Here is a 408698-nt window from a genome sequence, read left to right on the forward strand (position 1 = left end):
GACCACCCCTGCCGGGCCACGAGATCGCCGTCCGCGACGCCACCGGCGATGTCCTCGGCGAACGAACCGTCGGCGAGATCTGGGTACGCGGTCCCTCGGTCGCGCACACCTACCTCGGGTCCGACCCCGAGACGCACACGACATTTCGGCCCGACGGCTGGCTGCGCACCGGAGACCTGGGTTATCTGGCCGACGGTGAACTGTTCGTCACCGGCCGCGTCAAGGATCTGCTGATCCTCAACGGCCTCAATATCGACCCCCAGCGCGTGGAGTGGATCGCCGAAACCGTGGTCGGCGTGCGCGCGGGCGGCGTGGTCGCCTGCACCCGGCCCGGTCCGCGGTCCGAGGAATTGGTGGTGGTCGCCGAGTGCCGCACGCCCGAGACCGCCGACGTCCCCGCGGCCCTGCGGGAGGCGGTTGCCGCCGCACTCGGCATTCCCGTCCACGACGTGGTGACCGTCGCGCCCGGCACGGTCCCCCGAACAACCTCCGGAAAGCCCCGGCGGCAGGAGACCCGCCGCCGCTACCTGGAAGGCGCGCTACATGTCCAGTAAGGCCGACCTCGCCGTCAGTTATGATCTCGATCCCGAATTCTTCCGGCTGTGGCTCGACAGTCGAATGAACTACACCTGCGCGGTATTCGACGACACCGACGATCTCGACGCCGCGCAACTCGCCAAACTCGCCGTCCTGCACGACTTCGCGCAGATCACCCCCGACAGCCGGGTCCTGGACATCGGCTGCGGCTGGGGCAACAATCTCGCCTATCTCACCCAGGAACGCCAGGTCGCCCGAGCGCACGGCATCACCCTGTCCGAGGCCCAGTACAACGACATCGTGCGCCGCGACCTGCCGGGGGTGAGCGTCTCCTGCGTCGACTACCGCGACTTCGAACCGTCGCACACTTTCGATGCGGTGCAGTCGATCTGCATGATCGAACACGTCTGCACCCCCGAGGAGGCGCGTGCGGGCCGGGCCGTGGCCCGCTACCGCGACTACTTCCGCAGGGCGTGGACGTGGACCAGCCCCGGCGCCTACTTCGCATTGCAGACCGGCCTGCGCGACCGCGTACCCCGACGCCCCGAGGAGGTCCGCGAGCTGCGCTGGCTCGGCGAGACCATCTTCCCCGGCGGGATGACCCCGCGCGCGGAGGACATCATCATGGCCGTCGGACCCTACTGGGAGGTCATGCAGCTGCGCACGCGGCGCGAGGACTACGAGCGGACCACCACCCATTGGCGCACGCGGCTGCGCGCGCATGAGGAAGAAATCCGAAACCGCTGGGGCGATGAGCTTTTCGAGACCTACGACCGCTATCTGACGTGCTGTATCAACTCCTTCGCCCGCCGCCACATGACCCTGTCGCAGTGGCGTCTGCGCCGCGTCGACGATCCCGAGTGAAAGGAACCCCGATGACACAGGACGACCTGCTGGCCCTGCTCGGCCGCGGACTGCGCCAGCTCACCTCCGCATCGCACCCCGAGTTGACCCCGGACTCCGATCTCTACTCCTCCGGCATCGACTCCGTGCAGCTGTTGGAGCTGGTGACCTGGACCGAGAAGGAACTCGACATCCGTTTACCGGACGAAAAGCTCTACGCCGTAACCGATGTGCGCGGATTGTGCGATCTCATCACCGCCGAGCTCGCCGACCGCGTCGCCTCATGAACAAGAAGCTGCGCGAATCCTTCCATCGCGAGTACATGACGTTCTTCGAGAACGCCGAGCGCACCCGCAGGTGGAATCTGTTCAACGATATCGCCTGGGAGGCAGTCGAATCCGGTCCTGCTGATGAGCAGCTGGCCACCAATGCCGAGACGTTCTGCGGTGTCGAGATGTTTCTGCCCGACTATCTCAACACTCATTTGGAACTGTTCGGCCGCGACTACGCTCAGGCCTGGTTCGCCGCCAACTGGGGGTACGAGGAATCCAAGCATTCGCTCGTACTGCGGGAGTATCTGCGTCGCAGCGGTCAGCGCACCGAGGACCAACTCCACGACTATGCCGATGCGGTGTTGGCGAAACGGTGGGAGCGGCCGTACGAGAGCCCGCGAGAGATGTTGATATACGGCATGATCCAGGAGCTGACCACCTTCGTGGTGTATCGGTCGCAGCGCACGCGAGCCATCGAGACCGGCCATCGGACGCTCGCCGACATCTATCGGCTCATCGGTCGTGACGAGATGGCGCACACCAAGTTCTATCAGCACATGGTCGCCCTGCTGCTCGACGACGATCGCGCGGGCACCCTCACCGATCTGTCGCATGTGCTGCGGACCTTCCGCATGCCCGCGGAACAACTGCTCCCCGATGCCGAGGCGCGCAGCTCCCTGATGCGTTCCACCGGCATCGACGGCCGGGTCTACCTGCGCGACATCGTCGCGCCGACCCTGTCGGCCCTGCACCTGACCCGCCACGATCTGCGGAAGGAGTGACGATGATCGACTTTCTCGACGAACCCCTCTTCGATCCGCGCGCCCGCTACGAATCGGACGTCGACGATCTCATGCTGCTGACCGTCGAGCGCGCGAAGGCGTTGCACGCCAAGGGAATCGTCGGCGGCGAGGCGTGGTGTGGCGGTAGTCGGGCGGATCGGTTTCCCGATCTGGTGCGCACCATGGGTTGGCTCAGCGCCTGGGACATCTCCCTGGTCGCCACGACCGGCAATCAGCAGTTGGCGGGCAGCGCGCTGCTCTCGCACGGCAGTCCCGCGCAGGTGGCGGCGTATCGCGACGAGATCGACCGGATGGAACGGGTGTATGCGTTCGCGGCGACCGAGATCGGCCGGGGGACCAACCTCATGGCGATCGGGACGCAGGTGCACTATCGGCACGAGGATCGATCGCTGCGTATCGACACGCCGTCGGATGACGCCGCGAAGTATTGGATCGGCAACAGTCTGTTCTCCGCGACGCACGCGATGGTGCTGGCTCGGCTCGTGGTCGACGGGACCGACGAGGGTCACCACTGGTTCCGGGTGCCGCTGCGGCCCGCCGAGGGCGCGTCGCCGTTTCCCGGAGTGCGCATTCGCCGGGCCGATCCCAAGGGCGGACTGCCCGGGAATCAAACGGGGATGATCCATTTCGATCACTATCGGATTACGCTGGACGCATTGCTGAGCGGGTGGGCGCGGATCGACGAATCCGGCAGGTATGTCAGCGAATTCGCCAGCCGGGAGCGGTATCTGCGGTGCCTGGGGACATTCTCGCAGGAGCGCATCTTCCCCGTGACGGGCGCGGCCGCGGTCCTGCGCCGATTCTCGGCGATCACGCTGCGCTACAGCACCCACCGCGAGGCCTCCGGTAAGCGGCTGCTCGGATTCCCGCACTACCGCGAACGCCTCATGCCCATCGCCGCCGAGGCGCTGGCCCTGCGGCATCTGACCGAGCACATCATCGAGGAGTGGACCACCCGCTACCCGACCGAGCCGATCACCCTGCACGGCCGGCCGCTGCACGGGCTGACCTCGGGGGCCAAGGCTCATGCCTCATGGGCGGTCAATACCGCGCTGGTGGAGCTGCGAGAGCTGTGCGGCGGCCACGGATTCCACAGCCACAACGAGATGGTCACCGCGCGCGTGGACGGTGAGATCAACACGACCTTCGGCGGCGACAACAATGTCATGTGCTACGAGAGTATCCGCGTCTCCGCGAGAAACTCCGCGGCACAGGATATCTCGTCCAACCCGCCCGTCATCACCGAAGACGGTCTGCACTCGTGCGCGCAGGGCATCGCACTGCTGGAAGCATTGGCGCAGCGGCTGTTACACCGCTGGCGGGACTCCCAGCGCGCCGCGCTGTGCCGCCCGCACGTCCACGCGAGCTGCGCCGTCGCCCTGCTACGCCGATGGACCGACCACACCAGCGGCGAGGTCGACCGCGCCCTGCGCCAGCTCTACACCGTGACCTGCCTGCTGAGCCTCACCGACCACCTCGTCGCCGAGGACCTGCTCGACAGCGCGGGCACCCGGGGCCTGCTGGCGCAGCGCGCCGCTCTCAGCGACGACTGCGCCGACCATCCCACCGAGGTCCTCGACCTGCTCGACGTCCCCGAGGTCCTGCTCGGCGTCCCGCTGGCCCACCCCGACTACATCCACCGCACGGTCACAGCCGCCCGCGACACCGAACCGAAGCTGGTGCGGGAACGGGCAATAGGGCCGCGGTAGGTCCGGTCACAATAGATCGCGCAGGATGCGTCCTACCTTGTCCATATGCTCGGGGCGGTCGAAATCGCCGTGGGCGCAGTCGACTTCGAAGACGGTGAGCTGGCCGGTGATGGTTGTGCGCCACGCTTGTTCGATATCGGCGGCGAGGTCCGGGATTCGGTTGCCGTCGGCGTCCACGGCGCCGCCGAAGATTGTCGCGTCGCCGTGGTGCACGGGGGTGGTGTAGCCCTCCAGGAGTCTGCTGTTGTTGATGAGGACCCGGCTGGCGCGCTGGACCAGTTCCCGAATGACCGGGGAGTCGAGTTCGTTGCCGAATCTGTCGGTGGCCCAGGCGCGGACGCCCTCCACGGCGACTTCGTCGGGCATATCGGGTTGGTCGGGCAGCCGTACCGGGGGTCGGCTGTCCATCAGGCCGAGGAAACCGATCTGCTTTCCGCGTTCCGAAAGTCGGTGTGCCAGTGCGTGAGCGACGATGCCGCCGTAGGACCAACCCAGCAGGAAGTACGGGCCCTCGTCCTGAATGCCGAGTATGCGGTCGGTGTAGTCGTCGACCAGCTCCTCGAACGAGGTGGCCATCGGTCCACCGTCCAGGCCCCGGGACTGCACGGCATAGATCGGCCGATCGGGCAGATGGGTGCCGAGTTGCTGATAGAACCAGCCCAGCCCGCCGCCGGGATGCAGGCACCACAGGGGTTTCTCGGAACCGGAGGCCTTCAGGACCAGCACCGGGTCGAAATCCCGGCCCGAGTCCGCCGCGTCGTCCAGGCGGGTCACCAGTTCGGCGACCGTCGGCGCGTCGAATATCACCCGCACGGGCACGTCGACGTCCAGCGCCGCCCGGATGCGGCTGGTGAGGCGGGTCGCCAACAGGGAATGTCCGCCCAGAGCGAAGAAATCGTCGTCCACTCCGACCCGGTCGAGTCCGAGGATTTCGGCGAACAGGTCCGCCAGTACGCGCTCGCGCTCGCTGCTCGGCGGCCGATATTCCACCGAGGAGGCGAATTCCGGATCCGGCAGGGCCCCGCGGTCCAGTTTTCCGCTCGCGGTCAGCGGCATCGAGTCGATGACCATGACGATCGCGGGCACCATGTAGTCGGGTAGCCGTTCACCCACCCACCGCCGCACGTCCGCGGAGAGCACGCCGGTTTGTGGATTATTGGCGTGAACGGACGGATCGGTCACCGGCGCGGGGGTGAGGTAGATATCGGTCAGAGGGCGGCCGTCCACGGTCGCCGAATCGAGGAAGACCGCTTCCATCCGACCAGGTTCGGCAGACCAGGTGACCGCCGTGGTGTATCCGAAACGCTGTCCCATCTCGTGCAGATCCTCGGGCAGCAGACCCGACGCCACATTCTCCGCGACGACGGAGACCGGTTGCCCGGTTCGAATCTGTTGCGTCGCGTCGATCTGACCGATCAGTCCCGCATGCGGAATACCCGTGATACGAACGCCCTCCGGACGCTCGCTCGCCAGCAATTCCCGCAACCGGTCATGGTCTCGGAAGATCACTTTCGACACCGCCGCCGCCGACACCGGATCGCTCGGCGACCGGCGCAGAACCACGTCGTACCGATACCGGGTCAGTTCGTTGACCGCGCGGCCACGTTGGAGTTGGATTTCGACCGCGTCGAAACCGAGGCCGGTGAAATACTCCGGCGCCAACAGCAACTCCTGCTCGGCCGCGATGTCGCGGCGCACGCGATCACCGACGGCCACGGGATCCTCGCCGCCGTTGCGCGCGATCTGCACCGCGGTGGCGAATTCCTCCACCAGTGCCAGATTGCGCACATCACCGACGAATATCGCCCCACCCGGCGTCAGCAGCCCGCGCACCTTCTCGAGAACATCGCGCAGATAGGCCGGGCCGGGGAAATACTGGACCACCGAATTCAGCACCACGGTGTCGAAGTAGTTCTCGGGCAGGCCACCGGTGTCCTCGGCGGTCCGCACGCTCAATACGACCCGATCGGCCCATTCCGTGCCGAGTGCGTCCAACTGTCCCTGCAGCTTGTCGATGGTGGTCGCGGAAAAGTCTGTCGCCCAATACTCTTCGACCTCCGGTGCCACCTTCGCCAGCAGCAGGCCCGAACCCACACCGATCTCGAGCACCCGCCGCGGCCGCAACCCACGAATCCGCTCGACCCTGGCCATCCGCCACTCACGCATCTGCTCGACCGGAATCGGCTCGCCGGTATAGCTGCTGTTCCAGCCACCGAAATCCTCGCCGAATTCGGCCGCGGAGGCCGAGTACAGATCGTCGTACACGCGTTGCCACTGCCCGACCAACTCGTCCGAACCACCGATCGGACCCGACCGATCGGCGGTCACATATCCGATCAGCTGCTTGCCGCCGGCCTCCGCCTCCCGCGCGACCACCACCGCTTGCGACACCGAAGGATGCTGCGCCAGAACGGCTTCCACCTCACCCGGCTCCACCCGGAAGCCACGGATCTTCACCTGATCGTCGACGCGGCCCACGAACTCCAACTGCCCGTCTGCATTCCACCGCACCACATCACCGGTGCGATACAACCGACCGCCCGCCGCATCGAACGGATCGGCCACGAACCGCGACGCCGTCAACGACGACCGACCGTAATATCCCCGCGCCAACTGCGCACCGGCGATATACAACTCTCCCGGCACCCCCACCGGAACCGGGCGCATACCCGAATCCAACACGAACACCCGCACATTGCCCAGCGGACCACCGATCGGAACAACCGCACCCGACGCACCCACGGCATCGAAATCGGTCGCGAACACCGTCGTCTCGGTCGGACCGTACCCGTTCATGATCTGCACACGGGGGCAGCTCGCCCACGCCCTGCGGACCAGACCGACCGTCAGTTCGGCCCCACCGCACATCACCCGCCGCAATGTCCGCAGCCGATCACCGGGCACCGCTTCGACATATTCGAGCAGCCCCGACAGCAGCGGCGGTGTCGCGAACATCTCGGTCACCGAACAGGTTTCGACCAATCGTACGATTTCCGCCGGATCGGATCGCTGCTCACTCGCCACCACCAGCGCCCCGCCCCCGCACAGCGCCAGCCAGATCTCATAGGTCGACGCGTCGAACGCGACAGAGGAATGCACCAGCATTCGATCCCCGGCGACCATCGCGGCCTGCGACACCAGATTCGCCAGATTGCGATGGGTGACCCCGACGCCCTTCGGAACGCCGGTCGAGCCCGAGGTGTAGATGACATACACCAGGTTCTCCGGTCGCGCGGCGACGATCGAGGCGAGGCCGTCCTCGTCGGCATCGAGCGCGTCGAGACACAGCTGCGGTATCGCGTTGTCCGGCAGAGTTTTCGCGGTCGCCGAATCGGTCACCACGACCACCGGCGCGGCATCGGCGAGCACGAACGCCAGACGATCCGACGGATAGGCGGGATCTATCGGCAGATACGCGGCACCGGACTGCACGACCGCCACCAACGCGACCAACAGATCGACAGATTTCGGCAAGGCCACCGCGACGACGACATCGGGACCGACGCCACGCGAGATCAGCACCCGAGCAAGCTCTTTCGCCCTGTGATCGAGTTGCCGATAGGTCAGCTCCGCCGCACCGCACACCACGGCCACCGCATCGGGTGTCGCCGCCACGCTCGCCTGGAACAACTCGGCCAGGGTCGTATCCGCGAAATCGACGGCGGTCTCGTTCCACCCGCGCAACACGCGCTCGCGCTCACCGGCGTCGAGCACATCCACCGACCCGATCGTGACCTCCGGGGTCGAGGCGATCAGCCGCAGCAATCCCACCAGCCGCCGCGCCATCGTCTCGACGGTCGCGTGGTCGAACAGTTCGGTCGCGTATTCCACGAACCCGTTCCACGCGTGCCCAACCGGTGCATCGGCGACATTGAAGAACAGATCGAATCGCGACGCCGCGATCGACGCCGGATACGGCTCGAATCCGACACCCGCCAATTCGACCGTCGGCAGCGCATTGTTCTGGAACGCCAGGGCGACCTGGAACAAGGGGTGATACGCCGCCGACCGGGCCGGGTTGAGCAGCTCGACCAGCAATTCGAACGGCGCGTCCTGATTCTCGTATGCCGCCAGCGCCTTCGAGCGGACCTGTCCGAGAATTTCGGCGAACGACGCAGCCGGGGCGACGGCCGTGCGCAAAACCCAGGTGTTGACGAAGAACCCCACCATATCCGCCAGCGCCTCATCGGTCCGCCCGGCAATCGGCGAACCGATCGGAACATCCTCCCCCGCACCCAGTTTGAACAACAACACCGCCAACGCCGACTGCAACACCATAGACACGGTCGCACCCTCACGGGCGGCCAATCGCTGCACCGCGACCCGGGTTTCGACGTCGATGTCGAAATGGACCAGATCCCCACGGAAACTCGGAACCCGCGGCCGCGGCCGATCCATCGGCAGGCGCAATTGCTCCGGTATGCCGTCGAGCTCGCGCCGCCAGTAGTCGAATTGCCGCGACAGTACGCTGTCGGGATCGGTGGCCGATCCGAGCCAATCCTGCTGCCACAGTGTGTAATCCACGTACTGCACCGGAAGGGGTTCCCACTCGGGAGCACGACCGCCGATCCGCGCGGTGTACGCCACGGCGAGATCGTGCAGCAGCGGGGCCATCGACCAGCCGTCACCCGCGATGTGATGGATCACCACGACCAGCACACAGTCGTCGCCCCCGTGGCGGAAGACATCGGCGCGAATGGGGATCTCCGCCGACAGATCGAATCCGTACCGTACCGCCGCCGTGACCGCCGCATCCAGTTCCGCGGTCGCCACATCGGTCACGGTGACCGGCACATCGACCGCATCGAGCACCCGCTGCGCGGGCACGCCGTCGACGTCGACGAAAATCGTGCGCAGACTCTCGTGCCGGGCCACGACGTCACCGACCGCGGCGGCGAATGCCGACGCGTCGAACACACCGGTCAACCGCGCGGCCAGTGGAATGTTGTAGGTGGCCGAGGGGCCCTCCATCCGATGGATGAACCACAATCGCCGCTGCGCGAACGACAGTGGCACGACCTGCGGTCGCGGTCTGGTCGACAATGCCGGACGCACCCGTGCGCCCGGGTCGAGCCGAGTCGCCAACCGCGACACCGTCGGAGCGTCGAATACCGTCCGGATTGCCACCTCGATGCCGAGTTCCGCGCGAATCCGGCTCACCAGGCGCGTGGCCAACAGCGAGTGGCCGCCCAACTCGAAGAAGTTGTCGTCCACACCGATCCGCTCACGCCCGAGGATCTCGCCGAACAGCTCGGCCAGCACCCGCTCGCGCTCGCTGCCGGGCGCCCGGAACTCCGCCGATGAGGCGAATTCCGGCTCCGGCAGCGCGGCGCGGTCCAGCTTCCCGTTGGCGGTCAGCGGAATCGACTCGATCACCAGCACCACCGCGGGCACCATGAACTCCGGCAGCCGGTCGGCCACCCACCGACGCACATCCCGGCCGTCGAGCTCCGATCCGCCGGAGACGACGTATCCGATCAGCTGCTTGCCGCCCGCGCCGGTATCACGTACCGACACTACCGCCCGCGAAACCGAAGGATGTTGCGCGAGTGCGGCTTCCACTTCACCGGGCTCCACCCGGAAGCCACGGATCTTCACCTGATCATCGACACGGCCCACGAACTCCAACTGCCCGTCCGCATTCCACCGCACCACATCACCGGTGCGATACAACCGCCCGCCCGCCGCATCGAACGGGTCGGCCACGAATCGCGACGCCGTCGACCCGGCCTGCCCTCGATATCCGCGCGCCACATGCGAACCCGCGATGTACAACTCCCCGGCGACTCCCACCGGAGTCGGCGCGAGCCACGAATCCAACACGTATACGCGAACATTCGCCAGCGCGGACCCGATCGGCACCGCCGCGCCCGCGAAGGGCGCGCCCGCCTCGAACAGATGGTTCACCGCGAACGTGGTCGTCTCCGTCGGCCCGTACACGTTCACGATATGCGTATCCGGACACCGTGACATCGCACGCCGCAACAGTTTCGACGAGATCTCCTCGCCGCCGACCCACACCTGACGCAGGCCCGCGAATGCTTCGGGACTCTGCTCGATGACCAGTTCGAACAGCCGGGTGGTGAAGAATGCGGCCGTCACCCCGTTGTCGACCAGTGTCCGGCCCAGTGCTGCGAGGTCGTCATGATTCGACGGGGCGAGGACCACTCGCCCACCGCAGAGCAACGGCACCCATATCTCGTAGGTCGACGCATCGAAGGCGATCGAGGAATGCATCAGTACCCGGTCGTGCGATCCATCGCGCCACTGGGGTTTGTTCGCGAAGGCCACCACGTTGCGGTGGGTGACCGCAACGCCTTTGGGCACGCCGGTGGAGCCGGAGGTATAGATCAGGTAGGCGGTGTTGTGCGGGCGCACGGTGAGAGGTCCATCGAAGCCGGGCCCGCTGCGCAGATCCACCGTGTCGAGATACAGCCGCGGTACCGCACTGTGGGGCAGATCGTTCGCGGTGCTCTTGTCGGTCACGAGGACAACCGGCGCGGCCTCGCCGAGAATGAATGCCACCCGATCCGAGGAATACGCCGGATCGATCGGCAAGTACCCGCCACCGGCCCGCAGCACCGCCAACAGAGCCACGATCAATTCCGGCGATCTCGGCAATGCCACCGCGACAATCGCATCGGGACCCACTCCGCGGGAAACCAATACCCGCGCTAGCCGACTCGCGCGCGCGTCGAGCTCCCCGTAGCTCAGTTCCTCATTGCCGCCGACCAACGCGACCGCGTCGGGGTCGGCGGCAACCCGTGCCCGGAACTGCTCGATGATCGTGGTATCCGGGAACTCGACGGCGGTCTCGTTCCACCGCCGCAATACCGACTCACGCTCGTCGAGGCCGAGGGTGTCGACCGAGCCCACCGGAATACGCGGATCGGCCGCCAATTGCGCGAATATTCGCGCCAATCGCTCGGCCAGCGTCTCGACCGTCGACCGGTCCAGCACATCGGTGCGGAATTCGAGACGCAGGTGCAATTCGGGTACGGCATTGGCGATGAGGGTGACCGCGTAGTGCGACGGCGTATCGGGCCGCACCTCGGTGATGGCTATCTCGCTCGACGTCGCGGCCCGTCCGATCCCGGCCTGATCGACCGGATAGGACTCGAACGCGATCAGCGTATCGAACAGGACGCTCAACCCGACGCCCTGATGAATATCGCTCAATCCGACATGGTGGTGATCCAGCAGCGCGGCCTGACGAGCCTGCAGATCGGTCAATACATCGGCGAGGGCGTCACCGGGACCGAATCGCACGCGCACCGGCACGGTATTGATGAACAATCCGACCATCGAATCCACCCCGGCGATCGCGGGCGGCCGACCCGATACGGTCGCACCGGCGACCACCTCGCGGCGGCCGGTCGACACCGCCAGCAACAGCCCCCAGCCACCCTGCACGAGCGTGTTCACCGTGACACCGAGCGCGGTCGCCTGCCGACCCAGCGCCGCGGCGGTCTCGCCGCTCAGCGCGACCTCGACCCGACCGACCCCGGCACGCTCGGCTACGCCGCGTCGCCCGGCGTTGTCGGCGAGCAGGGTGGGCTCCCGTACGTCCTCGAGTTCTCGCACCCACGCCCGCACACCGGCATCCGAATCCTGCCGCCCGAGCCACATCAGGAAGTCCCGATAGTCCGGCGCGGCGGGCAGCCCGGCCGTGTCACCGCCGGAACCATAGAGCTGCAACAGATCTCGAAGCAGCAGCGGCAGCGACCACCCGTCCAGCAGGACGTGATGAGCGGTGAAGATCAGTTCGCAGCGCCCTTCGGGCAGCAGCACCAGCGTCAATCGCAGCAGCGGCGGGATGGCCGCGTCGAAATGCGCATCCCGTTCCTCGGCGGCCACGGCGGCCGGATCCGTTTCGGCGTCGTCGCGCAGATCCACTACACGCCAAGGCAATTCGACATCGTCGACGACGACCTGAATCGGAGCGCCGCGCGAATCGGCGGTGAAGCCCACGCGCAGATTCGGATACCGAATCAGCAGTCCGCGCCCGGCCGCACGCATCCTGTCCGGATCGACCGACCCGGACAGACCGAACACGACCTGCATGTGATAGGCGTCGAACCCGTTGTCCGCCAACGCCTGATGGAACAGCAACCCCGACTGCATCGAGGTCAGCGGCCATACATCCGCCAATCCGGGATACCGCTGTTCCAGGAGCTCGATCTCCCGCTGCCCCATCTCCACCAGCGGCAGATCCGATGGCGTCAGACCGCCCGCGCCAGAGGTGCGCGCATGACGGGCCAGACCCACCACCGCATCTCGCCACAGGTCGGCCAGTTCCGCCACCTCACCGTGCGCCAGCGCACCCACGGGTGCGGCGAAGACCGCCTGCAGGACCGGACCGTCGGCGGTGTCGATCACCATCGCGCTGACGTCGAGCACCGATGTCGCGGGCATGGCCGACAGTGCGGGATTCAGCGGCGTGATCAACTGCCCGGTGTCGACGGCGGGCGTCCAGCCCGCACCGCGCAGCCGCTGCGGCAGCAGATCCGACGAGGTGAGGCGGCCGAGGTAGTTGAATCCGATCTGCCCGGTCGAGAACTCCCGCAGCACAGCGGCGGTCTCGGGATTGAGGTATCGCAGCAGTCCGTAGCCGATGCCCTTGTCCGGCAGCGCGCGCAACTGCTCCTTCACCGATTTGAACAGCTCGCCCGCGGCGTCACCGCCCGCGCACAGCTCCTGCCATTCCGTCGCCGCGGCCCGCAGCCGCACCGGGAACATGGTCGTGAACCAGCCCACCGTATTCGACAGGTCGGCGCCGGGGACGATCTCCTCCTGACGGCCGTGGCCCTCCAGCCGGATCAGCACCGAATCCTCGGCGCTGCCGCGCGCCTGTCGCCGCCGCGCCACCGCCACGGCCAGCGCCGCGAGCAACCCGTCCTCGACGCCGCCGTGGTATGCCGCGGGCAGTGTGGTCAGCAGGGTTTCGGTGTCGGCCACCGGAATTCGCAGTTGCACATGTTCGGTGGTGGCCATCACATCGATCGCGGGATCCAACGGCCGCGAACCCAGCATCGGATCGGGACCGTCGAGAACCGAACGCCACCAGTCCAACTCCGCCACCCGCTCCGGCCGGACCGCCTCCTCGACCAGGCTGTGCGCCCACCGCCGCATCGACGTCCCCGGCGCCACGAACACCGGCCGCGATCCGCTCGCGACCAACTGCCACGCGAATACCAGGTCCGGCAGCAGGATTCGCCACGACACACCGTCGACCGCGAGATGATGCGCCACGATCGCCAATCGGCCCGGACGCCGCGCACCGGCATCGAACCACACGAACCGCACCATCACCCCCGCGGCGGGCGACAGCCGACCGACCGCCGTCTCCAGCTGCGAGACGATCACATCCTCGCGCGACTCGATCATTTCGACGCGATGTACGAACCGTCCCACATCGATCGACGCGGCCGGGGCGATCTCGAGTCCCGCCCCGCGCTCGTCCTCGACCAATCGTGACCGCAGCACGTCGTGACGATCCACGACCGCGGTCAATGTGGCGAGCAAACCCGCTCGATCGATGCCGATCGGCAGATCCAGCACCATCGTCTGACTGAACGCGTCGAATCCGGCCCCCAGACCGCGCACGAACCGAGCCACCGGCAGCAGTGGCATCCACCCGACGCCGCCCCCGGCCAACTCCGTCAGCACCGAATCCACCACGCGCCCACCGGCCACCGCCGCCAGCGCCGCGACCGTCCGCCGCTCGAACACCTCCCGCGGACTCACCACCACGCCCTGCGCCCGCGCCCGGGACACCACCTGGATCGAGCGGATACTGTCACCGCCCAATTCGAAGAAGTCGTCGTCGACACCGACGCGTTCGACCCCGAGCATCTCGGCGAATACCGCGGCGAGCACCCGCTCCTCGGCAGAGCTCGGCGCTCGGTACCGCGCCGCGGACGCCGATTCCGGAATCGGCAGCGCCGCGCGATCGATCTTCCCGTTGGCGGTCACCGGTATCGAGTCGAGCACCACGACCGCCGTCGGCACCATGAATTCCGGCAGCCGCTCGGAAACGAACTCGCGCACCCGAGCGCCGTCGACTCCGGCACGGTCGAGCACGACATAGCCGATCAGCCGTTTGCCGCCGGTCTCGGTCTCGACCGCGGTCACCACGGCGCGGGTCACCGAAGGGTGCTGTGCCAGTGCGGCCTCCACCTCGCCCGGTTCGACGCGGAAGCCGCGGATCTTCACCTGGTCGTCGGATCGGCCCACGAACTCCAACCGGCCCTGGGCATTCCACCGCACCATGTCACCGGTGCGATACAACCGGCCGCCACGGGGATCGAACGGATCGGCCACGAACCGTGCCGCCGTCAGCCCGGACCGGCCCCGATAGCCACGCGCCAATTGCGCACCGGCCACATACAACTCACCGGCGACACCGATCGGAACCGGAGCCAACCACGGATCCAGTACGTATACCCGGGTATTGGCCACCGGCATGCCGATCGGCACCGCACCGACCGTCCCCTCCGGCACGACCAGCGACGTCACATCGACCGTCGCCTCGGTCGGACCGTACAGATTGTCGATCCGGACGCCGCCACAGACCGCGTTCAGCCCGTGGACCAATCCTGAAGTCAAGGTGTCCGCGCCGGTGTCGATCCGGTCGAGACTTCGAAGCGGGTTGCAGCGCAACGATTCCACGTACTCGACCAGGGCGGTCAGCAGCGGCGGCGTGGCGAACATCTTCGTCACCGCCCAGGTCTCGATCAATCGCGAGATCTCCACCGGATCCGAGCGCTGCTCACGCGCGACGACCAAGGTCGCACCACCGCACAGCGCGGGCCAGATCTCGTAGGTCGAGGCGTCGAACGCGACGGAGGAGTGCATCAGCACCCAGTCCCGGGGACTCGTCGTCCACGCCTGCGCGACCAGATTCACCACATTGCCGTGGGTGATGCCGACGCCTTTGGGTACGCCGGTCGAGCCCGAGGTGTAGATCAGATAGGCCAGATTCTGCGGCCGCACCGCCACGGCACGATCGCTGCCCGCCTCGTCGTCGTCCGGATGAAGACGCGGAATCGCGTTGGGCGGCAGTACTTTCGCTGTGTCGGCATCGGTCACTACCACCACCGGGTCGGCGTCGGCCAGAATGAAGGTCAGCCGATCCGAGGGGTAGGCCGGATCGATCGGAAGATATGCGCCACCGGCCTTCCCGACCGCGACCAATGCCACCAGCAGTTCCGCCGACCTCGGCAGCGCCACCGCGACCACGGTGTCCGGTCCGACGCCGCGGGCGATCAATATCCTCGCCAGCCGATCCGCGCGCGCGTCGAGCTCACCGTAGGTCAGCTCCGAGTTCTCGCAGACGACGGCCGTGCCCTCGGGCGTGCGCGCGACCTGCGCCTCGAACAATCCGATCAGCGTGGCGTCCTGGAGCTCGACAGCGGTGTCGTTCCACCGGCGCAGCAGCAATTCCCGCTCGTCGCCCAGCAGATCCATCGCCGCCACCGCGATTTCGGGATCCGCGACGACCTGCTCGAAGATCCGGACCAGCCGCACGGCCATCGCGTCGACCGTCGGCCTGTCGAAGACATCGGTGCGATATTCCAGCCGGATGGTCAATTCGGGAGCGGCCCCGGCCACCACGGTCAGCGGGTAGTGCGTCGGCGCTTCGGGCCGCAGATCGGTGAGGGTCAGGCCGCTGGTGGTGACCGCCGCACCGATCCCCGCCTGGTCGACGGGATAGGACTCGAATCCGATGAGGGTATCGAACAGCACGTCCAGACCGGTCGCCCGGTGGATCTCGCTCAACCCGACGTGATGGTGTTCCAGCAGGGCGATTTGGCGGCGCTGCAACCCGGTCAACAGCTCTGCCAGCGTCTCGCCGTGCCCGAATCGTATCCGGACGGGCACGGTATTGATGAACAACCCGACCATCGCGTCGACTCCCGCGATCGCGGCCGGTCTGCCCGAGACGGTCGCACCGGTCAGCACATCGCGCCGACCGGTCGAGGCGGCGAGCAGAATCCCCCATGCCGCCTGCACCACCGTATTCAGGGTGATGCCGAGGCGACCGGCCCGCTCGCTCAATGCCTGTGCGAGCTGCGAGGTGATCGGCACGTCGACTCGGCCGACCTCCGTCGCGGCCGTACTGTCCGCGCTGCCCGCCAGCAGGGTGGGTTCCCGCACACCCTCGAGTTCCCCGACCCAGGCTCGCACCCCGGCGTCGATATCTCTGTGGCCCAGCCACTTCAGGAATTCGCGATAGTCGGGAACCGGCGGCAGGGCCGCACCGTCGCCGTACAGGCGCAGTAGATCGCGAATCAGCAGCGGCAGCGACCACCCGTCCAGCAGGACATGGTGGGCGGTGAAGATCAATTCCGAGCGACGCTCACCGGTCAGCACCAGTGTGAACCGCAGCAGCGGCGGCGACGCGATATCGAAGTTCGCGGACCGGTCCTCGCGCAGTATCAATTCCACCGCGGCGTCGCGGTCCGCCGCGGTGTGATCGCGCAAATCCACGACCTTCCACGGCAATTCGACGCCGTCGAGGACGATCTGGACCGGGACGCCGCGGGAGTCGTCGGCGAAGGCCACCCGCAGACTCGGATACCGATCGAGCAACCCCTGGCCTGCCGCGCGCATGCGGGCCGCGTCCATCCGGCCGGTCAGCCCGAACATCACCTGCATGTGGTAGGCGTCGAAACCCTTGCCCGCCAAGGCTCGATGGAACAGCAGACCCGTCTGCATCGAGGTCGCGGGCCATACATCCGTCAGTCCTGGATAGCGCTGTTCGAACACCTCGATCTCGCGTTGATCCAGCTCCACCAGCGGCAGATCCGAGGGCGTCAACCCACCCGCGCCCGAGCCTTCGGCATGTCGGGCCAGTCCGACGGCCGCGTCGCGCCACAACTCGGCCATCCGCCGTGCCGTGCTCGTGGCCAGCGCGCCGGTGGGATTCGCGAAGACGGCACGCAATACCGGGCCCGCGTCGCTGTCGACGACCATCGCGGTGACATCGAGCAGCGCCAGTGCGGGCATCGCGGGATCGGGGGTCGCGAGCGATCCCACCGCATCGCGACTCGGGGTCCACCCGCCGCCGCGCAGGCGTTCGGGCAGCAGCTCCGCGGTGGTCAGGCGACCGAGGTAGTTGAATCCGATCTGTCCGCTCGAGAACCGTTGCAGCACAGCGGATGTCTCGGAATCGAGGTATCTCAGCACGCCGTAGCCGATGCCCCGATCGGGGATTGCGCGCAGTTGCTCCTTGACCGACTTGAGCAGTGCGCCCGCCGCCGGGCCACCGGCGCAGACCTCGTCCCACGCCGTCGCGGCCACTCGCAGTCGGACCGGGAATATGCTGGTGAACCAGCCGACGGTCGACGACAGGTCGGCGCCCGCGACAATATGCTCCTCGCGGCCGTGGCCTTCCAGGCGAATCAACGCCGAATCCCCGGACATCCGCTGCCGCACCACCGCGATCGACAGGGCGGCCAGCAATCCGTCCTCGACGCCGCCGTGGAAGATCGCGGGCAGCGTCGTCAGCAGCGATTCGGTCTCGGCCACGGGAATTTCGACAACCGTATGTTCCACGGTCGCCATGACGTCGATCGCCGGATCCAACGGGCGTGCGCCCAGCATCGGATCGGGTTCGTCCACAACCGCACGCCACCACGGCAACTGCTCCGACAGCGTCGCGGCCTGTTCGACGAGCCCGTGCGCCCATCGCCGCACCGACGTCCCCGTCGCCGCCCACACCGGCGTGCGCCCGGCCGCGACCGCCTGCCACGCGGATGCCAAGTCCGGCAACAGAATCCGCCACGACACTCCATCGGTCACCAGATGATGCGCCACGATCGCCAACCGGCCCGGACGCCGCGGGCCGTCATCGAACCACAGGAACCGCACCATCACCCCGGCCGCCGGATCCAATCCGGCGGTGACCTCGTCGTTGTCGACGCGATGCAGCAATCGCTCCACGTCGATCGATCCGGCCGGCGCGACCTCGAGTCCCGCCCCGCGCTCATCGTCGACCAGGCGCGATCGCAGCACATCGTGGCGATCGATCACCGCGGCCAGCACCGCGACCAATTGCGTCCGATCGATGCCCAACGGCAGATCAACCGTCATCGACTGGCTGAAGGAGTCGAACCCGGCCCCCAGCTCCCGCACGAACCGAGCCGCGGGCAGCAACGGCATCCACCCGACCGCGCCGCCGGGCAACTCCATCGACACCGAATCCAGCGGGCGTTCGCCCGCGACCGCCGCCAGGGCCGCCACTGTCCGCCGGTCGAACACGTCCCGAGGGGTCACCTCGACACCTGCCGCGCGGGCGCGCGATACGACCTGAATCGACCGAATACTGTCTCCACCCAATTCGAAGAAGCTGTCGTCGACGCCCACCCGAGCCAACCCGAGCACCTCGGCGACCACCGCGGCCAGTACTTCCTCGGTGTGGGTCCGCGGCGCGCGATACGGCGTCGAGGCGGCGAATCGCGGCTGCGGCAGTGCGGCGCGGTCGAGTTTTCCGTTGGCGGTCAACGGCATCGAATCGAGCACCATGACCACCGCGGGCACCATGAACTCCGGCAGTCGCTCGGCGACGAAGGCGCGGATCTCCGTCCCGTCGGTATCGGCGGTGACGTAACCGATCAGCCGCTTCGCGCCGGTTTCGGTCTCGCGCGCGACCACCACCGCCTGGGATACCGAAGGATGCTGTGTCAGTGCGGCTTCCACCTCGCCTGGTTCGACGCGGAAGCCACGGATCTTGACCTGATCATCGATCCGGCCGACGAACTCCAACTGCCCGTCGACATTCCACCGCACCACGTCGCCGCTGCGATACAACCGCCCGCCCGACGCATCGAACGGATCGGCCACGAACCGCGACGCCGTCAACGAAGCCCGACCGTAGTAGCCGCGCGCCAGTTGCGCACCGGCTATATACAGCTCTCCCGGCACCCCCACAGGAACCGGCAGCAGCCACGAATCCAACACGTAGACACGGGCATTCGCGACAGGAGCACCGATCGGCACTACTCCCGTGAGGCCATCGGGCACGACCGATGAGGTCACATTCACCGTCGCCTCGGTCGGCCCGTACAGGTTCTCGATACGCGCACCCGCACAGACCGATTTCAACGCCTCCACCAGGCCGGCGGTGAGCGTGTCGGCACCGGTGGCGATTTCCGTCAGACTCGACAACGAATTGTCCGGCAACGTCCGCCCATAATCGACCAGGGCCGACAGCAGCGGCGGCGTCGCGAAAATCTTCGTCACCCAACGGGTCTCGACCAACTTCGCGATCTCCGCCGGATCCGACCGCTGCTCGGTCGCCACGATCAATGTCGCGCCGCCACACAGGGCAGGCCAGATCTCATAGGTGGAGGCGTCGAAGGCTATCGAGGAATGCGCCAGTACGCGATCTCCGGTTGTCACCGACCGCGCCTGAGAAATCAGGCTCACCAGATTGCGGTGCGTTATCCCGACCCCCTTCGGAGCCCCGGTCGAACCGGACGTGTAGATCAGGTACGCGAGGTTCTGCGGCCGCGCGACAGTGATCCGGTCCAGGCCCTGATCGGCGTCGAGCCGGTCGAGGTAGACATGCGGTATCGCATTGTCCGGCAACAGTTCGGCGGTCGCGGTATCGGTCAGGACTGCGATCGGCGCGGCGTCGGCGAGGACGAAGGCCACTCGATCGGCGGGATAGGCTGGATCGATCGGCAGATAGGCCCCGCCGGCCTTCGACACCGCCACCAAGGTCACGATCAAATCCGCCGACCGCGACAAGGCCACCGCGACAACGGTATCCGGCCCGACCCCCCGCGAGACCAGCACCCGCGCAAGCCGCTCGGTCTGCTCGTCGAGCGTCCGGTAGCTCAACTCGGTTCCCGCACAGACGACAGCGACGGCCTCCGGCGTCCGGGCGACCTGTGCGCGGAACAACGCGTCCACCGTCCGGTCCGGAATTGACACGTCGGTAGCGTTCCACCGGCGCACCGTCAGATCCCATTCGTCGCCATGGAGGATATCGAGGGAACCCACGGCCGCGCCCGGGTTGGACACCGCCTGCCGCAGTAACACGGTGAACCGCGTGACCATCGCCTCGACCGTCGAACGATCGAATATCTCGGTCGCGAATTCGACCAGCCCGCTCCACATCCGTCCGGCCGGAGCGTCGGCGATATTGAACAGCAGATCGAATCGCGACGTGCCGGTGGACACCGGATAGGGCTCGATACCCACCGACGGCAGTTCCAGCTTCGGCAGCGTGTTGTTCTGGAATGCCAGCGACACCTGGAACAGCGGATGATGCGACGCCGACCGGACCGGGTTCAGCAGCTCGACGAGCAGTTCGAACGGGACGTCCTGATTCTCGTAGGCCGCCAACGCTTTCGCCTTGACCTGCCGGAGGATTTCCGCGAACGATGCCCCGGAATCCACGCCTGTGCGCAGCACCCAGGTGTTGACGAAGAATCCCACCAGATCCGCCAGCGCCTCATCGGTCCGCCCGGCGATCGGCGAACCGATCGGAACATCCTCCCCCGCACCCAGTTTGAACAACAACACCGCCAACGCCGACTGCAACACCATCGACACCGTCGCACCCTCACGCGCGGCCAACCGCTCCACCGCGAGGCGGGTCTCGGCATCGATGTCGAAACTCACGACATCGCCGAGGAATTCGGCCGTCCGCGGCCGCGGGCGATCGGTCGGCAGACGCAATTGCTCCGGCACCCCGTCGAGCTCGTGTCGCCAGTACTCGAACTGCCGGGACAGCAGACTGTCCGGATCCGCGGCCTCCCCCAGCAATTCCCGTTGCCACAGCGCGTAATCCGCGTACTGTACCGGCAGCGGCTCCCACTGCGGCGCATACCCTTCGCACCGGGCCGTGTACGCGACCGACAGATCGCGCAGCAGCGTCGCGACCGACCAGCCGTCACCGGCGATGTGGTGCATCAGCAGAACCAGCACACAGTCGTCGCCGCTACGAAATACGGTGGTGCGCACCGGAATTTCCGATGACAGATCGAATTCGTGTCGGACCGCCGCATGCACGGCCGCATCCAATTCGTCGGCCGCCACCTCGGTAACCGTGACCGCCCCCTCGACATCGAGGATCCGCTGCACAGGCACACCGTCGGCCTCGGCGAATACCGTGCGCAGGCTTTCGTGCCGCGCCACGACATCACCGATCGCCGCCCGCAAGGCCGGTATATCGATCGCACCGGTCAGCCGAGCCGTCACCGGCAGGTTGTAGGTGGCGGACGGGCCCTCCAGCCAATGGATGAACCACAGCCGCCGTTGCGCGAACGACACGGGCAACACGGCCGGGCGCGGCCGGGCGGTCAGGGCCGGACGAATCCGCTCGCCCGCATCCATACGGTGCGCCAAATGCGCGACCGTCGGCGCGTCGAAGACGGTGCGAATGGGCACCTCGACGCCCAGCACCGCCCGGATCCGGCTCACGAGCCGCGTAGCCAGTAGCGAATGACCGCCGAGGGCGAAGAAGCTGTCGTCCACACCCACGCGGTCCAGCCCGAGCACCTCGGCATACAGTTCCGTCAGCTGCCGTTCGCGCGGGGTGCCCGGGGCCCGGTACGCCACCGAGGATCCGATCTCCGGCACCGGCAGCGCCGCGCGGTCGACCTTTCCGTTGGCGGTCAGGGGAATCGATTCGATCACCACCACGGCCGCGGGCACCATGAAATCGGGCAACCGTTCGGCCGCGAAGCCGCGCACCCGTGCCCCGCCGAGTCCGGTCGGATCGGCGGAAGTCACATACCCGATCAGCTGTTTGCCGCCGCTACCGGCATCGAGCGCCACCACCAGCGCGCGCGATACCGAAGGATGGCGCGCCAGAACGGCTTCCACCTCACCGGGCTCGACCCGGAAGCCACGGATCTTCACCTGATCGTCGACGCGGCCCACGAATTCCAACTGCCCGTGCGCATTCCACCGCACCACATCACCGGTGCGATACAACCGCCCACCGACCGCATCGAACGGATCGGCGACGAACCGTCCCGCCGTCATCCCCGCGCGGCCCAGATATCCCCGGGCCAGTTGCGCACCGGCCACATACAATTCACCGGGCACACCCACCGGCACCGGCATCAGCCACGAATCCAGTACGTAGACACGCGTATTCGCCACCGGTGAGCCGATCGGCACCGAGCCGTCGAGATCGTCGGGCACTCTCAGCGCCGTCACATTCACCGTCGCCTCGGTGGGGCCGTAGAGATTGACCACCCGCACGCCCGGACAGGCGTCGCGCACCGCGCGCACCAGATCGCCGCCGAGGGTGTCCGCGCCCGTATTCACCTGTGTCAGACTCGCGAAGTCGCGGTCGACCATCGCCGACAGCAGCGGCGGTGTCGCGAAAATCTTCGTGACCGACCAGGTTTCGGTCAGGCGCGCCATCTCCGCAGGATCCGAGCGCCGCTCATTCGCCAGCACCAACGCGGCCCCACCGCACAGGGCGGGCCAGATCTCGTAGGTCGACGCATCGAAGGCGATCGAGGAATGCACCAGCACTCGATCCCGCGGCCCGGCCGCCCACGCCTGGGTGATCAGATTCGCCACATTGCCGTGGGTGATGCCGACGCCCTTCGGCGTACCGGTCGACCCCGACGTGTAGATCACATACGCCAAATTCTGCGGCCGCACCACGACATCCCGATCGGGTCCGGCCTCGGCGCGTTCGAATTCGTCCAGTTCGGTCACGACGAGCGCGGGCGCGGCATCCTCGAGCACGAATGCCCGCCGATCCGGCGGATAGGCCGGATCGATCGGCAGATACGCGCCACCGGCCTTCAACACCGCCACATACGTCACGATCAAATCCACCGAGCGCGGCATCGACACCGCCACAACGCGATCCGGTCCCACACCGCGCGCGGCCAGAACCCGTGCCAGCCGACTCGCGCGGTCATCGAGCTCCCGATAGGTGAGCGTGCGGTCGCCGGAGATCACCGCGAGCTCATCCGGTGTGCGAGTGACCTGCGCGTGGAACAGTCCGTGCAGGGTGCGGCCCGCGATCTCCGCGGCGGTGTCGTTCCATCGACGCAGAATCCGCTCGCGCTCATCGGCGTCGAGGACATCGAGCGAACCCACCGGAGTATCCGGATCCGTCGCGGCCAGCCGGGCAATCCGGGCCAGCCGCACGGCCATCGCCTCGACCGTGGACCGATCGAACAGATCGGTCGCGAATTCGACATGGATATCCCACCCGCCCGACGCGGGGGCGTCGGCGATATTGAACACCAGATCGAATCGCGATGTCGTCGCCGCCAATGCGTAGGGCTCGAATGTCACCCCCGGCAATTCCAGGGTGGGCGCGGCATTGTTCTGGAAACTCAGCAGCACCTGGAACAGCGGGTGATGCGACGCCGAGCGCACCGGATTGAGCAGTTCCACCAGCAATTCGAACGGCAGATCCTGATTCTCGTAGGCGGCCAGCGCCTTCGTCCTGACCTCGCCCAGAATTCGGGTGAACGACGTCCGCGCGGTCACATTCGTGCGCAACACCCAGCTGTTGACGAAGAATCCGACCAGATCCGTCAAACCCTCGTCGGTGCGTCCGGCGATCGGCGATCCGATCGGAATATCCTCCCCCGCACCGAGTTTGAACAGCAAGACCGCCAGGGCCGCCTGCATCACCATGGATACCGACGCGCCCTCGCGGGCGGCCAATCGCTCCACCGCGGCGCGGGTCGCCGCATCGATCCCGACGATCGCCACATCCCCGCGATATCCGGCGGTCCGAGGCCGCGGCCGATCGGTCGGCAAGGGCAGTTGCTCGGGCAGCCCGTCCAGCTCGCGCCGCCAATACTCGAACTGCTGCGACAGCACGCTGCCCGGATCGTCTGCCGCACCGAGCAATTCGCGCTGCCACAGCGTGTAGTCCACATACTGCACCGGCAGCGGTTCCCATTCCGGCGCGCGACCGTTCCGGCGCGCCGCGTACGCGACCGACAGATCGCGCAGCAGCGGCGACATCGACCAGCCGTCACCGGCGATGTGGTGGATCAGCAGCAGCACGACGTAATCGCTAGGGCCGCAGCGCAATACCGTGACCCGAATCGGAATCTCGGTCGACAGTTCGAACGGATGTCCGGCCGCCTCGGCGACCGCGGCGTCCACCTCGGCGGGCGCGACGTCGGCGATCACCACCGGCACCTCGACGCTGTCGAGCACCTGCTGGGTCGGCACGCCGTCGACCTCGACGAATATCGTGCGCAGACTCTCGTGCCGCGCGACGACGTCGCCGACCGCGGCCGCGAACGCCGCCTCATCGAATTCACCGGTCAATCGGACCGCGACCGGCATGTTGTAGGCGGGCGAGGGCCCGTCGAGCCGATGGATGAACCACAACCGGCGCTGGGCGAACGACAATGGGATCATCACAGACCCACCTCCCGATTCATCTTGCGCAGCGCGGGTCGTCGGGACGGGGCCAATTGTGGCCAGCGCTGGGCGAGTTCGGCGACGGTCGGGGCGTCGAAGATCACCCGGACCGGCACCTCGACGCCCAGCACCGCGCGGATCCGACCGGCCAACCGCGTGGCCAGCAGTGAATGTCCGCCCAGCGCGAAGAAGCTGTCGTCCACGCCGACCCGCTCGCGCCCGAGGATCTCGGCGAACAGGTCGGCCAGCGCGCGTTCCCGCTCGGTGCTCGGCGCCCGATATTCCGCCGAGGAGGCGAATTCCGGATCCGGCAGGGCCGCGCGATCGAGTTTGCCATTGGCGGTCAGCGGCAGCGCGTCGATCACCGTCACCACCGCGGGCACCATGAACTCCGGCAGCCGCTCGGCCACGAACGCGCGCAGTTCGGCGGGCAGCAGCGCGTCCTGCGGATTATTGGCATAGGCGGCCGGATCGCCCAGCTCGGCCGACGGCAGGTAGACATCGGTCAGGGGCCGATCCCGCACCACCGCACGGTCGATGAAGACCGCGTCCATCCGGCCCGCTCGCGCGGACCAGGTGACCGCGGTGAGGTATCCGAATCGCTGTCCGAGCGCGTGCAGATCATCGGGCAGCAGGCCCGTCGGATCGGGGGCGTCGTCGAGTTGATCGGCCGATACCCGCCCGCCCAGCCGGATGCGGCGGGTGGCCTCGATCTCACCGATCAGACCCGCATGCGGGATATCGGTGATCCGAATTCCACCGAGCTGACGGTCCTGCAGCTGTCTGTGTAACCAATCATGGTCGCGGAACTCGACTTTCGGCACCTCCCCGACCGACAGCGGCCGCGCGGGCGATGTGCGAAGGACGACGTCGTAGCGATATCGACTCAGCTCGTTGACGTGGGCGCCGCGTTTGAGCTCGATATCCACGGCGTCGAAACCTGTTGCCCCACGACACAAATCGACGAAGTAGTCGGGCGAGATGAGCAGCTCCTTCTCGGCGGCGATGGCGCGGCGCACGCGATCGCGCACGGCGAGCGGATCGTCGCCGCCGTGGCGCAGGATCTGGACCGCGGTGGTGAACTCCTCGAGCAGTGCCAGGTTGCGTACGTCACCCACGAATACCGCGCCACCGGGCGCGAGCACCCGCTGGACGTGTTCGAGGACTCGGCGCAGGTAGACCTGGCCGGGGAAGTACTGTACGACGGAGTTCAACACCACGGTGTCGAAATGCCCTTCGGGCAGGCCGTTCGGATCGTCGGCCGCCTGCACGGCGGTGAACACCCGCTCCACCCAGGGCGCGTCCAGACCGCGCAACTGGTCGCGCAGGGTCTCGATGGTGGCCGCGGAGAAATCCGTCGCCCAGTACTCCGCGCAGTCGGGAGCCAGCTGCGACAGCAGCAGGCCCGAACCCACGCCGATCTCGAGGATCCGCCGCGGCTTCAGCTCCCGGATCCGCTCGACGGTGGCCATGCGCCATTCGCGCATCTGCTCCACCGGAATCGGGGCTCCGGTGTAGCTGCTGTTCCAGCCGCCGAAGTCCGAGCCGAATCCGGATACGCTGTGGCCGTTACCGTTCGCCGCTCGAGCGCCGCCGTAGAGGTCGTCGTACACCCGACGCCACTGGCCCACGAATTCGTCCTCGCCGACGACCGGTCCGGACCGGTCGGCCACCACATATCCGACCAGCTGCTGGCCGCCCGCCTCGGTATCGCGAGCCGTCACCACCGCCCGGGAGACCGAGGGATGTTGGGCCAGAGCGGCTTCCACCTCACCGGGTTCGACCCGGAAACCACGGATCTTCACCTGATCGTCGGCCCGACCCACGAACTCCAACTGCTCATCGGCATTCCACCGCACCACATCACCCGTGCGATACAACCGGCCGCCGCTGGGGTCGAATGGATCCGCGACGAACCGCGCCGCGGTCAATCCGGCCCGGCCGTGATAGCCGCGCGCCAATTGCGCACCGGCCACATACAACTCGCCGGGAACGCCGACCGGCACCGGTGCCAGGCCCGAATCCAAAACGAACACGCGGACATTGCCGAGCGGTCGGCCGATCGCGACCGGACCGACACCGTCGGCCCGCGCGTCGTAGTCGGTGACACACGCCGTCGTCTCGGTAGGGCCGTAGCCGTTCATGACCTGTGCGTCCGGATATTTCGCGTGCAGCCTGCCGATCACATCGGCCGTCAGCTCCGCCCCGCCGGCGATGATTCGCCGCAGCGTCGACAGCGGTGCGCCCGGGGTGGATTCGACATGATCGAGCAGTGCCGCCAGCATCGGCGGCGTGGTGAACATCTTTGTCACCGAATGGGTTTCGGTCAGCCGGGCGATCTCGGCCAGATCCGAGCGTTGCTCGCCGGAGACCACCACGGCCGCACCGCCGCACAGCGCGGGCCAGATCTCATAGGTCGAGGCGTCGAACGCGACCGACGAATGCGCCAGCACCCGATCGGTGGAGCTGATCGTCCACGCCTGGGCGACCAGATTCGCCACATTGCCGTGGGTGACGCCGACACCCTTGGGCACACCGGTCGAACCCGAGGTGTAGATGACGTAGGCCAGATGCTGCGGCCGCACGGGCGTCGCCTGATGGTGATATCCCACACCATCGCCGTTCGGCACGTCCAGTCGCAGTTGCGGTGTCGTGGTACCGGGCAGGGCATTCGCGGTGGTGGAATCGGTGACCACCACGGCCGGTGCGGCATCGGTGAGGACGAAGGCCACCCGATCCGCCGGATACGCCGGATCGATCGGCAGATACGCGCCACCGGCCTTCAGCACGCCCAGTAGCGCCACGATCAGCTCCGCCGATCTCGGCAAGGCCACCGCGACCAGGGCGTCGGGACCGACTCCGCGCGAGCGCAACCGGTGTGCGAGCAGATCGGCGCGGCCGTCGAGCTCGCGATACGACAGGCTGGTATCCGCGCAGACGACCGCGATCGCATCGGGAGTGCGCGACACCTGCGCCCGGAACAGGTCGACCAGGGTGCGGTCGTGCGGGCCCATGGCGGTGTCGTTCCACCGGCGCAGCACGAATTCGCGTTCCTCCGCGCCGAGTACATCGATCGATCCGACCGCGATATCCGGATCGGACACGATCGACGCCAGGACCCGCAGATACCGGGCCGCCATCGCCTCGATGGTGCTGCGATCGAACAACTCGGTCGCGTATTCGATCAAGGCGCTCCAGGCCTGGCCGACCGGGGCGTCGGCGATATTGAAGAACAGATCGAATCGCGCGGTGGCCGTGGAGGCGAGATAGGGCTCGATCCGCACACCGGACAGCTCCAGCACCGGCAGCGTGTTGTTCTGGAATGCCAGCGACACCTGGAACAGCGGATGATGCGACGCCGAGCGAGCCGGATTCAGCAATTCGACGAGCAGTTCGAATGGAACGTCCTGATTCTCGTAGGCCGCCAGCGATTTCGCCCGAACCCGGCCGAGGAGATCGGTGAACGACTGCGCCGCGGTCATTCTCGCGCGCAGCACCCAGGTGTTGACGAAGAATCCCACCAGATCCGCCAGCGCCTCATCGGTCCGCCCGGCGATCGGCGAACCGATCGGAACATCCTCCCCCGCACCCAGTTTGAACAACAACACCGCCAACGCCGACTGCAACACCATCGACACCGTCGCACCCTCACGCGCGGCCAACCGCTCCACCGCGGCGCGGATCTGCGGATCGATATCGAACAACACCATGTCCCCGCGATATCCGGCCATGCGCGGGCGCGGGCGATCGGTGGGCAAGCGCAATTGCTCGGGCAGCCCGTCGAGTTCGCGTCGCCAGTAGGCGAACTGCTGGTACAGCACACTGTCCGGATCCACGGGTGAGCCGAGCAATTCCTGTTGCCACAGCGTGTAATCGGCGTATTGCACCGGCAGCGGCCGCCAGCCCGGCGCTCGATGCTCGAGCCGCGCGGTGTAGGCCATCGCCAGATCGCGCAGCAGCGGCGTCATCGACCAGCCGTCACCGGCGATGTGATGAATCAGCACGACCAGCACGCAGTCCTCGGCCCCGGAGCGGAAGACATCGGCGCGGATGGGAATCTCGGTCGACAGATCGAAGCCGTACCGTACGGCCGCGTTCACCGCCGCGTCCAGCTCGGCCGCGGCCACCTCGGTCACGTTCACCGGGACCTCGACCCGGCTCGCCTCGACCACCCGCTGGGCGGGTGTGCCGTCGGGTTCGACGTAGATCGTGCGCAGACTCTCGTGCCGCAGCACCACATCACCGACCGCGGCCGCGAACGCCGCGGCGTCGAACACACCGGTCAATCGCACGGCCAGGGCGATGTTGTAGGTGGCAGACGGTCCCTCCAGCCGATGGATGAACCACAGTCGCCGCTGCGCGAACGACAGCGGCACCACCTCGGGTCGCGGGCGCGGCGACAGCATCGGCCGCACCCGGACGCCGGTGTCGAGCCGGGTCGCCAACTGCGCCACGGTCGCCGCGTCGAAGACCGTCCGGATGGGCACCTCGATGCCCAGTACCGCCCGAATCCGGCTGACCAGCCGCGTGGCCAACAACGAATGTCCGCCGAGGGCGAAGAAATTGTCGTCCACACCGACCCGATCGAGCCCGAGCACCTCGGCGAACAATTCGGCCAGCATCTGCTCCTCGACACCGCCCGGCGCTCGGTATGCCACCGAGGAGGCGAATTCCGGATCGGGTAGCGCCCGGCGATCCAGTTTGCCGCTCGCGGTCAGGGGCACCGAGTCGATCACCATCACCACCGCGGGCACCATGAATTCCGGCAGCCGTTCACCGGCGAATCGGCGCACATCGGCGGCCAGCAGGCCCGCCTGCGGAGTATTCGTGTAGGAGCCGGGTTCGCCCAATCGAGTGGGCGCGGCGTAGATATCGGTCAGGGATCGGCCGCGGGCCGTCTCGGCGTCGACGAATACCGCGTCCATCCGCTCCGGCTGTGCCGACCAGGTGACCGCGGTGAGGTAGCCGAAGCGCTGTCCCAGCAGATGCAGATCCTCCGGCAGCAGTCCCGGGCCGGTCCGCTCGGTCGCGGCGGGGAGAACGCCTTCGAATCCGAGGCCGAATTCGGCTGCGGCATGCGGAATTCCGGTGATGCGAAGGCCGTCGGTATGTCGTTCGCCGAGCAGCCCGAGCAGCCGATCGCGGTCGCGGAATTCCACTCGGGGCAGGGCCGCGACCGACAGCGGTTGGGCCGGAGCCTTGTGCAGGACCACGTCGTAGCGGTAGCGACTCAGCTCGTTGACCCAGTAGCCCCGCTTGAGTCCGATATCGAGGGCGTCGAAACCGTCCGCCTCGCGGCACAGGCTCAGGAAGTATTCGGGGGCGACCAGCAGTTCCTGTTCGGCGGCGATATCGCGGCGGACGCGGTCGTCGAGCGTGGCCGGATCGTCGTTTCCGTGCCGCGCGATCTGCACGGCGGTCGCGAATTCCTCGAGCAGCGCCAGATTGCGCACATCGCCGACGAATACCGCGCCGCCGGGGGCCAGCACGCGCAGCACCCGGCCGAGGACCTTGCGCAGATACGCCTCGCCCGGGAAGTACTGGATCACCGAATTCAGCACCACGGTGTCGAAATGGTTCTCCGGCAGCCGGGCGGTGTCCTCGGCGGCGCGGACGCTGAGTGAGACCCGGCTGGTCCATTCGGCGTCGAGTTCGCGCAGCTGCCGTTCCAGGGCGGCGATGGTGGGCGCGGAAAAGTCCGTCGCCCAGTACTCTTCGACCTCCGGGGCCAGCTGCGACATCAGCAGACCCGAGCCCACGCCGATCTCGAGCACCCGCCGCGGGCGCAGTTCTCGAATGCGGTCCACGGTCGCCGACCGCCAAGCGCGCATCTGCTCGATCGGGATGGCGGTTCCGGTGTAGCTGCTGTTCCAGCCGCCGAAGTCGGAGCCGAATTCGGTGCTGTCCGAACCGGTGTCGCGGCTGTCCTCGGCGGCGGAGTACAGGTCGTCGTAGACCCGACGCCACTGTCCGACCAGTTCATCCTCGCCGACGACCGGCCCGGAGCCGTCGGCCACCACATATCCGACGAGCTGTTTACCGCCGGAGTCGGTGTCGTGCGCGACCACAACCGCCTGCGATACCGAGGGATGCTGCGCCAGAACGGTTTCCACCTCGCCGGGCTCGACCCGGAAACCACGGATCTTGACCTGATCATCGGCCCGGCCCACGAATTCCAGCATCCCGTCGCGATTCCACCGCACCACATCGCCCGTGCGATACAGGCGACCACCGGCGGTATCGAACGGATCGGCCACGAACCGCGCGGCGGTCGGTCCGGACCGGCCGCGATATCCGCGCGCCAGTTGCGCACCGGCGACATACAGCTCCCCGGGAACGCCCACCGGGACCGGCGTCAGCCACGAATCCAGCACGTAGACTTGCGTATTCGCCACCGGGGAACCGATCGGCACCACACCGGCGAGGCCATCGGGCACGGCCAGCGACGTCACATTCACCGTCGCCTCGGTGGGTCCGTACAGATTGTCGACGCGCACACCGGCACACGCGGATTTCAGCGCCTCGACCAGTCCGGCGGTGAGCGTATCGGCACCGGTGTCGATCTGCGTCAGACTCCGGAAAGGGTTGCCCGGCAACAGCTCCAGATGCTCGACCAGGGCCGACAGCAGTGGCGGCGTAGCGAAGATCTTCGTCACCGAACGGGTTTCGACCAAGCGCGTGATCTCGGCCGGGTCCGAGCGCTGCTCGGTCGCGACCACCAGGGTCGCGCCGCCGCACAGGGCGGGCCAGATCTCATAGGTCGAGGCGTCGAACGCCACCGACGAATGCACCAGCACTCGATCCTCGGGGCTCACCCGCCAGGCCTGCGCGACGAGGTTCACCACATTGCGGTGCGTGATGCCGACGCCTTTGGGCACACCGGTCGACCCGGAGGTGTAGATCATGTACGCCAGATTCTGCGCTCGCACGACGACGCCCCGATCCGGACCGTCCGCGGCATCCTCGAGATACAGCTGCGGTATCTCATTGCGGGGCAACAGTTTCGCGGTATCCGCGTCGGTCACCAAAACGACCGGAGCGGCATCGGTGAGAATGAACGCCACCCGATCCGACGGATAGGCCGGATCGATCGGCAGATACGCCCCACCGGCCTTCAGTACCGCGACCAATGCCACGAACAGCTCCGCGGATCGGGGCAATGCCACCGCGACAATCGTGTCCGGGCCCACGCCGCGGGCGATCAACGCCCGCGCCAACCGCGCGGCGCGACCGTCGAGGTCGCCGTAGGTCAGCTCGGTGTCACCGCAGACCACCGCCACCGCATCCGGGTGCGCGGCGGCCCGGGCCTCGAACACACCGGCCAGGGTCGTGTCCGGCAGGTGCCGCCCGGTCGTGTTCCACGCGCGCAGCACCAGCTCACGTTCGTCCACGCCGAGGACCTCGATCGACCCCACCGGCAGCTCCGGCGTCGACACCACCGAGCGCAGCACGCGCACCAATCGCCCGGCCATCGCCTCGACGGTGGACCGGTCGAACAGTTCGGTCGCGTATTCGACGAATCCGCTCCACGCCTGCCCGGCCGGGGCATCGGCGATATTGAAGAACAGATCGAAGCGCGCGGTGGCGGTCGAGGCCGGATAGGGCTCGATCCGCACACCGTCCAATTCCAGTGCGGGCAGGGTGTTGTTCTGGAATGCCAGCGTGACCTGGAACAGCGGATGATGTGCCGCCGAGCGGACCGGGTTCAGCAATTCCACCAGCAGTTCGAACGGGACGTCCTGATTCTCGTAGGCGGCCAGCGCACGCGCGCGGACCTGGCCGAGGATCTCGGTGAACGGGGCCTGCGGCACGACCGCGGTGCGCAGCACCCAGGTGTTGACGAAGAAGCCCACCAGATCGGTCAGCGCCTCGTCGGTGCGTCCGGCGATCGGCGATCCGATCGGAATATCCTCGCCCGCACCGAGTTTGAACAGCAGAACCGCAAGCGCCGACTGCAGAACCATCGATACCGTCGCGCCCTCACGCGCGGCCAATTGTTCGACCGCGGCGCGGGTTTCGGTGTCGATGCCGAAATACACCATATCGCCGCGATAACTCGCCACGCGCGGCCGCGGCCGATCGGTCGGCAGACGCAACTGTTCCGGCAGACCGTCCAGCTCGCGTCGCCAGTACTCGAACTGCCGCGCCAGCACGCTGTCCGCGTCGGACGCCGAGCCGAGCAGCTCCCGCTGCCACAGCGTGTAGTCCACATACTGCACCGGCAGCGGCCGCCATCCTGGCTCGCGCCGGTCGAGGCGGGCCGCGTACGCCGTCGACAGATCCCGCAGCAGCGGCGTCAGCGACCAACCGTCACCGGAGATGTGGTGGATCAGCAGGACCAGCACACACTCGTCCGCACCGGTGCGGAACATGGTGGCGCGCAGCGGAATCTCCGAGGACAGGTCGAATCCGTAACGCACCGCGCCGGTCACCGCCGCATCCAATTCCGCTGCGGCCGTGTCGATCACCGCGATGGGCACCTCGACATCGCCGACCTCCAGCACCCGCTGAGCGGGCACGCCGTCGACATCGGCGAAAATCGTGCGCAGACTCTCGTGCCGCGCGGCCACATCGCCGAGCGCCGCGGCCAGCGCGGACAGATCGGCCCCGGACAGCCGCACCGCCAGCGCCATATTGTAGGTGGCCGAGCGTCCCTCGAGCCGATGGATGAACCACAGCCGCCGCTGCGCGAACGACAGCGGCACCACCTCGGGCCGCGGGCGGGCCGACAGGGCCGGACGCACCTGCACCCCGGCATCCAAGCGAGTCGCCAACTGCGCGACCGTCGGAGCGTCGAACACCGTCCGAATCGGCACTTCGAACCCCAGCGCCACCCGGATCCTGCTGGCCAACCGGGTGGCCAGCAGCGAATGCCCGCCCAGCGCGAAGAAGCTGTCGTCCACGCCGACTCGATCGAGTCCGAGGATTTCGGCGAACAGCCCCGCCAGCACCTTTTCCTGCTCGCTGACCGGTGCGCGATAGGCCACCAGCGAGGCGAACTCCGGATCCGGCAGGGCCGCGCGGTCGAGTTTCCCGTTCGCGGTCAGCGGCATCGCGTCGAGCACCATCACCACCGCGGGCACCATGAAATCGGGCAGTCGCTCGGAGATGAATCCGCGCACCTGCGCCGCGTCGAGTTCGGCCGAACCGGCGCTGCCGGGAACCACATAGCCGACCAGCTGTTTGCCGCCGGTATCGGCGTCGCGGGCCACCACCGCCGCCTGGGACACCGAAGGGTATTGCGCCAGTAGGCTTTCCACTTCACCGGGTTCGACCCGGAAGCCGCGGATCTTCACCTGATCGTCGAGCCGACCCACGAACTCCAACTGGCCCTCGACATTCCACCGCACCACATCGCCGGTGCGATACAGCCGGCCACCGGAGGCGTCGAACGGATCCGCGACGAATCGCGTCGCCGTCAATCCCGCCCGGCCCTGATAGCCGCGCGCCAGCTGCGCACCGGCGATGTACAGCTCCCCGGGCACCCCGGGAGGAACCGGCGCCAGACCCGAATCCAGCACGAACACACGGACATTCGCGAGCGCCGAGCCGATCGGCACGGCGGCCTCGCCCGCGGTCGCGACATCGGCGGCGAACACCGTGGCGAAAACCGTGGTCTCGGTCGGACCGTACCCATTGACGACCTGCGCGTCGGATATCAGTCGGCGCACGATCGCCGAGCTGAGTTCGGCGCCACCGGCAATCACCTGGGTGAGGCTGCGAAACGGATCGCCGGGCAGCGCCTCGGCCCGATCCAGGAGCACCGACAGCAGCGCCGGTGTCGCGAACATTCTTGTCACCGAACGCGTTTCGACAAGTCGGATGATCTCGGCCGGATCCGAACGCTGCTCGGTGGCCAGCACCAGCGCGCCGCCGCCGATCAACGCGGGCCAGATCTCGTAGGTCGAGGCGTCGAAGGCCATCGAAGAATGCACGAGCACCCGCTCACCCGGACCCGTCGACCAGGACTGACAGGCCAGATTCAGCACATTGCGATGCGTGACCCCGACGCCCTTCGGGGTCCCGGTGGATCCGGAGGTGTACATGACGTAGGCCAGATTCTGCGGCCGCACAGCGGCCTTTCGACCGGTGTGGCCCACCGCCGTGGTGTCGAGTGCGTCCACGTACAGATGCGGTATCTCGTTGTTGGGCAATACCTTCGCGGTCACCGAATCGATCACCACGGCCACCGGCGCGGCATCGGCGAGAATGAACGCCAGCCGATCCGATGGATAGGCCGGATCGATCGGCAGATACGCCCCACCGGCCTTCAGCACCGCCAGCAGCGCGACGATCAGCTCCACCGAGCGCGGCAGTGCCACCGCCACAACGGTATCCGGGCCCACACCGTGCGAGGTCAATATCCGCGCCAGGCGTTCGGCACGGAAATCCAGTTCCCGATAGGACATCGCCGTCACGCCACAGAACACGGCTACCGCGTCCGGCGTCCGGTTGACCTGCGCCCGGAACAGTGCGACCACGGTGGAATCGGGGACCTCGACGGCGGTGTCGTTCCAATGCCGCAGCACCAGTTCGCGTTCCGCGCCGCCGAGGACATCCACCGATCCGATCAGGATTTCCGGATCCGAGACCAGCTGGCGCAGCGTCCGCACGAGACGATCCGCCATCGCCTCGACCGTGGAGCGGTCGAACAGATCGGTGGCGTATTCGATGAAGCCGTCCCACCCGGCGACGCCCCGGGCCTCGCCGATATTGAAGGTCAGATCGAATCGCGAGGTCGTGCCCGCCGGTGGCATGGGAGTGATCTCGACCCCGGGCAGTTCCAGCGTGGACAGGGTGCTGTCCTGGAAGCTGAGCAGCACCTGGAACAGCGGGTGGTGGGCCGCCGAGCGGGTCGGATTGAGCAGTTCGACGAGCAATTCGAACGGCGCGTCCTGATTCTCGTAGGCGGCGAGCGCCTTCGTCCGGACCTGGTCCAGAATCTCGACGAAGGTGGCCTCCGGCGCGACGGCCGCACGCAGCACCCAGGTGTTGACGAAGAAGCCGACCAGATCGGCGAGTGCGGCATCGGTGCGTCCGGCGATCGGCGCGCCGATCGGAATATCCTCGCCCGCACCGAGTTTGAACAGCAGCACCGCCAGGGCCGACTGCAGCACCATCGACACCGTCGCGCCCCGGCGCATCGCCATGCGCTCGACCGCGGCCCGGGTTTCGGGATCGATGCCGAACAGCACCATGTCACCGCGATAGGTCGCCACCCGCGGGCGCGGGCGGTCGGTCGGCAATCGCAGTTGCTCCGGCACTCCGGCCAGTTCACGCCGCCAGTAGTCGAACTGCCGTGCGACGACGCTGTCGGGATCATCGGGGGATCCGAGCAATTCCCGTTGCCACAGTGTGTAATCCACGTACTGCACCGGCAGCGGCTTCCAGCCCGGCGCGCGGCCCTCGAGCCGCGCCGCGTAGGCCACCGACAGATCGCGCAGCATAGCCGCCGCCGACAAGCCGTCGCCCGCGATGTGGTGAATCAACAGCACGAGCGCCCACTCGTGCTCACCACACCGAAACACATCGGCCCGGATCGGAATGCCGGCGGACAGATCGAAGCGGTATCGCGCGACCTCGGCGATCGCCGCATCCACCTCGGACCGATCCACCGCGGTGACGGTGACAGGCATCTCGATACTCCCGAGATCGAGGACGCGCTGCGACGGCACCCCGTCGATCTCGGCGAATACGGTGCGCAGACTGTCGTGGCGGGCCACCACATCACCGAACGCGGCGGCGAATGCCGCGGTGTCGAACGCGCCCCTCAACAGCGCGCTCAACGGGATGTTGTAGGTGGCCGACGGCCCTTCCAGCCGCTGGATGAACCACAGTCGCCGCTGTGCGAACGACAGCGGCGTCACCTCCGGCCGCGGGCGCGCCGACAGGGCCGGGCGCACCCGCACCCCGGCGTCGAGCCCGACCGCCAGCCGGGCGACGGTCGGGGCGTCGAAGACCGTCCGGATCGGCACCTCGACACCCAGGACCACCCGAATCCGGCTGATCAGTCGAGTGGCCGACAGCGAATGCCCGCCCAGTTCGAAGAAGCTGTCGTCCACGCCGACCCGGTCGCGCCCGAGGACTTCGCCGAACAGTTCGGCCAGGGCGAGTTCGCGCTCGTTACCCGGCGCGCGATACGCCGCCGAGGAGGAGAATTCCGGCTCGGGCAGCGCGCGGCGATCCAGTTTTCCGTTCGCGGTCAGCGGCACCGAGTCGATCGTCAGCACCACGGTCGGCACCATGAACTCGGGCAGGTGATCGGCCGCGAACCGGCGCACCTGCGCGCCGTCGACGGGGCTGCTCGGATCGACGACGACATATCCGATCAACTGCTTGTCGCCGTCCACACCGGAGTCGCGGGCCACCACCACCGCCTGTGACACCGAAGGATGCTGCGCCAGAGCGCTTTCCACCTCACCGGGCTCCACCCGGAAGCCCCGCACCTTCACCTGGTCGTCGGCCCGGCCGATGAATTCCAGCGTCCCGTCGCCGTTCCAGCGCGCCACATCGCCGGTGCGATACAACCGCCCACCGCCGCGGCGATCGAACGGATCGGCCACGAATCTGGCCGCGGTCATCGCGGCCCGGCCGTGGTATCCGCGCGCCAATTGCGCACCCGCCACATACAGTTCACCGGCGACGCCCACCGGCACCGGTTCGAGTACCGAATCCAGGACGAAAACCCGCACATTCCCCAGCGGCGACCCGATCGGGCTGCCGCCGGGCGCGACCCGAGCGGCGGACAGCTCCAGTCTCGTCACATGGACCGTGGTCTCGGTGATCCCGTACATGTTCACCAGCACCGGGTCCGCACCCCGTCCGGCCGCGTACCACGACCGCAGATGGGTATCCTTCAGTGCCTCACCGCCGAATACGACCATGCGCAACGGGGCTTCGGTGGTCGCGGAGAGGGCTCGGGCGTCGGCCAGAGCCTGAAATGCCGAGGGCGTCTGATTGAGGACGGTCACGCCCTGTTCGACGATGAGGTCCCACAGCCGCGCGGGTGTGCGCACCACCTCCCACGGCACGACCACGACCCGGCCGCCGTGCACCAGAGCGCCCCAGATCTCCCAGACGGAGAAGTCGAAAGCCTGGGAATGACACCAGGACCACACATCCCCGGATCCGAATTCGCACCACCCGGCGGTGCTGAGAAACAGCGAGGCGACATTGCCGTGGGTGACGGCTACGCCCTTCGGCGTGCCGGTGGAGCCGGAGGTGTAGATCAGATAGGCGAGATTGCCGGCGCGTGGGGGCGTCAGGGGTCGATCGTCGTGCGGGGACTCGTCGATCTCCTCGAGGAACAGGGTCGCGATTGCGCTGTCGGGCAGTGATTTCGCGGTGGCGGCATCGGTCAGGACGGCGACGGGTGCGGCATCGCGAAGCACGAATGCCAGCCGGTCGGCGGGATGGCCCGGGTCGATCGGCAGATACGCGCCACCGGCCTTCGACACCGCCAGCATCGCGACGATGAGTTCGGCCGATCTCGGTAAGGCCACGGCGACAACTCGATCCGGTCCGACGCCGCGCGCGGTCAGTGACCTCGCCACGCGATCGGCCCAGGCATTCAGTTGTCGATAGGAAAGTTCCGCCGATCCCGCTGCCACCGCGATCGCATCCGGTGCGCGCCGTGCCCGATCCTCGAACAATCCCACCAGGGTCGCCTCGGGATCGGTCGGCACCGCGGTGTCGTTCCACTCCCCCACGACCAATTCCCGGTCCGGGCCGAGAATATCCACGGCCGCGATGGGCGCGCTCGGATCCGAGATCGCCTGTCGCAGACAGCGCGCGATGGATTCGAGATAGGTGCGCAGATCCTCGTCGGTGTACAGCCGGGAGTCGCCCTCCAACCGCAGGTAGCCGCCCCGACTGGACTGCCTTTCGTAGTAGAACACGATCGACAGGTCCCCGCTGTTACCGGCCGAATACAGCTGCAGATCGGCCGTGCCGCCGGACATCCGCAGCGCGCCGAAGAAGGACATCACATTGATGACCGGACCGAACGGATTGGACTCGGAGTTCGCCGGTATCCCGGCGTCGCGGCGGATATCCGACATCCCGTAGCGCAGGTGACCCTTGACGCTGGCGAAGCTGTCGCAGATCCGCGAGGCCAACTCCCGCAGCGACAGATCGCGGCTCGAATTGATCAGCAGTGGAACGGTATCCGACAGCTGGCAGGGCGTGCGGCCCGCCACGCCGCCTCGATTCGATACCGGAATCTGCACGCAGAATTCGTCGCGCTGCGCATAGCGCTGGATGACCGCGGCGGCGACGGACATGAACAGATAGGGCAGTTTGACCCCGGCCGATTCGGCCGCGGTCAGCAATGCGTTCAGTTCCGCACCGGAAAAGCCGTGGGTGGCGCCGACTCTGCCCGGCTTCGCCGCCCCGTTCGCGTGACCGGGCAGTCGCAAGGCATCGATACCGCCCGGTATATGGTGACGCCAGAATTCCCCGTCGGCGGCCCGCTGGGTGCGGCGATAGGTCAGATCGCCCTCGATCACCTCGTCGATTCCGACGAATCCAGACGGTCCGACCGGAGTTTCGGCCATGGCCGCGTCGTATACGTCCAGAACGCGTTGTGCCCACGCCGCGACGCCGACACCGTCCATGATGATGTGGTCGAAACACATCGACAGGAAGTAGCGTCCGGAGCCGATCTCGAGCAGGGTGACCCGCAGCAGCCAATCGCGTTCCAGATCGAAACCGGTCTCGCGGTCGCGCGCCATATAATCGTAGGCGGCCGCGACCGGATCGGGCTGTCCGGTCAGATCCACATGTGCCAGTAGCCATTCGGCGGCATCGCGCTCGACGACCATCGGCCCGTCGGAGCCGCGCACGAAATTCACGCGCAGCGCGCGCGATTCGGCGAACACATGACGCAACGCGACGCCGAAGCGACCGATGTCCAGATCGGCGTGGATGTCGATGTAGACAATGCAGTTGTTCGGCATATCGGCCAGCTCGTGGGCCAGCCACAGCTCTTTCTGAATAGAAGTCGAGTTGCGCAGCCGTGGTTCATTACCGGATTGCATGGCAGAGTTCCTCGCTTATCACCGGTTTTCGGCGATATCGATCCGTTGGTAACCGGACGAGCCCGTTCGTGGCGAGCGTTTCGTATCCGGTCGATGGCTCGGCAGCGCGGCGTACCCCGGCATCGGCACGGCTGCTGATCTCGATCTATTCGACGTTCCGGAACCCGGCTCGTACCCGCTGGTACGTAAACGCCACGGAACCGGACCGCCGGTATGCGTACGATGGTGGGGCGACGGTGCCCCCAGCCGAGCGCCGCCGCACCTGTCGCCCATTTCGAATCCGCCTGGGCGACACGCCCTGTCGGCGCGCCTCGGTAGCACGATGAAACGGTGACTCGGCTGGTGTGCTGCATGGTAATCAGGTGGGCTGTTGAGAACCGGGTGCTTTTTCGACCGATCGACGAATCGTGGCCCCCGGATCATGTTGCAGCACACTCGATCAGGATGTCCCAGCCGACGTAACTGTCGCTGTACTCATACCTAAATCGCTGGTCACACAGGAGGTTTCCGGCCGTTCTTACTTCAGCGAGGCCCGTACGGGCCTATCCTCATCAGTGGCTGCATGTGGTTCAGGAGGGCTTTGTCCATGACGCAACCGCAGATCCGATACGGCGTGCTGGGCTCGTTCACAGCATGGCGGGAAGACCGCGAAATCGAGCTCGGACCGGCGAAACAACAAGCGGTACTCGTCGCACTACTACTGAAGATGAACCGGCCGGTAACGGTGAATGCCATCATCGACGGCGTGTGGGGGGCACACCCGCCGAGTGATGCGCGCAATGGTGTTCAGACCTACGTCAGCCGTTTACGGCGGGCATTGGCACTGCGTCGCGTGTGTAATGTTTCGGAATCATCACTGGTTTGGGCCGATACGGGATATGTGCTACACGGTGATCCGGCTTTGTTGGATCATGTCGCCTTCGACCGTCGCATCGCCGCGGCCGAACAATCCCGGCGGGAAAACGACCTGGCGGCCGCGGCCGACCACGCCGATTCGGCATTGGCGCTGTGGCGCGGTGAACCCTTCAGCGGCCTGGCGGGTCCGATCGTCGAGGCCGAACGCCGGCGGCTACAGGAGCGGTACCTGACCGCGCTCGAGCACCGCGCCGAAATCAAGCTGGCCCGCGGGCGACACGCCGAGGCCGTCTCCGAACTCGTCCCCCTGGTCGCGGCCTACCCACTGCAGGAACGGTTTCGGACACTGCTCATGCTCGGCCTCTACCATTGCGGACGCCAGGCCGAGGCGCTCATGGTCTTCCAGGACGCCCAGCGCCGCCTGGCCAACGAGGTCGGCATCGAACCGGGCCGCGAACTGCGCGAACTGCACCGGCGGATCCTGCGCGACGAGATCGAGCCCGCATTCGGCGGATCCCCCACCGGCGTGGTCGATTTCGCCTCACGCGAGCACGAGCCGGACGACGCGGGTCGGACCGGCAGCAATCAACTGCCCGGCGATATCGCGGATTTCACCGGGCGCACCGCGGAGTTGACCCGGCTGCTCGCCGACCTCCCGCCGAATGTGACCCGCCGGACCGTATTGATCGAGGCCATCGACGGGATGGCCGGTGTCGGCAAGACGACCCTCGCGATCCACGCCGCCCATCGGCTCAGTCCGCACTACCCCGACGGGCAGCTCTATATCGATCTGCACGGACACGCGGCCGACAGCGCGCCCCTGGAGCCGATTGCGGCACTGGACAGGCTCTTACGCGCGATAGGGGTGCCGGGCGAGGCGATTCCGCCCGATCCGGAGGCCCGCGCGGCGCTGTGGCGCGCCAAGATGGCCTGCCGCTCGGTGCTGCTGGTCCTGGACAATGTGGCCGACGCCGATCAGATCCGGCCGCTGCTACCCGGTACCCCCGACTGCCTGGTGCTGATCACCAGCCGACGCCGCCTCGTCGACCTGGAGGTCTGCAAAACCCTGTCACTGGACGTACTTTCGCCGGCGGACGCCACGGCGCTGTTCACCTCGATCGTCAACGACGACCGGGTACTGGTGCAGCCGGAGGCGGTGGAGGAGACCGTACGCCTGTGCGGCTATCTTCCGCTGGCCATCCGGATCGCGGCCGGCCGCCTGCGCGCTCGGCCGGTGTGGCCGATCGAGCGATTGGCCATGCGGCTGCGCGATCCGGGCAACCGGCTCGAACATCTGTCGGCGGGTTCGCGCAGCGTCTCGGCCGCCCTCACCGCCAGCTATCAGGATCTGTCCTCCGATCAGCAACGGGTATTCCAACTGCTCGGCCTGTATCCGGGTCGCGACTTCGATATCCACGCCGTGGCCGCGCTGGCCGATCTCGAGGTGGACACCGCGGAAACCATCCTCGAGGCGCTCGTGGACGTCCATCTGCTGGAACAGGTTGTGCCCGAACGGTATCGGTTCCACAACCTGGTCGCCGACTACGCCGCGACCCTGGTCGCACCGGCCGACGACGAGAGCATCGCGGCGCTGACCCGGCTTTTCGACCACTCTCGCCACGCCGCCCGGTAAGGTTCGCGCTACTGCCGCAGTGTGATTCAGGAGGCCGGATGACAGCGAACGCCGCCGCCGAGATCATCCGACCCACCGCCGACGCGTCCGGATTCGAGCTGAACGACGCCGCGTTCGGCACGTGGCTGGATGAGCTCGGAATCGACTGCGCCGCGCCCTTTCACGTCGAACGGGTCGGCATCGGGCAATCGAATCTGACCTTCCGGATCACCGACGGCGACAACCGGCGGTGGGTGCTGCGGCGCCCGCCGCTGGGCCGGCTACTCGCCTCCGCCCACGACGTGGCCCGCGAGGCGCGCATCCTGGCCGCGCTCGCGCCGACCGACGTCCCGGTCCCGCGGGTGTACGGGCTGCGGCAGGAGGGCGAGGCGGCGCTGCTGCTGATGGAATATGTCGACGGGCTCGTCATCGATCGACCCGAAAGCGCGGCGGGGCTCGCCCCGCACCAGCGCCGTACGGCCGGAATCTCGCTCGCGCGCACGCTCACCCGCATCCACGCCGTCGATCTGACGGCCACCGGGCTCGACGATCTGGCCAGCCACAAACCCTACGCCCCGCGCCAGCTCAAACGCTGGTCGGCGCAGTGGGACAGGTCGAAGACCCGCGAGTTGCCCGCGCTGGACCGGCTCACCGAGCGGCTGCTGGCCGCAGTGCCCGAACAGCGCGAAATCGCCCTAGTGCACGGCGATTACAACATCCGCAATGTGATCACCGCCCCCGGTACCAGCGCGGTGGCCGCGGTCCTGGACTGGGAACTGAGCACCCTGGGCGACCCGCTCGCCGACGTCGGCACCCTGCTCGCCTACTGGCCCGCGCCCGGCGAGCCGACCTTCGCCGGACTCGAGATGTGTAATCTCCCCGGCTTTCCCTCCCGCGACGAACTGGTCGACGAGTACCTCGACCGCACCGGCCGGGACCGAAAGGCGCTGAGCTACTGGCACACCCTGGCCGTGTGGAAGCTGGCCGTCATCGCCGAGGGCGTGCTGCGCCGCATCGTCGACGACCCGCGCAACCGGGCGGTCGCGGGCGCGCCGACCGCCGAACTCGTCGACGGCCTCGTCGACACCGCCCACCGCATCGCCTCCGACGCGGGTCTCTGAGACCTCCTCCGGCACAGGAAATCGCGGCAGATCCTGTCGGACTGCACAAGGTCGGTATTCGATCATTAAGTCCTGGCTTACATATTTGTCCTCGTCGACCGGTGCGCCAGTACTGTGCATTGTGCCGGTCCGAAATGTGGAGATCGATCCTCATGACGTGCGACTGATGCGTAATCCATTGGCATCAGCCGCCATTCAGGGCTGGATAGAAACGCTCACCCGAAGTGCACACGGAGGTCTCCGCCCTATGCCGACTGCTGCCAATCGTCGCAACTATCGCGGAAAGCATCGAGCCGCAAAGTCACCCGCGAATGGCGCACCCCGGCTATTCGCCACGCTGCTCGCGGGAAGTCTGCTGGGGCCCGGCGCCCTCGCGCTGACAACCACCGCCACCGCCTCTGCGGCCGCCCCGAGTCTCGGTTTCAAGGCCCCGATCCAGGGCTACGACAGTGACGGCCGGGCGATCATCCACTACAACAACAAGATCAATGATCCGGACGTCGAGGCCGGGGTCAAACATCTCAATTCCACCCCGGGCCTGAACATTGTGCTGAAACCCGGATCGGGCCGGGGCGCGATCAATATCACCCGCGCGCAGTTGGATGCCGGTGTGGCCGGTCTGGGCGGAATGGACGCCACCGGACCGTTCGTCAAAATCGACGCCAACAATCGCTCCCTGAATTCCGGCGACCGGACCGAAGTCGTCGCGCACGAACTCCTGCATTCCATCGGACTCGATCACAGCCAGGGCGGCGGCTGCGACATCATGGCCCCCGTGATCAACCGGTGCAACAGCGGAGCCACGCCGTTGAACAAGGGTGAGATCGACCAGCTCAACAGCATGTACAAGAAGGGGAAACCGTCCAGCTCCCCCAACCAGAACACCTCCGCCAACAATCCCAACCAGTCGAGCGGGCCGGGCGATGAGCAGTCGGGTCCGAAGCAGCCGAACCAGCCGGGACAGGACGGCGGCGATGATTCGGGTCAGGACAGCGGCGGGGACGATGCGGGCCAGGACAGCGGCGGGGACTGGCCGGGTCAATCGCAGCAGGACAGCGGCGGGGACGATGCGGGTCAGGACAGCGGTGACGATTGGTTCAGCCAGAACGGACAGGACTCCGGCGACGACTGGTTCAGCCAGAACGGACAGGACTCCGGCGACGACTGGTCCAGCGAGAACGGACAGGACAGCGGGGACGACTGGTTCAGCCAGAACGGACAGGACAGCGGCGACGATTGGCTGAGCCAGTTCCAGCAGGACAGCGGGAACGACTGGTTCGGTCAGGACAGTGGCGGCGACTGGTCCAGTCAGGCCGGTGACGGATTCGACTGGTTCGGAGACGGTGGGGCCCAAGACATTTCCGGCGATCTGTTCGGCGGCGGCGACAGTGGGGGCGATATGTTCGGCGGTGACCTGTTCGGCGGCGGGGGCGGCGGATTCGATTGGTTCGGTGGCGGCGGAGGCGGCGGCCGGGATCCGTTCGGGGGCGGCTTCGACGGCGGCGGTTTCTTCTAGCATGCCCAGGCGATTCGCGGCGCTCACGGCGGTCACCGCCGTGGTGTGGTCCCTGGCCGCGGTGGGCGGGCCGGCTGCGGCCGGCCCGCCCACCTGCTCGGGATCCTGGTCACTCGGCGTCGGCGGCTTCACCTTCGGACGCGACGGCGGCCATCAGAATTCGAGCTACATGGTGGCCGATCAGCGGGTGGAGTACCAGACCTTCGATCCGAAATCCGGTGTGGACGAGATCAATCGGCTGTTCTGGGCGCATCGGCGCAAATGCCTCGCCGATCACATCAAGTTGATCGGGCACTCCGAGGGCGCGGGTCTGGTGCACGCCTGGGTGAGCGAGCACCAGTGGGTGAAAAACGCCGACGCCGTCCTGCTGGCCGATCCGAAGCGCCGCGCCGGGCCCGGCGGACCGGGCCTCGCGGGCACCTCGATGACCTTCCTCGTCGGCGCGCCGCTACGCGGCACCGACGCGAATTTCGGTGCCTTCCCGGTCCTTTCGGTCTGCAACCGCGACGATGTGGTCTGCAATATGGACGCGGGATGGGCCGGATATCTGGTCCGCAACGCGCACGGGTCCTATCATCTCGACGCGATGCACTACCCGGACAACGCATCCGGACTCTGGTTCCACTGAGCTCGACTCCCGGTAGCATGGGGTGACACGATTCCGGAGGGGGACTTCATGTCGTCGAACAGTGACCGAGAGCAGCTCGTCGATCCACGGGCGCGATGGCGTCACCTGCCCGCCGAACCCGCCCGATACATCGAGGAGACCCACGTCGACGGGAGTTCGTCGACCTACACGGTGCCCGCGGTCGATCCGATCCAGGACTTCATCCGCCTCTACGGCGGCTAGGCCACATCAGGAGTTGGCCCGATGGCTGGGACCGTGCGCATCCTCGCAATGCGCGCCGGACCCGCCGATCTCCAACAGTTCCGGCATCGCGTGATCGACCTGCAGCGTGGTGTGTTCGATGTGATGCTGCTCGTCGAGCCAGTTCGCCAGATCCTGACATACGGCGTGGCAATCGCTGCCGGGCGCGACCAGCACATGCGCCGACAATGCGGGCGAGCCGGAGGTGATCTCCCAGATGTGCAGGTCGTGTACCTCGACCACATCGGCGCGGGCGACCATGTTCCGGCCGATCTCGGTGGGATCCAGATTCGCGGGCGCGGCCTCGAGGAAGATGCGGCTCGACGCGCGGATCAATTCGACTCCGGCCTTGACCATCAGGACGACCACGACCAGGGTCGCGATGGCGTCCGCGCGGGTGAAACCGGTGACGACCATGACGACACCGGCGACCGCGGTGGCGATGAACGCGAACAGATCGTTGAGGATGTGCTGATAGGCGCCCTCGACATTGAGACTGGTCCGGTTCGCGCGCGAAATCATCCAGGTGGCAAGAACATTCACCACGATGCCGACCAGCGCGGTCGCCAGCACCAGCCCGCCGGTGACCTTCGGCGGATTGATCAGCCGCCGAATCGCCTCATAGGCCAACCAGACCGCCAACAGCAGCAGCGTCAGCCCATTGGCCTGCGCGGACAGAATCTCCACCCGCTTCCACCCGAAGGTCATCCGCCCCGCCGCCGGACGCGCCGCGAGCCGAATCGCCCACAGCGCCAAGACGATCGAGGCGGCGTCGGTGAGCATATGCGCGGCATCCGACAGCAGCGCCAGCGACCTGGCCAGCAGACCGACGGTCACCTCACCCACCATGAAAGCGGCGATCACCGCCAGCGCCCCGGCGAGCCAGCGCCGGTCACTGTCGGCGGTGGCGTGGGAATGCTCGTGTCCGGCGCCCATTCTCATATCCCCTTCCAGCCGTTCGGACCTGCGTGCGGGGTGAGCTGAGTAATTTCTAGCCGAGAATATCGCCCACCGCGGTCTTCGCGATTGGAGTGTCGGGGTCGGATCGAGCCCGGCACGATGAACGGGCCGGATTCATAGATGGCTATGTGACTATGTAATCGTGGTCACGCAGCGCGATTCCGGCCCAGGTGACGGTGAGCGTCGCCTGCGACGCGGCGGTGAGCACGAACCAGCCCGCGCCGGGCAATGTCGACCCGGTGCTCCCGGCCCAGAAGGCCAGCACGGAAATCACCGCCGCGATGCCGCACAGGATGGCATTGGCGCAACTCCAGCTGAATCGCTGTGCCGTGACGCCGAATCCCGTGCCGACCACCACGGCCGCCGCCAAGACCAGGGCCACGAACATCAAACCCGGTCGGCCCTTCATGACCACCGGCGTCGCCAGCGCGCTCGACGCCGTGATCGCCACGCCCGCGGCCGCCAGGATCAGTACCGATCGGCCGAGGTGCCCGATCCGCGTCTCGTCCAGTACCGAGCGCTCGATTCGGCGCAGCGACCGCTCGAGGTCGAGCAACCACTGCTCGGTCGACATCTCGGTATCCCGCTTGCTCATCCCGCTCCCGTCCACACGACAGATGTCGGTCAGCGCGGGTCCGAAGTTCCCGTGAAGGCGGCGGCGCGGAATGCGGACGCTCAGTTCGAGGCCGTCCTTCCGTAGACGTGCTCGGCCAGTGCGGCCACCGTCGTATAGCGGAAGAAGCTGACCAGTTCGGTGCTGGTCGCCAGTTCGGTATCCAGCCGGTCCTTGACCAGCAGCAGCTGGAACGGGGTGCCGCCGACATCGAAGAAGTTGTCGGCGAGGCCGACCTGCGGGAGGTCGAGTACGTCGCACCAGATGCGCGCTATGTGATCGGTGATCGACCGATCCAGGTCGTCGCTCATGCCGTCGCCACCCAGATGCGGCGCGCGCCGCGATAGGGCGTACGGCCGTGCGCCATCAGCATATTGACGATGATCAGCAGATCCCCGCGGTGCCACGGCAGGGTCAGCGCGCAGTCGTCGTAGGTCTGCTCGACCCGCAGCAGATCCTCGGGCGGGATGGGGGTTCCGTTGCCGAAGTGGGCGTTTCGCGCCAGATACCGTTCCGGAAACGCTTCCAGCAGGGCCTCGCGGACCTCATCCCCCAACGCGGCGAGGTGAAACAGGTTGGCCTGGTTGAACCAGACCCGCGCCCCGGAGCGCGGCTCGTCGCGCCAGGCGGGCCGGGTGGTACTGGTGAGCAGGCGCGGCCCGTCCCAGGAGAAGGCCATACCGTGTTCACGGCAGTACCTTTCGACCTTCGCGCGGGAATCGGTCTGGAACGCCTCGCGCCAGCCCAGACCGAGATCGTCGCGATAGGTCCGGGTGTAGCGCACCCCGTGGGCGAAGCGTTCCAACAGATCCTGCGGCAGACTCTGGAACACCGACCGGCTGTCCGCGATCGGCGTGTAGCCACCCCATTCGGCCGGTGTCTCGCACATGAAGAACAGCAGCCGCGGCCAGCTCGCGGCGTGGGAGTCCTCGTTGTGCATGGGAATGCGCTCATCGGGCCGATATTCGGTGGAGGTGTCGATATTCACGCCGATCTCGGTGCGTCCGCCGATCAGCGTGACCACCTCCTCGAACAGGCTCATCTCAGGGGGCAGGCCGCGCAGCAGCACCGCGCCGTAACCATGCAGCGCCGCGTCGATGTGCTCACGATGCGCGCGCAGCCACGCCAGCGGATCATCGACGTCGTCGCCCAGCGCACAGACCAGGGCGGCGGTCGGTCCGTTGTTCTCGACGCGTGCGGTGATCGGGTCGAGGCCGGTCACATCGATCGGCGGTGTCGGAATCATCCAGTCCTCCTCGGTCGCCCGGTCTCCCTCGTCTCTCAGCCTTGTGGCCGACCGGTATCGTTCGCGTCGGTAGTTGTTGCCTATTGGAACTAAGCCGAACCGTCGGCAATGATCGAAGACATATGGACGGATTGCTGGGTCGGCAGGACGAAATCTCCCGGTTGCGAACGCTTTTGGATGAGGCCGGGCAATCCCGGGGCGGCGCGGTGCTGCTGCGGGGAGAGGCCGGCATAGGCAAGAGCGCGCTGCTGGATCGGCTGGCGGAATCGGCCGAGGATTTCATGATCGTGCGCGCCTCGGGCGTGGAGTTCGAGACCGAGCTGCCGTACTCGGCGCTGCATCAGCTGTGCGTCTCGGCGCGCGAGCATCTGGGCGGCATTCCGGATCCACACCGCCGGGCGCTGCGGATCGCGTTCGGCATGGATTCCGGTGTCCCCGATCCGTTCCTGGTCGGCATGGCGGCGCTGGGGGTACTGCTCGAACACGATCGGCCGCTGCTGTGTCTGATCGATGACGCGCATTGGCTCGACGACGCCTCGGCCCGGGCCATGGGTTTCGTGGCACGCCGCGTGGGCGCGGAACGGGTGGCCATGGTGTTCGCCACGCGGGAGCGGCCGAACGGGCTCGATCATCTGCGCACGGTGGACGTCCAGCCGCTCGGCGAGCGCGACGCGTGCGCACTGCTGGCCCGCGCGATCCGCGGCCCATTGGACGAACGCGTACGCGCCCGCATCCTGTCCGAGGCGCGCGGCAATCCGCTGGCCCTGGTGGAACTGGCCGCCACGGCCGGATTGACCGGAATGGCCGGCGGTTTCGAGCTGCCCGGCCCGGCCGCCGCCGAACGCAGCTTCCACGCTCGCCTGCAGGGCCTTTCGCCGCAGTCCCGGCAGCTGCTGACCGTGGCCGCGGCCGAACCGCTGGGCGATCCGAGTCTGCTGTGGCGGGCCACGGCCCTGCTCGGTCTGGAACGCACCGCCGCGCAGGATGTTTCGCTGATCGAGGTCGGAAATCGGGTGCGCTTCGTACATCCGCTGGCCCGCTCGGCGGCCTACCGCGCGGCCACCGACGCGCAGCGTCGCCGCGCCCACTACGCGCTGGCGCAGGTCAGCGATCCGAGTACCGATCCGGACCGGGTCGCCTGGCATCGGGCCCAGGCCAGCGCCGGACCCGATGAGGATGTGGCCGAGGCGCTCGCCGCCTCCGCGGCCCGGGCGCAGGCGCGCGGCGGAGTGGCCGCGGCGGCGGCCTTCCTGGAACGGTCGGCGGAGCTGACGCTGGATCCGCGGCTGCGGATCGAGCGCATTCTGGCCGCGGTCGAGGCCAAACTGTCGGCCGGGGACTTCGATACCGCCTCCGAACTGCTGTCCACGCTGCCGCCGGACAATCCGCGCGTGGACATTCTGCGCGCGCGAATCTCCTTCGCCCGCTTCCGAGGTGAGGATCTGCCCACCGGACATCTGCTGCGCGCCGCCGCCAAACTGGCCGACCGCGATCCCGCCCAGGCGCGGCTGGTCTATGTCGACGCCATCGAGATGAGCACCCAGATCGGCGGGCTGGCCACGGTGATCGGCGCGGTGCGCACCGCACCGTCCGCGCCGCCCGGTCTGGTGCGCAGCGCCGACCACATCCTCAACGGCATGGTCGCGCTGGCCGATCGTGGGATTCGCGCGGGCGTGGAGATTCTGCGCCCGGTGGTGACCGATGTGGGCGATCCGGTGTGGACGCGCTGGCCCAATCTGGGTTATCTACTGGCCCTGGAGATGTGGGATCCGGCCACCATGCGCGATATCGCCACCCGCACCACGATCGCCGGGCGCGAATCGGGCTCGTTCCGGCTGCTGCAGCTCGGACTGGCCATGCTCGCCACCGTCAACGCGCACAACGGCAACTTCGCCACGGCCGAGGAACTGATCGCCGAGGAGGAGGCGATCGCCGAAGCCACCGGCGCCGCACCGCTTTTCTACGCACGCGTGCACCTGGCCGCGCTACAGGGCCGACGCGCGGAGGCCGAGGGGCTGCTGTCGCGGATCGGTCCGCATATGAGCATCAGCGTGCAGTACGCGTCGGCGGTGCTCAACAACGGTCTCTCCGATTATCCGGCCGCGCTGCGGGCCGCCCGCCAAACCGTCGCGAGCGGCAATATCGGCGTGGTCGGCCACGCGCTGCCCGAACTGATCGAGGCCGCGGTGCGCTGCGGGCGCGATGCGGAGGCGCGCTCCGCGCTGGCGGCGCTCATCGAACGCACGAGCGCCAGCGGAAGGCCCTGGGGGTTGGGCATCGAGGCCTATGCCCGGGCCCTGGTGCACGACGACGAGGAGCTCTACCAGCGGGCCATCTCGCTGCTGGACGCCTGGCCGGGACTGGTCCGGCGCGGCCGCGTCCATCTGGTCTACGGCGAATGGCTGCGCCGTCAGGGCCGACGCCGCGACGCCCGAGTCGAATTGGGCCGCGCCCACGAGTTGCTGTCGTCGGTCGGCGCGGAGGGTTTCGCGGCCCGGGCCGCGGCCGAATTGCAGGCCACCGGCGCCCAGGCCCGCAGCCGCTCCGCGGCGAGCAACGTCGGCCTCACCGGACAGGAGATCCGCATCGCCCGCATGGTCGCCGACGGGGCCACCTCCAAAGAGGTTGCCGCCGAACTGTTTCTGAGCCCCCGCACCGTACATGCCCACCTGCGCAGCATCTTCCGCAAACTCGCCATCACCTCCCGGCGGCAGCTGCGCGACCTGCCCGAGATTCGATGACGGCGTACGCCGAAAGTCCGCTTCCGCGACGGTGATTCACGTTACAGTCGAGCGGTATCACCGCTCGACCGCCGGGGAAGGTTTCGATGCAGGACCGGACCGATATCGGGGACCTCGGCTATCAGCAGCGACTGCGCAGACGCCACATCCAGATGATCGCCATCGGCGGTTCGATCGGCACCGGGCTGTTCCTCGGCGCCAGCGGACGGATGGCGCTGGCCGGACCCTCCCTCGCCATCGTCTACATCGTGTGCGGGATCTTCACCTTCATGGTCGTGCGCGCGCTCGGGGAGCTGGTGATGTACCGGCCCTCCTCGGGGGCGTTCGTGTCCTATGCCCGCGAATTCCTCGGTGAGCGCGGGGCGTATTCGGTGGGGTGGCTGTACTTTCTGAACTGGTCGACCACCCTGGTCGCCGATATCACCGCGATCGCGCTGTACGCGCATTTCTGGTCGTTTCTGGTGCCCGTGCCGCAGTGGCTGCTCGCGCTGATCGCCCTGACGATCGTCGTCGGGCTCAATCTGCTGTCGGTCCGGATGTTCGGCGAGCTGGAGTTCTGGTTCGCACTGGTCAAGGTCGCCACCATCGTGGTGTTCATGCTGCTGGCGATCGGATTCATCGTCACCGGCACCGCGGTCGGTGACAATGTGCCCGGCATCTCGACCATCACCGAGCACGGCGGGCTGTTCCCGCGCGGTCTGACGCCGATGCTCACCATCGCCCTGGGCGTGGTGTTCGCCTTCGGCGGCACCGAGATGATCGGTGTCGCCGCGGGCGAATCCGCCAATGCGCGGGAGGTGGTGCCGCAGGCGGTGAACTCGATCATGTGGCGGATCATCCTGTTCTACGCCGGTTCGGTCATCCTGTTCACGCTGCTGCTGCCGTGGACGGCCTACTCGGCCGAGGAGAGTCCGTTCGTCACGGTGATGAGTTCGATCGGCATCCCGCACGCCGGGGACGTCATGAATCTGGTGGTACTCACCGCGGCGATGTCGAGCCTGAACGCGGGGCTGTACGCGACCGGGCGCACCCTGCGCTCGATGGCCGTCGCGGGCGCTGCGCCCCGCTTTGCCCAGCGGATGAACCATCACGGCGCGCCCTACGGCGGCATTCTCATCACCAGCGTGGTCGGCATCGCCGGGGTGGTGCTCAATCTGGTGGTGCCGCACAAGGCCTTCGAGATCGTGCTGAATCTGGCCGGCCTGGGCATCGTCGGCACCTGGGCGTCGATCATGATCTGCCACTGGATCTTCGTGCGCAAGGCCGAGCGGGGCGAGTACGAGCGGCCCGCCTTCCGGCTGCCCTTCGCGCCGATGCTCAATATTCTGACCCTCGGCTTCCTGGTCGCGGTGATCACGCTGATGTTCTTCGACGCCGAGATCGGGCGGATCACGTTGGCGGCCTTCCTGCTCGTGGTCGTCGCCATGGTGGCGGGCTGGTTCCGCGTCCGGGGACGGCTCGATCCCGACGTCCTCGGCTCGGTTCAGCCCGCCGAATGACGCCTAATCGGCCCGGAACACCTCCGCGACAAGCTTTTTGGTCGCGTCCTGGAACGCCTGCGACAGCGACATCCCGGGATCGTCCACATAGTTCAGCGCGGCGGTCAAGGTTTTGCGGCCGTCGAGGGTGCTGTACATCAGGGCCCCGTGACCGGCGATGCCGCCATTGTGGGTGATGACGGTGCCGCCATCGGTCTCCTGCACGAAAATGCCCAGACCGTAACCGAATTCGGGATGCGGCGTGCGCATCTGGTCCAGCAGCGCGGCCGGTAGCAGCTTTCCGCCCATCAGCGCGGACAGGAAGGTGTGCAGGTCACCGGTGGTGGAGATCATGTCACCGCCGCTGGAGATCCAGGACGGATTCTGGCGGGTGACATCGACCGTATGCTGTTCGCCCGCTTCCTCGTAGCGGTAGTAGGCGTGGGCGTGTGGTTCGGGGAGATCGGGCTGGGTGGTCGGGGCGACGGTGCCCGACAGGCCGAGCGGGGCAACGATGCGATCGCGCAGTTCCTCGGCGATGGGTCGCCCGGTGACCTTCTCGATCAGCAGTCGGGCCAGGACATAGTTGGTATTGGCGTAGCTCCAACCGGTCCCCGGCTCGAACCGCGGCTGCTTCGACAGCGCCAGCCGGACCAGTTCCTCCGGCCGATAGGTGCGAAAACGATTGTCCACCCACTCCTTTCCGGACCAGACGATGCCCGGCACGACCGTCCCGTCCTCGAAGTACTCGCCGGTGAAGTTGAACACCCCGCTGGTGTGCTGCAGCAGCATGCGCACCGTGATGCGTCGATCCAGCCCGAATTCGGGCAGGTAGTCCGCCGCCGGGTGGTCGAGTTCGACCTTGCCCTCGGCCACCAGCTGCAACATCACGGTCGCGATGAAGGTCTTGGTATTGCTGCCGATCCGGATATGCCCGTCGATCGGCGGACTCGCGGCCTCGCCCAGCCGCGCGAGCCCGGCGCTGCCGACCCACTCACCGCGATTGTCGTTGACGCGCAGGGTGATTCCGGTGAAGCCGGATTCGACGATCTCGTCGATGATGTTCTGTAACTCGGTTGTCATGATGGATACGTTCGCCGGACCGGCTGATACCGAGCTGACGCCGACCTGATACGACCGCTGTCACGGACCGTGTCGACTCCCGGCGCATTCGCGCCTACCACCCTGGTTGACTCCCCGTCGACTGCACGACGAACGCGCCATACGGAAAACAACCCGTCGCCTGATGTCACCGCATACCCGTTTCGTCTAATTTCACTGTCAAAGATGTATAGGGGGTGCGTTTCCCATCAATCGGCAGGCGATAGGAGAAACGGAGGGGTTGGCGGGGGATCACCGTCTACCTACTATCGGCACGAAATACCAACCGCCGCCGGCTCATTCGCCGGGCAGGGAAGGACACACTACAGCGATGGGCAATGGGGTTGCTTTTTTCGAGATCGGGACCGACGATCCGGTGGGTCTGGAACGTTTCTACAGCGACGTGTTCGGTTGGACCTTCACCGCGGGTCACGGCGACTCTTACCGCATTATCCGGACGCAGGGAAAAGGAATCTCGCTGGGCGGGCTCTGGGACAGCAAGCAGGAACCCGACAACCCGCTGCCCGCCAACTACGCGATTTTCGCGATCGAGGTCGACGATGTCGTCACCACATGTGAGCGGGTAACCCGGGCGGGCGGCAAGTTGATCGACCCGCCGATGCCGGGGCCCGACGGCATCGTGGTTCTCGCACACGTGCGCGATCCCCTGGGAAACCATATCGCCGTCTTCCATTCGGCCTTCACCCACGAGGAAGGCGAGCGTGGCTAAGGGAGTCGGCACGATCGAATTGCCCAAACCGCCCGAACAGGTCTGGGCGTTGCTGACCAACCGGACCCGCTACGGCGAATGGCTCACCGTGCACGCGGCCTGGGACGGCGGGAGCGCCACCGGTTTCGAGGTGGGCGCCACCTTCACCCAGCGGCTCCAACTCGACGGTCCCCCGGCGCCGGTCGTTTGGATCGTGACCACCTACGAGCCGGGCGCCAACCTCGAACTGTCCGGCCGGGGCGCGACGGATTTCCGGGCGCGCCTGTCCTACACCGTCGCTGCCACCCGGTCCGGCAGCGTCGTCGAACTCGTACTCGAACTCTTCGGCGGCGCGCTCGACGGCTCGGTCGGCAAGTTGATCGAACCCGGGCTGTGCCGCGAAATGACCAGGAGCCTGCGCAAACTCGCGGAGCTGAACTAGATCTGTTTAGAGTCGACGGAGCAACGGTGGAAGTCGATCGCGGGGCGGGCGGGTTCGGGAAATGAGCGCTGGGGAATTCGGACGCCGGCAACCACGAATCGTGGATGTGGCGATGGCCCTCACCCTCTGCACGGCCATGTGGCTGATGGGCGCGGTGTACCACCCCGAAACCGTATTCCGCACCGGAGGATGGCCGCCGTTCGGTCCGGCGGCCTACGTCCTGACCGCGGTGATATGTCTTCCCCTCGCGGCGCGGCGAATCGCGCCGATGTCGATCCTGGTGGTGGTGTCGGCGGCGTATACCGGTTACCTTGCGCTGGGCTATCTTCCGAGCCTCAATTTCTACGGCCCCATGCTGGCCTTCTACACCGTCGCCGCCATGAAATCACCTCGGGAAGCGGCGATCGGCGCGGCCTTGCTCGGGGCCGAGTTGTTCTACAGCGGTTTGATGGCGCCCGAGGTGCCGCTGGTCGTCGCGATCGTGCAGGGCGTCGCGGTGCCCCCGGTGGTGTGGGGCGTCGCGGAGGTGTCGCGACGGCTGAGCATGCGCAACCGGCAATTGGCCGCGGCGACCGAGCAATTGCGCCGCGAGCAGGAGCATCGGGTCGAACACGCGGTGGCCCAGGAACGTCTGCAGATCGCCCGGGAGCTGCACGACGTTGTGGCGCACCATATTTCGGTGATAGCGATGCAGGCCGGGCTGGCCCGCTACGTATTCGACACCGATCCGGCCACGGCCCGGGCCGCCGTGCAGACCGTGGACGGCATCAGCCGCGAAACGCTCGAGGAGCTGCGCCGGGTGCTGAAACTACTGCGCACCTGCGAAACTCCGGTCGAATCCGCCACCACGCTCGTCGAGACCGAGCCCGCCCCCGGAGTGGCGGGACTGGCGACATTGATCGCGCGAGTCCGTGGCGTCGGCGTGAACGCCGGCCTGGACGTGACCGGCGCGGTCGAGGAGCTGCCATCGGGGTTGCAGCTCACCGTGTATCGGGTCGTCCAGGAGGCGCTGACCAATGTCATCAAACACGCCGGCCCCTGTGACGCCACCGTCGAAGTGCGCCGCGATGACCGGCAACTGACCGCGACGATCACCAATTCCGAAGGCTCCCCCGCACATCCGGCCACGCGCATCGAACGCGGCGGTTCCGGCCACGGACTGCTCGGAATGCGCGAGCGCGCTCGGCTCTACGGCGGAACACTGACCGCCCGGCCTCGTCCGGAGGGCGGATATGTCGTGCTACTGACCGTGCCCTGGGCGGCGCCCGAGGCGTCGCGGAACTGATCGCGAAGGGACGCCGCTAATTTCGGCGGGGAACCACGAGTCCGGTCTCGTAGGCGATGACGACGGCCTGGGCGCGACTGCGGATTCCGAGCTTGGTCATACTGCGGTAGAGGTGGGTTTTGACGGTGCTCTCGCTGACACAGAGTTCGGCGGCGATCTCGATATTGGATATCCCCCTGCCGACCAGGCGCAGCACCTCGACCTCGCGTGTGGTCAGCGATTCCAGCGACGGATGCGGGCCTCGGTGGGATTCGGTCCGCGCCGCGAATTCCTCCACCAGGCGGCGCAGGACGGCCGGGGCGATCAGCACATCGCCGGCGGCGACCGCGTGGATCGCGGCCAGAACCTGTTCCGGCGACGTGTCTTTGAGCAGGAAGCCCGACGCCCCGATGCGCAATGCGGAGTAGACGTACTCGTCGAGGTCGAAGGTGGTCAGGATGAGCACCCGCGGCGGTCGAGCGGAGGCGGTGGCGAGGATCTTCTCGGTGGCGGTGATGCCGTCCATACCGGGCATGCGAATATCCATCAGGACGACGTCGGGCTGATGGAGTTCGGTGAGGGCGACCGCGTCCTCGCCGGTGGCGGCCTCCCCCACGACGGTCAACCGACCGCTGGTGCGAACCAGGGCGGCCAGACCGGCGCGAACGAGAGGTTGATCGTCGACGACCAGAACGGTGATCATGCACACCCTTCCGACTCACCCGCGAACCCGACCCAACTTATCCGGCCCGCATCGGATGGGACAAGCCCGAGTTCCACCGGCTTCGGCGGAGAGTCGAAAGGTTCTGTGCCTGTTCAGAACTCCGAATAGGTGTAGGTTTCCGCACGGTGTTTCCGCACGGTGGTCACGAACGCCTCGCGCAGCCCGTCACCGGGCCCGACGCCCAGTTCGTCCTGGAACAGTCGCTCCGCCGACTTGTAGGCCTCGACCGCTTCGGCCTGCCGCCCGGCGCGACGCAGCGCGGTGATCAGATGGATTCGCATTCGCTCGTTCAGCGGGTCGTCGCGGATGAATCGTTTCGCGGTCGCGATGACCCGACGATCATCGCCCAGCGCGATCCAGGCGTCCAGCAGTGTTTCGCGCGCCGTACTGCGCAATCGCCGCAGTTCGTCCGCGGCCGCGGCGGCCAGCGGACCGTCCGCCAGATCGAGCAGGACATCCCCGCGCCACAGGCCCAGCGACTCCTCGAGGATCGCCGCGACGACCGACGGCACCGACGGAGCCAGGCTCAACGCGTGTTCCACACCCGCGGTGAACCGGTGGGCATCCACCGCCGAGCGCGACACACCGAGCCGGTATCCCGCCGGGGTCGATTCGAGCACGGTCGGGTCGACGCCGTGGCCGACCAGCCAGCGCCGTACCCGAGCCACGTGCGCGTGCAGGGTGTTCGCCGCATTTCCGCTGGAACGCAGCAGATCGAGCTCCTCGATGAGCTCGTCGCGGCGCACCTCGCCGCCCGCGCGCAGCGCGAGAGTCGCGACGATGATTTGGAGCTTACGGCCGGGCACTTGAACTTCCACGCCGTTTATAGCCGGTTGCAATGGTCCGAGAATGTTGAGTGCTATTCTTGACATCGACTCCAGTCCTCCCCTCGGCGGGCAGCATCCGGCATGCGATATTGCCCCCCGAAATACCGGGTAACGCGGTCGGGTGCAGCTTTGAAAGCTCGAATCCGTATCGATACCGTCTCCGGATCGGCAGGAAATCCCCCCGAGTCACAAATTTTTCGATCGGGCGGATTATTTCCCCTCGCCCCTGATCAAACGCAGACCACGCGGTCTTACCGCCCAATCCTCCATTCCGTCGCCGATTCACCGCCTCCCTGCGAGGGTGAACCGACCGGTCGCACGCAGTTAATACGTCCGGCAACGACTGGCCGGTACTCTATCATTTACCCTCTCAGCTGTCAACATTCTTATGAAAATCACAGAACTATTTCCAACTGCTTTCATTCGGTTTACGAACATATCTGTTCGCGAAGATTGCGAAGAAATTCGCAGCAAACTGCGGATTCGATTTCAATTGGCGAGCAACGAAGCAGCATGCTTCTACTGATTCGAATAGAACGAGACGACCCGACAGCAATTCCACGGCCGCGTCCAGCAACTCGGCCGGACAAAGGAGTCTCGCCTCACAGACCGACCGAAAGTCGTAGACCGACCCACAGTCTGCCGGGTATGCTCGAATCGTGAGTGAGGTCAAGGCGAGCAGGCGCGATATGTATGCCGCGCTGACGAAGACTGCGATCCTCGATGCCGCGCGGAAGCTGTTCGTGGAGAAGGGTTTCGACTCGACCTCCGTCGACGACATCGCGCGCGAGTCGCAGCTCAGCAAGGGCGCCGTATACCACCACTTCCAGGACAAGCAGCAGGTCTTCGCCGAGGTCTACCTCGCGGCGGAGAAGGTGGTGATCGGCGCGGTGGCGGAATCGGCCATCGCGCCCGACCTCGAGCCCTGGGACCGCGCGGAAGTGGCGGCCCGCACCGCGATTCAGCGCTACGCCGCCGACGCGGACACCCGATCGCTGCTGCGCCAGGTCACCGGCGTGCTCGGCGTCGAGCGCACCCGCGAACTCGACAGCGAAGTGGCGCTTCCGCTCATCCGCGGCCTGCTCGACGAGCTGTCCCGGCTCGGCCTGCTGCGACCGGTCGACCTCGATACCACCGCGCAGATGGTGTTCCGCCTGCTCGCCGAGGCGTCGCTGGCGATCGCGCTCGCGCAAGATCCCGAGACCGCGTCCCATGATGTGGAGCTGGTGATGCTCTCCATGTTCCGCGGACTGCGGGCCGACACCCCCGACTGATACCGCAGAGCCCTTACAGACAGTCCCGCACGGCCGCAGGTTCGAATACCCACTTCGACCTGCGGTTTTTTATTTCCCTCGCTAACCGACTGTTGACATGTGAGCGACTTGAAGTATGGTACAGACCGAGAGTCTGTCAGATTCTCGGTCACCTCGGTGCACATGGGAGGGTCCCGGTGGTTTTGACGGCATTGGCGCGATTCGCGCTACGGTTCCCCAGGGCAATCGCATCGGTCGCACTCCTGCTCGGCGTGGGCGCGACGGTGTTGGCGATTCCCGCGGTCACCGGCTTACCGGCCGGCGGTTTCGATGTTCCGACCTCGGAGTCGATCCGGGCCGAGCAGGTACTCGACGAACGTTTCGACGCGGGCGGCATGCCGCTCGTCTTCACGGTGACCGCGGCCGACGGCGTCGACAGTCCGGCGGCGCGCGAGCGCGGCGAGTCCATCGTCGCCGCCCTGCGCAATTCGCCCTACGCCAAGCAGATCCTCTCCTATTGGACGACGCCGCAGCAGCAGCTGGCCGAGCCGCTCGTGGGCGCCGACCGGCATACGGGGCTGGTCATCGCGCGGATCGTCGGCGGTGACAAATACGCCCCGGCGCGCGCCCGCGATTTGGCGAAGTCACTGGAGTTGGATGCGAAGGGCGTCACCGTCGCGGTGGGCGGACCGGCCATGGCCTACAGCGATGTCGAACAGCAATCCCGTTGGGATCTGGTGCGTTTCGAGGCGATCGTCACCCCGATCACCTTCTTGGCGCTGGTGTGGATCTTCGGCAGCGCGGTGGCCGCGTTCCTACCGCTGGCGATCGCGCTGCTCGCCACAGTCGGCACGACGGCGGTGCTGTGGCAGATCTACCAGTTCACCAATGTGTCGGTCTTCGCGACCAATATCGCCACGGCGGTCTGTCTGGCCCTGGCCGTCGACTACACGTTGTTCATCCTCAACCGGTATCGGGAGGAGCTGTCCCACGGCGCGTCGACGGAACGCGCACTGATCATCGCCATGAACACGGCCGGGCGCACGGTCACCTACTCGGCATTGACCATGGCGTTGACGCTGTCGGCCATGGCCGTATTCCCGCAGTACCTGTTGCGGTCGCTGGCCTACGGCGGCGTCACCGCCGTCCTGCTGTCCCTGCTCGGCGCTCTGGTGTTGGCGCCCGCGCTCATCGTCCTGCTCGGCAGCCGCATCGACGCATTCGATATCCGACGGCTGCTCCGGCGACGGCGTCCCGCACCGACCGCACGCGTCGAAAGCGTTGAGGAGCGGTCGATCTGGTACCGGATCGCGACGTTCGCATCCCGACGGCCGCTCGCGGTCGTCGGCGGCAGCGTCATCGTCCTGCTGCTGCTGGGCCTGCCGTTCCTGGGCGTGAAACTCGCCTACCCCGACGATCGCAATCTCCCGACGACCACGCTGTCGCGTCAGGCGGGCGACATCCTGCGGTCCGACTTCACCCAGAACTACGCCGGCACCGCGCAGGCGGTCCTTCCCGCGGGCGTGAAATCACCCGCCGACGTGACCGGCTATGCCATGGCCCTGTCCACCGTGGACGGCGTCCTGCGGGTCACCGGCCCGAACGGAATCTACGAGCGCGGCAAGGTGATCAGCGCCGCCACCTTCGACTCCGCGCTCAAGGGCGATTCCGCGTATCTCACCATCGCCACCGATCGGGACCCGTACTCGGACGCCGGCAAAGCACAGCTGAGCGCGCTCAAATCCGTTCGCGCACCGGCTCCCACGCTGTTCGGCGGCATGACCCAGCGCAATATCGACAATCTGCACGGCTTCACCGACCGCATACCGCTGGTCCTGGCGATCATCGTCGCGATCACGCTGATTCTCACCTTCATGATGACCGGAAGCATCCTGCTGCCGCTGAAGGTGCTCATCACCAACGCCGTCTCGCTCACCGCGGCCGGCGGGGTGGTGGTGTGGATCTTCCAGGACGGACATCTCGGCGGACTCGGCACGGTCGTCTACGGCCATACCGGTGTCATCGTCCCGGTTCTGTTGCTGTGCATCGCCTATGCGCTGTCGATGGACTACGCCGTCTTCGTCCTGTCCCGGGTGCAGGAGGAATGGTCGCGGTCCGGGCGGACCCGAGCCGACAACAACCGCGCCGTCGCGCTGGGACTCGCCCGCACCGGACGGATCGTCACCGCCGCCGCGGTCGTCATGGTGATCGTATTCCTCGGCCTGTCCGCGGGTCAGGTGTCGTTCATGCGCAGCCTGGGCGTGGGACTGATGGTGAGCGTCATCGTCGACGCCTTCTTCATTCGAGTGCTGGTGGTACCCGGCCTGATGGCCCTGCTCGGCCGGGCCAATTGGTGGGCCCCCGAACCGATGCGGCGCTGGTACGAGCGCCACGGATTGCGTGAAACAGACAACCCCGCCCCCGTCGCGGCGGTCCGCGCCGAGGCGGGGGCCATCCAGGATTGATCACGCCGAAAGGAAATCTCATGAGGCGAACCGTCACCATGCTGCTCTTTCCCGTCGTCGCGGCGACGGTGCTGACCGGCTGCGGAGGCTCGAAGCCCAGTGCCGCACCGGAATCCAGCACCGCCGCGCCCGCCGACTGCACCCAGGGCGGCAAATATCCGCAGTCGCCCACCACCGAACTGCTCCAGGGATTGCTGCGACGCGGATTGGATCCGACCGTCGCACCCGCGGACAAAGTTGATTTGATGCAGGGCGGTGCGGGCGATCCGGGTTTCTTCGATCGAATGCTCACGGCGCTGAATCAGGCGAACTTCGCGGTCACGATCAATGGCGTCACCGATTACTGCAACGGCACCGCGAACGCCGATGCCACCCTCAGTTTTTACGGCCAGCCCAACAACAGTCAGGTTCCGCTGATCGCCGAGGACGGTAAGTGGAAATTGGAACGGGTATGGGCCTGCGGGCTCGCCGCCAGTCTCCAGCAAACTTCGCCGATCTGCGTCTGACCACCACCGCACAGCCATAAACGATCGACCGAGAGGTGCTCGACCGATGACCGTGTCCGATACCCGTCGGCAGCCCCGAACGGTGGTACGCCTGGTGTTGCTGGGTGTACTGCTCCTGCCGCTGCTGTGTGGCGCGGTCGCGGTCGGCTTCGTCTCGCGGACAACAGATTCCGGCAACCGGACCGTCGCGATCGTGGGCCCGGCAAAACCCGGCCCCGGCGACCGCGGCGCCAAACTGATCGCCGCGCTGAAAACCAGCCCCGGCTACACCTGGGAGGACGCCACCGCGACGCAGGCCGCGCGGAAACTGTCGGACCGCACCGTCCTCGCCGTCGTCACCATTCCGGACGGCTTCGGGGACAACAGCTCTCGACCCGGCGGGCCGAGTACCCGACCGGCCGCCGTCGCACCCACCGCGAACCGGGTGACGGTCGTACCGAGCGGCGATCCGGCCGATCGCGATTACGCGCGCCTGGAACAGGCGGTATCCACCACCGCCGTCCGGGTCGGGATCGAGGGGCTGCTGGTCTCGGTCTCGCAGTCGCGGACCAATCTCAATGTCGCCGCACTGACCGCGGCCGGGCTCAAGGCGGCGGCCGCGAACGCCGACGGCACCGTCAACGACATGCTCAACACGGTGAAACAGCTGTTCGGACAGACCGATCCACTCGTCGCGCAGGCGCAGAATCTGGTCGCCGCGATGCAGCAGTATTCGGCCCTGATCGACGAGCTGTCCGGCAAGCTGTCCACCTTCGCCGAAAGTATGCGCGGGGTGACCCTGACCCTCGGCGATCTGCAGAACGGGGTGACCACCGTCAACAGCGGACTCGACTCCGTGGGCAGCATGCTGGAGGCCACGACGGCGGTGCGGGCGCAGATGGACACCGTACTGCGGCCGATCGCGGATGTCCTTCGGGCCAGCGGCCTTCCGGACGGACAGCGCGTCGGTGATCAGCTGACCGGCCTGCTGACGATGGTCAGCGGTCTGGACGATTCGCAGAATGCCGCGCGCCTGGACGGTCTGCGGGTGGGCGCGCAACTGCTCGACCGTCAGCTGCAAGATCTGTCCGGACTGCTGGGCAAACCGGTCGACGCGCAGACTCGGCTCGTCGATGTGCTGGATCTGGCGGTCGATCGCCTGGCCCAGATCCGCGGCTTCATGGCGCAGGGCGATACGACCATCAATCAGGTTGTGGTGCAGCTCAATGCGGCCAAACAGATGGTTCCCACCATGGAGAGCCAGATCCGCGGACAGATCGAACAGCTCAAGGCGGTGACCGCGCAGCTGGTGGTATCCCTCGGCACGGGTGTCGACGGCCTTCCCGACACCTCGGCCGCGACCGCCGAGCGCCTCAGCCAGGGCGGCGTCGCGAACCGTAGCGCCGCCGGGTCGAGTACCGATACCGGGCTGTTGCGTGCCGTCCTCGCGCTTTTGCTCGGAGCGCTGGTGATCGTCCTGCTCCAAGCCGCGACCGAAGACCTGCTGTGCCAACGAGGTTGGGCGCCGCGCCGGGCCGCGATCGTCTCCTGGGCGCTGGCGGCGGTGCTCGCACTCGCACTCGCGGCCCTGCCGAGCCGGTACGTCGATCATCGATATGCCGCAGCGCTGTACGGCTGCGCCGCGGCGGCCGTATTCGCCGCGGTGGCGATGACCACGGCGCTGCTGCGGCTCTACGGTCGGGTCGGGCTCGGCCTCGTGATCGCATCGATCGCGGCGACAGCGGCCTTCGATATCGGCGTCGACGGCGATTCCGCACCGGGGCTTCGGCTGCTGCCGGGCAGCTACATGCTGACCGGACTGGACATCGCCGGTTCATCGGGGGTCGGTAGCGCACTGCTGCCGATCGTCGTGTTGCTCGCCTGCGGCGGGTGCGCGGCGGCCGTGCGGCTGCTCATCCCGTCGCCGCGCAGGGCTCCGACCAGCTGAATCACCGGCGGGATCGCCCGAGACCGGGACGATGAAATCGCGCAGAAACGATCGACATCCGATTTTCAGGCCTCTTTCACGCGCGTGATCGACACTGGGTCCCGGCAGCATGATCATCCGGGACCGAACACCGGAACATCCGATCACGCTGGGCCACAAGCAGTTCCGTCCTGGGGGTCTCATGACAGCCGACGCGCTCGACAGTGCCATCAAATCGCCGTCGACCGATATCTACTCATACGGCAGTTATATTGCCGGCGAAAACATCTACAGCGGTAAATGGGTCCATGTGCTCGACCCGCGCAGTTTGCTCGACGACTCCTTCGCGAGCCTCACATTGAAGCGGAGATTGGACAGCGGGGAACTGTCGCTGCACGATCTCGACGGCGATGCGGTGATCGGCCGGGTCGCGGTTGCCGACGACGATGCCGTTGCGGCGTCGCTGTCGTGCGCGGCCGCCGCGGCGCGCGAATGGCGTTCCGCGCCACTGTCGTTGCGAATCGACGATTTCCTGGAGCGCATGCACTCGCTATTGACCGAGAATGCCGAAAATATCGAACATCTGCTCACCCTGGAAGGCCACCCGCGCGATCTCGCCAAATGGGAGATATCCGGGATGCTCAACTCCTGCCGGGTCGAATCCCGCGACTACTTCCGCGAACAGCTGTGGCGCGAGTTCAGCGTCGACGGGCGCCGGCATATCGTCCGCCGCCAACCCGACGGCGTGGTGTGCCTTAATCCGCCCGCCAACGCGCCCATGACGAGTGCGTTGATGGGCGGGCTGATCCTCGCCGCGGGTAATGCCGTGGTGATCCGGGCTCCTCGCTCGGGTCCGCTCGGCGTCATGTACGCCGTCAACAACCTGCTGGGTCCGACCCTGGCCGAAGTCGGCGCGCCCGCAGGCGTTTTGAACGCGGTGTGCGGTGATCCCGGACCGCTGCTGAAGGCGTGGCTGGACAGTCCGCACGTGGACGACATCATGTACTTCGGCAGTTCCAAGAACGGCATCGCGTTCGAACGCCGCTGCGTGGAGGCGGGGAAGAAGCCGATCCTCGAATTGGCGGGCAATGACACGGTCGTGGTGTGGAAGGACGCCGATCCGGAATACGCCGCGCAGGCGCTGATCGAGGGCTTCTACGGCTCGGGGCAGCTGTGCATGATTCCCAATCAGGTGATCGCACATCCGGAGATCGCCGAGGAACTGCTCGAGCGGCTCGTGGCCGCCGCGGGCACGCTGCGGACCGGCTATCCGGACGAGAGCGGGGTGCTGCTGTCACCGGTGCTGCGCAACGACGGTTTCTACGCCTGCCTGCGCGACGCCACCGACAAGGGCGCGACCGTGCTGACCGGTGGCCGCGGGCTGGCGGTCGACGGCACCGAGGATCCGGCCGGATTCTTCTTGGAGCCCACCGTGATTCGCGTCGACGGACTCGACAGATCGCGTGAACTCGACGCGGTGCGCCACGAGACCTTCTTCCCGCTGCTGCCGGTCGTCGTGCCCGAGCCCACCGACGATCGCAAGCTGCTCGACGCGATCATCGATTTCGTGAATTCCAACCTCTACGGACTGCGCAATTCCGTGTGGGCGTCGGATCCGGAGGTGATCGATCAACTGCTCGCCAATGTCGTGAACGGCGGGCTGTTGAAGATCAACGAATCTCACATCTCCTTCGCGGCGGCCCTGCCCTCACACGGCGGGACGGGGTTGACCGGCGGCGTCTACGGCGAGGCGAATTACCCGACGTTGCGGACCACCCATATCCAGGGCGTCGCCATATCCGACGGCCGGACCCCACCGAAGTACCGCTAGGAGCAATTCCGACAATGCGTAGCCTCGAATATGCTGACGCCCTTTGCGAATCCCATCTTCCCGGACTTCTCGACGAACTCTCCCAGCTGCCGCTGGCTGATCTGGAACGCCCGGGCAGCCCGGCGCTGGATATGTTCCGCAAACACCGTGGACCGGCCCTGCTGATCCCGCGGGAATACGGCGGAATGGGTGTCGGGCCGGTCGAAGCGGTCCACGTCATGCGGGCGATCGGAGCCCGGTCTCCCTCGCTGGCGGTCGCCAGCGCGATGCATCACTTCTCGGTCGCGACGATCTTCACCCTGGCCGACAGCCTGCGATCCAGCGGCCTGGAGTGGGCCCTGCTCGAGGGCGTCGCCGACCAGAATCTGCTCATCGCATCGGCTTTCGCCGAGGGCAATCCGGGGCAGGGCATCCTGACTCCCGCCGTGAACGGCCGTCGCACCGAGGGCGGCATCGTCGTCAGCGGTTCGAAACGGCCCTGCAGTCTGGCCCGATCGATGGACCTGCTCTCGGCCAGCGCGGCCGTCGTCGGCGAGTCCGGTGAGCGGGAAGGCGTCGTGGTGCTGCTCCCGGCCGCGACGCCGGGCATCTCGATCCATCCGTTCTGGTCCACCGACATCCTCGCGGGGGCCGAAAGCGACGAAGTCCGGCTGACCGATGTGTTCGTCGACGAGAAACTCGTCATGCCCGCCACGGTCGGCGGCCAGGGCGAACTCGACGAACTGCAGACCGTCGGCTTCATCTGGTTCGAAATGATCATCGCCTCCTGCTATCTGGGCATGGCCTCCGCACTCGTGGACCGCGCCCTGGCCAAGCCGACCCTGAGCCGCGAACGCGCCGCCGAGATGGGCATCCGATTGGAAACCGCTACCGCGCTGTTGGAGGGCATCGGGCGGCTCCTGGTCGAAACCGATACCGACAACGCGGCATTCGCGAAGGTGACCATCGCCCGATACGGCGCCGAGGACGCCATCATCGACGCCGCGAATCAAGCGGTCGCGGCGCTGGGCGGCATCTCCTTCATCTCCTCCCCCGAAACCGCCTACTTCGCCTCGGCCTGTCAATGCCTGCGCTTCCACCCGCCCTCGCGGACGACCAGCCACGAGGCGATCGCGGCCAGTCTCTCCGGCGATGTATTCCGCATCAAGTGAAGGTTCGGTAATGACAGAACTGCGTATCGCATCGGACTACGACAAGATCGCGGCGACATTCCAGCGCAACCTCAGCGGCGGCCGCGCGCGATTGGCGAGCATGCTCGGTGGTCACGTCGAGGTGGAATCGAACGGGGCATGGCTCACCACCGGCGACGGCCAGCGCTTCCTGAACTTCGGCGGTTACGGCGTATTCCTCACCGGCGCAAGGCATCCGACCGTAGTGGCCGAGGTCGAGCGGCAGCTGCGCACCCACCCCATCAGCACCCGGCTGTTCCTGGAGCCGACGCTGGCCCGCGCGGCCGAGATGCTGACCGCGGTCACCCCGGACGGTCTCGACCGGGTCCACTTCTGTGGCTCCGGGGCCGAGGCCGTGGAGACCGCGATCAAATTGGCGCGCCTCAACGGCCGTCAGCATCTGATCTCGATGGTCGGCGGCTATCACGGCAAAACCATGGGGGCGCTGTCGGTCAACGGCCGACCGGTCTTCCAGGATCCGTTCCGGCCCTTGCTCCCGCACGTCGCGCACGTCCCGTTCGGCGATACCGCGGCACTGGCCGCGGTGCTCGAACAGCATCCGGACGAGGCGTGTGTGATCGTGGAACCGATTCAGGCCGAAGCCGGGGTGCTGATACCGCCCGAGGGTTATCTGCGTTCGGTGCGATCGCTGTGCCGCGAGTACGGCGCACTGCTCGTCCTCGACGAGGTGCAGACCGGACTCGGCCGGCTCGGGGCGTGGTGGGGCGCCGAGCGGGAAGGGGTATGTCCGGACATCCTGTTGTCGGGCAAGGGACTCGGCGGCGGCGTGATGCCGGTCGCCGCGGCCGTCACCACCGACGAATTGTTCGCCGTGCTCGACCGCGACCCCCTGTTGCACACGTCGACCTTCTCCGGCGCCCCGATCACGATGGCGGCCGTCTGCGGCGCGCTGCGTGCGATCGAGGAGGACGCACTGGTCGAGCGGGCCGCCGTGCTCGGAGAACTGCTGCTGCGCGAAACCACCCGGATCGCGAAAACACATCTGTCCCACCACGGTTGCGAGGTCCGCGGGGCCGGGCTGCTCATCGCCGTGGAAATCGCCGAACCCGGTGTCGCCGGAGAACTGCTCCTGGATCTCGTCAACAACGATGTCGTCGCGAACCTGTCCATGAACTCCGATTACGTTCTCCGGCTCACACCCCCGGCCGTACTCAACGACAACGACGTCGAATTCTTTCTCGAACGATTCGAGGCCGCCGTGCGGACCACCGCGCGGGGCGGCAGTAGACAGAAGGGTTGACACATGAGAAGCCTCCGCATCGAGCTGCGCTCCGAATCGGTCTCCGCCGACGAAGCATTCGACCGGATCAGTGAATTCGAGAAATACCCCGAGCTGGTGGACGAGGTGCGTGATGTCACCGTCCGGACCCGCGACGACGGACATACGGTCAGCGACTGGGAGGTCTACTTCCGCAACGGCCCGCTGCGCTGGTCGGAAGTCGACTACTTCCAACATGATCGGCGCCGGATCATCTTCGAACAGCTGTCGGGGGACTTCCACATCTTCCGCGGTTCCTGGGCCGTCGATCCGGTCCGCGCCGGCTCCTCGGTCCAATTCGAGGCGACCTTCGATTTCGGCATTCCCAGCCTCACCGGGGTGCTGGAGCCGATCGCGACGAAGGTGCTCAAGGAGGGCATTGCCCTCGTCGTATCCCGCCTGATCAACGGGTCGTCCATCATCGGGGATCCCGCTGTCGAGGCGGTCGTGACCCGGAAGCTGGCCCGCACCGACGATACGGGTCAGGTGCTGACCCACTGATATCGGCTCTCTGATCCGAGGTAATCGCCATGGACCATCTCAACCTTTTCGAGACCAAGACCACCTATCGACTCCGCCGGCTCGAATTCGGCGTCGGACTCGTCGTATCGCTGTATCTGTTCGTCGCGCATATCGGTGAAGTCCGCTGGATTCCCGCGATCATCCTGTTCTTCTACATCGATGTCATCGGCTACATCCCGGGCATGATCGCGAATCTGCGATCCAAGAACGGCGAGGTCGGCCGGATCTACTACGTGCTCTACAACACCATGCACAGCGCCATCACCCAGTCGGTGGCGGTCGGCCTGTGGGCCTTGGTGTTCGGATTCGAATGGGCGCTGCTCGTCATCCCGATCCATCTGTGTGGCGACCGCGCCCTGTTCGGAAACTTCATGAAGTCCTTCGTGGTCGCGTTCGAGCCCGAGAAGCATCCGGCATTCGCCGAATTCGAGCGGCGACTGGCCGGGCCATGGACCGCCGCGAGCGGGAAAACCCTGGAGGGCGTCTGATGCTGCTGCGGGCCGATCACAGTGCCACACCGGCTCCGGAGCGCTGCCTGCGGTTGTATCGCAAACTCGCCGCCGGTGTGTGCGTCGTGTCCGCGCAGGCGGCGAGCGGACCCGTCGGGCTCACCGCGTCGACGGTGACCTCGTTGTCGCTGCGCCCGCCGCTGCTGCTGGCGGGACTGGCCGTGGGCTCGTACACCCTGGCCTCGATCGAACAGAGCCGCACCTTCGGGGTGCATCTGCTCGGCGAGCGACAGCGCGAACTGGCAGAGGATTTCGCATCGGCCACCGGCACCCGATTCGACGGCCACGATCATCGGCACGTCCTCGGCGTACCCGTGCTGAACGACACCTTGGGATGGGCGGTGTGCCTGCTGATCGACGCACGGCGCTATGGCGATCACGTACTGATCGTCGGTGAGGTCGCGGCCGTGGACAGCGCCGAGGGACAGCCCCTGATCTGGCACGACCGGAGTTTCGGCCGCCTGCACGACCGACGCCGCATCCATTCGATCGCCGATACGCACGACGAAATGTGGGTCAACGGAACATGACAGCGACACCAGCTCGCCCCGCCGCGACGTCGCCGGAGGACGCGTTGGCCGCGGTCCGCGCCTACGGTCGGCACTCCTCCAGCTTTCTGGCACTCAACAGCGGCAACGAGTACTTCACCGTCGACGGCTCGCCCGGGATGATCGTGTACCGCCCGTTCGGCCGCGACTATTGGGTGCAGTTCACCGGCCCCATAGCCCCGGTCGAGGAGTGCGCCCGGCTGCAACGGTCCTTCACCGACGCGGCGGCGCGCCGACGACGGCGCGTCATCGCCGTGCAGCTGCTGCGGCCGGATGCCGAACAGGCCGCGCGGGAAGGATATTCGGTGAATCAGTTCGGCTGCTCGTACAGCATCGATCTGTCCGGATTCGGGCTGGGCGGCGGACGATTCCACAAGACCCGCGGCATGGTGAACCGCTCACGACGCGAGGGCGTCACCGTCACCGAGGCCGATCCGCAACGTCTGGCCCGGCCGGAATTCGCCGAACAGCTCGACGCCATCGATGCCACCTGGCTGCGGGACAAGGGCAGGCATGCGAAGGAGCTGCAGTTTCTGATCGGCAAGCGCGGCGACGAACTGCAATCGCACCGCCGATTGTTCGTCGCCGAGCTGGGCGGGCGGCCGATCGCCTACTTCAGCTTCTCTCCCGTCCCGGGCACGCACAGCGGGTGGCTCGCCGACCTGGAACGGCGGCTGCCCGATTCGCCCCCCGGCGTGGTCGAACACATCTTCGCCGAAGCGGCGCAACGGTTTCGGGACGAAGGCGCGAATTGGCTGCATCTGGGCCTCACCCCGTTCGTCGGTCTCGCACCGGAGTATGTGGTCGAGGCCGGGCACAGCGCCTTCGTCGCCTGGGTGATGAACACCATTCGCACCCGCGGCGGCGCACTGTATCCGGCCGAATCGGCCCTGGCGTTCAAGCTCAAATGGCGACCCCAACTCGTCACACCCGAATATCTCGCCGTCCCCCACCGCATCCGCCTGCGAGACGTGTGGTGTCTCGCCCGGGTGACCAACGCTCTGTGAGGATGAGATGTCCCACACCGCAGAACATTTCGCATATCACCACGGCGAGCCGGTATGGCGGACCGAGCAGCCCGCCGCACATCGCGCCCCGCCGACCGGGATCCGCCGCTGCCGCACCGCCGTCGTCGGAGCTGGACTGACCGGGCTGTCGGTCGCGCTGCGACTGGTCGAGCGGGATCCCGGCCACGATGTCGTCGTCCTGGAGGCCGATCGGGTCGGCGGCGGGGCGAGCACTCGGGGCACCGGACTGGTCGGGCCGCGCATAGGACCGCCGCTTCCCCTGGCGCGCAAGCGCTTCGGTGACGATACCGCCCGGGCGCTGTACCTCTGGTCGGAGCGCGCGGTCGACCATGTGCTCGAGGTGTGCGCACGGCATCGCATCGACTGCGGTCTGACGCGGGGCGGGCAATTGATGGTGGCGCGGGACCGGCGCTCGATGACCATGATCGAGCGCGAACTCGCGGCCGCCGCGGCGCTCGGAGTGAACATCGCCGCGGTACCCGCCCATGCCTTGCCGCACCGCCCCGGACGCTACCTCGGCGGTATGCGCTACGGCCCGGCCGCGACCCTCGACCCGGCCGCCCTGACTCGGCAGTTGGCCGCTGCCGCGGAGCGACTCGGCGTCACCATCCACGAGAACAGCGCGGTCCGCCGCATCCACCGCGGCAGCGATACCTGGCTCAGCACCGACGGCGGCGAAATAGTCGCCGACCGTGTGGTTCTCGCCGTGAACGGCACCAGCGGCGGCGCGGCCTTCGGCACGGGTGTGATCGGCCTGCGCGTACAGGCCGCCGCGACCGCGCCGCTCACCGGCGACATCCTGGCCGATCTCGCCCGGCTCGCCCACGAACCCCTGGTCGAGATGGGCACGGTGGCACCGTATTACCGGTTGACCCCCGACAATCGCCTGATCGTCGGCGGCGGCCGGATCCGCCGCGGAGCCGACGGACACGTCCCGCTGGACACGGGTTATCTGCGGACCGCCGTGGATCTGCTGCACCCGGGCCTGCGCGATATCCCCCTGACCCACGCCTGGTCCGGCCCGATCGGCCTGACCCTCGACTCCCTGCCGGTCATCGGCGTACGCCACGACGGCGCGCTGATCGCGGCGGGCTGGCGCGGCCACGGCATCGCGGCGTCGACCTACGGCGGCACCCTGCTCGCCGATCATCTGCACGAAAACACCAGCCGCCCAGGTGATCACGTTTTCCCTATCGCGCGCGGGCGGGCCCGATCGCTGCCGCTGGTCGCGCCGCTGGCGCAGGCGGTGGACGCGTACCTCGCGCTGCTCGGGCGCGCGGAGTCCCGGATGCTCGCCGATCGCCCGGCCGACGAACTTCCCGAAACCACGGCCGCGGTAGTGACCGCAATGACAACAGGAGATGAAACCCCATGAACAACAACAAATCCCGTCGATACGATGTGGCGATTGTCGGAGGCGGCATCGGCGGCTCCATTCTGGCGGCGATCCTCGCCCGCCACGGTGTGCGGGTCGTGCTGTTCGAGGGCGGCGGACATCCCCGATTCGCCATCGGGGAGTCGACGATTCCGGAGACCACCCTGGGCCTTCGCGTGCTCGCCGCCCGCTACGACGTGCCCGAGATCGCGGATATGGCCGCCTACGGCTCGGTACGCCGCAAGATCACGAGTTCCTGTGGCGTCAAACGCAATTTCAGCTTCGTGCATCATCGCGAGGGCGAACCCGTGCGCGGCACAGATTGCGCGCAGTTCCCGGCCCTGAGCGCGCCGCTGGGGCCGGACGTGCACTACTACCGCCAGGACATCGATGCCTGGTCGTATCAGCTCGCGCTGTCCTACGGCGCCGACGGGTACAACCACACCTTCGTCACCGGAGTCGAATTCGACTCCGACGGAGCGACACTCGCGACCGTGGACAAGGGCGAGTTCCGCGTCGACTACGTCGTCGACGCCGGCGGGATGAACAGCCTGCTCGGCAAGCAACTGGAGCTGCGGGTCGACCCGCCCACATATCAGACCCGGACCCGCACGCTGTTCGGTCACTTCGTCGGCGTCCTGCCCTTCGACGAGGTCGCGCCCCCGGCCAGCGAACACAAGATGCCGCAACCACTTTCACAGGGCACACTGCACCATCTGTTCGAGGGCGGCTGGGTCTGGGTGATCCCCTTCGACAACCATCCGCAGTCCACCAATCCGCTGTGCAGCGTCGGCATCTCCCTCGATCTGGACCGGTATCCGGTCAACGAGAACGAATCCCCGGAGGAGGAATTCTGGGCGCATGTGAACCGGTTCCCAACCTTCGCCCGGCAGATGCGCAATGCCAAGGCGGTCCGGCCGGTGGCACGCACGGGCCGGGTGCAATTCCAGTCCCGCAACATTGTGGGCGATCGCTGGTGCCTGCTTCCGCACGCCTCGGACTTCATCGATCCGCTCACCTCGAGCGGCCTGTCGATCACGGCGATGGCCGTGAACGTGCTGGCCGATCGCCTCATCGACGGCGTGCGCACCGGTGATTTCGCACCCGAACGCTTCGAATATCTCGAGACGTGGGTCAAGCGCGGCTTCGAATACTACGACAAGCTGGTCGGATACAGCTTCACCTCGTTCGACAGCTTCGAATTGTTCAATGCCTGGTTCCGGGTGTGGACCATCAACACCCTCTACGGCAGCAACGGTCTGATGGAAGCCCTGTGGGCCTTCGACCGCACCAACAACCCCACGGTGTTCTCCGTGCTCGAGCAGCCGCCCTATCGCGGTATGCAGGGCCAGGACAATCCGCACTGCGCGGAACTGTTCCGCAAGGCCTGCCAGGCCATGCAGGACTACCGCGACAAGGAGATCGAGACCGCCGAGGCGTGCGACCGCATCTACGCCGCGCTGTCCGACAGCGGCCTGGTGCCCTCGACGTGGAAGCAGACCGATTCCACCGAACGGTCGCCCGCGACGGCGTTGACCCTGATCCCGATGGCACAGGTGCTGGCCTGGGGCAAATTCCGCAGCCCCGCCTACGTGCGCGGCCATTACATGCAGCACGGGGTGACCGAGGTGCTGGGCCGCGCGAGCGCCTTCTATCGCGATGAAGTGCGGCACAGCGCGGCGGCGGCGTATTACGCGACCCGTGATCTGGTGGCGGTCCGAAATCGCGACTGGCGCAAGATCGGAGCGAAGATCACCCGCCGGGCCAACCACGGCGGAGGCGATCGATGATCTTCGCCGGGGGTCCGATCACCCCGATCCCGGCGCACGGGATGCTCGTATTCCTGACCCAGCTGCTGGTGCTGCTGGTGTCGGCCCGTGTGCTGGGCGGCGCGGCCAGCCGACTCGGCATGCCGAATATCGTGGGCGAGTTGCTGGCCGGGGTCCTGCTGGGTCCCTCCGTGCTGGCGCATCTCGCGCCCGGAATATCGCACTGGCTGTTTCCGCCGCAGGTCGAACAGCAGCATCTCATCGACGCGGTCGGTCAACTCGGGGTGCTGCTCCTGGTCGGTCTGGCCGGAATGCAGTTGGACCTGAACCAGTTTCGACAGCGGCTGCCCCGCGCGGCCAAGGTCAGCCTCGCCGGTCTGATCGTCCCGCTGGCGATCGGCGTCGGCATCGGCTACCTCGCCCCGACGCCGCTGCGGCCGGAGAATACGACCCCGGCGGTATTCGCGATGTTCATGGGCATCGCGATCTGTGTGTCGGCGATTCCGGTGATCGCGAAGACGCTGATGGAATTGAAGCTGACCCATCGCGATGTGGGTCAGCTCATTCTCACCGCCGGGATGTTCGACGATGCGGTCGGCTGGTTCCTGCTGTCGCTGGTGTCGGCGATGGCCACGCACGGGCTGCGGACCGCGACCGTGTTGTCGTCACTGGGATATCTGCTGGGAGTGGTCGCCTTCGCGGTGGTCATCGGGCGTCCGCTCGTGCGGCGGGTCATGCGCCGCGTGGACGGGGACGGGGAGCGCGCGAAAGTGATTCCGGCGGTGGTGATCCTGCTGTTCGCCGCCGCGGCGGCCACACAGGCCATGGGTCTGGAAGCCATTTTCGGCGCCTTCCTGTGCGGGGTGCTGATCGGCTCGAGCGGTGTGCGCCTGACCGCGCTCGCCCCGCTGAACAATGTCGTCATGTCGGTGCTCGCCCCGATCTTCTTCGCGACGGCGGGGTTGCGCATGGATCTGTCGGCGCTGCTGACCGTGCCGCTGTTACTGGCGGCGCTGGGAGTGGTGACGATGGCCGTCGTCGGGAAATTCCTCGGCGCGTATATCGGCGGCGCCTCGAGCGGCCTGAGTCGTCGCGAATCGATCGCGCTCGGAGCGGGTATGAACGCGCGCGGAGTCATCGAGGTCATCATCGCCATGGCAGGGTTGCGGCTCGGTGTCCTGGGCACCGAGGCGTATACCATCCTGATTCTGGTGGCGGTGGTCACCTCGCTCATGGCGCCGCCGATTCTGCGCTGGGCGATGGCGGGTTCGGAGATCACCTCGGAGGAGGCGCGGCGGGCGCAACGGACACTCGCGCTGGCACACGACGAATCCGATTCACCTCCGCTGCCCCAGCGGGAGGCCGGATAGCCCGAAGTCCTTGGCAGGCACGCGAATTCAGCTCGCGGGCCTGTCACGCCCCGCTCAGGCGGTCCGTTGCGCCGAGTAGTAGGCGGCGACCTGTTCGGCCAATCGGGTTCCGGTCTGCTTGCGGGCCGAGTCGATGAACGGGCCGACCGCCTTGGCCATGGCCCGGCCCGCCAATCCGAGGAAGTTCAGGTCGATCGACAGCCCGACCCGGCTGCGCTCCGCGTCCACGGCGGCGAATCGGTAGGTGAATTCGGTGTCCAGGCCACGCACGGACTTCGACCGGATCAGCGTCGGCTCATCCCAATCGACGGCTCGCATCCGACAGCTCAGCGTCACCGGACCCAGTCCGAGGGAACCGTCGAATACCGCGCCGACCCCCTGGTCGAGCTCGGTGACGGGCTCGAATTTCGACAGCCCGTACAGGTAGTGAATCGTATTGCGATAGTCGGCGACGTACCGAAATGCGTAGTCCACGGGTGCGGCACATACTTCTTCGATTTGTATTGTGATCATTTCGCCCTCCGCGACGATCATCGCAACCGACCGCTGAAACGCCGAAGAAACCGCGCGGCTTGCGATTTCACTCGTTTGTCACCGGAGCCGCCGCCGCTCTGATCGCGCGCAGCGGCGCCACGACCGCGATCAGCGCCGCGACCGGTGCGATCACCAGCGCCCAGGGCAGCGTCGGTCCGATCGCACCGGCCAGCGCGGCCGCCGCACCGAACAGCACCGCCCCGCTCAGGCCGGCGCGCACATCCATCGACGAATTCGACTGTGTGCCAGCAAGATAGGCCGTCGCACCGAAACCACCGAGCAGAGCCGATCCGAGACCGGCATGCAGCAGGGCGAGCCCGAGGGCGGCCGCCACCACCGCGACCACCGCCCAGCGGCGGCCGAACAGACCGGCCAGCGCGAGCACCGCGACCACACCCGAACACCCCGCACCGAGCGGGGACGGGTGCGTCGCGACAACCCCGACCATGACAGCGCCCCCGGAAAACGCCGCCGCGCGTAGCCATTTCATCGTCTCACCTCGATACCGGCGATACCCATATTCCGATACATTCCCGCGCGTTCGAACGACCAGAGGCGCCCGACGAGCGGATCGGGGTGGTCGACCATCGACTCCGGCATGACATCGACGACCACCACCCGATGTCCGCGCCTGCCCAATTCGAGCAGCGACAAGGTGAACCCGCTGTCCAGCAGCGCCGAGTACGCGACGACGGTCGCCCCGGCGGGTACGGCGACCGGCGGCGGGACCGTTCCCGAGAATCGTTGCGCCGGAACATTTTCCGGATCGATCAGGACGGCGACGATACCGTGGAACTGCCGACGGCCGCCGCGGACGGGATACCATCCGGCCGGGTCGCCGATATTGATCAGTCCGACTCGATCGCCGGACCGCAGGGCCGACCACGCCAGCTCGGCGGCGCCGCGTACGGCGCGATCCAATGGCTCGAACGCGGATCCGGTCCGATGCAGCGTCGCGTCGAACGCTATGACCACATCGCCGGCGAGCTCGAGCCGTCGTTCGGTCGCGTACAGGCTGCCGCGCCGAGCCGTGGCCCGCCAATTCACCGATCGCGGACCGTCTCCGGAGACGAAGGGCCGAATCCCCGCGAATTCCGAACCCGCGCCGGGGAATCGGGAAGGATGCCCGCCGACCCGCATCCGCACCGAGGCATCCGGCACCGCGGAGGTATCGACGACCACCAGCGGATGAACCGTGAGTCGGACGGGACGGTGGCGCGACTTGACGACGGCGAGGCCGCCGCGGGTCACCGCCGCGATCTCGATCGGAATCGAATACCGCCCCCATCGCTCGGCGGTGACGGCGATCGTCATCGATGTGGCTGTGCGCGTGTGTGTTTCGATGGACAGTCCCGCCACGGGCGGGATATGCGCACCGAATTCCGACGCCGCGATATCGATGACGATCTCCGCCTCGACGCGCTCGGATTCGAAGCAGGTCAGCGCGGCGGACTCCTCGTCGGCCGTCCCGACCCGGATGGCCACCGCCGGAACACCCCAGCCCACCGACACCCATCCGATCATCGGTGCGGCGAAAATCATCAGTTCCGGACTGCCCAGCGCGAGTGCCAGCACCGCGACGAGTCCCGCGCAGAGGGTCAGCGAGACCGCCAGCGGGGTGGGGTGGTACCAGGAGTCCGTCACATCCGTTCCATCCGATCGATGATCCGGACGAAGGTCGCGCGCCCGGGTCCCGGCTGATCCCACGCGCTCACCGCGACCGCGGACGGATCCACCCACACCCACAGGTCCGGCCCCAGCGCGATCGATCCCAGCTCGCTCAGCTCAGCGGGCCCGATCGCCGCGCGATATCCGATCGACAGCTGGAATTCCTGTGCCAGCACGGGCCGAATGTGCCGATCCCACTCCCCCCGCGAGCCGTCGATGTGGCGCAGCAGCGCCACACTGCGCGTCCGCCAGCGCGAAACCGCCTCTTCCCATTGCGATTGCGCCGCGGGCTCGATATGGGTGAATCGGCCGGTATCGGTCGACAGCCCGCAGACCACCAGCACGATCGCGGCGAGGACCACACCCGCGGCGATGCCGAGCACGCGGCGATCCACGAGCAGGCTCACACCCTCCACGACGCCCGCGAGTATCAGCGCACCGATCAGCACCCGATCGAATCTCATCGACATCGCCCCTCCGCCAGCCCGTTCAGGACCGCCCGCAACAGCAGGATCGCCTCATCCCGGTGCCGCACGGTCATCGGATGGGCGCTGAATCGCGCCTCGGCGAACAATGCGACCAGCCGGGTGGCGGTGTCCTCGTCCACGACACCGACCGCGACCGCGCGCGCGAGCACCTCCGAGGCCGTATCGGAGGCATTCGGCAACAGTCCGGGTACGGTCGCGAACTCCCGTTCCATGGCCCGATAGCACGCGATGACGAGGCCGCGCGGATTCTGTTGCGGGTCTTCGGTTTCGGCGATCGCGCGCATGGCCGCACGAGCTACCGCGGCGTGAAGTGCGGCCTGCTCGTCGGAGGGCTGTTCGGTCGACCGACCGCGGGACGAGCGAACGGCGACGGCGCCGAGTGCGGTCACGGCGGCCAGCAGGGTCACCCCGGCAGCCGCGCCGATGATGCGAAAGTCTTTGTCGCTCATGGTCTCCGGGGTGTGTCCGGTGGTGGGTATCGGTCGGCTCCGGCGCTCGTCTTCTTCGGAACGAACGGACTGCCGAGTCCGATCATCCCGGTCGGGGTGGGGAATCCAGTGCGCGACGGCCCCGCCCGCCGCGGTGAGTCCGATCAGCGACACCGCGGCGAGGATCACGTATCGCCCGGGTATCCGGCGCATCGCGACGCGACGACGCGGCCCCGCATCGACCGCCACCCGGGTTCGGCGAGCGAACGACAGGACCGACGTGCCGATGACGAAGACGGCAACCGCCGCCAGTATCGCCAGCGGCAGCACGGCGGGCTTTTCCGCCCGCGCGGATTCGTCCGGGCCGGAACCCTCCGGCAGATAGCCGCCCAGCGCGACCACGGCGACGACGACGGCCGCGAGAACGAAGGCCGAGCGAACGGCCGCACGGCCCTCCCCGGAATTCGCCCTCTCATCCGGCAATCTCGTCGACCTCCCACATATCGCGCGCCGAGCGCTCGGTGCGGGGGGCCGGGATTCGGCCGATCACTTCCTCGACGATGTTCTCCCCCCTCACCTTGCGCACCCAGGTCTCGGGCCGCAGCGTGATCCGGTGCGCCAGTGCCGAAGTGGCGAGTTCCTTGACGTCCTCGGGCATGACGAAATCCCGGCCCTGCAGTAGCGCGTGCGCGCGCGACAGCTGCAGCAGATCCAGCTCGCCCCGGGGGCTCGCGCCGACCTCGACCTGAGGATGGCCGCGGGTTGCCCGGACCAGCGCCACGATGTATTCGAGGATGTCGTCGTGGGCGGCCACCGCGTCGACCGCGGACCGAATCCGCAGCAGCTGATCGGCATCGAGTACGCGGCGCACCAGCGGGCCGCCGCTGCCGCCGTCCATCCGCCGCCGCAGCAGCATCTTCTCCTCGGCCGCACTGAGGTAACCCAGCCGCACGCGAATCGCGAAGCGATCCAGTTGCGCCTCCGGCAGCGCGTAGGTGCCCTCGTGCTCGATCGGATTCTCGGTGGCGAGTACGACGAACGGCGCGGGCAGCGTGCGCGTGACGCCGTCGACGCTGACCTGCCCCTCTGCCATGGCCTCGAGCAGGGCCGATTGGGTCTTGGGCGACGTGCGGTTGATCTCGTCGGCGATCAGCAGATTCGTCACGATCGGGCCCGGTCGGTACTCGAACGCACCTGTCCCCATGTGATAGATCGACGAGCCGACCAGATCCGCGGGCAGCAGATCGGGAGTGAACTGCACCCGGGTGGACTCCAGCCCCAGCACGGCCGCGAACGATCTCGCGATGAGGGTTTTGCCCAGACCCGGCAGATCGTCGACGAGCACATGGCCGCCGGACAGTATGGCGGCCATTATCATTCGCACGGCCTGCGGCTTCCCGACCACCACGCGGTTCATCTCGCCCAGCACCCGCCGGGCGAGGTCCCCGTACCACGTCATGTCGTCGACGTTCACGCGATCGCTCCCTATCCGGAGATCCGGGCCGCGCCCACCACGGTTCCCCAGAAGCTCAGCGACATCAGGAGATTCGCGATCACCGTCACGATGATCGACATCCTGATCGCCCGGCCCGCGGCGACCCCGACGCCCTCCGGCCCGCCCGTGGCGAAGAATCCGTAGTAGCACTGGATGAATACCGACAACACGACCAGCACGACCACCTTGACGACCGAATAGAACAGATCGGTCGAGAGCAGGAAGGTCTCGAAGTAGTGCTGATAGGTACCGTGCGTGACATCACCGACCACGGTGGTCGTCAGCTCGGTCGAAATATACGAAACCGACAGCGCCGCAAGATAAAGCGGCACCGCGACCAGGGCCACGGCGATGATGCGGGTGGTCACCAGGTAGCGCATCGGCCGGATGGCGATGGATTCGAGCGCATCGATCTCCTCGGAGATGCGCATCGCGCCCAGTTGCGCGGTGAACCGGCAGCCCGCCTGGACGATGAAGGCCTGTGAGGCCAGCAGCGGGGCGATCTCGCGGGTGCCCCCGAGCGCCGAAATGGCCCCGGTCACCTGGCCGAGTCCGAGCAGATCCAGATTGCCGAACGCCTCGATGCCGACCGTGATGCCGCCGAACGCGCACATCACGATCATCACGCCGATCGTGCCGCCGCCAGCCACCAAAGTGCCGTTGCCCCAGGTGACATCGGAGACCAACCGCCACACCTCGCGCGAATAGTGCCGCAGCGTCGCGGGAATCGCCAGCAGGGACTGGATCAGGAAGTAGACGAGATGCCCGACGCGGGCGAGGCCACGGGCGGGAGCGGCGGCAATCCGCTTGGGCCGCAACAATGCCGGTGTATAGGTAGCAGCCATGGGTCACATCACCTGGTTCGGAACGACGGTGTTGTAGATCTGTGAGACGAGCACGTTCGCACCCAGCAGCACCAGGGCGGACTGCACCACGGCCGCGTTCACCGCATTGGCCACGCCCGCGGGCCCGCCGCGGGCGTGCAATCCGTGGTACCCGGCGATGATCGCGGTGAAGTATCCGAACAGCGCGGATTTGAACAGGGCCAGCAACAGATCGTTGGAACTCGCGAAGCCGACGAAGGCCCCCAGGAACGATCCCGCGGTACCGTGCTGCACGTAGACGAAGAAGCCGTAGGTGGCCGCGAAACCGACGAAAACCACGAAACCGCAGAGCATTACGCTCACCAGAGTCGCGGCCACCAGCCGAGGGCCGACCAATCGCTGTAGCGGATCGACCGCCATGGTGTGCATGGCGTCGATCTCCTCGCGTATCGTCCGCGATCCGAGATCGGCGCAGATCGCCGAACCCACCGCACCGGCGATCATGATCGAGGTGACCAGCGGCGCACCCTGTTTCACCACTCCGATACTCACCGCGGCCCCGACGAACGAATCGGCGCCCACCTGCCGGATCACCATGCTGACCTGCAGCGAGACCACGACGCCGATCGGGACCGCCACGATCATCGTGGGAATCGCCGACACACTGGACATGAACGCGCACTGCCGCACGAACTCCCGCCAGTTGAATCGCCCCCGCAAGATCGCGAGGACGACACCGACGGTCAGCTCACGCGCCATCGCCAACTGCCGGCCGAGCGTATCGACCGAACGCCTGGGGTGGTCGTCCCAGAACTGCCTGACAACCGACCGACTCTGCATACTCACGACCGATCACCTACCTGGAGTCTTATACCGACCACAAGTATGTGAGTAGCCGCACAGTTTGTCCAGAGGTGAATATCAGCGCCGTGTAGGAAGCCAGGTGCGGCTACTTCAGGAGTTCGATCACGGGAGCGAAGTTCTCCAGATCCCCCAATCACTTATAGGGCGGATACGATGCCGCACGCGCGACCATGCGGACCGCGCGGTACCCCCGCCGCATACAGTGATCACGTGGCCCAGCCCGTAACAGCGGTTCCCCGACCCGGTGTCGTGGCCGGGATCCTCGCCGAGGTCTATCGACTCTGCCGGGCGGAAATGTCCGGTGAGCTGGCCGATTACATCCCCGAACTCGCCGCGGTGCAACCGGATTCGTTCGCGCTGTGCCTGGCGACCGCCGACGGCAGGATCTACGGGACCGGCGACGACACCACCGCGTTCACCATCCAGTCGATCTCCAAACCGTTCACCTACGCCCTGGCGCTGGCCGACCGCGGCCCGGCCGCCGTGGCCGCGCGTATCGATGTGGAACCCTCCGGCGAGCCGTTCAACGAGATCAGTCTGGACCCGATCACCGAACGCCCGCGCAATCCCATGATCAACGCCGGGGCCATCACCGCGGCCGCCCTGATCGACGGCCGCGACCCGGCCGACCGATTCGCCCGCATCCTGCGCTGCTACTCCCGCTTCGCCGGACGCGATCTCACAATGAACGAGGCCGTCTACGCCTCCGAGGCGCGCACCGGATATCGCAATCGGGCCATCGGGTACATGCTGCGCTCGTTCGGCATCATCGACTCCGATCCGGACGAGGCCGTCGACCGCTACTTCCGCCAGTGTTCGGTCGATGTCACCTGCCGCGATCTCGCGGTCATGGCCGCCACGCTGGCCAACAACGGCGTGAACCCGCTCACCCGCGACCGCGCGCTCTCGGCCCCGCTGACCGAACAGGTGCTCAGCGTGATGACCACCTGCGGGATGTACAACGCCGCGGGCGACTGGGTCAGCACGGTCGGCCTCCCGGCGAAAAGCGGTGTCGGCGGCGGCATTCTGGCGGTACTGCCCGGCCAGATCGGCATCGCCGTCTACTCCCCGCGCCTGGACGCGCACGGCAACAGCGTGCGCGGCGTGGCCGCCTGCCGCGAACTGTCCCAGCGGCTCGAACTGCACTTCCTGCACGTCAGTCGGTCCGCCCAGACCGCGATCCGCTCGGAGTACACCGTCGCCGAGATCCCGTCGCGGCTGCGCCGCAATACCGACGAGATCGCGGTGCTGACCGAGTACGGACATCGGGCCCGCGTCTACGAACTGCACGGCGATCTGCTGTTCGCGGGCGCGGAACGGGCCGTGCGGATCATCGAGGAGCAGGCGGGCGAACTCGACGCGCTGGTGGTGGACCTGCACCGGGTCGGCGAGGTGAGCGCGATCGCCGTGCGCATGATCGACGGCCTGGAGGCCGAATTGGCCGCCACCGGTTGTCAGGTGGCCATCGTCGATCCCGAAGCCAAACTCGGACATACGGTCTCGAGCCTGGATCCCGCCGATCCGCGCGGGCGGGTGTTCGTCGATCGCGACAGCGCGACCGAATGGTGCGAGAACATCGTGCTGGACCGGTACCGTCCCGCCGACACGACCGCGTGCACCTCGCTGACCGTCGAGGACCATCCCGCCCTGGCCGCCCTCGAACCCGACGAATGTTCCCGGTTGGCAAAGGAATTCGAGGTCCACACCATCGCCAGGGGAGAAATCGTCGCCGAACGCGGCGCTCCGCGATCGGGCCTCTACCTGATCCTCGAGGGCCGGGTCCGCATCGGCTTCGACGGTGCCGACGGACGCAATCACCGCCTGGTGACGCTGTCGGCGGGCATGTCCTTCGGCGAGATCCCCATGCTCATCGGCGAGCCGTTCGCCAACGAGGTCCGCGCCGAGACCCGGCTGCGGGTCGCGGTCCTGAGCCCGACCCGATTCGATCAGCTCACCGAGCAGGCGACCCATCTGAAACTGGCCCTGCTGGAACGGCTCGCGGCCAATGCCTACGCCCAGATGGACGCCGCCGTGCGCGGCGGAGACTTCTGACCGCGAGCCGCCACCGCTCAGCCTGCGGGCGTCACGGCCACGTACATGCGCGCCGCGCCGTACACCTTGTGATTGCCCTCCTCGGTGGTGACGATATCGAATACATAGATGTCGCCGGGCTTTTCGTTTTCGGCGGCATCGACGGTGATGGTGAGCCACCGCTGCTCGCCCGGCTTCAGGTAGACCCCGACCTCGTGGCTCGGATCGCCGTTGTCGTCGATGCTGACGTTCTCCAGCGGATCCGGCGGGCAGTGGTGATGATTCAGCCCGGCCGCGGCGGCGGCCCGCACCAGCTCCGGCGATCCCTGCGCCACGGCGGCCGGACGCAGCGCGACCTCCGCCTCCAGCGGGCAGCGGTCGGTGGCCGGGACCTCGACGAGGACCTTGCGAACCAGCTTGGCCCCCAGCGGTTTCGGTGTGATCATGATGTTGCGCTGGGCATGGTGGGTGTTGTCGAGCATATCCAGGCGGGTGGTGACCGGCCGGGCGAGCAGCTGCTTGCCATCGGCGGGATAGGTGTCGCCCTCGCCCTCGGCGGTCACGTGGATCACGCCACCGCCGCCGCCGATGGGGTCGCCGCCCTCGGAGTAGACGTTCACGCCGATGCAGACATGCCCGTTGTTGTACTTCTGGATATTGCCCTCCTGCGGCACCCAGAATCCGCTGCTGGCCACCACGAGCTGCCCGTTGGGCGGCACGACGCCGTCGTTGTAACCGCTGAACGCGCTGTCGCCGTTGTTGTCCGGATCCGGCGGCGATTCGATCTGACTGACCGGCCCGATGGAACCGGCGGCGAAATTCGACACCCAGCCCTCCATCGAAATGCCCTTCAGTGGCATCGGGACATCGTGCGGCTCCGTCGAGAAATCACCCCGGTTGAGCACCCGGACCAACAGGTAGTAGGCCGTGCCGAGGAATACCTTTCCGTCCCAGGGCGGCACGGTCGGATCGTCCCAGTATTCGGGCTTCAGGAAGGCCGCCTTCTGATCCTTGGTCACCAGGCGGATATTCGGGCTGGTCCAGATCACGGTCGGCTGGGGCAACGGACGCCCGATGCCCTGATCACCCGCGATATAGGGGACGACCAGTCGCCCATGGGGATTGAGATTCGGCATTACTGTTTCCTTTTCTTCGATATCGGATCGACTAATTGGTCACGCAGACGATCTGGAAGCCGTAGATGGCGACCGTGTCGTTCTGATCACCGCTGTCCAGCCGCGCCGAGATGAAATAGGTGTACTTCGGGTCCAGACCCTCGGTCCCCGCGTTGGGCGGCAGCGTCTGATCGAGCGTCTGGCCCGGAGTGGTCTTCTGCGCCACGATCTTCGCCACCGTCGACTGATACGACGTGGTCATTTCCTGACGCCACAATTCGAGCCGCAGGGTGCCGTTGCCGGTATTGGCGGCCAGTGCGCGGAAGGATTTGATCGTGCCGGTCCCCGGCAGCGCTACCGGCTGGATACCGGCCGCATCGCCCTTCGTGGCGCCCTTGCTGGCGGTGCCCAGTGCATGCGTCCATCCATTGGTGCCCGCCTGGGTCAGATTCGGCACCAGATTGAGCGTCACCTGCCGGGGCAGGCCCGAGGCGACGGTATTGAACGCGGCGCTGATGTTGTCGAGATCGACCTCCAGCGCCTGGAATCGGACGTTGAATCCGTTGTCACCGCCCGCGGTGACCCGGTCGACCGCGTCGACCCATTTCTTGTGGCTGAAGGTGCGGGTGAAAAGGCCCATGGGTCAGTCCTTTCGGAGGGGACGCGCGAGCTGCTGCCCGCGCAATCGGTAGGTGGGATAGGTGTAGGCCGGGAAGGCCGTCAGATCGCCGGTCTGCAGTTCGGGCACGCGCGCGCGAATCTCGCCGGTCTGGAATTCCACCCCGATCGGGTGTAATTCGTTGAGCACGTTCATCAGTCGCTCGTATTGATCGCGGCGGATGCGGATCTTCTGCCCGGCCCGCTCGAGGTCGAGCAATTCCTGAATCAATCCGACCCGGACGACATAGGGCGCGTTGGCCGTTGCCGGGGCACGCACCCGCACCTGTACGGTCCCGGCCAGTCTGGCGGTGAGCTCGGCGAGCTCACCGGTCGATCCGTCCAGGGCGGCGACGGCCTCGTCGGCGTTCACCTGCGACCACACCAGCCGCCGCCCACCGGCCGGAGCCAGCGGCCATACCGCGGTGATCGGCAGGGTCGGACCGGATCTGGTGGGACCGGCCACGGTCACGACCGCATCGCCGCGACTGTTGCCCAGATCGCCGCTCAGCACGGCGAGGACCGGGCCGCCGAATGGCATCAGCGCCACCGGAATTCCGGGCGGTGTACTGGTGGCGACCTCGAAACTGTTGCTGCCCAGCACCTTCAGGCGGGTGATTCGATTGGAGATCGACTCCCCGATGTACACATACCCCCCGCCCTCGTCCACGCGCACCCGATTCGGATAGGGACCGAGTCCTGAATAGGTCGATGCAAGCGCGCGAGTGCCCGCGTCGAATACCCACAGCGTCTTCGGACCGGTCACGCAGATGACGGTGCTGCTCGCGGAGATGGCCATCGGAACATCGGGCAGCGTCACCGCGGAAGTCCAAGCGCCCGAGGCGATATCGACGCCGCGCAGCGTCTTGTCGTCACAGGCGACCCACGCGACGGCACCGGCGGCATCCAGCGCCAACGCCCGGCCCGACGCCGAATTCGGTATCACCCACTGCTTCACCAGCGCCAGGGTGTTGGCGTCGACGGTCGTCACCCACCCCGGCGTGAGCACCACCAGCAGCGGCTTGGTCGGATGACCCGCGATCGCCACCGGCGCCGACGGCAGAAAGGTGCGCGGGGTGTTGGCCACCACCGCGCGATCGTCCACCGAGATCGCGGTGATCGAGAGGAAGCCTGCACTGGCGGTGTAGACGCGCTTGCCATCCGGACTCGCCGCGATGCCGACCGGCAACGGATCCACCGCGATGCCGTCGCGCAGCAGCGCGCCGGTGGTCGAATCGAGCAGCGACACCGCCGAGGAGCCCTGATTCACCACGCCCACGGTCGTGCCCGCGAGCACCCCGCCGACCGGATTGTCGTGGCGCAGCATTGCAATCGGTGTGACGGACCCCTCTTCGACGTATTTCGGACCGTCGAGCGCGATATTGCGCCGCCCGTGATGAGCGATTCGCACGGTCGTGCCGGTATTGCGCACATAATCGAATCCGACACTCTGCGCGATCGCCGCGATACTCGCCGGGCTGAGCCCGCGAGCGCCACCGTCGAGGGTGAATGCCCGACCAACACCGTCGAGTCCGGCCCCGCCCGGCGTCCAGCCGGACACCAGGCGAATCGGTTCGACAGTGTTCGGTGCGACCCGGGGCATCCGGGCGAGAATCGCCAGCAGACGTCCGAGGCGGGTGGCGACCGGCCCCTGGAAGCGATTCGAGCCGGGCACCGCGACCGTCAGCACCGGATCCGAGACCGCGACAAGGTAATCCGGCGAGTAGGCACTGTCGTCCGGTGTGCCCGCGACGGATTCGGACACACCGTAGGCGCCGTCGGAGCCGATCGAGATGCCCGCCTCGACACCGCTGGTTCCGATGGTGAACCGCCGCATCGCGCTGTAGCTCGAACCGCCCAGACGCACTTCGACTTTCACGGTGACCTCACCGGGGGCCGAAGCGGTGAGCTGAGCGGTGTTCGCGACCGGATCGATGGCCAGCCGCGCCCGCCCCGGTCCTGCCTGCAGCACGGTCCAGCGCACCTCCGCCTCCCTGGGCGGAACGGGGGCCAGCGACAGCGGATACGTCCGATTCGACGCCGTGTCCTTGTCGTACCACTCACCGGTGGGCCCGATGATCTGCAGCGCCGAGGTGTCGGCCATCGCGGCGTAGATCTCGCCGGTGTCGGCGCGATGGCGCACCCAGGAGAATCCGGCGCGATGCACGAGCGCGGCCACCCGGGCGCGAACGGCCGCCGGGCACCGGAAGACCACGGCCCGCCCGACCGCGCGCAGATCACCGGCGTTGGGATCGAACGCGCCGATGTGCAGGTCGGGGAAATACACGCCGCCGTCGTCGAGCAGCAATTGAATCAGCGTGTCGAGCGGAGCGCGCAGCGGCTGGCGGATGCGTCCGGCGTCGTCCATGGTGATCAGCACCGACGGCTGATAGGTGACCAGCCAGCGGGCATCGAAACGGTCGTCGGCGACGGTGCCGCAGACCTGGGCCTGGGAGCTGGTCCGGCGGCCCCGCGCATCGATGGACTCCCCGGGGCCGAGGCTCCTCGGGCGAATCGTCATGGTGTGCAGGCCGATCGGCGAGCGATCGAACGCATCCGACACCGCGATCGGACGCGAATACCCGTTGATCCGGCCCACGACCTCGTTCAGCCGGTCGGTGATATTGGCGGGTGTCGGGAGATTCCAGCGCTGGAATACGGCCAGCCGCCGCCGGTAGTTCGCATCGTCCTCGCCGAGTACGGGCGCGAACGAGGTCAGCGCGCGCCGCGAGATCCGGACCTCGTCGATCGTGCCGGAGAACGGCCCGCTGAAATTCGCCGCGCCGGAGTAGCCGATGCACAGCTGCGCGGTATTGGTCAGCGCGCCGAGATTCGCCGCGGCCGTGGCGCGCAGCACGCCGTCGACGTACAGCCGCGCCACCCGCCGATCCCGATCCAGGACTGCGGCGAGGTGGTGGAAGCGGTCCACGTCGAGGGAGACATCGGCGTAGAGCGAGAGCCGACCCGTGCTCGTACCGTCCGACAGCAGCAGCAGCACATTGCGTTCCAGCCCGCGGAAGGTCCCGATGTGCAGACTCCACCCGGGGGTCGCCGGATCGAGATCGGCATGTTTGGACAGCACCGCCCCGGTTCCCACACCCGCCGCCGGGCGTACGAAACATTCGGCGGTGAAGCCCATTTTGTCCGGCACCGCGAAGTCGCTGTGATCATCGACCCGGATATCGCCCGTGCCGTCGAAGCGCATCCCGGCCCCGAACCGGCCGTCGACGCCGGTGACCACCGACGCCGCGCGTCGTCCGGGATGTCCCGCGCCGGTGTAGAGGGCCGTCGAGTCGACGACCGCGGTACTCGTGGCGTCGTCCTGTAGGTGATACAGCGCGATCGTGTCGTCGGAGAAGCCGTAGGGCAGTGGGGGAAATCGCGGGATGCTCAGATCGGAACCGATCAGATCCAGTGACAGCCCGCTGGCCGAGGCCACCGCGCTCTGATGTCGCACCCGACCCAACTGGGACGCGATCACATCGCGGTCGCCGCCGAGCACCCACAGCAGCGCGGCGAGATCGCCGAGCAGGGCGGTGAATCCGAAGGTGTACTGCACCGCGGGTGTGGTCTGGCTCGACGGCCCCGCCACGGTCGCGGATTTCAGCACCGCCGTGGCGGCGTCGACGCCCAGCGGGACGATCAGCGACGAGCCCTCCGGCGTACCCGCCGGAATCGCCATGGTCACAACGGTTTTCGTGGAGCCGGGCGCGGTGTAGGCGATCTGCAGCGACAGATCGTCGACCACGGGCCGCAGGATCCGCACGATGTAGCGGATCCGCGGATCGGTGCCGTACCGGGCCCGATGCTCGGCGAAATCGTAGGGCAGGAACGGCGCGGAGGATTGCCCCTCGCCACTGGCGAAGCGCAGGTCCAGGCGATCGGCCCCGGCCGCGAACGGTGGGGTGAGGGTGCCCGCCATCCGATCCAGCGCGGCCGGATACAGGTCGATGTCGCTCATCTGCTCACCACCTGCATATCGATCAGGCCGCTGTCCTGCCGGAACAGCGCGATCTCGGTCGGCGCGAGCGCGAGACTCTCCCCCACCGCGGCCTCGATCGGATCGATGCCGAACAGCTCACCGCCGAATGTGATTCGGCCCAGTGCGGGCGGGAATCGGCGCAGCCGTAGATCTTTGACGTCCACGACGCCCGGCTGTTCGGCCAGCACGCACATCACCTGCGAATACAGCACATCCGCGCCCAGCCGCAGCACACCCAGACTCTGCGACAGGCGATCCAGCAGTGCGGCGCGCAGCGAGTTGGCGTCCTGGCCGCGCTCGATCACGACCGTGGCCCGCAAGCCGATCTCGATGTGGTTGGCCTCGATGATGTTGGGATGGATGCCCACCGGGCGCACCCGATCGACCTCGGCCTTCACCTGCTCGTAGATCCCGGTCACGGAACCGGTTGTGCGCCAAGGGCGGGCGAATTCGTGCGCCACGACGACATCGAAGAAATAGGGCTCGCCGAACTCGCGCTCACCGCTGAAGGCGCGCTCGTTGAAGGCGAACTGACCGAAAAAGCTCTGCGTGACATCCACGCCGCCGAGCGAATCCGACAGCAGCACATCGAGAACGCCGCGCACACCGAGCGCCGCCGCGCGCACGCTCTGCAAAGTCCACATATCGCGCGGGAAGCCGAGTTGGCGGGCTCGGTAGGAGGTGTCGGTCTCCTGCTTCTCACCACCGGTGAAGGCGGCCGGATTGACCGCGGCGATGGTGATGGTGTCGGGGTAGTTCAGTTGCACCCGAAGGTAATCGGGATCCACCTGCGCCAGGGTGTTCGGGGCGATATCGCCCTCCCACCCCGCCACGAAGGCGCGCACCAGCACGGTCGCCTTCGGCGCCTGAGCGGTCAGGCGCACCGCGGCCGTGGTGTAGTAGGCATTCACCGGCGAGGACTGATCCAGTACCACCGTGCCCGCGGGCAGCGTATACGTCCGCCCCGCAACGGCATTCGCGATCGTCAGCTCGGCCTGGCCCTCGGAGAACAGATAGTTGCGCGACAGCCCGATGTCCTGTCCGAGCAGATCCAGATCCGCGCCGGAGGCGGTGGAGGCGAACTGGCTGTAGTACACGTCCTCGAGGCGCTGCCACAGCATGGCGTCCTCGTCACAGGTCGCCTGCAGCAGTTTCGTCAGCACGCTGGTGCCGGACAGATCGATATCGGGCCCGAACGCGTCCAGGGCGCGCTGTCGCGCCGAGGCCAGTATCTCGGTCAAACCCTTGAGGACGAAACCGTCCTCGGTCACGCCGTATTGCGTCATGCCGGTGCTCCTACGGTGGTCGTCAGCACGGCCGGGACGCCGTCGCTGGTGATGATCGACACCACGACCTGCCACACCCGGTGGCGCGGGTCGATCCCCGGATCGCTGACCTGGATGTCGCGGATCTCCTGTACCCGCGAGTCGCCGGACAGGGTGCGAACGATGTTCAGGCGCAGCAGATCCCGCATCTCGTGCGCGCTCACCGGGGTGGTGAACACGGATTCGTAGTCCAGTCCGTAGCGGATGTCGTAGCGGTCCCCGCCCAGCGGGGTCAGCAGCCGGATCTGCAGGTCCTGCGCCAGATTGGGAAGTCCGGAACGGGTGGCGATCGCTCCGTTCTCGATGACGAGATCGCCCTTCTCCAGCCGGATTCCGGTGTTGTTCGGTGTATTCATGGTCGCTCTCACTTCGCGTCGAGAATCGTCTGGCCGGGATCGGTGACGGTGAGCTTGCCGCTCGTACCCGACCCGAGGGTCACCGCGACGGCACTGCTCAGCACGACCGCTTTGCCCCCGACCCTGAGCACGGTGGACAGGCCCGCGGTGATCGGCCCGAGCTTCTTGCACGGGCCCGGAGACGGTGCGGCACAGTCGAATACGGCGGTGGTGAAATCCGATTCGACCAGCACGGGTTGACCTGCCACCTTCAGCACCGTGCTGCCGGTGACGTGAATGGGCGCATGTGAGCACGTCATCACCGCGCCGACGACGAGTACCTGTGCCATCACCCCACCTCCACCGAGGAGGCGGCGAGTTTGACGGTGTCGGCGGTCATGGTGATCGTGCCGCCGCTCAGCGCGATCGAGGCCTGCCCGTTGCCGAGGGTCACATCCTTGCCGTCGGTGGTGACCGAGACCGAGCCGTCCTCGGCGATGGTCACCGTGGTTCCCCTGGCGTGCTTGATGATCAGCGTCTCACCGGCCGGGGGCGTCGGTCGCGCACCGACCTCGGGCAGCGTGTCCGTGCCGACCTCGATGCCGAGGCCGACCGCCTGCAACACCCGGTGGCCGGTGGCGTCGGTCAGATCGTTCACGCCCTTGCCCGCGGGCCGCCCATCGGAGACGCCGGTCGGCAGGCACAGCCAGTAGTCGCCCGGCTCGTTGGCGGGCGGGCGGTGATCGGCGTGGCGCGACCAGAGGAATCCGCCCGCGACCGCGTCGCTGACCTCACCGCCGTTGTGCAGCAGCAGCGCCCGCATGCCCGGATACACCGGCACCATCAATCCCGTTCGATCCCAGGCGAATACGGAAGCCATCGGCTTGTCGTGCAGCACCAGCCGGTTGTCCACGGGATCGTCGACGCTCGAGGCCGCGCGTCGCTGACCGTAGTTCAGGGTGGCGCGGTGACCGCCGTTGTCGCCCGCGCCCGCCCTGTTGTAGGTGGCGACGTCCCCGATGTCCACGGTCGGATGGTCGGCGAGCAGGGAGCGGGTCATGGACTGGAAGTCGTCGGCGACCGCGTGCGCGCCGTCCACGGCGTTGGGCCGATGCGCCGCGTCGACGTCGAGCAGCGTGACCTCGCAGGTGTATCCGCTGCGCAGGCTGAACCGATGCTGCACCGATTCGATGCGCAGATCATGGGACTCGTTGTCCTCCAGCAGGACCCGAGCGCCGATCTGCAATATCGGATCGCCGAGTACGCTCAGCTCGTAGCGGGTGGTGGTACCCGACGCGGCCTGCAGATCCGGAGATCCGCTGTCCCAGCGGCGTTTTCCGATGATGTTCTCCGCCGCGGTGAACCGCGCGCCCGGCAGCGGATCTCCGAGCGTGCCGAGCACCGCCCTCCCGGCCCGCACCGCCAGTGGCACGCCCGCCCGGGTCGCCAGATCGCCCAGGGCGCTGAGCGCGGTGCCCGCGGCGATGGTCAGATCGCGATCGGATCCGGTGACGCCCTGGCGGCCGATGGTCACCCTCGTCCGGCGTTCGAGATCGGCCAGAATCTCCTCGAAGGTCGACTCCCCCGGTTTGTGATACGGATAGTCCTGCCGTCGCAGCAGATATCCCGCCCGCTCGAGCCCCTTGATCCGGGTCAGCAGGCTCCCGTCGGCGGCGACCTCGTTGCGGGTCTCGGTGATCGCGCCCAGCATGACCGTCGCCCGCCGGGTCGAGGGCTGATCGAAGTAGCCGAGCTGGATCTCCACCAGAATCGGTGTGTCCGAACCGGATCGGGTGCGGGTGCGTTCGGCCAGATCCTTCGCCTCGTCCAGTGGCAGATCCCACAGGGTGATGTCGAAGGTGGAGGGATGCGGGCCCAGGGTCGCCTTGGTCTCGACCGCGGCGTCCACCAGAACCCCGCCGCCCAGCAGATCGTTGGAGGCCCGCAGGAACGGTGTCGCGTCGGGGTCGGTGCGGAATCGAAGCTGGTACCAGATCACGAAGCCCATCGCAGCGCCACCCCTCCCACCACGGACGAGCCGTACGCGCCGGACCCGTTGATATTGCGCGGATCCACCGACAGATCGGTGAACAGCAGCGCCAGCTCCTGAGCCTCATATTCCAGATCCGGAACGACCTTGCGCCGGAACAGGACTCGGGTTCCGGTGGTCTCCTCGGCCGACACCTCCAGCGCCAGGAACGCGCCCGGGCACGGCAGCCGCAACGGCGTCGTCGCGCGCAGCAGCTCCTCGTCGGTGACGTTCACATGCGCCGACAGCACATAGATGCGCTGGCCCAGCGAGATCCGCAGCGCCTGCGGGAAACCCTGATCGGCGTCGATCGGGATGCGTAGATATGGATGATGCGGTGTCGTGGTCATCGGGCGGGCCTCACGAAGTGGTCGACGTGGACGGTGCGGTTCACAGCGGCACCGACGGGACGGCGGGTACGGCTGCCGGGGTCGCGGCGCCGCCGAATACGGCGCTGCCCGCGGCCAGCGCGAGATCGGCGATCTCACCGGCCAACGCGCTGGCGGTGCCGCGCGGGACGTGCTCGAGGCTGATGGACACATCGATCGCGTCCCGCTTCTGCACGCTCTGGGTGAAGCGCAGATCGGTGATCTGCATATCCAGGCTGATGGTCAGGCCGCATACGACCGGAATCCCGGTCACCGCCAGGGTGGTCGCGGTCGCGGCGACCAGCAGCCGCGAATTCAGGGCCAAAACCTCGAGCGCCTTCTTGGTCACGAGCCGATCCGGACCCAGCAGCATGGCCTCGATCGCGATGGCCTTGCGGGTGGGCGCGATCGCCTGGGAGAACTTGCTGTCGGCGATGCGCTGGATCTGATATCCCTCGGTCATCGAGACGCTCTGCACATACAGCAGCGGCACCGGACCGATCAGTACTGGTTGCGCCGTCACTTGTCCGGCTCCTTCCGCAGTTGTCGCAGTGATTCACCGGACTCCTCGATCTCCTCGATCGGGAGTTCGTCGGTATGGATACGAATCAGGGGCTCCTCGACCCGCACCGAGGCGGGCAGCGGCTGCTCGGATACCGGCCGATAGCGCACTCGGCGGGCGCGATCGAATTCCAGCGGATCGAGCAGCCCCTTGGACACCCAGTCCACGACGGTCTCCGGATCCACCGGGATGCCCCGGATCTCGAGTGCGGTGTCGATACTCATGAACCCGCCCCGGGACGGATGTTCGATCGTGCTGCTGGCGAGGCGGTTTCGGTAGGTCGACATCACCACCAGCTGATCCCCGCCCGCCTCGCCGAGCGATTTGGCGCTGGTCAGATGTCCGGCCTCGGTGATCTCGGGATTCTCCAACCAGTGCGCGAAATCCCCCGTCGTCGAGCGCAGGGATCCGTTCTCGTCCAGCAGGAATCGCAGGGGATGGCCCGGATCGTCGCGCAGGACGCGCGCCACCGCGCGGCGGAAGCCGTCCTTACTCGAGATGACGCCGATATCGCCCAGCGCCGAGGCCGGAATCGTCGGCCGCGCGGTCGAACTCAACGTCTTCTCCACTGAGCCGGTGATCTCCGACAGCCAGTCCGAATCGTCGAAACCCTCGGTGCTGCCCGCCGCCAACCGCTCGAGCAGTTCGTGATACTCCTGCGCGCCCAGTCGCCGGCGCGCCGCGGCCACCCGGGCCAGGAAGTGCTCGTAGCGAGAGGTGTTGGTGCCGAAGGCCCGTGCCGTCGGCGCGAGCGCGTGCGCGCCCGCCTCGACGACGAATTCCAGCGCGCGGTGCGCCCGCGCCACCCGCGCGAATTCGGCGGGTGAGAACGCGGCGCACTGATCGACCGTGAGTCGCCCGGCGATGCGCAGCAGATCCGCCAGTTCGGCCTCAGGCACCTGCCGCAGCACCGCCTGCACGGCATCGCCCGACCAGGCGGGCGCCGCCGAGACGGATTCGATGATCCGGTGCGCGCCGCGCAGCAGGTCCTCGGCGAGTTCGCTTGCGGGACCGAGGGTTTCCTCCATTGTCCGGGCGATCCGCAGCGCGGTCAGCAGCCGCTTGCCGGACTCCTCGGCCTCGGCGCTGGCACTGAGATAGCGCGTCAGCGTCCGGGCTCGCTTGGGCGCCTTCGCCAGCAGTCGCAGCACATCGTCGGCGGAGGATTTGGGCAGCAGCCACATGAGCCGCCCGACCTCACCGGCCTCCTTCAACTTCATCGACGCCGCCAGCGCCTCGAACAAACGCGCCTGTGCGGCAATGCGTTCGGCGAGTTCGGCCGCCTTCAGCTCGGGCACGGCCGTCACGAACGCGGCCAGGATCTCGAGCAGCACCACGTAGGCGCACCGGCGGGCCAGCGCGCTGCCGATCTCGCCGGGCACACCCGCCATGGCCTCGATGAACTTCAGCCCGGCCAGCGCCGTGCGCCCGGTGGTTCCCGCACTGGCCAGCAGCGCGCGCACCTTGGCCAGCGCTTCCGGATCGGACGGCCCGGCCACGGCGATCACGCCGGGTATGGGCACCGGCACGATTCCCGTTGCGCGGCAGACCAGTACGTAGAGTTCGTAGAGTTTGGGCAGACTCCCGCCGAGTTCCACCGGCAGCAGCGGCAGATCGCCGAGACTGCTCACGGTGCCGCGCAGCCAGTCGTAGGCGGTGCCGACGAATTCGATGACCTCCAGCGCCGACATCGGGTGTTTCAGCTGGTATACGAGCATGTCCATGAGCTCGCCGGTATCCACCGGATCCGCCTTCAGATGTTCGCCCACCGCCAGCAACAGGCGGAAGGTGGGCTTGTCGAACTGACTGAACAGCTTCAGTAGCGATCCGTCGGCGGCCAGCGGTTCGAGCAGGGCCCGCAGTTCGGACGCGGAGTGGCACGAGGCGATCAATTCGACCATCGCCGTGGCGAGTTGCTCGCCGTCCACCCCGGAGGCCGCCCGCTCTGCCATGCGCAGCAACGCCAGCAGATAGCGGCGGCGATCGGCCACGCCCATCGCGGCGAACAGCGAACGGTCCAGTGCCACAAGCAGATGCGCGATACTCGCGTCGTCGGCGTGCTCACTGGTAACCGCGCGCAGCACCTCCTGCACATCGGCAGGATTCAGCGCTCCCGCATTACCGGCCCGGGTCAGACCGCGCTCGATGTTCTCCCCCGCCCAATCGCCCGGCCCCTGCGCGGAGTACCGGCGATACAACCGAACCCCCTCGGCGGTGGACACGAGCAGAGGTTGCAGGCTCGCGTCGGTGAGCAGCGTCGCACCGCTGGCCGGTGCGGTCGCGGCGGCGCCCGCATGCCCCGGCTCATGGCTCACCGCGGGTACGAAGCCGCCGAAGTCCTTGGCGCGCAACGGCGTCGTCAGCGCTCGCACGATCAGCCGCCCGGGATGCTCGGCCGAGGTCAGGACCGCGAAGCCGCGCTCGCCGAACAGATATCGGCCCCAGTTCACCGCCCGCACCGGATCACCGGTCTCGACCTCGAGATAGCCGCCCGCCTTCACCCACTGCGGCACGTCGTGGCCGATGCTCAGGACCGGACTGGTCGCGGTCGGCCCGATCCGCAGAATGTCCCCGAGCACCAGCATCTCGCGCTCGCGGGGCAGTCCCCCGGCCGCGAGTTCGGCCAGCGTCGCCGGATGGCCCGGGTCGCGCGACATACCCTCGTCCTGGCACGACAGCACCGCCTGGGAGATCGCGCCGCGAACGGTGGTCTCCACCGCCTGCGGATCGTCCAGCGTCGACGGACCGGAGAAGGTGACCGAAATCGTCGATGTCACTACGCTCCTCCGATCTTCAGCATGATTGCGACATCGAGGTCGCTGACATTCCCGTCGACAACGCGATTGAGATCCGGTGCGGTGAAACCGTCCGGAGCGTCGCCCACGGATTCGACGAGCCAGCGGCCGTCGGGCCCCTTGCGGTAGCGCACGACGACATCGACGGTGTGATCGCCCGGGCGGGTTCGGTCGCGGGTCTGCCAGGCGAAGGGCAATGTGTCGCCGATCTTCTTGGCATCCGCGTGCCGCCGGACGTTGGCACGCCAGCGCGGGAGGTCGGCGGCCTCGGGCGCGCGCACATCGGCTTCGAACCAGTCGAGGCGGAAGAAGCTGCCGAGTTGTTCGTACCAGGGGGCCTCGGCGTAGGCGGCCTGGCCGACCGGGGCATATCCCTGTTCGGACCGCTGTTCCGCGCGCCGGGACTCACGTCCGATCGCGCCCGCCGCGCCGAGAGCGAGACCGGTGATGCCCGGCACCGCCAGCGAAGGCGGTTCCTTGGGTGTGTGGTAGATGAACTCGATACCGTTGTGCTCACAGCTTTCCCGAATCTTCTCCAGATCGACCAGCTGCGTCGCTGTCGGTTCGCTGTCGAGCTCGACGTGCAGGATTTTGCGGTCCACCTCGCCGCTGTGCTCTGCGTGGTAGACCTCCGCACCACGCCGCTCGTTCAGCGAGATCTCACGTTCGAAATTGAAAAGCTGCTCGACATACTCGTTCAGGACCTTCCTGACGGCATTGGGCTTCTGATACGCATCGCTGCTGTTCTGCAAGGTCTTGACCTGGATCGCCGTGCCACCCTCGATCCGGAAACTGTCCGAGGTCATCGGTGTCGGCTTTTTGCGGTAGATCGTGGTTCCCGACAGCGGCGTGCGCGTCCCGCCCTGGACCAGGTCGATGCCCTCGAAGTTCTCCGGCAGAACGGTCGACTCCGGGTAATACCGTTGGCGGACCATCCTTTCCCCGCTCAGGCCGCGCTCCTGGCTACCGAGCAGCCAGTTGATCGGAAGTTCGGGGGTCGGCCGCAGCGCCCCGGCCTGCTGCGCGAGCAGTTGCGCCGCGGCCAACTCACCGGCATATCGGCGCTCGTCCGCGGCCAGCTCCGCCCAGACCTTCTCCGAGCGCACGCCGATACCGGACTTCAGTTGCGCCCGAATATCTTCCAGCCGCGTCGTGAGCGCATCCGTGAGCGCCTCGAGCAACCGGCGCTTGTCGGCCTCGAGGTCGGCGACGGCGGCCGGGGAACGCACCCCGACGCCCGTCGCCAGGTCATGCTCCACTCCCGCGAGCCGTCGGCGAATCTCCTGCGACGCATCGACCATCGAGGTATTCGCCTGGTTCCCTGCCGAATTCGCGGCGCGTAGTTGCTTGCCGACCGCACGGGTCACCGAGGCGCCGAGCTTGTCCAGGTCCGCGGCGGAGGGAGTACCGATGATCCGCACCTTGACGGGAATGACGGTGCTGCCCGTGGTTTCCGGTGGCATGTCCTGTCCTCCTCTCGCTGTCGTGAACCTGGACCAGCCGTGCCGCGATCAGCCGCGGCTGCGCAATGTGGTGTGCAATTGGTCGAAGACGTACTTGGCGACCTGCCGCAGCTGGTCTTCGCCCAGTTCGCCGACCACCTCCACCTCCACCGGGAAGTGGTAGACGGATTCGGCCGCGGTCTCCGAAGCCTCGGTATCCCAACGGGATTCGTCGGCCACGACCTACTCGATCCCCGGCTGCAGGCACATGCAGGTGAAGGTCGCCTGCGGCACACCGTCGATGACGACATTGCTGGGGTTGGCGGAGGTGATGACGCAGCGGCTGAACTTCAGCGCCTTGAACGACCAGTCGGTGCCGGTCTTCTCGGCCACGGCGATCTCGAATTCCTTGCCGGTCATGGCGAGTTGGGTGAGGTCGGCGACCACCGAGGCGAAGGCCTGCACGGTCATGGTGAAGGTGAAGGTCTGCGGCTGGCGGACGTAGCCGAGATTGTCGGCCTCGACGCTGTGCACCACGGTGTGCGGCACATTGAAGGTGGGCGTGAACTGCGAGATCGGGCTGACAACCGTGCTGCCGAGCCGAACTTCGAGTCGGGTGTTCCAGTTGGGCATTGTTCTGTCCTAGGGTTCGCGGATCGGCCGTCAGTTGAATTTCAGGTTGATGTTGATGCGGTGCATGGCGCCCGCGTACTCGACGCTCACCAAGACCTGCGCGATACGGCTGGTGTGCGCGTCCTTGACCGCCTGCACCTGCGCCGGGGACAGCGTCGCCGGATCGGCGTCGAGCAGGTTCAGCACCGGAATGCTGACCTTGAAGCTCTCCAGCACGCCGCCGGCGACGAGCGGATTGAGCACCGCCTCCATCTGAACGATCAACGAGCGCAAGCCCGATCGGCTGATGCGCAGATTGCCGATGGAACCGATCATGCGGGCCTTCAGCCGGAAGGTGATGTCATCGATCGTGCGCTGCACATCGATGAACTTCAGCCCCGCGCGATTGCCGGTGTAGCCCTCGCCGAGATAGACGCCGCCACCCGGGATGAGGGTGGGCGAGGTCAGCCACACGACCCCGTTGCCGTTGATGCCGGGCGGAATCGGATTCGATTCGTCCTCACTGCCGTTGAGCGTGTCGATCTGCGCGGCGGTGAAGGGCGCGCTGCTGATCGCGACCTGCTTGAGCACCATCGAGGTGTAGGGCGGATATCCGGCGATCGTGCCCGCGACCGCGGCCGCGGCGTCGTCGTCGCTCTGATGCGCGACGTAGACCATGCGGTCGTCGGCGAGGGCGCCCGCGACCAGCGTCGCCTCGGCGACGCCCTTGGTCAGCATCGCCACGCCCATGCGCTCCTTGCCGTCCACCCGATTGGATACGGTGACAACGTGATCGCGCAGCGCGGCGATGGCCCCGCCGGTTTTGGCGGTATCGGTGGTCAGCGCGGTATTGGCCAGCACCACGAACTGAACGTTGAGCGCCTCGGCGGCCACCAGGGATTTGGTGATGTCAGTGTCCTGGCGAATGCCCCAGAACTGGGTCGCGCTCGGATTCTGGCGCATGGCCGTGGCGAGCGACGCCGACAGCGCCGACGCCGCGGAGTTCTTCGCGGTGAATTTCGTGAGCGCCTCGTCGGGCGTGCTCACCTGGACCGGAACATTCGCGTCACCGGCCGTCGCCGCACCGATCACGACCAGGTTCCCGGTCGGTCGGATCGCGGGGGACACGTAATCGAACGAGGGAAAGACACGCACATAGCGGAGTGTCATGGGTTGTTCTCCTAGCTGGATGGGAAAGGGATGTCGAGCGCCGAATCGTCACGGCTCGTGGTACCGGGCCCGCAATTTCGCGCGATATTCCTCGATTTCTTCGTGCGACATGGCGATTGGCGATTCCTGCACATCCCGCGACTGCTCGGGAGGTTCGCCTCCGGCGTCCTCCGCCGCGGCTCGTGAGCGTGGCATTGCTACTCCTTCAAAGGTTTTCGATGTGCCGATCAGACGAAGACGGCGAGAATCTGCTGGGCGGCGAAGAAGGCGATGATCTGGTCCTGGGTGAATCCGCTGCCGGTCACCGCCGTGGCCGGGAAGACCACCAGAGGCGCTGTACGGGAAATGGTTTCGGCGAAATCGCCGTCGCGCAGTTCGTTCACGATCGGCGGCTGCGCGGCCAGCATGTGCCGCACATCGCGCAGCGCGGCGGTGAGATCGATGGTCTCCCGGATGAGGATTCCGATCCGCAGCGTCAACCGGCGACTCGCCGCCGGATCGGCCGGGTCGAAGGCCGGAGCGGGCTTGACCTTCACCTCCGCGAGCAGATAGCGGAACGCGCGCCGCAACTGTTCGACCGTGCTCAGACCGTTCTCGCGCATGAACGCGTCGAGGTCGATATAGCGGAACTTCGCCCGGAACTCGTCGAGGGTGGCGAAATCACCGAGCGGGCCGATGCGCAACGAATCCAGCTCGCCCGGATCGATGTCCAGCACCACCGTGGCCGCCAGATCCGCCACGACATCGATCCATTTCGGATCGGCGCCGTCGCTGCCGACGATATCGACATCGGTGCGGATGTGCCCGGGCATGGTCTGGGTCCAATTCCCGGTCCGCCGGATCACCGGATACAGCGGTTCCGCGCATTCCGCGGCGAGTACATCGACCGCCGTGACGTCGTGGATCACTGCGTAGGGCAGCTGATACACCGCCGAAAGCAGCGTGCGCACCCGGGTGCGGCCGGTGTCCGAGGCCGGGAATACGAGGTCGTGGATCCCGGCCGTCGTCGCCAGGCGAAGCAGGATGGTATCGGTCGCCTGCCCCATGAATTTCCTCCCCATTCGGTGTGGGTCCGAATCGGTGGATCGAATGGCCGATCCACGTCTGGGAGTGAGTTTTCAGGGCGGTAATCTCACGCGCGTTTCACGCGCGTCTCACCGATCCCGCATTGGAAGGAGGCCCCCGATATTACCGGCATCGCTCTCATGGGGTCGACGATTCGTCACCGAGATGTCGTCCGGGCGACCCCCTATTCACCAGCCCACCCGGTGGGCTCATCACGCGACCAGCGCCTGTCACGTCGTAGCATCACCAGCGAATACCTTGTCCCGCAATGCTTTCGATACTCGTACCGGAGGAAAGGCATGCGCCGCAATCCGATCGCTCGCCTCATCGTCCCGATGCTGCTCAGCCTGCTGGCACTGTCCGGAACGGCCGCCCCGGCCGAGGCCGCGCAGGCCGCGGTTCATCAGTGGTGGGGCTACTCCGGCGCGGGCATGTGGAATCTGGACACCACGGTGACGGTGCAGAAGCCCGGTCCCACAAGGTTTTTCGCGCACCAGTTCGGCTTCGAGGGCGGCGACGGGGGGTACATGGGCATCCAGCAGACTCCACACGGCCGCCAGGCGATCTTCTCGGTATGGAACTCCCCGGGCGCGGCCCAGGCCGGACCGGGCGCGTCGTGTGAGACCTTCGGCGGCGAGGGCGTGGGCTGGCACTGCCAACTCCCCTACGATTGGGCCGTCGGCAGGCCCTACCGGCTGCGCGTCTGGAAGGTCGACGCGCATTCCGACGGCGCGACCCGCTGGGTCGCCGCCGTCGCCGACACCACGACCGGCAAGGAGTCCACGATCGGCTATCTGTGGACCCGATCCGGTCAGAAGCAGTTGCGCCCCTCCTCCGCGGTCTGGATCGAGGACTACGGCATGACCACCGGCAACTGCGCCACCGAAACGCCCGCCACCGCGACCTTCACCTATCCGACCGGTAATGCGGGCCAGGTGACCGCGACCCGAGCCAGCGGCGACACCGCGGCCTGCGGCAACCATCGCTCGGCCATCACCGATCACGGCAACTCGGTGACACTCGCCGAATAGCTCCTCAGGCTTTGCCCAGGACCCCGCCGTACTCGTGGACCGGGACGCCAATCGCGTCTATCAGCGCGAATACGAGCTATCGTGCCTATGACGCATGACAGGTTCGAACTCGCGATCACCGATACCACTCCTCGGAGGCAGCCAGTGAACACCTCGTCGACAACCGAGCTCACCACACAGATCAGTCGCTGGTACGAGAGCTACCTCGAGGCTCTGCCCGGCCTGCTGACCGGCGATCTGCCGACGCTGTTCGACTACTTCGCCGTGCCGATGCTGTCGGTGTCCAGCAGCGGCGCGGTCACCCTGCGCAATGCGGCGGAGGTCGTCAACGGGTACGTCACCATGTTCGAGGCGGCCCACGAGGCGAAACGCCGACGCGGCGTCGAATGCGGCCATACGATCCGCATCCTCAACGCCCGCGCCGCGACCATCTCCGCCACCTGGGAATGGCACGACGACGACGGTAACGCCCTGGCCAAGATCCCCTACGAGACCCTGCTCGCCGACAGCGGCGACGGCTGGCGCATCGTGGTGATCACGCAATTGGATCCCGACCTGGACGCCGCGGTCAGCCCGATCACGCTGCAGAGCCCGTCGGTGCGGCTCGGTTCGTAAACCGGGAACTGTTCGTCCGACTCAGCGATATTCGGGATTCTCGAAGTCGAACCGGCATCCGGCGTCCCACTCCGAACGCTGGTTACCGTGCGCGGGAATTCCGTTGTTGTCCTTCAGCATTCGCGCAAGATGCAGCAGATTCCACGTCATGAAGGTGGTGTTGCGGTTGGTGAAGTCGTTGTCCGGCCCGCCCGAGCCGGGATCCAGATACGACGGTCCGGGACCGGCCTCACCGATCCACCCCGCATCGGCCTGCGGCGGGATCGTGTATCCGAGGTGCTGCAGGCTGTAGAGAACGTTCATGGCACAGTGTTTGATGCCGTCCTCGTTACCGGTGATCAGACAGCCGCCGACCCGCCCGTAGTAGGCGTACTGGCCACGCTCGTTGAGAATCGACGAGTTCCCGTACAACCTCTCGATGACCTTCTTCATCACAGAACTGTTGTCCCCCAACCAGATCGGCCCGGCAAGAACGAGAATATCGGCCTCCATCACCTGCCGCTGCAACACCGGCCACTCGTCGGTCTCCCACCCGTGCTCGGTCATATCGGGCCAGACCCCGCTGGCGATATCGTGATCGACCGCGCGAATATGCGAAACCCGCACACCGTTCTTCGCCATGATGTGGGCACTCACATCGATCAGCCCCCCGGTATTACTGGGCTCCGGCGAACGTTTCAACGTGCAATTGACGAACAGCGCCCGCAGATCGGTGTAGTCGGCCATCGCGCCAGCCTTTCGAAGGTTCGGTACCGGCCGCCGGGGTCGGCGGTCGTACCGAATCCTCGCGTCGCGAGGCAGCCCACACCAGGCGGGCACGCGGGTATCCGGCGAATGTCAGCGAACCGTCACCTTCGAGCCGATGCTCGTCCGGTCAGTCGAGGGTGCGGATGTGGAATATCGCCGCCCGCATGCGCGTCCGACGACGCTCACGGGGCAACATCTGTTCGCTCATGATCCCTCCACACCGGACCCACCTGGACCGAACCAGATACCGAACAGAGTTGCACCCGAACAAGATTGATCGACAAGAGCACGGAACGATGTCCGATACGTCCGAGAGTCCTTGTATGTGCCCCTACGGCAGGGTGTTGGCTGAGGACATCGGAGCAGGAGGTACGACAGTGAAATGGCCCCTCGCCGTGGCGGCGACGCTCGTTCTGGCCATACCCGTCGGGGTCGGCGGATGCGCGGACCGACATCCACCCGATCGCGCCGCGCGCCTACAGACGCTGCTGGATCGGCTCGTGCACGACGCCGCGGTTCCCGGAGCGCAACTGGTGCTGACCCGCGACGGTCGTGATCTCACGCTCACCAGCGGCGTCGCCGATACGAGTACGGGAGCGGCCTTCCCCGACGCCGCCCGGGCGCGAATCGCGAGCAATACCAAGACCTTCGTCGCCTCGGTGGTCCTGCAACTGGTCGCGCAGCGCCGGGTGGAACTCGACGCCCCGGTGGCACGCTATCTGCCCGTCGCCGGTCCCGGCGGCGACGGCCGCGCGATAACCGTCCGAAATCTGCTGCAGCACACCAGCGCGATTCCCGATTATCTCACCATGCTGGATCTCGACTTTGTCGAGGCGCTCACCCGCGATCACTCGATCGGCGATCTGATCCGCCTCGGCCTGGATCAACCCGCAACCTTCGCCCCCGGCGTGAGTTTCGCATACTCCAATACCAACTACCTGTTGGCGGGGCAGTTGATCGAACGAGTGACCGGCACGCCTGTCGATGTCGAAGTGACCCAACGAATCATCAACCCGCTGGGACTGCGCGACACCTACTGGCCCCGATACCCGGCCGAGGCCGTCATCCGGGGCCCGCACCCGCGCGCCTATCTCGAAAACGACGGCGGCCGTACCGATATCACCGATATCGACCCCAACGGCGGCCTGCCCGACGGCGCGATGATCTCCACCGGCCACGACCTGAACCGATTCTTCCTCACCCTGCTCTCGGGCGCGGTCGTACCGCCCGCCCAGCTGGCCGAGATGCGCCGCACCGTCGCCGATCCGCACTCCGCGGACCGAGTCGGATTGGGACTGTTCGGCAAGACCACCGCCTCCGGCGTCGAAGTCTGGGGCCACGGCGGAAGCATCCCCGGCTTCTACACCGCGGGCGGCGCGGCCCCCGACCGCGCGATCACGATCATCCTGAATCAGGTTCCCGCCGAATCGAGTTCGGGCGTCGACGAGATCATCGACGCCCTCGTGGACGAGGCCACACGCCCGTGAACGATCGCCTGGCTCACAAACCTTCACACACCGCCGAGCAGCTTGGCGAGGCGGCGCAGCACATCGAGTTGCACGGGGGTGTACAGCTCGTTCAGGGCCAGCACGATCGTCTCCGTGGCGACCCGTGGCCCGTGCGGCGCGGCGAGGCCGATCTCCCGCAGTTCCGGACGGCTGCCGAACAGCTCTCGCACGAATCGGGCCAGACGCTGCGCCGACTCGCGCCGGGCGCGCTCATCGGAATCGGCTGGCAATCGGCCGAATTCGATGACCGCGGGATGGGTGAACCACGTCTCCAGCATGTCGGCGTAGGCCTCGATGGTCGCGGGGCCGAGCACCCGGGTCAGCACGACGGCCAGCGCACGGTCGGCCTCGGACAGGTCCACCTCGACCGCGGCCACCGCCAAGCGGGGCGGCAGGTCGGTCGGTGTGGCCTGGCGCAGCGTCAGGGCCAGTTCGGCGCGAATCCGTTGCAGCCGTTCGACGGTCGCGGCGAGTTCGGCGTCCAGGGTGCGCAGCGCCTGTTCGGGATGGTCGGTCATATCGCCCATCTGGGCGATCCGCGCCAGCGAGAAGCCCAGATCGATGAGGCGTTTGATCCGCAGCAGGCGCACCAGATCCGGCACGCCGTAGCGCTTGTAGCCGTTGGACCGCCGTTCGGGTTCGGCCAGCAGGCCGATCTCGTGATAGTGCCGCACAGCGCGCACGCTGGTACCAGCTAGTTCGGCGAGTTGCCTTGTACTCCACGCCATTACGGCCCTCAGCCTCGCCGCCGCAGGCGCACGAGCTGATAGCCGAGACTCACCACGACGATGACCGCGGCCAGGACGGGATGCATATCCTTGGACAGACTCGGCGCGGGATCGGCTTCGGTCGCCCAGCGGATCAGCGGAATGGCATAGGCCACGGCGAGCGCGACGGCCGCCCAGCGCAGTGCGCCTCGACGAGTGCCGCGCAGGGTGCCGATCAGTGTGGCGAGCACCGGCACGATCGCGACCATGGCGAATTGACCGATGATCAGAACCGGCACCAGCCAGGCCGAGACCGTGACCCAGCGCGGCAGCCGGTCGGCCGCGCGATGCGTCGACTCGGGCCCAGATGTGGTGATGGACATGATGTTTCCTCATTCCTCGGTCGAACGGTTGTCGACCGCGGCGAGCGCGGCGATCAGGACGATTCCGAGCATCGTGGTCTGCGTCTTCGACGCGCTGATGTCGCTCATGGGCGTGGTCCTCACAGCGTTGGTAAGCAGCTATCGACTTGGTTAGAGCCTATAACCAGATCGGGGCGATAAGCAATAGCAAGAGTGAGACTCTCTAACGGTTGACCCTGCCGCTGGGTCAGCGTGTCTTCTCGGGTCATGACCATCACGACCACCGCCCGCTCCAGCTGGGCCTGGGTCACCCTCTCCTCCGTCGCCGTCGCGGCGTACTTCGTCGGCCAATACGCCCAGGGCTCATTGGATTCGCTCGCCCGCGCACACACCGGACTCGCGGCGACCTATGCCGCCAGACCCTGGCCGATTCAGGTGGCCTTCTACTTGCACATCGTCCTCGCCGGACTCGCGCTGGCACTGGGACCCTGGCAGTTCGCGAAACGAATTCGCGTGCGGCATATTCGTATTCACCGCGCCATAGGACGGATCTACCTGATCGCGGTTCTCGTCGGCGGCGTCGCGGCCCTCGTCATGGCGCCGTTCAATTCCGCCGGCATGGTGGGATTCTTCGGCTTCGGCGCGCTGGCCGTGCTGTGGCCCTGGACGGCTTGGCGTGCCTTCCGCGCGGTGCGCGACCGCGATATCGCCTCCCATCAGGCCTGGATGATCCGCTGCTTCGCCCTGACCTACGCCGCGGTCACGCTGCGCCTGGAATTCGCCGCCCTCATTCTGATACAGCTCCCCTTCGCCGGGCCCGACGCCGATTTCGCCGCCCTCTCCGCCAATGCCTATGCCCCGCTGGCCTTCCTCGCCTGGCTGCCCAATCTCGTGATCGCCGAATTCATGGTCCGCCGCCGCGGTCTCCCGGCCCTGTATCTGACCACCCGGCCGATCCCGACCGTCTGATTCCACGCGGACGCGACAATTCGAATTCTCATCCACGGCGGCCGCGGCATCGAATACGTCTCGACGAACCCATGCGATCGAAAGGGGAAATATGTATTTACGTCGTCCCACCCACTGGGTGACCGTTGCGCTGGCGGGCGTCGCGATCGCCGCGGCCGGGCCCGGCCCGATCGCCCATGCCGATACCACCTATCAGGTCGTCAAGGGGCCGCAGGGCAAGGCGTCCGTCGCGACCTGTCCGGACGGGGCCAAGGCCACGAGCGGCGGATGGGAGGCCGGAAACGGCCAGGCCCCGGACACTCTCGAATACAGCAGGCCGACCGCCGACGATTCCGGCTGGGAGGTCGCGAGCCATTCCTCGCGCCAGGTCGTCGCCTACGCCGTCTGCGCGTCCGAGACCCCGCCTCCGCAGCCGCCGCAGTAGTTCCGAGATCTACCCGCGCGACGCGCGGCGAGCCGTACCGCGGTGCGCGGGAACGCTCGCCGGATCCTCCGGCCACGAATGTTTGGGATAGCGGCCGCGCAGCTCGGCGCGAACCTGCGGCCAACCCGTGCTCCAGAAGGACGCCAGATCCGCGGTGACGGCCACCGGGCGCTGTGCCGGGGACAGCAGGTGCAGCAGCACCGGGGCCGCCCCGTCGGCCAGTGCGGGCGTATCGGACCAGCCGAACACCTCCTGCACCCGCACGGCCAGCACCGGGCGCTCGCCGGAGTAGTCCACGCGAATTCGGCTGCCGGACGGGACTTCCAGACGTTCCGGGGCGAGCTCGTCGAAACGGGCGGCCGCGGGCCAGGGCAGCAGGCGGCGCAGCGCCCGGCCGGTGTCGACGCGTTCGAGGTCCGCGCGGCGACGGGCGGTGGCCAGTTCCGGGCCCAGCCAGGCATCGAGATCGGCGAGCAGGGCCTCGTCGTCGACCGGCGGCCACGGCGCGCCCAGGGTGCGCTGCAGGAAGTCCAGGCGTTGGCGCAGCGCGAGTGTCTCCGCGTCCCAACGCAACAGGCCCAGTCCGACCGTGTGTAACCCAGTGCGCAGCGCGGCGGCGATCGACCCGGAATCCGGATCGCGCAGCGGCCGCTCCGACAAGACCAGCGCGCCCAGGCGCGTCACCCGACGGGCCACCACATCCCCGTCGACCCAGTCGACCTCCTCGATCGTGGCCAGCAGGCTCGGGGCCGCGCGGCGGGCAAGCTCCACATCGGCGTTGGCCGCCAGGCGAATACGGCCCTCGGACCGTCCCGGATCGCGGGCGGCCACCGCGACGGCCAGCCATTCCGAATCGGCCAGGCCGGAGCCGGGCGGCAGGGTCACCGCGGTGCCACCGGCCATGAGGTAACTCGTCGATCCCGCGGCGCGTCGCCGGGCAAGACGTTCCGGATGAGCAAGCGCCACAACGAAAGCCGGATCGTCCTCGCCATCGGCAGTCCCCTCGACGAGACGGGCCAATCGCTCCGCCTCCCGCTTCCAGCGCGACGGGCGTTCGCGACGCAGCGCGCGGATCGCCTCTACCACATCGACTCCGGATGCCAGGGTGTCGTCGTCGAGCAGCGCGACCACTTCCGCGGCGGTCCGCGCCCCGACCACGGCCGCACCGTCGAGCAGGGCGCGGGCGAGTCTGGGATGCAGACCCAGCGCGGCCATCCTCCTGCCGCGATCGGTCACCGAACCGTCCGCGGCCACGGCTCCCAAGGCCCGCAACACTTCTCGGCCCGCGGCCAGCGGGCCGGGCGGTGGGGCATCCCACCAGGCCAGGCCCTCGCCGTCGGGTGTTCCCCAGCACGCGAGTTCCAGCGTCAGCCGCGTCAGGTCGGCGGTGCGGATCTCCGGTTCGGGATAGGCGGGCAGCGTGGCGTGTTCGTTCTCCGGCCAGCATCGCCACACCCGGCCCGGCGCTTCGCGACCCGCACGCCCGGCGCGCTGGTCGGCGACGGCCGCCGAGACCCGAACCGTCGCCAGCCCGGACAGTCCGCGCCGGTGGTCGGTGCGCGGCACGCGGGCCAGTCCGGAGTCCACCACCGCGCGCACGCCGGGCACGGTCAGGCTGGATTCGGCTACCGCCGTGGACAATACGACGCGTCGCCGCGCGCCCCGGGCCAGCGCGAGATCCTGCGAGGCCGCCGACAGACGCCCGTGCAGCGGCAGCACATCGACCTCCCGCAGCCCGGTCAGCAGCGCCGCGGTCCGCCGAATCTCCGCCGCACCGGGCAGGAAGACCAGCACATCCCCGTCGGTTTCGGCCAGCGCGGTCCGGGTCGCCCGTGCCACCTGCGTCTCGGTTCGCTCGCCCTTGATCGGTGGCACGTACGCGATGTCGACCGGATAGGTTCGCCCCCGCACCTCCAGCGTCGGCGCGGGTCGATCGTCGCCGAGCAGATCCGCCAACCGATCCGCGGCCACCGTCGCCGAGGTGGCCAGCACCCGCAGGTCCGGGCGCAGGCCGTTCCGCGCATCCAGCAACAGGGCCAGCAGCAGGTCGGCGTCCAGATGCCGCTCGTGACATTCGTCGAGCACGATCGTCCGAACCCCGGCCAGTTCCGGATCGCCCTGCAATCGCCGCACCAGCAGACCCGAGGTCACCACCTCGATGCGAGTGCCCGCGCTCACGCGCCGATCGCCACGGACGGAATAGCCGACGGTGTCGCCGACCCGCTCGCCCAGCAGTGCCGCCATCCGCGCGGCGGCCGCCCGCGCCGCCAGCCGCCGCGGCTCGGCGACCACCACGCGCCCGTCGGCCGCCGCGGCCAAAGCCAATGGCACCAGGGTCGTCTTACCGGTGCCCGGCGGCGCGACGAGCACGGCGGTTCCGCGCGCGGCCAGCGTCTCGCACACCTCGTCGAGCGCGGCGCGCACGGGAAGATCAGGCAGTTCGGGCAGTTTCATCGCTCGACCAGTCTGCCCGGACCCGATCGGGACCGCTCAGCCGACCTGCCGATCGGTGTCGGCCCAGTAGCGGGCGCGCAATTGTTTCTTATCGGGTTTGCCCACGGCGGTCAGTGGGAGGGAGTCGACGAATTCGACCCGCTTGGGCGCGTGGACGGAACCCTTGTGCTCCTTGACGAATGCGATGAGTTCGTCGGCGGTCACGGGCGCGTTGGTGATCACCACGGCCAGAACCGCCTCTCCCCATTTGGGATCCGGGACGCCGATCACCGCCGCCTGGCCGACGGCCGGATGCTGGACGAGAACGTCTTCGACCTCGCGGCTGTAGACATTGAATCCGCCGGTGACCACCATGTCTTTGGCGCGGTCGACGATGGTGAGCAGGCCGCGCTCATCGGCGCGGGCCAGATCGCCGGTGTGCAGCCAGCCGCCCCGCATGGCCTCGGCGGTCAGATCCGGCGCCTTCCAGTAGCCGTCCATGACCAGCGGTCCGCGCACGCAGATCTCGCCGATTTCCCCGATCGGCACCTCGTCGCCGTCGGGATCGAGCAGCTTCACGCTATTGCCCGGCACCGGCCGCCCACAGGATTCGAGACGGCCGGGCGTGTGGTCGCCGCGACGCAGGACGGTGACGGTATTGGGCGCTTCGGTCTGGGCGTACATCTGCATGAAGATCGGCCCGAACCGCTCGATGGCCTCGGCGAGCCGGGCCGGAGCCATCGGTGACGCGCCGTAGACGATGGTCTCGAAGCCCGACAGATCGGTTCCGGCGTCCAGCAGCGCGTAGAGGATCGAGGGGACCACGAAGGTCATATTCGGCCGATGCTCGGCGATATTGCGCGCGAACTCCTCGAGTTCGAATTTCTGTTGCAGCACAACGGTTCCGCCGCGCGCGAGCACCGGGAGCAGGATCAGCCCGGTGGCATGGGATACCGGAGTGACCGCGAGGAAGCGCGGTGTTTCCGGAAGCTCCCAGGCCGCCAAGGTCATCAGCGCATTGGCGACCAACACCCGGTGCGGCAGCATGACCCCCTTCGGCACACCGGTCGTACCGCCGGTGAACGGTAGGAAGGCGAGATCGTCGGCAAGCACCTCGATCCGCGGCCGCGTCGTGGGCTGATCGAGATACGCCGGTTCGTCGAGCCGCCAGATCACCTCGGGCAGACCGCGCAACGTCGAAACATGCTCGTCGAAACGCCCCTCGTAACAGAAGGCCGACACCTCGGCGCGAGCCAATACCGCGGTGTGATCATCCGCCGATCCCATGGGATGCAACGACGTGTACCGACACCCCGCCGCAATCGCGCCCATCATCACCACGAACGACTCGGGATGATTGGTCGACAGCATGGCCACCCCGTCGCCCTGCCCCAGCCCGGCCGCCCGCAGCGCGTGCGCGACCTGCGAAACCCGCTCCGCGGTCTGCCGATACGTCAGCGAGCCGTCCTTCCAGACGAACGCCACCGCATCCGGTTCCGCGGCCAGCACCTGGTACAGCAGATCGATATATGTAGCCATGGCTGGACGGTACGCCCTACCGCTGCTGTTCGGACTGCTGATACTCCCGCCAGGCCCGCTGCGTCTCGGTGAGCTTCGGCCGCGGGGTGCGGTTGCGGAAGAAGTTGACCGCCATCAGCACCGGGACGATGAAGGCCTGGAAGAAGATCAGATACGAACCGCCGTCGAACAGGAATGCGAGGTAGAAGGCGTAGCCGACGAAGACCGCGCCGAAGATGAAGTTGATCGAGCGCGCGGTCGTGCTCTGCCCGTGCTTCACCAGGGCCATGGCGATCATGGCGATACCACTGATCGCGAGCAGCGCGACATACCAATTGAACAAGGAGACCCCCGAGGTAACCGCGGCCGTACCGGTCGGCCGGCCGAGCCGGAACCATAGCATCCGAAAGTGGATGGTAGGAAACAAGTTATGACTCGTGGATTCCGCTTCGGCGTCAATATGTTCTCGGTAAGCACCCGTCGCGAGGTGACGGAGAAGGCCCGGCGGGCCGAGGCGCTCGGTTACGACGTCTTCTCGGTGCCCGATCATCTCGGAATGCCCGCGCCGTTTCCGACTCTGATGCTGGCCGCGGAGGTCACCGAGCGGATCCGGTTGGGTACCTGCGTATTGAATACCCCGTTCTACAACCCCGCATTGCTGGCTCGCGATGTCGCGGCACTGGACCAATTCAGCGGCGGCAGAGTGGAACTCGGACTGGGCGCGGGTTATGTGCGGGAGGAGTTCGACGCGATCGGGATGGCGATGCCGGGCCCGGGCGCGCGCGTGGACTACATCGAACAGACCGTGCTCACCATGCGCAAACTACACTCCGACCCCGCGTATCAGCCGGCCCCGGCGCGACCAGGCGGCCCGCCGGTGCTGATCGCCGGTTCGGGAAATCGCTTGCTGCGCATCGCCGCTCAGCATGCCGACGTGGTGGGCCTGCCCGGCGCGGTGATGCCGAAGGACGCCCCGCCGAACGTCGCGGGACCGGAACAGGTCGCCGAGCGCGCCGCGTATGTCCGCGATCTGCTCGGCGACCGCCGCGATCGGGTAGAACTCAATCTGCTGGTGTGGGGCGTGGGCGCACCGGCGGACCGGGACGGCGTGGGTGCGCGGGTGCGCGCGGCCGTCCCGGGATTCACCGATGATCGGATCGACGAGGTCCCGGCGGTGATGGTGGGTACACCGCAGCAGATCGCCGACGGCGTGCGCGAATGCCGAGACCGCTACGGGATCACATATTTCACTGTCCTGGAAGCGGATATGGAGGCGTTCGCACCCGCGATCGAACTACTGAAGTAGACGTCCCGCCGGTACTCGCCGCTCCTACGGCAGCACCACGCAGTTGGGTCCGACGGTGATACCGGTTCCCACGGTGTACGGCGCACGGTGGGAGTAGGTGTCGAAGTCGTCGTCGGAGCGGAATTCGGCCACCAGCACCCGGTGCTGACCCCGATTGGCCGGCGTCCAGGTGGTGCGGGCCGTTCCGGTGGCGTCGGCGATCACCACCGCGGGCTGGAACCCCCCACGGATCGGATGACCGTCGGCCTCGTCGACGAAGATCACCTCCTGCCCCGGATCCGTGGTGGCGACCACCGGGTAGGAGCACCCTGCGCCGAGGGCCGGATCCGAGCTGCCGAAGCTCTGCCCGTGGTCGACGCGAATGCTGGTGACGGTGGCCCCCGCCTGGGGCGCGGCGAGCGCTATCGCGGTGGCGAGCACACCCAGTGTCGCCACCGCGGCCGCTCTGTTCGGAGAGAACAAGTTGAATTACCTTTTCTCACAAGGGAATTCCCCAGAACTGGGGACGTGCTGAACTGTGGCACAGATTTCACGCCCCGCTCAATCCCCCCGTTCTGGGGGCCACTACGCCCCCTACATCACGGTCTCCGAGCTGCGGGCGGGAGTGATCCGCACCTCATCTCGCTAGCGGCGAGACCTCGTTCTGCTGCACGATCGACTCGTCGAGACAGAACCGAGGACATGATGATCACCATCATCACAGCGGTCGAGCAGACCATCGCGGCGTCGCCCGAAGACCTGTACGACCTGGTCTCCGTCCCGGCGAATTGGCCTGAGCTGATTCCCTCCTCGGAACGCGTGGAGGGTGGTACACGCGGGTCGGCGGCGGTCGGCGCGCGCTTCGCCGACCACATCCGCGATCCGGTCACCGGGCTGCAAACAAGGCTGGACTACATCGTGCGGCGGGCCGAGCGGGGGAAGGTCTTCGAATTCTCGGCCGAGGAGCCGTTCGGCAGGCCCGACGTCGGCTACACCGTCACCTACAGCCTCGAACCCGCACCCGACGGCACGACCTTTCGGCGTGAGGCGCGCACGGAATATTCGGAACGACGACCGCTGCCGCGCGATCTACTGGACGCGACGCTGAGCGAACCCGTCCACGGCAGCGTCTATCTGGACAACGTCCGGGCGAAGTTCGAACCGAAATAGCCACCGCTGCAATAGAATACAAACGCACCGCTCGTGTTTTCCAGCATTTCGACCCGCCCGTGAGAGTGAGAACTTCATGTGCCCGAACTGCGGTCACTCGGCCGAGCCTGCTCAACTCAGTAGACGTCACATCCTCTCCCTGATCGGCGTCACCGCGACCGGACTGGTGGCCGGGTGCGCGCAGGACGCGCCGCGGCCGGTGGTCGAACGGGTGCTCGTCGACGGGGTGCGCGGGTTCACGCCCACGGGCGATGGTCGGCTGCGCGAATTTCGGAGTCTGCTGGTGGGAGCGGATGGGAAGGTCGAGGCGCTCGATCCGGGCGAGGCCGGCGGCGCTCGGCGGATCGATGGGCGCGGCCGCGTGTGTCTGACGGGGCTGCACGATGCGCACGGGCACGTCTGGAATCTCGGGGCGGTCGCGAGTCGGGTCGATCTGTCCGAGACGCGCTCGCTCGACGACGCGCTGCGGGTCATCGGGACCTATGCCCGCGAGCATGCGGATCGGCCGTGGGTGCTGGGCAGGGGCTGGAACGAGGTGGTCTGGGGGCTCGGCCGACTGCCGACCGCGGCCGATGTCGACCGGGTGGCAAGTGATCGGCCGGTGTGGCTGTGTCGCGTGGACGGCCATGCGGGACTGGCGAATTCGGCCGCGCTGCGGGCCGCGGAGGTGAGTGTCTCGACACCGGATCCGGCCGGTGGCCGGATCGTTCGCGACGCCGCGGGCGCGCCGACGGGCGTACTGATCGATGCCGCCACCGAACTGGTGGATCGCAAGACGCCCGCCACGACGCTGTCCGATCACGAGGAGCATCTCCAGGCCGCCCAGCGCACAATGCTCGCGGCCGGGCTCACCGCGGTCAGCGATGCCTCCACCAATGCCGATCAGGTTGCCGCGCTGTACAACTGCGCCCGCAGTGGCCGAATGTCGGTGCGGATCAACGCGTTTCTGTCCTGGGAGGCCTTCACCGCCCTCGGCGCGCAGGCGCGCACCGATTCCGTGGCCGATACGCTGCGCATCCGGACGGTCAAACTCTTCGTCGACGGCGCACTCGGCAGCCACGGTGCGGCACTGCTCGAACCCTACGACGATCAGCCCGACGCCCGGGGCCTGCCACAGCTGACCCAGGCCGAATTGACCTCGCGCGTACGGCAGATCGTCGAGGCCGGCTATCAGGTGGCCGTGCACGCCATCGGCGATCTCGGCAATCGGATGGTGCTCGACGCCTACGACGAGGTCCTGCGAACCTCGCGCGCACCCCGACTGCGCCATCGCATCGAACACGCCCAGGTCCTCGCGCCATCGGACATCCCGCGCTTCACCGGACTCGACCTCATCGCCTCGATGCAGCCCGTACACGCCACCGACGATATGAACATGGCCGAAACCCGAATCGGCGCACGACGTCTCACCGGCGCGTACGCATGGCGAACATTCCTGGACCAGCGCACGAGAATCGCGGCCGGTTCGGACTTCCCGGTCTCCTCCCACAACCCCTTCGACGGCCTCCACGCCGCGATCACCCGCACCGACCGATCCGGCCTACCCACCGGCGGCTGGCGCCCCGACCAGGCCATGACCCCCACCGAGGCCTACCGCGCCTTCACCCTCGACGCCGCCTACGCCGCCCACCAGGAGACGATGATCGGCTCCCTCGAACCCGGCAAATACGCCGATTTCCTCCTGGTCGACCAGAACCCGTTCGCCCTCGAACCCGGCCGCGCGCTCTGGCAGACGAAGGTCCTGCAGACCTGGGTCGGCGGCCGACTCGTCGGCGAGTACGGGGCTCTGTGAGCAATAGCGCACCGCCCACATTTGGCGCGCCTCGCCCCGAACAGGCGGACAGTCGATTGTCCGAGATGCGTTCGCGCCGTTGGCTTTCGGGCCTGCCCTGCGGAGTTCGATTCAACTGCTGTCCGGTCGGCGGCTGGCGATGGCAGACAAATCAGTCCGCCCGCAAGAGGTATCCCGATCGAATCCGGCGCACCCATGGCTCACTTCAGCACATCCGCCACCCTGAGCATCGCGAGCCCGTCGCCGTCGCGGACGCAGAGGATATCGGCGGTGAGGGCGACGGATTTCGGGGTTGAGCGGCGGTGGATTGTGGTGAGGGGGTGGTGAGTCAGGGGGTCGAGGATTTGGATGGTGTCGGTGTTGTCGCCGGTTGTCAGTAGGGGGCGGTTGTCCGGGGTCCAGGTGAGGTTCAGGGCGGTGATTTGGGCGCTTCCGTTGTGGGGCAAGGGGTTCCACAGTGGTGTGGCGGTTAGGGCGTCCCAGGTTTGGATGGGTTCGTTCTCGGCGGTCGCCGCTATGATCGGGCGGCCGTCGGGGGCGGTTGCGAAGGCCACGGTGGGGCGGCGGGTGAATGTGTGGTTGGAGAGTTGTTCGCCGGTGGTGATGTTCCACAGGGTGAGGGTGGTCGGGTCCGATGTGGGTGGTCGTAGTGTTGTCAGCGCGAGTACCTCGCCTGTGGGGCTGCCTGTGAGGGCTTCGATGGTGAGGTGGTCGCGGATATCGGGGCGTGGGAGGTCTCGGCGGGTCACGCGGTGCGCTCGGCCCTTGGCGTCGATCCGCCATACTCGGACCTCACCGGGCCACTGTTGTGCGACGGCGATGAAGGGCAGGCCCGAGGCGAGCGTGCCGCAGCCGATGGCCTCGACCGTTCCGTCCACCCGAACCGATTGTGTGACAAGGCTTCTGCCGTCCACATCGAACAGCCGCACCTGACCGGCGGTATCCGCGGTGGCGAGCAGCGGGCCGGTGGGACCGGAGCCGAAAGCGATCGCGGCGATGGCGGCGGAGTGGCGGTGACAGATCGACCACTGCCGGTCCGGTCGCGTGGTCATCACACGGACCTCACCCGAATCCGTCCCGATAGCAAGATGATTCGCCGAACCGATCGCCAGTCTCGGCACCTCGTCACCACGCCCCGGCGGGGTCGACTCCGATCCGAGGTCCCAGACGCGAACGGTACCCCGCGCATCCGCGGAGGCCGCGATCGATGATCCTGATCCGGGCAGGGCCACGGCGTTCACCGCCTCGCTGTGGCCGCGCAGGACACGTCCGTCGATCCGAATCCGGCCGTCACCGTAGCCGATCATGAAAGTTCTCACATCGTCGGATATCCCGAAGTCGATCGCGGTGAGATGCCCCTCCCCCGCGTGCGCGGTGGCCCGCACGCGACGACCGACGAGATCCCAGCAATGAATCTCCCCACCGCGATGCACCACGGCAAGCTCGTGCGAGTCCCCACTCCACTCCCGCGAAAATGCCAGGGCCACAACCATTTCACGACTCTCCCCCGCCAACTGCCCCACCTCGGCACCGGAGTCCACGGCGAACAACCGGACCAGCCCACGCCGATCCCCCGTCGCCAGCAGCAGTCGATCGTCGACCCCGGATCCGACGGCCAGCGGCAGACTCCCGCCGAACACATCCTGGAAGTCGCGAATCAGCGTGCGCGCGTTCAGGATCGCCCGCGTCCACGATCCCAGCGCCACCGGAACGCGAATTGTGCTGACGATCTCCTCGGTGCGAGCATCGGTGACCACCAGCGCCAAATTCTCGCGTCTGATGTGCAGCAGTCGGTTGTCCACGCCGATCAGCCGGTCCGCGCCGAGGAACTCTCGTGTCCCGGCCATCCCGATGGCGTCGATGCGCAGCTCACCGTCCTGCTCGGCCGGATCGCCGAGCGGTCGCCCGGTGCGCACATCCCATACCTCGTCCTCGTCACCGCCGCGCGTGATGGTCACCAACAGCGGGCGACCGCCGGGATCGGCCCCGAAGGCGATATCGGAGATCGACGAACGATGTGCGCGGAACGCGAGCACACTGTCGTCGCGGGCCGCCCAGACGCGCACGGTTCGGTAGGTCGGGGTCAGGGTCGAGGCGGCGAACAGCTCCGGATCGGCGACGAGCGCCGCCGCGGCCTCGGCGAGGTGGGCGAGATTGTCCGCGCAATCATCGGTGAGCAGCGGGCTCGCGCGCCGGTAACTGCGAACCATCGGATCGTCGGGCGCCAGCGCGCTCAGCACCGGGGTGAGAATCGCCGGATCTGCGACCGCCGGGTAATCCGCTTCCGCGAGTAGCACTTCCACCCACTCCGCACCCGCGTCGCGGGCGTGCTCGGCGAGATAGGTGCGAATGTAGGGATGCGCGTCGCGCCAGGACCCGGTCGCTCGCGCCTGCGCGAGCAGCGCCCGCACGATCTGTTCTCCGATACCCGCCGCCGGATCGTCGCCGCGCAGATGCGCGGCGAGCAGTTCGTGGAACGGCCGGAACACCGATCGATCGCCGGGGCCGACATCTTCGATGATGTAGGACCCGGCGTGGCGCAGCAGCCAGCGCACATCGTCGTCATCGATCGCCGGACCGCCCCGCACGGCCGCGATCGCGCGCGCCACCGGCACCCAGACGTTCTCCCACGGTAGTCCGGGCCCCTTCGCCCAGGCCAACGCCGCCAACAGAATTCGCGCGATCTCCGCACGCGGCCCGAACCGCCCCAGATCCTCGTCGAATGCCGCCGCCACCGAGGCCGGGACCTCGCCGATCGGCTCGGCACGCGAACGCACCGCGAGGGCCAGCGAGCGGGCGATGAAGAACGAATCGGTCTGGGCGGTGGAGGCTTTCGCCGCGATCGACTCGGCGACCACGATCGTCGCGGCCTCCTCGGCGTCTCGATAGGCCGTCGTGACGCCGGGTTCGAACGCCGCGACGAGCAGCTGTCGCACATAGGAGATCAGCGCGGTCCGATCGCGATACCGCGCGGCGTCGAGATCGATGACCAGATCCGGCGCCGCGAGCCGATCGAGCAGATGCCCGCGCATGCCGACGCCGACCCTGATCCTCGCCACCTTCGGCAGCGTCCGCAGGAATTCGAGGAGATCGGCGGGAGTCACCGACTCGTCGATCGCGTCCACGACCACGCGGTGGGTCGTCGAGTCTTTGGCCGAAACCAATTCGGTGAGAACGGCATTGGCCGTCGCGCCCGGCACGCCGAGCGATCCGGCGATCGCGGCGGCGACCTGGTCGGTATTCAGGCCACGCGCGTGCACGCCGACGACCTCGAGCTCCTCGGGCAGCAGCGCACCCGCGCGCAGTATGAGCGGATTGCGTAATCCGGTGCGCAGCAACTCCTCTCGGGTGCGGGTGGCGCTGAGCTGAGCGGGCAGGGCGAGCAGCGTCGATTTCCCCGATCCGGGACTGCCGGTGACGACCGCGATGCCGGGGCCGGATCCGGTGAGGAATTCGGCGAGATCCTCGAGGGCGCGAATGCGGCCGTCGCGGCCGGTCAGGTAGAAGCCGTCGAATTCGGGCCAGTGTCGCTGCTCGTCGATGGTGAAACCGGCGACGTGTGGTTGGAAACCGGGGTTCGGGAAGAACGGCAGCAGCCCGGTCACGCCGCGACGCGCGGGCGGGAACCAGCGCGCCTCCTGATCGATTCCGGCGCGGGCGATGGCGCTGTTGATCTCCCCAACGAGGATCTCGAGGCTCAGATACCGTTGCGAGGGACCGGTTCTGGGGTTGCGCAAATATTCGCTCAGCGCCTTCGCGAACGCGCCGTCCTGCGCGTACTCGACGGTATCGGCGCTGGCCATCACCCACAGATTGGCATTACCGATGCCCTGGAGCAGGCTGTGCATGCCCTCGATGAGCGCGGAGGTGGAAAAACAGCAGTCGAAGATGACCAGGACCGTCGGCTGCTCCGCCGCGGGCTCGCCGTATTCGTCCAGGCGCAGGAAGTAGTCCTCGAGCAGCTCCCGTGTCGCGATCGCGGTGCCCGGCAGGTCGGAGCGCGTACTCGTCAGCGGCAGGTAGTACTTATTGTTGAACTGCACACCGTGGCCGGTGTAGTAGACGATGACCACCGAGGCCCGGTCGACCGCACCGCGCAGGGCCGCGAACAGCCGGGCGCGGTCCACATCGAGCAGATATCCCGGACCTTCGTCCTCCACGGGTGAAATACCGAGCGCGCGAAGGGTTTCCACGATCTGCGCCAGCGAGTTCGGCACCCGGTCCAGGGCGGCCAGATCCTCGCGCGCGTAATGCTGGGTGCCGACCGCAACCAGTACCGGCGGATCAGCCAAGGCTCTGCCCGACGGCCGCGCCGGTCGCCGCCGCGTTGAGATAGCGCTCGACGGCGTGCGGTTCGTCCCCGTTGTCGACGAGCCGGTCCAGCACGCCCGCGCCGCCGGAGGTGGGCGGGAACAGCTCGGCGAGGGTTTTGCGCAGCGGTACCACATCGTTGCGCTCGGCGATATTCACCCAATTCGAAATGCCCTGCGGCCAAACCCCTTTGCCGCCGTCGGGCGCGGGGGTGAGGCGATCGAAGATCAGATTCGGCACGCCGAGCGGTGAGCCGAGGGTGATCAGCGTCCGCACCGACGACGGTGCCGAGCAGAGGAACTCGTATGCCACCACCGAACCCAGCGAATGCCCGACCAGCACTCGGGTATCGGGCCCGACCATGGCCGAAACCCGTTCCAGCACCTTGACTTTGACATCCGGCTCGACCAGGAACCGCACCGCCTGCTTCACATTGCCGATCAAGGTCCGCTGCGCCACACCGGCGAAGGTGCGCGATTGCAGCAGCTTCGCGACCACGACCTGCAACCCCACCCGGCCCGGTCCCATCGAGTCCTCGGGCGGGGCGAGTTCCGGTTCCACCGTCACGACCTCGTCGTAAAGCGCCGTCAGCAACTCGCGTTCCAGCCCCGGTTTCACATCCGCGACCGTGAACTGCGGCCCCTGCGCCGACATGGCGCCCGCGGGACGGAACAGGTCCCCGAAGAACGCCACTCGAAGATCGTCGACCCCCAAACGCTCTGCCGCGTCGGCATGTCCGGCCGCGACCAGGCCGTCGCGCAATGCGACCAGCCACGCGGCCGCCAACTGATAGCCACCCCTGTACTGTTGCGCGATCCCGTGCACGCCGACCACCACGGCCACTCGATCAGCGTAGAAGTCCGGCGGGAAACGGTGGCCGGAATGCCGCAAACCCGTCCGTCGGCGTCAGCGCGCCAAGCCGTCCGCCGCGCGCTGCGCCATGTACGCCTGCCCCGCCGCGTTGGGATGTACCGACAGCGAGGGCGAATCGGGCACCGGACCCTCCACCCAGCGCTGCCCCGGGGCCTGGCAGGCATCGTGTCCGGGTTGGGGGGCCGGATCGACGAACCGCGCGTCGTGCGCTGCCGCGGTATCGGCCAGCATGCCGTTGAGCCTCGCGGTGACCTCCGCGAGGAACGGCACATCGCCGGAGGCGATCGGCATATTCGGCCAGCAGCCGCCGATGGCGGGCACGATGGGCAGATATCCGGTCATGACGACGGTGGCGTGGGGCGCCCTGCGGTGGATTTCGTCGAGCACCGCGCCGACCCGCGGGGCGACATCGGCGAGCCGCCCGCCGATCTGGTCGCCGCCGAGATTCAGTAGGGCACGGCAGGGTGCGCCGACAGGGTCGACGATTCCGAGCGCACCACATCGCACAGCGATATCGGCGAAACCGAAGTCGTTGCCGCCGATACTGATCGTCACCAGGTCGGTATCCGGGGTCAGCGCGTCGAACTGGGGTGCGTTCACCCCCGCCGGGGTCACCTGCGGGCGGGCCATATCGGCGGTGGTGGCGCTGCCACAACTGACATCGACGAACTGGGCGACGCCGAGGGTCCGAGCCAGATCGCCGGGATAGTCGTCGCGGGCGCGGGCGCATCCGAGCGGGCCGTCGGCGAGATCGGTCAGCGTGCCCGCGGCGGCATAGGAATCGCCGAGGGCGACATATCGTCCGATCGGGGCGGCCGCGGCGGCGGGTGCGAGGGCGGCCACGGTAATGGAGAGGGGAATCAGAATGCCCAGCAGGCGAGGGGTCGTGCTCATCGAGAAAAGCTCACTTCATATCTTCTGAAATTGATGTGCTGGGATGCCACATTCCCGCCGCGACCGGTACCACCACATCGGTCGCAGGAAACTTCCGGTCTGACAAATGAGTATTGCATATCGAATGCTCGAAGGTAACGGGAGCGCGGGTTCGGCATGCGCGGCAATGTCGAATCGGTATGACATCCGACGGCCACGCCGCGCCGGAAGATCAACTCGCAGAGATCATCTCGGCAGCGACAGTGGCGCTCCTCACGTTCGCGCGACGAGCCAAACAGACCGGACGGCTTATAACGTTGAGGAATCGAAGCGGTAACGACGCGAGCAGATCGGGAAGATGAGCGAAGATCGGAAAGGCAACTCCGGCAAAAAGGACGGCATCAAACCGTCGCAGGTCCTCGCGGCGGCTCTGGCGGCGGTGACCGCGGCCTTTCTGGGATCGACGCTCGGGGTGGGCGGCACCGTGGCGGGCGCCGGGATCGCGAGCGTGGTGTCCACGGTCGGCGGCGAGCTGTATCTGCGTTCGCTGCGCAAGACCAAGGAGGCCGCGCAGCGCACCAAGGAGGCGGCGCTGGCATTGGCGGACCCGAACACCCGGGCGGAGACCGAGCTCCTGCCGCAGGTGCCCGGACAGCGCATGGGCGGCCCCAACCCGCGCTGGGCGAACAACGGCTGGGCGGGGCATCCGAACAACCGACCACCGGGAGCCGGACGGCCCCTCGACGGGGATCCGACCGTAGCCATCCCCCGGTTGGATCCTCGGCCGCCGGTACCGAATACCGGTCAGCTACGCCGTCGGTATCGCCTGCGCTGGCCGCTGATCATCGCCACCAGCGTGGTGGGATTCGTCATCGCGATCCTGGCGATCACCGGTTTCGAGGGCGTCACCGGAAAGTCGATCTCGGGTGATCAGGTCACCACCGTCGGACACCTCTGGACCGGCGGGAGTGGACAGCCCGACAAGCCCCCGACGAGCGGGGACGAGGAGAAGGCGCAACCCACGCAGAGCCGGTCTCCCGCGACCACGCCCCCACCGAGCAGCACCGACACACAGCAGCCGACGACGAGCGGTTCGGCGCCCTCGACGAGCGCACCGAGTTCATCGACGCCCTCGACGAGCGCGCCCAAATCATCCGCGCCGTCGACCAGCGCACCGAAGTCGACGAATACATCGCGGACACCGAGCGCCCCGCCGAGCATCGCTCCGGGCGGCGGGAACCAACGCCCCGGGTCGGAGGGGAGCGCCGGGGGCAACTGATCGGGACCGGGCGAGACTCACCGGCGGACGCCGCGATTACTCTCGAGTTCCGCGAGTACCGCGCCCAATTCCCCCACGGCCCAGACCAATTCGTCTTCCTCGATGACCAGCGGCGGCGACAGGCGGATGGTGGAGCCGTGGGTGTCCTTGGCGAGAATGCCGCGGGTGGCCAGACGTTCGCAGATCTGACGGCCGGTGGCCAGCTCGGGATCGATGTCGATACCGGCCCACAGACCGGCGGTGCGAAGCTGATTCACCCCGCGACCGCGCAGCCGGTTCAGCTGTTCGGCCAGTACGTCTCCCAGGCGTGCGGCCCGGCGCTGAAAGTACCCGTCCGACAGCAGTTCCACCACCGCCAGACCGACCGCACACGCGAGCGGATTGCCGCCGAACGTGGAGCCGTGCTGCCCCGGGCGCAGGACACCGAGGATCTCGCGGCGGCCGACCACGGCCGACACCGGGACGATTCCGCCACCGAGGGCCTTGCCCAGCACCACGAGATCGGGTGTGACGCCGACCCTTTCGACGGCAAGCGTTGTTCCGGTACGGCCCAGCCCGGACTGCACCTCGTCGGCGACGAACAGCACACCGCGTTCGGTGCACAGTCGGCGGACCGCGGGCAGATAGTCCGGCGGCGGAATGATCACGCCCGCCTCGCCCTGCACCGGTTCGAGCAGTACCGCCGCGGTATTCGGAGTGACCGCCCGGGCTACCGCGTCGGCGTCACCGTAGGGCACGCTGATGAAACCCGGCGTGTACGGCCCGAATCCGTTGCGCGCGCCGGGATCGTCGGAGAAGCCGACGATCGTGGTGGTCCGGCCGTGGAAGTTGCCCGCGGCCACGATGATCTCCGCCCGACCGTCGGGCACACCCTTGACCTCGTAGGCCCATTTGCGCGCGATCTTGATCGCCGTTTCCACCGCCTCCGCGCCGGTGTTCATCGGAATCATCATCTCGGTGCCGGTCAATGCGGTCAGCCGGGCGGCGAACTCACCGAGCAGATTGTGGTCGAAGGCGCGGCTGACCAGTGTCATCCGCTCGAGTTGTGCGCGCGCGGCGGCCACCAGACGCGGATGACCGTGGCCGAAATTCATGGCCGAGTAGGCCCCGAGCATATCCAGATACCGGCGGCCGTCGGTATCGGTGATCCACGCGCCCGCAGCGTATTCGGCGATCACCGGCAGCGGATTGTAGTTGTGCGCGACGTGCGCGGCGCTCGATGCGCGGCCGGTCTCGCCGGCGGTGGCCGTGGTCATCGGTCGATCTCCAGCGTGCAGCATTTGACGCTGCCGCCCGCCTTGAGCAGCTCGGACATATCGATGCCGACCGGGTTGTAGCCGCGCTCGCGCAGGGCGGCGTGCAGATCGGTCGCCGCGGCGGCCAGGAAGACGTTCGCGCCGTCGCACAGGGCATTGAGTCCGAAGGTCCGCGCGTCGGCATCGGTGGCGATGATCGCGTCCGGGAACAATTGGCGCAGTAGGGCGTTGCTCGATTCGCTGAACGCGGGCGGATAGTAGGCCACCGTGGCGTGATCGAGTACGAACAGCGCCGTGTCGAGGTGATAGAAGTGCGGATCGACCAGTTCCAGCGAGATGACCTGTACGCCGAAGTACTCCTGAACCTCGCGGTGCGCCGCGGGTGAGGTCCGGAATCCGGTGCCCGCCAACATCAATTCACCGGCGCGCAGGAAATCGCCTTCGCCCTCGTTGAATTCACTCGCCACGACGACCTGCCCGCCGTGATTGTCGCGAAACCAGTTGGCGTACAGGGCGGTTTCGCCCTGACGTTCCGGATAGGTGAACCGAGCCGCCATGGCCCTGTCGCCCACCACGATTCCGCCGTTGGCCGCGAAGACCATATCGGGCAGACCGGCGACGCCGTCGACGAGTTCGACACTGTGCCCGTACGCGAGGTAGGTGGCGTACAGATGTTCCCACTGCCGCACGGCGAGCGCGCGGTCGACGGGTTCGGTCGGGTCCATCCAGGGATTGATCGTGTAACTGACCTCGAAGAAGTCGGGGCGGCACATGAGGAAGCGGCGCGGAATCGCGGCGCGCGCATGGCGGTCGGCCTCGTGTGCGAGTGGCAGGGCGGTCGACGTCACGGTTCTCCTTGGCATGTCATCCAACGGTTCATTTCGACGATATGTTGCGCATAGTTAAACTTAGAAGATCGATTCATTGCACAGTCGATCAAAATATCGGCGATTCGTTAAACGTAACCAGTGAACGAGCACTCGACTCGGCGCACGGAAGCCGCGTACACGAGGAATTTTCGCCGGTCACCGCGTTGTCCAGGGTGGATACGAGGCCGTTCGAAATCGCCGCGAGCGCACAAAGGCTGTTCAGGGCGCACCGATGTGATATACGCTTCCGTTCGGAAGTATCAAGATTGTGGAAGTCTCTTCGTCGTACCGGTGGACGGTGTCCCGCTCCCGGCCGGTTCTCGAATCCCCGAGTTCTCTCTGCATCCTGAGCTGTTGAAAGGGATGGAGTCATGCGTGGAATACGGGCCGCCGCGATGCTGGCGGCCGCGGCGTCGCTGACCGTCGGCATGGTCTGGGCCGGTGCGCCCGCCCGGGCCGAGAGGCCCTGTCCCGGTTTATATGTGGTCGCCGTGCCGGGAACCTGGGAGACCTCCGATCAGAACAGCGGGGATGCGCCGCGCGGCATGCTCGCGCTGGCGACCGACGGCCTGCCCGATTCGGTGCGCACCGATTTCGTGAACTACGCGGCGACCGCATTCCCTTGGGAGCGAGAGGTTTACGGACACTCCAAGGTCGAGGCGGTCGGCCGTGCGCGGCAACTGGTCGTCGCGATGGCGCGGCGGTGCGCATCGACCCGGATCGCGCTGGTCGGCTACAGCCAGGGCGCCGACGCCGCGGGCGATCTGGCCGCCCTGATCGGTTCCGGCTCCGGCGGAGTGTCCCCGGATCGAATCGCGGGCGTCGGCCTGATCTCCGATCCGCAGCGCGCCCCGCACGATCTGCTGGTCGGCCCGCCGGTGCCCGGGTCCGGGATCGGCGGACCGCGACCCGGTGGTTTCGGCGCGCTCACCGCGCGAACGCACACCATCTGCGCGGTCGGTGATCTCTACTGTGCGACACCGTCGAACGATTTCGTCGCCCGTTTCGCCGGATTGGCCGTCCAGGCAAGCGGATTGGATCCGGCGGATCTGGTGCGATACGAGACCGAAACCCAGACCCTCATCGCCGATCTGATGGCCCACGGGGGCCTGCCGACGCTCGAGGATCAGCTGAGTTATCGTGGATTTCAACAGGTTGCTCAGCAGTTGCAGACCTTCTACGGATCAGAGGTTCACGTCAATTATCCGCACTACGACGTGGGCGGTGAATCGGCGACCGGCTGGATGCACAACTGGCTCGCCTCGATGGCCTGAGATCACGCGGCAAGGAGAACCGATGCCAAGCTCGCGATATCTGTCGGCGACGGTTCTCGTCGGCATTACCACCACCGTCTTTTTCACCGGGGCGTGCGATGACGCGAGTCCGAAATCGGACCGGCCGAGCAGCTCCTCCTCGCCCGACGCCGCCCCGACATCCCTGCCGCCGTTTCCGACCCGCGGCGGCTCACAGGACGCGCCGGTGCAGACGAAAGCGCTGGCCAGCTCCCCCAGCGGGAAGTTGATGAACCGTTCGCAACTGGCCGGGGCCTATGCGGTGCTCAACGACCTGTATGTCGAAGCGAACGACGGCACAATTCGCTACCTCGGCGTCGTCGAATCCAATACCGTGCTGCGCGACGCTGTCACCGCGCCCGACGGGCGTCGTTTCGCGATGCTCGGCGGTTTCAAATCCGGCCCGGCGACCACGGACAGCGTCTTCATGGTCGATACCGACTCCGGCAAGATCACATCGGTGACCGGCGCGGATCCGAACAGTACGGATCTGCCGTATCAACTGAGCGATCTGCATTGGGACGAGCCGGACACCCTCTCGGTGACCGAGCAGACCTGGGCCCGTGGCGATTCCGGCCAGCCCGAACCACAGCAGGCGACGCCGCGGCGTATTCGGAACGGCCAACTGCTCCCCCGTTGATCACCACCCGCCACGGCGTGCCGCCCCACTCATAGGCCAGTAGTCTCGCCACCGCCGCATGGCATGTGGACGACCGATGGAGGCTTGATGAAACCGCAACGGGGCGCGGAGGTATCGGAGGCGAGCTGGGAGCCGCATCGGATCGGCGCGTTCGCCGATGCCGTACTCGCGATCGCGATCACCCTGCTGGTCATCGAGATCAAGCGGCCGGAGGGTGAGCAGCTGGCCGATCCGCATGCCCTGGCCACATTCCTCTGGCACGAGCGGGCCTCGTTCCTGGCGTTCGTGCTGGCATTCTCTCTGCTGTGGTCGGTCTGGCGTCGCCACCACACACTGATCTACGAGGTGCATCGACTCGATCGCCACACCTTGGCGTGGCATGCGCCGCTGCTGCTGTTCGCGGCGGTCCTGCCGTACTCGACCGCGGTATTCGGCCATGCCCCGGACAACAAGCTGGCGATCTGCCTGTTCGCGGCAACGGCCGCACCGCTTTTCGCCAGCGAGGGCGTGGTGAAGGAGCTGGCCGCCCGGGGCTCGATCCTCACCGAGGCCACCACGCCCGCCGATCTGCGTTCCAGCGCCGACGCGTCCTACGCGGTCGCCGCGGTCTTCGCGATCACTGTGGGGCTGGCCTGGGTGACGCCCTACGTCTGGATCCTGTGGTTCCTGGCCCCGCTGTCCGCGGTCGTGGGCGGACGCCTGATCACGAGGGTCCGCTCGGCGTTTCGCTGAGCGGGGGTTCTTGCTCCACTTCGACACACAAGATCTGTCGCCGCCCGCGGGTGAGATCATGTCGCGCGATCATCGGCAGGAGGGCGCGTCACCCCGCGACTGTCGAGCGTGTCGAAAGGATCGACCGTGATCGTTTTCCTGCTCCCCGATTCCGAATACGATCCGACCGAGGCCGCGGTCCCGTGGGCCACCCTGAGCGACGCCGGGATCGAGGTCCGGTTCGCCACACCGACCGGTGAGCCCGCCTACGCCGACCCGCGCCTGACAGAACGGGGATTCTCGCTCCGCGACATGATCCTGGCGCACGACCAGGGCGAGCGGGCGATCTGAACGACGCGGCTCAGCTGGCCGGCACGACCTGCAATCCGTCGACGAAGGTATCGATATCGGGTTGGTAGGTGTCCCGATCGGCGGCCGTGGCCTCGACCGACATTCGAATCGGATACAGCATTTCCCCTGCGAGGTAATCGAATCCGATGAACTCGTGGTATTGGTCGACGCCATCGACGCCGGACGCGGGCAGAATTCCGGTGGCCTGATAGCCGCCCCGGCGGCACACCTCGACGGTCTCGGTTCGCCAGTGTTGCCAGTCGCCTTGGATTCCGGTGAACACGCTTATATTGTCGGCAACGTTGCGTGGCTCGGACACGTCGAGAGTGACGGTCGCGTTGCCCGTCCGTCCCGCGTGCCGATCGGCGCGACGCAACGCCAGTTCCCGCCCTTCCATCGGCGTCACCTGCCAGCCCCGCAATTGCGGAAGCTGAAGCGTGAAGGGCATATCCGGACGCGCCGCGGTGGTGAAGACGGCTCCGGTCGCCGCATCGGCGTCGCAGGCCGTGCGAAGCGTCGGAGCCGACGTCGTGTTCGGCGACTCCGACACGTCGCACGCGGCCACGCTCGCCGCCACGATGCCAGCCAGAAACAGATGCCGAACCCCGATCACCACTGCCAGCCTAACCGAGCATCCCTATGGCACTTCGACCACTACAGGCCGAGTTCCACATCGCCCGCAAACTCACCCTGGTCAACCGCAAGCTCGATCTGATCATGCAGCATCTGGGCCTTCCGGAATTCGGGCTCTCCGACGCACAACTGGTGGAAGTGGACGAGTTGCTGCGGAACGACCAGAAGATCAAGGCCATCAAGATCTACCGTGAGCTGGTTCCTGATGCGAGCCTGGTCGAAGCCAAGCACATCATTGATCGACGCGCACAACAGATCTGAGCCTATGCACCCGAGATTCACCACTCGGAAAGATCGGTTCGGGCTGGAGTCAGAACCGATCGTTATCAATTGGCGGGAGGCCGCGGAGGCTGGCAGCAGTCCTGCGGCGCTTGCTTTTTCGTGCCGCTCGCTTCGCCGCGCTCGATGGCTCCCGCGACCCGGTCCAGCCATTGCGCGCCGGTCTCGTCGACCGCGGCCGCGTACTCGTCGTGCCAATTCCACCACTGGTACGGCGGATCCGCCGGATAGCCTTCGGGCGAATCCTCCCAGATCTCTTGACGACCCAGCGCCGTCATGTCCAGGTAGCTCCAGGTGTTGCCGAGGGTCTCATCGCCGCGACGGTGGATGAAATAGGTGCGATATACCCGATCGCCCTCGCGGATGAACGCGTTGGTGCCGTGGTATTCGTCGACACCGAAGTCCACATCGAACTCGTCGGTGATGGTGTACCACGGCATCGTCCAGCCCATCCGCGCCTTCACCCGCTCGATCTCGGATTGCGGTGCGCGCGAGGCGAATACGAGCGTGGTGTCGCGAGCATTGAGATGGGCGAGATTGCCGACGTGGTCGGCGATCATGGAACAGCCGCGACACGCGTGCTCGGGCCAGCCCACGACGCCGGGCTCGAAAAACGCTCGGTAGACGATCAATTGGCGGCGGCCCTGGAACAGATCGAGCAGATCCGCCCGGCCCCCAGGTCCGTCGAACGCGTACTGCTTGTCCACGGCCACCCACGGCATGCGGCGCCGTGCGGCGGCCAGTGCGTCGTGCGCGCGCATCACCTCCTTCTCCTTGACCAGTAGCTTCAGACGCGCTGTCTCCCAGTCGTTCTGCGAAACGATCGGTGGTGTTTTCATGGCCTGACCCCTGTTCGGTGTCGAATCGTTGTTCAGGTCCGATCGAGGGCGTTCTTCAGCGCATCGAGCGGACCGTCCCAGTCGCGCGCGAGTGCGGCCAGGAATTGTTGCGCCACTTGCATTGGCGCGGAACACAATCGGTAACGCACCCGACGGCGCTCCCCCGGCTCGGCGGTCACCAGACCGGCCTCGGACAGCAGCGTCAGGTGTTTGGTGATCGCCTGCCGGGTGATCGGCAATCGGGTCGCCAGATCGGTCGCCGTGGCGGGCCCGGCGGACGCCAGCGCGGCGAGAATCGCGCGCCGACTCGGGTCCGCCAGGGCCACGAAGACCTGTTCGGCAATCGCCTCCCGATCAGGCCGCATCGAGGTAGCTGACCAGCTCGTCGAGCTCACTGCGCCAACCGCGGACATTGCCCTCGAACGCCACTTTGTACGCGTCCTCCGCGAGCTGGGCGAAGCCGGATTCGACCACGGTCAGCCGGGTGCCCGACGACACCGGCTCCAGCGTGAACTCCACATACGTTCGGCGCGGATCCTCTTCGGGCAGCCCGAAAATATGCCAGGTGAAGCCGAATACGCGCGGCTCCTCCACCCGCTCCACCCGCAGGTCGGCACGGTGCCCGCCCTCGTTCCAGCGCATCCAGCCCGTACCGCCCGGCCGCAGCTCGATACCCGCCTCATTACCGAACCACGTCCCCAGCCCCTCGGCCGTGGTCAGCGCATCCCACACTTTCGCCGGCGGATGCGCCAGCTCGATCGTCCGCTCGATGCGATCGGGGAATCCCATAAGCCACCTCACTTAGTCGCAACTTGTTGGTTGCAATAGTATTGCAACCATCGGGTTGCGTCAATCGCGATCCCGTCAGAGCGGGCGCGGACCGAGATCGCCGATCACTTTGGCCAGCGCCCGAATAGGCTCGCTCTCGGCGTCGCCACGCCAGATGAGCGCATAGGGCAGCGGCGGCATGTCGGTGACGGGGATGAAGCGGATATTGGACATGCCCCAGTGCCGGGTCACATGAGCGGGGAAGGTGTGCACGATATCGCCGGAGCCGACCATATCGATCAGATCGTCGGCATGCAGGGATGGCGTGCCGCGTTGGATCGGGCGACCGGCGGGCGTGGTGAACGGCAGGTATCCCTCCTCCCAGTAGCGCACCGCGAGCGGCGCCATGGCGTGCACATAGTCGGCGGACTCCTCGAGCGTCACCGTTTTGCGGTCGGCGAGCGGATGATCGTCGGCGACCGCGAGCACTCGGGCGTCATGGAAAAGCGTCGGCCCGACCACGAAATCGGGTTCTCGCACGGGCAGCCAGAGCACCACGGCGTCGTATTCGCCACTGCGTAGCTGATCGAACGGATCGGTATAGTGCATGCGACGAAGTCGCAACTGCCACATCGGATGTCGTTCCCGGAACTCGTCCCAGAACGCGCGCAACTCGCTGATATTGAACGGCATCAGGCCCACGCGCAACACCGCGGTCTGCCCGGTGGCGGCCATTTTGGCGCGCCGCAGGCTGTAGGTGAATCCCTCGTAGTGCGGCAGCAGATCATTGCGCAGTTGTTCACCCACCGTGGTGAGCCGCACGCTGCGACTGCTCCGCTCGAACAGCAGCGCCCCGATCTGCCGTTCCTGCTTCTTGATCGCCTGGGTGATGCGCGCCGGTGTGACGTGCAGCCGCTCGGCGGTACGCCCGAAGTGCAGCTCCTCGGCGAGGGTCAAGAAGATCTCGATATCGCGCAGTTCCACGAAGTTCCTGTCTCGCTTACTCCGCGGTTAATGCGGCATTGCTGTTTTCGTCGTTGTTCGGCCCGGCCGGGCTGACCATTCTAAAACCAGCCTCGCGGGTCAGCGTGAACCGCGGGGTTTCTCATGGATGAAGGAGTTTGCTCATGGTGAGCGCTGTCGGTTCCCCGGCATTGGAATCCCCGCCCGAGCGGGTCTCGCTGCGCCGCTGGCTGGGTGTCGCGGCCGTGGCGACGGGCACGTTTTCGATGGTGACATCCGAGGCGTTGCCGGTGGGTCTGCTGACATCGGTCGGCGGGGCGCTCGACGTCTCCGAGGGCACGGCCGGACTGATGGTGACGGTGCCAGGCCTGGTGGCCTCGGCCACCGCGCCGCTGCTGCCGGTGGCGATCGGCCGGTTGGATCGGCGGGTGGTGCTGCTCGGGCTGATCACCCTGATGGTCGGGGCCAATCTGATATCGGCGTTCGCGCCGAGCTTCGCCGTGCTGCTGGCCGCGCGTTTCCTGATCGGCATCGCCATCGGCGGATTCTGGGCGCTGGCGGCGAGTATCGCGGTGCGCATGGTGCCGGAGCGGTTCGTTCCGCGCGCGACGGCCATCGCCTTCGGGGGTGCGACCGCCGCCAATGTGCTCGGCGTTCCCGCCGGGACGCTGATCGGCGAATTGACCGACTGGCGCGTCGCATTCGGCGTTCTGGGCGGGCTGGGCCTGGTGGTCGTCGTGGCGCTGCTGCTCCTGCTGCCGCCGCTGCCCGCGGCCGAGCCGGTGCGGCTGCGCACACTGGCCGAACAGTTCGGCAATCCGGTGGTGCGGGCCGGGGTGCTGGTCACCTTCCTGCTGGTGAGCGGGCACTACGCGGCCTTCACCTTCGTGAGCCCGATCCTGCAGGATGTGGCCGGGGTGGACAAGGCCATGGTCGGTCCGGCGCTGCTGGGCTTCGGAATCGCGGGCATCATCGGCAATTTCGTCACCGGCGCGCTGGGCGGGCGTGATATTCGCCGGACGCTCATCGCCATCGCCGGACTGCTGGCGGCCGTGCTGGTGCTGTTGGCGCTCGCGGGCGATACCTCGACGGTGGGGCTGGGGCTGCTGATCGTGTGGGGCTTGGCCTTCGGCGGCATCCCGGTGGGTGTGCAGACCTGGATTCTGCGCGCCGCACCCGAATCCGCCGAGGCGGCAACGGCTTTGAACACGGCCATGTTCAATCTCGCCATCGCGCTGGGCGCGCTGTTCGGCGGCCTGATCGCCGACAATCTGGCACTGCGGGCGGTGCTGTGGTTCGGCGCGGTGGTGGGTGGACTCGCCGCGGTGGCGGTGTGGAGCACCCGCAACGCTCGGGTCGACGCGGAGCTCTGACGTGCCGATGACGAATTTCGGTGCGGAGGAATGGGATCGGCGGCTGCGCGAACCGATAGCACGTGATGCGTTGCCGGAGTTGAATATTCGACTGCTTCAGTCATTCCTGACGGTTGCGGTGGAAGGCAATATCACCCGGGCGGCGTCGCTGCTGCACATCACCCAGCAGACACTGTCGGCCCAGATCCGGCAGTTGGAGCGCACCCTCGGCGCGCCGCTGCTGGTCCGCGGTTCGCGCGGGGTGCGGCCGACCGAGGCCGGACAGGCGTTGGCGGCCGGGGCGCAGGCCCTGATCGATGATTGGGTGACGCTGGCTGAACGGGTGAATTGCGTTGCAGGACAATCGATCAACCGGCTGCGCGTGGTGTGCTGCCCCTGTCAGACAGCGCCGTTCCTGATCCGGGTGGCCGACGGCCTGGAGGTGGCGGTGCCTGGCCTGCGGGTGGACCTGGTCAGCGTGCGGACCATGCCGGAGGGACTGCGGGCCCTCGAATCGGGACGGGCGGATGCGGGCTTCGGCTGGCTGCCCCTCGACGGAACCCGGCTGCGGCACACCGTCATCCAATCCGAACCGTGGGTGGCGACGGTATCTCGCGACCATCGGTTCGCGGACCACGACGCGCTGGTACTGGCCGAGCTGGCCGCGGATCCGGTGGTGCTTCCGGCGATCTTCGCCTCCGCCGCCGCCGAACGCGGCTGGGTCGATGCCCTGCGGCCCGGGCGGTCGATGCGCGATCCGGCGGTTCTGGATGTGGAGGACGGTCCGATCATCGCGGCGCGGCGGCAGGGAATCTGGCTGGCCCCGGAATCCATGGCCCGGCGGCACGCGGACAGCGGTTCGCATGTACTGCCGGTGGCCGACGCGCCCCGGATCGACTCGGTCGTCATGTGGACCGACCAGGCCCCGGAGGCGCTGGTGGACGAGTTGGTCACCACGGCGCGCGGGGTGGTCTCGTGACACGGGCGAGCTGGCGTCAAAAACCGTGTTTGTCGCTGGCACCGGAAAAGATTGTTTTTCCGGCGGTTTCGAGCTCGACAGAATCGTCTGGTCACCGTCTCTTCACTTTCGAGGATGTGCCCATGCCGATTCGCAGTACCGCCGAGGTCATGGACCTGTTCAACCGCGCCTTCGTCGAGCGCGCGCCCCAGCTGCTCGACGATCTGATCGACGAGCACTGCGTCATGGAATCGGTCCAACCCGCGCCGACGGGTGAGCGCGTGGAAGGCGGTGCGGAATGCCTGCTGTGGTGGAAGACGCTGGTCGAGGACGATTCGACGCAGTTCCAGCCGCAGGAGGTCATCGTGGCCGGTGAGCGCGCGACCATTCGCTGGCAGTACCGCTTCGGTCCCGGCGTCGACGACTGGGTGGAGGGCGTGAATCTCATGCGCGTACATCTGGGTCGCATCGTCGAGGCGCTCGGCTACAGCAAGACCGCCGGTGAGGTGCCGTTGGCCACCGACGCCGCGTAGGTCGCGTCGACGAAGGGACCGCATCTTGGGGGGTGCGGTTCCTTCGTCGCGTGGCCGATAGGCTGGCGACATGCCCGATCGCATGCATCTGCTGCCGACCACCGACGAGATGCTGGCCTGGATGGAAACCATTGTGGCCGAGGGTATTCGACGACCCGGATATCCGGCCGACGAATCGGTGCGGCACTGGCTCGTCGAGCGGCTGCGCGGGCTCGGCTGCGCGGTGCGCACCGAACCGGTCGAGGTGCCCCGCTGGCTGTCCGGCCCGGCCACATTGACCGTCCGCTCCGACGACGATCCCGGCCGGGAGATCCTCGTACGCGGATTTCCCCTACCCTTCAGCGCACCGTCGGCGGCCACAACCGGGCCGCTGGTCCGAATGACCGAGGAAATCAGCGTGCCGCCGGGCTTTCTCGCGGTCGACGAGGTCGGCCTCGTCGAAGCTCCCGTCTCCGCGCTGCGCGATATCGCGATCAGCGCCTACGACCCCGACGGCGAATTCGACACCCTGGTCCAGACCTGGCCGTTCGGACCGCGCATGCACCAGGTCGCCGAGCCCGCGATCGCCGCCGGAGCGGCCGGATACCTCGGTGCCACAACCGGTTTCCCGTGGGAGACCTGCGAATACTACGTACCCTACGACGGCGTCCGCCGACCGATCCCCGGCATGTGGATGACGCGGTCGGACTCGTTGCGGGTGCTCGACATGATGGCGCACGGCCCCTGCACCGGCGTGCTGGCCACCACCTGCGAAACCACCGACGCCACCACCGAGAACATCATCGCCACCCTGACCGGCGCCTCCGATCACTGGGTCATCATCGGTTCGCACCACGACGCGCCCTGGGCATCCGCGGTCGAGGACGCCTCGGGCATCGCCCTGGTCCTCGCCGCGGCCACCTACTGGTCCCGAGTGCCGGTGGGCGAGCGACCGCACAACCTGCTGTTCCTGCTCAACGGCGGCCATATGGCCAACCTCGCCGGTATTCGCGCATTCGTCGACCGCCACCGCGACGACCTGCTCCCGCACGTGGTGGCCGAACTACACCTCGAACACGCCGCACGCCAATGCCGCCCGGAGGACGGGAAACTCGTTCCGACCGCCGATCCGGAGGTCCGATGGTGGTTCACCAGTCCCGAATTCCAGGACGTGGTCCGCGACGCCGTCACCGAGCAGCGCTTGCGGCGCTCGCTGATCCTCGCGCCCGACGCGATGTTCCCCGAACCGCCCACCGACGGCGCGCATTTCCACCGCGAGGCAATTCCCCTGGTGCAACTCATCACAGCGCCGCCCTATCTGTTCGACGCCTGCGACACGATGGACAAGGTCGATGCCGAGGGTCTGACACCGATCAGTCGCGCCGCGGTGCGGATCGTCGCGGCGACCGCGGGATGGAGTCCGCGCCGCGGCCGTTGAATTACGCTGAATGCTTTCGTGACGAAGGGTGCTCGGATGGCGAAGGATTGGGCGGAGGAGGCGCGGTCGCTCGTCGAGGACGTTCTCGGCAAACATGCCGCCGAGGTCGACCGGACCGGCCGGATACCGGGAGAGAACTTCGATGAACTCGCTCGGCGCGGGTTCTACGGATTCCTCCTCGAGGAGGGGATCACCCCGCATGCGGTGATCGACACCGCCTCGACCCTCATCGCGGGCTGTCTGTCCACCGGATTCGTCTGGGCCCAGCACACCGGCACCCTGCGCCGACTCGCCGTCAGCGGCAATACGGCACTGCGCGACCGCTACCTGGCCCCGATGGCGGCGGGCGAATTCCGGTGCGGGGTCACCTATGCCGGGACCTATTCTCCCCCAACACTGTTCGCCGAACGCGACGGCGACGATTTCGTCCTGTCCGGCCGAGCGCCGTTCGTCACCGGATGGGGCCATATCCATGGTCTCGGCGCATCGGTTCGAGTACGCGGGGACCAGGAATCACTGGCCTCACTGTTGATTCCGCTCGAGGAGGTCGACGGCCTGCATCCGCGCAGGCTCTCGCTCATCGCCGCCGACGCCAGCGCCACAGTCGAACTCACCGTCGACGGCACCCGGGTGCCCGCCGACTATCTCATCGACATCAAACCGATAACGGGTCCCGATCCGAATCGGCTGCTCCTCGCCGACTGGACCAATGGGGTTCTCGCACTCGGCATTCTGGCCCGAAATCTCACGGAACTGCGCGCCCTCGGCGACGACGCCCTCGTCGCCGCGCACGAGACCCGATACGAGCTGCTTCGCGACCGATTCGTGCCAGCGCTGGGGAACGCGGACCTGACCTACTCGCTGCGCGCGGATATCTCTCACGCGAACCTCGCCGCGGCCGCGGCCGTCATGGTCGCGACCGGCAGTAGATCCTTGGACCCGCATTCGACAGCGGCCCGCCTGTACCGGCAGGCCGCCTTCGGATTGGTCTGCACCACAACACATCCCATCAAGCAGCAGTTGCTCGCCGAGCTCGAACCGGGGCAGTCAGCTCATGGTTGATACGGAGCCTTGAACGTAGGCCGCGTGTGGTGATACGAGGAACCGCACAGCCTCCGCGATCGCATCGGATTCACCGCCGCCGTCCAGATCCACGGAATTGATCCGCACACCCCGCGGGCCGTATTCGGCAGCCCACAGCCGGATCAACGAATCCAGTGCCGCCACCGCGGCCCGCACCGCATTCCCCAGTCCCGCCATGCCGTCCAGACCACCCACATTCACGACCGCGCCCCGGCCGCGTTCGGCCATCACCGGCGCGAACGCACCCGTCAACAGAAACGGCGTCTTCACAATCAGATCGAACGCCGTATCGAACGCGTCCTCGGGCAAACCGTAATCCGCTTCCCCCGCAACATTGACCAGTACCTCGAGCGGCTCACCCACCAGCAACCGGAACACCTCGATGACCAAGCGATCCACCGCGGCCGAATCAGCAAGATCCGCCACAACATCCACCGCGCGACCCCCGACCCACTCGATCAATTGCCGAGTCTCCCGCGCGCTCGCGCCGTCGCGCCCACACACCACCACCGAATACCCGTCCTCGGCCAACCGCAAGGCGATCTCACGACCGGCTCCCCCCGCCGAGCCGACGACCACCGCCCAGGAACCCCGGCCGCGACCACCCTGTGTTTCTCGAAACATCTGACGCCTCTTCTCAACTGGCGGGGATCGGTTCGCAATGGCTCGCTCAGGCGCGAGCCGCGGAGACCGGTTGTTCGGTGGTGGCCAGCCGCTGCGCGCGGCGGGCGAGGACGATCATGACCGCGGGAAACAGCAAGTCGCACACCAACACTCCACCGGTATTACCAGGCTGGTGATCACCGTGCGCGAACCACTGAAAGACATGACCGACAAGCGCACCCCACAGGAACATGCCCGCACCCAGGCCCACGGTGATCCGCTCGCGCGCGGTCGCCGACGACGACGCCGCACGGAAACCCATCACGGCCAGACCCAGATTGGCGAACGCGATCTCGAACTGGAACGCCGACGTATCGAAGCCGATCGCCTCGGCCATCTTCGTCGGAATCGTCAGAAAGGCGATCGTCATCCAGAGGCTGCCGCACCCCAGCGCGGCCACCGCCCACCACCGCTGCCACGTCTCCAACGCGGCCTGCCGAGACGGGCTGTGCCGCGTGCGGATCAGCGCACCGACGACCGCGATCACGATCCAGATCAAGGGAAGTGCGGACTGGGCCAGGAAGGACATCTCGTTCATACCTCAATGTTGCATGGTTAATATTAACCAGTCAAGACTTGATTGAACTCAGTCGTGCAGATGGGCGAGTAGGCTGCGACGCGCCGAGTCGACGTGCTCCTCCGCGCAGCGGGCCAGCGCGTCGCGATCGGTCGAACGCAGCAGTGTCGCCAGTTCGCGATGCTCGTCGATCACCCGATCCCGGTAGTAGTCGTAACCGAGCGCGATGCGGCGGGACTGGAACAGATACACCTGCGATCGCAGTCCCTGCCAGGCCCGGCTGAGCCGTTGATTTCCGGCGGCGTCGTAGATGTGGTCGTGGAAGGCGAGGTCGAGCGCGAGCAGCCGCGACGGGGATGCCTCGCCCGCGACTTCGGCCGCCATCGCGTCGACGAGTTCGTCCAGCGGCGCGAGCTGTTGTGGGTCGGCCGCGGTTTGAGCGCTGACCGCGGCCAGCCGATCCAACGCACCGCGCAGCGTGTAGACCTCCTCGACATCGGTCGCGGTGACCTCGATGACGGTGGTGCCGCGATGCCAGCCGCTGCGGATGAGCCCCTCACGTTCCAGCACGGCCAGGCCCTCCCGCACCGATCCGCGGCTGACGCCCAGCGCCGCGGCGAGTTCGACCTCGCGCAGTGGCGCACCGGGCGGGAAATCACCGGCGAAGATCGCTCCTCGGATGACATCGGCGGCTTCATGGGACAGCCCGCGACGGGCGGCTTTGGGCAACGAAGAGGTCATGTCCTAATGTTGACATTCGGACATGGCGCTGGCAACTTGAAAATACGATCTATGTGAAGGAGTACCGACCCATGTCGTCCCGCCCGGCCGTCCACTTGGCCATACCGGTCGATGACCTCGACACCGCCCGCGCGTTCTACGGAGGTGTGCTCGGCCTCGCGGAAGGCCGCTCCACCGACCATTGGATCGACTGGAACCTGCACGGCCACCAGCTGGTGACCCATATCGTTGCCGCGGAGGATCACGCGCGGGGAACCAGCGAGGTCGATGGACATGACGTGCCGATTCCGCATTTCGGTCTCCTGCTTCCTCCCGACGAGTTCCACGCGCTGGCCGCCCGATTGCGCACGGCCGGTACGGAATTCGTGATCGAGCCGTATCTGCGATTCCCCGGCCAGCCCGCCGAACAGTGGACCATGTTCTTCCACGATCCGGCCGGTAACGCGTTGGAGTTCAAGGCGTTCAGCGATGACGAGCAGGTGTTCGCGCGATGAGGCGGGTACTGGTGACCGGCGCCTCGCGCGGGATCGGCCGAGCGGTCGCATCGGCATTCGCCGTGCAGGGCGATCGAGTGGCGGTGCACTACGGGGCCGATACGGCCGCCGCGACACGGACATTGGAGAGCCTGCCCGGCTCCGGACACATCATGGTGACCGGCGATCTAGGTAATCCGGATACCGCGCAACAGGTCGCCGACACGGCCGTGCGTGGTCTGGGTGGCATCGATGTTCTCGTCAACAATGCCGCCGTCGCCACCTCGCCCGCCACCCAGCACTCCGTCGCGGACACCGATTACGCGCAGTGGCAACACATCTGGCGGAAGATGATCGATGTCAATCTGCTCGGCGCGGTGAACCTGACCTACTGTGTCGCACGACATCTCATCGACCGCAGCGCGCCGGGCAGCGTCGTCAATGTCGGTTCACGCGGTGCGTTCCGAGGAGAGCCGGACTTCCCCGCGTATGCCGCGAGCAAGGCCGGACTCCACACCTTCGGCCAATCCATGGCGGTGGCCCTGGCCCCCCACGGAATCTCGGTGACCTCGGTGGCCCCGGGATTCGTCGGCACCGAGCGGCAGCAGGCCAAACTCGCCAGCGCCGAGGGCGACGCGGTGCGCGCCCAGAGCCCCTTCGGACGAGTCGGAACTCCCGCCGAGATCGCGTCCGCGGTCCTGTATCTGGCCTCCCCACAAGCCCAATGGGCTTCCGGCACAGTGCTGGACCTCAATGGCGCGTCCTACCTGAGGACCTGAGCGGCCAGGGCGGGAGCTATCAGCGGCTGCGCCAGGAGGCCGAGCTGTGCTCGGTCGCCCTCGGTGTCTCACGTCAACCGGGTGCCAGGTTTGCGCGGCTGGCTGGACTCTCGGTCGGGGCGATCCCGGTCCTCAGCCGCCCACCGAACGTGTCGATCGCCGTGCGACACCACTTTGACGCCCGGCGTCACCCGCGAACCCTGCGGCGGCCCATCGGGATTCAACCCCACCGGGCGACGACGCGTCGGCTCCGAGTCATTCGAACTCACCGACCCCGGACGACGCGGCGGCTGCGAATCGTTCGAACTCACCGACGACACCGACCGGCGCGGCGACTGCGAATCATCCGAACCCACCGACGACACCGACGGTGTACGACGCGGCGGCTCCGAATCACCCGAACCCACCGACGGCGAAGGACGCGGCGGCTCCGATTCATTCGAACCCAACGACGACGCCGGCCCCGGCCTGCGCAGCAGCGGCTCCGAATCGGCCGACCCGAACGACGACACCGACGGCGGCCTGCGCTGCGATTGTCCCGCAACGATATTCGGGTCGGATGCCGAGCGCGACGACTGGATGCCGCTCTTGGGCGGTTGCGACGCCGAACCGTCGCTCCCGGGGACCGCGCGTGTGCCGGGCGGACCGCCTGCGGGCCGGTCGCTCGCCCCGCCGGTCACCGACGAGCCGCGGCCGTGCTCGGACAGGTTCGATGACGGCGCTTTCAGCGCGTTCGTGCCGGACGAACTTCCGCTGTTGCCGGAATGACCCGACGCCGCCGAGGATTCGGTTCGGCCGCCCGCGGCCGCCGCGGAACCATTCGACGAACCCGAACTGCCGATCGACGAAGCATCCGAGGGGTGCGAGCTATTGCTCGAGAGCCTCTCGTGCTCACCGTAATTGGACGAAACCTCCGACCCAGTGCTGGTACGTCCGAGACCCGAGCTGCCCGCATCCGAACTACCGTCACCGCCGTGGCCGAACCGCGAGTTACCACCGGAAGGCCGCGTGACCGGCCCCTCCGAACTGCGATCCCCGGTAGACGAGGCCGGGTGCGTCGCCCGCGAACCCTGTTCGCCCCCAGGCGATCCCGCCCCGTGGCCGGACGAATGGGAACCATCCAAGACGTCCCGATCGCCACCCCGCGCGCTGTTCGATCCGACCGGCGATTCCTCGATCGTGGCGCGCCCGCCCCCGAACCCGTTGCGGGAGCCCTGGGATTCGCCCCCACCCGGATCGAACGAAAACTCGTCCCGCCCCGGACCGCGCCCCGACGCACCCCCCCCCCGGCAGCTTCCACTCGACCTCGAAGCCCTTGCCACCGAACCGGTTGTTGCCGAAGTAACCCTTGGCCCCGCCCCCGAACCCGCCGTGCGCCACACCGCCGACCCAGCTGTGCGGGTTGCCGAGCGTCTCGGACCAGTCACCGCTCACCACGCCCGCGCCGATACCACCGAAGAAGCCGAACACCGGGCTGGAACCGATACCCACGACCGCGCCGTTGCCGAACCGGACCCACGGATTCTCCAGCTTGTTCCCGAGGAATTTCGTCGTGTACTTGTTGATCCAGTTGGCGGCCGCCCGGCCGAACGGCGCACCGACGCCGCCCGCGGCCACCGAGGTCCCGAATTCCTTCCAGTTGAAATGCTTCCGATGCCCACCGGGTCCCATCTGGCTGACCTGCACCACCGCGTCCAGCCCGCCGGAGATCAGCGCCCCCTCCAGGATCTTCACCGCCCACCCCTTGCCGAGGTTGGCGAACTTCGCGAACGCCGACAGCGCCTGGGCCGCGATTCGTTTCTGGATCTGAACTTCCATGCGGCGCACGGCGATTTGAGTCGCCATTTCCGCCGCCGCCTCCTCGGCCGGTGCGGTGGGCGGAAACCGCCATGCCCACAGGATTTCGAGGGCCAGCGCCACCAGCGAGAGGATGGTCATCAGTTTCGCGGCCTGGACCGACGCGCCGAATTCCTCGATCGCGTCGGAGATCTGGTCCATGAAACGCGCCAACGAATCCATGGATTGATCGCCGCTCAACATCTGATCGAACAACGCGCTGATCTTGTCCCCGCCGGCGCCCTCGGGATACGCGGAGACCGCGGTGCGTTTCACATCCTCGATTTCCGGAGTCAGTTTCCGCAGCGCCTCACCGGCCTGCTTGTAGGCGTTCGCAACCGCCCAGATCTTGTCCTCATCACCATCGGGCCACGCGCCGCCCGCGATCCACCCCAGCCAGCGCAGCTCCGGCGGCAGATACAGACTCATCCCGCAGCGACCTCACTCGTGGTGGTCTCTGACCATCGACCGGCGTCCGACGGGCTCGGTATCGCCGAATCCCGAATCCTCGTCGTCGTATCGGCGCTCGGGCGAGTTCGGCGGCGCGGTCGATACCGGCTGCGGCGCCGGAATCACGGACCTGAAATCCGGCATGCCCTCGACCAGGTCCGACAGGTGCGGCAGTCGGTCCTTACGCTCCCGCAGCGGCTCCATCAGCCGATGGCCCTGCTGGCTCACGTTCTTGGCCGCGGCCTGCACCGCCTGGGTGACGGCAGCGGCGATCTCGCCATAGGACAGATCGCTGATATCGTCGGCGAATCGGGTCTCGATGAGAATGCCGTCGGCATTGACGGTCACGCTGATTCGCTTGTCGCATGCCGTGGCGGTCGCGGTGAGTCGCGCCCGATCACGCTGGATCTCGGCAATACCCCGCATTTGTTCGGACAGCGCTTCCAGCATCATCGCCGCATCCGCCTGCAGCCGCTCATTCATCACCGGAGATCTCCGCATCGTCGATCGAGTCGCATTTCACATCTCATCGCGACTGCGCTCTCTCGTTCTCCTCGAAAACCTTCGCGGCGTCGCGCAGATTATTCGCATTCTGCTCCAACACATCGGCGAGTTGGGACAGCGATTTGAAAGAATTGTCTCTACCGGCTTTGTACCCCTTGGGCCCGTCGGCGAACTTCTTCCCGGCTTTGTCGTGGCCCCACGCCTCACCCAGGGCACCGGTGGAATCCTCGAGGATCTTCCTGATCTTTCCGAGCCAGTCGGTGACATCGTCGAAGTCCGCGGCTGCCGCGCGCAGCCCGTCGGGGTTCAATTCGATGTGTTGATCCATAACTCTTCCTATTCACAGAATAGAGATCAGGACGGAATCGACGACTCGAAACATCGTTACATCCGGACGTTACGAGAGGTTCTCTCTCTCCACTGATATGCTTATCGCCGACAGAAACAATTCCGGCGGGCCTCCGCGGGGGGTGACAGGAGAACACATCGGTCGAAGCCGACACATCCCCGCTCACCGAGGCACCACGCTCGGCGATCGGCCCGGGTGGTAGGGGGTCGAGGCGTTGGGGCTCACAACTTGGGTTGATCGCTAATAAAATGACATGACTGAGAGTAAACTCGAGCATATGGCAGACGTCAATCGAGCGCAGCGCGCCTACCGTTCCCCCGTGCGCGAGGAGGCCGCGCGCCGCACTCGGGACATCGTGGTGCGGGCCGCGGCGGAGGTGTTCGCGGAACGGGGATACGCCGGCGCCACCATCGATCAGATCGCGACCAACGCGGGCGTCTCCCGTCCCACAGTCTTCGCCGCTGGGAACAAGGCCCAGCTGTTCGCCCTCGCCCATCAGTTCACCGCCGACGGCGGCGACGCGGCGGAGGTCGGCTCGACGATCACGGAGATTCTCACGATCGCCGACCCACGGCAGCTCCTCGAGCAGTTCGCGGCCAATACGGCAGCCCTCATGCGGCGCGTGCGCCCGCTGCAGGTCGTGCTCGAGCAGGCCGCGGGCACCGATCCCGATCTGGCGGACCTATTGCGATCCACGCAGCAGAAACTGCTGGAGACCGCCGGTTGCGTCGTCGCCGCCATCGAGGCCACGGGCTCGCTGCGGCAAGGCATCGAAGCCCGGGCCGCGACCGATGTGCTGTGGCTACAACTGCAGCACACGAACTATCAGCGCCTGGTCGACGAACGCGGCTGGAGCCACCAGGATTTCGAACGCTGGCACGCCACCACGATGATCACCACTCTGCTCGAGCCGAAACATGAATGATCGCAACACGTTACGTGGATGCAGTGGGCCATCGGCAACCCGCGACCGCGAGTTCGCCTTCGTTCATGGTCAATACGGCGCCCTGGATCGAAGCCGCGCGCGGTGAGACCAGGAACCGGATGGCCTCGGCCACCGCGCTGGGCCCACTGAGTCGAGCGGCGTGCGCGCCACCGACATCCACGGAATTGACCCGCACGCCCCGCGGCCCGTACTCGGCCGTCCACAACCTCGTCAACATGACCAGGGCCGAGGTCGCCGCCTGCACCACGCTTCGCCCCGAGGCCCCGGTCACCGTGCCGGAACTACCCACGTTGACGATCGCGCCCCTTCCGTGCTCGGCCATTGCCGGGGCGAACGCGGCGGTCAACAGCAGGGGCAGCTTCACATTCAGAGCGAATACCGTGTCGAATACATCATCGACCGGCCCGCAACCCGTCTCACCGGCGTTGTTGACCAGCACCTCGACGGGAGCGCCGTCGAGCAGCCCGACAGTTTCGGCGATCAACCCGCGCACGGCCGCGGAATCACCGAGATCGGCCACCACATCCACCGCCCGCCCACCGGCCCACTCGATCAGCTTGCGCGTCTCCTCCGCACCATCGCCGTCACGACCGCACACCACCACCGAATAGCCGTCCTCTGCCAACCGCAACGCGGCCTCGCGCCCGATCCCGCCCGTCGAACCGGCGACCACCGCCCACATCCCGCGCCCCCGGGGATCTCCCGCCGTCTCGTCACTCATCCGGTCCACCGACTGCGCCGACAGGCTCGCGGCGAGGCGCACGACGATCGGTCATGAGGCGAATGCCGAATGCTTTGACATTCGAATGCGATCTGGAGCGCCCGAGGTCCTCAGCAGGTGGACGTTGCGGGCCTACCCACGAAGCGATCCCCCAGATACTCGATCGCCCGCACCGCGCCCGGCAGCATCGCGCCGCCGTGGTCGGCGCCGGGGACGAGGTCCAGATCCACCAGGGCGCCGGAGGCGCAATAGCGCGCGGCCATCTCCCGAACCGATTGCGGGGAAACGACATCCGCCGCACCGTGCCATTCGTAAATCGGGACGCGCGGCACACCCGGGTAGAAGGTGAGGCTGTTCGCGTGCAACACCTCCACCGTGGGTGTGTCCGCTTCGAGCGGGCCGTCGAAGTAGTCGTCGAAGCGATGGTCGGCTCCGGCGTCGATGATCTCGTTCGTGCACGCATCGGCCAGCCGGGCCCGCAGCGCGATACCGGCCGGGTTCAGCAGTCGATCCAGATGCACCTGGTCGGGGTATTCGCGTTCGAGCCCGACCGCGGCCGCGAAGCCCAGGCCGAACAGCGGATTCGGTGACCGACCGACATCGAGGGCGAGCTTGCCCAGATCGACCGGAACCCCGCCCTGCGCACTGCCGACGAGCGGCAGCTCGGGTGCGTATCGCGGGGCGAGCGCGGCGGCGAAGCCGGTGGCCATCCCGCCACCGGAATAACCGAGCATGCCCACCGGACTGTTCGACAATCCGGCCGCGCCGAAGCGCCGGGCGGCGCGGATCCCGTCGAGGGTCAGCCGCCCACCCAGCTGCGCGGCCCCGTACGCGCTCGTCGGCCCCAGATGGTCGGGCACCGCGGCCGCCCAACCGCGAGCGAGCAGGAGATTGAGCGCGGGCGCCTCGCGCAGCGAGCCGTCGAACAGCGCGTGTGACGGAGCACAGTGCAGCCCAAGGGAATTGACGAACGGTTGATAGGAGACGAGTGGCCGATCGGGGCCGCCCGGCGGAACGAGCACCGTGGTCACGGCCGCGATCGGAGCTCCCGCCGAATTGGTCGACCGATACAGCAGCTGCCAGATCGCAACCGCCGGGAAAATCGCGGATTGCACACGGCGACTGCGGATTACCTCCCCCGGTTCCCATCCCGCGATATCGGACGGAGCCGCGTAGAAGCCGTCGGGATCGGGAGCCGGATATACGGGAGCGGCTGTCGCGGGGCCGTCCTGGGATACGACAGCCGCCGCGGCGACCGTTGCGGCGGCGAGGATTCGGACCCATATGGGTGCGGTGTGCATTACTTCTCCTGTCCGCGGAGGTCGTTTTTCTGGCAGGTGAATTGCATGACGTCGATATGGCCGGTGCGGAACTTGTCCGCGCATCCGGTGAGGTAGCGCAGGTAGGTGTAGTAGGTCTGCTCATTGCTGAGCTCGATCGCGCGGTCCTTGCTGAACCGAAGCGCGCCCGCCCAGTGATCGAGCGTCTTCGCGTAATGCAGCTGCAGCGGCTGAATCTGGGTCACCTCGAATCCGGCTTCCCTGGCGTAGTCGCGCACGCCGCGGGGTTTCGGCCCGAACGGCAGCGGCAACTGGCCGCCGGGAAATATGGCGGTGCGGATGAACCGCATGAAATCCACATCATCGGTCGACAGCGGAATACCGTTGGCGCGCAAGTAGTTCAAGCCGTACACGACGATCGTATGCAACAGCATGGCGCCGTCGGCCGGTAACGCACCGTAGGCGAAGGCGAAGAAGTCGACGTAACGTTCCTGCCGGAAATGCTCGAAGGCCCCGATGGTGACGATGCGATCGACCTTGTCGTCGCACTCCTCCCACCCTTGCAACCGCACCTCGGCGCGCAGCCCGTCGGCAGGCCGGGCATCAAGCAGCGACTGGACGTATCGCTGCTGGTTCTCGCTCAACGTCAGCCCGATCACGTTCACCCCGTAGCGCTGCAGCGCGCGCATCATCGTCGCGCCCCACCCACATCCGATGTCCAGCAACGTCATTCCGGGCCGCAGATCGCATTTCCCCAGCGCGAGGTCGATCTTGGCCAATTGTGCCTGCTCCAGGGTGCAATTCGGGTATTTCCAGTACGCACAGCTGTAGGTGCGGCTGGGGTCCAGGAACAGCGCGAAGAAATCGTCGGACAGGTCGTAATGAGCTTGAACCTCGGTATAAAACGGCTTGTATCCACTCACGAGCATCCTCCGAACGATGAAACGGACAGGATCAGGAGCAAATGCGCACGCGTCGGCCCGAGGGCCGCTACAACGGAGTCGGAGCCGAAGTTCTGTCGGATCAACAATTAGTGTGTGATGTGACTCACAGCTCGAAGCCAACCGACAGCCGAGGAGACCGATCATGCAGTCCTCCGCCGAAACCGCCCGCATAGCGATGCCGATCGGCCACCGCTATCGGGTCGCGCGGGACTACGAGGTGGGGCGGGAGAAGATCCGGGAGTTCGCGCGGGCGATTCAGAACTATCACCCTGTCCATTTCGACGAGACCGAGGCCCAACGGCATGGATACCCCGGCCTGCTCGCACCGCCGACCTTCGTGAGTCTGCTGGGTGGCACCGCCCAACAGGCATTGTCGGCACTGCTGCCCGAGGTGGACCTGGCGTGGGCGGTGCAGACCGATCAGGTTCTCCACCTTCATCGCCCGGTCGTGACAGGCGACACGCTCACCTGTGTCCTGTCGCTGTGTTCGTTCCGGCGCGCCTTCGGCGGCGACCTGCTCGTGGTCGAGAACGATGTCCGCAACCAGTGCGGCGAACGCGCCATCACCGCGTACACCAGCTTCACGGCCCGCTCCGACGCGCCCGAGGACGACAGCGATATCGCGACCCTGATGCCTCGCCTGCTCCGCCACGACGTCGGCCGAACGCATCTGCCCCTGCCCGCGCTCGTACCCCTGGGGGCCGCGACGGAAGATCACACCGACGAGAACTGGAACGCGCACCCGCTCGCCCGATCCTGCGCATCGACGAATGTCGGAGATCCACTGCCCGAGCGCATATTTCGACTGAGCCTGGGCGATCTGGTCAACTACGCGGGTGTTTCCGGAGATCCCAATCCCATCCACTGGCACCGCACGGCGGCGACCACGGTCGGGCTGGACGACACCGTCGCCCACGGCATGCTGACCATGGGCCTGGGCGCGGGTTTCCTCGCCGACTGGGTTGGCGATCCGGGCGCGATCCGGCAGTACAGCGTGCGCATGACCAGCCCCGTCTATGTATTCGAAGCCGGAGAACGCGCCGAAGTGGTGTTCGCGGGTCGCGTCAAATCATTGGATCCGAGTTCCGGGACCGCGCAGATATCTCTGACCGCGACACAGGGCACTCGCCGAGTATTCGGGCGCGCCACCGCGATTGTGCAGCTGTCCTGACTTTCGAAACGGATCACCCCACGGTGACGACGCGATTGTGCCAGCCGGTGGACCCGTCCGGGAACGGCGGGGCTCGGTGGTCGGTTTGCGTGCCGGTGGCGTCGGTCGCGCGCACCCGCAGGGTGTGCGCGCCCGGCGAGGCGTCCCAACGCCAATACCATTGCCGCCAGGTGTCTTTGGAGTACTCCCCGGCGAGCGTCGCGGCCTGCCACGGCCCGTCGTCGACCTGGACCTCCACGGCGACGATGCCGCGGTGCTGCGCCCAGGCGACACCGGCGACGGTGACCGGGCCCACCGGCACCTTCGCGAATGCGGCCGGAACGTCGATGCGGGAGGCGGTTTTGATCGGGGCGTCGGCCGCCCATCCGCGCTGCGTCCAGTACGCCCGGGCCCGATCGAAACGCGTGAGTTCGAGATCGACCACCCATTTCGTCGCGGAGACATAGCCGTACAGGCCGGGGATCACCAGCCGGGCGGGATAGCCGTGCTCGATCGGCAGCGGCCGCCCGTTCATACCGACCGCGAGCAACGCGTCGCGACCGTCCATGATCGCGGAAACCGGTGTGCTGGCGGTGAATCCGTCGACACTGCGGGACAGGAGCATATCCGATTCGGGGTGAACGCCCGCCTCGCGCAGCAGTTCGGCCAGCGGGTAGCCGGTCCATACCGCGGTTCCGGCCAGATCGCCGCCCACCTCGTTGGACACGCAGGTGAGCGTGATCGTCCGCCGCACCGCAGTCCGCTCCCGCAGGCGGTCGAAGTCCAATTCCATTGGGCGATCGACCATTCCGCGGATCCGCAGCCGCCATTGCGCACTGGTCAGGGCCGGGAGTTGTAAGGCGGTGTCGACTCGGTAGAACCGGTCGGTCGCGGTGACGAACGGGGTGACCCCTTCGATCGCCGCGTCCGCCTCGCCCGGCGGCGGTATCGGGTTCGCCTGCGGCACGGCAAATCCCGCCCGATCAGCGGCAATGTCACGCAACCGGGTTCCGAGCCAACGCCCGGTCGCGGCCGCCCCGACGGCCACGGCTCCGACACCCGCCGCGGCGAGCAGGAATCTCCGTCGCGAGACTCCCGATGTCGCCGGGGCCGCGCTCGGACGAGCGCTCAGTATCCGGAGCGCGAGCAGGCCCGCCGCGGTGCCGATCACGCCCGGAAGCACGAATGCCGTTGTCGCGGTTGGCCTGTGCAGTGCCGCGGCCATCGCGACACCGCCCAGTGCCGCCAAAACCGCACTCCCCCACCACCGTCGGCGTTCCAGCAGGCCGATGATCGCGGCCCCGACCGCCATCACCGCCGCCATGGTCGCGAACAGCGCCAGTTTGTCATTACTATCGAACCAGCGAATCGCCGCGTCTTTCAACGCATGTGGCGTCCGGTCCACGACCGAGGCGCCCAGCGCGAAGAACGGCGAGGCCGCGGGATCGATGAACGCGGCGACCAGATGCCCGACGCCCAGCACGGTCGCCGCGGCCACGACACCCGCGGTCATCGCCCTGATCCGACCGCCCGATTGCTCCTTCATCGCACTCAATCCAGGGTCATCTGGGCGATGGGCTCGGTGGTCGGCTGCGGCGATCCGCTCGCGGGCTCGACGGTCAGTGCCATCTTCTGCGACGGAATGTAATGCGCCACAAAGGGTTCGCGCGGCACCTGAACGAGAACAACCGCCGACTGCATCAACCCCTCGTCGGTCGGGCCCATCCACAACTGGTAGCTGTGCCCGGCGGCCGGTGGCTGCACGCCCTCGAAGCTCACGGCGACGAGTTCGAGCGCCGGGGAGGTGTGCACGACGATCGTGCCCCCGTTCGGCAGACCGGACGAACGGGTCACCGCGTCGCGCTGCTCCTCGATCATGCGCAGGGTGGTCAGCGCCGAGGACGGCGGGGATTCGGTATGCCGGTTTCCGGCGACCACGCCCGCGCCGATGGCCACGAGCACCGCCGCGGCGGCCGCCAGCCAGCGCCACCGGGTTTTGCTCGGAAGCTTCTGTGGCTCATCGGTTTTCGCGCCGACGCTGCGGTCCAGCGCGGCCAGTACGCGGGCCTCCAATCCCGCGGGCGGAGCCAGCGAATCCACGACGGTGAGATCGGCCATCGTGTCACGCACGCGGGCGACCGCCGCGTCGAACCGCGCGGCCAGCTCCGGATCGACGGCATCGCGCGCCTGCTCGATCCGGCGGCGCTGCTCATCGGAAACCGCGTCCAGGGCATAGGGATAGACCTGGTCCAGCAGGTCGTCGGTATTCACCGTAGGTCACCTCCCGTCAGACACGCCGCGAGCCGCTTCAATCCGTCTCGAATGCGGGATTTCACTGTGGGTAAAGGGATTTCGAGTTCGTCGGCCACCTCTGGATAGGTGCGCCCGCTGTAATAGGCCAGTGCGATGGTTTCCTGCTGGCGCGAGCTCAGCGTGCCCAGGCACCGCACCACCGCCTGCTCGTCGAATCGCTGTGTGACAGCCTCAACCACCACGTCGTGATCGCGACCGAGGTGCGCGTGTCCGTAGACGACATCGCGGTCGGAGGCGGCGCGTTCGCTGCGGATGCGGTCCACCGCGCGCCGATGGGTCAGCATGATCAGCCAACCCATCGGACTGGAGCGCTGCGGGTCGTATCGTGCGGCCAGCGACCACGCCTGCAGATACACCTCCTGGGCGATCTCCTCGGCCGCGGTGCGTTCGCGCAGCATCCGCACCGCGAGCCCGAAGACGCGATGACTGGTCAGTCGATAGAACTCGGTGAACGCGTCCCGGTCGCCCCGGCCGATATCGGCCAGCAGCGCGACCAGGCGGCGGGCCAGATCCTCCTCGCCCCCGGGCCGATCCACCGGACACGAGGGCCCGGTCTGCGGGAACAGGCGGATGACCCGCGACTCGTCGGGGGCCGTCACGCGCGTACTCGCGTCGAGAGCGATGCCGGGTGCGACTGTCGAGCCATGGCTGCTCCTACCGGGAGAGGTCCGCGGGGACCGTGTCGAATACGAGGCGGATCAGGCGGGCGGCATGAGGACGGTATCGATCATGTACACCGTCGCATTGGCGGTCTTCACACCACCGCAGATCACCGACGCGTCGCCCACTTTCCACGCATTGCCCGAACCGGTCACCGTAACCTCGGCGCCCTCGACGGTCTTGTGCGGACCGGCGATCTTGTCCGGCGCGATCTGCCCCGGCACCACGTGGTAGGTCAGGATCTTGGTGAGGGTCGCCGAATCGGTCTTCAACGAATCCACCGTCGCCGCGGGGATCTTCGCGAACGCCGCGTCCACGGGAGCGAATACGGTGAACTGCCCGCCATTGAGGGTGTCGACCAGGTTCACCTGCGGATTGAGCTTGCCCGACACCGCCGAAACGAGCGTCGTCAGCAGTGGATTGTGGGAAGCCGCGACGGCGACCGGATCCTGAGCCATCCCGCTCACCGACCCCGCCCCCGTCGGAACCTGCTCGGCATACGCATTACATCCCGGCCCCACCAGATTCGCGGCGGCACTCGTGCTCGACGAGGTCGCCGGCATCGAGCTCATGGACGTGGGGCCGCTCGAATCGGACTTGTTGTCCGAGCAGGCCGTCGCACCAGCCACCGCAGCCCCCAGAACCATCGCCGCTACAGCACAACGTCGCATCATCGTCATCGGTGTCACTGCCTTCGAGAATGCGGCCCAACCGAGCCGCCGTGAATAGGACACCAGGACTTCGCAGGGCACATGCCCGCAGACCGAACCGATCTATGTGACACCGGTCACATAGCAAGTCCACGGTCGGGCCGTCGCTCGCCGATACCGACGCCCACAGAAGGCATCTCGGATACACTCGGCAAATCCGGGTCGGGGGCAGTGTGTCACACGGAGAGGCCCATTACGTGAGCAGCGCCGACAATCCGCAGGTAGATCAGGTCGTGCACATGACGTCCGCCGACCATATCGCCGCAGCCAGCAGATGCCTGGTCTATTCGCAGACAGAGGGCGAATACCTGGTGCAAGTCGGAATTTTCCATGCCGTGATGGCAATTGCGAAGAAAGATAGTTCGCCGAACAACTGATTCAGCCCGGGAGTCGCTCGGCGGAATAGTCGTCGAGTGCGCGGTCCGCGTCGCCGACGATCACCGGATGGCCGACCAGGTCGAACATGGCGGTGTCGGAGTGGTGGTCGCCGAAGGCGGTGCAGTGGGCGAGGTCGATTCCGGTGTGGGCGGCGTAGCGGCGCAGGGCCGTGGATTTGTCGTCGCCGACCATGGTCGAGGTGACCTGGCCGGTGTAGCGGCCGTTGTCGACCTCCAAGCGGGTGCAGAGGATGTCGTCCGCGCCGATCAGCTCGGCGATCGGGCGCAGCGCGGGCTCGAACGAGCCTGATACCAGCACGATTCGGGCCCCCGGACGTGGCAAGGAGGGCGAGGCGTTGCCGCACCGCGGGATTGAAGAATCCCGCGGTGGCGATGCGCGCGGTGCACCAGGCCCGTCCGACCCGGTGCACGTCGGCGACCTCCCGACCCGCCCAGTGCCGGTAGAACCAGCGATGAGATTCGCTGCGGCTCAGCCCTTGTGCGCGGAGTGCGAAGAATTCGCGCAGGGTGGCGGGGCCGTCGATATCGGCGCGTCGCTCGGCGTCGAAGGCGAACAGCGACAGGAAGGTGATGTCGCGAACCAGGGTTTCGTCGACGTCGACGAATGCCGCGCATTCCATCAGGCGAACGGGCTCACCGTGTTCCGCGCGCCGACCAGAGCCGCACCGTAGATCTCCAGATTGACCTGCGGTATGAGCATGCCGTGGCGGGCGGCCACGCTCGCGTCACGCCAAATCCGCTGCAGCGGACTGGCATCGGCGAAACCACTCGATCCGTGGGCGGTCATCAGGATTTCCAGCGCACGATGCACGCTGCGTGCGGCGACCGCGGCGTCGGCGCGGTAGCGAGCGCGCAGCAGTTCGTCCGGATGCACGGCCTCGGCGGCGTGCCTGTCCAGGGCGTCGGCGGCGCGGTACGCGTGCAGTTCGGCGGTGTCCAGCGCGGTGGCGGCCTCGGCGATCTGAAGTCGAAAGCCCGCCGAATCGGACTGGCGGTCGAAATTGGTGAAGGGGATGCTCTTGTTCCCCGCGGCGGCGATGACGTGGGCCAGCGCGGCGCGGCCCAGCCCGAGCTGGGGGCCGACGACCATCAGCACCAGCGTCGGCACCATGGCGGTGCGGAAGGCCGCGGCGACCGAATCGGTAGCGTGCGCACCCGCCACCAGCGGGCCCAGGCGCATGACGCGGTGCTCGGGCACGAACGCGTCCTCGATCACGAACCGGTTGCTGCCGGTCGACCGCATCCCCGCCATATGCCACTCGTCCACGATCTCGAAGTCCGTGCGCGGCACCAGGAATGCCGCCGGACCATCCTCGAGGACCGCGGAGGCGATCGCCCACGACGCATGCCAGATCCCGGAGGCATAACTCCACGCGCCACTGAGTCGATACCCGCCGGGAACCCGGTGGACCGGACCGCTGGGCTTGAGGGTTCCGCTGATCAACGTATCGGGCGAGCTGCCCCACACATCGTCCTGCGCCTGTTCGGGAAAGTGGGCCACGCACCAGTCGTTGCCGTTCCACAGCGCGGTCAGCCAGCCGACGCTGCCGTCGATCGCGGCCACCGCGGCGGCCACCTCGAGATGTGTGCGCAGTGCGGCCTCACCGCCGCCGTACCGCTTGGGCGCGGCCGCCCGGAACACACCCGCGGCCTGCATCGCGGCGACGGTCTCGTCGGACAGCCGCCGGTCCGCATCTGCCTTACCGGCGGCGTCGGTCAGCTGGGGCGTCAGCGCGCCGATGGCGGTGAGCAACTCGGAGCTCATCTCATATCTCCTCGGGATCGGGGTGGGTTTCGGTGACGACGAGGCCCGCGCGGAGCAAACGCTTGAGCGCCCGTCCCTGCAACACCGACAGCGTCGGCGCCAGCGCGGACCACCGCACCGGCGCGCCCGAGAGCGCGTCCCAGAGTTCCTGTCCGCCATCACGTTCCAGGCACCGCACCTCGACCTCGGGATCGACCTCGGAGTAGAAGCGGTGACACGGCATCACATCGGCCAGCGGGGCCGGGGCCGAATCGGTGTTGGCGATCGGGTCGAGCCAATAGTGGGCGAGCCCGTCGCGGGCCTGCTGCGGGATCTCGAATGGCGGTGACATGCCCTTGAATCCGGGGATATCGGCGGCGAGGCTGGCGCGAATCCGGGTCTGGGGCGCCAGCATGATCCGGTCGGCGGCCGCGAGTTCCACGGTATCCGCGGCCGTCACCGCTTGCAGGTAGGGGCCCTCGGTCGCGAGATCGCGCGGGTCCCGGCTGCCATTGGTCATCACATTGAGCAGATCGGGCACCAGTGCGGTGTTGAGTAGCGCCTGGAAGGTGGCCTCGGTGGCGTTTTCCAATGTGCCAGCCCGGTTTTCGCGCTGCCAGTACGTACTGTTCGGGTGGGTGCGCGAGATCTCGTGGTACCACTGGTCGATGCCGAGCGCGAATGTCTCGGCCATCCCGCGCCATTCGACGTCGTAGTCCCGCCACAGATCCCGTGTGGTCTGCTCGTCGACGTCGGCGTCGAAACTCTTGCGCAGCACCAGCGCCGCTGCCCACGCCTGGGTCACCGCGAACGACATCCCCGAGGAGAACAGCGGATCCACGAAGTAGGACGCATCGCCGATCGCCATCCAGCGCTCGTCATAGGAGGCGAAACTATCGCTGATACGCGAATAGTTGGTCGCGGTCAGCATTTCCGGACGTACCGGCTCGGCATCGGCGACCAGGTCGCGCAGCACCGGAATCGAGTGGATCGTCTTGGCGAAGACTTCCGGATCGCGCAGATCGACCCGCGATATCGTGTCCGGATTGGTGACGATGCCGATGGACCAGACAATTTCGCGGCCACCGTCATCCGCGGGACGCGGCGTCGGGATGTACCACACCCACCCGTGCTCGAAGGCGGTGCAGTAGATGGGCGACAGGTTCTTCTCGCGGAACATATTCCACGCGCCCGGTATCCGTTGCGCCGGAACGCAGTTGCGAAAGTGCGACCAGACGGCGATATTGCGGAACTGCGAGAGCCACTGCTTGTCCCGCCGCGAGCCGCGGGCCGCGACCTGATTCGCCCGGCCCGACGCATCGATGAAATAGCCCGCCCGGATCTCGCTGCCGTCCTCCAGCACAACGGTCGCATGCCCCTCACCGGGCAGGAACTTGGTGATTCGGACACCTTGAAAGACCTGTGCGCCACTGTCTTCGGCGTGATCGAGCAGCACCGTATCGAACTCGGCCCGGTTGACGTGGATGGACCAGCGGTGCACCCCGTCGGCCAGATAGTCGGCGTGGTCGAAGAAGGAGACGAACGGACGATCGTTGTCCCACTGGAAGATTCCGCCGAACTTCTGAATCCAGCACTGGCTGGCGAGCACCTTCTCCAGGGCCCCGCTGGCTTGCAGAACCGGCACCAGCGGATGCGCGCCGGACTCCCCGATATGCTCGCGCGGGAACACTTCTCGATCGAAGACGGCGACCCGCAGGTCGGTGTCGCGGCACAGCATCGCGGCGAGCGTCGACCCGGCCGGACCTCCGCCCATGATCACCACGTCGTACTCGGTGGCGATTTCGGTGACAGGTGTTGGCATAGCGTAAGACCTTTCGGCGATCAGATGATCTGAATGCGCTGCACGTGGCGCTCGGCGGATCCGCTGAATCCGTTGCGCCCGTGTAGCAAAGCGTGGTTGTCGACGACGACGACATCGCCGGTCTCCCAGGGATGCGCGTAGCAGTAGCGCGGGTCGTGCAGCCGATCGCGCAGGTCCTCCATCACCCGGACGCCGTCCTCGGGCGAGATGCCCTCCAAGGTCAGGAACAGCGGATTGAGATACTTCGCGGGGTCGAGCGGTTCGGCATAGCGGATCGTCGTCTCACCCGTCGCCGGATGCGTACCGAGCAACGGCCATTTGGCCAGTCCGCCGTAATGGGCCAGTTTGTCGGTGCGGTAGGTGATCGTGCTCTGCGCCCACAGCTCGCGCAGCTCCTGTGGAGCCTCGCGGTAAACCGCTGTGGTGTCGGAGAATACGGTCTCCCCGCCCGCGCCCGGCCGACTCCCCCGCACACACTGGAACAGGAAGAACCGGGGCACCTGCGCCGCGAAGGCGCCATCCCAGTGGAACGGCACATCGCCCTTGTCGAACAGGTAGTTCTTCGGATCGTCCTGGACGACCAAATCGAGAATTGTGCCGAAGTCCCACCGCAGCAATTCGCCCGCGGCGCGGCAGTACCGCTCCAGTTCCTCCTTCTCGAGCAGACCGTAGCCACGCAGCACGGTGACCTTGGTGGCGAGACTGGTGGCGAGCAGATCGTCGATCGGCACATCGGCCAGGGTCTGCCCGGCGGCGGCTGCGGTGATGACGCGGGCGAAGGGCGCCAGGTCGGTCCCACCGAGCAGGGACGGACGCGTGCTGTTTGTCATATCGCTCCTTGGGTTGCGAGTACGAAATGGCTCGGGCGGCTGTTGCGCCAGACCAGCCGCGCGCCGAGGCATTCCGCCTCGGCGCGTTTGATCAGCGCGTATTTGGTGCCGTCGTCCAGCACGACCCCGTGCCACGGGGTCAGCCAGTTGTCCGGCGTGCGCAGCAGGTGGAAGCCGATCTTTTCGCTGTGATGGGATTGCGGATGGATGGACAGCCGCACCGCGTCGGGAAACACCCCGAGGATGAGCCGACTCCAGGATTGGCTGCGCTGCACCACCTCGTAGGCGGTCTCCTTGGACCGATTCCGGCGCTGCGTAGCGCTCAATTCCGGCATCAGCACCGCATTGTCCTCGACCATGAACCGGTGAATGCCGTTGAACATTCGCCGCATTTCCGGATCGGTCTTCACCGATTCGCGAATGGAGTCGATGCTCGTGGCGAACTCGTCGAGCAGGCGACGACGCCGCTCGTCCCAGGTCATCTCCGGCATCGCGTCGCGCAGTCCGTACAGCCCGATCGAGCCGCCGCCGGTGGATCGGATCATCCGGCGCAGTTCGTCGGCATACTCGTCGACGTTCGCATCCGGAATGCCCAGTGAATCGCTGAAGACGTGGCCGTCGGAGCAGATCGTCACGATCGCGCCCGGTGCGTACACCGCCGAGATCCGATCGCAGAAACCCTGCAGCGATTCGATGGCCAGTGTCTCGGCCATATCCGGCAGTCGCCCAAGGGTTTTGCGCCGGTTGCGGGATTTGACGGGGAAGGCGGGTATGACGAAGTGCACCGGCTTACCCGCCTCGACGAACCTGACCACCTTCTTCAGGTGGGGAGCGAAACAGTCGCCGCAGGGGCTCTCGTCGCAGGGCGTGTTCTGTTCGGCGCACCGGCGCCGGGCGAAAACCAGGCGCAGCACATCCGCGGCGACGGCTTCCGACATATGCTTATGGACGAATTCTGAACTATTATCGACGCTTGTGCTCATAACTACTCTCGACGACTTGCGATGACATGGACGCCCGGAAATATCACCGATATCGGAACCGAGGCGAAATCGACTGCGCCTGCCAGGCGGAATCTTTGCCGATACATAACTCGGCCATCAAAGCACAGGAAATGATCTACCCCCCGGCGTGCGGCCGAAAAACGGCCCCCCAATCTCTACACGCTTGTATCGAAGAACAACCTCATCCTAGCCCCGCTCAAATAGCCCGGCAAGCTTTTTCTGTCGAGCATTCCGGGAGGCGGCAATCACATTGATTTCGGTGCCAATGCTTTTCGGGGGTTTCCATTTTGTCGAACAACTACGACCACCCCGCCGAAGCATGCTTCGGCGGGGTGGTCGGATTTTTCGATTTTATTTCGCGCGCATCACGGCTGTCCCGCCATTCCTGGTTCGGCGACCGGCGCACTCGTCCGCTCGGCTTCCGCGGCGATGCGGTCCCGGTACCACGCCAGACAGCTCAACGCGATACCTGCCGCGGTGATCACGGCTGCCACCAGATACATCGACCGCAGTCCGCTGGTGACGATGACCCGGCCGCCCATCCATCCCGCGAACGCAGCCGCCACCTGATACGCCGAGGCGTTGACCGCCAGGGCCAGGGTGGGCGCCGCGCTCGCGGTACCCAGTACGCGAGCCTGCATTCCGGGTATCACGGCAAAGCCCAGCGCACCGATGATGAACACCAATACCCCGATGATCACGGTGATGTCGCTCGTCACCCACATCAGGGCGAGCGCGAGGGCCAGCAGCGTGAGCAACCCGATCTGCGAGGGCATCTTCGCCCGGTCCCACAGTCGACCGCCCGTGAGGTTGCCGACTGTCGCGCCGACGCCGTACACCAACAGCCATATCGCGATGGAGCCGCTGGAGAACCCGCTGACATCGGTCAGCAGTGGCGCGAAGTAGGTGAACACCATCAATATCCCCGCATTGGCGACCGCGTACACCACAATCGCCAATTGCAGGTCGCGACTACGGAATACACGCAGCTCGCTGACGACCGAACCACCGGCGCTCGCCACGGCCGGCACCAGCCACAGCACGAGCAGCAATCCGAGCGTGCCCACCGCGGCGATCGTCGCGAAGGTGGCGCGCCACCCGTAATGCGAACCGACGAAGGTGCCGAGCGGCGCGCCGACGATCATCGCCACGTTCATCCCGAAGACCAGCTTCGACACCGTCGACGCCTGTTTGCCCTCCGGCGCGGTCGATATGGCGGTGACGACCGCGTTGGCGAAGAAGGTCGAGGTGATGCTCGCGGTAATGAGCCGGGCCGCGAACAATACGGCGTAGGTCGGCGCCAGGGCCGAGGCGAGGTTGCCGAGGACGGCGACGCCGAGCAGCACCACCATCAAGGGTTTCCGGGGATACCGGGTGGTGAGCGCGGTCAACGTCGGCCCGCCCACGATCATCCCGATGGCATACGCCGTAACCAGTAGACCCGCGGCCGGAATCGACACGCCGAGATCGGAGGCGAGGTCCGGAAGGATACCGGCGATGACGAACTCACCGGTCGTAATTCCGAAGACGCACAAGGAAAGTGAAGCAATACTGAATCGCATGATTCTCTTTTCTGTCGGAGCGTGATCGATATCTGGATTGCTCACCTCACTCCGCACGGAAGCCAGCGAGGAACGATTCGGTTCCCATTGGGCTGGACAGCGTGCGCCACTGGGCGACCGGGTCGTTGAAGTTGTTGACGAAGGCTTCCGCGATCCGTTTGTCCTCGGCCGCTTTCTCGAACAGCCCGACCGTATGCGCGGGCGGCGGGCCGAGAAATGCCGCGCTCCACTCGACGACATTTCGTGCGTGCACCCAGAGCTGCTCGGAGGCCGCCCGGCAGAATCGCTCGTCGTACCGATCCGATGTTCTGGCTATCAGGTCGGCGAGCTCGAATGCGGTGTGCGAGCCGAGATTCGCGCCCTGCGCGGTGAGCGGATCGTTCGTGATCCACGCATCGCCGATGGCGATCGCGCACTTACCGTCCGGCAGACGCGCCCAACCCCGGCGAACCACGGGAGTGACCCCGCCCTGAGCCACTTCCCCCGGTCCGATGAGTGCGAACGTTCGCGCATCGATGCGCTCGCGCAGTCGCGGGGTGAATTCGCCGAGCAGCGCGAGCACATCGCGGTGGAAACCCTCGGGATCGGCGTCGGAGTCCACATGCGAGATCGCTTCGAGCGGTCCGCCGGGGACGGCCTCGAACGCCAGCACGTCGGCCCTGCCCTGCGGGGAGAGGAACGGCATCCGCAGGATCTCGCCGATACCGGCGAGCAGGTACAGATCCAGCGAATTCGGCATTTCCTCGCTGATCCCGTAATACAAACCGCTGCAAAGGATCCGCTGCGGGCCGTCGAATACCGATCGTGTCTCGTCCCGAGGGAACAGCTCGCGCATCGAGCGGTCCCCATTGGCGACGACCATCAGGTCGTGCCGCTCGGCCAACTCCGCGATGGGCCGCGCGCCGACGACAACCTTGCCGCCCCGATCGACGAACTTCGCGCACAGGTGCGGCAGATAGATGCGGAAATCCACGACGCTCGACGGCGGCCGCAGATCCGCATGGAAGGTCAGTTCGCGTTCGTCGGTCCGGACCGCGACATCCCATCTGCGCACCTGTGCGTCGGCGAACTCCCAATCGAAGACGTCGAGCCGCGTCTCCCGGCGCTGAGTCGGGCCGAATCGGGCCGGGAAATTGCGGGGCCTCCCGGATGCGAGCTGATCGAGCTCCTGTGCGGAGTAGACGACGACCTCGATGCCCAGTTGCTGGAGTCGCAATGCGAGCTGCAACCCTGAAATGCCGGTTCCGACAATGCCGATGCTGGTCATGAGATTGTTTCGCCAATCGGTGAGGTGGCCCGCAGTTCGCGAGCGAGCCAGGCCACTGTCTCGAGGGTGTACGCCGCGTCATCGGGAGAGGCCATCGCCGAAACCGGAATCAGCATCGGATGTTCGAGACCCGCCTCGACCAGCGCACCGATCCGTTCGAGCACCGTCTGTCTGCTTCCGACGAGCACCTGCTCGGCGACTATCCGTTCGGGAACGGCGGCCATCGCCTGCCGTACTTCACCACGGGTCAATACATGGGGCAGCAGCTCGGTGAGCCCCTTGTATTCGACGCCGAATGGATGTACGGCGCCGTGCGACGCCCACGCGGCCGCGCTCGCGTGCAAGGCAAGGAACCGAATCGGGTTGGCGTGCAACAGTTGGTGGGCCCGCCGGTCGGTTTCGGCCACGACGATGGGTATACCGCCGGAAGCCACGATCGCATTCGGATCCCGACCCGCCGCCGCGGCGGCCTTCCGCACGACGCTCAGCCGGCGTGCGTATTCGTCCGGCGCCACGAGTTCCGATGGCAGCCATCCATCCGCGTACCGACCGGTCAATGTGAGCATTCGGGACCTGTTCGCGCCGACCCACAGCCGTGGTTCGCGACCTTCGGGGGCGCGCAGACCCATCAGTGCCCGATCCAGGGTGAAATGGCGACCCTCGAAGTCGTGCGGGCCCGCACCGTCCAGCATCATCCGCACGATCCGCAGGGCCTCCTCGACCCTGCCCACTCGATGATCGTGTGCCACACCATAGGGCTGGAGGTTTTCCGATGCCCCCGTTCCTATCCCGAGTACCGGCGGCCGCTCGGTGAACTGCGCGAGGGTGAGCGCCGTTTGAGCCAATACCGCCGGATGCCTGCGGTGCGGGTCGGTGACGCCGACGGCGAGTTGCACCGGGCCCGCATGCGAGGCGAAATTGCCCAGCACCGTGGCGAAGTCGAGGCATCGGTCCGGTGTCGGCAGGGCCGACGCGAGGTAGGTGAAGTCCGTATCCCACGCTTGGCTCGGAAATGTGTTGATCAGGTGGTCGAAAATCAGGAAGGCGTCGAGTTCATGGACCCGAGCCAATTCCAACAGACCGCGCCCGCCCTCGACGGAGCCGGCCGCATCCCACACAAGCCCTACTTTTACGGTCATCGTCCGCTCCCGGCCGACCGCCTCGAGATGGCTTGTTTGTTTTCGATGCGCACGCGGCATCACCCCCCTTTTCCGGTTCGAATCCCCTCGGGCGAATGCGCTGGGAAATAGCCGCTTCTGCCACTCCCTATCGACCGATCCATACCGACGCCGCGCACAGCAATCCCCGAGCCAATGGATCGCCGAGCGAATTGTCGTAATGGCGTGCCGCCATGCGGCGTGTCTTCATCAGCTTGCCAGGCGTACCCTGTCACCGGCAACGGTGTACCGATTAGAATTCGGCTCGGTTTGATAAAGTGTAGGTTATGAACCAGGCTCGCAATTTCCTTGCCGGCGTGGACGATCCGACCGCCCACCAGCTACGACTGCTGCTGACCCTCGCCGAGGAACTCCACTTCGGCCGCGCCGCCAGCAGGCTGCATCTCACCCAGCCGGCACTGAGCCAGCAGATTCGTTCACTCGAGGAACGACTCGGCGTGGAGCTGTTCCACCGGACCAGCCGCCGTGTCGAACTGACCGCCGCGGGCCAAGCGGTGCTTCCGGCCGCCAGGAACGTCGTCGACGCCGCGGAGTATCTGCGAAATATCGTGCGCGGCATGGCCTCCGGGCCCGAACGCCTGCGGCTGGGCGTATGCGAGAGTTTCGCGGCCCTGCCGCCCACCCGCGGTGTCATCGCCACGCTCACCGACCTCGATCCCGTTGCGGGCCCCGAGGTTCGGGTGCTGGATCGGCTGAGCGACCAATTGTCCGCTCTCCAGTCCGGCGAGATCGACGCGGCATTCACCCATCTGCCGGTACCGGAATATCTGGACAGCGAACCACTGAGCACCGAACCCCGAATGGTGTGCATCGCGAGCGACGACCCACTGGCCGACCGCAGCTCCGTCCGCCTGGCGGATCTGGCCGACCACCGCGTTATCAGCTTGGTACCACCCACATTCCGAGCCGGGCACGACTTCTGGGCGGCCAACCCCCGCCCCGACGGCACCCCGGTGCGCTTCGCCGCGCATCAGGGCTCCAGCTTCCAATCCGTCCTGTCCACGATCTCGCTCGGCGGAGTCATAGCCTTCGTCCCCGCCGTAGCGGCCAGCTTCTACCCCCGCCCGGACCTCCGCTACCTCCACGTCGAAGACCTCACCGAATGCGCCTTCGGCGTGGCCTGGAACCCCGACAACCCGATCCAGTCGAAGATCACCGCCCTACGAGCCGCCGTCAGCAGCTACCGGGCCCGCAATTCCGATGAGGACCGGAGCAAGACGCCGCTCAGACTGGGCGTCGCCTGAGAAACCGAAAAGTCCGTAGCTTCCCGCAGTCCTTGCGGCTCAATGGTTTCGATGCGTGACGAAGTGGATCAACGCGAGCAGATCCTGAGCCCTGTTCGGGTTCGGTAGTGCCGCGATCGCCGCCGCGACTCGCTCGTCGGCCTGCAGCGCGGCCGCTCTCCTCCCGCCCGCGGCCTGCACCGCGACGGCCGCACGAGCCGCCTCGGTGACAGTGATCGGCGTCGCCGATCGATACAGTTCTTCCAATTCCACCGCGGCAGCCGTTCCGGAGGACAGGGCCGCCACCACCGGAAACGATCGCTTGCGGCGCATCAGATCCCCACCGATGGGTTTACCTGTCCTCACCGGGTCGCCCCAGATTCCGAGGATGTCGTCGGTCAGCTGGAACGCCAGACCGAGTTCGCGACCGAACGACTCGAATCGACCGACGGTCGCCGAGTCCGCCCCGGCGCACAGCGCGCCCAGCGCGGTCGCGCACCCGGTCAACGCGCCGGTCTTACCCCGCGCCATCGCCAGGTAGTCCGCGACCCGCACGCCCACCCTCTTCTCGAATGCGCAATCTCGGCTCTGGCCGAGGCACAGCTCCACGATCGCCGACTCCACCCGCGACGTCGCCTCGACGCCGACCGCGCTGGGCCACGCGGAGGTCAGTACTCGAATCGCGAGCGCATGCAGCGCGTCTCCGAGGCAGATCGCCTGCGGCACACCCCATACCGTCCACACCGTCGCCCTGCCTCGACGCAGCCGGTCGACATCTATCACGTCGTCGTGGATCAACGTGAAATTGTGCACCAGTTCCACCGCGACCGCCGCGGGAACAACCGTTCGGCCATCGACTCCGCACGCGTTCGCCGCCGCGAAGACCAGTGCCCCTCGCAAGCCCTTCCCCCATCCCGCGTCGGTCGGATTCCCCTCGGCGTCGCACCAGCCCATGTGGTAGGCCGCCATCAGATCCAACGGGTCGGGCAGCGCTGAGATCGCTTCCCGCAGTGCGGGTTCGCATCGTCGGCGAGCCTGCTTCAATACCTCGGCGGCCCGCGCCGCGGCGATGGGTGTGACCGTGTCCGTCATCTCGGCTGCACCGTCCCTGTTCGAAACCTCCGTACCGGTCACTTCGACCGATTACGTCCCCAGTGTGGGGCCGATCGGACGGTTCAGAGAACTATCGCCCCGAATACCGGTCGCGGCCGCGGCGCATATCGGTTCCGATCCGACGGCCCTGCGCGTTCGGTCGCCCATATGCGTAACGCGAATCGTCGTCATGCGCACAACAGCGTTCTACCCGTGCGGAAATGCCGCCACCATCGAGCCGACGACATGCGATCGTTCAGCGCATCGGTTTGTGGAAGACGAGGAAATCGCACGGAGTGGCGAGCAGCGGCACCAGGTGCGGGTAGTCCTCCTCCAGCTCACCCTTACGCTCGAGGACGTATCCGAGCCGCAGATACCAGCCGCGTAGGAACTCCTTCACCGGATGCGCCCAGCCGCGGGGTACCAGTAGCTCCAGCTGCATTGTTCGCGCGCCCCGATCGGCACAGTGACGTTCGGCGAAATCGACCAGCGCCCGGCCGATTCCGGTACCGCGCTGCTCGGGCGAGCACACCAGCATACCGAATTCGCCTACGTCATCGGCCAATTGCCGAATGCAGACAGCACCGACGATTCGGCCGTCCTCATCGCGCGCCACGGCGACACGCCCGTCGGCGATCAACCCCGCCAGCTCGAATATCGTTGTGCGGCTGGCACCCTCACGCCACAACCCCTCCTCGGCCACCTCGTACACCCGATTCACCAGATCGGTGAGCTCCGCGACCAACGCCGTATCGTCCGCCGCCTCCGTCGGCACCATCGCGATGGACACCATCAGCACCTCTTCACCCTCCGGGACGCTTACCGCGCCCATCGAAATCATGGACAACCTCTTTCCTCAGAAGATAGCGAGCGGGTTGACCGGCACGTCGCCCGCCCTTTTTCGGTGCAGCGGACCGTGTTCCCGGTGACGATGGAACTCATGACTGCACACGACACCGCCGCCGTCCTGCGAGCGAGGATGTACGGCAGCAACGATCTGAGCGCCAGTAGGTTGTTCTCCGGTCACTTCATCAACTTCGGATACTGGACCGGCGACATCACCACCGGCTCCATCACCACAGAGCAGAGAACCGCCAGCCAGGCCGACCTGTACCGGGAAACCTTGCGCCGAGCTCATGTCGGGCGCACCGACACCGTGCTGGAAGTCGGGTGCGGTATCGGTGTCGGCGCGGCGCTGGCCATGGCCGAATTCGGCCCGGACGAGTATGTCGGCCTCGACATCTCCGCCGATCAACTCGCCCGCGCGCAGCGGATCAACGCCGATGTGCTTGCCGCACACCGAGGCCGACTGTCGTTCCGTCAGGGGTCGGCTCTCTCGATGCCGGTCGAGAGTACGGCCTTCGACGTCTGCCTCTCGATCGAGGCGGCACAGCACTTCGAGGATCTGGCAGGGTTCGCCGCCGAAGCGAACCGAGTCCTCAAACCTGGCGGCCTTCTGGTCGTAACGACATTCTTCACCACGACCGACGACGCGGCCCGCCGCTTGGAGCCGTTGATCGAGACCATCCGCACCGGCATCGACGTCGTAACCCCGATCGAATCCTTCGCCACAACCCTTCGGACGACCGGCTTCGGGCAGGTCGAGATCGAAGCGATCGGCGAGCACGTATGGCATGGATACGATGCCTGGATGCGACAGGTCGGGTTCGAGAACCGCTGGTGCCGAAACTGGCTGCGGGCCTATGAGGACGGCCTACTCGACTACTACGCGATCTCGGCAACCAAGTCGTCTCACCAAACGGCGCGGGAATCGTCGGTTTCCCAATCGATCCAATGACCCTCGGGCAGAGGGCAATTGGTAGTAATCGCCGGTTCGTCGAGGACGTGGACGCAGGCGGCGAGCTGAGCAGGCCGAAAAAACCTCGGCGCACAGGGCCGCCTGCTCGATCTCCCATCGATGCGCGAAATAGACTGCGGCACTGAGTGTCCGGGATTCTCCTCGGTGTCTGTGGTGACGGCGGGTGTCGTCCTGCTGGTCAGCCGCTGATGTGGGCGGTGTTGTCGAGCCAGTGCTGGGCGAGGTCGCGGTCACCGTCGACACTGATGCCGGTCGCCTCGCGGTCGGTGAGCGGCAGTCGTCGGGTGAGGATCAGCAGCAGCGATCGAGCCGGACCGCTCACTGTCACATCGGCCTGCTGGATTCCGGGCTGCCACGCTGCCCCGTCGGACCGCCGCTCGACCGACCATGCGCCCGCGCCCTCGGCGATGTCGGTGGCCAGCCACTGCAACCGCTGCCCGGCGCCCCGAAGGGCGCGGGCGGATTCGGCACGTTGCATCTCCCAGGTCGGCGAGGTCAACATCGCGAAGTGATTCCCGATGAGTGCGGCGGCGATATCGGCGTCGATCTCGGCGTGTCGGTTCGCCGCGGCAGCGGCGTCGGCGCCGTGCACGACCGCCTCATTGAGCATGCTGGACAACCAGAATCGCGTCCCGGACCGCTCATCGCCCGCGGGGTTGAAGACGGGCGCGTCGAGCGCGTCATCGGCGCACGCGCCGCTGACCCGCTGCGCGGACTCCGACAGCCACGCCCGCCACTGCCCCGGGTCGGCGGGCAGGACGGCCATCTTCGTGGGCAACTGTGCGGGGTCGGTAATGCGCCGCTCGATGATCTCCGCGACCCAGTGCTGGGTCTGGCCCACATGCTCGACCAGTTCGGTGACGGTCCACTTCGGCGCTGTCGGCACGATGGCGTCCGGCCCGGCCGCGGCGGCTGATTCCGCCAGCCGCCGGGTATGTTCGACGATCGCCCGCCGGACCTGTTCGGCGTTCAACTCGACCATTGCGATGCCCTCTCCCTAGGTTGGCTGTGCCGGATATGACCGGCCACGCCGGTGAAACTCATCGGTGGACACCGATACGGTCGCCGCCGTTCTCACGAATCCTGATCGCCGATGGGCTCCGAAATCTCCCGGTCGATCTGGCACCGACTGTCGTCCATCGCTCGCTGAATCTGCTCCTGCTGCCGATGATCACGCGCCAGGGCACGAATTCGCCTGGCCTCGATCCGATCCGCACGCGTCACTGTCGCGGCCCGGACCTGTTCGACCGTCCGCAGCGGTCGCTGCGACCCGAGATCGACAAGCCCGTAGTGCGCGCATGTTCCTCCAACTCCCACTCGAACGCTTCGAGCAACGTCTCGTGACCCGTTGGGGCAGGACATGTTCTGACGCGGCGGAATCCTTCTCCGAGCAGCGCTGGCCGGGAAAGGTTTGTCAGGTCCGGCGGCCCGCCGACCAGGTCGGCGACCCGCCCGGCCACCAGGAGCAGAGCGCGAACAGCACCGCGTAGGACTCCTGAATCCACTGTCCCTGAACCGAAGTCACGCTCAGATCCTCGATGATCGAGGGCAGGCTGACGTTCACGATCGTGTGTCCACCACAATCATCGCCCCACCCAGGCAATGGACCCCGACGCAGTCACCGACTGAACAACGGCAACCGTCCCCCCGCCTTGAGCCTGCGAAGACCGCGGCCGAGAACGGGGTGGTCCCACAGGCTGGGTGGGGTGCGTTCGGGGTCCATCAGATCGTTTTCGGCGAGGGGACTGTCCTCGTGTTCGACGGTCTCGGGGTCGAAGCGCACGAGGGTACGGCCGGTGCCGCGCAATGTGTCGACGGTGCGCAGCAGTGACGAGGTTTCGGCGAATGTGGTGTCGAACCGGGCGGTGTCGGCGCCGAGGTGTTCACACAGCAGTTGGCGGCGAATACCGAGAATGATCTCGCGCAGCGCCGCGCCGTCGGTGGTGTCTGCGGTGACCTCGACGGCCAGGTCGCATTCGGTGTCGAAGCCCATGGAGCGATTGTTGAGGTTCGACGATCCGACCCGCAGCAGCCGATCGTCCATCACCAGTATCTTGGCGTGGACGTAGATCGGCGCACCCGCCTCGGTGACGGGGTAGTAGACGCCCAGACGATGCTCGGAGTCGGCCTGCCACAACAGATGCAGCAGGCGGCGGCGCGCACCGTCCATCACCTGTTGTTCCAGCCAGCCGTCGGCGTGCCGCGGTAACACCAGGACGATCTCCGGACCGTTGGGCTCGCGCAACCGCGCGGCGATCGCCTCGGCGAGGGTGCGCGAGGCGAGGTACTGGCTTTCGATGTAGAGCGTTCGGGTGGCGCCCGCGATCGCCGCCAGATACAGCGCCTCGATCTCCCGGACCTCGGCGCGGTCGGCGAGCTCGGGGAAGGTCCGCGCGATGCCGACATCGACCGATCGCATCGTCGGCGTCAGCCCATCGGGCCACGGTGTGTCCGTGGCGATCTCGTCGATCGCGGCCAACTGCTGTCCGGTCGCCGCCTTCCAGCGCGCCCGGGCCAGTTCGCCGATCGCCTTCGCCGCCGCACCGTCGACGGCGGTGGTCGCGTCGTGCCAAGGTCCGTACCGGTTGCCGTTCGGCGCTGTTCGGTAGTGGTTGTCGTCGCGGTGGTCGCTGGTGTCCCATCGGTCGACGGTCATATCGATGCCGCCGCAGAAGGCGAGCGCGTCGTCGATCACCACGATCTTCTGATGATGGGCCGATCCGAGGGGGTGCGCGCCGTCCATCTCCAAATGCAATCGCCGATCGGTCAGCCAATTGGCGATGAAGATCGGCGTCATCCCGCGGCTGATCGCCGCGAACGCGCCGACATTCCACTTCAGCAGATAGATGTCGAGATCCGGTCGCTGCTTGGGCAGCCAGGACAGGAACTCGCCCAGCCGATTCGGGCCGTCGAGGGTTTTCTCCCGCGGTTCGAACTTGATCCGGGTATCGAAATCCCAGCCGATCAGCACGATGCGCTTGCGCGCCTGCAACATCGCGGACTTGGCGTGGCGGAAATAGTCCGCCGCGTCGACAATGCACGCCAGCCGCTCGGCTCGAGCGACCTGCCAGCAGGTTTCGCCGGGAATGAGGATTTGTCGCGCGTCGCTCATGGGTACATCAGTTCTCTCGTCCGGCCGAACACCTGTCCCCGCAGGTGAACGCTTCACACTACTGCGCGGCCGCTTGCCCCTCGATGCCAGTATCGGCCCCGCCGCCGAGTGGCCGACCCGATCATCGGCGCGGAATGCGATCGTGGACGGTGAGCACCAGATGCTCGACGTGTCGGCGCAATTCCTGAGAGATCGGCGGCAACGTGTGCAGCTCAGCGAGTAGTTGCGCCGCGATATCACGGACTTTGACGTTGGTTTCCTGAGAGCGCCACCGCAGCAATCCGAACGCGTGATCGGCATTGAGCCGAAACAACCCCATCAGAACGCCCTTGGCCTGCTCGATGGCCGACCGGCCGCGCAATATTTCCGCCAACTCCGACGTGAAGAACTCGTCACGCTGACCGGCGATCAGGTCCGTGAGATCGACACAGTAGCCGACTATCCCCGCCACCGAATCCCGTTCTCCGAGAACGCGATCGGCGACGACGACTATCGATCGCAGACCCCCGCCGCGGGGAACGATGCGGTGAAACACCGAGAAGGTTCGGCCCGTTTCGAATCCCGAAACGAGGTCCTCGACGATATCGCTACGACCACCACGGTGCTGATGCCGCCGCAGCAGCTCGGCGCTGGGCTGGACCTCGCCCGGACGATAGCCGAACAGGTGGTACAGCTCGTCCGACCATTCCCAATGGTCCTCGGCGAACACATGGCGAAAACTGCCTACGGACAGCCGTTTCCCGCTGCCGAAATCGTCGCCGTACTCCTCGGTCGGTTCGATCGGCGTGATCGATTGATCACTCACGCAATGTCGCCCTTCGGGCTCGATGGACGCTTCGCGCCCTCCTGCGCCGCTCAGTTCTCGACGACGAACCGAGGGATGAGCCTATACGATCCCATCGGCATACCCGAATCGGCCCGGCGAGTTGCGGATTCGGTCTCCCCCGGACCATCAAGCTTGTTGTTCGCCGCCACCGGTGTCGGCGCGGGTTGGTCTCGATCTGCTGGTTTGGCCGCGAGTTCGGCCGGGAACTCCGCGGTTTTGTGTGATCATCACCGAAACCGTCATTGCCTCCAAAGAGGCAACGCGCCCACCAGGTTTTCATGAAACGGAGGAAGTCCGAACGTGTCCCAAACGCGAGAAACCTCCTTGTCGAAACGAATCGGCTTCGGCCCCAACGTGATCGACGGACAGTCGGCACTCGATCGGCACAATCGCACGGTGCATCTGGTCAGCCGCGTCGCCCCGGGTTTGTCCGATACCGCACTCGACGAGCTCGCCGCGTTCGCCGACCGGCTGCGCCACGAGGAAGGTCTGCCGCCGATCCGGCTCACCGCCCGTTGGTGAACGTGTACGCCGGAAGCCGGTCCGGTTGATTCGGACTCGTGGTGCGGCAGGCGCGATGTCTGGCGCACCACGAGTTCTTCCGGGGCGCTGTCGCGGCATTGGCAGGGCCGGACGCAATCTCCGGTATCCTCGCTCGGTGGTTCTGGAAGGCAGCGACCAGGCATGGGGATATCGATGGTGAAGTCCATCGCGTACCTGACGTTCGGTGGCGAGTTCGATCCCGAGCAGTTCCAGCGCCTCGTCGCGGAGCTCGGCGGAGTCCGGGACGCCCATGGCTGGGATGCCGTGCTACAGCGTGGGAGCTCGGTGGTCTGGATCGATATCCTGCCCGTCGCGCCGGAACGAAGGAATGAATTCGTCGAGGTCGAGCGGCTGCTCGGAGTGGTTCCGCACCATCAGGCGCTGCTGCATTGCTCATCGAGCGCCGAGTCCGAATGGTTGGCAGCGGAAATCGTCGTGGCGGCAGCGGCGAACTGGAACTCGATCTTGCGAGGGTTCGACGCGCAACCGATCACCATGGCCGAACTCGACAAACGCATCGAACGGCGAACCCGGAGCCTGTTCCGGTGACCGCAGGGTGCAGCAGTTTTATGAGGCGGATCGGGTCAGAACGATGAGCCGGTGCCGCCGAAGGGCCAGGGTGGAATCGGGCCGTTGTCGATCACCACATTTTCGTACCTGATCCCGAAGACAGGATTGGGCTCGCTGCACGAACCGCTGTGGTCACTCAGACAGGGTTCGCTGTGACTACCGCATCCACCGTTCACGCTCGTCGTCCTGTGCGCCGGAAGATAGGCCCGAGTGACGCGCTGCACTCCGAGACCGCAATCGACGATCACGTCCACACGGTAGGTGTCGTCGGTCTCGTTGCGGCACCAGAAGTCGGTGCACGAAACCCACGGGGCCAACACGGCGGTCGTCGCAACGGCCTGGGGAGCGGTAATACCGAGAGCGATGGCGAACAGCGGACTGGTGAAACCCCACAGGGCCATCGATCGGGAGCGCATATCAACCTCTCGTGCTTCGCATTCGAACTCGCGCTCGAATCTACCCGCACCGGATCGGCCTGCGAATAATCAGCACGACCATTCAGCGACCCCAATTATGCTGGCTTGCAATCGATTTCAACATATGACTCTCCCCGCGCAGCCACGAGCGGGACCGATGTCAGGTGGAGGCGGGGGCGAAGGCGGGCAGCTTCTCGAGACTGCTGCGCACGGCTTCGGCCCCGTACTCGAACATCCGCCGCTCGTAGTGCTCGACCGCGCCGCGCAGATCCAGGCGGCCTTCGTCGGCCTCGATCAGGCGGCGGCGCAGCAGGTCGGCATCGCGCAGCGCGGTGTTCGCGCCGTTGCCCCCGGTTGGGGAGGTGGCGTGGATCGCGTCGCCGAGCAGCGTGACCGGGCCGGACGCCCAGCGTTCACCCGGTTCCACCACCCGAATGGACAGCAGTGTGCTGTTGTCCGGATCGGCCTGCTCGATCAGCGCGCGCAGTTGCGGATGCCAGCCATCCATCCTGGAGAGCACGGCGTCCTGCGCGGACAGGTCCTGCAGCGAACCGTTCGGGGGCAGGATCATGACCCAGCGTACGTAGTCGCCGATATCGGGCAGCGTGACTTCGGGGGCCAGTTGCTCGGCGGCCTGCTTCGGTGGGGTACGGAAGCGCATCGCACCGAGCAGCAGGCTGACCCCGTCGCCTGCGATCTTCGAACCGTAAGCTTTGGACAGGGCGGCGAACTCGTCGGTCAGCGGGGTGCGGCCGATGACGAACCGAACGCCGGTGTCGGTCGGGATGGTCTGCGGCGACAGCACTTCGCGGACCGCGGAATTGCCCCCGTCCGCGCCGACGAGCAGGTCGGCCGTGGCCGGGGCACGGCGGGCGAACCGGGCCCGGACGGTACCGTCGGCCGACACGTCGTAGCCGGTCAGCGCGGCATCGGTGTGCACCGTAACGCCGGTCAGCAGTAGGTGACGCAGTACCTGCCGGTCGACGACGATGCCGGTCCGGCCCGCGCCGAGCTTGCCGATCTCGTTCAGCCGCGGATCCAGGATCAGCTGCTCGGCGGCGGCAGGCATGACGATCTCGTCCAGCAGCGCGTGCCAACGCGTCGGGATGCAGTCGCGCACCGCCTGGAAACCGATCGGGTTCAGCACGAGCCGATAGCCCTGGAATCGCGCGACGATCCCCGGGTCACGCTCGAACACCTCGGCCTCGACACCGGCAACACCACGCAGACCCTGCGCAAGAGCCAGACCTCCCAGCCCGGCTCCGACCACGGCAACTCGCATCATCAACCTCTTGAATCTCGACATTCGACGAACTTAGTTCGTCACTGACGATCTAAGTTCTACTCGGCGAACGTAGAGCGCGTCAAGCGTGAACCTGGGCGATCAGAGATCCGCCACCGCGGAGCCGATCAGCGCTTGCGTTTCGGACACGATGGCGGCGCGGTTGCGCTCGAATTCGGGAGCGGACAACTGGGTCGGGTCATCCGGCAAACCGGTCAGGATCGGAGTATGGATATGTCCGCCGGGGACTCGCAATTCCAGCGCGTCACGCAGTAGCGTTGCGCGATAAGCGATTTCATTGGACAGGTAGTTGCCGCCACCACCACTGATCGCCACTGACGGCGTGCTCGGCCCGTCCGGCATCCGAGGGGCCAGATTCGGCAGTGTGGCCAGCCCGCATACGGTGGTCGCCGGAAGGAACGCCGGGGGCGGTAGCGGTATTTCGCGCACCACGCGATTGGCGACCACCGGGAATGGCGTGCTGGTCGCGGCCGCCATCGCGTCGACGGGCAGTGTCGAAACCGTCCATTGCGGACGCGGATTCACGGTGGGCACATCATCAGGAATCGGCGCGGGCCCGAGATAGCAGGCATTCTCGTTGTCGGGCGAATCGCCGCGAAATGCGCCATTGGTGTACTCGAGGGTGAACTCGCCGGGACCGCCCTGACTGATCGTGGCGAAGGCGTCGACCCGATTCGGCCCCGCGGTGAACGACGGCACAAGCGCGCGCTCGACCATCCCCGCGCCGAAATCTCGCCAACGCACCGGGAACAACGCGGCCTCGACCCGCGCCGGTCCGGCCGGGGTATCGATGACAGTCCCGTCCAATGCGAGAGCGGCTGCCCCGGAAGGGTTCGCGGTACGCACATCGCGGTCGAGCCCGAACGGATCGAATCCCGTGACAAGCACCCGCTTCGCCGAATCACCGCCGAAGTCCACATCGCGCTGCCCACGGCTGACGGAATCGAGGATATCGATCAAATGCTGCCGCTGGGTGCCGGTCACCGCGTCGGCGGGCGACCAACGACGTAACGCGGCGGCGAAGGCCAATCTGCTCCAATACAGCGGCCTGTCGTCACCGGCAGCGAGCGCACCCCGCGTTGTCCGGCCCTGTACACGATCGACCGCCGACCGCCACAGCAGCGCCGACCGCCGCTCGACCACCGTGACCGCATCGGAATACCCTGAGCTACCGCACAACTCGGTCACGAACTCACCGACAGCCCCACCGAAACCCGCCCGCAGAATGAACTGATCCGCGGGCGTGGCGCCGAGCCGGTTCTCCTCCGGACTGAGCGCCAGCGCATCGTTCAGGCACGATGCCACCGGCACCCCACCGGTGTAGGAAACAGCGGCAGGCGCGGCAACGGCATTCGTGACCGGCACGCACGCCAGTACCAGGACACCCACAGCGATACGCGACACCCTCATAAACCAACCCGGTCTCTCGCGATCCAGCTCGAACAAAATGCCTCCCCGTAGCGACACAACAGAACTTAGAACCTCACCGATCCGGCGGCGACAGTAAACCCCTGATCGCCCCACCCCCTCATCTGCCGGAGGACGGATCTACCGCTATCCGGAAGCGCCGCCGCGCCGAATCTCCCACCAGGGCTCGATCGAGGCCCGGACCGGACCACAAACCGAGGAGACTGCGTATGCGCATCGGCGTGTCTGTATTGTCAGCGGCGGGAGTGCAATTCCAGAGCGGCGCGGACGGCGCTCTCCAACGCGCCCGCGATCCACGCCGGTTTGAGTGTGGTGTGATCGCCCGCGAAATGCACTCGGCCTTCGACGGTGCGGGTCGCCTGATGCAGTTCGGTCAACTGGTTCGGCATCGCGATGGTGGCTTCACCGAGGGCGTAGTGGGCCTGCATCCAACTTTGTGAAAGCCCCACGCCGGTGAATTCCCGCAGCACCGTATCGGAGCCGAAGATGTCGGCGAGGCCGTGCAGGGCCTGGTCGACGCGCTCGTCCGGAGTCAGCGAATCCCACCGCAGGGCATCGTCCGACCAGGTGTAACTGGCCAACACCACGCCGCCCGCGGGTCGGTCGCCGCCATCGAGTGCGTCGACATGTGACGGGAAATAGGCGAACCGGTTGGGGTTGTCGGTGACGCAGCCACCGCCACGGAATCCTTGTGCGCCGCTTTCCCAGAACCGAGTCTTGAACTCCAGCAACACTTTCGTCGCGGCGTCCTGATGCATCCCGATGACCGCGCGCCGCTTCGAATACGACAGCGGCGGCTCGAAGGTACAGAAACGGACCGCGCTCAGCGGGATCGCCACGACCGCGTAATCGGCATCGATGGTTCGAGTCGAGGCGGGGACCCTGCTCGGTACATCGTCACGATCCTGTTCGCTGACGGTGGTGATCCGGACTCCGGTATCGGTTTGGCTCAGCTGGGTCATTCGACAGCCCATCTGGATCGTCGTTCCGAGCTCTCGGGTCAACGCGTCGGTCAGCGTGGCAGTGCCGCCCTCGATTTCCCAGAAAGTCGCGTCGGGCCGGATCAGGGCGTGGTCGACCAGCATCGGGATGACGCCGTAGTGCAACCGGGAGCTGAGGTTCTCCAATGTGCCGACGGCCTGGATCTGCGGCTGCTCCCAGCCCTGCGCGAGGAGAAAATCGAAAGTCGAGAAATGCTCGAACTTCTCGAACATCACCGACCAGTCGCCGATCTGCCGGTCGATCGGCTGGTCGACACCTCGCACGTACTTCTCGATCGCCGCGTTCAGGGCGGCGCGGGTCGTCGTACCGAACGGCGCGCCACCGAAAGTCCGGTTGATCCGCGACGGGTCGGCCGCGTACTCGGCGCGGGTGACTCGTTCGCCATTGACGCGGATCAATGTTCGACCGGCCGCGGCCGGCGGGCGATAGGCCGGTCCGCCATTGTGATTGGTCCACGTCTCGCCGGTGAAGGACGTGTAGGTAACCGGCGGCGGGGCGAGTGGGGACGGCGTATCGGGCACCACATCGCTGATATAGAACGGCCTGCGTTTCACGCCGAGCTTGTCACAGAGAGCCAGCACCAGCGGATGACTGTCCGGCAGCCGCATCGCTCCCGCCTCGGCGTACAGCCGCTTGTCCTCGAACCGGTCACGAAATGTCTTGACCCGTCCCCCGGTGCGATTGCTGTTGGCTTCCAGCACGGTTACCTCGTGCCCGGCATTCTTCAACAGCCACCCGGTCGTCAAACCGGCCGGGCCGGCGCCGACCACGACCACCTTCTTGGGATCGGCGGTCTTCGGCAGCCCCTGATCGATGAGGATCTTCAAATAGTCCAGGGTCAGATCGGAATTGTCCTCGCCGATCTGCAGCATCTCCCGCGCCAATTCCTCGGCGACATTGCGCGTTCTACCACTGTCCGAGGCGGGCAACGCATAAGCGGTCGGCGAGCGAAGGCCGCCGCCGACGGCCGCGCCGACGGCGAGCGCGCCAGCGACCGAGAAGAACCCGCGCCGCCCGATCGTCTTTTCCGGCATAGCTTTCGCGGCTCCCTTCCGATCCGAAAGTCGGCGTCGAACAGTGCCAGACAATGGAACAAGCTATAGCAAACACTTAGCAATACATCGTTGACACGCGCGCGAAAACCCAACCAGACCTTCACAAGTAATGGGCGCGACCCGCCACCAGGCGACCCAATGCCCGGACCGAGCCCGCGTTGTTGATCTCGAACCGGGCCGCCCCGTAGCGCGCGGCCGATTAGGCTCGCAGGAAGAGGGGCCGATAGTGGTCCATCTCAACGAATTTCGTGCCTTTCACCGATGCGGGAGGAGTCGATGTGACCACCGAGACGAGTGCCGGAATCCCCGAACTCACTCATGTCCTGGAGGGCGAGCTGGAGCGCTTCGCGGTACCGGGCATGGCTGTGGGAGTCGTTCGGGATGGGCACGTGGTCCTGGCTCGGGGGTTCGGACTTAGTGATGTCGGTGACGGACTGCTGGAATGGGATCGACCGGTCCGGGAGTACTTGCCGCGCTTGCGATTACACGACCCAATCGCCACCGAGCTGATTACTGCCCGCGACCTGCGCTGTCACCGTTCCGGGCTGCCTCGCCACGACTTCGCCTGGTACGCCAACCCTGAGCTGAGCCGCCGCGAGATGGTCGAACAGCGGCTGCGCCATCTGGAACCGAACCGGACCTTCCGCGAGGTCTGGCAATACAACAACCTCATGTAAGGGAATCCGACAGCGACTGCTCATGCCACCAGGACGCGCGCCGCACCGCGGACTGGAGTCGCGGCTACCGCGAACGCGACGGCATTCGCGAAGAGATGCCGCCCAAGGACTTTCCCGTATGCGGCCCGGCGGGCAGCATCTACTCCTCCGTCTCCGACCTCGCGCGCTGGGTACAGGCCAACCTGAACGACGGTGCAAAGGAGGCGACCCAACGCCAGCGCGCGGCCTCCGCCGCGACTCCCCACGCTCATCCCGAGGCCGCGTATCTGGGCGAATACCACCATCCCGGCTATGGAACGCTGCGCGTCACCGCCGGCGCGGACGGGCTCACGGCTCGCCTGGGAGTCCTGGATTTGGGTATGCGACACCGCCACTTCGAGACCTGGGATCTCGATCTGACAGCGGTGGAGACCGCGCTCACCCTCACCTTCACCACCGATGCCGAGGGCGAGGTGAGTTCGCTGGCCGTACCGTTCGAACCGTCGGTCTCCCCCATCGTCTTTCGCCGCCTGCCCCAGCAGGGACTATCCGCCCCTGAGCGCCTCGCAACGTTCACCGGCGACTACCTGATGGGTCAACTACGGCCACGGGTGCGGCTCGACCACAACCACCTCACCCTCGACGTGGCGAGCGGTCAGGCCGTAGTGCTCGAGCCCACCGGTGAGCGCACCTTCACAGTGCGCCGCCAGCCCGGCGTTCGAATCCAGTTCGTCGTCGACGATTCCCGTGTGACGGAGATGGAGATCCATCCCGGGGGTGGCGTCTACGTCCGGCAGGAGTCCGACACCTGACCTGCGGTCCCCGGCTCCGCGTCAGATCTTTTGCCTCGATGAAACAAATGATGTGAGTGTGGATGTGGCGATCGGTGACGGTCACCGCCCTGGCGGTGGGCAAATGGGCCGCCGCTCTTGATTTTTCGGGACGGCAAGTAATCCTCCGCCGCTCACCGCGCTGTGACCAGTGCCAGGTCTCCGTCGTAGCGGCGGTAGAGCAGCTGGCCGCGGCCGCTGTGGGGATCGCTGTGGAACAAGAACGGCAGACCTTGACGGCACAGCAGAGCGGCCGCTTGGCTTGCGGTCATTACCGGACACGCACCGGGATCGACGGTGAGCGGAGTATCGAATCGGTCGGCGGCGCTTCGGTCGGCGCGCTGGCGCGCCAGACGCGCACCCGATGGCCCGGCCCAGTAGACGATCGCGTCCGTCCCGGTGGTGATATCGGTGAACAGGAACGCCGAGAAGTCCATCGCGTCCAGCAGGCCGATCGCGTCACTCGGAGTGCAGGTCGGTAGGCGAAAACTCTTGCGGCGGACGATCTCCGTATGCCTGCTGGCGTAGGCCAGCGCGGGACGTCCCGGCTCCGGCCACCAGGGTGCGGCCGGACCGATGATCACCCGGTGGATCTGCCGATCGAGCCGCCCGGCGGCCAAGGTCAGGGCGAAACCGCTCGGCCCGTCGGTTTGCGTCCGGACCGCACGACCGTGGACTCGCAGATTCACCTGTACGACCGCCGACCCCGAAGGACCGCCCGCGCACGACAATCGCACCGCCACCGGTTCGCGCAGGCGGTGCCGCCGCACTACCGCGCCGACAACACGACCGGCCCGTTCCGTTTCGACCCCCGGCGCAACGCCGAGCACCGTCACCGTGATCGGCGACGCCTGCACTTCGGTCCACATACTGGTCATCGCGCAATACCTCGGGAGACTAGGTCCGGTCGTTTGCCGGGGGCGCATCAATATCATCAGGCAATCTCTCCGCAATAAAGAGTCCAAAGCCCTCTGTAATCCTGACGCGCCGACACCGTTTGCCGCTGGCTGCCATTCCGCTGTTCGGACCGTCCGGTCAGGATTCGCTCGACAGAGCCAGCACCTGCCCAGCAGTCGCCCCGCCGTCGAGCACGAACTCCGACCCCGTCGAGAACGTCGCCTCCATCGCGATGAATCGAACCATCGCCGCGACCTCCTCCGGCTCGCCGAAGCGCGGCATCGGCTGGGTCGCCGCCACCGAATCGGTCATGCCCGCGGTCATCGGGGTGTGAATCGGGCCCGGGTGCACCGAGCAGACGCGGATGTTGTCGTTGCCCAATTCCAGTGCGGCCGTTTTGGTGAGACCGCGCAGGCCCCATTTGCTGGCGACATAGGCGCCCAGCCCGGCATAACCGGTGAGCCCCGCTGTCGAGGAGATGTTGACGATCACCCCACCGCCGGCGACCCGCATCCGCGAGGCGACGTGATGCATACCGAGCCACGGCCCGTAGAGGTTCACATCCAGCACATGGCGGAACATCATCGGCGTCTCGGTCTCCACACTGCCGAAGTCCAGAATCCCCGCGTTGTTCACCAGGATCCGCGGCGACCCGAAGACCGCCTCCGCGTCGGATATCACCGCGAGCCAGTTCTTTTCGTCGGTCACATCCAGATGCCGGAAGGTCACATTCGAACCCAACGCCTCGGCCAGGGCGGAGCCGTCCCGGTCGAGCAGGTCGGCGATCACGACCCCGATCTGCTCCTTCGCCAATACCGCCGCTACCGCGGCGCCGATCCCGCGCGCACCGCCGGTGACGATCGCGCAACCGCGACTCGAATCGCTCATCGTCTCAGCCCTTCTCCGGATGCACGACCATGACCGGGCAATGAGCGTGCTGCACCAGCGAATTCGACGTCGACCCGAGCAGCAATCCCGTGAAACCGCCGCGCCCGCGGCTGCCGACCACCACCAATTGCGCATCGGCCGACAGCGTGTCCAGCACCGACGCCGGACCGGACGGATACACCTTGCGCGTCACCGGCACCTGCGGATACTTGGCCTGCCAGCCCGCCAATCGCTCGGCGAGGACCGCCTGTTCGGCGACCTCGATATCCGGCACGGGGAACAGCAGGTACGGATCCCCGGCGAACATGCCGAAACTGAAATCGTTCCAGACATGCACCGCCACCAGATCGGTGTCACGCTCGGCGGCCTCCTCGAATGCCGCCCCGAGCGCGGCCTCACTCACCGCACTACCATCCACACCGACGACCACCGGACCCCGATCACGCACGGTGTCAACGGCTTCGGGATCCGCGCGCACCACCACAACGGGCCCGGAGGCGTGGCTGGTGACCGAGAGCAGGATCGAGCCCACATGCCCGAGGAACCCACTGGTTCCCCGCGCGCCCAGCACGGTGAGATACGCGGTGGCACTGTGGCGTTTCAGCAGTACCGACGGCGCTTCCGGCGACATCTCGGTCTCGACCCGCAGCTGCGGCCGCGCCTCGCGCACCCGCTGCGCGCATCGGGCCACCAGCGCCGCGCCCTGGGCGCGCAGCCGATCCTCCACCGGCGGCACCCAGACGTCGTAGCGCCCGTACACCTGCCGCATCCCTTCCAGATCCAGACCGTGCACGATCCGCAGTTCTCGCCCGCGCCGCGCGGCCAGCCCGGCCGCCCAGTCCAAAGCCTTGTCCGAGGCTTCCGAGCCGTCGACGCCGACCACCACGGCCGCCGAGGCCAGATGCCGGACGTCGGTCTGCTGCTGAGGCATCACGAACCCTTTCGCTAGTCCGCGACCGACGTATTCGCCGACCGTGGATTCACCGTAGAAGCGCGGGTCCCGCCGCCGATGCGGCCGAAAGTCCCTGTCGCCAAGGTCTTTCGAGCCCGGCTACCGCGCCACGATGACCGGGCATTCGGCCAGATGCAGCAGGGCGGTACTGGTCGAGCCCAGCACCATGCTCGCGAAACCGCCCCGGCCGCGGCTGCCCACCACGACCAGCTGCGCCCGCTCGGAGCGTTCCAGTAGCGACCGAACCGGCTTGTCGCACAATACGACCCGCTCCACCGGGACCTCCGGATACCGTTCACTCCAGCCCGCCAGGCTCTCCGCCAGCAACGCCGCCTCACCCTCGCGAATACCCTCCCAGCCGACCACAGGCAGGTCGTAACCGCTGGTGTCACTCCAGGTGTGCAGCGCCACCACGCCGACCTTGCGCCGCGACGCCTCGTCGAAGGCGACCTCGACGGCGTGCGCGCTGTTGATCGTGCCGTCCACGCCCACCAGCACCGGCAGACGCGACCACTCGGGTCCGGTCGCGGCGTCCCCGTGCACCACCGCCACCGGACAGTGCGCATGCCTGCTGATCGCGGTACTGACCGAACCGAGCACCGCCCGGCTGATCGCACCGCGCCCCTGATTGCCCACCACGACCATCCGCACCTGCCTCGACCGTTCGATCAGGGTGGGAATGATCAAATCGAACGTGAGCTCGGTCGTAATGTTCGCGGCGACCTCAGGAGCCGCGTGCCGCGCTATGGACTCCGCTTCGGCCAGCACCCGCTCCCCGTCCTGGCGCAACCATTGCCGTTCGCTGGCGGCCACCACCGCGTCCAAGCCCTCACCGGGTGCGACGCCGAACGAGGTCAGAATATGCAGCGCACACCCTTGTAGCGACGCCTCCACCGCCGCCCACCGCGCCGCTTGCAGCGCGATCCGCGACCCGTCGACCGCGACCAGAATCGGCTTCGAAACCTCGGACATGGCATGCCTCCTGTCGTCGAACCATCTCCTGCGAGCGTGCCCGCCGAAGGCACGGACCCACGAGGGCCGAAGGTCGTCGCACAGCGGTGTCCAGGGACCTCAGCCGACCGGAATCCGGATCGACTCGCCCGGTGCCAGCCGGACCCGGCGTCCACGGCAGTCGATCTCGATATGTGGCGCCACAACCGGATCGGATCCGATCTCGAGGTAGTCCGCGTCGATCCGGACGGTCAGGCGGTGGCCGCGATACACCATCGGAAAGCTCAGCGCCGACAGTGCCCGCGGCCAGCGTGGGTTGAAGATGAGGCGGCTCGCCCGGATCTCGAGGCCGGTGAAACAGCGCTGCAACAGATCGACGCTGCCCGCCATGGCCGCCAGGTGAATCCCCTCGGCGGTGGTACCGCCCTGGATGTCGGCGATATCGGATTCCAGGACCGTGCCGAAGAACTCCAGCGCACGATGGCGATTCGCGCGGGCGAGCACCCACGAGTGCACCACCGCGCTGAGGGTCGAGCCGTGGGTCGTGCGGGCCAGGTAGTAGTCTATCGTGCGGGGAATCATCTCGCCGGGCAGATCATAGCCCATGCGCCCCAACAACTCTCGCAGCTCGTCAGCCGACAGCAGATAGAACAGCATCAGCACGTCGGCCTGTTTGGCGACCCGGTACCGGTTGACGTCGTCACCCTCGGCCTCGAGGATCCGATCCAGGCGGGCGATATCGCCGTACCGACCGGTGTAGTCGTCCCAATCCAGTTCCGCCAGTTCGCGATACCCGGCGAACTGACTGATCACCCCATCGTGGAACGGCACCGCCAACCGATCGGCCACCTCCGCCCAGTGCGCGGACTCCCCCGGGGCCACCCCCAGCGTCTCCATCAACTCACCTCGCACGCGCGGCGCCACCGAGTCCAGCGCCTCACGCGCGCGCCGAATCACCCACGCCGCCATGACATTGGTGTAGGCATTGTCGTCGATTCCATCGTCCGGCCGGTCCGGATATCCGGAGTGGAATTCATCGGGCCCGATCACCCCGCGCAGATGATAGCGATCGTCGGCCGCATCGTAGACAGCGCTGCTCGCCCAGAACCGCGCGATCTCCACCAGCAGTTCCGCGCCCGTGCCGGCAAGGAAGTCCACATCCCCGGTCACCTGGTAGTACTGCCACACGGTATAGGCAACCGCGATCCCGGCATGATGCGCCCGTCGGCTCGCATCCGCACGCCAATGACCCGACCGCGGATTCAGATGCAGCTGCTGGCTCTCCTCCCGACCGTCGCTTCCGGACTGCCAGGGGAAAAGCGCTCCGGCACAACCGATCTCGCGCGCCAGCCGACGCGCCTCGGGCAACCGTCGGTGCCGATACTCCAGCAGCGATCGGCTGATCGTCGGGATCCGCAGATTCAGCACGGGCAGCACGAACAACTCGTCCCAGAACACATGCCCGCGGTAGGCCTCCCCGTGCAGCCCGCGGGCAGGGACACCGGCATCGAGGTCGACGGTGTGTGGCGACAGCGTCTGCACCAGGTGCAGCATATGCAGCCGCACAGTCCTGGCCGCCTCCGCCGTACCGTCGAAATGGATACGCAACCGCGCCCACAGGTGCTCCCACGCGTTCGAATGCGCGCGCAACAGCGCGTCGAAATCGCCGAGATCGCCGAACTCACGGACCGCCTGCACCTCCGGGGCCGACACCGCGCGATCCCTGCCGGTGAACACGGTGGCGACCTTCTCCAGAACTACGGTGTCCCCCGGGCGCACAGCGATGTCGAACTCGTCGCCGATCCCGTCGGATTCGTCGACGAGACGCGTTGTCGCATCGACATATTCATCATTGTGCCTAATTACCGTGCGGGTTGCGGTCGCGATCAGGATGTGGGATCGGCTGGTTCGCACGAGTGCCAGCACCGTTCCCGGTGACGGTCGCGCGGTCGACAGTGTGGTCAGATGGCGGTCGGACAGTTCCCGGTAGCGCTCCACCAGGCTGTTGCGCACGCCGGTGTCGATCATGGTCCGAACGGTCAGCAGCCCCGCCCAATTCTCCGGTGTCACAGTCGTTTCCAGCGCGCATACATGCGGCGCGTGCATGGCGGCGAACCGTCGCTGACACACCACCGTGATGCGCCCCTCGTCGTCGCGGTAGCGAAGTCGGCGGGTGAGCACGGCCCGGCGCAGATCGAATTCCTTTCGGTAGGAAAGCATTTCCGCCTCATCGACACAGAACCAATCGCTCCCGTCGATACGCCACGACACCGGCAGCCAGTTCGGCGCGTTGACCATGCTCTCGTTCTCCACCGTGCGCCCGGACACCTCATCGGACAGTCGGTTGAACACCCCGGCAAGGTAGGTCCCCGGATAGTGCCGTTCCCCGGCCCGCGCCTCTGGCGCCGCGCCCCGGGTCGCCAGATACCCGTTGCCGACCGTGCACAGCGCCTCACGCAACTTCTCCGCCGCCGGATCGTAGCCGTCGTAGGTCAGCAGCCAGGACTCCGAGGCGCTCGCGGTCGACGCACCGGACAACAGCTCGCCGACCCGATCCAGGAATTCCCGGACCCGCGCCGGGCCGTCGACGGCGAAATGGGCGGCGCTGCGGCGATCACCGTTCTCACTGTGGCGCACCACGATCGAGACGCCCTCGGCGCCCATCGCGTCGAAGGCGTCCTCGTCGGTGAGATCGTCGCCCAGATAGATCGGCAACGCGGGCCCATCGAGCCGCTCCAGGATCCAGCGCAGCGCGTGGCCTTTGTCCCAGTCCAGATCCGGGCGCAGCTCGGTCACCTTGCGCCCGCCGGTCACCCGCAACCCGGTCTGCCGCCCGACCTCGTGCACGGCGGCCACCACCGCCCCGACCTGCCCGGCGGCCACGTTGCGATGATGCACCGCGACGGTGAATCGCTTGTGCTCCACCACGACTCCGACGATCTCGCGCAATCGGGCCGTCAGTTCGGCCGCCGCCTCGGCGATCACGGGTTCGGCCGCGATACCGGCCTCGTGGACGTGGTGGGTACCGTCCGGAGCGAGCAGCTCGAATCCGTGGCTGCCCGCATACCAGATTCCCCTCGCGCCCACCCGCTCCCGCAGATCGTCGAGGTTCCGACCACTGATCACCGCCACCGGGCACAGCCGCGCCAACCGACCCAGCGTGTCTCCCACGTGTTCCACCGGCCGCGCCGCATTCGGATCGGTGACGATCTCGGCCAGGGTGCCGTCGAAATCCGCCAGCACCGCGACCTTTTCACCATCGAGCACATCGACCACCCGCGGCCAATAGGTGAACACGTCCGGCAACTCCGACATCCGCCGGAAGCCGTCGCGCAGCCCGACCTCGGCCAGATCGGTGACCACCACATCGGCGCCACCCGCGGCCAGCCGATCGGCATGCCCCACCCGGTCCACCCCGATCACCAAACCGAAACCACCCCGACGTCCGGCCGCGACCCCGGCCTCGGCGTCCTCGACCACCACCGTGCGTTCGGCATCGGCGCCGAGTCGGCGCGCGGCCTCGAGCAACATCGCCGGATCGGGTTTGCCCGCCAGCCCGAGACTTTCGGCCACCAGCCCGTCGACCCGCACGGTGAACAGGTCACCGATCCCGGCCGCCGCGAGCACCTGCGCGCAATTGCGGCTCGCGGAGAAGATCGCCGTCCCGACGCCCGCCGCGCGCAACTGTCGCACCAGCGCGACCGTCGAAGCGAACGCGGGCACACCGTCGCGCCCGATGCGCTCCAGGAACAACCGATCCTTCCGATTGCCGAGCCCGCACACCGTGACCGCCTCCGGCGGATCCGACGGCGCACCCCACGGCAGCGAAATATCGCGGGAGGCAAGGAAATCGGCCACACCGCCGGTGCGCGGCTTCCCGTCCACGAAACGCTCGTAATCGGTTTCGGTGAACGGCGGCGCATCCCCGAGGAACTCGTCGAACATCTGCTTCCACGCGGCCTCGTGGATGCGCGCGCTGTCGGTCACCACGCCGTCCATATCGAAAATCACCGCGTCGTAACGCCGCGGATCGAGGCACACGCCGGTTTCATCGCCCTGCACCACATCAGCCTGCGCCCACCGCGATCGCGCCGGAAAGGGTCGCAGGTCCCACGCCGCTACCGAAGGCACCCGGGACCGATGACCAAGGACTCTCCGCCCCGAGCCCGCGAGTTCCTACCGTGGGATTCATGAACGCCGTGCCTACCGGTGAAATCGTCGAAAACGCCGTCCTGCTGGCGAGCCGCGCCCCGTCGCTGCACAACAGCCAACCGTGGCGGTGGGTCTTCGACGGCACGTCATTACGCCTGTTCGCGGTCCCCGGGCGGGTGCTCACGGCCGCGGACCCCTCGGGGCGGCAGCGGTTGCTCAGCTGCGGGATCATGCTCGACCATCTGCGCGCGGCGATGACCGCCGCGGGCTGGCGCAGCCTGACCACGCGCTTCCCCGATCCGAATCACCTCGACCATCTGGCGACGCTTCGATTCACCCCGGCCCACATCGTGACCGACGCCGACCGCGACCGCGCCGCCGCCATCGCGACGCGTCGCACCGACCGGCTGCCGTTCGCCGCGCCGACCGGCTGGGAGCGGTTCGAGCCGGTCCTGCGCGCACTGATCGATCCGGCCGATGCCACGGTCGATGTCCTCGGTGACGACAGCCGCCCGCGCCTGGCCGATGCCTCCGAACTCACCGCCGCCCTCCGCCGCTACAATTCGGACTATCAGGCCGAATTGCAGTGGTGGGCAGGACATATCGTCGCCGACTCCGGCATCCCCCGCTCCGCTCTGGTCGCCACGGAGGAGCAGGCGCGGGTCGCCATCGGGCGCACGTTCCCGGTCGTTGCCGCGGAATCCCGCCGGATCGGAGTCGTCGACCACTCTCGCATCCTGGTGCTGTCCACCGATACCGACGACCACGACAACGTCCTGCGCTGCGGCGAGGCGATTTCGACGTCCCTGCTCGGCTGCACCGTCGCGGGCTACGCCACCTGCACCCTCACCCACCTCACCGAACTACCGGACGCCCGCACGATCGTCGCCGAGTTGACCGGCCGAAAAGCCTTGCCGCAGGCATTGATCAGGGTCGGTACCGCACCGGAATCCACCGAGTCCCCGACCCCACGACGTCCACTCGCCGACATCTTGGCCGTCGACAACGCGCCCACGGCCTGAGCGATCGGGCCCACCGATGCCAGTCGATGAAGCGGTCACGCCACTGACCGTCTCGACCGCGAGCGGTCGAACGGAAGACGCGGTTCTCCATGCCCTGGCAACCACGGCGAGAGGTCTCAGCACCGCGGAAGGGGATCGGCGCTTGCGGGCGATCGGACCCAATGCGGTTCGCACCCACCGAGCCCGACTCCTGCCGGTCCTCCTGCGCCAGCTGCGCTCACCGCTGCTGCTGTTGCTCGCGGTGACCGCGAGCGTCTCGTTCTTTCTGGCCGAACGTTCCGACGCGGTCGTCATCGCAACCATCCTGCTCGTCTCGGTCGGCCTCGGCACCGTCAACGAATATCGGGCCGAGCGCGCCGCCGAGGCCATGCACGAGCGAATCCACCACACCGTCACCGTGATTCGCGACGGACGCCGCCGGTCACTGGATCTGGTCCGGCTGGTGCCCGGCGATATCGTCGAACTACGTCCGGGCGAACTCGTGCCCGCCGATATCCGACTACTGTCGGGCAACGGGCTGCACTGCGATGAATCCGTGCTGACCGGAGAATCCGAACCGGTGGAGAAGTCCTGCGTCGACGGCTGCGCTCTGATGGGCACCGTGGTCAGTGCGGGCCACGCCCGCGGCGTCGTCATCGCCACCGGCGGCGCGACCGCGTTCGGCAGGATCGCACTCGGGCTCGGACAGCGCCAGCCCGATACCGAATTCCAGATCGGGCTGCGCAAATTCTCGATGCTGCTGGTCTATGTCGCCGCCACGCTCACCGCGGGCATCTTCGTGGTCAATGTGGTTGCGCACCGACCGATTCTGGACGCGTTGCTGTTTTCCCTGGCGATCGCGGTCGGGATCTCCCCGCAGCTGCTGCCCGCGGTGGTCTCCACCAGTCTCGCCGCCGGATCCCGGCGGCTGGCCCGGCGCAAGGTGCTGGTGAAGCGGATGGTGTGCATCGAGGACCTCGGCGATATCGAGGTGCTGTTCACCGACAAGACCGGCACTCTCACCGACGGGCGCATCGAATTCATGCGCGCACTCGATCCGGACGGTACCTCGGATGACACGGTGCTGGTGCTCGGCATGGCCGCCACCGACATTGCCGTGCAGGATGGGCAGTTGACCGGCGGCGATCGGCTCGACACCGCGCTCTGGGAATCGACAGCGGCGTTACCCGCCGCGGCACAGTCGTTTTCGCGAATAGCCACACTTCCCTTCGACCACAACCGCCGTATGGTCTCGGTCCTGGTCGACCAACCCGGCGGCGACCGCATCGTCATCGCCAAAGGCGCGCCCGAGGCGGTGCTCGCTCGCTGTGCGGAGGTGACGCCGACCGCGGCGGCCACGCTCGAGGCCGAATTCGCCGCGGGCCACCGGGTCGTCGCCGTCGCGACCCGCCCGGCGCCGAGCCTGCGCACACTCGACACCGACGACGAATCCGGTCTCACCCTGCGCGGCATCCTCGTATTCCTCGACCCGCCCAAAGCGACCGCGCGCCGAGCGCTTCGGCGGCTGCATGATCTCGGTATCACGGTCAAGGTCGTCACCGGCGACAACCCGGTCGTGGCCGACCACGTCTGCACCGAACTCGGACTACCGCCCGGAAACACGCTGACCGGATCCGACATCGACCGGCTCGATGACCGCGCGCTGACCGAAACGCTCTCCACCACAAGGGCTTTCGCGCGCATCGATCCCGAGCAGAAGGCTCGCATCGTGCGCGCTCAGCGCCACACCGGACTCGATGTCGCCTTCCTCGGTGACGGCGTCAACGACGCCCTGGCACTGCACGCGGCCGACGTCGGCATCTCCGTGGACTCGGCCACCGATGTCGCCAAGGACGCCGCCGATGTGGTCCTGCTGGAAAAGGATCTCGGCGTCCTGGCCGACGGCGTGGTCGAGGGCAGGCGCATCTTCGCCAACACCATCAAATACGTCCTGATGGGGACCTCGAGCAACTTCGGCAATATGTTCAGCGCCGCGGGCGCTTCGGCCTTTCTCCCGTTCCTGCCGATGCTGCCCTCACAGATCCTGCTCAACAACCTGCTCTACGACGCCAGCCAACTCGCCATCCCCACCGACACCGTCGACGGCGAGCAACTGACCCGCCCGGCGCGCTGGGACATCGGCCTGATTCGCCGCTTCATGCTCGTCTTCGGCCCGATCAGTTCGGTCTTCGACTTCGCCACCTTCGCCGTGATGCTGTGGCTGTTCCACGCCGACGCGGTCCTGTTCCATACCGGCTGGTTCGTCGAATCACTGGCCACCCAAACGCTCGTGCTGTTCGTGATCCGCACCCGCCGCAGCCCGTTCTTCCGCAGCCGACCCAGCGTCGCCCTACTCGTCGCCACGCTCACCGCGGTCGGCGTCGGCGCGCTGCTCCCGGCCACACCGATGGCTCGCGATCTCGGCTTCCGGCCCCTGCCCGGTGGTTTCTTCCTCGCGCTGGCCGTCATGATCGCCCTCTATCTCGCTCTGGCCGAGCTCACCAAACACTGGTTCTTCCGCGCGCGCCCACCCGTTCCGGTCCGTCGCGTACGTACCCCGGCACATCGAATCCATCGCCGCGCGTTCCGTTTCAGCCGCTGAGAGGATGCTGAACCCATGACCTCGCTCGAGATGCCCTGGGCCGATCTGAAGGAAACCCATATCGGGTTGGTGCTGCTGTGCGGTGAGCGCGCCTACAAGATCAAGAAACCGGTGCTCACCGACTTCCTCGACTTCTCAACCCTCGAACGTCGTGAACGGGCCATCGCCCGCGAACTCGAACTCAACCGCCGACTGTCCCCGGACGTGTACCTGGGCGTGTCCCACCTCGACGATCCCGAGGGCGGCCCGAGCGAACCCGTGCTGGTGATGCGGCGCATGCCCGACAGCGCCCGGCTCACCCGCATGCTCGACGATCCCGAACGCGCGCGGGCCGCGCTGTCGTCACTGCTGGCCATGCTCGCCCGATTCCACGACGGTGCCGACCGCGGTCCCGAAGTGGATCACGCGGGCACCGTCGAGGCCCTGCGCGAGCGCTGGTCGCTGCTGTTCGACGGGCTCACCGATCCTCCGATCCCCGCCGAGAACATCAAACGCCTCACCACCCTGGTACACCGTTTCCTCGACGGCCGTAAACCCCTGCTGGACAGTCGAATCGCCGACGGACGCATCGTCGACGGCCACGGTGATCTGCATGCCGGAGACATCTTCGCCCTACCCGACGGCTTCCGCGTCCTGGACTGTCTGGACTTCGACGACGATCTGCGCCGCCTCGATCGCCTCGACGACATCGCCTTCCTCGCCATGGATCTGGAGTTCCTCGGACACCCGGACCCGGCCGCGCAGGTGATCGACGAATACTGCACGCGCACCGACGATTCCGCGCCGCCCGCACTGCGCCACCACTACATCGCCTACCGCGCCGTGGTGCGCGCCAAGGTCAATTGCATCCGCCACGGACAGGGGGAGGCCGAATCGGCCGACCACGCGATCCGCCACGCCGAGATCGCCTTGCGACATCTGGAGGCGGGGGCGGTGCGGCTGGCACTCGTCGGCGGGCTGCCCGGAACGGGAAAGTCCACCGTCGCCGCCGAACTCGCGGCCGCCACCGGGGCGGTCGTGATCTCCAGCGACCACGTCCGCGCCCGGCTCCGCGAGGGCGGCGAAATACCGGATGCCGCAGGCGAATACGGCCACGGAACCTACAGTCCACAGGCCAAAGCGGCGGTCTACACCGCAATGCTCGACCAGGCCCGCACCCATCTGGCCCACGGTCGTTCGGTCATCCTCGACGCCAGCTGGACCGACCCCGCACAGCGCCGCCGCGCGGCCGAACTCGCCACCGAAACCCACACCGAGCTGCTCGAATTCACGTGCCGGGCCCCGCAATCGGTGACCTCCGAACGCATCGCCGCCCGCACCGACAGCGAATCGGACGCCACACCCGCCATCGCCGCCGCCATGGCCGCCGATATCGCCCCGTGGCCGCGGGCCACCGTCCTCGACACCACCGAACCCCTGCCCGCCACCGTCGACCACGCACTGCGAGCCTGGTCCACAGCTCAACGGATATGATCGCGGCCCTCCTGATCGTTGCGCTCGGATCGAGCCGATGACAGGGTGCTTGCGTGGAAGCGCACGGATCATCTACCGGTTCGGCCGCCCGGTTGGATCGGCCTCTTCGTGGCGGTCGCGGCCGCGACCGCCGATCTGCGCGCCGCGATCGGGTTCTCCTCCTTCGGCGTGCTGCTGTACTACGCGATCGCCAACGCCTCCGCCTGGACACTCACCGCAGACGAGAACCGGCCACCCCCGCGCCATCCCAGCCCACGGACTGATCGGTTGCCTCACAATGGCATTCACGCTGCCCACATCCGCAGCGCTGTCCGGAGCCGCCGTAATCGCGTTCGGTGCGACGGTTCTCGCAGCGCGCCGCATGCTCGGGCGTCGAAGGGGCTGATTCCACGTACCGATTCCAGTCGCCGCCCCACCACGGGTGCTGCTGGTCGAAGACGATCGAACACTCGCCGAGATGGTGGCGGCACTACGCCCTGCGCGCCCTGCGCGCCGCCTGCACTGCCCAGGGCATCACGGCCGGTCGCTGAGCACAACGGAGCGCGACCGCGAAAGCAGTTCGGCGACACCGGTTTCGATCCCCTCGGCGAGTAGATCGATATCCGGGGTGCTGTCGTAGTCGCCGGTGATCCCGAACACCAGCCGATCGGCGTAGCTCAGGATGGCGATCGTCGTGCGCAGCCGCATGGCGATCGGGATGCAGGGCAGGATCTCGAGGACCTCGCGCCCGTGCATGGTCAGCGGATGGCGCGGGCCGGGCACATTGGTCGCCAGGGCGCTCACCGTGTGCTGGGGATAGTGCGATGCCAGCCGGAAGGTCCACGCCACCATCGCGGACGGCAACAGGGTCGCCAGCGACAACAGCGAGCGCTGCGCGTCGGCTTCACCGCGCGACCGGTGCACCGAGATCTGCTCATGTACCGCGGTCAGCCGCTCCAGCGGATCGGCCACCTCGACCGGAAGGATCGGCAGCAGCGCCGAAACCCGGTTGTCCAAAACATCTTTCGCCTCCGCCGTGCGCATCGAGACCGGTATGAGCACGCGCACCGTGCCGTGCGCGGGTTGCTCGTCGCGGCGCAGCAGCACGGCGCGATAGGCCGACGCCACCGCCGCGACGGCGACATCGTTGACGGTCACGCCGAAGGCTTCTCGAATCTCGCGGATCTGCGGCAGCGTCGCGCGAGCGACGGCGTATCGGCGCTGCCGACCGATCGGACCGTTGAACGAGGATCCGGCGGCCGGGCGCGCGGCGGCATAGAGCACCGGCGCCAGCGCGCGCAGCATGGAGACCGCGAGTCGTGGTGCGTCCAGCGGCAACCTGGCCGCACGTACGGCCAGATCGGCGAGACCGGGTCGGGCGGGCCTTTCGGACGCCAGCACCGGACCGTCTCCGGCCACCCGATCACAGAAGTTCTCGAACAGGGTGACCCCGGAAATGCCGTCCACCATGCAGTGGTGCGCGCGCACCAGCACCGCCCACCGGTCCCCGGCAAGATTGTCCACCACCAGGCATTCCCACAGCGGATGGTCGCGATCGAATCGTTCGGCGAGTTCCTCGGCCACCAGTTCCCGCAACGACTCCTCGTCGGCGGGACGCGGCAGCGCCTTCCATCGAATGTGGTGTGCCAGATCGAAATTCGGATCGTCCTCCCACACGGGCGCGGTCAGGTCCCAGGGTGCGCGGCGGACCCGCTGACGAAGGCGCGGATTGCGCCGCAAACCCGCGGCCAACGCGGCCGTGAACTCGTCTCGCGTGGGCGGCTCTCCGGCGACGATCGCCACCGCGCCGATCCCCAGGCTGATATGCCGGTCGGAATCTTCCAATTCGATGAAACCCGTATCCAGCGGATGCAATTCGGCCATGATCCACGCCTGTTCCGGCAGCCGCCGGCGCCGAGAACACCGGCTGGGAAACTGTCGCCTGTTATCGCCTCATTCTCGGTCCCACACCATCTCGCCGCGAGATCCACAGGTCCTCGCCCGCAACGACGTTCGGCACCTCCGTCAGCCGCCCGCCACCGTGGCGCGAGAGGTGAGTTCCTCGTACAGCTCGGCCATGTGTTCCGGCCGCCCCGGCGCGGTGCCCGGTGTGCCCAGTGCCGCGGTCGCGGCCGCGATGCCCAGTCGCACCGCGTCGGCGAGTTCGAGTTCGCGCGACAGACCCACGGCGATACCGCCGACCATCGCATCACCGGCTCCGATACCACTGATGACCGGCTCCCGGATCGGGGTGAACCATCGCGCCGACTCCGCGGTCACTGCCAGCGCTCCCTCGGCGCCGAGCGAGACGACCACGATATTCGTCACGCCCTCGGCGATCAATTGGCGTGCGGCGGCGACCTGCTCGTCCGGCTCGGCCAGCCGACGTCCGACGCACTCACTCAATTCCCGCAGGCTCGGTTTCAGTAGATGGACTCCGCTTCGCAGAGCGCTCAGCGCCGGGCCGGACGTATCGACCACCAGCCGCACCCCCCACTCCCCCGCCCGATCCGCCAGACGCTGATAGAAGTCCGGGCGCACACCCGGCGGCAAGCTCCCACTGACCACGAGAAGCTGTGCGCCCCAAGAGATCTCCTCAACCTCGGACAGACAGCGTCGCTGCTCGGAGTCATCGAGCGACACTCCCGGAAACACGAACCGATACTGCGCACCCGACGCCAGATCGGTCACCGACATGTTCTCCCGGGTCTGTCCCGCGACGGGCACCAGGCGCATCGGGATACCCGCCTCGTCCACCAGCTGCTCGAGCAGACGACCCGTCACCCCGCCCGCCGGAAACAACGCCGTCACCGGTTCGCCCAGCGCGGCCACCGTGCGCGCGACATTGATCCCCCCGCCACCGGGATCGAAACGCGGGGCCGCGCACCGCATCTTGTCGGTGGGTACTATCCGCGGGGTACTGGTGGCGATATCGACCGCCGGATTCATCGTCAATGTCACTATCGACATGTTCGCCGCCTTCCCATTCTGCGCGAGACCTACCGTCCACCCCGATTTCACGCAGCAAACGCCCCGGGCGATAGGGCACGCCGTCGCACGCGATGGGACGGAAGTCCCCTGAACCGCCCCCGATCGACAAATCCGGACAAACCACAGACCTTAGCCTCTTGCGCCGCCTCCTCGATCTCTTCTGCCGCGCAGGAACAAGCGCATAGGATTGGTTCGCCCTCCTGAGTCCCACGGTTGCGACTCGCGGACAGGCCAGCCGAGACGAAGGAGGCCATCCGGTGACCGACCACACCCACAGTGACGCCTATTCCGTCCGCGAAACCCTGTCCCAGCTGCGACTCAGGGAACTACTCGGCGAGGTCAGGGACCGGATCGACCAGATCATGGATGCCCGCGACCGGATGGACGGTCTCGTCGAGGCGATGCTCACCGTCACCGCCGGACTGGAACTGGACGAAACGTTGCGCACCATCGTGCACACCGCCATCACCCTGGTCGGCAGCGACTACGGCGCACTAGGGGTGCGCGGCCTCGACCACGAACTGGTCCAGTTCGTCTACGAGGGCATCGACGACGCCATGCGCGCCCACATCGGCGACCTGCCGCAAGGCCGCGGCGTGCTCGGGGTCCTCATCGACGAACCCAAACCGATCCGCCTGGACAATATCGCCGACCATCCGGCCTCGGTCGGCTTCCCGCCCAACCATCCCCCGATGTGCACCTTCCTGGGCGTACCGATTCGCATCCGCGACGAGGTGTACGGAAACCTGTACCTCACCGAGAAATTCGACGGACAGCTGTTCACCGACGAAGACGAGATCCTCGTCAAAGCCCTCGCCGCCGCGGCCGGAGTCGCCATCGACAACGCTCGACTCTACGAATCGGCCCGACGTCGACAGGCCTGGATCGCCGCGACCCGCGATATCACCACCGAATTCCTCGCCGGCACCGATTCCACCGAGGTCCTGGCACACCTGGTCGAACACGCCCGCCGCCTCACCGGCTCCGAGCAAGCGTTCCTCGCCGAACCGATCGATCCGGAAATACCTGTCGACGATGCGGCGGCGCTGCGGATCACCCGATGCGACGGCCCCTGCGACAACCTTGCCCAGCAGGAACTGCCCATCTTCGGTACCCCGATCGCCGCCGCGTTCCACACACGTTCCGCACAGCGCTTCCCCACGCCCGATGCGGCGGGCCTGACCGAACAGCTCCCCACCGTCGGGCCGGTTCTGCTGCTGCCGCTGCGCACCGCCGAGGCCACCCGGGGCCTGCTGGTCGCGGCCCGTCCACCCGAGCAGCCGCCCTACGATGACGAAATCCTCGAACTGACAACGGCATTCGCCGCCCAGGTCGCACTGGCGATGCAGCTCGCCGCCGCCCAGGAACAGATGCGCGAACTCGGCGTCCTCAGCGACCGCGACCGCATCGCTCGCGACTTGCATGATCACGTCATCCAGCGACTGTTCGCGATCGGCATGACTCTACAGGGCACTATTCCCCGCAGTCGCAGACCCGAAGTGCGCGAACGCATCTCCGACGCGGTCGACCAGCTGCAGGACGTCGTGCAGGAGATCCGCACCTCGATCTTCGATCTGCACGGCGGCGACGGACGCATCACCTGATTGCGGCAGCGCATCGAAGACGCAGTCCACCAACCGACCGCCGACACCGCGATCGGGACCTCGCTGCGCATCAGCGGCCCGCTGTCGGTACTCGACGGCGAACTGGCCGATCACGTGGAAGCCGTTGTGCGCGAAGCGGTCACCAATGCCGTACGGCACTCCGGCGCGGACACGCTCATGATCTCGATCACCATCGCCGACGATGTCGACGTGGTGGTGGAGGACAACGGACGCGGGGTTCCGTCCAACCTGACTCCGAGCGGCCTGAACAATTTGGCCAGCCGAGCCGAACAACGCAAGGGCTCATACTCCCTGACAACCGCGACGACCGCCGGGCCGTTGGGCCCCGGGACCCGGGTGCGGTGGACCGCTCCGCTGGCGTGAACTCGTACCTGACCTAAGGCCCAGGCGTCGGAACCGAACGCCTCTACTGCCGAATCTCCACCACTGAGACGGTGAATCGTTACCACCCCATCTCGTATCGGGAGATTCACCATGACCCAGTCACCGGTTCTGGTCGCCTACGGTTCCCAGCGCGGCGGCACCGCCGAGATCGCGCACTGGATCGCCGAAGAACTGCGGGCGGCCCACATCCCCGTCGAGGTCGCCGACGCCCACGACATCCGCTCACTCGACGGATACACCGCAGTCGTGCTGGGCGGCGCGCTCTACGCCGGACGCTGGCATCGCCACGCACGCGGCTTCGCCCGCCGCTTCGGCAAACAACTGCGCCAACGCCCAGTATGGCTTTTCGGCAGCGGCCCCCTCGATCACTCACTCGACGAACCCAACCCACCGAAGATCCTCGGCGACAAGGCCGTTCGCAAGGTCGCCGAACGCGTCGGCGCCCGCGATTTCGTCATCTTCGGCGGCCGTCTCGCCTCCGATGCTCGCGGTTTCCCCGCCGCCGCGATGGCCAGGAAGGTGGCGGGCGACTATCGCAACCGCGGCCAGATCTGCGCCTGGGCCGCGGGCATCGTCGCCCAGCTCACCCCACAACCACACTGAACAGGACTACGCGATGAACTACCGGGTGGATGTCTGCGAAGCCGTCCCACAGGCGATCCTTCGAGTGCCACGTCAGATTCGCACGGACCGGCTCGGCGAGGATCTCAGCAGCGGCATGCGCGCCCTGGGCGCGGCGGTGCGCCGCGCCGGACTCACCGCGTCCGGCTCTCCTGCCATCTGCTACCGCGACGAACCGGCCACGGACGACGCGATTCTGGTGGACTTCGAAATTCCCGTCGAACCGGGAACCATGCTCGGTCCCGCCTCCGGCGCGGAGGTGACCATCGCTCCCGCGGCCCTGGTGGCCCGCACCTGCCATCGTGGCGGCTACGGCGGACTACCCTCGGCGTATCTCGCCCTCGAACAGTGGATGCGCGAATCCGGATACCGGCCGATCGGCCGGGCGACCGAGGTGTATCTGGTGGGCCCCGACGAAGTGACCGATCCGGGACGCTTGATCACCGAGGTCCGCATTCCGGTCACCCCGCCGCTGGCGCTGGCCGTCGAACTGACCGACCCGTTCGACGAGGTCGTGCGGTCGACCAGAGAAGCGTTGTCCGACCAGGGTTTCGGGATCCTCACCGAGATGGATGTTCAGGCGATTCTGCGCGAGAAGCTGGGAGAGGACATCGACCGCTACCTCATCCTCGGCGTCTGCAATCCGGGGCTCGCCGCACGCGCCCTGCGCGCCGACCCGCGAGCGGGACTGCTGCTGCCGTGCAATGTCGTGATCCGTGCGACCCGCCCCACGACCATGGTGGAAACCGCGGATCCGCGAGTGCTCCCGCAGGTGATCCAACAACCCGATCTGGCCGAGATCGCCGAACAGGCACACCGACTTCTGCTCGCCGCGCTCGACCGCCTGCGCTCCGCGGGATCGGACGCGCGGTGATTTGCCGGGCAAGTGACCATCGGCCCGGTGGTACGAGCCCGAAGGCCGTAGTACGCACCGGGCCCCGTCGGTGATGCTCGAATCATGACGACAAGCGACCACATGACCGCCACGGCTGTACCCGACCATCGGACATTGCTCGCGGTCATGCGGCTGGCCGTCCGCGCGCCCTCGGTGCACAACACCCAGCCGTGGCACTGGGTATTCGACGGTACCCGGCTGCACCTGTACGCCGACCCGGATCGCATGCTGCCCGCCACCGATCCGTACGGCCGCCAGCGCACCATCAGCTGCGGCGCCGTGCTGCACCACGCGCGTACCGCCTTCGCCGCCCACGGTTGGCACACCGACACCGAGCGGCTGCCCGATCTCGGGCAGCCGGACTATCTGGCGCGCATCGAGTTTCGTCGCTGGCCCGACCCACCCGGCGGCATCGGCGTCCGCGCGGAGGCGATCGACCACCGCTACACCGACCGGCTGCCCATGGACCCGCCCGAGCACTGGGTCGATATCGTGTCGAAACTGCGTTACCTGGTCACACCCCACGATCTGGAATTCGACGTCCTCGGCGAGCAGGCGCGCCGACGGCTCGCGGCGGTCTCCGAGCACGCGGACGCGGCCCGCCGCCACGATATGATGTACCAGCACGAATTGCAGTGGTGGGCAGGGCATCCCGACACCCCGGAGGGAATCCCCCCGAGCGCGCTGGTGTCCGACGCCGAGCAGGCGCGCGTCGGCGTCGCGCGGAACTTCCCGTCCGCACCACATTCCGCCCGCCGCGCCGAGACCACCGACCAGGCCCGGCTCACCGTGCTCAGCTCCTACGACGACACTCCGCTGCGGTGGCTGCGCACCGGTGAGGCCCTGTCGGCGGTCCTGCTCGAATGCACCGCGGCGGGTTTGGCGACCTGCCCGATCACCCACATCACCGAATTGGCCGCCGGTCGCCGCACGGTGGCGTCCCTGTTGCCGCACGGCACGGTCCCGCAGGTCGTGATCCGCATCGGCACCGCCCCCGACCGCGAGGAGCTGCCGCCGACCCCGCGCCGACCGATCACCGACGTCCTGGAATGCCGCGGTAACTGAATCGTCGCGGCGGATAAGGGACTTTCGGCCATACCTCGGGGTTCGTTGTGGACCTATGGTGATCTCACCCCTGCTATCGGATTGGACACCACCCCATGATCAAGGTGTTCTTGGTCGACGACCACGAGATCGTTCGTCGTGGTCTCACCGACCTGCTCGAGGCCGACCCGGAGCTCACCGTCGTCGGCGAAGCCGGCGACGTCTCCCAGGCGCTGGCCCGCATTCCCGCCCTGCGACCCGACGTCGCCGTCCTCGACGTACGACTACCCGACGGCAACGGCATCGAACTGTGCCGCGAGCTGCTCTCGCACAACGAGGAGCTGCGCTGCCTCATCCTCACATCCTTCACCGACGAACAGGCCATGCTCGACGCCATCCTCGCCGGGGCCAGCGGCTACGTCGTCAAAGACATCAAAGGCATGGAACTGGCCGCGGCCATCAAAGCCGTCGGATCCGGCCGCTCCCTGCTGGACAATCGCGCCGCCGCCGCGCTGATGGACCGCCTACGCCGCAACACCGAACCCGGCGGACCACTGGCGACCCTCACCGACCAGGAACGCACCCTGCTCGACCTGCTCGGTGAAGGACTCACCAACCGCCAGATCGCCCAGCGAATGTTCCTGGCGGAGAAGACGATCAAGAATTACGTGTCGCGCCTGCTGACCAAACTCGGCATGGAACGTCGCACCCAGGCCGCGGTCTACGCGTCCAAACTCCGCTCCGAACAGCAACGCCCGCACTGATCCCGGCCCGAGGCCGACGTCCCCGGTATCAGGGACCTTCGGCCGTCGCCCCCCGGCCCGCCATCGGCGAATCTGATTGCACACCAATGCTTCACACCGAGTGGATCGGAGCCGTGATGGGCGACTACGTGGCGGGACTGGACGAACTGCGGCTCGACGATGCCGACCGAGCGGGCGGCAAGGGCGCGAATCTGGGTGAGCTGGTGGCGGCGAAACTGCCCGTCCCGCCGGGATTCGTCCTGTTGCGCGAGTGCTACCGCAAGGTGATCGAACACGGCCCGCACGGGCCGGAATTACGGGCGCTGCACACCGCCGCACTGCGGGCCGCCGCCGACGGACAACGGCTGGAGGAGTTGTGTCGACGGATGCGAGAGCTCGTCCTGGACACGGCGTTCGATGCCGATCTGGAGAACGCCGTCCTGGCCGCGTACCACGCGCTCGGAGAACATGTTTCGGTCGCGGTCCGGTCCTCCGCGGTCGGTGAGGACGGTGCGACAGCCTCCTTCGCGGGCATGAACGTCACCCGTACCAACGTCCGCGGCGACGGCGATCTGATCGCGGCCGTGCGAGATTGCTGGGCCTCGCTGTTCAGCCCGCGAGTTCTCACCTACCGCGCCCGCCGCAATATGACCGAGACCCCCGAGATGGCGGTGGTCGTACAGCAGATGGTCACCGCCCGCACCTCGGGCGTCGCCTTCACCGCCGATCCCGCGACCGGGCGTCGCGATCGCGTGGTGATCGAGGCGGCCCACGGCCAGGGCGAGGTGGTGGTGTCGGGCGCGATAACCCCCGATACCTACGTGCTGAGCGCCGCCGGGCCGACGATCATCGCCACCCATCCCGGCAATCAAACCTACGCGATCGTAGCGGGCGCCGACGGTGACCAGCGCGTGCAATTACCTGTACCACAGGTCGATTCGACGGTGTTGACCGATTCTCAGGTCCTCGCCGTGGCACGACTGGCGCTGCAGGTACAGCAGCATCACGGCGACCGTCCCCAGGACGTCGAGTGGGCCTTCGACGACGCCGACCTGTGGCTGGTGCAGGCGCGGCCGATCACCACCCTGCACGACGAGCCTCAGACCACCGCGGCCGATACGGTGCTGCTGCGCGGTCTGGCCGCCGCGCCCGGCACGGCCACCGGCGCCGCGCGAGTCCTGTCGTCGCCGACGCAGGATTCACAACTGCGCGACGGCGAAATTCTCGTCGCGCCCATGACCAATCCCGACTGGCTGCCCACCATCGCCCGAGCGGCGGCGCTGGTCACCGACAGCGGCGGCATGACCTGCCACGCCGCTATTGTCGCCCGAGAACTCGGCGTGCCGTGCGTGGTCGGCGCCCGCACCGCCACCACCACCCTCACCGACGGTCGCTGGGTGACGGTCGACGGCACCACCGGACAGGTCCGTACCGCGACCGCGACCTCCGTTCACATGACCGCCGAATCCCCGTCGCACACAGCCTCGTCCGAGACCACCGCCACGCGGATCTACCTCAACCTGGCCCTGCCCGAAGTCGCCGAGCGAATGGCCGCCTCCGATGCCGACGGTGTCGGACTGCTCCGCGCGGAAACCCTGCTCACCCAGGCGCTCGGCGGCCACCACCCCCGCGCGCTCATCGCCCGCGGCGAGCAGCACACCTTCGTCGACTCGATGACCGAGTCCCTGTCCCGCATCACCGCGGCCTTCGCACCGCGGCCCGTGGTGTACCGGGCGACCGACCTGCGCAGCAATGAGTTTCGCGCCCTGTCCGGCGGGGCCGAATACGAACCCGACGAACGCAACCCGATGATCGGCTACCGCGGCTGCTACCGATATATCCGCGAACCCGACCTGTTCCGCCTCGAGCTGGAAGCCCTCGCGCGTGTGCGGGAGCGAACCCCCAACCTGCACTTGATGATCCCCTTCGTGCGTACTCGCTGGGAGCTCGAGGCCTGTCTGGCGCTGATCGACGCCAGTCCCCTGGGCCGCGCGCGCGGCCTGCACCGCTGGGTGATGGCCGAAGTCCCCTCGGTGGTGCACTGGCTCCCGGAGTACGTCGGCCTCGGCATCGACGGCGTCTCCATCGGCAGCAACGATCTGACCCAGCTCATCCTCGGCGTCGACCGCGACTCCGACCAGTGCGCCGACCTGTTCGACGAATCCGACCCCGCCGTCCTGCACGCGATCGACCGCATCATCACCACCGCGCGCCGAGCGGGCATCACCTCATCGCTCTGCGGCCAGGCCCCCTCGTCTCACCCCGAATTCGCCGAACACCTCGTCCGCATGGGCATCACATCGATCTCGGTCACCCCCGACGCCCTCCCGGCCACGCGACGCGCCGTCGCCGCTGCCGAACGCCGCCTGCTGCTCGAACACGCTATGACACACCGCGATTGAGTGTCGTTCCGATTTCGGTCGGACGCCACCACTCCCCGTGGCCGTCCGTCCGATGGGCCGATTCGAACAGATCGACGCGGCGCAGTCCGGGCAGCACGTGATAGTCGATCGAACCGCGAACGCTCACCAACGCCAGCACCCGCCACAAAGCACGCGCATACGCCTCCGCGGAGGCGGGGCCATCCCATTCGTACAGGCCGCGGTAGGCGCCATGTTCGTCGTCGGTGAGCCACAGTTTGGAAACCAGGCCCGGGAAGCCGGCGAACAACAAGGTATTGAGCAAGCTCTCCCGGCGGAACAACGCATGCCCGCGCCCGCGCACCGCGCGCAATTCGAACTCGACCAGGAGCACGCACGGGTCGCGCGGAACCGAATCGATGATCACCGTCTCCCGGAACACGCGCGCGCCGGTGCCGTTCGCGAAACCGATACGCAGGCCGACGTTGTTCCGGGGCAGGCGAATCCGATGTCGTATCAGCAGTCCGATGGTGACCAGAAGGGATCGAATGACCGCGCGAGATGCCCGGCCGATCGGTGCGGGTGTATGAATCACGCTGTCGCTCATGGCCGTCATCTCGATATTCCGTGTAGGGGGAGCGCCGCCGTCGGTTCAAGGGTCCGCGATGGCGCCCGCCGTAGATAGGGGCCTCCGACCCCGATCGAGGAGTACTGCGCCCTTGCGCCCCCGCAACGCACCGACGCCGCGCACCGAGTCGGTCCTCGGCGCGCGGCGTGGCACGGACAATGGCGAGTCGCTATTCGGCCTGCTGTTCCGTTTCGCGATGGCGCACGATCACCATCGGGCACTCCACCGAATGCAGTACCGCGTTACTCGTCGATCCGAGCAGCATGCCGGTGAAGCCGCCTCGCCCGCGGCTGCCCACCACGACCAGCTGGGCGTTGTCCGATTCGTCGACCAGCGCGCGAACCGGGCGGTCCTGCACCATGATTCGCCGGACCGTCACGTCCGGATACCGTTCCGCATAGCCCGCCAGACGTTCGGCGAAGGCCGCATCCTCCGACTGTCGGATACTGTCGTCCCAGCCGATCATCGGCACCTCCATGCCGAGGCCGACGTCGCTCCACGCGTGCAGGGCGGTCAGACCGACCTTGCGCCGCGCGGCCTCCTCGAACGCGAAATCGATCGCGGGCACACAGTTGTCGCTGCCGTCGACACCGACGAGAATCGGCTTGGCGGCCGCGACCGGATCGTTGGTCGACCAGCCGTGCACCACCGCCACCGGGCAGTGCGCGTGCCGGGTGACCGCGGTACTCACCGAGCCGAGCAGCCCGCGCCGCATCGCGCCCAGGCCACGGCTGCCGACCACCACCATCGGCACGCGCCGGGACTTTTCGACGAGATCGGGAATGATCGGATCGAAGGTGACCTCCTTCATGATCTCGAGAGGTTCCGGAACGGCCACGCGGACAATGCGCTCGGCCTCACCCAGGATTCGTTCCCCGTCCTTGCGCATCCAGTCCATATCGCCGTCGGCGAGCATCGCCCCCGGCCCCCATCCGACGGGAAGATTGACGGAATTGATCAGGTACAGGGGCCTGCCCCGCAGTACGGCCTCCGCGCCCGCCCACGCGGCCGCGTGATACGAGACGGCCGAGCTGTCGACGGCGGCGACGATGGGTTGTTCGGTCATGGTGTCCTCCTGCGCTTTCCGTTACTCCGTCAGTTGCCCTGCCCGATCGGGCGGGCGATCAGTTGCCACTCCCGTGCCCATTCGGCGCTGTGACGACGCCTGCACCCCCACTGCACGGCCTCCACGACTCCGGCCGCCGCCAGACACACCCCGGCCAACAGTCCCAGCCCCATCGCGATCGCGTTCGTCACCGCGACGCCGGGGGCGACCGGCGGTTCGACCGGACGTCCGTCGGGTCCGAGCCAGACGGTCACGCCGTCACCCCGCTTCGTGGCCGACGACACCGCCACGGTCGCCCGTCCGGCGCCTCGCGCCTGATCCCAGCTCACCGCGGCGTCGAATCGGGTTGTCCCCGAGCCGGTCCGCTTCTCCGGGTCGGCGACGACCGTCGCGCGAATCGCGGTCTTGCCCGCGTTGTCCTGACGGATATGCTCCGCGGAGGCGGTGTATCCGGCGGTTCCCACGGCTCCGGCTATCGGCACGGCCGCCATGATGATCAGCACCGCCGCCACTCGGACGATTCCTTCGAATCGGTCCGAGGACCGCATGAGCGGATTGCGGTCCCACGGCTGCGCCCGCCACAGCAGCCGCGCCCACCACGAGAAGTTCGTCATCTCACTCACCCTCTTTTCGTGCCCCGCCTACAGCGGGAACACGACCTCGTCCAGCGCCCGTCGAGGCGTTGCCGGAACCGGTTCGGAACTGGTTGCCGCCCAGCCGATTCGAATGATCAGCTGTGGACAGCCGCCGTCGGCGAGCACATCGGTGCCAATCATGGTGCGGGTCTCGGGGATCTCGAGCGGCTCGGTGAGCGGGCAACTGGCCAGCCCGAGCTTGGTGGCGGTCAGCAGTACCGCGCTGACCGCTTCACCCGCCCGTAACCGTGACAGCCGATCGTCGCCGGTCGTGCTCACCACCAGCAGCCGATCCACCGCGTCCACATCACGCACGATCGTCTGGGGCAGGCCGGGATTGGCGAACGGACGCACCGTCGGATCGGTCGCCACGACGGCACTGCGCGCGGGTACACCCTGCGCCGACGCATAGCGACCGCTCCACTGCGCCAACTCCGCGCCGTAGCCGGAGTCCTGCGCGTGCTGCCAGGCCGCTCGCTCGAATGCGTGCATCAGCCGCGCCCTTGCGGGCCCAGGCTCCACGAAGGTGACCAGGGCGCCGTTCGCGGCCGCGGCCCCTTCGATTGCCCGGAGATATACGGCGGGTACGTCCCAGGACGTGTAGCGCCTGCGGTCGGTGCGCCGCGCGGCGATCGCGCGGGCCAGCTCCACCGACTCGATGGTCGGCGTGCAAGCCCGGAACTCGACCGATGCCAAATGGTCGGCATCCGCCGGATTCGGAATTCGACGCACCAGCGGCTCCCAACCGACCGCCCTCGACGCGACACGCAGATGATGAAGCGCCGCACCGCAACTGAGCAAGAGCTCGCGCTGATCCGGATCGGTATACGGCAGATGCCGGGTCACATCGGCGTACAGATGGACCGTGCGGTCGCCCACGCGCCACACCCACGGTTGGCTGTTGTGCACCGAGGGCGCGCGCACCGCCATGGTCAGCGCGGCGCGGATCGTGTCGGGATCCGGGTGCGAGTTCGTCATCGCTGTCGCCTTTCAGCAGGTTGGCTTCAGCATCGCCCGTCGGCGCCGGTGGGCGAGACGGCCGAAAGTCCTCACTGGAAAGGTCCTCGGCACGCGATCGGTGGACGACGGCCCAGCGGCCCCGCGCCCGAGGACTCTGGTCCCTGTCGGCTGCCCGGCTCGTCGATCACAGTCGAATCATGGGAACGAATACGCGCGCACGCGCGAATCGCTGGTTGGTACTGCTGGCGGGAATCGTGGCGGTCTGGGCCTTCGCGGGCGCGGCCGGTCTCGGCTCCGGCGTCATATCGCTCGGGAGCGCCGTGGAGGGGCGATTGCCCTGGCACAGCCCGACATTCGCCGCGGTCATGCTCGCGCTGATCGTGGGCCTGCCGATGGCGGCGACTTCATATCTGGCAGCGGCGGCGGATCGACGGGCCGGGACGGCCGCGTTGGTCAGCGGCGCGGCGCTGATCGGCTGGATCCTGGTGCAACTGGCGCTGATTCGCACCGGCAGCTGGCTCCAGCCGATCTGCGTGGCGCTCGGGGTCACGATCCTGGCCTTGGGCGCGCGGCTGCGCTGATCGTTCACATCGGCAGTCGCGCACGCCATTTCGCCATGTGCGCGCCGACGATCAGCGCGGTGACCGCTACTACGCCGACCACCGTCATCAAGCGGTTCACATCGACGGCGGGCTGCCAGCTGACCTTGCCATCGCGCACCACGTACACACCGGCGGGCTTGGCGCCCACGCCGAACCCACCGCCGGAGCCCTCCTGCCCCTCCCCGTCGGTACCGCCGCCGCCTCCGACTCCGCCCGATATGGTCGCGGCGGCGATGACCGTGACGCCGTCCTTCTCAACGGGTTCGGCGAAGACGCGTCGCACGGTCATGGAATCCTTCGCGGCGGCGAAAATCTCGTCGAGATTCATGGTCTCTCCTTGTTCATTCTCACTTCGAATGTCGGGCGGGCGGATGCACCGCTCGGTCCAGCCGCACCGCGACGAAACCCAGGGTCGACAGCGCACCGGCCATGAGCAGATCACCGGGTGCGAGCGCTTGGGTGCCCAGAAGGTGTTGCAGCGGAGGTAGATACAGCCCGCTCAGCTGCAGAGCCAACGCCACGGTGACGGCGACCAGCAGCAGCGGATTGGCTCGCGACCACAGCCGCGACCGAGAGCCCAGCGCGACGCCCAGCTGCGTGGCCCCCAGCGTGAAGAACGCCATGCTCTGCCAGGGCCGGTCGGTGTGCTGCGCCCACACCGCCGCGCCGAGCGTGACACCGGTCAGCACCACGGCGATGCGCGGCACGCGCTGCCACAGCCCGCCACCGAGAATCCTCTGAGTCGGCGGTTGGGGACCTCGCCTCATCGTCCGCGGGTCCGCGGGCTCCCCGCCCAGAGCGACACCGGGCAGACCGTGCGTCAGCAGGTTGATCCACAGAATCTGAGCCGCGGTCAGCGGTAACGCGAACCCGAGGAACGGTCCGACCATCATGACCGCGATCTCCGCCGCCCCACCGGAAAGCCCGTAGACGAGGAAGCGCCGGATGTTGGCGTAGATCCTGCGGCCCTCTTCCACCGCGGCGACAACGGTGCCGAGATTGTCGTCGGCGAGCACGAGATCGGCCGCCTGCCGGGCAACCTCGGTGCCGCGTCCGCCCATCGCCACACCGATGTCGGCGCGGCGCAGTGCGGGTCCGTCGTTCACGCCGTCGCCGTTCATGGCCACCACTTCACCGCACGCACGCAACGCCTCGATGATGTCGAGCTTCTGGGCCGGGGTGGCTCGCGCGTAGACATTCGCCGGCGGCAGCCCCGGCTCGGCACGGCAATCCACCACCGCATCGTCCGGGCCGATGATCCCCACCTCGGTGGCGATGGCGCGGGCGGTGCCCGGGTGATCACCGGTGATCAGAATCGGCCGGATACCGGCTCGGCGGCAGGCAGCGATACTGTCGGCGGCCGCGCGCCGGGGCGGATCGACGAGGGCGATCAGGCCGAGCAGACGCAGTCCGCGCTCGAGTTGATCCCCGTCCCGCGGGCAGTCGTCCCGATCCCCCTCGGCGACGGCCAAAACCCGGTACCCGGCGTGCGCCCACCGATCCACCTGTTCGGCGGTCTGTCGCACGTGGACCGAAACATCTTCCACGACAGCGGCGTTCAGCACCGCTTCGGGTGCACCCTTGCAGATCACCCGGTATCGGCCGTGCGGCAGCCGATGCACGGTACTCATCCGTTTCCGATCACTGTCGAAGGGCCGCTCGCCGACGCGCGGCGCATTCGCCTCCAGGCTTTCGTGTTCCAGACCCAACTTGGCCGCGACGCACAACAGTGCCACCTCGGTCGGATCCCCCACCGCGGCCCATTCCTCGCCCCGGCCGTCCGAGGCCAGCAGCCGCGCATCGTTGCACAAAGCCGCCGCCGACAGCAGTTGGGTAATCGCCGGATGGTCGGCCATGCCGAGCACTCGGTCACCGATACGCACGAAACCCTCTGGCGCACATCCGGACCCGGTGACGACCGCCGCACCGCCCGGCGTCCACAGGGCGCAGGCGGTCATGCGGCCCTCGGTAAGGGTGCCGGTCTTGTCGGTGGCCAGGACCGTCACCGATCCGAGCGTCTCGACGGCAGGCAACCTGCGAATCAACGCGTGCCGCTCCGCCATTCGGCGCGCACCGATCGCAAGACCGAGTGTCACCACCGCGGGCAATGATTCCGGCACCGCCGCCACGGCCAGGCTGATCGCGGTGATCACCATCAGTTCGACCGGTTCGCCACGCCACAACCCCAGACCGAGCACGATCACACACAGCACGACCGTGGCACCGGCCACCAACCGCCCGACATCGACCAGCTTGCGCTGCAACGGCGTCAGGCCCGGCCCCCGCTCCAGCAGCCGCGCGATACGTCCGGTCGCACTGGCCGCGCCGATCGCGGTCACCACCGCGCGCCCGCGACCACGCACGACCACGGTCCCCGCCGACACCTCATCGGCACCCGTTTTGTCCACCGGCACCGACTCACCGGTCAGCGCGGACTCGTCCACCAGCAGAGCCGCCGCCTCACTCACGGTCGCGTCGGCCGCGACGATATCGCCTTCGGCCAGCACCAGCAGATCCCCTACCACGACAGCGGTGGCAGGCACCTCACACTGCCGCCCATCTCGGATCACTCGCGCGGTCGGTGCGGTCAGCCGAGTGAGCGCGGCGATCGCGTGGTCGGCGCGCAGTTCCTGCGCCACACCGACTGTCGTGTTGACGACGATGACGAGCAGGATCACCGACATGTCGGGCCAGTCACCGGTCGCGGCGGTCAAAACCGTCGCGACCAGCAATACCGCGATCAATGGATCGCGCAGCTGGCTGAGCACCCGCTGTGGCAAGCGAATCGGCGGACGCTGCGGCAAGATGTTCTGGCCCGCCCGCGCCAATCGAGCGGCCGCCTCATCCGAGGAAAGCCCGGACGGTGCGCGGCTCTGGCGTTTTCGAAGGTCGGGCATCGAAGCCTCCAGTCGGTCAGTATCCGGCATCTCGGCGTTGGAACCCCACCAGTCCGACTCCGGCGAGGGCCAGGACGATCGCGGTAATGGTCATCATGGGCGCCGCGGTTACGGTGTCCAGCGGCGCTCTGGGCGTATGAGTGAACGGCGAGGCCTCGTCGAACCACCCGGGCAGATCGAACGAGGTGAGGAACAGCACCCCGACGACGCAGTACGCGTACACCGACCACGCCAATGCCGCTGCGGCCCTGGGCAACCACCCGATACCGAGCGCTACCACCGCGACCGCGCACCAAATCGCGGGAACCTCGGCCAGCGCGGCCGCGGTCACCCGCGGCAACTGCGACCCATCGGAAATGGTGAGCCCGTAGCTGAATCCCATCCCCAAACCTCCCGCGGCCGCTACCAGCAGACCGCCCGACGCCGCGACGACGAGATGACTTGCCAGCCAAGAGGATCGGCTCGTCCGATTGGCCAATACCAGCTCCGCCCGGCCCGCCGTCTCCTCACCTCGCGCCCGCAACGCCGCGACGATACCGTACGCGGCGGCCAGCAGCGAAGTGATCACCAGGCACAGCGACAGATACGAATTCACGGCATCGGCCACACCACCGGGCAGATAGTCGGCGATCTCCGGATAGTCGGCAAGATAGTCCTCGATACTCTCGGCGAACGAACCGTAGGCGACGCCGAGCGCGAAAACACCTGCGGTCCAGCCGATCAGCGCAGCGCGATGCAGTCGCCACGCCAGCCCGAGCGGCGATCCGAACGCCCACGACGCGGTCGCTCGACCACGGCCGTAGCGCAGCAGCCCCGCCCCGAAATCGCGCCGATCCAGCAGCCCGAACGCGATGCCGGACAACGCGAGCGCCGCGGCGGCGGACAACAGCAGCGGCCACCACCGGTCCTCCACGTAGGGATAGCCGCGCTGCCCCCAGCCGATCGGAGACGCCCAGGACACCGCCCCGCCGCTCACATCGCCGATCGCGCGCAGCACATAGGCGGCGATGATCGCCAGGGTGACGAAACCGTAGACGCCGCGCGGATTTTCGAAGATCTGCACCGCGACGCCGGTGAGCGCGGCGAAGACCACACCCACTCCCGCCAGCGCGAACCCGAACAGCACCGATCCACCGACCGGAAGTCCGGTCACCACGGCCACACCCGCCACGAGGACGACCACGGCGCAGTCGGCCAGCCCCGCCAGCGCGAGCGCGGCCACGGCGGGAGCACGGCGGCCCACCCGAGCCGAACGGATCAGCTCCGCCCGCCCGGTCTCCTCGTCCGAACGCGTATGCCGTACGACGAGAAACATATTCATCAACGCCGTCACGATCGACAAGTAGGCGAAGATCTCGAACACGATCTCGCCGCCGACACTGTCCAGCAACCGCGCCGGACCGCTCATGGCCAGCGCCGCGGAACTGGCGGTCATCGTCGCGCGCAGTTGCGCGAGTTTCTCCGGCGTCGCGTACAGCCGTTGACTGCCGGTCGATTGCAAGATCAGTAGCGCCGCGATACCCGCCAGCCAGCACGGCACCGCGAATCGCTCCCGCCGCAGAACGAACGACAGCAGCGCGTCCGCGCCGGCGAGGTTGCGGTGCGACATCTCCCGACAGCGTTCGAGGGTATTCACGAGCTGTGCTCCGACACGGGTTCGGATCGGGCTCGGTAATGCCGTAGGAAGATGTCCTCGAGCGTCGGCGGCGTACAGGTGAGGCTGCGCACGCCGAGATCGCCCAGCATGCGCACGACCGCATCCAGATGCGCGGCATCGACAGCGAAACGCGCCCGGCGACCGTTGCCGACCAGGTCGTGTACACCCGCCGCCAGCCGCAATCGGGTCAGCGGGCGTATGGTTTCCACGGCGATTTCGGTTCTGGTCAGATGCCGCAGCTCCGACAACGTTCCGCAATCCACCGTGCGCCCGTCGCGGATGATGCTCACCCGATCGCACAGCGCCTCGACCTCACCGAGAATGTGACTCGACAGCAGAATCGTGCGTCCTTGCGTCTTCATCTCCTCGACGCAGCGCCGGAATTCGGCCTCCTTCAACGGATCCAGTCCGACGGTGGGCTCATCGAGCAACAGTAGTTCGGCGCGAGAGGCCAACGCGGCCACCAGCGCCACCTTCTGCCGATTGCCCTTGGAATAGGTGCGGGCCTTGCAGCTGGGGTCCAGATCGAATCGCTGCAGCAACTCGTCACGGCGGCGGCGATCTACATCGCCGCGCAGGCGAGCCATCAGGTCGATCACCTCCCCGCCGGTAATCGCCGGCCACAGCGTGACCTCGCCCGGCACGTACGCCATCCGCGCGTGCAATGCGACCGCGTCCCGCCACGGATCGGCGCCGAGCACCCGAGCCGAGCCCGCATCCGCGCGCAGCAGTCCGAGCAGAACGCGGATGGTCGTGGTCTTGCCCGACCCGTTGGGCCCCAGAAATCCGTGCACCTCCCCGGTCCGGACCGTCAGGTCCAATCCGTTCAGCGCCCGCACCGAACCGAATGTCTTCACCAGATCGGCGATCGAGATCGCGGGTTCGGTATCCACACTGCCTCCTCGGCATCGCCGTACTGCGTCCAGCTTGCGGTCCGCGCCGGTTGACATGGAGGGGACATGGCCTCGGACCGCGGGGACCAAAGGCACTTTCGGCGGGCACCGCTCGCGGTGGACCGTCGAGTGAGGAGCCGATCACCCATCCGAGGAGTACTCATGCGCGCAATGGTCTTTCACGGTCCCGGACAGAAATCCTGGGACGAGGTTCCCGATCCGACGATTCAAGAGCCGACCGATGCGATCGTCGAGGTCTCCTCGGTCACGATCTGCGGCACTGATCTGCACATCCTCAAAGGCGACGTCCCGGAGTTCACGCCGGGCCGGATCCTCGGCCACGAAGCCGTCGGGCATATCGTCGCCGTCGGTTCGGGCGTGCACACCCGCCGCGTCGGTGATCGAGTCCTGTTGTCGTGCATCAGTTCCTGCGGCACCTGCCGGTTCTGCCGAGAGGGCCGCTACGGGCAGTGCCTCGGTGGCGGCGGCTGGGCGCTCGGGCATCTGATCGACGGCACGCAGGCCGAGCTCGTCCGCGTTCCCTTCGTCGACACCTCGACCCATCTCATCCCGGAGCACATCCCCAACGACGAGATGCTGATGCTCGCCGACATCCTGCCCACCAGCTACGAGGTGGGCGTACTCAACGGCAACGTCCGTCCCGGCGACACCGTCGCCATCATCGGAGCCGGACCGATCGGACTGGCCGCCATCACCACGGCCAGGCTCTACAGCCCGGCCCGCATCATCGCCGTCGACCTGGCCGACAGCCGATTGTCGGCCGCCCACAAACTGGGCGCGGATGTGATCGTCAACAGCGGCCGCGACAACGCCCTCGACATCGTTCGCGAGCTCACCGACGGTCTCGGCGCCGACGTCGCGATCGAGGCCGTCGGCATCCCCGAAACCTTCGAGACCGCAGTCGAATCGGTGCGTCCGGGCGGACACGTCGCCAATATCGGCGTGCACGGCAAACCCGCGACCCTGCACCTCGAGAACATCTGGATCCGCGATTTGACCATCACCACCGGCCTGGTCGACACCCACTCCACCCCCACCCTGATCAAACTCATCGAAAGCCATCGCTTCGACCCCAGCGCCATGATCACCCATCACTTCACCATGGACCAGTTCGAACTCGCCTACGACACCTTCGACCGCGCCGAGCAGACCAGCGCACTGAAGGTCGTCGTCGACAAGTACTACTGATGAGCCTGCCGCGGGCCGTCGAGCCGACCGCGCATCTGGATCTGGTCCTGCGCGATCTACGCAGCACCAGATCCGGCCTCTCCAGCCGGGAGGCTGCGCGGCGACTGCTGCACGCCGGCCCCAATGCCCTGCGCCGACGCGGCGGACCGCGATGGCCGCGTGAGCTGGCTCGTCAGTTCACCCATCCGCTGGCGTTGTTACTTTGGGCGGCGGCGGGTTTGGCGTTCTCGGTCGGCATCGTCACCATCGGCACGGCGATCATCGCGGTGATCGCGCTCAACGCGGCCTTCGCCTTCGCCCAGGAGCGTCACGCCGAGCACGCGGTGGAGGCATTGGCGGCGTTCATTCCACAGCACGCCAAAGCGTTTCGAGACGGCCGGGAGTCCGAGGTCGAGGCCACCGAACTGGTTCCCGGCGATGTCCTGGTGATCGCCGAGGGCGACCGGATCTCGGCGGACGCGCGGCTGATCGACGGTGCGATCCAGGTCGACATGTCCGCGCTGACCGGCGAATCCGCGCCGGTGAACCGCAGCGCCGATCTGCTCGACACACAGGTACCGCTGCTGGACGCGCGCGACATCGTCTTCAGCGGAACCACCTGCGCGCAAGGCGAGGCGCGTGCGCTCGTCTTCGCCACCGGGATGGATACCGAACTCGGTCGCATCGCGTCGCTGTCGGAACGGGTCCACGCCGACGAGAGCCCGCTCGAGCATCAGGTTCGCCGAGTCGCCTGGCTGATCGCGCTCATCTCGGTGCTGCTGGGCGTGGCGTTCATTCCGATCGCGACCTTCGCGGCCGGACTGTCACTGCTCAATGCCGTCATCTTCGCGGTCGGCCTGCTCGTGGGCAACGTGCCCGAGGGGCTGCTGCCGGTGATCACCCTCGCCCTGGCCATCGGCGTGCGGCGACTGGCCGAGCGGGGCGCGGTGGTCAAACGGCTGTCGGCCGTGGAGACACTCGGTTCCACCGATGTCATCTGTACCGACAAGACCGGAACCCTGACCGAGAATCGGATGCGCGCCACCGAGGTGCACACCGCGCTGGGCCGGGTCGACATCGACGGTGAAACCAATTACCGCACAACGCCTTCCGCGCCTCTGCGACGGCTGGCCACGGCGATGGCGGCATGCAACAACGCGCATGTCACCGACGACGGCACATTGGTCGGTGACGCGACCGATGTCGCGGTCCTCGTCGCCGCGCACGCCCTCGTCGGGTCACACCACGGAAACCGCCTGCGGCAGTTCGCCTTCGATTCCGTGCGCAAACGAATGTCCACAATCGACGAATCGGACGCGATATGGGTGCATGTGAAGGGCGCTCCGGAATCGGTACTGCCGCTGTGCGTGACCGAACTCTCCCGCGGCGCGGACCCGATCCCGCTCACCGACCAGCGCCGCACCGAACTGGCCGAGCTCGTCGACGCCCGGGCGACCGAGGGTTTCCGCATGCTCGCCGTCGCCGACCGCCGACTGATTCCCGGTGAACCGCCGCCTCGCGATATCGACAGCGCCGAATCACGTCTCACCCTGCTGGGTTTGGTGGCGATCGTCGATCCGCCGCGCCCCGAGGTGGCCGCTGCCGTCGCCCGCTGCCACACCGCGGGCATCCGTGTCATCGTCATCACCGGCGACCACGGCCTCACCGCGGCCGCGGTCGCCCGCCGCGTCGGCATCGTCCACGGCGATCCGGTCATCGTCACCGGTTCCGAGCTGGCCCGGATGAGCGAAGACGAACTCGACCAATTACTCTCCAGCCCAGCGGAATTGATTTTCGCCCGCTCCTCGCCCGAGGCGAAACTCCGCATCGCCGACGCCCTGCGCGCCACCGGCCACGTCGTCGCCATGACCGGCGACGGCGCCAACGACGCCCCGGCTCTGCGGCGTGCCGATATCGGAATCGCCATGGGCCGCAGCGGAACCGACGTGGCCCGCGAGGCCTCCACCATGGTCCTCACCGACGACAACTTCGCCACCATCGCCGCGGCCGTCGAGGCGGGGCGGCGCGGCTACGACAATATCCGCAAATTCATCTTCTACATCTTCGCCCACGCCACCCCGGAAGTCGTTCCGTTCCTGGTCTTCGCCCTGTCCGGCGGTGCGGTGCCGCTGCCGCTGACCGTGCCGCTGCTGCTGTCGTTCGATGTCGGCACCGAAACGCTTCCCGCACTGGCATTGGGTCGCGAAAGCGCCGAGCCCGGAATCATGACCCGCCCACCGCGTCGACGTTCCGAACCGGTGATCCGCGCACCGATGCTGATCCGCGCCTGGCTGTTCCTCGGGGTGATCTGCGCGGTCCTGGCGCTGCTCGGGTTCTTCGCCGTCCTACTCAGCGCCGGATGGCGTCCGGGCGCACCCACCGGACCCGCGAGCCCACTGCACCACGCCTATGGCCAGGCCGTCACGACAATGTTCGCCGGGATGGTCGCAGGCCAGATCGGCACCGCCTTCGCCGCACGCACCGAGCATGCGTCGCTGCGCTCGATCGGCGTCTTCAGCAATCCGATGCTGCTGTGGGGCATCGGATTCGAGATCGCACTCACCGGCGCGATCCTCTATCTGCCGCCGCTGCAGTACCTGCTCGGCACGACCGCTCCGGCGCCCTGGATGGTCGCGCTGGTCGTGCCGTTCCCCGTCATCGTCTGGGGCGCCGACGAACTACGCCGCTGGTTGATCCGGCGATCGACCGCACCCGAGCCGCCTAGGACCCGTGCGCGAACCCATCAAGATGAGTCGCGGCCGCGTGCGGGATCCGCATCGCACCGTGCAACCGGGCGATAACCTCGGCGAGCAGCGGCGCGATCGAGCAGATCTCCAGCACGGGAGACGGTTCCCGCTGGGCCACGGTGTCGGTCACGACGATCCGGTGGATCCCCACCGCCTGCAGACGTGACGTCGCGCCACTGGTGAGCGGACCGTGCGTGGCCGCGGCCACGAGGCTGTGCGCGTGATAACGCAGCAGCCTGGTCGCGGCCTCGAGCGTCGCACCGGTGGCGATCATGTCGTCGACGATGGCGACCGGACGCTCGTCCACGGAACCGAGCAACTCCAATGCCGAAACGCGAGTCCCGCTTTCGCGATGTTTGCGCACGATCGCGATCGAACACCGCATGACCGAGGCGAACTGCTCGCACCGTTCGACCGCCCCCGGATCCGGCGCCACGACGACGGTCCGCTCCGACAGCGCCGGTGCGAGGGTGTGCGCCAGCAGTGGCACGGCGCTGACGAGTTCGACCGGCACCGGGCATATGGCCTCCAGATTCGGGGTGTGCGGGTCGACAACGATCAACCGATCCGCGCCCGCGTGCGCGATCGCCTCGCCGACGACTTTCGCGCCGACCGACGCGCCCGCTCCGAACCGCCTGTCCTGCCGCGCGTACCCGAAGTACGGCACCACCGCGGTGACCCGGTCCGCCCGAGCGCGACGGCAGGCATCGATCAGCAGCAACAGCTCGACCAGATGCTCAGCCACCGGCGGCGACGTCGGCTGCACGATGTACACATCCTCACCGGCGACGTCATCGACCAGCGGCAATACCTCACCGTCCGGATACCGTTCCAGCCCAGCACTTCTCGACCCGATCCCCAGTTGGGCCCCGACCGCATCCGCCAACCTCGGATTGGCGCTACCGGCGATGATGCGCAGCGAGTCCATTGTTCGTCCTTTCCGAGGCCGAAACGGCAATTGCTCCTTTCAGCGTCGGCGGCGAGAAGCGGAACCGACAGATCCTCTCGTCGCTGCGCGCCGGGCCGTTGGTCCCGTCCTCCGGCCACGAAGTCCTCTTCTTCTCGACCGTTCCGGCAGGCGATCGTTGAAGCAACGAGAAAGGACAGACCATGATCGTGCATATCCTGGGCCACGGACGATTCCGCGTCGACGACTCGCATCGAGCCGATTTCGACGATCTCGAAGATCAGCTCCTGCTGGCCGCCGACGCCCACGACGACGACGGTTTCGAACTCGTACTCGGCCAATTGCGCGCAATAGCCCACGAGCTCGGCACCGCGACGAGCAAACACGAGGCGGCCGATCTGACCCTGCCCACCACGAATCTGGCTGTGCCCGAAACACTCACGCTGCTGCACTGCGAGGCGGCTGCACCGCGGACGCGGCGCTGACTCGAACTTCGACGAGGTTCAGGACGCCGCTGGGCGTTACTCGATGGGTTGCCACAGTTCGGGTGTGATCGGCGTTGGGACCGAGTGGGATGTGCCGGTTTGGATGTCGGCGATGATGCGGGTTGCCCAGTCCACGGGGTGGTCGTGGCCGAGGAGGTTGGCCAGGTGGTGGAGACGGCGGCGGCGTTCGGTGTGGTCGAGAGATATGGCATGGGTCAGGGTGTTGGTGAGGTTCTCGTGCGATCGGGGGTCGGTGAGCAGAGCGGCGTCGCCGAGTTGCGTCGCGGCACCGGTGTAGCGGGACAGCACCAGCACCCCGGGTGGGACAACGGATTCGATGACGGCGGCTTGGGCGGTGATGAATTCTTTGGCGGTCAGATTCATGCCGTCCTGCAGCGAAGTCACCCAGAAGACGTCCGCGGCCACGTAATGATCGATGACCTCGGCCAGTGGCAGCGTGCGCGAAATGTAGTCGATGGGCTGCCAGCCGTCGCCGCGCCAGGTGTCATTGACTTCGCCGATGCGCCGCTCGAGGGTGCTGCGGGTGGTGTCGTAGGCGGTGATGCCGGACTCCGGCGGCGGGCAGATGAGCCGGAACATCAACCGGCCGCGCAGGTCCGGGCGGCGATCCAGCACCGTCGCGAACGCGTCGACTTTCTGAATAGGGGCTTTGGCGTAATCGAGACGCTCGACAGACAGCACCAGCGTGTATCGCTTTGACGGCAGCTCGGCTGCACGGTGGCGGGCGAGTGCTTCGATCGCCGCACGGTCGATGCCGAGGGGGTGGACGCCCACGGCCGGGAGTGTCGGCTGCTCGCCGAGGGTGTGGCCGAAGTTGTCGGCGAATGCGGTGGTGTGAAATCCCGCCCAGTCCAATTGGGCCAGGGAACAGCGGATCTCATCGGCCGTGGGCAGCGCCGCGAACAGGTGCGGCGGTGGGAACGGGGTGTGGTGGAACAGTCCGATACGCAGGTCGGGCCGGATGCGGCGCAGCAGGCCCGGGACGAGCCAGAGGTTGTAGTCGTGGAGCCAGACGACCGCACCGCGCGCCGCCTGCGCGCGGATGTGTTGGGCATAGCGTTGATTGATCGCGCGGTAGTGGGTCCAGGCGCCGGCGTCGAAGCGCATGCGACGCGGTTCGGACATGAGGATCGGCCAGAGCGTGTCCTTGCAGGCGCGATGGAAATAGCCGCGCCATTCCTCGGCGCTCACTCGCAGAAGTGTGAGCGGAACCTCGTGCTCGCCTTCGTCGATATCGTCGCCCACCCCGGCGGCAACCCAGATACCCCGCAGCCCTCGGGAAAACAGCGCGGTCAGGGTGGGCAGAATTCCGTTCGGGCTGGACAGTGCCTGATGTCGCGGTACCGGAGGCCGGTGATAGCCGACGATCAGGGAGTACCGCTCATCGGTGCGCCTCGGCGATGCGACGTGGTCCTGCGCTACCACCCACCACCGTCTCCGGTCGGTCGTCTCATTGCCCGACGGCGTGCCGTCCCGCGGGGTGACCCGGATCCGCATCATCACCTCAAATTAACACCGGGAATGCGAATAGCGCTGCCGCCGTGGTCATTTCGACCCCACGCGAACCACCCACCCGGTGGCGAGGTCGGTTTTTCGCGCTGATCAGCCTGCCCATGGTCCGCGCCCCATGGCCCCAACGGGAATCAGCATCACCGGCACCGGGGCCTCGCCGACCGTCCGGCGTACCGTCTGCGCCCGGCCCGGATCCAGTCGCCGAGACCACCCCAGGATGATCAGGTCGGCGTGCTGTGCGGCGAGATCGACCACATGCTCTCCGGGCGCACCGCTGCGCAACGTCAGCGTCGGTGTGGTCTCCGGAAAGTGCGGGGTGCAGTATCGGGCCCGGAATTCCTGCTCCCATACCGGGCGTGCGTGCGCGGCCTGATCCCAGAATTCGGGTGTCGTGGCCGCGTCGAAGACGTGCAGCACCACGATTTCGGTCCCGGCCGTACCGAACAGGCGCACCGTCTCGGCCACCGCCGAGACTGTTTCGTCGGTCCCATCGAGTGGGACCAAGACCTGATGGATCGCCGTGATCGGCCGCGCGGCCGCGGGCACCACGACAACGGGCTTGGTCGCCTGGCGAGCGATCCCCCATCCTTCACCGTCGAGCGCGACGAGGCCCAGAATCACGTCCGGGGCGGCGAGCTGCTCGAGGAATTCGTCGTCCGTTACCTCGGCCGGGATCGTCCTCATCCCACCACCGACCGCCTCCGCGAGGGCGTGGGCCATCTCCAGAACCGCGTCTCCGTCTCGAATCAGAATGTCGCTCACAGCGTTTCCCTACTCGGAGTAGGACAGAACAATTCATCGGTCACCACGACCGGTTCGGTATCGCCCACCGACACCGGGATCGGCCCGTCGGCTACGACACGCACGCCCTCCGCGGACAGGTCGAGCCGGATCCGCCGGCCCAGACAGTGAAAGGCCAAGCCCAGCCGCGGCCATCGCGCGGGCAGCGACGGTCGAATCGACAACACGCCCCCGCGCACCCGCACCCCGGCGAACCCCATCAGGACGGCCTGCCATACCCCGCCCATGGTGGCCAGATGCAATCCGCCTGAGGTCATGGCGCTGCGATCGTCCAGATCCATCCGCAGCGCCGGACGCAGCACCTCCAGCGCCTCGTCCGGACGACCCGCCCGCGCGAGCACGCACGCCATCACCGCCGGGGACAACGAGGATCCGTGCGTGGTGCGCGGCCCGTAGTACTCCAGGTTGACTGCCAGCGAATCGGGCGCGACTTCGTCGGGCACCAGGTGATGCAGCATCAGCACATCGGGTTGTTTGATCAATTGTGACCCGGCCACCCGCGCCTGCCCCAGCAATACGTCGGCCGCGACCGGCCCACCGCCCAATGCCGTCACGGTCAGTGTTTCCAAACCGTAGTAGCCACGGAACTGCTCATAGCGGCCGTCGGCGCCCAGCCCGTCGACGATGCGCTCCGCCAGGTCTTTCCATAAACCGAATTCCGTGGCCTCCACCGCGCTTCGGGGTAGGAGTCGACTGGCGCGCCGAAGGTTCCAGCGGGCCATGACATTCGTGTACGCGTTGTCGTCGACGGTTTCGTGATATTCGTCCGGTCCGATCACCGCATCGATGTGGCCGCGTCCGTCCTCACCCAACCGTATCCGTGAGGCCCAGTATCGAGCCGTTTCGATGAGCAGATCGCGGCCGTCGGATTCGAGATAGTGAGTCGATCCGATCCATTCGGCGTAATGATCTGCCGCCCAGGCGATATCGGCGGTGACGTGCTCCTCCTGCGCACCGGTGCGGATGGGGACCGCTGTGCCGCCGAGGAAGCCGGTGCGCGGCGTCACATCCGTGCCGTCCGCCGCCGACTCCCAGGGAAACCGCGCACCGTGACGCCCCTCGGCCCGTGCGCGAGACCGCGCCGCGCCCAGCCGGTTTCGCCGGTACTCCAGCATGGCCGCCGCCGCGGCCGGATCCATACTCACCAACGCGGGCAGAACGAAGACATCGGCATCCCAGAACACATGCCCGCGATACCCCGCCCCGGAGATTCCCCGCGCCCCCACCGCCGATTCACCGTGAGCGTCGGCATTGCACCACAGCTGAAACAGCGCGTACCGCACCGCCACCTCGGTCTCCGGATCATCGGGAAGCTCGATTCCGACCTCCGACCATCGCCGTGCCCAGGCAGCCCGATGGTCGGCGAGTAGTTCGTCGAATCCGTGATGCCAGGCCCGCTGCAACTTCCGCGCGGCGCGACCGGCCCCCGTTCGATCCAGTGACTCCACCACGAACGCCGCCACCCGCTCCAGTCCATCACCGTTCACACGCTGCGCGGCCGCACCCACGATCGCGCCGCCCTCCGATTCGACACGCAGACAACGCGTCTCGGTGGCAGACCCCATGGACAGCACCTGTTCGTACTCGATGACGACCCCGCACTGTGCGCCGGGAGCCCGCATGGGCGGACCCGGCCGCACATCGCCGAACACCCGCATGCCCATCACGCCGGGACGCAGCGCACAGGCGAACCGCAAGCTGCGAAACGCGTTCTCCCCGAAGCCACTCCGCCGATAAAGCACTCCGTCGTGCAGATCGAGCACGAACTCGGCCGCCGGTCTCGCCGACGATTCCACCCGGGTCCAGATCGGCCCCTCGAGCAGATGCTGCTCCGCGCCGACACCGGCGTAGACCCCCGCCGCGAGCACGCCCGGCGACGCGTCGCCGCTCTCCTCCGGCGCTGCCCGGATCGCGAATCCGCCGGAACCAACGCTGAATACGGCCTCATCTGCGACCGCGGGCCGTATCGGGCTGTGCCGGATGGTCCAGCGCGGGTCCCATCCGCCGCTTGGGCCGGTCACCGCGACTCGGCCGTCAGGGATTCCACGCAGTCGTCCATCGTGCATGGAAAGTCGATCGAATCGAGGTCCAGGGCGGTACGCACACGGGACATGGTGTCGGACACGATGATTCACTGCCCCTCTCATCCTGTTCCGATCGGTGGGCGTCGTCCTCCGACATCTATCCCCATAAGCCGCGGGACCGTCCTCGTCATTACGGCAGCGGGTCGGAATCCAGAACCTTCATACGCCGGACGTACTCGTCGTCATCGATCTCGCCGCGCGCGTACCGACCGGCCAGCACCTGTTGCGGGCTGGGCCGAGCCGGGCCGGAGACCGACATCCCGGCCGCGCGGCTGACGTAGCGGACCAACACGACAATGCCGCCGATCACGAGCGCCCAGAAGACGATCATGCCGACCGCCATCATCCCGTAGGCCCATCCGCTCATTCCGGTGCCGTACCACATCATCACGGTCGTACTCCTCCGCACCTGGTAGATCGCATCTGTTCACTCAGGTTCCCGCGGACGCGAGTGAATCGACAGAGGCCGATGGTCCCCATACATCGGGTAGGACGCCTCTCATTCTCGCCGCGGCCGGCGCGCAGGCTCGACATATGGAGCCGGAACGCAAACGCATCGCTGTCGTCTACGCGACGGCGCAGGGATCCACTCGTGACATCGCCGAATTCATCGGAGCCGAACTCACCGCGCGTGGGGCCCGGGTGGAGGTCGCCGATGTCGCGCACGCACCGGAACTGAGTCGATTCGACGCCGTGGTCATCGGCAGCGCCATCCACAATCGCGACTTTCTCCCCGATGCCGTGTCCTATATCCAGGAGCACCGACGTCAATTGGCGAAGTCGGATGTGTGGATGTTCAGCGTCGGTCTCGGTCCGGCGCTGGTCGGGCCGATCGGACGCAGAATCGGCCGCTTGGTGCCGACAAAGATTGCCGCCCTGCGTGATTCGATCCACCCGCGCGAGTACCGGCCGTTCGCAGGACATTACGAGCGCGCCGGGGTCGACCTGTTCGCCCGCGCCATCTACCGCACCATGGGCGGTGCCCGCTACGGCGATCTGCGCGACTGGGCCGCCATTCGGGAATGGGCATCCGACGTCGCCGCGGAATTGCACCTGCCCGAACCGAAATCCTCGACCATTCAGCCATAGAAAGCCGACCACCGTGCCCTATCACCACGATCCCCTGGCCCCGGCCGTGCACACCGCCCACATCTGGGTCCACGCGGTAGCCGACGCGCTGAACACCGAGGACCGCGCCTTCGCCCACCGCGCGCTGCGCGCGTGGTTGCACACCGTACGCGACCAGCTCGGCGTCTCCGCCGCCGCTCATCTCAGCGCTCAGCTACCGGAATTGTTGCGCGGCACATTCTTCGAGGGCTGGATGCCGAACCAGGTGCCCGCTCCACACGACGCCACCGCGTTCGTGAACCAGTTCGCGGCCACCGCCCGCGTCACCGCCGACGAGGCCGCCGCCCTCATCGGCGCGGTCACGGAGGCGTTGACCGATCTGTTCTCCCCGGGCCAACTCGAGCACGTTTTCACCGTGTTGCCTGCGGATCTGCGGAAACTGTTGCGCGGCAGCGATCTCGACGGAACCTTCGGCCCCGATGCCGACGCGACCGCGTATCTCCGCGCCCGCGTACGCACGCTGACCGAAGCGGTCGCGGTCCTCGCCCACGCTCTCGAACAGCTCCCAGGCGCTGAGCAACTCGGGCCCGACGGCATCTCCGCCGCCGAACACGCCCACCGAATCCTGGTCGCCGAGGGACTCACCGACCGACCCTGAGGAGTCCGCATGCCCACCGAAACCCTGCCACTGGGCCGGATAGCCGGCATCCGGATCGGCGTACATTGGTCGGTCCTGGTCACGATCGCTTTGTTCACCTGGATCCTGCACAGCACGCTGACCGGACGCGGCTCACCCGGGTGGCTCTGGATCATCGCCGCCATCGGCGCGCTGGCGCTGATCGCCTCGCTCGCCGCGCACGAGCTGGCGCACTCGGTCGTCGCGCGCCGCGGCGGTGTCGGCGTCGACCGGATCGTGCTGTGGCTGCTCGGCGGCGTCTCCGAGCTCAGCGACGAACCTCGTGATGCCCGAACCGATCTGCGCATCGCCATCGCCGGACCAGTGACCAGCCTCCTGCTGGCTGCCGGCGGTTTCGTCGGGGCCGTGATCACCGCGGCATTCGTTCCCGGCACTGCCGTCGTGGCCGTACTGGTCTGGCTGTCGGCGACCAACGCACTGTTGGCGCTGTTCAATCTGCTGCCCGGCGCACCGCTGGACGGCGGCAGGGTAATGCGTGCGCTGATCTGGGCCCGCACCGGCGATCGTCTGCGCGCGGCGACCGCGGCCGCGCGCAGTGGCCGCACGCTCGGCACGGTGCTCATGGTTCTCGGTGTCGGGGAGCTGATCGTCTTTCATCAACTCGGCGGATTGTGGTTGCTGCTACTCGGCTGGTACCTGCAGACCGCCGCCCTGGGCGAACTCGCCGTCGCGGGCCTGCGACATCGGCTCGGCGACAGCAGAATTCGCGATGTGATGACCAGCCCCGCGCTGGCCGTACCCGCGCAGTGGTCGATCGATCGCCTGCTGCACTCGTCCGCGCCCGACAGCGGCCATCGCGTATTCCCGGTCGTCGACCTCGACGGACATCCGCTCGCGGTCCTGGCCTGGTCCGACGTGGTGGCGGTACCGGCCGCCACCCGGGCGACCACACAGATTTCGGGGGTGGCACGCCGCCTGCCACCGGGCGGCATCCTCGCCGAGGACGGCCTGCTGGCCGACGCCGCCACCCGCGTGGTCCTGCGCCCCAGCCTCGACGCGATCGCCGTGGTCGACCCCGCGGGCCGACTGACCGGCATCGTGACCGCCACCGACCTGGCTACCGCGTGCGACCGTTCCGCGCTGGGACTGCCGATCCGAAAAACCCACTCCCCCACTCTTTTCCCCGCACCCCCGAATCTGCCCACCGCGTGAAGGAGAAATCCATGCCCTGGGTCCTCGCCACGATAGCCATCGCCGCGTTCATCGCCGTGATGGTGAAACTGACGTCCTACCTGTCCCGCGCCGATCGACCCTAGCGATCACACCGCGCCGCGGACCACCACGATCGGACATTCCACCGACTGCGCCACGGCGGCACTGGTCGAGCCCAGCAGCATACCCGCGAAACCACCGCGGCCGCGGCTGCCGACCACGAGCAGTTGCGCGTTCTCCGCGGCCTCGACCAACGAGCGAACCGGGTTGTCGTGCATCAGCATCCGCGTCACCGCGACATCGGCACAGCGTTCGGCATACCCGGCCAGATGATCGGCCAAGCGGGCTTCCTCCTGTTCCCGGATCGCCTCCAGCGCTTCTTCCGTCCGGTGCAGACCGCTGGTGTCGCTCCACGCGTGCAGCGCCACCAGCCCCACCTTGCGCAGCGACGCCTCCTCCAATGCCATCTCGATGGCGGGCATACTGTTCGGACCGCCGTCGACACCGACGAGCACCGGTCGGCCCGCCAACACCGGATCGGTAGCCGGCGAACCGTGGATCACGGCCACTGGGCAGTTCGCGTGGTAGATCAGGGCCGAGCTCACCGAGCCGAGCAGGGCCCGACCGAACGCACCGAGCCCGCGGCTACCGACCACCACCATGCGCACCGCGCTCGAGCGGGTCAACAGCTCCGGGATGACCGGCGCCTCCGTGATCTCGGTGCTGATGTCCAGCGCGTCGGACACTGCGGCGCGCACCACTCGAACGGCCTCGGTCAGCACCCGTTCACCCTGGATGTCGAACCAGTCCCGGTTGGTGCCGCCCAGTACGGGCGCGGGACCGAATCCGGTCTGCAGCATCACACTCGTCAGCAAATGCAGCCGCCGCCCGTGCAGAGCGGCCTCCATCGCGGCCCATGCCGCCGCGTGGTAGGCCGCCGTCGAACCATCGACCGCCGCGAGGATCGGTCGCGAATCCGTTGTGGACGAAGCTATTCGGTCAGTCACTGAACGCTCCCTGTGATGCCGGTGTATCCGCGCGCGACAGCGCCCACGGAACGGTCCAGGTCGCCCGAACGGCAAGTTCCAGCGCCTGCCGGTTCCGCTCGTCGACATAGCCGAACAGATCGCGCAGCGGCCCGCGCTCGGCCGGCTCCACCGCATCGATCCGGCGACCCAGGCGTTCGAGATCATCGCGAATACACGACAGCCGGTAGACCGATCCGCCGCGTCGACCGGCGGCCAGCACCGCCGACAGACCGTCCTCGATATCCCTCCGTTCGCCGGTCAGCCACGCCGCCCGATCGCGCACCGCGCGCAGGCTCGACGCATCCAGGTAGTCGTACAGTCGGCGCACGGCCCGCTGATCCGGATCGGTGAGGTCCAAGGCTCGCGCCTCGCCCGCCATCGCGAGCACCGCACGCCGCACGCTGCGCACATTTCCGGTATCCGGCGCTTCACGCAACGAGTCCGCGAGCGAAAGCAATTGCCGTTCGATCCGATTCATCCCGGGGCCTCCTCGTTCGGGACCGCGTCGCCGGAATGCGCTCCGGTCGCGTAATCACCGTAGGAGTCGTGCCGCCGCTCGCGCTGCGGCCCAAAGCCAGCGAACCCGAGGGCCTTTGTGCTCTCAGCAGCGCACACCGGTGATGGCGAAACGTTCGACGCCAGCCGCATGCCCGCCCGTGGCAACCGCGACGGTCAGCGCCCCTGGACACGCACCCGAGAACGGAACGGTCACCGACCACGGGCTGTTCGTCCCGCCGGCCGCCGTCGGCGGCGCCTCGCCCACCGGCTGCTGATGTCCGAGCGCTCGAATCTGCACCCGCAGGCTTTCGTCGACGCCGGTAATCCGGCCGCCGACGGTAACCGGTGCGCGGACTGTCGAGCCATAGCCCGGTGTGGTCAACGACAGCGTGCTGTCCTCGGTGCCCACCACCTCCCACGGGCGATCCGATCCGGTGCCGATCTGCACGAGATGCACGATCGCGGCCGTTGCCGACTGTCCGTTCGGATTGGCGAAACCGACACTCACCCAAGCCTGTTCGCCGCGCACATCGGTCTTCACGATCTTGTCGACATTCGTATAACCGAGATACTGCTGGGTGAACATCTGCGCGATCAGACCCGCGTCGAGATGCCAGGGCTGATGCCCGCCCGGATTCGCCTCGCGCTGCCAGGCGACCGCATCGGCGACACCACCGAACGGCCACAGGGGCTGATAGGCGAATCCGTCGGGCGTCGGCTGCCCCTGTGTCGTGGCCCGAGACCCTGTGGCCGGGCTGGACGGCCCCGCCGACGCACCGGGCGGGGCCGTCACCGGCGGCGAGCCGGGCGCACCCGACTCGTTGCTGGCGTGCCGCACTATCGCGAACAACGCGAGCGCGGCGATCACCAACGCGACGACGGCGATGATCACCACTGCGGCCGAAACCCCCTGCCGCGCTGGTGGTTTCTCGGTCATCTCACTCGGAACCCTGGTCGAGACGGAACGGCGGGTATTCATCGCGCATCAGGGCGGCGTAGGCGAGCGTGCGATAGAGCCACCGATTGATCCCGAGCACGAAATCGAATACCCCTCGCGGATAGCGCCCGGTGACCAACAGGGCCACCGCGGCGATCAGAACAAGCACCCCGATCAGCGGAATAGCGGTGGCGTTGTTCCGAGAGCCGCCCTCGCTCAGCGCCACCGCCCCGCCGAACATCGCCGACACCACCAGATAGTGTGGAATCGCCAGCAGCCACCACTTCACCAGCACCAGCCAGCGCGACAGCCGCTGCGGATATTCCACTTCCAGATCGGCCGGATAGTCGGTGGGGCGCAACGTGAACGGCGGATACCGGTCGGTGCCCAGCACGGCGTAGCTGTAGAACTGTACCCGCCACGACCACCGGATCACCCCGACATTGAAATCGAAGATCCCGCGCGGATAGCGGCCGGTGAACAGAATCGCGAATCCGGCCACCACGGTCAGCACCGTGAACGCGATCCATAGAAAGAACAGCACCACATAGTGCGGGATCGCGAGAATCCATTTCACCAGCCACAGCCACCGCGACAGCGGTTCATCCAATTCGCCGCGCAGTCGAACCGGCCGGATCGGCCCTTCGGTCTGGGTATCTCGAGTCGATTCGATGCTCATCGTCGATTCTCCTGATGCTGTCGCGGGTGGCCGGAGTGGGTTATTCGCCGTTCTTGATCTCGACCTTGCGGGCGAGATCCTTCTCTTCGGCCAGCGGCACGCTGACGGTCAGAATCCCTTGGGCGTACGAGGCGTCGATACCGTCCTCATCGGCCCCCGCGGGCAGCGTCACGGTGCGCTCGAACGAGCCGTAGCTGAACTCCGAACGGCCCTTCTCCTCATGCTTTTCGGTGCGCTCGGCCTTGATGGTCAACCGGCCGTTCTGGACCGACACATCGACATCGGCGAGATCCATGCCCGGCAGTTCCGCGCGGACAACGTAACGACCATCGTCCATGCTGTCCTCGACCCGGATCAGATGGGCGCCGAACGGAGCGACGTTCGGCGCGAACGCATTCCACAGTTCGGCGAAATCGCCCAGCATGGGCATCGGGCGACGCCGGACCGCAAGCTTGCTCATGATTAACTCCTTCTGACGTAACAGGTTCTGACACAGTCAATTTCACTGCGGTCCCGGTATGACGAGCTAGAGCCGGGGGTAGTCGGGCCGAGGGACCGAGGTCCCTAGTCCGGCGACCAAATGCGATTCGCGCACGATGGCGCGCAGGAAGGCTCCGGTGATCGCGGCCATCACCGCGGCCATCACCAGTCCGGCGAGGACGCCCACCAGCAGCACGTCGGTCCTCGATTGACCCGGATGCCACAGCGGCATGGCCACCAGTCCGAATGCCAGCAGGCCGAGCACCCAGCCGACCGCATTCGCCCAGATCCACAACTCGGCGCGATCGGTCCAGCGCCGCAGCACGATCCACTGCGCGATACCGAGACTGAAGACGATCGTCAGCGCCACGCTCGCCATGAGGGGCAGTTGTATCCAGGTCGGCCAGCGACCGATCCGCTCGCCCCACAGCATCGGAATCAGACCCAACAGCCACGCGAACAACGCACCACCCACTGTCGCCGCCGTCCAGCGCGCGGCGGGCAGTCGCGGCAGCACCGGCCGCAACGCGAATGCCTGGAACCAGCCGAGCGTCGAGCCCTCCACGACCGCACTCAGCAGCACCGCGGCAACGACCATCCCCGCGCCCGCGTCAATCGTCGACGCACCCGCCGTGGCAGGAGCGAGAAACCCCAGGAATTCCCCCACGGTCACCAACGAGAACCACCGCCACCACACAAACGAACCCGTCCTCACTCGATCGCGCCGCACGGGGCGGCCGAGGTCGATGACCAGATACGGGTCGGGCTCCCAGCGTCGGTCGTGCGGATGGGCCTGCCGGAAGATCGCCTGCACCTCTTCGTGCTCGAGCGATCCCAGCGCCACGATGCGCCCGGTTCCGGTCAGCCATCGGCCATCGATCCGGATCGATGCCGCATGCGGAGTTCGGAAGTTGCGCCACCACGTCTTCGTGTCGGCACGGGCCACCCGGACGACCACTCTGTCGTCGGTCAACAGATATGACACCGGCAGGGCGACGTGCCGGCCAGAACGCCTTCCCTGATAACGCAATTCACCGATATTGCGAAACAGGCCGGTGACTCGCAACGCCGTCAGCACGGCCGTCGCGCCGGGTCCCGGTGTTTCGTATCGAGTGGTCACGATGTTCTCCGTCGCGTCGGCGCTGGGTGTCGTATCTCGATGGTGCGGGTAGCGACCGTGCGAACCCAGTGCCGAAAGTCCTTCTCGTCGTGCCCGTTCGGAACTCGATCCCGTCGTGTGCACGCTGAACCGAAATCGCAACCAATGACCTTGTGCCCTTGGGCCGATCGATACGGGAGGCCAGGCTTGTTGTGCAGGATCCCTCTGGGGGATCGCCGAATTCGAGAGGTTCGACCATGAAGCCGTTGTCGGAATCGCTGATGGATCTCGCGTCCAAGGTGAAGCAGTTCGAAGAGGCGTCCGCCGCCGCGCGGGAGAAGAATCGCGCCGCGCTGCAGGCTCGGCGAGAGGAGCTGGGAGCGGCCTTCGAACATGAGGGCAGCGAGTTCGAAAAGACCGCCGCGGACCTGCGGGAGGCCGCGCAGAAGTGGTGGGCGGACACCAGGGAAGCCCTCGAACGCCAGATCGAAGTGATGCGTGGCGATTTCGAGAAGTGGCAGGCCGATGTCAAGGCCCATCGGGTGGAGCAAACCGCCCGAACCGCCGACGACGGCAACGCGTCGGAGCCGACGAACAACGGCTGATTCGACGAAGGCGTGATCGGAGACGACGTGAATTCCGCTGGACCTACAGCCGAGACGTCACCCGCAGCGACCTGTTCCAGCTGCTGCGCGACATCCAGGAATTCGCCATGACGCTCACCGCCGCACACGCCGCGGACATTCTATTCTCAACGGCGTTTTACCTTCACCTACCGACGCGCAATTCGCGTGAGCATTCCGGTCCGACGTGTCGACGATGGACACGCCGTCGATACGGATGATGGTGACGAAAGGCCCTACAGCGTTTATTTATCCGAGAGGATGCTCGAACCAGCACCACAGTGGTGGATACCCTGCAGGTACAAGGGAGTTCCTATGAGCCTGGAGATCGATATCAAAGAGGCGGCCAGAGCGCTCGTGATCGCGGCCGGCATGGCGACGAATGTTGCCCATGCCGATATCGCCAGGGCGGCGCAGGATATCGCGAAGCATTACCCCAAAGCTCACGCTCGGCAGGTCGAGGCCGAGATAGCTCGCCATCTCCGTAACCGGGGATGAGGCCGCCGACCATACGGTCTGTCGGATCGGGCAACTTGCAATACGAACCGGAGAAACAAACGTGGCTGAGAGGGTCGGATCGGCCCTGACCACGATCGCGCCCATATCGCAGGTCTCGGAGGCGGTACACGCTGCTGTCCACCAGAAACCGTCTTGGAAGGATCGAAAACTCAGGTACGCCTTGGTATTGGGAATCGGCGAATACTGGTCGAGCGAACGGCTCGGGCCGTGCGCCACACCGGACTTCAGGACACCTAGAACGTCAGGGATCCAGTGCGGGTGCGTTCACCACGGTAGAGCGGCCACCTGGCGGTCCTGACTAATCAGCGCACCACCTGGGCGATACCGAGCATATTGCCCTCGCTGTCGCGGAACCAGGCGGCTCGTTCACCGCGGCCTTTGCTCGGGTAGTTGCCGTCGATGTCCATGATCCCGTTCACAGCACCGTCGTACTGCTCGAAGGTCACCCCGCGAGCACGCAGGCTGGTGACCGCCGCTTCGATATCGTCGACATAGAAGCCCATCTGGGTGAACGAGCCATCCGAGGCGCCGGCGGAGGCGAACAAGCAGAACACGCCCGCCGCGCCCTCGTACCGTAGACCGCCCTCACGTTCCTCCACGGGTTCGAGGCCGAGCTTTTCGGCATACCAGCGCCGGGCACGGGCAAGATCTCGAGTGGGGATACGGGCTTCGATCCGCGCATTGTTCAGCACCCTCGCATGCTAACGAGATTCGACAACGCCTGTCCGCGGACTGCGCCGACCTTCCGGGTCCTGCCTTGCTGCGGGAACATCGGCAGGGCCGATCGCGGTTGCACCCAGCGAATCGGAGAGGGAGTGCTGATGCTGGCGATCGGTTTCGACGAGCCGGGTGGTCCGGAGGTCTTGCGCGAGATGCGGGTTCCCGAGCCACATGCGGGGCCTGGACAGGTCCGGATTCGGGTCGAGGCCGCCACCGTGAATCCGTCGGATCTGGTCACCAGGGCCGGTGTGGCGCACGACCGCTATCGCGACGCGACGCCGCCGTACGTGCCGGGCTGGGATGCGGCCGGTGTGGTCGACGAAGCCGACCCGGCGTCCGGGTGGCGGGTCGGGGACCGGGTCGTCGCGATCACCCGGCCTGTTCTGGAGGGCGGCGGAGCATACGCGGAATGGATTGTGGTTTCCGGTGATTCGGTCGCGCCGATACCCGCGGGAGCCGATGCCGTTACGGCCGCGACGCTTCCGATGAACGGGCTCACCGCCTACCTCGCCCTCGACGCCGCCCGTACCCGACCCAGCGGGACGATCGCGGTGACCGGCGCGGCAGGGGCGGTCGGGGGCTATGTCGTCGAATTGGCCAAACACCGCGGTCTCACCGTATTCGCCGACGCTTCTCCGCGGGACAGGCAGCTGGTCGCCGACCTCGGTGCGGATGTCGTCGTCGCGCGCGGCCCCGATGTCGCTCAGCGCATCCGTGAACAGGCTCGCGGCGGTGTCGACAGCGTGATCGACTGCGCGCTGCTGGGAAGCGCCGTCCTGCCCGCCATCGGCGACAACGGATCCTATGTCGCCCTGCGACCGCCCCGACTGAGCGGAAACATCGAGCCGGAACGCGGTATCGGCGTGCACTACATCATGGTCACCGACCACATTCACGACTCCGCCACCCTCGATCACCTGAGCCGTTTGGCCGCCGCCGGAGTACTGACATTGCGCGTTGCCCGCACATTCCCCGCGACACAGGCCGCCGAGGCGCATCGCATGCTCGAAGCCGGAGGGGTCCGCGGCCGTCTCGTACTCACCTTCTGACAAGGTGCGGGAGGTTTCCCGCTGTGGGACACCCCGGTACCGTGATCGCTCACGTTCCCACGGTGGATTTCGCCGCGCCGTCCTGTCGCAGGCCCGCTGGAGGGGCGGATGCGGGCCGGGGCCCACGGTGCGGTGCGACGGTGGTAGCCGGAGTGGATCCGGTGTGGTCGTCCGGGCCAGCGAGACCCATCAGCTCGTAAACGTCTGTACCGTCGACGGTTTCGTGTTCGAGCAACAGCGCGACCAGTCGCCGCAGCGCGTCCCGGTGGGACTCGATCAGGTCGATGGCCCGGCGTTCGGCCTCGCGCAGCAGCCGTGACACCTCGCCATCGATGGCGGTCTGCGTCGCTTCGGCGAACGGGCGACTGGACAGTTCCGCGCCTCCGCCACCGAGGAACACCGATCCCCCCTGCGGATAGCCGACCGGGCCGAGCGCGGCCGACAGGCCGAATTCGCGAATCATTTTGGTGGCCAGATCAGTGGCCTGTGCCAAATCGTTGGCGGCCCCGGTAGAGCCCTGGCCGAACTCGACCAGTTCCGCGGCCCGCCCACCCAGGCGCACGGCGAGGGTGTCGGCGAGATAGTCCTCGCCATAGAGATGCCGCTCCACCAGCGGCAGTTGCTCGGTCGTGCCGAGGGTCTGCCCGGCGGGCAGGATGGTGACCTTGGCGACCGGGTCGGCGTGTGCCGACAAGGCGGCGACCAGGGCGTGACCGCTCTCGTGCACAGCCACCGCGTATTTCTCCTCCGGCAGAAGGACATTGGAGCCTTCTCGGCGGCCGAGCAGAATTCGATCGCGAGCGGTGTCGAAGTCCGCGGCCCGGATCACGTCGCGGTCGTCGCGGACGGCGCAGATCGCGGCCTCGTTGGCGAGATTGGCCAGATCCGCTCCCGAGAAACCGGGAGTGCCGCGGGCGATCACCTGCATGTCGACATCCGGAGCAAGATGTTTGCCGCGGCAATGGACCACCAGGATCGCCGCGCGTTCGGCGAGGGTCGGCAGTGGAATGGTGACCTGACGATCGAAGCGCCCCGGCCGCAACAGCGCCGGATCGAGCACTTCGGGGCGGTTGGTCGCCGCCAGCACGACGATACCCACGGCGGGATCGAAACCGTCCATCTCCGAGAGCAATTGATTGAGGGTCTGTTCGCGCTCATCGTTGGCGACCACCGACCCCGCCCCGCCGCGGCGCGATCCGATCGCGTCGATCTCGTCGACGAAGACGATCGCCGGGGCACGCTTGCGGGCCTCGGCGAACAGGTCGCGCACCCGAGCGGCCCCGACACCGACGTACATCTCCACGAAGCTGGAACCGGCCACCGACAGGAACGGGACCTCGGCCTGTCCCGCTACCGCGCGGGCGAACAATGTCTTCCCCGTACCGGGCGGGCCGATCATCAACACTCCGCGCGGGGCAACCGCCCCGGCCCGGCGATACCGCTCCGGCGCACGCAGGAAGTCGACCACCTCGCTGATCTCCGCCTTGGCGCCGGTATAACCCGCGACATCGTCGAAGGTGGTGTGCGGGCTTTCGGTATCGAACACCTTCGCCTTGGACTTGCCCACGCCCATCGCCGACCCCAATTGGCCCGCGCCACCGCGCCCGAGGCGCATCAGCCACCAGAACAGGAACACGAACGGGCCGATGATCAGCAGCAACGACAGCAGCTGCGACCACACCGGTGTGCCGGTCGCGGGCGGTGTGGCCGTCACCGAGATTTCGGCCTTCTCCAGCCGGTCCAGCAGCCCGGAACCGGCCTGTGCGGGAATAGTGGTGACATAGTCGTGCCCGTCGCTCAGGGTCCCCGAGGCACGGCCGGTGGGCTCGAGGGTGATGGTCTTGATTCGGTGCGAGTCGACGTCGGACAGGAACTGGCTGTACCCGAGGGTCACCGCCGCGGGCTCGGACGTCTGATGCGCGGACGACCAAATAGATACACCCAGCGCGACGAGCATCACGACCACCGGGAACAACCACAACCGCCACACCGGAACTCGCTGCGGCGGGGTGGGTTGCGGCCGGTCACCCGCCGGGGGTGTGCTCACCTGCTTGCTCATCCTCGCCTCCCGTGCGCTGGTACCGGTCTCGAACCCACTCTGTCGCGCCGGATGAACCCGCAATAGAGACGATCGGTCGCCCCGGAGTGGGCCGAAAGTCCTTCGACAGCAACCACACGCAGGTGTCGAAGGGCCCCGCACGCCCGGCTCCGGCTCGAGCGCCCCGGACGTGTCGGTTCCCACCGACGGCGTGAATCGGCAACCTCGGATAGAGCAATCAGCCCCTATCCGGCAAGGGTTTTGCGGTGTGTGCTGGAAGTCATGGGGAATCGCTTGATATTCCACGACCACCGCAGCCTGACCCGGGCTCAGCTGGCGGCCGAGTTGCGCCGAATCGCCGACCATCTCGACGCCCGCCACGATCTCGGATATGGGCGACTCGGGACACCGGGGCATCTCACCGTCCCGGAACACGTCGAGCGGGAGCTCGACATCAGCTACTCCACACACGACGGCGGGTTCACAGTCGACCTCGAATTCAAGTGGACGACGGACACATTCGCCGACCAGGGGCACGGTCATCGGGTAGGACTCGCGAGCTGAACCCGAGGAGCGACATGCGAGGAGGCTCTGCATGAACGATTACGAGCAGTCGGGCCGCGACGTGCCGTTCGAACCTGCCCCCGCCGAGCCCCGACACCCGCCGGCGCGCATTCGGGCAGGCCGGTTGTGGGCCGGCGGTATCGGCACCGCGGTGGTGATGGCGTTACTCGTCATCGTGGCGATCCTTCTGGTCCGTGGCGTGTTCGGCATCCCCGTGCTCGCCCCGGAACACGAGGGCGCCTACGGCACCGCCAATACCACGACGTACGCGCTCGGGGCAGCCGGAATCACCTTGCTGGCAACAGGTCTGCTGCATCTACTGCTGCAGTTCATGCCCAGCCCGCTGACCTTCTTCTATTGGATCACCGCGCTGTGCACCGCGGCCGCGGTCATCTTGCCGTTCACGGTATCCGCCGATCACGACTCCCAAATCGCGACAGCGGCAATCAATCTCATCGCGGGCGTCTGTCTGATCAGTGTGCTGGGTTCGGTCGCCACCGGTTCGAGTCGATAGACCACCGATTCCGATGACCTAAGCCACTTTTCGAACCCCGAGGACCGGGAGTGCAATCGGTACAGGCGTCTCACGACGCCTCAGCCGCCCGGCGCCTGTGCCGTACACGAAAGAGCCCTCCGATGTCGATTCACATGCAGCAGCCCCAACCCTACGACCTGGTCGGCGATCGGATCCAGATCGCCGGAATCGCCGGGGGCGCTTTCGAAGCCAACTTCGACTATCGCCTGCACGAGGGCCACGACGAGGTGACCGGCTACTTCATGGCCGGTGACGGGTCCGGCGGACACAGCCAATTCCAGATCATCGTCGATGTTTCGAACGCGGGCTTTCTGCTCGACCGGATCTTCGTCGAGGTGTTCCACACCTCCCCCAAGGACGGCGCCGAACTCGACAAGGTCGTGGTGCCGATCATTCTCGGGACCAAGATCGTGCCCGACTATCACACCTACATCGAACACACTGTGGCCCAAGGCGAAACCCTGTGGAGCATCGCCACCCAGTACTACGGATCGGGCAACCTCTACCACCGACTGGTCGCCGCCAACCCCACCACGCTGACCAATCCGAACGTCATCCGCCCCGGCGACATCGTCAAGGTTCCGCAGGCCTGAGGGCCGTGCGCGATCAATTCGCGCGGGTCGGTCATCAGGTGTATTTCTTCCTGGGTGCGGTCCGCGCGATGCCGGTGGCGCTCACGCGATATCCGAAGGAAGTCCGGCGTCTGCTCGCCGACGTCAGCTGGGGCAACGGAAACCTCATCGTAGGCGGCGGCACCTTCGCCATCGTGGGGATCATCAGCGGTATCGGCGGCGTGACCGTCGGCATCCAGAGCTACACCTCGCTGAAGATCCTGGGCCTGGGACCGCTCACCGGTGCGATCTCGGCCTTCGCCACCACCCGTGAACTCGGGCCCATCCTGGCCACAATCGCCTTCGCCGCCCAAGCCGGTTGCCGATTCACCGCCCAACTCGGGGCCATGCGCATCTCCGAGGAAATCGACGCACTCGAGGCCATGGCCATTCGGCCACTGCCCTATCTGGTCAGCAGCCGGATGATCGCGGCCATGATCGCCATCGTCCCGCTGTACTGCCTGGCCCTGCCCGGGGCCTACCTCTCCACCGCACTCACCGTGCGGCTGCGCGGCGGCGCGGCCGCCGGCACCTTCCAGCACTACTTCCATCAGTTCCTATTGCCACACGATGTGCTCTGGTCACTACTGAAAGCCGTTGTGTTCGTGACCATCACGACATTCATCCAGTGCTACTACGGTTTCTTCGCCGCGGGTGGCCCGGAGGGAGTGGGCAACGCGGCGGGTCGGGCGATCAAGCTCTGCATCATCGTGGTCGTATCCGCCGATCTGCTGCTGACCCTGGTCGTCTGGGGGCTTACTCCGGGAATCAAGATCTCCGGCTGAGTCGCCGACAACGGTCAGCGATGCTCCTCCCGGCACACCAGAACCGGACATGCCGCGCGGTGCAACAGATCACGACTCGTCGAACCCAGTACCGCGGCCGCCGCGCTGCCTCGGCCGCGGCTGCCGACCACCAGGAGTTGGGCGGTGCCGCTCAGCTCGGTCAGTACGGTGACGGCATTACCGGGGACAGCAGTCTCGCTGACCCGCACATCCGCGTACTTCTCGCGCCAACCGGCCAGCAACGCCGAAAGCAGCGACCGCGCTTCGGCTTTCCCGCTGCCCGATCGACCGATGGGATCGAGCCCCGGGGGATATACGTGCACCGCCGACAGCAAAGCTCCGCAGGCCGACGCCAATTCGAACGCGCAGCGGATGGCAGGTTCACTCACCGGTGTGCCGTCCACCGCGACCACCACCGGCCGCAGGCGAGGCACGGGCCGCCCAGCGCTACCGCGCCATACCGCGACCGGGCAGTGGGCGTGGGTGACCACCCGCATCGTGGTAGGCCCGATCAATGCCGTGCCGACCACCTCCTGCGCTCCGACCACCACGAACCGCGCCCGCCCGCTCAGTTCTACCAGTACCGAATCCGCACTGCCGCAGTACACCTCGGTATGCACATCCAGATCGGATACGCACGTCCGGACGAGAGCGACCGCCTGGTCGACGACCATCCGTGCCAACTCGAACCGCTCCGGAGCGAAATCCCTGCTACCCCGCGAGGACGCCACCGCGGCGTGCTCACCGATCAGCGGCGCGACATGCACAACCGTCAACGACTCATGCAGGCGCCACGCCAGATACGCCGCCCAGCGCACCGCATTCATCGCAGCCCCCGACCCGTTGACACCCACCACAACGGCGTGTCGCCCGGCTCGCGTATTCATGACGTTCCCACCCGATCCGCCCGCACGGTTTCGAGCAGTCGTTGCCGCGCCAGCCGTTCACCGAGTTCCGGAAGCGCGGCGGCGGGACTTCCCGCCAGATCGTCGACGCATCGACGAACGACCTCCCGTACAGTCCGCCGAGGTACCCGATTGTCGAACTCGACATACAGCCGATCGACCGCCTGGTCGATCACAGACCGCGCACCCGGCGTCCGGGTCGACATAGTTCGCGCAATGCTCACGCACTCAGCGTGCTCAACGAAACCGCCCCACATCAGAGTCCAACGACCCCGGCTTCGCCGTATCGTGCCCACCCCCGGAGACCCGGCTGTGTCCGCGTTACTCGTTCAGGCCCAATGTCATAACGACCTGTGACACACCGCCCTGCCCATCGGCGGCGCGGTGGCGAATCCTGGGAGTCTCGAGCCAATGACTGCCTTCGGAATGATCGCGCTACGAGGGACTGGCCCGCCGGCACGTGGACGAAGCGAGTTCGGCTTCCTCTGCGCGTGTGGCCCTCAACTCGGCAACGAGTTCGACCTCTTGCGCCGGGTTCGGACGCTCACGATCGACCGATAGCGGATCACCGGACGGGTTGTCGCCGACCTGCTGAGGGTCCCCAGCGCCGTTCACGACTACGAGAGTACGGAATCCGGGTGCGAGCCAGACGGAATACGCCGATAGAAAGGACCGAAGACCTTGCGAGAGATCGCTTCGGGCAGACTACATGAGTGGTATCACGCCTATTTACGCCGGCTGTACCGCACCGGCCACCCCAATCGTTTCGCCCGACTGCAGAATCGCGTCTCGGCCTTCCTCTTCGCGCTCGGCATCGCTCCGCGCCGAGTGACCGCGCTCGGCATCCGTGGTCGCCGCAGCGGGCGGATGGTGTGGTTCCCAATGGTTCTCACCGAAGTCGACGGCCACCGCTATATCGTTTCCATGCTCGGCCGCAACACCAACTGGGTCCGCAATCTGGACGCGGCTCGGGGCCAGGCCCTGCTTCGTCACGGTCACACCGAATCGGTCCGGTTGATCGAGGTCGATCCTGCCCTGCGCGCACCGGTGCTGTGGCACTACCTGCGCGTAGCGCCGGGTGCGCGTCCGCACTTCCCCATTCCACCCGACGCCGCACCGGCCGAATTCGAACGCATAGCCCCCGACTACCCGGTCTTCCGGATCGACACCGTGCGGTAAGCCCGCCGTCGAAGAAATCGACGGCCCCAATCGTTCACCGCGGCCGAGCAGTCAGGAATTCCACGCAGTCGTCTACGGTGCGCAGCTGGGGATAGTCCGCCTCATCGATGCGCTTTCCCGAGCCGGTCGACAATCGTTCCACGAACGTGAGGAAATCGATCGAATCGAGTTCCAGGGCTGTGCGCAGCGCCTGGTCACCCGGCAGAGCGGCCAGCTCGTCCGCATCGGCGAAGCCGGCCAGCGACTCACGCACCAGATCTTCTGCCGCTGTTCGGGACATGGTGTCGGACATGACGATTCACAACTCCTCCGGGTGCCGGAACAGATCCGAGATGGTATTGAGCAGACGAGCGCCGATCGCGCCGTCGCTGGCACGGTGGTCCGCCGACAGCGTGGCGGTCAGCTGTGACCGCACGCCGAGCAATCCGTCCACGGCGCAGGGGCGTTCGGCGACGGCGCCGACGCCGACGATCGCCACCTGAGGCACGGCGATCACGCCGAACACCGAATCCACGCCCAGATCACCGAGATTGGTGACAGTGATCGTCGCGGGTGTGGCATCGGCCGAGCGCAACCGTCCCGCCCGAGCCCGCGCCACGACGCCGCGAATCGCCGCCATCATCGCGGGCGGGTCCAGGGTGTCGGCATCTGGAATGGTGGGCAGGATGATGCCGCCACCGCGCAGCGAAACCACCACACCCAGGTGCACGTCGGCGGCCGGCTGGAAGCGGTCATCGATCCAATGCCCGTTCAGTTCCGGCACCACTCGCGCGGCACGAGCTACCGCACGAAATAACAGGGCGGGCAACACCAATCGCTCAGCGACGGGTAGTGAGCGGTTCATCTCCCGCAATCGCTGAACCGCCGCGTCGACATCGATCGTGGCCGACAGGTAGTAGTGCGGCACGGTTTGCTTCGACCGGGTCATGGCCGCCGCGATCATCGTTCGTACGGCGTCGGCGTCGCGTGACGGCGGTTCTGATCGCTTCGAGATCGGCGCGGGCGTTTCCGGTTCCGGGGTGGCCTGCCCGATCGTCGCACGCACATCTACGCCGCGGACCGCACCGGCCGGCCCGGTACCCGTGACCTCGGCCAGATCTACGCGCAGTTCACCGGCGAGCCGACGGGCGTAACCGGTGGCGCGCGTGACCGTAGGCACACCGCTGGCGGTGTCCGTCGGTGCGGTGCGCGGAGTGGCCAGCGCCGCTTTTGCCGACTCCTGCTGCGCCACAGCATGTTCGATATCGGCCCGCACGATCCTCCCGCCGGGCGCCGAGCCGCGCACGGCCGCCAGATCCAGACCGGCCTCCTCGGCGAGCTTGTGGATCAGCGGGGTGGCGTGCACATCGGCATGCGCGGGCGCCGGCTCGGCCGCGTGCGTTATCGTCGCCAGGACGGTGCCGACCGGCACAGTCGTGCCCTCGGCCACGAGAAACTCACCCATCACGCCGTCGTCGAAGCATTCGATCTCGATGGCGGCCTTGGTGGTATCGACCTCGGCCACGATATCGCCCTTGTGCACCGCATCTCCGGGGTGCACCAGCCAGCGCAGCAGCGTGCCCTCGGTCATATCCGCGCCCAGTGACGGCATCCGGAACTCGGCCATCTCAGCTCACCACATCGCGGACCGCGGCGACCACCGACCCTGGCTGCGGCAACGCCGCCTCCTCGAGCTGGCGGGCATAGGGAACGGGTACCTCGACCCCACACACGCGTACGATCGGCGCGTCGAGGTCGTAGTAGACGTGTTCGGCCGCGCGGGCGGCGATTTCGGCGGCGATTCCGACACTGCGCCAGCCTTCGTCCACCACGACCAGCCGATGGGTCCGGGCCACCGAGTCGAAGACCGTCGCCTCATCCAGCGGACGCAGCGTACGGAGGTCGATCACTTCAGCCGAGATGCCCTCTCCGGCAAGATGTTCGGCCGCCGCTTCGGCAACCGGCAGCGCACCGCCGTAGCAGACGACGGTGACGTCGGCGCCGGCCCGACGGACAGCCGCGTGGTCGAGATCGGCCGACCCCGGGTCCGTGCCGATCTCGTCCTCGCTGTTGTACAGCGCGATCGGCTCGAAGATCACCACCGGATCGGGATCCTGCAACGCGGACCACAACATGCCCCGGGCATCGGTCACTGTCGCCGGGGACACGACGCGCAGTCCCGGAATGTGCGCATAGAACGATTCGAGGCTGTGCGAATGCTGTGCCGCGAGTTGGCGGCCCGCGCCGGTGGCCATCCGGATCACCAGCGGCACACCGAGCTGACCGCCGGACATGTGCCGCAGGGTCGCGCCATTGTTGAGGATCTGATCCAACGCCAGCAGACTGAAGTTGACGGTCATCACCTCCACGATCGGCCGCGCACCGTTGAGTGCGGCGCCGATCCCCGCGCCGACGAAGGCCGACTCGCTCAGCGGGGTATCGCGGATACGGTCGGGACCGAATTCCTCGAGCAGGCCCCGGCTGACCCCGAAGCAGCCGCCGTAGGCCCCGACGTCCTCTCCCATCAGGAAGGCGCGTTCGTCGCGAATCAGCGCTTCCCGCAATGCTTCCCGTACAGCCTCTCGATAACTGGTCATGGTCGCTCCGCGTACAGGTGTCGGGTCAGCTCGGAGATCGGTTCCAGCGGGCCCCCTTCCGCGGCCGCGATCGCGGAATCCAGTTCCGCGTCGGCCTCGGCTTCCAGGGCGGCTCGACCACTGTCCTCGAGTTCCCCGGCGCTCCGCAACCTGTCGGACAGCAGGGTGATCGGATCGCGATGCTTCCATTCCGCGATCTCGGTCTTGTCCCGGTAACGATCGGCGTCGTACATCGAGTGCGCCCGGAACCGATAGGTCCGCAGTTCCAGGAAACACGGACCGCTGCCACCGCGGATCGAGGTCACCGCTCGGCGCCCGGCCGCCGCGACGGCCTCGGCATCCATCCCGTCCACCGGCCAGGCCACCACCCCGTAGGTGGCCGCGCGTAACGCCAGATCGGTCATCGCGTGCTCACGGGCGAGTGCGGTACCCATCGCGAACCGGTTGTTCTCGCAGGCGAACAGAACCGGAAGATGCCACAGCGCGGCCAGATTCAAGCATTCGTGGAACTCACCCTCCGCGACGGCGCCGTCACCGAACAGGCACACCGTGATCGCGTCGCGACCGGCCAGCATGTCGGCCAGCGCGAGGCCGACGGCAATCGGCAGACCGCCGCCCACGATGGCGTTGCCGCCATAGAACCGGCGCGCGGCATCGAACAGATGCATGGAGCCACCGCGGCCGTGACTGCATCCCGTCGTGCGCCCGAACATCTCGGCCACGAGGTCGGCCATCGGTAAACCGCGGGCCAAGGCGTGGCCGTGCTCTCGGTAGGTCGACACGACCGCGTCGCCCGGGCCGATCTCACCGAGCAGGCCCGCGGCCACGGCCTCCTCCCCGATATAGAGATGCAGAAAACCGCGGATCTTCTCCTCGCTGTAGAGGCGCACACAGCGCTCCTCGAAACGGCGGATGCGGATCATGGTGCGCAGCAGTTCGGCTCGCGGCGTCGATACGGCTGGCGCGATCGGTTCGGTAACGATCACGACGCTCCCTCCAGGGTCGACAGATCACCTTCGGCCAGGCCCAGTTCGCGGGCCTTCAGCAATCGCCGCATCACCTTCCCGCTGCGGGTGTGTGGCAGGATTTCGGTGAAGGCGATCTCCTTCGGCGCCACCGCGCCCAGAGCACGGCGACCGAAGGCGGTCAGCTCGGCACGCAGCGTTTCGTTCGGCAGGTATCCGGGGCGTAGCACCACGAAGGCCTTCACCACCTCTCCCGCCACCGGATCGGGCACCCCGATCACTCCGACCTCGAGTACCGACGGATGCTCCATGAGCACGCTTTCCACCTCGAACGGCCCGATCAGATGCCCTGCGGATTTGATGACGTCGTCGGCGCGGCCGACGAACCAGAAGTAGCCGTCACCGTCGCGCCACGCCAGATCTCCGCTGAGATACCAGCCGTCGGAGAACGCCTTGGCATAGCGCGCAGGCTGATTCCAGTAGCCGCGGAACATCGACGGCCAGCCGGTCCGGATGGCGATCTCACCGGTCTCCGCGGGCACGGCCGCACCGTCCATCGTCACCACGTGCCCGTGAGCGTCCCGGCGCAGCACGGCCGCATCTATGCCGGGTAGCGCCCGACCCATCGAACCCGGACGCACCTGCGCCGCAGCGAGATTGGCGATCATGATGCCGCCGGTCTCGGTCTGCCACCAGTTGTCGTGCACCGGTCGCCCCAGCACCTTCGCACCCCACGCGACGACCTCCGGGTTCAGCGGTTCACCGACGCTGGCCACGAACCGCAGGCACGACAGATCGGTATCCGACGGCAACCGGTCGCCGTAGCGCATCAGCATACGCAGCGCGGTCGGGGCGGTGTACCAGACCGAAATCCGTTCGGCGGTGAGGATGTCGTACCAGCGGCGGGCATCGAATTCGGCCTCGTCGCTGATCACGGTGGCGCCCAGGCTCAATGGCGCGATCACCCCGTAGGACATGCCGGTGACCCACCCGGGATCGGCGGTGCACCAGAAGACGTCACCGGCACGCAGATCCAGCGCATAGCGCGCGGTCACGCGATGCGCCAGCACCGCGCCGTGGACGTGCAGCGCACCTTTGGGAGTGCCGGTGGTACCGCTGGTGAAATGCAACAGCGCCGGGTCGTCGAACTCGGTTGGCACGATCGTGAATTCGGGCTCGGCGGTAACCATGGCCAACGGCAGCTCGACCACCCCGGGCAGATCGGTCTCGGTGTCGGTGACGATCACATGCCGCAGTGCCGGCAGGGTGTGCCGGATCGGGGCGACCTTGCGCCGGTAGAACACCGCGGTTGTGATCAGTATCGAGGCTTCGGCGATCGCGAGACGTTGCCGCACGGGTTCGGGGCCGAACGCTGAGAACAGCGGCGACACAATACATCCGGCCTTCCATGCGCCGAGCGAGGCGATATACAGCTCCGGAGTACGACCGAGCAGCGTGCACACCCGGTCCCCGCGCCGCACGCCGAGCGCGCACAAGACATTGGCGAACCGATTACTCAACGAGACCAGGTCAGCGCAGCTCAACGTCGTACAGCCACCCGCGGCGGACAGCCATTTCAGCGATGGTGCAGGGGTACCGGGCTCGCCGAGGTGCCGGTCAACCGCCTCGTAGGCGATATTCACCCCACCGCCCGGCAATCCAGCCAAGTCCAACCGGGCTGCCTCCCAACGGAATTCGCGCCGGGCGGTCTCGTAGTCGGTCAGATTCGCCCCCGCTGTCTCGGCCGCGGACTTGTCGATCGGTTCCCACCGAGTCGAGCCGGCCGACACTGTGCGGGGATCACTCACGCTGCTCATCTCGTCTCCGATCGGTGCGCATCACGGCTCACACCTCAGTCAACGACGCGACCGGCACAGGCGGCAGAGCGTAAAGGCCACCAGCGAAGGGACCTCCGGCACCTGTACGCCCGTCACGGCAGATGACATCGCTGACCTTCGGCCCTCGTGCTCACGGTGCCGAGGCGACGACGATGAGCGCATACCTGTCCGCAACGCGTCCATCGGGAAGGACCGCTCATGACAACCGCCGAGCAGATCATGCACACCGGCGTCGAAACGATTCCGGGCGATGCCCCGTTGACCGTCGCCGCGCGCAAAATGCGCGACCTGGGAATCGGAGCGTTGCCGGTCTGCGCCAGTGATGGATTCCCGATCGGGATGATCACCGATCGCGACATTATCGTCAAATGTATTGCCGAGGGGGGTGATCCGGCGCGAACCTCGGCCGGAACCCTGGCCGGGGGCAGGCTGATCACCGTCGACGGGCATACCCGGATCACCGACGTACTGGCCATCATGGAAAACCATCGGATCCGGCGGCTGCCGGTGATCGAGGGCAACCGGCTGGTCGGCATCATCACCGAGGCCGATCTCGCCCGCGGACTCCCCGAGCAGAAGATCGGGGAGTTCGTCGAGGCGGTCTGCGCGCCGTAATCACATCCGGAGAAACACATGTCAGCGACCCCACCTGTGCTGCGCGACATTCCTCAACCCGTCTTCCATGACCGCCGCGAGGCCGGGCGGGTCCTGGCCGAGCTGCTCGAGCACTACCGCGACGATCCCGACGTGGTAGTGCTCGGGCTGGCCCGCGGCGGTGTCCCGGTGGCATGGGAGGTCGCCGCCGCATTGCACGCGCCCGTCGACGCGATGATCGTCCGCAAGCTCGGTGTGCCCGGTCGGCCTGAATTCGCTTTCGGCGCATTGGGGCCCGACGGACGCATCGTGATCGATGACGATGTCGTTCGTGGCCTGCGGCTCACCACCGAACAGATCCGCGGCGTCGCCCGGGAGGAGGCAGGGGAGCTACGCCGCCGCGAACGCGCCTACCGCGACGACCGCCCACCGCTGAGCCTGGCGGGACGCACGGTGATTCTGGTCGACGACGGCCTGGCCACGGGTTCCAGCATGTTCGCCGCGGTCGACGCGGTGCGCGCGGCCGAGCCGAAGCACATCGTCGTCGCGGTTCCCGCCGCGCCCGAGTCGACGTGCCGCCAACTCGGCGCGCTGGTCGACGAAATAGTCTGCGCCACCATGCCGGCGCCGTTCCTGTCGGTCGGACATGCCTTCTGGGATTTCCGGCAGGTTGGCGACGAGGAGGTACGTACGCTGCTGGCCACACCCGCCACCGAGGTGGCCGTCGACCGTCCCGATCCGGTCGCGGTCCTGCGCGAGGCCGCCCTCGCCGCACCCGCGGGAATTCCTCCCGAGGATGCGCTCGATGATCTGATCGGCGACGCCCGCATCGTGCTGATCGGCGAAAGTTCGCACGGCACCGAGGATTTTTATGCCGCCCGCGCCTCGATCACCCGCTGGCTGATCGTGAACAAGGGTTTCCACGCGGTGGCGATCGAGGGCGACTGGCCCGACGCCTACCGGGTCGACCGCCATGTGCGCGGCGACGACACCGACCCGACCGCCGAACAGGCCCTCGCCGGATTCGAGCGATTCCCGGGTTGGATGTGGCGCAACACCGTGGTACGCGACTTCGTCACCTGGCTACGGCTCTACAACGACGAGGAACGGCACGCCGGTCGCCCCACGGCCGGGTTCTACGGCCTGGACCTCTACAGCATGCACCGCTCGATGCATCGGGTGATCGCCTACCTCGAGGAGGTAGATCCGGTCGCGGCCGAACGCGCCCGTCGTCGCTACGCATGTTTCGATCGCACATCCGACAATGACGGCCAGGCATACGGTTTCGCGGCCGCGTTCGGCGCCGGACCGTCCTGTCAGGCCGATGTGGTGCGGCAACTGGTCGACCTGCAACGCAACACGGCCGCGCATATCCGGCTGCACGACGGTGACGCGCTGTTCGACGCCCTACGCAATGCGTGGGCCGTTCGCAACGCCGAGGCCTACTACCGCGCGATGTTCGGAGATCGAGTGTCATCGTGGAATCTGCGCGACGAGCACATGGCCGACACTCTCGGCGCCCTCGCCGCACACCTGGGACACGGTTCACGAATCGTGGTGTGGGCACACAATTCCCACGTCGGCGACGGCCGAGCCAGTGAGCTCGCGGCCGAGGGTCAGCTCACGCTCGGCCAACTCGTGCGCGAACGCTACGGAAAAGTCTGCGTCAGTATCGGATTCACCACTTGCGAGGGCACTGTGACCGCGGCCGGCCGGTGGGACGGGCCCGCGGAACGCAAAGCGGTGCGTCCGGCGCTGCCCAGCAGTGTCGAAGAACTGTTGCACGACACCGGAATCGGCTCGCTGTATCTGCGTACCGATCTGCCCGCTGTCACCGAAATTCTGCGCCGTCCACGCCTCGAGCGTGCCATCGGCGTGATCTATCAGCCGACGACCGAGCGGCAGAGCCACTACTTCCACAGCCGCTTCGCCGACCGCTACGACGCGGTGATCCATATCGACCACACTGCCGCTCTGACACCCCTGGACCCCACCGAACACTGGCTCGCCGGGGTGGTGCCCGAAACCTATCCGAGCGGCCTGTGAACAGGAGAAAGCCATGCGAGTCCTCATTGCCGTCCTCATCGTCGTCGCGGCGCTGCTGCTCATCACGGCCGCGCTGTCGATCCGGATCGTGTTCCAATACCAGAAGGGTGTGTTGTTCCGCCTCGGCCGCCTCATCGCCGTGCGCGATCCGGGGCTCAACCTGATCGTTCCGATCATCGACCGCATGCAGCGGGTATCGATGCGCATCGTCACCATGCCGATCCAGTCCCAGGGCATCATCACCCGCGACAATGTCAGCGTCGACATTTCCGCGGTCGCCTATTTCCGCGTCATCGACGCCGAGAAGGCCGTCGTGGCCATCGAGAACGTATATGCGGCCATCGATCAGATCGCCCAGACCACATTGCGCAAGGTGGTCGGCCAGCACACCCTCGACCAGGCACTCGCCGAAACCGACGCCATCAATGCCGATATCCGCAAGATCCTCGACACCACCACGCTCGAATGGGGGGTCGAGGTCACTCTCGTCGAACTCAAGGATATCCAGTTGCCCGACACCATGCAGCGCGCCATGGCCCGTCAGGCAGAGGCCGAACGCGAGAAGCGCGCGAAAATCATTGCCGCCGAAGGGGAAGCGCTGGCCGCCGCGGCGCTGGGAGAAGCCTCGGACACCATGCTCGCCCATCCTCTGGCCCTACAACTGCGCAATCTGCAGACCCTGGTGGAACTGGGCGTCGACAAGAACACCACCGTGGTATTCCCCGCCCCGCTGATGAGCGCGATCAGCGACCTCACCACCTTCCTGGCCCGCGAAACCACGGCCGCGGCGGGTCGCACCGCGACCGTTCCCGCCGATTCCGCATGGACCTGATCATGTCGGCCGACATCATCACCTTCCGCCAGCTCGGCCCCGACGATGTCGACGCGGTACGGGAGCTGCACACCGGGCTGAACGAACGCGAAAGCTACTTCCGCTTCTTCGGCCCGCTCCCGCACCAGCTCGGTGAGATGGCCACCGCACTCGCCCAGCGTGACCCGGCGCATTGCGCCGTGGGCGCCTACCGCGCCGACCAGCTGATCGGCATGGCGAATTTCATTGCGCTGGAGGGCAACCGCGACGCCGAGGCGGCACTCGTCGTCACACACGACGAACAGGATCACGGCATCGGTACTCAACTCCTCGAACATCTCGCGCAACTCGCGCGCGAACGCGGGCGCGAACGACTCGTCGCCCAAGTCCTGCCGAACAATTCGAGAATGCTGCGTCTGCTCATGGACTGCGATCTGCCGGTCACCGCACACCTGTACGACGGCGTCGTGGAGATCGTCATACGCCTTTGACCGGCACGCCGCCCTGTTGGAGAATCGCACAGGGGATGAGCTGGCGACCGGCCAGATCCAACGGGTCCACGCCCCACAGCGTTTCGCCACCATTTCCGCCCTCGCTTCGCTCGTGGTGGCCGTCGTAGTCGACCGCCGAACACGAAGTGACCCGCTGCGACCAACAGGCCCGTATGGCCGCCGATCTCCAAGACCACACGATCAGGCGCGTCTTCAGCCATTCGGGTGAACCACCATCACCGGACAATGAGCTTGCCGGACAAGCGCATTGGAGGTGGAACCCAGAAGCATTCCGAGGAAACCGCCACGCCCGCGGCTACCGAGCACCAGCAGTTGGGCGCCCTGAGACCGCTGCCGCAGTACCGCGACCGGCCCGCTCGGATACAGCCGACGACTGACCTTCACATCGGGATACTTTTCTTGCCAGCCCGCCAACCGTTCGGCCAGCACATCGCGCTGCGACTCCCCGATGGAGGCAATCGGCAGCGCCACCTCCGAAACTCCCTCGAACCAGCCGAGATCCAGATCGTTCCAGATATGGACCGCTACCAGCTCGGCCCTACGTTCCGCTGCCTCCTCGAACGCCGCCGCGGTCGCCGCCTCACTGACGGGACTGCCGTCGATTCCGACCACGACCGGGCCGCTGCGAACCCCCGCCTCCGGTATGGCATCGACGGCCACCACCGAACCCCGCGCGTGCGCGGTCACCGCCGCGAGAGTCGAGCCGAACCCGGCCCCGCCGCGGCCGAGGATCACCTGATACGCCTGCGCGCTCGCGTCGACGAGCAGCTTCGCCGGACTCGACTCCGACACCTGGGTCGTGACGCGCACCGCCGGATGGGCCGCGCGAACCCGCTGTGCCGCTTGCTCCACCAGTGCCGCCGCTTGTACCCGGATGGCCGCCAGCGCCGGGGCCACCCGGGAATCCGCACGGCCGTAGGATCGGATCAGGCCCTCCAGGCTCGTCCCGTGCACGACGCGTAGCGTGCGTCGACGGTGCGCCGCGATGTCGGCGGCCCAATCGACTGCTGCCGCGGCGGCTGGCGAGCCGTCCACGCCGACAACGACCGAGGCCGACGCCAGATGATGAATATCGCTGTAAGGCTTCGTCATTGCAGATCCTCAGGATTGGATGGGTCAGGCGACACCCGAGATCTCCGGAACGGCGGCAACCGTCCTGCGGACACCGCGGTCGTGCAGTACGCGCTGGTAGAGCGCGATGTGGTCGCGAGCCATGCGCTGTAGCCCGAATCTGTGCTCGGCGGCGGCGCGGCAGGCGCGGCGGTTCAGGGTGGGAATCGCCTCGATCGCGGCGAGCATGGAATCTCGGTCAGCGCACAGGAATCCGGTGTGCCCGTGGTCGACGATCTCCGGCGCCGCACCGCGCGGAAACGCCAGCACCGGGGTACCGCAAGCCAGCGCCTCGGCCATCACCAGTCCGAACGGTTCGGGCCAGTCGATCGGGTTGAGCAGCGCGTCCGCCCGCTGCAGCAGCCGAACCCGCTCCGGCATGGGCAACTCGAGGGGCTCCGGGTCGTCCGGGCCCAGCAGTGGCCGCACGTGCCGCTGATAGAACGCGTGCTCATCAGCCTCGCGAATCTTGGAGACCATCACCAACTTCCGGCCCGCGGCGCGGGCGAATTCCAACGCACGGTGGGGGCCCTTCGCCGCGCACATCCGCCCGATCCACATCAGATATCCGCCACCGCCGTCCCCGTAGCGATAGCCGTCCAGATCGATACCGTGATGGATGACCGCGGAAATAGGAATCGGAGCGCCGAGCCGCTTCTGCGCGTGCGAGATCGCCACCACGGTCACCCGGTCCGCGAATGCGCTGATATTGCGATGGTTCATCTCGTCGAACGGCCCATGACACGTCGACACCACCGGCGGCCCATCCGCACGCGGTCCGATCAACGGCCCCAACGCGGTGTGATCATGGATGATGTCCACATCGGCGAACGCCTCGTAGGCCGCCAGCACATGCGCGGCCTCCGGCACCGTGACACCGATGGGCTCGAACGGCTTGTCGTACAGGTACTCTCGCGAAACCGGGCAGGTCGATTCACCCACGGTGAACAGCCGGACATCGTGCCCCAGCCCGGCCAGCCCCCGGGCCAGATTGTCCACCACGGCCTCGGTACCACCATAGGCGGGCGGCGGAACCGGAACCCACGGCGGTGCGATCACTCCGATACGCATCGTTACTCCTCGAGCAGATCGGCTCGCCCCGTCGCGCGCCGGAACAGTTTTGGTTGTGATGTCAGGAGACCGCGCGGCACGGGTCCGTCGGAAGAGTCGTTCGTAGACGTCCAGGAGGTGCTCCCGCCCACGGCATCGGCGGCCGAGGACTCTTGCGCCGACACTTGTCGACACACTCCGCCGGAGAAGGATATTCGTCACCGCGGGTTCGGGAACGACGCCTCTGGCGGAGGCTCGCACATACGCCCACCCTCGGAAACTATGAAACACAAACGCGTTACCGACGTCATGACTCGTGAGGTAGTGACCGTCTCGACCACGACGACATTTCGAGACGTGGTGCGCACGCTGCGCGACCACGGCATCAGCGGCGCACCGGTCCTCGACGCCGACGGACATGTGACCGGCATCGTGTCCGAAGCCGATCTACTGGGCAGGCAGGCCCGCACCGGCGGCGCGGCGCTCGGCTGGATCCGACATCTGCTGTCGCGCAGCGCCTTCGCCCGCTCCGGCGTCGCCCGCACGGCCGCCGACCTGATGAACACCCCGGTCGTCACGGTGTCCGCAACCGACCGGCTCACTTCCGCCGCCGCCACGCTCGCTCGCCATGACGTCAAACGAGCACCCGTACTCGACGCCCGCGGCGAGCTCGTGGGCATCGTCAGCCGCAAGGACATCCTTTCGGTCTATCTGCGCCCGGACGAGGAACTGGCTGCGGAGATCCGCATCGAGATACTCACTCGCGCTATGTGCATTCCGCACGACGCGGTGTCCGTCGAGGTTGCCGACGGCGTGGTCACGGTGGCCGGAGAGGTGGAACGCCAGAGCATGGTCGAGATCGTGTCCGTACTCATCGAGGGTGTCGATGGCGTTGTGGCCGTGCACAATCGGCTCACGGCCCGCACCGACGACACCCATCTCCCGCCACCGGTTCCGGACAACGTCGGGGTGTTCTACTCGTTCACCCATCCTCGGCCCGGGACGAATCCCGGCGGCGGGTGACCGCTCAGCCGATCCTCTCGTCGCTCTGCTGCCGCATCCATTCCGACAGCGGCGCGGCCCCGGGTTCGGGAGACCGCGCGTCGGCGAAGATCTCGACATGATCCACGCCGTCCACGGTGAGCGCCAAGGCGGACACGACACGCTGCTCCGCCGCATCGGCGAAGCCGCCACCGACCACGGCCCGGCCGTCGGTCACCCGCACCGTCCACTGGCGGCGACTTCCGGCGTAGATGTCCAGCAGGGCACGAATTCTCGTCTCGACCGCGGCGTCATTCCGCACGAGCGCGCGCAGCAGATCGCGCCGGGCGACTATGCCGACGAGAATCCCCGCTTCGACGACCGGCACCGACCGCAGCCGGTGGTTCAACATGAGGGTCGCGATGGCGGAGACCTCGGTATCGGGATGCACGACCTCGACGGGAACTGTCATCACCGCCTCGACGGCTGCCTCGCGCAATGCCGTTCCCGTCGACAGAGCGTCGGATTCCGACAGAATGCCGAGGACGCGATCGGTGTCGTCGACGACCGGTAGCGCGGCGAACCCACGTTCGGTCAGCAACGTGATCGCTTCCGACAGCGGCATTTCCGGACGCGCGGTCACAACCGGACGGCTGAAGATATCTCGTGCGTACATTGTTTCATCTCCGATCGAAGTAGGACGGCACAGCCGAATGCCCGCTCGAGGCAGCGTTCGGATACGGTGCATTCGCACAACGGAGCCGAATTACGCTGCGCCGCATACTCATCGTTGCGTATAGAACCGCCCCGCCACAGTGGCCGAAGTCCCTACCGCGCCCTCGGTTGCGACTCGACCGGGTGAACGACCATGACCGGACACTGAGCGTGCTGGACAAGCGAATTCGAGGTCGACCCGAGCAGCAGCCCGAGAAATCCACCCCGCCCGCGGCTGCCGACCACCATCAGTTGCGCCGATTGCGACCAATGCTGCAACGTCGCGACCACATCAGCCGGGTACAGCCGCCGAACAACCACCACCTCCGGGTACTTCTCCTGCCAACCGGCCAACCGCTCACCCACGATCTCACTCTCGAGCTCACGAAAGTCCGCCACCGGACCGAGCGGCCCGGATGTCCCGGCAAATCGCCCCAGGTCTCGCTCGCTCCACACATGCACGGCAATCAATTCCGAGCCCCGTTCGGACGCCTCCTCGAACGCCGCGGCCACTGCGGCCTCGCTCACCGGCCCGCCATCGATACCGACCACCACCGGCCCGCTACGACGCACCCACGATTCCCCACCCGCATCCGGCCTGACGACCACCACCGCGCCCCGCCCATGACTCGCCACGGACACCAGGGTCGAACCCAGATGCCCGACAAGCCCACTCGCGCTTCGATGACCGAGCACCAACCGATAAGCACGCGCGCTCTCACCGACCAACAATTCCGCCGGCCCCGACTCCGACACCTCGGTCGAAACCCGCGATCCAGGCGCCTGCTCGCCAACCCGCCGCGCGGCCCGCTCCACTACGGCCGCGCCGCGGGCACGCACCGTCTCCCGCAACATCGGCACCCGCGCATCATGCTCGCCGTACCGGGCGACCACTCCCGCCAGATCCAACCCATGCACGATCCGCAACTCCCGACCACGCCGCAGGGCAAGATCGGCAGCCCAATCCAATGCCGCGTCCGACGCAGGCCCGTCGACCCCGACCACCACGGGCGCCGACACCAGATGGTGGACATCGTTGTGCGATTGCATCATCTCAGCGTAGAGAGCTCGCACTTCAACTCGATGCGGCCGAAAGTCCTTCGATCCCGGGTGCTTTCGATGCCGCCCGCCGCCTTCAGTGTCCCTGGCGACGGAAACCCCATGGGCAGTCGCGGTGGGCCAGGATCCGGGTCAGCACGTCCGCTACGGTGGTGTGCTTCCGGGCCGAACAGTGCCTTCTCACGTCATCATGAGGACTTTCGTCCCTCGTCCGCCGCACCCGGTCGCGTTCAGACTCGGAACCGAAACCTGTACACCGCAGGGGGATCGAGAATCGTGATGCTACCCGGACAGAGCGCAGTCATCGATCGAACCGACCTGGACTTCCTCGTGGATGTCCTGCACGGCAACGGCTTTCGTGTCATCGGGCCACGGCTGCGGGATGCGGCGATAGTGCTCGAGGAGTTGGAGTCGGGATCGCAGCTGCCTCAGGGCTGGGGCGTGGAAACCGCTCCTGGGCGCTACCGCGTATATCGCCGCGCCGACCAAGCGGTGTTCGCACAGTCGGCCGGTCCAGGGTCGTGGAAACAGTTCCTGCACCCACCCCGGCGCAAGATCGCCGATATCGGACCCGACGCGGTCACGACACAGCTCACCGAAACCCCCGAACCGATGGCCTTTCTCGGCGTCCGCGGCTGCGACCTCGCCGCTATCGGAGTCCTCGGCCGAGTGCTCGGGGATGGACGGTATCCCGATCAGTCGTTCGCCGGGCGGCGGCAGGGTGTATTCGTCGTGGCCGTCAACTGCACCGAACCCGGTGGCGTGTGCTTCTGCGTCTCGATGGGCGCCGGGCCCAGCACCGGACCCGGATACGATCTCGCACTCACCGAACGCATCGACGCCGACGGTCATCGGTTCCTGGTCGATATCGGCACCGAGGACGGGGCGCACATCCTCGCCCAGGTGTCCGCACGAGTCGCCTCCGCGCACGAGATCGCCGACGCCCGCGCGGCAGTCGAGGCCGCGGCCGGTCGCATGGGCCGGGCCATGCCCGACGTCGATCTGCCCACGCTGCTGCGCGATTCCCGCGAATCCCCGCACTGGCGCGACGTCGCGAGCCGCTGCCTCACCTGCGCCAATTGCACCATGGTGTGCCCAACCTGCTTCTGCACCAGCACCGAGGACCTCGCCGATCTCACCAGCGACCACGCCGAACGCTGGCAGCGCTGGGCCTCCTGCTTCGAGCTGGACTTCTCCTATCTGCACGGCGGAGGCGTACGCCGATCCGGCGCGAGCCGATATCGTCAGTGGCTCACCCACAAGCTCGGCACCTGGCACGATCAATTCGGAGGCTCCGGATGCGTGGGGTGCGGCCGCTGCATCGCCTGGTGCCCCGCTGGCATCGACCTGACCGCCGAAGTGGCTCGGCTGGCCGAGGTCGAGTCGTGATCACCGCGAGCGACCTGTCGGAATTCGCGCGGCTGTCCGCGCTGCGGCCAGACGAATTGGAGGATCTCGCGCGAATCGCGCGTGTGGTGTCGTTCCCGGCCGAGTATCGGTTGATCACCGAAGGTGATGTGGCCGACCGGTGCTGGCTGATCCGCGACGGCCGGATCTTGCTGGACGCTCACGTTCCCGGACGGGGTGACCTCGTCGTGCAGACGCTCGGTTCCGGAGATCTGCTGGGCTGGTCGTGGTTGGTCCCGCCCTATCGCTGGAGCTTCGGCGCACGCACGGCCGAACCGGTGACGGCGATCGAATTCGATGCCGCCGCACTGTCCGCACTCGCCGAGGCGGATGCGGAATTCGGGCGCACACTGACCCTGCTGCTGTTCGAGGTAGTACTCGACCGCCTGCAATCCACCCGGGCCCGGCTGCTCGACCTCTACAGCAATCCGAACCAGGCGAGCGCCCGATGACCGCGACGGCGCCTGCCCACACATCCGACGACGTGATGCTCCCCTACCGTGTCACAACCCGCACACCACAGACAGCCGACACCGTAACCCTCACTCTCGCTCCGGTACACGATGCGGCACAGCCGTACCGAGCCGGCCAGTTCATGATGCTCTACCACTACGGCATCGGCGAGGTGGCGATCTCCATCAGCGGCGACCCGACCGAAACCGGCGGCAGACTCCACCACACGATCCGCGCGGTCGGGACGGTCAGCGCGGCATTGTGCGCCACCGAGATCGGCGGCGTGATCGGGGTCCGCGGCCCCTTCGGCACCGACTGGGACCTGGCATCGGCGCGCGGACGGGACCTGGTCGTGGTCGGAGGCGGCGTCGGCCTGGCTCCGTTGCGCCCGGTCGTCCTGACCGCGCTGCGTCACCGTGACGAGTTCGGCCGAGTGGTGGTGATCGCCGGTGCCCGCACTCCGGCCGACCGCCTGTACAGCGACGAGCAAACCGGCTGGATCGCAGGCGAAATCGAACTGCACAACACCGTCGACCGGCCCACGCGGGGCTGGACCGGCCAGGTCGGATTCGTCACCGAACCCCTGGCACGGCTGCGGCTGGATCCCGCCCGCACCACCGCGTACCTGTGCGGTCCGGAGCCGATGCTGCGCTTCTGTGCACAGACATTGCGGCGAAAAGGGTTCGCCGCAACCGATATCCGCGTCTCCCTGGAACGCAATATGCAGTGCGCGGTGGCGCGCTGCGGCCATTGCCAACTCGGCCCGTTGCTGCTGTGTCGCGACGGACCGATCGTGGACTACGCCACCGCCGAACCACTACTGGCAGTACGGGAGCTGTGATGACTACACCGACACTGGCGGTCTGGAAGTTCACCTCCTGTGACGGCTGCCAGCTCACCCTGCTCGACTGCGAGGACGAACTACTCGCCCTTACCGATCGCGTGCACATCGCGCATTTCCTCGAGGCATCCAGCGCCGTACAACCGGGCCCTTACGACGTCTCACTGGTCGAGGGGTCGATCACGACACCCGACGACCTGCTTCGCATCACCGAAATCCGGGACCGGTCCAGGACTCTGGTGGCCATCGGCGCCTGCGCCACCCACGGTGGTATCCAGGCGCTGCGCAACTTCGCCGATGTCACCGAGTTCACCCGGCTGGTCTACGCGAGTCCCGAGTACATCGCGACGCTGGCCACTTCTACCGCGATCTCGGCGCATGTACCGGTCGATGTCGAATTGCGCGGTTGCCCGATCGACCGCCGTCAGTTACTCGGCACGCTCGATGCCCTGCTCGCCGGTCGCACCCCGGACCTGCCCACCACCAGCGTCTGTACCGAATGTAAACGTCGTGGCACCACCTGTGTGACCGTGGCCCACGGTACCCCGTGCCTGGGACCGGTCACCCACGCCGGTTGCGGTGCGCTGTGCCCGGCCTACGAACGAGGCTGTTATGGCTGCTTCGGCCCGATGGAGCAGCCGAATGTCGGTGCACTGCTACCGATTCTGCGGATCAACGGCATGGCCACCGACGATATCGATCGAGTGTTCACCACATTCGCCGCCACCGCAGCGGAATTCGCGGAAAGGCCACGAGATGACCACTCGCAATAGGCAATTGCGGGTCGACTCCCTGGCTCGGGTGGAAGGCATGGGCGCATTGCGCATCATTGTCGACGACGGCAGAGTGGAGCATGCCGAGCTCGACATCTACGAGCCGCCGCGATTCTTCGAGGCCTTTCTGCGCGGCCGCGCCTACACCGAACCACCCGACCTCACCGCCCGCATCTGCGGCATCTGCCCGGTGGCCTACCAGACCAGCGCCTGCAACGCGCTCGAGCAGCTGTGCGGCGTCGAGCTCGATCCGCAGCTGCGCGCGCTGCGGCGGTTGCTGTACTGCGGGGAATGGATCTCCAGCCACGCCTTGCACATTCACCTGCTCCATCTGCCCGACTTCCTCGGTTACCCCGACGCCGTCACCCTGGCCGCCGACCATCGAGACCTCGTCGAGCAAGGGTTGGCGCTGAAGAAAGCGGGTAACAGTATCCTCGAGCTCCTCGGCGGCCGGGCGATCCACCCGATCAACGTACGCGTCGGCGGCTTCCATCGGACACCGGAACGCACCGAACTGGCGGTGTTGATCGAACAGCTCTGCCGCGCACAGGATTACATCGTGACGACCGCCGGATTCGCCGCCCGTCTCGACTTCCCCGATCTGGAGCTCGAGCACGATCTGCTTGCCGCCCATGGCGACCGCTATCCGATCGAAACCGGCGACGTGCACACCGCGGCCGGAGGCGGGTTCACGGCAGCCGAATTTCCCCGGCACGTCACCGAATGGCAGGTGCCCCACTCCACCGCACTACATGCGGCAGTCGACGGGCACCACTATCTGACCGGGCCATTGGCAAGGTACTCCCTCAACCACTCCACGCTCTCACCGGCGGCGCGACAACTGGCCGCCGAGATCGGTCTCGCCGATTCGTGCCGAAACCCGTTCCGCAGCATCCTGGTTCGCTGCGTCGAGACCTATTACGCGATCGAAGAGGCGCTCCGGCTGATCGCGGACTATCAGCGCCCCGCCCGGCCCGCGGTGCCGATCGCGCCCCGGGCGGGTACCGGCCACGGGGTAAGCGAGGCGCCGCGCGGGCTGCTCTATCACCGCTACGAGACCGACGCCGACGGCGTCATCCGCTCGGCCACCATCATCGCGCCCACCTCACAGAACCAGTCGGCCATCGAGGACGGTCTGCGTCGCATCGTCTCCGATAACCTGAAGCTCAACGACACCGCACTGACCGCGCTGTGTGAACGGATGATCCGCAATTACGATCCTTGCATTTCCTGTGCGGCGCATTTCCTCACGCTCGACGTGATGCGCCGGTGAAGATGCCGCGGGCGATGGTGATCGGCGCCGGCAACCCGTTCCGTCACGACGACGGCGTCGGGCCCGCGGTCGTCACGGAAATCGAAACCCTTCATCTCCCTGGAGTTCTCGTCGCCATCCACGATGGCGACCAGACCGGATTGCTGGATACGGCCGCCGCCATGGATCTGATCGTCGTGGTAGACGCCCTGCTATGCCGACCCGGCGTCCCCGGCCGCATTCGACGCCTGACCATCGAGACCCTGGCCGACACCCCCGCGGCAACCAGCTCACACGCTCTCGGACTCACAGACGCGGTCCGGCTCGGCAAGGCGCTGGGCCGACTTCCCGAAGAACTGATCGTCATTGCCGTGGAGGTGGCCTGTCTGGACCTCGGCGTCGGTATGTCCGAACCGGTATCGGCGGCTGTCCCCGCGGCGGTTGCGGCAGTCCTGGCCGAACTCTCCCGCGTCGGTGTCGAGACATCGGCCGCGTCTTCGCCGCCCGAGCAAGTGGACCACGCCGGCTACTATCCGCCCGCGGCCGCCAGCGTCGCGAGCGGATAGACGGTGAAGGGATCGGGGATCAGCAGTCGGGCGCCCGGTGTGAGCCGATCGACGAGCGGTGCAAGACTTCGCGGCTGCATACGGTGCAACGGCGGCCAGGCCTGCGCGGGTGGCGCGAGCATCGGGCGCAACGGGGCGCTGATGGGGCGGAACAGATTGTCCCAGTGCACGGGGATGACCACCCGCGCACCGACGGCGGGGAGCAATGCGGCGTGCCGTCTCGGATTCGTGGTCGCCGCGATGATCAACACATCCGCGGGGCGGGCACGGCCGGGCAGATGCAGGATTCGCACGCCGCCGACCTGAATGGCGAAGCCGAGGCAAGTATCCATACGGTAGTCGCGCAGCCGCAACGGCGGCCGCAGATCAGCCGGTAGCGGGCCATTGATCAGCGGATCGAGCGGAGTACGGCCGTGGTGCGCGGCGAGCACGTCGCAGTCGAATGCGCCGAGGGTGAACCGGTCGCCGGCGCGGATGAGGTTGATCCGTTCCGGTGGTACGCCACAGGCTTCCGCGAGCCGGCAGGTGTGGGGTGACCCGAACACGGCCGCACCGGTATACCGCGCGATGGCAGGGACATCGAGCAGGTGGTCCCAGTGCGCGTGGCTGACCAGGATGGCGTCGCAGCGAGGCAGCAGCGCCTCGAGAAAGGCCGGGTGCGGTTCGACGCGACCGAACAGCAAGCGCCGCAACGGCGGCCTGGTCAGAAACGGATCAATGAGCAGGACCTGCCCGGCGATGCGCAGTTCTACCCCGGCCACCCCGAGCCACCGAAATGTCAGCGGCTCATCGCGATCCGCGGATTCGGGCATCACGACCTCCACGGTGAACCGATCTGTCAACGGTAGACCATGGTGGCGGCGTTGGGCAGAGTCGGCGTCTACTCACAAGCGATTCCGTCGTTGTCTCGATCGAGACCCGGCCGATAGCCGGGCTCACCGCGATAAATCGGCGCGGCGTGCGCCGCTCGCGCCGCGGCGCAATTGGGATAGTAGACCTCCGGCGCGGGGGCCTGAGTAGTCACCGGCAACGGGGCCGGAGCGACAGGCTGTTGCGGCGCATAGGGTTCGGGGGCCGCCACCGTGGTGGGGGCGGGCGCCAGGGAGGTCGGAATCGGCACTCGGGGCGCTGACGTGGCCGATTGGGTATGAGCAGCCGAGGTGGTGGTCGGCGGTGTCACTCTCGGGGCCGGTGCGGTGTTGGTGGCGCATGCCGACCCGAACGAAACCGCGGCGATGAGAGTGGCGGCGAATGCGAAATGTCGCGTTGATATTGTCATGATGGGCCTTGCTTCTCGGGGGCGCGCGATTCGTCGGTTGCCCCGCAGGGCCCGCTCCCCCGACAAGAGCGGTCGCGTCGTGGAGAAAATCATCCGCTGACGCGAGAAAGCTCCCCAGAGCCGTTGGTCACCATCACTTCTCACCTTCGACCAGGGCAGTTTGCGGCTCGTCCCACAGTGAACTACTGCGCCGGATCGCACCTCTCGGTTGAGCCGGTTACCGGTTTCAGTGCAGACGGCCCGGCGCACGGGGCACCGTCAGGACTTCACCGTGCATCACCGCGTCCCACCACGAGTTGAGCGGACTCGGATCGGGCCACACGATCCGGCTGGGGGCATCGTCGAAATCACGGTGTGCCGGCACGTTGTCGATCATGGCTGTTCTCCTGGGCGAGTTTCGAAACGGACGGACCATCCAAAGGGGCAGGTACCGGACCGATCACCACCTTTGCTCCTGGACCGCGCCGTGAGGGAGAGCAGCTCGACTCGTTCAGCCGGGACCTTCGTCCCCGATACCCGACGGGTGACGCCGGAATGGACTTTGGCCACCGCCGAGATGGGACCTCCGCTCCTGACCGCGGCAGTTCGCCCGGAGTGTGCTGTGATCATGACACTGTTGGCGACTTCCGAGACCGTGAGCGGCCATCCCGCGCCGTTCACCTGGATCACCGCGCTAGCGATGATCTCGTTCTGCGCGATTCTGTGGGCCATTGTCCGCTACATGCAACTGCACCCGCGTGCCTCGCTGTGGGTATGGGGGCTGTCGATACTGACCTTCCCGCTGTGGATCTGGGGACCGGGCCGCGATATAGGACTGGTCAATTGGTTCTCCTGGGCCAAGATTCTCTCGGTGCTCATACCGCTCACGATTGTCGGCGCCATGCGCGTATCGGTAGCCGAACAGCGCGAGGGCAGAATGTGGCGGTTGCTACGCCATCCCAGGTTCCTCTGGTTCCCCTACGCGATCCTGTTCCTCAATATCGCCGAGGCGACACTGCGCGACGCGCAACTGGGCAACTACTGGAATGCCGCCGTCGGGCTCGGGCTGTGCCTGACCATCCCCTACAGCCCACGCTTCTGGCAGATCACCGCCGGACCCGATGCCGAACTGATCGCCTTCACCACCGTCGCCTGGAACTTCATCTACACCTCGTGGAACCTGTGCTTCACCTTCGGCGGCTACCCACCCCAGGAGGAGCATTTCGCGGGCAGCATCTGCATTCTGGCGGTCGCCGAGATCTACCCCCTGGTGATGCGCCGCCCCGAGCTGTACATCACCGCCCGCATCTATACCCTGCCCGTCCTGATGCTGACGATAGGCATCTACAACATCTTCCCCACCGTCATGCCCTCGCACGGCTGGTTCGATGAGCGAGCCTGGATCGTCTGGGGCGCAGTCAATTTCGCGCTGCTCGTCCCGATGCTGTTCTGGCACACCTGGCAACTGCACACCGGCAAGGCCTTCATCACCTTCCGCCGCGGCGATGCCCGCCGAGCGTTCATCGACCAGCACGGCCGAGCCCTCGGCGTACTCGTCGCACTGGCCCGCGCCCTCGATGCGAGCGCCACCGTGACCGATCGTCGCGACGCCGACAATCCACGCCCGGCCTCCACGCGCGACGACGTCGCGAAAGGACCAAAGACCCCGCCACAGGTGGCTTCGGCATCGGTTGCCGGGCGAGCAGGGCACGCATAGTTTTCCCATGCGTACCAACCAGCACCCAGTCGTGACCACGCATCGCATCGCGGATTGGCTGTGGTGTGGTCTGCATCTGGCGCGCTGGCTGCCCACGTGGAAGCGGTACGACCCCGACTACCGGCCGCGTGATGCCGCACCGGTTTTCGTTTCCGCGCGCACCGCGGCGGCGATGATTCCCGACGGCGCGGTCGTGGCCGGAGCGGGGCTGGGCGCGCACGGACGCGCCTCGACCTTGTATTTCGCGATCCGCGACCGCTATCGCGCCCGCCGACACCCAGCCGGTCTCACCTGGATCCACTGCGGCGGCGCGGGCGGGCGCGGCCGATTGCCCGGCACCCTCGACGATCTCGCCGAACCGGGACTGCTCGACACCGTCATCACCGCTCACACTCAGACCGTGCCGGCGCTGCGTCACCTCGGCGCGGCGGGGGATCTGCGCCTACATCTGCTGCCCCAAGGAGTGTTGTCGCTCCTGATCGAGGCTCAGGCGCAGGGGGTTTCGACGCAGCGCACCTCGGTCGGCGTCGGGACCTTCATGGACACTCGCGTGGGCCCCGGTTCCGCGCTGTGTCCCGGCTCCGGCCGCAGCTTGGCCGAACCGGACGGCGATGCCCTGCGCTATCGGCTGCCCCTGATCGATGTCGGCCTGTTCTTCGCCCCGTGGGCCGACCGCGAGGGCAATGTGTATTTCGAGGGCGCGGCATGCCTCACCGAGATGCACGACATCGCAATGGCCGCACGCGCCAACGGCGGCAAGGTCGTCGTCATGGTGGCGGGCATTCTGTCCGACTCCGAAAGACCTTGTGCTCCGGCACTTCCCGCCAGCGCGATCGACGCGATCGTAGTGTCGCGCCGCGGCGAACAGACCGCGTCGGTGCCTCAGCTGCGCCAATGGAATTGCTTCCTGCCCGGGACGGATCCCGGCACGAGACGCATGCTCGACCGCATCGATATCCTCGACCGCATCCTGGGCACCGCCCCCGCGCGCGGTCGCGCGGACCATGCCGTCGCCCGGCTGGCCGCGACGCTGCTCCTCGCGCACATCCGCCGCGGCGAGATCGTCAATATCGGCACCGGCCTCCCCGAGGTCGTCGCCCGCGTCCTCGCCGACAGCGACGCCGCGGACGAATTCTGTTTTTCGCTGGAATCCGGCGTCCTGGGCGGCATTCCAGCGCCGGGCGGCATGTTCGGCGCGGCGCTGTCCCCGCGGTCGTTGCACAGCTCGTCGTGGATGTTCCACCGCTACCGCACCGATCTCGCCGTGGCGTGCCTGGGCATGCTCGAATTCGATCGCGACGGCAACGTCAACGTCTCGCGCACCGAACCAGGCGTCGCGAACTCGATCGGCCCCGGCGGATTCATCGATATCACCGACGGAGCCCGGACGATCATCTTCGTCGGCTCCTGGCGCCACGGGGGCTCCTGTGAGGTGAACGGCGGCCGGATCCGTATCAAACCCGTCGGTAGCCCGAAACTCGTCGCACGCGTTCGAGAGATAACATTCAACGGCCGCATCGCACGACGGCGCGGCAAGACCGTTTACTACGTCACCACCGTCGGCGCGTTCCGACTCGACGAGCACGGCCTCACACTCACCCACATCATGCCCGGCATCGACATCGCTCGCGACATCTTGACCGTCGATCCAACCATTGCCGTGCCCGTCGGCGGCCCCATCCGGATCGGCTCGGAGATCACCACCGGGCAGGGGTTCCGCTTGCCCGACCACCTACCTCCTCCTGAAATAGGCAGGGCGACTTCCGGACCCGCTGAGCAGGTCGAAAGCGGACCGTCACCTGTCATCGCCGGATCGCCCGAGCCACGACCATGAACGCTCGCGGGCCGATGGTGGTCGGACCCCGACGCCGCCCCGGCGGTGGCTTTCGGGCAGCCGGATTACGGTGCGAGTGGATCGACACCGCTCGGCTCCCCGGGACCGATAGTCGGGTGGGCGGACCGACCGGCACGCGGCCGGTACGCGGGGAAACAGTCCACGCAGCCGTTCTGTCCCGCGAGTCCGATGGCTTCTCCTCTGGAACGGGCGATGGCGCTCATAGTCGACGAGTCGACGCGTGCCGTCGACTCCGTTCCTCGAGGAGATCAACTGATGCGTCACGATCGAATTCCCGCCCGAGTCGTTCTGTTGCGGCTGGTGTGGGGGCTACCGGCGAGTGCGGCGCTGACTCTGTTCGGCGCGGCGGTGGCCACGGCCGATCCGCATGACGGTGGCGGACACGCGGGCGGGGCGGGTGCATCCGATCATCAGGCGCATGGAGGTAAGCCCGCTCATCTCGGCACGGACGCCGTGCCGCCGAGTGGTCCGGCCGCCAAACCGGCGTCGCCGAAGCCCGGTTCGAGCGAGGGCGGGTTCGGCTCACCACCCGCAGCGAACGGCTCGGGAGTCGCCGTGCCCGCCACTGCGGCCATCGAGATCCCTGCGGCCATAGCAGCGTCGAAATCATCTGCGCCACAGCATGTCACGCCATCGCGCGGAGAGGATCGAGCGAATTCGCGAACCATCGTGGAGCAGTCCACGGCTGTGGGTTCGGCCCGAACACCGGCCGACAGCGTCGAATTCGGCACACCCGCCGCGACATCAACCGAAACCGTCGCCGCTTCGGCGTCCTCCGCGCAGCCCGATCCAGTCCCGGCGACCGTGGCCGCGCCGAACCCCTCGACCCCGCCTGTCGCGTCGATCGTTCCGGCCCAACAGCTTCCGACTCCGTCACCGATCCTCCGCACCGGACTCGCGGTGATGACCCAGCTGATGACAGCGGGCGTCTCGATGCCGTCACCCACCCTCGCTGCCCCCGCGGCTCAGGTGAGCACGAGCGACACCACCTCCCCCATCAACATTCGCGGCTATGTGTTCCCCGCCGACGCCCAGCCGGGCGAGGGCTGGGTCGATCCCGATTCGCCGCCGCTCCAGGACGGTTACGGTCCCGGGTTCACTCCGACGGCGACCGGACTGCGGTACACGAACACCACCGACCACACCGAGGTGGTGTCCTATCAGGACCCAGCCTCCGGCGAAACGACGAGCGTCGCAGTGCAACCCGGGGAATCGGTGGATGTGCCACCGCTCGGTCCCGCAACGCCGAGCATCTATGTTTTCCGCACCCGCGATCCCAACGGCCCGGAGGCCGACGATCCCCCGACGGTCGACGAGGAGCTCGTAGGCACCGGGCCGAATCACGATGTCCCGATGCACCGGGAGAATTTCCAGCTCGTCGACCAGCCCGCGGGCAGCGGATCCGGTTCGGGGACAGGCGCATCCGGCACCCCGAATCCGATCATCGGCCCGGTCGGCGCGCCGTTCACCCCGGCACCACCGCCGGACCTGTCCGGTGCGGCCGATCAGGCCGGGCAGTTCGTCGCTATCGCCGACCTCGCCGCCACGCTGTCCGGACATACGAGCACCGCCGCCGTTCTGGGGACGATCGGCAATTTCCTCGACGACGCCCAGCTCGGCATCGCCGTCTCCCGCGGTGATACCGGTGGCGAAATCCGGTACGGCTCAGCGGTTGTCGGCGACGCCCTCAAAGCCGACGGCGGGCAGATCGGCTACCTTCTCGGCGTCGCGGTCACCACCACCGGCTACGCCATCAGCCAGCTCACCGGCACCGACTTCTCCCCCGGCAGCGTCAGCGCGGTGGGCGACTACGCGTTCCACAACCCCGCCCAGGTCGCGCAGTCCATCACCGACGCCGTCACCAAGGTGCGAGACGACCTGTGGAGCGTCTTCCTCCCCTGACCCGTGCGACCAAGCGCCTTCACGTCATACCCGTAAGCGTCGGCGTCGGGGCCGTGGAGTCGCGGGTCGCGGCCCGCGGCGGCATAGGAGGCGAGGACCGCAGATCGCGTGGTCCAGCAGGTTCACGGTGGTCTCGTGACCGGCGGTGATGATCAGCATGAGGGTGTCGATCAGCTCCTTCTCGGTCAGGCGTGCGCCTTCCTCGTCGTAGGTGGCGGTCAGCGCGGTGGTGACGTCGTCGCCGGGTACGGCTCGGCGGTAGGTGACGAGTTCGCCTACGAGACGTGACATTTCGAGGTAGTCGGCCGGTGCGTCCCGGCCGGTGTCGGAGGTGTCGAAGAATCTGTCGACGCAGGCATGCAGGTCGGATGCCAAATGCTCAGGAACGCCGATCAATTCGCTGATCACCCGGATCGGGACCGGACAGGCGAACCGCGCCCGTAGATCCACCACAGAGCCGGCCGCAAAGGTGGACAACCCATCCAGGACGTCGTGGGTGATCGCTTCGATGACCATGCGGGCACGCCGCCGGGCAACGGGACCCGGGCGATCGGACCGTTCCGGCGGATTCGGGCCGCTTCGGCCTGAATGTCGGCGCCGGTGATGTCCAGCGCGATCGGTTCGTGGTGCGTCAACGCGGGCCCACAGAGGCAAAAGACTTGGCGGGCAACGCACCTCGGGGTCCGATCGCGTCGGCGATGCCTAGGCAGGTGTGGCCGTGGAAGAGTCCGAGTTCGTAGGCCACGCTGCCCTCTCCCCGAGCGCGGACGAGCACGCCGATCTCGTAGTCGCCGGGATAGGTGACCTCGCCGAGGTAGTCGATGCGATACCACGAGGCCGACAGGTCCGGCACGAGCCCGTCCGCACCGAGGGCCGCCGCCGTGAACTCCGCGACGGCCTCGTCGTACCAGGTGAGCAGGGCGAGATAGTTGACGTGCTGGTTGGAGTCGACGTCGGAGATGCGGGCGCGCAGGCGCACGAAGAACGGGTAGTAGCCCCGTTGCGCGCGTTCGGCTCCCGCGCGGGGCGCGGCAGCCTCGCCGATCTCCGGCAGCGCCAGATCGGCGAGATCGGCGATCAGCTCGTCCGGTAGCGCCAGCGGTCCGTCGGGCCCGAGATGCAGCACCGTCGCCCCGCCGCCGCCCACCCGCTCATCACCGGCGAACACGGCCTGCTCATAGGTGAACGACGATCGCCCGATGCGCCGAATACCGGTGTGCACCTGGATATCGGCGTCGGTACGGTGAACGCGGGCCGATCGTTCGACCCATTGGCTGACGAAAATGATCCGGTGGGAACCGAACTCACCGTGCGCGCCGAGCTGCTCGAAGCGGGGCATGCGCACATGGATTCGGGCATCCTCCAGCCAGCGAGCGATCCCGATCGTGCTGACTGCGTCAGCGCGGCCGAGATCGCCCTGCCGCACTCGGATATCGCAGTGGCGCGGAAATACCGATGTGCTGAGCGAATTCATAAAACGCAGCGTAGGAAACCGCTGCGATGCGGGATTGGACAAGCGCGCCAAACGAATGGAACATTCGATACCGCAGCCCAGAATGTGACCGTCTCCCCTGAACACTCGCGTCGCTAGACTCGATTCCGGCCGCTGAGCACACGGGCGGATCCGGAAAACGAACGCGGAGTAGATCGGTCGACGATGAACAGCACGGCAGCGGAGGTCCTCGACGCCCGCGGTGGGTTCTCGCTGGATTCCACCGACCCCGGAGCGGGATCGCGCGGTTTCGACGTGTTCCGGCACGGGTGGCAGACGCAGGTCGGCGATGGGTTCCCGCTACCGACCTTCAGCGCCGTCACGATCGGTGATTTCCGGGTCAGAAGCCGCGTGGCGAAGGTGATCGACGCGGCGATCACCGACCTCGACAGTGCGAGCGACATTCGCACGGGTGGCACTCCGCTCGGCTATGACGATCAGGTGCGCATCTATGTGGTGCGGCGTGGCACCTGGATGCTGAGCGGCTCGCCCCATCGCGCCGAATACACCGTCACCGCAGGGCAGTTCCTGCTGCGGCACGGACCGCCATTGCATTTCGGAGCGGCGCCGGACACCACGGTGCAAATTCTCACGCTGCCCTCCGCGATGCTCGAGCCGCGGCTGCGAAACCGCAGCATCACCGAATCGGCGACCTCGGCCGAAATGCGTCTGCTCGCGGCGCATACGAACATGATTCACACCACCGTGGCCGACCTCGGCCCGGTCGGCGTGTACGCGGCGCACGGCGCACTCATCGAGCTGGCAAAGGCGGTGGTGGCCGGTCGGTTCGACGATGGCGAGCCCGGACTCGGGCCCGCGCTCGTCCAGGCGGCGAAGGTACTGGCGGACCGCCACCTCGCCGACCCCGACCTGGGCCCGGCGATGCTGTCCCGTGAGCTTCATGTCTCCGCGCGAACTCTGCAACGAGCGTTCACCGCGGCGGGTGAGTCGGTGACGACCTATATCCGCAACCGCCGCTTGGAACACGCTCGGCAGGACCTGATCACCTCGCGCCGACGGCCGACGGTCTCCGAAATCGCCGCGCACTGGCAGTTCTCCGACAGCAGTCACTTCATTCGCGCCTTCAAGAAACGCTACGGCCAGACGCCCGTGGAGTTCGCCCGCTCGAACGATCCCGGTCGGGTTCGTGGCGCGGACAGTGTGCCGAGGCTCCCTCGCGGACACAGCCAGCCGAAAACCTCATCGACATCACAAGACGAAGAAGATCCCGCCACGGCGTGAGCCCGCCGAGTTGAAGGAAGCAGCAGTTCACAGACGAATCAGGCCACCGACGCAGTTGAGCGGTCACGCCTCCTGCGAAGTTCGATGCCTGCCATCACACGGAAGCGCCGGGCATGTCTGGACCGATCGGATGAAGCGCCATGCCGGTCAGAGGCGAGACGTGGACGTGGCCGAACCGTCCACCGAACTTTCCTTCCCCATTGCTGTACCGCGCACATTGCGCCGACTCAGTGTCGACCCAGCAGTCTTCGACCCTTCGCAGCGAATGTTCCTGCGCCGCAAGTTAAACGAAATTCTCAGCCACCGCGGCAGCCCACCGGCGAAGCGGCTCGATCATGAAGTCGGCGAGCGCCGGATCCTCCGGCCCTCGACGCACCATCTCCCTCGGCCATCGAGCTGAAACAGGCGCCGCCCATATCGAATAATCTTGCCCAGGGCTTCCCTCACGCCAGCCACGCTCTCCGCTTGGATAACATACCTGCCGAAGGTGCAGACCGCGGCCGGTCCAGCCCACCTTGCGTGTTCGGCATGCGAGTTGACTCACATTGTCGAGCAACGCAATCCGATCCCCCTGGTTAACTGGATCCAATCCCTTTGCAGCCGAGCGATACGCGCGTGCACCGCGGCGACACCGCTCCGCGTTGGCGCGGTATGCCACAATTCTTCTGGAATTGCGCTACCGCCGGAATGTCGCCGGGACCGTCAGACGGTCTTGATCGTGCCGCCGTCGAGAACGTAGTCGGCGCCGGTGATGTTCGCCGCCCGGTCGGAGGCGAGGAATACGGCCAACGCGGAGACCTCGGTGGCCTCACTGAATCGGCCGGTCAGCGTGCCCATGTTCTGCGGCACCACCTCATCGACGACCTTCTCCGGCGTGGTACCCGCGGCACCGGCCACGATGTGCGCGAACCCGCCCGGATCGGTCCAGAACGGGGTCCGCACCGGGCCCGGAGAGATCGCGTTGACCCGGATCTTGTGCGGTGCGAGTTCGATGGCGAGCGACTTGTTCAGGTTCGACAGCGCGGCCTTGGCGGCGCTGTAGTGCGCGATGGCCGGATCGGGCAGCTTCGCGTTGATGGAACTGATGTTGACGATCGCGCCGCCGCCGCGTGAGATCAGTGATGGAATGGCGGCTCTGGAGGCGCGCACAGCGCTGAAGAACGTGATGTCGAAGATCCGCTGCCACGCGTCGTCGTCGATCTGCGCGAACGTGGGCCCCGGTTCACTGGCGCCGACATTGTTGATCAGAACGTCAATTCCGCCGTAGGTCTCGATCGCGGATGACACGAGCTCTCCCGGCCCTTCGGCCGTCGCCAGGTCCACTGGCACGACGGTGACGCCCTGGTTGTCGCGCAGCTGCGCGAGGGCGTCGGACACGGTCCGCGACCCAACCACGACCCGGGCCCCCTCGGCCGCGAGGTCCTTCGCGATGGCCAGGCCGATTCCCTTACTCCCCCCTGTTATCAGGGCTACCTTGTCCTTCAAGTTGAGGTCCATGGGGTCATTCTGCAGCGGTACGCCGCCCGACTCTGGCGCAAATTGGACGGCACGTTTGCGCGTCGCATAGGTGGTCGAGCCGTCTCGAATGTTGATTGCGTAACCTCCCAGAGTGAGGAAAGAGTTTCGGGTGGCCGCCTACGCGGTGTGCGTGCGAGACACAGTCGGCGCCACCGAAATCCTGCTGGCCCGGTGGGTAGCGCCGACGGTACCAAGCAATGGACGCTGCCCGGTGGCGGAATGCACCACGGCGAGGACCCGATCGCCACAACTGTCCGTGAGGTAGCCGAGGAGACCGGGTACCTGGTCGACCTCACCCGCCTGCTCGGTATCGACTCGATCAACCGCGTATTCCCACGCACCGAAGGTGAATTCGCCGACTTCCACGGACTCCGAATCGTGTACGAGGGCCGGATCACCGCTGGCGAACTTCGCAACGAGACCAATGGCTCGACCGACCTCGCCGCCTGGCATCCGCTCAACGACATCGCCCGCCTCGACCGAGTCGAACTGGTCGACATCGGAATCGCGCTGTGGCGGAGCAGACCCGCCCTCGGCCGCACAGACGGTTGACCACCTTCGGCCGGACTCACATCCTCAGCGGATTCCCTCGATCCCTTCGCGGTGTAGGTGCTCGGTCGAAATGTCGCTAGCGGATGCGAAGCCGAAATGATCCAGCCGCCTGCCGATTTCGGTAGTCGAGAGCCCTCTCCGAGGTCTATTCCAACATCGACCACGGGCGAGAGGGCCGGGGGCGTAGTCATCGAGACTGTCGTTCTCGGCCGCCGACGCCGTGATCGAGGGGTGACGGATCGCCGTCGCCATGTGCTGGAACTCCTCGCCTGAGGGTGGATGTTGCTAGCGTAGCTGTTCGTTCAGGCGGTCCTGAGTCGCACGGAATTTGAAGAGATCACGTTACGGCTAGGAGGCCGCAGACTCCCAACACATCACACAACGCCCGTTCATGTTGCCGGATCTCACGTGAATGATCTCGTGGCGCCAGACTTTGATCCGCTCATGGTAATCCGAAGGCCAGCAGGACATTGCCGGGCAGGCCCTGCGTGATCGGGTGCAGATACCCCGAATTGGTGTACAGCATCCCGTTCGCGATTACCGCGCCGTTGCCGTTCAGTGAACCACCCGTGCCGGGGATCAGGTTGGCGCCGAGGTAGGGCCGTAGAGTGTTGAAATCCCAGACGATGGCACCGGTATCGGCCGAGAAGGCCCGGATGTGGCCGTCCACGCTGCCCTCCCAGACCAGGCCTGGCGTCGCCGATACCGCGTTCGGCATCGCCCGGCACTGTTGATCGACCAGCTGGACGCCGCCGGCGGGCGGGCACGTCGTCGCCGGATTCGGCGTACTCCAGATCTGATGACCGTCCCTCGGGTCCAGGGCGAAGAGCTTGCCCGGATTGGCTTGATAGGTAGCGACATACAGGCGATTGGCGTCATACGCCGCACCCCACTGGATGCCCGCCAGGGACTCGGCCCCTTGTGCGCCCGGTATCGGCGACTGCGGCACCGACAGCTGGGACTGCCAGACGAGTTGGCCGGTCTGTCCGTCGAGTAGGTGGTAGATGCCGGTCTTCTGACCCGCTCCGACCAACAGTCGGCCATCGATGGTGAAGACGTTGGGCTGGGTACCGAAGTCGAAGTCACGTCCGGGAACCGGGCAGTTTCCGCCGGCCGGCGGTGTCAGACAGCGCACGTTCCAGGTGTCGTTGGGCGTGAGCTGGTTGACCCACTTCTGCGCACCGGTGTCCATGTTCAGCGCGACGATCGCCTCGGCTCCCACATCCGTACCGGTGTACGGGTTGCCCGTGGTGTAGAACAGCGTGCGCGAATTGCGGTCGATCGTCGGCGAGGACCAGACCGCCCCGCCGCTGGGTGCGTAGGCCGGCGTGCCGCCGGTCGGCTGCGGTGCCGCGATGGTGAAGTGCTGCCACTTCAGCGCGCCGGTCACCGCGTCCACCGCCGCGACACTGCCGCGGAAGGTGCAACAAGCGTAGAGCGGATTGGCGCCCTGGCCCTCCTCTTGACTGGAGGTGCCGATGTATACGGTGCCGTCTACTACCAGCGGCGAGCTGGTGATGATCGACCATGGATGCGTATCCAGCTGGCGGACCCATTTCTGCGCCCCGGTCTGCGCGTCCACCGCCCACAGGTTCGCCGAGTTGTCGCCGAAGAACACCGTGCCGCCCGCGACCGCCGGTCCGTCCCGCAGCCCGTAGGTCGGAACATGCCCGAGCGTGGTGTGCGCGTCGAACGCCCATTTCTGGGCACCGGACTTGGCGTCCAGCGCATACATCTTCCCGTCGCGACCACCCACGTAAACAGTGCCGCCGACCACGGCCGGCTGGCTGGACGCGGCCACGGCCGCCGGAAAGGCGAACGCCCACTTCAACTGCAAATTGCCCACATTGGCGGGCTTGATGACGTTCTCGTTCGGGTTGTACCGCGAACCGGCGGCATCGTACTGCCACATCGACCAGTCACCGGACGGCGCGGCCTGGACGGTGCCGGGCAGGAGCAGGGCCAGGAAAATCACGCCGAGCCCGACAGGGATTCGGATCAGACTGCGGATTTTCGTGTTCATCACACGCTCGCTCTCTCGGCATCGAAGATCTGTCCCTCTGCGAATCAAATCGGACCGAATGTGATCTGCATTACATTCGCAATTCTGACCGGCCCGAGTCGTATTCCTATGAGCAGGGCGTCACCGAAACGATCGGGGTCGCACCGAGGTTGATGGTGACCGATGTGGCGCAGGCCAGACTCCAGGACCCGAGCAACGCCGTGGAAGTGGTCAATGCGAGGTTGGGGCCGGTGATGGTGACCGCGACATCCGGTGTGGTGACCACACGAAGGGTCGACCCGGTGCCCGTCACCGTCGCCGCCCCCACGCCGAGCACATCGACCGTCGTGGTGCATGTGGCATTGCCGATCGAGGCGGTGAAGGGAGCCAACATCTCGCTCAGCACGGAACCTGTGCATGTGCCTTGAATCGTGTTGCCCTTCTCGGTGAACCTGCCACTGAAGCCCTGGGTGTTCACCGCGTTGACAGCACCGACGGCACTGTCGACAGTGACCGGGCTGTCACCGTCGAAGGTGGCGCCCGCCGAGCCGATCCCACTGATCTGGCCGCTGCACGAATGCGGGAACAGCGTGTAAACGCTGCCACTTTGCGAAATTACCCGGGTCGAATCGCATCTCAGGGTGGTTGTCACGCCGGCGCCTCGCGCCGTGCAGGTTATGCCGCTGTCCCCCGAAGCGTCGACGTCGGTCACGCACTGAGCAGTCGACGCGTCAGCGGTAGCGGGGGCACCGGCCACGGACACGACGACCGCGACGGCAACCGAGGTCAGCAGTGTCTCCGCGAATTCGGCGATGCGCTTGATGCTCATGGCCACTCTCCTCATTATGTGATGCAGATCACTTACCATGTCGTCAACGGAACAACTGCCGTTACGTTGGGGCACCAGCTGCCTTGCCATGCGGAAACAACCAACAAGCCCAGGAATGCGAGCCATTGTTACCGAGAAAGTGACACATCAACCTGCGAGCAAGCTCTCGTAATGCGGTCGGCGTATCACAGTGCGCATGCTGCTCGACCACAGCAGCGGGTTGCCCACCGACATCGACGATCCCGCCGCGCTGGCGGCCTTCACCCTGGCCGACGTGCCCCCACACCGGGCCGCACAGTGTCACCACCTGTTCCAAGCCCAACCCGTACCGTCTTCACCTCCACCATATTCGGGCTGGCCGAACCGAAATCCCACGCCGCCGACCAAGCCTTGATCGACGCCGCCGTCTGCGCCACGCTCGGCAAACCCGCCACCTCGACAGCCAACCCGCCACCGACCCACTGATCACCGAAATACTCGGCGGGCTTCGAATCCCTTGCACTGCAACACATTCCATCCCGTGCAACGCGCTTCAGCGGTATGCCCGCCTACGGGGCATCCGTCATGGTCGAGACGCCCGCGGCAGCGGCAGTGGTGGCCAGAGCGCTCGCGAGTTCTCCCGCACGATCCTGCGGCGCGGTGCGGGTCCGCCAGGCGATGTAGCCGTCGGGCCGGATCAGCGTCGCGCCGGAGGCCTCGACGCCGTAGGCGCCTTCGAACACACCGGGCTCGTCGAGCTCGACATCGGTACCGATCTGATCGAAATCGATGGCGATGCCGAGCTTCTCACTCACCTGTGCGGCCGCGGCACGCCAGCGGTCGTCCACCGACAGCAGGACCCAGTCGTGCCGGATCAGATCCAGCGTCGAGCGCGTGTGCCCGTCGACGGTGACCCACAGGTGCGGCGCGCGCGTGCCGGGCTGCCCGGCCCACCGGTCAGGCCGCTGAGCCTGTGGCAGGGAATCGTCCACGCCCAGAACGGCGGTGGAGCGGTACAGCTGGCCCAGTTCGATGGCGGCGTCGTCGAGCACCACAGTGTCCGATTTCGAGCCCTTCAGGTATGCCTTGTAATCGGCACGGGCGAACAGCTGGTCGTGGCGCAGGTCCGCGATCGGGCGACGTTCGGCGTCATAGGTTTCCAGCAGTCGCGAGTCCGAACACCCGGACAGGACCGCCGCCAGTTTCCAGGCCAGGTTGTGCACATCGTCGATGCCGGTGTTGGCGCCGAATCCGCCGCGGTTGGGCGGCAATTGGTGTGCCGCGTCACCGGCCAGGAATATCCGGCCGACCGAGAACCGGTCGGCGATCAGGCCCGCCAGTTTCCAGCGGCCGGTGGTGAGCAGTTCGATCGGGATGTCGGTGCGGCCGATCGCGCGTCGGACGACCTCGATCTGCTGCCCGGGGTCGCGTTCGATGTCGTCGGACAGCATCAGCACCCAGCGGCCATCGGAGTAGGTGGTCAAAAACGCCCGGAAATCGGGCTGTTCGATCTCGAACTGGACCACTCCGTGCCGCAGGTATTCCTCGAGCGGCGCCCGGAACAGGATGCTGCGCTGCACCGACAGCGGTCCGACGCCGTGGCGCTCGATGCCCAGGCCGGTGCGGATACCGCTGTCGGCGCCGTCGGCGGCCACCACGTACTGGGCGTGCATGCGGTATTCGTGGCCGTCGTCGCGGCGGCGCAGCGTGGCGGTCACGCCGCCGTCGTCTTGGGTGAGGCCGAGAAGTTCGGTGCCCAAACGTAAGTCGGCGCCCAGTTCCCGCGCCCGCTCGCGCAGCAGCGGTTCGAGTCGATCCTGCGTGATGGCGATCGCTTGGACCGGCGATTGCTCGGCGCCGTAGGCGCCGCCGCCGGGAGTCCACGGATACTCCTCGGTCCAGTTCCCGGCCAGACTCTCCACACGCGCCCGCCGCGGCGGCTCCATGCTCTGCGGCGACATGGGTACCTCGACGCCGACCTGGCGGAAGTGCTCGACCGTGCGAGTCGTGAATCCGATCGCCCGCGGGTGCGATGAACTGCCGTGATGCTTATCGATGACGACGACGGGGACGCCCCGCCAGGACAGGAAGACGGCCGCGGACAGGCCGACAAGACTCCCGCCGACAATGAGAACCGGTGTGCCGTCGCTGTTTTCGGTAATAAAACCCATCTGGATCATCCCTCTTCGAGACCTCGGTAGTTGGTGACCGCTCCAGCGAAACATGACCGACTTAAAAATGCAAGTGACTTACATATTTAACCTACTTACGATCTCTGATAAGGTGCAGACATGCACGCTGAACCACTCGGACGCCGCGAACGCAAGAACGCCCAGACCCGCCGGGCTCTCGCCGAAGCGGCCGAGCGGCTGTTTCTGGAGAAGGGCTATGACCAGGTCAGCGTCAAGGAACTCGCCGACGCGGTCGACATCTCGGTACCGACGATGTTCCGCCACGTCCCCGAGGGCAAGGAGGCGATGATGTTCGACGACGGCGTCGAACGACGCGAAAGCCTGCTCGCCGCGGTTCGCGAGCGCCCGGCGGGCCAGTCGTTGATGGCGGCGCTGCGGGAGTTCATGGCCAGCCGCGGCCCCTTCCTCACCGATCCGAGCCCGCAGATCCGCCGGCGCACCGAGCTGATCATGGCCACGCCCGCACTGCGCGAATACTCCCGCCGCTTGTGGATCCGCTGCGAGGCCCCTTTGGCCGCGGCCATCGCCACCGAGCTCGACCTCGCACCGGACGACATCACCGCCCGCGCCATCGCGCGCTACGTCCTCGAGATCCCCCAGTTCGTCGGCGACGAACCCGACCCCCGCGCCGCCCTCGACGCAATCTTCACCCTGCTCGAACACGGTGTGCGCGGGTCACGTTGAGATCCCCGTCGGCAGATATCGTCGAGACGAGCGGCAGCCACTCGACCTCACCCGGCCACGACAACAACCGCCAGCGCAACGTCCACGCCCCCGCGAGCGCGGCCGCGATGCCGGCTTGCGTAACCCCGACCGTCCCGGACTGCCCGCTCGACGACAACAGCGTCAACACGGTGATCACGGGTGCGGTCAGTAGGTCGGCCAGTTGCCGGGTGTCATGAGCTCGAGCAGGTGCGCGTCGGGATCTCGGAAGTAGATGCTTCGGCCGCCGCGGACCCATTGTGTTCGGCCTTCGATCGGGATGCCGTGTGCGCTCAGGTGCGCCTCCCATACGGTGAGTTGATCCTCGGACACGGCGAAACAGATATGCTGCGGGCCGCTGCCGTCATGGGGCGGGATTTCTCCCGTCGGCAAGCCGCGACCGGAGGGCAGCACCTTTGTTTCCGTCGAGGCACCGCGCGCGAACAAGAGCAGGACGTTGTGTCCGCCTACGTCGTAGGCGCACAACACTTCCGAGTCGAGCACGGCCTCGAGTTGCAGGACGTCACGGTAGAACGTGCGCGCGCGGTCGAGGTCATCGACATACAATGCGGTTTCGATGATGCGGTCGAGCGTCGGCATCGCGGCCTTCTTTTGTGAGATGTTCCGGACGACACATTCTGAAACCTCGAGTCAACTCGAGGTCAAGGCGCGACCTCGGCCGATTTCGTTCCGCCTACGGCAGGACACCCACCGTGCGGCGTGACATCGCGCTGCGCGGCGAAACACTGATCAAACGCCGATGACCGCCCAGCATGTCCCGGTACAGAGCGGCGGTTCGATGTGGGCACCGGCAAGCGACGGCGGCGTGCAGCGCCTCGCGCGGGTGATCGATGATGTCCGGCAGCGCTATTCGGCGAATGGAGCGGTGCGCACCCGGCGACGGAAGGCGGTATACGCTATCAGCCACTTGATACGGCCTTCGGGCATGGCTTCGACCTCCCTGTCGAGGGCGGCCATATCGTGTTGTTTGAAGTTGTGTCGAGGATGACGGCGCAGCAGGTCCTCGACCCAGGCGGGATCCAGCTCCCACAACCGGGCGCCCACGACATCGACCGCCGCGCCCGCGGAGACGAACCCCAGATCGCCCAGATCGTCAGCGACACCAGGGGTGATGTGCGCGGCGATAGCCGCACCGATCTTCTGAGCTCGTTCGAAAGTGGCGCCGTTGGCGGTCGCTAGTTCGACCGCGCGTTCAGCACCAGTGACCGCGAAACATCTACCGGGAGTCGGGTTTTCGAGATTGATGTCGTGCAGCAGCGAAGAAACATAGGCGAGTTCGTCGTCGAAGGCGACGCCATGAAGCTCGCAGAGGGCACGGCCGAAGAAGTAGGTGCGGTAGCTGTGCGCCAACATATGCGGCGTAAGGCCCTCGCGCGCTTCGTTTTCCGCCGCCCGGGCCAGCCTGGAATCCGGCAGATGCAGGTCGGCGAAATCGACCCGGCCGTTACCACGCCGCCCCAGTACGAGCCTCACCTGCCCCGCGACCATGGCGGGAAAATGCAAAACGGTATAGCCCATCAACTGTCTGCGCTGCCTACCGGTCAGTGCGCCACCAGTCGCCACAGCCCATTCCCAATCCAAACCCGCCGGCGCGCCCATATTGTCACCTCCACTCGCCCCTCGTCGCCACACCGAATCACCAGCACAATTCAATGCGTCAGCCGAAACCTCGCCCCTCATTATCGCGTGCCGATTCACCGGCCCGCCCGATTACCAACGTGATCGATGTAAGTAGATCAATCGCCTGCACGATCCGCGGCGAGGGCACTCCCGTCGCTGTTCGTGACCACGCGAGGAAGGTCTCGTTCGGCCCAGTCGGCCATTGTGGCCAGAACGACGTCGAGGCGTTGACCGGCGGGAGTCAATTCGTATTCCACGCGCGGCGGGATTTCGGCGTAGGCGGTGCGCGTCACCAGTCCGGTCTCCTGGAAACGTTGCAAACGCGACGACAGCGTTTTCGGGCTGATGCCCGCAAGCGCGGAGCGCAGCTGGGTGAAGCGTTTCGGACCGGTCAGCAGTTCCCGCACGATCAGCGTGGCCCACGGACCGTCCAGCACGGTCAGGAACCGCGCGATCGGACACTCCGGCAATACGTGGTCGAGGTCACTCACGATCGCTCCATTAGTTCATTTGAAGTAACTGATTCCCTGAGGGAACTATATCGGTCATGGCCCTGTTCACTCAACCGAAGGAGAACGGCATGACTCCCCTCGTTGTCGACATCAACCCCCGCGCCAACACCTCACGCGAAATGGTTCGCGCCGCCGCGACCACTGCGCTGCGGGTCGCCAACCGCAACTATGAGCTGTATGACACCGGCGATGTCGCCGGTGTCGACGAGGTCTTCGCCGTGGATCTCGTCGATCACAATCCCGTACCCGGCACCACCAGCGCGATCGACGGAATGCGATATCTGATCGCGCAGGTCCGGGACGGATTCACCGACACCGAGCACCGAATCCTGTTTCAGACCGAACTGGGCGACGGCTGGGTGGTCAACCACTGGCAGATGACCGGCCGCCACACCGGCGACGCCTTCGGGACACCCGCGACCGGAAAGCCCGTGGCGTTCAACGGAACCGACATCGTTCGCGTCCTCGACGGCAAGATCACCGAGATTTATCACGTCGAAGAACTCCTCCAGATGACCCGCCAGCTGACCGTGTGACCAGCGACTGCCCGCCCGGAGGCGGTCCGCAAAACCGCGTCCGGCCGGGCACGGTCCGCCATAGATCGGAGGAACAGCAGTGAGCGTTCGGACTCCCATGATCATCGAATTCTTCGCCGATACCGCCTGCCCGTGGGCGATGATCGCCCATCGCCGCCTGGCCACGGCTCTTGCGGAGTTTCCGCACCGCGACAACGTGCACGTGGTGTGGCGCAGCATAGAACTCGACCCCTCCGCCGGAGACACTCCCCTGCCCGTCGCCGACTTCCTCGCCGCACACCGAGGTATCACCGACACCGAAGCTCGACGCCTCCTCGACGAGGTCACCCGGGTGGCCGCCGAGGAAGGCCTGCGCTACGACCTGGCCCGCGCCCGACACACTCGCACCTTCACCAGCCACCGGCTGATTCATTTCGCCGCCGAACACGGCCGCGCGGAAGCGATGTCGCAACGGCTGTTGTCGGGATACCTCGAACGCGGTGAATCCCTCGCCGACGAAGCCACCCTGCTCGCCATCGCTACCGGAATCGGACTCGACACCGAACACACCCGCCGCGTACTGGCCGACGACCACTACGGCGAGCAGGTATACGCCGATGAAGCCGACGCGTACCGCCGCGGCATCACCCACGGCCCATTCCTGGTGTTCGACCACGCGCACGGACTCAGCGCGCACGGAGATCACGGCGGATCCGATCCCACCCTGATCGCCACGGCGCTGCACACCGCCTGGCAGGCACACACGACCCGAACCCCGTAACGCCGGGAATGGATAAGCCATTGTGCGGCTCCAAAACTAGGATCGATGCAGCTTCGCGACTCGTTCCTGTGGAAGGAGAGCATGAGAATCCTTGCCAGCGGCACGATCCTGACCGTGCGGGACCCGCGGGTCTCGGCGGAATTCATGATGCGCCATCTCGGTTTCGAGGAGAAGTTGTGTGGTGATTCCTTCTATGTGGTGTCTCCGCAGGACAGTGCGATGAATCTGGTCTTCGTCGACCCCGGCGAACCGCATTTCACGCCCAGGTACGCGAGTGGTGACGAGGTTGTCATCTTTCTCGCCGTGTCCGATATCGGTGTCGAATACGATCGACTTCGTGACGAGGCAGTCGAGATAGAGACACCGATCCGCACCATCTACTGGGCGGACGTGATCGAGCGGGAGTTCCGGGTAAAGGATCCGAACGGGGTCATCGTGAAACTTTCGGAGTGGCTCTAGTATTTTGCGGCAGTTGGCAATGATCGCGTAAGCGGCGCTCGATACAGCACGGGCTTGGTCACACGCTTCGTGCCGTACGCCTTCGGGGCGTCGTCGAAATCCGAGACCTCCGGCGCGACCTTTTCCGCGGCGAAGTCGTTGTCATGAACCCAGGCGAGCACTTCCGGCAGGATGGCGCCGGGGTGACTCAGGCCGACATGGAGGGTGATGTCGGTCAGTGTCATATGCATCAGGGGCACAGCGGTGTATGCGGCCATGTGGTAGCTAGGCACCTCACAAATGCCGCCGGGCGCGGTGGAGCGGATCGAGAAAGGAACGCCGGCGGGAACATTGGAGGCGTCGACGACGACCTCGTAGGACTCGCTCGGCCGGGGAAATCGAAGAAGACCGGGGCGTTCCTTCGGATGCGCGCCGAGCGCTTCGGCGACCGCCAGTCGCTCCGGGCTGGAATCGAGATAGTCGACCTGTGCGCCGCAGGCGGCCGCGATCCCAGCAGCGTATAGACCGACGGAACGCGCCAGACCGCCGACCACCAACACCCGCGCGTTCGGTCGATGGCGCAGATGCGGTACGACGCAGCGGAATCCATCGGTGAGGTTGTCGGAAGCCGCCGCTACACGCAGCGGTTCGAGGCCGTGTGGAAGGCGCGCCAGCATGTGGTTGGCGTATGGCACACGGAAGAAGTCGCTGACCATTCCACCGTAGGGCCCGGTAGGAGAACCGTGGCCGTACCACGCCAACGGGCGTTCCTGTCCCGAATCCCGCCGAGCGGTAACGCATTTCGCGGTGAGGCCGCGGCGGCAGTAATCACAGTCCCCACACGACACCGTGAACGGCACGACCACCTTGTCACCCACGCCTACCGCCGCCACCGCCGGCCCGACCTCGACCACTTCGGCGACGCATTCGTGCCCGACCGCACACGGTCCCGCGAAAGCCGGAGCGCCGAACGCATCCCGGAAAACGGGATCCAGAAGCCTCGCCCTCGAGCAGAAACGCAGAACTCGCAGAAGGGAACTGGCTGCCGTCCATTCGGAGTCGCAGCGGCTCGCCACGAACGGCCGGACGATCGCGTCATCGTCGCGCAGCAGCTTCGGCTCCGGGCGATCCAGCCAGCGCAGCGTGCCGGGGGCCAGCAGGTTGAGCTCACGCATCAGTTTTCCCCTCTGGACTCGACTCCTTCGGCGAATCCGGTCAGGCAGCGACAAGCAATGATACCGTTGATACAGATTATGACTTTCTGTATCGAACATACGATCAGGCGGACGCCACGGCAAGAAGGAGAGCGACCGAGTGACCGAGAGCGCATGGCTGCGCAGCCTCACCGATCCCGATCCGGCGGTGCTACGGCTGCTCGACGACCCCGACGAGGTGACCGTGCGCATCCTGGCCGCCGCGGTCGAGCAGATGGCGGTGGTGGGCTGGCGGCGTTCGACAGTCGAGGACGTCGCCAAGAGGGCCAAGGTCGGGCGCGCGACCGTGTACCGGAAGTTCCCGAACAAGAACGCACTCACCGAAGCCGTCCTGCACGACGAGTTCCGCAAGTATCTGGCCGGCAGTACCGCGGCGGTCGCCGGGCTCACCGACGTCACCGAGCGACTGGCCGAAAGCACCGCCTACACCGTGGAATACCTGCGCGGCCACCGGCTGCTGCGACGGCTGCTCGAGACCGAACCCGATGCGATCCTGCCCGGCCTCACCGTCGACGCGGGCCCGATGATCGCCCTGTTCCGGGAATTCTGCCTCGCCCTGTGGAGGCGCGAACTCTACGGTGACACAACACTTTCCGGACCCACCGACGAGCATCTGGCCACCGTCGCCGAACTCCACATCCGGATCACCCTGTCGCTACTACTGACTCCTGACACCGGCATCGCCCTGGATACCGGCGATCAGGCCCGCGCCTTCGCCCGCGACTACCTCGCCCCCATGCTCACCGTGCCACCCGGACAGTCGCCGCTGTAGGGATTCGACCGCACGGACACTTCGCAGGGCGGGTCCTGTCCACCTCGGCACCACCATCGCGCGGCCATCGCTGGTTGGTGGAGACCTTCGAATGCCATTCGGCACTGGCCCCGTTGAAGTTCATGATCGGATGCGGGGGGCCGATGATGTTGGTGATCACGGTGTTGACCCTGTTGTCACCGAGCGGGCAGACCGGATCGATCGGGGTGACGGAAGCCGGCATCGCGGTGGCGCTCGCGGGAGCGTGGACACTGCGCTGGTGGTTGTTGCCCTGGCCGCGCGAGGTCGAGTCGTTGTTGTGGATCGCGGGGATCGATATCGCCATCACTGCCAACAACGTGATGGTTCAAGATCGTCTGCTCGGGGCGTGGGGCATCGTTCTGTTGGCGACCATGGGGGGATATGTGACGATCTTCCACGGTCCGCGGATACTGGCCGTGCACGTCGCCTGGTCGGCGCTATCGATCGTGGCGGTGGTGTTCCTGAAGGGTGATCTGGTCCTGTGCCTGTCGATCGCGGTGGCCAATATCCTTGTGGCCGCACAGGTATTACCGACAGTGCAGTTCTGTCATTGGCTGCTCCAACTGGACGCACAGTCGGATCCGCTGACCAAACTATTGAATCGGCGCGGCCTCGATTCCAGGCAGTCACGGTTCTTCGGACCGTGCGGTGAGGCGGGGTGTATGTCGTCACGTTGGATCTGGATCGGTTCAAAACCGTCAACGATGCTTTCGGTCACTCCATCGGTGACGAGGTGTTGGTGCGGACCGCGGAATGTCTGCGTGCCGCAGCGCAAGCCGATGCGATCATCGCGCGCACGGGCGGAGAGGAATTCGTGATCGTGGGGTGTCCGCGGGGTGAGACCGTCGACGCGGTGACCGAGCGACTGCGCCGAGCGATAGAGACGATGTCCGATGTGCCGATGAGGATCACCGCCAGTGTCGGGGCCGCGGTGGCCGAATCGGTTGCCAATGACGGAGACCGTGCCCGCGCGACGGAAAAGAGCCTGTTCTGCCGTTCGGATTCAGCGATGTATCAGGCAAAACAATTGGGCGGCAACGCCGTTGTAGTCGCCGAAACCGATGCGATCACAGTCCAGGACCCGCAGTCCAGCCCGCTCACCGACCCTCTTGTCAACCGCACCCGCCTGTAAGTACGCTTCCGTACGTACGTTGGCGTATCTAACCCCGGGGAAGGCGTCATGACCGAGTCCGATGTCGACATTCCCTGCGTGGTGGTGGGGGCCGGTCCGGTGGGGTTGATCGCTGCGCTCGCGGCCCGGATGAAAGGGCTGGATGTACTGGTTGTGGAGGCCGAGCCGTACGGCCGCCCGCGTCCGGGTAGCCGCGCGATCGGCTTGTGGCCGTGGACGCTGGGGCGGCTACAGGAGGTGATGCCCGGGTTGGGCGAGCGGGTGGCCGAGGCGGGCATCATGGTTCCCGGCATGGAGATCCTCTACGGCGGCAAGAAGATCTTCCACACCCCGGTGCCGGCGCTGCCCCGTCTGCTCACCGGGACCTCGCTGCCACAGACGCTGACCGAACAGCTCTGGTACGACGAGTGCGTGCGGCTCGGCGTCGAATTCCGTTGGGGCGCACCGGTGGACGATGTCGACACCGATCCCGACGGGGCCACCGTGACACTGCGCTCGGGAGACCGGATCCGGGCCGCCTACGTGATCGGCGCGGACGGCGCCAGCTCGGCCGTACGCAAGAGCCTGGGCATCTCGATGAGCGGGCACACCGACAACCTGCCGTTCATCATCGTCGACGTGGCCGAGCACCCGAACAGTTCGACCCCGCAGACCTACGCTCGTTTCCATTACCGCACACCGGAATTGGACGGACGCAACGTCATGTGGCTGCCGTTCCGCGGCGGCATGCGGGTGGATCTGCAATGCAGGCGCGGCGATGATGTCGACCATCTGGCAAGTGCCGAGGGCATTCGCGAGTGGATGCCGAAGATCCTCGACCCCTGGTACGCCGACCACGTCCTGTGGGTATCGACGTACCGCTTCCAGCAGGTCGTGGCCGACGACTACACGGACCCACACGGCCGGGTGCTGCTGGCCGGCGAGGCCGCCCACCTGTTCGCTCCGTTCGGCGGCGGCCGCGGCCTCAACTCCGGCGTCATCGACGCCACCGACGCCGCCACGGCCGTCGCCAAGGCGATCACCGCCGAAAACCGCACCGCCGCACGCGCATTCATCGACGAATGCGCTCGGGATCGCCGCGCCGCCGGTCGCTTCAACCGCGACGCCGCCGGTGAGGCGCTGCGCATCATGCGCGGGACGGATCCCGCGAGCATCGTCAAACGCGAACTCGCCCGACGCATCGCCCCGCATTTCCCGCTCGCCGGAGCCTGGCTCGGCGCGGTACCGCTGCTGGGCCGGATGACGCTTCGCCCCGGCGCGTCGACTATCTATTGACAGATATGGACACCGACGCCGCGCCCCGCCGCCGTAAACCGCGCATGCCGATCGAGGTGCGGCGCGAGGAGGTCCTCGACGCGGCGCTACGGATCATCCTCGAACAGGGGTATGCGGCCGCGAGCATGGAGGCCATCGCCCGCGCGGCCGCGCTGGCCAAACCCCGTGTCTACGCGGCCTTCCCGGATCGCGACTCCCTGCTCTCCGCACTGTGGCAGCGCGAGGCCGCCCGCGCCCTGGCCGACCTCGCCGCCGCCATGCCCCCGTTCGATACCGGCGATCCCGAGACAACCCTGGTCGCGGCGTTCGCCAATCTTCTTCGGGCAGCCGGTCAGCGCCCCGAGTCCTGGCGGCTGCTTCTCCTGCCCGCCGACGGGAGCCCCGACGAGGTCCGAACACACGCCGACGCCACCCGCGCCTTCGCCCGACAGCAGCTGCGCGGCCTGTTGGAATGGGGAGCCGACCAGCGCCTCGACACCGTCCCCACGGATCTCGAACTCGCCACCCACGCCCTGCTGGCCGCCGGTGAGCAGCTGAGCAAACTCTTCCTCACCGATCCGGCCCAATTTCCCGCCGACCGCTGCGTGAGCTTCGCCCGCGACGCCGTCCGTGCGATCACGCCACGTCGGCCCTGAGCAACGACTCACCGACCGGTTTGTCACTGCGCACCGCACCCCTCCGCCGTGGCCGGGCGGAGCCTGGGCGCTATCCGTTTGCCGCCGTACTGATTCAGCCGATCACGCTGGTCCAGGGCTGCATCAATTCGGCGTAAACACTCTCGTCGAAGCGGCCCTGGCCGACGAGGTCGGACAGCACTGTCGCGGCGGCCGCCTGGCTGACGGCGGTGAGCGTCCCGATCGAGCCGAGGGATTGCATGGCAGCGGCCAGGTCTCCGGCTCCGGAACCGGGTGCGATCGACTGTCCGGCAACCAGTCCGGCGAGCTGGAGGTTGCGGGAACGGCCGAACTGTTTCGCCGTATCGCCCGCGATCTGCATCGGCTGCGGGTTGCCGGACTGCTGCCCCTGCCCCAGGCCGGACAGCAGGTTGGCAAGCCCACCCAACCCGCTCTGACCGGCGGCGCCGGTGAGCGCACTCATACCCGCCTCCATCTTCTTCGCGGCCGCGGCGTTGAGCCGCTCGCGCTCGTCGGCGGTCAACTGGGCCGCACGCTCGATCAACGCCACGACGGGCGCCCATTGCGGCCCGTAGAGATATTCCAGATGAAACACGGCGGCCGACGACTCGGGCCTGGCGCCAGGGTGCGAATTCACGTCCACATCGACTCCTCACATCGGTTGTCGGATGACCGGGCGCTTATCGAACGGCCGAAATACCTCCGGCGTGGCGATGAGCGCGACGGCGCGGAGCGCACGACTCCACCGGTTGCTGCCGAGCGGGTAATGCCTTGGAGAATGTGATGATCTTGATCGTATCGCGGCCCGCCGGGTCGGCCCAAGTCCCGGGATTCGCCGTGCGGAATCCGCAGCGGATCCGCACCGGAGAAAGCATCTGCGCAGGTCAGTGATGCCTGCGGGTGCGGATTGTGACGGCGGCCATACCTCAGCAAACGTCTGGCAATTGACGCTTGGCGCATGTTCATCGACACGAAGTTCGTCACGATCTGCGCGGCGTTCGCGGTGGCGGGATCCGCGTTCGCGATGGGGTCGGCCTCAGCCGATCCGGTCCCGGAGGGATGTTCGATCGACCACTCGGTGCCCAACCAGGTCGCGCTGATCTGCGAACCGGGCGCGGGAGCCGGGCAGCACGCCTTCATCCGCTGTGTCGACAACGGCGGCCTGCATCACACCCGCATCGGGCCGACGCTCGGCGCCGAGGGCGGGGTGTCGCGGGCGGTCTGTGCGCCCGGTGAAAGCGGTCCGGTCCGGCCCTGAGTTCGCGGGCCTCGAGTGCCCGGTGCTCATGCCGGGCGTTGCTGCAACCTCTCGACCGAAAGGTGTTCCCCATGTCTGGCAAGCACGTGTACTCGCAACCGGCCCCGCAGAGCGGCCGGCACCGTAAGCAGGTCAAGCGCAACCGCCGGGGCCTGTATGCCGCCGCCGCGTTCGCCTCGATGGCCGGCGCCATGGCGACCGGCGCCAAGGCCTCGGCCGACACCCCGCCGCCGCCCGTCGTCGCCACGCTCGACGGCCTCGATTTGCACCCGGCTGTCGGAGATCCGAATGCCGGTTTGCTGCCCGATCTGGGCGCGGTCACGGCCGGGCTAGGTCATGCCGTTCCCGATCTGATCGGCGCCGTGCCCGATATGGGCTCGGTCGTACCGGGCCTCGATTCCGATCTGGGGGCGATGGCCGGTAATGCGATCGGTCAGGCGATCAATGCGTTCGGCGTCCCGATTCCTCCGGCTCCGGCGGATACGACAGGTCCGGCCACGGCTCGACCCGCTCCGGCGCCGGTCTCGGCACCCGAGATCCTCGATCAGCTCCGGACGCCGACCGTGGGCACTACGAATCCGCAGGATCTGGTGGGCTCGGTTCCCGCACCGGTCTCGGAACTGGCGCAGATCGCCGCACAGGTCGCGGGTTCCGGGCTGGATCTGAAGCAACTCGCCGACTGGTCGGACCAGGCCTTCCCCGAGGGCCCGCTGCGCCAGCCGGTCAACGATCTACTCGGCTTCGTCGGCCAGGCGATCGAGCAGGGCGGGTACCGACGCGACAGCGGCAACGGCGCGATCGACAACCTCATCGCACAGGCCCGCGCGCTGTTCGGCTCGCCTCAGGACGGTGACGGGGACGGTTCGAACCAGAAGCTGCGGGAACTGCTGCAACCGCTCCTCGGTGACACCGTCGGCGACGGAAATCCGTTGCAGCACTTGGTCGAGAGCCTGCGACAGGTCAGCCAGCAGCAAGGCGGCGGCTTCGAGGCGCTCGCCGCGACGGTGCTCGGCTACGTCGCGCCGTTCACCGACGGGCTCGCACCCGTCCTCGGCTACCTCGCGCCAATGCTGAACGTCGTCGCCGATCCGCAAACCGCGCTGAAGCCGCTGCTCAGCGACATCCGCGCCATGCTGACCCAGACCGGACTGATCGACCGGCACAATGCCGCGCTGCCGCTGCTCGGTGTGCCCGCGCTCGGGCTCCTGGTCGTCGTGCCGCTGCTGTTCGCCGGAGCACTGGCGATCGGCGCCCTCGGCATAGTGGCCCTGCTGGCCGCGCCGCTGGTGATCGGCGCGCTGATTGTCGGCGGTGTCGTGCTGGCCGGGATCGCGCTCGTCGCGCTTCCCGTGCTGGTGGTGGCCGCGATCGTGGCCATTCCGTTCCTGATCTTCGCCGCACCGTTGGCCTTTGCCGCCTTCCAAGTGGTCGCGCCGGTGATCCTCGCGTTCGGCGCTGCCGGATTCGCAGTCACCGTCGTGGGCGGAATCGCCCTGTCGTTCGTGGTCACCGCGCTCGGATTGATCGGCACCGCAGCGCTGTTCGTGGTCACCATCGCGATCGGACTGGTGGCCGCCGCGCTCGCGCCGCTGTTCGGACTGATCACGGTGCCGCTGATCTTCGGTGCCGCGCTGATCGAACTGGTGGTCGGGCTGTTCGCGACCGCGATCGCCGGATTCGGCACCCTGGCAGCGACATTCGTGGTGTCGGGCCTGATGCTCGCCGTCCTGACGCTGGCGTCGCTGTTCACCCCGTGGGGTCTGATCTCGCTGCCGGTGCTGGCCGTATTGGGCGCTGCCGCGCTGATCCTGTTCGCGGCCGCCGCCGTCATCATCGCGGCCGCGATCGGGATCGTGGGCCTGGCGGGTCTGATCATCGAGTCGGTGGGCGGGGCCGCGGCCCTCACCATCCTGATGGCCTGGGCCGTCGTGGCTTTGGCGTTCCATCTCGCCGCCCCGTTCGTCGTCTGGTGGGGTATGGCGGCCGCGGTGCTGTTGATCGGGTCGGCCGGTGTCATCGCCTCGGCCTTCGGCGTGGTGTTCGGCTTCATCGCCACCATCTTCCTGACCTTCGCCCTGCCGATCGTCGGACCGCTGCTCTCGCCGCTGTTCTACGCGGTGCTCGTGGTGGCCCCGGCCATCGCCGGGCTGCTGTTCCTGTTCGGCGGGATCGGCGTCTCGGGGCTCGCGCTCGCGGCCTCCACCAGCCTCGGCCTGCTGGCCGCGGTCGACTGGGCCTTCGGCACACTGGCGCTCGGCGTACTGCTGGCGCTGGCGATGCCCTACAGCCTGCCGTTCGCGTGGATACCGCTGCTCGCCTACAGCATCATCGCCGCGGGCGCGGTCATGGCCTTGGCCGCAGCGAATTACGTGTTCACCGGCGGCGGCCTGGTGGCCGTCACCGCCGCCGCGATCGTGATGGCCGTGGCGGTGTCCGCGTTCACCTTCGTCGCCGGGCTGGTGATCAACATCTTCAGCTGGATCATGTTGACGCTGGGCACTTTTGCGCTGATCGCGGTCAACCCGCCGGTGGCGCTACTGCTCCTGCCCCTGTTGATCGCCGGTCAGCTGCTGGTCACCCTCGGCAGCATCGGCGTCACCGTGGTCCTCAGTGACCTGGTCATCGGACTGTCCGCGCTACTGACCGTGGCCAGCGGCATTCCGGTGGCACTGAGCGTGCTGATGATCGTGGGCACCTGGATCGCCGGATCGCTGCTGTTCCCGCCGATCGCCCCGGCCGCGATCTTCGTCGGCATCGTGGCACTCGCCGTCGCGGCCATTCTCATCGGCGCCGAGCAGATCGTGGGACTGGCCGCGCTGGCCATCGTGTTTTTGGCAGGCAACATCCTTGCCGCCGCGGTCGGGATCGTGCTGTCGGTGGCCACGATCGTGACGGGCATCGTGTATTTCGCCGAGGCGGCGATCCTGAGCATTCCGTTCCTGGTCTTCGGGCCGCTGGCACCGTTCGTGTCCACGGCGATCTCACCGGTCATCGCCGCGATGTTCCTGGCGATCTGGTCGCCGTTCGCGGCCGCCGCACTGGCGATCGCCGGGGCCGCGCTGGCCTTCCAGGTCTTCGGAATGTTCGTCGCCCCCGCCGTGCTGGTGACACTGGCGCTCGGGCTCACCGCGATCGTCCACGGCTTGGCGGCGGTGCTGATCCTGTTCAGCATCCCGTTCGACTTCGCCGCGCTCTCGGCGCTGGCCGGAGTCGCCCTGGCCGCCATCATCGCGATCGCGATCCCGTCGCTGGCCATAGGATTCGTCCTCGGCCTCGTCACCGCGGCAGTCCTCACCCTGCCGCTGCTGACCCTGGCCACGGCCATCGGTGTCGGAATCGGCCTGGCGCTGGCCGCGGTTCTCGTTCTGCCGCTGCTGGCGTTGGCCACCGCCGTCGGTATCGGAATCGGCCTGGCGCTGGCTTTGCCGCTGCTGGCCCTCGCGACCGCGGCGGGTATCGGCATCGGTCTGGCGATCGCGCTGCCGTTGCTCGGTCTGGCGACAGTCCTCGGTATCGGGCTCGGTGTCGCGGCCACGGTTGCCCTCGTGCTTCCGTTGCTCGCCATCACCGCGATGGTCGCCGGAACGCTGGGTGTCGCGCTCGGTCTGGCGATCGCGCTGCCGCTGCTGGCCCTCGCGACTTCGGTTGCGGCCGTGGCCGGTATCGGCCTGGGCATCGCGCTGACCGTGGCCCTCACGGTACCGCTGCTGGGTGTGCTCGTACCGCTGGCGCTGCTGGGTCTGCTGACTCTGGCGGTGCTGCCGCTGCTCATCGCGCTGGCCGTGCCGGTCCTGGCACTCGCCGGACTCGGTGCGCTGGCCTTGGCCGTGGCGCCGTTCGTCGCGATCGGGCTGGCGGTGCTGGCGACGGTGGTCGTGCCGCTGGCCGCGCTGGGTCTGCTGAGCCTGCTGGCGCTGCCGGTCCTCGCGCTGCTGGCGTTGCCGGTGCTGGCGTTGGCCGCGCTCGGTGCTCTGGCGGCCTTGGCGGCGCCGATCGTGTTGCCGCTGACCGTGATCGGGCTGATCACCGTGGCTGTCCTGCCGCTGATCCTGTTGGCGGGTGTGCCGGTGACCGCGCTCGCGGGCATTGGTGCTCTGGCACTGCTCGCGGCGCCGGTCGTCGCGCCGCTGGCGCTGCTGGGATTGCTGAGCCTGGTCCTGCTGCCACCGCTACTGCTGGCCGCCGGCCCGGTGGGGCTGCTGGTGGCGTTGGCTCTGCTGCCGCTAGCTGTCGCGATCGCGGTGCCGATCCTCGGCCTCGCCGGACTCGGTGCACTCACACTCGCGGTGCTGCCGCTGGTGGCCCTGCTCGCGGTACCGATCCTCGGCCTGGCCGGACTCGGTGCGCTCACTCTGGCGGTGCTGCCGCTCCTGACTGTTCTCGTACCGCCGGTACTGGGACTGGCCGCGATCGGTGGACTGGTCATTGCTCTTGCGGCAGTGCTTGCTCCAATCGTCTTGCCGCTGTTGGTGATCGGTGCGCCGCTCGCTCCGCTGGCAGCTCTGGCGCTGTTGGTGTTGCTACCGCTGGCGATTCTGGCGCTGCCGGTGCTCGGACCGGTGCTGCTGGCGGCCCTGCTGCCGCTGATCGGCCTCGGCCTGGCCGCGGTCGCTCCGGTGCTGGGATTGGCCGCGATCGGTGCGACCACTCTCGCGCTGCTGCCGCTGATCGCCGCGCTTGTCGGCCCACTACTGGCCGTCGGTGTTCCGCTGGCCCTGCTCGGCCTGCTGCCGCTGGCCATGCTGCCGCTGGCCGTGCTGCCGCTGGCCGCGGCACTGGCTCCGGCGATCCTGGGGCTCGCCGCGATCGGGGCGCTCACCCTGGCCGCCGTTCCGGCCATCGCGATCACGCTGGCCTTGCTGGCATTGCCGTTGCTCGGGTTGGCCGCGCTCGCGGCGCTCACGCTCCCCTTGGCCTTGCTGGCAGCTGCCGTGCTCACACCGCTGGCGGCCATTGGGGCGTTCACGCTGGCCGTGCTGCCGCTGCTGGCGCTGGCGCTCGCCCTGGCGATCGCCACGAGCCTGCCGCTCGTCGCCGGACTGCTCGCTCTGCCGCTGCTCACCGCGCTGGCAGCACCGCTGCTGGCCGCGGCGATCGCGGCCACGGCGGCCCTGATCGCGCTGGCGGTGCTCGCCCTGCTGGTCGTGCTGGCACTGCTGGACCAGGACCTGCGGTCCTACATCATCTCGGCGATCCGTGCCCACGATGACCTGAACGGTCCCGTCCAGGGCTCGTCGGGAGGCTGCACCGCGACCGGGAACCAGTTCCTGGACGACATCAAGGACACGGCGAGCTGGGCGGAAATCATTGCCTCGCTGCAGAAGCGGCGCACATCGTCGAAGACGGTGCCCGCGCCCGCGAACGCGCTCGCCACGGTTCCGCTCGTCGGCCCCCGAGCCACGGACGGACCGACCACCGAGCCGGAGGCGCCGCGGTTGATCACCGTGTCCCTCTGACCGACCCCGCCGCCCCGGCCACGGTCGGGGCGGTGGGTCTCCACTTCATCACTCCCCCACAGGAAAACAACCGACAAAGGAGTCCACGATGAACCCGCAAACCGACACCACCCCGTTCGGCACTCCCGACCCGACCCTGCACCTGGAATACCTCTACGGTCCGCAGTGGCGCGAGGTGACGCAGATCGTCGAACGCGCCGCGCAACTGACCGCCGAGGAGCGCGAGAAACTCAACAATCAGGCCGAAGGACTGCTGAAGTCGCAGATGTCCGCACTGTCCGGCAACGGCGGCGGCCTGTCCGACCTACTGTCGAACCTCACCGCCGGCACCGCCCCGAGCGAACCGCAGCCCACCCAGATCGCCGCCGACACCGCCCGGGAATTCGGCCGATCCCGCAACATCCAGATCGCCGGAATCACCGCCGGACAGGCCGTTTCCCCCGGATCCGGCACCGGATCGATGGCGGGTGTGCTCAATTCGCTGAGTTCGATCGGCGTGATGGCCGTGGTCAGCCAGGCCGTCACCGCCACCGTCCTCGCCGACCTTGTCGGGCAGGGCCGATTCACCCAGGACGTCTACGACGGCCTCATCGGTCCGTGGCGCAACGTCATCTTCTGATCAAACCGACTGTGAGGAGGGCCGATCATGTTGGACACCAGATTCACCGGTAACAGCCCCAGCGTCGCCGATCCCATCCGTGGACTGTGCGATCCCGCCTCAGCCCCGGTCAGTTTCGGCTACTACCAGGACAACGCCTCCGATGCCCAAACCATCGCCCGCTGCCACCGACCGCGGCGGGGGCCGATCGGATGGTGGAACCGGCACCCAGGACTCCGCGCGAGCGTCGGCCTGGTCCTGGTGGGAAACTTGGGCTTCCTGCCTGCGGTACAGGACGCCCTGCTCTCCGCACTCTCCCATGTCGCATAGCACCGTGACCGCGACGCGGCGGCACGCACCGCTCGGTGCGTGCCGCCGCTCGGGAGCCGATCCCGAACACAGACGCCCGACACGGCCGCACCATGCACGATGGGGCCGATCAGGCGAGAGCGACTGCTACGATCGGCTAACTTCCGGCACACGTCTCGTACCGGAGCGCTCGTACCTCGGCAGTGGGTCGTCTGCTCGATACAACAATTCGCTGAACGCGCTCGACACCAGGGTGGAAATCATGCGATTGTGCTGCTCGACAGTGGTGCGGAGTCTTCGCTGATGTCGCCGCGGAATTGAGCGGTATCGACGATGGATACCCGCGTGACGCCCCAGCCCCTCGACCGTAGCGGCGGAGACGACCAGCGCAGCGCATTCGCGGTCCGTCTCGACGCGCTGTTCACGGCCGCAGGAAATCCACCCGCGAAGTCGGTGCTACGCATCGCCAATACCCGCCTGCGCGAGGGAGCACGGCCCATCACTGCACAGCGCGTGAGTGATTGGCGACGCGGCCACCGCACGCCGGCGACCTTCGAATCGGTGCTGCCGCTACTGGAGGTCCTCATCCCCGAGGCCCGCCGCCGAGCGGCACACGATTCCAGCACCGACACCTCGCTGTTCGACCCGAAACGCTGGCAAGCCGATTGGCGTGCCGCACGCACCGAACCGCTCATCTTCGACACCAACCGCGAGCCCTATCGCGGTCCGGCGCCCTATCGATTCGAGGACGCGGAGCTGTTCTTCGGCCGCCGAGACGCCGAAGCGCAACTGTTGCAACTGCTTTCCGACGTCGAGGCGAGCGGCTCACCGAAACTACTGTTGCTCCTCGGCTCACAGGGCATCGGCAAGACCTCGCTGGTGGCAGCTGGTTTGCGCCCCGCAGTGGAATCGGGGAGAGTTCTTACCCTGACGCCGGGGGCCGATCCGGTGGCTGCGTTGACCACGACATTGGCCGCGGTACGGCGCGGGCCCCGGCTGCTGATCGTCGACCAAGGCGAGGAACTGTTCACCGTATGCTCGAATGAACAACTGCGGCAACGATTCCTGTCCGAACTGGAAACGCTCGCCACACCGGACGCCGACCCACCGACCACGGTGATCGTCACCCTGGACATCGCCTACCTTCCCGAACTGCCCCACTACCCGCCCTTGGCGACCGCGCTGCAGCACCGCGCGATGACCCTGAATCCGATGTCGGAGCAGCAATTACGAGAGGCGATCATCCGCCCCGCAGCCGCCGTCGGCCTACGCGTCGAGGACACCCTGGCCGAGGTGCTCCTGCAGGATGTGGCCTCGCTCGACCCACACCATCCGTCCCGGCTGTCACTGTTGTCGTCCGTACTGTCGATCGTGTGGGAACGCCGCCGCGGCCGCACGCTGACACTGGCCTCCTACCGCGAAATCGGAAGTCTCCCAGGCATTATGACCCACCGCGCCGAGCGCTGGTGGTCACAACTGAGCGACCAGGAGAAACACGCGGCACGCACCGTACTGCTGGCATTGACGACCATCGGACCGACCGCCGCGCACCGCAACCGAATGCCCCGCGAGACCCTGATCGAGGAGGCCGACGATCCCCAGACGACGAGCACGGTGATCGACCGCCTTCTCGACGTCCGAATCCTGGTGCGGCACAACAACGAACTCGAATTGGCGCACGATCTCGCATTGACCGTGTGGCCCCGGATGGCCGAATGGATCACCGAGGAACGCGAATTCGCACCCGCCCGTCAGCGTATCGAAACCGACGCCCGCGAATGGGCCCGCCAAAACCGTCCCGCGGCCCTGCTGTACACCCGAACCCGCCTCGAAGACGCCGCGGAACTGATGCGGCGCACCGATTCCCCGAACCGGCTCGCCCACGAGTTCGTCACCGAGTCGCTGACCCAGGCGACGATCCGTACTCGTCGGCGCAGAGCGCTCTGGGCGACGGTCGCACTGCTGACCGTGCTCGCACTGGTGCTGTCGGTCTTGACGATCGCGCAGCGGACCGCAGCGGGCCAGCAGCGCAAGGACGCCTGGCTCGGCCAGGTGGTCGCGACGTCCCAGCGGCTCGAGGACAGCGACCCCGCGACGTCCACCGCGCTCGCGCTGTCGGCCTACCGGATGAATCCTCGCCACCCCAGCGCTCGCGCCCGCTTGATGGCTACCCAGACACTGCCGACCGAGATCGTCTCTCCCGCGGACCAGGGCGCTCCCATCGAGGATTTGGCAACCGGCCCGGCCCGTGGACTGGCCGCCACCGCGGGCGAGGACGGCCGAATTCGCTTGTGGAACATCAACGATCGGGGTGCGATCACCTCCTACGGGCCGGGAGCCGACGGGCATCGCGGCCCGGCCACGGCGGTCGCCTTCACCCCGGACGGCGCCCAGGTGCTCAGTGCGGGCCAGGACGGGACGATTCGGCTCTGGGACGTGCACGATCCGCGCGCCGCCCGCCAACTCGCTTCCTACGACAACGGCTCCGCCGCAACCGCTCTCGCGATGCTGCCCGGTGGCCGCGCGGCCGTATCCAGCGCCGACGGCACCCTGACCTTCCTCGATATCACGGGGCGACAGGCGATTACCCGGATCACTTCGCCGATCACCGCACACGCGGCGGCTGTCCGAGCCCTCGCGGTCGCCCCCGACACTCCCGTTCTCGCCAGCGCCGGCGAGGATGGCACGATCCGGCTGTGGTCATTCGCGGACGCTGACCACCCGGCACCGCTCGGGGCTCCGCTGGACGGCCGAGCCGCGGTGGGCGCGATCGAATTCGGCGCCGACGGCGTGCTCGCGGCCGGAACGGCGGACGGATCACTGCGGATCTGGGACGTGCGCGACCCCGCCCGCCCACGCCTCACCAGTGAGCAGCACGCGCGGCGGGCGGCGATCTCCGGCCTCACCTTCGGTTTCGGCGGGCAACTGCTGGGCGTCACCCGCACCGACGGCACCATGCAGCTGTGGATCACCCGTGACGTCGACCGTGTCAACCCACTGGGCTGGGAAATCCACGGCAACAGCGGCTCTATCCGGGCGGTGCGTATGCTCCCGCCCGATCGCATGATCACCACCGGATCCGATGGCCGGGTCCGCGCCTGGACTCCGCCACCGGGATTCCTCCCGATCCTGGTGGATGGCACGCCCGCCGACGTCGGGTTCGACCGCGACGGGCACGATCTCGCGATAGGCCTGAGCGACGGCCGGGTCGAGACCTGGGACGTCACCACCCCCCGACTGAGCCACTTGGCGAACACGGTCGTCGCCGGAGCGCCGGATCGGCTCGGAGCGCGGGTCGCGCTGCGCCCGGACGGCCGACTACTCGCCGCCACGACCGGAGCCCAGGTGCGGCTGTGGGACCTGACCGTCGTCGATCGGCCCGTCGATCTGGGCACGCTGCCCGGCGATGCTCCCTTCGCCTTCTCCCCCGACGGCAACCGCCTACTCACCAGCGCACCGGATCACGCGCTGCAGGTCTGGGACATATCCTCGCCACAGCACCCCCGCCCGATCCAGGCATTACGCCCCGGAAGCGACCGAGACGTCTCCGTAGCGATGTTCTCCCCCGACGGCTCGCGCATCGCGGCAGCAGACGACGGCAACCGAATTCTGTTGTGGAACACCGATGATCGCAACGCGACGGCTCCCACCGCGTCGGTGGACACGGCGGAGCACTCTTTGCACGCCCTCGCGTTCACACCCGACGGCCGGACACTGGTCAGCGGCGGGGCCAGCGGAACCATCAGCTCCTGGGATATCACCGACCCCAGTCACATTCGCCCGCTCGACACCGTGCGTGGTCACACCGCGCGGATCACGACCCTGGTCATCGACCACTCCGGTCGTCGTCTGGGCTCGGCCGGAGACGACCGAACCGCCAACCTGTGGGACATCTCCGATCCCGGGCACATCCGGCAAGCCGATGTGCCGCTCACCCTCCCGATCGGAACATCCTGGTACCTGCGCTTCGACCCGCGCGAGGAGACGATCGCACTCGCCGTCGGCGACCAGGGCGCGGTCCGCGGCTACCTCGATCCCGACGCCGTCGCGACAAGCCTGTGCACCACCCACGACGCAGGCATCGATACCCACACCTGGCACGAGCTGCTCCCCTCGGTGCCCTACACCGCCCCCTGTCCATGAGAACACTCTCACCGGCATCGCAATCCGCAGGACCGCAAACATATTCATCGCCATCAGTAAGGATGATCGTGAAAGTCCTACTCCCCGTGCCCGATACAGATTTCGACGTCACCGAGGTCGCGGTCCCCTGGCACGTCCTCACCGCCGCCGGACACCGGGTCGTCTTCGCCGCCGAATACCGGGGAACCCCACTCGCCGCGGATCCGCTACTGCTGACCGGTGTGCTGTTCGGGCAACTCGGCGCCAAACCCGAAGCGAAGAACCTCTACCGCCGCCTGCAGCGCAGCCCCGAATTCGCCGATCCCCTCGCCTGGCAGGATCTCGACCCGACCGACTACGACGGACTCCTCCTACCCGGCGGCCACGCGTCCGGGGTCCGCCAATTCCTGGAATCGACTGTGCTGCGGGCCAAAGTCGCCCAGTTCTGGCAGCTGAACCGCCCCGTCGGCGCGATCTGCCACGGCGTCGTCCTGCTCGCCCGCACGATCGACCCCGGCACCGGCCACAGCGTCCTATACGACCGCAACACAACAACACTCCCGAAATACCTCGAACGCACCGCCTATTACCTCACCGCCTGGCGCCGCGGCCGCTATTACCGCACCTACCCCGAATACGTCGAGGACGAAGTCCGCGCCGCCCTCGCCCATAACGACCAATACGTCCGCGGCAACCCGGTCCTCACCCGGCACGGCACCGCCACCGATCACACCGGCGCCTTCACCGTCCGCGACCGCAACTACCTGTCCGCCCGATGGCCCGGCGACGCATACCTTTTCGCGGAACAGTTCCGGGACATGCTCTCCAGCTGAACCTCGCCCTCACCAGCACGATCGTGGGCGTAGCGGGGGCGGAACGGTCGTGAGTACTTCGCCGTTCGATTCCCGATCAATCCGATGCACTGCTGTCCAGGGTCGTTCCGCCGGTCGAATCGAACGGCTCTGGAGTGCCTGTCCTGCTACGAGTCCGACGAGCTGGGGATGGCGCGACGGCCTCACTGTTTCGCGGCATGACCCGATATACGCGCGCGTCGGGTTACCGCAGGCACAGTAGCCGGGAGATGGGCCGGGGCCGACCCCGGAGGGCCGACCCCGGCACCGCGGTCAACGGATCACAGCGTTACCGACACGAACCGATTGGCTGATTCGCGCACCGGGCCATCGGCCACACCCACGCCGACGGTCGGGAGGCTCGGTTCCGACGAAACAGCCTTGGTCGCAGCCGCTTTCGGAGCCAGCAGATTCTGCAGCCCAGCCACAACCCGCGCGGTGTCGACATCGACCGCCACCGGCTTTCCGCTGACACGCTTGCGCAGGCTTCGAGTGTTCGGCACTCCGGTCGATTTCGAAACCAACAACACCGGTAGCGGACCGGTAATCGACGCCAGGCACAGGAGGCAGCCCACCACGACCGCGAGCAAGGCGAGAATCACCGTCGAAACCGGCACCGCCGGACCGACCGCGAGGATCGCGAACGGCAGGAACGGAATCGTCAGCACCGCGGCGATCACGGTGGCAGCCAACGCGATCACCGCAACAGCCGCAGCCACCACAATCCCGACGGCGACGCCGAGGACATCGCAGACCAGGGTTACCGCGGCCAGTGCGATCAGGACCGCACCCACACCCACGGCGTCGACGAGCCAGATCGCGGCGACGAACACGACCGCGACCGGCACCGTGACCAGCCACAGCGGAGGGAACAGCGCGCTGACGACGAGCAGGAAAGCCGCGAACGCGAGAACTGATACGCCCCAAACGATTCCGAGCCCGAGGGCACCGACCGCCAGCTGGACGGCCGCCACATTACCGACCACCATCGTGGTCGCGACCATGGCAAGCACGCCCGCCAACATCGCGCCGAAGATCAGCGGTGCGCCCGCCAGTGTCAGTGGTGGGCAGACGATGGCCAGCACCACCGCCGCGATGGCGTCCGCGGCGACCTCGACCACCGCCAGCGCGTATCCGCTGACGAACGACGCCGCGAGGATGACGATGGCCGCGCAGAGCGCCGCCAGCAGGAAGGCGCCGCCTTCGATCAGCGTCTGCGCGGCCGCACCGATGCACAGCGCGGACAACGCGACCGCCACGACCGCGGCCAAGACGAAGTCCGCGATCAGGACGAACGGAATCGTCCACGGCATGAGCACCATGGGCACCAGCGAGCCGACCAAAATCAGGCCCGTCAGACCGGCGATCAGCAACAGCCCGATTCCCACGGTCAGCACCGTGGCCACCATGCTCACCGCGAGTTCGCCCAACAGCAGCAGCATCCCACTGACAACCGGCAACGCGATCAGCACCAGATAGATCAGCGGCGCGAGGAAAGACCCGATGACCGGCAGACCGAGGATCAGCAGCGCTGAGGCGATCGTGCCGAATCCCCACGCCGAAACGATGGCTACCAACGTGCCGATGGCGAGCATCTTCCCCACACCGGCCACGAGATAAGCCATCAGGACACCGACAACCATCAGGATCGCCAACCCGACGATCGTGAACGCCAAGTGCACGAATACGGCGACTATCGAACCGACGATCGAAACCGGAGACAACCAGATCGCAGCTACCCCGAGCGCCGCGATCACCACCGCGGCAGCGATACCGCCCAGAGCGAGCGCACCGAGAACGAGTGCACCCAGCACGACCGCTCCCAGACCGAAGCCCGTGACGACCACACCGGCCAGCGCCGACCCGCCAATCACCAACGCTCCCAAGGCCAATGCGCCCAAACCCAGGACCACGGCAGCACTGCCGGCCAGAATCGGACCGCCCGCCGCGGCAACGCCCAGGGCAAGCACACCCAACGACGGGGACGCGGCCACTACTCCGGTAGGAACAAGCCCGCCCACCAACAGCGCACCGAGACCCAACCCGCCGAGAGTCAGCACCGGCGCGGCGATAGCGGCCAGAACAGGCCCACCCACCAACAGCGCACCAATAGCGGCCGTGATAGCGATTCCGACCGAAACCGAGCCGCCCGCCACGAGCGCCCACAGCGCCACCGCACCCGAAACCAACACCAGCGCAGCGGCACTCATCGCACCCCCGACCAACGTTCCCACACCCGGCGCCAGCAGCGCGGCTGCGATCCCGGCCAGGACCGCCCCGCCGACGACCAGCGCGGCCAAAGGCAGCGCACCCAGCCCCAGAACCACGGCAACCGTACCCGGAGCCAACGCTCCCGAAATCAGCACCGCCGCAGCGATACCCGCCGAAACCACCCCGCCCACAATCAGCCCACCGACCACGACCGCCACAGCAATACCGGCGACAGCGAGCCCACTCACCAGCACCGCTCCGAGGCCCAACGCACCCGAACTCAGCACCAGGGCCACGGCGACAATACCGGCGATCACCAACAGCTCACCGAGACCCAACCCGCCGATGATCGACCCACCTATCACGACCGCAGACAGGATCTGCCCACCCAGACCCACCACAGCAGCGGTAACGATCGCACCCACAACCAGCACACTCACCGCAACCGAGGCGGCAATCCCAGCGAGAACGAACCCGCCCACCAACGACGCACCGAGGCTGAGCAAAGCTGTGGCCACAGCGGCCAGAATCGACCCACCCACCACGACCAGCGCACTGACGGCGACCGTGACAGAAATACCGACCGAAACCGATCCGCCCACCGCGATCGCACCCAGGACCAGCGCGCCCAGGCCCAGCAGCAAAGGCGCGGCAACGATCATGCCCAGAATCAGCGCGCCGACCACGACCGCGGCGGCTACGCCGACGAACACGAGCCCGCCGCCTGCCAGCACGCCCAGGACCAGCGCACCCAGACCCAACACCGCCGTCACAGCCAGCACCGAAAACAGCGGCAGCACGACGATCGCACCAGCGGCCAGTGCACCGGCCACGACCGCGACTACGTCCAGCAACTCCGTCTCCACGACGACGTATCCGCCGAAAACTATTGCGGTGTGGTGCATCTGGTCCGACAGGACCTCGAGCAGCGACGCCAACATCGCGCCGGGGTTGGCGACAGCATTGAGCACCGGGCTCAGGAAACCGGCCAGCGGCGCGAGCGAGGCCATCAGCGTTCCGGACCGGACCACCTGAACGAGCGCGCCGAACAGCGCGGTCATCGGCAGAGACCCCGCGGCGACGGCCGCCAAGGTCGGAGCCGCCTCCCGCAGCACCGGCGCGAAGTGCATGAGCACCGGCCGCACCACCTCGGCCAGCGGCCCGGACTGCAGCAGCAGCGTCAGACGATCGGTGACGACCGTCTTGATATCCGCGCCGGATGCGATGTCGCGCAAGGCCGGAGCGATCTGCGCGAGCACCGGGGACCAGTCACTGCTCGTGGCGCTGGCCAGGACGGGCTCGACCAGTTCACGCAGCGCCTGGGTCGGATCCTGTCCGCCCTCGCGCGGCGCGCCGAAGACCTCGCGCGCCTGGGCGATCAGCGTATCGATCACGGTGTCGCCGGAATCGCGTCGGGCCCCGGCCATTTCGGTGGCATCGCGGACGAAGGCGAGCACATCCTGCACCGGCTGCCGCAACGGACCGGCCGGAACCTGTTCGGCCCACGCGCCGATCTGCGTCAAATTCAGGCCCGAGCGCTGAATTTGGCTGACCGCACCAGCGATCTCCTCGATCTCCGAGGGAACGCGACCGATGCCACCGTTGGCAGCGGCAGACTCGGCCGCGGGCTCCACGGCCGACACCGCCCGATGGATCGCCGGCGCGACCGACATCGGGTTGGAGGTCGTCTCGAAGACCGGCGGGGCCGGATCGTCCGGTCGCTGGGTCGCCGGATCGCGCACGGCATCAGCGAATGCGCCGAGCGGTGTAGCCAGCGGGCTACCGTCGGCCATCGACTCGGCTCCGGTCAGCGCCGAGTCGAGCTGGGCACGGGCGCCCGGGTCGAGGTAGGACCCGACGACAGCGCCGATCCGGCCGAGCGGGCCGAGCGGGCCGTCACCATCGGTCGCGGCGGCCGTCGCCGAGACACTCTCGGCCTGTGCGACACTTTCGGTGCCGAGCGACGCTGCCGCGATCGAGGCGAACGCGGCAGCCGCATACAGCCCCCGCCGATTCCTGTCGGTCTTTCGTCTGTGCCGGCCCGAAGGCTTGGTGATCGGTGTCGTACGACCGGGTTCGTAGTCGTTGTGCAGCTTCATGTCTCGCCTAGCCTTTCGATCGAATGAACCAACTGCGGACACAATCTGTTGCAACGTGCGATGCAGACCGCGAGCGTGAACTGGCAGCCCGCGGAATCGACGGGCATGCGCGCCCGTCGGGGTATTGCCGAGCCAAACGATGTTCCGTTATGACCTCACCGAAAACTCCCGTCCATCGGATGCAGCGATCAAGAGTTCTCGATAACGATTTTGCGAACTCTCGAAAATATATTGATTCCAGATTTCCGAAAGAGCAACAAATATTCTTGTGAGCAATATTTCCCTACAACGAATAATGATGAACCGGCGACAGAGCACGACTATCGAACACCCGAAAATTCGGAGACATTCAGACTCACCGATCCGCAGCGGATCCGCACGGGAGAATCATCCCTCCCCGGCCACACCCATTCCGTCGGATCGAATGCGTCGCTGGTCGTTGCCCGGCCGGCCGATCGACGGCAACAATAATTCAACTATTGGCGATCCAATTCTCGACGGGACCACCGTGAAGTCGATCAGCGCAACGCCACATACAGGCGAGGCGCTATCGACTGTATATAGCGGCCGATACCGCAACAATTCACCCGGCGGGACGTACCTAGCCTCAGGCCGTGAAAAACGTGGGCGAAAAGCGTCACCGCCATCGTCGATCGGCAATGCGCGGCCGGGACCACGGGAAATGAATGTTCTGCACAATCAGTGGCCAGGGGGCCAATCGGTGTGCGCATCAGCGGCGACACCAACCGTTCGAGACATGTATACTAAATTTGTCTCGCCTGTATCACAGCGCGGAGCGGTGCTGGAACCAGAGCTGGTCGTCAGGCTCGCGATCCTGCCCTCCCCGTCGCACAACCGGCCCACAGTCGGCCGGCCCGAGGAAGGATCCCGATGGCACTGCTGGACGTCCACCGTGACGGCGCGGTCGTGACCGCCGCGCTGAACAATCCGCCGTTCAATTTTCTGACCAGCACGCTGGTCGACCAACTCCATGCCCTACTCGATGAAGCCGAGGCCGACCCCACGATTCGGGTGATCGTGCTGACCAGCTTGGTACCCGAGGCTTTCGTCAGCCATTACGACGTCGCCGAGATCCTCGAGGGCGCCCAGCGAGTCGGCATCGCCGTCGGCCCGATGCTCACCCGGTGCGGATTGGGTTTGATGCGTGCGGTGAACCGGGGCCGGGTGATACGACGGCTGCTCGCGCGGACCCCGGGCGCGGGCATAGTCGCGCTGTTGCGCTTCCACGAATTGACAGCGCGGATGCGCGATTCCGACCTGGTGTTCGTGGCCGCGATCGGCGGCATGGCGCTGGGCGGCGGCTGCGAACTCGCACTGGCCTGCGACATCCGCCTGATGGCCGAGGGCCCACACGGGATCGGTCAGCCCGAAATACTGCTCGGACTCGTCCCGGGCGGGGGCGGCACACAGTTGCTGACTCGCGCGATCGGCGCCGGACGCACGATCGAGCTCGCGCTGGAGGGCCGCCCGCTGACCCCGGCCCAGGCCGCCGCCTGCGGCCTCGTGCACCACGTCGTGGCCCCCGACACTCTGCTCGCCGAGGCGCAGCAGGTCGCCGCACGCCTGGCAAGCCGCCCACCGGCCGCTGTCAAAGCGATCAAGCACGCGGCATACCGCTACGGCACCCTGCCGATCACACGCGGCCTGAAATACGAACGCGCACACCTACTGTCCCTCGCCAGCCGTACCGACACCCAGAACTCGATCACCGCTTACCTGGACCTGGTCCGCCAACACATCAGCCACAGCGGCGGGGTCGCCGACTTCGCCGACAAGTATCTGGCCGCCCTGATCGCCGGAGCTCCGGCGAGCACGCTCCTTCCCGAATCGCGGTAGACCCCACTGGGGCGCACGACGGGTCGCAATCCAGCACAGCTATTGACAATGATTGTTGTCTAAACCATTCTGAAACCGCCGCCCGCGGGTCGAGGTCACCGATCCCGCACAGCTGCGCAAACTCGTTTGGAGCGAGTGAACCGAGCCGTCCCCTCAATCTTCACCAGGAAATCGACATGGTCCACATACATCACCGCGGAGCCGCGGACGTGCCGCTCGGATTCGCCTTCGCCTACGCCTCCGATCTGCGCAACGCCCCCGAATGGCTGTTCGGCATCACCCGGATCGACGTCCTGGGAGACATCCCGGTCGGAGTCGGAGCCGTCTACGACGGCACCATGAAGCTGGGGCCGATCACGCTGCATTCGACGGTCCGCATCGTCGAATGGGAACAGAACTCCTACGCGTGCGCCGAATCCATCGCAGGCTTCGAAACCCGCTCGACCTGGCGGCTTCGCGCTGTGGAGGACGGCACGACCGAGGTCGTGGTGGATATCGACTACGAGTTACCGGGAGGCTTCGCCGGTAAGGCTCTCGGCCATGCCCTCGAGCCGTTCGTCCAGATCGCGGCGCAACGCTCGGAAGCAGCCCTGCGGGCGGTACTGGAGCGTCGCTACGCCGACGCGGCCTGACCGCCATGTTCACCGGCAATCGCCCAGTTCGCCCGTCACCGAGCCCCCAATCGGGTGTGGCGGCGTTCACCTACGACTGGTATCTTCACCAATTGACATTGATTGTTGTCAGTTCGGTGGCGGGAGTCCGCCCCTTACCGGACCGTTCGGCACAGACATTCGGGAGACGGATATGGCGAAACAGCCCGCTGTGATCGAGGCTCGGGCCGCCGACGAGGGCACCGAGTCCCGTGGCGAGACGACGGTCTCGATGCGGCTGAGCACGCTGATCCTGCTGGGCGCGGTGGTGCTGCTGGCCATCGGCGTCCTGGCCTCCGGGTGGGGCTGGTACGCCGCGGCCGGCGCGCGCGAGGCCGCCCGCACCGACGTCGCGGCGCTGCGCACGGCCTCCGACAACCGTCATCATGCCGAACAGGTCGCCGGTGATTACGCGCTCGGCGCGGCGAACATGGACTTCAAAAACCTGCCGGACTGGTCCAAGCGGTTGACCGCCAACACCTCCCCCGAGCTGGCCCACAAGCTGACCCAGGCCGCGACATCGATGGAGCAGATCATCGTTCCCCTGCAATGGGTTTCGACGCCGACGCCGATCGCCGCGATCGTACGTTCCGAGCACGATGGTGTGTATGTCGTGAACTGCTTCGTCAGCGTCATGACCAAGAACACCCAGGCGCCGGACGGAATCCAGTCCACCGCCACCTACACCGTGACCGTCGACAAGAACGCGGACTGGAAGATCACCGACGTCGGCGGGATCGATTCCGCGTTGGGCGGCAAGTGACTTCGTGATCGAGACGAGCTGATTCGACGATGAGCGGCCCCGATATCGCAGTCCCGCCCGGCATCCGCCGAGCGGTGCACCCCCTCACGGCCACGACCGCTCGCGTGGTCGACCACCTCGGCACACTGCTACGGATGAGCGCGGCAACGGTCGGCCGCTCGATTCTGTTGACCGGCGCCATCATCGGCTTTCTCGGCCGCGACCTGATACGCGGGCGGGTACCGGCCGGCGAATTCGCCCAGCAGGCATGGCATCTGCTGAAGGTTACCGCGGTACCGGCGGTGCTGATGGCGATCCCATTCGGCGCGGTGGTATCGGTGCAGGTCGGTGGCCTCGTTCAGCAGGTGGGCGCGAGTTCGCTCACCGGTGCCGCCAGCGGGCTGGGCATCATCCGGGAAGGCGCTCCGCTGGCCGCCGGACTGCTGTTGGGCGGCGCGGCCGCATCGGCGGTCGCCGCCGATCTGGGCGCGCGGGCGATTCGCGAGGAGCTCGACGCGATGCGGGTGATGGGGGTCGATCCGGTGCAGCGGCTGGTGGTCCCGCGATGTCTGGCACTACTGGCGATCGCCCCCGCGTTGCTGATCTTCATCGTGATGGTGGCAGTCGGATCGGCCTATATCGTGGCCGTGCGGGTGAGCGACGTCAGCCGCGGCAGCTTCTGGGCGTCGTTCGGATCCTTCGCTACCACAACCGATCTCGTGTTCGCGGTGATCAAAACGGTGGTGGCCGCGGCGCTGGTGGCGATCATTGCCGGATTGCGCGGACTGGAAGCCCACGGCGGGCCCCGCGGGGTCGCGGATGCGGTGAATTCGTCGGTGGTGCTGTCGGTGACCATGATCATTTTCGCGGCTCTGCTGATCACCCAGTTGCAGACCATGTTCTTTCCCGGGCAGCTCGCATGAGCACCTCGGCTCCCTCCCGCTACCGCCCGTTCCCGAGGGTGAGTCGCACGGTCGACCGGGCACTGCGGCCGATGAGCGCTGGGCTGGCCGAGGTCGGGCAGGTGGTCGTATTCATCGCCCACACGGTGTGGCTGCTGCCGGTCACGGTGCGCCACTACCGATCTCAGACCATGCGGATGCTCAATAATCTGGCCTGGGGCCGGGGTTCGCTGATCGTCGACGGCGGCGTGGTGTCGACGATGCTGATCATGGGGTTGGCGGTCGGGGCGATCGTGTCGATCGAAGCCTTCGCCGGACTGAACCTGATCGGCTTCGGCGCGCTGTCGGGGGTGGTCGGCGGGATGGCCAATATCCGAGAGATGGCGCCGATCGTCGCCGGGGTGGGTTTCGCGGCTCAGGCCGGGTGCCGGATGACCGCCGAGATCGGCGCGATGCGGATCTCGGAGGAGATCGACGCGATCGAATCCCTTGGGGTGCGGTCGATTCCGTTCGTTGTCGGCACCCGGCTCCTCGGTGGCCTGCTGTGTGTGGCGCCCGCGTATCTGGCGACGCTGCTGCTGAGTTTCCTCACCTGCCGCACTATCGTGACGGTGCTGCACGCACAGGCTGCCGGTACCTACAACCATTACTTCGAGCAGTTTCTCGACCCGGTCGATGTCGGCTTCTCGCTGGTGAAGGCGCTGCTGTTCTGCGCGGTGGCGACCTTGATCCACTGCTATTTCGGATTCTTCGCCGCCGGCGGCCCGGCCGGGGTGGGCATTGCCAGCGGGCGCGCGATCCGCGCCAGCCTGGTCGCGATCATCCTGCTCGATCTGATTCTGACGGTCCTGCTGTGGGGCGTCACACCGGAATTCGTGTTCGTGGGGTGAGCACCGCGATGTCGTATCTGTTGGTCGGGTCGCAGCAGCGACAGCGCCGTATCCTGATCACCGTCGGCGCCGCGACGATCGCCGCGATGCTCCTCGCCGCCGCGATCGCTCTGCGCTTACCCGACCGATCCACACCGGAGACCATCCATCTCACACTCGCCACTCCGGATGTCGGACAAGGCGTACGGATTGGATCGAAGGTGATCTTACACGGAGTACCCGTCGGCGAAGTCGACGCGGTGACAACCGAAGACCACGGTGTCGAGTTGGCAATCCGGTTGCAGCGCAACGCCGTCGACGGCGTGACCGATGCGTTCGATTTCGACTACCGGCCGGTGAACTATTTCGGCGTCACCGTGGTGAACCTACGCCCACACGGCGGTGGGCGACCGCTCGCGGACGGGCAGCGGATCACGCGCGCCGCCGAAGGCGATTACACGATGGCCGCGATGCTCGACCGCTCCTCGGTCATCGTCAACGGAGTGGTGACCGACCGGATGATGGACGTGTTGCGCCGGACCGCCGATTACGCCACCGGGCTGGCGCCGCTGATCGAGACCGGATTCATCGCCACCAATGCGATCGCCGAGACGCAACGACGACTGCCGAGCGACCAATTGCGCTCGCTCGACGCGGTTCTCGATCCGCTGCCTGGATTCGCCGACGCCGCAATCACGGGGACGACGGCCATCCGGGCCATGCCATCCGGCCATGAGGTGGTGGACAACTTCGGTCCGATGAACGAGACGATGCAGCTGATCGCCACCGGCTTCTTCGGCCCCCTCGGCGCGCTACTGGGCTCCCATGCCGGGGACTTCACCCCGTCGACCGAGATGGTGCGCGCCCTGTCCGACGCCATGGGCCAGTCGATGGCGAAAGCCCGGGGCGGCGACCGTCTCCAGGCCCTGCTGGCGGGCCTGGACTCCGCTTACTCCGGTCCGGACGGTGACAAAGCGCTGCGGGTGCGGGTCGTGCTGGACTCGCTGCCCGCGCTCGCGTCGGCTCTGCCATTACCGCCCGGGGGGCCGCGATGACAACCACTCGTCAGGCGCTGTGGCGATTGGCCGTCGCCGCAGCCGTCACGGTCGTGCTGTTCGTCGGGGTCGTCAATGCGCTACGCAACCCGGTGCAGTCGCAAACCGCCTCCTACACAGCCGATTTCACCGATGTCTCGGGACTGAAGGTGGGCGCCGATGTGCGCCGCCACGGCGTCCAGGCCGGTAAGGTCACCACGATCGATATCCGCCACCAGGGCGGTCGCAACATCGCCGAGATCGGATTCACCCTCGACCGCGCCCAGCAGGTCACCACGGACACCCGGCTGGCGGTGAAGTATCAGAACCTCAGCGGTCTGCGCTACATCGACATCACCGATCAGGCCTCGGCCGACACGAGACCGCTGCGACACGTGCCGCTCACCCAGACCACCGGCTCGTTCGACATCACCGCGTTGTTCAACGGGCTCGAGCCGGTACTGCGGGCGCTGGATCCGGCCCAGGTGAACACGCTGGCCGCCAACCTCGCCGCCTTCCTCGACGACGACGGCACTGGCCCGGCGGATCTGGCCGCGAACATCCGCGCCATCGCCGACTACACCGCCGACCGCCAGCACACGATCGCCACCCTGGTCGGCAACCTCGCCACCCTGGCCCGCACCATGAACGGAAAGTCCGCGCGCGTCCTGGAATTCATCACCAACTTCGATCCCGTCATCGACCGCACCATGACCGTGCTCGACCAGTTCTATGCCACCGCCCAGTACGGGCCCTCGTTCGTCGCAGCGGTCAACCGCCTGCTCACCGCAGTCGGCCTGCACGAAAACACCGACCTCGACGCCCTACTGCGCGCGGCGTTGTCGACGATGACCAACGCACCGGAGGTGCTGCGGTTGCTCCCACCGATGCTCGCCGGACTGCAACAGCTCACCGCCGCACCGAACGTGGACACCCACTGCGGCAACGGGATCGCACCGCTGCCCTCGACCGTGCAGGTGCTACTGGCCGGACAGCGGGTGGTGCTGTGTCGTCGTTGATCGGGTGGCCACGTCGGTGGTGGCGCTCCCGCCGGGCCGAGAGTCGGCAGGTGCTGCTGGGTGTCTGCGCCTATGCCGTCGCCCTTGTCATCGCGGCCGCCGCCGCGATCGTCTATCTGGCCCCGCCCGACCGGCACACCGTCGCCTTCGACATCTCCGACGCCGCCGCCATTCACGTGGGTGACGACGTACGGGTGGCCGGTGTCTCCGTCGGCAAGGTCAGCCGAATCAGCCTGCAGCCGAGCGTCGTACGCGTCGAGTGCAAGATCCGCGACGGCGTGTTCCTCGGCGCCGACACCGCCGTGGCGGTGCGGATGCTCACGGCCGCGGGCGGCTACTACGTGGCCTTGGAGTCGGCCGGCGACACTCCGCTGCGGGGTGTCATCGCGATCAGCCACGCCCGGCCGCCCTACAGCCTGCCCGATTTGATACGCGACGCCCCGGGCAAACTCGACGCCCTCGCTACGCCTGATATAGGCGCCAGTCTCGACAAGATTGCCACCGGGCTCGATGCCGCCCCCGGGTCGGTGCGGTCGCTGATCGACGCCGTGCAGGGTTTGGCCACGATCTTGGACAAACAGCGCCGGCAGGTCGAATCCACCCTGACCGTGTCGCGGGAGTACCTGAGCGCCTTCGACGACAACCGCGAGGTGCTGTTCGCGATGCTCCGCAAGGCCGCGGTGGTGCTGCGCGTACTCGAAGACACCCACATCGAATTCGGGCAGGCATATCAGGGTCTGGCCGAGATCTTCGGCAGGGTCGCCGTGCTGACGCGGTTCTACCAAGGTCACAGCGATGAAGTCGGCGCTGCCGCACAGCAATTGGAGGCCGCCGCGCACAGTGTGGGCACCGATGTTCCCACCCTCATCGACCAGTTGACGCAGTTCGTGAACTACCTGCAGCAGGTTCTCGGCCCCGACGGTATCCATCTCGTCGCCGGGGACCAAGTTTTGGCCACCGACCTGTGTGTCCCGATTCCCGGAAGGAGTTGCTGATGGCCCGCCGCCGCGGTCTGCTCGTGCTCGCCGGCACCGCGACCGTCGTCGCCGCGGCCGTCACGGTCGCACTGCCCGCCGAATCCCCTGCCACGCACGGGTTCTGCGCGATCATGAGCGATGCGATCGGACTGTATCCCGGCAACACCGTCACGCAGATGGGTGTGCCGATCGGCCGCGTCGACCGCGTCGATGCCGACAGCACCCGTGTGCGGGTCGCCTTCACCGTCGACAACCGAGCCCTGCCGTCCTCGGTCAAGGCGGTCACCCGCTCGACCTCCATTCTCGCCGACCGCAGCCTGGAGCTGATCGGCAACTACACCTCCGGCCCCAGACTCCAAGCCGGACAGTGCATTACGCCGGACAACACCGCGACCGCCAAGAGCGTCTCCGAAATCACCTCTGCCACCGCCACTCTGATCAACGGCGTGACCAGCGCCGGAGACGGTCACGCCGCGCAGCGGCTGCTCGCGGCGCTGACCGGCCAGCTTGCGGGCAACGGTCCCGCCGCCGGTGCGGCACTCGCCACCGCCGGGCAGGCCGCCGCCGATCCCGACCCGCTCGTGGCCACGCTCGGCCAAATGCTCACCGACACCGCCCCGCTGGTCTCCGCGGCCGACCGGAACTGGAGCGATGTGGATTCGGCGATCGCGAACGCCCCCGAGGGCCTGAACACGGTGGCGACGGTGGTGTTTCCCGCCATCACCAAGATCTTCCACTATCTGCCGACAGCGATGGACATGATCCTCGACATCCAGCTGCGATACGGGAAATACCTGTGGCCGGGTTTGGACGCGGTCGCCGCCACCCTGCACTTGGCCGCCACCCATGTCGACAGCTTCGAGAAACTCGCCGATTCGTTGCCGATGCTGTCGGAGTCGGTCCGCGCGGTCGCGGCCGCACCGGCCGGGGAGCTCCCGGTGATCACTCCGCGGGTGCGTGTCCAGGTCGGCGATCCCGCTCGGCTCTGCGCAGTGCTCGATTCGGTTCCCGGCCGATGCGCGCCGGTCGCCGGTCAAGCCCAGCTCACCGACGTCGATGTGCTGCAGCTGGTGCTGCGGGGCGGGGTCGGCCGATGAGATCAGGCTCTTTCCTCGGGCTCGCCGTCATCGCCGCGGCGCTGACCGCGTGCGCGGTGAATCCCGCGAAAATAGCGCTGCCGCAGGGGTTGTCCGAGCGCACCTATCCGGTCACGCTCGAGTTCGCCGACGTGCTCAACCTGCCCGACGGAGCCAAGCTGTCCTTCGACGGCGTCGGTGTCGGGTCGGTGCGCCGCATCGCTCTGGAGGGAGCCGTCGTCGTAGTGCACGCCGATATCGACTCCCGGGCACGGATACCGGCCGATGCCTCCGCCTCGATCACCCAGGACACCGTGCTCGGCGACCCCTACATCAAGCTTCAACGGCCAGCGCCGGACCCGAATGCCGCTGTGCTGCACGCCGATTCCCGTATCCCAGTCGGCCACACCAGCTCCCCGCCACCGGTGGAGGACACCCTGGCCGTGCTCGCGAACTTCCTCGGCACCGGCTCGCTCCAGCGGATCCAGCGCTCGATCGCCGACCTCGACACCGCCCTGCCGCACGACACCGACCAGATGCGCCGGATCGCGGCCACTCTCGCCGGTGACCTACGTGACCTAGCCGCACACAATGACGAAATCGACCGCGCCCTCGGCGATCTGATCGCCGGGGCGCAGGCGATGAACGCCCGCGCCGACGATCTGACCGCCGCCTTCGACCCACAGACGATGCGGTTCTGGGCCCATCTGAAGGTCCTGCTGGGCAATATCGGCGTGCTGCTGCCCTCGGTCGGCAGCGTCTACTCCGGCGGCTATTGGCTGGTGCCGCTGCTGAACTCACTCGCCGGCACCGCCGAAGGGGTCGGCGACCCGACCGGAGACGCGGTCGCCACGGACCGGTTCGTGACCGGCACCCTCCTGCCGTGGCTGCGCTCCCCCAAGGTCGACATCGCCGCGGTGGTCACCGGCACCGACCACACGGCCGAGATCGCCGACGTCCTGCGAATGCTGGGGGCGATCCGATGACGATCAAGAACACTGTCTCGCTCGCCGCACTGCTGGCGTTATCGATCGTTGCCGTACTCGCGATCGGCGGCCAGGGCGTGGTGTGGCTGCCGCCACGCGATCAGCACGAGGCGACGCTCGTCGTCGCCGACGCCAACGGCCTGACCTCCGGGTCGAAACTGCTGCTGCGCGGCGTCGGCATCGGCCGGGTGACCGACGTGCGGGCCGCGGCCGACCGGGTGGAGGTCGACTTCCGCTACCACGGCGATCGCCGTATTCCCCTCGACAGCGCATTCCGCGTCGAAAACCTCTCCACCCTCGGTGAAACGTATCTGGCCGTACTCCCGCACACCGAGACCGGTCCATTCCTGGCGGATCACCAGCGCATCGCGGCCGGACCGGCCACCGTGCCGACCACCTTCGGCGAACTGTCGGTCGCGCTGATCCGACTGCTGAACGATCTGCCGCCCGCCCAGATCACCGCCCTCACCGACGAACTGTCGGCCGCGCTCCCCGCCGAGCCCACGAGCCCCGCGAATCTCGCCCGCGCCGGAAGCCTGCTCGCCACCACGCTTCTGATGAGTTCGGGCACCATCCGCGCTCTGCTGACCGACGCCCAGAGCCTGCTCGAACGCAGCGGCCACACCGGACCGGCCATCGCCGCCGGCACCGACTCGGTCCGTGCGGCCGGAGTCAACTTCGCCGCCATGGCCCAGACCGCGATCGAGATGATGCACACCAACGACTATCCGAATGTGGTCCATGTCGGCCCGCTGGCCGTCTTCGCCGGATTACAGCAATTCGAGGACAAGGCCGGCGCCGACGTCCACACCCTCACCGCGCCGCTGCTGCCCTCGATCCAGGCCGGCGCCGCCGCCATGGGCGCCCTCGACATCAGCAGACTGCTCGATACCGCCATGGCCGCCGTCGCCACGCCCGGTGCGGTCACCGTCCACCCGATCGGGCCGAGGTAGGCGGGCGTGTCCGGGACCGATCGGACCGCGGATCGGGGCGGGCGGCAGCCGCCGGGAATAATCGACCCCATGGTGTCGGAACCGAGCCCCGGACGCAGACGCCCGTACCGGTTCGCCGGTATGAGCAAGGAAGCCCGGAGGAACGCACGCCGCGAGGTGTTGCTGGAAGCGGGCATCGACGTCATCGGCGAGGTCGGGATCGCCGACACCAAGGTCCGCGAGGTCTGCGCGCGGGCCGAACTCACCGAGCGCTATTTCTACGAGAGCTTCCCGAACTTCGATTCTTTCGTCCATCACGTCGTGCAGACCGTCGGCTTCCGCGTCGCCATGCGTCTGCTCGGCAAGGCTCTACCGATCTCCAACGGCCAGGAGCGGCTGCGGGCCGTGGCCGGCGAACTGGTGAGCATCTTCGACGAGGACCGCCGCGTCGGCCGGATCCTGCTGGTCGAAACCGCCCGCGCCGGTGGCGAATTGGCACAGATGCGTCAGCAGATGCTCTACGGCACAACATGGTTGATGACCATGTGGCTCGACAACCCCGACCAGGATATGGATCTGGCCGCGGTGACGGCCCCCTTCATCGCCCAGTACGAGCAGGGCGACACACCGTTCGACACACCGGTCCTGGGTGACATCGACACCATCGCCATCGCCGGTGCGTCCGCGGAGATGCTCACCGCCTGGGTCGACAACCGTCTGGCCATGACAGCCGACGAACTCGTCGACTATGTGCTGCGTTATATCGACCAAACCGTCGCCTGGCAGAAGCAGAGCCCGTCGACCGGATCGTCGCAAGCCTGAGTCCGACCCCGAAGGTGGGGGCCGGCGGTTCGCCTGGCCCCCACCGTGTTTCGTCAGCGCACGCGCTGCAGAGTCACGGGCAGTCCGCCCTCGATCGTCGTGGAGAACGTCGAGGCATGTTTGGGCGTCCAGCCCTGCGGCGTCCGCATCCGGTACCGCTGGAACAACAGCGTCAGAATGAATTGCGCGTTCATATACCCCAGCTGGGAACCGATACAGCGGTGCGGGCCGGTTCCGAACGGGATGAACGCATTCACCGGCCGTGACGACACGACCTGCCGGTCGGCGAACCGGTTCGGGTCGAACCGATCCGGGTCCGGCCACCAGCGCTCGTCGCGGTGCAGCGCGTATACCGACACCCCGATGATCGTGCCTCGCGGGATGAAGTAGCCCTCGATCTCGTCATCGTGCAACGCGATGCGCGGATGGAACGGATGCCCCTGCAACCGCTGCCCTTCGTCGAAGCACGCCTTCACCCATTCCAGCCGCTTCAGGTCCGCGAACTCCGGCCGATTCCCGCCCAGCGCATCGACTTCCGCGATCAGCTGCTCGCGCGCCTGCGGGTGGCTGTCCAGCAGCGCCAGCGTCCACGACACCGATGCCACCACCGTCTCGTAGCCGCCCGCGATCAGGATCGCCAACTCCGCGATCAAGTCCTTGCGCGACAACGGTTTCCCGCCCTCGGTGCGGGCATCGAGCAGGATCTGCAACATGTCGGTGCCCTCGATCGGGTCGGCCGACCGCCGGTCGATCTGCTGCCCGATCCATCCCGTGATCCGCCGCCACGCAGCAGGGAGGGTGTCGCGGCCCGGCAGTGGCACCATCTTGGGGATCGGCGCCAGGAAGATGGCCGCGGCGAACGATTGCAGCAGCAGCCGCAGATCGTGGTCCAGCCGGCGTATTTCGGCGTCGGTGGGCACGATGCCGAACATGGCGCGCATGAATGCGGGCATGGTCAGCCAGGCGATCTCGTGCTGCAGATCGACCGTCTCCCCCGAGTCGGCCCACCGGCCCCAATCATCGATGCGGGTGGCGAATTCGTCGACGATCTCGTCCGCCAGCCCGTTGAGCGAGGAGTGTTTGAACATCGGGGTGATCAGTTTGCGCCGCTGCCGCAGCACGTCCCCCTCCAGCAGCGGTATGGTCCGCCCGACGATCCGGTGCGCCAACACGTCGTAGTGGCCGACCATGCTGTATTTGTCGGTGTCGCTCATGATGTAGCGCACCAGATCCGGAGTACCGACCGCCACCATGTCCAGCACCGGCAGCGGGACGCGGAAGATGTCACCGTAAGTGTTGCCGCAGATGCGCAGGTATTCGAACGGATCGCGCTTGAACTCGCGCAGCACTCCGGTGACCGGGCGCCCCACCGGGCCTGGCGGCAACCGCAGTCCGCGCCGCGTGGCGACAAGGGGTTTCCGGATGCCGCGCACGGGGTTTCGCGTGATCGCGAACCGGTCGGGCTCGACAAGGGTTGCTCGGCGCTCGATGAGCAGGCTCATGCGGGCACCTCCGCCGCCTGCACAGGTTCGACAGCCCGGGTTCGCGACGAGTGCTGCGCACGCAGCCTCCGCACGGTCGGCGAGTAGGCCGCTGCCACAACGGCTCCCAAGTTCAACGCGGTCGACACCACCGCCAACGCCCACGACACCGGCCGCGACGCGTCGTTGTGGATGGCGTAATAACTGGGCAGCGTGCACACCAGCGTGTAGGCCAGATACACCGCGGGGGCGATGAACGGCACGATCACCACGCGTCGCCAGCCGTGCACGTGCGGCAGGATCGCCGCCATCGCCCACCCGATGAGCACGAACATGCCGCCGTTCTGCACCAGACTCGGCAGCGGGATCCCGAACACCAGCGCCTTGTTGTCGTAATAGAGCATGACGCCGAAGTGGCAGCTGATCATCTCCCCGACGCACTCGGTGACGGAGATGAACGCCGCCCAGGCGAACAGGTCGCGGGCCGCGCGCCCGTTCTCGATGATCAGATACGCGCCCATGGTCGCAATGCCGATCCCGCCGGTATAGGTGATCACCACATGCCACGGGATCGGCCGGTCGACGATCGTGACGACCGGATCGATCACGTTCGTCAGATAGGTCGTCGCGCCGATGACGTCCAGCCACGGCTCGACATAGAACGAGAACACAACCAGCGCACCGAGTGTGATCAGCCAGAACAGCGCGGCGTTCGCCCGGTCGTGCACCACGATCAATCCCACGCCGTAGACCACGCTCGCGACCAGCGACGCTATCGCGACCCCGAGCAGCAGCCACGCCGCCACCAGACCCGCGTACGTGACCGGCGGCGGCGCCCAATTGCCTGCCGAGAGGTAATGCAAGATTTCGTTCCCTTCGAAGAACCGGCACGGTTGCCGCAGCAGGCGCCGATAAAACAATGATCGTTGTCTAATCGGCGACTCGGTTCGGCTCATGCACGACGATCGCGGCAGCGGGGCAGACAAGCGCCGCCGACCGCACGGCCGCCAGCAGATCCGGCGCCACATCCACCGGGCCAGAAGTGGCCTCTCCGACGCTTGTACGCAGTTCAGACACCTCGTCGGGAAGGTGAAAGAAGGTCGGCGCCGACCGGACGCAATACCCGGAACCGAGACACAGCTCCTGGTCGATCTCGACCGTGATGGGCTCCGACATGTCAGCGGCTCCTCGTCGTTGAGTGGCGATGTCGAACAGTATTGACATCAATCATTGTCAATCAGTGACACGATGACGTCAATACCGGGAACCGCATAACCCGGATTCGAACTGCCGACGGTGCGACCGTTCGTGGTCCAATCGAGTTTCGATGGATACGAGGACCTGACAGAGCCCTCCATCGGTTCGACGGTCATGCTGTGGCGAGGCATCGGCGAATTTCCGCTGAGCCGGGTAACGCGCCCGGGGTAATCGAAGACAACCTGCGCGGCCGAACCGGTTTCGTGATCCTCGGTATGTATCCGAGCGTGTTCCACGGGTCGAAAGTTCTTGTCGCGCATACAGTGCTGTCAGCTCTCACGATGACCGCGGCGGTGGCCCTGCTCCCCAGCAAACTGGTTCATCTCGACCCGCAACAACAGGTCGAAGTCTTCCTCGGTGATGTCGGTGACCGGGATGTTGACCGTCTCGATGCCGGCGTTGGCGGCCACCACATCCAACCGCCCGAACGTGTCCAGCGCGGTGCGGAACAGGGGCTCGACACCGTCGGAGGTGGAGACGTCGGCCTGCACCGCGATGGCCTTGGCACCGGCAGCGCTCGCCTGGGCCTGGACATCGGCGGCTGCTTTCACGTCACGTGCGTAGTTGATGACCAGGTCCGCTCCTTGTTGGGCGAAGCGCAGGGCGATCGCCCTGCCAGGCCCTCGCGACGAGCCGTAATCAGAGCGACTTTTCCTTGTAGCGCCGTCGTGTACGCCGCCGACCATCCGAAGCGCCGAGAGTACTGGGTCGGTGCGAGCACGGCCGCGACCGCCGTGGCCAACAAGTTCGTGCCCGACCTGCTCGACCGGTACCTCGCCCGCACGGGGTTCGACTCCTAGCAGACCTCGCAGCCGGAGAACCACGATCGCGCGGCCAACCTCTGAAAGCCCCTCGACGACAACGACGGCCACGACTTCGGCGCACACAGCCGATTCGACGCCCGCGCAGTGAAGTTCAGTCCGCAGCTGTTGCTGTCGCGTCATCGCGGTGTGCTGGCGGCCGGCTGGGCCGTTGCCGCCGCGAGGGGCCAACGATCATGAGGACCCGCACCTCGCACCTCGCGCCGCGTGCGGCGGTAGTCGCGAATCGGCGCGCCTGAGTACAACAGACCCGAATGCGCCCGAGAAGGAGAGTACGGCCGCGCTCGGCATGCCTGGTCGAACCCCGGCCGGAGCCGCCGCGCTCGACCATGTCCGTCAGCGGCGGCGGGCGAGCGATCCACACGCGCTACCGGTGCTCACCGCGTACACCAGCTGATGCAGCGCGACGCCGGCTGGTATTCGGGGCGACGGCGATCGCCACCACACCTCGGTGTCGCCCCCACCGCCACCGCAGGCGCCAGCTGTACCCTTGCGCGCGACGCGGGCCGCACCCAGCGCCAACTGATCGGCAGCGCGACCACACCGATCAACACGCCGAAAAACGAACAGAAGAACCCCCTGGCCGGCACCGTGCACCGACCACGACGATCGGATCCAGATCAACGGTTCCTTGACACCGATCGGATCGCCGCATTCCTCGGCCGGTGGCCGGCCGCGGCTTATACTCCCGCACATGGCAGCTCAGCTGTTCGACACCGCCGAACGAGCACTGCTCTGCGGCCTGCTCGACCAGCTCGGCCCCGACGCACCGACGCTGTTGCACCCCTGGACGACCCGCGACCTCGCCGCCCACCTCGTCCTGCGCGAACACGACGCCCTCGCCGGGCCCGGTCTCGTCGTTCCGGGGCCGTGGGGAGATTTCGCCGAACGACGGCGAAAAGCCCTCGCCGACAAGTCGTTTCCCGTCCTCGTGGCGACGATCCGCGCGGGACCGCCGCCAGGATTCTTCCGCCTCGGCTGGGTTCGGCGCGTGCCCAACCTCAACGAGTTCTTCGTTCATCACGAAGACGTGCGCAGAGCCAACGAACTCGGCCCGCGAGTCAACCAGCCCGCGATGGATGCGGCACTGTGGCACAACACCGTTCGCGGCGCGCGATTTCTGGCGCGCCGACTGCACGGCCCAGGCCTGGATCTCGAATGGGCCGGCACGCTCGAGACTCACCGAGCCCGGCGCGGTCGGCCGATGGTCCGCATCACCGGGCTTCCCGGCGAACTGCTGCTCTACCTGTTCGGCCGCCAGGCAGCCGCGCGGGTGGCCATCGACGGACCGACCGGCGACGTCGATGTTGTCCGCCGCACTCGGTTCGGCATGTAGCGCCCGGCGGGTCACCGATCCCGCGGTAACCGCCGCGACGACGGGGGCTCGTGATCGACGCCCGCGATGGCGGCCAGCGCGATGAGCAACATCACGACCACGGCAGCCAAGTCGACGACGGACAGTACACCGGCGAGAATTTCCAGAGGCATACCGTTTTACCTCCTGCCTTCACATCCCCCGCACACGATTATATGTGCAATCTGCAATTGTTGCATAGTGCTATCGGAAGAGGGATGGTGATCAGACCGACCAGCCCGATCCACAGGCTGTCAGAGCGTTTGCTGTGCGCCACAGAATGTTTCAGGTCTTCGGATCCGCCGGCGGACAGTGCCGACAGCGACCGGACAACGCCGCCCGGCAGCATGCCGAGGGACTCACATTCGAGCGCACGGCAACTGATACACAAGGCCTGATGCTGATCCATCGCGTCGGCGGTGTGCACGGCACCCTGCCCGTGATCCTCACCTGCCACACCGGCCGCGGGCGGCTTCGATAGGCCGTCGACATGGATGACGAACCAGCCGCGCTCGTCGCCTACAACGGACGGCTGGCAGCATTACACTCATCGCGCAGGACTCACACTCGCCCTTGCGTTCTCAGTGATCAGGACTCGCCGTGCTGCGGTCGGCGGCCTGCGCGCTCATCGCCATCGTATTGACAGCCTGTGCCTCCCCGAGCGCGTCGACCGGTGACTCTCAGGCTCCCGGTCCAGACCCGTCGAACCCGGCCGACACCATGCCAGTGGCTTTGGCGATGCAACCGCGGATCACTTGGCGACCGTGGCACGGCACGCGGCCGCCGCACTCCAACCGCTGGGGTCTCACCGCCATAAAGGGCAATTTGGGCAACGGGATTCAGTCACCCCCGAAGGTGCCGTCATCGCCATGCTGAAACAACAGGCGCGGCTGGCCGCGGTCGACGACGCCTCCTGGCCCTGCACGAGCACAGCGGACGCCTGAAAACCTTGTCCACCGACGAGATCTGGCTCGACGGCGAGGGGGAAGCGGAGCTGCGGCCCGGCGGCGGTGTCCTCGCACTATTGAACAGCCTCGACGGATTCCGACCGTGGGCCCGGCAGGCCCCGATGACCGATCAGACCTGATAGCCCTCGATGTCCAGGCCGGGCACCGACTCCCCGCCCGCTTCGGTGAACGCGGTGAGGGCACGGACCAATCCGGTGCGATCGGCCGGGCGCATCCGCTCGACCACGGCCGCCAGCTCCTGGCGACGCCGCGCGGTCACCGCGTCCACGACCTCCTGCCCGCGTGCGGTGAGTTCGATGATCAGCTCACGGCGCGACTCCGGATTCGGTTTGCGATCGGTCAATCCCGCGACCACCAGCCGCTCCACCATCCGTGTCGCGGTCGAGGGCTGCACATTCAGACTGCTCGCCAAACTGGCAATCTTCGACGGGCCACGCGTCGACAACAACACCAACGTGCGGAACTGCGGAATCGTGATCGAATCATCGACGTGCGCGATCGAGCGCGCCGACAATCCCACCAGCAGCCGGGAGGCCGTCAACAAGGCGTCGGTGATCTCGTCCACCGATTCCTCGGCCACCGCGTCCCTTCGGGCCATCACTACCTCCGTCACGGCAATACACCATCCCTGTCCATCCTGCCCTGTCCGCCCGATTCCAGTGGGAACACTCGCCCGCAGTGCGCCAACAAGATGACGAATATCCCTTCGCCTCCACCAACGAGGGCGGTTCCGCCGGAGGACCGGCACGTACCTGAGGAAATTGGCCAATGCGTACGCAACACGGCCGAATTCAGGCCGACCACAGCCAATTCCTGCTCGCCGATCCGAATGTCGACACCACCGACATCTCCGACGAGGGCGACCTGATCCGGGCTGAGCCCGGGTTCGTGACCATCATGACGGGGATCGCTTACGGCCCAGTCGATCTGACAGTCGAACTCCTCGACCACGCGCCGAACGATACCGATCTCGGTGACTGGCAGGTGGTCGAGGAGACCATCGCCCGAACCCAATCGGGATTATGTCTACGTTTTCGATGACCACGGTAAGACAAATGGTGCTGGCCGATCCGGTCCAGCCTGTCGTCGAGTTCGTCGGTCATAGGTTCGGAACGCCACCGTGAAACCGCGTGATCCGGCCGCAGCAGTGGCGAGCCTTCGATATTCCTTGTCACTACCTGGCTCCCGGTTCACCGGCCCACGTGCCGGGTCATATTCTCCGAGTAGCGGGCACCGGCGACGGCGTGGGCGGCGTCTTCGATGCGGGCGAGATCTTCGGTGGTCAGGGTGATGTCGAGGGCGGCGACGTTTTGTTCGAGGTAGGTGCGGCGTTTGGTGCCGGGGATCGCGACCACGTCGTCGCCTCGGCCGGCTACCCACGCCAGGGCCAATTGCCCTGCGGTGACACCCTTCTCGTCGGCCAGTTTGCGCAGTGCGTCGACGATGGCGAGGTTGCGGTCGAGGTTGGCCTCGGTGAACCGCGGCAGGCGGCGGCGCATATCATCGGCGGGCAGGTCGGCGGTGGAGCTGATCTTGCCGGTGAGGAAACCGCGGCCGAGTGGCGCGAACGCGACGATGCCGATGCCCAATTCGCGGCAGGTCGGGACGATCTCGGCCTCGAGGTCGCGGGTCCACAGCGACCATTCGCTCTGCACCGCGGTCACCGGGTGCACGGCATGGGCGCGGCGGATCGTCGCGGGCGCTGCCTCCGAGATGCCGAGGTGGCCGACCTTGCCGGCGGTCACCAGCTCGGTGAGTGCACCCCAGGTCTCCTCGATCGGGACGGTCGGATCGACACGATGCTGGTAGTACAGGTCGATATGGTCGACGCCGAGGCGGGCCAGCGATTCGTCACAGCTCTGCCGGACGTAGGCGGCATCACCGCGCACACGCACGGCGCCGTTGTCCCCCGACACGATGCCGAATTTGGTTGCCAGCACGACCTCGTCGCGTCTTCCGCGAATGGCGCGGCCGACGAGTTCTTCGTTGGCGCCGGCGCCGTAGACGTCGGCGGTGTCGAGCAGCGTGACGCCCAAGTCGAGGGCGCGGTGGATGGTGGCGATCGACTCGTCGTCGTTGTCGCGCACCCCGTAGGACTGGCTCATTCCCATACAGCCCAAGCCCTCTGCGCCGACGGTCAACTCACCGAGTTTCCTGGTTGCGAGCATTGCGAGTCCTCCTTCGTGGCAGCGGATATCGGTAGCCGCCCGATGACGGCCGCGTGTGCGGCCAGCGGGCCCGGCAGCGGCGGAAACCGCTGCAGCGTGGCCGGATCGTGTCCGGTGACGAGGTGGTGCGGGCGGGTGAGTTGCATGTCGCGGATGGTCGCGTACGAGGTGTACATCTGCGGGAGATCGCTCATCAAGGCGAACGGCATGTCCCGTTCGAGCTCCTCGTAGAAGTGCACGGCGTCGGAGGCCAGCAGGACCGGCCCGCTCGAGGTCTCGACCACGACCGCCAGCTGACCCGGTGTGTGTCCAGCCATCTCGAGTATGGTGATACCCGGAGCCGGGATGTGGCCGTGCTCGACGAAGCGCAGCCGTTCCTCGCGCAGCGCCACTTTCAGCTGCTCGATCTCGCGAACCTCCGACGCGAAGCGAAACAATTCCTTCCCCGCCAGTTCCGAAGTCCAGAACTCGTACTCCCGCCAGGACATCATGAAGCGGCTGTTCGGTAGCGCAGCCAGGTTTCCGATGTGGTCGTAGTGCGCGTGAGTGATGATCACGTTGTTCTCGGCCGTGGGATCGATTCCCAGTGTGCGCAGCGCCTCGATCGGATCCAGGAGCAGGGTGTGGGCACGCTTGCGTCCGCTTTCCGAGCTGAATCCGACGTCGACGATGAATGTGCGGTCGCGGCCGCGGACCACCCAGAAGAAGAAGTCCAAGGTGATCGGGCCGTCGTCGGCTCCGTAAACCGGGTAGTTGAGGAATATGTCGCTGCGGACGGTTTCCTGGGTTCCGTAGCGAACGAGGATCACCTCGTATTCGTCGTCACTCATTGTGCGCCTCCGGGTATCTCGGCTAAGCGGGGGCTCCTCGAAGGGTGGGGTCGATGGTGTGCTCGGGCGAGCTGGGAATTGGCGCTCGGCGACGTCGCGGGCGGTGATCGTCGGAGGGTCGCCCGTCGTCGCGGACGAAACGCCACACGTGCGGGGGTCGGCGCACGAGCGCGGGCGGCGGTGTCGGCGGTTGCACCTGTGCGATATCGCCGGTCGCGATCACAACGACGCGGCCGTCGTGGCTGTGGTAAACCTCGATCCGCGCGGCGGGATCGCCGTCTCGAATGCTTTGTCGCAGATCATGGTCGGCCCATCGCCGCAACTCCGCAGCCGCGGAGTCATCGGCCGCAGCTTCCCACATCAAGGTGGGACGCGGGCCGGTATCGGGTTGCCGACCCGGCTCACCGGTGCGGGCCTTCGACAGCCCTGCCCAGCGCCGTTCGTAGTCCACGCTGAGCCCGAGTTGGTCCAGCACCCGGACCACGACGTGGTCGACCATGTCGTCCAGGGTGCGGGGCCGATGGTAGAACGCCGGCATCGGCGGGCAGATCCGCACACCCATCCGCGCCAGCGCGAGCATGTTCTCCAAGTGAATCTGGTTGAGCGGGGTCTCGCGGGGAACCAGGCACAGCGGCCGCTGTTCTTTGAGCACGACGTCCGCGGCCCGCACAATCAGAGTGTCGGCCAGCCCGTGCCGAATCGCCGCGGTGGTCCGCATCGAACACGGCACCACCACCATCGCATCCACCCGGAACGATCCCGACGACAGCGCCGCTCCCTGATCACCCTCCTGGTATACGACATCGGCCAGCGCCTCCACCTCGGCCACCGAGTAGTCGGTTTCGGTCGCGATATTCACCCGCGCCCACTTGGACATGACCAGATGCGTCTCGACGTCCTCGTCGAGTCCGCGCAATTTCTCCAGCAACCGGATCCCGAAGATCGCGCCGGTCGCGCCCGTGATCGCCACGATCAGACGCATGGTCTTCTCCTTAGTTGTCACGAATTGGATTACTCGGCTCGGGAACTACTTCGGGGCGTGAGATCGCAAGAGCTCGGGCGATTCCCGGCCGGGTTCGGGCGGGATCTCGCCGTTGCCCATCATGGCCGCGGCGGGCGCGTCGAGCAGAATGATCTCGATGTCCTGCGCGCCCGGGTCGATGGTCTTCCAGCCGTCGTAGATTCGGGCCAGGCATCGTTGCTTGTGGGCCATGTCGCGGCCAGCGCGGATGTGTCCCTCGACGAAGACGAAATCGGCGGAGCGGCCCTCGTGGAACGAGTCGCCGGGTGCGGCTTCGTGGAACATTACGCGCACGAACGATGGTGGCGCGTTGAAGGTTTCGGCGTGGACAGTCGTGATGAGTTCGGCGATCGCCTGCTTCTGCGCGGAGTTCAGCGATCGGGCGGGAACCAGACACGAGTAGAAAGGCATTTCAGTCCTCCTGATGCGGGCGGGATTACTCGGCTCCGGACTACTCGGCTTCGACGAGTTTTCCGATCTTGGCCTTGACTGCTTCCGGATACACCTGCTGGAAGGTGGCGGGCACAGAGCGGCTGGCCGCCCCGGCGATCAATCCGTTGTGGATGACCAGCGGACCGTGGCCGGTTTCGCGTTCGCGCGGGGTGAACAGGGGAGAGAGGCTGGCAAGCGGTCGGTCGGTGATGACGAGATCGCTGCCGGGGCGTACCCGGGAGGCCAGCGCCCACACGACATCGCGGAGGTCGGTGGGGTCGATGTCGTTCTCCACCACGAGAATCCGGGCCAGGACCCTGGCCGCGGGACTGTGTTCGATCAAGGTGTCGGCGATGCGGCGAACCAATGCCTGCGCATCGCTGTTGCAGCTGGCCTGCCAATCCCTGGTCACGGTGACGACGGCGAATTGATTCGCGCCTTCGGGAGGTAGCCACGCGTGCTCCACGGGCAGGCCGGCGTCGCGCAGGACGCGCGTGTGGTTGACGGACTGACCGAGTTGGTTGATGGTGTGGTCGTCGTCGACAGGTTTGCCGGCCGGGACGGTGGCGAGGATGGGTTCGGGGACGCTGGAGATCGCCGTGACATGACCCACCAGCTCTAGTTCGATCGCGTCCGGGATGAGGTAGCCGGGGTATTCACCGAACGGGCCTTCCGGGACGCGTTCCTCGATGTTGATGTGTCCCTCGAGGACGACCTGGGCGGTCGCGGGAACACAGTGGTTGACGACGTGCGCGCGGGTGACCTCGAGCGGTTCGCCGAACCATCCGCCCAGGAATGCCGCTTCGTCCACGTATTCGGGAGCCCCCCTCGTACCCGACAGCACCGTCGCGGCAGGTTCGACGCCGAGTGCCAGGGCGAACTCCATCGACTTGCCGACGTCTTTCCACATCTCGTAGATCATCCCGAAGTGCTGATAGTTCCGGGTCCAGATGGTGACGCGCTGGGCGTCCAGGCGCATGACCCGGCAGACATGCCAGTTGGTCCAGGAGCCGTCCGGGGTGGTGGCGATCATCGTTCCGATCGTGTTGAGGTAGTCGCCGCCGTCGCCTTCGTGCAGCATCGGGGATGGAATGTCGTACAGGTCGACGGTGTCGTGCAGTGTGCGGCCGCTGCGGTCGGGGACCACGACCGGCGCGATGAGATCGGTGTCGAAGTCGACCGCGAGCACACGATCCAGGATGGTCAAGGGATGTGTGTCCCAGGGCAGCCCCAGGGCGAGCGCTACGCGGCCCCACCGATGCCGAGCGTCCGAGGAGTACGGAGCCAAACCGCCGAGGAATCGGTATCCGGGAAACCCGGTGATGTTGGTGAAATACTGTGCGGGCAAATTGTTCTCGCACGCGTATCGGACGCCTGCGCCCAGTTCCAGATTCAAATCGACCGGTGCATCGACACGCGCCAGGTCGTCGTGCTCGGTGAGCGCGTCGAGGTATTCGCCGATCGATTTCAGGTGACGGCGTTCGCGGGGAGCTTCGAAACGATCAGTCATCTTCAGCCTCCTCGGGGTTCCAGCGACCATCGGCCGGACCGACCGCGGTCGTGGCCGGGCATCGGAGCGAGTTGCCTATTCGATAGCAAATGAACATGGCCGAGCCCATGCTGCTCACGGTGAGGGGACCGCGCAAGGTAATCCACGCTAAACTGCAATCAACTTCATCAACCAATGACAAGGTGAGATGAATTTCGATGGGATTGGAGCAGCGGCGCACGGTCGTCAGCAATCTGCGAGCACGGTTGCCCGAGGTCGTCGATATCGTGCTGGACACCATTGCGGAGACCGTGCCCGCCTACCAGGGCCTGGATGCCGGCCGACTGCGTGAAATACGCGATTTCATCGCGTGGGTTACGGTCCGCGTTCTCGACGTCTGGAGCGAGGACAGCCCTCTGACAGACCGGGACCGCGACCGGCTCCGCGCGATCGGCGCCGCCCACGCCGAGAGCGGCCGTTCGAATGCCGCCATCCTGCGCGCCTACCGCATCGCCGCGCTCACCGTCACCAACCTGGTCTGGGACGACCGCGATGCCACCCACCTCGACCGCACCGACCTGCGAGCCCACACCGATGTCGTGCTCACGGCCATCGATGAACTGTCCGAGGCGGTCCTGGCCGGGCACAGCGCCGCCCTCGACCGGCTCACCAGCGACCGCCACCGGGCGCTGCGCAATCTGTTCGACGACCTGCTCGCCGGCCGCCACAGCTCACCTGCCGTCCTCGCCGGACGATGCCGTGAACTCGGTGTTGCCCTGCCGGCGGATCCTGTACTGCTGGTCACCGAACCCACCATCGGCGCGCCACCGGCTCAGCTCGGCATCGTCGACCTCCTCCGCGATCTCGGACTGCCCGCCGCCCCTGTCGAACACCTCGCCACCGTGCGTGAACATCGCGTGGTTCTGCTACTTCCCACACATGTTCGCCCCGCGCTCAATGCCGCGGTCGAAGCTCGCCGATGGCGGGGCTGCCTGATCGGTGAGCACGCCGACACCCACACCGCGCTGGCCTATCGCCTGGCGACCGATGCGCTGGATTCCGCGCCCGCGCACGCTTTCCGCGCTCGGCTCGTGCTCGACGACGGTGACGCGCACGCGGTGCAACTGCTCACCACCCACCCGGCCACCGATCCCGACACCGTCGCCCGCACCGTCCTGGGCCCCCTCGCCGCCCCCGCCCAGCGCCATCTACTCGAAGGACTGGCCGCCTACCTGGCGGCCACCTCGGCCAACGCCGCCGCCGAACACCTGCACCTGCACCCCCAGACCCTGCGCTACCGACTACGCCGCGCCGTCGAACTCACCGGCCGCGACCCCCGCGATCCCTGGCAGCGCCTCACCCTCGACATCGCCTGCGCCGTCGCCGCCCCCTTCCGCGGCGACCCCTGTCCGGACGGCGGGCAGGGCTCGCGATCCGTGCGGTCGAAGTGACCACGCTGCGTCCGAATAGCTCTCATCTTGTCATTGGTTGATGAAGTTGTTTGCGGTTATGCGTGGATTATCTTGCGCGGTCTTCTCACCCTGAGCAGCATGGGCCCGGTCATGTTCATTTGCTATCGAATAGGCAACTCGTTCCAATGCCCGGCCATGACCGAGACCGGTCCGGCCGATAGTCGTTGAACTCGAGGAGGCGGAGAATGAGCGATCGTTCCGAAGGGGACTGGGACACGGGTGGCGAAACTCGAGAGCGGGCGATCCTCGTGACGGGGTCGAGCGGGGGAATCGGGCGGGCGGTCGCGACCGCCTTCGCCGAGAACGGTGACCGGGTTGCCATCCATTACCGAGGCAATCGTGACGCCGCCGAACAGCTCAGCAAAGAGCTGCCCGGAGACGGTCACCTGTTGGTGCAAGCCGATGTGACCGACCCCGATGCCGTGCAGGCGATGGTCGACCAGGTCGTCGACGCATTCGGCGGGATCGATGTGCTGGTCAACAACGCCGGACACGCGACCCCGCATCCCATCCTGGAGACCGATTACGAGCAATGGCGTACGGCGTGGCGCACGATCATCGACCTCAACCTCGTGGCCACCGCGAATGTGACCTGGTGCGCGGTACGACACATGGACACCGGCGCGCGAATCGTCAATATGTCCTCCGTCGGCGCATTCTCCGGCACGGAGCCGCCCGCCTACGGGGCGAGCAAGGGCGCGCTGAATTCCCTGACTTACATATTGGCTCGCGACCTCGGCCGCCGCGGCATCGGCGTCACCGGGGTGGCGCCAGGTTGGGTGGAGACCGAGTTGGCCGCCCCGGTCCTCGATTCGCCTCAGGGTGATGTGTTGCGTGCGCAAAGCCCCTTCGGGCGAGTGGGTCGACCCGACGAAGTCGCGGCCGCCGTGCTGTATCTGGCCTCGCCGCAAGCGGAGTGGGCCAGCGGCGCCGTGCTCGACCTCAACGGCGCTTTCCTTTTCCGGGCCTGACCATCTGCCGCGCGAAAAGGAGATCGACCATTCTGTCCATTCGACGCGTAGGGAGAAATATGAACGCCATCGCCTACCATTTCGAGCCCGGTAGTGATCTCGACGGACTCACCTCGGCCGCGCAGCAGGTGCCCGAGCCCGGCCCGGGGCAGATCGTCGTCCGGGTTCGCGCCGCCGCCGTCAATCGCCGCGATCTGATGATCGTGGAGGGCACGTCCCTGCCCGCCACCCCTGGAGTCATCCCGCTGGCCGACGGTGTCGGTGACGTCGTCGCCACCGGGCCCGGCGTTGTGCGCGCCGCTGTGGGCGACCGTGTCACCTCGACCTTCTATGTGTCCTGGACCGACGGGCCGATGCGTGTCGCCGAGGCTCGCGACCAATACGGCCTCAGCCACGACGGCATGCTCGCGAATTACGCTGTGCTGGAGGAGGAATCGGTGGTGCACGTCCCCGAGCACCTCCCCGACGAGGAGGCCGCCTCGCTGACCACGGCCGGTGTCACCGCGTGGTCGGCTCTCACCGCCGGACGTCCGGTCCTGCCCGGACAGAATGTCCTTGTCGTGGGCGCCGGTTCGGTCGGCCAGTTCGCCGTCCAGTTCGCCCGCGTTCTCGGTGCTCGCGTCCTCGTCATCGGGTCCGCCGAGCGCGCGGAGTTCCTGCGAGGGCTCGGCGCCGACGAGGTCATCGATCATCACACCACCCGCGATTGGGAGAACGTCGTCCGCGAGCTCACCGGCGGCGACGGTGTCGACCATGTCATCGAGACAGTCGGCCCGCGCACCTTCGCCCACTCCCGCGCCGCGGCCGCGTTGAACGGCGCGATCACGATCATCGGTATGTTCCAGGCGGACGACAAAAATGCGGCGGAGGACCCCTTCCAGGGCAGGCCGCTGACAATTCGGCACCTGAATGTGGGCAGTCGTGTGGAGTTCGAGGCGATGAACGAGACCATCGCCAAGTATCAGCTCCGCGTCGCCATCGATCGGGTCTTCCCGCTCGAGCAGGCTGTCGAGGCCTATCGCTACCTGCGTGAGGGCAAGCCTGTCGGCAAGGTCGTCATCACCATGCAATAGCCCACTACATGTGTGTCCGACGCGGTCCGCATTCGCCGTCCGAAAGGAAACCGATCGTGACCGAGAACTATTCGACCGTGGTGGATCGCCTTCGCAGCGCCGTCCGATCCGGACGCACCCGCCCGCTGGAGTGGCGCACCGAGCAGTTGCGGCGGCTGCGTGCCCTGTTGAGCGAGCGCGGATCGGAATTGGCCGACGCCATGTTCGCCGACCTGCACAAGAGCGAAAGCGAAGGCAACACCTACGAAATCGAGGTGGTCATCCGGGAAATCGACCACACCCTCACCCATCTCGAATCCTGGCTTCGTCCCGAACCCGTCGAGCTGTCCGGCTACGACTTCGCAGCCGGATCCACCGCTGTCACCCGCTACGATCCGCTGGGTGTCGTCCTGGTGATCGGGACGTGGAATTATCCGGTTCAGCTGCTCCTGCTGCCGATTGCCGGGGCGTTGGCGGCGGGAAATACCGTGGTGGCCAAGCCCAGTGACGTCGCACCCGCGACGTCGGCCGCGGTCGCCCGGCTGCTTCCGCAGTATTTCGATCCCGACACGATGGTGGTCGTGGAGGGGGGTAGGTCGGCCACGGACGCGCTGCTTGCCGAGCGATTCGACCATATCTTCTTCACCGGCGGGGCCGCGGTCGGGCGCGTGGTGATGAAGGCCGCCGCAGCGCACCTCACGCCGGTCACCCTGGAGCTCGGCGGTAAGTCGCCGGTATTCATCGATCGCGACGTCGATCTGGCCGCGGTCGCCGAGCGCCTGGTGTGGGCCAAGTTCAACAACGCCGGGCAAGTGTGCGTCACAACCGATTACGTGCTCACCGATCCCGACACCGCGCGCGGGCTGGAGTCCGCGCTTGCCGCTGCCGTCACGGACCGATTCGGCGATGATCCGGCGACCTCGCCGAAATACGGCCGGATTGTCAACGAGCGGCATTTCGATCGGCTGACGGCACTGCTGGAGTCCGGCCGCACCGTCGTCGGTGGGCAGCACGATCGCGCCCAGAGGTACATCGCACCAACCGTTCTCGCCTCCGTCACCGCGGATTCGCCGGTCATGCAGGAGGAGATCTTCGGTCCGATCCTACCCATCGTGGAAGTGCCCGATCTCGACAAGGCCCTCGAATTCATCAACAACCACGACAAGCCGCTGGCCCTCTACGCCTTCACCGACTCCGACACGACACGGGAACGCCTCGCCACCGAAACCAGTTCCGGTGGAGTGGCTTTCGGCCTGCCGCTGGTGCAGCTTCTCGTTCACGACCTACCCTTCGGCGGTGTCGGCGCCAGCGGCCTCGGCAACTATCACGGCCGCTACTCCATCGAAACCTTCAGCCACCGCAAAGCTGTCGTCGACGCCAAGCAGTCTTGCATCGTTCCCTAGCGCATGAACGTGACTGAATCCCAACGCCAGAGCGGAGGAATTTCGTGTCGAGCACCATCATGGGCGAGATCGTGAACAAGACGAGCCGTGATTATCAGAAGGCGCGGTCGGCGTGGAATTCGCTGTATCGCACGAAACCGGATCTGATCATCTACCCGACCAACGCCGAGGAGGTCGCGGCAGCCCTGGCGCACGCGCGTCACCGCGGGTTGGACCTGCGGATCCGGTCCGGCGGACACAGTTTCGACGGATATTCCTCCGTCGACGGCGGCGTCGTCCTCGATCTGGGCCGAATGGACTCCATCGTGGTCCGCGACGACGACACGGTCGTCATCGGTCCGGGGGCCAGACTCCGCACGGTCTACGAAGTGCTCTCCGACTACGACCTTGCTCTTCCCGGAGGTAACTGCGGCGGTGTCGGAGTCGGCGGCCTCACTCTCGGCGGCGGACTGGGAATTCTCGGGCGCACGCACGGCTGGCTGGCGCAGAGTGTGCGCTCCGTCGACATGATCGATGCGCGGGGAAACCTCATCACCGTCGACAAGGACAACCATCCGGACCTGTTCTGGGCGCTGCGGGGCTCCGGCGGCGGCAATTTCGGGATCGTCGTCTCGTTCACCTTCCAGGCATACCGGATCCCGCATCTGGTCAGGGGGGTGCTCCACTGGGACTGGGACCATCTCGTCGACTTCGCCGACGCGCTCCAGCAGTTCGGTCCCACCATGGACAGGCGCATCAACATGATCGGGCATCTGGAGTGCAAGCAGGTCGGCACTATCGCCCTGATCGTGGTCTCCCTGGCCTCGCGGGACGAGACCGAACGCGCCCTCGCACCGATGCTGGCGGCATTGCCACCGGTGCGGGACCAGCAGTACGCCACGGTTCGGTACGTGGACGCCGCCCAGGACTCCGTCACCCCCGAACTCCTCTATTCCAACGAAGTCCGCGCTACCACGGTGACCGGGAACATCAACGAGACTCTGAGCCGAGATTGCCTTCAGAAGATCAAGGACCGGCTCGCCGTGGCCGAAAGCGGGACCACGATTCAGCTGCATGCCCTGGGCAGCGTCACCGCCGAGCTGAACCGGACCGATCCGATCGCTCTGCCCTCCGTCGACGGGCTGCTGTCGCTGTTCGCCCCGAGCTACTGGACCGATCCCGCCGCGGACGAGTTCAACCTCAACTGGATGTCCGGCCTCGCCGAGGACATGCTGCCGCACTTTCAAACCACCTACATCAACAGCAACGACATCCATATCGACGATCGGATCTACCCCCGCTATGGCGAGAATTTCGCCCGGCTCGTAAAGATCAAGAACCAGTACGATCCGGAGAACGTATTCACTTTCGCCGCCGGCATCCCACCATCGCTCACCCGGCCCGAAGCGGAGCGGATGGGATTGCCCGAACATCAAATCCAGGCAATCCAAGAATTTGGATTTCTCAATGAGTAACGGTAGCGGCCCTTACGTGACTCGAACAGACCATCGGACAGCGCGCAAACTGTTGGCCGACATCTGGGTCGGGTTGGGTTGTGATGCGGTCGATGTCGATCGAGTCGATTTTTCGGGTGAGCGATCGCTGACGTCCGCTTTCGCGGTGACCGATCTCGCGGCGGCCAGTATCGGGGCGGCCGGGCTCGCCATGGGAAGGCTTGTGGCACGCGGTGCTCCATTGCCCGCCGTGCGGGTCGATCGCGTCATGGCCAGTGGCTGGTTCTATCTGCCGCCCGGCCCCTCGGTTCCTGTGTCGCCCGGGCCCCGTGCCGAGGACGACACCAACGCCCGGATAGATCCGTCGAACAACCCCTGGATGGTCGAGTTCCAGACGTCAGACGGTCGCTGGTTGAGAGTGCAGGCCGGATTCGCGCGGCCGCGGGCCCGCCTGCTGAATACGCTCGGCGTCCCGGAGGATCCCGCCGCCGTAGCCGCTGAGATCGGGAAGTACGAAGCCGACGATATCGAACAGATTCTTGTCGACGCGGGCGTTCCGGTGGCAGTCAACCACACCATCGAGGAATGGCGCACGCACCCGCAGGGACAGGCAGTCGCGCGGGAACCTTTGGTATCGCTCGAAATCGGCAGTCCTGCCCGCACCGGTTGGCGACCGACTCCAGGTCGACCGCTCGCGGGCATTCGGGTGCTCGACCTCACCCGTGTCGTCGCCGGGCCCATGGGGACTCGATTCCTCGCCGCGTGCGGTGCGGAAGTGCTGCGCCTCGACGCACCCGATTCGGACGAGAGCGTCGCCTTCGCCGGCGGTGGCGACCTGATGCTCGGAAAACGGTGGGCATTTTTGGACCTCCGCACCGCCGCGGGCAAGCAGCGGTTTCTCGAGCTGTTGGCCGACGCCGACGTCCTCGTTCACACCTACCGTCCCGGTGCGATCGACGGACTCATCCCCCCGGCCGAGCGCGCGGCGGCGCGCCCCGGCCTCGTCGAAGTCGCCCTGAATGCCTACGGGTGGACCGGTCCATGGCGCACCCGCCGCGGCTTCGACACGCTGGTGCAGTTCAGCACGGGGCTAGCGGATGCGACGACATCCTGGGCGCTCGAGGACCCGGTGCACCGGATACCGATCAACGCCCTCGGCAAGCTCGTGCCCGCCGATCGGCCAAGGCATCTGCCGGTCGAAGTGCTCGACTTCTCGACGGGCTATCAAGCCGCCGCCGCCGCGATCACCGGGCTCACTCGCCGGCTCACTGCCGGTGTCGGCTCGACAATGCGCCTCTCGTTGGCGAGAACCGCGGCCCTGCTGATCGACGCGGGCCGCCCCCCTGCCGAACCACCCATTACCTTGCCTCTCACCGGACCAACCGAAGACCGCGTATATGCCAGCCCGCACGGCGCGGTCCGGCGACTTCGGTTTCCTGTCGAAATCGACGACAATCCGCTGTTCTGGGAACACCCTTACGAATCCGTCGGCTCCTCCACTCCCCAATGGACCCACAGGGTCCCGTAGCACGGTGTGTCAGCCGAAAGAGCTTGCTGCATCGAGCGAGCGCCACCCGAACTCGGCCGTCCGAGTGGGTGGGCCACAACCCTGAACCCGGGACACGCCGCAATATCCTCAGGAGATTCCATGGACGTTTCGCCGATATTATGGAGTCCTCTCCGACTGGGTGCGATTTCGTTGAATAACCGCCTGGTGATGGCACCGATGACCCGATGCCGGAGCAACGCCGACGGCGTACCGTCCGACATGAACGCGGAGTTCTACGCTCAGCACGCCTCGATGGGGCTGATCATCGCGGAGAGTACCCAAATATGCGACCGCGGCCGCGGATATGAAAACGCGCCGGGATGCTACACGCAGGCACACGTCGAGGGATGGCGCAAGGTTGTCGACGCGGTGCATGCTCATGGCGGCCGAATGACAATCCAGCTGTACCACTGCGGCCGAATGACGCACCCGGATCTCATCGGCGGACAACGGCCGGTCGCCCCGTCCGCCGTAGCACCCGATCTAACGGTGCACACGTCAGGCTCCGTCGCGAAACCGGCCCCCGTTCCCCATGCCCTCACGCTCGACGAAATCGCCGCTGTCATCGAGGATTTCCGGGTGGCGGCGTCATACGCGATCGCCGCGGGAGCCGACGGTGTGGAGGTGCACGCGGCCAATGGCTATCTGCTGCACCAATTCCTGGCGGACAACACCAACCTTCGCGCAGACCGATACGGCGGTCCGGTCGAGAACCGCATCCGTCTCGTGCTGGAGGTAACCCGAGCGGTGGTCGACGAAATCGGGGCGGAGCGGACGGGGATCCGGATATCTCCGGGCACCAGCAAAAGGACGGCCATCGTCGAGAACGACACGCGGGGACTTTACGGGGCGCTCGTTACCGCGTTGGCGCCACTCGACCTGGCATATCTGCACCTCATGTTCGCCGGGCCCGACGAGTCGCTGCTGCACTCCGTGCGCACCGCGTGGCCACATGGCTTCGTGCTCAACCGCGTGAACGCAGATCTGGCATCGCGACTCCGCGACGTCGCCGACACGGCGGCGGACGCAACCGCCCTTGCCAGAATGGCGCTGGCCAACCCGGATCTCGTGGAGCGAATCAAAAAAGGCGCCCAACTCAACGAGCCGGACACGCGGACGTTCTACAGCGGCGGGGCACACGGCTATCTGGACTATCCCCTCCTGTCGGACAGTCCGTATCAGCCTTCCGCGTAGATTCGGTCACCAGTGCGGCCCGCACAGCCGTGCAGTGTCGGCACCATCGACTGGGACGGAATCACAAAGGTCGATTCAGAATCGTCCGCCGCGGCTGATTCGGCCGGAGCTGTCGGAGCCGCCGAACGACCCTGGGCCCCAACCGGATTTGTCGGAGTCGTCGGAGTCGCCGTCCAGGCCGAGCAAACCCTCGACGACGCCCTCGATGAGAACGCCCGCGAGTACCGCACCGAAATTGACCAACCGCGGAATCGGTTGCCGGGCCCGCCATTTCCCCACACTGGACTGCGCCCTGCGCAGGGCTCGATCGGCCGAGTCGGCGGCCCGTTGGGCATGTCGCAGTGCCCGTTGCGGATCGGTGTCGGCCAGCGTGTGCGCGCGATCGAGATGACGCCGGGCCTCGGCGAGCCGCGTGCGCGGTGCCGCGTCGACGCCGCCGCGGCGGGTGCCGACGTAATCCGCGGCGGCCCGTACCCGACCGTCCGCGGCGGCGAACGCCTGATCGAGGCGGCGCTGCAGCTGTTCGCCGGCAAGCTGGTGATCCGTCGCCGCGGCCAGCGCGCGATCCAGGGCGACAGCACGGGCGACCACCTCCCGCAACGCTCCAAGCGGGTCGGTCCCCCCGCCCGCCGCGGCGCGCTTCACGGTTTTCCGTGCGGCGGCCACCGCCTTTGCCAATTCCCGATCGTCGCGCCCCGACAGCGTGGTCGCCGAATCCACAGCGCGACGCAGCTCCTCGATTGCGCCGGGCAGCCCGGCGCGCGCCTGTTCGATATCGGTGGCCGCGCTGTCGACCGCGTCGAGCAGCGCCCGGCCCGCCGCGATCGCCGACTCGGCGCCGCGAATCGCGGCCACCGCCGCACCCTGCTCCCCTACCGGCCGGGCCACCGCGGCGCGCCCGTCCTCGATCCCCCTTTGCGCGAACGAGATTCGTTCGCACGCCATCGTGACGTTCTCGCGAACCGGCGCGATCACCGAAGCCGGATACTCACCGACCAACCGCGCCAGTAATTCCTCCGAACGCGGTATCCGCGTGGTCAGTTCCACCACGTCACGGGTCAGCGCGTCCAGCCGCCGAGGCGCATCGATGAGCAGGTTGCGCATGGCATCGAATTCGGTGACCTTGGCATCGAGCTCCCGATTGGCCCGCCCGCAGGCGGAAATCAACTCCACCAACAGATCGCGACGCTGCTCCGGGGTCTCGGGGATGTCGTCGTCGAGCCGTTGACGGATCGAAAAGGCCTGCGCGAGGGCATCTTTCGCACCGTCGACCGCAGCGGCGAACGGCGCGGTCGCGGTGGCGCCGAACTCGTCGGTGGCCAGCCGCAGTTCCTCGACGCTGGTGCGAATCGCATTGTCGACGTCGACCAGAATCTCCTTGGACCGGATATCGAGAATATCGGGATCCAGCTCCCCCAACCGTGCGGTATCGCCCGGGTCGATCTGTCTGGCCGCTACTACTCCGGCCCGGTCCCGCACCGTTCGCCGCCGCCACCGATACAGCAGAGCCAGACCCGCGACTACTCCCACCACCAGCACGACGATGACCACCACCGGCCACAGATCCGACCTCTTGGATTCGCTCATCACCCGCGACAATCCCTGCGCCGCAGCGATTCCAGCCTCGGCCCACTGCGCCGTGCGCAACCGCGGTTCCACTTGATCGCGCAGGAGAGAATTTAGTTCGGCCTCGCTCACCGAGGACGGCCTGGCACCGGTGAGGGCATAGGCCCGATCGGTGATCGCGATCGACAGCAGTAGGTCACGATCTCCGAACCCGGAGGCCGCGACAGCGCGATCCCCCCAAGTCTGCGGGTCGAGTCCGCCGAAGTCGTGCACGTAGACGACCCACAACCGTTCCCGACGCGTGTCGTAGAGTTCGTCCACGGCCCCTCGCACCCGATCACGCTGCTCGCCCTCGAGCGCTCGCGCCACATCGGTGACGGGTTGCGGCAACCGAAACGGTTCCTCCGCCGCGGCCGTCGCCGACCACAACCCTGCCACGCCCGACAGCAGGACCGACAACGCGGCGAACAGCACCAACGGCAGCGACCCGACGCGACGAACCCCTGAAAGCGGTGTCGACATCCCACGAATGTAGCTGCCGATATGCTGGCAATGCAGAAACGCGCCCGCGCCTAGATCCCACACCTGATGCAGGGCGATAGTAGCCCAAGAACCGACGTAGCTGAGAGTGTGCCATCGAGTGATCGATGGTTGAGCGAAAGCTGTGCTCGACCCCAGTCCCCGCGCGGACACCCAGCACAGTATTTCGTCCCTGCACTGCCTGCTTTCTCACGTTGCAGAACCGACCGAATGGTTTTTAGCTGAAGGGTGATAGCACTTCCCTATATCTACCTACGGAGGTTCCCATGCGGACGCTGGAGCAACGCCGGCTATCTCCTGGCGAGGCCAGTCTCATCAACGCCGACGTGGGTGCGGTGGTCGCGCAGGCCCGCATCGACGGCGTCGTCGAGCCCGCAATCCTCGAGCAGGCGCTCCACACCTTGGCCGAGGACCATCCCCTGCTGCGCAGCCGGATCATCGACGACGCGGCGGGTTATCTGCTGCAGTACGCCGCCGGTGCGGGTCCCTCGCTGCGGGTCGTGGACACCGACGAGGATCCCTTCGCCCTCGAACTCAACACCGCGCTGACTCGCGAGCGCGAGGTCGCGCGCGCGGCGTTGTTCCGGCACGCGGGCGACAGCGTGGTGAGCCTCGCCGTCCACCACTCGGTGGCCGACGGCATATCCACCACCACGCTGCTGCACATGCTGCTCGACTATTACACCGCGGCCGCCGAAGGCCGAGCGCCGGCGAAGGCGCACGGTCGAGGCTTGCGGCCCGCCCTCGATTCGCTGCTCGCCGGACACCAGGGCGCCGAGGAATTTCCCGCCCTGCTCAACCCGCCCACCGCCGCGCTGCTCCCCGCGTCGGCTCTGGGCCATCCGGTTCCCGCGCAGCGCTTCGGGGTCGGCCATCTGTCGCTGGATCGCCGCGCCACCACGGATCTGCAGCGGCAGGCGCACGCCCTCGGCGCCACGGTGACCGGACTGCTGGGCGGGACCCTCGCAGCGGTTCTGTCGCACATGGTGGACGGCACGATCATCTTCAGATTTTGGGTCGACCTGCGATCACGACTACAGCCCCCGCTGCGCCCCGACGACGAACTACTGGCGGTCGGCTACGTGAGCACCGCGATCTCGACCGGGCAGGGCGACAGTGCCGAATACGCACGGGAGATCACAACCCAGCTGAAGACAAGCGTCGACCAAGGCTTTCCACAACGGTCGGTCCTGACGTTGGACGCCGAACCCGGTCACGCGACGCCGGGGACGGTCACGCTCGCCGTCTCGAATCTAGGGCGGCTGGACACGCCCCCGCTCCCGGCCGGTGCCGAGCTGCGGTCGGTCCGATTCGGCACCACCAGCCCGCAGCAGAACCCGATCCTGTTCGCCTCCACCACCGATGGTCGCCTCGAGCTCGATTTCACCTACGACAGAACATATTTCACCGACGAGCAGATGAACCGATTCATAACCGAAATTCGTAGCGGCCTGACGCAATTCATCAGCGGTGCGGCCTCGAGAACCTAGGAGTCGGATGCGTTTCAACGAGCACATCACCGAATCCGGTGATCGCAGTGGGGTACCTCCCAGACACGTCGGATCCTGCAGGCGACGTAGCTCCACCAAGCGGCTGTGACCACCGTCACTCTGACCTGTAAGCCAAAAATTCTCTAGCGTAGGCCAGAAGGTTTGATGAACCGAATGGAACACCTAGTTGATCGAGCTCGCCTGGACCAATCCTCCCGGGTGGTCCGCGGCCCCAAACGCGAATTCATCTCCCGCTGCTACCACCGCCGAACAATTCAGCGACGAGCGCGTCGTGCTGGCGGCCAAACGCCTGCTCGACCACGGCGACGACACGGTGGCCCGGATCGGCGCGCGCACCTCGGATTCGACGATCCCGCCCACTTCTCCCAGTATTTCCAGCAGCGCACGGGAATGGCCGCGGCGGCTTTTCCCATCCGGCGGACGTGCCATAGCCGGTCCGTGTCGCCGTGGTTCGCCGAATGTCGGCCAGCGGACCATCGAGCAGGAGCGGCCGTAGGCGCGCTGATTCAACCCCGCGACGCCATCAGCACCTTCCGCAGGGTGTCGGCCCCGACAGGTGTCGGCTGGGCGTCGAAGTAACGCAGCGCGAGCTCGAGAGTGGACTTTCCGTATCCAACGCGGTCGACTTCGCGTAGCGGACGGGCTTTCACTCCGTGCCCCGTTCTCCCGCTCGGGAAAGTGATGTGAGCAACAAATACTGTTAACAGCCGATTATCTGGCTTGACCGATCGGTTCGGACAACCCACGCTGGGTTGATCCATCGGAAGCTGGAATCCCGGAGGGTAGGTCGCATGTTCGTTCCCGCTCATTTCCGGCCCGGACCCGATTTGTCGACGGCCGATATCGTGTGCCAGTATCCACTCGCTATCTTGATGTCCAACGGTGATGATTCCACCGGCCCGCTGGCCACGCATGTGCCGGTGATTCCCGAATCCGATCCCGGTGAATGGCCGCAGGATCTGGCCGGGGCAAGGCTTTTCACGCATATGTCCCGGGCCAATCCGCATTGTTCGGCTCTGCACAACGGGAGCGTGGCGGTATTGGCGTTCACCGGTCCCGGTGCGTATGTGTCACCCGCGTTGTACGATACGACAGAGATCGCGCCGACCTGGGATTATGTGGCCGTCCACGCGCGCGTGGTACTGGAAAGGATCGAAGATCGGGCACATGCCCTCGACGTGATGCGCCGGACCGTCGAGACGCTGGAATCCCGATTCGGTAGCGGCTGGGACATGTCGGCCGCGCTGAATTTCTTCGACAAGATGCTGTCGGCCGTCGAGGTTTTCCGCGCCACCGTGCTCGACGCACAGGGCATGTTCAAGCTGAGTCAGGAACAGCCGCCACGAACCTTCGCGCGCGTCCGCGACGACTTCGCCGCACGACGCTCCACCACGCATCAGGACGTGGCGGCACTGATGAAGAGGACTTCGCGGTGATCGCCATGAGAGGTCGCGCCGGATCCGCAATTCTGGCCCTGCTGATTTCGGGCACCACCTTCACCGGTGCGGTCGCGGCAGCACAACCGATATCGACGGTTTTTCCGGACTGGTCCGGGCTGGATGCCCGCGACTATTCCGGCGACATTCCGCGCGACAGCGGCCGGGTGATCCGATCCGTCCCGCTCAGCTCTGCGATCATGCGCGCGGACTATCCGAACGCCGGACAGGGCATCCGCTACCTCTACAGCACACCCAACGGCGCTGTCCACCGAGCTGCCTCGACCGCCACCGTGATACTTCCGGCCGCGGCGCCGCCGCCCGGTGGGTATCCGGTGCTTGCGTGGGCGCACGGCACCGCAGGACTGTTCGACGATTGCGCGCCCTCCGCCGCGGCCATGCGCCCGAATCTGGCCTTCCTCGCCGATTTCCTGGACCGGTTCCTCGATGCGGGATATGCGGTCGTGGCCACCGACTACGCGGGATTGGGAACCCCTGGCACGCCGAACTACCTCAACACCACGACCGAGGGACAGAACGTCATCGATTCCGTGGTCGCCGCCCACGCACTCGGGCTCCCGCTGTCGGGCCGGTGGGCGGTCGTGGGCTTCTCCCAGGGCGGCGGCGCAGCGATCGGCGCTGGACACCTCGCGAGCACCTACCGCCGCGACGCGGGGCTGGCCTTCAAAGGCACGGTGTCGGTGGCAGGGCCGGCCAACATCGAATATGCACTGCCGGCATTGGGTCCCGGAATGCTTCCTTTCCCGCTCGACGTGATCAACGCCCGCAACAACTACGACCTGGGTGAGACCCTCGCCGCGCTGCGCGATACCCAGCCCGATCTGAACCTGAACACCTATCTGACCGACGCGGGCAGACGATGGCTCGACAAGGCGGAAACGACCTGCATCACGTCATTGGACGGTCCGGTCGACGGATTCACCGGAATCGTGACCGGCGCCATGTTCACCAAACCGTTGGCAACGATCCCCGGCGTCGTCGACCGACTGCGCGCCTACTTCAGCTCTCCGACAACGGGTTTCACCGCCCCCGTGCTCATCGTCCAAGGCGCTGTGGACACCGATCTGCCGGTATACGGGTCCAATCTGATGAATGTCCCCGCCATGCGCGCCAACGGCGCCGACGTCCGAGTCCTGTTCCTGCCCCAGTTCGGCGTGCAGCCGACGAACGGCCACCAGGCTGCCCTGCAGAGCTCGACCGACGACATCCTGCGGTTCCTCGCGGGCATCGGTTTGTGACCGTATTACTCGAACGATCCTCGACCCGCAGCCCAAAATGATCCGAGGGTGTGTCGGTATCTATTCACAACGAATATCAGAAGAATGATCTCAACCGAAGAACATCAGGCGAGTCCGGAAAAGCGGTAAGCGCGCCCGGCGAGGAGTTCAGGGGGTTGTTTCCGCAGAAGGCGATGTCCGGATCGTGCCAGGCCTCGGCGGCGTTGCCGAACGTCGGCCGCGGCTCGGAGAGAGTGGGTGCTGTAGCTGATCACGCACCTGACAGCCACACCGGTTCGGGTCGTGCCACGCCACGACGCGGCGTGTTCTCGTCGGTCACTTCCATCCGGATGCTCTACTGTTTCGAACGACTGTTCATTGGTTCAGCCCGAGGTGAGTACTCGAGGAGAGGAACACGTCATGACAGTTGCGAAATCTCTCGGCATTTGTGCCTGCACCGTCCTTGCGCCCCTGACCTCTTTCGCAGCGGTGGCGTCCGCAGCGGTGGACAAGGACTTCAACGGGTATCAATGCGACGCGGTCACCGTGCGCTATGTCGGCACAGACGACGTGACGCTACCGTTCAGCGGGGACCTGCGGGACTTCAACGAAAAGCCCGGAACCAAGACGATCAAGGTGTACAACGCGCTCGCTACCGGCTGCGACGCGATCGGGCACGCACCCGAGAAGGGCGCCTCGAAGAACCGGATCATCAAAAGCGACGACGTCGAAAGCCCGGCCGAAGGGACCACACGAACCTATACCGGCAAATTTCTGGTGGGCTGCCTGAAAATGGACGCCGGAGACGGCACAGGCACGGTGACCGGATCCCACTGCCACGTCATCCAATCCAGCGGCGAGCCCCTCGTGTAGCTCGTCTCGCCCCAACGCGGCCTCGGCAAGGCGGGACTTGTCGCCAGGTTGTGACGGAAAGCGGCGTGCATCGCGTTGATGCCGTCACCGACGGGGCCCCCGGGTACAGGTCGGCGCGCCGGTCTCGGGGGCTCTGAAGTGGGCGCATGATTTCATCGCCCATCCACCCGCGACCCCTCCCTCCCCGATTCTTTCCACGAATCGCTGTGAGCTGAGAGAGAGCTTGTCGAGGACGGCGAAGCCTCCGACGGAAAGCGTGAGTACGGCGTAAATCCCACCCGATTCCGCAGCCGATCGACCGTCGCTGATATTGGCACCAGCCAGGTGAGTGAACCGATGGCACGGCGGCGACGGTGGCGCCTCTCCAGCGGCACGTCGTCGAGGTTCGTCGACGCGAGGCCTATCGCGTGCCGGATCGAGGCTGATTTGCTGAGGTTTCAGGTTGTCTCGCAGTGGTGGGTGCGGGTGAGCGGTGTATCAGGGTCTCGAGCAGGTCGGCGTAGCGGATCATGGCGTACGGGTCGAGTTCGAAAAACCATGAGGGTTCGATCAGTTCGGCTTCCATGAGATAGAAGTCGCGAGCCCGGCAGACGCCGTCGATTCGGGCGTAGGCCGGTTGTTCGGGGAGGGCGTCGAGTACGGAGTGTGCCTGTTCGAGGAGCCAGGGGGGTGCCTGCCGGAGCTCGGCGATGCCCCCGTATCTGCGTTGCACGCGATAGTCCTGTGCGGCAGGCATTTTGAGGAGCGTGTGGCTCAGTACGCCGTCGTAGTAGCAGAAGGTCCACTCGCCCGCGGTGCGGATTTCGGGGAAGAAGGGCTGGATCAGCGCGGAACTCGATTCGAGGATGACGTCCAGCTCTGCCTGATGCGTGTCGGCCGTGGCGCGTTCGGCGCGGAAGGTACGGTAGGCGCAGGCCGAGAGGGCAGGCTTGATCACGGCGAAATCCCACTCGTACGCGGTCAGCACCTCTGTCAGGCGCACGGAAAGACCGGCCTCGACGACGACCGTCGGAACGATCCTCACGCCCCGGGTGGCCAGATCGCAGAGGTAGCGCTTATCGCTGTTCCATCGGATGAGAGATGGTGAGTTCCACAATGGAATTCGGTTGCGCTCCATGTCGGAAAGCCATTGCAGGAACCGATGGTGTTGTTTGTAGTAGCCCCAGACACCGATTGCGACAACGACATCGAAACTCGCCCAATCGATCGACGGATCGGTCCACACGGCGAACTGGGCGTCGATTCCACGCGAGTGCAGCAATGGAAGAATGCCGGCGTCTTCGGGTAGCAGCGCCGGATACTCTGTACACGTGACGAGAGCTACCCGCGGTGAGCATGAATGTGGCACAGCAGTCCCCTCTCTCGATCCGAAGACCCCTAGTCGCGTCATCGTCGCCTGCCGTCTCGGTAGCCGTACGAATTCGGTCGCGTAGCGTAACGTAACCCGATGGCTGTACCGGTATCCCACGCTTCACCGCACTTATGACAGGGCTGAATCTGTTGCACACCAGGTCCATGTAATCGAGGAGAGGGCCAGTCAGGCATGAGTGAGGCAACCTGCGGGGTGTTCGGCGAATCGGCTTGGCGCGCTCCGAATCCGGCCGCCGATGGTGCGACGCTGAGCGATGAGCGTCCGGTGCTGCTGCTGGTCAACAGCGGCCGGGATGCCACCTACCGCGGCTGGACCCTGCAGAGCATGTCGCAGCGGTATCGCCTGTGGCTGTTCGGCACCCGACCGGCCAGTTGGGAGCTGCCTTACATCATCGGGCAGACGCGCATCGACGTGCTGGACGTCGAGACCGCCGCGGCGGCCGCGCACCGGCTCGGAAAGCATGTTCTGTTCGCCGGTGTCGTCTGCTACGACGAAATGCGGATCGTCGCGGCCGCCCGGCTCGCGGAGCGACTGAGCCTGCCGACCAGTTCCTCGGCGGCCGTCCGCATCTGCCATGACAAGTCCCGGTTGCGGCAGCGCCTCGATCAGGTGAGATCGGTTCCGGTCGCCGATGTCGCCGAGGCACGGGACGCGGCACGGCGGATCGGTTATCCGGTCGTCCTCAAGCCGCGTTCGCTCGCGGCGAGCGAAGGCGTCGTCAGGATCGATCAGCACGACCTGATCGACGACGGGTTCCGTTTCGCGACCGCGGCGCATGCGAATTTCACCGCCCTGGACCAGGACGACCGGGGAATCGTGGTCGAGGAATATCTGGACGGCCCGGAGATCACGGTCGATTCGGTGGTGTGGCGAGGCGAGGTACGCCCGGCCTTCATCTCGCACAAACGGCAGGAATTGGCACCGACGTTCGAGGAGACAGGTCATCTCGTCGTCGCCGAGGATCCGCTGCTCGACGACCTCGAGTTGCGGCGCGTGGTCCAGCAGGCACACACCGCCGCCGGTTTCGACCACGGCGTCACCCATACCGAGGTCCGCCTGACCGCGGACGGTCCCAAACTTATCGAGCTGAACGCGCGGCTCGGGGGTGATTTGATCACCTACGTCGGTCTCCTCGCGACCGGAATCGATTTGGCCGCGGCCGCAGCCGATCTGGCCGCGGGGAGGCCCGCCGATATCGCCGCTCGACGGCGCGGCGTGGCCGCCGTGCGGTATCTCTACCCTCCGCATGACATGATCCTCGACGAGGTGCGGGTTCACACTCACCTGCTCCCCGAGCAGGCCTGGCTGGTGACACCACTCGCTCAACCCGGAACGCTACTGCAGCGGCCGCCGAAATCTTTCGTCAAAGGTCGCGCTGCGCTCGGATACGTTGTGGCGGCAGATGCCGAAACCTGCGAGCGAGCGACCAGGGAAATATCGAATGCCGTCGAGATCATCGGGTCGCCGATTCCGGAAGACCATGGGAGCCGGCCGATTCGGGTGAACCAATGAGCGATGTCGTGGTAATGACCGATCATGCGTCCACCGAAGGCAGTTCGCCTCAGCTCGAGCGGGCGGTGGAGGTGCTGACCGGTGCGGCGCCGGTGGTCGTCGATGCCCGGCATTTCTACAGCGGCGGAGACGGTGTGGTGCATCCGCACGAGACAACACCGACACTCGAGGTGCCCGCCGCCGGGCTGGTGACACAGCCTGCGGTGCTCATCGCGTACGAAATTCCGCCGCGGCAACGCCACCGGCTCGCACGGTTTCAGACGGTGCTCGGCGGCAGCCGCATCGCGTGCCTGGGCGCCGATCCGCAGGCGTGGCGCTACGCCACCGACAAGCGTCTGGCGGTCGGCCGATTCCTGAAACACGGTATCCCCCAGATGGAATCGGTCTTCCTGGATCGCCCCGCAGACCAGACGGCGTTGGACGCCTTCGAAACACTCGGCCGCAATGTCTGGGCGCGTCCCGCCATCGGTTTCGGCGGACGAGACGTCTTCCACATCACCAGCATCCGGCAGCTGCGCGCGGCCGTCGAGTTCTACGCGCACACCGACTGCGGGTGGCTGCTCACCCGCGACGCGGAGAACTTCGACCATCGAGGCCGGCGACACCAATACCGAGTCGTGGTCCTCGGAAGGCAGGTGCTGCGAGTCTGTGAACATGTCCAGAACGACCCCGACGCACCGTGCAACGAAGCGCAGGGTGCGCACTCCACGGTGTTGCCACCCGATGCGCTGCCACAAGACCTGCTCGATCTGGCGGTGGCAGCCACTGCCGCGGTCGGATTGCCGTTCGGCGGTGTCGATCTGGTACCCGAGAGCGGCGGCGTCGTCTTCGAGGTGAATGTGCATCCGGTACTGGATGTGCCGCACGGCTTCGAGACAGTCACCGTCCCATACACTCTCGCGCATCTCGGCGGCGGCCACTGCGACGATCGGTTCGCCGGTATGCCCTGGCGTTCGGCGACCGACAACTACCCGATACTCGTGCCACGCCCCGGATTGGGAGAATGACGTGGGAACCGTAGGCGTTTTCTTCGGCGGCCGGTCCAGCGAACATCGGGTGTCGATCGACACAGCGAATGCGCTCGTTCCGATTCTCTCGACACTCGATCACCATGTGGTCTGGGTATATACCTCCGAAAAGGGCCGGCTCCTCGTCTGCGACACCGCCACGGCAGACAGTTGTCTGGACTCCGACACCCCCGTGGAGCTGTTGGACCGGCTACCGGAATACCGACTTCTGCTCTCGCCGGGCACCATGCGACTCGACCCGATCACCGAGAGCTTGCCGCATTTCGATATCGATGTCGTGCTGCCTTTGTTTCACGGCGCGATCGGTGAAGACGGAAGCATCCAGGGCTTGTGCAGATTCTTCGACATCACCTGCGCGGGACCGACGGTGCTCGGCGCGGCCGTCGGTCTGGACAAGGCCATCAGCAAGTCGATCGTGCGCGATCACGGCATTCCGGTACCGGACTACACGATCGTCGACATCGCAACGACCGATCTCACCCGGCCGTCGCTCCCCTTCGACGGGCCCTACGTGGTCAAACCACGTTCGCAGGGATCCTCGATCGGTGTGTCCTTCGCCTGCGACAGATCCGAACTCGATACCGCGATCACCGCGGCTCGCCGATTCGGGACACAGTGCCTCGTGGAACAGTATGTCGAGGCGGTCGAAGTCCACTGCTACGTACTGAAGACCAGCTCGATCGCTTTGACCTCCCGGATCTCCGGAAAAGCGCCGGACACCCCGATCTACAGCTACGAGTCGAAACTGCGCACCTCCCAGCGCATCCGGCGGCTGGTCGACTCCGACTTCGATGCCGATATCGTCGAGCGCGTTCAACAGCAGGCTCGGACGGTCTTCGATCTCCTCGACGGGCGAGGCCTGGCCAGGGTGGATTTCTTCCTGCGCGACAACGGGGAATTGCTGTTCAACGAGCTCAACTCGATCCCGGGACTCCGGCGCAGCCCCGCCTACGGATCGTTCAACTCCTGGGCCAACCATGGCATCGAGTTCCGCGACGCCGTGGCCGAACTGCTCCGCCCCTGAACCGCACACCGGTCAATCGTCACCGAGTCGAGCATGCAGGTGCACGTCGTGCCATCCGTCGGCATGCCGCCCCGCACGGCGTTGCATGCCTTCCACCGAATATCCCGCTTTCCGTGCTACGCGACACGACCCCGGATTCGACGTCGAATGACGGATCTCGATCCGATGTAGTCCGAGCTCGCCGAACGACCATGCGGTCAGTGCCGACAGTGCCGTCGCCGCCAAACCTCGGCCTCGCGCCCGCGGCAGTATCCAATACGACACCTCCGCCAGCCCGTCGGCCAGAATCAGCCGTCGCAGGCTGATCTGGCCGACGACACCCGAGTCGTCGGCCACCGCCCATCCGGCGCCGTTCCCGGCGTTCCACCGATCGGGCCACGCCGCGACCCACTCCCGTGCCTCGGCCTCGGTCATCGACCGCACATGCCACCTCCGGATATCCGGCTCCGAGTACGCCTCCACCACCACGGGCACATCCGCCGCCTGCCAAGGACGCAGGACGATGTCTTCCGCCCGCAAGATCGGCTGGGGCAGTTGGACGAGAGCGTCCGACGCAAGGAAGGGCTCGATAAGCAACGCCATGAGAACAGTTTCCCGTGACAGATACGGAGCTCGGATCACCGGATGGGGTTTGAGGAGCGTTTCGCCAGGATGATTGAGCCGCACCGTGCCAAGGGCAGCCACGGACAAGCGGCATCGGCGAGTGAACGCGAGCCTGGGCTGGATTCGCGCTGCGGCGAATGCTAGGGCGGCCAATAGGAAAACGATTGAGACGAGCAGGAACCGCAGCGCATCACGGAGGCTGGACGACCTGTGTCGGTGTTGGTGGGTGGCTCGCCGAAGTTCATCGGTGGCGCCACGCAACTGCTGCTCGGGAGATTGATCCATTACAGAGATTCGAAACTCTTCGAATGTGTGATGAGTGCTCGCACCGCTAACACGACCGAGGTCGCTTCGGCGAACACCAACCCGCCTAACGGACAAGGCCCCGCACTTGGCACCATCACCACCCGCCGACGCAACAGTGGGCCGGCCACAGCCGAACATCCCTGTGAACAGCCACTTTTCGAGCGGTTCAGCCGGACCATCCCGCGCACTGACCCGCCGCTGCTCCGGCGAGCCCTGCGCACCGGCCGGTCCGCTCGGACGATCCAGTATGTCGAATTGCGTGTGTTTGTACCCCTATTGAGCGGTCCCATTACCTCACGATCGCGGGGAGGAGATCGGAGAAGCATCCAGGTACGCGTGAGCCGCGATCGCGCGGCGCATCGGCTGGTGGCCTTACGCGAGTTGGCCGCTGCCGTTCATCTGCTCTGCGGCGGCGACGGTGGCTATCGGCGGCAATGGGGGGCTGTCCGGTGTCGTCTGGTAGACCATGTGCAGCACGGGGGCCGGTAGCGATGGGGGAATGTCGGAGCGGCCCAGCATGATTTCGAGGTAGCAGCCGTTGTTGTGGGTGGCGGCTGTGGTCAATGCTGTGTCGAGTTCGCCGACAGTGGTGACGCGGGCGGTGTACCAGTCCTTGCAACCGAGGGCGCCGGGGAGTTGGTGGTAGTTCCAGGGTGCGAGGACGTCGTAGACGTGGCCCTGGTGTTCGTTCAGGATTTCCTCGATGCCGTACATCGCGTTGTTGAGCACGATGATCACCGGTTTGACGCCGTAGCGTCCCATGGTGCCGATCTCGTTGGCGGTGAGCTGATGGGCGCCGTCCCCGGTCACCAGGACCGTGCGGCGGGACGGGTCGGCCAGGGTGGTGCCGAGTGCCGCGGGTGTGGCCCATCCGATCGATCCCCACAGTGTCTGGTTGTGGAAGACGGCGCCCTCGGGCAGGCGGATACGTGACATGGGATTGAGGCACAGGCCGGTTTCGGCGAGCACGATGTCGTTGTCGCGCAGGAACTTTGCCAGTCGAGGATAGAGCGTAGCGGAGGACACCGGATCCCCGACGGCCCCGGAAATCGACGGTGTCGCAGGCGAATCGAGCCGCGGTGTCTCGGTTTTCGATAGCGCCGTGGTCAGGCGCTCCAGAACGTCTGCCAGGTAGACCGCGCTGAAATCGGTGTGGCCGATTCGCACATGGTCGGGCCATACCGTGATCATCCGGGCCGGGTCCAGGCCGTCGGTCCACTGCCCGGTATTGGAGTCGATGAACGCGACACCGCCGAGGTTCAGGATCACCTCGGCGCTCTCGACAGCCTTCTTGACGTCCGGTTCGGAGTTGTCTCCGGCGTACATGCCGAGAAAATGGCGGTTCGTCTCCGGGATCTGGGCCTTGTCCATCGGTGTGGTGGCATAAGCGAGGCCGGAGGCATCGAGCAACCGAATCAGTTGCCGTCCAAGGCCGAAGCGCCCGATCGTGTAGGCGGGCAGCACGACCGTCGCCTTCGATGCGGTCACGCGGTCGGTGATGGCGGTGATCGCCGCATCCAGGGATGCGGGATCGCTTTGCGGGCGAGGCACTTCGGTCAGCGCCATGCCCGCCACCGGTGTACCGATCACCGGAAGCAACGCCTCGTCCGCCGCGATCGTGAGATACGCGGGCCGCCGCTGCGCCAGGGCCTCGGTGATCACCCGTTCCATCTCCGCGATCGCATTGCGCGCGGTGAGGTGGGCGCTGACGCAGGCCGAGGCCGCAGACAGGGCTTCGAACTGCCGAAACATCCCGTCCCCCAGCGAATGATGCGTCACCGCCCGGACACGCTGCAGCTTGCTGCTCGGCTGCCCCACCAGGTGGAAGACCGGTAGCCGTTCGGCGTATGAGCCGAGCACGCCATTGAGCGCGCTCAACTCCCCCACCGAGTACGTCGTGCACAGGATCGCCGCTCCCCGGATGCGGGCGTATCCGTCCGCCGCGTAGGCGGCATTGAGCTCGTTGGCGGCACCCACCCACGTGAGACGCTTTTCGGCCTCGATGGCATTGTCCAGCCCGAACGCGAAGTCGCCCGGCACCCCGAAGACATGCTCGATACCCAGGTCCGCCAGCCGCGCCACCGCATACTCCGCAACCGTCGGCACCTCTCCGGAAAGCCTCCTGCCCGCGCGGAACTTGTCGACAGCGACAGCTGCCGCCACCCCGCCCGCGGCAACCACAGCCCCCGCCGTCAGCACCGTCCGCCTGGGCAGTCCCCGCTTCGCCGCTTGCCCCTCGGCGGCGTGGGCCGATTCTCCGCCATCGGTGTCCGGCGGCTCAGTTATCATCGGCCCCTTTTTCCTCTCTATAGAGTCGGTGTGCGCCCGAGGCGCCACGAAGACAACTCGCAGATCGTGGTCGAACAATCACACCGATGATCGCTGTGCCTTTCGCGTGTCGGCCGGCCATGACCGGGTTCGGGCCCGATCGCGTGCCCCGGCCTCGCGCGGTCGATCGATGTCGCGGCGCAGCGAGAACCGAATGTTGTGCGTGAGGCAGCTGGGCTTCGTAGCGGAAAGCGACCACCTCGATGGAGCAATCGCCAGCTGCGGTGCCGTCTTGTGGTGGGAGCCTGGTGTCAGTAGAGGTCGCTGGTGAGGGCGGCGACGGGGACGTCGATGACCGTGGTGGTCTGCTCTTGCAGGGCCTGGCGGACGCTCTGGCGGATCTGTTCGGGAGTGGTCGGACGGGTGGCGGTACAGCCGTAGCCGCGGGCGAGGGTGGCAAGATCGAGGCCGGGCAGGTCGAACGACGGGGGGTCGGAGGCGCCTAATTGCGCGGCGAGATCCTTCATCGCGCCGTAGCCGCCGTTGTTGAGCACGATCACGATCAGGCGGATACCCGATTGTGCTGCGGTCCACAGTGATTGGATCGAGTACTGCATCGCGCCGTCGCCGATGAGGCACACCACGGTGGCCGTCGGGTCGGCGAGGGCGATTCCCATCGAGGCGGGTAGCGCCCAGCCCAGCCCGCCGGCGCCGGTGTTGTAGTAGCCGTGGGCTCGGCGGACGGGCAGGTAGCGGTTGCGTATCTCTCGGAAGGTCGGTGTCTCCTCGACGAGAATGGTGTCGGCGGGCAGTATCTCGCCGAGCAGGTGCAGGACGTATTCACCGGTCGGCGGTGCGCTCGGTGCCGGGGTCTCGTGCGTTATCGGCTCGGGGCGAGGGGGACTCGCGGCTTCGGGTAGCCGTTGTAGCAGCTCGGTGATGCCTTCCCGCAGGCAGGTGCGGATACCGGTGCCGGTTTGGGCGCGGGCCAGCGCGGTCGGGTCTTCGCTGAGTTGGATCAATTCGGTTCCCGCTGGTAGGCAGGGGCCTTGTCCGACGATGTGATAGGTGAACACCGGAGCGCCGAGGACTACGACGAGATCGGCGTCGTGCAGGGCCTTTCGGATTTGATGGCTCGCGGGTATGAGCTGACCGCGGAAGGCCGGATGGTTCTCCGGAAAGCCGATTCGGTTGGCGTGCGGGCTGATCCAGACCGTCGCGCCGGTTCGCTCGGCCAAGCCGATGGCCTGCTCCCAGGCGCCGTCGCGGTCCACTTCGGGACCGACGACCAGCACCGGGCGTTGGGCGGCAACCAATTTCGCCGCCGCTCGGTCGAATTCGTCGGCCGCGCCGGTGAATCGGTCACCGACGTGACGGACCGACACCGCTTCGGTGGCCACATCCCAATCGTCCATGGGGATGGAGACGAACACCGGCCCGGCCGGACGTTGCATGGCGATATGGCGGGCGCGGTCGATCGCCAACGGAACATCCTGGGCCCGTGCGGGTTCGATGGCCCATTTGACATACGGTTGCGGAAACTCGGTCGGCTGCTGAGCGAACAGATAGGGATCGAACGGCAGCAATTCGCGCGCCTGTTGACCGGTTAATATCACGACCGGGCTGAAGTTGCGGGCGGCCGAATACACCGCGCACAAACCATTTCCCAGTCCCGCCGCCGAATGCAGCGTGACATAGGATGGTCCGCCGCTGGCTTGGGCGTAGCCGTCGGCCATCGCCACCGCCGACGCCTCCTGCAATGCCATCACCCACCGCACATCGCCGGGCCATTCGGTGAAAAACGGCAGCTCGGTCGAACCGGGATTCCCGAACACCACCGAATTTCCCGTCTCGGCAAGAAATTGCCGCACCTGATCCCGAACCGTTTTCACACGCAACCACCCTCCTGGCATCGGTGTCGAAGCAGTCCATTCATCGAGCCCACGCCGCACCCTCGTCCCACAACTCTGCGCTGGTCGTGCCGACGACGGCGTCGCCACCAGGGATTGCCTTGCGTCCGGAATGCTGCCGGATAACCTGACGGAAATATTCGCTTGCCGGTAGCCTAATCTCAATTCGCTGCCGCACCTCAGCAGATTACGGCTCGGCGTGTTGCTTACGGAAGAAAATAGAGCGAATATGAGCCCACCCCCGCTGCCTGACAAGATTCGCAAGCTTCTTTGCGGTTGAGAGCACGCCGAGCCGTCGCGGTTCGCGCTGGATTCGAACCAGCCTGTTTAGGGTTGGTTCGAGGGGGTCAGCGGATCGACGAGGCACGGGAGGCTAGTTTCGTGAGCGATATGGCAGCACGACTACGGGCGGCACTTCCCGATGTCACGATGAGTTTCCAAGGCGATCCCGACTACGACAAGGCGCGGGCAACCTGGAATGTACGCACCCAGGCCCGCCCCCTCGGGCTGGTGCAACCGAGCAATACCGCGCAGGTCCAAGCAGTCGTTCGGGCCGCACGAGCGGCCGGGGTGACCCAGCTGGCGATCCGTTCGGGCGGACATTCGATCGAAGGCAACGGACTGGGCGGACCCGACAGCCATGCGCTGGTGATCGACCTGGTGAAAATGCGCGCCATCAGCGTCGACCCGCAGGCGAAGGTCGTTACCGCCGAGCCCGCGGTGCTGACCGGAATCCTGCATTCGAAAGCCTTCGAACACCAACTGTCGGTACCGACGGGAGACTGTCTCAATGTCGGGCTCGGCGGCCAGGTCACCGCCGGTGGTTACGGGCGTTGCCTGCGCACCTTTGGCAACCTCACCGATCAGGCCCTCGAGTTCGAGGTCGTGACCATGGACGGCGAAGTACGCACCGCCAACACCGTCGAGCATCCCGATCTGTTCTGGGCGCTGCGCGGTTCGGGGACCGGGTCGTTCGGGATCATCACCCGAATGCGCCTGCGGGCCAACGACGCACCGAAAGCACCGGCCAACTTCACCTTTCGCTGGCACTTCGATGAGGTCGACGTCGCCCGAACCCTCATCGAGGTACAACGCTACTGCCTGGACTCACCGGTCACGTTCAGCCCGATCCTGGTCGCCTGGCGCGGCATGATCGAACTGTCGGGCGGACTGTTCACCGACACTCCCGAACAACGCGACGCGCTCATCGCCGACATGCGCGCGAAACTGCCGACCCCCACCGAAACCCCCGAGACCGAACCGATGACCTTCCTGCAAGTACTCGAACGCCAAAGCGAAGAACAGACCTCCGCGCACTGGCTGGTCGATGCGAGCACCGTCACCCGTGAAGCCAATACCCATCCTCGCTATCAGAAGATCCGGGCCGGTTTCCTGCCGAATCCGCTGTCGGAGAGTCTGATTCACGAATTCGCTGATTTGCTGAAGCGCCAGCAGCCCGGCAATCGGGTGCAGTTCTGCCTGCTCAACCCGGACGTCGAACCACCCGTGGCTGACTGTGCTATCAAAAACCGTGGCTGCACTTGGCTTTCGGGTTTCGGCACCGACATCGATCTCGGCGACATGACCGTCGAGGAGCTGCGTGCCGAGGGCGATCGCCGCTATCGCGAATGGGAGGACCACGCCTACGAGCTGTTCCATCCCTACTCTGTTGGCCCGTACATCGGTGACGACGACCTCATGGAAGGCGACCGCGGCCGCGACTTGTTCGAGGCCTATTACGGCGAACACCTGCCCCGGCTCAAACAGATCAAACGCAAATACGATCCGGACAACCTGCTGCACCACAAGATGAGCATCCCCCTCGAATAGCCCGAGGCCACTGGCGGGCAGGCCGATACCCGCCCCGCCGACAAGGTCGGCGGGTGCTCGTGCACGACTCGGACGCCGCGGCTATAGGCGAAGCTCGGTACCAGCCACTATCGGAGGTCGACTGTGACCGAATGTCGCACGCCTTCAGGTGTCGGCGTACTCAACGACAGCACACATACTCCTCAGGTCTTCGGGGCCACCTTCGGCAAGCGCTGAGCAGCGAGCTATCCGGTGGGCAGGATCGCCGCGGGGGTGAGGTCGGCGATGGCCGGGTAGCCGTCGAGGCCCATGAGCAGGTCTGTTTCTTGCAGGAGCGCGTCGAGGACGTTGACGATGCCGTCGGAGCCGCCGCAGGCGAGGCCGTAGATGTAGGGGCGGCCGATACCGACTGCGGTCGCGCCGAGGGCGAGGGCCTTGACGATGTCGGCGCCGGAGCGGATTCCGGAGTCGAACAGGACCGGCATTCCGTCGGCGGCGGTGACCACAGCGGGCAACAGATCGATGGCGGCCAGCCCGCCGTTTGCTTGCCTGCCACCGTGATTGGAGCAGTAGACGGCGTCCACGCCTGCGTCTTTGGCGCGCCGGACGTCATCGGGGTGACCGATTCCCTTGAGTATCAACGGCAGATCGGTGAGCGAGCGGAGCCAAGATAGGTCGTCCCAGGTGAGGCGGTTACCGAAGATCGAGTTCCAGGTGTCCATCGCGGCCGAGGGATCTTCGGTGGGCGAGGTCGGCAGCAGCTTCGGGAACACCGGATCGGTGAGATAGTTGGCCAGGCACTCGCTGCGTAGCCGGGGTGAGTTGGTCAGCGAGGGGTCGCGGGGTCGCCAGCCGGTGTGCCAGCAGTCCAGGGTTACCACCAGTGCTCGGAAACCAGCGGTTTCGGCGCGGTGCACCAGGCTTTGTGCCAGGTCGCGATCGGTCGGGGTGTAGAGCTGGAAGATGCCGGGGGTGTCGCCGAGATGTGTGGCGACGGTTTCGAGTGGGTCGACGGCCATGGTGGAGGCCATCATGGGTATTCCGGTGCGGGCGGCGGCCTGAGCGGTAGCGATCTCACCGTGCCCCTGTGGATCGCACAACCCGATCACGCCGACCGGAGCCAGGAACAGCGGCGTCGGCAGGGGGATGCCGCACAGCTCGACGGAGAGATCACGGTGTTCGCTTGCGCGCAGCATGCGGGGCAGAACACCGAGTTTGCGGAAGGCGGCCACGTTGTTGGCTTGGGTGAATTCATCGCCCGCTCCGTGGGAGACATACGACCAGGTGTCGGCTGCCATCGTGGTGCGTGCCTTGTCTTCCAGTTCGGTGTAATCCGCGAAGTTCGTCATGTCGTTCCTTTCTCGGTCGGTCGAGACAGTGGCGGGAATCGTCGTAGGTGGCTAGTCGGACAGGACTGGCTCGAGCATGCGAATCAAGGTCGGCGAGGTCGCCAACGAGTTGAGCGCCGGTCGCAGGCTCGCGGCCAGGGCGACGCGGTCGTGGGTGCTCAGGTGTTGCAGGAAGTAGCGACGTACCCGGTCGATGTGCGCGGGGGTGACCGCGAGCAACAGTTCGCGGCCGGTCTCGGTGAGCATGACCTCGACGCCTCGTTTGTCGGTCGCCGCGCGCTGCCGGTCGACCAGGCCCCGAGCCTGCATGCGCTTGATCTGTTGGGACAGCCTGCTCTGGGAATGCAGGGCCGCCTCGGCCAGGTCGTTCATCCGCACGCGGGCATCAGGTGCCGCTTCCAACGCGACCAAAATGCCGTATTCGTCCAGTGTCAGTCCGTGCCCACGCCTAAGGTCGACATCGAGCCGGTCGAACAGTAATCGACTGGTGAACACAAAAGACCACCACGCCCTCATCTCATCAGCTCCCCACCTGCTCGTCTGTTCGGTATTTTCCGACTCGCCAGGCGCGACCATGATCACATCTCCTTTTCGCAATCGCTCAGCTACTTTAGATATTACATTAAATTTGATGTAAATCCACAGGAGGTAGCTATGACCGACATCGCAAAGCTGCGCCCCGGGCACCGGCCTGCTGTGCAGCGGAGTTTTCAGGATTTGGTGCGCGATCGACTGCCCTCGACCCCGGCGTCGTTCCCGCAGGACGCGACCTTCGATGAGGCCACCGCGACCTGGAACTATCTGGCACAGGTGCAGCCGGTCGGCGTGGTGGCCCCACGTTCGACCGCGGAGGTGCAGGAAATCATTCGCTGCGCTCGCGAGGCGGGAGTCACGCAATTGGCCATCCGCTCGGGCGGGCATTCCTTCGAAGGCGCCAGCCTCGGCGGCCGAGACGGTGCCGCGGTGGTGATCGACATGGTCGAGATGAACGACATCACCATCGACCGCGACGCGCAGACCGCGACCGTCGGCGGCGGCACCCTCACCGGCAATCTGATGGTGGCGGCCTTCGAACAAGGCGGACTCATGCTGCCCACCGGCGAATGCATCGCCGTCGGTATGGGCGGTCAAATCCAGTGCGGCGGCTACGGCCACTACTCACGCACCTACGGCATTCTCACCGATCGCCTGCTCCGCGCGGAGATGGTGCTGGCCGACGGGACCGCGGTCGTCGTCGACGAGCACACCAACTCCGATCTGTTCTGGGCGATCCGCGGCAGCGGCACCGGATCATTCGGCGTCATCACCAGCCTCACCGTCCAATTGAACAAGGCCCCCGCCGCCCCCGCGAACTTCTTCATCAAATACCCGCTGACCGACGCCGCGTCGTTCGTGTCCACGTTCACCGCGATGCAGGAGTACTCGCTCAACGCGCCGCTGACGTTCGATCCCATGATCGTCATCTGGCGCGAACGCTTGCAGATCCTGGGTTCACTGGCCACCGAAACCGCGGCCGAACGCGACGCGCTCGTCGCGGATATGCGCGAAAAGCTGCCCCCCACTGATGAATTCGATATCCGTCCGGCCGACTACCTCGAGACCATGCGGGTCCAAGGCCTCGAGGACACCTCCGCACCGTACTACCCCGACCTCACCGATGTCCGTCGCGAACGCCGAGAACACCTGCGCTACATGAAGATCAAGGCCGGATTCGTGCCAGAACCGTTCACCGACGAATTCATCGAAACCCTTGCCGAGCTTGCCATCACCCAACCGCCGGACGGACTCCGGATCCAGCTGTTGGGGCTGGACCCGGCGTCCGGGCTCCCTCCCGGTCGAGGCCACCGCCATCAAGAACCGCGGCTGCCCCTGGCTGATGGGCATGTCCTCGGCGGTGCTTCTCGACGACGCCGGTGACACCGCCGCGATGGCCGAAACAGGCAAACAGTACGACGAATGGCTCAACCAGGCCTACGAGATCTTCTATCCGTACACCACCGGCGGCTACATCGGCGACGACGACTACGCCGAAGGCGACCGAGGCCGTGACATGTTCGACAGCTATTACGGCCGACACCTACCGCAACTGAAGGCGGTCAAAAACAAGTACGACCCCGGCAACCTGTTCCACCACAAACTCAGCATCCCGCTCGACTGACCAGCCCTTCCGTCGCGAGAAGCCGCTCGAGCCGCAGATCCCAGGCACAGGTCACCGACGCCCCACGTCCAGCTGAATACCACTACACCGCAACTGAATTCGAGGGGAACACCATGCGTATCCTACTTTTCGGTGGGACCGGCCATATCGGAGCTGCCATCGCCGCGGAAGGGCTGACACGCGGCCACCAGATCACCGCCGCCACCCGAACCGGAACCACCGACACCGCACTCGATCCGCGGATCACCGTCGTGACCGGCGACGCGGCCGACTCTCGGACAGTCGCAGGACTCGCCGTCGGCCACGATGCGGTCGCCTCGGCAATCCGAACCTCCTCCGACGGCACCGAAGAACCGTCGCCCACCGTCGCCGCGGCCCGAGGCCTCATCGACGGGCTACGCGCCGCCGGAGTCCATCGTCTGGTCTGCGTCGGCGACTCCGGCACTCTCGAGGTCGAACCTGGACTCCGAATGATCGACAGCCCCGGCCTGGCACCCGAATTCCGCGACGTGGCCACTGCGGCAGCGCGCGCCCTCGCGGTGTACCAGCAGGTCGACGACCTGGACTGGATCTATCTTTCCCCGCCCGGATACCCGTTCGCCGACCGCGGCCGTACGGGCTGCTACCACGTCGGCGAGCATCTGCTCGTCAACGCTGACTGCAGCACCCGCATCAGCGTCGAGGACTACGCCGCCGCCTTCATCGACCAGGTCGAAACAACAAAGTTCAGCCGCTGCCAGCTCACCGTCGAATACTGATCCCGATCGTAGGGACCATTCGTCGTCTTCGCCCTCCATGCTCGCCATTCGTTGTCCGGTTCGTTGGATCGAAGGGAGCTGACCGTGAAGTTGTGGCAACCATTTCTGCATGCGCCTGCGCTGCTGGATGCTCGCAGTGGCTGTGCCGACGCCGCACCGAAGGAGTTGGCCGGGGGCTCTCCGGCGTTGTTGCAGGCCGATATGGAGTCCTTGCTCGGCGCGGACAAAGTGCACGCGCGCGCACTGGATCTGGTGCGGTATGCCAGTGATTACAGCCCGTATCGGTTGATTCCGAAGGTGGTGGTGAATCCGCAGACACCGCAGGAGATCGCCGCGGTGCTGGGGTACGCCCGCGAGCGCGGGCACACGGTGACCTTCCGGGCGGCGGGCACCAGCCCGAACGGTCAGGCGGCCGGGGACGACATCCTCGTCGATGTGCGCCGTGGCTGGGCCGGCACGATCGTCGAGGATCAGGGACAGCGGGTGCGGGTGCGCCCGGGCACCATCCTTGCCATGGCCAACGCGAACCTCGCTCGGCGCGGCACCCGGTTGGGCCCCGACCCGGCCAGCGCTCATGCGTGCACGGTGGGTGGCGTGATCGCCAACAACTCCTCCGGTTTCGCGGCGGGCGTCGCCCAAACCGCCTCGGCCACCTTGCGTTCGGTGACGGTGGTGCTGCCCTCGGGGACGATCCTCGACACCGGCGCCGACGATGCCGAGGAGGTGCTCGCGGCCACCGAACCGGAACTGGCCGCGGGACTGCTGCGGATCAAAGCCGAGATCGAGGCCGACACCGAACTCGCCGACCGCATCCGAGGCAAGTTCGCCATCAAGAACGCCAGCGGGTATCGGCTCGACGGCTTCCTGATCGGTGCGACACCGGCACAAATCCTCACCCGGCTGATGGTGTGTTCCCAAGGCACACTGGGATTCGTCGCGGAGGCCGTGTTCGACACGGTGCCACTGCTCCCCGCCCGGGCGGACGCGTTTCTGCTGTTCGACACCCTCGCGCACGCCGCCGAAGCGGTGCCGAAGTTCACCGCGGCCGGCGCCCAAGTCGCCGAACTGCTCGACGGACGCACCCTGCGTGCCTGCGCGCAGCTACCGGCGGCGAATCCGGCCTGGGCCGAACTGCATTCGGGCTCGGCGGCATTGCTGGTCGAGGTGCGAGCCACCGACGAGGCCGCACTGGATGCCGCACTGCCGGTGATGGAATCGGTGCTGGCCGAATGTGTACTCACCGAACCAGGCCACTTCACCCGCGACCGAGCCCAGATCGGCCGCTACTGGCAGATCCGGGAGGCGCTCGGCGGTTTGGTGGGCATGCAACGCCCCGTCGGCGCCACGATGATCGGTGAAGATGTCTGCGTACCGCCCGCTCGGGTCGCCGAGGCCGCGAAAGACCTTGCCGCACTGCTCGACACGCACGGCTACGACCCGTCCCTGCAGGGACATGCCTCGGCGGGCAACTTCCACTTCTGCCTGATGGCCGACTTCGCCACCGACGAGGGTAAGAACAACTACGCGAAGTTCATGGACGAGCTGGTCGAGCTCATCACCGGAAGGTACGACGGCTCGTTGAAGGCCGAGCACGGCAGCGGCCGCAATATGGCGCCGTTCGTGCCGATCGAATGGGGCGATAAGGCCACAGATCTCATGTGGCGGATCAAGCAACTGTTCGACCCGCACGGGGTGCTCGCCCCCGACGTCATGCTCACCCGCAACCCCACCTCGCATCTGCAACACCTGCAATCGATGCCCCAGGTGGAAGACACCATCGAGCACTGCATCGAATGTGGTTTCTGCGAACACGTCTGCCCCAGCCGCCACCTCACCACCACCCCGCGCCAACGCATCGTCGTGCGCCGGGAGATAGCGCGCCAAGGCGGCGATACACCGCTACGTCGCACGCTGCTCGAGCAATACGAATACGACGCGGTGGAAACCTGCGCCGGAGACGGCAGCTGCTCGATCGCCTGCCCGGTCGACATCGACACCGGCACGATGATGAAAGCCTTGCGCCACACCGAACACACTGCGCGAGAAGAGAAAGCGTGGCTGCTGGCGGCGCGGCGATGGGGTCTGATCGAGCGGCTGGCCAGGGTGGCGGTGCGCGGCGGTCATCTGCTGGGCGCCACCGTGATGACGGTCATCACCGGTCTGCTCCGCCGGGTCGTGAGCACCGAGCTGATGCCGGGCTGGCTGCGTGAGATGCCCGCCGCAGCCCCCGCACGCCTGCCGCGGACCGAGCGCGACGGTGCTGCGGCGGTCTACTTCCCGGCGTGCATCAATCGCATCTTCGGTCGCGGACAACAGGATCGACGGGACCTGAGTCTGCCCGAAGCCCTGGTCGCGCTCTCCGCCCGTGCGGGCCTGCCGCTGTGGATCCCCGACGACGTACGCGGCAGCTGCTGCGCCACGGTCTGGCACTCCAAGGGCTACCACGACGGCAACACCTACATGGCCAACCTGATCATCGAAAACCTGTGGCGTTGGAGCGATTCCGGTACTCTGCCGGTCGTCATCGACGCCGCCTCCTGCACTCTGGGCGTACTCGACGAGATCACCGACTACCTGACCACCGAGAACGCCGCACATCGTGCAGCGATGACAATCATGGACGCCACCACCTGGACCCAGCACAAGCTGTTACCCAAGCTCACCGTCGGCGCGAAACTCGGCCGCGTCGCGATGCACCCCACCTGCTCCACCCGCCACCTCGGCATCGACGGCACACTCGCCGAAATCGCAGCCGCCCTCGCCACCGAGGTCGTCGTGCCACAACAGGCCACCTGCTGCGCCTTCGCCGGTGACCGCGGCTTCCTCCACCCCGAACTCACCGAAGCAGCCACCCGCGACGAAGCCGACGAACTCGCCGACCAGAACTTCGACGCCTACCTCTGCAACAACCGCACCTGCGAGATCGGCCTCGAGCACGGAATCGGCGGTCACTACGAATCATTCGTCTTCACCCTCGAACGCCAGACCCGCCCACCAGGCGTCTCCACCCGCTGAGAGAAGGTACTACGCAGGCCAGATTCCCCTGCACTGTTACCGTGATCCTCCGCATGGGTCACTGCTACCCGAGACGCGGAAGGCAATCGTGGCCGTTGGCGGATCGATAGGAAGACCGGCTGTGGGCACCGTCATCGTCGCCGGACCAGTCGGCGGTGCCGCGAGCGCTCCCGCGCTTGCCGACGACTTCGACTATAAAGCTTGACGCCTGCATATAGGAGGTGCGGGCCGACTACGAGGCACACTATGCCCGGCTGCCGCGCACGGCTTCGCGAAGCCTGATGGCCACTGTGGCCGAGGCGCGGCGTGCCCGTGTCAATGCGGTGTCCCGAAGCGCTTCTTCCGCGGCGCGTCAGCTATCTCGCGAGTAATTGCGTGCCGAACACGGTGTACTCGAGAAGGCGAGTCCGCCGAGGATTGGGAGAAATTGGCGCACAGCATCATCGAACGCAGCAAAGGCAACTGATCACCGGGCACGATCACGGCGGATCCTTCGGGGCACCCTCCAAGCTGACTCGAGCCAGAGCGAGTGCGCGGTAATGTCGCATATCGCGCGTTATAGGTCAGGTGTTGGTCTTGGCGGCGGGGACACGACCGAGGTCGCTTGCTCGAGGCGGTAGCTATCGCCCTCGAGAGATGACCTCGGCAGGGTGGACCAGCCGGTCGATCATCGCCGCGGCGACGACATCATCGCCGAACACCTCTCCCCAACGACCGAACGGCTTGTTGCTCGTGACGATCAAACTTGCCCGTTCATACCGGGACGAGGCCAGCTGAAAGAACAGGTTCGCAGCCTCGGACTCGAACGGGATATACCCCACCTCGTCGACCACGAGAAGCGGAATCCGGCCCACGCCAACGACCTCCATATCCCTTCGCCGCGTTCTTCGATCCCGCCGGAGCTCAGTTCTTGGGCGGTGCGTGATCGGTCCACAATCCACCTCGACCATCAGACCCCGGTCCACGTTTGGTCCACGACAAATCGGCCAGTGGTCCCCGCAATTCCTCTGCCCAATCGAACCATGCCGAGTTACGGGAAGATGCACACGACAAGGCCCGACGAGGCGGAGGGCCAGCTCGTCGGGCCTCAGTGTGCCGATAACTGACGACGCTCCGTGGGCTACGTCAGCGCAGCGACTGCGGATTCGATGCGGTCGAGGACGCGACTTTCGGCGAAGACCTCCGAACCGACATAGACGTCGTCGAACCAACCGTAGGACCGGACGACGAACATCTCACCGACCGCCCGGCCTACTGCGCCCCGTAGGAATTGGCGAGATTCCTTCGGCTCGGGCACATCTTCGATCCGAAAGGAATCCCAATCCGACATCTCATACCGTTCGAACTGCCCGAGCACCACCGCGCTGCCGGTACGCGTGATCTCGAGCGCAGCCGGAAGATCCGCCGGTGAGGCCAATTCGATCGATCCACCGTATCGAAGCTCGTCCTCCTGACCCTCGATTTCACAGTCGATGCGTGTGCCCTGTGGAACTTCGACGCCATCTCGTTCGAGCGCTCCCCAGAAACGATCGCGATGTGCGAGATAGACCGCGAGCCTGCTCTTACGTGATACCGGCCTACCCACGGCCATCAACCGCAGTGCTGGCCCGCTGATTCCAGGGACTGCGCCGAGCCCGGTACCCAGCAGCCGAGCCGCGTCCGTCACCGCGTCCGACATGTCCTCCCTCGGCTGCCGGGTAGCATCCACCGACAGAACCCCGATATCTGCGGAGAATTCCTGGTCAGCGAAAAGCGGCCAACCTCGCGCTGCGTCTCGGGTAACCCGATAGGGCCTAGTAGTCATAATGCGAATTGTTGGCCGGGCCATTGAAGTGCGGGCCTCGATTCTGAACCGGGTCGTCCTTGAACACGTGCCCTCCAGCATCATCGCGGATAGTCACCTGCCGTGTCCCGCCGCCTGGAGCTGGCACAGTGTAGTCATAATTCCTCCCTGGCTGGACTCTATCCTGCTTGTCGACATTCGCGCGCACTCTGTCGGGTTGTTGGGTCACCGGAACCCCGGCATCGCGCTTGGCCTGCCGGAAAGCGCCGTTTCGACCAGCGCCCGGGGGTGAAAGGTTGGGAGGCGGAGCGCCCTTACTGGAGTTGGAGGCAGCCTTGCTTGCTGCTTTAGCCGCTGCGGGAGCTTCTTTCGCGGCGGCTTTGGCGACCGTACCGACCAACTTGCCGCCCGGGATCATGCCGACAGCGGCAGCGGCGGCGGCGGTCTTGTCACCTTGTGCCAGGTGCCCGGCTGCCTCGACCCCGGAGGCTACCGTCCCGATCGGGCCCGGTACATACGACACCACCTCGGCCGCTTTAGTAGTGACATCGACAGCTTTGCTCCAGGCCGATGTGCCGGCGAGGTCGAAGCTGTTGATCGGGTCGCCATTGACGTAGTCGTAGTCGTTAGCCGACCCACCCGCGACCGGATCGACTTGCAGGAAACGACCCAGGATTGGCATGTAGGTGCGAGCGCCCATTTCGATCGCCTGCTGACCACCGAGGTGTTCCACAGGGCGTTCGTGCTGGCCCAGCCACCCGAAGTCCATGCCACCCGCCATGGTCGACGAGATCGGGATGTCGCTGAACACACCGTTATCCGGGCTGATGTTCTGCCCGTAGGGGTCGTACAGGTAGACCGGACTGGTCCGTATGGCGCTGCCGTCGGCGGTGAACAGTACATCGCCGTGGATGTTGGGGTAGGACCAGTTCGAGGTCGGGTTGTTCGGCTTGTCGTAGTTCTTCGTCAGCAGCACGCCGCCGGGCAGCGGGACGATCCGCTGTTCCAGATTGCCGCTCTCGTCGAGCACCAGGTCCGCGGTGTCATGTTTGGAGCTGTAGGAGTAGCGGGTGGTCCCGTTCTTCGGTGCCTCCTTCGCTCCGGTCACCGTCCGGGCAGTCAATCGGTTGGCGGGATCCCGCGTGTAGGAGATGGATGTCCCCCCAGCGGTTTTCGTGGAAATGTGACGTTTGGTGGCGTCGTAGCCCAGGATGTCGTCGCCGACTTTCACTGTGTCGCCGTGGGCGTCGTAGGTGAACGATAATGTGGTGCCACCACTGGTGGACAGCAGCCGGTCGGTGCCGTCGTAGCAGAAGGTAGTCGTGCTCTCGGGTTTACCGTCGAGGCTGTCGGTGAAAGCAGTGCGGTTGGAATTCAATCCGGCCACTTTGCTCGGCCCACACCCGTCGGTTCCGTCGAACCGGTAAGTGAGCTTGTGGTGTGGCACGATTGCGGAAACCAGGCGTCCCACTGTGTCGTAGGCGTAGGAGTAGGACGCCACCGTCGCGTTGTTGATGGTGACCGCGTCGTCGATGACACGGTTGTTACGTGAGCGTGTCACCGTGTCGACGACGGTCGATTCGGATGTCTTCCATGTCAACGCCGTCAGCTGCCCCGCGTTGTTGCGCGCCAACGCGTCCAGACGAGAACCGTTGCCGTAGAGGACATTCGCAAGCTCGGACGCGGCGGTGTAGGCCGGGGTCGCGACGGTGGTGCCGTCCACCTCCACCTTGGTCAACTGTGATGCGTTGTTCCAGGCGTAGGACACGGTGCTTCGTACGCCCTTGATTGTGGTGGTGTCACTGGTCAACCGTCCGACGACGTCATAGGTGGACGATGATGTAACGCCGTTGACATCGGTGTAGTTGATCACCTGACCGAGCAGATCGGTCACTACGGTGATCGCTCCGCTGTCGTCGGTCATTTTCGTCGTCAGCGGGTCACCGTCGACCGCCCAGTCGTAGTTGACGGTCCGTGCCGGCTTTTCACCGGACGCAGGGTAGCTTTTCTTGGTGGCTCGCCCACGATCGTCGTAGTTGCTACATGTCCACGCTTCGTCGCCGATACGTTCGGCGACGACGCGTCCGGCCAGGTCGTATACCCTTTCGCTGACGGCTGCCGGGCCGTTCGCAGGTTTGGGTCCGGTGACGAGTTTGGCCATACCGGCCTGGTTCACTGCCGGCGAGCGCGAAACGCATGGGTTGGAACGAGTTTCGGTATCGCCGTAATAGGTCGTCGTGTTGCGCGTGTCGGGTTTGGCGATATCACCGGCAGGCGATGCCGAGGCGGCCTTGCGCAGGTACCCGTCACCGGGTCGCTCGTAGGTGCTGCGGGCGGTCAGGTTCAGCCCATCCGGGTCGACAGTCTGTGACACCGCAAGGCCCAACACCGCGTCGATGCCTGCTCCTGCATCGGAATAACTGTTGGCCCCATGCCGGGACGGAGCCCGTTCGACATCGCCACCGGAGGTATCGTCGGCCGTCTGACTCGTCGCCAGACCATAACGCGGGGCCAGGTTCGCACCGGGTACCGTCACCGCCGCGTCCGCACCCGGTGGAGTCCAAGTGAAGTTCAGGGCACCGGTGGTGCCGCTGCGGTTGTAGTACTCGACTCGGACCCGATGTCGGCTGCCCGCGACGTCGTTGCGGTAGGAACCGCTGACCGCTGTGCTGGGCTTGTCGGTCCAGCTGTCGATGACGCGGAAATCGTCGATCCATAACCGGACTCCGTCGGTGGCTGTGAGTCCGAGCGCGTATGAACCCGTTGCGGGAAACTGGATCTCGCCGGTGAAGCGCCCCGACCAGCCACCGGAGTTGGTCACTGGCGGGTTCGTGCCCCAGACACCGTTCAGGGTGCCGTCAGAGGTGCCGACTCCGGTTGCAAGCACCTTCGGCACACCGGATAGCCACGGGTTGTCGTAGTAAGCAGCCGATAATCCGGTCAAACCTTCGTCGTAATTGATGTGCGTGTGTGGCATCGTCGCCACGCACTCCGGCGTCGGCAGCTGGCCGTCGAAGCATGAGGCCGGTCCCGGTCCGTACCGGTCGATCGGCCGGTCGGCGTGGTCATACACCGTGGTGGAGCGCCGGCCCGCCGAATCGGTTGCGGCCGTGGCCTTGTCCTTCGCGTTCCACTCGGCGCTGATCGTTGCCCCGGTGATGTCAGTGGTGGTCAGCGCGCGACCGGCCTCGTCCCAGGTCACGTGGCGGGCATGGCGTCCGTCCGGATACACCCCGACTACGTCGACTTCGGCTGCTCTTCCCCGCGCGTCCTGGAACTCGGTCCAGTAGTGATATTCGTGCCCGGGTCGTTTGGCTTGGTGGCTTTCGCGGCCGTCGGCCGCCGGTGCCGTGACACGGACCGTCCGCAGTCGCGGTTCCACGGGGTTGTCGGCCTCGTAGAATGTGTCGTATTCGATCAGGGTCCGTTCGGTGTTGCCGGAGAACGACTTCTGCCGGACGAGCCAGTCGTAGGCCAAGCCGGTGCGGATCGCTTTCAACGGTCCGACCAGATCCCTTGCCTTGTCCTTCTTCTCCGGGTCGTTGCCCGCGGCATCGAAGTTCTTCTTGGCCTCGTCCTTGTTGACGTAGTCGTAGTCGCTGATATCCGCGCCGGGGTTTTCGATCCGCGCGAGGGTGTCCACGATGTACCACAGCCGGGTTTCGGTGCCGTCCCAGTAGCGGATCCGGCACAACATGTGTGCCGGTGCGGGATCGGCGCCTTGCGGTTTGGATATCCCGCCGTAGCAGTCGTCGCTGTCGTTGGTGTTGTAGAACAACTCGTGCGCCCGGCCCGACACCGGGTCCTTGATCTTGGCCAGGCGCGGCGGGCTTCCGTTGTAGATGTATTGCAGCGCAGCCGGTTTCTTGGCGTCGAGCACCGATGCCACCGACGCGAGCGTGCCGTCGATGTTGAATATCGACACGGTGTCGTTCTCGGTCACCGTGATGCGGCCGCCGCCGTCGAAGGCGAGCACACCGTCCTCACCGGGTGGCGGGCTGTAGCCGCCGACCGAGGTTTTGGCCCAGGTGTGCTTTCCGCCCGCACCGTCGGTGAGAATCACTGCGGCGTCGAGCATTTCGGCGCTGACGTAGTTGCTCGCCGGCACCGACAGTGTCCATCCCGCCGGCAGCGGCCGAGTGTCCTGGGAGTACAGGAATTCGGTCGGCACGATCCGCGGGGCCCAGTTGTGCCGCCGATTGTTATCTGCGCCTTCGGTGCTCTTGGCCCACAGGATCATTCGCGGCGACTCCGCCGAACGGTGATACAACTCGATCTTGACCGGAACTCGCTGACCCGCCGTGAGCGACACATCCATGTCTTGCTTGGCGCTCGCGCGCAGGAACTCCTCACCGACGTCGGTGCGGTTCGGGTTGTCGTAGACCAGTTTGTTGTTGATCCAGATCTTCGCGCCGTCGGTATGCGTGCCTCCGAATCGGAAGTCACCGGTTACCGGGGCCTTGAAATGGCCTTCCCACCGGATGACGAACCAATCCTTGTTGAGCGCCGGGGGTAGTGGATATTCCTTCCAGGAGTTGTTGGTCCAGAAGTTGCCGTAGTCGAGATTGACCTGCGCTTCGGTACGCACCATCACCGGCACGTCGTCGGCGGCTCCCGCATGCCGCGAGTCGTTGAAATAGGACGCCCGCACACCGCGGGGTTGTCCTGCCGCCCGGGAGTTGTAGGCGAACTTCACCCCCGACGGGCCGCCGACGGACTGGAATTCAGGTCCTGTTGCCTCGGTGTGGGCGTTGCCGTTGAACAGATTCACCTGTACCGGGCCGAGATGGTCCGACGGCGCCGGTGTCGGTTCGCCGACCCGTTGATTGAGGGTGAAATGCCCGACCCATTTGGCCGGGGTCAGCTTCCCGCCCGTGGTGGTGTCGACCGTCCAGCTGTATCGGCCGCCGTCGTGCAGCACCTTTTTCGGGACCGTCCACGCCGGCTTGGCCACGCAGCCCGAATCCACGACGCTGCCCGAACGACCGTCGAAACCGGTGGACACCTTGAAGCAGTACTGCGTGCCCTCCCCGGCATCGGCGACCTGCAGCGTGGGTGTTTCGGTGGCGATGACCGCACCATCGATCGGAGCGACCAACTTGGCTTCGGGTGCGGTGGAACCACCGCCACCCTCTGAACCGCCGCCGTCGGTGGCCGCCGTGCCGTAATCGACGATCAGGTTGGCTTGCAGGCCCTTATACGAGAAGTCGTCGGTCTCGGTACCCGCCAGCATGAACCAGGCTTTGCTGTCTTTAGCGACGACTCGGTCGGCGACGAACTTGGTGAACGCCTCCGATTGCAGCGATCCGGTCTCCCCGAACGGTGCAGAGGCCAGTTTCGGGCCGAGCGCGTCATAGCCCAACGGCGTGGTCGCCTGATACAGGGAGGCTTGCGATGTCGGCTTCCACTTGTCCACCCGGCCGATCAGCCGCAGGTCCAGCCGAGCGCCTGTAATCGACTTCCCGGTTAGTCGGCTGAAGTCGTAGCGAAGTGCTGTGCGCCAGAGGTTGTTCTGTCCGCGGTCCTTGTTGTTGCCAATCTGGATGCCGCAGTCGTCGCTGGTCGCGCAGGAGTACTTGCCTTTCCAGTAGGCGATGTACTCGACCTCTCCACCGAACCCATAGGTGTAGGTCGGGTCCACCGTCACCGGGAACACCCGGGTCTTGTCGCTGAGCCAGCCGCGGTCGACTGACACGGTCAGCAACCAGCTGTCGCCGTCTTTCTTCAGCCCGTAGCTGCCACCGGTGCGGGCTGCCTTCTTGCTGTCGGTGTTCGACGAATCCCATACCTGGATCGGAGGCAGTGTCGCCACGATTCCGGATTTGTCACTGATGAGGACCGCGTTGTCCTTCAACGACGGTGTGAGCGCGCCGAGGTTCATGCGGAAGACCCAGTTGCCGTTATGAATGGCCGCAGCGCTTTTCAGGATCAGCGACTCCTTGACCCCATCCGGCTTGACCGCGTAGGTCAGATCCGTGCCTGGCAGGGCCTCGGAATAGGAGGCGGTGGAATCGGTGACCTTGCGCTGCGCTTTCCGCGCGCCGGGCAGTGCGATCGACACCGGCACACCCGATTGGTCCATCCGCAGCAGCGCCGAATCGTTGGCGTACTCGGCGAATTGGGCGTGCACGCCATCGCGTACCGGCACTGCCTTCTTCGACTTCGGGTCTTCGACCAGCCGTGTATCGGCCGCCGCCCAGCCGCCGCGCCCGTCGGGAACGCTCACCGGTGTCTGCGACAACACCATCGAGCGGGAACCGTCGCTATTGGTGTACTCCACTGAATTCTTCGACCGCCCGGACTCTTTCGAGGTCTTCGGGTCGAAACCGGCGCGCGCACGAGGCGTGGCCTTGCCGAGCAATGGCGTGAAGTCGGCCGGCGGCTGCGCCGATTCCGGCTGTCGCTCAATGGGCTTGTCCGCTACCGACGACATCAACGGCGCATCCCGCGGCACTCCCTTCGGCGGTTTCGCCGCAGCGGAAGGCGCGACGAGAATCTGCGCCAGCGAGGCCGCCAACAAGATCGCCAACATCAATACAGTCGTGCGTAAGCACGACGAAACGACAGCACGCACCCATGTGCCGTGCCGATGATCGATCACGACTATTCCTTTGTAATGCTCGAGATTGTGGATTGCGCGGAATCACCGCGCAGCGACAGACTGGATCTGTAGGGCCGTTGGAATCGGATCAGCATCCCCCGATGAAACTGATTCAGTGATATGCCGTGTCGCCCTCGCTACCCGCCACCAGCGGTCGGACGTTCGAACCGGTACCGCTGATGACGGGGCGATGGGCGGATTGTTTCAAAACCGATTCGCCGGCAAAGAATCGAATCGGCGAGGTAGTGCGGTTCGGTTACTTCGGGCAGCCCGGCGTGGTCGGGTTCACCACACACAGCGGCAGAGCACTGCCGGTTCCGGCGCTACCGGTGGACGGCGCTCCGGCGATGTTGCCGGTCCCCGACACACCGCCGCCGAGCGACGAGCCCGACGCCGACCCGCTTTCTGTCGCAACGGTTTCCGCGCCGGTGGGCTTGGGAGTGCTGGCGCTGCCGGACAGAATCTGGCCAAGCAGCAACGGTAGCCCCGGCGCGGAGCCGGTGCTCACCGGCGGCTGGCCCGGCACGGTTTCCCCCGCAACGGCATTCGCCGCGGGAGCGGGCTTGGCGGGACCCGCGCTACCGGAGAGAATCTGCCCCAGCAGCAACGGCAACCATGTTGCCGACCCGGTGCTCACCGGTGGCTGGGCGGGAGTGGTCTCGGCGGAGGCGAGTCCGGTCACGCTGACCGCCAGGCCCGAAGCCAGCAACGCGGCGGCGGTGAACTTGCGGAAGGTGTTCATTGGTATCTCCTCATTCGTTGGATTCGGCTACTTGTCGTAACCGGCTGCGGCGCTCCGTACTTGGTCGACATAGACGGTTGAGTGGTTGTAAGCCAGCACGGCCTGGCGCCAACCGGAGGCGGCGGCCAGATCACCGCCCGCCGCGCACAGATAACGGCCGGCGGTGAGCGCGGCATCGTCGATATTGTCCGGACTGCCCGAAAGAGACTCGGCAGCAATCGGTTTCGCGGCCTCCAAACTATGCGCGACGGCTTGATAGTCCGCTCCGGCGCGCACGCCCCACCGCTTCCATGTATCCGGTATGAACTGGAAGGGTCCCATCGCCCGCGCGTACACCGTGTGCCCGGACCGGCTCGTCCCGATCGGGTCGACGATCGTCGCGTTGCCGCCGGTACCGTTCAACGCGACGCCGCGGATCGGTGGACGGACCGTACCGTCGGCGGCGGTGCTCGCACCTGCGAAGCGGCCGTGATCGCTTTCCACCCGGGCGATTCCGGCCAGCGTGGTCCATCCGAGGTGACACGACGGCTGCGCCTTCGCCATGACTACCGTCGCGTAGCCGTACGCCTGCAATGCCCGCGCGGGGATGCCGTACCTACCGGCGCGCTCCCGGGCCCAGTCCCCCAGCGGGTCCAGTGTGCGGCCGGCGGCGTCGAGCCGGACCACCGGCACCTGGTCACCTGGGCCGGGTGACGCGGTCTCGACGCCTCGCGCTGAACCGCCGCACCCTGCGGCCGTCATGGCCAGAACCGGAACCCCTAGTGCCACAAATATGTTCCCGCGCAGACCTATCCGCATGGGCGGGCCGTTGTCGCCGAGGGCTTCGCAGTCGTACTGGACGGCTTGACTGTCGCCGACGACTGCGGAGTCTTGGTCGGTGGATTCGCGCCGGTCGGCTGCGCTGTCGACGGTGCGGTCGTCTTCTTCGGGCTCGTCGCCGCCTGTGGGGTGCATCGGGGCGGCGTCGAGGTCGGCGGTGCGGGCTTCGACGTCGTCGCGGTGATCGTCCGGGACGGACGAGGCGTCGCCGAAGGGACAGTCATGCTTGTGCTGGTTGGCGGGACGACCACAGTAATCGTGGTGGGGGCCTCGGGTCTCGCTGTCACCTGCGCCGAGAAGCTCGCGCTCGCGCTGGCACTCGCGCTGATCGAGAAGCTTGACCGGGGTGCCGAGGGCTCGACGGTCGGACTCGGCGTGCTGGTTTCGGTGTCCGGGGCAGGTCCGCCGGTGACATCCCCGGAGGTCGGAATCGCGTCGTCCGTACCGCCTTCGCCTGGGATCGGGTCGCCGCCACTGCTGTCACCCGATGCACCGTCGAGCGGTACCGGAATGTCTTGCGGTGTTCCCGGTTCACTGGCGACCTCGGCGGCCCGCAACTGATCGATGTCAGCGGAAAATTCTGCCGCGCTGCGGGTTTCGTAACCGTCAGACGCCGCGAGGAGCTTATCGCTACCTTCGCCACGGCCCGATGCCACGATCACGACAGCGATCACGACAGCGATCACCGCCGCGGTGGCACCGGCGTGCGGCAGATACCGCCACGCCTCCCGCGACCTGGCATGCTCGCGAACACGCGACCACCACCGTGACAGCGACGATCCGCGGCCACGCGTCGTGCCGGAAAGACTCAGAACTTCGGTCGCCTCCGGATCACGGTCGGCACTGTTGTCGGGTGGTTGCACCAGCTGCTGCCTTCTTCTCCGGCCGCGAACCGCCGCAATCTTGTGGACTGCACGACGACTCATCGGCCACTTGTCGGTACACGCCAGAAACCACGGACACATTGCACACCCGCAAATCTCTGGTTCGATCACGGGAGACCCGAAGAACCAGACAGGTCAGCGCCAGCGACAGATGAACGCCCCACATGACCGCGCCGTACCGAATTCTCAGCTGTTCCTCAGGTCCCCGACGCGAGCAAGACTGTGCAGCACAGCCGCATCACACGCAAATCCGGACAAAACCCCACCCGCCAGCCCGAAAGCCGCAGTCACGACCCAGCAAACCACGCTGCCAGCGCCGCCCATACCGAGAAAACTTCCAAATGGTCACATCTAGCAAACAATCAGCAGCATCGCCGCCCTCGGGTCTCCGCGTCGACAGAAATCACCACCTCCGTGCGCACGAAACATGCGGCACAGGAATAACTTTCGCCCCCAGCGGCGCATGACCGCGAACACCGACCATCCTCGTGGTGACACAATTTGTCCCAGTTCGATCCACCCGGACGGCATCCTGTCAACCGCGCTGAAATCGCCAAGATCAAACTTTCCCACCTAAACGACGGCGCGATAGATCGAATTTGTGCAGGGTACATAACACCAATGCCGTAAATATGTCGAACTGCGCAACCGCCCTGTCCCCCTTATTACTTCGCCGCATGGCCGAGGAAGTTCCATCGCGCGCGAGTGGAACCGGACACAATTTGTGCATCCCGGATCCAAACGATCCCTGCCCGCAGCGTGCACCCAAGTCGAACTCACGTTCGAAATTTGTCCCAGTGCGCTCGCTCCCCGTCCCGACGGAGGATTTCATGCAGCGACACCATCATTCGTTCCACTCACCGGCACATCCAGCGGTATCGGCATTCCCCAGCGGTCGGTGTTCCATTGAGAAAACTTTCGCGCCGGCATCAGTGAGGGAGCTGAACTGTCGACCGCGAACGGTATTCACCAGCCCCCCAAAAAAAATGACATCGCCGGAATGGGACACCGACATGGCCAACGACCTCGCTTGCCCGAGTTGCCACGGCCAAGACTGCGTCCAGAGCATCCCCGGCCTCCAGGCCACCGGGGTGTCGACCGTCCACGGCACCGACAACTTCTTCGGAGTCGGTATCAGCCCTTCAGGTCTGGTCCCGTTTCTGGACGCGACGCTCATGGAGCAGGCTCATCGCACCGCCCTAACCGGCGCCCTCGTGTTCGAGCCAGGCCACGTGCCCACCGCGCGACCACTTCTGCTCGGCTCACTGCTTGTGATTCCCTCCCTTGCCATTGGCGCGGCGACCCTGACGAACGTCAAAACCCATCTTGGGATCGATTAGCCGACGCTTCTGTGGAGCGCCATGTCACTCATGGTCGGTCTCGGCATCACTTTCGTACTCGCGATTCCCACCCTTGTCGCTTTCTCGATTTTCCGGTGCCGCGTACGCCACAACACTCGAGTTTCACGCGGTCGTGGCGCCGCGTTCGCGCTATGGCTTCTACTGCCGCCGCTGCGGCGTCTGCTACTGGCCATATCCGCCATCAGCTCAACTCCCCCGTGCGGCGACCGATCTCAGTAGACGATTTCCGCGGGAAGGTATGGAACGCAGGCGGGTACGCCCACCCCTGACTCCACGCCTCTCATCCGACACACCGTTCGGTGCCCCCTGATATCGGGTCGCCGACGCCAACTGTTCGCAGTGAACCCCGTTGACCTATTTCGCCGGGTCGGATCCGGCGGGCGGGTTCTCGACCTTGTCGGTCAGTCGTCTCGCCGCGGTCCGGCCAGCTCAGCGATCGCCGCGCGGGCACCGCCTGACCGCCTTCGCGTTCGATGCCTCGATCATCATCCAACGCGGGCGCAATCTTCCCGCCTTTCAAATGCAGTCGGCGGTGCACTACGCCCGCGGCCCTCACACGTCAGGCCTCGGTCTGCACTGAGGGTGCGCCTGCGCGCCCACGAACTGCCGTCAATTCCGCCGCCGGCCTTGGAGTCCGGCACCCGTCCGAACACGGTAAGGAATTCTGACGTTACCGGTGAACGTGTCCGGCTGCCCGGACGTGTCGAGCGGACGAACTACGTCGGTGCGTGTGCGTCAAACTCCGTTCAGAACACGGTCAAGCGCCGCTCGACCGACAGGTCCCCAGTGCGGCTTGCCGCCGGGCAGGCCCCGGTCCCCGTTGTGCCCCATAAGCATCAGGAACAGACTCTTCAGAGCGGCCAGACCGCGGGCACGCCGGATCGTCGCCTCGTCCGCTTGCGCGTACTGGTCGAAGAATCGTGCGGCCGTGCCCGTGGGCAGCAGCACCCATGCGGCGGCGAGGTCCCACGCCGGGTCGCCGGCGAACATTTCACCGAAGTCGACGATGCCCGCCAGCGTTCCGTCCGAGACGACGACGTTCGCGGGATGGAGGTCGCCGTGCACCCACACCGGCGGGCCCTCCCACGCGGGGGCCGCGACGGCGTCGTCCCAGACAGCCCGGACCTCGCCAGCGATATCGTCGGGGGCAACGGGCTGGAAGAAGTTCTCGAAGCCGTCGGCGCAGTCCTTGGGATGGGCGCCGCGGTCCCTGGAGATCGGTGCGTTGGCAGGGGCCTGCACATGGAGCGCCCGGAGGAAACGTGCCAGGGTGTCGGCCGCGTGAGCGCCGCGGCTGATCGTGGCGTGGTCCAGCGGCTCGCCGGGAACCCATGTCATCACGGTCCAGTGCTTGGGGAAGCGCTCGGACGGTTGACCGAACCGCACCGGGGTCGGCACCGGCAGCGGCAGGCGCGGAGCCAGCACAGGTAGCCATCGCCTCTCCTCGAGCTGGCGGTCCGGGGTTGGGTCCATGCGCTGCATGCGCACGGCCAATTCGTCTCCGAGGCGCCACATCTGGTTGCCCCAGCCGCCCGACACCTCACGGATCGTCAACCCCCGCAAGATCAGGATGTTGCTCCTGCAGTAGGTCGCGGACCAGGTCCGCGGTGATCTCGATTTCGTTGTCGGCCATACGAACTCACAATACCGAGACCGCCGACCCGCCGTTACCGCAGAACGGCCCAGCAACAGCGCACCCTATTCATGCCTGTGAACAAACTGCTCATGCTTGAATGAGATCTTGTCGGGTTGTGGCCGGTTCAATGAGGTACCAGGCTCGGACGGCGTCACTGTATGGCCCGATCTCGTCGGTTTCGTCGTCGGCTGGGATGGCGTAGAGGTCGAGCCGGGTGCCGTCGGCGCAGATGTCGGCGCGACCGACCTCGAGGCGCGCGGGCTTTTGCGCCGTCAGGATCGACCGGCAAAATGCCTACCGTTCGCCGACGATACCGATAGAGCCCTGCACGCACGTTGGGCAGTCGGCGATCACCCCGTACGTCCGCTGCGGCTTCCGAAGGAAGAACTTCCTGTAGAAAGTAATGTGGTGAAAGGTGCAGTGGGGCTGAGCATCCGAACGTTAGGGGAGGACGTCTCGTGTGGCGATGGAGCAAATCGGTAGCGGAACGGGCCGCCGCGGCGGCCTGGAACAGCTGGCGGATCCGCGAGCCGGAGCCGACTGTGCTCGACCCGGAGGACTGGAGAACAAACGCTGACCGCGATGGCGGACGCGCAGGCGAGTATGCCCCGCCGCGCAAGGAATACCGATACTGGTCCTCGGATGAGCGATTCAGCGACCTCGTGGATCACCTGTCGCCCTTGCAGTTCGGCGGCTGGTCGATGGGTGAGGTGGCAGATGCCCTGTCGACGGTGGGCTGGAAGCCGTGCCCGCTGGACCCGCCCCGGGTGCGTGACCCGGCGTTGTGGCGCAAACAGGTCGTCGACTGGGAGTTGGCCCCAGGACCGCGCGCTGGGCTGGCGACGGTGATGATGTCGAACGCCGATCCCATGCGGGCGGTCAAATTGACGGTGAACCTGTCCCACGGCATCGACTTCGACATGGATTATGCCGATGGACCGGACTACGCCGAGGTCGCCTTCATCCGCTCGGCGTGGTCGATGCTCGCGAACGATCTCGGCGCCGAGGCAACCTGCTGGAGCGGGCACGGTGCGGTCCCGGCTGGGCGGTACGGCCCGGGGGTGCGCATGGTATGGGAACGGCCCGAGACGACTTGGTCGTTGCGGCTCGACAGCGACCAAGTCGTGCTGGAGCTGATACGCGTCGACAGCGACGGAGTCGAACGACAGGAACCTCACCCGGTGTGGTGTGCGGTCAACTGGGCGGTCCCGCCGTCGGATCACGAGCCCGACTCGATCGCCGACTGGGACGACGTTCGCACTCGTACCCATACCGCATTGTCTGCGCTGTGCGTCGATGTTCCCACTCTTCCGGCACGATTCCAGGTACGCCTGCGTTCTGCGTCCGACCCGGACCGCGCTGTCACCGTCTGTAACGAGGACAGCGGGCTGTGGCTCGAAGTGCCCGCCACCCTCGGCGACACCGCTGTGGCTCGCCGTGCTGTGCGCGAATGGACCAAACACGGGGGTGTCTGGCGACTGCGGTTCGGAGAGACCGGAGTTGAGCCGGGGCATATAGCCGCCGCTACCGAGCAGTTGGCGGCGACACTGATAGCTCTGGGGGTAACGCCCTCGGACCTGAGGTATCACGGTCATCTCGACGCGCGGCACCGGACGTTGCGACTCGACCTGCCGCAGCTCGGAATCGACCGCGACAACCAACCCTGAACGCCGGAAACTCAAGGCACGGAAATCATCTCGACATCGGCAACGCCCGGAACTAGCTCCCGTATTTATCAAGTTCGGTCTGTTTCGATGGCCCGTTCGGCTCCCCTCGGACCCCGAAGCGGGCATCGTGGGCGGGTGGATGCGATGGCCGCGGGAAGCCAGTTTCGGGCAACGCGCTTCGGCGCTCGCGTCCTCACTCCCCCGTGCAAATTCGGAAAGAGTTGGTTAGTCGACATCGCGCCACCCACGCAACACCCAGGCGAGGATGAGACCAGCGCCCCCTAGCACGGGTCACGAAGTCATCCGGCGGCCATGGTTCATCGCTTCCAGAGTGATCTCACGAACACTTCGGCACTCAGCGCGGTCGTATCGGGGATCAGCCAGCTCGTCTTCCACTGCTCGCAGGATCTCCTCGATCACAAGAGCACGCCCATAGGGCTGGGAGTGCGGATGCGTGGCCTTCCGCAACGCATCCGCAATCGAGTCTCTCAGTTCTGGCCCTAACCGATCCACCCCCTGAGAGATACCCAACCAGGCGAACATATGTTCGGCAAACCCGCCATTCCACACTGTCGAGCTTCCAGGAGTTCCGATGGAGCGACGCATCCGCCAACACCAACCTCCGACGCACGTCCAGCGCTCTCGACAATTCGTCACGGCAGGTGTTCCATGGAATGAACCTTCACTCCAGCACCACCACCAGCGGGCACAATCGTTGAGTCCGAACACCATTCAGCGGCCCGCGACGACGTCGCCGGGATGGAACACCGACATGGTCAACGATCTCGCCTGCCCGACCTGCCACAGCCAGGACTGGGCCCAGAGCATCCCCGCCCTGCGGGCCACTGGCGTCGCCACGACCCACGAGACCGGCTACTACACCGGGATCGGCGTTGCCTCGTCCGGTCTAGTCCCGGTGATCGGAACCAGTGTGACCGCGCGGACCTCGAGCACCGCGTTGGCAGCCTCACTCGCGTTCGAACCACGTCAGGTGCCGACCGGACGATTGTTCCTCCTCGCGTTACTTCTGGCGATTCCACCGATCGGGTTTGCCGCGTTCACCGCCAGCGGGGGTCGATAGTTACCACGGCACGTACCCGCCCAGCGCGTTGTCACTGGCATTCAGCTATGCCCTGGTTTTGGCGGGGGCCGTTCCTTCGATCCTCGTCTTCGTCGCGTTTTCTCAGCGCGTACGTCGCAACACTCGAGTCGCCCGCGGGCGCGGCGCCGCATTCGCGGTCTGGCGCGCCGGCTTCTACTGCCACCGCTGCGGCGTCTGTTACTGGCCCTATCCCCCATCCCCCGAAATCCGTGCGCGGCACCCATTCTCGGTAGACGGCTTCCGTACGATCGTATGGAACGCGGGCGGGTACGCCCACCGTTAACTCACGCCTGATGCGACGCCGCAGCACGAACCAAATACCCGCTGCCGACATAGGCTTCAAGCTCCCGTCCGAATACCCGTCGCCGCAACAGCCTGGCGTGCGCCGCGCCGCACATCGGCACGGCAGCCTGTCGGGGAAAGAAGCATCTGCCCATCGCTGGTGTTCGGATAGATCGTTCGGTGGACAAGTCATTCAGCTACGTCAACGCATCCGCCTGAGCAGCAGACCTTCCAGCGTCGCGGACCGCGAAATCAGTCCCTCCGACCGGTCCACCGCGAGCAGCGGACGGACTTGAGGCGGGTCGATGGGCGGCCGGATGGCTGGCCGCCCGCGTTTTGATTCACTCGCCTTCGGTCACGGTGGTGTCCGGATGACGTCGGCTGGTTTCCGGCTTCACGAAGTGTCCTGTGATGGCCGACCGGTCACGCCGCTGGTCACCCTCATGAGGCTCGTCCTCGCCGAGAGTCGTCCGCGGATTGTCTGCCGCCGTCTCCTCGGTCACGTACTCGCCCGTTTCGGCGGAGCGATAGCTCTTGGCTGCCATGACACCCTCCTCATGGTCGGTTACGTCCTCTTCTCGACCGCGCGGTTATTGTCGGATACCGCTGAACCGGCGGGCGAAACCCGCACCACCGGGGCAGCCGAGCGCCCCGGTGAATCAGAACCGGCCGCAGGGGGCAGTCGACCTCGGTGCCGCCAGGCGCCGGCCACAGCAGGTAGCGTGACGATTACTGGTGTTCATGCTGGCAGTGGCAGTACACGAGTGCCTTCCAGTCGCCGATAACGACCCGAATCATCGACGTCTGAACCAGCCTCGACGGGAGCGAGCCAGATGAACGAGAAGGACAACGTGGCCCGATTTCCGACCGTCGTGCCGAAACTCGATCGCGCCCAGCGGCATACGGTCGAGCGGATCCAAGACGCGGTGCGCGACTATTGCCACGCCGGTCAACGCCTGAGCCGTCGGCTCCGCGAGATCGACACGATGCTGCTGATCGAAGGTGCGGTCGACCATCTGATGGACGACGCGTCTACTGATCTGGCCGAGCTGGGTACCGCGGTGTCCAACCACTACGTGCGAATGCGGACAGTGGTCGACCTTGCCCAGCGACCTGGACGACGCGGTACTCGCCACGTCGATCACCGAGGGCGCTGCCGCAGTGCAGCCAAAGCCCGCACCTGCGGCGCGGCCGACACCCGTGAAGTCGACCAGGACGTCAACGGTGTCGAATGTGGCCGAGCTGGAGGCGTTCGGCGCTGATTCGGTGGTGATCCAGACAGCGAGCGAGTGGGATGTGCGGCCGCGTCCGTATCAGCGCGGTGATGACGGGCGATGGCACGGAGCGGGGATCGCCCGTAGTGGTATCTCCTCGCGGGAGCTGTGGGACCGCGGCGGCCAGATCACTGTGGCGCTGCTCAGCGAGCGCCCGATCACCGGCAGCCTGAACCAGATCGAACAAATATCGGCCGCGGCCGCCTTCTACGGATGGCGCCGCGCCGCCGCTGGGGCGACGGATGTGGAACTCGAGCGTGACGGCGTGACCGTCGCGCTCGGGTATTCGGCAGTCAGCGGGAATATCACCAAGGCCCAGCGCCGCAGGCCGGACGGCGGCGTGGAGAAGGCGGCGGTGGTAGGCAAGTTCGGGACTGTGCGGCGCTGGCTGACCGAGGGAGCCGATCAGTCGTTGTAGTGGTCTGGCGGGGTGACCTGCTCGGTGGGCGCCGTGACACTGGTCCATTGCTGCAGTTCGGCGCTCCATCCCAGGATCTTGCCTTGCACGCTGGGATCGGTGGCGTCGAGATCGAGTAAGGCCAAGCGTGCTTCGTCCGGCAGATCAGCGGTGACGAGAATCGCTGCGGTGCCGCCGTTGTCGACATCGAGCACGGCAGCCAGTTCGGCGGGACCAGAGGTGGCTTCGCGGCGGAACCATCGCTGACGTAACCTGCTCGGCAGTCCGGCGACTCCGTCCGCGGCACGCTCTCCAAGAGATTCGAGAAATGCCTTCGCGAAAATCGTCGCGGTCGGCGCGACCACGCCGAAGGCCGCCGACCAGTGTAGAAACTCATCCGGAAGCGAACCATACTCTGCTGGAGGGGTATTCGAGGTGACAGGACGAGGAGGCTCGACCCTGGTAGGTTCGGATGTCGGCCAGTTCTGGTCCATTGCGAGAGTCCCCCAATCATGTTGGCGCGAGCCACGATTGTAGGCACAGGAAGGTGCCGGGTGCGGACGGTGTCGACCGACAGACAGTGACTTCCTGCAGCGGCTCGGTCGGTGACTCACCACCGCCAACACCACACGCCTGACGAACTGCGCTGGCGCTCCGACACCGCCGAGATCCAGCGCGGAACAACGTCCACACATGGCTCGGAGCGGGCGTTGGTCAGTCGCCCAGATCGCCTGCCCGGCACCGATTTCCGACGCACTAAACGTCTTTCTATGCCGATGAGCGAGTGTTCAGACAGCTGTTTCTCGGTTGCAGGAAGATCTGTTCGGGCAGTAGCTTCGGTCGGGTGATCGAGATCTTGGACGAGTTGGATGTTCTCACACAAGCTCACCTCGATCTATCAATCCTCAGCCTCGCTGGTGTTCCCTACGGCTCGGTTGCCGCCGAGCACATCGAACGCGACCAGGTCACTCAGGTCACGCTCGCACCGATCGTGCGGACAACCAGATCCTCGGGTGGGGCTCGGCATGACTACTACGACGAGAATGGTCGGTTACTCTCTCGAACACAGGTGATCGACAGTGTCGTCCAGGCAAGCGGCATGGTCCATTTCGCCGATTACAGGAGCTATCTGGTCAAGGATGGGATCATCGTTGGGTTTGCCCTGACAGGCGACCGTCGGGGGCATCTTGCGCACTTCGCGCACTTGAATTCGTACGATGAGTTTCTTGCTGTCTTCGGCTCGCCCGATCAGGTTGAAGAGCATTGGGACACGGGCGAACTCATGAGCTACAGCAACCACTACTGGGCCAGCCGCAAGATGGCCAGCTGGGACTGTTGGGACGAGCGGCTGTCGTTGGTGAACCTGGGTGATTATGACGCCAACCTCTGCAGTGTCGGTCGCCTACCGAACTGAAGCCCCCCTCGCAGTCCGCTTCGCTGGGTCAGCGGGCTCCTGTCGAACTGAGTGCGTTCGAGCGATATCGAACGCACTGACATGCCGCGGTGCGCGCGTTGGTCAGTCGTCCAGACTGGTTGGCTCCCATGGCTTTCCAACGCACGCACATGCCGATGTGCGGGCGTCGGCGAGCTGCCCGGGCCCGGCCGCTATAACGTTGTGTCGATGGAGCGCACGACCACCGCGACGACACGCCTCGGCGTGGGATTCGGCTTATTGTGGTCGGCCGCAACCCTTTCCAGCTTCGGCGACGGGGTGACCCGGATCGCCGCCAACCTGCTGGCCGTGTCGATCACCCGCGACCCAATAGCGGTGTCGGGACTGATGATCGCCCAGATCGCCCCGTTTCTCGTGTTCGGGCTGCCCAGCGGAGCCATCGTGGACCGACTCGACCGCCGCCGCCTCATGGTCATCGCGACGGTCGTCCGCATCGCTATGCTCGGCACCGTCAGCGCGGCCGTCGCTACCGGCCACGCGAGCCTGCCGCTGCTCTACATCACTTTCTTCGTCGTCGGCTGCGCCGGTCTGGTCTTCGACAACGCCTCCGCCACCGCCATTCCCGCCCTGGTCGCACCCGGCCAACTCGAACGCGCCAACGGACGCCTGCAAGCCACCCGCTCGGTCACCGAACAACTGCTCGCCCGTCCCCTCGGCGTCGCCTTGTTCGGCATCACCGCCTGGACACCGTTTCTCGTCGACACCGTAGGTCTCGTCGCAGTCGCCGTCCTGGCAGGCACGCTACCGGCCACGGTCAACCGCCGAGCCCCCACCGCCACCCGGCAGCACCTCGCTGCCGCGGTCGTTGACGGCGCGCGGTGGCTGTGGCGAAACTCCCTGGTCCGCACACTTACGCTCACCGTGGGACTGTCCAATATCGGTCTCGGCGCGATCTTTTCCCTGCTGGTCCTGATCGCCCGGGAACGGCTTGGCGTCGGCAATACCGGTTACGCGGTGCTGCTCCTCGCCGCCGCACTCGGCGGCGTCTGCGGTGGTCTCACTGCCCCTCGCATCATCGCCGCACTCGGCCCAGGCACGACGCTGCGCGTGGGCCTGCTCATCGAGATGGCCTCGTACGTTGGGATGGCACTGACCCACAGCGCCGCCGTCGCCGTGGCCATCCTCATCCCCTTCTCCATCCACCTGTCGGTGTTCACCACCATCGGAGCCTCACTACGCCAGACACTCGTGCCCTTCGACCTTCTCGGCCGAGTGCACAGCGTCTACCGTCTCGTCGGTGCTACCGGCCTGTTCCTCGGAGCTTTTCTCGGTGGACTGCTCGCCAGCCAATTCGGTCTCGCCGCACCCTTCTGGATGGGACTCGCCTGCGCAGTCGTGTTCACCATGGCAGCCTGGCGAAAACTCAACAACCACACCATCACCGCCGCCCGAGCATAGCGGACCAAAGGCGTACAGACTCTACCCAACAAGAGTGAGCGATACTGCCGCGGTGCGGGCGGGATCGGTCGGCGGCGCTCTGGAGGCGGTCAGCTTTCAGCAGAATCGAGTCCCGACGGTTCAGGGTGTCCGTTGCCCGGCCGTGGCCGCGGCCGCGGCTATCTGTTGCAGGGCCGCCACGTGGTCGTGCAGGGCGTTTCGTCCGGTAGCGGTGAGCGACAGCCAGGTTCGCGGTCGCTTGCCGACGTATCCTTTGTCGATCTGGACGTATCCCAGCTCCGACAGGGCTGTGGCATGTTTGGACAGATTCGAGGGACTGAGCCCGCAATATTGTTGCACGGCTTGGAATTCGGCACTGTCACACCCGGACAGGTAGCTGGCCAGCATCAGCCGCGTGGTTGAGTGCAGGGCCGGATCCAGAGCCGGGCTCATCGCCACCGCCTCGGCACCAACGCCACCAGATACCGGGGTTTGTAAAGCGCCACCGCAGTGAACACCGCGACTACGACGCCGAGCCCGAGGTAGATCCCACCCAAGCCCGGGCCGGAGCAGAGCCCGATCACCAGCATGGCCAGAGCGCTGGCCAGCAGAGCCCTGTTCTCTTCGCGGACGGGCCCGCGAACTCCAAAGAGCCCACGTCGACGCCGGACCCACCGGATCAGGCCCACCGCGGCAGCAGCTAACGCGATCGCGCCAGCCCAGTACAACAATCGCACGACACCGTTGGCGGAATACTGGCCGATCAACGCCACCGCGGCCCCCATCATCACGCCACCGGGCACGGCGACCACCAGTGGCATGATCGGCGACGCGGAGGCAAGGTAGGCGGTATCGGCGGTCTGCAGGTGCTGCTGCGCTTCCCGAGCATCCATGCCTGCAATCATGGCAAGCACTTTCCTAATCGGCAAGTAATTTCCTAGACGAGAATCTACGACGGATCGACTCGGCGTATCGGCCGACCGACGATCCACTCGCACAGTCCGGCTACACCGGGGACGCGGCGCAGTGGGGAGACGGCACGCCGTCCGCTCGTGCGGGCGTTGCCGGCGAACGGTAACCGGGCGCTGAGTTTCCTGGACGTCGGCTGTGCCAACGGCCATCTGATGGAGATGCTCACTGTATGGCGGCATACGACGTATCCGCGTCGAGCCATAGGGAGTGGATATCTCTGCTGCACTGGCCGCCCTGGCGCGCGAGCGCTGCCCGCAGTGGGCAGACTGGATCTGGGCTGGCAACGCTTACGACTGGCGTCCGCTGCGGCGCTTCGACGTGGTGCGCACCGGGCTGGAGTATGTGCCCGAGCGTGACCGCGAGCAGTTCCTGGCGCACCTGTTCGAGTTCCTGGTCGCGACTTCGGGGCGGCTGGTGATCGGCATGTTCAGCGAGGAGGCAGACCAGGATCTCCCGCAGCGGCAGGTGATCGAGTGCGACTATGTTATGGGCGGTTCGCTGGCCGAACCGCATTCCCATCCAGCTTTGCGGCGCAAGGCGTTCGGGATCGACGCGCGATAGCGCAGCTCTGGTGAATCGTCGGAAGAGCGGCGAAAATGTTGCGGTGATGTCGACTACACAGACGCTGGGCGTCGCCGGCGTGATGCTGCTGGGAGCGATGGCGCCGGGCCCGGATTTCGTGATCGTCACCCGTCATTCGCTGATGTCCGGACGTCGCGCCGGAATGGCATGTGGAGCGGGCATCGCGCTCGGAGTGTTCGTCTGGGCCGCGCTGACCGGAGTCGGAGTTGCCGGGCTGCTGGCGGCGTCGGCGATCGCATTCACCGTCGTCAAGCTCATTGGCGCGGTTTATCTACTCTACCTGGGTGTTCGGGCATTGATGTCCGCGCGCCGCGGTGACTACGAGACGGCAACCGATACGACCGACCGCCCCACAGGATTGCCCCGGGCATTCCGGCAGGGCCTGCTCAACAACCTGTTCAACCCGAAGGTGGCGGTGTTCTTCGTGGCGCTGCTGCCACAGTTCCTCCCGGCGACTCCGACCGGCATCGACGCCCTCGAAATCGGCGTGGTGACCACATCGGTGACATTGGCATGGTTCATGACGCTGGCCATCGGGATCGCCACACTACGGCAGGTGTTCCTGCACACGCGGGTGCGCAGGACCATCGATACGGTGTTGGGTGCCTTGTTGGTGGGGCTGGGTGTGCGAATTGCGCTGCAGAACAACTGATCTCGTGCCGGAGCCCCGTGAAGTCCCGTGCCCGCGACCGACCGACGCACGCGACCCGGCAGAACGACGAGCCGAGATCATCCGCCCGGATCCATCGTCCGATATCGACACCGCACGGGCGTTCTGCGGCGAGATCGACTGCGGCGCAGAACGTCCGGTATTGCCTGTGCTCTCGAGTGGTGATCGCAACGCTGTGTTTCTCGAGATGCCGAGGGATGCGGTGCGCGATGGCGAGAACCCTGTTGTCGGAGAACGAAGTCGACGAAGTATGGCAGCGATGGCGGTCCGGGCAAGCGGTGAAAGTACTGGCCCGGGAGATGCGCCGACATCCATCGACCGTGCGGGACCTGCTCAAACGCTATGGCGGAGTGCGACCAGCACCGCGTACTGCAGGACGTTAACACACCGGATCTGCACGCTGCCCCTTCAAAGATCACCCGCTCAGCGGCCCGTGGACCGCCCCGTGCGATTGATCAGTTGCCAGTGCTGCGCGCGCCACCAGACAGCGACAGCCAGGCAGACGGTGAGCGCTGCGGCCACCAGATAGCACTGCACGCTCCGCTCGGAGATCGTCTCGAACATCGCGACGGCCTTCTTGGACAGTTCGTGCCGTCCGTGGATCAGGTTGGTGATCGGAACCTCGGTGGTGTCGTAGTCGTCGACGACGTCGGGGATGGTCAGTGCCGAGGTCAAAAGCGCCAGATCCATCAGGGCTATCACACCCGCTGCGACAATTCGCAGCGACCAATTCCCGCGCCACACCACGAAGAGCCCGGCCAGGGTGGCAACGATCATCGGCGCCAGTGCAATCAGAGCCAGGGCACCCAGCGTCAGCACGATCGCCATCAGGAGATACCCGGGCACGAGGAATCGGACCACGATCGCGAGTACGGCGACGACCAATTGGACTGTCACGATCACCGGCACCGCATAGCCTGTCCCCCGCTCATGGCGCGCAGCCGAAACCACACCCGCACCCGTACCCGTACCCGGATTAGGCTGTAAGTCGGTTGGCTCAGGCACATCCATACGATCGAGTATCCCCTGCGTTGTGCTCCGTGATGCCCAGCCCTCGCCGTGCTCGGGACCGCTTCCTCGAAGCAAGACACCGCAGCCTCTGAGTGGCCGGTATCGTCTAGCGAGATCTCCTTTTCGTTTCAAATGAGGGTCCCGTGAGAACGGTTGTCGCCGTGATGGTTACCGACGCGGCGGGTGCGCTTGCCGGCCGCACTCCACTCCGTGGCAGACCACTGCCGGGTCATTTCCGATCTCACTGTCGTCCAGGTCCGTGAGGGTTCAATCATCGGACGCGAGGATCAGAGCCACTTCCCCAGCAGAGCGATCTATCAGCAGGAATTCGTGATAGGTCTCACTGTCGTCCATGAACCAACAGCGAGCCGATTGCTCGAGTTCTCCAAGTATATATCTGCTGGAGGCGGAGCGGATTCGAGATATGATGGAGCTTTCCAGCTCCATCTTGAGGAGGTTAGGAAGAGTTCCGCATCGGGCCGTCCATTCCGTCAACAGCTGTTCGATGGCGTCTGCGTCTGTGGGCAGGTAAATATTCGGAGTGAAGTATTCTATCAGGAACGGGTCGTGCACGGTTATCTCCCGGCCGTCGTCCTGATAGTTCTCCTGGAATTCGGGTGCACTAATGATCGCCTGTACTATCGCGCGATCATCGACGGCGTTGTCCAATATGTTGAATATTTTGATGTCAACCCATTGGTAGGCGCTGCCACTGCCAGGCTCGAAATCGAAATCATTGAAATTAATTAGCCGGTCTTCGCCGTGGCGAATCAGGTCACTCGTCTGGGCTGCTTCCTCTGGATTGGTTAGGTCTGCTCGGCAGTTCACCATGTACCGGCCTGCGCACTCTAGTACGAGGTCGCTCACGGAACGAGTCCGGGAGCGACCTACGTCGTCAGTGAGAGGAGGGCCTATTCGGCACCAGATGTCGCCCAGCCTGATCTTTGTGTCCGGCGACTTGGAGAATGGTCCGGTGTACTCCGCGGTCGGACCGCCAGTCGATTTCGCATCGTCGCGCACAGAGTATTTGCCTCCGCCCTTCTCCCATACAGTCACATTCTTGGGTCCTCCTTTCTAGGTTTCTCCCATCCACTTTGCTCGAGATTTCGTTCGAAAGATCCTCGGGTCGTGTCCGTCTTGCGATTCGGCACCGAGTTTCCCTTGGTCACGTCTTGATATTCCGAGTAGTTCTTGGGTCCGACGAAGGAGGTTTTTTCGACAGCTTTCTCTACTGCCGGGGCCTCTTTCTCGACACCCTTGACGATACTGCCTGCCAGCTTGCCCCCGGGAATCATGCCCACGGCGTCGGCGGCTGCCGCTGCGTAGTTCCCCTGGGCGAGTTGGCCCGCTGTTGCGACGCCGGCCGCGACCGTTCCGATCGGCCCGGGCACGAACGACGCCACTTCGGCCGCGTTTGTGGCGATATCGACTACGCCGCTCCAGCTGATGGTTCCGGCCAGGTCGAAACTGTTGATCGGGTCGCCGTTGACGTAGTCGTAGTCGTTTGCCGAGCCGCCTGCCACCGGATCGACTTGCAGGAACCGGCCGAGGACAGGGAGATAGGTGCGGGCTCCCATCTCGATGGCTTGTTGTCCGGCGAGATGCTCAGCGCCACCAGCAGCAGGTGTTGGGCCAAGAGGGACAACCCTAGGTTGAGATCCTCGCCGAGCCTTCGTCTCGGTGCCACCCTGCATGACCAGCGATTTCGACATCGGAAGAGACACTCCAGTACCGAAATCCACCGTCTGGTCTCCCATTCTCCCCTGATCGCAGATTCGGAACCTTCCGGGGAATCGATCGCACTTCAGGTTCCGAAGCGCATACACACTCTGGCCTCGACAGCAGGTGACCGGCCCGGCGCGGGGTGCAGGCCCAATCTGCTGTCGGGCCGGGACGGAGACTCATTCCAGCCTCTGCCGTCGACAACTTCTGAAGTCTGGTGCAGTGCTAATCGCTGGGCGGCGGGGTGGAACCTGATCGCGCCGTAGCGGATGTACGTCAGGTTGACGTCGACGAGCGAGGCATCAATGAGGATTGCGCTAATCAAGATCGCGCGTCAAGGTACGCGTTGTTCAGCGCGTAGCGTTGTTCGCGCCTCGCGACCGATTCAGGTGGACCCGTTGTGCGTGAAGGGTTCCCGATGGTCGCGGCCGGTGGCAGAAAGACAGGCCGTGGTCGTAGGAAAGTCCCCTTACGGATTTCGGCGTTGCTGCTCACGATCTCGGCGTAATCGGTGAATTGCGGTATCGCGCACCGTCTTTGGCCAGCAACCCCATGGAGGTGCAGGCCGCCAGCAGGATGTCCGCAGGCCGATCCTCGATGCCCAACTGCTCCGCAACTTCGCCGCGAGTGAGTCCGCCGGGTCTCGCCGCGGCATCGAACAGGCCGACTTCCAGCGCCGCGGCCAGGGTCGACGCTGCCCAGCCGCCCTGCACGATCTGGAATAACGGAATCGGCGTGAGACCTTCAGGCGCCTCGCGGTCCGCGGCAGAAGCGCTGGTGTCGATGTCACTCACTGACAGTCTCCTTGTCCAACTGGCCACGGACGCAACACAGCACGAACCGCTGACATCGAGATCAACCCCCTCGCAACAGCCTGGCCGTGAGTATCGCTCTCCTCGAACCAGTAACCGGTTACAGGCCGACGTTAACAGAGAACCGTCTGCGGCACATGAGCTTTCGAGATGGTTGAAGAACAAGTACGCCACTGTCTCAGTGGCGCTACGTTCTAACCTTCCACAGCTGTGACACCCGACGGATAGCCGAGCAGCCCGGGGCAATGCTGGTCTCGAATTCACGCAGATTTTGTCGGCGGCACGCCAATCTTGATCGCGTCCCGGCACGTCAATTCTGACCAGTCTGGCCGGTGGTTGTGGTTGGTTTCATTCTTCAGTTGTGCCGGCGGTGGGGACGCGGCCGAGGTTGCGGTCCTTGAGCCGGTAGCTGTCGCCTTTGAGGGCGATGACCTCGGCGTGGTGGACGAGGCGGTCGATCATTGCGGCGACGACGTCGTCGCCGAAGACCTCGCCCTATCGGCCGAAGACCTTGTTGCTGGTCACGATCAGCGAGGCTCGTTCGTAGCGGGAGGAGACGAGTTGGAAGAACAGGTTGGCGGCCTCGTTCTCGAACGGGATGTAGCCGACCTCGTCCACCACGAGAAGCGGGCCGGTTGCAGGCCGAGTTTGATCAGCTCGGCCTGCAACCGGCCCGCGTGGTGGGCCTCGGCGAGGCGGGATACCCATTGGGCGGCGGTGGCGAAGGCGACCCGGTGCCCGGCCTGGCAGGCCCGGATGGCCAGTCCGATGGCGAGGTGGGTTTTGCCGGTGCCGGGCGGGCCCAGGAACACCACGTTCTCTTTCGCAGTCACGAAATCGAGGGTGCCCAGGTGGGCGATCACGTCCCGTTTGAGGCCGCGGGCGTGGCCGAAGTCGAACTCTTCCAACGACTTCCGGTAAGGGAAGCGGGCCGAGCGGATGCGTCCCTCACCGCCGTGGGATTCGCGGGCGGAGACCTCGCGTTGCAGGCAGGCGACGAGGAATTCCTCGTGGCTCCAGTTCTCGGCGCGGGCGCGTTCTGGTAGCCGCTGGGCGGCTTCCCGAAGGGAAGGAGCCTTCAATGCTCGGGTGAGGAAGTTCAGCTCGGCGGTGAAATCCCTTGCTGTGGTCGATGTTTTCGCGGTGGTTCGGGTTCGTCCGGGCATCAGGCCACCCCGCCTTCGGTGTCGAGGTTGATGCCGAGCGCGGTGTCGTAGTCGGTCAGGCTGCGTTGCTCGACCTCCGGTTCTGGTGCCGGTCGCAGCACGCCGATGCGGCTGCGCCGCCACGCTTTCGCCGCTGCGACATGTTCGGGGTTGGAGATGGTTTGGTGCCAACCCCAGATCCGCTCGTGATCGGCGACGATCCGGCCACCGGAGAACACCCGGACCCGGTCCAGGTCGGCGACGATCTCGACCCGGCGGCCGATCACCGCCGGATGCACCGAATAGTCGTTGGAATCCAAGCGAAGGTAGTGATCGCGCGGCAGCCGCGCCGACCGGCGCCACCCGGTCTGCGGTGCCACCGGCGGCAACGCCAGCATCGCCCGAAGGTCGGCGATGATCCGATCGGTCGGCGCGCACCCCAGCGCGCGACGCGGCCGAGCGTTCACCAACTCCAGCCATTCGCTGAGCTGGTTTGTTGAAATCGGTTGGACCGCTGAATGTTCGACCCGGCAAGAACGATCGCTTGAGATAGTCGTGTGCTCGTTCGATCATGCCCTTGGCTTCCGGATCGGCGGGTTTGCACACGATCACTTTCGTGCCCAGCGTTCCCCGGATGCCTGGCATTCGGCGGTGAGTTCGCTGCGGCCACCACGCCAGCGCCCGATCGCGCCTTCACCATCCCAAACCAAAACCCTTGGCACCGAACCCAATCGGTGGATCAGCATCCACCATCCGGCGAACAGATCCTCCGCATGACGCGACGGGATCAAAACCGCCATCAGCCAACGCGAGTACCCCGGCACCATCGTCAACACCGGCAGTTGTTTCGGGCCGCGGACCTGCCCCGACTCGACCGGCAGCTCGATCGACGGGAACCAGAAATCGCACTGCGCGATCTCACCGGCGACATACGCCGTCCGCGATGCCGGATCCGGCGGCAGATACACCGGCCGCAACTCCGCGACCCGGCCCGAGAGCACCCTGATCGAGCGGGTCCAGCCGATCCGCTCGGCGATCACCGTCGCCGGCATCGTCGGATACAACCCTCAGCAGCTCCCGGATCTGCGGCTCGACCGCGTCCACGATCGACCCTTTCGGCGGCCGATCCGACGCCAACGCCGCTTTCACCGTGTTCCGAGAGCAACCCATCACCCGAGCGATCGCCTGAACCGGCAACCCCTCACACCTGCGCAAACGCCGAATCTCCGCCCAATCTTCCACGGAAAGCACCAAATGCCGGTAGCCGAGATTGCGGACGACCTTGTCCCAATTCGTCGCGTAGCGCAGCGTCGCTCCGCTGATCGCACCGCCACGAGGACCAACGAACAACCGCGCGTCGGGGTTACCTCGGCACGCGGCGATCCGGGCCAGGATCATCGGTCGCAATTCTTCGATGATCGGGACTTGGCGCGCCCGATTTCCCTTGGTCCCCTTATCGATCAGACCTCGTGAAGTCCGCGTCGTCTGGCGACGGACTGTCCAGATCCAGGTGTCGGTGTCGATGGCGCGTAGTCGGCAACCGGCCACTTCCCCGATTCGCGCCGCAGTGCCCGCGGCGAACATGACCGCACTGCCCCAGCTGCGATAGTTCCCCGGCGACGCTTCGACCAGGGCGTCACACAACTCAACCAGCGCGTCCCAGTCCGGAATCGCCAGCGCCCGAGGGTCTCTCAGCTCATCTTCGATCTCCTTGTACAGCGCCTGCCAGCCACGAACTCGGGCCGGGTTGTCGTCGCGCAATCCGTCTCGCTTGGCCTGCTCCATTACCCGGACCAGGACCGCGATCGTGTTCTTGATGGTGGACTTGCTACAGCCCTGTTCTTCGATCCACCGGACGACGGCGCGATCGATCATTCCGTAGGTGATGGTCAGGATGGGTATGTGCCCAACTCGGGGAGAACACGCAGACGCCAGCCCGACAGATAGGGATCCAGTGTCTTCTCCTCCAGACCTTTGAGTGCTATCTCCAGGTTCGAGTTCTCCGAGTCCAGCGGAACCAGTTCCGCGTACTCGCCGAGGCTGAGATTGGCTCGAACCGGGTCGATACCGCGGTCGGCGAGCCGGGTGATCTGCTCGGTCCACTCCTCGGCCCGTTCTCGTGTCTTGAACGAGACCGATTTCGAACCCCGTTTGCCTGTTGTCGGATTCGTCCAGCGCGCACGTGCGCGGAACGGTCTACCGTCGCCTTTGAGTTGCAGTTCCTCGATGTCGACGGACACGTCGATGCCCAAGGGCACCTGAAGTCGTTCGGACATGGCGCCACTCCCCCGTTCACACGCCGCGCAGCGCGGAAGTTGGGGTCACGCCGGCCTGACATGCCGTGCCTCGAGGTACGCGTCGATGTCGCTCTCCGGATATATGGCGACCCGATCCGACAAGCGAACAAAGCCCGGCCCCTGTACCGGCCGGGCACGACGCCACCGCCGCAGTGTCGAGGTGTCCACACCGAGCAACTCGGCGACCTCGCCGGTGGTGTACATCCGCTGATGCAACAGAAACCCCACGGTGCGACCCGTTTCCGGCATCCCGCACCTCCCTCCCTCGGATACACCCCACAGAAAGCCTCTTCAACCACAGATGACTTCGGAAGAGACCTCGCCGCGGCATGAACCCGCTGAGCCGAAGGAAGCAGACGATTAGGCGAGTCCATCGCGGGCACGCAACTACCCGGCAAACCCGTTGTGGGATGTGGGGACCACTCGACCCCGAAGAGTGATGATCGTTGTTCCCGCAGGTCCCGGTATACCCGGGACCCGGGCCTTGGTCCAAGATTGGTCCAAGGAAGAAGACCAGCGAGGGGGTGAAACCCCCTCTGACCTGGTCGGGCTGACAGGATTCGAACCTGCGACCCCTTGACCCCCAGTCCGAAAATATCGCCCGAAAGGGATCTTTCGTGCACGTAATGCCCGTTGTGTTCGCATGAATGACGAGCATAACAGCAGGTCACGGGTATAGCGTGCCGATCGGGTGGTCCACGATCGGTCTCCATTCCACGTCGACCACCACGCTCTGGTCCACGATTGGTCCAGGACTAATCGGACAGCGGTTCTGCAATTCCTCGATCGAATCGGGCCATGCAGAGTTGTCAGCCAGTTGGGCACAATGGTGTACGCGCCATACCCGCGTCGTGAAGATCATGGCCTGGCAAACCAGGCCGACCCGTGCACCCGGGCGCGTCCGCACGGCACATGCCAGTTAGGAACTGAACACGTTCCAAGCACGTTGCGACCGCGGGCTCAGGTCCTCCGCCGAATCTTGCGGTAGGTGCACCACCGGTGGCCCGGCTGCGAACACAGCCGGTCCACCGTGTCAGTTCCTGTGCGTTTATGCTCACACACCAACCCGCATCACTTCATCTCCGCCGGAATGGATCGGGTCCACCGCCGCAGCGCCGGTTCCGCAGCATCGGACCGACGGAACGCAGCCTGAATATTGCTTTCGAGTAACCACCGATCCGACTCGGACACCTGCACCAGCCCCGCCGCGGATCCCCGCAGTCGCGCGGCAATCCGGTTCAGTTGGTTCTGGCGCTCCTGTTTCGACGTCCCGAACAGCCACCGCTCGGATTTCCAGCGGTCGATATCGACACTTTCGGCAATGAACTTGTCGGTGAAGACACCGGCCTCCTCCCGCATCGCTTTCAGCACCGCATCGCCGCTCAACTTCTGTTGCAGCTCGGCCAGTTTGGCCTGGATCTTGCGGTCAGTGCGACGCAGGACGGTCTGCGGGTCGGTGGTATCCTGCTCGTCCGCCTCGCCGTTCGGACGGCCCGGACTCCCCTGTTCCGCACGGAATTTCAGCTCCTGATCGACGGTCTGCACAGCCGCATTGTGCAGCACGATCGCCTTCTCGGCCTCGTACTGCTGCGTGATCGCGACATACGCAGCCTGCAGCCGCCCTTCGAGGCCGCCGGACTCCTTCACATATTTCTCCCAGGCGGACTTGCGGGCTTGCTCGAAATCGGCCAGAGAGGGAATCTGAGCCTGCTTCCACTGATTGACGAAGAAATCCACCACGGCGTAGACAACGACCGCTGGCCACAGCGGTGACAGGGCCAGGGCATCCATGGCGAGGCATTTCGTCAACTCCAGGGCATTCTGCCCGGTGCTGCTGCGGTCGCTGTCGGCTGTGGCCCGCACCGCACAACCCACGAACGGCACGATGGCGGTGATTGCTGCCGCCTTGTCCCAGCTGGCGGCATCGTCGCTGCTGAAGGTGTCGTACATTCCCTTGGCCCACAACGCCACACCCGCCGCCGCGGCGGCACCGCCAGCCGCCTTGCCCGCCGTACGGAGATTGTTGGTGAACTTCGCCTTTGTCTGCGGGGACAGCTTCATGTACCCCTCGAATCGCACGTGAATATCACGCGGCGACACCACCGAACCGTTCCGCGCCACCACCCGGAGGCCGTGCTGTCCGGCCAGGCGTTGGAACTCCTCGGCGATCCGCGCCTCCCGCTGTGCCTGTAGCTGCTGCCCCACCCGCGACGGGACGCGTTCGGGCTCCGGTTTCGGCGCAGATTCCTCGGTCGGCGGCCGAGATTCTTCCCCGCCAGGCGGACAGGCGTCCACGGCTCGCTTGCACCGGACCGGATCGGCGGGCTTCGGCTCCGAATCGGACGGATCGGCGTGCACGGCAGGCGGATTCGCACGGCCGCCCGGCGGGTCGAGTTCGACCTCGATGCGCGCCGAGCGGCGCGCCTCCTTCGGCACCTCGGATGTGCGCCCTTCGGCCCGGATCTCGATCCCGCGTGGGTCGTCGTAGAACTTCTTGATGGCGGAACTCGTGGCCTCGTCGACGCCTTGGAGCTGCTGGCCGATCTCCTTTATCAGCAGCTCGCGCGTCTTCTCCGCCCGCAGCTGTGCGGTCTGCCGTGCGGACTCCTCCCGGCCGCCTGGCGGCAGCAGGCTACCGTTGCCATAACCGATGATCACAACCTTGGGCAGCTGCGGCAACCCCGCGGCGTGCCGCTGGACGGCCGCCTTCACGATCTTCGTCGCCGACTCGGCGATCTCCTTGGTGCGCACCGGTTCTTTGGCGCCTTCGTCGAACCGCACCACCGTGGACACCGAGCGCTCGGGGGTGAAGTAGAAGTTGCCGGTCCCCTCGAATATCCGGGTAAGGTTGGCAACGGTCTCCTTCGGCAATGGCACACCGATCGCCGAAACCCGCTCCGGCACCACGCCTTTCGGCAGCGTCTCACGGAAGAACCGCAGGGCGTCGTTCCAGACCGCGATCCGTTCGGTCTCGGGCAGTTTGTCGATCACCTGCGCGGCGGCAGGCAGGAACACCACCCCTTCCCGATTGGCGAATTCGCGATGCAGATTCACCACCGCGGATCGCAAGGCGGCCGCCACCTCCTCTGGCGACGCCTGGCTCTGGGCGGGCGGTTTCAGCCAGCTCTGCGCCGAATCGACCTGAACCACATCATGAGGCACCGTCTCCAGCTGCCGCCGAGGTTCCGCACCGTCACGCCCCAGCCGTCGCGCCAACTCGTCGAAATTGCCGGAGGTGGGTCCGGTGCGTTCGATCGTCTCGAGTCGAGGGTCGAACTCCACTTCATTGGCCATTCGAACCACATTCTGGTTTTCCGGCTTCTCCCAGTCGCGCATATCGCGCCGGGTGACGTTCTCGAATCTGATCCGACCGAAGCTCTTGGTGAAGTTCCCCTCGAGGATCCGCAAATATACGTCGGTGGCCTTGGTGTTCGCCGCCGAAACGATGACCGAATTGTTGAGCATGCCCAGCCGCTCGACGGACAGTGCGAATCCGTCACGCGAGCCGGCGATCCGGTCCACGGTCACTACCACCTTCGGCTTGACGAGATTGTCACCGTCGGTATATGCACCGCCGAATCGGTGCAGGATCTCCACCCGGGCGATATCACTGGCCGAGGCATAACCGGTACCGGTGCCCCGGGCCCGCTCGGTCAGCACGTGCGGCGCCAAACGCATGGGCGCTGCCGCGGAGAACACCTCGTCCACATTGATCAGCCGTATCTTCTCCTTATCCGCCCAGCTCAGCATGTCCGCAACCTGCTGTCGACGCCCGGCCAGCTCCTGCTTCGACCGACGCGCCGCCTGCACCTCGGCGACTTCGGCGCGAGACACGTCGGTCCACAGCTGGAATTCGAAGTCCGGATTCGCCTGCCTACCCGCGGCGAGATTCTTCTTGAACTTCTCTCGCGGGCCGCCGTCGTCGTACAGCGGTCCACCGAACCAGATGCTGTGCACCAGATGCGGAATCTCATGTGCCGCACCACTACCCGACACCTTCGCCGCGCGCTGTGCCAGGGCGGCCGGCCGCAGCCGCTCCGCCGTCGGCACCGGTCGGGTCAGATCGAGTCGGGCGAAGAATTCCGATCGCTGCGGAGCCGACAGTGCCGAAAAGTCGTATCCCGCCAGGAATTCCGGCGGCTGCGGCGCCTTCCGAACCCCGAACGGATCCGCACCGAGCACCTTGACGTGGTCATCAAGAGTAGCCGGTGTATTCCCTTCCGGCGCCACCGGATCGGCGTGCACCACCGCGGGCGGCAGCACCACATCGACGGTACTCACCCCGTAGCATCCGATGAGACCGACCATGGCCAATTTCTGCAGCTGCGCCGCCGCTTGGACGGTTCGTCTGTTTCGACCGCGCCGAGCACGCTGGGTCGCTGATGTGGTCAACAATTAGCATTCCTTCCCGAAAAAAGAACAACAACACACACCAGACCGGCATGGCGGTACCCCGCATGGGCACACGAATGCCGTTCCCGGTGAATGTGAATTAATGAGGCACCGGTTCGACAACCGCATCGTCCACGCCGACATCGAGATCGAATACGACCGCATCTACGTGGCCGACGAAACGACCGCGGCACGCGTGCTCTCGCACGACTCGAACCGGTACTCATCGTACAAATGGGATGTAATGCGACCAAAGAACTTCAGCTGGACGTCAACAGGATGAAGAATCGCTTCGACAACTTGCCATGCAGCGCTCTTGTGCGCGGTCACGCAAACTGCGCGGGGCGGTCCGCGCCCATGAGCACGAACCGCCCCGGAGCCGACGGCGCGCGTCGACCGGACCAGAACCCCCGCTCCTCCCCGCACTCACGGCATTCTTCGACGACATCCTTGTCATGGCCGAAGCCAAGTGAATCGCCCGGTGTTTTGTGTGCACCCCTTTCCTCGAGAGGATGTGCAGATCATGCCAGCGAAGTTCGATGCAGCGACCCGCGCGAAGGCCGTGCGGTTGGTTCTCGATCATCGTGAGAACTATCCGACCGAGTGTGCCGCGATCAAGGCGGTATCGTCGCGATTGGGGATGACCGCGGAGGCCTGACGAAAGTGGATCCGTCAGACCGAGATCAACCGGGGTGAGGCCGGGGGAACTTCGACCGAGGCGGCGCGGATCATCCGTGAACAGAAACGCAAGATCGCAGAACTCGAGCAGACGATCGAAATCCTGTCGGCAGCAACAAGTTCTTCGCGCGGGCGAGCGACCCGCGACAGAAGTAGTCTGCACGTTCATCGCCGAGCATCGAGCTCGGTTCGGGGTCGCTCCGATCTGCCGTGCGCTGACCGCGCACGGCGTCAAGATCGCTGATGGACGCGCCGGACCGAATCGGCCGGGACTTCACCGCGCAGACGCCGAATCAGCGCAGGTGTGGCGACAACACCTACGTCAAGACCTGGGCAGGGAGGGCGTATGTGGCCACCGTAATCGACCTGCACGACCGCGCGGTGGTCCCGCTGGGCCATCGCCGAGCACATGCACACTTCGCTGGTGATCGATGCCCTCGCCAGGGCACTCGCGCGCCATCTGCCCGGCAAACGTGTTGTGTACCATTGCGATTGCGGCAGTAAATATACGTCCACCGAATTCACCGCTTCTGCACGAACAACGGCGTAAAACGGTCACTCGGACGCACGGGATCATGTTTTGACAATGCCGTCGCCGAATCGTTCTTCGCGACCTACAAGAAGGAACTCGTCCATACGCGGCCATGGCCGACGCTCAAGGCTCTGAAGGAGACGTTCGATTGGATCGAATTTCACTACAACGCAATTCACCCGCGCACGACGCCCGGCTGGTTGGCACCAAGGCAATACGAGTAAGGTTACAGAGAAATCAGTCAGATCGCGGCTTGATCCCGAGTCCAAGAAATCGGGAACACTCCACTTGAAGACCGCGCACGCTGCACACCCCGAGCGCGCTCCGGTAACCCCGATACCATCGAGCTAGCGGTGGATTCGACCCCCACATCGCGAACTCCCTCGAGTAGGTGATCTACCCTTCGAGGGTAATGGCGAAGAATATCAGGAAGCCAGCTTCCGGTTCATCGCCCACATACCAAGGCCACGTCCGGCTGGGTTGCCAGGATGAGCCACTGACTATGGGGATTCGTCCACAACCCTAGTGCTCCATCTGCGTAACGTGAGCACACGATGGAGCAGAGCGGTGTCGACGGTCTCGGGTAGGCCGGTCGTCCAGATCGCGTCGATCTGCTCGACCAGATCGGCTCCTTCCGCTCGCCGCGCCCACGCCACGCTTCGATCGAACAGCTGCGGTTCGATCACTGCGACAACTTCTCCCCGCACAAGCGCCGCGAGGTGCTCGACTGGTGCGCAGGCAACGACGTTGAGCTGGTGTTCCTGCCCACCTATTCCAGCTGGTTGAACTGGATCGAGTCCGAGTTCACCGCACTGCGATACTTCGCCCTCAACGGCACCGACCACCGCAGCCACGGCGAACAAGACGACGCCATCGGCGCCTACATCCGCTGGCGCAACCAGCACGCCCAACCCAAACGCGACTTCGCCGTCGACTCGAAGATTCGGCTACCGGATTACCTACCGTACGTAGCTTGACGCGGCACTAGGCGGTCGATTCGACCCGCAGAACACCGCCCACACCATGATGATGAACATGCTCGGCGGCATGAGCCAGTCCGAGCGTCAGCACGTCCAGCAGCGCACCCGGGCCGCCATGGGCGCCCAGGTTCTCAATGAGGGTCGCCATCAGGGCGGCCGGGCGCCCTACGGCTACACCGCCATCGACGGAGCACCGCATCCGAACCCCAGCCGAGCCGCCGCGGGCCTCAAGCTTCGAATTCTCGTCATGGACGAACAAGCCGCCGCCGTGGTGCAACGCATCTTTCGCACGTACATTGCGGGGACCGGCCTCAAGGCCATCGCCAACATGCTCAACCACGAGGGCATCCCCTGCCCATCAGCACACCGGCCGGAACAGAACACCCACCGATCCGGCGACGGCTGGCAAATGACCACAGTCGCCGCCATTCTGGACAACCCCCGATACACCGGGTACGCAGTGTCCGGCCGGGCAACCAAACACGAAGAGCTCGTAGACCCCGACGACGTAGCCGCCGGCCACATCGTGCGCTTCCGACGCTCCTCCCCCGACCGAATCATCCGATCACGCAGGCCCGCGCACCCGTCCATCGTGTCCGTCGCCACCTTCACCGAAGCCCAACTGGTTCGCCGCCGTCGCGCAGCGTCCGGCAACCGGGCGCGGACTCGCCTCGAACGCACACGCTTGAACACCGGCCCACGCGTGTATGAGCTGCGAGGCCGGATCCGTTGCGACATCTGCGACCGCAAAATGCAAGGCGAAACCCCGAACGGCGGCGTGTACTACAGATGCGTCGCCCGAACCCTCCCACCCGGAAGTCCGGCACACGCCGACCACCCGAAAACCGTGAACTTGCGGGAAGCGCTCCTCACCCACCCGCTCAACGCCTGGATCGCCGAACGCTTCAGCCCGCACCACAGGTCCCAGACCATCGAGACCCTCGTTGCCTCACAAACCGACGACGACAATGACATTCGCCGCCAAATCCTACGCCGCCGACTCAACGACGCCGAGACCAAACTGGATCGACATCGCACCGCCCTCGAGGCAGGCGTCGATCCAGCCGTACTCGTCGACGCGATCAACGCCGCCCAAGCGGAAAAGGCCGCAGCCCAAGGAGAATTGGACCAGATGCCGCACGTCATCAAGCTCTCGGCACTCGAGTTCGAGAAGCTGATCGACTCCTTCGGCGACATCGCCGCCGTCCTCGACGCAGGCACTCCGTACGACCGAGCCGCCCTGGACGCAGCGCTGAATCTGGAGATCCGCTACCGGCCGCGCGAGCAAGTCGCGGCAGTCAGCGTGCGTGTGGTTAATACTGGTGTCCGGAGGGGGACACATACTTCAACCACACAGATCGACGTGCGGAAATGTGCGTAATCGGTATTCGCGCACACGATGCACCGGCGCAGTCCCTGTCGATCAATCCCTCACCTACCGCCCTCCTCATTCCGGCGGCGAGCTCACCGGCTCCTCCCGCCAGCGCCACGGCCTCCGCCCCCATCAAGCGGAGAATCTCCCCACCGACGACAGATCGAGCGCACCGATCCACCGACAAGCAAACACCCTGCTCGGCGTGTCGACACACCGACAGGACCGCAAGTTTCGACACCGAAGCAACAGCTCAGCAAACCCGCCGACCATCCAGCATTACCGCAACCACAACTACGGAGCCCCGGCCGATCAGCCCGCATGTGTACTTCTGGCGTCGCGGGCGGAAAGTTCCTGTTCGCCGGTCGTGTGATCACCGGCGGCGCGTCGTGCGGGACTGGGCGGATGAGGGTCACAAGGTCAACAAGATAGCGAACAACAGCGGTACATCATGTCAACGCGTGAGGTAGCTGGAGAACGTGTCTTACCGAGATGCGATCAGTCGGTACGCCTGTCCGCTGCTTGCGTGGATGTTCGTGCGTGACGGCCCGCGCGGCAATGCATTGCGCGGTCCTTGTCGTTGGCATGTCTGGCGAGCGGTTCTTCGGCACCTTGAACCGGTTCCGCGTCATTTACAACACTGTCCGGCCGCATCCGATGCTCGGTGACCCCCCGCTGGGCTGAGGGCATTTGATCGGCTTCTGGCTAAGCCCGAGCCTCAGACAGCGGGCGATCATTCATGTTGACGTTTCGGCACTGTAAAGACTGGCCGGTTCCCAGGCAGCCGGGCTCAGGACCGTTCCAAGAGCGCTATGCGGCGGGTGCATACTCTCTATGCGTTGCGTGCGCTTCCCAATGTGGGTCGGTTAGTGGACGCTGAAATAGGCTCGATGGACCCTCGGCAGCCTTATTGAGCTACGACGTGTTTTATTTCAGCTCCAGGCTCACCGGGCTTCGAGCGAGCGGACTGGCTTCGCGGGAAGGTGCGGCGACCATGTTTGCATCGGGGTGTCGAATTGAGCGCAACTTGCCTCAGCATATCGGCGTGATCCTTGACGGCAACCGGCGCTGGGCCGAGCGCCACGGTGTGTCGCTCACGAACGCGTATATGCGGGGAGCCGTGCGGGTCGGTGAGTTAGTGAGCCTGTGCGAGGAGGCGCGGATTCCGGTCGTCACGGTATTTGCTTTATCTCGAGACAACATGAAACGCGACCCCGTCGCCATCGGTAACATCCTTGCCGCATTGGCCGTGGGGCTAAGCAAAATCGCTGCAACAGGCCGATGGCACGTCCGCCCCATAGGTGATCTGGGCTTTCTCCCCTCTGCTCAGACCAGCCAGCTGCGGATCATTACGGATCGCACATCTGATCGGTCCTGGGGGACGCTCAACGTCGCTATCGCCTACGACGGGCGAGCCGATATTGTGGAAGCCGTACAAAAGCTGATTCAAGACCGAAACCCCGAAATGCCGTCCGCAGCGGCCGTAAGCGAGGCGGACTTAGACCGCCACCTGTCGACAGCCGGGCAACCCGACATCGATCTCGTCATCCGTACTTCGGGCGAGCATCGTTTGTCCGGGTTCATGCCCTGGCAGGCCGCCTACGCCGAGTATTACGTCACTACCACGGCTTGGCCGGATTTCTCCGCTGCGGTTTTCGCGGACGCGCTCAACTGGTACTGCGCGCGCGAGCGGCGTTTCGGCAGCTGATCTTGTCGCGATCGTATCCGCTCTCCGCCAACAATGTCATCGAAAGGTTGCGCCATGGATGTAGAACTGCCGCCGATGGATGTGGAATTTCCTGCTATCTATTGCCCATTTCCCTTCAAGGTTCACCCCAGCGTCGAGAGAATTACACAGGAGAGCCTCGCGTGGGCGGACCAAGTGGGGATCTATCCGTCGGAGCGCTATCGGCAAATGTTTCATCGTGCGCGATTCTCGTGGTGGCATGGCGTGATCACACCGGATGCCGACGAGGAGCGAATACTCCCATTCGCGAAATTTCTCTTACTGCAGGGCAGCATTCCGGAGGCCTGGTCTCCGCATTGGGCAGGGCATCCGGGGAAACTCGCAGACTTTGTTGCGCGCGTAGGCTATACGCTCGAAGTGCCGAATGCCAAAGTTTTGACGAATTTCCCGCACCTGATGCGAGGATGGGAAGAGGTGGTCTCACAGCTGCAGAAACTCGCCACGCCTAATCAATATCGACGATGGTTAGAATGCGTACTGTCGGACCTGAATAGTCTTGTGCGGGAAAATTGGATCATCGCAGAGAAAAAGGTCCTCGATGTCAACGAATATTTGCCATTGCGGATGCGAACTATGCAGATGACGCCTTACTTCTTCTCGAACGATATCGTCTACGGAAGAGATGTACCCGATTATTTGTTCGATCACCCGGCCGTTCGCGCTTTACACCAGCTGGTGCTGGTGCATCTTGGCGTGCGCAACGACGCTCGGGACTACAGACGCGACGCGTCCGAGGGGCAGTGCAACGTCATCCCCTGTCTCATGCGCGACACTGGCTGCTCGGAGACCGAGGCAATAGCCCGCACAGTAGGCATTTTGGATACAGTTATGTATCGCTGTGTTCAACTCCATCGCAGAATGGAGAAGGGCAAGATGCCGGACGCCATGCGCGAACATCTCGCGGACGTGCTTGGCTTTACCAGGGCGACGATCGCATACGAACAGCACGTACGACACGGCTGGTACCAATACCACGGTGACATGAGCCAGGAATTCGCCGGATCTCCGTCTTCCGTTGATCCTCTTCCCTATTCGTCAGTTGCTTGGTGCTGGAACGTCTGAGCATGTCGCAGTACCAAGCCCGGCGCTGACTGGCTCGACGCGGTGTGGCTGATGCCGGGTTCGATCTGTCCCGGAACTCTATTCGCGGCACACATGACCATTACGCGCGAAATGGACTTCCTTCGGCAAGCCGGGCGTCTGCAATATTGAGTGCAGCTACGGAGATCGACCAATAGAGGCATCACCGCAGGCCATACGCATTCGAGCAGACCGGATTTGCTGGACCTGCGCGACCATGTCCACCAGCAGTGGTTGACGGCGGGCACCCAGATGACGCAATCGACCGCGGTTTTCATCCACGGGTTCGGGTGCATAACCCCGCAATTACGGGGTCGACCGTGCGATCAACACCGCGTCCTTCTCGTCGGTCTTGTCCATGGTGGGATCTTCGGCGCGGCGCGACCAGGCGGTCATCACCGGTTGCACGCACGAACGACCTTCCGCGGTCGGCGAATACTGAACCCGAGGAAATCGAAGCCGCCGTCGAGCTCGACATACACGATGCGGTCCATGAGCACCGGACTTCCGAGCGGTCGCCGTTACCGTTGGCCTTCGGGATATACACCCGCCGGACCGGCACCGGTTGCCACGACGACCGTGAACGATGCACGCGCACCGCCACGTCCGCGCGGGCTTCGCCGGAAAGTGCGGTTTCTCCGTCGATTTCGGCCGTCCGGCGCCCTGCATCGCGCTGGGTCACCTGCCGGACACACAGCAGTGTGTTCGACCAGGAGCCCAGCATCAGTTTCTGCAAAGGCCGGGCCTTCGCCCAGTCACTGTTCCGCGTCGCCTGAAAGATCCTGCGCCGCAACCTCGCTACGTTCTACTCATGGACACGCCAATCGATGGCGTCCCGCACCAGCCCGTCCTCGGGTCCGTTCACCGTGACGGTGTCCAACTTGCCCCTTCGGTTCGCGACGTTCCTCGAGCACCAGCACTTTCAAGGCTCACCAGCCCACGTCAGCGCTCTTTCGAGCCCAGCCACCAGGACTTGGTATCCGACCGGTTCCCACGGCCACCACCGGAGCAGCAGTCACCGGCCAGTGAGCCCCGTCGACTTTCGGCCATCGGCATTTGCCTCCTAGGCTTCCTGTTCCCGCCGAGGGGTTGCGCCCCTCTCACGATCGAGGTCCATCGCTTCCGTGCCATTTACAACACCATCCGACCGCATCAGGCGCTCGGCGACCGGACACCCGTCACGGCCTACACGGAGCACAACCAGCGGAAAGCGGGAGAGTAAGCGATAGGTCGACATTTCGACAGTTGCCGAATCTATTCGGGTGGAGCGTTTCCCCACCCAAGCCCTCAGAATAGATTGCCAAAAGAATAGCGCGTAGTCTCGTAACACCAATCCAAATTTCCGCGCATCCAATCTTCCATCCCCTCGATGAGCAAAGGTAAGTCATGCACATACCGGTCTGGAATGCCTACCGACTGCGGACTTGACAAGCACTGCTCTTTCCCGTTGATGAAATGTTCCACGACACTTTCGACTCTAGCCTTTATCTGGCCCGCCGCAGCGCGACGAGTGCCGCCCTGGCTTCGCTCGATAATCAGAATGGTGTTGTGGATGTCACCCATCGGCTCCTCGCGCCACAGTGACGCGAGGTCGTTGACCAAGTCGATGACGTCGCAGGTGTCGTTCCGCAGCCCTGCGATCACGGGAAGATGGTGTATGTACTCCGGTAGCTCGAAGCGCCTGAATCGTTCGACCAGATCCAGGCACACCTGGACCGCGCCACATGACCGGTGAAGCGCGATGCCTTCCTCCAGCGACGGCATCATTCCATAGGCACGATTGACAGTCTCTTGCACGTAGCCACGCAAGTGCTGTTCCCAATGGTAGTCATTTCGCCGTCGCCAGGCAGGTGACATCCCGTCCCGAATCCCTGCCAGAACGTCGTTGAAGCATCGGACGATCGGATCGTCGGAGACTTCTGCATCTCGTAGAACGGCGAGGAGATCTTCTATTTTTCGCACTGTGCTTTCGACATTGAATCCGGTTTCACCGTCGAATTGATCGTCATTGAACAGGAAGAAGGTCATGACCAGAGCCGACAAGTCCATATCTGAGGCAACTGCTGTAGGCCACGCGCGAGCACTCAGGTTGGCTACCAGGACCTTGTCGAACTGTTCGAGAATCTCCGGAGAGCAGACCAGCCTGTGGTCCACAGCGTATTTCAAAGAAAATTGATGTCCGGCCTTCAAGTCCGGACTGACACGCCCCGGAAACACAATTCCAAAATCCTCATAGACATTGGTCATATATCTGCCCTCCTCTGGTTACACGTGATGCGCCGTGCTCGATATTGCCGTTCACCGGTTTCTCAGTCGTGCAAGATCCGCCAGTGTCGACAGGTCCGCAGGTAGGGGAAGATCGGGTGGTAACGCTGCCAGCGCGATCCGCAGGCAGTGGTCGGCGTACTGCAGCGCGCCCTCACGCCCCCCGGCGGCTGCTACCAGCGACGCGGCGTGCGCGGCGGTCTGCGGTGAGATCGGCGTGCGCGATCGGTAGAGCCGGGCCAGTTCCGACGCGGCGGCGGTGTTCTCGTTCAATGCGATGACTACGGGTAGGGATTGCTTGCGGCGGACCAGGTCGGCACCGACCGGCTTACCCGTTACCGCCGGGTCGCCCCAGATGCCGAGGACGTCGTCGGCAATCTGAAACGCCACGCCGACTTGGCGGCCGAATACCTCGAGTGCGGTGACGGTTTCCGGGTCCGCTGCCGCGCACTCCGCGCCGAGCACGCAGGCGCAACCCATCAACTCGGCGGTCTTGCTGGTCGCCATCGCCACGTAATCATCCACGGTGATCGTGTCGCGGGTCTCGAAGGCCAGGTCGTCGCATTGGCCTTGGCAGATTTCCACCGCAGTGGACGCCAGACGGGCAACAGCTCGGGCGGCGAGCGGGTTCGGTAGCCCGTCAGTCAGGACACGGATCGCGGCGGCATGTAACGCATCACCTAGGCAGATCGCTTCCGACATCCCCCACGCCGACCAGACCGCGGGCCGTCCCCGGCGCATTTGGTCACCGTCCATCACATCGTCGTGGATGAGGGTGAAGTTGTGGAGCAGTTCGATCGCCACCGCGGCCGGTGTCACCACCGCGGCGCGCGCGCCCACAGCGCGCGCCGCGGCGAACACCAGCGCGGCCCGCAACCCTTTCCCTGAACCCTCGCGTACCGCAGACCCGTTGGCATCACACCAACCGCAGTGATAGCGCGCCATCCCACGCAACGGCTCCGGCAACCCATCGACCGATTCCCGCATAGCCGGTTCCCATAACCACCGCGCCCGACACAGCAGCATCTGGCCTTCGCCGGCGACAACATCTGTCGCATTTTCCACCATCATGCCGCCCTCTCAGGCTGGTCGATAGGCGACCTCATTGTCCCGAATCGACCAGCCTGAGAGGGCGACCCAGCACGCATAGCCGGTATGTGCCCAACGCATACACAGGTGCAGGCACGGCTGTTGTGCGGGGCTGGACTACCCGGGACAGATCACCAACAACATGTTCTGCGGCGCCCCCTTGCTGAACAACGGCGGTAAGGGTTTCTGCAACGGCGACGAGGGCGGTCCCGTCGGCCGTAACAGCGACAGCGTGCTACTCGGGCTGTCGAGCTGGCTTACAGGTTGCGCGCGGGCCGGACTCCCGGACGTCTTCACCCGCATCGGCGCAATCCGCGGCTGGATCGACCGAATCATATAAATCACAGCCCGACTGGGCCTCGGCTGACGCAGCCGAGGCCCAGTCCTATATCTCCGATGCGATCATCCCGGCCGAACTTCCTCGGCAGGATCAGGCCCCAGCCAGGGTCTACACTCTATTTTCCTCGAATGCCAACGACTGCACCGCATTTCGGCAGACATTCGAGACCCGACCGTCTGCTCTGTCTGCGGTCCGGAACCGGCGGCGCGATCCCTCGGCCTGCCGCCACCGTGGGCTCGTCTGCTTCGGCCAGTCGACTTGCTGCATGGCATGGCCGCCGTCCGCGCGGAGGCCGCAGCAGCCCTGTCACGAGACCAGGCCGCATAAGCAACCCTCCACATCTCATCGATGCGCCAGTCCGCCGCACTCAGAAGCGGTGGTCGATCGTGTCGTGTGCCGCAGGGGCGGCATACGACGCCGTCGTTGTCGCGGGCCAGACTTGCGCCGCACCTCGAGCAGGTCCGTGATTCGACGGTTGCCGTGGGTGTTCGCCGTTCCAGTTGCGCCGCGACAGTACTCGCCGCAGGTGCGCCCGCTGAATGTAAGATCGAACAAAGCCCCAGCGCGCAATGCTTCATCCGCACATGCACGTCCGGTTGGTTGATTTCTCAATGATAAGCAGAATGTCTTGTTTCAAGCTAGAAAAGACCGAGTGCACGTGGCGCTTATGCGGCTGGTACATAATTACGACAGGAGCGCTGGGGCTATGGTTGAAGCCGGTAAGCCGACCGGTGTTCGGTTCGGACGTTCGCGGTCTACGAGTTGATCAAGTTGGAGTAGCCGCTGCGCTTTCCGTCTTCACTACCGCTTCCGCCTTCACCTCCACCGACGAGATCATCCGCCGTGCCAGCGCGGCCATCTGCCCGTCGGCAGTTTCGAGCAGCACGGTGATCACCTGCCGCTGATGACCGACACACTGATCGCATGCGAGATTGCGAGCCCGGGGATTGGCAGAGGAGAACCGGGCGCCGGGAAAATCGGTGGCCTTCTTCGCGAAGAAGCACTGGTGATAGCGAAAATGCCCACAAGTAATTTGGTGTCCGCCGTTCTGTAGGTTGCATCGAGGAGGTGCTGGATAACCGCTGGGCTGAATCGTTCAATAGCAACCTGATGAACGAACGCGTCAATCGCACCGAATCCCCGACCCGGAAGAATGCGAGGGAGGTCATCGTCAGCTATATCAAGTTGCGATACAACCAGATTCGGCCCGATCTCGTCGTCCTGCTGAAGGTGCCGGTCACCGGCGACGAGCTTCGCGAGCGCCAGGCCGCCGACCGAGTCGGTGAAGGCGCGGATCGTGGCGCCGAACGGGTTGCTGCTGGGCTGGCGAGTAGCGTGCACTGAAAGATCCAGTGTCTGCAGGTATTTGATGGTCGCGGCGACGACGGCGGTCTTTCCGACCCCGCCCGGCCCGTCGACGGTCACGAGCAGCCCAGGCCAATTCGCTCGACTACCGGCCGCGGTGTCCGGAGGCGGCGCGGTCATTTGGCACCCCGGCTGCGGCGCGGTCGCCGCCGCGGGCGGGGAGAAGACACTTGCTGCCCGCAACGCCGCTGTCGGCGATCACCACCACTGCGTGCGGGGTCACCACCGATCGGCCATGAGCTGCCGCCGCGGCATCGACGCTGCTCGCCTGCGCATGCGCCACCCGTTCCCCGACCTGAATCAGCTCGTACAGTTCACCGTTACCTAGCACTCTGCGCTGCTGGTCGGCCACCGCGCGCACCGCGGCCCCCTCGCGGCAGCGGCACTGAAACCCAACCCCTCGCCGCAGGAAGCGTGCCGCGCAGCAACACCTCGAACGCGCCCTGATCGACCCCCAACGACACAGCGCCGCGACAACTGCAGCGGTCGCGCTCGAGTCCGCCGCCACCGTGTCCGGCGTGCACACGAATCGCATTCCGGCAAGGTTGCTCGCCGTTCACGAATAGTGCGCCGCACACGCAGACGTCGTCGATTGCGTCGACCAGCATGCGGCCGCGGAAACCGTCAGTTCAGACAAAGGGAGTGCGATCGCCGGCAACCCGTAAACGACGGTGTGTTCACCGATCGGAATGACCTTACCGTGGCACCGGCCGATGCCGACCGCGCGACCCGCTATCGGCTCCGTGAAATACATTGCACCACCGTCCAATACAGTCGGGATCGATCTCAGCCTCGCGCCCCGCGACATGCAGCGGAACAGGACTCAACGCATGAAACCCATTCAGCTCACGCATATCCTGAGCAGCTGACGATCCCTGCTGGTGTATGCGTGCCAGGCATAGCCGTCATGCGCGCAGCGGTGTTCCGCAGCCGTGGCCGACCCGCCATTCTCGAAGCGGCATTCATCGCGCTGTACCGACCCGATCGTCGCGACGATCGGGCATCGGGCACCCACGCCAGGAACACCCACTGACGACGCAGGTCGAGCCGAGGAGGATCTGGGTCCGATGACCGACACCACCACTGCCGCAAACGAAGCCACCGCGATACTCGCCACGCCCGACAACTGTGCGAACCGGAGCTGCGCACTGCCGTATGCTCCTTGCCCGATCCATTGGCCCGGATGGCGGCCTACCACTTCGGCTGGAGCGACACCCATGGCTCGCCCACTCAGGCCGGATGGGGCAAGGGCCTGCACGCAGGGCCTCACCCTCGCCGCCGCCACCGCATGCGGAGCCGAACCTGCGGTCGCGATACCGGCGGCGATCGCGACCGAACTGATCCACGCCGGCCGCCTCCGCTGCGGCCGTGCCACCGCACGGAGCGTGTGGGGAATTCGCGAGGCGATCTGCCTCGGCGACGCCTTACACACCCTGGCGATTCACGTGCTGGTAGCCCAGCTACCCAACACGGTCACCACACCCGCAGTGGCCCGATTGGAAACCGTCGTCACCGAGCTATGCCGGGGACAATGCGAGGACAGCGCCTTCGAAACAAGCCACGCGGTGAGCGTGCAGGACTACCTGGCGATGGTGATGGGCAAGACCGGCGCTCTGATCGGCTGTGCCTGCGCGCTGGGCGGGTTGTGTGCCAGGACGGACACCACGAGCGTCGCAGCCCTCGAAACCTTCGGGCACGAACTAAGTCTGGTCTGTCTGTTAGCTCCGGAGTTTTAGAGTGTATACCCCGGGGGCTCAAGTGAATAGCCCGCTGTGAATCGTCACGGTAAGGGACCTGCTTCGTCTGGCGTAGCCGATCACGCCGCCGAACTACGCCTGGCGCTACACCGCATGCAGTTCCCGGATGGCTCGGAATAGTTGCAATTCTGTTCGGGCGGAGTGGGTTTCGGTGGCGATGGCATACCGAGCGACGTCGAGGGCGCGGTCGGACTGATGGGCCTGGACGAATGCGACTGCGAGCAGTGCCAGCACGACGCCTTGACCGAAGCCTTCACCACCGGCATCGACACACGCGAACACGCAGCGGCCATCTGGAGCGAGTTCCGGCTCGACGAGTCGGTGTAAGCAGTCGTGGCACTATCTACGAGGTGACGCTCGCGTCTTTGGAACTGCCGCGGCGACTAACGCTCGAGCAGGGATGGGAAGCGTTCCACGCGGGCCCTCCGCCTGTCGGAGCGGTGATCATGAACATCGATGGTGTGATCGTCGCACTGAACGCAGCAGGTTCAACGATGCGACCCGACCACTGGCTTGCGAGATGAACTTCTCCGCGCTATTTTGATCTTCTCCCCGAATCTCGGGTGTCCCGGTAACTGCAGCTGCGGAGCCGGATAAAGGCCGAACGGCATTTCAAATTTCCGATTTCAGCAATGCGTCTCGAGCTGTGCTCGCCTGCTGCCAATCGGTGCCGATCGGTACGCCAGCGACGATGGTGAAGCCTATCCAACACTTAGGTTTCGCCGGCGTGCGCTGATGCGAGGAGGTGGCGATGGACGCACTCTCTCGGCCCGGCAGCAGCGATGAGACATTTGGCGATAGACCGAAATTCGCCCCCGTATCGAGGCTTGCTCATGCCCGGTCGGCCGAACCGCGCGACGTGGTCGGCGGCGCCTTGAGTGAACGACTCGAGCGCCTGTACGACGAGGAAATCGACGGCTTGATCCGGATGCGCCGGCTGGTGCGACAGCAGCGAAGGACCCGAATCCGGACGATGCGTGAATGGCGTGACGTGGGCGTGCGTCAGCACCGACCGCGTGAATGCTCTCCGCCGACATCTCCCTGATTCCGTATGCCCATCACCGCCATTCGAGAACCCTTAACCACAGATCTGCGCGGCCACGAGTCCACCGTGCGAGCTGGGAGTAGATCCTGTTTCCTGTGGCGCGTACATACCAGCGGGACATACGGGTTTGACCTATCGCCTTCGCAAGACACGTCGTGGATCTCGCACGCGCGTTGACATGATGTACCGCTGTTGTTCGCTATCTTGTTGACCTTGTGAACCTCATCCAGGCGGCCCGGCACGACGGGCCCACGGCGACAGCACGGCCCTCGCCCACCGCCTTTCCGCACGCCACTGTGCGCGCACAGGTGCGGGTCCGGCTCGACCGGGCGGTGCGGTGTGCCGCCGATCTGGTCACGTTCGACAACCTCGTGGACAGTCGCGAACATCTGGCGTTGGTGCTGCCGCCGCGCTCCGGCTCGCCCGCGGGCGTGCCCTGGGTGCGGGTGCACAGTGAATGCCTG

At 66.4% G+C, this 408698-nt stretch carries 343 protein-coding genes and 10 pseudogenes (1 of these 353 only partly in view); 175 read left to right on the forward strand and 178 right to left on the reverse strand.

Features of this window, described 5'->3' with window-relative positions; genetic code table 11:
* The 5 genes in view from NP4_RS05285 to NP4_RS05305 are tightly spaced (at most 11 nt apart) and all read left to right on the forward strand, a layout consistent with a single transcriptional unit that may run on beyond the window.
* A protein-coding gene (locus NP4_RS05285; protein WP_067992721.1) for an AMP-binding protein crosses the window boundary here: on the forward strand, positions 1-554 show its 3' portion. 1087 nt of this gene lie to the left of the window's left edge; the window shows 554 of its 1641 coding nt (coding positions 1088-1641); its start codon lies off the left edge, out of view; it ends in the stop codon at positions 552-554.
* Positions 544-1401 (forward strand): class I SAM-dependent methyltransferase, encoded by an 858-nt coding sequence (locus tag NP4_RS05290; protein ID WP_067992725.1) that lies wholly within the window; start codon positions 544-546, stop codon positions 1399-1401. Before NP4_RS05285 ends, NP4_RS05290 begins: the two co-directional genes overlap by 11 nt.
* An 11-nt stretch (positions 1402-1412) precedes the next feature.
* Positions 1413-1667: an acyl carrier protein gene (locus NP4_RS05295; protein WP_067992727.1), complete on the forward strand. Its 255-nt coding sequence runs from the start codon at positions 1413-1415 to the stop codon at positions 1665-1667.
* Positions 1664-2434, forward strand: coding sequence for an acyl-ACP desaturase (locus tag NP4_RS05300; protein ID WP_067992730.1), 771 nt, complete (start codon positions 1664-1666; stop codon positions 2432-2434). The genes NP4_RS05295 and NP4_RS05300 overlap by 4 nt, the downstream gene beginning before the upstream one ends.
* Positions 2435-2436: 2 nt before the next feature.
* On the forward strand, positions 2437-4164 hold the full coding sequence (locus tag NP4_RS05305) for an acyl-CoA dehydrogenase family protein (protein ID WP_147287861.1): 1728 nt from the start codon (positions 2437-2439) through the stop codon (positions 4162-4164).
* 6 nt (positions 4165-4170) lie between these two features.
* On the opposite strand, the gene NP4_RS05310 is transcribed toward NP4_RS05305, so the two are convergent.
* Positions 4171-24537, reverse strand: coding sequence for a non-ribosomal peptide synthetase (locus tag NP4_RS05310; RefSeq protein ID WP_067992735.1), 20367 nt, complete (start codon positions 24535-24537; stop codon positions 4171-4173).
* Positions 24537-39578, reverse strand: coding sequence for a non-ribosomal peptide synthetase (locus NP4_RS05315; RefSeq protein WP_067992737.1), 15042 nt, complete (start codon positions 39576-39578; stop codon positions 24537-24539). The genes NP4_RS05310 and NP4_RS05315 overlap by 1 nt, the downstream gene beginning before the upstream one ends.
* Before the next feature lie 586 nt (positions 39579-40164).
* Here NP4_RS05315 and NP4_RS05320 point away from each other — a divergent pair.
* From NP4_RS05320 to NP4_RS40685, 5 genes are all read left to right on the forward strand, one after another.
* Positions 40165-42066 (forward strand): AfsR/SARP family transcriptional regulator, encoded by a 1902-nt coding sequence (locus NP4_RS05320; protein WP_067992740.1) that lies wholly within the window; start codon positions 40165-40167, stop codon positions 42064-42066.
* Between the two features lie 38 nt (positions 42067-42104).
* Positions 42105-43166, forward strand: a complete 1062-nt coding sequence (locus tag NP4_RS05325; protein WP_082875565.1) for a phosphotransferase family protein — start codon at positions 42105-42107, stop codon at positions 43164-43166.
* A 247-nt stretch (positions 43167-43413) separates the two neighbouring features.
* Positions 43414-44682 carry a matrixin family metalloprotease gene (locus NP4_RS05330; protein WP_067992743.1) on the forward strand — a complete coding sequence of 423 codons (1269 nt, stop codon included), beginning with the start codon at positions 43414-43416 and terminating at the stop codon, positions 44680-44682.
* A gap of 1 nt (position 44683) precedes the next feature.
* Positions 44684-45310, forward strand: a complete 627-nt coding sequence (locus NP4_RS05335; protein WP_067992745.1) for a hypothetical protein — start codon at positions 44684-44686, stop codon at positions 45308-45310.
* A gap of 48 nt (positions 45311-45358) precedes the next feature.
* Positions 45359-45532 carry a hypothetical protein gene (locus tag NP4_RS40685; protein WP_156524887.1) on the forward strand — a complete coding sequence of 58 codons (174 nt, stop codon included), beginning with the start codon at positions 45359-45361 and terminating at the stop codon, positions 45530-45532.
* Between the two features lie 6 nt (positions 45533-45538).
* On the opposite strand, the gene NP4_RS05340 is transcribed toward NP4_RS40685, so the two are convergent.
* From NP4_RS05340 to NP4_RS05355, 4 genes are all read right to left on the reverse strand, one after another.
* Positions 45539-46486, reverse strand: coding sequence for a cation diffusion facilitator family transporter (locus NP4_RS05340; protein WP_114755515.1), 948 nt, complete (start codon positions 46484-46486; stop codon positions 45539-45541).
* Between the two features lie 148 nt (positions 46487-46634).
* A complete protein-coding gene (locus NP4_RS05345; RefSeq protein WP_067992751.1) occupies positions 46635-47105 on the reverse strand; it encodes a hypothetical protein in 471 nt (156 codons plus the stop codon).
* An 80-nt stretch (positions 47106-47185) separates the two neighbouring features.
* Positions 47186-47434, reverse strand: coding sequence for a phosphopantetheine-binding protein (locus tag NP4_RS05350; protein ID WP_067992756.1), 249 nt, complete (start codon positions 47432-47434; stop codon positions 47186-47188).
* Complete coding sequence (locus tag NP4_RS05355; protein ID WP_067992759.1) at positions 47431-48369, reverse strand: TauD/TfdA family dioxygenase; 939 nt, start codon at positions 48367-48369, stop codon at positions 47431-47433. The genes NP4_RS05350 and NP4_RS05355 overlap by 4 nt, the downstream gene beginning before the upstream one ends.
* Before the next feature lie 122 nt (positions 48370-48491).
* Between NP4_RS05355 and NP4_RS05360 the strand changes: the two genes are divergently transcribed.
* Together NP4_RS05360 and NP4_RS05365 are read left to right on the forward strand one after the other, a co-directional pair.
* A complete protein-coding gene (locus NP4_RS05360) occupies positions 48492-51110 on the forward strand; it encodes an AAA family ATPase (protein ID WP_067992761.1) in 2619 nt (872 codons plus the stop codon).
* An 86-nt stretch (positions 51111-51196) separates the two neighbouring features.
* Positions 51197-52609, forward strand: a complete 1413-nt coding sequence (locus tag NP4_RS05365) for an amino acid permease (RefSeq protein WP_067992764.1) — start codon at positions 51197-51199, stop codon at positions 52607-52609.
* A 3-nt stretch (positions 52610-52612) separates the two neighbouring features.
* Here the strand turns inward: NP4_RS05365 and NP4_RS05370 are convergent, their stop codons facing one another.
* Positions 52613-53671, reverse strand: a complete 1059-nt coding sequence (locus tag NP4_RS05370; protein WP_067992766.1) for a serine hydrolase domain-containing protein — start codon at positions 53669-53671, stop codon at positions 52613-52615.
* A gap of 349 nt (positions 53672-54020) precedes the next feature.
* Between NP4_RS05370 and NP4_RS05375 the strand changes: the two genes are divergently transcribed.
* The 3 genes from NP4_RS05375 to NP4_RS05385 all read left to right on the forward strand — a co-directional run bounded on the left by NP4_RS05375 (position 54021) and on the right by NP4_RS05385 (position 56125).
* Positions 54021-54419, forward strand: a complete 399-nt coding sequence (locus NP4_RS05375; RefSeq protein WP_067992770.1) for a VOC family protein — start codon at positions 54021-54023, stop codon at positions 54417-54419.
* Entirely contained in the window at positions 54412-54840 is a 429-nt protein-coding gene (locus NP4_RS05380; RefSeq protein WP_067992772.1) for a type II toxin-antitoxin system Rv0910 family toxin, read from the forward strand. The genes NP4_RS05375 and NP4_RS05380 overlap by 8 nt, the downstream gene beginning before the upstream one ends.
* Positions 54841-54901: 61 nt before the next feature.
* The gene (locus tag NP4_RS05385; RefSeq protein WP_114755516.1) at positions 54902-56125 is read left to right on the forward strand and encodes a sensor histidine kinase; all 1224 of its coding nucleotides are present in this window, start codon (positions 54902-54904) and stop codon (positions 56123-56125) included.
* A gap of 16 nt (positions 56126-56141) precedes the next feature.
* Here the strand turns inward: NP4_RS05385 and NP4_RS05390 are convergent, their stop codons facing one another.
* Both NP4_RS05390 and NP4_RS05395 read right to left on the reverse strand, forming a co-directional pair.
* The gene (locus tag NP4_RS05390) at positions 56142-56807 is read right to left on the reverse strand and encodes a response regulator (protein ID WP_067992776.1); all 666 of its coding nucleotides are present in this window, start codon (positions 56805-56807) and stop codon (positions 56142-56144) included.
* A gap of 113 nt (positions 56808-56920) precedes the next feature.
* A complete protein-coding gene (locus NP4_RS05395) occupies positions 56921-57634 on the reverse strand; it encodes an AfsR/SARP family transcriptional regulator (protein ID WP_169813661.1) in 714 nt (237 codons plus the stop codon).
* 680 nt (positions 57635-58314) lie between these two features.
* Here NP4_RS05395 and NP4_RS05400 point away from each other — a divergent pair.
* The 14 genes from NP4_RS05400 (at position 58315) to NP4_RS05465 (ending at position 75185) form a co-directional block, all read left to right on the forward strand.
* Positions 58315-58929: a TetR/AcrR family transcriptional regulator gene (locus tag NP4_RS05400; protein WP_067992779.1), complete on the forward strand. Its 615-nt coding sequence runs from the start codon at positions 58315-58317 to the stop codon at positions 58927-58929.
* A gap of 176 nt (positions 58930-59105) precedes the next feature.
* The gene (locus NP4_RS05405; RefSeq protein WP_067992780.1) at positions 59106-61373 is read left to right on the forward strand and encodes an MMPL family transporter; all 2268 of its coding nucleotides are present in this window, start codon (positions 59106-59108) and stop codon (positions 61371-61373) included.
* A gap of 20 nt (positions 61374-61393) precedes the next feature.
* Positions 61394-61879 (forward strand): WKL family lipoprotein, encoded by a 486-nt coding sequence (locus NP4_RS05410; protein WP_067992783.1) that lies wholly within the window; start codon positions 61394-61396, stop codon positions 61877-61879.
* A gap of 46 nt (positions 61880-61925) precedes the next feature.
* Positions 61926-63806: a hypothetical protein gene (locus NP4_RS05415; RefSeq protein WP_067992786.1), complete on the forward strand. Its 1881-nt coding sequence runs from the start codon at positions 61926-61928 to the stop codon at positions 63804-63806.
* Positions 63807-63987: 181 nt separating this feature from the next.
* Complete coding sequence (locus NP4_RS05420; RefSeq protein WP_082875626.1) at positions 63988-65616, forward strand: aldehyde dehydrogenase family protein; 1629 nt, start codon at positions 63988-63990, stop codon at positions 65614-65616.
* A gap of 14 nt (positions 65617-65630) precedes the next feature.
* Positions 65631-66767 (forward strand): acyl-CoA dehydrogenase family protein, encoded by a 1137-nt coding sequence (locus tag NP4_RS05425; RefSeq protein WP_067992789.1) that lies wholly within the window; start codon positions 65631-65633, stop codon positions 66765-66767.
* Between the two features lie 10 nt (positions 66768-66777).
* The gene (locus NP4_RS05430; protein ID WP_067992792.1) at positions 66778-68046 is read left to right on the forward strand and encodes an aspartate aminotransferase family protein; all 1269 of its coding nucleotides are present in this window, start codon (positions 66778-66780) and stop codon (positions 68044-68046) included.
* A 3-nt stretch (positions 68047-68049) separates the two neighbouring features.
* The gene (locus NP4_RS05435) at positions 68050-68565 is read left to right on the forward strand and encodes a type II toxin-antitoxin system RatA family toxin (RefSeq protein WP_067992794.1); all 516 of its coding nucleotides are present in this window, start codon (positions 68050-68052) and stop codon (positions 68563-68565) included.
* A 29-nt stretch (positions 68566-68594) separates the two neighbouring features.
* On the forward strand, positions 68595-69074 hold the full coding sequence (locus NP4_RS05440) for a hypothetical protein (RefSeq protein WP_067992798.1): 480 nt from the start codon (positions 68595-68597) through the stop codon (positions 69072-69074).
* Entirely contained in the window at positions 69074-69625 is a 552-nt protein-coding gene (locus tag NP4_RS05445; RefSeq protein WP_067992800.1) for a flavin reductase family protein, read from the forward strand. The genes NP4_RS05440 and NP4_RS05445 overlap by 1 nt, the downstream gene beginning before the upstream one ends.
* Positions 69622-70650: a DUF2156 domain-containing protein gene (locus tag NP4_RS05450; protein ID WP_067992803.1), complete on the forward strand. Its 1029-nt coding sequence runs from the start codon at positions 69622-69624 to the stop codon at positions 70648-70650. Before NP4_RS05445 ends, NP4_RS05450 begins: the two co-directional genes overlap by 4 nt.
* Positions 70651-70657: 7 nt before the next feature.
* Positions 70658-72046 carry an NAD(P)/FAD-dependent oxidoreductase gene (locus NP4_RS05455; protein ID WP_067992806.1) on the forward strand — a complete coding sequence of 463 codons (1389 nt, stop codon included), beginning with the start codon at positions 70658-70660 and terminating at the stop codon, positions 72044-72046.
* A complete protein-coding gene (locus NP4_RS05460) occupies positions 72043-73836 on the forward strand; it encodes an NAD(P)/FAD-dependent oxidoreductase (protein ID WP_067992809.1) in 1794 nt (597 codons plus the stop codon). Before NP4_RS05455 ends, NP4_RS05460 begins: the two co-directional genes overlap by 4 nt.
* Positions 73833-75185, forward strand: a complete 1353-nt coding sequence (locus NP4_RS05465; protein ID WP_082875570.1) for a cation:proton antiporter — start codon at positions 73833-73835, stop codon at positions 75183-75185. The genes NP4_RS05460 and NP4_RS05465 overlap by 4 nt, the downstream gene beginning before the upstream one ends.
* A gap of 54 nt (positions 75186-75239) precedes the next feature.
* Here NP4_RS05465 and NP4_RS05470 read toward each other — a convergent pair whose 3' ends face one another.
* The 8 genes from NP4_RS05470 to NP4_RS05505 form a co-directional block, all read right to left on the reverse strand.
* Positions 75240-75698 carry an SRPBCC family protein gene (locus tag NP4_RS05470; RefSeq protein ID WP_067993651.1) on the reverse strand — a complete coding sequence of 153 codons (459 nt, stop codon included), beginning with the start codon at positions 75696-75698 and terminating at the stop codon, positions 75240-75242.
* A 67-nt stretch (positions 75699-75765) separates the two neighbouring features.
* Positions 75766-76209, reverse strand: a complete 444-nt coding sequence (locus tag NP4_RS05475; RefSeq protein WP_067992812.1) for a hypothetical protein — start codon at positions 76207-76209, stop codon at positions 75766-75768.
* Complete coding sequence (locus NP4_RS05480; protein WP_067992815.1) at positions 76206-77363, reverse strand: DUF58 domain-containing protein; 1158 nt, start codon at positions 77361-77363, stop codon at positions 76206-76208. The genes NP4_RS05475 and NP4_RS05480 overlap by 4 nt, the downstream gene beginning before the upstream one ends.
* A complete protein-coding gene (locus NP4_RS05485) occupies positions 77360-77857 on the reverse strand; it encodes a hypothetical protein (protein WP_147287862.1) in 498 nt (165 codons plus the stop codon). Before NP4_RS05485 ends, NP4_RS05480 begins: the two co-directional genes overlap by 4 nt.
* The gene (locus NP4_RS05490) at positions 77848-78786 is read right to left on the reverse strand and encodes a DUF4129 domain-containing protein (protein ID WP_067992820.1); all 939 of its coding nucleotides are present in this window, start codon (positions 78784-78786) and stop codon (positions 77848-77850) included. Before NP4_RS05490 ends, NP4_RS05485 begins: the two co-directional genes overlap by 10 nt.
* Positions 78776-79762: an AAA family ATPase gene (locus tag NP4_RS05495; RefSeq protein ID WP_067993654.1), complete on the reverse strand. Its 987-nt coding sequence runs from the start codon at positions 79760-79762 to the stop codon at positions 78776-78778. The genes NP4_RS05490 and NP4_RS05495 overlap by 11 nt, the downstream gene beginning before the upstream one ends.
* Positions 79763-79788: 26 nt before the next feature.
* Positions 79789-80643, reverse strand: coding sequence for an ABC transporter permease (locus NP4_RS05500; protein ID WP_067992823.1), 855 nt, complete (start codon positions 80641-80643; stop codon positions 79789-79791).
* A 3-nt stretch (positions 80644-80646) separates the two neighbouring features.
* Positions 80647-81462 carry an MlaE family ABC transporter permease gene (locus NP4_RS05505; protein WP_067992826.1) on the reverse strand — a complete coding sequence of 272 codons (816 nt, stop codon included), beginning with the start codon at positions 81460-81462 and terminating at the stop codon, positions 80647-80649.
* A 318-nt stretch (positions 81463-81780) separates the two neighbouring features.
* On the opposite strand from NP4_RS05505, the gene glsA reads away from it, so the two are divergent.
* Positions 81781-83538, forward strand: coding sequence for a glutaminase A (gene glsA, locus NP4_RS05510; protein ID WP_067992829.1), 1758 nt, complete (start codon positions 81781-81783; stop codon positions 83536-83538).
* Between the two features lie 17 nt (positions 83539-83555).
* On the opposite strand, the gene NP4_RS05515 is transcribed toward glsA, so the two are convergent.
* From NP4_RS05515 to NP4_RS05580, 16 genes are read right to left on the reverse strand one after another with little or no spacing between them, the layout of a single operon-like run.
* Complete coding sequence (locus NP4_RS05515; RefSeq protein WP_067992831.1) at positions 83556-84653, reverse strand: hypothetical protein; 1098 nt, start codon at positions 84651-84653, stop codon at positions 83556-83558.
* Between the two features lie 31 nt (positions 84654-84684).
* Entirely contained in the window at positions 84685-85272 is a 588-nt protein-coding gene (locus NP4_RS05520) for a hypothetical protein (RefSeq protein ID WP_067992834.1), read from the reverse strand.
* Positions 85273-85275: 3 nt separating this feature from the next.
* A complete protein-coding gene (locus NP4_RS05525) occupies positions 85276-89250 on the reverse strand; it encodes a LamG-like jellyroll fold domain-containing protein (protein ID WP_067992838.1) in 3975 nt (1324 codons plus the stop codon).
* Positions 89247-90557, reverse strand: a complete 1311-nt coding sequence (locus NP4_RS05530) for a baseplate J/gp47 family protein (RefSeq protein ID WP_067992841.1) — start codon at positions 90555-90557, stop codon at positions 89247-89249. Before NP4_RS05530 ends, NP4_RS05525 begins: the two co-directional genes overlap by 4 nt.
* On the reverse strand, positions 90554-90952 hold the full coding sequence (locus NP4_RS05535; RefSeq protein ID WP_067992843.1) for a contractile injection system sheath initiator: 399 nt from the start codon (positions 90950-90952) through the stop codon (positions 90554-90556). Before NP4_RS05535 ends, NP4_RS05530 begins: the two co-directional genes overlap by 4 nt.
* A gap of 8 nt (positions 90953-90960) precedes the next feature.
* Positions 90961-91281, reverse strand: coding sequence for a hypothetical protein (locus NP4_RS05540; RefSeq protein ID WP_067992846.1), 321 nt, complete (start codon positions 91279-91281; stop codon positions 90961-90963).
* Positions 91281-92939, reverse strand: a complete 1659-nt coding sequence (locus NP4_RS05545) for a hypothetical protein (RefSeq protein ID WP_067992848.1) — start codon at positions 92937-92939, stop codon at positions 91281-91283. Before NP4_RS05545 ends, NP4_RS05540 begins: the two co-directional genes overlap by 1 nt.
* Positions 92927-93310 carry a hypothetical protein gene (locus tag NP4_RS05550; RefSeq protein WP_067992851.1) on the reverse strand — a complete coding sequence of 128 codons (384 nt, stop codon included), beginning with the start codon at positions 93308-93310 and terminating at the stop codon, positions 92927-92929. The genes NP4_RS05545 and NP4_RS05550 overlap by 13 nt, the downstream gene beginning before the upstream one ends.
* A gap of 40 nt (positions 93311-93350) precedes the next feature.
* Positions 93351-93851: a hypothetical protein gene (locus NP4_RS05555; RefSeq protein ID WP_067992853.1), complete on the reverse strand. Its 501-nt coding sequence runs from the start codon at positions 93849-93851 to the stop codon at positions 93351-93353.
* Positions 93848-96667, reverse strand: a complete 2820-nt coding sequence (locus tag NP4_RS05560) for a polymorphic toxin type 5 domain-containing protein (protein ID WP_067992855.1) — start codon at positions 96665-96667, stop codon at positions 93848-93850. Before NP4_RS05560 ends, NP4_RS05555 begins: the two co-directional genes overlap by 4 nt.
* The gene (locus NP4_RS05565; RefSeq protein ID WP_067992858.1) at positions 96667-98148 is read right to left on the reverse strand and encodes an endonuclease toxin domain-containing protein; all 1482 of its coding nucleotides are present in this window, start codon (positions 98146-98148) and stop codon (positions 96667-96669) included. Before NP4_RS05565 ends, NP4_RS05560 begins: the two co-directional genes overlap by 1 nt.
* Before the next feature lie 48 nt (positions 98149-98196).
* On the reverse strand, positions 98197-98367 hold the full coding sequence (locus NP4_RS40690; RefSeq protein WP_156524888.1) for a hypothetical protein: 171 nt from the start codon (positions 98365-98367) through the stop codon (positions 98197-98199).
* 3 nt (positions 98368-98370) lie between these two features.
* Entirely contained in the window at positions 98371-98760 is a 390-nt protein-coding gene (locus NP4_RS05570; RefSeq protein WP_067992861.1) for a hypothetical protein, read from the reverse strand.
* A gap of 30 nt (positions 98761-98790) precedes the next feature.
* Positions 98791-99909, reverse strand: coding sequence for a hypothetical protein (locus NP4_RS05575; RefSeq protein ID WP_067992867.1), 1119 nt, complete (start codon positions 99907-99909; stop codon positions 98791-98793).
* Between the two features lie 48 nt (positions 99910-99957).
* A complete protein-coding gene (locus tag NP4_RS40695; RefSeq protein WP_156524889.1) occupies positions 99958-100104 on the reverse strand; it encodes a hypothetical protein in 147 nt (48 codons plus the stop codon).
* Positions 100105-100136: 32 nt separating this feature from the next.
* Positions 100137-100955, reverse strand: a complete 819-nt coding sequence (locus NP4_RS05580; protein WP_067992870.1) for a hypothetical protein — start codon at positions 100953-100955, stop codon at positions 100137-100139.
* A 318-nt stretch (positions 100956-101273) separates the two neighbouring features.
* Here NP4_RS05580 and NP4_RS05585 point away from each other — a divergent pair, with 318 nt between their 5' ends.
* Both NP4_RS05585 and NP4_RS05590 read left to right on the forward strand, forming a co-directional pair.
* A complete protein-coding gene (locus NP4_RS05585; RefSeq protein ID WP_067992872.1) occupies positions 101274-102005 on the forward strand; it encodes a DUF3472 domain-containing protein in 732 nt (243 codons plus the stop codon).
* 144 nt (positions 102006-102149) lie between these two features.
* Positions 102150-102620 carry a DUF6841 family protein gene (locus NP4_RS05590; RefSeq protein WP_114755519.1) on the forward strand — a complete coding sequence of 157 codons (471 nt, stop codon included), beginning with the start codon at positions 102150-102152 and terminating at the stop codon, positions 102618-102620.
* A gap of 21 nt (positions 102621-102641) precedes the next feature.
* Here NP4_RS05590 and NP4_RS05595 read toward each other — a convergent pair whose 3' ends face one another.
* Complete coding sequence (locus tag NP4_RS05595) at positions 102642-103346, reverse strand: flavodoxin family protein (protein ID WP_067992878.1); 705 nt, start codon at positions 103344-103346, stop codon at positions 102642-102644.
* A gap of 398 nt (positions 103347-103744) precedes the next feature.
* On the opposite strand from NP4_RS05595, the gene NP4_RS05600 reads away from it, so the two are divergent.
* A complete protein-coding gene (locus NP4_RS05600) occupies positions 103745-104854 on the forward strand; it encodes a serine hydrolase domain-containing protein (RefSeq protein WP_067992881.1) in 1110 nt (369 codons plus the stop codon).
* A 23-nt stretch (positions 104855-104877) separates the two neighbouring features.
* Here the strand turns inward: NP4_RS05600 and NP4_RS05605 are convergent, their stop codons facing one another.
* Both NP4_RS05605 and NP4_RS05610 read right to left on the reverse strand, forming a co-directional pair.
* Positions 104878-105603, reverse strand: coding sequence for a MerR family transcriptional regulator (locus tag NP4_RS05605; protein ID WP_067992884.1), 726 nt, complete (start codon positions 105601-105603; stop codon positions 104878-104880).
* Between the two features lie 8 nt (positions 105604-105611).
* Positions 105612-105965, reverse strand: coding sequence for a hypothetical protein (locus NP4_RS05610; RefSeq protein WP_067992888.1), 354 nt, complete (start codon positions 105963-105965; stop codon positions 105612-105614).
* 246 nt (positions 105966-106211) lie between these two features.
* Between NP4_RS05610 and NP4_RS05615 the strand changes: the two genes are divergently transcribed.
* Both NP4_RS05615 and NP4_RS05620 read left to right on the forward strand, forming a co-directional pair.
* The gene (locus NP4_RS05615; RefSeq protein ID WP_067992891.1) at positions 106212-106913 is read left to right on the forward strand and encodes a DUF2306 domain-containing protein; all 702 of its coding nucleotides are present in this window, start codon (positions 106212-106214) and stop codon (positions 106911-106913) included.
* Positions 106914-107004: 91 nt separating this feature from the next.
* On the forward strand, positions 107005-107337 hold the full coding sequence (locus NP4_RS05620; RefSeq protein WP_067992894.1) for a hypothetical protein: 333 nt from the start codon (positions 107005-107007) through the stop codon (positions 107335-107337).
* Positions 107338-107346: 9 nt separating this feature from the next.
* Here the strand turns inward: NP4_RS05620 and hrpB are convergent, their stop codons facing one another.
* The 3 genes from hrpB to NP4_RS05635 are packed head-to-tail and all read right to left on the reverse strand — an operon-like array spanning position 107347 to position 111691.
* On the reverse strand, positions 107347-109791 hold the full coding sequence (gene hrpB, locus NP4_RS05625) for an ATP-dependent helicase HrpB (RefSeq protein WP_174556097.1): 2445 nt from the start codon (positions 109789-109791) through the stop codon (positions 107347-107349).
* 36 nt (positions 109792-109827) lie between these two features.
* The gene (locus NP4_RS05630; protein ID WP_082875575.1) at positions 109828-111309 is read right to left on the reverse strand and encodes an AMP-binding protein; all 1482 of its coding nucleotides are present in this window, start codon (positions 111307-111309) and stop codon (positions 109828-109830) included.
* A 16-nt stretch (positions 111310-111325) separates the two neighbouring features.
* Positions 111326-111691, reverse strand: coding sequence for a hypothetical protein (locus NP4_RS05635; protein WP_245997191.1), 366 nt, complete (start codon positions 111689-111691; stop codon positions 111326-111328).
* A 27-nt stretch (positions 111692-111718) separates the two neighbouring features.
* On the opposite strand from NP4_RS05635, the gene NP4_RS05640 reads away from it, so the two are divergent.
* Complete coding sequence (locus tag NP4_RS05640) at positions 111719-112594, forward strand: TIGR03621 family F420-dependent LLM class oxidoreductase (RefSeq protein ID WP_067992900.1); 876 nt, start codon at positions 111719-111721, stop codon at positions 112592-112594.
* A gap of 24 nt (positions 112595-112618) precedes the next feature.
* On the opposite strand, the gene NP4_RS41495 is transcribed toward NP4_RS05640, so the two are convergent.
* Positions 112619-113056, reverse strand: a complete 438-nt coding sequence (locus tag NP4_RS41495; protein ID WP_169813662.1) for a hypothetical protein — start codon at positions 113054-113056, stop codon at positions 112619-112621.
* A gap of 219 nt (positions 113057-113275) precedes the next feature.
* Between NP4_RS41495 and NP4_RS41500 the strand changes: the two genes are divergently transcribed.
* Positions 113276-113743 (forward strand): SRPBCC family protein, encoded by a 468-nt coding sequence (locus NP4_RS41500; protein ID WP_067992905.1) that lies wholly within the window; start codon positions 113276-113278, stop codon positions 113741-113743.
* Positions 113744-113819: 76 nt separating this feature from the next.
* Positions 113820-115535: an amidohydrolase gene (locus NP4_RS05655; RefSeq protein WP_174556098.1), complete on the forward strand. Its 1716-nt coding sequence runs from the start codon at positions 113820-113822 to the stop codon at positions 115533-115535.
* Between the two features lie 200 nt (positions 115536-115735).
* Here NP4_RS05655 and NP4_RS05660 read toward each other — a convergent pair whose 3' ends face one another.
* The 3 genes from NP4_RS05660 to NP4_RS05670 all read right to left on the reverse strand — a co-directional run bounded on the left by NP4_RS05660 (position 115736) and on the right by NP4_RS05670 (position 121613).
* A complete protein-coding gene (locus tag NP4_RS05660) occupies positions 115736-119827 on the reverse strand; it encodes a caspase family protein (protein ID WP_067992908.1) in 4092 nt (1363 codons plus the stop codon).
* Entirely contained in the window at positions 119820-120689 is an 870-nt protein-coding gene (locus NP4_RS05665) for a PGAP1-like alpha/beta domain-containing protein (protein WP_067992911.1), read from the reverse strand. Before NP4_RS05665 ends, NP4_RS05660 begins: the two co-directional genes overlap by 8 nt.
* 63 nt (positions 120690-120752) lie before the next feature.
* A complete protein-coding gene (locus tag NP4_RS05670) occupies positions 120753-121613 on the reverse strand; it encodes an SGNH/GDSL hydrolase family protein (protein WP_067992913.1) in 861 nt (286 codons plus the stop codon).
* A gap of 337 nt (positions 121614-121950) precedes the next feature.
* Between NP4_RS05670 and NP4_RS42075 the strand changes: the two genes are divergently transcribed.
* Positions 121951-122871 (forward strand): hypothetical protein, encoded by a 921-nt coding sequence (locus NP4_RS42075; RefSeq protein ID WP_067992915.1) that lies wholly within the window; start codon positions 121951-121953, stop codon positions 122869-122871.
* 17 nt (positions 122872-122888) lie between these two features.
* Here the strand turns inward: NP4_RS42075 and rocD are convergent, their stop codons facing one another.
* Both rocD and ddaH read right to left on the reverse strand, forming a co-directional pair.
* A complete protein-coding gene (gene rocD, locus NP4_RS05680) occupies positions 122889-124127 on the reverse strand; it encodes an ornithine--oxo-acid transaminase (RefSeq protein WP_067992919.1) in 1239 nt (412 codons plus the stop codon).
* Positions 124124-124975, reverse strand: coding sequence for a dimethylargininase (gene ddaH, locus NP4_RS05685; protein ID WP_307596422.1), 852 nt, complete (start codon positions 124973-124975; stop codon positions 124124-124126). Before ddaH ends, rocD begins: the two co-directional genes overlap by 4 nt.
* A 392-nt stretch (positions 124976-125367) precedes the next feature.
* Here ddaH and NP4_RS05690 point away from each other — a divergent pair, with 392 nt between their 5' ends.
* The 4 genes from NP4_RS05690 to NP4_RS05705 all read left to right on the forward strand — a co-directional run bounded on the left by NP4_RS05690 (position 125368) and on the right by NP4_RS05705 (position 127990).
* The gene (locus NP4_RS05690; protein WP_067992922.1) at positions 125368-126270 is read left to right on the forward strand and encodes a cutinase family protein; all 903 of its coding nucleotides are present in this window, start codon (positions 125368-125370) and stop codon (positions 126268-126270) included.
* A gap of 22 nt (positions 126271-126292) precedes the next feature.
* Positions 126293-126928 carry a hypothetical protein gene (locus NP4_RS05695; protein WP_067992925.1) on the forward strand — a complete coding sequence of 212 codons (636 nt, stop codon included), beginning with the start codon at positions 126293-126295 and terminating at the stop codon, positions 126926-126928.
* Positions 126929-127015: 87 nt separating this feature from the next.
* Positions 127016-127660, forward strand: a complete 645-nt coding sequence (locus tag NP4_RS39685) for a TMEM175 family protein (RefSeq protein WP_169813663.1) — start codon at positions 127016-127018, stop codon at positions 127658-127660.
* A gap of 126 nt (positions 127661-127786) precedes the next feature.
* Positions 127787-127990 (forward strand): type 1 glutamine amidotransferase domain-containing protein, encoded by a 204-nt coding sequence (locus NP4_RS05705; RefSeq protein ID WP_067992928.1) that lies wholly within the window; start codon positions 127787-127789, stop codon positions 127988-127990.
* A 10-nt stretch (positions 127991-128000) separates the two neighbouring features.
* On the opposite strand, the gene NP4_RS05710 is transcribed toward NP4_RS05705, so the two are convergent.
* Positions 128001-128603, reverse strand: coding sequence for a hypothetical protein (locus tag NP4_RS05710; protein ID WP_147287863.1), 603 nt, complete (start codon positions 128601-128603; stop codon positions 128001-128003).
* Positions 128604-128629: 26 nt separating this feature from the next.
* Here NP4_RS05710 and NP4_RS05715 point away from each other — a divergent pair, with 26 nt between their 5' ends.
* Positions 128630-128884 (forward strand): hypothetical protein, encoded by a 255-nt coding sequence (locus NP4_RS05715; protein ID WP_067992934.1) that lies wholly within the window; start codon positions 128630-128632, stop codon positions 128882-128884.
* A 65-nt stretch (positions 128885-128949) separates the two neighbouring features.
* Here the strand turns inward: NP4_RS05715 and NP4_RS05720 are convergent, their stop codons facing one another.
* From NP4_RS05720 to NP4_RS05735, 4 genes are all read right to left on the reverse strand, one after another.
* Positions 128950-129741, reverse strand: a complete 792-nt coding sequence (locus NP4_RS05720) for a DUF899 domain-containing protein (RefSeq protein WP_067992937.1) — start codon at positions 129739-129741, stop codon at positions 128950-128952.
* Between the two features lie 32 nt (positions 129742-129773).
* Positions 129774-130106: an ArsR/SmtB family transcription factor gene (locus NP4_RS05725; RefSeq protein ID WP_067992940.1), complete on the reverse strand. Its 333-nt coding sequence runs from the start codon at positions 130104-130106 to the stop codon at positions 129774-129776.
* A complete protein-coding gene (locus tag NP4_RS05730) occupies positions 130096-130530 on the reverse strand; it encodes an SRPBCC domain-containing protein (RefSeq protein WP_067992943.1) in 435 nt (144 codons plus the stop codon). The genes NP4_RS05725 and NP4_RS05730 overlap by 11 nt, the downstream gene beginning before the upstream one ends.
* Positions 130531-130605: 75 nt before the next feature.
* Positions 130606-131493, reverse strand: a complete 888-nt coding sequence (locus NP4_RS05735) for a LysR family transcriptional regulator (RefSeq protein WP_067992946.1) — start codon at positions 131491-131493, stop codon at positions 130606-130608.
* A 143-nt stretch (positions 131494-131636) separates the two neighbouring features.
* On the opposite strand from NP4_RS05735, the gene NP4_RS05740 reads away from it, so the two are divergent.
* The 5 genes from NP4_RS05740 to NP4_RS05760 all read left to right on the forward strand — a co-directional run bounded on the left by NP4_RS05740 (position 131637) and on the right by NP4_RS05760 (position 136794).
* Entirely contained in the window at positions 131637-132845 is a 1209-nt protein-coding gene (locus NP4_RS05740; protein WP_067992950.1) for an MFS transporter, read from the forward strand.
* A gap of 7 nt (positions 132846-132852) precedes the next feature.
* Positions 132853-133803 carry a LysR family transcriptional regulator gene (locus NP4_RS05745; protein ID WP_245997307.1) on the forward strand — a complete coding sequence of 317 codons (951 nt, stop codon included), beginning with the start codon at positions 132853-132855 and terminating at the stop codon, positions 133801-133803.
* Between the two features lie 122 nt (positions 133804-133925).
* Complete coding sequence (locus tag NP4_RS05750; RefSeq protein ID WP_067992953.1) at positions 133926-134315, forward strand: nuclear transport factor 2 family protein; 390 nt, start codon at positions 133926-133928, stop codon at positions 134313-134315.
* Positions 134316-134385: 70 nt separating this feature from the next.
* Entirely contained in the window at positions 134386-135732 is a 1347-nt protein-coding gene (locus tag NP4_RS05755) for a M28 family metallopeptidase (protein ID WP_211335795.1), read from the forward strand.
* A 36-nt stretch (positions 135733-135768) separates the two neighbouring features.
* Positions 135769-136794: an acyl-CoA dehydrogenase family protein gene (locus NP4_RS05760; RefSeq protein ID WP_067992956.1), complete on the forward strand. Its 1026-nt coding sequence runs from the start codon at positions 135769-135771 to the stop codon at positions 136792-136794.
* On the opposite strand, the gene NP4_RS05765 is transcribed toward NP4_RS05760, so the two are convergent.
* The 3 genes from NP4_RS05765 to NP4_RS05775 are packed head-to-tail and all read right to left on the reverse strand — an operon-like array spanning position 136780 to position 138736.
* The gene (locus NP4_RS05765; RefSeq protein WP_067992959.1) at positions 136780-137439 is read right to left on the reverse strand and encodes an SDR family NAD(P)-dependent oxidoreductase; all 660 of its coding nucleotides are present in this window, start codon (positions 137437-137439) and stop codon (positions 136780-136782) included. The two genes, NP4_RS05760 and NP4_RS05765, sit on opposite strands and share 15 nt — an antisense overlap.
* Positions 137440-137485: 46 nt before the next feature.
* The gene (locus NP4_RS05770) at positions 137486-138016 is read right to left on the reverse strand and encodes a DUF6790 family protein (protein ID WP_067992962.1); all 531 of its coding nucleotides are present in this window, start codon (positions 138014-138016) and stop codon (positions 137486-137488) included.
* 48 nt (positions 138017-138064) lie between these two features.
* Positions 138065-138736, reverse strand: a complete 672-nt coding sequence (locus NP4_RS05775; RefSeq protein WP_067992965.1) for a GntR family transcriptional regulator — start codon at positions 138734-138736, stop codon at positions 138065-138067.
* A 71-nt stretch (positions 138737-138807) separates the two neighbouring features.
* On the opposite strand from NP4_RS05775, the gene NP4_RS05780 reads away from it, so the two are divergent.
* From NP4_RS05780 to NP4_RS05790, 3 genes are all read left to right on the forward strand, one after another.
* Positions 138808-139230, forward strand: coding sequence for a VOC family protein (locus tag NP4_RS05780; RefSeq protein WP_067992970.1), 423 nt, complete (start codon positions 138808-138810; stop codon positions 139228-139230).
* The gene (locus NP4_RS05785; protein WP_067992972.1) at positions 139227-139988 is read left to right on the forward strand and encodes an SDR family NAD(P)-dependent oxidoreductase; all 762 of its coding nucleotides are present in this window, start codon (positions 139227-139229) and stop codon (positions 139986-139988) included. Before NP4_RS05780 ends, NP4_RS05785 begins: the two co-directional genes overlap by 4 nt.
* Before the next feature lie 174 nt (positions 139989-140162).
* On the forward strand, positions 140163-140756 hold the full coding sequence (locus NP4_RS05790; protein WP_067992976.1) for a hypothetical protein: 594 nt from the start codon (positions 140163-140165) through the stop codon (positions 140754-140756).
* 222 nt (positions 140757-140978) lie between these two features.
* Here the strand turns inward: NP4_RS05790 and NP4_RS05795 are convergent, their stop codons facing one another.
* The 3 genes from NP4_RS05795 to NP4_RS05805 are packed head-to-tail and all read right to left on the reverse strand — an operon-like array spanning position 140979 to position 143106.
* Positions 140979-142253: a WXG100-like domain-containing protein gene (locus NP4_RS05795; RefSeq protein ID WP_067992979.1), complete on the reverse strand. Its 1275-nt coding sequence runs from the start codon at positions 142251-142253 to the stop codon at positions 140979-140981.
* A gap of 12 nt (positions 142254-142265) precedes the next feature.
* Positions 142266-142757 (reverse strand): YbaB/EbfC family nucleoid-associated protein, encoded by a 492-nt coding sequence (locus NP4_RS05800; RefSeq protein WP_245997318.1) that lies wholly within the window; start codon positions 142755-142757, stop codon positions 142266-142268.
* Positions 142758-142800: 43 nt separating this feature from the next.
* Positions 142801-143106, reverse strand: coding sequence for a WXG100 family type VII secretion target (locus tag NP4_RS05805; protein WP_067992985.1), 306 nt, complete (start codon positions 143104-143106; stop codon positions 142801-142803).
* A gap of 298 nt (positions 143107-143404) precedes the next feature.
* On the opposite strand from NP4_RS05805, the gene NP4_RS05810 reads away from it, so the two are divergent.
* Positions 143405-144052: a TetR/AcrR family transcriptional regulator gene (locus NP4_RS05810; protein WP_169813664.1), complete on the forward strand. Its 648-nt coding sequence runs from the start codon at positions 143405-143407 to the stop codon at positions 144050-144052.
* A gap of 10 nt (positions 144053-144062) precedes the next feature.
* Here the strand turns inward: NP4_RS05810 and NP4_RS05815 are convergent, their stop codons facing one another.
* The 3 genes from NP4_RS05815 to NP4_RS05825 form a co-directional block, all read right to left on the reverse strand.
* Positions 144063-144794 (reverse strand): SDR family NAD(P)-dependent oxidoreductase, encoded by a 732-nt coding sequence (locus NP4_RS05815; RefSeq protein ID WP_067993683.1) that lies wholly within the window; start codon positions 144792-144794, stop codon positions 144063-144065.
* Between the two features lie 110 nt (positions 144795-144904).
* Positions 144905-146095, reverse strand: coding sequence for a lipase family protein (locus NP4_RS05820; protein ID WP_067992990.1), 1191 nt, complete (start codon positions 146093-146095; stop codon positions 144905-144907).
* Positions 146095-147003, reverse strand: a complete 909-nt coding sequence (locus tag NP4_RS05825) for a cyclopropane mycolic acid synthase family methyltransferase (RefSeq protein WP_067992993.1) — start codon at positions 147001-147003, stop codon at positions 146095-146097. Before NP4_RS05825 ends, NP4_RS05820 begins: the two co-directional genes overlap by 1 nt.
* Before the next feature lie 157 nt (positions 147004-147160).
* Here NP4_RS05825 and NP4_RS05830 point away from each other — a divergent pair, with 157 nt between their 5' ends.
* Entirely contained in the window at positions 147161-148189 is a 1029-nt protein-coding gene (locus NP4_RS05830; RefSeq protein WP_067992995.1) for a fused (3R)-hydroxyacyl-ACP dehydratase subunits HadA/HadB, read from the forward strand.
* 13 nt (positions 148190-148202) lie between these two features.
* Here the strand turns inward: NP4_RS05830 and NP4_RS05835 are convergent, their stop codons facing one another.
* The 4 genes from NP4_RS05835 to NP4_RS05850 all read right to left on the reverse strand — a co-directional run bounded on the left by NP4_RS05835 (position 148203) and on the right by NP4_RS05850 (position 151770).
* Positions 148203-149681 carry a molybdopterin-dependent oxidoreductase gene (locus NP4_RS05835; protein WP_067992998.1) on the reverse strand — a complete coding sequence of 493 codons (1479 nt, stop codon included), beginning with the start codon at positions 149679-149681 and terminating at the stop codon, positions 148203-148205.
* 38 nt (positions 149682-149719) lie between these two features.
* Entirely contained in the window at positions 149720-150439 is a 720-nt protein-coding gene (locus NP4_RS05840) for an anti-sigma factor (RefSeq protein WP_067993003.1), read from the reverse strand.
* Complete coding sequence (gene sigK / locus NP4_RS05845) at positions 150436-151080, reverse strand: ECF RNA polymerase sigma factor SigK (protein WP_067993006.1); 645 nt, start codon at positions 151078-151080, stop codon at positions 150436-150438. The genes NP4_RS05840 and sigK overlap by 4 nt, the downstream gene beginning before the upstream one ends.
* Before the next feature lie 99 nt (positions 151081-151179).
* On the reverse strand, positions 151180-151770 hold the full coding sequence (locus NP4_RS05850; protein WP_245997323.1) for a fasciclin domain-containing protein: 591 nt from the start codon (positions 151768-151770) through the stop codon (positions 151180-151182).
* Here NP4_RS05850 and NP4_RS42415 point away from each other — a divergent pair.
* Positions 151682-151870: a hypothetical protein gene (locus NP4_RS42415; RefSeq protein ID WP_245997341.1), complete on the forward strand. Its 189-nt coding sequence runs from the start codon at positions 151682-151684 to the stop codon at positions 151868-151870. The two genes, NP4_RS05850 and NP4_RS42415, sit on opposite strands and share 89 nt — an antisense overlap.
* Positions 151871-152048: 178 nt before the next feature.
* Complete coding sequence (locus NP4_RS05855) at positions 152049-152228, forward strand: hypothetical protein (protein ID WP_067993009.1); 180 nt, start codon at positions 152049-152051, stop codon at positions 152226-152228.
* Position 152229: 1 nt separating this feature from the next.
* Here NP4_RS05855 and NP4_RS05860 read toward each other — a convergent pair whose 3' ends face one another.
* The 8 genes from NP4_RS05860 to NP4_RS05900 all read right to left on the reverse strand — a co-directional run bounded on the left by NP4_RS05860 (position 152230) and on the right by NP4_RS05900 (position 161617).
* Positions 152230-152571, reverse strand: coding sequence for an HAD family hydrolase (locus NP4_RS05860; protein WP_255285482.1), 342 nt, complete (start codon positions 152569-152571; stop codon positions 152230-152232).
* A 297-nt stretch (positions 152572-152868) separates the two neighbouring features.
* Complete coding sequence (locus NP4_RS05870; RefSeq protein ID WP_067993020.1) at positions 152869-154014, reverse strand: acyl-CoA dehydrogenase family protein; 1146 nt, start codon at positions 154012-154014, stop codon at positions 152869-152871.
* 1 nt (position 154015) lies between these two features.
* Positions 154016-155815, reverse strand: coding sequence for an NAD(P)/FAD-dependent oxidoreductase (locus NP4_RS05875; protein ID WP_082875583.1), 1800 nt, complete (start codon positions 155813-155815; stop codon positions 154016-154018).
* A 20-nt stretch (positions 155816-155835) separates the two neighbouring features.
* Complete coding sequence (locus NP4_RS05880) at positions 155836-156645, reverse strand: TauD/TfdA dioxygenase family protein (protein ID WP_067993024.1); 810 nt, start codon at positions 156643-156645, stop codon at positions 155836-155838.
* Positions 156642-157583 carry an L-tyrosine/L-tryptophan isonitrile synthase family protein gene (locus tag NP4_RS05885; protein ID WP_067993028.1) on the reverse strand — a complete coding sequence of 314 codons (942 nt, stop codon included), beginning with the start codon at positions 157581-157583 and terminating at the stop codon, positions 156642-156644. Before NP4_RS05885 ends, NP4_RS05880 begins: the two co-directional genes overlap by 4 nt.
* A 431-nt stretch (positions 157584-158014) precedes the next feature.
* Positions 158015-159211: an MFS transporter gene (locus NP4_RS05890; RefSeq protein ID WP_067993031.1), complete on the reverse strand. Its 1197-nt coding sequence runs from the start codon at positions 159209-159211 to the stop codon at positions 158015-158017.
* Between the two features lie 46 nt (positions 159212-159257).
* A complete protein-coding gene (locus NP4_RS05895) occupies positions 159258-160478 on the reverse strand; it encodes a styrene monooxygenase/indole monooxygenase family protein (RefSeq protein ID WP_067993035.1) in 1221 nt (406 codons plus the stop codon).
* Complete coding sequence (locus NP4_RS05900) at positions 160475-161617, reverse strand: LLM class flavin-dependent oxidoreductase (protein WP_067993695.1); 1143 nt, start codon at positions 161615-161617, stop codon at positions 160475-160477. Before NP4_RS05900 ends, NP4_RS05895 begins: the two co-directional genes overlap by 4 nt.
* Positions 161618-161922: 305 nt before the next feature.
* Between NP4_RS05900 and NP4_RS05905 the strand changes: the two genes are divergently transcribed.
* The gene (locus tag NP4_RS05905; protein WP_082875585.1) at positions 161923-162900 is read left to right on the forward strand and encodes a LysR family transcriptional regulator; all 978 of its coding nucleotides are present in this window, start codon (positions 161923-161925) and stop codon (positions 162898-162900) included.
* Between the two features lie 39 nt (positions 162901-162939).
* Here the strand turns inward: NP4_RS05905 and NP4_RS05910 are convergent, their stop codons facing one another.
* Positions 162940-163971 carry a polyprenyl synthetase family protein gene (locus NP4_RS05910; protein ID WP_067993038.1) on the reverse strand — a complete coding sequence of 344 codons (1032 nt, stop codon included), beginning with the start codon at positions 163969-163971 and terminating at the stop codon, positions 162940-162942.
* 256 nt (positions 163972-164227) lie between these two features.
* A complete protein-coding gene (locus NP4_RS05915; RefSeq protein WP_307596528.1) occupies positions 164228-164812 on the reverse strand; it encodes a GNAT family N-acetyltransferase in 585 nt (194 codons plus the stop codon).
* 138 nt (positions 164813-164950) lie between these two features.
* On the opposite strand from NP4_RS05915, the gene NP4_RS05920 reads away from it, so the two are divergent.
* Positions 164951-165769, forward strand: coding sequence for a class I SAM-dependent methyltransferase (locus NP4_RS05920; RefSeq protein ID WP_245997326.1), 819 nt, complete (start codon positions 164951-164953; stop codon positions 165767-165769).
* Between the two features lie 199 nt (positions 165770-165968).
* Here the strand turns inward: NP4_RS05920 and NP4_RS05925 are convergent, their stop codons facing one another.
* Positions 165969-166772 (reverse strand): maleylpyruvate isomerase family mycothiol-dependent enzyme, encoded by an 804-nt coding sequence (locus NP4_RS05925; RefSeq protein ID WP_067993041.1) that lies wholly within the window; start codon positions 166770-166772, stop codon positions 165969-165971.
* 35 nt (positions 166773-166807) lie between these two features.
* Between NP4_RS05925 and NP4_RS41510 the strand changes: the two genes are divergently transcribed.
* Entirely contained in the window at positions 166808-167134 is a 327-nt protein-coding gene (locus tag NP4_RS41510) for a hypothetical protein (RefSeq protein WP_169813657.1), read from the forward strand.
* A gap of 70 nt (positions 167135-167204) precedes the next feature.
* On the opposite strand, the gene NP4_RS40705 is transcribed toward NP4_RS41510, so the two are convergent.
* The 3 genes from NP4_RS40705 to NP4_RS05940 all read right to left on the reverse strand — a co-directional run bounded on the left by NP4_RS40705 (position 167205) and on the right by NP4_RS05940 (position 169707).
* Positions 167205-167354, reverse strand: a complete 150-nt coding sequence (locus NP4_RS40705) for a hypothetical protein (RefSeq protein WP_245997194.1) — start codon at positions 167352-167354, stop codon at positions 167205-167207.
* 54 nt (positions 167355-167408) lie between these two features.
* Entirely contained in the window at positions 167409-168902 is a 1494-nt protein-coding gene (locus NP4_RS05935; RefSeq protein WP_067993047.1) for a phospholipase D-like domain-containing protein, read from the reverse strand.
* Between the two features lie 121 nt (positions 168903-169023).
* On the reverse strand, positions 169024-169707 hold the full coding sequence (locus tag NP4_RS05940; RefSeq protein WP_067993049.1) for an ANTAR domain-containing protein: 684 nt from the start codon (positions 169705-169707) through the stop codon (positions 169024-169026).
* 345 nt (positions 169708-170052) lie between these two features.
* On the opposite strand from NP4_RS05940, the gene NP4_RS05945 reads away from it, so the two are divergent.
* Together NP4_RS05945 and NP4_RS05950 are read left to right on the forward strand one after the other, a co-directional pair.
* Positions 170053-170250, forward strand: a complete 198-nt coding sequence (locus NP4_RS05945; protein WP_067993052.1) for a hypothetical protein — start codon at positions 170053-170055, stop codon at positions 170248-170250.
* Between the two features lie 174 nt (positions 170251-170424).
* Positions 170425-170820 (forward strand): hypothetical protein, encoded by a 396-nt coding sequence (locus NP4_RS05950; protein ID WP_147287865.1) that lies wholly within the window; start codon positions 170425-170427, stop codon positions 170818-170820.
* Positions 170821-171417: 597 nt separating this feature from the next.
* Here NP4_RS05950 and NP4_RS05960 read toward each other — a convergent pair.
* The 3 genes from NP4_RS05960 to NP4_RS05970 form a co-directional block, all read right to left on the reverse strand.
* Entirely contained in the window at positions 171418-172563 is a 1146-nt protein-coding gene (locus NP4_RS05960; RefSeq protein WP_245997198.1) for an FAD-dependent oxidoreductase, read from the reverse strand.
* 78 nt (positions 172564-172641) lie between these two features.
* Positions 172642-173964: a PA0049 C-terminal domain-containing protein gene (locus NP4_RS05965; RefSeq protein WP_218023978.1), complete on the reverse strand. Its 1323-nt coding sequence runs from the start codon at positions 173962-173964 to the stop codon at positions 172642-172644.
* 257 nt (positions 173965-174221) lie between these two features.
* Positions 174222-176024 (reverse strand): flavin monoamine oxidase family protein, encoded by a 1803-nt coding sequence (locus NP4_RS05970; protein ID WP_067993062.1) that lies wholly within the window; start codon positions 176022-176024, stop codon positions 174222-174224.
* A gap of 299 nt (positions 176025-176323) precedes the next feature.
* Between NP4_RS05970 and NP4_RS05975 the strand changes: the two genes are divergently transcribed.
* Complete coding sequence (locus NP4_RS05975) at positions 176324-176722, forward strand: serine hydrolase domain-containing protein (RefSeq protein ID WP_067993065.1); 399 nt, start codon at positions 176324-176326, stop codon at positions 176720-176722.
* Positions 176723-176817: 95 nt separating this feature from the next.
* Positions 176818-177513: a DUF3471 domain-containing protein gene (locus tag NP4_RS05980; RefSeq protein WP_067993068.1), complete on the forward strand. Its 696-nt coding sequence runs from the start codon at positions 176818-176820 to the stop codon at positions 177511-177513.
* 152 nt (positions 177514-177665) lie between these two features.
* Here the strand turns inward: NP4_RS05980 and NP4_RS05985 are convergent, their stop codons facing one another.
* The 5 genes from NP4_RS05985 to otsB form a co-directional block, all read right to left on the reverse strand.
* A complete protein-coding gene (locus NP4_RS05985) occupies positions 177666-178409 on the reverse strand; it encodes a sigma 54 modulation/S30EA ribosomal C-terminal domain-containing protein (protein ID WP_067993070.1) in 744 nt (247 codons plus the stop codon).
* Between the two features lie 157 nt (positions 178410-178566).
* On the reverse strand, positions 178567-179316 hold the full coding sequence (locus tag NP4_RS05990; protein WP_067993073.1) for an SDR family oxidoreductase: 750 nt from the start codon (positions 179314-179316) through the stop codon (positions 178567-178569).
* A gap of 4 nt (positions 179317-179320) precedes the next feature.
* Positions 179321-180247, reverse strand: a complete 927-nt coding sequence (locus tag NP4_RS05995) for a universal stress protein (protein WP_067993076.1) — start codon at positions 180245-180247, stop codon at positions 179321-179323.
* 120 nt (positions 180248-180367) lie between these two features.
* The gene (locus tag NP4_RS06000; RefSeq protein WP_067993079.1) at positions 180368-181240 is read right to left on the reverse strand and encodes a universal stress protein; all 873 of its coding nucleotides are present in this window, start codon (positions 181238-181240) and stop codon (positions 180368-180370) included.
* A 99-nt stretch (positions 181241-181339) separates the two neighbouring features.
* A complete protein-coding gene (gene otsB, locus NP4_RS06005; RefSeq protein ID WP_082875629.1) occupies positions 181340-185281 on the reverse strand; it encodes a trehalose-phosphatase in 3942 nt (1313 codons plus the stop codon).
* A 128-nt stretch (positions 185282-185409) separates the two neighbouring features.
* Between otsB and NP4_RS06010 the strand changes: the two genes are divergently transcribed.
* From NP4_RS06010 to NP4_RS06020, 3 genes are read left to right on the forward strand one after another with little or no spacing between them, the layout of a single operon-like run.
* Positions 185410-186393: an Acg family FMN-binding oxidoreductase gene (locus tag NP4_RS06010; protein ID WP_067993081.1), complete on the forward strand. Its 984-nt coding sequence runs from the start codon at positions 185410-185412 to the stop codon at positions 186391-186393.
* Between the two features lie 16 nt (positions 186394-186409).
* Positions 186410-188974 carry a magnesium-translocating P-type ATPase gene (gene mgtA / locus NP4_RS06015; protein WP_067993085.1) on the forward strand — a complete coding sequence of 855 codons (2565 nt, stop codon included), beginning with the start codon at positions 186410-186412 and terminating at the stop codon, positions 188972-188974.
* Positions 188975-188989: 15 nt separating this feature from the next.
* Positions 188990-190447 (forward strand): bifunctional aminoglycoside phosphotransferase/ATP-binding protein, encoded by a 1458-nt coding sequence (locus tag NP4_RS06020; RefSeq protein WP_082875588.1) that lies wholly within the window; start codon positions 188990-188992, stop codon positions 190445-190447.
* Positions 190448-190960: 513 nt separating this feature from the next.
* Here the strand turns inward: NP4_RS06020 and NP4_RS06025 are convergent.
* Both NP4_RS06025 and NP4_RS06030 read right to left on the reverse strand, forming a co-directional pair.
* Positions 190961-192310 (reverse strand): wax ester/triacylglycerol synthase family O-acyltransferase, encoded by a 1350-nt coding sequence (locus tag NP4_RS06025; protein WP_067993088.1) that lies wholly within the window; start codon positions 192308-192310, stop codon positions 190961-190963.
* A 141-nt stretch (positions 192311-192451) separates the two neighbouring features.
* Positions 192452-193396 (reverse strand): 1-phosphofructokinase family hexose kinase, encoded by a 945-nt coding sequence (locus tag NP4_RS06030; RefSeq protein ID WP_067993091.1) that lies wholly within the window; start codon positions 193394-193396, stop codon positions 192452-192454.
* A 383-nt stretch (positions 193397-193779) separates the two neighbouring features.
* On the opposite strand from NP4_RS06030, the pseudogene NP4_RS06035 reads away from it, so the two are divergent.
* From NP4_RS06035 to ppsA, 6 genes and pseudogenes are all read left to right on the forward strand, one after another.
* Positions 193780-195405, forward strand: a pseudogene (locus tag NP4_RS06035) (sensor histidine kinase).
* Positions 195406-195516: 111 nt separating this feature from the next.
* Positions 195517-196029: a flavodoxin domain-containing protein gene (locus tag NP4_RS06040; protein WP_067993094.1), complete on the forward strand. Its 513-nt coding sequence runs from the start codon at positions 195517-195519 to the stop codon at positions 196027-196029.
* A gap of 13 nt (positions 196030-196042) precedes the next feature.
* Positions 196043-196921: a DUF302 domain-containing protein gene (locus NP4_RS43155; protein ID WP_307596454.1), complete on the forward strand. Its 879-nt coding sequence runs from the start codon at positions 196043-196045 to the stop codon at positions 196919-196921.
* A gap of 84 nt (positions 196922-197005) precedes the next feature.
* Complete coding sequence (locus NP4_RS06050) at positions 197006-198007, forward strand: Acg family FMN-binding oxidoreductase (RefSeq protein WP_067993098.1); 1002 nt, start codon at positions 197006-197008, stop codon at positions 198005-198007.
* A gap of 95 nt (positions 198008-198102) precedes the next feature.
* Positions 198103-198750, forward strand: a complete 648-nt coding sequence (locus NP4_RS06055; RefSeq protein WP_067993101.1) for a response regulator — start codon at positions 198103-198105, stop codon at positions 198748-198750.
* A gap of 116 nt (positions 198751-198866) precedes the next feature.
* Positions 198867-201131: a phosphoenolpyruvate synthase gene (ppsA, locus tag NP4_RS06060; protein WP_067993715.1), complete on the forward strand. Its 2265-nt coding sequence runs from the start codon at positions 198867-198869 to the stop codon at positions 201129-201131.
* Here ppsA and NP4_RS06065 read toward each other — a convergent pair.
* The 4 genes from NP4_RS06065 to NP4_RS06080 form a co-directional block, all read right to left on the reverse strand.
* Positions 201112-201696 (reverse strand): hypothetical protein, encoded by a 585-nt coding sequence (locus NP4_RS06065; RefSeq protein ID WP_067993718.1) that lies wholly within the window; start codon positions 201694-201696, stop codon positions 201112-201114. The two genes, ppsA and NP4_RS06065, sit on opposite strands and share 20 nt — an antisense overlap.
* Positions 201697-201886: 190 nt before the next feature.
* Complete coding sequence (locus NP4_RS06070; protein WP_067993104.1) at positions 201887-202783, reverse strand: universal stress protein; 897 nt, start codon at positions 202781-202783, stop codon at positions 201887-201889.
* Between the two features lie 29 nt (positions 202784-202812).
* On the reverse strand, positions 202813-203397 hold the full coding sequence (locus NP4_RS06075; protein WP_114755525.1) for an Rv1733c family protein: 585 nt from the start codon (positions 203395-203397) through the stop codon (positions 202813-202815).
* Positions 203398-203424: 27 nt separating this feature from the next.
* Positions 203425-204396: an Acg family FMN-binding oxidoreductase gene (locus NP4_RS06080; RefSeq protein WP_067993110.1), complete on the reverse strand. Its 972-nt coding sequence runs from the start codon at positions 204394-204396 to the stop codon at positions 203425-203427.
* A gap of 179 nt (positions 204397-204575) precedes the next feature.
* Between NP4_RS06080 and NP4_RS06085 the strand changes: the two genes are divergently transcribed.
* Positions 204576-204959, forward strand: coding sequence for a hypothetical protein (locus tag NP4_RS06085; RefSeq protein ID WP_067993113.1), 384 nt, complete (start codon positions 204576-204578; stop codon positions 204957-204959).
* Positions 204960-204963: 4 nt separating this feature from the next.
* Here NP4_RS06085 and NP4_RS06090 read toward each other — a convergent pair whose 3' ends face one another.
* From NP4_RS06090 to NP4_RS06105, 4 genes are read right to left on the reverse strand one after another with little or no spacing between them, the layout of a single operon-like run.
* Positions 204964-205308: a spore germination protein GerW family protein gene (locus NP4_RS06090; protein WP_067993117.1), complete on the reverse strand. Its 345-nt coding sequence runs from the start codon at positions 205306-205308 to the stop codon at positions 204964-204966.
* A 19-nt stretch (positions 205309-205327) separates the two neighbouring features.
* Positions 205328-207877 carry a cation-translocating P-type ATPase gene (locus tag NP4_RS06095; protein WP_067993120.1) on the reverse strand — a complete coding sequence of 850 codons (2550 nt, stop codon included), beginning with the start codon at positions 207875-207877 and terminating at the stop codon, positions 205328-205330.
* Positions 207878-207893: 16 nt separating this feature from the next.
* Entirely contained in the window at positions 207894-209486 is a 1593-nt protein-coding gene (locus NP4_RS06100) for an ABC transporter permease (protein WP_067993721.1), read from the reverse strand.
* A gap of 23 nt (positions 209487-209509) precedes the next feature.
* Positions 209510-210427 (reverse strand): ABC transporter ATP-binding protein, encoded by a 918-nt coding sequence (locus tag NP4_RS06105; protein ID WP_067993123.1) that lies wholly within the window; start codon positions 210425-210427, stop codon positions 209510-209512.
* 162 nt (positions 210428-210589) lie between these two features.
* On the opposite strand from NP4_RS06105, the gene NP4_RS06110 reads away from it, so the two are divergent.
* Both NP4_RS06110 and NP4_RS06115 read left to right on the forward strand, forming a co-directional pair.
* Positions 210590-211636, forward strand: a complete 1047-nt coding sequence (locus NP4_RS06110; RefSeq protein ID WP_067993126.1) for a zinc-dependent alcohol dehydrogenase family protein — start codon at positions 210590-210592, stop codon at positions 211634-211636.
* Entirely contained in the window at positions 211636-214416 is a 2781-nt protein-coding gene (locus NP4_RS06115; protein ID WP_082875593.1) for a cation-translocating P-type ATPase, read from the forward strand. The genes NP4_RS06110 and NP4_RS06115 overlap by 1 nt, the downstream gene beginning before the upstream one ends.
* Here the strand turns inward: NP4_RS06115 and NP4_RS06120 are convergent.
* On the reverse strand, positions 214337-215290 hold the full coding sequence (locus NP4_RS06120) for a ribose-phosphate diphosphokinase (protein WP_067993130.1): 954 nt from the start codon (positions 215288-215290) through the stop codon (positions 214337-214339). The genes NP4_RS06115 and NP4_RS06120 overlap by 80 nt on opposite strands.
* 182 nt (positions 215291-215472) lie before the next feature.
* Between NP4_RS06120 and pspAA the strand changes: the two genes are divergently transcribed.
* The gene (gene pspAA / locus NP4_RS06125) at positions 215473-215754 is read left to right on the forward strand and encodes a PspA-associated protein PspAA (RefSeq protein ID WP_067993133.1); all 282 of its coding nucleotides are present in this window, start codon (positions 215473-215475) and stop codon (positions 215752-215754) included.
* Positions 215755-215790: 36 nt separating this feature from the next.
* On the opposite strand, the gene NP4_RS06130 is transcribed toward pspAA, so the two are convergent.
* From NP4_RS06130 to NP4_RS06145, 4 genes are all read right to left on the reverse strand, one after another.
* Positions 215791-217275 (reverse strand): alpha,alpha-trehalose-phosphate synthase (UDP-forming), encoded by a 1485-nt coding sequence (locus NP4_RS06130; RefSeq protein WP_067993137.1) that lies wholly within the window; start codon positions 217273-217275, stop codon positions 215791-215793.
* A 102-nt stretch (positions 217276-217377) separates the two neighbouring features.
* A complete protein-coding gene (locus NP4_RS06135; protein WP_067993140.1) occupies positions 217378-218049 on the reverse strand; it encodes a universal stress protein in 672 nt (223 codons plus the stop codon).
* The gene (locus NP4_RS06140) at positions 218046-220109 is read right to left on the reverse strand and encodes a glycosyl hydrolase family 65 domain-containing protein (RefSeq protein ID WP_067993143.1); all 2064 of its coding nucleotides are present in this window, start codon (positions 220107-220109) and stop codon (positions 218046-218048) included. Before NP4_RS06140 ends, NP4_RS06135 begins: the two co-directional genes overlap by 4 nt.
* A gap of 193 nt (positions 220110-220302) precedes the next feature.
* Positions 220303-220560 carry an SHOCT domain-containing protein gene (locus NP4_RS06145; RefSeq protein WP_307596530.1) on the reverse strand — a complete coding sequence of 86 codons (258 nt, stop codon included), beginning with the start codon at positions 220558-220560 and terminating at the stop codon, positions 220303-220305.
* Between the two features lie 146 nt (positions 220561-220706).
* Between NP4_RS06145 and NP4_RS06150 the strand changes: the two genes are divergently transcribed.
* Genes NP4_RS06150 through NP4_RS06160 form a run of 3 tightly spaced genes read left to right on the forward strand, consistent with a single transcriptional unit; the run spans position 220707 to position 223089 of the window.
* A complete protein-coding gene (locus tag NP4_RS06150; protein WP_067993149.1) occupies positions 220707-221261 on the forward strand; it encodes a flavodoxin domain-containing protein in 555 nt (184 codons plus the stop codon).
* A gap of 13 nt (positions 221262-221274) precedes the next feature.
* Entirely contained in the window at positions 221275-221898 is a 624-nt protein-coding gene (locus tag NP4_RS06155) for a DUF2267 domain-containing protein (protein WP_067993152.1), read from the forward strand.
* 9 nt (positions 221899-221907) lie between these two features.
* Complete coding sequence (locus tag NP4_RS06160) at positions 221908-223089, forward strand: site-2 protease family protein (protein ID WP_067993155.1); 1182 nt, start codon at positions 221908-221910, stop codon at positions 223087-223089.
* Between the two features lie 107 nt (positions 223090-223196).
* Here NP4_RS06160 and NP4_RS06165 read toward each other — a convergent pair whose 3' ends face one another.
* The 6 genes and pseudogenes from NP4_RS06165 to NP4_RS06190 all read right to left on the reverse strand — a co-directional run bounded on the left by NP4_RS06165 (position 223197) and on the right by NP4_RS06190 (position 227831).
* Entirely contained in the window at positions 223197-224096 is a 900-nt protein-coding gene (locus tag NP4_RS06165) for a universal stress protein (protein WP_067993158.1), read from the reverse strand.
* Complete coding sequence (locus tag NP4_RS40710) at positions 224089-224595, reverse strand: hypothetical protein (RefSeq protein WP_067993161.1); 507 nt, start codon at positions 224593-224595, stop codon at positions 224089-224091. Before NP4_RS40710 ends, NP4_RS06165 begins: the two co-directional genes overlap by 8 nt.
* A 123-nt stretch (positions 224596-224718) precedes the next feature.
* On the reverse strand, positions 224719-225552 hold the full coding sequence (locus NP4_RS06175; protein WP_245997203.1) for a Gmad2 immunoglobulin-like domain-containing protein: 834 nt from the start codon (positions 225550-225552) through the stop codon (positions 224719-224721).
* A gap of 10 nt (positions 225553-225562) precedes the next feature.
* Positions 225563-226183 (reverse strand): annotated as a pseudogene (locus NP4_RS06180) (DUF4389 domain-containing protein); the annotation flags it as partial.
* Positions 226184-226271: 88 nt separating this feature from the next.
* A complete protein-coding gene (locus tag NP4_RS06185) occupies positions 226272-226691 on the reverse strand; it encodes an Hsp20/alpha crystallin family protein (RefSeq protein WP_067993167.1) in 420 nt (139 codons plus the stop codon).
* A 66-nt stretch (positions 226692-226757) separates the two neighbouring features.
* Entirely contained in the window at positions 226758-227831 is a 1074-nt protein-coding gene (locus NP4_RS06190) for a hypothetical protein (RefSeq protein ID WP_067993169.1), read from the reverse strand.
* A gap of 236 nt (positions 227832-228067) precedes the next feature.
* Here NP4_RS06190 and NP4_RS06195 point away from each other — a divergent pair, with 236 nt between their 5' ends.
* Both NP4_RS06195 and NP4_RS06200 read left to right on the forward strand, forming a co-directional pair.
* A complete protein-coding gene (locus NP4_RS06195; RefSeq protein ID WP_067993171.1) occupies positions 228068-228415 on the forward strand; it encodes a hypothetical protein in 348 nt (115 codons plus the stop codon).
* Between the two features lie 333 nt (positions 228416-228748).
* Positions 228749-228931: a hypothetical protein gene (locus NP4_RS06200; protein ID WP_067993174.1), complete on the forward strand. Its 183-nt coding sequence runs from the start codon at positions 228749-228751 to the stop codon at positions 228929-228931.
* A gap of 323 nt (positions 228932-229254) precedes the next feature.
* Here NP4_RS06200 and NP4_RS06205 read toward each other — a convergent pair whose 3' ends face one another.
* Entirely contained in the window at positions 229255-229644 is a 390-nt protein-coding gene (locus NP4_RS06205; protein WP_067993176.1) for a VOC family protein, read from the reverse strand.
* Between the two features lie 129 nt (positions 229645-229773).
* On the opposite strand from NP4_RS06205, the gene NP4_RS06210 reads away from it, so the two are divergent.
* Positions 229774-230721: an NADP-dependent oxidoreductase gene (locus NP4_RS06210; protein WP_067993726.1), complete on the forward strand. Its 948-nt coding sequence runs from the start codon at positions 229774-229776 to the stop codon at positions 230719-230721.
* A gap of 49 nt (positions 230722-230770) precedes the next feature.
* Here NP4_RS06210 and ftsH read toward each other — a convergent pair whose 3' ends face one another.
* Complete coding sequence (gene ftsH, locus NP4_RS06215) at positions 230771-232780, reverse strand: ATP-dependent zinc metalloprotease FtsH (RefSeq protein ID WP_082875595.1); 2010 nt, start codon at positions 232778-232780, stop codon at positions 230771-230773.
* A gap of 261 nt (positions 232781-233041) precedes the next feature.
* Between ftsH and NP4_RS06220 the strand changes: the two genes are divergently transcribed.
* The 4 genes from NP4_RS06220 to NP4_RS06235 all read left to right on the forward strand — a co-directional run bounded on the left by NP4_RS06220 (position 233042) and on the right by NP4_RS06235 (position 235254).
* A complete protein-coding gene (locus NP4_RS06220; protein ID WP_067993179.1) occupies positions 233042-233323 on the forward strand; it encodes an amphi-Trp domain-containing protein in 282 nt (93 codons plus the stop codon).
* Positions 233324-233354: 31 nt separating this feature from the next.
* Positions 233355-233837, forward strand: a complete 483-nt coding sequence (locus tag NP4_RS06225) for a DUF6069 family protein (protein WP_067993182.1) — start codon at positions 233355-233357, stop codon at positions 233835-233837.
* Between the two features lie 122 nt (positions 233838-233959).
* Positions 233960-234451 (forward strand): Gmad2 immunoglobulin-like domain-containing protein, encoded by a 492-nt coding sequence (locus NP4_RS06230; RefSeq protein ID WP_067993729.1) that lies wholly within the window; start codon positions 233960-233962, stop codon positions 234449-234451.
* 68 nt (positions 234452-234519) lie between these two features.
* Positions 234520-235254, forward strand: a complete 735-nt coding sequence (locus tag NP4_RS06235) for an ABC transporter permease (protein ID WP_082875630.1) — start codon at positions 234520-234522, stop codon at positions 235252-235254.
* 14 nt (positions 235255-235268) lie between these two features.
* Here the strand turns inward: NP4_RS06235 and NP4_RS06240 are convergent, their stop codons facing one another.
* Positions 235269-236141, reverse strand: a complete 873-nt coding sequence (locus NP4_RS06240; RefSeq protein WP_067993185.1) for a universal stress protein — start codon at positions 236139-236141, stop codon at positions 235269-235271.
* Positions 236138-236416 (reverse strand): three-helix bundle dimerization domain-containing protein, encoded by a 279-nt coding sequence (locus tag NP4_RS43295; protein ID WP_373863808.1) that lies wholly within the window; start codon positions 236414-236416, stop codon positions 236138-236140. Before NP4_RS43295 ends, NP4_RS06240 begins: the two co-directional genes overlap by 4 nt.
* A 424-nt stretch (positions 236417-236840) precedes the next feature.
* Between NP4_RS43295 and NP4_RS06250 the strand changes: the two genes are divergently transcribed.
* The gene (locus NP4_RS06250) at positions 236841-237338 is read left to right on the forward strand and encodes a nitroreductase family deazaflavin-dependent oxidoreductase (protein ID WP_245997218.1); all 498 of its coding nucleotides are present in this window, start codon (positions 236841-236843) and stop codon (positions 237336-237338) included.
* Between the two features lie 34 nt (positions 237339-237372).
* Here NP4_RS06250 and NP4_RS06255 read toward each other — a convergent pair whose 3' ends face one another.
* From NP4_RS06255 to acsA, 5 genes are read right to left on the reverse strand one after another with little or no spacing between them, the layout of a single operon-like run.
* On the reverse strand, positions 237373-237630 hold the full coding sequence (locus NP4_RS06255; RefSeq protein WP_067993190.1) for an acyl carrier protein: 258 nt from the start codon (positions 237628-237630) through the stop codon (positions 237373-237375).
* A gap of 6 nt (positions 237631-237636) precedes the next feature.
* On the reverse strand, positions 237637-238944 hold the full coding sequence (locus NP4_RS06260) for a dihydrolipoamide acetyltransferase family protein (protein ID WP_067993193.1): 1308 nt from the start codon (positions 238942-238944) through the stop codon (positions 237637-237639).
* 1 nt (position 238945) lies between these two features.
* Positions 238946-239914: an alpha-ketoacid dehydrogenase subunit beta gene (locus NP4_RS06265; protein WP_067993195.1), complete on the reverse strand. Its 969-nt coding sequence runs from the start codon at positions 239912-239914 to the stop codon at positions 238946-238948.
* Positions 239911-240900: a pyruvate dehydrogenase (acetyl-transferring) E1 component subunit alpha gene (gene pdhA, locus NP4_RS06270; RefSeq protein ID WP_373863809.1), complete on the reverse strand. Its 990-nt coding sequence runs from the start codon at positions 240898-240900 to the stop codon at positions 239911-239913. Before pdhA ends, NP4_RS06265 begins: the two co-directional genes overlap by 4 nt.
* Entirely contained in the window at positions 240897-242696 is a 1800-nt protein-coding gene (acsA, locus tag NP4_RS06275) for an acetate--CoA ligase (RefSeq protein ID WP_067993200.1), read from the reverse strand. Before acsA ends, pdhA begins: the two co-directional genes overlap by 4 nt.
* 219 nt (positions 242697-242915) lie before the next feature.
* On the opposite strand from acsA, the gene NP4_RS06280 reads away from it, so the two are divergent.
* The 4 genes from NP4_RS06280 to NP4_RS41525 are packed head-to-tail and all read left to right on the forward strand — an operon-like array spanning position 242916 to position 246659.
* Complete coding sequence (locus NP4_RS06280; protein WP_067993203.1) at positions 242916-243332, forward strand: CBS domain-containing protein; 417 nt, start codon at positions 242916-242918, stop codon at positions 243330-243332.
* Positions 243333-243350: 18 nt separating this feature from the next.
* On the forward strand, positions 243351-245357 hold the full coding sequence (locus NP4_RS06285; RefSeq protein WP_067993206.1) for an erythromycin esterase family protein: 2007 nt from the start codon (positions 243351-243353) through the stop codon (positions 245355-245357).
* Positions 245358-245370: 13 nt separating this feature from the next.
* Positions 245371-246189 (forward strand): slipin family protein, encoded by an 819-nt coding sequence (locus NP4_RS06290; protein ID WP_067993208.1) that lies wholly within the window; start codon positions 245371-245373, stop codon positions 246187-246189.
* A gap of 2 nt (positions 246190-246191) precedes the next feature.
* On the forward strand, positions 246192-246659 hold the full coding sequence (locus NP4_RS41525) for a GNAT family N-acetyltransferase (protein ID WP_169813666.1): 468 nt from the start codon (positions 246192-246194) through the stop codon (positions 246657-246659).
* 213 nt (positions 246660-246872) lie between these two features.
* Here NP4_RS41525 and NP4_RS06300 read toward each other — a convergent pair whose 3' ends face one another.
* Positions 246873-247772: a universal stress protein gene (locus NP4_RS06300; RefSeq protein ID WP_067993214.1), complete on the reverse strand. Its 900-nt coding sequence runs from the start codon at positions 247770-247772 to the stop codon at positions 246873-246875.
* Between the two features lie 24 nt (positions 247773-247796).
* Complete coding sequence (locus NP4_RS06305) at positions 247797-248861, reverse strand: glycosyltransferase family 4 protein (protein WP_067993217.1); 1065 nt, start codon at positions 248859-248861, stop codon at positions 247797-247799.
* Between the two features lie 261 nt (positions 248862-249122).
* Here NP4_RS06305 and NP4_RS06310 point away from each other — a divergent pair, with 261 nt between their 5' ends.
* A complete protein-coding gene (locus tag NP4_RS06310) occupies positions 249123-249863 on the forward strand; it encodes a CBS domain-containing protein (RefSeq protein ID WP_067993219.1) in 741 nt (246 codons plus the stop codon).
* A 4-nt stretch (positions 249864-249867) separates the two neighbouring features.
* Here NP4_RS06310 and NP4_RS06315 read toward each other — a convergent pair whose 3' ends face one another.
* The gene (locus NP4_RS06315) at positions 249868-250497 is read right to left on the reverse strand and encodes a CBS domain-containing protein (protein WP_067993222.1); all 630 of its coding nucleotides are present in this window, start codon (positions 250495-250497) and stop codon (positions 249868-249870) included.
* 152 nt (positions 250498-250649) lie between these two features.
* Positions 250650-251585, reverse strand: coding sequence for a universal stress protein (locus tag NP4_RS06320; protein WP_245997231.1), 936 nt, complete (start codon positions 251583-251585; stop codon positions 250650-250652).
* A 288-nt stretch (positions 251586-251873) separates the two neighbouring features.
* Between NP4_RS06320 and NP4_RS06325 the strand changes: the two genes are divergently transcribed.
* From NP4_RS06325 to NP4_RS06350, 6 genes are read left to right on the forward strand one after another with little or no spacing between them, the layout of a single operon-like run.
* The gene (locus NP4_RS06325) at positions 251874-252983 is read left to right on the forward strand and encodes a 4Fe-4S dicluster domain-containing protein (protein WP_067993225.1); all 1110 of its coding nucleotides are present in this window, start codon (positions 251874-251876) and stop codon (positions 252981-252983) included.
* Positions 252980-253453, forward strand: coding sequence for a cyclic nucleotide-binding domain-containing protein (locus NP4_RS06330; RefSeq protein WP_245997244.1), 474 nt, complete (start codon positions 252980-252982; stop codon positions 253451-253453). The genes NP4_RS06325 and NP4_RS06330 overlap by 4 nt, the downstream gene beginning before the upstream one ends.
* Positions 253450-254295 (forward strand): FAD/NAD(P)-binding protein, encoded by an 846-nt coding sequence (locus tag NP4_RS06335; RefSeq protein ID WP_067993228.1) that lies wholly within the window; start codon positions 253450-253452, stop codon positions 254293-254295. Before NP4_RS06330 ends, NP4_RS06335 begins: the two co-directional genes overlap by 4 nt.
* A complete protein-coding gene (locus tag NP4_RS06340) occupies positions 254295-255068 on the forward strand; it encodes an NADH-quinone oxidoreductase subunit B family protein (protein ID WP_067993231.1) in 774 nt (257 codons plus the stop codon). Before NP4_RS06335 ends, NP4_RS06340 begins: the two co-directional genes overlap by 1 nt.
* Complete coding sequence (locus NP4_RS06345) at positions 255052-256341, forward strand: Ni/Fe hydrogenase subunit alpha (RefSeq protein WP_067993234.1); 1290 nt, start codon at positions 255052-255054, stop codon at positions 256339-256341. Before NP4_RS06340 ends, NP4_RS06345 begins: the two co-directional genes overlap by 17 nt.
* Positions 256342-256355: 14 nt before the next feature.
* Entirely contained in the window at positions 256356-256886 is a 531-nt protein-coding gene (locus NP4_RS06350; RefSeq protein WP_169813668.1) for a hydrogenase maturation protease, read from the forward strand.
* Here NP4_RS06350 and NP4_RS06355 read toward each other — a convergent pair.
* From NP4_RS06355 to NP4_RS40715, 3 genes are all read right to left on the reverse strand, one after another.
* Positions 256850-257728, reverse strand: coding sequence for an MBL fold metallo-hydrolase (locus NP4_RS06355; RefSeq protein ID WP_147287867.1), 879 nt, complete (start codon positions 257726-257728; stop codon positions 256850-256852). The genes NP4_RS06350 and NP4_RS06355 overlap by 37 nt on opposite strands.
* Before the next feature lie 38 nt (positions 257729-257766).
* Positions 257767-258258, reverse strand: a complete 492-nt coding sequence (locus NP4_RS39700) for an excalibur calcium-binding domain-containing protein (RefSeq protein WP_082875596.1) — start codon at positions 258256-258258, stop codon at positions 257767-257769.
* A 133-nt stretch (positions 258259-258391) separates the two neighbouring features.
* Positions 258392-258541 (reverse strand): hypothetical protein, encoded by a 150-nt coding sequence (locus tag NP4_RS40715; RefSeq protein WP_156524890.1) that lies wholly within the window; start codon positions 258539-258541, stop codon positions 258392-258394.
* 231 nt (positions 258542-258772) lie between these two features.
* On the opposite strand from NP4_RS40715, the gene NP4_RS06365 reads away from it, so the two are divergent.
* The 3 genes from NP4_RS06365 to NP4_RS06375 all read left to right on the forward strand — a co-directional run bounded on the left by NP4_RS06365 (position 258773) and on the right by NP4_RS06375 (position 263618).
* Positions 258773-259861 carry a hypothetical protein gene (locus NP4_RS06365; protein ID WP_174556099.1) on the forward strand — a complete coding sequence of 363 codons (1089 nt, stop codon included), beginning with the start codon at positions 258773-258775 and terminating at the stop codon, positions 259859-259861.
* A gap of 7 nt (positions 259862-259868) precedes the next feature.
* Complete coding sequence (locus NP4_RS06370; protein ID WP_067993255.1) at positions 259869-261695, forward strand: CoA-transferase; 1827 nt, start codon at positions 259869-259871, stop codon at positions 261693-261695.
* Between the two features lie 276 nt (positions 261696-261971).
* On the forward strand, positions 261972-263618 hold the full coding sequence (locus NP4_RS06375; RefSeq protein ID WP_067993258.1) for a hypothetical protein: 1647 nt from the start codon (positions 261972-261974) through the stop codon (positions 263616-263618).
* A 24-nt stretch (positions 263619-263642) separates the two neighbouring features.
* On the opposite strand, the gene NP4_RS06380 is transcribed toward NP4_RS06375, so the two are convergent.
* Entirely contained in the window at positions 263643-264134 is a 492-nt protein-coding gene (locus NP4_RS06380) for a cytochrome P450 family protein (protein ID WP_067993261.1), read from the reverse strand.
* Between the two features lie 115 nt (positions 264135-264249).
* Complete coding sequence (locus tag NP4_RS06385; protein ID WP_067993264.1) at positions 264250-265092, reverse strand: hypothetical protein; 843 nt, start codon at positions 265090-265092, stop codon at positions 264250-264252.
* Positions 265093-265275: 183 nt separating this feature from the next.
* Between NP4_RS06385 and NP4_RS06390 the strand changes: the two genes are divergently transcribed.
* Positions 265276-266352, forward strand: a complete 1077-nt coding sequence (locus tag NP4_RS06390; protein ID WP_082875597.1) for a helix-turn-helix domain-containing protein — start codon at positions 265276-265278, stop codon at positions 266350-266352.
* Between the two features lie 702 nt (positions 266353-267054).
* On the opposite strand, the gene NP4_RS06395 is transcribed toward NP4_RS06390, so the two are convergent.
* Entirely contained in the window at positions 267055-267849 is a 795-nt protein-coding gene (locus NP4_RS06395; RefSeq protein ID WP_067993267.1) for an SDR family NAD(P)-dependent oxidoreductase, read from the reverse strand.
* A 192-nt stretch (positions 267850-268041) separates the two neighbouring features.
* Between NP4_RS06395 and NP4_RS06400 the strand changes: the two genes are divergently transcribed.
* A complete protein-coding gene (locus NP4_RS06400) occupies positions 268042-268422 on the forward strand; it encodes an NUDIX hydrolase (protein ID WP_211335802.1) in 381 nt (126 codons plus the stop codon).
* A gap of 442 nt (positions 268423-268864) precedes the next feature.
* Here the strand turns inward: NP4_RS06400 and NP4_RS06405 are convergent, their stop codons facing one another.
* The 3 genes from NP4_RS06405 to NP4_RS06415 form a co-directional block, all read right to left on the reverse strand.
* A complete protein-coding gene (locus NP4_RS06405) occupies positions 268865-270445 on the reverse strand; it encodes an outer membrane protein assembly factor BamB family protein (protein WP_067993271.1) in 1581 nt (526 codons plus the stop codon).
* A 106-nt stretch (positions 270446-270551) separates the two neighbouring features.
* On the reverse strand, positions 270552-271253 hold the full coding sequence (locus NP4_RS06410; protein WP_147287868.1) for a hypothetical protein: 702 nt from the start codon (positions 271251-271253) through the stop codon (positions 270552-270554).
* A gap of 548 nt (positions 271254-271801) precedes the next feature.
* Positions 271802-273403 carry an FAD-dependent oxidoreductase gene (locus tag NP4_RS06415; RefSeq protein ID WP_067993747.1) on the reverse strand — a complete coding sequence of 534 codons (1602 nt, stop codon included), beginning with the start codon at positions 273401-273403 and terminating at the stop codon, positions 271802-271804.
* A gap of 120 nt (positions 273404-273523) precedes the next feature.
* Here NP4_RS06415 and NP4_RS06420 point away from each other — a divergent pair, with 120 nt between their 5' ends.
* On the forward strand, positions 273524-274108 hold the full coding sequence (locus tag NP4_RS06420; RefSeq protein WP_067993278.1) for a TetR/AcrR family transcriptional regulator: 585 nt from the start codon (positions 273524-273526) through the stop codon (positions 274106-274108).
* A 186-nt stretch (positions 274109-274294) separates the two neighbouring features.
* Here the strand turns inward: NP4_RS06420 and NP4_RS06425 are convergent, their stop codons facing one another.
* The 3 genes from NP4_RS06425 to NP4_RS06435 all read right to left on the reverse strand — a co-directional run bounded on the left by NP4_RS06425 (position 274295) and on the right by NP4_RS06435 (position 276258).
* Positions 274295-274726, reverse strand: coding sequence for a VOC family protein (locus NP4_RS06425; RefSeq protein WP_067993281.1), 432 nt, complete (start codon positions 274724-274726; stop codon positions 274295-274297).
* A 267-nt stretch (positions 274727-274993) separates the two neighbouring features.
* The gene (locus NP4_RS06430; RefSeq protein ID WP_067993284.1) at positions 274994-275746 is read right to left on the reverse strand and encodes an HD domain-containing protein; all 753 of its coding nucleotides are present in this window, start codon (positions 275744-275746) and stop codon (positions 274994-274996) included.
* Between the two features lie 137 nt (positions 275747-275883).
* Positions 275884-276258: a winged helix-turn-helix transcriptional regulator gene (locus NP4_RS06435; RefSeq protein WP_067993287.1), complete on the reverse strand. Its 375-nt coding sequence runs from the start codon at positions 276256-276258 to the stop codon at positions 275884-275886.
* An 89-nt stretch (positions 276259-276347) separates the two neighbouring features.
* Between NP4_RS06435 and NP4_RS06440 the strand changes: the two genes are divergently transcribed.
* The 3 genes from NP4_RS06440 to NP4_RS06450 all read left to right on the forward strand — a co-directional run bounded on the left by NP4_RS06440 (position 276348) and on the right by NP4_RS06450 (position 278034).
* Entirely contained in the window at positions 276348-276815 is a 468-nt protein-coding gene (locus NP4_RS06440) for an ester cyclase (RefSeq protein WP_169813669.1), read from the forward strand.
* 79 nt (positions 276816-276894) lie between these two features.
* The gene (locus NP4_RS06445) at positions 276895-277575 is read left to right on the forward strand and encodes a DsbA family oxidoreductase (protein WP_147287869.1); all 681 of its coding nucleotides are present in this window, start codon (positions 276895-276897) and stop codon (positions 277573-277575) included.
* 81 nt (positions 277576-277656) lie between these two features.
* A complete protein-coding gene (locus tag NP4_RS06450) occupies positions 277657-278034 on the forward strand; it encodes a VOC family protein (RefSeq protein ID WP_067993294.1) in 378 nt (125 codons plus the stop codon).
* On the opposite strand, the gene NP4_RS06455 is transcribed toward NP4_RS06450, so the two are convergent.
* Positions 278031-279188: an alcohol dehydrogenase catalytic domain-containing protein gene (locus tag NP4_RS06455; RefSeq protein ID WP_067993301.1), complete on the reverse strand. Its 1158-nt coding sequence runs from the start codon at positions 279186-279188 to the stop codon at positions 278031-278033. The genes NP4_RS06450 and NP4_RS06455 overlap by 4 nt on opposite strands.
* Positions 279189-279327: 139 nt before the next feature.
* Between NP4_RS06455 and NP4_RS06460 the strand changes: the two genes are divergently transcribed.
* Positions 279328-279999 (forward strand): helix-turn-helix domain-containing protein, encoded by a 672-nt coding sequence (locus tag NP4_RS06460; RefSeq protein ID WP_067993305.1) that lies wholly within the window; start codon positions 279328-279330, stop codon positions 279997-279999.
* Here NP4_RS06460 and NP4_RS39705 read toward each other — a convergent pair.
* On the reverse strand, positions 279968-280333 hold the full coding sequence (locus tag NP4_RS39705) for a hypothetical protein (RefSeq protein WP_147287870.1): 366 nt from the start codon (positions 280331-280333) through the stop codon (positions 279968-279970). The genes NP4_RS06460 and NP4_RS39705 overlap by 32 nt on opposite strands.
* 345 nt (positions 280334-280678) lie before the next feature.
* On the opposite strand from NP4_RS39705, the gene NP4_RS06470 reads away from it, so the two are divergent.
* From NP4_RS06470 to NP4_RS06480, 3 genes are read left to right on the forward strand one after another with little or no spacing between them, the layout of a single operon-like run.
* Positions 280679-281152, forward strand: coding sequence for a GGDEF domain-containing protein (locus NP4_RS06470; protein ID WP_082875600.1), 474 nt, complete (start codon positions 280679-280681; stop codon positions 281150-281152).
* 48 nt (positions 281153-281200) lie between these two features.
* Positions 281201-282427, forward strand: a complete 1227-nt coding sequence (locus tag NP4_RS06475; protein WP_067993334.1) for an FAD-dependent oxidoreductase — start codon at positions 281201-281203, stop codon at positions 282425-282427.
* Positions 282428-282432: 5 nt separating this feature from the next.
* Positions 282433-283062 carry a TetR/AcrR family transcriptional regulator gene (locus tag NP4_RS06480; RefSeq protein ID WP_067993336.1) on the forward strand — a complete coding sequence of 210 codons (630 nt, stop codon included), beginning with the start codon at positions 282433-282435 and terminating at the stop codon, positions 283060-283062.
* A 94-nt stretch (positions 283063-283156) separates the two neighbouring features.
* Here the strand turns inward: NP4_RS06480 and NP4_RS06485 are convergent, their stop codons facing one another.
* Positions 283157-283705 carry a hypothetical protein gene (locus NP4_RS06485; RefSeq protein WP_245997246.1) on the reverse strand — a complete coding sequence of 183 codons (549 nt, stop codon included), beginning with the start codon at positions 283703-283705 and terminating at the stop codon, positions 283157-283159.
* A 315-nt stretch (positions 283706-284020) separates the two neighbouring features.
* Here NP4_RS06485 and NP4_RS06490 point away from each other — a divergent pair, with 315 nt between their 5' ends.
* The 6 genes from NP4_RS06490 to NP4_RS06515 all read left to right on the forward strand — a co-directional run bounded on the left by NP4_RS06490 (position 284021) and on the right by NP4_RS06515 (position 295638).
* Positions 284021-284320, forward strand: a complete 300-nt coding sequence (locus tag NP4_RS06490) for a hypothetical protein (protein ID WP_067993338.1) — start codon at positions 284021-284023, stop codon at positions 284318-284320.
* Between the two features lie 71 nt (positions 284321-284391).
* Positions 284392-289776 (forward strand): hypothetical protein, encoded by a 5385-nt coding sequence (locus NP4_RS06495; protein WP_147287871.1) that lies wholly within the window; start codon positions 284392-284394, stop codon positions 289774-289776.
* 88 nt (positions 289777-289864) lie between these two features.
* Positions 289865-290395 (forward strand): SANT/Myb-like DNA-binding domain-containing protein, encoded by a 531-nt coding sequence (locus tag NP4_RS06500; protein ID WP_067993341.1) that lies wholly within the window; start codon positions 289865-289867, stop codon positions 290393-290395.
* Positions 290396-290422: 27 nt separating this feature from the next.
* Positions 290423-290704: a hypothetical protein gene (locus NP4_RS06505; RefSeq protein ID WP_067993343.1), complete on the forward strand. Its 282-nt coding sequence runs from the start codon at positions 290423-290425 to the stop codon at positions 290702-290704.
* A 324-nt stretch (positions 290705-291028) separates the two neighbouring features.
* On the forward strand, positions 291029-294826 hold the full coding sequence (locus tag NP4_RS06510; protein WP_169813670.1) for an nSTAND1 domain-containing NTPase: 3798 nt from the start codon (positions 291029-291031) through the stop codon (positions 294824-294826).
* Positions 294827-294894: 68 nt separating this feature from the next.
* Complete coding sequence (locus tag NP4_RS06515; RefSeq protein ID WP_082875632.1) at positions 294895-295638, forward strand: type 1 glutamine amidotransferase domain-containing protein; 744 nt, start codon at positions 294895-294897, stop codon at positions 295636-295638.
* Positions 295639-295937: 299 nt separating this feature from the next.
* Here the strand turns inward: NP4_RS06515 and NP4_RS06520 are convergent, their stop codons facing one another.
* Entirely contained in the window at positions 295938-299966 is a 4029-nt protein-coding gene (locus NP4_RS06520) for a hypothetical protein (protein ID WP_067993352.1), read from the reverse strand.
* A gap of 891 nt (positions 299967-300857) precedes the next feature.
* Between NP4_RS06520 and NP4_RS06525 the strand changes: the two genes are divergently transcribed.
* The 12 genes from NP4_RS06525 to NP4_RS06580 all read left to right on the forward strand — a co-directional run bounded on the left by NP4_RS06525 (position 300858) and on the right by NP4_RS06580 (position 311832).
* The gene (locus NP4_RS06525) at positions 300858-301823 is read left to right on the forward strand and encodes an enoyl-CoA hydratase/isomerase family protein (protein WP_067993353.1); all 966 of its coding nucleotides are present in this window, start codon (positions 300858-300860) and stop codon (positions 301821-301823) included.
* Between the two features lie 176 nt (positions 301824-301999).
* On the forward strand, positions 302000-302455 hold the full coding sequence (locus NP4_RS06530; protein WP_067993354.1) for an SRPBCC family protein: 456 nt from the start codon (positions 302000-302002) through the stop codon (positions 302453-302455).
* A 172-nt stretch (positions 302456-302627) separates the two neighbouring features.
* On the forward strand, positions 302628-303236 hold the full coding sequence (locus tag NP4_RS41970; RefSeq protein ID WP_067993357.1) for a hypothetical protein: 609 nt from the start codon (positions 302628-302630) through the stop codon (positions 303234-303236).
* Between the two features lie 29 nt (positions 303237-303265).
* Positions 303266-304138, forward strand: a complete 873-nt coding sequence (locus NP4_RS06540) for an ABC transporter permease (protein WP_082875601.1) — start codon at positions 303266-303268, stop codon at positions 304136-304138.
* The gene (locus NP4_RS06545) at positions 304135-305007 is read left to right on the forward strand and encodes an ABC transporter permease (RefSeq protein ID WP_067993366.1); all 873 of its coding nucleotides are present in this window, start codon (positions 304135-304137) and stop codon (positions 305005-305007) included. The genes NP4_RS06540 and NP4_RS06545 overlap by 4 nt, the downstream gene beginning before the upstream one ends.
* Positions 305004-306041, forward strand: coding sequence for an MlaD family protein (locus NP4_RS06550; protein ID WP_067993375.1), 1038 nt, complete (start codon positions 305004-305006; stop codon positions 306039-306041). Before NP4_RS06545 ends, NP4_RS06550 begins: the two co-directional genes overlap by 4 nt.
* A complete protein-coding gene (locus NP4_RS41530; RefSeq protein ID WP_067993377.1) occupies positions 306038-307039 on the forward strand; it encodes an MlaD family protein in 1002 nt (333 codons plus the stop codon). Before NP4_RS06550 ends, NP4_RS41530 begins: the two co-directional genes overlap by 4 nt.
* 50 nt (positions 307040-307089) lie before the next feature.
* Complete coding sequence (locus tag NP4_RS41535; protein WP_067993380.1) at positions 307090-308034, forward strand: MlaD family protein; 945 nt, start codon at positions 307090-307092, stop codon at positions 308032-308034.
* Complete coding sequence (locus NP4_RS06565; RefSeq protein ID WP_067993383.1) at positions 308034-309113, forward strand: MlaD family protein; 1080 nt, start codon at positions 308034-308036, stop codon at positions 309111-309113. Before NP4_RS41535 ends, NP4_RS06565 begins: the two co-directional genes overlap by 1 nt.
* The gene (locus NP4_RS06570) at positions 309110-310078 is read left to right on the forward strand and encodes an MlaD family protein (protein ID WP_067993385.1); all 969 of its coding nucleotides are present in this window, start codon (positions 309110-309112) and stop codon (positions 310076-310078) included. The genes NP4_RS06565 and NP4_RS06570 overlap by 4 nt, the downstream gene beginning before the upstream one ends.
* Positions 310075-311031 (forward strand): MlaD family protein, encoded by a 957-nt coding sequence (locus NP4_RS06575; protein WP_067993389.1) that lies wholly within the window; start codon positions 310075-310077, stop codon positions 311029-311031. Before NP4_RS06570 ends, NP4_RS06575 begins: the two co-directional genes overlap by 4 nt.
* A gap of 120 nt (positions 311032-311151) precedes the next feature.
* Positions 311152-311832: a TetR/AcrR family transcriptional regulator gene (locus tag NP4_RS06580; protein WP_169813671.1), complete on the forward strand. Its 681-nt coding sequence runs from the start codon at positions 311152-311154 to the stop codon at positions 311830-311832.
* Positions 311833-311885: 53 nt separating this feature from the next.
* Here the strand turns inward: NP4_RS06580 and NP4_RS06585 are convergent, their stop codons facing one another.
* The 4 genes from NP4_RS06585 to NP4_RS06605 all read right to left on the reverse strand — a co-directional run bounded on the left by NP4_RS06585 (position 311886) and on the right by NP4_RS06605 (position 315514).
* Positions 311886-313334: a cytochrome P450 gene (locus NP4_RS06585; RefSeq protein WP_082875604.1), complete on the reverse strand. Its 1449-nt coding sequence runs from the start codon at positions 313332-313334 to the stop codon at positions 311886-311888.
* Positions 313331-314176 carry a hypothetical protein gene (locus NP4_RS06590; protein WP_114755531.1) on the reverse strand — a complete coding sequence of 282 codons (846 nt, stop codon included), beginning with the start codon at positions 314174-314176 and terminating at the stop codon, positions 313331-313333. Before NP4_RS06590 ends, NP4_RS06585 begins: the two co-directional genes overlap by 4 nt.
* A 67-nt stretch (positions 314177-314243) precedes the next feature.
* Positions 314244-314489 carry a ferredoxin gene (locus NP4_RS06595; RefSeq protein WP_067993395.1) on the reverse strand — a complete coding sequence of 82 codons (246 nt, stop codon included), beginning with the start codon at positions 314487-314489 and terminating at the stop codon, positions 314244-314246.
* Between the two features lie 350 nt (positions 314490-314839).
* On the reverse strand, positions 314840-315514 hold the full coding sequence (locus tag NP4_RS06605; RefSeq protein ID WP_211335804.1) for an SDR family oxidoreductase: 675 nt from the start codon (positions 315512-315514) through the stop codon (positions 314840-314842).
* 571 nt (positions 315515-316085) lie between these two features.
* Here NP4_RS06605 and NP4_RS06615 point away from each other — a divergent pair.
* On the forward strand, positions 316086-316727 hold the full coding sequence (locus NP4_RS06615) for a TIGR03085 family metal-binding protein (protein ID WP_067993408.1): 642 nt from the start codon (positions 316086-316088) through the stop codon (positions 316725-316727).
* Positions 316728-316738: 11 nt separating this feature from the next.
* Here NP4_RS06615 and NP4_RS40730 read toward each other — a convergent pair whose 3' ends face one another.
* The gene (locus tag NP4_RS40730; protein ID WP_156524891.1) at positions 316739-316879 is read right to left on the reverse strand and encodes a hypothetical protein; all 141 of its coding nucleotides are present in this window, start codon (positions 316877-316879) and stop codon (positions 316739-316741) included.
* Between the two features lie 815 nt (positions 316880-317694).
* On the opposite strand from NP4_RS40730, the gene NP4_RS40735 reads away from it, so the two are divergent.
* Positions 317695-317832: a hypothetical protein gene (locus tag NP4_RS40735; protein WP_156524892.1), complete on the forward strand. Its 138-nt coding sequence runs from the start codon at positions 317695-317697 to the stop codon at positions 317830-317832.
* Here the strand turns inward: NP4_RS40735 and NP4_RS06620 are convergent.
* Positions 317823-318311: a MarR family winged helix-turn-helix transcriptional regulator gene (locus NP4_RS06620; protein WP_067993411.1), complete on the reverse strand. Its 489-nt coding sequence runs from the start codon at positions 318309-318311 to the stop codon at positions 317823-317825. The genes NP4_RS40735 and NP4_RS06620 overlap by 10 nt on opposite strands.
* Before the next feature lie 170 nt (positions 318312-318481).
* Here NP4_RS06620 and NP4_RS06625 point away from each other — a divergent pair, with 170 nt between their 5' ends.
* Complete coding sequence (locus NP4_RS06625; RefSeq protein ID WP_067993419.1) at positions 318482-318754, forward strand: hypothetical protein; 273 nt, start codon at positions 318482-318484, stop codon at positions 318752-318754.
* A 149-nt stretch (positions 318755-318903) separates the two neighbouring features.
* Here NP4_RS06625 and NP4_RS06630 read toward each other — a convergent pair whose 3' ends face one another.
* From NP4_RS06630 to NP4_RS06650, 5 genes and pseudogenes are all read right to left on the reverse strand, one after another.
* A complete protein-coding gene (locus tag NP4_RS06630; protein WP_067993421.1) occupies positions 318904-319881 on the reverse strand; it encodes an aldo/keto reductase in 978 nt (325 codons plus the stop codon).
* Positions 319851-320711, reverse strand: coding sequence for an N-acyl homoserine lactonase family protein (locus NP4_RS06635; RefSeq protein ID WP_067993423.1), 861 nt, complete (start codon positions 320709-320711; stop codon positions 319851-319853). Before NP4_RS06635 ends, NP4_RS06630 begins: the two co-directional genes overlap by 31 nt.
* A 406-nt stretch (positions 320712-321117) precedes the next feature.
* Positions 321118-321714 (reverse strand): annotated as a pseudogene (locus NP4_RS42430) (UbiX family flavin prenyltransferase); the annotation flags it as partial.
* 24 nt (positions 321715-321738) lie between these two features.
* Positions 321739-322143, reverse strand: a complete 405-nt coding sequence (locus NP4_RS06645) for a tautomerase family protein (RefSeq protein ID WP_067993427.1) — start codon at positions 322141-322143, stop codon at positions 321739-321741.
* Positions 322144-322183: 40 nt separating this feature from the next.
* Positions 322184-323674 carry a UbiD family decarboxylase gene (locus NP4_RS06650; RefSeq protein ID WP_067993430.1) on the reverse strand — a complete coding sequence of 497 codons (1491 nt, stop codon included), beginning with the start codon at positions 323672-323674 and terminating at the stop codon, positions 322184-322186.
* 197 nt (positions 323675-323871) lie between these two features.
* On the opposite strand from NP4_RS06650, the gene NP4_RS06655 reads away from it, so the two are divergent.
* From NP4_RS06655 to NP4_RS06685, 7 genes are all read left to right on the forward strand, one after another.
* Entirely contained in the window at positions 323872-325104 is a 1233-nt protein-coding gene (locus NP4_RS06655) for a PucR family transcriptional regulator (protein WP_082875607.1), read from the forward strand.
* A 206-nt stretch (positions 325105-325310) separates the two neighbouring features.
* A complete protein-coding gene (locus NP4_RS06660) occupies positions 325311-326096 on the forward strand; it encodes an SDR family NAD(P)-dependent oxidoreductase (protein WP_082875608.1) in 786 nt (261 codons plus the stop codon).
* Positions 326097-326155: 59 nt separating this feature from the next.
* Complete coding sequence (locus NP4_RS06665) at positions 326156-327169, forward strand: zinc-dependent alcohol dehydrogenase family protein (RefSeq protein ID WP_067993447.1); 1014 nt, start codon at positions 326156-326158, stop codon at positions 327167-327169.
* Positions 327170-327225: 56 nt separating this feature from the next.
* Positions 327226-328551 (forward strand): aldehyde dehydrogenase family protein, encoded by a 1326-nt coding sequence (locus NP4_RS06670; RefSeq protein WP_211335806.1) that lies wholly within the window; start codon positions 327226-327228, stop codon positions 328549-328551.
* Positions 328552-328610: 59 nt separating this feature from the next.
* A complete protein-coding gene (locus tag NP4_RS06675; RefSeq protein WP_067993450.1) occupies positions 328611-330005 on the forward strand; it encodes an FAD-binding oxidoreductase in 1395 nt (464 codons plus the stop codon).
* A gap of 145 nt (positions 330006-330150) precedes the next feature.
* Complete coding sequence (locus tag NP4_RS06680; protein WP_169813672.1) at positions 330151-331512, forward strand: CoA transferase; 1362 nt, start codon at positions 330151-330153, stop codon at positions 331510-331512.
* 120 nt (positions 331513-331632) lie between these two features.
* Complete coding sequence (locus tag NP4_RS06685) at positions 331633-332727, forward strand: alkene reductase (RefSeq protein ID WP_067993452.1); 1095 nt, start codon at positions 331633-331635, stop codon at positions 332725-332727.
* Here the strand turns inward: NP4_RS06685 and NP4_RS42435 are convergent.
* Positions 332718-332795, reverse strand: a pseudogene (locus tag NP4_RS42435) (signal peptidase I); the annotation flags it as partial. The gene NP4_RS06685 and the pseudogene NP4_RS42435 overlap by 10 nt on opposite strands.
* A gap of 7 nt (positions 332796-332802) precedes the next feature.
* The gene (locus NP4_RS06690) at positions 332803-334815 is read right to left on the reverse strand and encodes a TPM domain-containing protein (protein WP_067993455.1); all 2013 of its coding nucleotides are present in this window, start codon (positions 334813-334815) and stop codon (positions 332803-332805) included.
* Between the two features lie 284 nt (positions 334816-335099).
* On the opposite strand from NP4_RS06690, the gene NP4_RS06695 reads away from it, so the two are divergent.
* The 5 genes from NP4_RS06695 to NP4_RS06715 all read left to right on the forward strand — a co-directional run bounded on the left by NP4_RS06695 (position 335100) and on the right by NP4_RS06715 (position 339891).
* A complete protein-coding gene (locus tag NP4_RS06695; RefSeq protein WP_082875611.1) occupies positions 335100-336323 on the forward strand; it encodes a phthiocerol/phthiodiolone dimycocerosyl transferase family protein in 1224 nt (407 codons plus the stop codon).
* Between the two features lie 292 nt (positions 336324-336615).
* Entirely contained in the window at positions 336616-336840 is a 225-nt protein-coding gene (locus tag NP4_RS06700) for a hypothetical protein (protein ID WP_156524893.1), read from the forward strand.
* A gap of 295 nt (positions 336841-337135) precedes the next feature.
* Complete coding sequence (locus tag NP4_RS06705; protein ID WP_067993460.1) at positions 337136-337780, forward strand: FMN-binding negative transcriptional regulator; 645 nt, start codon at positions 337136-337138, stop codon at positions 337778-337780.
* A 5-nt stretch (positions 337781-337785) separates the two neighbouring features.
* The gene (locus NP4_RS06710; protein WP_067993772.1) at positions 337786-339039 is read left to right on the forward strand and encodes a lipase family protein; all 1254 of its coding nucleotides are present in this window, start codon (positions 337786-337788) and stop codon (positions 339037-339039) included.
* Between the two features lie 399 nt (positions 339040-339438).
* Positions 339439-339891: a hypothetical protein gene (locus NP4_RS06715; RefSeq protein WP_147287873.1), complete on the forward strand. Its 453-nt coding sequence runs from the start codon at positions 339439-339441 to the stop codon at positions 339889-339891.
* A gap of 400 nt (positions 339892-340291) precedes the next feature.
* On the opposite strand, the gene NP4_RS06720 is transcribed toward NP4_RS06715, so the two are convergent.
* Positions 340292-341281 carry an ATP-grasp domain-containing protein gene (locus NP4_RS06720; RefSeq protein ID WP_507762156.1) on the reverse strand — a complete coding sequence of 330 codons (990 nt, stop codon included), beginning with the start codon at positions 341279-341281 and terminating at the stop codon, positions 340292-340294.
* Between the two features lie 153 nt (positions 341282-341434).
* Here NP4_RS06720 and NP4_RS06725 point away from each other — a divergent pair, with 153 nt between their 5' ends.
* Genes NP4_RS06725 through NP4_RS06735 form a run of 3 tightly spaced genes read left to right on the forward strand, consistent with a single transcriptional unit; the run spans position 341435 to position 344827 of the window.
* Positions 341435-342775, forward strand: coding sequence for an ATP-grasp domain-containing protein (locus NP4_RS06725; protein ID WP_082875613.1), 1341 nt, complete (start codon positions 341435-341437; stop codon positions 342773-342775).
* Positions 342772-343782: an ATP-grasp domain-containing protein gene (locus NP4_RS40745; RefSeq protein WP_067993466.1), complete on the forward strand. Its 1011-nt coding sequence runs from the start codon at positions 342772-342774 to the stop codon at positions 343780-343782. The genes NP4_RS06725 and NP4_RS40745 overlap by 4 nt, the downstream gene beginning before the upstream one ends.
* A gap of 1 nt (position 343783) precedes the next feature.
* Positions 343784-344827, forward strand: a complete 1044-nt coding sequence (locus NP4_RS06735) for a D-alanine--D-alanine ligase family protein (protein ID WP_067993468.1) — start codon at positions 343784-343786, stop codon at positions 344825-344827.
* A gap of 12 nt (positions 344828-344839) precedes the next feature.
* Here NP4_RS06735 and NP4_RS06740 read toward each other — a convergent pair whose 3' ends face one another.
* The 3 genes from NP4_RS06740 to mdlC form a co-directional block, all read right to left on the reverse strand.
* Entirely contained in the window at positions 344840-345409 is a 570-nt protein-coding gene (locus NP4_RS06740) for a GNAT family N-acetyltransferase (RefSeq protein ID WP_067993470.1), read from the reverse strand.
* A gap of 699 nt (positions 345410-346108) precedes the next feature.
* On the reverse strand, positions 346109-348103 hold the full coding sequence (locus NP4_RS06745) for an alpha-keto acid decarboxylase family protein (protein ID WP_211335807.1): 1995 nt from the start codon (positions 348101-348103) through the stop codon (positions 346109-346111).
* Positions 348104-348315: 212 nt separating this feature from the next.
* Positions 348316-349896: a benzoylformate decarboxylase gene (gene mdlC / locus NP4_RS06750; RefSeq protein ID WP_067993493.1), complete on the reverse strand. Its 1581-nt coding sequence runs from the start codon at positions 349894-349896 to the stop codon at positions 348316-348318.
* 294 nt (positions 349897-350190) lie between these two features.
* Between mdlC and NP4_RS06755 the strand changes: the two genes are divergently transcribed.
* Entirely contained in the window at positions 350191-351744 is a 1554-nt protein-coding gene (locus tag NP4_RS06755; protein ID WP_147287874.1) for an FAD-binding oxidoreductase, read from the forward strand.
* A gap of 224 nt (positions 351745-351968) precedes the next feature.
* Here the strand turns inward: NP4_RS06755 and NP4_RS06760 are convergent, their stop codons facing one another.
* Positions 351969-353072 carry an alpha-hydroxy-acid oxidizing protein gene (locus NP4_RS06760; protein ID WP_067993496.1) on the reverse strand — a complete coding sequence of 368 codons (1104 nt, stop codon included), beginning with the start codon at positions 353070-353072 and terminating at the stop codon, positions 351969-351971.
* 51 nt (positions 353073-353123) lie between these two features.
* On the reverse strand, positions 353124-353648 hold the full coding sequence (locus tag NP4_RS41540) for a MarR family winged helix-turn-helix transcriptional regulator (RefSeq protein WP_067993780.1): 525 nt from the start codon (positions 353646-353648) through the stop codon (positions 353124-353126).
* Between the two features lie 78 nt (positions 353649-353726).
* Between NP4_RS41540 and NP4_RS06770 the strand changes: the two genes are divergently transcribed.
* From NP4_RS06770 to NP4_RS06780, 4 genes are all read left to right on the forward strand, one after another.
* Positions 353727-354989: an FAD-binding oxidoreductase gene (locus NP4_RS06770; protein WP_082875618.1), complete on the forward strand. Its 1263-nt coding sequence runs from the start codon at positions 353727-353729 to the stop codon at positions 354987-354989.
* The gene (locus NP4_RS39720) at positions 354955-355230 is read left to right on the forward strand and encodes a BBE domain-containing protein (RefSeq protein ID WP_169813674.1); all 276 of its coding nucleotides are present in this window, start codon (positions 354955-354957) and stop codon (positions 355228-355230) included. The genes NP4_RS06770 and NP4_RS39720 overlap by 35 nt, the downstream gene beginning before the upstream one ends.
* A gap of 113 nt (positions 355231-355343) precedes the next feature.
* Entirely contained in the window at positions 355344-355988 is a 645-nt protein-coding gene (locus NP4_RS06775; protein WP_067993498.1) for an NAD(P)-dependent oxidoreductase, read from the forward strand.
* Between the two features lie 84 nt (positions 355989-356072).
* Positions 356073-359003 (forward strand): FAD-binding and (Fe-S)-binding domain-containing protein, encoded by a 2931-nt coding sequence (locus NP4_RS06780; protein ID WP_147287875.1) that lies wholly within the window; start codon positions 356073-356075, stop codon positions 359001-359003.
* Between the two features lie 563 nt (positions 359004-359566).
* Here NP4_RS06780 and NP4_RS06785 read toward each other — a convergent pair.
* The 5 genes and pseudogenes from NP4_RS06785 to NP4_RS06805 all read right to left on the reverse strand — a co-directional run.
* Positions 359567-359851, reverse strand: a pseudogene (locus tag NP4_RS06785) (ATP-binding protein); the annotation flags it as partial.
* 272 nt (positions 359852-360123) lie between these two features.
* Entirely contained in the window at positions 360124-360831 is a 708-nt protein-coding gene (locus tag NP4_RS06790) for a hypothetical protein (RefSeq protein ID WP_169813675.1), read from the reverse strand.
* On the reverse strand, positions 360797-367387 hold the full coding sequence (locus tag NP4_RS06795; RefSeq protein ID WP_147287877.1) for a PA14 domain-containing protein: 6591 nt from the start codon (positions 367385-367387) through the stop codon (positions 360797-360799). Before NP4_RS06795 ends, NP4_RS06790 begins: the two co-directional genes overlap by 35 nt.
* 256 nt (positions 367388-367643) lie before the next feature.
* A complete protein-coding gene (locus NP4_RS06800; protein ID WP_067993516.1) occupies positions 367644-368129 on the reverse strand; it encodes a hypothetical protein in 486 nt (161 codons plus the stop codon).
* Positions 368130-368156: 27 nt separating this feature from the next.
* A complete protein-coding gene (locus NP4_RS06805) occupies positions 368157-368801 on the reverse strand; it encodes a lytic transglycosylase domain-containing protein (RefSeq protein ID WP_245997251.1) in 645 nt (214 codons plus the stop codon).
* A gap of 171 nt (positions 368802-368972) precedes the next feature.
* Between NP4_RS06805 and NP4_RS41545 the strand changes: the two genes are divergently transcribed.
* From NP4_RS41545 to NP4_RS06820, 3 genes are all read left to right on the forward strand, one after another.
* Positions 368973-369509, forward strand: a complete 537-nt coding sequence (locus NP4_RS41545) for a hypothetical protein (protein ID WP_169813658.1) — start codon at positions 368973-368975, stop codon at positions 369507-369509.
* A 1336-nt stretch (positions 369510-370845) separates the two neighbouring features.
* The gene (locus NP4_RS06815) at positions 370846-371172 is read left to right on the forward strand and encodes a hypothetical protein (protein ID WP_147287878.1); all 327 of its coding nucleotides are present in this window, start codon (positions 370846-370848) and stop codon (positions 371170-371172) included.
* A 370-nt stretch (positions 371173-371542) separates the two neighbouring features.
* Positions 371543-371773 carry a hypothetical protein gene (locus tag NP4_RS06820; RefSeq protein WP_067993524.1) on the forward strand — a complete coding sequence of 77 codons (231 nt, stop codon included), beginning with the start codon at positions 371543-371545 and terminating at the stop codon, positions 371771-371773.
* A gap of 155 nt (positions 371774-371928) precedes the next feature.
* Here NP4_RS06820 and NP4_RS06825 read toward each other — a convergent pair whose 3' ends face one another.
* Complete coding sequence (locus NP4_RS06825) at positions 371929-372747, reverse strand: aminoglycoside phosphotransferase family protein (RefSeq protein ID WP_245997258.1); 819 nt, start codon at positions 372745-372747, stop codon at positions 371929-371931.
* Between the two features lie 175 nt (positions 372748-372922).
* Between NP4_RS06825 and NP4_RS40750 the strand changes: the two genes are divergently transcribed.
* From NP4_RS40750 to NP4_RS40755, 3 genes are all read left to right on the forward strand, one after another.
* Entirely contained in the window at positions 372923-373312 is a 390-nt protein-coding gene (locus tag NP4_RS40750; RefSeq protein WP_147287879.1) for a hypothetical protein, read from the forward strand.
* 59 nt (positions 373313-373371) lie between these two features.
* On the forward strand, positions 373372-374496 hold the full coding sequence (locus NP4_RS06830; protein ID WP_147287880.1) for a hypothetical protein: 1125 nt from the start codon (positions 373372-373374) through the stop codon (positions 374494-374496).
* A 592-nt stretch (positions 374497-375088) separates the two neighbouring features.
* A complete protein-coding gene (locus tag NP4_RS40755) occupies positions 375089-375577 on the forward strand; it encodes a hypothetical protein (RefSeq protein ID WP_147287881.1) in 489 nt (162 codons plus the stop codon).
* Positions 375578-376221: 644 nt separating this feature from the next.
* On the opposite strand, the gene NP4_RS06845 is transcribed toward NP4_RS40755, so the two are convergent.
* Positions 376222-376425 carry a hypothetical protein gene (locus NP4_RS06845; RefSeq protein ID WP_067993531.1) on the reverse strand — a complete coding sequence of 68 codons (204 nt, stop codon included), beginning with the start codon at positions 376423-376425 and terminating at the stop codon, positions 376222-376224.
* Between the two features lie 288 nt (positions 376426-376713).
* On the opposite strand from NP4_RS06845, the gene NP4_RS06850 reads away from it, so the two are divergent.
* Both NP4_RS06850 and NP4_RS06855 read left to right on the forward strand, forming a co-directional pair.
* On the forward strand, positions 376714-377142 hold the full coding sequence (locus NP4_RS06850; RefSeq protein ID WP_067993532.1) for a hypothetical protein: 429 nt from the start codon (positions 376714-376716) through the stop codon (positions 377140-377142).
* Positions 377114-377572 (forward strand): hypothetical protein, encoded by a 459-nt coding sequence (locus tag NP4_RS06855; protein WP_067993533.1) that lies wholly within the window; start codon positions 377114-377116, stop codon positions 377570-377572. Before NP4_RS06850 ends, NP4_RS06855 begins: the two co-directional genes overlap by 29 nt.
* Here the strand turns inward: NP4_RS06855 and NP4_RS06860 are convergent.
* Positions 377560-378045, reverse strand: a complete 486-nt coding sequence (locus NP4_RS06860) for a hypothetical protein (protein ID WP_147287882.1) — start codon at positions 378043-378045, stop codon at positions 377560-377562. The two genes, NP4_RS06855 and NP4_RS06860, sit on opposite strands and share 13 nt — an antisense overlap.
* 350 nt (positions 378046-378395) lie before the next feature.
* On the opposite strand from NP4_RS06860, the gene NP4_RS06865 reads away from it, so the two are divergent.
* Together NP4_RS06865 and NP4_RS06870 are read left to right on the forward strand one after the other, a co-directional pair.
* The gene (locus tag NP4_RS06865) at positions 378396-378965 is read left to right on the forward strand and encodes a hypothetical protein (RefSeq protein WP_147287883.1); all 570 of its coding nucleotides are present in this window, start codon (positions 378396-378398) and stop codon (positions 378963-378965) included.
* A 51-nt stretch (positions 378966-379016) separates the two neighbouring features.
* Positions 379017-380402, forward strand: a complete 1386-nt coding sequence (locus NP4_RS06870) for an MFS transporter (protein ID WP_147287884.1) — start codon at positions 379017-379019, stop codon at positions 380400-380402.
* Between the two features lie 120 nt (positions 380403-380522).
* Here the strand turns inward: NP4_RS06870 and NP4_RS06875 are convergent, their stop codons facing one another.
* Together NP4_RS06875 and NP4_RS06880 are read right to left on the reverse strand one after the other, a co-directional pair.
* Positions 380523-380834 carry a transcriptional regulator gene (locus tag NP4_RS06875; RefSeq protein WP_067993792.1) on the reverse strand — a complete coding sequence of 104 codons (312 nt, stop codon included), beginning with the start codon at positions 380832-380834 and terminating at the stop codon, positions 380523-380525.
* Positions 380831-381286 (reverse strand): hypothetical protein, encoded by a 456-nt coding sequence (locus NP4_RS06880; RefSeq protein WP_147287885.1) that lies wholly within the window; start codon positions 381284-381286, stop codon positions 380831-380833. Before NP4_RS06880 ends, NP4_RS06875 begins: the two co-directional genes overlap by 4 nt.
* 274 nt (positions 381287-381560) lie before the next feature.
* Here NP4_RS06880 and NP4_RS06885 point away from each other — a divergent pair, with 274 nt between their 5' ends.
* Both NP4_RS06885 and NP4_RS06890 read left to right on the forward strand, forming a co-directional pair.
* Entirely contained in the window at positions 381561-381914 is a 354-nt protein-coding gene (locus tag NP4_RS06885) for a class I SAM-dependent methyltransferase (RefSeq protein ID WP_067993543.1), read from the forward strand.
* Between the two features lie 10 nt (positions 381915-381924).
* Positions 381925-382587 (forward strand): LysE family translocator, encoded by a 663-nt coding sequence (locus NP4_RS06890; RefSeq protein ID WP_245997271.1) that lies wholly within the window; start codon positions 381925-381927, stop codon positions 382585-382587.
* A 441-nt stretch (positions 382588-383028) separates the two neighbouring features.
* Here NP4_RS06890 and NP4_RS06895 read toward each other — a convergent pair whose 3' ends face one another.
* From NP4_RS06895 to NP4_RS06945, 9 genes and pseudogenes are all read right to left on the reverse strand, one after another.
* The gene (locus tag NP4_RS06895; protein ID WP_147287886.1) at positions 383029-383508 is read right to left on the reverse strand and encodes a hypothetical protein; all 480 of its coding nucleotides are present in this window, start codon (positions 383506-383508) and stop codon (positions 383029-383031) included.
* A gap of 375 nt (positions 383509-383883) precedes the next feature.
* Complete coding sequence (locus tag NP4_RS06900; RefSeq protein WP_067993551.1) at positions 383884-384483, reverse strand: hypothetical protein; 600 nt, start codon at positions 384481-384483, stop codon at positions 383884-383886.
* A gap of 185 nt (positions 384484-384668) precedes the next feature.
* Positions 384669-385328, reverse strand: coding sequence for an RHS repeat-associated core domain-containing protein (locus NP4_RS06905; RefSeq protein ID WP_169813677.1), 660 nt, complete (start codon positions 385326-385328; stop codon positions 384669-384671).
* A gap of 501 nt (positions 385329-385829) precedes the next feature.
* Positions 385830-386132 carry a methyltransferase family protein gene (locus NP4_RS41550; protein ID WP_067993559.1) on the reverse strand — a complete coding sequence of 101 codons (303 nt, stop codon included), beginning with the start codon at positions 386130-386132 and terminating at the stop codon, positions 385830-385832.
* A 366-nt stretch (positions 386133-386498) separates the two neighbouring features.
* Positions 386499-387316 (reverse strand): annotated as a pseudogene (gene istB / locus NP4_RS06915) (IS21-like element helper ATPase IstB).
* Positions 387316-388546 (reverse strand): annotated as a pseudogene (gene istA / locus NP4_RS39730) (IS21 family transposase). Before istA ends, istB begins: the two co-directional pseudogenes overlap by 1 nt.
* Before the next feature lie 638 nt (positions 388547-389184).
* Entirely contained in the window at positions 389185-389571 is a 387-nt protein-coding gene (locus tag NP4_RS06935; RefSeq protein WP_067993568.1) for a hypothetical protein, read from the reverse strand.
* Positions 389572-389616: 45 nt separating this feature from the next.
* Positions 389617-389841 (reverse strand): helix-turn-helix transcriptional regulator, encoded by a 225-nt coding sequence (locus tag NP4_RS06940; RefSeq protein WP_174556100.1) that lies wholly within the window; start codon positions 389839-389841, stop codon positions 389617-389619.
* An 822-nt stretch (positions 389842-390663) separates the two neighbouring features.
* Positions 390664-393873 (reverse strand): glycosyltransferase, encoded by a 3210-nt coding sequence (locus tag NP4_RS06945; RefSeq protein ID WP_169813678.1) that lies wholly within the window; start codon positions 393871-393873, stop codon positions 390664-390666.
* Positions 393874-394507: 634 nt separating this feature from the next.
* On the opposite strand from NP4_RS06945, the pseudogene NP4_RS43525 reads away from it, so the two are divergent.
* From NP4_RS43525 to NP4_RS06975, 6 genes and pseudogenes are all read left to right on the forward strand, one after another.
* Positions 394508-394904 (forward strand): annotated as a pseudogene (locus NP4_RS43525) (transposase); the annotation flags it as partial.
* Positions 394905-395181: 277 nt separating this feature from the next.
* Complete coding sequence (locus NP4_RS43300) at positions 395182-395418, forward strand: integrase core domain-containing protein (RefSeq protein WP_373863811.1); 237 nt, start codon at positions 395182-395184, stop codon at positions 395416-395418.
* A 447-nt stretch (positions 395419-395865) separates the two neighbouring features.
* Complete coding sequence (locus NP4_RS06960; RefSeq protein ID WP_255285487.1) at positions 395866-396171, forward strand: transposase; 306 nt, start codon at positions 395866-395868, stop codon at positions 396169-396171.
* Positions 396172-396217: 46 nt separating this feature from the next.
* On the forward strand, positions 396218-397555 hold the full coding sequence (locus NP4_RS06965; RefSeq protein ID WP_067993586.1) for a recombinase family protein: 1338 nt from the start codon (positions 396218-396220) through the stop codon (positions 397553-397555).
* 901 nt (positions 397556-398456) lie between these two features.
* Positions 398457-399254: a polyprenyl diphosphate synthase gene (gene uppS / locus NP4_RS06970; RefSeq protein WP_211335809.1), complete on the forward strand. Its 798-nt coding sequence runs from the start codon at positions 398457-398459 to the stop codon at positions 399252-399254.
* 54 nt (positions 399255-399308) lie between these two features.
* On the forward strand, positions 399309-400355 hold the full coding sequence (locus NP4_RS06975; protein WP_114755536.1) for a terpene synthase family protein: 1047 nt from the start codon (positions 399309-399311) through the stop codon (positions 400353-400355).
* Positions 400356-401031: 676 nt separating this feature from the next.
* Here the strand turns inward: NP4_RS06975 and NP4_RS42445 are convergent.
* From NP4_RS42445 to NP4_RS06985, 3 genes and pseudogenes are all read right to left on the reverse strand, one after another.
* Positions 401032-401166 (reverse strand): annotated as a pseudogene (locus tag NP4_RS42445) (reverse transcriptase N-terminal domain-containing protein); the annotation flags it as partial.
* Positions 401167-401660: 494 nt separating this feature from the next.
* Positions 401661-402620: a terpene synthase family protein gene (locus NP4_RS06980; protein WP_147287887.1), complete on the reverse strand. Its 960-nt coding sequence runs from the start codon at positions 402618-402620 to the stop codon at positions 401661-401663.
* A 51-nt stretch (positions 402621-402671) separates the two neighbouring features.
* A complete protein-coding gene (locus NP4_RS06985; RefSeq protein ID WP_114755537.1) occupies positions 402672-403709 on the reverse strand; it encodes a polyprenyl synthetase family protein in 1038 nt (345 codons plus the stop codon).
* 130 nt (positions 403710-403839) lie between these two features.
* Between NP4_RS06985 and NP4_RS43305 the strand changes: the two genes are divergently transcribed.
* Positions 403840-404067 carry a trypsin-like serine protease gene (locus tag NP4_RS43305; protein ID WP_281277648.1) on the forward strand — a complete coding sequence of 76 codons (228 nt, stop codon included), beginning with the start codon at positions 403840-403842 and terminating at the stop codon, positions 404065-404067.
* Positions 404068-404833: 766 nt separating this feature from the next.
* Here NP4_RS43305 and NP4_RS43310 read toward each other — a convergent pair.
* On the reverse strand, positions 404834-404962 hold the full coding sequence (locus NP4_RS43310; protein WP_373863810.1) for a hypothetical protein: 129 nt from the start codon (positions 404960-404962) through the stop codon (positions 404834-404836).
* Between NP4_RS43310 and NP4_RS43315 the strand changes: the two genes are divergently transcribed.
* Positions 404963-405121, forward strand: coding sequence for a hypothetical protein (locus NP4_RS43315; protein WP_373863812.1), 159 nt, complete (start codon positions 404963-404965; stop codon positions 405119-405121).
* A 396-nt stretch (positions 405122-405517) separates the two neighbouring features.
* Here the strand turns inward: NP4_RS43315 and NP4_RS41555 are convergent, their stop codons facing one another.
* Positions 405518-405784, reverse strand: coding sequence for a hypothetical protein (locus tag NP4_RS41555; protein ID WP_169813679.1), 267 nt, complete (start codon positions 405782-405784; stop codon positions 405518-405520).
* 865 nt (positions 405785-406649) lie between these two features.
* Here NP4_RS41555 and NP4_RS07005 point away from each other — a divergent pair.
* The 3 genes and pseudogenes from NP4_RS07005 to NP4_RS07015 all read left to right on the forward strand — a co-directional run.
* Positions 406650-407168, forward strand: a complete 519-nt coding sequence (locus tag NP4_RS07005; protein ID WP_067993606.1) for a polyprenyl synthetase family protein — start codon at positions 406650-406652, stop codon at positions 407166-407168.
* A gap of 162 nt (positions 407169-407330) precedes the next feature.
* Positions 407331-407516 (forward strand): hypothetical protein, encoded by a 186-nt coding sequence (locus NP4_RS07010; protein ID WP_067993609.1) that lies wholly within the window; start codon positions 407331-407333, stop codon positions 407514-407516.
* Between the two features lie 933 nt (positions 407517-408449).
* Positions 408450-408698: pseudogene (locus NP4_RS07015) on the forward strand (hypothetical protein); the annotation flags it as partial.

It is taken from the genome of Nocardia pseudobrasiliensis NBRC 108224 (assembly GCF_001613105.1).
Classification (GTDB): domain Bacteria; phylum Actinomycetota; class Actinomycetes; order Mycobacteriales; family Mycobacteriaceae; genus Nocardia; species Nocardia pseudobrasiliensis.

Coding starts and splice junctions, on each gene's coding strand:
- NP4_RS06145 (WP_307596530.1), bottom strand. CDS start 220,560: ATGATGTGGTACGGCACCGGAATGAGCGGATGGGCCTACGGGATGATG.
- NP4_RS06530 (WP_067993354.1), top strand. CDS start 302,000: ATGGTCCACATACATCACCGCGGAGCCGCGGACGTGCCGCTCGGATTC.
- NP4_RS05835 (WP_067992998.1), bottom strand. CDS start 149,681: ATGACCGCGGGTGTCGTGGCCGCGGCGACCGTGCTGGGCGTCGGGCAT.
- NP4_RS05630 (WP_082875575.1), bottom strand. CDS start 111,309: ATGGCTACATATATCGATCTGCTGTACCAGGTGCTGGCCGCGGAACCG.
- NP4_RS06760 (WP_067993496.1), bottom strand. CDS start 353,072: ATGACGAACTTCGCGGATTACACCGAACTGGAAGACAAGGCACGCACC.
- NP4_RS06175 (WP_245997203.1), bottom strand. CDS start 225,552: ATGACCGAGAAACCACCAGCGCGGCAGGGGGTTTCGGCCGCAGTGGTG.
- NP4_RS05320 (WP_067992740.1), top strand. CDS start 40,165: ATGACGCAACCGCAGATCCGATACGGCGTGCTGGGCTCGTTCACAGCA.
- NP4_RS05350 (WP_067992756.1), bottom strand. CDS start 47,434: ATGAGCGACGACCTGGATCGGTCGATCACCGATCACATAGCGCGCATC.
- NP4_RS06405 (WP_067993271.1), bottom strand. CDS start 270,445: ATGAACACGAAAATCCGCAGTCTGATCCGAATCCCTGTCGGGCTCGGC.
- NP4_RS05360 (WP_067992761.1), top strand. CDS start 48,492: ATGGACGGATTGCTGGGTCGGCAGGACGAAATCTCCCGGTTGCGAACG.
- NP4_RS06935 (WP_067993568.1), bottom strand. CDS start 389,571: ATGTCCGAACGACTTCAGGTGCCCTTGGGCATCGACGTGTCCGTCGAC.
- NP4_RS06345 (WP_067993234.1), top strand. CDS start 255,052: ATGACCACTCGCAATAGGCAATTGCGGGTCGACTCCCTGGCTCGGGTG.
- glsA (WP_067992829.1), top strand. CDS start 81,781: ATGTCCGGTGAGCTGGCCGATTACATCCCCGAACTCGCCGCGGTGCAA.
- NP4_RS05370 (WP_067992766.1), bottom strand. CDS start 53,671: ATGACAACCGAGTTACAGAACATCATCGACGAGATCGTCGAATCCGGC.
- NP4_RS06260 (WP_067993193.1), bottom strand. CDS start 238,944: ATGGCCGAGTTCCGGATGCCGTCACTGGGCGCGGATATGACCGAGGGC.
- NP4_RS05695 (WP_067992925.1), top strand. CDS start 126,293: ATGCCAAGCTCGCGATATCTGTCGGCGACGGTTCTCGTCGGCATTACC.
- NP4_RS05445 (WP_067992800.1), top strand. CDS start 69,074: ATGCTGCTGCGGGCCGATCACAGTGCCACACCGGCTCCGGAGCGCTGC.
- NP4_RS42075 (WP_067992915.1), top strand. CDS start 121,951: ATGAGCGAAGATCGGAAAGGCAACTCCGGCAAAAAGGACGGCATCAAA.
- NP4_RS06940 (WP_174556100.1), bottom strand. CDS start 389,841: ATGCCGGAAACGGGTCGCACCGTGGGGTTTCTGTTGCATCAGCGGATG.
- NP4_RS05435 (WP_067992794.1), top strand. CDS start 68,050: ATGAGAAGCCTCCGCATCGAGCTGCGCTCCGAATCGGTCTCCGCCGAC.
- NP4_RS39720 (WP_169813674.1), top strand. CDS start 354,955: ATGTCCTCGGCGGTGCTTCTCGACGACGCCGGTGACACCGCCGCGATG.
- NP4_RS41540 (WP_067993780.1), bottom strand. CDS start 353,648: ATGGTCGCGCCTGGCGAGTCGGAAAATACCGAACAGACGAGCAGGTGG.
- NP4_RS06020 (WP_082875588.1), top strand. CDS start 188,990: ATGACCTCGCTCGAGATGCCCTGGGCCGATCTGAAGGAAACCCATATC.
- NP4_RS06010 (WP_067993081.1), top strand. CDS start 185,410: ATGAACGCCGTGCCTACCGGTGAAATCGTCGAAAACGCCGTCCTGCTG.
- NP4_RS05365 (WP_067992764.1), top strand. CDS start 51,197: ATGCAGGACCGGACCGATATCGGGGACCTCGGCTATCAGCAGCGACTG.
- NP4_RS05905 (WP_082875585.1), top strand. CDS start 161,923: ATGAACCAGGCTCGCAATTTCCTTGCCGGCGTGGACGATCCGACCGCC.
- NP4_RS05985 (WP_067993070.1), bottom strand. CDS start 178,409: ATGACCAGTATGTGGACCGAAGTGCAGGCGTCGCCGATCACGGTGACG.
- NP4_RS39685 (WP_169813663.1), top strand. CDS start 127,016: ATGAAACCGCAACGGGGCGCGGAGGTATCGGAGGCGAGCTGGGAGCCG.
- NP4_RS05450 (WP_067992803.1), top strand. CDS start 69,622: ATGACAGCGACACCAGCTCGCCCCGCCGCGACGTCGCCGGAGGACGCG.
- NP4_RS05535 (WP_067992843.1), bottom strand. CDS start 90,952: ATGAATACACCGAACAACACCGGAATCCGGCTGGAGAAGGGCGATCTC.
- NP4_RS06320 (WP_245997231.1), bottom strand. CDS start 251,585: ATGCAATCGCACAACGATGTCCACCATCTGGTGTCGGCGCCCGTGGTG.
- NP4_RS06095 (WP_067993120.1), bottom strand. CDS start 207,877: ATGCCCGACCTTCGAAAACGCCAGAGCCGCGCACCGTCCGGGCTTTCC.
- NP4_RS06500 (WP_067993341.1), top strand. CDS start 289,865: ATGAACCCGCAAACCGACACCACCCCGTTCGGCACTCCCGACCCGACC.
- NP4_RS05875 (WP_082875583.1), bottom strand. CDS start 155,815: ATGCCAACACCTGTCACCGAAATCGCCACCGAGTACGACGTGGTGATC.
- NP4_RS06720 (WP_507762156.1), bottom strand. CDS start 341,281: ATGACGCGACTAGGGGTCTTCGGATCGAGAGAGGGGACTGCTGTGCCA.
- NP4_RS40730 (WP_156524891.1), bottom strand. CDS start 316,879: ATGCCTCTGGAAATTCTCGCCGGTGTACTGTCCGTCGTCGACTTGGCT.
- NP4_RS06150 (WP_067993149.1), top strand. CDS start 220,707: ATGGAGCCGGAACGCAAACGCATCGCTGTCGTCTACGCGACGGCGCAG.
- NP4_RS05820 (WP_067992990.1), bottom strand. CDS start 146,095: ATGCACACCGCACCCATATGGGTCCGAATCCTCGCCGCCGCAACGGTC.
- NP4_RS05880 (WP_067993024.1), bottom strand. CDS start 156,645: ATGACAAACAGCACGCGTCCGTCCCTGCTCGGTGGGACCGACCTGGCG.
- NP4_RS05305 (WP_147287861.1), top strand. CDS start 2,437: ATGATCGACTTTCTCGACGAACCCCTCTTCGATCCGCGCGCCCGCTAC.
- NP4_RS05610 (WP_067992888.1), bottom strand. CDS start 105,965: ATGTCCATCACCACATCTGGGCCCGAGTCGACGCATCGCGCGGCCGAC.
- NP4_RS05795 (WP_067992979.1), bottom strand. CDS start 142,253: ATGAGTCTGTATCTGCCGCCGGAGCTGCGCTGGCTGGGGTGGATCGCG.
- NP4_RS05810 (WP_169813664.1), top strand. CDS start 143,405: ATGGCAGACGTCAATCGAGCGCAGCGCGCCTACCGTTCCCCCGTGCGC.
- NP4_RS05640 (WP_067992900.1), top strand. CDS start 111,719: ATGACTCGTGGATTCCGCTTCGGCGTCAATATGTTCTCGGTAAGCACC.
- NP4_RS06100 (WP_067993721.1), bottom strand. CDS start 209,486: ATGTCGCACCGCAACCTCGCCGGCGCGGACGCGCTGCTGTCGTTCGTT.
- NP4_RS06425 (WP_067993281.1), bottom strand. CDS start 274,726: ATGCCGACGCTCGACCGCATCATCGAAACCGCATTGTATGTCGATGAC.
- NP4_RS06315 (WP_067993222.1), bottom strand. CDS start 250,497: ATGTACGCACGAGATATCTTCAGCCGTCCGGTTGTGACCGCGCGTCCG.
- NP4_RS06655 (WP_082875607.1), top strand. CDS start 323,872: ATGGGATTGGAGCAGCGGCGCACGGTCGTCAGCAATCTGCGAGCACGG.
- NP4_RS05550 (WP_067992851.1), bottom strand. CDS start 93,310: ATGACCACGACACCGCATCATCCATATCTACGCATCCCGATCGACGCC.
- NP4_RS05355 (WP_067992759.1), bottom strand. CDS start 48,369: ATGATTCCGACACCGCCGATCGATGTGACCGGCCTCGACCCGATCACC.
- NP4_RS05595 (WP_067992878.1), bottom strand. CDS start 103,346: ATGGCCGACTACACCGATCTGCGGGCGCTGTTCGTCAATTGCACGTTG.
- NP4_RS06595 (WP_067993395.1), bottom strand. CDS start 314,489: ATGTCGGAGCCCATCACGGTCGAGATCGACCAGGAGCTGTGTCTCGGT.
- NP4_RS06525 (WP_067993353.1), top strand. CDS start 300,858: ATGGCACTGCTGGACGTCCACCGTGACGGCGCGGTCGTGACCGCCGCG.
- NP4_RS43295 (WP_373863808.1), bottom strand. CDS start 236,416: ATGTGGGGCGGTTTCGTTGAGCACGCTGAGTGCGTGAGCATTGCGCGA.
- NP4_RS05910 (WP_067993038.1), bottom strand. CDS start 163,971: ATGACGGACACGGTCACACCCATCGCCGCGGCGCGGGCCGCCGAGGTA.
- NP4_RS06480 (WP_067993336.1), top strand. CDS start 282,433: ATGGACACCGACGCCGCGCCCCGCCGCCGTAAACCGCGCATGCCGATC.
- NP4_RS06695 (WP_082875611.1), top strand. CDS start 335,100: ATGCGGACGCTGGAGCAACGCCGGCTATCTCCTGGCGAGGCCAGTCTC.
- NP4_RS06650 (WP_067993430.1), bottom strand. CDS start 323,674: ATGACTGATCGTTTCGAAGCTCCCCGCGAACGCCGTCACCTGAAATCG.
- NP4_RS06055 (WP_067993101.1), top strand. CDS start 198,103: ATGATCAAGGTGTTCTTGGTCGACGACCACGAGATCGTTCGTCGTGGT.
- NP4_RS05755 (WP_211335795.1), top strand. CDS start 134,386: ATGCCCGATCGCATGCATCTGCTGCCGACCACCGACGAGATGCTGGCC.
- NP4_RS06340 (WP_067993231.1), top strand. CDS start 254,295: ATGACTACACCGACACTGGCGGTCTGGAAGTTCACCTCCTGTGACGGC.
- NP4_RS41530 (WP_067993377.1), top strand. CDS start 306,038: ATGACAACCACTCGTCAGGCGCTGTGGCGATTGGCCGTCGCCGCAGCC.
- NP4_RS06085 (WP_067993113.1), top strand. CDS start 204,576: ATGGGAACGAATACGCGCGCACGCGCGAATCGCTGGTTGGTACTGCTG.
- NP4_RS05885 (WP_067993028.1), bottom strand. CDS start 157,583: ATGTCGGAAGCCGTCGCCGCGGATGTGCTGCGCCTGGTTTTCGCCCGG.
- NP4_RS05655 (WP_174556098.1), top strand. CDS start 113,820: ATGTGCCCGAACTGCGGTCACTCGGCCGAGCCTGCTCAACTCAGTAGA.
- NP4_RS40695 (WP_156524889.1), bottom strand. CDS start 100,104: ATGCCACGCTCACGAGCCGCGGCGGAGGACGCCGGAGGCGAACCTCCC.
- NP4_RS05565 (WP_067992858.1), bottom strand. CDS start 98,148: ATGCCACCGGAAACCACGGGCAGCACCGTCATTCCCGTCAAGGTGCGG.
- NP4_RS06160 (WP_067993155.1), top strand. CDS start 221,908: ATGCCCACCGAAACCCTGCCACTGGGCCGGATAGCCGGCATCCGGATC.
- NP4_RS06285 (WP_067993206.1), top strand. CDS start 243,351: ATGTCAGCGACCCCACCTGTGCTGCGCGACATTCCTCAACCCGTCTTC.
- NP4_RS05780 (WP_067992970.1), top strand. CDS start 138,808: ATGTCGTCCCGCCCGGCCGTCCACTTGGCCATACCGGTCGATGACCTC.
- NP4_RS05525 (WP_067992838.1), bottom strand. CDS start 89,250: ATGAGCGACATCGACCTGTATCCGGCCGCGCTGGATCGGATGGCGGGC.
- NP4_RS06385 (WP_067993264.1), bottom strand. CDS start 265,092: ATGAATTCGCTCAGCACATCGGTATTTCCGCGCCACTGCGATATCCGA.
- NP4_RS06220 (WP_067993179.1), top strand. CDS start 233,042: ATGGGGAATCGCTTGATATTCCACGACCACCGCAGCCTGACCCGGGCT.
- NP4_RS06115 (WP_082875593.1), top strand. CDS start 211,636: ATGAGCCTGCCGCGGGCCGTCGAGCCGACCGCGCATCTGGATCTGGTC.
- NP4_RS06420 (WP_067993278.1), top strand. CDS start 273,524: ATGCACGCTGAACCACTCGGACGCCGCGAACGCAAGAACGCCCAGACC.
- NP4_RS06185 (WP_067993167.1), bottom strand. CDS start 226,691: ATGAGCAAGCTTGCGGTCCGGCGTCGCCCGATGCCCATGCTGGGCGAT.
- NP4_RS06455 (WP_067993301.1), bottom strand. CDS start 279,188: ATGCGTGAGCTCAACCTGCTGGCCCCCGGCACGCTGCGCTGGCTGGAT.
- NP4_RS05805 (WP_067992985.1), bottom strand. CDS start 143,106: ATGGATCAACACATCGAATTGAACCCCGACGGGCTGCGCGCGGCAGCC.
- NP4_RS06980 (WP_147287887.1), bottom strand. CDS start 402,620: ATGACCAATGTCTATGAGGATTTTGGAATTGTGTTTCCGGGGCGTGTC.
- NP4_RS05335 (WP_067992745.1), top strand. CDS start 44,684: ATGCCCAGGCGATTCGCGGCGCTCACGGCGGTCACCGCCGTGGTGTGG.
- NP4_RS05415 (WP_067992786.1), top strand. CDS start 61,926: ATGACCGTGTCCGATACCCGTCGGCAGCCCCGAACGGTGGTACGCCTG.
- NP4_RS05575 (WP_067992867.1), bottom strand. CDS start 99,909: ATGACACTCCGCTATGTGCGTGTCTTTCCCTCGTTCGATTACGTGTCC.
- NP4_RS06450 (WP_067993294.1), top strand. CDS start 277,657: ATGAGAATCCTTGCCAGCGGCACGATCCTGACCGTGCGGGACCCGCGG.
- NP4_RS06130 (WP_067993137.1), bottom strand. CDS start 217,275: ATGATGCGGATCCGGGTCACCCCGCGGGACGGCACGCCGTCGGGCAAT.
- NP4_RS05725 (WP_067992940.1), bottom strand. CDS start 130,106: ATGCGGCCTGATCGGGAGGCGATTGCCGAACAGGTCTTCGTGGCCCTG.
- NP4_RS05635 (WP_245997191.1), bottom strand. CDS start 111,691: ATGCTATGGTTCCGGCTCGGCCGGCCGACCGGTACGGCCGCGGTTACC.
- NP4_RS06710 (WP_067993772.1), top strand. CDS start 337,786: ATGAGAGGTCGCGCCGGATCCGCAATTCTGGCCCTGCTGATTTCGGGC.
- pspAA (WP_067993133.1), top strand. CDS start 215,473: ATGATCGTGCATATCCTGGGCCACGGACGATTCCGCGTCGACGACTCG.
- NP4_RS40685 (WP_156524887.1), top strand. CDS start 45,359: ATGTCGTCGAACAGTGACCGAGAGCAGCTCGTCGATCCACGGGCGCGA.
- NP4_RS05870 (WP_067993020.1), bottom strand. CDS start 154,014: ATGAGCTCCGAGTTGCTCACCGCCATCGGCGCGCTGACGCCCCAGCTG.
- NP4_RS06235 (WP_082875630.1), top strand. CDS start 234,520: ATGCCGGTGGCGCTCACGCGATATCCGAAGGAAGTCCGGCGTCTGCTC.
- NP4_RS06380 (WP_067993261.1), bottom strand. CDS start 264,134: ATGGTCATCGAAGCGATCACCCACGACGTCCTGGATGGGTTGTCCACC.
- NP4_RS06965 (WP_067993586.1), top strand. CDS start 396,218: ATGATGATGAACATGCTCGGCGGCATGAGCCAGTCCGAGCGTCAGCAC.
- NP4_RS05995 (WP_067993076.1), bottom strand. CDS start 180,247: ATGCCTCAGCAGCAGACCGACGTCCGGCATCTGGCCTCGGCGGCCGTG.
- NP4_RS05765 (WP_067992959.1), bottom strand. CDS start 137,439: ATGTTTCGAGAAACACAGGGTGGTCGCGGCCGGGGTTCCTGGGCGGTG.
- NP4_RS05960 (WP_245997198.1), bottom strand. CDS start 172,563: ATGTCGAGATTCAAGAGGTTGATGATGCGAGTTGCCGTGGTCGGAGCC.
- NP4_RS05935 (WP_067993047.1), bottom strand. CDS start 168,902: ATGAGCGACGCGCGACAAATCCTCATTCCCGGCGAAACCTGCTGGCAG.
- NP4_RS05745 (WP_245997307.1), top strand. CDS start 132,853: ATGACGAATTTCGGTGCGGAGGAATGGGATCGGCGGCTGCGCGAACCG.
- NP4_RS06625 (WP_067993419.1), top strand. CDS start 318,482: ATGCGTACGCAACACGGCCGAATTCAGGCCGACCACAGCCAATTCCTG.
- NP4_RS06740 (WP_067993470.1), bottom strand. CDS start 345,409: ATGGCGTTGCTTATCGAGCCCTTCCTTGCGTCGGACGCTCTCGTCCAA.
- NP4_RS06645 (WP_067993427.1), bottom strand. CDS start 322,143: ATGCCTTTCTACTCGTGTCTGGTTCCCGCCCGATCGCTGAACTCCGCG.
- NP4_RS05545 (WP_067992848.1), bottom strand. CDS start 92,939: ATGGGCTTCGTGATCTGGTACCAGCTTCGATTCCGCACCGACCCCGAC.
- NP4_RS05720 (WP_067992937.1), bottom strand. CDS start 129,741: ATGAAAACACCACCGATCGTTTCGCAGAACGACTGGGAGACAGCGCGT.
- NP4_RS05515 (WP_067992831.1), bottom strand. CDS start 84,653: ATGCCGAATCTCAATCCCCATGGGCGACTGGTCGTCCCCTATATCGCG.
- NP4_RS05990 (WP_067993073.1), bottom strand. CDS start 179,316: ATGAGCGATTCGAGTCGCGGTTGCGCGATCGTCACCGGCGGTGCGCGC.
- NP4_RS05410 (WP_067992783.1), top strand. CDS start 61,394: ATGAGGCGAACCGTCACCATGCTGCTCTTTCCCGTCGTCGCGGCGACG.
- NP4_RS06770 (WP_082875618.1), top strand. CDS start 353,727: ATGACCGACATCGCAAAGCTGCGCCCCGGGCACCGGCCTGCTGTGCAG.
- NP4_RS06255 (WP_067993190.1), bottom strand. CDS start 237,630: ATGTCCGACACCATGTCCCGAACAGCGGCAGAAGATCTGGTGCGTGAG.
- NP4_RS06575 (WP_067993389.1), top strand. CDS start 310,075: ATGACGATCAAGAACACTGTCTCGCTCGCCGCACTGCTGGCGTTATCG.
- NP4_RS06280 (WP_067993203.1), top strand. CDS start 242,916: ATGACAACCGCCGAGCAGATCATGCACACCGGCGTCGAAACGATTCCG.
- NP4_RS41970 (WP_067993357.1), top strand. CDS start 302,628: ATGGCGAAACAGCCCGCTGTGATCGAGGCTCGGGCCGCCGACGAGGGC.
- NP4_RS06325 (WP_067993225.1), top strand. CDS start 251,874: ATGCTACCCGGACAGAGCGCAGTCATCGATCGAACCGACCTGGACTTC.
- NP4_RS06580 (WP_169813671.1), top strand. CDS start 311,152: ATGAGCAAGGAAGCCCGGAGGAACGCACGCCGCGAGGTGTTGCTGGAA.
- NP4_RS05690 (WP_067992922.1), top strand. CDS start 125,368: ATGCGTGGAATACGGGCCGCCGCGATGCTGGCGGCCGCGGCGTCGCTG.
- NP4_RS05315 (WP_067992737.1), bottom strand. CDS start 39,578: ATGCAATCCGGTAATGAACCACGGCTGCGCAACTCGACTTCTATTCAG.
- NP4_RS06305 (WP_067993217.1), bottom strand. CDS start 248,861: ATGCGTATCGGAGTGATCGCACCGCCGTGGGTTCCGGTTCCGCCGCCC.
- NP4_RS06410 (WP_147287868.1), bottom strand. CDS start 271,253: ATGAGCATCAAGCGCATCGCCGAATTCGCGGAGACACTGCTGACCTCG.
- NP4_RS05345 (WP_067992751.1), bottom strand. CDS start 47,105: ATGAGCAAGCGGGATACCGAGATGTCGACCGAGCAGTGGTTGCTCGAC.
- NP4_RS06880 (WP_147287885.1), bottom strand. CDS start 381,286: ATGATTGCAGGCATGGATGCTCGGGAAGCGCAGCAGCACCTGCAGACC.
- NP4_RS05530 (WP_067992841.1), bottom strand. CDS start 90,557: ATGACGCAATACGGCGTGACCGAGGACGGTTTCGTCCTCAAGGGTTTG.
- NP4_RS06495 (WP_147287871.1), top strand. CDS start 284,392: ATGTCTGGCAAGCACGTGTACTCGCAACCGGCCCCGCAGAGCGGCCGG.
- NP4_RS06545 (WP_067993366.1), top strand. CDS start 304,135: ATGAGCACCTCGGCTCCCTCCCGCTACCGCCCGTTCCCGAGGGTGAGT.
- NP4_RS40755 (WP_147287881.1), top strand. CDS start 375,089: ATGGAGCGACGCATCCGCCAACACCAACCTCCGACGCACGTCCAGCGC.
- NP4_RS06630 (WP_067993421.1), bottom strand. CDS start 319,881: ATGCTCGCAACCAGGAAACTCGGTGAGTTGACCGTCGGCGCAGAGGGC.
- NP4_RS05970 (WP_067993062.1), bottom strand. CDS start 176,024: ATGCCGGAAAAGACGATCGGGCGGCGCGGGTTCTTCTCGGTCGCTGGC.
- NP4_RS06080 (WP_067993110.1), bottom strand. CDS start 204,396: ATGACGAACTCGCACCCGGATCCCGACACGATCCGCGCCGCGCTGACC.
- NP4_RS05460 (WP_067992809.1), top strand. CDS start 72,043: ATGAACAACAACAAATCCCGTCGATACGATGTGGCGATTGTCGGAGGC.
- NP4_RS06715 (WP_147287873.1), top strand. CDS start 339,439: ATGACAGTTGCGAAATCTCTCGGCATTTGTGCCTGCACCGTCCTTGCG.
- NP4_RS06660 (WP_082875608.1), top strand. CDS start 325,311: ATGAGCGATCGTTCCGAAGGGGACTGGGACACGGGTGGCGAAACTCGA.
- NP4_RS05520 (WP_067992834.1), bottom strand. CDS start 85,272: ATGGGCCTTTTCACCCGCACCTTCAGCCACAAGAAATGGGTCGACGCG.
- NP4_RS06365 (WP_174556099.1), top strand. CDS start 258,773: ATGACACTGTTGGCGACTTCCGAGACCGTGAGCGGCCATCCCGCGCCG.
- NP4_RS05455 (WP_067992806.1), top strand. CDS start 70,658: ATGTCCCACACCGCAGAACATTTCGCATATCACCACGGCGAGCCGGTA.
- NP4_RS05890 (WP_067993031.1), bottom strand. CDS start 159,211: ATGCGATTCAGTATTGCTTCACTTTCCTTGTGCGTCTTCGGAATTACG.
- NP4_RS06210 (WP_067993726.1), top strand. CDS start 229,774: ATGCTGGCGATCGGTTTCGACGAGCCGGGTGGTCCGGAGGTCTTGCGC.
- NP4_RS05605 (WP_067992884.1), bottom strand. CDS start 105,603: ATGGCGTGGAGTACAAGGCAACTCGCCGAACTAGCTGGTACCAGCGTG.
- NP4_RS05570 (WP_067992861.1), bottom strand. CDS start 98,760: ATGCCCAACTGGAACACCCGACTCGAAGTTCGGCTCGGCAGCACGGTT.
- NP4_RS40715 (WP_156524890.1), bottom strand. CDS start 258,541: ATGATCGACAACGTGCCGGCACACCGTGATTTCGACGATGCCCCCAGC.
- NP4_RS06195 (WP_067993171.1), top strand. CDS start 228,068: ATGAAGCCGTTGTCGGAATCGCTGATGGATCTCGCGTCCAAGGTGAAG.
- NP4_RS05390 (WP_067992776.1), bottom strand. CDS start 56,807: ATGATCACCGTTCTGGTCGTCGACGATCAACCTCTCGTTCGCGCCGGT.
- NP4_RS06000 (WP_067993079.1), bottom strand. CDS start 181,240: ATGTCCGAGGTTTCGAAGCCGATTCTGGTCGCGGTCGACGGGTCGCGG.
- NP4_RS39700 (WP_082875596.1), bottom strand. CDS start 258,258: ATGATTTTCTCCACGACGCGACCGCTCTTGTCGGGGGAGCGGGCCCTG.
- NP4_RS06040 (WP_067993094.1), top strand. CDS start 195,517: ATGACCCAGTCACCGGTTCTGGTCGCCTACGGTTCCCAGCGCGGCGGC.
- NP4_RS40745 (WP_067993466.1), top strand. CDS start 342,772: ATGAGCGATGTCGTGGTAATGACCGATCATGCGTCCACCGAAGGCAGT.
- ppsA (WP_067993715.1), top strand. CDS start 198,867: ATGGGCGACTACGTGGCGGGACTGGACGAACTGCGGCTCGACGATGCC.
- NP4_RS06905 (WP_169813677.1), bottom strand. CDS start 385,328: ATGTCGAAATCGCTGGTCATGCAGGGTGGCACCGAGACGAAGGCTCGG.
- NP4_RS05425 (WP_067992789.1), top strand. CDS start 65,631: ATGCGTAGCCTCGAATATGCTGACGCCCTTTGCGAATCCCATCTTCCC.
- NP4_RS05750 (WP_067992953.1), top strand. CDS start 133,926: ATGCCGATTCGCAGTACCGCCGAGGTCATGGACCTGTTCAACCGCGCC.
- NP4_RS06070 (WP_067993104.1), bottom strand. CDS start 202,783: ATGACCGAACAACCCATCGTCGCCGCCGTCGACAGCTCGGCCGTCTCG.
- NP4_RS40710 (WP_067993161.1), bottom strand. CDS start 224,595: ATGAATCGGATCGAACGGCAATTGCTTTCGCTCGCGGACTCGTTGCGT.
- NP4_RS06090 (WP_067993117.1), bottom strand. CDS start 205,308: ATGAATCTCGACGAGATTTTCGCCGCCGCGAAGGATTCCATGACCGTG.
- mgtA (WP_067993085.1), top strand. CDS start 186,410: ATGCCAGTCGATGAAGCGGTCACGCCACTGACCGTCTCGACCGCGAGC.
- NP4_RS05925 (WP_067993041.1), bottom strand. CDS start 166,772: ATGGTCGAGTTGAACGCCGAACAGGTCCGGCGGGCGATCGTCGAACAT.
- hrpB (WP_174556097.1), bottom strand. CDS start 109,791: ATGAAACTGCCCGAACTGCCTGATCTTCCCGTGCGCGCCGCGCTCGAC.
- NP4_RS05620 (WP_067992894.1), top strand. CDS start 107,005: ATGTATTTACGTCGTCCCACCCACTGGGTGACCGTTGCGCTGGCGGGC.
- NP4_RS06850 (WP_067993532.1), top strand. CDS start 376,714: ATGAACGAGAAGGACAACGTGGCCCGATTTCCGACCGTCGTGCCGAAA.
- NP4_RS05470 (WP_067993651.1), bottom strand. CDS start 75,698: ATGATCACAATACAAATCGAAGAAGTATGTGCCGCACCCGTGGACTAC.
- NP4_RS05485 (WP_147287862.1), bottom strand. CDS start 77,857: ATGTCGATGAGATTCGATCGGGTGCTGATCGGTGCGCTGATACTCGCG.
- NP4_RS05430 (WP_067992792.1), top strand. CDS start 66,778: ATGACAGAACTGCGTATCGCATCGGACTACGACAAGATCGCGGCGACA.
- ftsH (WP_082875595.1), bottom strand. CDS start 232,780: ATGAGCAAGCAGGTGAGCACACCCCCGGCGGGTGACCGGCCGCAACCC.
- NP4_RS41525 (WP_169813666.1), top strand. CDS start 246,192: ATGTCGGCCGACATCATCACCTTCCGCCAGCTCGGCCCCGACGATGTC.
- NP4_RS05730 (WP_067992943.1), bottom strand. CDS start 130,530: ATGGGATTCCCCGATCGCATCGAGCGGACGATCGAGCTGGCGCATCCG.
- NP4_RS06620 (WP_067993411.1), bottom strand. CDS start 318,311: ATGGCCCGAAGGGACGCGGTGGCCGAGGAATCGGTGGACGAGATCACC.
- NP4_RS05385 (WP_114755516.1), top strand. CDS start 54,902: ATGAGCGCTGGGGAATTCGGACGCCGGCAACCACGAATCGTGGATGTG.
- NP4_RS05825 (WP_067992993.1), bottom strand. CDS start 147,003: ATGCTCGTGAGTGGATACAAGCCGTTTTATACCGAGGTTCAAGCTCAT.
- NP4_RS06025 (WP_067993088.1), bottom strand. CDS start 192,310: ATGGCCGAATTGCATCCGCTGGATACGGGTTTCATCGAATTGGAAGAT.
- NP4_RS06800 (WP_067993516.1), bottom strand. CDS start 368,129: ATGAACACCTTCCGCAAGTTCACCGCCGCCGCGTTGCTGGCTTCGGGC.
- rocD (WP_067992919.1), bottom strand. CDS start 124,127: ATGACCACGGCCACCGCCGGCGAGACCGGCCGCGCATCGAGCGCCGCG.
- NP4_RS06050 (WP_067993098.1), top strand. CDS start 197,006: ATGACGACAAGCGACCACATGACCGCCACGGCTGTACCCGACCATCGG.
- NP4_RS06725 (WP_082875613.1), top strand. CDS start 341,435: ATGAGTGAGGCAACCTGCGGGGTGTTCGGCGAATCGGCTTGGCGCGCT.
- NP4_RS05615 (WP_067992891.1), top strand. CDS start 106,212: ATGACCATCACGACCACCGCCCGCTCCAGCTGGGCCTGGGTCACCCTC.
- NP4_RS05815 (WP_067993683.1), bottom strand. CDS start 144,794: ATGAGTGACGAGACGGCGGGAGATCCCCGGGGGCGCGGGATGTGGGCG.
- NP4_RS06290 (WP_067993208.1), top strand. CDS start 245,371: ATGCGAGTCCTCATTGCCGTCCTCATCGTCGTCGCGGCGCTGCTGCTC.
- NP4_RS06790 (WP_169813675.1), bottom strand. CDS start 360,831: ATGGCCCGGCCAACAATTCGCATTATGACTACTAGGCCCTATCGGGTT.
- NP4_RS06120 (WP_067993130.1), bottom strand. CDS start 215,290: ATGGACTCGCTGCGCATCATCGCCGGTAGCGCCAATCCGAGGTTGGCG.
- NP4_RS05950 (WP_147287865.1), top strand. CDS start 170,425: ATGGTGAAGTCCATCGCGTACCTGACGTTCGGTGGCGAGTTCGATCCC.
- NP4_RS06520 (WP_067993352.1), bottom strand. CDS start 299,966: ATGAAGCTGCACAACGACTACGAACCCGGTCGTACGACACCGATCACC.
- NP4_RS05330 (WP_067992743.1), top strand. CDS start 43,414: ATGCCGACTGCTGCCAATCGTCGCAACTATCGCGGAAAGCATCGAGCC.
- NP4_RS06615 (WP_067993408.1), top strand. CDS start 316,086: ATGGCAGCTCAGCTGTTCGACACCGCCGAACGAGCACTGCTCTGCGGC.
- NP4_RS06240 (WP_067993185.1), bottom strand. CDS start 236,141: ATGAATACGCGAGCCGGGCGACACGCCGTTGTGGTGGGTGTCAACGGG.
- NP4_RS06335 (WP_067993228.1), top strand. CDS start 253,450: ATGACCGCGACGGCGCCTGCCCACACATCCGACGACGTGATGCTCCCC.
- NP4_RS06570 (WP_067993385.1), top strand. CDS start 309,110: ATGAGATCAGGCTCTTTCCTCGGGCTCGCCGTCATCGCCGCGGCGCTG.
- NP4_RS05475 (WP_067992812.1), bottom strand. CDS start 76,209: ATGAAATGGCTACGCGCGGCGGCGTTTTCCGGGGGCGCTGTCATGGTC.
- NP4_RS05980 (WP_067993068.1), top strand. CDS start 176,818: ATGCCGCCCAAGGACTTTCCCGTATGCGGCCCGGCGGGCAGCATCTAC.
- NP4_RS06860 (WP_147287882.1), bottom strand. CDS start 378,045: ATGGACCAGAACTGGCCGACATCCGAACCTACCAGGGTCGAGCCTCCT.
- NP4_RS06200 (WP_067993174.1), top strand. CDS start 228,749: ATGAGCCTGGAGATCGATATCAAAGAGGCGGCCAGAGCGCTCGTGATC.
- NP4_RS06705 (WP_067993460.1), top strand. CDS start 337,136: ATGTTCGTTCCCGCTCATTTCCGGCCCGGACCCGATTTGTCGACGGCC.
- NP4_RS05740 (WP_067992950.1), top strand. CDS start 131,637: ATGGTGAGCGCTGTCGGTTCCCCGGCATTGGAATCCCCGCCCGAGCGG.
- NP4_RS05340 (WP_114755515.1), bottom strand. CDS start 46,486: ATGGGCGCCGGACACGAGCATTCCCACGCCACCGCCGACAGTGACCGG.
- NP4_RS06690 (WP_067993455.1), bottom strand. CDS start 334,815: ATGTCGACACCGCTTTCAGGGGTTCGTCGCGTCGGGTCGCTGCCGTTG.
- NP4_RS06225 (WP_067993182.1), top strand. CDS start 233,355: ATGAACGATTACGAGCAGTCGGGCCGCGACGTGCCGTTCGAACCTGCC.
- NP4_RS05375 (WP_067992770.1), top strand. CDS start 54,021: ATGGGCAATGGGGTTGCTTTTTTCGAGATCGGGACCGACGATCCGGTG.
- NP4_RS41500 (WP_067992905.1), top strand. CDS start 113,276: ATGATGATCACCATCATCACAGCGGTCGAGCAGACCATCGCGGCGTCG.
- NP4_RS05580 (WP_067992870.1), bottom strand. CDS start 100,955: ATGGGGCAGGCGACCGATACCATCCTGCTTCGCCTGGCGACGACGGCC.
- NP4_RS06845 (WP_067993531.1), bottom strand. CDS start 376,425: ATGGCAGCCAAGAGCTATCGCTCCGCCGAAACGGGCGAGTACGTGACC.
- NP4_RS06775 (WP_067993498.1), top strand. CDS start 355,344: ATGCGTATCCTACTTTTCGGTGGGACCGGCCATATCGGAGCTGCCATC.
- NP4_RS06390 (WP_082875597.1), top strand. CDS start 265,276: ATGAACAGCACGGCAGCGGAGGTCCTCGACGCCCGCGGTGGGTTCTCG.
- NP4_RS06110 (WP_067993126.1), top strand. CDS start 210,590: ATGCGCGCAATGGTCTTTCACGGTCCCGGACAGAAATCCTGGGACGAG.
- NP4_RS43155 (WP_307596454.1), top strand. CDS start 196,043: ATGAACTACCGGGTGGATGTCTGCGAAGCCGTCCCACAGGCGATCCTT.
- NP4_RS06540 (WP_082875601.1), top strand. CDS start 303,266: ATGAGCGGCCCCGATATCGCAGTCCCGCCCGGCATCCGCCGAGCGGTG.
- NP4_RS06430 (WP_067993284.1), bottom strand. CDS start 275,746: ATGGGCGCGCCGGCGGGTTTGGATTGGGAATGGGCTGTGGCGACTGGT.
- NP4_RS06375 (WP_067993258.1), top strand. CDS start 261,972: ATGCGTCACGATCGAATTCCCGCCCGAGTCGTTCTGTTGCGGCTGGTG.
- NP4_RS06475 (WP_067993334.1), top strand. CDS start 281,201: ATGACCGAGTCCGATGTCGACATTCCCTGCGTGGTGGTGGGGGCCGGT.
- NP4_RS05760 (WP_067992956.1), top strand. CDS start 135,769: ATGGCGAAGGATTGGGCGGAGGAGGCGCGGTCGCTCGTCGAGGACGTT.
- NP4_RS05920 (WP_245997326.1), top strand. CDS start 164,951: ATGTACGGCAGCAACGATCTGAGCGCCAGTAGGTTGTTCTCCGGTCAC.
- NP4_RS06490 (WP_067993338.1), top strand. CDS start 284,021: ATGTTCATCGACACGAAGTTCGTCACGATCTGCGCGGCGTTCGCGGTG.
- NP4_RS06030 (WP_067993091.1), bottom strand. CDS start 193,396: ATGTCGATAGTGACATTGACGATGAATCCGGCGGTCGATATCGCCACC.
- NP4_RS05715 (WP_067992934.1), top strand. CDS start 128,630: ATGGCACTTCGACCACTACAGGCCGAGTTCCACATCGCCCGCAAACTC.
- NP4_RS06665 (WP_067993447.1), top strand. CDS start 326,156: ATGAACGCCATCGCCTACCATTTCGAGCCCGGTAGTGATCTCGACGGA.
- acsA (WP_067993200.1), bottom strand. CDS start 242,696: ATGAGCAGCGTGAGTGATCCCCGCACAGTGTCGGCCGGCTCGACTCGG.
- NP4_RS07005 (WP_067993606.1), top strand. CDS start 406,650: ATGGCTCGCCCACTCAGGCCGGATGGGGCAAGGGCCTGCACGCAGGGC.
- NP4_RS05465 (WP_082875570.1), top strand. CDS start 73,833: ATGATCTTCGCCGGGGGTCCGATCACCCCGATCCCGGCGCACGGGATG.
- NP4_RS05290 (WP_067992725.1), top strand. CDS start 544: ATGTCCAGTAAGGCCGACCTCGCCGTCAGTTATGATCTCGATCCCGAA.
- NP4_RS05540 (WP_067992846.1), bottom strand. CDS start 91,281: ATGGCACAGGTACTCGTCGTCGGCGCGGTGATGACGTGCTCACATGCG.
- NP4_RS05500 (WP_067992823.1), bottom strand. CDS start 80,643: ATGGCTGCTACCTATACACCGGCATTGTTGCGGCCCAAGCGGATTGCC.
- NP4_RS41510 (WP_169813657.1), top strand. CDS start 166,808: ATGACCGGCCACGCCGGTGAAACTCATCGGTGGACACCGATACGGTCG.
- NP4_RS06985 (WP_114755537.1), bottom strand. CDS start 403,709: ATGATGGTGGAAAATGCGACAGATGTTGTCGCCGGCGAAGGCCAGATG.
- NP4_RS06350 (WP_169813668.1), top strand. CDS start 256,356: ATGGTGATCGGCGCCGGCAACCCGTTCCGTCACGACGACGGCGTCGGG.
- NP4_RS06585 (WP_082875604.1), bottom strand. CDS start 313,334: ATGAGCCTGCTCATCGAGCGCCGAGCAACCCTTGTCGAGCCCGACCGG.
- NP4_RS05495 (WP_067993654.1), bottom strand. CDS start 79,762: ATGACGTGGTACGGGGACCTCGCCCGGCGGGTGCTGGGCGAGATGAAC.
- NP4_RS06440 (WP_169813669.1), top strand. CDS start 276,348: ATGACTCCCCTCGTTGTCGACATCAACCCCCGCGCCAACACCTCACGC.
- NP4_RS06065 (WP_067993718.1), bottom strand. CDS start 201,696: ATGAGCGACAGCGTGATTCATACACCCGCACCGATCGGCCGGGCATCT.
- NP4_RS05440 (WP_067992798.1), top strand. CDS start 68,595: ATGGACCATCTCAACCTTTTCGAGACCAAGACCACCTATCGACTCCGC.
- NP4_RS05915 (WP_307596528.1), bottom strand. CDS start 164,812: ATGATTTCGATGGGCGCGGTAAGCGTCCCGGAGGGTGAAGAGGTGCTG.
- NP4_RS06565 (WP_067993383.1), top strand. CDS start 308,034: ATGGCCCGCCGCCGCGGTCTGCTCGTGCTCGCCGGCACCGCGACCGTC.
- NP4_RS06265 (WP_067993195.1), bottom strand. CDS start 239,914: ATGACCAGTTATCGAGAGGCTGTACGGGAAGCATTGCGGGAAGCGCTG.
- NP4_RS06815 (WP_147287878.1), top strand. CDS start 370,846: ATGGCCAACGACCTCGCTTGCCCGAGTTGCCACGGCCAAGACTGCGTC.
- NP4_RS06685 (WP_067993452.1), top strand. CDS start 331,633: ATGGACGTTTCGCCGATATTATGGAGTCCTCTCCGACTGGGTGCGATT.
- NP4_RS05775 (WP_067992965.1), bottom strand. CDS start 138,736: ATGACCTCTTCGTTGCCCAAAGCCGCCCGTCGCGGGCTGTCCCATGAA.
- NP4_RS05800 (WP_245997318.1), bottom strand. CDS start 142,757: ATGAATGAGCGGCTGCAGGCGGATGCGGCGATGATGCTGGAAGCGCTG.
- NP4_RS06310 (WP_067993219.1), top strand. CDS start 249,123: ATGAAACACAAACGCGTTACCGACGTCATGACTCGTGAGGTAGTGACC.
- NP4_RS05325 (WP_082875565.1), top strand. CDS start 42,105: ATGACAGCGAACGCCGCCGCCGAGATCATCCGACCCACCGCCGACGCG.
- NP4_RS05505 (WP_067992826.1), bottom strand. CDS start 81,462: ATGCAGAGTCGGTCGGTTGTCAGGCAGTTCTGGGACGACCACCCCAGG.
- NP4_RS05300 (WP_067992730.1), top strand. CDS start 1,664: ATGAACAAGAAGCTGCGCGAATCCTTCCATCGCGAGTACATGACGTTC.
- NP4_RS06505 (WP_067993343.1), top strand. CDS start 290,423: ATGTTGGACACCAGATTCACCGGTAACAGCCCCAGCGTCGCCGATCCC.
- NP4_RS05310 (WP_067992735.1), bottom strand. CDS start 24,537: ATGATCCCATTGTCGTTCGCCCAGCGCCGGTTGTGGTTCATCCATCGG.
- NP4_RS06230 (WP_067993729.1), top strand. CDS start 233,960: ATGTCGATTCACATGCAGCAGCCCCAACCCTACGACCTGGTCGGCGAT.
- NP4_RS06075 (WP_114755525.1), bottom strand. CDS start 203,397: ATGACGAACTTCTCGTGGTGGGCGCGGCTGCTGTGGCGGGCGCAGCCG.
- NP4_RS06370 (WP_067993255.1), top strand. CDS start 259,869: ATGCGTACCAACCAGCACCCAGTCGTGACCACGCATCGCATCGCGGAT.
- NP4_RS05895 (WP_067993035.1), bottom strand. CDS start 160,478: ATGACCAGCATCGGCATTGTCGGAACCGGCATTTCAGGGTTGCAGCTC.
- NP4_RS05295 (WP_067992727.1), top strand. CDS start 1,413: ATGACACAGGACGACCTGCTGGCCCTGCTCGGCCGCGGACTGCGCCAG.
- NP4_RS05670 (WP_067992913.1), bottom strand. CDS start 121,613: ATGAGCACGACCCCTCGCCTGCTGGGCATTCTGATTCCCCTCTCCATT.
- NP4_RS05585 (WP_067992872.1), top strand. CDS start 101,274: ATGCGCCGCAATCCGATCGCTCGCCTCATCGTCCCGATGCTGCTCAGC.
- NP4_RS06635 (WP_067993423.1), bottom strand. CDS start 320,711: ATGAGTGACGACGAATACGAGGTGATCCTCGTTCGCTACGGAACCCAG.
- NP4_RS06875 (WP_067993792.1), bottom strand. CDS start 380,834: ATGAGCCCGGCTCTGGATCCGGCCCTGCACTCAACCACGCGGCTGATG.
- NP4_RS05830 (WP_067992995.1), top strand. CDS start 147,161: ATGCAGTCCTCCGCCGAAACCGCCCGCATAGCGATGCCGATCGGCCAC.
- NP4_RS05900 (WP_067993695.1), bottom strand. CDS start 161,617: ATGACCGTAAAAGTAGGGCTTGTGTGGGATGCGGCCGGCTCCGTCGAG.
- NP4_RS06675 (WP_067993450.1), top strand. CDS start 328,611: ATGGGCGAGATCGTGAACAAGACGAGCCGTGATTATCAGAAGGCGCGG.
- NP4_RS06415 (WP_067993747.1), bottom strand. CDS start 273,403: ATGGGTTTTATTACCGAAAACAGCGACGGCACACCGGTTCTCATTGTC.
- NP4_RS06300 (WP_067993214.1), bottom strand. CDS start 247,772: ATGACGAAGCCTTACAGCGATATTCATCATCTGGCGTCGGCCTCGGTC.
- NP4_RS06605 (WP_211335804.1), bottom strand. CDS start 315,514: ATGACGCGACAGCAACAGCTGCGGACTGAACTTCACTGCGCGGGCGTC.
- NP4_RS06395 (WP_067993267.1), bottom strand. CDS start 267,849: ATGGACCTCAACTTGAAGGACAAGGTAGCCCTGATAACAGGGGGGAGT.
- NP4_RS06975 (WP_114755536.1), top strand. CDS start 399,309: ATGGATGTAGAACTGCCGCCGATGGATGTGGAATTTCCTGCTATCTAT.
- NP4_RS05785 (WP_067992972.1), top strand. CDS start 139,227: ATGAGGCGGGTACTGGTGACCGGCGCCTCGCGCGGGATCGGCCGAGCG.
- NP4_RS05420 (WP_082875626.1), top strand. CDS start 63,988: ATGACAGCCGACGCGCTCGACAGTGCCATCAAATCGCCGTCGACCGAT.
- NP4_RS05770 (WP_067992962.1), bottom strand. CDS start 138,016: ATGAACGAGATGTCCTTCCTGGCCCAGTCCGCACTTCCCTTGATCTGG.